Annotated in this window: 373 protein-coding genes, 3 tRNA genes, 6 pseudogenes and 1 riboswitch; of the genes and pseudogenes, 225 read left to right on the forward strand and 157 right to left on the reverse strand. The window is 70.7% G+C overall.

All coding sequences use genetic code 11. The annotated features are described in order from the left end of the window. Positions 1 to 120: 120 nt before the first annotated feature. A pseudogene (locus ACFYZZ_RS27155) lies at positions 121 to 315 on the reverse strand (Uma2 family endonuclease); the annotation flags it as partial. A gap of 27 nt (positions 316 to 342) precedes the next feature. On the opposite strand from ACFYZZ_RS27155, the gene ACFYZZ_RS27160 reads away from it, so the two are divergent. Continuing rightward, positions 343 to 789 (forward strand): hypothetical protein, encoded by a 447-nt coding sequence (locus tag ACFYZZ_RS27160; RefSeq protein WP_389181015.1) that lies wholly within the window; start codon positions 343 to 345, stop codon positions 787 to 789. Positions 790 to 853: 64 nt separating this feature from the next. Continuing rightward, positions 854 to 1,084: pseudogene (locus ACFYZZ_RS27165) on the forward strand (FAD-dependent monooxygenase); the annotation flags it as partial. Between the two features lie 154 nt (positions 1,085 to 1,238). On the opposite strand, the gene ACFYZZ_RS27170 reads toward ACFYZZ_RS27165, so the two are convergent. The 3 genes from ACFYZZ_RS27170 to ACFYZZ_RS27180 form a co-directional block, all read right to left on the reverse strand. Further along, entirely contained in the window at positions 1,239 to 2,726 is a 1,488-nt protein-coding gene (locus ACFYZZ_RS27170; protein ID WP_389181018.1) for an FG-GAP and VCBS repeat-containing protein, read from the reverse strand. An 82-nt stretch (positions 2,727 to 2,808) separates the two neighbouring features. Beyond that, on the reverse strand, positions 2,809 to 4,233 hold the full coding sequence (locus tag ACFYZZ_RS27175) for an FG-GAP-like repeat-containing protein (protein WP_389181021.1): 1,425 nt from the start codon (positions 4,231 to 4,233) through the stop codon (positions 2,809 to 2,811). A 450-nt stretch (positions 4,234 to 4,683) separates the two neighbouring features. Continuing rightward, positions 4,684 to 4,884: a hypothetical protein gene (locus tag ACFYZZ_RS27180; RefSeq protein ID WP_389181024.1), complete on the reverse strand. Its 201-nt coding sequence runs from the start codon at positions 4,882 to 4,884 to the stop codon at positions 4,684 to 4,686. Positions 4,885 to 4,981: 97 nt separating this feature from the next. Between ACFYZZ_RS27180 and ACFYZZ_RS27185 the strand changes: the two genes are divergently transcribed. Continuing rightward, entirely contained in the window at positions 4,982 to 5,677 is a 696-nt protein-coding gene (locus ACFYZZ_RS27185) for a hypothetical protein (RefSeq protein WP_389181027.1), read from the forward strand. Between the two features lie 2 nt (positions 5,678 to 5,679). Further along, a complete protein-coding gene (locus ACFYZZ_RS27190; RefSeq protein ID WP_389181030.1) occupies positions 5,680 to 6,066 on the forward strand; it encodes a YbaK/EbsC family protein in 387 nt (128 codons plus the stop codon). A 95-nt stretch (positions 6,067 to 6,161) separates the two neighbouring features. Here ACFYZZ_RS27190 and ACFYZZ_RS27195 read toward each other — a convergent pair whose 3' ends face one another. Beyond that, a complete protein-coding gene (locus ACFYZZ_RS27195) occupies positions 6,162 to 7,382 on the reverse strand; it encodes a serpin family protein (RefSeq protein WP_389181033.1) in 1,221 nt (406 codons plus the stop codon). Between the two features lie 105 nt (positions 7,383 to 7,487). On the opposite strand from ACFYZZ_RS27195, the gene ACFYZZ_RS27200 reads away from it, so the two are divergent. From ACFYZZ_RS27200 to ACFYZZ_RS27225, 6 genes are all read left to right on the forward strand, one after another. After that, the gene (locus ACFYZZ_RS27200; protein WP_389181036.1) at positions 7,488 to 8,708 is read left to right on the forward strand and encodes a DUF4190 domain-containing protein; all 1,221 of its coding nucleotides are present in this window, start codon (positions 7,488 to 7,490) and stop codon (positions 8,706 to 8,708) included. A 178-nt stretch (positions 8,709 to 8,886) separates the two neighbouring features. Continuing rightward, the gene (locus ACFYZZ_RS27205) at positions 8,887 to 9,639 is read left to right on the forward strand and encodes a GntR family transcriptional regulator (RefSeq protein WP_389181039.1); all 753 of its coding nucleotides are present in this window, start codon (positions 8,887 to 8,889) and stop codon (positions 9,637 to 9,639) included. A gap of 335 nt (positions 9,640 to 9,974) precedes the next feature. Next, positions 9,975 to 10,166 (forward strand): SPOR domain-containing protein, encoded by a 192-nt coding sequence (locus ACFYZZ_RS27210; RefSeq protein WP_386578133.1) that lies wholly within the window; start codon positions 9,975 to 9,977, stop codon positions 10,164 to 10,166. A gap of 50 nt (positions 10,167 to 10,216) precedes the next feature. Further along, positions 10,217 to 10,621, forward strand: coding sequence for a (deoxy)nucleoside triphosphate pyrophosphohydrolase (locus ACFYZZ_RS27215; protein ID WP_389181042.1), 405 nt, complete (start codon positions 10,217 to 10,219; stop codon positions 10,619 to 10,621). 144 nt (positions 10,622 to 10,765) lie between these two features. Next, complete coding sequence (locus ACFYZZ_RS27220) at positions 10,766 to 11,194, forward strand: ATP-binding protein (RefSeq protein WP_389181045.1); 429 nt, start codon at positions 10,766 to 10,768, stop codon at positions 11,192 to 11,194. A gap of 249 nt (positions 11,195 to 11,443) precedes the next feature. Continuing rightward, positions 11,444 to 14,029, forward strand: coding sequence for a SpoIIE family protein phosphatase (locus ACFYZZ_RS27225; RefSeq protein WP_389181048.1), 2,586 nt, complete (start codon positions 11,444 to 11,446; stop codon positions 14,027 to 14,029). A 77-nt stretch (positions 14,030 to 14,106) separates the two neighbouring features. On the opposite strand, the gene ACFYZZ_RS27230 is transcribed toward ACFYZZ_RS27225, so the two are convergent. Next, positions 14,107 to 15,651 (reverse strand): hypothetical protein, encoded by a 1,545-nt coding sequence (locus tag ACFYZZ_RS27230; protein WP_389181051.1) that lies wholly within the window; start codon positions 15,649 to 15,651, stop codon positions 14,107 to 14,109. 81 nt (positions 15,652 to 15,732) lie between these two features. Here ACFYZZ_RS27230 and ACFYZZ_RS27235 point away from each other — a divergent pair, with 81 nt between their 5' ends. Both ACFYZZ_RS27235 and ACFYZZ_RS27240 read left to right on the forward strand, forming a co-directional pair. After that, entirely contained in the window at positions 15,733 to 16,818 is a 1,086-nt protein-coding gene (locus ACFYZZ_RS27235; protein ID WP_389181054.1) for a hypothetical protein, read from the forward strand. 37 nt (positions 16,819 to 16,855) lie between these two features. After that, the gene (locus tag ACFYZZ_RS27240; protein WP_389181057.1) at positions 16,856 to 17,164 is read left to right on the forward strand and encodes a hypothetical protein; all 309 of its coding nucleotides are present in this window, start codon (positions 16,856 to 16,858) and stop codon (positions 17,162 to 17,164) included. Here ACFYZZ_RS27240 and ACFYZZ_RS27245 read toward each other — a convergent pair. Genes ACFYZZ_RS27245 through ACFYZZ_RS27260 form a run of 4 tightly spaced genes read right to left on the reverse strand, consistent with a single transcriptional unit; the run spans position 17,145 to position 20,998 of the window. Next, on the reverse strand, positions 17,145 to 17,915 hold the full coding sequence (locus ACFYZZ_RS27245) for a succinate dehydrogenase/fumarate reductase iron-sulfur subunit (protein ID WP_389181060.1): 771 nt from the start codon (positions 17,913 to 17,915) through the stop codon (positions 17,145 to 17,147). The genes ACFYZZ_RS27240 and ACFYZZ_RS27245 overlap by 20 nt on opposite strands. Further along, positions 17,912 to 19,840: a fumarate reductase/succinate dehydrogenase flavoprotein subunit gene (locus tag ACFYZZ_RS27250; protein ID WP_389181063.1), complete on the reverse strand. Its 1,929-nt coding sequence runs from the start codon at positions 19,838 to 19,840 to the stop codon at positions 17,912 to 17,914. The genes ACFYZZ_RS27245 and ACFYZZ_RS27250 overlap by 4 nt, the downstream gene beginning before the upstream one ends. A gap of 23 nt (positions 19,841 to 19,863) precedes the next feature. Next, on the reverse strand, positions 19,864 to 20,685 hold the full coding sequence (locus tag ACFYZZ_RS27255; RefSeq protein WP_389181066.1) for a hypothetical protein: 822 nt from the start codon (positions 20,683 to 20,685) through the stop codon (positions 19,864 to 19,866). A 22-nt stretch (positions 20,686 to 20,707) separates the two neighbouring features. Continuing rightward, positions 20,708 to 20,998, reverse strand: a complete 291-nt coding sequence (locus ACFYZZ_RS27260; RefSeq protein WP_386578143.1) for a hypothetical protein — start codon at positions 20,996 to 20,998, stop codon at positions 20,708 to 20,710. A 287-nt stretch (positions 20,999 to 21,285) separates the two neighbouring features. Here ACFYZZ_RS27260 and ACFYZZ_RS27265 point away from each other — a divergent pair, with 287 nt between their 5' ends. The 7 genes from ACFYZZ_RS27265 (at position 21,286) to ACFYZZ_RS27295 (ending at position 32,170) form a co-directional block, all read left to right on the forward strand. After that, positions 21,286 to 23,535, forward strand: coding sequence for an ABC transporter family substrate-binding protein (locus ACFYZZ_RS27265; RefSeq protein WP_389181068.1), 2,250 nt, complete (start codon positions 21,286 to 21,288; stop codon positions 23,533 to 23,535). Positions 23,536 to 23,677: 142 nt separating this feature from the next. After that, a complete protein-coding gene (gene typA / locus ACFYZZ_RS27270) occupies positions 23,678 to 25,585 on the forward strand; it encodes a translational GTPase TypA (protein WP_389181071.1) in 1,908 nt (635 codons plus the stop codon). Positions 25,586 to 25,947: 362 nt separating this feature from the next. After that, complete coding sequence (locus ACFYZZ_RS27275) at positions 25,948 to 26,994, forward strand: ABC transporter permease (RefSeq protein WP_389181074.1); 1,047 nt, start codon at positions 25,948 to 25,950, stop codon at positions 26,992 to 26,994. 102 nt (positions 26,995 to 27,096) lie between these two features. After that, entirely contained in the window at positions 27,097 to 28,893 is a 1,797-nt protein-coding gene (locus ACFYZZ_RS27280) for an ABC transporter substrate-binding protein (RefSeq protein WP_389181077.1), read from the forward strand. 99 nt (positions 28,894 to 28,992) lie between these two features. Continuing rightward, the gene (locus tag ACFYZZ_RS27285; RefSeq protein WP_389181080.1) at positions 28,993 to 29,970 is read left to right on the forward strand and encodes an ABC transporter permease; all 978 of its coding nucleotides are present in this window, start codon (positions 28,993 to 28,995) and stop codon (positions 29,968 to 29,970) included. 15 nt (positions 29,971 to 29,985) lie between these two features. After that, the gene (locus ACFYZZ_RS27290) at positions 29,986 to 31,047 is read left to right on the forward strand and encodes an ABC transporter ATP-binding protein (protein WP_389181082.1); all 1,062 of its coding nucleotides are present in this window, start codon (positions 29,986 to 29,988) and stop codon (positions 31,045 to 31,047) included. A gap of 13 nt (positions 31,048 to 31,060) precedes the next feature. Continuing rightward, on the forward strand, positions 31,061 to 32,170 hold the full coding sequence (locus ACFYZZ_RS27295) for an ABC transporter ATP-binding protein (protein WP_389181085.1): 1,110 nt from the start codon (positions 31,061 to 31,063) through the stop codon (positions 32,168 to 32,170). On the opposite strand, the gene ACFYZZ_RS27300 is transcribed toward ACFYZZ_RS27295, so the two are convergent. After that, positions 32,101 to 32,910 (reverse strand): class I SAM-dependent methyltransferase, encoded by an 810-nt coding sequence (locus ACFYZZ_RS27300; protein ID WP_389181087.1) that lies wholly within the window; start codon positions 32,908 to 32,910, stop codon positions 32,101 to 32,103. The genes ACFYZZ_RS27295 and ACFYZZ_RS27300 overlap by 70 nt on opposite strands. 166 nt (positions 32,911 to 33,076) lie before the next feature. Between ACFYZZ_RS27300 and ACFYZZ_RS27305 the strand changes: the two genes are divergently transcribed. From ACFYZZ_RS27305 to ACFYZZ_RS27325, 5 genes are read left to right on the forward strand one after another with little or no spacing between them, the layout of a single operon-like run. Next, on the forward strand, positions 33,077 to 34,705 hold the full coding sequence (locus ACFYZZ_RS27305; protein WP_389181090.1) for an ABC transporter substrate-binding protein: 1,629 nt from the start codon (positions 33,077 to 33,079) through the stop codon (positions 34,703 to 34,705). Positions 34,706 to 34,711: 6 nt separating this feature from the next. Continuing rightward, positions 34,712 to 35,638 carry an ABC transporter permease gene (locus ACFYZZ_RS27310; protein ID WP_145884445.1) on the forward strand — a complete coding sequence of 309 codons (927 nt, stop codon included), beginning with the start codon at positions 34,712 to 34,714 and terminating at the stop codon, positions 35,636 to 35,638. After that, positions 35,631 to 36,611 (forward strand): ABC transporter permease, encoded by a 981-nt coding sequence (locus tag ACFYZZ_RS27315; RefSeq protein WP_389181093.1) that lies wholly within the window; start codon positions 35,631 to 35,633, stop codon positions 36,609 to 36,611. Before ACFYZZ_RS27310 ends, ACFYZZ_RS27315 begins: the two co-directional genes overlap by 8 nt. 6 nt (positions 36,612 to 36,617) lie before the next feature. Beyond that, a complete protein-coding gene (locus ACFYZZ_RS27320) occupies positions 36,618 to 37,592 on the forward strand; it encodes an ABC transporter ATP-binding protein (protein WP_389181095.1) in 975 nt (324 codons plus the stop codon). Then, the gene (locus tag ACFYZZ_RS27325) at positions 37,585 to 38,643 is read left to right on the forward strand and encodes an ABC transporter ATP-binding protein (RefSeq protein ID WP_389181098.1); all 1,059 of its coding nucleotides are present in this window, start codon (positions 37,585 to 37,587) and stop codon (positions 38,641 to 38,643) included. The genes ACFYZZ_RS27320 and ACFYZZ_RS27325 overlap by 8 nt, the downstream gene beginning before the upstream one ends. Before the next feature lie 111 nt (positions 38,644 to 38,754). On the opposite strand, the gene ACFYZZ_RS27330 is transcribed toward ACFYZZ_RS27325, so the two are convergent. Next, entirely contained in the window at positions 38,755 to 40,884 is a 2,130-nt protein-coding gene (locus ACFYZZ_RS27330) for an alpha/beta fold hydrolase (RefSeq protein ID WP_389181101.1), read from the reverse strand. A gap of 202 nt (positions 40,885 to 41,086) precedes the next feature. On the opposite strand from ACFYZZ_RS27330, the gene ACFYZZ_RS27335 reads away from it, so the two are divergent. The 3 genes from ACFYZZ_RS27335 to ACFYZZ_RS27345 all read left to right on the forward strand — a co-directional run bounded on the left by ACFYZZ_RS27335 (position 41,087) and on the right by ACFYZZ_RS27345 (position 42,122). Next, positions 41,087 to 41,281 carry a hypothetical protein gene (locus ACFYZZ_RS27335; protein ID WP_030649813.1) on the forward strand — a complete coding sequence of 65 codons (195 nt, stop codon included), beginning with the start codon at positions 41,087 to 41,089 and terminating at the stop codon, positions 41,279 to 41,281. A 188-nt stretch (positions 41,282 to 41,469) separates the two neighbouring features. Then, entirely contained in the window at positions 41,470 to 41,835 is a 366-nt protein-coding gene (locus ACFYZZ_RS27340) for a DUF6247 family protein (protein WP_389181104.1), read from the forward strand. Continuing rightward, positions 41,832 to 42,122 (forward strand): hypothetical protein, encoded by a 291-nt coding sequence (locus ACFYZZ_RS27345; protein ID WP_386578160.1) that lies wholly within the window; start codon positions 41,832 to 41,834, stop codon positions 42,120 to 42,122. The genes ACFYZZ_RS27340 and ACFYZZ_RS27345 overlap by 4 nt, the downstream gene beginning before the upstream one ends. Before the next feature lie 39 nt (positions 42,123 to 42,161). On the opposite strand, the gene ACFYZZ_RS27350 is transcribed toward ACFYZZ_RS27345, so the two are convergent. Beyond that, positions 42,162 to 42,404 carry a DUF397 domain-containing protein gene (locus ACFYZZ_RS27350; RefSeq protein ID WP_389181107.1) on the reverse strand — a complete coding sequence of 81 codons (243 nt, stop codon included), beginning with the start codon at positions 42,402 to 42,404 and terminating at the stop codon, positions 42,162 to 42,164. Next, a complete protein-coding gene (locus ACFYZZ_RS27355; RefSeq protein WP_389181110.1) occupies positions 42,401 to 43,261 on the reverse strand; it encodes a helix-turn-helix domain-containing protein in 861 nt (286 codons plus the stop codon). The genes ACFYZZ_RS27350 and ACFYZZ_RS27355 overlap by 4 nt, the downstream gene beginning before the upstream one ends. Before the next feature lie 106 nt (positions 43,262 to 43,367). Here ACFYZZ_RS27355 and ACFYZZ_RS27360 point away from each other — a divergent pair, with 106 nt between their 5' ends. The 10 genes from ACFYZZ_RS27360 (at position 43,368) to ACFYZZ_RS27405 (ending at position 53,140) form a co-directional block, all read left to right on the forward strand. After that, positions 43,368 to 43,835, forward strand: a complete 468-nt coding sequence (locus tag ACFYZZ_RS27360; protein ID WP_389181112.1) for an ATP-binding protein — start codon at positions 43,368 to 43,370, stop codon at positions 43,833 to 43,835. A 221-nt stretch (positions 43,836 to 44,056) separates the two neighbouring features. After that, complete coding sequence (locus tag ACFYZZ_RS27365) at positions 44,057 to 44,953, forward strand: helix-turn-helix domain-containing protein (protein WP_389181115.1); 897 nt, start codon at positions 44,057 to 44,059, stop codon at positions 44,951 to 44,953. A gap of 52 nt (positions 44,954 to 45,005) precedes the next feature. Next, positions 45,006 to 45,614, forward strand: coding sequence for a Uma2 family endonuclease (locus ACFYZZ_RS27370; RefSeq protein WP_389181117.1), 609 nt, complete (start codon positions 45,006 to 45,008; stop codon positions 45,612 to 45,614). 9 nt (positions 45,615 to 45,623) lie between these two features. Next, positions 45,624 to 46,511 carry an N-acetyl-1-D-myo-inositol-2-amino-2-deoxy-alpha-D-glucopyranoside deacetylase gene (gene mshB / locus ACFYZZ_RS27375; protein ID WP_389181119.1) on the forward strand — a complete coding sequence of 296 codons (888 nt, stop codon included), beginning with the start codon at positions 45,624 to 45,626 and terminating at the stop codon, positions 46,509 to 46,511. Continuing rightward, positions 46,508 to 46,924: a DUF6113 family protein gene (locus ACFYZZ_RS27380; protein ID WP_389181121.1), complete on the forward strand. Its 417-nt coding sequence runs from the start codon at positions 46,508 to 46,510 to the stop codon at positions 46,922 to 46,924. Before mshB ends, ACFYZZ_RS27380 begins: the two co-directional genes overlap by 4 nt. 155 nt (positions 46,925 to 47,079) lie before the next feature. Next, complete coding sequence (locus tag ACFYZZ_RS27385) at positions 47,080 to 49,482, forward strand: hypothetical protein (RefSeq protein ID WP_389181124.1); 2,403 nt, start codon at positions 47,080 to 47,082, stop codon at positions 49,480 to 49,482. Positions 49,483 to 49,613: 131 nt separating this feature from the next. Next, entirely contained in the window at positions 49,614 to 50,543 is a 930-nt protein-coding gene (locus tag ACFYZZ_RS27390; RefSeq protein ID WP_389181127.1) for an ABC transporter ATP-binding protein, read from the forward strand. Then, positions 50,540 to 51,280, forward strand: coding sequence for an ABC transporter permease (locus ACFYZZ_RS27395; RefSeq protein WP_386578171.1), 741 nt, complete (start codon positions 50,540 to 50,542; stop codon positions 51,278 to 51,280). Before ACFYZZ_RS27390 ends, ACFYZZ_RS27395 begins: the two co-directional genes overlap by 4 nt. A gap of 5 nt (positions 51,281 to 51,285) precedes the next feature. Continuing rightward, positions 51,286 to 52,464, forward strand: a complete 1,179-nt coding sequence (locus ACFYZZ_RS27400) for a sensor histidine kinase (RefSeq protein ID WP_389181872.1) — start codon at positions 51,286 to 51,288, stop codon at positions 52,462 to 52,464. A gap of 61 nt (positions 52,465 to 52,525) precedes the next feature. Next, positions 52,526 to 53,140 (forward strand): response regulator, encoded by a 615-nt coding sequence (locus ACFYZZ_RS27405; RefSeq protein WP_386578172.1) that lies wholly within the window; start codon positions 52,526 to 52,528, stop codon positions 53,138 to 53,140. A gap of 39 nt (positions 53,141 to 53,179) precedes the next feature. Here ACFYZZ_RS27405 and ACFYZZ_RS27410 read toward each other — a convergent pair whose 3' ends face one another. After that, the gene (locus ACFYZZ_RS27410; protein WP_389181131.1) at positions 53,180 to 54,046 is read right to left on the reverse strand and encodes a tetratricopeptide repeat protein; all 867 of its coding nucleotides are present in this window, start codon (positions 54,044 to 54,046) and stop codon (positions 53,180 to 53,182) included. A gap of 29 nt (positions 54,047 to 54,075) precedes the next feature. Next, on the reverse strand, positions 54,076 to 55,128 hold the full coding sequence (locus ACFYZZ_RS27415; RefSeq protein WP_389181134.1) for a GNAT family N-acetyltransferase: 1,053 nt from the start codon (positions 55,126 to 55,128) through the stop codon (positions 54,076 to 54,078). 140 nt (positions 55,129 to 55,268) lie between these two features. On the opposite strand from ACFYZZ_RS27415, the gene fdxA reads away from it, so the two are divergent. Next, entirely contained in the window at positions 55,269 to 55,586 is a 318-nt protein-coding gene (fdxA, locus tag ACFYZZ_RS27420; protein ID WP_004926152.1) for a ferredoxin, read from the forward strand. Positions 55,587 to 55,721: 135 nt separating this feature from the next. After that, positions 55,722 to 56,819, forward strand: a complete 1,098-nt coding sequence (locus ACFYZZ_RS27425) for a bifunctional succinyldiaminopimelate transaminase/glutamate-prephenate aminotransferase (RefSeq protein WP_389181137.1) — start codon at positions 55,722 to 55,724, stop codon at positions 56,817 to 56,819. Between the two features lie 268 nt (positions 56,820 to 57,087). Here ACFYZZ_RS27425 and ACFYZZ_RS27430 read toward each other — a convergent pair whose 3' ends face one another. Both ACFYZZ_RS27430 and ACFYZZ_RS27435 read right to left on the reverse strand, forming a co-directional pair. Continuing rightward, a complete protein-coding gene (locus tag ACFYZZ_RS27430; RefSeq protein ID WP_389181140.1) occupies positions 57,088 to 57,585 on the reverse strand; it encodes an ATP-binding protein in 498 nt (165 codons plus the stop codon). A gap of 277 nt (positions 57,586 to 57,862) precedes the next feature. Next, positions 57,863 to 58,855 carry a heavy metal transporter gene (locus ACFYZZ_RS27435; RefSeq protein WP_389181143.1) on the reverse strand — a complete coding sequence of 331 codons (993 nt, stop codon included), beginning with the start codon at positions 58,853 to 58,855 and terminating at the stop codon, positions 57,863 to 57,865. A gap of 98 nt (positions 58,856 to 58,953) precedes the next feature. Between ACFYZZ_RS27435 and dapE the strand changes: the two genes are divergently transcribed. Together dapE and ACFYZZ_RS27445 are read left to right on the forward strand one after the other, a co-directional pair. Further along, the gene (gene dapE / locus ACFYZZ_RS27440; protein WP_389181146.1) at positions 58,954 to 60,033 is read left to right on the forward strand and encodes a succinyl-diaminopimelate desuccinylase; all 1,080 of its coding nucleotides are present in this window, start codon (positions 58,954 to 58,956) and stop codon (positions 60,031 to 60,033) included. A gap of 104 nt (positions 60,034 to 60,137) precedes the next feature. Continuing rightward, positions 60,138 to 60,896, forward strand: coding sequence for a TIGR00730 family Rossman fold protein (locus ACFYZZ_RS27445; protein WP_389181149.1), 759 nt, complete (start codon positions 60,138 to 60,140; stop codon positions 60,894 to 60,896). A 31-nt stretch (positions 60,897 to 60,927) separates the two neighbouring features. Here the strand turns inward: ACFYZZ_RS27445 and folP are convergent, their stop codons facing one another. Then, the gene (gene folP, locus ACFYZZ_RS27450) at positions 60,928 to 61,788 is read right to left on the reverse strand and encodes a dihydropteroate synthase (protein ID WP_389181152.1); all 861 of its coding nucleotides are present in this window, start codon (positions 61,786 to 61,788) and stop codon (positions 60,928 to 60,930) included. Between the two features lie 138 nt (positions 61,789 to 61,926). On the opposite strand from folP, the gene ACFYZZ_RS27455 reads away from it, so the two are divergent. Further along, on the forward strand, positions 61,927 to 62,280 hold the full coding sequence (locus ACFYZZ_RS27455; protein WP_386578181.1) for a DivIVA domain-containing protein: 354 nt from the start codon (positions 61,927 to 61,929) through the stop codon (positions 62,278 to 62,280). Then, positions 62,277 to 62,873, forward strand: coding sequence for a DNA-3-methyladenine glycosylase I (locus tag ACFYZZ_RS27460; RefSeq protein ID WP_389181155.1), 597 nt, complete (start codon positions 62,277 to 62,279; stop codon positions 62,871 to 62,873). Before ACFYZZ_RS27455 ends, ACFYZZ_RS27460 begins: the two co-directional genes overlap by 4 nt. A gap of 12 nt (positions 62,874 to 62,885) precedes the next feature. On the opposite strand, the gene ACFYZZ_RS27465 is transcribed toward ACFYZZ_RS27460, so the two are convergent. Beyond that, entirely contained in the window at positions 62,886 to 63,689 is an 804-nt protein-coding gene (locus tag ACFYZZ_RS27465; RefSeq protein ID WP_389181157.1) for an enoyl-CoA hydratase/isomerase family protein, read from the reverse strand. Positions 63,690 to 64,061: 372 nt separating this feature from the next. Here ACFYZZ_RS27465 and ACFYZZ_RS27470 point away from each other — a divergent pair, with 372 nt between their 5' ends. Then, positions 64,062 to 64,229 (forward strand): DUF3117 domain-containing protein, encoded by a 168-nt coding sequence (locus ACFYZZ_RS27470; protein WP_018544333.1) that lies wholly within the window; start codon positions 64,062 to 64,064, stop codon positions 64,227 to 64,229. 87 nt (positions 64,230 to 64,316) lie between these two features. Here the strand turns inward: ACFYZZ_RS27470 and ACFYZZ_RS27475 are convergent, their stop codons facing one another. Then, positions 64,317 to 65,015, reverse strand: a complete 699-nt coding sequence (locus tag ACFYZZ_RS27475; protein WP_389181875.1) for an O-methyltransferase — start codon at positions 65,013 to 65,015, stop codon at positions 64,317 to 64,319. Positions 65,016 to 65,251: 236 nt separating this feature from the next. Here ACFYZZ_RS27475 and sigE point away from each other — a divergent pair, with 236 nt between their 5' ends. The 5 genes from sigE to ACFYZZ_RS27500 all read left to right on the forward strand — a co-directional run bounded on the left by sigE (position 65,252) and on the right by ACFYZZ_RS27500 (position 70,926). Continuing rightward, positions 65,252 to 65,968 carry an RNA polymerase sigma factor SigE gene (sigE, locus tag ACFYZZ_RS27480; RefSeq protein ID WP_145884486.1) on the forward strand — a complete coding sequence of 239 codons (717 nt, stop codon included), beginning with the start codon at positions 65,252 to 65,254 and terminating at the stop codon, positions 65,966 to 65,968. Further along, the gene (locus ACFYZZ_RS27485; protein ID WP_389181160.1) at positions 65,965 to 66,921 is read left to right on the forward strand and encodes an anti-sigma factor family protein; all 957 of its coding nucleotides are present in this window, start codon (positions 65,965 to 65,967) and stop codon (positions 66,919 to 66,921) included. The genes sigE and ACFYZZ_RS27485 overlap by 4 nt, the downstream gene beginning before the upstream one ends. 715 nt (positions 66,922 to 67,636) lie before the next feature. After that, the gene (locus ACFYZZ_RS27490; RefSeq protein ID WP_389181878.1) at positions 67,637 to 69,499 is read left to right on the forward strand and encodes a S1C family serine protease; all 1,863 of its coding nucleotides are present in this window, start codon (positions 67,637 to 67,639) and stop codon (positions 69,497 to 69,499) included. 86 nt (positions 69,500 to 69,585) lie between these two features. Continuing rightward, positions 69,586 to 70,032 (forward strand): sec-independent translocase, encoded by a 447-nt coding sequence (locus ACFYZZ_RS27495; protein ID WP_389181163.1) that lies wholly within the window; start codon positions 69,586 to 69,588, stop codon positions 70,030 to 70,032. A 222-nt stretch (positions 70,033 to 70,254) separates the two neighbouring features. Further along, positions 70,255 to 70,926: a hypothetical protein gene (locus ACFYZZ_RS27500; RefSeq protein WP_389181166.1), complete on the forward strand. Its 672-nt coding sequence runs from the start codon at positions 70,255 to 70,257 to the stop codon at positions 70,924 to 70,926. Between the two features lie 147 nt (positions 70,927 to 71,073). Here ACFYZZ_RS27500 and ACFYZZ_RS27505 read toward each other — a convergent pair whose 3' ends face one another. The 14 genes from ACFYZZ_RS27505 to ACFYZZ_RS27570 form a co-directional block, all read right to left on the reverse strand. Further along, positions 71,074 to 72,318, reverse strand: coding sequence for a tyrosine-type recombinase/integrase (locus tag ACFYZZ_RS27505; protein WP_389181168.1), 1,245 nt, complete (start codon positions 72,316 to 72,318; stop codon positions 71,074 to 71,076). After that, a complete protein-coding gene (locus ACFYZZ_RS27510; RefSeq protein WP_161191796.1) occupies positions 72,318 to 72,515 on the reverse strand; it encodes an AlpA family transcriptional regulator in 198 nt (65 codons plus the stop codon). Before ACFYZZ_RS27510 ends, ACFYZZ_RS27505 begins: the two co-directional genes overlap by 1 nt. Positions 72,516 to 72,517: 2 nt before the next feature. Beyond that, positions 72,518 to 73,939 carry a replication initiator protein RepSA gene (gene repSA / locus ACFYZZ_RS27515; protein WP_389181171.1) on the reverse strand — a complete coding sequence of 474 codons (1,422 nt, stop codon included), beginning with the start codon at positions 73,937 to 73,939 and terminating at the stop codon, positions 72,518 to 72,520. Next, a complete protein-coding gene (locus ACFYZZ_RS27520) occupies positions 73,936 to 74,577 on the reverse strand; it encodes a DNA methylase (protein WP_389181881.1) in 642 nt (213 codons plus the stop codon). Before ACFYZZ_RS27520 ends, repSA (ACFYZZ_RS27515) begins: the two co-directional genes overlap by 4 nt. 56 nt (positions 74,578 to 74,633) lie before the next feature. Further along, positions 74,634 to 74,804 (reverse strand): hypothetical protein, encoded by a 171-nt coding sequence (locus ACFYZZ_RS27525; protein WP_389181174.1) that lies wholly within the window; start codon positions 74,802 to 74,804, stop codon positions 74,634 to 74,636. 5 nt (positions 74,805 to 74,809) lie between these two features. Next, positions 74,810 to 74,992 (reverse strand): hypothetical protein, encoded by a 183-nt coding sequence (locus ACFYZZ_RS27530; protein WP_389181884.1) that lies wholly within the window; start codon positions 74,990 to 74,992, stop codon positions 74,810 to 74,812. 91 nt (positions 74,993 to 75,083) lie between these two features. After that, entirely contained in the window at positions 75,084 to 75,395 is a 312-nt protein-coding gene (locus ACFYZZ_RS27535) for a SpdD protein (RefSeq protein ID WP_389181177.1), read from the reverse strand. 14 nt (positions 75,396 to 75,409) lie between these two features. Further along, the gene (locus ACFYZZ_RS27540; RefSeq protein WP_086083352.1) at positions 75,410 to 75,565 is read right to left on the reverse strand and encodes a hypothetical protein; all 156 of its coding nucleotides are present in this window, start codon (positions 75,563 to 75,565) and stop codon (positions 75,410 to 75,412) included. A 12-nt stretch (positions 75,566 to 75,577) separates the two neighbouring features. Further along, on the reverse strand, positions 75,578 to 75,766 hold the full coding sequence (locus tag ACFYZZ_RS27545; protein WP_030067617.1) for a mobile element transfer protein: 189 nt from the start codon (positions 75,764 to 75,766) through the stop codon (positions 75,578 to 75,580). Between the two features lie 19 nt (positions 75,767 to 75,785). Beyond that, positions 75,786 to 76,451 (reverse strand): DUF2637 domain-containing protein, encoded by a 666-nt coding sequence (locus ACFYZZ_RS27550; RefSeq protein WP_389181181.1) that lies wholly within the window; start codon positions 76,449 to 76,451, stop codon positions 75,786 to 75,788. Between the two features lie 79 nt (positions 76,452 to 76,530). Next, positions 76,531 to 76,704, reverse strand: a complete 174-nt coding sequence (locus tag ACFYZZ_RS27555) for a hypothetical protein (RefSeq protein ID WP_389181184.1) — start codon at positions 76,702 to 76,704, stop codon at positions 76,531 to 76,533. A 5-nt stretch (positions 76,705 to 76,709) separates the two neighbouring features. Beyond that, the gene (locus ACFYZZ_RS27560) at positions 76,710 to 76,937 is read right to left on the reverse strand and encodes a hypothetical protein (RefSeq protein ID WP_389181187.1); all 228 of its coding nucleotides are present in this window, start codon (positions 76,935 to 76,937) and stop codon (positions 76,710 to 76,712) included. 78 nt (positions 76,938 to 77,015) lie between these two features. Continuing rightward, a complete protein-coding gene (locus ACFYZZ_RS27565; protein ID WP_389181190.1) occupies positions 77,016 to 78,356 on the reverse strand; it encodes an FtsK/SpoIIIE domain-containing protein in 1,341 nt (446 codons plus the stop codon). 2 nt (positions 78,357 to 78,358) lie between these two features. Continuing rightward, a complete protein-coding gene (locus ACFYZZ_RS27570) occupies positions 78,359 to 78,688 on the reverse strand; it encodes a hypothetical protein (RefSeq protein WP_389181193.1) in 330 nt (109 codons plus the stop codon). 188 nt (positions 78,689 to 78,876) lie between these two features. Here ACFYZZ_RS27570 and ACFYZZ_RS27575 point away from each other — a divergent pair, with 188 nt between their 5' ends. Both ACFYZZ_RS27575 and ACFYZZ_RS27580 read left to right on the forward strand, forming a co-directional pair. Continuing rightward, positions 78,877 to 79,635, forward strand: a complete 759-nt coding sequence (locus ACFYZZ_RS27575) for a GntR family transcriptional regulator (protein ID WP_389181196.1) — start codon at positions 78,877 to 78,879, stop codon at positions 79,633 to 79,635. 903 nt (positions 79,636 to 80,538) lie between these two features. Beyond that, entirely contained in the window at positions 80,539 to 81,351 is an 813-nt protein-coding gene (locus tag ACFYZZ_RS27580; protein WP_389181887.1) for a phage antirepressor KilAC domain-containing protein, read from the forward strand. 102 nt (positions 81,352 to 81,453) lie between these two features. Here the strand turns inward: ACFYZZ_RS27580 and ACFYZZ_RS27585 are convergent, their stop codons facing one another. Further along, positions 81,454 to 81,690 carry a hypothetical protein gene (locus ACFYZZ_RS27585; RefSeq protein WP_389181199.1) on the reverse strand — a complete coding sequence of 79 codons (237 nt, stop codon included), beginning with the start codon at positions 81,688 to 81,690 and terminating at the stop codon, positions 81,454 to 81,456. A 500-nt stretch (positions 81,691 to 82,190) separates the two neighbouring features. Here ACFYZZ_RS27585 and ACFYZZ_RS27590 point away from each other — a divergent pair, with 500 nt between their 5' ends. Further along, complete coding sequence (locus tag ACFYZZ_RS27590) at positions 82,191 to 82,562, forward strand: hypothetical protein (protein ID WP_389181202.1); 372 nt, start codon at positions 82,191 to 82,193, stop codon at positions 82,560 to 82,562. A gap of 282 nt (positions 82,563 to 82,844) precedes the next feature. Here the strand turns inward: ACFYZZ_RS27590 and ACFYZZ_RS27595 are convergent, their stop codons facing one another. The 3 genes from ACFYZZ_RS27595 to ACFYZZ_RS27605 are packed head-to-tail and all read right to left on the reverse strand — an operon-like array spanning position 82,845 to position 85,918. After that, on the reverse strand, positions 82,845 to 83,978 hold the full coding sequence (locus ACFYZZ_RS27595; protein WP_389181205.1) for an Mrp/NBP35 family ATP-binding protein: 1,134 nt from the start codon (positions 83,976 to 83,978) through the stop codon (positions 82,845 to 82,847). A 43-nt stretch (positions 83,979 to 84,021) separates the two neighbouring features. Then, the gene (locus ACFYZZ_RS27600; RefSeq protein WP_386578189.1) at positions 84,022 to 84,624 is read right to left on the reverse strand and encodes a DUF1003 domain-containing protein; all 603 of its coding nucleotides are present in this window, start codon (positions 84,622 to 84,624) and stop codon (positions 84,022 to 84,024) included. Further along, positions 84,614 to 85,918, reverse strand: a complete 1,305-nt coding sequence (locus ACFYZZ_RS27605) for a magnesium transporter MgtE N-terminal domain-containing protein (protein WP_389181208.1) — start codon at positions 85,916 to 85,918, stop codon at positions 84,614 to 84,616. The genes ACFYZZ_RS27600 and ACFYZZ_RS27605 overlap by 11 nt, the downstream gene beginning before the upstream one ends. A gap of 190 nt (positions 85,919 to 86,108) precedes the next feature. Between ACFYZZ_RS27605 and ACFYZZ_RS27610 the strand changes: the two genes are divergently transcribed. Then, a complete protein-coding gene (locus tag ACFYZZ_RS27610) occupies positions 86,109 to 86,849 on the forward strand; it encodes a hypothetical protein (RefSeq protein WP_389181211.1) in 741 nt (246 codons plus the stop codon). Between the two features lie 77 nt (positions 86,850 to 86,926). Here ACFYZZ_RS27610 and ACFYZZ_RS27615 read toward each other — a convergent pair whose 3' ends face one another. Together ACFYZZ_RS27615 and ACFYZZ_RS27620 are read right to left on the reverse strand one after the other, a co-directional pair. Continuing rightward, entirely contained in the window at positions 86,927 to 87,439 is a 513-nt protein-coding gene (locus tag ACFYZZ_RS27615) for a hypothetical protein (protein ID WP_389181213.1), read from the reverse strand. Between the two features lie 23 nt (positions 87,440 to 87,462). Next, positions 87,463 to 88,593 (reverse strand): magnesium and cobalt transport protein CorA, encoded by a 1,131-nt coding sequence (locus ACFYZZ_RS27620; protein ID WP_389181216.1) that lies wholly within the window; start codon positions 88,591 to 88,593, stop codon positions 87,463 to 87,465. A 458-nt stretch (positions 88,594 to 89,051) separates the two neighbouring features. Here ACFYZZ_RS27620 and ACFYZZ_RS27625 point away from each other — a divergent pair, with 458 nt between their 5' ends. The 4 genes from ACFYZZ_RS27625 to ACFYZZ_RS27640 all read left to right on the forward strand — a co-directional run bounded on the left by ACFYZZ_RS27625 (position 89,052) and on the right by ACFYZZ_RS27640 (position 92,203). After that, entirely contained in the window at positions 89,052 to 89,636 is a 585-nt protein-coding gene (locus ACFYZZ_RS27625; RefSeq protein WP_389181219.1) for a suppressor of fused domain protein, read from the forward strand. 173 nt (positions 89,637 to 89,809) lie between these two features. Further along, the gene (locus ACFYZZ_RS27630) at positions 89,810 to 90,451 is read left to right on the forward strand and encodes a DUF6758 family protein (protein ID WP_386578195.1); all 642 of its coding nucleotides are present in this window, start codon (positions 89,810 to 89,812) and stop codon (positions 90,449 to 90,451) included. Between the two features lie 216 nt (positions 90,452 to 90,667). Continuing rightward, on the forward strand, positions 90,668 to 91,525 hold the full coding sequence (locus tag ACFYZZ_RS27635) for a PHP domain-containing protein (protein WP_389181222.1): 858 nt from the start codon (positions 90,668 to 90,670) through the stop codon (positions 91,523 to 91,525). 72 nt (positions 91,526 to 91,597) lie between these two features. Continuing rightward, positions 91,598 to 92,203 carry a MarC family protein gene (locus ACFYZZ_RS27640; RefSeq protein ID WP_386578197.1) on the forward strand — a complete coding sequence of 202 codons (606 nt, stop codon included), beginning with the start codon at positions 91,598 to 91,600 and terminating at the stop codon, positions 92,201 to 92,203. Between the two features lie 44 nt (positions 92,204 to 92,247). On the opposite strand, the gene ACFYZZ_RS27645 is transcribed toward ACFYZZ_RS27640, so the two are convergent. Next, positions 92,248 to 92,400 (reverse strand): hypothetical protein, encoded by a 153-nt coding sequence (locus ACFYZZ_RS27645; RefSeq protein ID WP_389181225.1) that lies wholly within the window; start codon positions 92,398 to 92,400, stop codon positions 92,248 to 92,250. A gap of 206 nt (positions 92,401 to 92,606) precedes the next feature. Here ACFYZZ_RS27645 and ACFYZZ_RS27650 point away from each other — a divergent pair, with 206 nt between their 5' ends. Next, entirely contained in the window at positions 92,607 to 93,503 is an 897-nt protein-coding gene (locus ACFYZZ_RS27650; RefSeq protein ID WP_386578198.1) for an NYN domain-containing protein, read from the forward strand. 26 nt (positions 93,504 to 93,529) lie between these two features. Here ACFYZZ_RS27650 and ACFYZZ_RS27655 read toward each other — a convergent pair whose 3' ends face one another. Both ACFYZZ_RS27655 and ACFYZZ_RS27660 read right to left on the reverse strand, forming a co-directional pair. Then, positions 93,530 to 94,405 (reverse strand): alpha/beta fold hydrolase, encoded by an 876-nt coding sequence (locus tag ACFYZZ_RS27655; protein WP_389181228.1) that lies wholly within the window; start codon positions 94,403 to 94,405, stop codon positions 93,530 to 93,532. Positions 94,406 to 94,605: 200 nt separating this feature from the next. Continuing rightward, a complete protein-coding gene (locus tag ACFYZZ_RS27660; protein WP_389181890.1) occupies positions 94,606 to 97,152 on the reverse strand; it encodes a DEAD/DEAH box helicase in 2,547 nt (848 codons plus the stop codon). A gap of 505 nt (positions 97,153 to 97,657) precedes the next feature. Here ACFYZZ_RS27660 and ACFYZZ_RS27665 point away from each other — a divergent pair. Further along, positions 97,658 to 98,404: a ferritin-like fold-containing protein gene (locus tag ACFYZZ_RS27665; RefSeq protein ID WP_386578201.1), complete on the forward strand. Its 747-nt coding sequence runs from the start codon at positions 97,658 to 97,660 to the stop codon at positions 98,402 to 98,404. Positions 98,405 to 98,563: 159 nt separating this feature from the next. Here the strand turns inward: ACFYZZ_RS27665 and ACFYZZ_RS27670 are convergent, their stop codons facing one another. The 4 genes from ACFYZZ_RS27670 to ACFYZZ_RS27685 all read right to left on the reverse strand — a co-directional run bounded on the left by ACFYZZ_RS27670 (position 98,564) and on the right by ACFYZZ_RS27685 (position 100,399). Continuing rightward, positions 98,564 to 98,833, reverse strand: a complete 270-nt coding sequence (locus ACFYZZ_RS27670) for a hypothetical protein (RefSeq protein WP_386578202.1) — start codon at positions 98,831 to 98,833, stop codon at positions 98,564 to 98,566. Positions 98,834 to 99,004: 171 nt separating this feature from the next. After that, positions 99,005 to 99,232, reverse strand: coding sequence for a DUF3107 domain-containing protein (locus ACFYZZ_RS27675; RefSeq protein WP_386578203.1), 228 nt, complete (start codon positions 99,230 to 99,232; stop codon positions 99,005 to 99,007). Positions 99,233 to 99,366: 134 nt separating this feature from the next. Further along, positions 99,367 to 100,008 carry a TetR/AcrR family transcriptional regulator gene (locus tag ACFYZZ_RS27680; RefSeq protein WP_362118461.1) on the reverse strand — a complete coding sequence of 214 codons (642 nt, stop codon included), beginning with the start codon at positions 100,006 to 100,008 and terminating at the stop codon, positions 99,367 to 99,369. A 166-nt stretch (positions 100,009 to 100,174) separates the two neighbouring features. Then, a complete protein-coding gene (locus ACFYZZ_RS27685; protein WP_389181233.1) occupies positions 100,175 to 100,399 on the reverse strand; it encodes a hypothetical protein in 225 nt (74 codons plus the stop codon). A 209-nt stretch (positions 100,400 to 100,608) separates the two neighbouring features. Here ACFYZZ_RS27685 and ACFYZZ_RS27690 point away from each other — a divergent pair, with 209 nt between their 5' ends. The 13 genes from ACFYZZ_RS27690 to ACFYZZ_RS27750 all read left to right on the forward strand — a co-directional run bounded on the left by ACFYZZ_RS27690 (position 100,609) and on the right by ACFYZZ_RS27750 (position 117,454). Then, positions 100,609 to 101,685 carry an alpha/beta fold hydrolase gene (locus tag ACFYZZ_RS27690; RefSeq protein ID WP_389181236.1) on the forward strand — a complete coding sequence of 359 codons (1,077 nt, stop codon included), beginning with the start codon at positions 100,609 to 100,611 and terminating at the stop codon, positions 101,683 to 101,685. An 8-nt stretch (positions 101,686 to 101,693) separates the two neighbouring features. After that, on the forward strand, positions 101,694 to 103,205 hold the full coding sequence (locus tag ACFYZZ_RS27695; RefSeq protein ID WP_389181239.1) for a DUF3152 domain-containing protein: 1,512 nt from the start codon (positions 101,694 to 101,696) through the stop codon (positions 103,203 to 103,205). A gap of 56 nt (positions 103,206 to 103,261) precedes the next feature. After that, a complete protein-coding gene (locus ACFYZZ_RS27700; RefSeq protein WP_341868990.1) occupies positions 103,262 to 103,357 on the forward strand; it encodes an Ms4533A family Cys-rich leader peptide in 96 nt (31 codons plus the stop codon). A 178-nt stretch (positions 103,358 to 103,535) separates the two neighbouring features. Beyond that, positions 103,536 to 105,254, forward strand: a complete 1,719-nt coding sequence (locus ACFYZZ_RS27705; RefSeq protein WP_389181242.1) for an ABC transporter substrate-binding protein — start codon at positions 103,536 to 103,538, stop codon at positions 105,252 to 105,254. A 4-nt stretch (positions 105,255 to 105,258) separates the two neighbouring features. After that, a complete protein-coding gene (locus ACFYZZ_RS27710) occupies positions 105,259 to 106,269 on the forward strand; it encodes an ABC transporter permease (RefSeq protein WP_389181245.1) in 1,011 nt (336 codons plus the stop codon). Next, positions 106,266 to 107,264: an ABC transporter permease gene (locus ACFYZZ_RS27715; RefSeq protein WP_389181248.1), complete on the forward strand. Its 999-nt coding sequence runs from the start codon at positions 106,266 to 106,268 to the stop codon at positions 107,262 to 107,264. The genes ACFYZZ_RS27710 and ACFYZZ_RS27715 overlap by 4 nt, the downstream gene beginning before the upstream one ends. Further along, entirely contained in the window at positions 107,261 to 108,850 is a 1,590-nt protein-coding gene (locus tag ACFYZZ_RS27720) for a dipeptide ABC transporter ATP-binding protein (RefSeq protein ID WP_389181251.1), read from the forward strand. Before ACFYZZ_RS27715 ends, ACFYZZ_RS27720 begins: the two co-directional genes overlap by 4 nt. A gap of 241 nt (positions 108,851 to 109,091) precedes the next feature. Beyond that, positions 109,092 to 110,756: a glycosyltransferase gene (locus ACFYZZ_RS27725; RefSeq protein WP_389181893.1), complete on the forward strand. Its 1,665-nt coding sequence runs from the start codon at positions 109,092 to 109,094 to the stop codon at positions 110,754 to 110,756. A gap of 95 nt (positions 110,757 to 110,851) precedes the next feature. After that, the gene (locus ACFYZZ_RS27730; RefSeq protein ID WP_389181896.1) at positions 110,852 to 112,189 is read left to right on the forward strand and encodes a hypothetical protein; all 1,338 of its coding nucleotides are present in this window, start codon (positions 110,852 to 110,854) and stop codon (positions 112,187 to 112,189) included. A gap of 217 nt (positions 112,190 to 112,406) precedes the next feature. Next, positions 112,407 to 113,366, forward strand: a complete 960-nt coding sequence (locus ACFYZZ_RS27735; RefSeq protein WP_389181254.1) for an NAD-dependent epimerase/dehydratase family protein — start codon at positions 112,407 to 112,409, stop codon at positions 113,364 to 113,366. Then, positions 113,354 to 114,103, forward strand: a complete 750-nt coding sequence (locus ACFYZZ_RS27740; protein ID WP_389181257.1) for a spherulation-specific family 4 protein — start codon at positions 113,354 to 113,356, stop codon at positions 114,101 to 114,103. The genes ACFYZZ_RS27735 and ACFYZZ_RS27740 overlap by 13 nt, the downstream gene beginning before the upstream one ends. Before the next feature lie 63 nt (positions 114,104 to 114,166). Next, complete coding sequence (gene moeZ, locus ACFYZZ_RS27745; protein ID WP_389181260.1) at positions 114,167 to 115,345, forward strand: adenylyltransferase/sulfurtransferase MoeZ; 1,179 nt, start codon at positions 114,167 to 114,169, stop codon at positions 115,343 to 115,345. Between the two features lie 1,224 nt (positions 115,346 to 116,569). Beyond that, on the forward strand, positions 116,570 to 117,454 hold the full coding sequence (locus tag ACFYZZ_RS27750; protein ID WP_389181263.1) for a hypothetical protein: 885 nt from the start codon (positions 116,570 to 116,572) through the stop codon (positions 117,452 to 117,454). A gap of 307 nt (positions 117,455 to 117,761) precedes the next feature. Here the strand turns inward: ACFYZZ_RS27750 and ACFYZZ_RS27755 are convergent, their stop codons facing one another. The 4 genes from ACFYZZ_RS27755 to ACFYZZ_RS27770 form a co-directional block, all read right to left on the reverse strand. Beyond that, on the reverse strand, positions 117,762 to 118,613 hold the full coding sequence (locus ACFYZZ_RS27755) for a DUF4365 domain-containing protein (RefSeq protein ID WP_389181266.1): 852 nt from the start codon (positions 118,611 to 118,613) through the stop codon (positions 117,762 to 117,764). A 479-nt stretch (positions 118,614 to 119,092) separates the two neighbouring features. Next, positions 119,093 to 119,581, reverse strand: a complete 489-nt coding sequence (locus ACFYZZ_RS27760; RefSeq protein ID WP_389181269.1) for an NUDIX domain-containing protein — start codon at positions 119,579 to 119,581, stop codon at positions 119,093 to 119,095. Between the two features lie 19 nt (positions 119,582 to 119,600). Beyond that, positions 119,601 to 120,815, reverse strand: a complete 1,215-nt coding sequence (locus ACFYZZ_RS27765) for a helix-turn-helix domain-containing protein (protein ID WP_389181271.1) — start codon at positions 120,813 to 120,815, stop codon at positions 119,601 to 119,603. A gap of 234 nt (positions 120,816 to 121,049) precedes the next feature. Continuing rightward, a complete protein-coding gene (locus ACFYZZ_RS27770) occupies positions 121,050 to 121,421 on the reverse strand; it encodes a winged helix-turn-helix domain-containing protein (protein WP_389181274.1) in 372 nt (123 codons plus the stop codon). A gap of 151 nt (positions 121,422 to 121,572) precedes the next feature. Between ACFYZZ_RS27770 and ACFYZZ_RS27775 the strand changes: the two genes are divergently transcribed. From ACFYZZ_RS27775 to ACFYZZ_RS27835, 13 genes are all read left to right on the forward strand, one after another. Next, complete coding sequence (locus ACFYZZ_RS27775; RefSeq protein WP_389181276.1) at positions 121,573 to 121,929, forward strand: hypothetical protein; 357 nt, start codon at positions 121,573 to 121,575, stop codon at positions 121,927 to 121,929. 2 nt (positions 121,930 to 121,931) lie between these two features. Continuing rightward, complete coding sequence (locus tag ACFYZZ_RS27780) at positions 121,932 to 123,287, forward strand: FtsK/SpoIIIE domain-containing protein (RefSeq protein WP_389181279.1); 1,356 nt, start codon at positions 121,932 to 121,934, stop codon at positions 123,285 to 123,287. A gap of 204 nt (positions 123,288 to 123,491) precedes the next feature. Next, positions 123,492 to 123,650, forward strand: a complete 159-nt coding sequence (locus tag ACFYZZ_RS27785; RefSeq protein WP_389181282.1) for a hypothetical protein — start codon at positions 123,492 to 123,494, stop codon at positions 123,648 to 123,650. Beyond that, positions 123,650 to 124,312, forward strand: a complete 663-nt coding sequence (locus tag ACFYZZ_RS27790; RefSeq protein WP_389181285.1) for a DUF2637 domain-containing protein — start codon at positions 123,650 to 123,652, stop codon at positions 124,310 to 124,312. Before ACFYZZ_RS27785 ends, ACFYZZ_RS27790 begins: the two co-directional genes overlap by 1 nt. Positions 124,313 to 124,332: 20 nt before the next feature. Further along, a complete protein-coding gene (locus ACFYZZ_RS27795; protein WP_389181288.1) occupies positions 124,333 to 124,527 on the forward strand; it encodes a hypothetical protein in 195 nt (64 codons plus the stop codon). A gap of 1 nt (position 124,528) precedes the next feature. Continuing rightward, entirely contained in the window at positions 124,529 to 124,720 is a 192-nt protein-coding gene (locus ACFYZZ_RS27800) for a mobile element transfer protein (protein WP_389181291.1), read from the forward strand. 12 nt (positions 124,721 to 124,732) lie between these two features. Beyond that, complete coding sequence (locus tag ACFYZZ_RS27805) at positions 124,733 to 124,891, forward strand: hypothetical protein (protein WP_389181294.1); 159 nt, start codon at positions 124,733 to 124,735, stop codon at positions 124,889 to 124,891. A gap of 18 nt (positions 124,892 to 124,909) precedes the next feature. Continuing rightward, on the forward strand, positions 124,910 to 125,230 hold the full coding sequence (locus ACFYZZ_RS27810) for a SpdD-like protein (RefSeq protein WP_389181297.1): 321 nt from the start codon (positions 124,910 to 124,912) through the stop codon (positions 125,228 to 125,230). 93 nt (positions 125,231 to 125,323) lie between these two features. Beyond that, on the forward strand, positions 125,324 to 125,875 hold the full coding sequence (locus tag ACFYZZ_RS27815; RefSeq protein WP_389181299.1) for a GGDEF domain-containing protein: 552 nt from the start codon (positions 125,324 to 125,326) through the stop codon (positions 125,873 to 125,875). An 84-nt stretch (positions 125,876 to 125,959) separates the two neighbouring features. Then, on the forward strand, positions 125,960 to 126,145 hold the full coding sequence (locus tag ACFYZZ_RS27820; RefSeq protein WP_389181302.1) for a hypothetical protein: 186 nt from the start codon (positions 125,960 to 125,962) through the stop codon (positions 126,143 to 126,145). Continuing rightward, entirely contained in the window at positions 126,138 to 127,514 is a 1,377-nt protein-coding gene (gene repSA, locus ACFYZZ_RS27825) for a replication initiator protein RepSA (protein ID WP_389181305.1), read from the forward strand. The genes ACFYZZ_RS27820 and repSA (ACFYZZ_RS27825) overlap by 8 nt, the downstream gene beginning before the upstream one ends. Continuing rightward, entirely contained in the window at positions 127,508 to 127,714 is a 207-nt protein-coding gene (locus tag ACFYZZ_RS27830) for a helix-turn-helix transcriptional regulator (protein ID WP_389181308.1), read from the forward strand. The genes repSA (ACFYZZ_RS27825) and ACFYZZ_RS27830 overlap by 7 nt, the downstream gene beginning before the upstream one ends. Continuing rightward, positions 127,714 to 128,949, forward strand: coding sequence for a tyrosine-type recombinase/integrase (locus ACFYZZ_RS27835; protein WP_389181311.1), 1,236 nt, complete (start codon positions 127,714 to 127,716; stop codon positions 128,947 to 128,949). The genes ACFYZZ_RS27830 and ACFYZZ_RS27835 overlap by 1 nt, the downstream gene beginning before the upstream one ends. A gap of 134 nt (positions 128,950 to 129,083) precedes the next feature. Here ACFYZZ_RS27835 and ACFYZZ_RS27840 read toward each other — a convergent pair whose 3' ends face one another. The 4 genes from ACFYZZ_RS27840 to ACFYZZ_RS27855 all read right to left on the reverse strand — a co-directional run bounded on the left by ACFYZZ_RS27840 (position 129,084) and on the right by ACFYZZ_RS27855 (position 136,123). After that, a complete protein-coding gene (locus ACFYZZ_RS27840; protein ID WP_389181315.1) occupies positions 129,084 to 129,488 on the reverse strand; it encodes a hypothetical protein in 405 nt (134 codons plus the stop codon). 396 nt (positions 129,489 to 129,884) lie between these two features. Next, positions 129,885 to 131,444 (reverse strand): alpha/beta hydrolase, encoded by a 1,560-nt coding sequence (locus tag ACFYZZ_RS27845; RefSeq protein WP_389181318.1) that lies wholly within the window; start codon positions 131,442 to 131,444, stop codon positions 129,885 to 129,887. A gap of 152 nt (positions 131,445 to 131,596) precedes the next feature. Continuing rightward, a complete protein-coding gene (locus tag ACFYZZ_RS27850) occupies positions 131,597 to 133,141 on the reverse strand; it encodes an alpha/beta hydrolase (protein ID WP_389181321.1) in 1,545 nt (514 codons plus the stop codon). Between the two features lie 99 nt (positions 133,142 to 133,240). After that, a complete protein-coding gene (locus ACFYZZ_RS27855; RefSeq protein WP_389181324.1) occupies positions 133,241 to 136,123 on the reverse strand; it encodes a lysylphosphatidylglycerol synthase domain-containing protein in 2,883 nt (960 codons plus the stop codon). Between the two features lie 186 nt (positions 136,124 to 136,309). On the opposite strand from ACFYZZ_RS27855, the gene ACFYZZ_RS27860 reads away from it, so the two are divergent. From ACFYZZ_RS27860 to nudC, 5 genes are all read left to right on the forward strand, one after another. Next, positions 136,310 to 136,696: an MGMT family protein gene (locus ACFYZZ_RS27860; protein WP_389181327.1), complete on the forward strand. Its 387-nt coding sequence runs from the start codon at positions 136,310 to 136,312 to the stop codon at positions 136,694 to 136,696. 266 nt (positions 136,697 to 136,962) lie between these two features. Beyond that, entirely contained in the window at positions 136,963 to 140,778 is a 3,816-nt protein-coding gene (locus ACFYZZ_RS27865; RefSeq protein ID WP_389181330.1) for an ATP-dependent helicase, read from the forward strand. Between the two features lie 115 nt (positions 140,779 to 140,893). Continuing rightward, complete coding sequence (locus ACFYZZ_RS27870; RefSeq protein ID WP_389181332.1) at positions 140,894 to 144,490, forward strand: UvrD-helicase domain-containing protein; 3,597 nt, start codon at positions 140,894 to 140,896, stop codon at positions 144,488 to 144,490. Between the two features lie 81 nt (positions 144,491 to 144,571). Beyond that, positions 144,572 to 145,975: a dipeptidase gene (locus tag ACFYZZ_RS27875; protein ID WP_389181335.1), complete on the forward strand. Its 1,404-nt coding sequence runs from the start codon at positions 144,572 to 144,574 to the stop codon at positions 145,973 to 145,975. A gap of 154 nt (positions 145,976 to 146,129) precedes the next feature. After that, positions 146,130 to 147,074: an NAD(+) diphosphatase gene (gene nudC, locus ACFYZZ_RS27880; protein WP_389181338.1), complete on the forward strand. Its 945-nt coding sequence runs from the start codon at positions 146,130 to 146,132 to the stop codon at positions 147,072 to 147,074. Positions 147,075 to 147,176: 102 nt separating this feature from the next. On the opposite strand, the gene ACFYZZ_RS27885 is transcribed toward nudC, so the two are convergent. Then, positions 147,177 to 147,419 (reverse strand): mycoredoxin, encoded by a 243-nt coding sequence (locus ACFYZZ_RS27885; RefSeq protein ID WP_386578218.1) that lies wholly within the window; start codon positions 147,417 to 147,419, stop codon positions 147,177 to 147,179. Positions 147,420 to 147,515: 96 nt separating this feature from the next. On the opposite strand from ACFYZZ_RS27885, the gene ACFYZZ_RS27890 reads away from it, so the two are divergent. From ACFYZZ_RS27890 to ACFYZZ_RS27910, 5 genes are all read left to right on the forward strand, one after another. Beyond that, positions 147,516 to 149,798 carry an ATP-dependent DNA helicase UvrD2 gene (locus ACFYZZ_RS27890; RefSeq protein ID WP_389181341.1) on the forward strand — a complete coding sequence of 761 codons (2,283 nt, stop codon included), beginning with the start codon at positions 147,516 to 147,518 and terminating at the stop codon, positions 149,796 to 149,798. A gap of 164 nt (positions 149,799 to 149,962) precedes the next feature. Then, the gene (locus ACFYZZ_RS27895; RefSeq protein WP_145883156.1) at positions 149,963 to 150,283 is read left to right on the forward strand and encodes a hypothetical protein; all 321 of its coding nucleotides are present in this window, start codon (positions 149,963 to 149,965) and stop codon (positions 150,281 to 150,283) included. A gap of 174 nt (positions 150,284 to 150,457) precedes the next feature. Next, the gene (locus ACFYZZ_RS27900; RefSeq protein ID WP_023546912.1) at positions 150,458 to 150,826 is read left to right on the forward strand and encodes a WhiB family transcriptional regulator; all 369 of its coding nucleotides are present in this window, start codon (positions 150,458 to 150,460) and stop codon (positions 150,824 to 150,826) included. Beyond that, positions 150,823 to 151,146 carry a hypothetical protein gene (locus ACFYZZ_RS27905; RefSeq protein ID WP_389181344.1) on the forward strand — a complete coding sequence of 108 codons (324 nt, stop codon included), beginning with the start codon at positions 150,823 to 150,825 and terminating at the stop codon, positions 151,144 to 151,146. The genes ACFYZZ_RS27900 and ACFYZZ_RS27905 overlap by 4 nt, the downstream gene beginning before the upstream one ends. Positions 151,147 to 151,283: 137 nt before the next feature. After that, complete coding sequence (locus ACFYZZ_RS27910) at positions 151,284 to 151,496, forward strand: hypothetical protein (RefSeq protein ID WP_389181347.1); 213 nt, start codon at positions 151,284 to 151,286, stop codon at positions 151,494 to 151,496. A gap of 106 nt (positions 151,497 to 151,602) precedes the next feature. On the opposite strand, the gene ACFYZZ_RS27915 is transcribed toward ACFYZZ_RS27910, so the two are convergent. Together ACFYZZ_RS27915 and ACFYZZ_RS27920 are read right to left on the reverse strand one after the other, a co-directional pair. Next, positions 151,603 to 152,973 carry an ABC1 kinase family protein gene (locus ACFYZZ_RS27915; RefSeq protein WP_389181349.1) on the reverse strand — a complete coding sequence of 457 codons (1,371 nt, stop codon included), beginning with the start codon at positions 152,971 to 152,973 and terminating at the stop codon, positions 151,603 to 151,605. Next, positions 152,966 to 154,180: a TOMM precursor leader peptide-binding protein gene (locus ACFYZZ_RS27920; RefSeq protein ID WP_389181352.1), complete on the reverse strand. Its 1,215-nt coding sequence runs from the start codon at positions 154,178 to 154,180 to the stop codon at positions 152,966 to 152,968. Before ACFYZZ_RS27920 ends, ACFYZZ_RS27915 begins: the two co-directional genes overlap by 8 nt. A gap of 299 nt (positions 154,181 to 154,479) precedes the next feature. Between ACFYZZ_RS27920 and ACFYZZ_RS27925 the strand changes: the two genes are divergently transcribed. The 4 genes from ACFYZZ_RS27925 to ACFYZZ_RS27940 all read left to right on the forward strand — a co-directional run bounded on the left by ACFYZZ_RS27925 (position 154,480) and on the right by ACFYZZ_RS27940 (position 158,340). Further along, positions 154,480 to 155,076, forward strand: coding sequence for a M48 family metallopeptidase (locus ACFYZZ_RS27925; protein WP_386578226.1), 597 nt, complete (start codon positions 154,480 to 154,482; stop codon positions 155,074 to 155,076). Positions 155,077 to 155,203: 127 nt separating this feature from the next. Then, positions 155,204 to 156,874, forward strand: a complete 1,671-nt coding sequence (locus ACFYZZ_RS27930; protein WP_389181355.1) for a TerD family protein — start codon at positions 155,204 to 155,206, stop codon at positions 156,872 to 156,874. Between the two features lie 11 nt (positions 156,875 to 156,885). Next, positions 156,886 to 157,566, forward strand: a complete 681-nt coding sequence (locus ACFYZZ_RS27935) for an AIM24 family protein (protein WP_389181358.1) — start codon at positions 156,886 to 156,888, stop codon at positions 157,564 to 157,566. Between the two features lie 18 nt (positions 157,567 to 157,584). Further along, positions 157,585 to 158,340 carry an AIM24 family protein gene (locus ACFYZZ_RS27940; protein ID WP_145883148.1) on the forward strand — a complete coding sequence of 252 codons (756 nt, stop codon included), beginning with the start codon at positions 157,585 to 157,587 and terminating at the stop codon, positions 158,338 to 158,340. A gap of 55 nt (positions 158,341 to 158,395) precedes the next feature. Here ACFYZZ_RS27940 and ACFYZZ_RS27945 read toward each other — a convergent pair whose 3' ends face one another. After that, positions 158,396 to 158,917 carry an NUDIX hydrolase gene (locus ACFYZZ_RS27945; protein ID WP_389181363.1) on the reverse strand — a complete coding sequence of 174 codons (522 nt, stop codon included), beginning with the start codon at positions 158,915 to 158,917 and terminating at the stop codon, positions 158,396 to 158,398. After that, positions 158,914 to 160,353 (reverse strand): zinc-dependent metalloprotease, encoded by a 1,440-nt coding sequence (locus ACFYZZ_RS27950; RefSeq protein ID WP_389181366.1) that lies wholly within the window; start codon positions 160,351 to 160,353, stop codon positions 158,914 to 158,916. Before ACFYZZ_RS27950 ends, ACFYZZ_RS27945 begins: the two co-directional genes overlap by 4 nt. Before the next feature lie 192 nt (positions 160,354 to 160,545). On the opposite strand from ACFYZZ_RS27950, the gene ACFYZZ_RS27955 reads away from it, so the two are divergent. The 4 genes from ACFYZZ_RS27955 (at position 160,546) to ACFYZZ_RS27970 (ending at position 163,693) form a co-directional block, all read left to right on the forward strand. After that, entirely contained in the window at positions 160,546 to 161,655 is a 1,110-nt protein-coding gene (locus ACFYZZ_RS27955) for an SDR family oxidoreductase (RefSeq protein WP_386578231.1), read from the forward strand. Positions 161,656 to 161,769: 114 nt separating this feature from the next. Then, the gene (locus tag ACFYZZ_RS27960) at positions 161,770 to 162,231 is read left to right on the forward strand and encodes a molybdenum cofactor biosynthesis protein MoaE (protein WP_389181369.1); all 462 of its coding nucleotides are present in this window, start codon (positions 161,770 to 161,772) and stop codon (positions 162,229 to 162,231) included. A gap of 140 nt (positions 162,232 to 162,371) precedes the next feature. Beyond that, positions 162,372 to 162,545 carry a hypothetical protein gene (locus ACFYZZ_RS27965; protein WP_389181372.1) on the forward strand — a complete coding sequence of 58 codons (174 nt, stop codon included), beginning with the start codon at positions 162,372 to 162,374 and terminating at the stop codon, positions 162,543 to 162,545. 50 nt (positions 162,546 to 162,595) lie between these two features. Then, positions 162,596 to 163,693 (forward strand): PDZ domain-containing protein, encoded by a 1,098-nt coding sequence (locus ACFYZZ_RS27970; protein WP_389181375.1) that lies wholly within the window; start codon positions 162,596 to 162,598, stop codon positions 163,691 to 163,693. Positions 163,694 to 163,796: 103 nt separating this feature from the next. Here ACFYZZ_RS27970 and ACFYZZ_RS27975 read toward each other — a convergent pair whose 3' ends face one another. Beyond that, on the reverse strand, positions 163,797 to 164,339 hold the full coding sequence (locus ACFYZZ_RS27975; protein WP_386578235.1) for a PPA1309 family protein: 543 nt from the start codon (positions 164,337 to 164,339) through the stop codon (positions 163,797 to 163,799). 164 nt (positions 164,340 to 164,503) lie between these two features. On the opposite strand from ACFYZZ_RS27975, the gene ACFYZZ_RS27980 reads away from it, so the two are divergent. The 4 genes from ACFYZZ_RS27980 to ACFYZZ_RS27995 all read left to right on the forward strand — a co-directional run bounded on the left by ACFYZZ_RS27980 (position 164,504) and on the right by ACFYZZ_RS27995 (position 169,693). Continuing rightward, positions 164,504 to 167,419 carry a UPF0182 family protein gene (locus ACFYZZ_RS27980; protein WP_389181899.1) on the forward strand — a complete coding sequence of 972 codons (2,916 nt, stop codon included), beginning with the start codon at positions 164,504 to 164,506 and terminating at the stop codon, positions 167,417 to 167,419. Between the two features lie 41 nt (positions 167,420 to 167,460). Continuing rightward, positions 167,461 to 167,534: transfer RNA gene (locus ACFYZZ_RS27985), tRNA-Met, on the forward strand. 205 nt (positions 167,535 to 167,739) lie between these two features. Beyond that, complete coding sequence (locus tag ACFYZZ_RS27990; RefSeq protein WP_389181378.1) at positions 167,740 to 169,551, forward strand: tetratricopeptide repeat protein; 1,812 nt, start codon at positions 167,740 to 167,742, stop codon at positions 169,549 to 169,551. Positions 169,552 to 169,619: 68 nt separating this feature from the next. Next, positions 169,620 to 169,693 (forward strand) — tRNA-Met (locus tag ACFYZZ_RS27995). 111 nt (positions 169,694 to 169,804) lie between these two features. Here the strand turns inward: ACFYZZ_RS27995 and ACFYZZ_RS28000 are convergent. The 3 genes from ACFYZZ_RS28000 to hisN form a co-directional block, all read right to left on the reverse strand. After that, a complete protein-coding gene (locus ACFYZZ_RS28000; RefSeq protein WP_386578237.1) occupies positions 169,805 to 170,221 on the reverse strand; it encodes a Fur family transcriptional regulator in 417 nt (138 codons plus the stop codon). A gap of 90 nt (positions 170,222 to 170,311) precedes the next feature. Continuing rightward, complete coding sequence (locus ACFYZZ_RS28005) at positions 170,312 to 170,704, reverse strand: cyclic nucleotide-binding/CBS domain-containing protein (protein WP_389181381.1); 393 nt, start codon at positions 170,702 to 170,704, stop codon at positions 170,312 to 170,314. 166 nt (positions 170,705 to 170,870) lie between these two features. Continuing rightward, positions 170,871 to 171,671, reverse strand: coding sequence for a histidinol-phosphatase (gene hisN / locus ACFYZZ_RS28010; RefSeq protein ID WP_389181384.1), 801 nt, complete (start codon positions 171,669 to 171,671; stop codon positions 170,871 to 170,873). Positions 171,672 to 171,849: 178 nt separating this feature from the next. Here hisN and ACFYZZ_RS28015 point away from each other — a divergent pair, with 178 nt between their 5' ends. Further along, a complete protein-coding gene (locus ACFYZZ_RS28015; protein ID WP_386578240.1) occupies positions 171,850 to 172,461 on the forward strand; it encodes a TetR/AcrR family transcriptional regulator in 612 nt (203 codons plus the stop codon). A 100-nt stretch (positions 172,462 to 172,561) separates the two neighbouring features. Here the strand turns inward: ACFYZZ_RS28015 and ACFYZZ_RS28020 are convergent, their stop codons facing one another. From ACFYZZ_RS28020 to ACFYZZ_RS28035, 4 genes are all read right to left on the reverse strand, one after another. Continuing rightward, a complete protein-coding gene (locus ACFYZZ_RS28020; RefSeq protein WP_100828151.1) occupies positions 172,562 to 172,885 on the reverse strand; it encodes a multidrug efflux SMR transporter in 324 nt (107 codons plus the stop codon). An 84-nt stretch (positions 172,886 to 172,969) separates the two neighbouring features. Further along, positions 172,970 to 173,980 carry a ribosome small subunit-dependent GTPase A gene (gene rsgA, locus ACFYZZ_RS28025; protein WP_389181387.1) on the reverse strand — a complete coding sequence of 337 codons (1,011 nt, stop codon included), beginning with the start codon at positions 173,978 to 173,980 and terminating at the stop codon, positions 172,970 to 172,972. A 16-nt stretch (positions 173,981 to 173,996) separates the two neighbouring features. Next, a complete protein-coding gene (gene aroA / locus ACFYZZ_RS28030) occupies positions 173,997 to 175,337 on the reverse strand; it encodes a 3-phosphoshikimate 1-carboxyvinyltransferase (protein WP_389181390.1) in 1,341 nt (446 codons plus the stop codon). A 28-nt stretch (positions 175,338 to 175,365) separates the two neighbouring features. After that, positions 175,366 to 176,088 carry a M50 family metallopeptidase gene (locus ACFYZZ_RS28035; protein ID WP_389181393.1) on the reverse strand — a complete coding sequence of 241 codons (723 nt, stop codon included), beginning with the start codon at positions 176,086 to 176,088 and terminating at the stop codon, positions 175,366 to 175,368. 105 nt (positions 176,089 to 176,193) lie between these two features. On the opposite strand from ACFYZZ_RS28035, the gene ACFYZZ_RS28040 reads away from it, so the two are divergent. The 10 genes and pseudogenes from ACFYZZ_RS28040 to ACFYZZ_RS28085 all read left to right on the forward strand — a co-directional run bounded on the left by ACFYZZ_RS28040 (position 176,194) and on the right by ACFYZZ_RS28085 (position 186,147). Then, positions 176,194 to 177,009, forward strand: a complete 816-nt coding sequence (locus ACFYZZ_RS28040; protein WP_389181396.1) for an SOS response-associated peptidase — start codon at positions 176,194 to 176,196, stop codon at positions 177,007 to 177,009. A gap of 10 nt (positions 177,010 to 177,019) precedes the next feature. Next, positions 177,020 to 177,646 carry an alpha/beta family hydrolase gene (locus ACFYZZ_RS28045; RefSeq protein ID WP_389181399.1) on the forward strand — a complete coding sequence of 209 codons (627 nt, stop codon included), beginning with the start codon at positions 177,020 to 177,022 and terminating at the stop codon, positions 177,644 to 177,646. A 256-nt stretch (positions 177,647 to 177,902) separates the two neighbouring features. After that, entirely contained in the window at positions 177,903 to 178,586 is a 684-nt protein-coding gene (sigR, locus tag ACFYZZ_RS28050; RefSeq protein ID WP_389181402.1) for an RNA polymerase sigma factor SigR, read from the forward strand. Continuing rightward, on the forward strand, positions 178,583 to 178,885 hold the full coding sequence (rsrA, locus tag ACFYZZ_RS28055) for a mycothiol system anti-sigma-R factor (RefSeq protein ID WP_336113539.1): 303 nt from the start codon (positions 178,583 to 178,585) through the stop codon (positions 178,883 to 178,885). The genes sigR and rsrA overlap by 4 nt, the downstream gene beginning before the upstream one ends. Before the next feature lie 109 nt (positions 178,886 to 178,994). Further along, complete coding sequence (locus ACFYZZ_RS28060; protein ID WP_389181405.1) at positions 178,995 to 180,347, forward strand: HD-GYP domain-containing protein; 1,353 nt, start codon at positions 178,995 to 178,997, stop codon at positions 180,345 to 180,347. After that, the gene (locus ACFYZZ_RS28065; RefSeq protein ID WP_389181408.1) at positions 180,344 to 181,573 is read left to right on the forward strand and encodes an HD-GYP domain-containing protein; all 1,230 of its coding nucleotides are present in this window, start codon (positions 180,344 to 180,346) and stop codon (positions 181,571 to 181,573) included. Before ACFYZZ_RS28060 ends, ACFYZZ_RS28065 begins: the two co-directional genes overlap by 4 nt. Positions 181,574 to 181,681: 108 nt before the next feature. After that, on the forward strand, positions 181,682 to 182,662 hold the full coding sequence (locus ACFYZZ_RS28070) for a hypothetical protein (protein ID WP_145883208.1): 981 nt from the start codon (positions 181,682 to 181,684) through the stop codon (positions 182,660 to 182,662). A 125-nt stretch (positions 182,663 to 182,787) separates the two neighbouring features. Then, positions 182,788 to 183,438 (forward strand): peptide deformylase, encoded by a 651-nt coding sequence (def, locus tag ACFYZZ_RS28075; RefSeq protein ID WP_389181411.1) that lies wholly within the window; start codon positions 182,788 to 182,790, stop codon positions 183,436 to 183,438. A 259-nt stretch (positions 183,439 to 183,697) separates the two neighbouring features. Then, positions 183,698 to 184,780 carry an epi-isozizaene synthase gene (gene cyc1, locus ACFYZZ_RS28080; protein WP_389181414.1) on the forward strand — a complete coding sequence of 361 codons (1,083 nt, stop codon included), beginning with the start codon at positions 183,698 to 183,700 and terminating at the stop codon, positions 184,778 to 184,780. Next, positions 184,777 to 186,147 (forward strand): annotated as a pseudogene (locus ACFYZZ_RS28085) (cytochrome P450). Before cyc1 ends, ACFYZZ_RS28085 begins: the two are co-directional and overlap by 4 nt. 90 nt (positions 186,148 to 186,237) lie before the next feature. Here the strand turns inward: ACFYZZ_RS28085 and ACFYZZ_RS28090 are convergent. The 6 genes from ACFYZZ_RS28090 to nagB all read right to left on the reverse strand — a co-directional run bounded on the left by ACFYZZ_RS28090 (position 186,238) and on the right by nagB (position 193,754). Beyond that, positions 186,238 to 187,251, reverse strand: coding sequence for a ribonucleotide-diphosphate reductase subunit beta (locus ACFYZZ_RS28090; RefSeq protein ID WP_389181417.1), 1,014 nt, complete (start codon positions 187,249 to 187,251; stop codon positions 186,238 to 186,240). Further along, positions 187,251 to 189,632 (reverse strand): ribonucleoside-diphosphate reductase subunit alpha, encoded by a 2,382-nt coding sequence (locus ACFYZZ_RS28095; protein ID WP_389181420.1) that lies wholly within the window; start codon positions 189,630 to 189,632, stop codon positions 187,251 to 187,253. Before ACFYZZ_RS28095 ends, ACFYZZ_RS28090 begins: the two co-directional genes overlap by 1 nt. Positions 189,633 to 189,755: 123 nt before the next feature. Further along, a riboswitch (cobalamin riboswitch) is annotated at positions 189,756 to 189,900 on the reverse strand. 101 nt (positions 189,901 to 190,001) lie between these two features. Then, positions 190,002 to 191,603 carry a monocarboxylate uptake permease MctP gene (gene mctP, locus ACFYZZ_RS28100; protein WP_389181423.1) on the reverse strand — a complete coding sequence of 534 codons (1,602 nt, stop codon included), beginning with the start codon at positions 191,601 to 191,603 and terminating at the stop codon, positions 190,002 to 190,004. Beyond that, the gene (locus ACFYZZ_RS28105) at positions 191,600 to 191,866 is read right to left on the reverse strand and encodes a DUF3311 domain-containing protein (protein ID WP_389181425.1); all 267 of its coding nucleotides are present in this window, start codon (positions 191,864 to 191,866) and stop codon (positions 191,600 to 191,602) included. Before ACFYZZ_RS28105 ends, mctP begins: the two co-directional genes overlap by 4 nt. 136 nt (positions 191,867 to 192,002) lie before the next feature. Then, positions 192,003 to 192,767, reverse strand: a complete 765-nt coding sequence (locus ACFYZZ_RS28110) for a GntR family transcriptional regulator (RefSeq protein ID WP_386578257.1) — start codon at positions 192,765 to 192,767, stop codon at positions 192,003 to 192,005. Positions 192,768 to 192,968: 201 nt separating this feature from the next. Next, positions 192,969 to 193,754, reverse strand: coding sequence for a glucosamine-6-phosphate deaminase (gene nagB, locus ACFYZZ_RS28115; RefSeq protein WP_389181428.1), 786 nt, complete (start codon positions 193,752 to 193,754; stop codon positions 192,969 to 192,971). A gap of 168 nt (positions 193,755 to 193,922) precedes the next feature. On the opposite strand from nagB, the gene ACFYZZ_RS28120 reads away from it, so the two are divergent. Beyond that, complete coding sequence (locus ACFYZZ_RS28120; protein ID WP_389181430.1) at positions 193,923 to 194,552, forward strand: TetR/AcrR family transcriptional regulator; 630 nt, start codon at positions 193,923 to 193,925, stop codon at positions 194,550 to 194,552. A gap of 348 nt (positions 194,553 to 194,900) precedes the next feature. Beyond that, positions 194,901 to 196,367 carry a sensor histidine kinase gene (locus ACFYZZ_RS28125; RefSeq protein WP_389181902.1) on the forward strand — a complete coding sequence of 489 codons (1,467 nt, stop codon included), beginning with the start codon at positions 194,901 to 194,903 and terminating at the stop codon, positions 196,365 to 196,367. A gap of 200 nt (positions 196,368 to 196,567) precedes the next feature. Here the strand turns inward: ACFYZZ_RS28125 and ACFYZZ_RS28130 are convergent, their stop codons facing one another. Further along, entirely contained in the window at positions 196,568 to 196,825 is a 258-nt protein-coding gene (locus ACFYZZ_RS28130; protein ID WP_003992873.1) for a WhiB family transcriptional regulator, read from the reverse strand. A gap of 320 nt (positions 196,826 to 197,145) precedes the next feature. Next, complete coding sequence (locus tag ACFYZZ_RS28135; RefSeq protein ID WP_386578260.1) at positions 197,146 to 198,114, reverse strand: diacylglycerol/lipid kinase family protein; 969 nt, start codon at positions 198,112 to 198,114, stop codon at positions 197,146 to 197,148. Positions 198,115 to 198,260: 146 nt separating this feature from the next. On the opposite strand from ACFYZZ_RS28135, the gene ACFYZZ_RS28140 reads away from it, so the two are divergent. After that, positions 198,261 to 198,704 (forward strand): hypothetical protein, encoded by a 444-nt coding sequence (locus ACFYZZ_RS28140; RefSeq protein WP_389181433.1) that lies wholly within the window; start codon positions 198,261 to 198,263, stop codon positions 198,702 to 198,704. A gap of 17 nt (positions 198,705 to 198,721) precedes the next feature. Here the strand turns inward: ACFYZZ_RS28140 and ACFYZZ_RS28145 are convergent, their stop codons facing one another. The 3 genes from ACFYZZ_RS28145 to ACFYZZ_RS28155 all read right to left on the reverse strand — a co-directional run bounded on the left by ACFYZZ_RS28145 (position 198,722) and on the right by ACFYZZ_RS28155 (position 200,759). Further along, complete coding sequence (locus ACFYZZ_RS28145) at positions 198,722 to 199,816, reverse strand: RNA polymerase sigma factor SigF (RefSeq protein WP_386578262.1); 1,095 nt, start codon at positions 199,814 to 199,816, stop codon at positions 198,722 to 198,724. Beyond that, on the reverse strand, positions 199,813 to 200,226 hold the full coding sequence (locus ACFYZZ_RS28150) for an anti-sigma regulatory factor (protein ID WP_004925829.1): 414 nt from the start codon (positions 200,224 to 200,226) through the stop codon (positions 199,813 to 199,815). The genes ACFYZZ_RS28145 and ACFYZZ_RS28150 overlap by 4 nt, the downstream gene beginning before the upstream one ends. Before the next feature lie 272 nt (positions 200,227 to 200,498). Then, positions 200,499 to 200,759 carry a UBP-type zinc finger domain-containing protein gene (locus tag ACFYZZ_RS28155; RefSeq protein WP_386578263.1) on the reverse strand — a complete coding sequence of 87 codons (261 nt, stop codon included), beginning with the start codon at positions 200,757 to 200,759 and terminating at the stop codon, positions 200,499 to 200,501. 62 nt (positions 200,760 to 200,821) lie between these two features. On the opposite strand from ACFYZZ_RS28155, the gene ACFYZZ_RS28160 reads away from it, so the two are divergent. Further along, entirely contained in the window at positions 200,822 to 202,414 is a 1,593-nt protein-coding gene (locus tag ACFYZZ_RS28160; protein ID WP_389181437.1) for a Na+/H+ antiporter, read from the forward strand. Positions 202,415 to 202,468: 54 nt separating this feature from the next. Here the strand turns inward: ACFYZZ_RS28160 and ACFYZZ_RS28165 are convergent, their stop codons facing one another. Further along, positions 202,469 to 203,362, reverse strand: a complete 894-nt coding sequence (locus ACFYZZ_RS28165; protein ID WP_389181440.1) for a 1-aminocyclopropane-1-carboxylate deaminase/D-cysteine desulfhydrase — start codon at positions 203,360 to 203,362, stop codon at positions 202,469 to 202,471. A 43-nt stretch (positions 203,363 to 203,405) separates the two neighbouring features. Beyond that, the gene (locus tag ACFYZZ_RS28170; RefSeq protein ID WP_389181443.1) at positions 203,406 to 203,999 is read right to left on the reverse strand and encodes an N-acetylmuramoyl-L-alanine amidase; all 594 of its coding nucleotides are present in this window, start codon (positions 203,997 to 203,999) and stop codon (positions 203,406 to 203,408) included. A gap of 289 nt (positions 204,000 to 204,288) precedes the next feature. On the opposite strand from ACFYZZ_RS28170, the gene ACFYZZ_RS28175 reads away from it, so the two are divergent. Both ACFYZZ_RS28175 and ACFYZZ_RS28180 read left to right on the forward strand, forming a co-directional pair. After that, positions 204,289 to 205,695: a family 2B encapsulin nanocompartment shell protein gene (locus ACFYZZ_RS28175; RefSeq protein ID WP_389181446.1), complete on the forward strand. Its 1,407-nt coding sequence runs from the start codon at positions 204,289 to 204,291 to the stop codon at positions 205,693 to 205,695. Between the two features lie 112 nt (positions 205,696 to 205,807). Next, on the forward strand, positions 205,808 to 206,938 hold the full coding sequence (locus ACFYZZ_RS28180; RefSeq protein WP_389181449.1) for a family 2 encapsulin nanocompartment cargo protein polyprenyl transferase: 1,131 nt from the start codon (positions 205,808 to 205,810) through the stop codon (positions 206,936 to 206,938). Between the two features lie 438 nt (positions 206,939 to 207,376). Here ACFYZZ_RS28180 and ACFYZZ_RS28185 read toward each other — a convergent pair whose 3' ends face one another. Then, complete coding sequence (locus ACFYZZ_RS28185) at positions 207,377 to 207,967, reverse strand: TetR/AcrR family transcriptional regulator (protein ID WP_389181452.1); 591 nt, start codon at positions 207,965 to 207,967, stop codon at positions 207,377 to 207,379. Positions 207,968 to 208,110: 143 nt separating this feature from the next. Here ACFYZZ_RS28185 and ACFYZZ_RS28190 point away from each other — a divergent pair, with 143 nt between their 5' ends. The 6 genes from ACFYZZ_RS28190 to ACFYZZ_RS28215 all read left to right on the forward strand — a co-directional run bounded on the left by ACFYZZ_RS28190 (position 208,111) and on the right by ACFYZZ_RS28215 (position 211,303). Then, positions 208,111 to 208,695 (forward strand): dihydrofolate reductase family protein, encoded by a 585-nt coding sequence (locus tag ACFYZZ_RS28190; RefSeq protein ID WP_389181455.1) that lies wholly within the window; start codon positions 208,111 to 208,113, stop codon positions 208,693 to 208,695. Positions 208,696 to 208,721: 26 nt separating this feature from the next. After that, positions 208,722 to 208,919 carry a hypothetical protein gene (locus ACFYZZ_RS28195; protein ID WP_389181458.1) on the forward strand — a complete coding sequence of 66 codons (198 nt, stop codon included), beginning with the start codon at positions 208,722 to 208,724 and terminating at the stop codon, positions 208,917 to 208,919. A gap of 85 nt (positions 208,920 to 209,004) precedes the next feature. Continuing rightward, positions 209,005 to 209,427, forward strand: coding sequence for a YciI family protein (locus ACFYZZ_RS28200; RefSeq protein WP_389181461.1), 423 nt, complete (start codon positions 209,005 to 209,007; stop codon positions 209,425 to 209,427). After that, positions 209,424 to 210,659: an RNA polymerase sigma factor gene (locus ACFYZZ_RS28205; protein ID WP_389181464.1), complete on the forward strand. Its 1,236-nt coding sequence runs from the start codon at positions 209,424 to 209,426 to the stop codon at positions 210,657 to 210,659. Before ACFYZZ_RS28200 ends, ACFYZZ_RS28205 begins: the two co-directional genes overlap by 4 nt. 9 nt (positions 210,660 to 210,668) lie before the next feature. Then, positions 210,669 to 211,001, forward strand: a complete 333-nt coding sequence (locus tag ACFYZZ_RS28210) for a DUF952 domain-containing protein (protein ID WP_389181467.1) — start codon at positions 210,669 to 210,671, stop codon at positions 210,999 to 211,001. Further along, the gene (locus ACFYZZ_RS28215) at positions 210,998 to 211,303 is read left to right on the forward strand and encodes a hypothetical protein (protein ID WP_389181470.1); all 306 of its coding nucleotides are present in this window, start codon (positions 210,998 to 211,000) and stop codon (positions 211,301 to 211,303) included. The genes ACFYZZ_RS28210 and ACFYZZ_RS28215 overlap by 4 nt, the downstream gene beginning before the upstream one ends. Here ACFYZZ_RS28215 and ACFYZZ_RS28220 read toward each other — a convergent pair. The 4 genes from ACFYZZ_RS28220 to ACFYZZ_RS28235 all read right to left on the reverse strand — a co-directional run bounded on the left by ACFYZZ_RS28220 (position 211,290) and on the right by ACFYZZ_RS28235 (position 214,223). Continuing rightward, complete coding sequence (locus ACFYZZ_RS28220) at positions 211,290 to 212,039, reverse strand: VOC family protein (protein WP_389181474.1); 750 nt, start codon at positions 212,037 to 212,039, stop codon at positions 211,290 to 211,292. The two genes, ACFYZZ_RS28215 and ACFYZZ_RS28220, sit on opposite strands and share 14 nt — an antisense overlap. Positions 212,040 to 212,082: 43 nt before the next feature. Further along, positions 212,083 to 212,499, reverse strand: coding sequence for a VOC family protein (locus tag ACFYZZ_RS28225; protein WP_389181477.1), 417 nt, complete (start codon positions 212,497 to 212,499; stop codon positions 212,083 to 212,085). 37 nt (positions 212,500 to 212,536) lie between these two features. After that, positions 212,537 to 212,935 carry a helix-turn-helix transcriptional regulator gene (locus ACFYZZ_RS28230; protein WP_389181484.1) on the reverse strand — a complete coding sequence of 133 codons (399 nt, stop codon included), beginning with the start codon at positions 212,933 to 212,935 and terminating at the stop codon, positions 212,537 to 212,539. A 274-nt stretch (positions 212,936 to 213,209) separates the two neighbouring features. Then, positions 213,210 to 214,223, reverse strand: a complete 1,014-nt coding sequence (locus ACFYZZ_RS28235; RefSeq protein WP_389181487.1) for a DUF1648 domain-containing protein — start codon at positions 214,221 to 214,223, stop codon at positions 213,210 to 213,212. A gap of 225 nt (positions 214,224 to 214,448) precedes the next feature. Here ACFYZZ_RS28235 and ACFYZZ_RS28240 point away from each other — a divergent pair, with 225 nt between their 5' ends. Then, a complete protein-coding gene (locus ACFYZZ_RS28240; RefSeq protein ID WP_389181490.1) occupies positions 214,449 to 215,300 on the forward strand; it encodes a haloalkane dehalogenase in 852 nt (283 codons plus the stop codon). A gap of 86 nt (positions 215,301 to 215,386) precedes the next feature. Here the strand turns inward: ACFYZZ_RS28240 and sodN are convergent, their stop codons facing one another. Further along, positions 215,387 to 215,782, reverse strand: coding sequence for a superoxide dismutase, Ni (gene sodN, locus ACFYZZ_RS28245; RefSeq protein ID WP_158924645.1), 396 nt, complete (start codon positions 215,780 to 215,782; stop codon positions 215,387 to 215,389). Between the two features lie 145 nt (positions 215,783 to 215,927). Here sodN and sodX point away from each other — a divergent pair, with 145 nt between their 5' ends. Continuing rightward, positions 215,928 to 216,362: a nickel-type superoxide dismutase maturation protease gene (gene sodX, locus ACFYZZ_RS28250; protein WP_386578312.1), complete on the forward strand. Its 435-nt coding sequence runs from the start codon at positions 215,928 to 215,930 to the stop codon at positions 216,360 to 216,362. Here the strand turns inward: sodX and ACFYZZ_RS28255 are convergent. Continuing rightward, entirely contained in the window at positions 216,266 to 216,895 is a 630-nt protein-coding gene (locus ACFYZZ_RS28255) for a CGNR zinc finger domain-containing protein (protein ID WP_389181493.1), read from the reverse strand. The two genes, sodX and ACFYZZ_RS28255, sit on opposite strands and share 97 nt — an antisense overlap. 100 nt (positions 216,896 to 216,995) lie before the next feature. On the opposite strand from ACFYZZ_RS28255, the gene ACFYZZ_RS28260 reads away from it, so the two are divergent. Further along, positions 216,996 to 217,754: a class I SAM-dependent methyltransferase gene (locus ACFYZZ_RS28260; protein ID WP_389181496.1), complete on the forward strand. Its 759-nt coding sequence runs from the start codon at positions 216,996 to 216,998 to the stop codon at positions 217,752 to 217,754. A gap of 73 nt (positions 217,755 to 217,827) precedes the next feature. On the opposite strand, the gene ACFYZZ_RS28265 is transcribed toward ACFYZZ_RS28260, so the two are convergent. Genes ACFYZZ_RS28265 through ACFYZZ_RS28275 form a run of 3 tightly spaced genes read right to left on the reverse strand, consistent with a single transcriptional unit; the run spans position 217,828 to position 220,565 of the window. Continuing rightward, on the reverse strand, positions 217,828 to 218,634 hold the full coding sequence (locus tag ACFYZZ_RS28265) for an amino acid ABC transporter ATP-binding protein (protein ID WP_389181499.1): 807 nt from the start codon (positions 218,632 to 218,634) through the stop codon (positions 217,828 to 217,830). After that, the gene (locus ACFYZZ_RS28270) at positions 218,631 to 219,569 is read right to left on the reverse strand and encodes an amino acid ABC transporter permease (RefSeq protein WP_389181501.1); all 939 of its coding nucleotides are present in this window, start codon (positions 219,567 to 219,569) and stop codon (positions 218,631 to 218,633) included. Before ACFYZZ_RS28270 ends, ACFYZZ_RS28265 begins: the two co-directional genes overlap by 4 nt. Positions 219,570 to 219,605: 36 nt before the next feature. Continuing rightward, complete coding sequence (locus ACFYZZ_RS28275; RefSeq protein WP_389181504.1) at positions 219,606 to 220,565, reverse strand: ABC transporter substrate-binding protein; 960 nt, start codon at positions 220,563 to 220,565, stop codon at positions 219,606 to 219,608. A gap of 571 nt (positions 220,566 to 221,136) precedes the next feature. Here ACFYZZ_RS28275 and ACFYZZ_RS28280 point away from each other — a divergent pair. Both ACFYZZ_RS28280 and ACFYZZ_RS28285 read left to right on the forward strand, forming a co-directional pair. Beyond that, entirely contained in the window at positions 221,137 to 222,357 is a 1,221-nt protein-coding gene (locus ACFYZZ_RS28280) for an NADP-dependent malic enzyme (RefSeq protein WP_389181507.1), read from the forward strand. A 194-nt stretch (positions 222,358 to 222,551) separates the two neighbouring features. Then, on the forward strand, positions 222,552 to 223,517 hold the full coding sequence (locus ACFYZZ_RS28285) for a zinc-binding dehydrogenase (protein ID WP_389181510.1): 966 nt from the start codon (positions 222,552 to 222,554) through the stop codon (positions 223,515 to 223,517). Between the two features lie 113 nt (positions 223,518 to 223,630). Here ACFYZZ_RS28285 and ACFYZZ_RS28290 read toward each other — a convergent pair whose 3' ends face one another. Further along, complete coding sequence (locus ACFYZZ_RS28290; RefSeq protein WP_389181513.1) at positions 223,631 to 224,707, reverse strand: helix-turn-helix transcriptional regulator; 1,077 nt, start codon at positions 224,705 to 224,707, stop codon at positions 223,631 to 223,633. Position 224,708: 1 nt separating this feature from the next. Then, on the reverse strand, positions 224,709 to 225,692 hold the full coding sequence (locus ACFYZZ_RS28295; RefSeq protein ID WP_389181516.1) for a DUF4097 domain-containing protein: 984 nt from the start codon (positions 225,690 to 225,692) through the stop codon (positions 224,709 to 224,711). A gap of 211 nt (positions 225,693 to 225,903) precedes the next feature. On the opposite strand from ACFYZZ_RS28295, the gene ACFYZZ_RS28300 reads away from it, so the two are divergent. The 8 genes from ACFYZZ_RS28300 to fxsT all read left to right on the forward strand — a co-directional run bounded on the left by ACFYZZ_RS28300 (position 225,904) and on the right by fxsT (position 238,197). After that, positions 225,904 to 226,083 carry a DUF6104 family protein gene (locus ACFYZZ_RS28300; RefSeq protein WP_003992906.1) on the forward strand — a complete coding sequence of 60 codons (180 nt, stop codon included), beginning with the start codon at positions 225,904 to 225,906 and terminating at the stop codon, positions 226,081 to 226,083. 118 nt (positions 226,084 to 226,201) lie between these two features. Further along, the gene (locus tag ACFYZZ_RS28305) at positions 226,202 to 226,612 is read left to right on the forward strand and encodes a CU044_2847 family protein (RefSeq protein WP_389181519.1); all 411 of its coding nucleotides are present in this window, start codon (positions 226,202 to 226,204) and stop codon (positions 226,610 to 226,612) included. A 14-nt stretch (positions 226,613 to 226,626) separates the two neighbouring features. Next, complete coding sequence (locus ACFYZZ_RS28310; protein WP_389181907.1) at positions 226,627 to 228,774, forward strand: trypsin-like peptidase domain-containing protein; 2,148 nt, start codon at positions 226,627 to 226,629, stop codon at positions 228,772 to 228,774. Between the two features lie 177 nt (positions 228,775 to 228,951). Continuing rightward, a complete protein-coding gene (locus ACFYZZ_RS28315) occupies positions 228,952 to 229,965 on the forward strand; it encodes an AAA family ATPase (RefSeq protein WP_386578290.1) in 1,014 nt (337 codons plus the stop codon). A gap of 7 nt (positions 229,966 to 229,972) precedes the next feature. Further along, entirely contained in the window at positions 229,973 to 233,461 is a 3,489-nt protein-coding gene (locus ACFYZZ_RS28320; protein WP_389181522.1) for an SAV_2336 N-terminal domain-related protein, read from the forward strand. A gap of 91 nt (positions 233,462 to 233,552) precedes the next feature. After that, positions 233,553 to 233,831, forward strand: coding sequence for a hypothetical protein (locus ACFYZZ_RS28325; RefSeq protein WP_389181524.1), 279 nt, complete (start codon positions 233,553 to 233,555; stop codon positions 233,829 to 233,831). After that, positions 233,828 to 235,114, forward strand: coding sequence for an HEXXH motif domain-containing protein (locus tag ACFYZZ_RS28330; protein ID WP_389181527.1), 1,287 nt, complete (start codon positions 233,828 to 233,830; stop codon positions 235,112 to 235,114). Before ACFYZZ_RS28325 ends, ACFYZZ_RS28330 begins: the two co-directional genes overlap by 4 nt. Positions 235,115 to 235,194: 80 nt before the next feature. Then, a complete protein-coding gene (gene fxsT / locus ACFYZZ_RS28335; protein WP_389181530.1) occupies positions 235,195 to 238,197 on the forward strand; it encodes an FxSxx-COOH system tetratricopeptide repeat protein in 3,003 nt (1,000 codons plus the stop codon). Positions 238,198 to 238,549: 352 nt separating this feature from the next. On the opposite strand, the gene ACFYZZ_RS28340 is transcribed toward fxsT, so the two are convergent. The 4 genes from ACFYZZ_RS28340 to ACFYZZ_RS28355 form a co-directional block, all read right to left on the reverse strand. Next, complete coding sequence (locus ACFYZZ_RS28340) at positions 238,550 to 242,356, reverse strand: multifunctional oxoglutarate decarboxylase/oxoglutarate dehydrogenase thiamine pyrophosphate-binding subunit/dihydrolipoyllysine-residue succinyltransferase subunit (protein ID WP_389181533.1); 3,807 nt, start codon at positions 242,354 to 242,356, stop codon at positions 238,550 to 238,552. Between the two features lie 302 nt (positions 242,357 to 242,658). Then, positions 242,659 to 243,771, reverse strand: a complete 1,113-nt coding sequence (locus ACFYZZ_RS28345) for an ATP-binding protein (protein WP_389181536.1) — start codon at positions 243,769 to 243,771, stop codon at positions 242,659 to 242,661. After that, on the reverse strand, positions 243,768 to 244,508 hold the full coding sequence (locus tag ACFYZZ_RS28350; protein WP_389181539.1) for a response regulator transcription factor: 741 nt from the start codon (positions 244,506 to 244,508) through the stop codon (positions 243,768 to 243,770). The genes ACFYZZ_RS28345 and ACFYZZ_RS28350 overlap by 4 nt, the downstream gene beginning before the upstream one ends. 109 nt (positions 244,509 to 244,617) lie before the next feature. Then, a complete protein-coding gene (locus ACFYZZ_RS28355; RefSeq protein WP_389181542.1) occupies positions 244,618 to 245,301 on the reverse strand; it encodes a spermidine synthase in 684 nt (227 codons plus the stop codon). 262 nt (positions 245,302 to 245,563) lie between these two features. Here ACFYZZ_RS28355 and ACFYZZ_RS28360 point away from each other — a divergent pair, with 262 nt between their 5' ends. After that, positions 245,564 to 246,370 (forward strand): rhomboid-like protein, encoded by an 807-nt coding sequence (locus tag ACFYZZ_RS28360; protein ID WP_389181545.1) that lies wholly within the window; start codon positions 245,564 to 245,566, stop codon positions 246,368 to 246,370. Here the strand turns inward: ACFYZZ_RS28360 and ACFYZZ_RS28365 are convergent. Next, positions 246,357 to 246,782, reverse strand: a complete 426-nt coding sequence (locus ACFYZZ_RS28365) for a DUF4259 domain-containing protein (protein WP_389181548.1) — start codon at positions 246,780 to 246,782, stop codon at positions 246,357 to 246,359. The genes ACFYZZ_RS28360 and ACFYZZ_RS28365 overlap by 14 nt on opposite strands. Positions 246,783 to 246,964: 182 nt before the next feature. Here ACFYZZ_RS28365 and lon point away from each other — a divergent pair, with 182 nt between their 5' ends. From lon to ACFYZZ_RS28385, 4 genes are all read left to right on the forward strand, one after another. Beyond that, complete coding sequence (gene lon, locus ACFYZZ_RS28370) at positions 246,965 to 249,394, forward strand: endopeptidase La (protein ID WP_389181551.1); 2,430 nt, start codon at positions 246,965 to 246,967, stop codon at positions 249,392 to 249,394. Positions 249,395 to 249,515: 121 nt separating this feature from the next. Then, the gene (locus ACFYZZ_RS28375; RefSeq protein WP_389181553.1) at positions 249,516 to 250,523 is read left to right on the forward strand and encodes a serine/threonine-protein kinase; all 1,008 of its coding nucleotides are present in this window, start codon (positions 249,516 to 249,518) and stop codon (positions 250,521 to 250,523) included. 153 nt (positions 250,524 to 250,676) lie between these two features. Then, on the forward strand, positions 250,677 to 251,279 hold the full coding sequence (locus ACFYZZ_RS28380; protein WP_389181556.1) for a hypothetical protein: 603 nt from the start codon (positions 250,677 to 250,679) through the stop codon (positions 251,277 to 251,279). A 155-nt stretch (positions 251,280 to 251,434) separates the two neighbouring features. Continuing rightward, positions 251,435 to 251,998, forward strand: a complete 564-nt coding sequence (locus ACFYZZ_RS28385; protein ID WP_389181559.1) for a hypothetical protein — start codon at positions 251,435 to 251,437, stop codon at positions 251,996 to 251,998. A gap of 88 nt (positions 251,999 to 252,086) precedes the next feature. Here ACFYZZ_RS28385 and ACFYZZ_RS28390 read toward each other — a convergent pair whose 3' ends face one another. Continuing rightward, complete coding sequence (locus tag ACFYZZ_RS28390; protein WP_389181560.1) at positions 252,087 to 254,438, reverse strand: SpoIIE family protein phosphatase; 2,352 nt, start codon at positions 254,436 to 254,438, stop codon at positions 252,087 to 252,089. Positions 254,439 to 254,561: 123 nt separating this feature from the next. Then, on the reverse strand, positions 254,562 to 255,386 hold the full coding sequence (locus tag ACFYZZ_RS28395) for a lysozyme (protein WP_389181562.1): 825 nt from the start codon (positions 255,384 to 255,386) through the stop codon (positions 254,562 to 254,564). Positions 255,387 to 255,613: 227 nt separating this feature from the next. On the opposite strand from ACFYZZ_RS28395, the gene ACFYZZ_RS28400 reads away from it, so the two are divergent. Then, positions 255,614 to 256,105, forward strand: coding sequence for a MarR family winged helix-turn-helix transcriptional regulator (locus tag ACFYZZ_RS28400; protein WP_389181564.1), 492 nt, complete (start codon positions 255,614 to 255,616; stop codon positions 256,103 to 256,105). Between the two features lie 98 nt (positions 256,106 to 256,203). Here the strand turns inward: ACFYZZ_RS28400 and ACFYZZ_RS28405 are convergent, their stop codons facing one another. Beyond that, positions 256,204 to 256,992, reverse strand: coding sequence for a hypothetical protein (locus ACFYZZ_RS28405; RefSeq protein WP_389181567.1), 789 nt, complete (start codon positions 256,990 to 256,992; stop codon positions 256,204 to 256,206). A gap of 386 nt (positions 256,993 to 257,378) precedes the next feature. Here ACFYZZ_RS28405 and ACFYZZ_RS28410 point away from each other — a divergent pair, with 386 nt between their 5' ends. The 5 genes from ACFYZZ_RS28410 to ACFYZZ_RS28430 are packed head-to-tail and all read left to right on the forward strand — an operon-like array spanning position 257,379 to position 263,277. After that, a complete protein-coding gene (locus tag ACFYZZ_RS28410; RefSeq protein ID WP_389181910.1) occupies positions 257,379 to 260,447 on the forward strand; it encodes a nitrate- and nitrite sensing domain-containing protein in 3,069 nt (1,022 codons plus the stop codon). Continuing rightward, positions 260,444 to 260,947 carry a roadblock/LC7 domain-containing protein gene (locus ACFYZZ_RS28415; RefSeq protein ID WP_389181570.1) on the forward strand — a complete coding sequence of 168 codons (504 nt, stop codon included), beginning with the start codon at positions 260,444 to 260,446 and terminating at the stop codon, positions 260,945 to 260,947. Before ACFYZZ_RS28410 ends, ACFYZZ_RS28415 begins: the two co-directional genes overlap by 4 nt. Continuing rightward, positions 260,944 to 261,366: a DUF742 domain-containing protein gene (locus ACFYZZ_RS28420; protein WP_389181573.1), complete on the forward strand. Its 423-nt coding sequence runs from the start codon at positions 260,944 to 260,946 to the stop codon at positions 261,364 to 261,366. The genes ACFYZZ_RS28415 and ACFYZZ_RS28420 overlap by 4 nt, the downstream gene beginning before the upstream one ends. Continuing rightward, positions 261,347 to 261,994 carry an ATP/GTP-binding protein gene (locus tag ACFYZZ_RS28425; RefSeq protein ID WP_389181576.1) on the forward strand — a complete coding sequence of 216 codons (648 nt, stop codon included), beginning with the start codon at positions 261,347 to 261,349 and terminating at the stop codon, positions 261,992 to 261,994. Before ACFYZZ_RS28420 ends, ACFYZZ_RS28425 begins: the two co-directional genes overlap by 20 nt. A gap of 29 nt (positions 261,995 to 262,023) precedes the next feature. Then, a complete protein-coding gene (locus tag ACFYZZ_RS28430) occupies positions 262,024 to 263,277 on the forward strand; it encodes a styrene monooxygenase/indole monooxygenase family protein (RefSeq protein WP_389181579.1) in 1,254 nt (417 codons plus the stop codon). Here the strand turns inward: ACFYZZ_RS28430 and ACFYZZ_RS28435 are convergent. The 4 genes from ACFYZZ_RS28435 to ACFYZZ_RS28450 all read right to left on the reverse strand — a co-directional run bounded on the left by ACFYZZ_RS28435 (position 263,250) and on the right by ACFYZZ_RS28450 (position 266,546). Then, positions 263,250 to 264,314: an NlpC/P60 family protein gene (locus tag ACFYZZ_RS28435; RefSeq protein WP_389181581.1), complete on the reverse strand. Its 1,065-nt coding sequence runs from the start codon at positions 264,312 to 264,314 to the stop codon at positions 263,250 to 263,252. The two genes, ACFYZZ_RS28430 and ACFYZZ_RS28435, sit on opposite strands and share 28 nt — an antisense overlap. Before the next feature lie 111 nt (positions 264,315 to 264,425). Further along, positions 264,426 to 264,725: a hypothetical protein gene (locus ACFYZZ_RS28440; RefSeq protein ID WP_389181584.1), complete on the reverse strand. Its 300-nt coding sequence runs from the start codon at positions 264,723 to 264,725 to the stop codon at positions 264,426 to 264,428. Between the two features lie 10 nt (positions 264,726 to 264,735). Continuing rightward, positions 264,736 to 265,386 (reverse strand): TetR/AcrR family transcriptional regulator, encoded by a 651-nt coding sequence (locus ACFYZZ_RS28445; RefSeq protein ID WP_389181586.1) that lies wholly within the window; start codon positions 265,384 to 265,386, stop codon positions 264,736 to 264,738. Positions 265,387 to 265,607: 221 nt separating this feature from the next. Further along, entirely contained in the window at positions 265,608 to 266,546 is a 939-nt protein-coding gene (locus tag ACFYZZ_RS28450; protein WP_389181589.1) for a diiron oxygenase, read from the reverse strand. 122 nt (positions 266,547 to 266,668) lie between these two features. Here ACFYZZ_RS28450 and ACFYZZ_RS28455 point away from each other — a divergent pair, with 122 nt between their 5' ends. Next, positions 266,669 to 267,778 carry a ferritin-like domain-containing protein gene (locus tag ACFYZZ_RS28455; RefSeq protein ID WP_389181592.1) on the forward strand — a complete coding sequence of 370 codons (1,110 nt, stop codon included), beginning with the start codon at positions 266,669 to 266,671 and terminating at the stop codon, positions 267,776 to 267,778. Positions 267,779 to 267,814: 36 nt separating this feature from the next. Beyond that, positions 267,815 to 268,645 carry a hypothetical protein gene (locus tag ACFYZZ_RS28460; RefSeq protein WP_389181913.1) on the forward strand — a complete coding sequence of 277 codons (831 nt, stop codon included), beginning with the start codon at positions 267,815 to 267,817 and terminating at the stop codon, positions 268,643 to 268,645. On the opposite strand, the gene ACFYZZ_RS28465 is transcribed toward ACFYZZ_RS28460, so the two are convergent. The 6 genes from ACFYZZ_RS28465 to ACFYZZ_RS28490 all read right to left on the reverse strand — a co-directional run bounded on the left by ACFYZZ_RS28465 (position 268,629) and on the right by ACFYZZ_RS28490 (position 274,776). After that, the gene (locus ACFYZZ_RS28465; protein WP_389181595.1) at positions 268,629 to 269,126 is read right to left on the reverse strand and encodes a DUF3291 domain-containing protein; all 498 of its coding nucleotides are present in this window, start codon (positions 269,124 to 269,126) and stop codon (positions 268,629 to 268,631) included. The genes ACFYZZ_RS28460 and ACFYZZ_RS28465 overlap by 17 nt on opposite strands. Before the next feature lie 45 nt (positions 269,127 to 269,171). Next, a complete protein-coding gene (locus ACFYZZ_RS28470) occupies positions 269,172 to 270,629 on the reverse strand; it encodes a penicillin-binding transpeptidase domain-containing protein (RefSeq protein WP_389181920.1) in 1,458 nt (485 codons plus the stop codon). A gap of 23 nt (positions 270,630 to 270,652) precedes the next feature. After that, entirely contained in the window at positions 270,653 to 272,014 is a 1,362-nt protein-coding gene (locus ACFYZZ_RS28475; protein ID WP_389181597.1) for an FtsW/RodA/SpoVE family cell cycle protein, read from the reverse strand. A 182-nt stretch (positions 272,015 to 272,196) separates the two neighbouring features. Continuing rightward, positions 272,197 to 273,444 (reverse strand): ATP-binding protein, encoded by a 1,248-nt coding sequence (locus tag ACFYZZ_RS28480; protein WP_389181600.1) that lies wholly within the window; start codon positions 273,442 to 273,444, stop codon positions 272,197 to 272,199. Then, positions 273,441 to 274,175: a hypothetical protein gene (locus ACFYZZ_RS28485; RefSeq protein WP_389181602.1), complete on the reverse strand. Its 735-nt coding sequence runs from the start codon at positions 274,173 to 274,175 to the stop codon at positions 273,441 to 273,443. The genes ACFYZZ_RS28480 and ACFYZZ_RS28485 overlap by 4 nt, the downstream gene beginning before the upstream one ends. 94 nt (positions 274,176 to 274,269) lie before the next feature. Next, the gene (locus ACFYZZ_RS28490; RefSeq protein ID WP_389181605.1) at positions 274,270 to 274,776 is read right to left on the reverse strand and encodes a dual specificity protein phosphatase family protein; all 507 of its coding nucleotides are present in this window, start codon (positions 274,774 to 274,776) and stop codon (positions 274,270 to 274,272) included. Positions 274,777 to 274,877: 101 nt separating this feature from the next. On the opposite strand from ACFYZZ_RS28490, the gene ACFYZZ_RS28495 reads away from it, so the two are divergent. Beyond that, a complete protein-coding gene (locus tag ACFYZZ_RS28495; protein WP_389181608.1) occupies positions 274,878 to 275,681 on the forward strand; it encodes a nuclease-related domain-containing protein in 804 nt (267 codons plus the stop codon). Positions 275,682 to 275,850: 169 nt separating this feature from the next. Here ACFYZZ_RS28495 and ligD read toward each other — a convergent pair whose 3' ends face one another. Further along, the gene (gene ligD / locus ACFYZZ_RS28500; protein ID WP_389181611.1) at positions 275,851 to 276,732 is read right to left on the reverse strand and encodes a non-homologous end-joining DNA ligase; all 882 of its coding nucleotides are present in this window, start codon (positions 276,730 to 276,732) and stop codon (positions 275,851 to 275,853) included. Between the two features lie 62 nt (positions 276,733 to 276,794). Here ligD and ACFYZZ_RS28505 point away from each other — a divergent pair, with 62 nt between their 5' ends. The 3 genes and pseudogenes from ACFYZZ_RS28505 (at position 276,795) to ACFYZZ_RS28515 (ending at position 279,370) form a co-directional block, all read left to right on the forward strand. Next, positions 276,795 to 277,913 (forward strand): Ku protein, encoded by a 1,119-nt coding sequence (locus ACFYZZ_RS28505; protein ID WP_389181615.1) that lies wholly within the window; start codon positions 276,795 to 276,797, stop codon positions 277,911 to 277,913. A 35-nt stretch (positions 277,914 to 277,948) separates the two neighbouring features. Continuing rightward, a pseudogene (locus tag ACFYZZ_RS28510) lies at positions 277,949 to 278,239 on the forward strand (MFS transporter); the annotation flags it as partial. Positions 278,240 to 278,302: 63 nt separating this feature from the next. Continuing rightward, entirely contained in the window at positions 278,303 to 279,370 is a 1,068-nt protein-coding gene (locus tag ACFYZZ_RS28515) for a hypothetical protein (protein WP_389181923.1), read from the forward strand. Between the two features lie 34 nt (positions 279,371 to 279,404). Here the strand turns inward: ACFYZZ_RS28515 and ACFYZZ_RS28520 are convergent, their stop codons facing one another. Together ACFYZZ_RS28520 and ACFYZZ_RS28525 are read right to left on the reverse strand one after the other, a co-directional pair. After that, positions 279,405 to 281,408, reverse strand: coding sequence for a protein kinase (locus tag ACFYZZ_RS28520; RefSeq protein WP_389181617.1), 2,004 nt, complete (start codon positions 281,406 to 281,408; stop codon positions 279,405 to 279,407). Positions 281,409 to 281,556: 148 nt separating this feature from the next. Next, the gene (locus ACFYZZ_RS28525) at positions 281,557 to 282,126 is read right to left on the reverse strand and encodes a hypothetical protein (protein WP_389181620.1); all 570 of its coding nucleotides are present in this window, start codon (positions 282,124 to 282,126) and stop codon (positions 281,557 to 281,559) included. Between the two features lie 339 nt (positions 282,127 to 282,465). Between ACFYZZ_RS28525 and ACFYZZ_RS28530 the strand changes: the two genes are divergently transcribed. From ACFYZZ_RS28530 to ACFYZZ_RS28540, 3 genes are all read left to right on the forward strand, one after another. Continuing rightward, positions 282,466 to 283,005: a hypothetical protein gene (locus tag ACFYZZ_RS28530; protein ID WP_389181623.1), complete on the forward strand. Its 540-nt coding sequence runs from the start codon at positions 282,466 to 282,468 to the stop codon at positions 283,003 to 283,005. A 311-nt stretch (positions 283,006 to 283,316) separates the two neighbouring features. Beyond that, positions 283,317 to 283,658 carry a hypothetical protein gene (locus ACFYZZ_RS28535; RefSeq protein ID WP_389181626.1) on the forward strand — a complete coding sequence of 114 codons (342 nt, stop codon included), beginning with the start codon at positions 283,317 to 283,319 and terminating at the stop codon, positions 283,656 to 283,658. A 33-nt stretch (positions 283,659 to 283,691) separates the two neighbouring features. Then, entirely contained in the window at positions 283,692 to 284,096 is a 405-nt protein-coding gene (locus ACFYZZ_RS28540; protein WP_389181628.1) for a hypothetical protein, read from the forward strand. 42 nt (positions 284,097 to 284,138) lie between these two features. Here ACFYZZ_RS28540 and ACFYZZ_RS28545 read toward each other — a convergent pair whose 3' ends face one another. The 3 genes and pseudogenes from ACFYZZ_RS28545 to ACFYZZ_RS28555 all read right to left on the reverse strand — a co-directional run. Further along, the gene (locus ACFYZZ_RS28545) at positions 284,139 to 284,912 is read right to left on the reverse strand and encodes a DUF3592 domain-containing protein (protein WP_389181631.1); all 774 of its coding nucleotides are present in this window, start codon (positions 284,910 to 284,912) and stop codon (positions 284,139 to 284,141) included. Positions 284,913 to 285,438: 526 nt separating this feature from the next. Then, positions 285,439 to 285,828 (reverse strand): hypothetical protein, encoded by a 390-nt coding sequence (locus ACFYZZ_RS28550; RefSeq protein ID WP_389181634.1) that lies wholly within the window; start codon positions 285,826 to 285,828, stop codon positions 285,439 to 285,441. Positions 285,829 to 285,891: 63 nt separating this feature from the next. Beyond that, positions 285,892 to 286,254: pseudogene (locus ACFYZZ_RS28555) on the reverse strand (transposase); the annotation flags it as partial. Between the two features lie 19 nt (positions 286,255 to 286,273). Between ACFYZZ_RS28555 and ACFYZZ_RS28560 the strand changes: the two are divergent. The 3 genes from ACFYZZ_RS28560 to infA all read left to right on the forward strand — a co-directional run bounded on the left by ACFYZZ_RS28560 (position 286,274) and on the right by infA (position 287,689). Continuing rightward, a complete protein-coding gene (locus ACFYZZ_RS28560) occupies positions 286,274 to 286,471 on the forward strand; it encodes a hypothetical protein (RefSeq protein ID WP_389181637.1) in 198 nt (65 codons plus the stop codon). A 205-nt stretch (positions 286,472 to 286,676) separates the two neighbouring features. Next, on the forward strand, positions 286,677 to 287,468 hold the full coding sequence (locus ACFYZZ_RS28565) for a GNAT family N-acetyltransferase (RefSeq protein ID WP_389181640.1): 792 nt from the start codon (positions 286,677 to 286,679) through the stop codon (positions 287,466 to 287,468). Beyond that, a complete protein-coding gene (gene infA / locus ACFYZZ_RS28570) occupies positions 287,465 to 287,689 on the forward strand; it encodes a translation initiation factor IF-1 (RefSeq protein WP_010981942.1) in 225 nt (74 codons plus the stop codon). Before ACFYZZ_RS28565 ends, infA begins: the two co-directional genes overlap by 4 nt. A 438-nt stretch (positions 287,690 to 288,127) precedes the next feature. On the opposite strand, the gene ACFYZZ_RS28575 is transcribed toward infA, so the two are convergent. Continuing rightward, positions 288,128 to 288,199 (reverse strand) — tRNA-Arg (locus ACFYZZ_RS28575). 153 nt (positions 288,200 to 288,352) lie between these two features. Between ACFYZZ_RS28575 and ACFYZZ_RS28580 the strand changes: the two genes are divergently transcribed. From ACFYZZ_RS28580 to ACFYZZ_RS28710, 27 genes are all read left to right on the forward strand, one after another. Beyond that, the gene (locus ACFYZZ_RS28580) at positions 288,353 to 288,925 is read left to right on the forward strand and encodes a response regulator (protein ID WP_389181643.1); all 573 of its coding nucleotides are present in this window, start codon (positions 288,353 to 288,355) and stop codon (positions 288,923 to 288,925) included. A 307-nt stretch (positions 288,926 to 289,232) separates the two neighbouring features. After that, positions 289,233 to 290,213, forward strand: coding sequence for an ArgS-related anticodon-binding protein NrtL (gene nrtL / locus ACFYZZ_RS28585; RefSeq protein ID WP_389181646.1), 981 nt, complete (start codon positions 289,233 to 289,235; stop codon positions 290,211 to 290,213). A gap of 60 nt (positions 290,214 to 290,273) precedes the next feature. After that, entirely contained in the window at positions 290,274 to 291,665 is a 1,392-nt protein-coding gene (gene lysA, locus ACFYZZ_RS28590) for a diaminopimelate decarboxylase (RefSeq protein WP_389181649.1), read from the forward strand. A gap of 205 nt (positions 291,666 to 291,870) precedes the next feature. After that, positions 291,871 to 293,163 carry a homoserine dehydrogenase gene (locus ACFYZZ_RS28595; RefSeq protein ID WP_389181652.1) on the forward strand — a complete coding sequence of 431 codons (1,293 nt, stop codon included), beginning with the start codon at positions 291,871 to 291,873 and terminating at the stop codon, positions 293,161 to 293,163. A gap of 6 nt (positions 293,164 to 293,169) precedes the next feature. Then, on the forward strand, positions 293,170 to 294,228 hold the full coding sequence (gene thrC, locus ACFYZZ_RS28600; RefSeq protein WP_386579078.1) for a threonine synthase: 1,059 nt from the start codon (positions 293,170 to 293,172) through the stop codon (positions 294,226 to 294,228). 282 nt (positions 294,229 to 294,510) lie between these two features. Further along, positions 294,511 to 295,428, forward strand: a complete 918-nt coding sequence (thrB, locus tag ACFYZZ_RS28605; protein WP_389181655.1) for a homoserine kinase — start codon at positions 294,511 to 294,513, stop codon at positions 295,426 to 295,428. 403 nt (positions 295,429 to 295,831) lie between these two features. Further along, positions 295,832 to 297,835 (forward strand): transcription termination factor Rho, encoded by a 2,004-nt coding sequence (gene rho / locus ACFYZZ_RS28610; RefSeq protein WP_389181658.1) that lies wholly within the window; start codon positions 295,832 to 295,834, stop codon positions 297,833 to 297,835. A 224-nt stretch (positions 297,836 to 298,059) separates the two neighbouring features. Beyond that, entirely contained in the window at positions 298,060 to 299,751 is a 1,692-nt protein-coding gene (locus ACFYZZ_RS28615) for a trypsin-like serine protease (protein WP_389181660.1), read from the forward strand. A gap of 156 nt (positions 299,752 to 299,907) precedes the next feature. Continuing rightward, the gene (locus ACFYZZ_RS28620; protein WP_389181663.1) at positions 299,908 to 301,035 is read left to right on the forward strand and encodes an LCP family protein; all 1,128 of its coding nucleotides are present in this window, start codon (positions 299,908 to 299,910) and stop codon (positions 301,033 to 301,035) included. A 170-nt stretch (positions 301,036 to 301,205) separates the two neighbouring features. Beyond that, positions 301,206 to 301,430 carry a 50S ribosomal protein L31 gene (gene rpmE, locus ACFYZZ_RS28625; protein WP_030672379.1) on the forward strand — a complete coding sequence of 75 codons (225 nt, stop codon included), beginning with the start codon at positions 301,206 to 301,208 and terminating at the stop codon, positions 301,428 to 301,430. Positions 301,431 to 301,536: 106 nt separating this feature from the next. Beyond that, positions 301,537 to 302,604 carry a peptide chain release factor 1 gene (gene prfA / locus ACFYZZ_RS28630; RefSeq protein WP_386579070.1) on the forward strand — a complete coding sequence of 356 codons (1,068 nt, stop codon included), beginning with the start codon at positions 301,537 to 301,539 and terminating at the stop codon, positions 302,602 to 302,604. Between the two features lie 29 nt (positions 302,605 to 302,633). After that, the gene (gene prmC, locus ACFYZZ_RS28635; protein ID WP_389181666.1) at positions 302,634 to 303,479 is read left to right on the forward strand and encodes a peptide chain release factor N(5)-glutamine methyltransferase; all 846 of its coding nucleotides are present in this window, start codon (positions 302,634 to 302,636) and stop codon (positions 303,477 to 303,479) included. Positions 303,480 to 303,531: 52 nt separating this feature from the next. After that, entirely contained in the window at positions 303,532 to 304,179 is a 648-nt protein-coding gene (locus tag ACFYZZ_RS28640; RefSeq protein ID WP_389181669.1) for an L-threonylcarbamoyladenylate synthase, read from the forward strand. Then, positions 304,176 to 304,853, forward strand: a complete 678-nt coding sequence (locus ACFYZZ_RS28645; protein ID WP_386579065.1) for a protein-tyrosine-phosphatase — start codon at positions 304,176 to 304,178, stop codon at positions 304,851 to 304,853. The genes ACFYZZ_RS28640 and ACFYZZ_RS28645 overlap by 4 nt, the downstream gene beginning before the upstream one ends. An 85-nt stretch (positions 304,854 to 304,938) precedes the next feature. Further along, positions 304,939 to 306,177: a serine hydroxymethyltransferase gene (glyA, locus tag ACFYZZ_RS28650; protein ID WP_389181673.1), complete on the forward strand. Its 1,239-nt coding sequence runs from the start codon at positions 304,939 to 304,941 to the stop codon at positions 306,175 to 306,177. 151 nt (positions 306,178 to 306,328) lie between these two features. Then, positions 306,329 to 307,621 carry an MraY family glycosyltransferase gene (locus ACFYZZ_RS28655; protein WP_389181675.1) on the forward strand — a complete coding sequence of 431 codons (1,293 nt, stop codon included), beginning with the start codon at positions 306,329 to 306,331 and terminating at the stop codon, positions 307,619 to 307,621. A gap of 21 nt (positions 307,622 to 307,642) precedes the next feature. Then, positions 307,643 to 308,089 (forward strand): hypothetical protein, encoded by a 447-nt coding sequence (locus ACFYZZ_RS28660; RefSeq protein ID WP_389181678.1) that lies wholly within the window; start codon positions 307,643 to 307,645, stop codon positions 308,087 to 308,089. Positions 308,090 to 308,226: 137 nt separating this feature from the next. Next, positions 308,227 to 308,667, forward strand: a complete 441-nt coding sequence (locus ACFYZZ_RS28665) for a hypothetical protein (RefSeq protein WP_386578997.1) — start codon at positions 308,227 to 308,229, stop codon at positions 308,665 to 308,667. Between the two features lie 210 nt (positions 308,668 to 308,877). Next, positions 308,878 to 309,708 carry a F0F1 ATP synthase subunit A gene (gene atpB, locus ACFYZZ_RS28670; protein WP_389181681.1) on the forward strand — a complete coding sequence of 277 codons (831 nt, stop codon included), beginning with the start codon at positions 308,878 to 308,880 and terminating at the stop codon, positions 309,706 to 309,708. Positions 309,709 to 309,788: 80 nt separating this feature from the next. Further along, positions 309,789 to 310,031 carry an ATP synthase F0 subunit C gene (gene atpE / locus ACFYZZ_RS28675; RefSeq protein ID WP_097252404.1) on the forward strand — a complete coding sequence of 81 codons (243 nt, stop codon included), beginning with the start codon at positions 309,789 to 309,791 and terminating at the stop codon, positions 310,029 to 310,031. A 41-nt stretch (positions 310,032 to 310,072) separates the two neighbouring features. Continuing rightward, positions 310,073 to 310,618: a F0F1 ATP synthase subunit B gene (locus tag ACFYZZ_RS28680; protein WP_389181684.1), complete on the forward strand. Its 546-nt coding sequence runs from the start codon at positions 310,073 to 310,075 to the stop codon at positions 310,616 to 310,618. Continuing rightward, on the forward strand, positions 310,615 to 311,430 hold the full coding sequence (locus ACFYZZ_RS28685) for a F0F1 ATP synthase subunit delta (protein ID WP_389181687.1): 816 nt from the start codon (positions 310,615 to 310,617) through the stop codon (positions 311,428 to 311,430). Before ACFYZZ_RS28680 ends, ACFYZZ_RS28685 begins: the two co-directional genes overlap by 4 nt. A 129-nt stretch (positions 311,431 to 311,559) precedes the next feature. Then, positions 311,560 to 313,155: a F0F1 ATP synthase subunit alpha gene (atpA, locus tag ACFYZZ_RS28690; protein ID WP_389181690.1), complete on the forward strand. Its 1,596-nt coding sequence runs from the start codon at positions 311,560 to 311,562 to the stop codon at positions 313,153 to 313,155. A gap of 21 nt (positions 313,156 to 313,176) precedes the next feature. Further along, positions 313,177 to 314,094, forward strand: coding sequence for a F0F1 ATP synthase subunit gamma (locus tag ACFYZZ_RS28695; RefSeq protein ID WP_389181693.1), 918 nt, complete (start codon positions 313,177 to 313,179; stop codon positions 314,092 to 314,094). Further along, positions 314,094 to 315,530, forward strand: coding sequence for a F0F1 ATP synthase subunit beta (gene atpD, locus ACFYZZ_RS28700; protein ID WP_389181696.1), 1,437 nt, complete (start codon positions 314,094 to 314,096; stop codon positions 315,528 to 315,530). Before ACFYZZ_RS28695 ends, atpD begins: the two co-directional genes overlap by 1 nt. 128 nt (positions 315,531 to 315,658) lie before the next feature. Then, positions 315,659 to 316,036 (forward strand): F0F1 ATP synthase subunit epsilon, encoded by a 378-nt coding sequence (locus ACFYZZ_RS28705; protein ID WP_389181699.1) that lies wholly within the window; start codon positions 315,659 to 315,661, stop codon positions 316,034 to 316,036. Between the two features lie 138 nt (positions 316,037 to 316,174). Then, entirely contained in the window at positions 316,175 to 316,621 is a 447-nt protein-coding gene (locus ACFYZZ_RS28710) for a DUF2550 domain-containing protein (protein WP_145883641.1), read from the forward strand. A 5-nt stretch (positions 316,622 to 316,626) separates the two neighbouring features. On the opposite strand, the gene ACFYZZ_RS28715 is transcribed toward ACFYZZ_RS28710, so the two are convergent. The 3 genes from ACFYZZ_RS28715 to ACFYZZ_RS28725 form a co-directional block, all read right to left on the reverse strand. Continuing rightward, a complete protein-coding gene (locus ACFYZZ_RS28715) occupies positions 316,627 to 318,447 on the reverse strand; it encodes a glycosyl hydrolase family 18 protein (RefSeq protein ID WP_389181702.1) in 1,821 nt (606 codons plus the stop codon). Positions 318,448 to 318,572: 125 nt separating this feature from the next. Then, a complete protein-coding gene (locus ACFYZZ_RS28720) occupies positions 318,573 to 319,223 on the reverse strand; it encodes a response regulator (RefSeq protein WP_389181705.1) in 651 nt (216 codons plus the stop codon). Then, positions 319,220 to 320,392 (reverse strand): sensor histidine kinase, encoded by a 1,173-nt coding sequence (locus ACFYZZ_RS28725; protein WP_389181708.1) that lies wholly within the window; start codon positions 320,390 to 320,392, stop codon positions 319,220 to 319,222. Before ACFYZZ_RS28725 ends, ACFYZZ_RS28720 begins: the two co-directional genes overlap by 4 nt. Positions 320,393 to 320,543: 151 nt before the next feature. Here ACFYZZ_RS28725 and ACFYZZ_RS28730 point away from each other — a divergent pair, with 151 nt between their 5' ends. Continuing rightward, positions 320,544 to 321,077, forward strand: coding sequence for a hypothetical protein (locus ACFYZZ_RS28730; RefSeq protein WP_389181711.1), 534 nt, complete (start codon positions 320,544 to 320,546; stop codon positions 321,075 to 321,077). Here the strand turns inward: ACFYZZ_RS28730 and ACFYZZ_RS28735 are convergent. Genes ACFYZZ_RS28735 through ACFYZZ_RS28745 form a run of 3 tightly spaced genes read right to left on the reverse strand, consistent with a single transcriptional unit; the run spans position 321,074 to position 323,231 of the window. Beyond that, positions 321,074 to 321,646, reverse strand: coding sequence for a cob(I)yrinic acid a,c-diamide adenosyltransferase (locus ACFYZZ_RS28735; RefSeq protein ID WP_389181714.1), 573 nt, complete (start codon positions 321,644 to 321,646; stop codon positions 321,074 to 321,076). The two genes, ACFYZZ_RS28730 and ACFYZZ_RS28735, sit on opposite strands and share 4 nt — an antisense overlap. Positions 321,647 to 321,659: 13 nt before the next feature. Continuing rightward, positions 321,660 to 322,409, reverse strand: coding sequence for an ABC transporter permease (locus tag ACFYZZ_RS28740; RefSeq protein ID WP_389181716.1), 750 nt, complete (start codon positions 322,407 to 322,409; stop codon positions 321,660 to 321,662). Between the two features lie 36 nt (positions 322,410 to 322,445). Continuing rightward, complete coding sequence (locus tag ACFYZZ_RS28745) at positions 322,446 to 323,231, reverse strand: ABC transporter ATP-binding protein (RefSeq protein ID WP_389181719.1); 786 nt, start codon at positions 323,229 to 323,231, stop codon at positions 322,446 to 322,448. A 79-nt stretch (positions 323,232 to 323,310) separates the two neighbouring features. Here ACFYZZ_RS28745 and ACFYZZ_RS28750 point away from each other — a divergent pair, with 79 nt between their 5' ends. The 4 genes from ACFYZZ_RS28750 (at position 323,311) to ACFYZZ_RS28765 (ending at position 328,306) form a co-directional block, all read left to right on the forward strand. Then, positions 323,311 to 323,952, forward strand: coding sequence for a TetR/AcrR family transcriptional regulator (locus tag ACFYZZ_RS28750; protein ID WP_389181722.1), 642 nt, complete (start codon positions 323,311 to 323,313; stop codon positions 323,950 to 323,952). A 122-nt stretch (positions 323,953 to 324,074) separates the two neighbouring features. After that, positions 324,075 to 324,923, forward strand: coding sequence for a 3-hydroxyacyl-CoA dehydrogenase family protein (locus ACFYZZ_RS28755; RefSeq protein ID WP_389181725.1), 849 nt, complete (start codon positions 324,075 to 324,077; stop codon positions 324,921 to 324,923). 170 nt (positions 324,924 to 325,093) lie between these two features. Next, positions 325,094 to 325,417 carry an STAS domain-containing protein gene (locus ACFYZZ_RS28760; RefSeq protein WP_014675024.1) on the forward strand — a complete coding sequence of 108 codons (324 nt, stop codon included), beginning with the start codon at positions 325,094 to 325,096 and terminating at the stop codon, positions 325,415 to 325,417. Between the two features lie 288 nt (positions 325,418 to 325,705). After that, complete coding sequence (locus ACFYZZ_RS28765) at positions 325,706 to 328,306, forward strand: ATP-binding protein (RefSeq protein ID WP_389181728.1); 2,601 nt, start codon at positions 325,706 to 325,708, stop codon at positions 328,304 to 328,306. Between the two features lie 70 nt (positions 328,307 to 328,376). On the opposite strand, the gene nucS is transcribed toward ACFYZZ_RS28765, so the two are convergent. Then, on the reverse strand, positions 328,377 to 329,048 hold the full coding sequence (nucS, locus tag ACFYZZ_RS28770; protein ID WP_389181731.1) for an endonuclease NucS: 672 nt from the start codon (positions 329,046 to 329,048) through the stop codon (positions 328,377 to 328,379). Positions 329,049 to 329,346: 298 nt separating this feature from the next. Between nucS and ACFYZZ_RS28775 the strand changes: the two genes are divergently transcribed. Further along, positions 329,347 to 329,739 (forward strand): SCO5389 family protein, encoded by a 393-nt coding sequence (locus ACFYZZ_RS28775; RefSeq protein WP_030656147.1) that lies wholly within the window; start codon positions 329,347 to 329,349, stop codon positions 329,737 to 329,739. 116 nt (positions 329,740 to 329,855) lie between these two features. Here ACFYZZ_RS28775 and ACFYZZ_RS28780 read toward each other — a convergent pair whose 3' ends face one another. After that, positions 329,856 to 330,884 (reverse strand): LLM class flavin-dependent oxidoreductase, encoded by a 1,029-nt coding sequence (locus ACFYZZ_RS28780; protein ID WP_389181734.1) that lies wholly within the window; start codon positions 330,882 to 330,884, stop codon positions 329,856 to 329,858. Between the two features lie 221 nt (positions 330,885 to 331,105). Here ACFYZZ_RS28780 and ACFYZZ_RS28785 point away from each other — a divergent pair, with 221 nt between their 5' ends. Further along, positions 331,106 to 331,438, forward strand: a complete 333-nt coding sequence (locus ACFYZZ_RS28785; RefSeq protein WP_389181737.1) for an ATP/GTP-binding protein — start codon at positions 331,106 to 331,108, stop codon at positions 331,436 to 331,438. A gap of 1 nt (position 331,439) precedes the next feature. On the opposite strand, the gene ACFYZZ_RS28790 is transcribed toward ACFYZZ_RS28785, so the two are convergent. The 4 genes from ACFYZZ_RS28790 to ACFYZZ_RS28805 all read right to left on the reverse strand — a co-directional run bounded on the left by ACFYZZ_RS28790 (position 331,440) and on the right by ACFYZZ_RS28805 (position 335,426). After that, positions 331,440 to 332,318, reverse strand: coding sequence for an ABC transporter permease (locus ACFYZZ_RS28790; protein ID WP_389181740.1), 879 nt, complete (start codon positions 332,316 to 332,318; stop codon positions 331,440 to 331,442). Continuing rightward, a complete protein-coding gene (locus ACFYZZ_RS28795) occupies positions 332,315 to 333,562 on the reverse strand; it encodes an ABC transporter ATP-binding protein (RefSeq protein ID WP_389181743.1) in 1,248 nt (415 codons plus the stop codon). Before ACFYZZ_RS28795 ends, ACFYZZ_RS28790 begins: the two co-directional genes overlap by 4 nt. A gap of 131 nt (positions 333,563 to 333,693) precedes the next feature. Then, a complete protein-coding gene (locus ACFYZZ_RS28800; RefSeq protein ID WP_389181746.1) occupies positions 333,694 to 334,467 on the reverse strand; it encodes an ABC transporter permease in 774 nt (257 codons plus the stop codon). A 5-nt stretch (positions 334,468 to 334,472) separates the two neighbouring features. Beyond that, positions 334,473 to 335,426: an ABC transporter ATP-binding protein gene (locus ACFYZZ_RS28805; protein WP_389181749.1), complete on the reverse strand. Its 954-nt coding sequence runs from the start codon at positions 335,424 to 335,426 to the stop codon at positions 334,473 to 334,475. A 151-nt stretch (positions 335,427 to 335,577) separates the two neighbouring features. Between ACFYZZ_RS28805 and ACFYZZ_RS28810 the strand changes: the two genes are divergently transcribed. Further along, a complete protein-coding gene (locus tag ACFYZZ_RS28810) occupies positions 335,578 to 337,104 on the forward strand; it encodes a PQQ-binding-like beta-propeller repeat protein (protein ID WP_389181752.1) in 1,527 nt (508 codons plus the stop codon). A 66-nt stretch (positions 337,105 to 337,170) separates the two neighbouring features. On the opposite strand, the gene ACFYZZ_RS28815 is transcribed toward ACFYZZ_RS28810, so the two are convergent. The 3 genes from ACFYZZ_RS28815 to mce form a co-directional block, all read right to left on the reverse strand. Next, positions 337,171 to 338,106, reverse strand: coding sequence for a cellulose-binding protein (locus ACFYZZ_RS28815; RefSeq protein WP_067003071.1), 936 nt, complete (start codon positions 338,104 to 338,106; stop codon positions 337,171 to 337,173). 183 nt (positions 338,107 to 338,289) lie between these two features. Further along, positions 338,290 to 342,138 carry a polarized growth protein Scy gene (scy, locus tag ACFYZZ_RS28820; RefSeq protein WP_389181756.1) on the reverse strand — a complete coding sequence of 1,283 codons (3,849 nt, stop codon included), beginning with the start codon at positions 342,136 to 342,138 and terminating at the stop codon, positions 338,290 to 338,292. Positions 342,139 to 342,344: 206 nt separating this feature from the next. After that, a complete protein-coding gene (gene mce, locus ACFYZZ_RS28825; protein WP_145883619.1) occupies positions 342,345 to 342,785 on the reverse strand; it encodes a methylmalonyl-CoA epimerase in 441 nt (146 codons plus the stop codon). 150 nt (positions 342,786 to 342,935) lie between these two features. Here mce and ACFYZZ_RS28830 point away from each other — a divergent pair, with 150 nt between their 5' ends. After that, positions 342,936 to 344,135 (forward strand): acetyl-CoA C-acetyltransferase, encoded by a 1,200-nt coding sequence (locus ACFYZZ_RS28830; RefSeq protein WP_389181760.1) that lies wholly within the window; start codon positions 342,936 to 342,938, stop codon positions 344,133 to 344,135. Between the two features lie 47 nt (positions 344,136 to 344,182). Then, positions 344,183 to 345,139: a methylmalonyl Co-A mutase-associated GTPase MeaB gene (gene meaB, locus ACFYZZ_RS28835; RefSeq protein ID WP_389181763.1), complete on the forward strand. Its 957-nt coding sequence runs from the start codon at positions 344,183 to 344,185 to the stop codon at positions 345,137 to 345,139. A 101-nt stretch (positions 345,140 to 345,240) separates the two neighbouring features. On the opposite strand, the gene ACFYZZ_RS28840 is transcribed toward meaB, so the two are convergent. The 4 genes from ACFYZZ_RS28840 to ACFYZZ_RS28855 all read right to left on the reverse strand — a co-directional run bounded on the left by ACFYZZ_RS28840 (position 345,241) and on the right by ACFYZZ_RS28855 (position 347,903). Then, positions 345,241 to 345,717, reverse strand: coding sequence for a MarR family winged helix-turn-helix transcriptional regulator (locus ACFYZZ_RS28840; RefSeq protein ID WP_386578948.1), 477 nt, complete (start codon positions 345,715 to 345,717; stop codon positions 345,241 to 345,243). Between the two features lie 92 nt (positions 345,718 to 345,809). Beyond that, the gene (locus ACFYZZ_RS28845) at positions 345,810 to 346,616 is read right to left on the reverse strand and encodes an AIM24 family protein (RefSeq protein WP_389181767.1); all 807 of its coding nucleotides are present in this window, start codon (positions 346,614 to 346,616) and stop codon (positions 345,810 to 345,812) included. Next, entirely contained in the window at positions 346,613 to 347,263 is a 651-nt protein-coding gene (locus ACFYZZ_RS28850; RefSeq protein WP_389181770.1) for an AIM24 family protein, read from the reverse strand. The genes ACFYZZ_RS28845 and ACFYZZ_RS28850 overlap by 4 nt, the downstream gene beginning before the upstream one ends. Position 347,264: 1 nt before the next feature. Next, on the reverse strand, positions 347,265 to 347,903 hold the full coding sequence (locus ACFYZZ_RS28855; RefSeq protein ID WP_389181772.1) for an AIM24 family protein: 639 nt from the start codon (positions 347,901 to 347,903) through the stop codon (positions 347,265 to 347,267). 198 nt (positions 347,904 to 348,101) lie between these two features. Between ACFYZZ_RS28855 and ACFYZZ_RS28860 the strand changes: the two genes are divergently transcribed. The 8 genes and pseudogenes from ACFYZZ_RS28860 (at position 348,102) to ACFYZZ_RS28895 (ending at position 353,416) form a co-directional block, all read left to right on the forward strand. Next, entirely contained in the window at positions 348,102 to 348,452 is a 351-nt protein-coding gene (locus ACFYZZ_RS28860) for a DUF3817 domain-containing protein (RefSeq protein ID WP_389181775.1), read from the forward strand. Next, positions 348,449 to 348,742 carry an MTH1187 family thiamine-binding protein gene (locus ACFYZZ_RS28865; RefSeq protein ID WP_386578940.1) on the forward strand — a complete coding sequence of 98 codons (294 nt, stop codon included), beginning with the start codon at positions 348,449 to 348,451 and terminating at the stop codon, positions 348,740 to 348,742. The genes ACFYZZ_RS28860 and ACFYZZ_RS28865 overlap by 4 nt, the downstream gene beginning before the upstream one ends. A 149-nt stretch (positions 348,743 to 348,891) precedes the next feature. Continuing rightward, complete coding sequence (locus ACFYZZ_RS28870; protein ID WP_389181778.1) at positions 348,892 to 349,650, forward strand: hypothetical protein; 759 nt, start codon at positions 348,892 to 348,894, stop codon at positions 349,648 to 349,650. Between the two features lie 44 nt (positions 349,651 to 349,694). Further along, positions 349,695 to 349,856 (forward strand): annotated as a pseudogene (locus ACFYZZ_RS28875) (DUF4166 domain-containing protein); the annotation flags it as partial. A 20-nt stretch (positions 349,857 to 349,876) separates the two neighbouring features. Further along, positions 349,877 to 350,527, forward strand: a complete 651-nt coding sequence (locus tag ACFYZZ_RS28880) for a TetR/AcrR family transcriptional regulator (protein ID WP_389181781.1) — start codon at positions 349,877 to 349,879, stop codon at positions 350,525 to 350,527. 156 nt (positions 350,528 to 350,683) lie between these two features. Further along, on the forward strand, positions 350,684 to 351,193 hold the full coding sequence (locus tag ACFYZZ_RS28885; RefSeq protein ID WP_381785580.1) for a MarR family winged helix-turn-helix transcriptional regulator: 510 nt from the start codon (positions 350,684 to 350,686) through the stop codon (positions 351,191 to 351,193). A 43-nt stretch (positions 351,194 to 351,236) separates the two neighbouring features. Next, a complete protein-coding gene (locus ACFYZZ_RS28890; RefSeq protein ID WP_389181784.1) occupies positions 351,237 to 351,575 on the forward strand; it encodes a DUF3817 domain-containing protein in 339 nt (112 codons plus the stop codon). Positions 351,576 to 351,715: 140 nt separating this feature from the next. Beyond that, complete coding sequence (locus ACFYZZ_RS28895) at positions 351,716 to 353,416, forward strand: methylmalonyl-CoA mutase (RefSeq protein WP_389181787.1); 1,701 nt, start codon at positions 351,716 to 351,718, stop codon at positions 353,414 to 353,416. Positions 353,417 to 353,568: 152 nt separating this feature from the next. Here the strand turns inward: ACFYZZ_RS28895 and ACFYZZ_RS28900 are convergent, their stop codons facing one another. After that, positions 353,569 to 354,186 (reverse strand): TetR/AcrR family transcriptional regulator, encoded by a 618-nt coding sequence (locus tag ACFYZZ_RS28900; RefSeq protein ID WP_389181789.1) that lies wholly within the window; start codon positions 354,184 to 354,186, stop codon positions 353,569 to 353,571. 210 nt (positions 354,187 to 354,396) lie between these two features. Here ACFYZZ_RS28900 and ACFYZZ_RS28905 point away from each other — a divergent pair, with 210 nt between their 5' ends. From ACFYZZ_RS28905 to ACFYZZ_RS28920, 4 genes are all read left to right on the forward strand, one after another. After that, complete coding sequence (locus ACFYZZ_RS28905) at positions 354,397 to 355,371, forward strand: tetratricopeptide repeat protein (protein ID WP_389181792.1); 975 nt, start codon at positions 354,397 to 354,399, stop codon at positions 355,369 to 355,371. A gap of 621 nt (positions 355,372 to 355,992) precedes the next feature. Continuing rightward, positions 355,993 to 356,640 carry a DUF6230 family protein gene (locus ACFYZZ_RS28910; RefSeq protein ID WP_389181795.1) on the forward strand — a complete coding sequence of 216 codons (648 nt, stop codon included), beginning with the start codon at positions 355,993 to 355,995 and terminating at the stop codon, positions 356,638 to 356,640. 119 nt (positions 356,641 to 356,759) lie between these two features. Continuing rightward, on the forward strand, positions 356,760 to 357,317 hold the full coding sequence (locus tag ACFYZZ_RS28915; RefSeq protein WP_386578925.1) for a DUF6114 domain-containing protein: 558 nt from the start codon (positions 356,760 to 356,762) through the stop codon (positions 357,315 to 357,317). Continuing rightward, entirely contained in the window at positions 357,307 to 358,650 is a 1,344-nt protein-coding gene (locus tag ACFYZZ_RS28920) for a hypothetical protein (protein WP_389181799.1), read from the forward strand. Before ACFYZZ_RS28915 ends, ACFYZZ_RS28920 begins: the two co-directional genes overlap by 11 nt. Before the next feature lie 229 nt (positions 358,651 to 358,879). On the opposite strand, the gene pyk is transcribed toward ACFYZZ_RS28920, so the two are convergent. The 3 genes from pyk to pta form a co-directional block, all read right to left on the reverse strand. Next, positions 358,880 to 360,307, reverse strand: coding sequence for a pyruvate kinase (gene pyk, locus ACFYZZ_RS28925; RefSeq protein WP_389181802.1), 1,428 nt, complete (start codon positions 360,305 to 360,307; stop codon positions 358,880 to 358,882). A 163-nt stretch (positions 360,308 to 360,470) separates the two neighbouring features. Further along, positions 360,471 to 361,676: an acetate kinase gene (locus ACFYZZ_RS28930; RefSeq protein ID WP_386578913.1), complete on the reverse strand. Its 1,206-nt coding sequence runs from the start codon at positions 361,674 to 361,676 to the stop codon at positions 360,471 to 360,473. Further along, positions 361,673 to 363,763, reverse strand: coding sequence for a phosphate acetyltransferase (pta, locus tag ACFYZZ_RS28935; protein ID WP_389181805.1), 2,091 nt, complete (start codon positions 363,761 to 363,763; stop codon positions 361,673 to 361,675). The genes ACFYZZ_RS28930 and pta overlap by 4 nt, the downstream gene beginning before the upstream one ends. A 187-nt stretch (positions 363,764 to 363,950) precedes the next feature. Between pta and ACFYZZ_RS28940 the strand changes: the two genes are divergently transcribed. Continuing rightward, complete coding sequence (locus ACFYZZ_RS28940) at positions 363,951 to 364,976, forward strand: ATP-dependent 6-phosphofructokinase (protein WP_389181808.1); 1,026 nt, start codon at positions 363,951 to 363,953, stop codon at positions 364,974 to 364,976. A 56-nt stretch (positions 364,977 to 365,032) separates the two neighbouring features. Here the strand turns inward: ACFYZZ_RS28940 and ACFYZZ_RS28945 are convergent, their stop codons facing one another. The 6 genes from ACFYZZ_RS28945 to ACFYZZ_RS28970 all read right to left on the reverse strand — a co-directional run bounded on the left by ACFYZZ_RS28945 (position 365,033) and on the right by ACFYZZ_RS28970 (position 372,137). After that, on the reverse strand, positions 365,033 to 365,740 hold the full coding sequence (locus tag ACFYZZ_RS28945) for a helix-turn-helix domain-containing protein (RefSeq protein WP_389181811.1): 708 nt from the start codon (positions 365,738 to 365,740) through the stop codon (positions 365,033 to 365,035). Positions 365,741 to 365,895: 155 nt separating this feature from the next. Beyond that, the gene (locus ACFYZZ_RS28950; protein ID WP_386578907.1) at positions 365,896 to 366,723 is read right to left on the reverse strand and encodes a carbohydrate ABC transporter permease; all 828 of its coding nucleotides are present in this window, start codon (positions 366,721 to 366,723) and stop codon (positions 365,896 to 365,898) included. Positions 366,724 to 366,731: 8 nt separating this feature from the next. After that, a complete protein-coding gene (locus tag ACFYZZ_RS28955; protein WP_389181814.1) occupies positions 366,732 to 367,601 on the reverse strand; it encodes a carbohydrate ABC transporter permease in 870 nt (289 codons plus the stop codon). Further along, positions 367,598 to 368,965, reverse strand: coding sequence for an extracellular solute-binding protein (locus ACFYZZ_RS28960; RefSeq protein ID WP_389181817.1), 1,368 nt, complete (start codon positions 368,963 to 368,965; stop codon positions 367,598 to 367,600). The genes ACFYZZ_RS28955 and ACFYZZ_RS28960 overlap by 4 nt, the downstream gene beginning before the upstream one ends. Positions 368,966 to 369,223: 258 nt before the next feature. Next, entirely contained in the window at positions 369,224 to 371,134 is a 1,911-nt protein-coding gene (locus ACFYZZ_RS28965) for an ATP-binding protein (RefSeq protein WP_389181820.1), read from the reverse strand. 160 nt (positions 371,135 to 371,294) lie between these two features. After that, on the reverse strand, positions 371,295 to 372,137 hold the full coding sequence (locus ACFYZZ_RS28970; RefSeq protein ID WP_389181822.1) for a 5'-methylthioadenosine/S-adenosylhomocysteine nucleosidase: 843 nt from the start codon (positions 372,135 to 372,137) through the stop codon (positions 371,295 to 371,297). Positions 372,138 to 372,170: 33 nt separating this feature from the next. On the opposite strand from ACFYZZ_RS28970, the gene ACFYZZ_RS28975 reads away from it, so the two are divergent. Both ACFYZZ_RS28975 and ACFYZZ_RS28980 read left to right on the forward strand, forming a co-directional pair. Next, the gene (locus ACFYZZ_RS28975; protein ID WP_389181824.1) at positions 372,171 to 372,728 is read left to right on the forward strand and encodes a hypothetical protein; all 558 of its coding nucleotides are present in this window, start codon (positions 372,171 to 372,173) and stop codon (positions 372,726 to 372,728) included. After that, a complete protein-coding gene (locus tag ACFYZZ_RS28980) occupies positions 372,725 to 374,920 on the forward strand; it encodes a tetratricopeptide repeat protein (protein WP_389181827.1) in 2,196 nt (731 codons plus the stop codon). Before ACFYZZ_RS28975 ends, ACFYZZ_RS28980 begins: the two co-directional genes overlap by 4 nt. On the opposite strand, the gene ACFYZZ_RS28985 is transcribed toward ACFYZZ_RS28980, so the two are convergent. Both ACFYZZ_RS28985 and ACFYZZ_RS28990 read right to left on the reverse strand, forming a co-directional pair. Further along, complete coding sequence (locus ACFYZZ_RS28985) at positions 374,802 to 375,497, reverse strand: response regulator (protein ID WP_389181830.1); 696 nt, start codon at positions 375,495 to 375,497, stop codon at positions 374,802 to 374,804. The genes ACFYZZ_RS28980 and ACFYZZ_RS28985 overlap by 119 nt on opposite strands. Further along, positions 375,494 to 377,122, reverse strand: coding sequence for an ATP-binding protein (locus tag ACFYZZ_RS28990; protein WP_389181833.1), 1,629 nt, complete (start codon positions 377,120 to 377,122; stop codon positions 375,494 to 375,496). The genes ACFYZZ_RS28985 and ACFYZZ_RS28990 overlap by 4 nt, the downstream gene beginning before the upstream one ends. 151 nt (positions 377,123 to 377,273) lie before the next feature. Here ACFYZZ_RS28990 and ACFYZZ_RS28995 point away from each other — a divergent pair, with 151 nt between their 5' ends. Next, entirely contained in the window at positions 377,274 to 378,662 is a 1,389-nt protein-coding gene (locus ACFYZZ_RS28995) for a cation:dicarboxylate symporter family transporter (RefSeq protein ID WP_389181836.1), read from the forward strand. 122 nt (positions 378,663 to 378,784) lie between these two features. Here the strand turns inward: ACFYZZ_RS28995 and ACFYZZ_RS29000 are convergent, their stop codons facing one another. Next, positions 378,785 to 379,408 carry a TetR/AcrR family transcriptional regulator gene (locus ACFYZZ_RS29000; protein ID WP_389181839.1) on the reverse strand — a complete coding sequence of 208 codons (624 nt, stop codon included), beginning with the start codon at positions 379,406 to 379,408 and terminating at the stop codon, positions 378,785 to 378,787. A 145-nt stretch (positions 379,409 to 379,553) separates the two neighbouring features. On the opposite strand from ACFYZZ_RS29000, the gene ACFYZZ_RS29005 reads away from it, so the two are divergent. Both ACFYZZ_RS29005 and ACFYZZ_RS29010 read left to right on the forward strand, forming a co-directional pair. Then, positions 379,554 to 381,239, forward strand: coding sequence for an MFS transporter (locus ACFYZZ_RS29005; protein WP_389181842.1), 1,686 nt, complete (start codon positions 379,554 to 379,556; stop codon positions 381,237 to 381,239). Between the two features lie 100 nt (positions 381,240 to 381,339). Then, on the forward strand, positions 381,340 to 382,107 hold the full coding sequence (locus ACFYZZ_RS29010; protein WP_389181845.1) for a DUF2127 domain-containing protein: 768 nt from the start codon (positions 381,340 to 381,342) through the stop codon (positions 382,105 to 382,107). 25 nt (positions 382,108 to 382,132) lie between these two features. Here ACFYZZ_RS29010 and ACFYZZ_RS29015 read toward each other — a convergent pair whose 3' ends face one another. The 3 genes from ACFYZZ_RS29015 to ACFYZZ_RS29025 form a co-directional block, all read right to left on the reverse strand. Beyond that, positions 382,133 to 382,552: a hypothetical protein gene (locus tag ACFYZZ_RS29015; RefSeq protein ID WP_389181848.1), complete on the reverse strand. Its 420-nt coding sequence runs from the start codon at positions 382,550 to 382,552 to the stop codon at positions 382,133 to 382,135. Between the two features lie 68 nt (positions 382,553 to 382,620). Then, entirely contained in the window at positions 382,621 to 383,514 is an 894-nt protein-coding gene (locus tag ACFYZZ_RS29020) for an aldo/keto reductase (protein WP_389181851.1), read from the reverse strand. Position 383,515: 1 nt separating this feature from the next. Next, positions 383,516 to 384,427: an NAD-dependent epimerase/dehydratase family protein gene (locus ACFYZZ_RS29025; RefSeq protein WP_389181854.1), complete on the reverse strand. Its 912-nt coding sequence runs from the start codon at positions 384,425 to 384,427 to the stop codon at positions 383,516 to 383,518. Positions 384,428 to 384,472: 45 nt separating this feature from the next. Between ACFYZZ_RS29025 and ACFYZZ_RS29030 the strand changes: the two genes are divergently transcribed. From ACFYZZ_RS29030 to ACFYZZ_RS29045, 4 genes are all read left to right on the forward strand, one after another. Then, a complete protein-coding gene (locus ACFYZZ_RS29030; protein WP_386578882.1) occupies positions 384,473 to 384,994 on the forward strand; it encodes an Lrp/AsnC family transcriptional regulator in 522 nt (173 codons plus the stop codon). A gap of 29 nt (positions 384,995 to 385,023) precedes the next feature. Next, a complete protein-coding gene (locus ACFYZZ_RS29035) occupies positions 385,024 to 385,452 on the forward strand; it encodes a MerR family transcriptional regulator (protein WP_389181857.1) in 429 nt (142 codons plus the stop codon). 14 nt (positions 385,453 to 385,466) lie between these two features. Beyond that, positions 385,467 to 385,781 (forward strand): thioredoxin, encoded by a 315-nt coding sequence (gene trxA, locus ACFYZZ_RS29040; RefSeq protein ID WP_389181926.1) that lies wholly within the window; start codon positions 385,467 to 385,469, stop codon positions 385,779 to 385,781. 182 nt (positions 385,782 to 385,963) lie between these two features. Further along, positions 385,964 to 388,204 (forward strand): HelD family protein, encoded by a 2,241-nt coding sequence (locus ACFYZZ_RS29045; RefSeq protein ID WP_389181860.1) that lies wholly within the window; start codon positions 385,964 to 385,966, stop codon positions 388,202 to 388,204. A 116-nt stretch (positions 388,205 to 388,320) separates the two neighbouring features. Here the strand turns inward: ACFYZZ_RS29045 and glgB are convergent, their stop codons facing one another. The 3 genes from glgB to ACFYZZ_RS29060 form a co-directional block, all read right to left on the reverse strand. Next, entirely contained in the window at positions 388,321 to 390,828 is a 2,508-nt protein-coding gene (gene glgB, locus ACFYZZ_RS29050; protein ID WP_389181863.1) for a 1,4-alpha-glucan branching enzyme, read from the reverse strand. Further along, positions 390,825 to 392,249, reverse strand: coding sequence for a maltokinase (locus ACFYZZ_RS29055; RefSeq protein WP_389181866.1), 1,425 nt, complete (start codon positions 392,247 to 392,249; stop codon positions 390,825 to 390,827). Before ACFYZZ_RS29055 ends, glgB begins: the two co-directional genes overlap by 4 nt. 201 nt (positions 392,250 to 392,450) lie before the next feature. Further along, positions 392,451 to 392,749 (reverse strand): alpha-glucosidase C-terminal domain-containing protein (locus ACFYZZ_RS29060; protein ID WP_389181869.1); only part of this gene is annotated, 299 nt, incomplete at its 5' end.

Here is a 392,749-nt window from a genome sequence, read left to right on the forward strand (position 1 = left end):
GGTACTGCAGGGGGGACCCTGTGGGAGAGTAGGACGCCGCCGAACAATCATTGTGGGAAAGCCCCGCACCGTATGGTGCGGGGCTTTTCTGCGTTGTCCCTGCGCCGGCGTCTCGCTGGGCCGGGGTGGGGTGAGCTTGTCGAGGTCCAGGCTGATCTCGAAGGGCACGGAGCGCTGGAGGGTGCCTCGGAAGATACCGGCGGGGGCATATGCGCCAGTCGGTTCGTCGAGTTCGTAGGCGTGGACGACGGGGGCGCCTTGGTCGTCCTCGATGCACCAGTAGTGCGGGATGCCTGCCTCCGCGTACTTACGGAGCGAGAACAGGGTGTACACGGGCGGTCGGTGGCTGACCTTCCGGCCGGGCGGCTCCGGCGCGAGTGGCGGTTGAGAAGGGAGCATTCCGTGCTGAAGAGGGTTGGATTCTATGCAACGGCCGAAGAAGTCCTCGAGCTGAAGGGGCCCGTCGCGGTGTCCGCCGAGGACACGATCGTGCGTTACCTGGAGGAGGGGGAACTACTCGTCGCGACGGATTCCTGGGTCGACGATCTGGTCGATCCGGACATCAAGAGGATCTGCCAGTACTCGATCCGTACCGACGGAGTGTGGGTCTGGCCGAGCAGCCTCGTCTACTACCTCGTCAGATACCACACGGAGCTTCCGGACGATTTCCTGCGGCACATGGATGCTTCGGGCTGGACGGTACCGACGCTGGACGAGGCCGCCCTTGATGCCGTCATGGACCAGTTCATGCTGGAGGAGTCCCTGGACCCGGAGGAGCCGGATGCCTGAAGGCATGTGGGCGGGCAGGCGGACTGGGGCCGGTAACTGGGCTGCCGTGCGGCTGATCGACGTGGAGATCGTCGGCCGGCACGATCGGGCGCCGCTGCGGCGCTGGAGCACCGCCCGCACCACGCTGCTCGGCGACGCGGCCCACCCGATGCTGCCGCACCACGGGCAGGGCGCCAACCAGGCCGTGGAGGACGGCGTCGCGCTCGCCGTCTGCCTCGCCGAGGCGGGGCCCGGCGGCGACGGGATCGCCGCCGCGCCGGCCCGTTACGAGGCGGTGTGCCGCCCGCACACCACCCACGACGACGTGTCCGGCGGCAACGCCGCCTGACCCGCACCCGACCGACCCACCACCCCAGGGCCCCCGATGCCGTCACCGGCGCCGGGGGCCCTGGGAGTGTGGCCTCGTCAGGGCGTCCATCGTGATCACCGCCGGGCAGCGTGGGGACTCCCTAGCCGCGCCCGATCACCAGCCCGTATTCCAGGGCGCTCGTCGACGACGGCAGCCCCAGGCTCTTCGGCGTCAGGGCCCTGGAACCCGTCGCCGTCGTGCCCTGCGCGGTGCCCGGGAGGAGCCAGACGCCGCCCTGGGCGGAGTTCTCGCCGGGAGTGCCTGCCGCGAGGTCCGCGTGGCCGTCGGCGTCGTAGTCCTGAAGGCGGACCGATGCGCCGAACCGGTCGTTCGTCTCCGCGGTGCCCGGGACGCCGCTGCTGTTCTGGGTGAAGCCGACGCTCGTCGCCGTACCGCCGGAGGACAGCAGGCCGGTGGCGGTGCCGTGGACGAGGACCACCGTGCCCGCGTTCTGCCGCGAGCCGACCGCCTCGTACGCGTCGCCGATGGCGAGGTCGGCGTAGCCGTCGCCGTCGATGTCGCCCGCGGCGAGCGCTGCGCCGAGGCGGTCCTCGGACTCGGCGGTGCCGGCGATGCCCGGACTGTCCTGCTGGATCTCCTGGGTGCGGGCGCCGAAGCCGTCGGACTTCGAGCCGTACGCCACCTTCACCAGCCCGCCCTTGAACGCCTCGGCACGGCCCGTCGAGTAGTCCGCGCAGTCCGGAGCGTCGGCCTCGTAGTTGGGGTAGCAGGCGCCGAGTGCCAGGTCGTCCGTGCCGTCCGCGTCGAAGTCGGCGGCGGCGAGGGAGGCGGCGGAGGCCGTGGTGCTCCACAGCTGCACCGGGGCGCCGTCCTGCCAGCGGTAGATCCGGACGAATCTGCTCTCCATCGCCGTGACCGAGACCGCGAGGTCGTCGTCGCCGTCGCCGTCGAAGTCGCCGGTGGTCAGGGCGCTCACGCCGCCGAAGTCCGCCCCGGCGATCTCCCCGCTCAGGGTGTCCGGGGAGTCGGCGGTGAGCGGGCCGGGACGCAGCACAGCGCCGCCGTGCTCCTCGCCGCTGCGGCTGAGAACCAGGTCGGTGCGGCCGTCGCCGGTCACGTCCCCGGCGGCGATCACCGCGCCGATCCGGGAGAACTCGCTCGCACCCTGCGCGACCGTGTAGCCACCGCTGGTGAAGCCGGAGGCAGAGCCGCGCAGCACGGTGACGGTGCCGTGTTCGGCGTACTTGTCGGCGGAGAGCGACTCGCTGGAGGCGCCCACGACCAGGTCGGCGTAGCGGTCGCCGTCGACGTCCGCGGCGGTGACCGCGGAGCCGAAGAGATCACCCGCCTCGGGGGTGCCCGGCACTCCGCTCGTGGCCTGGCTGATCCGTACGGAGCCGTACTTGCCCGGTCCGTCCGGGCCACCCCACACGACGTTCACATAGCCGGCCTTGGCCTTGTCGCCGACCTGCCCGGAGGGCACGCCCACCGCCAGGTCCGGGTAGCCATCGCCGTTGAAGTCTCCCTGCGGCGCGGGGGCGTCGGTGGCCTGCGCGGCGGTGGGCGCGGTAACGCCCAGCATGGTCGCCGCGCAGATCATCGTCGCGGAAAGGATCTTGTTACGCATCGTTGTCGCTTCTCCTGGTGGTACTCAAGACAACCGGTCTGAACCGGTCTGAACCGGTGTGAACAGGTGTGAACCGGTGTGGTCAGTGGGCGAAGACATCCGCGAACTTGCGGCCCTCGACCACCGGATAGCCGAAGTCCGTCGCGTTGAAGGCGGTTGCGTACGACGTCGTCAGGCCCGCGGTCGTGCCGCGCAGCACCCACGCCGCCCCGTCGTCGTATCCCCCGGGCACCACGTCCTCGCCGAACGCGCCGATCGCCAGGTCCGCCCTGCCGTTGCCGTTGATGTCGCCCAGCCGCAGCGAGGAGCCGAAGTGGTCGCCGGCCTCGGCGGCGCCCGGTACGCCCGGCGTGGCCTGGTGGAAGAACTGGGCCCCGCTCGTGGTCAGTCCGGCCGGACTGCCCTTGAAGAGATCGATGTTGCCGACGTTCCGGTGGCCGTCCAGGTCCTCGTACGGGGCGCCGACCGCGATGTCCGCGTAGCCGTCGCCGGTCGCGTCGCCCACCGCGACGGCGGCGCCGAGGTCGTCGTAGTCCTCGCCGATGCCCGGTACACCGGCGCTGTCCTGGGTGTACCGGGTGCCCGTGGCGGGCAGTCCGGCGGCCTCGCCGTACCGCACGGTGAAGGAACCGCCCTTACCGATCTCCGTGTTGCCGGTGACCAGGTCGTCGTATCCGTCGCCGTTGATGTCGCCCGCCGAGACGGCCTCGTCCCAGGCGGTGCCGCCCGCTCCGCTCCCGTCGGCGAGCACCGTGTAGCCGGAGCCGATGTCGCCGGGACCGCCGCGCAGGAGGCCCACGTAACCGTGGACGGCGCCGGTGCTGTCCGCGCGGCCGCCGTGCACGACGAAGTCGCTGCCCTCGGTGGCGGAGAAGTGACCGGCGACGATCCCGTCCAGGCGTACGCCCTCGGGCAGGAACCCCACTTCCGGTGCCAGCGCGCCGTCCTGGGTGGGCTTCCCGTCGGCGTACCACCAGAAGGTGTTGGCACCGACGACGACCAGGTTGCCGGTGCCGTCGCCGTCGAGGTCGGCGAAGGCGGCGCCCGTCCCGAACGCGACGGCCTGGGCGTTCGGGGCGGTGACCACGGTGCCGCCGGACGTGAACGGGTGCGCTCCGCCCCAGATGATGGTCACCGAGCCGTTCGCCTTACCACCCGTGACCTGCTCCAAGGGTGCGCCGACGATCAGGTCGGCGTAGCCGTCGCCGTCGACGTCACCGCTGGTGACGCTCTCGCCGAACTGGTCCCCGGACTCCGAGGTCCCGGGAACGCCCGGGGTGTTCTGGGTGATGTTCACCGACCGGGCGGGGCTGACGCCGGAAGACGAGCCGAACAGGACGGTGACCGTGCCGCCGCTCGCCTTGGGCGTGCCGATGGCCAGATCGCGATACCCGTCACCGTCGAAGTCGTCCCACAGCCCGGAGGGCGCCGCAACGGCACCGGGAGCGCCCAGCCCCGCACAGGCAAGGGCGGCAGCCACCACAACGGCGAAGGTACGTATGCGCAAGGTCATGCTCCCGTCAGTGAACCGAGGCTTCAGCGACGTACGACATGCGTGGTGAACGAAGGGTTGTACACGAGAAAGCACAAGGTGAACGTGCGGCCGCCGCCACCACCGCTTCCGCGGGCAGGCGTTCCTCTCCTCAGCGGCGGGCGGCAGTTCACCTACGTCGTGGTCGCGCCGGCACCGGAGGGCTACGCCGAGTCGTGGAGCACGCCCGCACCACAATGCTCGGCGACGCGGCCCACCGATGCTGCCGCACCACGGACAGGGTGCCAGCCAAAGGCGGCCGGGGAGAACGACGCCTGCCCGTTCAGAACTGGAGGCCCCGGCTCCCAGCCAGGCGCAGTTGGGTGGGGTCGCCGCGGAATTCGTCCGATGCGCTACATGCCCCAGAGGCGGGTAGCGGCAACGGCCGCACAGCGCAGTGCGGGCCGATGCGCGCGTGGTCGCCCTTCAGGAGGCTGTTGGCGTGGCGGTCGAGGCCGGCGTCTTGCCGGGCGCGGTGGGTTGCCCGGTGAAGACGACGAGGTGCCACGTGCCCTTGTCTCGGGTCACCGTGAAGGTGTCGTTCATGGGTTTGCCTGCCTTGTCGGTGGCGGAGAGATGGGCGCTCCCGACGATCGCCAGCCGCATTCCGACCGAGCGGGTGAACACCCTGGGGGCAGAGCGGCGGCCTGCCCGCGTGCTGCTCTTCTGGCCGATGTGCTGGAGGCCACAGTTCCGGCTGTGGGCTGGCCATAGGCTCGTTGGCATGACCGATGACCACCTCACCCGCGTTGTGGAACGGCTGGACGCCTGGCTCGAAGCGAACGCGCCAGCTGACTCCGCGGCACTGAACCCCCCTGCCGCGCAAGGTGACATCAGCAAGATCGGCGAGTACTTGATCGATCTACATCCGGACGTCGTCACCTGGCTGAAATGGCACGATGGAGCCACAGCCACGACAGGCCCTTCTCATGCCGGGTTTCTTCTGCCGGGCGGCTACGCCCCGAACACCGCCGAGGAGATGGGCACTGGCCAGCGCGAGATGGAACGAAAGGTTGCGTGGAGCTTCGACGAGGAGGACGAGAACGAAGCCTATTGGTTCACCGTCGAGGACGGGCGCGAACTCGACATCATCGGTGACGGAACGACTGTCTATTCGACAGAGGACCTGGGACTCGTACCGGCTCCAACCACCTGCCACATTCGGTGGGTCCCGTTCGCATCCTTGACGGAGTCCGGACACGACTTGATCGTCGACCACCGGCAAGGGCCGACGTACGGGGCTGTCCGCAGGATCGAACCGGACCTGGTCGACCCCTGCGCTGTGGTGTGGCCGAGCGTGCGGGCAATGTTCACCTCCGTGGTCGAAGCACTGGAGACGGCCCGACCAGTCACGGTGGGGACCGTGGCATACGTGCCGAGGGTCCTCGACGGCGCCCTCGACTGGGAGATCGTCGGGTAGGCGTGCGGACAGGCAGAAGGGGCCGGCGAGTCGGGCTTCGCCGCCGGCCCCTTCTTCTCACACCGCAGCGTCAGTTACGGGCGGACCTCACACACCTCGCCCACGGTGCACCCCTCCAGCCCGGGCGCCTCGATGTAGAAGGCGTCGTTGTCGGCGACCGCCGCCTGGACATGACCCGGGTGCGCGAGCTGTACGGCTGCACGGACGCCGCCTTCGCCGCGCGCGAGGTGGCCGAAAGACTGTCGGGCTGTGTGAGCGGCTGCGTCGTGCCGTTCACGTTCGACCCGGACCTGGAACTGGTCGTCGACACCGCCCTGCTGGACAACGACTGGATCTACTTCAACGCGGCCCGCCTCGACCTGTCGATCGCCCTGCCGGTGCCAGCGTAGGTCACCCTGACCCGCCCCCGCACGGCCCCGCCGACCACCCCGCCGTTGGCGGGCGTCCTCGGACCCGGCGCGGACGTCCCGCAGGAACAGCGCTCCTAACGGCCCATCGCGGGATACGGCGCCGGATCCGTCACCCAGCCCGCCATCAGCACCAGCCGCGACTCGCGGTCCACCGCGAGGAAGCCGAAGGGGCGGTCGAAGGCCACGCGGACGACCGTGGTCTCGTAGCGGTACTGCGGGACGGCACCGGCGCCGTATGGCATGAGCGCCGTCACCGCCGCCGCCCGGAAACCGAGCGCGCCGAACCGGGCGAGGGCCGACTGGCGGGCCGCCCCGATGGCGAGCGGGAAGGCGCTGATGCCGGGGAAGTGGCCCTCCCGGGCGTCCGAGGCCGCAGTGAGCCCGAACAGGGCGTGCAGCGCCAGCAGATCGTGGTCGGCGCGCACCTCGTACGCCACCGTCCGTACGTCCAGCGTGATCGGCTCCGGCGCGAGCGCGGGCTGCTGTTCCACGTGCAGGCCGGGGCCGACATGTCCGAACGGCAGCTGCCCGCCCCCGGTGACCGCGAGCGTGCGCTCCACGACCCCGACCCCGGCCGTGAGCACCTGACTCGGTGTCATGCGCTCCTCGCCGAGCACCAGATGGACGTCGATGCCGTTGTCGCCGGGCACCGTCAGCGCGGTCACGAAGCCGTCCGGCGTGCTCGTCAGGCCGATCCGGTCCGGCCGCACGCTCCTGCGGTGCAGCCCGAGCAGCGAACGGCCCTGCCAGGGACCGGAGTCCGGGCGCAGCATCGTCTCGGTGAACGGATGCCGCCAGTCCGTGCGCAGCGTGAGCGCACTGGCCAGCACCATCCGTGCTTCCCGGGTCAGTGTCACCGGCATGCGCTCCACGAGCCCGCCGGTCCGTTCGGCCGCCCAGGCGTCCAGCCGCTCCTGCGCGGTGACGAGGTCCTCCCCGAACACCCCGTACGTCCCGGCCGGCAGCCCGGCCCGCCACTCCTCGCGCAGTTGCAGCGTCTCGTGCGTCCACAGGCCGAGCGCCGCGTCCAGGCCGGACACCGACTGCATTCCGGCCAGCAACTCCCGTGCGGCGGCGGCCGCCTGGTCCGCGGGCACGCCGAGCGCCCCGGCCAGCTCGGCCCGTGCGGCGCCCGTCGCGCCGTCCGCGAGGAAGGCCAGCAGGGGCCAGACCCCGGCCGCCGAGAACGCCGTACCCTCCGGTGCCGCTGCCGCCGCCCACCGTGCGGTGAGCCCGTTCACCGCACCCACGGTGGTGTTCCCCACCCGGCTGTCCGCTCGGGGTTCCACCCTCATTCCGCCCCCACTCGTGCCCCGCTTACCATGCGCCCAGTCGTACGTCAGTCCAGCCGCCGACGCTGGGGCCTGTCCGACAATCCCCGACCCAGGAGCACGGTACCGGTGTCCATACCCCCGCCCCCCGGCCCCCACCAGCCACAAGGGCCGTATCAGCCACCCCAGCAGTACCCGCAGGGGCCGTACGGGCCGCCGTCGTACCCGCAGCCGCAGGGCCCGCAGAGCCCCTACGGGCCGTACCAGCCGTGGGTGCAGGGCTACAGCCCCTACAACCAGCCGGCGCCCGTCAACGGACTCGCCATCACCTCGCTCGTGTTCGGTGTGCTGTGCTGTCTGCCGGGTGTGGGGCTGTTGCTCGGGCTGGTCGCGCTGCGGCAGATCGGCCGGCGGGGCGAGCGCGGCAAGGGGCTGGCGATCGCTGGCTCGGTGCTGTCCGGGCTCGGGCTCGCGCTGTGGGTGCTGATGCTGGCCACGGGCGGCGCGTCCTCCTTCTGGGAGGGCGTCAAGGAGGGCGCACGCGACGGCGCGAGCATCTCGCTGGCCAAGGGCGAGTGCTTCGATGCGCCCGGCGGCCTCAGCGGCGAAAAGAAACACGTCGACAAGGTCCCCTGCTCCGGCGAGCACGACGGCGAGGTGTTCGCCTCCTTCCTGCTGAAGGACGGGGCCTACCCCGGCGACGACTCGGTCGGCGGCACCGCCGACAGGCGCTGCCACGGCCTCCAGGACACCTACGCGATGGACGGCTGGGCCGTGCCCGACGACGTCGACGTTTACTACCTCACGCCCACCGAGGACAGTTGGTCCACCGGGGACCGGGAGGTCACCTGCGTGTTCGGCAGCGTGACCGAGGGCGGGAACCTCACCGGCTCGCTGCGCAACGACGCGACCGTCCTGGACCCCGACCAGGTCGCCTATCTGAAGGCGGCTCACGTCCTCAACGCCGCCCTCACCACCGCCCCCGACACGGAGTACGTCGAGGACGACCTGCCGGGGCACAAGGCGTGGGCGGGCCGGGTATCGGCTGCGCTGGCCGAGCAGGCCCGGATGCTGCGTGCGAACGAGTGGCCCGCCGACACCGTGGGGCGGGTCACCGTCCTCGCGTCCGACCTGGACAAGGCGCGGGCGGAGTGGGCGAAGGCCGCGAAGGCGAAGGACGCGGACGCCTTCTACCAGCACTACGACACCGGGCTCAAGCTGCTCGACCCGAAGGAGGCGGTCCCCGTGCGCAAGGCCCTGGGGCTGGAGACCACCCCGCCCGCCGACGAGAAGGGTGACGGCGGCTCGGGCGACTCCGGCGGCGGGAGCGGGGGCGCGCTGGCGGTGTGAGCGCGCCGGGGCGTGATCACGGAGAGGTGTGACCGCGGCTATAGCGGGGAGAAAGTGCCTGGTAAAGCCCTCCCCGGCCACAAGTCATCACATCGAGTGATTCTCTGGCCTTTGCTTGCGTGGCACAACCCACGGTTGCCAGGCTGTTGCTGTCTGTACAACCTGATGGGAGCGGCCAGTGACTTTCGGTGAGCAGCCGGCGTATCTGCGTGTCGCGGGTGATCTCCGCAAGAAGATCGTCGACGGTTCGCTGCCGCCCCACACCCGGCTCCCCTCCCAGGCCCGCATCCGCCAGGAGTACGGCGTCTCGGACACGGTCGCGCTGGAGGCCCGCAAGGTGCTGATGGCCGAGGGCCTGGTCGAGGGCCGCTCCGGCTCCGGGACGTATGTGCGCGAGCGCCCGGTGCCCCGGCGCGTGGCCCGCTCCGGGTTCCGGCCGCCCTCCGGCGCCACGCCCTTTCGGCAGGAGCAGGCCGACGCCACGATGCGTGGCACCTGGGAGTCCAGCAGCGAGCAGGCCGAGGCCGGGGCCGCCGTCGCCGAGCGGCTCGGCCTCAAGCCCGGCGAGCGCGTCATGCGCACCAGGTATCTGTTCCGGGACGCGGGGGAGCCGATGATGCTCTCCACCTCCTGGGAGCCCCTCGCCGTCACCGGCCGCACGCCTGTGATGCTGCCCGAGGAGGGCCCGCTCGGCGGCATGGGCGTCGTCGAGCGCATGCGAGCCATCGACGTCATCGTGGACAACGTCACCGAGGAGGTCGGCGCCCGCCCCGGCCTCGCCGAGGAACTGCACGTCCTCGGCGGCGTCCCCGGACATGTGGTCCTCGTCATCCAGCGCACCTACTACGCCTCCGGCCGCCCCGTGGAGACCGCCGACGTCGTGATCCCCGCCGACCGCTACCAGGTCGCGTACCACCTGCCAGTGAAGTAGCGCACACCCCCGCACGCTCCCGGGCGGGCGTCCTCGCCCCGTGATCCGGCTCCCGCCCCCTGCGGCCCGTTGCAATCCGGCCGTTTTCCCAGGTGATCCAGGGTCCGCCCGAAATGCCCCCGACGCACGACAGAAGGGGGTAGGGCGGCGCGTTCCCCATCGTGCGCCCCCTGTGTTCTGGCTGGTTGCGTACCTCTTTGTGAAAAGGCGTATTCGCTGCGTAAAGGTAGGGCGTACGCTCAGGCATATGCGGATTGCGGTTTCCTTAGGCGGGGCGCAACGGGGGCCCGGGAGGGAAAGCGGGTGGGGCGGTGCGAGAAGGAACGGTGGGGGCGATGAGTGAGGGCACGGTCGCCCTGCCCTGGATCGTCATAAGGCAGGACGACAACGGCAATCGCTACCGCGTGGGACGGTATGCGACCCGGGCCGAGGCTCAGAAGATCGCCGACAGTCTCGACGACCGCGGCCACAAGCAGCTCTACTGGGTCGAACGCATCGGCCAGAACGGCGACGGCACCCACAACTGACCTCAGGCGCGCTCAACTGACCACTGACGCGCTCCCGTAGGCTCCGCTCCATGACCGAACGGATCGTGGTGGTGGGAGCCGCCCTGCTCGACGCCGGCCGGCTGCTCGCCGCGCGGCGCAGCGCGCCTCCCGAGCTGGCCGGGCGCTGGGAGCTGCCCGGCGGCAAGGTCGAGCCCGGTGAGCGGCCCGAGGACGCCCTGGTGCGCGAACTGCGCGAGGAACTCGGCATCGACACCGAGGCGGTCGAGCGCGTACCGGGGGAGTGGCCCCTGCGATCCCCGTACGTCCTCCAGGTGTGGATCGCGCGCCTGCGCCCCGGTTCCGCCGCGCCCCGCCCCCTCCAGGACCACGACGACGTGCGCTGGCTGACTCCGGACGAGGTCTGGGACGTGGCATGGCTGGACCAGGACGTGGCGGCGGTGCGGGAGATCGAGACTCTGGCCGCTTGGGCGTAGGGCCGGCACTCCCTCGGAACCCGGCATTCATGTCCGTTGCGCGGAGCACCCCGTACGCCGTTCGTGCCACCGCGCACCCTTCCGCACGGTAATGCTTCCCGGATACCGGGTATGTCCCCATTAACCCCACGAAACCGGACATGGGTGGGCTCTTTGGCCTGGGAAGTGATCGGCGTGATCGACACCGAAGGCGACTGCGCCGAGTGGACGTTTCCCGCGGAACCCGGCGCCGTGCGCACCGCCCGCGCCGCGGTCCGGGGCCAGTTGCACGGCTGGGACCTCGACTGTCTCGCCGATCTGGCCGCGCTGCTGGTCAGCGAGCTGGTGACGAACTCCCTGCGGCATGCGACCGGGCCGATCGGCGTACGGCTGGTACGCCCTGCCGGGCTCGGCGACACGCTGCTGGTCGAGGTCTCCGACCCGCTCCCGGACCCGCCGCGCGAACGCACCGCCCGCGCCGAGGACGAGAGCGGCCGCGGTCTGCAACTGGTCGCCGGCTCCTCGCGCCGCTGGGGGACGCGGCCCGGCGATACCGGAAAGACCGTCTGGTTCGAACTGGTGGTGCCCGGGTGAGCCTGGTGTACAGGCCGCCGCGCGCCGTCCATGCTGCGACGCGCGCCCGGTACCGGGGTGGGGGTGCGTGATTCGAGGGCGTGTTCCCTGGTTAGAAGACTGGATGTGTCGTCGCAGTAGGTCCGAAAAACGCCTGGACCGAGCTGTGATCGTGAACACCGTGTCGTGCGGCGCCGTAGTGCTGGATACTGCGGGCAGCCGCCCCCGGTGACCGGTGCCGGGTGCGGTGAGCTGGAGGGGACGGTTCGCGTGAGCGAGATACCAGCGAAGGCCACGGAGTCCGAGGACCCGTCGGGCGGCGCGAGGAGCCAGGCCGTACAGACCGCGGTGCCCGGCGACGCCATGTGGCAGAGCAGTCCGCCCGGCTCGATCTACGACTACATCAGGGTCGCGTCCTTCTCCATCAGCTCCGGCGGGGTGGTCGAGCAGTGGAGCCTGCGCGCCGAGCAACTCTTCGGGATCCCCGCCGAACGCGCCGTCGGCATGGACCCCATCGAGGCCTTCATCGATCCCGATCTGCGCGAGCGCGGCCAGCGCAAGATGGCCGAAATCCTCGACGGGCGGGAGTGGACCGGGGTGGTCCCTTTCCGGATGCCGGACCTGCCGGACGGGGCGCGCGGCGAGGAAGGGCTCGCCGAGGTCTACGTCATGCCCACTCGGACCGCCGAGGGCGACAAGGCCGCCGTCTGCATAGTGGTGGACGTCCGCACCCTGCGCAGCATCGAGACCGACCTCGCCGCCTCGCAGGCCATTTTCGGTCAATCCCCTTTCGGCTTCCTGCTGATCGACATAGACCTCAGGGTGCGCCGCGCCAACATGCGCTTCGCCTCCATCTTCGGCGGAACCCCGGACGACCACCGTGGCAAGGGAGTTCACGACTACCTCCCGCGCGCTGAGGCCGAGCGGGTTTCGGCCACCCTGCGCCGGGTGCTGGAGACCGGCGACTCCATCACCGACATGCATGTCACGGGCTTCGTCCCGGGCTCCGAGGAGCGCCGGCACTGGTCCGTCAACCTCTACCGCGTGCACAGCGGCAGCGGCCGGCCCATCGGCATCGCCTGGCTCGGCACCGACATCACCGCCCGCCGCGCCGCAGCCCGCGAGGCCGCCGCAGCCCGGCGCAACCTCGCCCTGCTCAACGAGGCCGGCGCCCGCATAGGGAACTCCCTCGACCTGGAGACCACGGCCCGCGAACTCCTCGACGTCGTCGTCCCCGGGTTCTGCGACCTCGCCACCGTCGACCTCTACCAGGGCCTGCTCACCGGCGACGAGACCCCGCCCGGCCTCGCCGACGGCAGCGCGGCACTGCGCCGTGTCGCCTTCGCCAGCGCCGTCTCGGGCGCGCCCTTCGACGGCGACGGCGACCCCGTCGCGGTCGGCGCGGTCCACCACTTCCCGTTCAACTCGCCCTGCGCGGACGCCCTGCGCACCGCCCGCCCGCAGCGCGTCCCGGCCGAGGACGGCGGTCTCGTGCAGTCCATGCTGGTGGTGCCGATGGTCGCCCACGACACGGTCGTGGGTCTCGCCCAGTTCGCCCGCACGAAGGGCAGCGAGCCGTTCGGCGACCGCGACCGGGACCTCGCGGTGGAGCTGGCCGCGCGGGCCGCCGTCTGCATCGACAACGCCCGCCTGTACCGCCGCGAGCACGAACGCGCGCTGATCCTGCAGCGGTCCCTGCTCCCGCCCGGCGACCCCGAGGCGTCCGGCCTCGACATCGCGTGCCGCTATCTGCCCGGCAACGCGGCGACAGAGGTCGGCGGCGACTGGTTCGACGTGATCGAACTCCCGGGCCACCGTACGGCCTTGGTGGTCGGGGACGTCATGGGCCGCGGTCTGCGCGCCGCGGTGGCAATGGGCGAACTCCGTACGGCGGTCCGCACGCTGGCCCTGCTCGACCTCGAACCGGCCGAGGTCCTCTCGGCGTTGGACGAGATCGCCCGCGGCCTCGGCACCCCCGGCGGCGTCCAGCAGGCCACCCGCGCGGCCCGCCAGCCCCGCGACGCCGACCTCTCCGAGGTCTATCTCGCCACCTGCGTGTACGCGGTCTACGACTCGGTGACCAGACGCTGCACGTTCGCCAACGCCGGCCACCTTCCCCCGGTGCTGGTGGAACCCGGCGAGGCGGCCCTGATGCTCGACGTGCCGCCGGGCATGCCGCTGGGCGTGGGCGGCGAGCCGTTCGAGGAGGTGGAGGTCGAACTCCCGGAGGGCGCCCTGCTCGCCCTCTACACGGACGGCCTGGTCGAATCCCGCGACCACCCCCTGGACGAGGGCCTCCAGGCCTTCGTCGGCGCGCTGACCGACCCATCCCGCCCCCTGGAGGACGTCTGCGACCACGTCCTCAACACCCTCGACACCCACCACGGCGAGGACGACATCGCCCTGCTGATGGCCCGGGTCCAGGGCTTGCCCGCCGACTCCGTCGGCGACTGGACGCTGCCGCGCGAGCCCCGCAGTGTGGGGCGGGCCCGTGAATACGCCCGCGCGCAGCTGCTCAGCTGGGACATGGAGCCTCTGGTCGACACCACGGAGCTGCTGGTCAGCGAGCTGGTCACCAACGCGCTGCGCTACGGCGAGGGCGAGATCAGGCTGCGGTTGCTGCTGGACCGCACCCTGGTCTGCGAGGTCTGGGACTCCGGCCTGGTCCAGCCCCGCCGTCGCCGTGCCCGCGACACCGACGAGGGGGGCCGGGGACTGCAACTGGTCGGCCTGCTCAGCGCGGCGTGGGGCTCACGCCGTACGCCGCGCGGCAAGACCGTCTGGTTCGAACTCCCGCTCCCCGGAGGCGAGAACAGCCTGACGGACCCGGCAGAGGCCCTCCTCAGCCTCTTCTGACCCGCCGCCCTGGGGGCTCCGCCCCTGCACGGGTGGGAAACGGGGGTCTGGGGGCGGAGCCTCAGGGAGCGCGGCGGCTAGCCGAGGTGGCGGCGCCCCCGGGTCTCCGGGCCGCCGAAGCTGGCCGGGGGACCGCCGTCCGGCTCCTCGGCCAGCAGGATTCCGCCGAGGACGGCACCGGTGAGGCCGGTGGCGTGGCCGTCGGCGTACGGGTTGCCGTGGGCCCGCACATCGCGTTCGGCCAGATCGCGGGCCTCTCGCGCGAGCACGTCCGCGTCGGCGCCCGAGCCGAGCGCCCGCTCCGCCTCCGCCAGCCGTGCCCGCGCCTGAGCGCCCACCGCCCCCCGGTGCACCGCGATGAAGTCCTCGGCCCCGCCGAGCGCGCTGCGCGACACGAGCCGCGCGGCCGCCTCCACTGCCCCGGAGCGCCCCACCTCCAGCCGCTCCACCGCCCGGGCGATGCGCCGCAGCGCGTCCAGCGGATCGTACGGGCCGGCGGTCAGCTCCGCGCGTACGGCGGCCAGTACCCCGTCGGCGTGGGCGATCCGCGCGTGCAGCTCACCGGGGGCCAGCCGTCCGCCGTTCCGCCGTGCCTCGGCGATCTCCGCCTCCCCGCCGGTCAGCGCGGCCGGCACCAGCGCGGCCGCCTCCCGCAGCTGTGCCGCGAGCCGCTCGACCCCGCCGACGAGAACACCGGCCTGGGCGACGCCGCCCTCGGCCGCGCGCAGCCGGCGGGCCGCCCGCTGTCCGTCCCCGGAATCGGCCGCCTGACGGGACTCGTTGAGCTGCGACGTGGCGAACACCAGCCGGTCCTTGGCCTGTTCGACATACCCGGTGACGGGGGCCCCGGCCGAGGGCGCGTACCGCAGGTGCAGCTCCGCCGCCGTGGCCTCGGCCGCGGCCGTCCGCGCGGTCAGCTCCCGGAACCGCCCCTCGGCGACCTCCAGGGCCGCGCCCACCCCCTGCTCCAGCCCCCGCAGCAGGTCCAGCCCCTCCGCCTCGGCATCCAGCCGCCGCCCCGCCTCCGCGCACCGCCCGACCACTCCCACCAGCGCCTGCCGACGGGCACTCGCGTCCCCCGGAACCCCCTCCTCGTAGCGCCGCCATATCGCGAACGCGGCCGACAGTTCGGTCTGCGCGGCCCGCAGGGCGTGCACATACGGCTCGACCGCCTCGCTGCCGAACAGCTCCTCGACGAAGGGAAGTTCCTCGCTGCTGGCGCGTACACAGTCGTCGGCCAGCACCAGCGCGGCGCGGGCCTGCCGCTCGCTCTCGAGCGCGGAGGGCGCGGGCGGCGCCGCCGACACCACGCCCGGCGTCGTCCGGGTCCGGGCCCGCCGGGTGCGCCGCAGATAGCCGTACCCGGCCAGCACCCCGGCCGCACCGACGGCGACCAGCGGCATGAGGAGATCGGTGACGGACGTCCCTTCCTGCTGCGTCGTGGCGGCGCTCGCGACCGGCCCGGCCGGGGAGACGGGAACCGGATCATGCTCACCGGCCGTCATCACCGGCAACACCAGCCACCCGGCCCCCACGAGCGCACCCAGCACGGCATGCGTCACCCGCACCCGTATGTGCGCCTTGGCACGCCGGGGCCGGCCCCGGATCAGGGAGGACGTCACATTTTGGAGCGTATGGGCAGGTAGGCGGCTTCGCGAGTGGGGCGGATACGGCTGGGGGACGTGGCAGACCAGGAGGCAGGATTGAACGAGGAGACGGCCGGCGAAGCGACGGGTCCGGAGGCCGCCGACGGCGAAAACCTCCCACAGGGGCCACGACCACGACGCCGGCGCCGCCGCATCGTCATCATCGTCGCCACCGCACTGACGCTCCTGCTCCTCCCCGTCCTCACCGCGGAAACAGCCCTCCGCCTCAACTACACCGGCGACCCCGCCCACGGCACCCAGACCCGCAACCGCGACGCCCTCTGGCTCGGCCACGCCTGGGTCGACGGCCGCAAGACCGACAAGGACGTCAAAGCCCTCGCCCACCGCCTGCGGGGCACCGGCATCCGCGACCTGTACGTCCACTCGGGCCCGCTGGAACACGACGGCACCCTGCCCAAGTCGGAGTACCCGAAGGCACGTTGGCTGATCAAGGCCGTCCACCGGGAGCTGCCCGGCATCCGCGTCCAGGCCTGGCTGGGCGACAAGCTGGCCGGTGAGACCCCCGACGGCCTGCACCTGGAGCGCGCCGCCACCCGCACCGCCGTCGTCGCCTCGACCCGCCGGATCCTGGCCGCCGGCTACGAGGGCGCCCACTTCGACCTGGAGCCCCTGCACTCCGGCGACAGCGACTACCTCTCCCTCCTGGACGACCTGCGCGCGCTCACCCACGCCCACCACGCACTGCTGTCCGTCGCGGCCCACCAGATAGACCCGCTGCCCGCGTTCCATTCCTTCGCGGGTCTGACCACCGGCCACCCCAAGTGGTGGTCTCAGGCCTACTTCGGGCAGGTGGCCCGCCGGGTGGACCAGATCGCCGTCATGTCGTACGACACCGCGCAGCCGCTGCAGAGCCTGTACGGCGGTTACGTGGCCCAGCAGACCAGCCTCGCCCTGGAGGTCGCCCCGGACACCACCGACCTCCTGATGGGCCTGCCCTTCTACCACACCGACAAGATGGGCCACTGGGCCGCGGCGGAGACCGTACCGGCCGCCGTACGCGGTGTCCGTCTGGGCCTGTCCCGCACCGACGCCGACCGCGCCCGCTTCGGCGTCGCCCTGTACGTCGACTTCGCGGCGACGGAGGCGGACTGGCGGGCGTACCGGAAGGACTGGGTCGGATGACTACCGAGGCGGGCGTTCCGGTGGGACGCTGATCGTCATGCACATGTACTTGGTGGTGTCGGCATGGCTGGTCGTGGTGCTGCTCGCGGCGGGCGGCATCGCGTCCATCGTGGCGGACTGGGTGCCGTGGCCCGCCCGACGCCGGGTGATACGGCCGCGGCTGTGGGGGTACGGCACCCTGGTCACGACGCTCGGGCTCAGCCTGCTCCTGTTCCTCGGGCCGTTCGACAACGCCGGGTTCGGCGACGTCGCGTTCTTCGCGTACATCGCGCTCTTCCTGGCCGGGTTCATCATCCAGGCCCTCGCCCAGCGCCCCGGCCGGGACACTACGAGGACCTCCTCCTGATCTTCGACCCCAGCCAGACCAGCGGGTCGTACTTGCGGTCCACCGCGCGCTCCTTCAGCGGGATCAGCGCGTTGTCCGTGATCTTGATGTCCTCCGGACAGACCTCCGTGCAGCACTTGGTGATGTTGCAGTAGCCGAGGCCGTGCTCGTCCTGGGCGGTCCCCTTGCGGTCCAGGCCGGCCTCCTCCGCCGCGTCCAGCGGGTGCATGTCCAGCTCCGCGACCCGCATCAGGAAGCGCGGCCCGGCGAACGCCTGCTTGTTCTCCTCGTGGTCGCGGACGACATGGCAGGTGTTCTGGCACAGGAAGCATTCGATGCACTTGCGGAACTCCTGCGAGCGGTCCACGTCCTCCTGGAACATGCGGTACTCGCCCGGGCCCACTCCGGCGGGGGGTACGAAGGCCGGAACCTCCCTGGCCTTCTGGTAGTTGAAGCCGACGTCGGTCACCAGGTCCCGGACCACCGGGAAGGCGCGCAGCGGGGTGACGGTGATCGTCTCGTCCCGGGTGAACACCGACATGCGCGTCATGCACATCAGCCGCGGACGCCCGTTGATCTCCGCCGAGCACGAACCGCACTTGCCCGCCTTGCAGTTCCAGCGCACGGCGAGGTCGGGCGCCTGGGTCGCCTGGAGCCGGTGGATGATGTCCAGCACCACCTCCCCCTCGTGGACCTCGACCCCGAAGTCCTCCAGGCCGCCGCCCTCCACGTCACCCCGCCACACCTTGAAGCGGGCCTCGTAGCTGCTCACTCGTACAGCTCCTCTTCGGCGAGGTACTTGACCAGCTCCTCCTTCTCGAAGAGGGCGAGCAGGTCCGGGCGGATGGGTTCGGTGGTCTCCCGGGTCAGCCGGATCTGGCCGCGCGCGGGATCGGTCGCCGCGAGGCCTCCGGTGGGATCGGCCAGCGAGCACAGCAGGTTCACGTTGCGCCAGGCGCGGTCCATCGTCGGATGGTCCTCGCGGGTGTGACCGCCGCGCGACTCGGTGCGCTCCAGCGCGGCCCGTGCCACGCACTCGCTGACCAGCAGCATGTTCCGCAGGTCCAGGGCGAGATGCCAGCCCGGGTTGAACTGGCGGTGCCCCTCGACACCGGCCCGCCGGGCGCGTACGCGCAGCTCGGCCAGCTTCTGCAGGGCCTGCTCCATCTCGCCCTCGCGGCGGATGATGCCGACCAGGTCGTTCATGGTCTGCTGGAGTTCCTGATGCAGGGTGTACGGGTTCTCCGGCGGGCCCGCCTCGCCCTCCGTCTCCGCGGCGAAGGGCCGCAGGGCCTCCGCGGACGCCAGGTTGACCTGGGCCTCGGCGACCTCGGGACGCTCGGCCGTGCCCGCCGCGTACTCGGCTGCGTGCCAGCCGGCCCGGCGCCCGAACACCAGCAGGTCGGAGAGCGAGTTGCCGCCCAGCCGGTTGGAGCCGTGCATGCCGCCGGCGACCTCACCGGCCGCGAACAGCCCCGGCACCCCGCGCGCCGCCGCCGTCTCGGAGTCGACCGCGATGCCGCCCATCACGTAGTGGCAGGTCGGCCCGACCTCCATCGCCTCCGCCGTGATGTCGACGTCCGCCAGCTCCTTGAACTGGTGGTACATGGAGGGCAGCCGGCGCCGGATGACCTCCGCCGGCATGCGCGTCGACACGTCCAGGAAGACCCCGCCGTGCGGGGAGCCGCGGCCCGCCTTCACCTCGGAGTTGATCGCCCGGGCCACCTCGTCTCGGGGGAGCAGCTCCGGGGGACGCCGGTTGTGGTCCGGGTCGTCGTACCAGCGGTCGCCCTCCTCCTCCGACTCGGCGTACTTCTCCTTGAAGACGTCGGGGATGTAGTCGAACATGAACCGCTTGCCCTCGGAGTTGCGCAGCACCCCGCCGTCGCCGCGCACCGACTCGGTGACGAGGATGCCCTTCACCGACGGCGGCCAGACCATGCCGGTCGGATGGAACTGCACGAACTCCATGTTCAGCAGCGGCGCCCCGGCGAGCAGCGCCAGCGCGTGACCGTCGCCCGTGTACTCCCACGAGTTGGACGTCACCTTGAACGACTTGCCGATTCCGCCGGTCGCCACGACCACGGCGGGGGCCTCCAGGACGAAGAAGCGGCCGGACTCACGGTCGTAGGCGAAGGCTCCGGAGACACGATCGCCGTCCTTCAGAATCCGGGTGACCGTGCACTCCTGGAAGACCTTCAGCCCGGACTCGTAGTCCCCGGTCTCCTTGAAGTCCTCCTGCTGCAACGCGACGATCTTCTGCTGGAGCGTGCGGATCAGTTCGAGCCCCGTGCGGTCGCCGACATGGGCGAGCCGCGGGTACTCGTGGCCGCCGAAGTTGCGCTGCGAGATCTTCCCGTCCTTCGTACGGTCGAACAGCGCACCCCAGGTCTCCAGCTCCCACACCCGGTCCGGGGCCTCCTGCGCGTGCAGTTCGGACATCCGCCACTGGTTGAGGAACTTGCCGCCGCGCAGGGTGTCACGGAAGTGGACCTGCCAGTTGTCGTGCTTGTTGACGTTGGCCATGGCCGCCGCGATGCCGCCCTCGGCCATCACCGTGTGCGCCTTGCCGAACAGCGACTTGCAGATCACCGCCGTACGGGCGCCCCGCTCGCGCGCCTCGATCGCGGCCCGCAGCCCGGCGCCGCCGGCACCGACCACGACGACGTCCCACTCCTGCCGGTCCACCACGGACATCAGTCAGTTCCTCACTGGGGTCTCTAGAAGAAGCGCGGGTCGGCGAAGACCCCGGATGCGACGAGGTAGACGTAGAAGTCGGCGAACGCCACGCTCACCAGCGACGTCCAGGCGAGCAGCATGTGCCGGGCGTTGAGCTTCCCGACGAACTGCCACGCCTTGTAGCGCACGGGATGCTTCGAGAAGTGCTTGAGCTTGCCGCCGACGATGTGCCGACAGGAGTGGCAGGAGATCGTGTACGCCCAGATCAGCACGATGTTGACCAGGAAGACGAGGGTGCCGAGGCCCATGTGGCCCCAGCGGTAGTGCTCGTCGCGGAAGGCCAGCACGGTGTCGTAGGTCAGCACGCCGGCGACCAGCAGGGCGGCGAAGAAGAAGTACCGGTGGACGTTCTGCAGGATGAGCGGGAAGCGGCTCTCGCCGGTGTACGTCCGGTGCGGCTCGGCCACCGCGCAGGCGGGCGGGGACGCCCAGAAGCTGCGGTAGTAGGCCTTGCGGTAGTAGTAGCAGGTCAGCCGGAAGCCGAGCGGGAAGATCAGGATGATGACGGCGGGCGAGATGGCCCACCAGCTCCCGAAGAGGTCGGCGTTCGGCCCCGCGTGCATGGTCGCGCAGTTCTGCGCCAGGCACGGCGAGTAGAAGGGGGAGACGTACGGCGCCGCGTAGTAGTCCGCGTTCGCGAAGGCCCGCCAGGTCGAGTAGACGACGAAGGCGAACAGACCGGCCGCGGTGACGGCGGGCACCAGCCACCAGCGGTCGGTCCGCAGATGCGGTGCGTCGATCGCGGCGCGCGTACGCGAACGTACGCCGCCGCTGTTCTGTTGAGGTTCCGTACCAGTCGCCAAGACAGACTCCGGTCGGTTCGGTTCAGGGAGCGTGCCGGTCGCGGGCGCCCAGGCCTTCGTCGTCCGAGTCCGTCCACAGGCTGATGTCGTACGGCGTGTCGGAGATGGTGACGAGGTCGGGCCGGTCCGCGGCGGCCGGGCTGCGCGCCGCGTCCCGCAGCAGCGCCAGGCTCTCGCGCAGATGGTCGGCATCCATCCGGACCCGGCGCATCTCCAGGCCACCGCTGCCCAGCTGCTTCTCCAGGCGCCCGAGCGACCGGTACAGATCGTCGAGGCTGCGCTGGACGGTTGTCAGTTCGTCGTGCACGGACATGACTTGCCCTCACTTCCACGGGTCCTGCGGGCCCTGGGCGGCAACGTTCATGCGCCTTGGAGTGTTGCGCGTCACACCTGTCGCTGTGAAGAGATGTGCACCGATTGGCGGAGTCGCGTGGGTGCATCTCCGGGTGTGTTGCGCCACACGGGTGGCTTACTTTCCGTCGTCGTCGTGTCGCCCGCTGTTGCCGGATCCTTTCCTCTTCACTGGGCGCATAGATCTGATCAGCTCCATATACGGCCAAAAGTGATCATAACGCCCTCGGCTTCCCGGAGGTAGCAGAGATGTCCCACGACGGCGTCGGAATCCGCGCGGTCCTGCGCTCGGCCGCCTTCCTGACCGCGGGGGCCCTCGCGGCGTCCCTGCTCGCCGGCTGCGGCTCCGACGAGGAGCCGAGCCGTCCCCTGGCCGGGCAGGACATCGACCTCGTCGCCCGTGACCAGGTGGCCGAGGGCGGCACCCTGAAGTGGGCCGTGGACGCCGTACCGGAGACCCTGAACACGTTCCAGGCGGACGCCGACGCGGGCACCACCCGGGTCGCCCAGGCCGTGCTGCCGTCGATGTTCCGCCTCGACGCCACCGGGCGTCCGGTGGCCAACCCCGCCTATCTGGAGTCCGCCAAGGTCATCGAGACCGAGCCGCGCCAGGTCGTGCTGTACAAGCTGAACCAGCAGGCCGTCTGGAGCGACGGCCGGGAGATCGGCGCCGCCGACTTCGTCGCCCAGTGGCGCGCCCTGTCCGGAAAGGACAGCGCCTACTGGACCGCCCGCAACGCCGGCTACGACCGCATCGAGAAGATCGAGCGCGGCGCGAACGACCTCCAGGTCCGGGTCACCTTCTCCCGCCCCTTCGCCGACTGGAAGTCGCTGTTCTCCCCGCTGTACCCGAAGGACGTCATGGGAACCCCGGACGCCTTCAACGACGGCGCCCGCCGCAAGCTGGACGTCACCGCGGGCCCCTTCAAGGTCGAGAAGGTCGACACCGCCACCAAGGACGTCGTCCTCACCCGCAACCCGCGCTGGTGGGGCAAGCCCGCCAAGCTGAACGAGATCGTGCTGCACGCCGTGGACCGCGACAAGCGGGCGGCGGCGCTCGCCGACGGAACCGTGGACCTCGCCGACATCGATTCGGCCGAGGCCGAGCGGATCAACCTCGCCTCCCGCCAGGGGGGCACCGGCACCCCGCTGCAGGGCGCCGGCAAGACCTCCGCCAAGAAGCTGCGCTCCTGGGCCCTCGCGCACGGCCTCGACTCCGACGCGGTCAAGGCGGGCCAGAAGAAACTGCGCAAGGCCATCACCCGGTACCTGGAGGAGCAGGAGCAGCTGCACGCCTTCGACGTGCGCAAGTCGCTGGAGCCCGCCTACACCCAGCTCGCCCTCAACGGCGCCTCGGGCCCCCTCACGGACGAGCGGGTCCGCCAGGCCATCGCCCGCGCGATCGACCGCGAGGAACTGGCCAAGCTCGTGCTGACCCCGCTCGGCCTGCCCGCCGTCCCGGTCGGCAGCCACCTCGCCCTGTCCGGGCAGGCCGACTACGTCGACAACAGCGGCGCCCTGGGCGGCGTGGACACCAAGGAGGCCGCGGCGCTGCTCGCGGACGCCGGCTGGGTGCTCGGCGGACCGGTCAAGGAGCAGAAGAAGACCGAGAAGGCGGCCGGCGCCGAGGCCGAGAAGAAGAAGGCCGAGGCCGAGAAGAAGAAGGCGGAGGAGTCCGACGGCGGCGACGACGGCCAGTACATCGTCGGCGAGGACAACAAGGGCAGCGACGACAAGGGCAGCGACGACAAGGGCAAGCACCACGAGTCGGCCGAGGAGAAGGGCGAGAAGAGCGAGAAGGGCGAGAAGGGCGACGAGGGCGGCAAGCACCTCTCGCAGGACGGCAAGCAGTACAACGGCGGGCAGGGCGGCGCCCCCGGCGCCTACGCCCCGAAGGGCACCGCGGCCCCGGCCGGCGCCGTCACCGCGCCGCTGGCCAAGGACGGCAAGGCCCTCGCCCTGCGCTTCGTGCTCCCTTCGGGGCCCGGCTCCGAGACCCTGAACTCCGTCGCAGCGCGGATCGCGGCGATGCTCGACAAGGTCGGCATCCGCACCACGATCACCAAGGTCTCGGACGAGAGCTACTTCAAGGACCACGTCGCCGCGGGCGACTACGACCTCGCCCTGTACTCCTGGCCGTCCTCCGCCTTCCCCGCGACCGACGCCCGGCCGATCTACGCCAAGCCGGTCCCGGCCGCCGACGGCTCGGTGAACGTCGAGCAGAACTTCACCCGGGTCGGCACCGACCAGGTCGACCAGCTCTTCGACCAGGCCGCCTCGACGCTGGACGAGGACGAGGCGCGGGACCTGATTCGCAAGGCGGACTCCCGGATCTGGGCGGCCGCCGGCTCTATCCCGCTCTACCAGCGCCCGCAGCTGGTCGGAGCCCGGAAGAACCTGGTCAACGCGGGTGCGTTCGGGTTCCAGACACCCGTCTACGAGGACATGGGCTTCCTGAAAAAGGGCGCCAAGGTCTCACCGAGCCCGTCCGGCAGCTGAGACCGCCACGGCCCTGAGGAGGCCGACCCCCTCAGGGCCACGTAACATGGGGTGAGGCCGTGGCATGTCAAGCCCGGCAGGGCCCGCGTCACACGGACGTACGCACAGGGGCCTTCCTCACACTCCGGGAGTACGTCGCAATATGGCCACGCGCCACGACATCCGCAACGTCGCCATCGTCGCCCACGTCGACCACGGCAAGACCACCATCGTCGACGGCATGCTGAAGCAGGCCGGCGCGTTCGCCGCCCACCAGCTCGACCAGGTCGACGACCGGGTCATGGACTCGAACGACCTGGAGCGTGAGAAGGGCATCACGATCCTCGCCAAGAACACGGCGGTCAAGTACCACCCGAAGGACGGCGGGGACCCGATCACCATCAACATCATCGACACCCCCGGCCACGCCGACTTCGGTGGCGAGGTCGAGCGCGGTCTGTCGATGGTGGACGGCGTCGTGCTGCTGGTGGACGCCTCCGAGGGCCCGCTGCCGCAGACCCGCTTCGTGCTGCGCAAGGCCCTGCAGCAGCGCCTGCCCGTCATCCTGTGCATCAACAAGACGGACCGCCCGGACTCCCGCATCGACGAGGTCGTCAACGAGACCTACGACCTCTTCCTCGACCTGGACGCGGACGAGGACCAGATCGAGTTCCCGATCGTCTACGCCTGCGGCCGTGACGGCGTCGCCTCGCTGACCAAGCCGGACGACGGCACGGTCCCGGCCGACAGCGACAGCCTGGAGCCGTTCTTCTCCACGATCCTGGAGCACATCCCGGCCCCGACCTACGACGAGGCCGCCCCGCTCCAGGCCCACGTCACCAACCTGGACGCCGACAACTTCCTCGGCCGTATCGCGCTGCTCCGCGTCGAGCAGGGCGAGCTGCGCAAGGGCCAGACGGTCGCCTGGATCAAGCGCGACGGCTCGGTCAGCAACGTCCGCATCTCCGAGCTGATGATGACCGAGGCGCTCACCCGCAAGCCGGCGGAGATGGCCGGCCCCGGTGACATCTGCGCCGTCGCCGGTATCCCGGACATCATGATCGGCGAGACCCTCGCCGACACGGAGAACCCGGTCCCGCTCCCGCTGATCACGGTCGACGAGCCCGCGATCTCCATGGTCATCGGCACCAACACCTCCCCGCTGGTCGGCCGCGGCGGCACCGGCAAGGGCGCCGACGCGAAGTCGGCCGTCAAGGACCGCAAGGTCACCGCCCGCCAGGTCAAGGACCGCCTGGACCGCGAGCTGATCGGTAACGTCTCCCTCCGCGTCCTGGAGACCGAGCGTCCCGACGCCTGGGAGGTCCAGGGCCGTGGTGAGCTGGCGCTCGCCATCCTGGTCGAGCAGATGCGCCGCGAGGGCTTCGAGCTGACCATCGGCAAGCCCCAGGTCGTCACCAAGGACGTCGACGGCAAGGTCTACGAGCCCGTCGAGCGCATGACGATCGACGTGCCCGAGGAGCACATGGGCGCGGTCACGCAGCTCATGGGCGTCCGCAAGGGCCGTATGGACAACATGTCCAACCACGGCTCCGGCTGGGTGCGCATGGAGTTCGTGGTGCCCTCCCGCGGTCTGATCGGCTTCCGCACCGAGTTCCTGACCCAGACCCGCGGCACGGGCATCGGCCACTCGATCCACGAGGGCCACGAGCCGTGGTTCGGCACGCTGCAGACCCGTAACAACGGCTCGCTGGTCGCCGACCGCGCCGGCGCAGTCACCGCGTTCGCGATGACGAACCTCCAGGAGCGCGGCGTGCTCTTCACGGAGCCGGGCACCGAGGTGTACGAGGGCATGATCGTCGGTGAGAACTCCCGCTCCGACGACATGGACGTCAACATCACCAAGGAGAAGAAGCTCACCAACATGCGGTCGTCCACGGCCGACGTGGCCGAGTCGATCGTCCCGCCGCGCAAGCTCTCCCTGGAGCAGTCGCTGGAGTTCTGCCGCGACGACGAGTGCGTGGAGGTCACCCCGGAGGCGGTCCGCATCCGCAAGGTGAACCTGGACGCCCGCGAGCGCGCCCGCGCCGCGAGCCGCGCCAAGCACGGCTGACGCCTTCTGACACCCCCGTAAGACCCGGTCCTCCGCCTACCGGAGGGCCGGGCTTTCGGCGTGCTCACGCGCCCTGGAGGGGGCGAGTGTTCGGATACCGGAGCAGCGCGCGTCACGTTTCGGACATGTAAAACAAAAAAATATGACAGAGTGTCCGATTTGCCGGTCTGTCCCCGTTCGTGTCAAGCGCGCATAGGTGTCGATCTTTGCAATTTTTGCTCAAAATATTGACGGTAGGGAGATCCCTATGTCGTCCGCCCTTGACGCGCGTTGAACACATTGGCGAAAGTTCCCCCAAACCGCAGAACTCTCCGGTATCTGCGCTGCGCTCAACTCTCCAACCCCCCGGGGGAAGAACACACATGACCAGTCCAGCCAAGGCTGAAGGCTCCGGGCCGTCGGTTGCCTTGGAGCCCGAACTCGAGTCGAAGCCTGCGCCTGCGAAGGACGAGAAGAAGCTCGAGGGTCGCTCTCCCGGCCAGTTGATGTGGCAGCGCTTCAAGCGTGACCGTACCGGTGTCATCTGCGCCGCGATAGTGATTTTCTACTTCGTCGTCGCGCTGGCTGCGCCGCTCCTGACGAAGATCAGCGGGACGGACCCGTACACGCTGTACGGGCAGGACCCCACGTACCAGGACACCCCCGTCCTCGACGACTTCGGTCTGCCGCTCGGTTACTTCGGCGGTCTGTCCGGAACGCACTGGTTCGGCGTCGAGCCGCAGTACGGCCGCGACATCTTCGCGATGCTGGTGTACGGCATGCGCACCTCGCTGTTCATGGCGATCGGCGTGACCGTCCTGATGATGGTCACGGGCATCATCCTTGGCCTGATCGGCGGCTACTTCGGCGGCAGGACCGACTACTGGATCGGCCGGGCCACCGACTTCTTCCTCGCCTTCCCGCAGCAGCTCTTCTTCATTGCCTTCATGCCCGTGGTGACCGCATTCTTCGTGGACCCGCGGGAGTCGACGCCGACCTACTTCCGGGCGGTCGCGATGCTGATCGTGCTGTGGGTGCTCGGCTGGATGGGTATGGCCCGCCTGGTTCGCTCGACCGTGCTGTCCCTGCGTGAGCGCGAGTTCGTGGAGGCCGCCAAGGTCTCCGGGGCCTCGCCCTGGCGGATCGTCCGCAAGGAGATCCTGCCGAACGTGGTGACGCCCATCCTGGTGCAGTTCACGTACACGCTGCCCAGCACCATCCTCACCATTGCCTTCCTCTCCTTCGCGGGTGTCGGCTTCGTCGAACCGACGCCGGACTGGGGGCGACTGTTCGCCCGGGGCGCCCAGTACGCGGAGCAGGACCCGTCCTTCATCTTCTTCCCGGGTGTGGCACTGGTGATCTTCGTCCTGGCCTTCAACCTCCTCGGAGACTCGGTGCGGGACGCGTTCGACCCCAAGTCCGGGCGGTAGTTCGTCCGCTGGAGGGGGGATGACTGCCACCCCCGAGTCGGCCTACCAGCCGCGTCAGGCAGTACTCATGGATAACAACCGACAGGTAGGTGCATTCGCCTCATGAAGTCGTTCAGCTCGCGCAGAGCGCAGGCCATCGTCGTCGCCATCGCGGCCGGCTCCCTCGCGCTCACCGGGTGCTCCGAGAACAAGGGCACCAACACCGGCGCGAACTCCAAGAAGGACCAGAAGGAAGCTTCGGTCCAGTCGAAGGCGGTCAAGTACGTCGACGCTGCCGGCTCAACCGGTCCGGCCGCGGAGATCGCCGGTGCCCAGAGCGGCGGCACCATCACGGTCTACCAGGAGGCGGGCCTCTCGCACCTGGACCCGGGCCAGACCTACGTCTCCGACGCCGGCCAGGTCGCCAACCTGCTCTTCCGTCGCCTGACCCAGTTCCAGGAGGACGACAAGGGCAACATCTCGGTCGCGGGTGACCTCGCGACCGACTCCGGCAAGTCGTCGGACGGCGGCAAGACCTGGACGTTCACCCTCAAGGACGGCATCAAGGACGCCAAGGGCAACGCCATCACGTCCGCCGACGTCCGCCACACCGTCGAGCGTCTGTACGCGAAGTTCATCTTCGACGGACCGACCTACCTGCAGACCTGGCTGAGCGGCGCCGACTACCGCAAGGCGCTGCCGGACGGCGGCTTCGGCAAGAAGCACCTGCCGAAGTCGGTCCTGGACACCCCGGACGACAAGACGGTCGTCTTCCACTTCGACCAGCCGCGTCCGGACCTGCCGCAGACCCTGGCCATGGCCGGCTACGCCATCGTCCCGACGAAGGACGACACCAAGGAGAAGTACGACAAGGCCCCGGTCGCCACCGGCCCGTACAAGATCCAGTCGTACAAGAGCGGCAAGTCCCTGGTGCTCGTCAAGAACACCAACTGGGACCCGAAGTCCGACTCCGTGCGCCACCAGTACGTGGACGGCTTCAACTTCGAGTTCGGCGTCACCGAGTCGACCCAGACCAAGCGTCTGATCGCCGACCAGGGCGACGACAAGAACGCCATCCAGCTCACCGGCGGCGTCGAGGCCACGCAGATCCAGGACGTCATCAAGACCCCGTCCGTCAACAAGCGCACGGTCAAGGGCTACCAGCCCTACGTGATGCAGCTGAGCTTCAACCTGGACCGCGTCAAGAACCTCAAGGTGCGTCAGGCCATCGCCTACGCGGTGAACTCCAAGTCGCTCATCGCCGGTGAGGGCGGTGTCTACGGCGGTGACGTGGCCCCGAACTACTTCGCCCCGACGCTGCCGGGCTACGAGGCCAAGTACGACCCGTACGGCCGTCTGCAGACGCCGCAGGGCAACATCGCCAAGGCCAAGGAGCTCCTCAAGGGCGTCCCGGCGTCCGAGAAGAAGGTCGTCTTCGCCTACGGCAACACCGAGAACGGTCAGAAGCGCAAGGTCGCCATCGAGGACGCCCTGACCAAGGTCGGCTTCGACGTCGTCTCCAAGGAGGTCGACTCCGCGAGCTACTACGAGCAGATCGGCAAGCTGGACAACCCGTACGACATGTACATCACGGGTTGGGGCCAGGACTGGCCGGCTCCGTCCACCGTCGTCACCCCGGTCTACGATGGCACCCAGGTCGCCGACGGTGCGCCGAACTACTCGCACGTCAAGGACCCCAAGGTCGACGCCCTGATCAAGAAGGCGCTGACCCAGCAGCCGACCGAGGCCGCGAAGACCTGGAAGGAAGCCCAGCACTACCTGCTGGAGAAGGTCCTCCCGGCGGCCCCGCTGTGGTACACCAAGCAGTTCCAGCTCTCCGGGTCCAACGTGGGCGGCGCCCGCTACGGTTCGGTGTCCAGCCTCATCGACATCAACCACCTGTTCCTGAAGAAGTCGTAACTCTCTACGGCTGATCGCGGGGACGCGCACCAGGCGGAGCGCGTCCCCGCACCTCCGTGAAACCTCCCACTCGTCTCCGCAGAGAGCAGCCCTCCCGCCATGCTTCAGTTCATTATCCGGCGCACGGTCGGTGCCCTGGTCACCCTGTTCCTCATCTCCGCCGCGACGTTCTTCCTGTTCGTCGCCGCGCCTTCCGATTACGCCTCTCTGGCCTGTGGCAAGGACTGCTCTCCTCAGAGACTGGAGGACATCCGCCAGGCCCTCGGTCTCAACCTGCCCATCGTCCAGCAGTTCTGGGACTTCATGTCCGGCATCGTGATGGGCCGTGACTTCCCGACCGGACACTGCAGCGCCCCGTGCCTCGGGCAGTCGTTCTACTCGGGCGACATGGTCTGGGGCACCATCCTGGACCGCTTCCCGACGACCCTGACCCTCACCATCGGCGGTGCGGTCGTCTTCCTCGTGCTCGGTGTGGGCGCCGGTATGGTCGCCGCCTTCCGGCAAGGCTCAATGGTGGACAAGCTCGCCACGGGCGTGTCCATGGTGCTCAGCTCGTTCCAGATCTACTTCCTGGGTCCGATCGTCCTGATCATCTTCGTGTACAGCACGGGCTGGATGGACAACCCCAAGTACGTGCCGATCACCCAGGATCCGTGGGGCTGGTTCACGGGGTTGCTGCTGCCCACCCTGGTGATGGCCACCATCTTCACCGCTCAGTACACCCGTATGGCACGTTCCTCGATGATCGAGCAGCTCGCCGAGGAGCACGTCCGCACCGCCCGCGCGAAGGGCATGTCGCGCAAGTACGTCTTCTTCCGTTACGCCTGGCGCGGCTCGATGATCCCGATCGTCACCGTGCTCGGTATCGACCTCAGCAGCATGCTCGGCGGTGCCGTCGTCACGGAGCTGACCTTCTCCCTCCAGGGGATCGGCCGGCTCGCCGTGGACGGCGCGGTCCACAAGGACCTCCCGCTGACCATGGGCGTCATGTTGTTCGGTGCCTTCTTCATCCTGCTCTTCAACATCCTCACCGACATCGCGTACGCCTGGATCGACCCGCGCGTCCGGCTCTCCTAGGAAGAACGAACCACCGTGACCACACTGACCAAGACCGAGGGCACTCCGGCCCCGACCGGTGCGGAGAGCTTCCTCTCGGTGCGCGATCTGAAGGTGCAGTTCTCCACCGAGGACGGCATCGTCAAGGCGGTCGACGGCCTCTCCTTCGACGTCGAGCGCGGCAAGACCCTGGGCATCGTCGGCGAGTCCGGCTCCGGAAAGTCCGTCACCAACCTGACGATCCTGGGCCTGCACAACCCCCGCACCTCGAAGGTCGACGGCGAGATCATCCTTGACGGCAAGGAACTCGTCACCGCCAAGGAGAAGGAGCTGGAGCAGCTCCGCGGCAACAAGATGGCGATGATCTTCCAGGACCCGCTGACCGCGCTGTCGCCGTTCTACACGGTTGGCCGCCAGCTGTCCGAGCCGTTCATGAAGCACCGCGGCGCCTCCAAGAAGGAGGCGAAGGACCGGGCCATCCAGATGCTGGAGAAGGTCGGCATCCCGCAGCCCAAGGTCCGCTTCGACGACTACCCGCACCAGTTCTCCGGCGGTATGCGCCAGCGCGCGATGATCGCCATGGCGCTGATGTGCGACCCCGACCTGCTGATCGCCGACGAGCCGACCACCGCGCTCGACGTGACCGTGCAGGCGCAGATCCTGGACCTGCTCAAGGACCTGCAGCAGGAGTTCGGCTCCGCGATCATCTTCATCACCCACGACCTGGGCGTCATCTCCCACATGGCCGACGACCTGCTGGTGATGTACGCGGGCCGGGCCGTGGAGCGCGGCAGCGTCCGCGAGGTGCTGCACGAGCCGAAGCACCCCTACACCTGGGGTCTGCTCAGCTCGATGCCGCGCCTGGACGGCGACCTGCACGAGAAGCTGACGCCGATCCCCGGCGCCCCGCCCTCGCTGCTCAACCCGCCCTCGGGCTGCCGCTTCCACCCGCGCTGCGCGTTCAAGGACGAGGTGCAGGGCGGCCTCTGCTCGGACACGCGTCCCGTGCTGGGCGAGGGACGCGCCGCCGCGTGCCACCTCACGGCTGAGCAGAAGCAGACCATCTTCATCGACCAGATCCAGCCCCGGCTGCGCTAGGGAGCACCGAGACATGAGCGACAACCTCACCCTCCCCGAACAGCAGGGCTCCACCACGACCTCGTCGGAGACCCTCCTCGAGGTCAAGGGACTGACCAAGCACTTCCCGATCTACGGCGGCTTCCCGATCAAGCGGAAGGTCGGCGCGGTGCAGGCCGTCGACGGCATCGACCTGACGGTCGGCGTCGGCGAGAGCGTCGGTCTGGTCGGCGAGTCCGGCTGCGGCAAGTCGACCACGGGCCGGCTCATCACCCGCCTGCTGGAGCCGACCGCCGGCAGCATCAGCTACGCCGGGCAGGACATCACCCACGCCTCGCGCCGCCAGCTGGCGCCCGTGCGGTCCGAGATCCAGATGATCTTCCAGGACCCGTACTCCTCGCTGAACCCGCGCCAGACCGTCGGCACGATCATCAAGTCGCCGATGGAGGTCAACGGGATCGAGCCGGAGGGCGGCCGGGAGAAGAAGGTCCGGGAGCTGCTGGAGCTCGTCGGCCTGAACCCGGAGCACTACAACCGCTTCCCGCACGAGTTCTCCGGCGGCCAGCGTCAGCGCATCGGCGTCGCCCGCGCCCTGGCGCTGAACCCGAAGCTGATCGTGGCGGACGAGCCGGTCTCCGCGCTGGACGTGTCCATCCAGGCGCAGGTGGTGAACCTGCTCCAGGAGGTCCAGAAGGAACTGGGCATCGCGTTCCTGTTCATCGCCCACGACCTCGCCATCGTGCGGCACTTCTCGCAGCGCGTCGCGGTGATGTACCTCGGCAAGGTGGTCGAGGTCGGCGACCGGGAGGCGATCTACAACCGGCCCCGCCACCCGTACACGCACGCCCTGCTGTCGGCCGTCCCCGAGGTCGGGGTCGAGGACGAGGACCGCGAGCGGATCCGGCTCTCCGGTGACGTCCCCTCGCCGATCTCCCCGCCGTCCGGCTGCCGCTTCCGCACCCGCTGCTGGAAGGCCCAGGACAAGTGCGCGAGCGAGGAGCCGCCGCTGGTCCAGCTCTCCGGGAACCGGGACGGCCACCTGACGGCCTGCCACTTCCCGGAGGAGCCGACCACTCAGCGCGACGAGGACGTCGTCCTCGACCCGGCGCTGAAGTCGCTGGAGGAGCACGCCTCCGAGGACTGATCCGCGGCCCTGGCCACGGTGATGATCTCGGGACTGGGGGCGGGGGCCAACGGCCCCCGCCCCCAGTCCCCGTAGCGCTCGGCGACGGCCAGTTCGGCCTCGCCGAGGAAGCCGTCCAGCGCGTCGGCGTCCAGGAACCGCAGGGTGCTCCGGCACACCTGCGGCCGCTCCCAGCGCGCCCCGGCGTAGGTCTCGGTGAACGTCATCCGGTCCCCGACGAGGTCCGGATCGGCCTCGTGCCACACGCGCACGGGGGCGCCGTCCCCGTCGGTGAACTCATGCACCCGGTCCGGGGTCCAGCGCTCCCAGGCCCGCGCGGCCGGATTCCGGGTCTCGAAGACGAACCGGCCGCCGTCGGCCAGCGCCCGGCACGCCCCGCGCAGCGTGCTGCGCACCTGCTCGTCCCCGAGGAGTTCCTGGAAGGCGTGACCGGTCATCACGACCAGGTCGAACGCCCCCTCCCACCGGTGCGTCGTGAAGTCCCCGAGCACCCATTCGAGGTCCGGCTCCGCCCGCCGCGCCTGCACGAGCATGGCGGCCGCCGGATCCATGCCGGTGAGCCGTCCCCGGTGCCCGGCCTCCCGGGCGGCGCGCAGCAGCCGGCCCGTACCGCAGCCGAGGTCCAGGACCGATCCGGCCGCCATGACCAGTTCCAGGTAGAAGTCGTCACCGGGGCCCCATGGGTTCAACCTCTCGTACAGCGCGGCGAGTTCGACGTCACGGAAAGCGCGATCCACCATGCCGGGAGTCTGCCCGCTGGCCCGGCCGAACGGTAAGCGTTTCCACGATTCTGTCGTGCTCGCTGTCCTCCGCCTGACGGGTGCTCACCCAAAGGGGCAGGTAACGTGTGCGCGGTGCACCTTTTGATGTGATATTTGCCGGTAGGTGACCACGAGGAGGTACCCCATGCGCGGAGCCAGGCACGCCGGACGGGCCGCCGGCGCGGTGGCGGTGGCGCTCGCCGCGGCGGCCTGCGGGGGCGGCGCGGACACCGGTGGCGGCACCGCCGCCGGGGTGCTCAGCTCCTCCTGGGGCGACCCGCAGAACCCGCTGGAGCCCTCCAACACCAACGAGGTGCAGGGCGGCAAGGTCCTCGACATGGTCTTCCGGGGCCTGAAGCGGTACAACCCGAAGACCGCCCAGGCCGAGAACATGCTCGCCGAGAGCATCGACACCACGGACTCGCAGAACTTCACCATCAAGGTGAAGGACGGCTGGACCTTCTCCAACGGCGAGAAGGTGACCGCCAAGTCCTTCGTGGACGCCTGGAACTACGGCGCGAGCCTGAAGAACAACCAGAAGAACGCCTACTTCTTCGGCTACATCGAGGGCTACGACAAGGTCCACCCCGAGAGCGGGTCGCAGAGCGCCGACACCCTTTCGGGTCTGAAGGTCGTGGACGACCACACCTTCACCGTCAAGCTCAACCAGAAGTTCTCCGGCTTCCCGGACACCCTCGGCTACGTGGCCTTCGCCCCGCTGCCGCAGTCGTTCTTCACCGACCACTCGGCCTGGCTGAGCAAGCCGGTCGGCAACGGGCCCTACGCCATCGAGTCCTACACGAAGGGCGCGCAGATGGCTCTGAAGAAGTGGGACGGCTACCCGGGCCCGGACAAGGCCCAGAACGCCGGTGTGACCCTGAAGGTCTACACCGACAACAACACCGCCTACACCGACCTGATGGCCGGCAACCTCGACCTCGTCGACGACATCCCCGCCGCGCAGCTGAAGAACGTCAAGAGCGACCTGAGCGGCCGGTACATCAACACACCCGCTGGCATCATCCAGACCCTCGCCTTCCCGTACTACGACCCGGCCTGGAACAAGGCGGGCTCGGAGAAGGTCCGCACCGGTCTGTCCATGGCGATCGACCGCAAGCAGATCACCGACACGATCTTCCAGAAGACCCGCACCCCGGCCACCGACTGGACCTCCCCGGTCCTCGGCACGGCCGGCGGCTTCCAGGACGGCCTGTGCGGCAAGGCCTGCGAGTACGACCCCGCCGAGGCCAAGAAGCTGATCCAGGAGGGCGGCGGGCTCCCCGGCGGCCAGGTCAGGATCACGTACAACGCGGACGCGGGCTCCCACAAGGAGTGGATCGACGCCGTGTGCAACTCCATCAACAACGCGCTCGGCAACGAGAAGGCCTGCGTGGGCAACCCCGTCGGCACCTTCGCCGACTTCCGCAACCAGATCGGTCAGCACAAGATGAGCGGCCCGTTCCGGGCGGGCTGGCAGATGGACTACCCGCTCATCCAGAACTTCCTCCAGCCGCTCTACTACACCAACGCCTCCTCCAACGACGGCAAGTGGTCCAACAAGGACTTCGACCAGCTCGTCGACCAGGCCAACGCCCAGACGGACGCCGCCAAGGCCGTCTCCACCTTCCAGCAGGCCGAGGAGGTCGTCCGGGACAACATGGCCGCCATCCCGCTCTGGTACCAGAACGGCAGCGCGGGCTACTCCCCGCGGCTGTCCAACGTGGCCCTCAACCCGTTCAGCGTCCCCGTCTACAACGAGATCAAGGTCGGCTGAGCCGCCATGGGGCGCTATGTCGTCCGGCGGCTGCTGCAGATGATCCCGGTCTTCGTCGGGGCCACCCTGCTGATCTTCCTGATGGTGAACGTGATGGGCGACCCCATCGCCGGGCTGTGCGGCGAGCGGGCCTGCGACCCGGCGACGGCCGCCCAGCTCAGGAAGGAGTACGGGCTCGACAAGCCGGTCTTCCCGCAGCAGTACCTCACGTACATGGGGCACATCTTCACCGGCGACTTCGGCACCGCCTTCAACGGCCAGCCCGTCACCGAGCTGATGGCGACGGCGTTCCCGCCGACCATCCGGCTGACGATCGTCGCGATCCTCTTCGAGATCGTCATCGGGATCACCCTGGGCGTGTTCTCGGGCCTGCGCCGCGGGCGGCCCCTCGACACGGGCGTTCTCCTCGGCACCCTGGTCGTCATCTCCGTGCCGGTCTTCGTCACCGGCCTGCTGCTCCAGCTCCTCCTCGGCGTCCAGTGGGGCTGGATCCAGCCGTCCGTCTCTCCGGAGGCCCCCTTCGACGAGCTGATCGTGCCCGGCCTCGTCCTCGCCTCCGTCTCCCTCGCCTACGTCACCCGGCTGACCCGCACGTCCGTCGCGGAGAACAAGCGGTCCGACTACGTCCGTACGGCCATCGCGAAAGGCCTGCCCAGGCACCGCGTCGTCACCCGGCACCTGCTGCGCAACTCGCTCATCCCCGTCGTCACCTTCATCGGCGCCGACATCGGCGCTCTGATGGGCGGCGCGATCCTCACCGAGCGGATCTTCAACATCCACGGCGTCGGCTACCAGCTCTACCAGGGCATCGTCCGGCAGAACACCCAGACCGTGGTCGGCTTCGTGACGATCCTGGTCCTGGTCTTCCTCATCGCCAACCTGCTCGTCGACCTGCTCTACGCCGTACTCGACCCGAGGATCCGCTATGCCTGAGCAGCCGTACGACCCCGATCGCGCGATCGCGCCCACCGGCGCGGGCGGCGGGATGGACCTGGCGGCGAGCGAGGCGGAGACGCTGGAGAAGACCCCCGGGGGACCCGAAGGCACGGGACCAGCCGGCAAACCCCGCAGCCTCTGGTCCGACGCCTGGCGCGACCTGCGCCGCAACCCCGTCTTCATCGTCTCGGGGCTGGTGATCCTCTTCCTGGTCTTCATCTCCCTGTGGCCCTCGGCGATCGTCTCCGGCAGCCCCCTCGCCTGCAACCTGTCCAAGGCCCAGCAGGGGTCACAGCCGGGAGCCCCCTTCGGGTACGACGGCCAGGGCTGCAACGTCTACACACGGACCGTCTACGGCGCCCGTACGTCCGTCACGGTGGGCGTGTGTGCCACGCTGGGCGTCGCCGTGCTCGGGTCGGTGCTCGGCGCGCTCGCGGGTTTCTACGGCGGCCTCGGCGACTCGGTGCTGTCCCGGGTCACCGACGTCTTCTTCGCCATCCCCGTCGTCCTCGGCGGTCTCGTCCTGCTCTCCGTGGTGACCAGCAACACGGTCTGGCCGGTCATCGGGTTCATGGTGCTGCTGGGCTGGCCGCAGATCGCCCGTATCGCGCGCGGCTCGGTCATCACCGCCAAGCAGAACGACTACGTCCAGGCCGCCCGCTCCCTCGGCGCCTCCAACTCCCGCATCCTGATGCGGCACATCGCGCCCAACGCGGTCGCGCCGGTGATCGTCGTGGCGACCATCGCGCTCGGCACGTACATCACGCTGGAGGCGACCCTGTCGTACCTCGGCGTCGGACTGAAGCCACCGAACGTGTCCTGGGGCATCGACATCTCTGCCGCCTCCCCGTACATCCGCAACGCCCCGCACGCCCTGCTCTGGCCCTCGGGAGCCCTCGCCCTCACGGTCCTGGCCTTCATCATGCTCGGCGACGCGGTACGCGACGCCCTGGACCCGAAGCTGAGGTGAGTGGCCGTGCTGCTGGAAGTCCGTGACCTGCATGTGGAGTTCCGGACCCGGGACGGGGTCGCCAAGGCCGTCAACGGCGTCAGCTACGGCGTGGACGCGGGGGAGACGCTCGCCGTGCTCGGTGAGTCCGGCTCCGGCAAGTCGGTCACCGCGCAGGCCGTCATGGGCATCCTCGACATGCCGCCGGGGCGGATCACCGGGGGCGAGATCCTCTTCCAGGGCAAGGACGTGCTGAAGCTGAAGGAGGAGGAGCGGCGCAGGATCCGGGGCGCCGGAATGGCGATGATCTTCCAGGACGCGCTGTCGGCGCTCAACCCCGTGCTGTCCGTGGGCGACCAGCTCGGCGAGATGTTCGTGGTGCACCGGGGGATGTCGAAGAAGGACGCGCGGGCCAAGGCCGTCGAGCTGATGGACCGGGTGCGCATCCCGGCCGCCGAGGAGCGGGTCAGGGACTACCCGCACCAGTTCTCCGGCGGTATGCGCCAGCGCATCATGATCGCGATGGCCCTCGCCCTTGAGCCGGCCCTCATCATCGCCGACGAGCCCACCACCGCCCTCGACGTCACCGTCCAGGCCCAGGTCATGGACCTGCTCGCGGAGTTGCAGCGCGAGTACCACATGGGCCTGATCCTGATCACGCACGACCTGGGCGTCGTCGCGGACGTGGCCGACCGGATCGCCGTGATGTACGCGGGCAAGATCGTCGAGTCCGCCCCCGTCCACGACATCTACAAGGCGCCCGCCCACCCCTACACCCGCGGCCTGCTGGACTCCATCCCGCGCCTGGACCAGAAGGGGCAGGAGCTGTACGCCATCAAGGGCCTGCCGCCGAACCTCATGGACATCCCGCCCGGCTGCGCCTTCCACCCCCGCTGCCCGATGGCCCAGGACGTCTGCCGCACCGACGTACCCCCGCTCTACGAGGTCTCCGAGGAGCGCGGCAGCGCCTGCCACTTCTGGAGGGAGTGCCTGCATGGCTGAGCCGATCCTGGAGGTCAGCGGCCTCGTCAAGTACTACCCGCTGATGCGGGGAATCCTGTTCAAGAAGCAGGTCGGAGCGGTGAAGGCGGTCGACGGCGTCGACTTCGCCCTCGCCAAGGGCGAGACCCTCGGCATCGTCGGGGAGTCGGGCTGCGGCAAGTCGACGGTGGCGAAGCTGCTGTGCAGCCTGGAGCGGCCGACGGCCGGCTCGATCAGGTTCAAGGGCGAGGACATCACCAGGCTGTCCGGCCGGGCCCTGAAGGCGGTGCGCCGCAACATCCAGATGGTCTTCCAGGACCCGTACACCTCCCTCAACCCGCGGATGACGGTCGGGGACATCATCGGGGAGCCGTACGAGATCCACCCGGAAGCCGCCCCCAAGGGCGACCGCCGCCGCAGGGTGCAGGAGCTGCTGGACGTGGTCGGCCTCAACCCCGAGTACATCAACCGCTACCCGCACCAGTTCTCCGGCGGCCAGCGCCAACGCATCGGCATCGCCCGGGGGCTGGCCCTGCGCCCCGAGGTGATCGTCGCCGACGAGCCGGTCTCCGCCCTGGACGTCTCGGTCCAGGCCCAGGTGCTCAACCTGCTGGACCGCCTCCAGTCGGAGTTCGACCTCTCCTACGTCTTCATCGCGCACGACCTGTCGATCGTCCGGCACATCTCGGACCGGGTCGGGGTCATGTACCTGGGCCGCATCGTGGAGATCGGCACGGACGCCGAGATCTACGACCACCCCACCCACCCCTACACCCAGGCGCTCCTCTCCGCCGTCCCGGTCCCCGACCCCGACGCCCGCGACCACCGCGAGCGGATCATCCTCACCGGCGACGTCCCGTCCCCGACGAAGATCCCCTCGGGCTGCCGCTTCCGCACCCGCTGCTGGAAGGCCCAGGAACGCTGCACCCTGGAGGTCCCGCTCCTGGCGGTCCCCGAGGCGTTCCGCGGCACGACCGGCCCCGCCGCCCACGACTCGGCGTGTCACTTCGCAGAGGAGAAGCTGGTGGTCCCGCCGGAAGAGACCGGAGTGAACGGCAACGGGCCGGGGTGACATGGCGCATCCCCGGCCCGCTTACGGCACCCGCACGGCCGTACGCTGTTCAGACTCGCGCGTCCGTATATCGGTACCGCTTCCGTGAAGTTGCCTGCGTGTAAACGCAGTTCATGCCTGTTTGCACGGTTGTGCGAGCGAACGCCTCAGGAAGTCCACCTGGAGCAGGAGCAGGTTCTCCGCGACCTGTTCCTGGGGGGTCATGTGCGTGACGCCGGACAGCGGGAGCACCTCGTGGGGGCGGCCCGCGGCGAGGAGGGCCGAGGAGAGGCGCAGGGTGTGGGCGGCCACCACGTTGTCGTCGGCCAGGCCGTGGATGATCATCAGGGGGCGGTGCGGCTCGGCGGGGGAGGAGAGGCCCGCGTCGGTGACCAGGGAGTTGTGCGTGTACGTCGCCGGGTCCTCGACCGGGTTGCCGAGGTAGCGCTCGGTGTAGTGGGTGTCGTAGAGGCTCCAGTCCGTGACCGGGGCGCCCGCGATGCCGGCGTGGATGACGTCGGGGCGGCGCAGGACGGCGAGGGCGGCCAGGTAGCCGCCGTAGGACCAGCCGCGGACGGCCACCCGGGAGAGGTCGAGGGGGTAGCGCCCGGCCAGGTCCTGGAGGGCCTCGATCTGGTCGTCCAGGGTGAGGGTGAAGTCGCGGTGGACCGCCTTCTCCCAGGCCGGCGAGCGGCCCGGTGTGCCCCGGCCGTCGGCGACGATCACCGCGAAGCCCTGGTCCGCGAACCACTGCGAGGTCAGATGCGCGTTGTGCGCGGCCACCACCCGCGGGCCGTGCGGGCCACCGTAGGGATCCAGGAGCACGGGGAGCGGAGTGTCACCGGGGTAGTCCGTAGGCATAAGCACGGCGCACGGAATTCTGCGTGCGCCCCCCTCGGTGAGGGTCACTCGCGGCGACAAACCGGGAACTTCGGCGCAGGACCGGACAGTCGCCGTTCGCTTTCCGTCACGCAGCACCTGGACATGGGTGCCCGGGCTGTCGAGCGTCGCGGAGGCCAGGACCGTCACGCCACCGGCGCGCACCGCCGAGTGCACCCCGGGCTCCTGCGACACGCGCTCCACGCCGAGTTCGTTCACCCGGTAGACATGAACCTCGCCGGTCTCCGGGGACTCCGCCTCCTCGCCCGCCGACGCCGAAACCAGCACGTCGTCGGCCGTCACGTCGAGTACCGCACGGATGTGCAACTGCGGTCCGGTCAATGGTCGTTCGCCCACCGCCAGCACCCGCGCGCCGCCCTCGTCCGCAATGCGGACAAGCTGCCCGGACGGGCTCCAGCAGGGCACTCCGGCGAAAATTTCCAGCCATGTTGGATCTTCATCCGCGTGCACCATCCGGGTCGAACCCGAGTCCGGATCCACCGCGAGGAACACCTGGCTGCGCTGGTCCCGGGCCTGCACCAGGAGCAGGGGCGCACCCGCCTCTGACCAGTGCACACGGGCCAGATACGGATAACGCGCACGATCCCAGACGATCTCCGTGCGGCTGCCGTCGAGGTCGATCACGAACAGGCGTACGTTCGCGTTCTCCGTCCCGGCCGCAGGGTACGCGACGTGTTGTGGCTCACGCTCCGGGTGGGCCGGGTCGGCGATCCACCACCGCCGCACCGGCGTGTCGTCCACGCGCGCCACCAGCAGCCGGTCCGACTCCGGCGCCCACCAGAATCCGCGCGAACGCCCCATTTCCTCGGCCGCGATGAACTCGGCGAGTCCGTAGGTGACCTGATCGGCCTCCGGTTCGGCCAGCGCCCGGTCGTCCGCGCCCTCGGCGCCCGTCACCCGCAGCGCGCCCTGCGCCACGTACGCGATGTGCCGCCCGTCCGGCGCCGGACGCGGGTCGATCACCGGTGCGGGGACCCGCAGTTCGCGCGCCGTACCCGCCCGCAGCTCGGCCGTGAAAAGCCGCCCTGACAAGGCGAAAGCCGCCAACTCCACGGCCGCGTCGGTGGCATAGCCGACGATGCCGGCTCCGCCCTCCCGACTGCGCTCCCGGCGCGCCCGTTCCTCGGGCGAGAGCTGTTCCGACGCGCCCTCCAGGAGGGTGTGCGGATCGGCCGCCAGGCGCTCGGTGCCGTCCGTGGGATCGAGGATCCACAGGGAGTTGGCCCGGTCCGTGCCGGAGCCGGAACGCAGGAACGCGACACGCGAACCGTCGGGTGCCACGGTGAACGCACGCGGCGCGCCGAGCGTGAACCGCTGCGTGCGGGCGTGCCGACGGGGGAAGGAGTCAGCCTCGGTCGTCATACCCCGACCATATTGGCCATGCGCCCCCTTGTGCGGCCGTGCGCCGAGCGATGCGCGAGCACGGAAAGTTATGATCACTACCGCTGAGTGGGTATGAACCCCCTGGCGTGTGCATGAAATTGCTGTACTGATCTACAACCGAGTGACAACCCCCATAGTCCGAACCCCCCCGCGTCCCTGGGATCTTTGGAGGTGAGCCGCCGTGGCACTCTCGATTTCGGCGGTGGTGCTGCTGGCGATCATCGTCTTCCTGCTGATCAAGAAGTCAGGACTGAAAGGCGGCCATGCGGTCGTCTGCATACTGCTCGGCTTCTACCTCGCCTCCTCGACCGTCGCGCCCACGATCAGCGAGCTGACGACGAACGTCGCCAGCATGATCGGCAGCATCAAGTTCTGACCTGTTCTGCTGCTTCCTGCTGCGTTTCGTAAGTCTGGGGGGCGAGGCCGACGTACCCGAGGCTGAGGTCGAGTAGGTCGTGGTCAGGTGTGTCGGGCGACAATTGGACGCCCGGCCCCAGAACGGCTCACCCTCCATATGTGAGGGCAGCTAGGGTCGTGACCACGCAGCGTGGAAGGGGTACGCCCATGAGTGCACAGCACGCCGAGTCACCGCCACCGATCATCCCGCAACCGCCGATCACCCGCGATGCCCTGCGCGAAGCAGTCAAGCAGGTCGCGCTCGCCCGGCTCCCCGAGTTCGACCGCGACCTCGGCGAAGCCTTCGACCAGGCGATCCAGCTCTCGTCCATCACACCCATGCGGCTGTTCCTGGAGAAGTGGGCAACGCTCGTCGCCATCGAGCGCCACCCTGGGCAGGCCCGGATGATGCGTGAGGCCGAGCAGACCATCGCCGATCCCAACGCCACGGAGGCGGCCTTCCGGCAGGCCCAGGCGACGGTCACCCGCATACTCGACACGGCGTCCGCGGCGGCCGGAGTCGCCCGGCGGTGAACGAACGAGAAGAAGGCCAGGAGGACGACACCACAGGGTGGGCCTGGGAATACGACCCGAACGCCGAGTGGGTGGTCGGCGGCATGAAAGCCGCGGACCGGGAGGCGGTCGTCGTCATCGCGTCCGCGCTGGCCGACCTGGCTGCATACGGTCTCGACCCGGACGGGCGCCTGGACGAAGACCCGAACCCCATGCGGCTGCGTACCTACAGCACCGGAACGATCCTCGTCTGGTACCAGGTCGTTCCGTACCGCAAGCGCGTATACGTCAAGCGCGTCAATCTGTGATGCAGCGTCAGAGCTCGCCGCGTCCATGCGGCTGGCTCGTCAGCCTTCGGACGCGTATGGCACGAATTGAGCCCAGGCCCCAGGCGTCAGCACGAGCCGGGGGCCCTCGACGTTCTTGGAGTCGCGGACGTGGATGGTGCGGGGTGCTATGGCGATCTCGACGCAGGAGTCGCCGTCGGGGCCGTCGCTGTAGCTGCTCTTGAACCAGTCCAGGGCCACTTCGACGCAGGAGTCGCCGTCAGGCCCGCTGCTGTAGCTGCTCTTGAACCACGCCAGCTTCATGTTTCTCCCAGCAGTTGCTCGATGAGGCTCAGTGACTCCCCGGGCGGAAGAGCCTGGGCTCGGATGGTCCCGTACCGCTGTTCAAGAATGCGCAGCTCCTTGAGGTTCGAGATCGGGCGTCCGTTGAATGCGCCGTCGGCTCGTCCCACCGCCGTGCCGTCCTCGAACTTCAACAACTCGATCCTGCCGCTCATGCCGGGGTGTGGCGGGCTGTCCAACGGCATCACTTGAAGCGTGACGGTGTTCAACCGCCCCACCTCCAACAGGCGTTCGAACTGTTGTCGCCGCACCATTGTGCCTCCAACCCTGCGGTGCAGGGTCGCCTCCTCCAGGACGAACCCGAGGGCCGGTGCAGGCGACCGCTCGAAAATGGACTGCCTGGCCATGCGGGCGGCCACTCGCCGTTCCAAGTCCTCCGGTGTGTAGGCGGGCAGCCAGCACTCCAGCAACGCTCGCGCATGCTCGGGCGTCTGCAACAAGCCAGGGATGCTGCTGCACACGTACACGCCGATCTCGACCGCCTTCGCCTCCGACTCCGCCAAGTCCCGCACCTTCTTCGGGTACCGGACCTTCTCCACGTCCTCCTTCATCGCGGTGATCAGCCCATCCGCCCTCAACACCTTGTCGGCCTTGTCCAGATACTCGGGCCGGGGAATCCGCTTCCCACCCTCGATCTTGTAGACCATGTCCTCGCCGTAGCCGACGGCCCTTCCGAAGTCGGCGGCCTTCATCCCCACTGCCTCCCGTCGCAGCTTCAACTGCCGCCCGACGGTGGCGATGACCGCAAGACCCCACTCGTCGTCCGGATCCACCTCCCACCCCGGCTCGTCCGTCTCGCCGTTGAGCTCGACCGTCATCACCCCTCCTGACAAGCAAAGACACACCGGACAACCACCGGACAGTCACCGTACGCAACGGATCAGTCACTCATCACGCTAAGCGCCACTGGCCACTCTGAGTGACGTGAATCAGAAAATCGGCGAGACCGCGACCCAACTCGACAACTGCATCCCCAACTTCACCGTCCTGCTGTTGTCCACCCCGCGCGGTGCCCGCCTGGCCCGGCTGCTCGCGGCGGACCAGCTCCGGAGCTGGGGGCTTCCGACGGATCCCGCGACGCACATCGTGGCCGAGCTGGCGGCCAACGCCGCCACCCACGGTCGCCTGCCCGGCCGCAGCTTCCGCCTCACGCTCTACGTGGTCGGCCGCACCCTGCGTATCGAAGTCACCGACACGCGCGGTGACCGCCTCCCCAAGGTCGAAGTGCCCGACGCGCATGCCGAGTCCGGTCGTGGACTCATGCTCGTCGACGCGCTCGCGGATCGCTGGGACGTCACCGAGGGCCGCTTCCCGCGCAAGACCGTCTGGGCCGAACTGAGCCTTCCGTCACCGGAACCCGACCTGACGGGTTCCGGTGACGCCGGCGACTGAGAAGCAAAGAACGACGGGGGAAAGGAACCCCGCCAAACCCCACCCCTCCCGCCCGCGGCCCACGCTCACTCGGGCGGGTGAACATCCCCGACTCAGCTGGATTTCGCAGCCCCGGGCGGCTCTACGCTCAGCGCAACACAACCGCACACATGCGACGGCCCCCGCCGGGACTGGCATCCCAATGCGAGGGCCTGACCACCGAGGAAGGTAAGGACTTCCCGATGGGTACCGAGCACCCTAGCGTGCCCCCGCACGCCCAGTCCCGTATCGCGGGCAACAAGCACTCGAACCGGGGCAACCAAGCCGCGCACTCCGGCGGGCTCATCCACGACAACACCCGCCACACCACCCGCTTCACGGTGATCGGCAACCACCTCACCCAGCACCCGGACCTCTCCCTCCTCGCGATCGGTCTGGCCTGCCACATCCAGTCGCTGCCGAAGGGCGCCCGCGTCGACATCAAGAGTCTCGCCGCCCGCTTCCCCGAGGGAGCGACCCGTATCGCCGCAGCGCTGCGCGAGCTGGAGACCCACGGCTACCTCCGCCGCGACCGCGAACGCATCCCCAGCGGCCGCATCGTCACCCGCACGATCTCCTGCAACCAGCCGACGGCCCGGCGCCACCCAGACAGGTCCGGCTGCCCCGCCCGCCGCCCCGCACGACCGGCGGCGGCACCGGCCGAGCGCCCGTCCCGAACCGGTCGCAAACCCCTCCCCGCCGTACCCCAGCCCGCCTGCGCCGCCCCGGCCCTGCTGCAGACCGCCTCCGACCTCCTCGCGGACCTGCGCCGCCATGACCCATGCCTGCTCCTCTCGGCCGCCGACACGGCCCACCTGGCCCCCGGCGTCGCCGCCTGGCTGGAGCGTGACGTCAGCGCCACTGCCGTGAGGCAGGCGCTGACCGCCGACCTGCCACCCGAGGGCCTGCGACGCCCCGCAGCCCTGCTGGCCCACCGCCTCACGGCCCAGCTGCCGCCCCCGCCGCCGTTCCGCGCACCGGCCGCCCCACCGCCCGTACGGCACCCGTTCCAGACCTGCGACGGCTGCGACCGGCCCTTCCGCGCGCCCGAACCCGGCCGCTGCCGCGACTGCCGAACCGATCTCTTGGAGGCCGCCTAGCATGAGAGCGACGATCCTTGCCCCTGGGCACAGACGACGAGGAGCGAGCGCCATGACCATCGCCCCGGACAACGCGCGGCAGGGCGCTTCCCACCGCTACCAGGCCATGCGGGATTTCGTTCAGTCCGCGGACGACACCCTGCCCGGCAAGTTCGAGATCACCCAGGAAGGGATCGTCCACGACATGATGTCGCCCGTCGGCCCGCACGAGCTGACCACTGTGCACCTCCGGAGGCGCCTCGAAAAGGTGATGCCGGAGGAGATCGTGGCTCACACGGGCGAGCCGGATGTCGAGGACGAGTCCCAGGGGCTCATGCGCCGCCCCGACGTAATGGTGATCACCATGGAGGACATGGACGTCCCGGACTCCTTCGATCCCCGCACTCTCATCGCCGCCATCGAGGTGGTGTCCCGCTCCAACCCGGACAACGACTGGGTCACCAAGATGCGCGACTACCCCCTGATGGGCATCCCCGTCTACGCGATCTTCGACCCCCGCACCGCCACCGGCGCCGTCCTCACCGACATCCACCCCACCCCCGACGGCCCCCGCTACGCCACCCGCAAGGACTTCGTCTACGGCGAGGACGTCACCATCGCCGACTGGACGATCTCGACGGACGCTCTGCCGCGCTACAAGGACGAGACGAGTGCCTCGTAGGGTGGTCCCATGACGGAATTGCCCGAGCGGCGTCTGCTGCTGGTGCACGCGCACCCGGACGACGAGTCGATCAACAACGGCGCGACCATGGCCAGGTACGCGGCCGAGGGTGCCCATGTGACTCTGGTCACCTGCACTCTGGGGGAGCGTGGCGAGGTCATCCCGCCCGAGCTGCGGCATCTGACCGGTGTCGCGCTGGGCGCACACCGGCGCGGTGAGCTGAGTGCCGCCCTGCGTGAGCTGGGCGTCGCGGACCTGCGGCTGCTCGGCGGCGCGGGCCGCTACGGCGACTCCGGCATGATGGGCATTCCCGACAACGAGGACCCCGCCTGCTTCTGGCAGGCCGACCTGGACGAGGCCGCCGGCTCGCTCGTCGAGGTGATCCTGGAGGTCCGCCCGCAGGTTCTCGTCGCGTACGACGACAACGGCGGGTACGGCCACCCGGACCACATCCAGGCCCACCGCGTGGCCATGCGGGCCGTCGAGCTGGCGGCCGAGCAGGGGCACCGGATCGAGAAGGTCTACTGGAACCGCGTCCCGCGCTCCGTCGCCGAGGCCGCCTTCGCCCGCCTCCAGGACGAGCTGCCGAACCTCCCGTTCGCGAAGAGCGCCTCGCTGGCCGACGTACCCGGCGTGGTCGACGACGAGCGGATCACCACCGCGATCGACGGCAGCGCCCACGCCGCCGCCAAGGCCGCCGCGATGCGTGCCCACGTCACCCAGATCGAGGTGGCCGAGCCGTACTTCGCGCTCTCCAATGAACTCGCCCAGCCACTGTTCACCACCGAGTACTACGAGTTGGTGCGCGGCCCGGCGCAGCCCGGGGAGATGGGGGCTATGGGGGAGATGAGGGAGACTGACCTGTTCGCCGGTATTGCCAACGGGGAGGCGTCATGAGCGCCGACGGACGCGGCTCGATGCTGGCCCAGCCGATGCAGCGGCCCCCGGTCGGACGGATGGCCGCCTACCTCGGGCTGTTCCTGCTCGGCGCGATCGTCGGGCTCGCCGGAGCCCTGGTCCAGGCCGCCTGGTTCCCGGGCGGGCTGCTGCTCGCCCTCGCGGGCGCCGGCGGGCTGTTCCTCGGCGGGGCGTACGCGCTCGGCGGCCGGGCCGGGGCGGTCGCGCCAGTGGCCGGCTGGATCGTCACCGTCGTCCTGCTCACCTCCACCCGCCCCGAGGGCGACTTCCTCTTCGGCGCGGGAGTCGGCTCCTATCTCTTCCTGCTCGGCGGCATGGCCCTAGCTGTGATCTGCGCCACCATTGCCCCCGGACGGCAACCCGCCGACGGTCCCGCCCGACTTGGCAAGTGACGTACCACTTCGCCGTGCGGCGCACGTGCGAGTCCGGTGTGGGTTTCCTCGGCGGTCATGGGATACCCGCCAGACGTGGCCAGTATGGTGGTGCGCGCCGCCGAGCTGCCCGCTGAGGTCGTAACGGGCGGCGGAGCCAACCGGGAGAACCTGCCTTGAGTCGTGAAACTGACACTCCGTCCTCCGGGCCCAACGGGTCCGGCGGAGCCGCATACCCCTCGGGGACGCCGCCGTACGGAACCCCCATGGCTGCCGACGCCGGTCCGGACAAGGGCCGTTCGGCCACTCCGCCCGAGGAACGCAAGACCGAGACCACGCTGACGACGCGGATCCGGATCAACATCCCCGGATCCCGGCCCATCCCGCCGGTCGTCGTGCGCAAGCCCGTCGGCGACGGCGAGGCCGCCGCGGACGACTCCGGCGCCGACTCGCGGCCGGCCCCCGCCGCCGCGAAGTCCACCGGCACCGTCGAACCCCCCGCCGAGCCCGCCTCGCAGGCCGAGGAGAAGCGCAGCGACTGGTTCGCGCCCCGCAAGTCCGGCGCGCCCAAGGGCGGTCCGGGCGCCGGCGGCACGAACGGCGCCGGGACGCCCGGTGGTTCCGCCGGCGCGCCGAGCAAGCCGAGCGCCCAGCCGAGCGGTCCGAGCGGCTCGGGTGCCGCCGGCACCCGCCCCGGCGGCGGGCGCCCGGGTGGTGTGGTCGGCTCCATGAGCGTGCCCGGCGGCTCCCGTCCCGGCGGTACGAACGGCTCGGGCCTGCCCAGCGCCACCGGCGGCCCCGTGGCCCCGGGGCACGGCGGCGGCACCGGCTCCTTCGACGTGACCGAGGCGCTGGCCGCGGGCCCGCGCGGCGGCTCCCGCCCCGGCGCGACCGGCGGCGGCGAACCGAGCCGCGACGACCTGCCGTACTTCGCGGAGAGCGGCGGCACGGGCGGAATCGGCGGCGCCGCCCCCGGCGCGAGCGCGTCCGGCGGCCCCGGTGGTCCCAGCGGCTTCAACGGGCCGAACGGCCAGGGTGGCCGCGGCCCGCAGGGCCCCGCGGGCCCCACCGGCGGACCGGTCACCGGCGACGGACCGTTCGTCCCGCCGGCCGCTCCGCGCAGCTCGCTCAGCGACCTGGACCGGGACCTCGGCGAGTCCTTCGACTCTCCGGGCGGCTACGACACCGGCAGTCACCAGCTGCCCGGCAGCTATGACACCGGCAGTCACCAGCTGCCCGGCGGCTACGACACCGGCAGTCACCAGCTGCCCGGCGGCTACGACACCGGTAGCCACCAGCTGCCCGGCGGCGCGAACGGCCCGGCCGGCCAGGGCGGTCCGCTCGCCACCGGCGCCTTCCCCGGCCCCGGCACGGCACCCGGCGGCGGCCTCAGCGACGACACCGCGATCCTCACCCCGCAAAAGCCGGCCCCCGGACCGGGCACGCCCGGCTACCGCGCCCCGGACAACGTCTCCGGACACACCGTCACCAGCGGCATCCCGGTCGTCCCGTCCGCCGGGAACACCCCGTTCGGCGCCGGTGCCAACCCCGGCGGCCCGGTGCCGCACACGGCGCCCAAGCTGCCCGACCCGGCCCCGCAGCCCAAGGCCCAGGCCAAGCCGAAGAAGAAGGGCCGCAGCAAGGTCGTGCTGCTCGGCGTCGGCGTGTTCGTCCTCGCGGGCGGTGCCTACGGCGCCGGCCTGCTGATGAACCACACCGACGTGCCCAAGGGCACCACCGTGCTCGGCGTCGACGTCGGCGGTGGCACCCGCGACGAGGCCGTCAAGAAGCTCGACGACGCCTTCGGCAGCCGCGTCAACAAGCCGCTGCAGCTCTCCGTGGGCGGCCGGACGGTGTCCCTGACGCCTCAGAACGCGGGCCTGCAGTTCGACTTCCAGAGCACCGTGAGCGAGGCCGCGAAGAGCGACTACAACCCGGTCTCCGTGATCGGTTCCCTCTTCGGCCAGAAGCGGGAGGTCGAGCCGGTCATGCCGGTCGACGAGGAGAAGCTCCAGGCCGCGCTGGAACAGGCCGGCGGCGGCTCGGGCTCCGGTGCGGTCGCCGACGGCTCCATCACGTTCAAGGCCGGCAAGGCCGTGGCCGTCTACGGCAAGGCGGGCAAGGCCATCGACGCGGCCCGGTCGACCCAGGCGGTCGAACAGGCGTACCGCACGCTGGTGGAGACGGACAGGGCGACCCCGGTGGCCGTGCCGACGACCACCAAGCAGCCGACGGTCTCGAACGCCGAGGTCGACCGCGAGATGAAGGCCTTCGCCGAACCGGCGATGTCGGCCCGCGTCACGGTCCAGACGGACGCCGCGCACTCGGTCCCGCTGAGTCCGCAGAACTCGCTGTGGAAGTTCCTCAGGGTGGAGGCCACTCCCGACGGCAAGCTCACCGACAAGCCCGACCTGGCGGCCCTGAAGCAGCTGTACGGCCAGACCTTCGACGGCGTGCTGATCACCCGGGCCAACGGCAAGAAGACGGCCGTCACGCCGCAGGACGTCTACGTCGCCCTGCGCCAGGCGCTGATGAGCAAGACCAACCGGGTCGCGGTCATCGACACGAACCCGAGCTAGCGCGACCCGCAGGGGGCGTCCGCCGGGCGCCCCCTGCGCGCGTGTCACCCGAACCGCATGACATCTGTCATCCGGCGCTCGGGACCGCCGACACTGCCGCGTCCAGGGTCCCCACGGCCAGCATGGTGGGCATGACAACGACAGCGGCACCGGCCACCACCACCCCGGTGGTCGGGTTCGACCAGGTGACCAAGATGTACGGGAGCGTACGAGCCGTCGACGGGCTCTCGCTCCGGCTGTACCCGGGCGAGACCGTCGCCCTCCTCGGCCCGAACGGGGCCGGCAAGTCCACCACCCTCGACCTGCTCCTCGGCCTCAAGCAGGCCGACGGCGGCACGGTGAGCGTGTTCGGGACCAGTCCGCGCGAGGCGATCGTCGCCGGGCGGGTCGGGGCCATGCTGCAGAGCGGCGGGCTGATGGACGAGGTCACCGTCGCCGAGCTGGTGAAGCTGGCCTGCTCGCTGCACCCGAAGCCGTACAAGGCCGCCGACGTCCTCGCCCGCGCGAGCCTCACGCAGATCGCCGACCGCAAGGTCAACAAGCTCTCCGGCGGCCAGGCCCAGCGCGTCCGCTTCGCCCTCGCCACCGCGGGCGACAGCGACCTGATCGTCCTGGACGAGCCGACCACCGGCATGGACGTCTCCGCCCGCCAGGCCTTCTGGGCCACCATGCGGGAACAGGCCGACCAGGGCCGTACGGTCCTCTTCGCCACCCACTACCTCGAAGAGGCCGACGCCATCGCCGACCGCGTGCTCGTGCTGCACCGCGGCCGCCTCCTCGCCGACGGCACCGCCGCCGAGATCAAGGCCAAGGCGGGCGCCCGCCGGGTCTCCTTCGACCTGGAGGGGACCATCGACGAGGCGGCCCTGCGCGGCCTGCCCTTCCTCACCTCCCTCGACGTATCCGGTCAGACCGTCCGCATCCAGTCCTCCGACGCCGACGCGACCGTCCACGCCCTGTACGGCCTCGGCGTCTACCCCCGCAACCTCGAAGTCGCCGGCCTCGGTCTGGAGCAGGCCTTCGTCGCCATCACGGAGGCCGAGGAGGCCAAGCAGTCATGAGCAGCCTGATCAAGCTCGAACTCGCCCGCGCCCTGCGCAACCGCAAGTTCCTGTTCTTCTCGGTGATCTACCCCTCGGCCCTGTTCCTGCTCATCGCGGGCAACGCCGACTCCAAGACGAAGATCGACGGCTCGGGCCTCACCCTGCCGACCTACATGATGGTCTCCATGGCCTCCTTCGGCGCGCTGACCGCCGTCCTGATGGGCAACAGCGAGCGCATCGCCAAGGAGCGCGAGAGCGGCTGGGTACGGCAGCTCCGGCTGACCACCCTCCCGGGGCGCGGCTACGTTCTCGCGAAGACCGCCGGCGCGGCCGTCGTCAGCCTTCCGTCGATCGTCATCGTCTTCGTCGTCGCCGCGGCCGTGAAGGACGTACGACTCGACGCCTGGCAGTGGCTCGCCCTCACCGGCGCCATCTGGGCCGGCAGCCTCGTCTTCGCCGCGCTCGGCGTCGCCATCGGCTACCTCGCGACCGGGGACGCGGTCCGCCCGATCACGATGATCACCTACTTCGGCCTGTCGATGCTGGGCGGCCTGTGGATGCCGACCACCACCTTCCCGCAGTGGCTCCAGGACATCGCCAAGTGGCTCCCCACGCACGCGTACGCTGCACTGGGACGGGCGATCGAGCAGAGCCAGGCCCCGCAAGCGCAGGACATCGCCATCCTCGTCGTCTCCTTCGTCCTCTTCGCGGGCGGCGCGGCCTGGCTGTACCGGAAGGACACGCTGAAGGCGTGAGCACCATGACGGAAGGCCCATGGGCCGACGAGGCGCGGCAGGAACGCGTGGTGCGGATCGGCTGGCCGCCCCGCAACCGGCGTGAGCTGACGGTCAAGGTGCTGTGGATCGGCGTCTGGCTGGTGTTCCTCGGCTCGCCGATCCACGACCTGGCCAACGGCCACCACAGCACCAGGGCCACCGTGGCCGGCTCGATCGGTCTCGCCGCCTTCGTCGGGGTCTATCTGTCGCTGGTCTTCCGCAACATGGGGCGGCCGTTCTCCGGGCGGGTCGTCGGCACCCTGATCGCGATCCTCGGCGTCCTCGCCCCGCTGCTGGCCTACACCCTCGGCAGCGCCTGGCTCGGCCTCTTCATCTACCTGTCGGTCGCCTGCGGGGCCACCCTGCCGCTGAGGGCGGCCTACTGGGCCATCCCGGCGTCCGGCGCCGTGCTGTACCTCGTCGGCCTGCACTCCGACGAGAAGGAAGCCCGCGGCCTGGTCCTCCTGGTGATCCTCATCGGATTCGCGATGACCGGCGTCGGCCAACTGGTCCGTACGACCATCGAGTTGCGCAAGGCCCGGGCCACCGTCGCCCAGCTCGCCGCCAACGAGGAGCGGCTGCGCCTCGCCCGCGACCTGCACGACCTGCTGGGCCACTCGCTCTCGCTGATCACGCTGAAGAGCGAGCTGGCCGGCCGGATGCTGCCCGACCACCCGGACAACGCCGCCCAGCAGGTCGCCGACATCGAACAGGTCAGCCGCCAGGCCCTGGTCGACGTCCGCGAGGCCGTCACCGGCTACCGCCGCCCCCGCCTCGCCGCCGAACTCGCCGGCACCCAGGTCGCGCTGGCCGCCGCCGGGGTGGTGGCCGAGGTGCCCGGGGAACCCGACCTCGACGGCATCCCCGAGGAGACCGAGTCCGCCCTCGCCTGGGCGCTGCGCGAGGCGGTCACCAACGTGGTCCGGCACAGCGGCGCCGACCGCTGCGTCGTACAGGTCCTGCGCCGCCAGACCCTGGACGGCCCGGCCCTCGAACTCTGCGTCGAGGACAACGGATCCGGCGGTCCCGGCAACGGCCCGGGCAACGGCCTGACCGGCCTGACCGAGCGCCTGGAGAAGGCCGGCGGCACGCTGGAGGCGGGCCGGGTCAAGCACGGGTTCCGGCTGGTCGCCCGGGTGCCGGCGGCCGCCTCGGCGGACTAGTGCCCCGACGGGCAAACGTTGCCTGCTGGGGCACTAGTACCGGGGCACTAGGATCCGGGGCATGACGAGCACGATCAAGGTCCTGCTGGCCGAGGACCAGTCGATGGTCCGCGAGGCGCTGGCCGCACTTCTCGGCCTGGAGGACGACATCGAGGTCGTCGCCCAGGTCGCGCGCGGGGACGAGGTGCTGGCGGCCGTCGGCGCGCACGGCGTCGACGTGGCGCTGCTCGACATCGAGATGCCCGGCTGCACCGGCATCGAGGCGGCGGCCCGGGTGCACCGCGAGTACCCCGCGGTCAAGCTCGTCGTCCTCACCACCTTCGGCCGCCCCGGCTATCTGCGCAGCGCCATGGAGGCGGGCGCCGACGCGTTCCTCGTCAAGGACGCGCCGGCCGCCCAACTCGCCGACGCGGTGCGCAAGGTGCTGTCCGGGGAACGGGTCATCGATCCCACCCTGGCCGCGGCCGCGCTGGCCGAGGGCGCCAACCCCCTCACCGACCGGGAGCGCGAGGTGCTCCGCGCGGCGGCCGACGGCTCCACCAACGCGGAGCTGGCCCAGGCCCTCCACCTCTCCCAGGGCACGGTCCGCAACTACCTCTCCACGGCCATCCAGAAGCTCGCGGTACGGAACCGGGCGGAGGCGGTGCGGATCGCCCGGGAGAAGGGCTGGCTCTGAGGGCCAGTGCCCCGACAGGCAACGTTGCCTGCCGGGGCACTAGTTGAGCATCGACCGGGCCGTGTGGGCCTGCTGCCGCACCTTCCGGGCAGCCGACTCGTCGACGACCTCGATCAGGTGGGCGTACGTGTCCAGCTCCTTGGCACCCGCCGCGAACTCACCGCGCTGCACCAGCAGCTGACCCCGCTCGTAGCGCAACCGAGCCGGATGCGCGGGCATCAGCAGGCTCAACTCCACGGCCCGCAGCGCGACGTCCGACCGCTCGGGCCGGGCCGAGGCCCACGCCCGGATGTTGTTCAGGATCCGCTGCACGACCTCCAGAGGCGTCGCGGGCACCAGCATCGACGGCTGCAGCGGCGCCCCCGTGGCCCCCACCACGAGCAGCTCGGCATCCGCCCCGGTCAGCACCTTCCCGCCGTCGAACGGATCGGCCAGCACCTGCTCCTGCGCCGCCCCGAACCCGACCACGAAGTGCCCCGGCAGCGCGACCCCGTACACCGGGGCGCCCGCCCGTCTCGCCACCTCCATCCACACCACCGACAGCAGGATCGGCAGCCCGCGCCGCCGCCGCAGCACCTCGTGCAGCAGCGAGGACTCCAGCCGCTGGTAGTCGGACGGGGTCCCGTGGAACTCGTAGCGCTCACCCAGCAGCCGGCACAGCGCCTGCGCCCAGGCCGACGGCCCGCCCGGCCGGTACGGCAGCAGCCCGGCCAGCCGGTCCAGCTCCAGCTGGGCCGCGTCCATCCCGGCCTCGTCCAGCGTCCCGTCCGCCTCGGCACCGATCAGCAGACACAGCGCCGACAGATCCGGCCGCTCCGACCGCGCCTCCTCCCCGAACCGCCGCCGCACCTCGGCGGACCGCTCCGGCGGGGGCGGATACGGAGGCGGAAGGAAACGGTGCCGCATGCCTGGCTCATGCCCGTCCACAGCGATCCCTACGACCGTTCGACGCGAGTGTTCTTCGGAGCCGGTTGAGGGTGCTCGTCGCCGCTCTCCTCCGGCGCCCGGTAGTGGTGGTACGCGTGGTGCGGGGCGAAGCCGAGGTCGGCGTACAGGGCGCGGGCCGCCTCGTTGTCGTCCTCCACCTGGAGCCAGGCCGCCGAGGCGCCCTCGTCCAGGGCGCGGCGGGCCAGTGCGGCCATCACCTCGGTGGCCAGCCCCTGCCGTCGCCGGGCGGGATCGACCTCGACGGCGGCGAAACCGGCCCAGCGTCCGTCCACCACACACCGTCCGATCGCCGCCGGCGGCTCCCCGGCCGCACCGGGCACGGTCGCGAACCACACCGAAGGCCCGCTCTCCAGCACCCGCAGGGCCACCTCGCTCACCCCCTTGCGCTGATACCGCGCGAGCCACGCCTCGTCCGCCTCCCGGGACAACTCCACCCCGGCGCCCTCGGCCCGGTCCGCGACCGGTGCCAGCTCCCCGGTCCACAGCTCGGCGGTCACCTCCCGCACCCAGCCGCGCCGCTCCAGCTCCGCGCACAGCAGCTCCTGCGTGCCCTCGGCGCCGGTGGCGGTCTGCACATAGGCGGGCAGGCCGCGCTCGCCGTACCAGCGTCGTACGGCCGCCAGCGCCGCATCGAGCGGAAGCCCCGGATCACCGAGCGGCAGCACACTGTTGGCCCGCCGCGTAAACCCGCCGGCAGCCCGCAGCTCCCACTCGCCGAGCGACTCGCTCTCCACCGGCCGCCACCCGCGCGCGGTGATCCGCGCCAGCTCCGGATAGCTCGCGGCCGGACCCCGGCGGCGAGCCGGCGCGGCCGGCACCACCTTGCCCGCGACCAGCACGGACTCCGGGATCCGGACACTCTGCCCGTCCCGCCGTGTGATCATGAGCACGCCGTTGTCCCATGATGTGAGAACACCCACCGTGTCGGTGAACTTCTGCTCCGTCACCCCAGGTTCGCTCAAGCGCCGCACGGACACCCGTTTGCCCACGTCAGCAGCGGTGATACGGACCTCGAGGCGCCCTTTCGCCGAGATTTCCACTGGTCAGTTCACCCCTCCTGTATGGATCATGCCCCGGAACGGAGATACTAGGGGCGGGCATCGACGACGCCGCGCTCCCGCGCGCCAGGCGGCGGAGCCTACGGAGGCCCGCCAGCGCCCAATCGAGGAGGAACGACAGCGTGACCTACGTCATCGCGCAGCCTTGTGTCGACGTGAAGGACAAGGCGTGCATCGAAGAGTGCCCGGTCGACTGCATCTACGAGGGCCAGCGGTCCTTGTACATCCACCCGGACGAATGCGTCGACTGTGGTGCCTGTGAGCCGGTCTGCCCGGTCGAGGCGATCTTCTACGAGGACGACACTCCGGAGGAGTGGAAGGACTACTACAAGGCGAACGTCGAGTTCTTCGACGAGCTGGGCTCCCCCGGTGGCGCCAGCAAGCTGGGTCTGATCGAGCGCGACCACCCCTTCATCGCCGCGCTGCCGCCGCAGGCCTAGTGACCGTTTGAGCGGCCGCGGCCGACGGCCGGCGGCCCGCCAACCGCGCCGCCTCGGTCCCGCACGCCCCGATCGCCCCGATCGCGCCGTGCGGGACCGAGGCGTTTGCCGTACCGACGAAAGCGAGCAAGATCCGTGTCCGCAGTCTCCGACCGTCTTCCGACGTTCCCCTGGGACAAGCTTGAGCCGTACAAGAAGACGGCCGCCGCGCACCCGGACGGCATCGTCGACCTGTCCGTCGGCACCCCGGTCGACCCGGTCCCCGAACTGATCCAGAAGGCCCTGGTCGACGCGGCCGACTCGCCCGGCTACCCGACGGTCTGGGGCACCCCCGCGCTGCGTGACGCGATCACCGGCTGGCTGGAGCGCCGCCTGGGCGCCCGCGAGGTCACCCACCGCCACGTCCTGCCGATCGTCGGCTCCAAGGAACTGGTCGCCTGGCTGCCGACCCAGCTGGGCCTCGGCCCCGGCGACAAGGTGGCCTACCCGCGCCTGGCGTACCCGACGTACGAGGTCGGCGCCCGCCTGGCCCGCGCGGACTACGAGGTCTACGACGACCCGCGCGACCTGGACCCGGCGAACCTGAAGCTCCTCTGGCTGAACTCGCCCTCCAACCCCACCGGCAAGGTCCTCGCCAAGGACGAGCTGACCGGCATCGTCGCCTGGGCCCGCGAGCACGGCGTCCTGCTCGTCTCCGACGAGTGCTACCTGGAGCTGGGCTGGGAGGCCGACCCGGTCTCGGTCCTGCACCCCGACGTCAACGGCGGCTCCTACGACGGCATCCTCGCCGTCCACTCCCTCTCCAAGCGGTCCAACCTGGCCGGCTACCGCGCCGCCTTCGTGGCCGGCGACCCGGCGGTCCTCGGGCCCCTCCTGGAGATCCGCAAGCACGGCGGCATGATGACCTCGGCGCCGACGCAGGCGGCGGCGGTCGCGGCCCTGGGCGACGACGAGCACGTCCACGTCCAGCGCGAGCGCTACGCGGCCCGCCGCACCCTCCTGCGCGAAGCCCTCCTGCACCACGGCTTCCGCATCGAACACAGCGAGGCCAGCCTCTACCTCTGGGCAACCCGCGACGAGTCCTGCTGGACCACGGTGTCCCACCTGGCCGACCTCGGCATCCTCGTGGCCCCGGGCGACTTCTACGGCGAGGCGGGCAAGAACTTCGTGCGAGTGGCCTTCACGGCAACCGACGAACGCGTCCGCACAGCGGCAGCCCGCCTGACGAGGTAACCACCGCTGCCGCTGCCGCTGCCGCTGCCGCTGCCGCTGCCGCTGCCGCTGCCGCTGCCGCCGGCGCCGCCACCGCTCCCGCCACGGCAGTGGCTGCCCGCCCCCGCCGCCCCCGCCGTGGGCAGTCGTTCCGCAGGGCGGAACGGGTGGGCACGGCCTGCAGTGCCGGGCGCCGCCCGAACACCGCCCCGCCCCTGCCGACGTAGGCACGCAAAAGCCGACGGGGCCCAGGAACTCCTGGACCCCGTCGGCCGTCAGAGCCAGGCGCTCAGCCGCCCAGCGGCAGACCCTTCGTCGGCAGGGAAGACGTGGGCAGGGACGACGTCGGCAGCCCACCCTTGGTGAGGGACGACGTCGGCAGCCCACCCTTGGTGAGGGACTCCGTCGGCAGCCCACCCTTCGTCACACCGGACGCGGTGTCCCCGAGGGCACCCCCCGCGGTCCCGGTCGCGGAGCCCGCGGCCTTCTGCACCGCAGGCGTCGCCTTCTTCACGGCAGCACCGCCGGTCTTGCCCGCGGCCGGCACCGCCTGCTTGACCGCCTTGCTGCCTGCGTTACCCGCCAGATCGGTGACGTTCTGCGCCGCACCGTCGACGGTGTCGCCGACGTGCGCCCCGTCCAGGGCGGACACACCGCCGAGGTTCGCGGGCGCAGCCGGCAGGTTCGTGGCCGCGCCGGCAGAGCCGGCCGCACCGACCCCGGCGGCCGCTCCCGCTGCGACGAGCAGCGCGGCACGGGCGATCCGGCGGGTCAGAGGGAGGGACATGATGCTCCATTCGACGGGTGGAGAACGGTGACTGTGTCCGGACTCGGACGCTGTGACTACCGACTCGAAGCCGACGAAGGTTGCGGAGGCCAAAGGTAAAGAATGGATAACGCATCGCATTATCGTTTGTGGATAAAAACGGGCAAAGAACGCCACCGCGCGATCCCGCAGAATCCTTACAGCCCTTGATTTCCAAGGCATCCCGAATCCACGCCGAAACCCGCGGGAAAACACGCCCACCCCGAAGCCGTACAACCCGGCCGAGTGAGCCCCCGTACTACTGTCCGGTGATGATCCGGACCGCCCCCGCGGACTTCTCCGCCCCCGCGGTCCCCTGCGCGCCGGCCGTGCGCCACTGACCGCCGTTGCTCCCGGCGGCCCACTCCCGCCCCGCGTACGCCACCCGCTGGATGTGCAGGGACGAGGAGTTGGCCACGGCCCACTGCGCCAGCTGCCAGCCCCGCTCCCGCTCGTCGCGCCCGTCGGCGTCCGTCCTGCGGCCCTCGGGCACCGGCACGGTCACGGTCCGCCCGTGCGCCGTCGCGGTCACGCTCGGGGACGGCGACGGCGACGGAACCTCCGCACCGCCCACCTCCGCCCCGGTCTCCTGCAGCGCGTCCCGCCCGAAGTCCCGCACCAGCGCGGCCCGTACCGCGTCGGGCCCGGTCGCCTCGGCGGTACCCTCCGGGCGCCCGTCGCAGGTCAGCGTGGCCGCCGCATGCCCGGTCAGCGCGGCCGCCAGCAGCGTGGCGTCCGGCTCGTGCTTGGCGTACGCCTCCGGATAGCCGCTGCGCTGCACCCGCTGCGCGGCCACCGTCAGCGGCAGGTCGGTGTAGTCGGGCACCCGGGCCAGGTGCGCGTAGAAGATGCCCGCCGCGTACGCCGGGTCCATGATCTGCTGCTCGGTGCCCCAGCCCATCGAGGGCCGCTGCTGGAACAGGCCCAGGGAATCCCGGTCGCCGTGCTCGATGTTGCGCAGCCCCGACTCCTGGATGGCGGTCGCCAGCGCGATGGTCACCGCCCGCTCGGGCATGCCCCGCCCGGTGCCGACGGCGGCGATCGTCGCCGCGTTCACCGCCTGCTCGGGCGTGAACTCGTACGACGCCCCGTCACCGGCGCCGGAGACCACCCTGCAGCCTCTCGCGCCCGGGCCTCCGGTGACGTACTGCACCACGAGATAGGCGGCGACGCCGGACAGGACCAACAGGGCCGCACCGATACGGACGAGGCGGCCGCGGCGCTTGGGGCGAGTGGGGGACGGCTCTGGCACGCGTACAAGGTACTGGAGGCCTCCCCGCCCCTCACGCCGGGTCCACCGGGTGTAGCGCACACCGAAACCCGGCGTGCGTGCGCGCTAGGGTCAAGGCCATGGCCGACACCTCGCTTGACCTCACGCTGGACGCCGCCGCGCTCACCGCGCAACTCGTGGACTTCCCCTCCGAGAGCGGCGCCGAGAAGCCCCTCGCGGACGCGATCGAGACCGCCCTGCGCGCCCTGCCGCACCTCACCGTCGACCGGTACGGCAACAACGTGATCGCCCGGACGAACCTGGGCCGTGCGGAGCGGGTCATCCTGGCCGGCCACATCGACACCGTGCCGATCGCGGACAACGTGCCGTCCCGGCTGGACGAGAACGGTGTGCTCTGGGGCTGCGGCACCTGCGACATGAAGTCCGGCGTGGCCGTGCAGCTGCGCATCGCGGCCACGGTCCCCGCCCCCAACCGCGACCTGACCTTCGTGTTCTACGACAACGAGGAGGTCGCCGCCGAGCGCAACGGCCTCAAGCACGTCGCCGAGGCCCACCCGGACTGGCTGCAGGGCGACTTCGCGGTCCTCCTGGAGCCCTCCGACGGCCAGGTCGAGGGCGGCTGCCAGGGCACGCTGCGGGTCCTGCTGAAGACCACCGGCGAGCGGGCCCACTCGGCGCGCAGCTGGATGGGCTCCAACGCCATCCACGCGGCGGCCCCCATCCTGGCCAGGCTGGCCTCCTACCAGCCCCGCTACCCGGTCATCGACGGCCTGGAGTACCGCGAGGGCCTGAACGCGGTCCGCGTCACCGGCGGAGTCGCCGGCAACGTCATCCCGGACGAGTGCGTGGTGACCGTCAACTTCCGTTACGCCCCCGACCGCACCGAGGAGGAGGCGATCGCGCACGTCCGCGAGGTGTTCGCGGACTGCGGTGTGGCGGAGTTCGTCGTCGACGACCACAGCTCCGGCGCGCTGCCCGGCCTCTCCCACCCGGCCGCGGCCGCCTTCATCGAGGCGGTGGGCGGCACCCCGCAGCCCAAGTACGGCTGGACGGACGTCTCCCGTTTCTCCGCGCTCGGCGTTCCGGCCGTCAACTACGGCCCCGGCAACCCGCACTTGGCGCACAAGCGCGACGAGCGGGTCGAGGTGGCCAAGATCCTGGCGGGCGAGGAACGGCTGCGCACCTGGCTCACGGCGTAAAGGTTCCCGTACGCCGCTTCATGGCAGACACGCATACGTCCCCCCTCCGTAACCCGCGTAGATCTAGTCTGAATCCGAACTACCGGCAAGCGGAGGGAGCGCACATGGCTACCGGAAACCCCGAGGGGAAGAAGCAGCCGCCGGACGAGCAACGGCTCGGCCCGGTCCTCCGACGGCGCAGTCAGGTCACGGCCAGTACGACCGACCAGCGGCTGCTGGACGCGGGCGGGCCCTCCGACTGGGTCCACACCGACCCGTGGCGGGTCCTGCGGATCCAGTCGGAGTTCATCGAGGGCTTCGGCACGCTGGCCGAACTTCCCCCCGCCATCAGCGTGTTCGGCTCAGCGCGGACGCCGGTGGACTCGTCCGAGTACGACGCCGGGGTGCGGCTGGGCCGAGGGCTGGTCGAGGCCGGCTGGGCCGTGATCACGGGCGGTGGCCCCGGGGCGATGGAGGCGGCCAACAAGGGTGCGCTGGAGGCGGGCGGCATCTCGGTGGGCCTCGGTATCGAGCTGCCCTTCGAGCAGGGGCTCAACCCCTACGTCGACATCGGCCTCAACTTCCGGTACTTCTTCGTCCGCAAGATGATGTTCGTCAAGTACGCGCAGGGTTTCGTCGTCCTCCCGGGCGGCCTCGGCACCCTCGACGAGCTCTTCGAGGCCCTCACCCTCGTCCAGACCCAGAAGGTCACCCGCTTCCCGATCGTCCTCTTCGGCAGCGAGTACTGGGGCGGCCTGGTGGACTGGCTGCACAACACCCCGGTGGCCCAGGGCAAGGCCGCCGAGAAGGACCTGCTCCTGTTCCACGTGACCGACGAGGTCGAAGAAGCGGTGGCCCTGGTCTCGAAGGAAGCAGCCCGCTGAGCCCACCCCCCGGGGGCGCCCGCCCCCGGGGTCAGGCCAGGCCTCGTCTGGCGACCGCGGGGGCCCGGTGGCCGGCGATCGCCGCCACCATGTCGAGCACCTGGCGGGTCTCGGCGACCTCGTGGACCCGGTACACCTGCGCCCCGAGCCACGCCGACACCGCCGTGGTCGCCAGCGTCCCGATCAACCGCTCCTTCACCGGGCGGTCCAACGTCTCGCCCACGAAGTCCTTGTTGGACAGGGACACCAGCACCGGCCACCCCGTGGCGACCATCTCGTCCAGCCGCCGCGTCGCCTCAAGGCTGTGCCGCGTGTTCTTCCCGAAGTCGTGCCCCGGATCGATCAGCACCGACTCCCGGGGCACCCCCAGCGAAACGGCCCGCTCGGCCAGCCCCACGGTCACCTTCAGGATGTCGTCCATGACGTCGTCGTACGTCACCCGATGCGGCCGGGTCCGCGGCTGCACCCCTCCCGCGTGCGTGCACACCAGCCCGACCCCGTACCGCGCGGCAACCTCCGCGAGCCCCGGATCGACCCCGCCCCACGCGTCGTTCAGCAGGTCCGCCCCCGCCTCGCACACCGCCGCGCCGACCTCGGCCCGCCAGGTGTCCACACTGATGATCACGTCCGGGAAGCGGCGCCGCACCTCCGCGACGAAGCCGACCGTGCGCCGCGCCTCCTCCTCGGCCGTGACCTCCTCGCCCGGCCCCGCCTTCACCCCGCCGATGTCGATGATCGCGGCCCCCTCGGCCACCGCCTGCTCCACCCGGGCGAGCGCCGGCTCGTCACGGAACGTCGCCCCCTGGTCGTAGAAGGAGTCCGGCGTCCGGTTCACGATCGCCATGATCACCGGCTCGTGGGGCCCGAATTCCCGCCTGCCCAGCCTGAGCATCCGCTGTGACCTCTCCTAGTACGTCCCGCAGTACGGCCGCCTGCGACCCTAGCTGTCAGACTCGCATGGCACGATCGGAGCCTGACAGATTCAGCTTCCGGCACAGCGTCGGGCGCAAGGAGCGTGGGGACCTCAGCGATGGTTATGTTCTTGTTCCTGGTCATCGCCCTCGCCGTCGTGGTGGCCGCGGTGACACTCGCCGTGGTGAGCGGCGGTGAGAGCGCACCGCTGCCGGAGGCCGCCCCGGAGCGGCTGCAGGACCCGCTGCCCCCGGACCGGCCGGTCGGCAGCGCGGACATCGAGAGCGTGCGCTTCCCGCTCGTCCCGCGCGGCTACCGCATGGCGGACGTCGACGACGTCCTCGCCCGCCTCGCCGCCGAACTCGCCGAGCGGGACGCCCGTATCGCCGACCTGGAGTCCGCGCTGGCCGGCGCCAGAGCGGCCGCCGCGCACGCCCGCCCGGAGCGGCCGGGCCAGGGGGAGCAGCGGTGAGCGACGGGGCCGCCCTCGCCGGGCCCGACGGCGCGCTGCGCTGCCCGTGGGCCCTGTCCACCGAGGACTACGTGTCGTACCACGACGAGGAGTGGGGCCGCCCGGTCCACGGCGACGACGCCCTCTTCGAGCGGATCAGCCTGGAGGCCTTCCAGTCGGGCCTGTCCTGGATCACGATCCTGCGCCGTCGCCCGGGCTTCCGTACGGCCTTCGCGGGCTTCCGGATCGAGAAGGTCGCCACGTTCACGGACGAGGACCGCGAGCGGCTGCTGGCCGACCCGGGCATCATCCGCAACCGCGCCAAGATCGACGCGACGCTCGCCAACGCGCGCGTGCTCGCCGACTGGGCGGAGGGCGAGCTGGACGAGTTCATCTGGTCCCACGCCCCCGACCCGGCCGCCCGCCCGGCCCCGAAGACCCTCGCCGACGTCCCCGCGGTCACCCCGGAGTCCACGGCCCTGTCGAAGGCGCTGAAGAAACGCGGCCTCAGATTCGTCGGCCCGACGACGGCGTACGCCCTGATGCAGGCGTGCGGGCTGGTGAACGACCACCTGGAAGCGTGCGTGAGCCGCACCGACCAACCCGCCCGCTGACCGCGGCCGACCTCAGCGGCCCAGGTACTTCGGCTTCTCCTTGTTCACGAACGCCTGCACGGCGATGGCGTGGTCCTCGGACCGCCCCGCCCGCGTCTGCAGCTCGTCCTCCTTCTCCAGGGTCTCGGCGAGGGAGTGCGTCATGCCGTAGGCCACCGCCTCCTTGATCGCCGCGTAGGCCACGGTCGGGCCCTCGGCCAGGGCCCGGGCCACCTTCTCCCCCTCGGCCCGCAGCTCGGCGGCCGGCACCAGGCGGTTGGCGATGCCCAGCTCCAGTGCGTCCTGGGCGCTGATGCTGCGCGGGAAGAGCAGCAGGTCGGCGGCGCGGCCCGGGCCGACGACCCGCGGCAGCGTCCAGGAGATGCCGGAGTCCGCGGTCAGCGCGACACCCGCGAAGGAGGTGTTGAACGCCGCCGTCTCCGCCACCACCCGGTAGTCCGCGGCGAGCGCGAAGCCGAAGCCCGCCCCGGCCGCGACCCCGTTCACCGCGGCGACGACCGGCTTCGGCGCCCCGGCCAGCGCCTTCACGATCGGGTTGTAGTGCTCCTTGACCGTGCTCATCGTCTGCCCGGACCCCGTCTCACGGTCCGCCGCCAGCAGCCCGATGTGCTCCTTCAGGTCCTGGCCCACGCAGAACGCCCGGTCGCCGGCCGCGGTCAGCAGGATCGCCCGTACGGCGGTGTCCCCGGCCGCGGATTCCGCCGCCTCCCGGAGGGCGACCTTCGTCGCGATGTTCAGCGCGTTCATCGCCTCGGGGCGGTTCAGCGTGATCGTCGCGAGTCCGTCGCTCACCTCGTAGAGCACGGTGTCGGCCATGGCACATCCCCTCCGGTCGTCGCTGGTGACGTACCGCTCAGTACGTCCCTGTCCGAAGGACAGCATGGCGGAGATCGCCGTCCAAGGGCCGGACCCGACGTGTGACCTGCGTCAAAGAAAACCGGAGTGGAGTCGCTCCGAGGGCGTCCGCGAGGTGGCGCAGTATCGCAGCCACATCCCCGAATTGAGTGGTTTTGCTCGCGCGCGTTGCCCAAGCGATGCCGACTGATGTTGGTCATCGGGTCCTGGGATGCGGGATAATGGCTTGGAAGCAATGTGTTCGATGCCGGTGTCGCGCGTCCGCTCCGGACCGCGCGTGCCCTCCCGGGGCCGTCGGCAGACGATGAGCTGGTTTCAGGAAGGGGAACGAGCATGGCGGCCATGAAGCCGCGAACGGGTGATGGCCCGCTCGAGGTGACCAAGGAGGGGCGGGGCATCGTCATGCGCGTTCCGCTCGAAGGCGGCGGTCGACTCGTCGTCGAGCTGACCCCTGACGAGGCCGAGGCACTCGGCGACGCCCTCAAGAAGGTCGTCGTCTGACGCGCCCGCGACCCAGTCCTACCGGCTGCCCCGGCATCGTATGCGGTGCCGGGGCAGCCGCGTTCCCGGACCCCCGCGTCCCGCCCGTCACCGCTTGACGGCGCACAGCAGGCCGTCGCCCACCGGCAGCAGTGACGTCACCAGCTCCTGGCTCTCCCGCACCGTGCGCAGCAGCTCGCGCAGCCGCAGCACCTCCGTGGGCTGCGGTCCCGAGTCGACCGTACGGCCGTTGGCGAATATGCCCTCGAACACGACCAGGCCGCCCGGCCGCAGCAGGCGCAACGATTCAGCGAGGTAGTCCGAGTACTCCAGCCGGTCCCCGTCGCAGAACACGAGGTCGTAGCCGGCGTCCGCGAGCCGGGGCAGCACGTCCAGGGCCCGGCCGGGGATGAACCGGGCCCGGTTGCTGGCGAAGCCGCAGGCGCGAAAGGCCTGCCGGGCGAACTGCTGGTGCTCCGGCTCCGGGTCGACCGTGGTGAGCACCCCGTCGGGGCGCATGCCGTGCAGCAGATGGATTCCGGACACCCCGCAACCGGTGCCGATCTCCGCGACCGCCTTCGCGTCCACGGAGGCGGCGAGCATGCCCAGCGCGGCGCCCGTGCCGGGCGACACCGAGCGCAGCCCTGCCTCCCGGGCCCGGTCCCGGGCCCAGCGCAGCGCTTCGTCCTCGGCGACAAAGGCGTCGGCGAACGCCCAGCTCGTCTGCCGGTTGCCGGTAATGACCCTCTCCTGTCCCCCACTGGATGCCTGGGCGTGACTGTATCCGTTGGTGCCGGGAACCCGCAGATGGGACTGGGCGTTTAAAGGGTTGAGCCGGTGGCCCGGGACGCGACGGGGGGTAAGAGGTGGATCAGGACGCCGAGCACATGCTGACGCAGCCGTATGAGCCGTATCAGCGCGTATCAAATTCTCGTAAAACCGCTTATCCGGAGCTAACGGGCGAGGTGGCTATGGTAGGGGCTCCACTGGACACCACCAGAGCCGACAGGGGAGGTGCGGCCACGCCCGGAGACCGGGGAGGAGTGCTGCGGCGCTTCCTCGGGTCGGCGGGCAGGCCGAAATCCGTGACCGACACCGCTGCTGACCACAGCCACACCGCCGGCTTCGCCGCGGGTGAGACCCAGACCGCGACCTTCTCCACCGACGCGGACGGGCAGGCATGGACTCCGCCCACGTGGGAGGAGATCGTCAGCACGCACAGTGGCCGGGTCTACCGACTGGCCTACCGCCTCACGGGCAACCAGCACGACGCCGAGGACCTCACCCAGGAGGTCTTCGTCCGCGTCTTCCGCTCCCTGTCGACGTACTCGCCGGGCACCTTCGAGGGCTGGCTGCACCGCATCACGACCAACCTCTTCCTGGACATGGTCCGACGCAAGCAGCGCATCCGCTTCGACGCCCTCGGCGAGGACGCGGCCGAGCGCCTGCCCAGCCGCGAGCCCACCCCGCAGCAGGTCTTCAACGACGCCCACTTCGACGCGGACGTCCAGCAGGCCCTGGACACCCTCGCGCCCGAGTTCCGCGCCGCGGTCGTCCTGTGCGACATCGAAGGACTGTCGTACGAGGAGATCGCCGCGACCCTCGGCGTGAAGCTCGGCACGGTCCGCTCCCGTATCCACCGCGGCCGCTCCCAGCTCCGCAAGGCCCTCGCCCACCGTTCGCCCGAGGCGCGCAAGGCCGAGCGGCGCTCCTTCGTGGCCCGTGTCCCCGCTCTGGGGGGAGGGGGCGCGACCGCGTGAGTGGATCTCGACCGAAACCTGCTCCGGCGCACCTCGCCGAGCAGCACCTGGGAGACCGACTCTCCGCCCTGGTGGACGGAGAGCTCGGTCATGAGTCGCGTGATCGCGTCCTCGCCCACCTGGCCACCTGCGCCCGGTGCAAGGCGGAGGCGGACGCCCAGCGACGCCTGAAGAACGTCTTCGCGCAGGCGGCCCCGCCGCCGCCCTCCGAGAGCTTCCTGGCCCGCCTCCAGGGCCTTCCCGGGGGTGGTGACACCGACGGCGACGGCACGTCGGCGCCCGAGGGCGGCCTCTTCGGGCGTGGCCCCGACGCCGGCGTCTTCGGCATGGGACGCGGCGAGCGCTTCGAGTTCGGCTACGTCCCCGCCTCACCCGCCCACTCCGCCGCCCCCGAGGACCGCGGCTTCCGCATCCATCCCGTCGGCCGCCCGGACGCCGACCGCTCCGCCTCGCGCGGGCTGCGGTTCGCGTTCGCCGCCGCCGGCGCGGTGTCGCTGGCCGCGCTCGCCCTCGGCGGCGTGACCACCGCCATCCCCGGCGACGTGGCCGCGGACGCCCGCAGCGGCTCCGGCAGCGGCAACGTGGCCCCGACGCGTTCGCCGGGCACGGGCGCGGCGACGCCCGACTCCCAGCGCCGTCGCGCGGTGGGACCGCTGCTCGCCCAGGGCAGCAGCCTGCTCGGCCAGACCTCGGTGGCGCCGACCTCCATGTCCGCGCCGCTGGTGCCCGGAGTGCCCGCCCCGGCCACGGGACAGGTCCAGGACGCCGTGCACGACCTCACCGCCCCGGTGATGGCGGGCGCGGCCGCGGTCTCCCCGCTGATACGCCCGCTGAGCGAGATCACCCCGTTCTCGCTGACCTCCGGATCCGCGTCGCCCCAGGTGACCGGCCCCGGCCTGCTGTCCGCCCCCGTCCCCGACACCACCGCCGCTCCCTCCCACGAGGCGCCCTGACCTGCCCCTTCGCCGCCGCCGTCGAACCTGGTTGAATCCTGTGAAGCCGTGCCCGCGGCGCTGACCCGGGCACGGAGTCGACGTTCCGCGGCCACCGCCGAAGCTCGGCGCGGCCGCGGCCAGCCGTGGGGAGAGCATGAACGAGGGGAACCCGACGTCCGTCCCGCCCGGGGAGCGCGTGGGTCACGGGGAACAGACGTCGGCCGGGGAATCACCGGCGAGTCCCGCAGTCGGCGACTTCGAACTGGCGAAGCCTGCGGCGGTTGCACCGGGCGGCACGGGGATGGGCGGGGTGGCTGAGCCTGTTGCTGCTCAGCCTGCTGCGGCTGAACCGGTGGTGGCTGAGCAGGCGACTGCGGATTCGGCGACGGCTGCGGCAGAGCCGGTAACGGCAGAGTCGGCCGGGGGCGAGCTGGGGACAGCAGAGCCGACCGGGGGAGCGTCGGCCACGGCAGCGTCGGGCGGGGGAGCGTCGGCCGGGGCGGGCTCCGTCACGGCAGCGTCGGCCGGGGGAGCGTCGGCCATGGCAGCGTCGGGCGGGGGAGCGTCGGCCATGGCAGCGTCGGCCGGGGCGGGCTCCGTCGTAGTACCGCCTGCCGAGCGCCCCAAGCCCCTGCACGACCCCGACCCCTACAGCACCCCGCCCTACGGCGAGCCGGGCCCCTGGGCGCCCGCACCACCGGTCCAGCACCCGGCGGCGACAGCGGCCCAGGGAATGCCGACAGCGACGGTTACACAGCCGCAGGCGGCAGCACATGTTCCGGCCGCTTCGCAGAGGCCGACGATTCCGCAGGCACCGGCGGCCGCACAAGCTATGGCCGCACCGCAGCCAACTGCCGCTTCGCAGGCGCCGACGGTCCCGCAGCCCCCGGCTGCCCCGCAGGTCTCCACTGCTCCACAGGCACAGGCATCTCCACAAGCACCCGCCGCTGCCCAAGCCCAGGCCGCCCCGCAGCCACCTGCAACTGTCCAGCCGCAGGCCGCCCCGCAGGTCCCCGCACCCGCCGCTCCACAGGCACAGGCATCTCCACAAGCACCCGCCGCTGCACAAGCCCAGGCCGCCCCGCAGGCACCCGCCGCTGCACAAGCACACGCGGCCCCTCAGGCACCCCACCCGTCACAGGTGTCGGCGCAGGCTGTGCAGCCCGCGCCGGGGTACGTGGCTCCGGTCTCGCCCGCCCCCGCGGACCCGGGTGCGCCCCCGCCGGCGGATGCCTCGGTGTCCGCGCCGGGCGCGCCGTCGGCGTGTGCGCCGGGGGAGCTGCCCGGCCCCGGCCACGGCTCCGGCCCCGGCCCCGGTGCCGTGGTCGCGGCCTCGCCGGAGGCCGGTGCTTCCGTTCCGCCGGAGCGAGCCGACGCAGGCCCCTGGCAGCGCTACGACCCCTGGGCCGCGTCCGCCGCCGGGCAGCAGCCTCTCGTGCACGGACCGCTGCAGCAGACCGGTGCGGCGGTGCTCACCAAGGAGCAGCGGAGCAAGCGGGGCAAGCGGATGCTTCTCGGGTGGACGCTGCTGGTCGCCGTCGTCTCCAGCGGCATCGGCGGGATCGCCGGCGCCTATGTCGAGCGCGAGGGCGTGGGCGACGTACAGCTGCCGCAGGCCGGAAAGGTGCCCGCCGGACGCGCGCCGGACAGCGTCGCCGGGATCGCCGCCAGGGCGCTGCCCAGCGTCGTCACCCTGCACGTACGCGGGGCCGACGAGGCGGGCACCGGCACCGGCTTCGTGCTCGACGCCCGCGGCCACATCCTCACCAACAACCATGTCGTCCAGCCCGCCGCGTCCGGGGGCGAGATATCGGTGACGTTCAGCAGCGGCGCCACCGCCAAGGGGAAGGTCGTGGGCCGCGACAGCGGATACGACCTGGCCGTCGTCCAGGTCAGCGGCGTCCACGGGCTCACCCCCATGCCCCTCGGCAACTCGGACAACGTCCAGGTCGGCGACCCGGTCGTCGCCATCGGTGCCCCCTTCGACCTGGCCAACACCGTCACCTCCGGCATCATCAGCGCCAAGGAACGGCCCATCACGGCCGGCGGGGAGAAGGGCGACGGCAGCGACGTGTCGTACGTCGACGCGCTGCAGACCGACGCCCCCATCAACCCGGGCAACTCCGGCGGCCCCCTCCTCGACGCCCAGGCCCGGGTCATCGGCATCAACTCCGCCATCCGCTCCGCCGACGACGGCACCGACTCCGGGACCGGACAGGCCGGCTCGATCGGCCTCGGCTTCGCCATCCCGATCAACCAGGCCCGGCGGGTCGCCGAGGAACTGATCAACGACGGCCACGCCACCCACCCCGTCATCGGCGTCACCCTCGACATGGGCTACACCGGCGACGGCGCCCGTATCGACACCACGGCCCGGGACGGCGGCCCCGCCGTGGCCAAGGGCGGTCCCGGCGACCGGGCCGGCCTGCGCGCGGGCGACGTCATCACCGAGGTCGACGGACAGCGCGTCCATTCGGGCGAGGAGCTGATCATCAAGATCCGGGCCCACCGGCCGGGCGACGGGCTGCGTCTGACGGTCGAACACGGGGGCACAAGGGAGGTCTCACTCGTGCTGGGCGCTTCAGACCAGAACTGACAGAAGTCTCACCTCGGGACGGTACCGGTCCGACAGCTACGCCGGGTACCGTTGAGCGACCGAGAACATCGCAATGGGAGCGTCAGGTGTTCAATGACATAGGACCACTCGAGCTGGTGACGATCATCGTGCTCGCTGTGCTCGTCTTCGGTCCCGACAAGCTCCCGAAGGTCATCCAGGACGTGACGCGCACGATCCGGAAGATCCGCGAGTTCTCGGAGAGCGCGAAGCACGACATCCGCAGCGAACTCGGCCCGGAGTTCAAGGACTTCGAGTTCGAGGACCTCAACCCCAAGACGTTCATCCGCAAGCAGCTGGACAACGACGAACTGGGGCTGAAGGAGATCCGCAACGGCTTCGACCTGAAGAAGGAGATGGCCGAGGTCACGGACGCCGTCCACGGCCACGAGAGCGAGGCCTCGTCCTCGTCCTCCTCCTCTTTGTCCTCCTCCGGCGGTCGCATCGACATGACCAAGAAGCCCGAGGACACCGGCAAGGACGACCGTCCGCCGTTCGACGCGGACGCCACCTGACCGGACCCGACACGCGCACCGAGCGGCGGACGTGACGCGTTTCATAGGCCGCACCCGCCGCTCACAGCGCGAACAGGCCTTCTGCGCGACCCACGCGCCGGGCGCTTTCCCTGCTGCTCTCATCGGTGTGGATATGCTGCCGAGTTGTTGTGCGGACCGGACACTACGCCCGAAGGGGGGCGGGCCACCCCGGTCCGACGAGAGCGAGGAGGCGTCCGGGAGATGGAGACGACGAGTCGGGTGGGCGCGCAGGCGTCGGCCGCGGAGGGCGGACAGCAGTTCCCCTCCGCCCGGCGTACGGTCAGCGGCTATCTGCAGGCGCCCTTCCCGTGGTACGGCCTCGACGAGGCGTTCACGGGGCCCCGCTGGCTGATGCAGGTCGGCACCGCGGCCGACGGCGCCGTCGAACACGGGTCGATCGGGCACGGTGACGAGCCCTCCGTCCGCAACGAGCACGTCGCCGCTTCGGCGGACGAGCCCCGGGAGAAGTTCGCGGTCGTGGTGACCGTGGCGGCGAACCCGTCCCGGCGCAGCGCCGACGGCACGGGCCTGCTGGAGGCGACCTCGGTCTCCTCGGCGGCGTGGCTGGCGGGGGTGGGGCTGCTGTCGTTCACGTGGCCCGGCCAGATGGACCACAGCCTGCGGGACGACTGGCTGGAGCAGCAGACGGAGACCGCGTGGGCCCTGGCCGATGACCTCGAAGGACCCGAGTGGTCCACCCTCTCCCTTCCGGTGGACGGGGTGCCCATGCCCTTCCACTACCAGGAGTCCGAGTTCGGCTGGGTCCTCGCCGGCTCCACGCACCAGGGCGTGCACCTGGGCGCGTACGGCAGAGGAATGAGCGCCTACGGCCTCGGCTTCGCCATGGTCAAGGACATCTCGACCTACGCCTAGCACGAGCACGGAGCAAGGCTCTACGACGAAGGGGGCGCCGTCCGCAACGGACGGCGCCCCCTTCGTCGTAGAGGCCCTGGAACTGCCCTGGGGCTGACTGGAAGCCCTGAGGCTGCCTAGAACTTGTTCCTCTGGTAAAGCAGCAGGTCACCGACCTTCCGAGTCATCCGGGGCCGTGCTCGGGCCGTCAGAGCGGGAAGACTCCGTGAAGAGGGCATCCACGGCGGACCGGGTCCGGCTGTCGCTGCTGGGCATGAGGTGTGTGTACGTGCGCAGCGTGAACGCCGGATCTGCATGACCGAGGTATTCGCTCAGGGCCTTGATGCTCTCCCCGGCGTCGAGCAGGACCGATGCGTAGAAGTGCCGCAGCGCGTGCATGCCGTTTCCAGGCCCGGGGGTGATTCCGCCGGCCACAAGCGCCGGGTGCCAAAACTGCTTGTTGAACGAATTGCGGGCGATTGCCGCACCAGCCGGGGATCGGCAGATCAGCGGCACGGAAACAACCGGACCATCCAGCGTCCGCCACGACAGCTTGGCGTCCACGGGCGGGTACCGAGTCAGGTGGGCCTTCAGGGATGCAGCCACCGAATCTGGCAGGGGTACGTCTCGCACCTTGCCGCCCTTGGGTAGGGCAAAGACCGGGCGCCACCGTAGGAGCTTCACCTGTCGCACGACGTGCAGAGTGCCGCTCTCGAAGTCGACATCACCCACGCCGAGCCCGAAGGCTTCACCCTGGCGAAGTCCACAACCGGCCGCAAGGTCGACAAGCACTCGGTAGCGGTCGTCGAGCGCAGTCCGCACAGCGCGCACCTGCTCATACGACCAGGGGACAACCTTTCGTGGATCAAGACGCGGTGCCTTCACCGAACGCGCGCGGCAGGGGTTCTCATGGATGACTCGATCCTCCACCGCAGCGGTGAACACGGTCGAGACGTGCGCGAAGATGACCCTGCGATATGCGGCAGCAAGGCGGATCTCCTCCAAGGTCCGCAACCAGGACCGTATGTGTGACGGAGTGAATGACGCCATCGGCCGGTGCCCGATGTGCGGGAAGGCGTGCAGACGCAACCGGGATTCGACGGACTCACGCGTCAGCGGATCAGCGTCCTGGCTTCTCATCCACTCTTCCGCGAACTGCTGGAAGGTGATCCGTCCGGCACGGGGCGAGACGTAGGCCCCGCGAGCCATGTCGGATTCGAGGTTGGCGAGCCACTGTTCAGCCTCGCGTTTCCGGCGATCCGGAAAACTCTTGGACTTCTCCGTGCCGTCCGGCGCGATATACCGGGCGCGGTAACGCATGCCGGTACCGTGCCGCTCGGTCTTGACCTTGATGGGCTTGCCGTCCGGTCCGATCTCGGTCTTGTACCAGCGATCTTGGATGTGGCCAGCCATTAGGCAGCCTCCCCGATTCGGGAGTCCACCCAGGCCCGCACGTCGCTGGGGTCGAAACGCAGGTGCCGGCCGACCCGGAAGCCGCGGGGACCGGTGTGCTTCCGGCGCCACTGGTAGACCGTCTCCACGCTGGGAAGCTCGAACATCTCGACCAGGTCCTCAGGGGTCAGGAACCGGTTCGGCAGCTCTGAGGCCATGGTCAGCAGTTCCTTTCGTCGGCGAGCAGGGCGGGTGGTTCTTCGCGGGCGATCTCGCGGTTGTGCTGGATGTCGCGGCGGATGTTGGCGGCGAGCCAGGATTCGCCGGGGGTGTGGCCGTGGCCGGCGTAGGTCCAGTGGGCGAGGGTGAGCGTGGTTGCCTCCGGGTTGTCGTCGGGGTCGGGCAGGCCGAGCGCTTCGCGTTGTTGTGCGGCGCGGTAGTCGGCGCGGGTCTGGCGGAGGGCGCCGAGGGTGGTGGAGTAGCGGCGGGACTTGGTGGAGAAGTGGCCTCGGAAGCCGAGCATGTGAGCCCAGTCCCGGAGCTTCCGGTCGGGGTAGAGCGCGTGCAGGTCGAGGCACGCGGCGATGAGCCGGGCGGGGTGGTCGGGCACGTCGAGCAGGACCAGGGCCTCTTTGTTGCCGATCCGGCGATCGACCGTGCCGGTCGTCTCGGCCGCTTTGGTGGCGTACTTGGCGACGTAGGAGGCGACCGCCTGTTCGGTGATCTCTTCGCCATGGCCGAAGGCGCCGATCGGCTGGATGTCGAGCTGTGTGCCCCACCGCAGCGTGCGCGCCGGCTCGGTACGCGCCGGTTGCTCGGGGTCCGGCTGATACTGAGCGGCGGGGACATCGACCGCGACGCGGGCAGTGGCGGCGTGGATCGCGTCGGTGAGCAGGTCGAGGGTGGCCCAGGCCGGCGGCAGGTCGTCGGGCCCGCCGGGGCCGTCGAATCGGATCACGGCGTGGAAGTGCACGGCGCCGCGTTTCTGGTATTCGGCGACCTTGCCGAAGGAGACGCGGGACTGTTCGCGGGCGGCTTTCTGGGTGAGTCCGGCGCGGCGGGCGATCTCGCGGCGGAGGTAGATCGTGAAGTAGCGCCACAGGTCGGAGGCGTGGTTGTTCCACAGCACAGCGCCCGCGTAGTCGTAGGTGTCGGGGTCGAGCGGGGTACCGAGTTCGGGCGCGTCCTCCGCGTGGCGGGTGCCGCAGCGGCAGGGCCGGTTGCCGGGCCGGTTGTGGACCGGGCCGAACGAGGGTGCGGTGAGGGTGGCGAAGACGCGGGGGTGATCGCGGATGGTGTGCGGGGTGCCCTTGTCGGGGTCGCCGACGAGGCCGGCGCGGATGAGGTGGTAGGTGTCGCCGGCGTAGGTCCAGGCGCAGGACGGGCAGCGCGAGGCGCGGCGGTTGCCGCAGGCAATGCGGAGCCGTCCGCCGGGTTCGGTGTCGGTCGAGTAGGAGTGGAGGACGTGGCCGGTGGCCTTGTCGCGGGTGACGGTGGAGCCCATGAGGTGGATCGGGTCGGAGCAGCCGCCGGTGCGGCGGATCTGGTCTTGAACACGGTCGAAGCCGGTGGACCCGGCCAGCCTCAGCACGTCGGCGAGGGTGGCCGGGTCCAGGCCCGCCATGGTGGCGGTGTCGGTCACGCGAAGACCTCCTGACGGGCGCTCAGGAAGGCGGTGCCGATCCACTTGGTGAAGGCGGGCGGGATCGCTTCGGTGAGTTCCTCGCGGACGTCGGTCCAGGCGATGCCCATGGCCTGCTGCATCTCCGGGACGGTTGCCTTGCCGCCGCCGTTGCCGTAGGCAGCCACGTAGGGGCCCTCACGTTTGACGCCGTGGCGGTGGCCGCGTACGTAGCCCCGGTGCTTGGGGTGAGCCGGGCGGGCGGTGGCCCAGCGGCCGAGTTCGAAGTTCCGGTGACGCAGCACCGCGAGGCCGAACATCTCGCCGCACAGGGTGAGGTCTTTGCGGATCTGGGCCCGTCCGTTGGGCTGTTCGATCACGTACGGCAGGGGTGAGGCGTCGAGGAGTTCTCGGGTGGCGGCGACGAGGTCGGTGTGGGTGCCGCCCCAGCCCTGTGAGGCGTTGGTGCCCACGGTGAGGGCGCAGCCGGCCTGGCAGGGCGGGGAGGCGTGCACGAGGGTGTACCGGTCGATGTCACCGGTGGTGATCAGGTGGGCGAGGTATTCGAGCGCGTCACCCCGGTGGTAGGCGAAGGGGTAGCGGGGGCGGTCGGCGATGTCGCAGCCGTCGACCTCGAACCCGGCCCGGTGGTAGCCCATGGCCGCCCCGCCGGCACAGGAGAACAGGTCGAGGACGCGGGACCGGTGCGCGGCGGTCACTTCTGGTCCTCCTTCGCGGTGTGGGCGTCGATCCACTCCTCGGCGCACACCTTGTGGACGGGCTTGCCCCGGTCGGAGCGGAGCGGGGTGGGCTTGGTGCAGATCACGCACGGCTGGTCGCCGGTGTGGTCGAAGTGCTCGGGCGAACGCCAGTCGAGGAGCGCCACGGCCGTCACCTCCCGACCTTGGCGAGCGCGGAGGCGGGGGCGGTGTGGCCGGTGCCCTTGCAGGTCGGGCAGGTGACGCGGAGGGTGGCGCGGGTGCCGTCGGCGTGGCGGGTGCCGGTGGTGATGGCGGCGGTGGCGAAGCCGTCGCAGTCGCGGCAGACGGGCGTGTTCAGGGCGCGCTGGGGCATCATGAGGTTTCCCTTTCGGGTCCGATGGGTCTGGAAGGGGTGCAGGCGCCGGGGCGGCGGATCTTTGGCGAGAGAGCCGCCCCGGGGCCGTTCAGTGCTTGTGCAGGTCCTTGATGAGCAGGCGCAGGACGACCGCGACCACGGCGACGGAGACGCCGGTAATGGCGACCGCGAGCAGTAGCGAGACCAGGACCGCGCCGACGACGAGGACCGCGGCGCCGCCGCCGGCGGCGAGGGCGAGCGCGCTGCCGGGGGTGAGCTGGACGGTGGGCCGGTTCGAGGCCGGGGCGACCGGGACCGGCGCCGGGGCCGTCGGCTGGACGGGCGCCGAGGTGTAGGCGGTCGGGGCGGTAGCCGTGGCGGGCGGTGCGGTGTCCTGAGGCGGGTACTTCGGCGTGAACACGAGGCGGTTCCCTTCTACTTGAGGACGGTGCCGAGGGCGGGGGCGAGGAAGCTTCCGGCGACGAGGTAGCCGCCGACCAGGAGCACGGCGACCAGCCACCACGGCGGGCGGGCGAGCTTGACGCCGAGCCATCCGACGACGAGCAGGGCGAGCCAGAGCGGTACGTCCATGGCGATCTCCCCTCAGGCCTTGCAGCGGTGGGTGCGGGCGGCGAGTTCGGCGCCGGCGCGGGTGTCGTAGTCGGCGGCGAAGCCGCAGCCGGGGGCGGTGCAGGCGGCGGTGTGCTTGTCGCGGCCACGGCCGTCGTAGGACGTGGCGACCTGCACGGGGCCGATGCGGATCACGTTGCGGAAGCGGCGGTAGGCGGTCACGGGCGTTTCTCCTTCCTGGTCAGGTGAGTTGGAGTTCTGCGGCGATGGCGTCGGCCATCGGGGCGGGCAGTTGGAGCCGGGCGGACAGGGCGTCGGCGGGCATCGGAGACCCGGTGGAGGCCCGGTGGGCGTCGGCGATCTTCCGGGCGTGGTCGAGCAGCGCGACAGGAACAGCGGGAGCGCTCGGCGCGGGCTTGGGCGATGCGGGGGTCAACTCCGGCACGGCCGCGACGGGAGCCGGGGCGGGGGCGGGTTCCTCGGTGCGGTGCATCTCGACTTCCGGCGCGGCCACCTCCTCCACAGCCCGTGGAGGACTGGCCGGGTCGGTGGGCGAGTGGACCAGGAGAGTTCCGCCGAGGAAGGCCAAGGCGGGCCAACCGGCGACGAGGATGCGCAGCCAGGCAGGCACGTGGGCCAGGTCGAGGAGTCCGGCGGTGGCGATGTTCGCGCCGAGCGATGCGAACAGGGCGATCACGAACCAGGTCCAGGCGGAGCGGTCGCGGCGGGCCGTGCGCAGCCGACGCCAGGCGGCGACAAGAAGCAGGTCGACCGAGACCGGGTAGGCCCATGCTTTCCAGCCGGTCTGTCCGGCGGCTTCGGCCAGGTCGTGCAGGTGGGCGAAGGACAGCGCGCCGGCGATGACGGCTTGTACGAGTACGGCATCCGGGCGGATCGGTCGGGACATGCGGGGCACCTCCCTTCAGGGGGAGTTGGGCCAGGGGCGGGCGGGGAACGGTGTCCGGCCGCCCAGCCCCGGCGGGGGTTCAGTCGGTGGGGGCTTCGCCGGAGCCGAGGCAGTTCAGGCAGATCCCGGTCTGTTTGCCGACGGTGCGGCGCTTGCGGCCCACCTGGACCGTGCGGGAAACCTCACCGGAGCCGTTGCAGACCGGGCACGGCGCGGGCTGGTCCGGGGGCGGGGCGGTCTTCGGCTCGGCCACGGCGATCAGTCCTCGCCGAGGCGGGGGTAGCCGTGACCGGCGGGCGGGTAGGCGCCAGCGGCGCGGGCCGCGAACTCCGCAGCGAAGATCTCGCCCAGGACCACGACGAACTCGTCCACGACCAGACCGAGGTACAAGTCGTTCTGCAAGGTCTCGTAGAGTCCGCCGAACCGGTTGACGTCGTCGCGCTCCTGCGGGGTGAACTCGTACTCGTACCTGGGGTTTTCCGGCATTGCCGTCCTCCTGTTTTCGGCATGGCGCGGGTAGGGACTTGGCGCGAAGCGGTCGCGCCGACCGTGGCGGAGCGGGTGTTACTCGGTGACCGGCCGGGGCTTGACCAGCGACGGACCGGCCGCCGGCGCGGGGGCGGGCACGTGGGGGCGGAACGGGTCGAGGAACGGCAGATCCGGGACCAGGTGGGCGAACTCCCGGCAGACCGCCACGACTTCATCGCGGCTGGTGTTCGGTGTGCGGATCTTCGACCAGCCGCCGGAGGAGTCCGCCGCGACAGCGGTTCCGGGGCGGTTCATCGGGATCAGGCTCGCGGCCGGGACCGCGTCCGGGGCCACGTCCGCCAGGCCCATTTCGGCGGTCTGCTTGTCGTTGACGCGGTGCACTACGCGGCCGGTGAGCTGAGCGCGGAGCATGGTGGCGCCCTTGCCCAGGTCGGAGCCGAAGCGCTGCCCGCAGATCTCCAGGTAGATGCCGATCGCGCGGGCCATCTGCGCCAGCCGGATCAGCGCGGTGACGATCCGTTCCCTGATCTCCTCATCCTTCTTGGAGGAGATCAGGAACAGTTCCGCCACCTCGTCGACCAGGACGACCACCGGCACCGGCCGCAGCTCTTCGGGCAGTTCCCACAGGTCGGAGACCCCGTGACGGCTCAGCAGGTCGAAGCGGGCTTCCATCTCCGCGACCAGGACGCCGAGCAGTGAGGCGGCATCGTCGGGACTGGTGACCAGCGCCGACAGGCGGGGCGCGAAGGCGGACTGTTCCACCCCGCGCTTGCAGTCGACACCGACCAGGGCCACCGGCAGTTGCGCCAGTCCCTTGATCAGGTTGCGCTGATACATGGACTTGCCGGAATGGTTGGCGCCCAGGGTGAGCGCCATCGGTGCCTTGCGGTAGTCCCGCTCGAACGCGGTCCCGTCCTCCCGCACCGCGACCGGAACGGCCATGCCGTGCGGGCGGGCCTTGCGGGGCATCCGCACCCGGCGCAGCACGTCATAGCCGGTCATCCGCAGTTCGACGAAACCGGGCTTCGTCTCGACCACGGTCACCGAGTGGACACCCCAGGCGTGCCGGAGCCGTTCGGAGGAGGCGATCACGTCGGCGGGCTCCAGGCCGGCGGGAAGCCGCAGCGTCACCCGTAGTCCGGTCGAGGTGCCGCGTACCCGGCGGATCTTCGGCGGGACCGGCTGTACCTCACGGCGGGCGACGCTGCGGGTCATGAACGCCCGCAGACCCGACGGGTGCACCGTCAGTCCGCACACGTCCATCGTGGAGCGGTACGAGAGGGTGAAGCGGCCCCAGGTGACCGGCATCCCGACCAGCGACCAGTACACACGCGGCGCGCGTACCTTCGCGTAGCCGAGACCGCTGGCACCGGCCAGGGCTCCCGTGGCCTCCAGCCACATCGTCAGGTCGGTCATGGTCAGGCCGCCGGGGTGATCGCGACCGCGCGGAACGAGATCCCGTGCCGCTTCTGGCCGTTGAACTCGTTTTCCCAGTCACGGGCCTTCAGACCGATGACCTTCACCGGCATGCCCGGCGCCAGACCCTCCGGGTAACCCGTCTCCGGGATGGTCACCTGGTACAGGTTCCCCTCCCCCTCGTCCGAGACCAGCAGACCCACGGTCGACAGACCCGCGCCGGTCTCGCGGTCCATGGCCCGCTCACCGGTCTTGGCGTTGGCCAGCTTCGGCGTCGGCGCGGTCGCCACGAACACCACAGCGGTCGAAGTGTCGATCTTGAAAGACGGCATGAGCACATCCCTCGTTCTGGGAGGCCGCCCAACGCGACCTCTCTAGACATCTCCATTGGAGCACCTCTCTAGAGATGCCGTCAAGGGAGATGTCTAGAGACGTTGTCGTAACCGGATTGCGGCACGCGTACAGAGCGGGTGCCGCGCCTATGGCCTAGGCTGTCTAGAGAAGAGAGGAGGGCTCCGGAATGGCCAACACCGACAACGACCGTCGGCCGAAGTACCAGCGGATCGCAGACGCTCTACGTGAGGCGATCCAGTCGGGCGAGTACGGTCCCGGTGATCGGCTTCCGGGAGAGAACGACCTCATGGCCGCGCATGGCGTGGCCCGCATGACGGCCCGCCAGGCCCTGGGCGTGCTCAAGGACGAAGGGATTGCCGAGTCACGCAAAGGCGCCGGCGTGTTCGTCCGAGGCTTTCGGCCGCTCCGGCGGCGCGGGATCCAGCGGTTGGCGCAGGAGCAGTGGGGTAGCGGCCGTTCCATCTGGTCTGCCGACATCGAGAACCGCACGCTTGTTGTGGACCAGGTGGCCGTGTCGGAGGAGGCCGCGCCCGAGCGCATCGCCCCGGTTCTGGATCTCGCAGACGATGACCGCGTGTGTGTGAGGCGTCGACGGTTTGTCCTGGACGGTAAGCCCGTGCTTCTCGCGACGAGCTACCTCCCGGCATCGATCGTCGCGGGGTCGGCGATCACCCGGGAGGACACGGGACCCGGCGGAACGTACGCCCGTCTCGCCGAACTCGGCTACAAGCCGGTGCACTTCCGCGAGGAGATCCGGTCGCGCATGCCCTCGAAGGACGAGGCGGCGCAGTTGAGCATGTCCGCGGGCACGCCGGTCATGCTGATCTGCCGGACCGCTTTCGCGGACGAGGGGCGCCCCGTCGAGATCAACGAAATGACGCTCGATGCTGCCTCATACATCCTGGAGTACGACTTCGACGCGTGATCCAACGCGAGTTGTTACAGGTTTCTCTACCTCATCAAGCCCCGGCTGCGCTCCGCTCCGCCGGGCGCGCTCCCGGCTCCGCTGCGGGCGCCGCTCCTGCCTCCGGCTCGCTCCGCCCGCGCTGCGCCGACGCGCGCCCACTGGTGGATAGGGCCAGTGGCCATGAGTCGATCACCACGTATGCGACGGTCAGAACTGTGCCTCCGGCGGGGGATCGGCCGGCACCGGGATGGAGGGGGCGCCGTTGCCGACTGCGGGTCCGTCGTGGCGGATGCTGGGGGCTCCCATCCCGTACACCATCGCCCCAGGCAGAGCCGAGCAGACGCGGCCCCTGGCGTCCAGGTCGTTCGTACAGTGGCGCGCTCCACCTGGACGCCAGGAACCACGCCTGCTCCACGGTGTGTGGGTCGACGGCGTACGGGATGGGAGCTGGGGTGGGTGGTAGGTGACAGCAAGGTCCACAGCTCATCATGACCTTCGAAATGAAGGTCGTGATCTCGATCCTTTGTTACCGCGCAGTGTTCGCCGGGCTGGGATCAATCACGCTGTGCACTTTGAGTAAGCAGTGCCGTGAGGTGCCCAACCTCTCGCATACGCAGGTGACGCGCGTAGGTTCATCGACCCAGAGGAGACTTCCGTCACACAACTGGGTTTGAGTCCTAGCAAAACGGTCCACCGTGGCACGCCGTGACGGGGCACCGATCAGGGAGGTTGCCGCGGAATCGAAGGCTCCGGCCGAAACGCGGGGCACGCAGTGTCTAGCGAGAGAATGACTCTCTGTCAGGAAGGTCCCGTAACCTGATTGTCATGAGGCCGCCTTCGAAGTGAAGGCGGCCAAGACAGCTCGCGTGCGGGTGGAGCCGCCGAGAGCTCGGAGTTCAAGGGAGTTCAACCTTGTCCAACGTGGACCCTACCGTGCCACCAGAAAAAGGTAACCCCCGGGGCAGCCTTTTCGATCGGCTGATGCTCCTGGATCACAACGGCCAGGAGTGCTGGTCCGCTCGCGACCTTCACGCCCTCATGGGCTACGACAGGTGGGAGCGCTTTGAGGTGGCCATCAATCGGGCCATCGCCGCAGCCGAGAACAGCGGGCTCGACCCGCTTGACCACTTTCGGGGCGCATCGAAAACGATCAACGGTGGCCGGTGGGGCAGGCAGATGGTCTCCGACTACCGCCTCACCCGCTACGCCTGCTACTTGATCGCCATGAACGGCGATCCGCGCAAGCCGGAGATCGCAACAGCCCAGACGTACTTCGCCGTGAAGACTCGGGAAGCGGAGGCCAGGCAGGAGCCTGCGGACGTCTCCAGCCCAGAGGGCATCCTGGCTCTCGCCGAGAAGTACGTTGAAGCTGCGCGCGAACTCGTCTCGACGAAGAAGGAGCTTGCGATCGCTGCACCGAAAGCGGGTAAGTGGGACGCCTTCTGTGACTCTGATGGCCTCATCGACATGGCAGCCGCCGCGAAGGCCCTGAACAAGATCACTGGCGGGCTCGGGCGCACCAAGTTCATGGAGTTGCTGCGCCGCGACGACATCCGCTTCCTGCAGCGCCAGAACCCCCGTCTGCCCTACGAGTGTCACACCAAAGCCGGCCGTGCCGAGGTGAAGTTCATAGCAACGCCCAACGGTCAGTGGGTGGAACAGACCCTTTTCACCTCGAAAGGTCTGGACTGGCTCGTCGACCGGCTCAGCGGCTCGATGCTGCCGGCGGCATGACGCACCCGTAGTGAGTTCACGTCTCCGGCAGCGCGATTGCGGACGCGGGAGGCACAGATGGGCCCGGGCAACGTATGGTCACCCGGGCCCGATCATCTGTGGTCACACGATGTGAACGCGCTCCAAGTTGCCCTGCTCGTCGCGCAGGAGCACTTCCTTGCCGTCCTGCATCTGTTCGGCTAGGAAGCCATACACCTGCACGGAGCGGTTGATGACGTCCGTCTTGGATAGTCCTGTGATCCTCATCAAGGTGGCGACAGCCTGCGCAGCAGCCGCGATGAGGGTCACGGTGAAGCGCTCGTTCTCGCGCACGGCTTGCAGGCCGTTTGAACGAGTCACGCGCACCTTCCTCTCTGTTATGTCCCCCGAGCCCTCTTCTCTGGCCTATCTGTCTTCTGATCACGTCCCTGATCTTCTGTCAAGCGGAGGCTACGCCGCCGGTGACCTCCATCATCGCATGCCCTAACCAATCATGCACCAGATTGGTGCATGAGAAGCACCAGAATTTCTGGTTGCAGGTGCATTACGGGTCGCTTCCGGCGTATGCTCGTCCCGGGACGGAGCGCGGAGCACGGAGGGTGAGCTCCGTCCCACTGGTGAGGGCTCGGACTAGCCGGGCCCCAGCAGCTACTGGGGGTAGCAGCGATATGTCCGACGTATTGCCCGTACTCACCGTCGATCTTTACGGGGACCCGCCCTAGCCAGGGTCAGGCCCGATCGCGTGGTGAGTCCCGTGGCGACAGCGGCTGATCAAGGGCAAGAGTCCTACGGCCTGCTGCGGACACCGAGTTCAGGCGTTTGCGCTCGGTTTGCCCTAGGGACGAAAGGAACCACGACACGTGTCGGATGTCGTCATCCCGGCAGAGTTGCCGGAGGACGAGGAACAGCCCTCGGAACAGGCCGAGGTTCGCATCTGGACCAGTCAGGACGAGCCGCCGGAGGTGCCCACGCAGGGCGCTTCGGCTAGCTTCAAGATCGAGAAGCTGGGCGCGGAGGGCGGGATCGAGGTCCCACCCGAGCATGCCGGGCAGCTGATCGCCATATCCCCGCTGATGCTGGGCATGGTCAGCTCCGCAGCTGGACCGATCATCCTGCTGAGCACCACTGCGGGCCTGGAAATGCACTGGGGCGCCAAGTTCGCTCTTGCGCTGATCCTGGCGGTCATCCCGATCGTCTACGTGCTCCTCGGCGACCGGCGCGACGAGACCTGATCTCGAAGCGCACCCCCAGCCCCTTCTCAAGTACGTGCGCCACCCAGTGCCGGGCCTTGGTTCTCCAGGGCCCGGCACTTACAGTTTCGCGCCACGGATGTCGTACAACAGGGAAGCACCGCAACCGCGGCAGCCCAGACCGAGTTGATCCACTCGTTCTCCGGGCCGTCTCCGGGCCGTGCGAGGGCGCTCAGTGATAACCAACGATGACAGACGGCAACGGCTCCGCCGCTGGTCAGAGGGATGACCGGCGGGGGAGCCGCAGTTCACAGATCTGCGATTTCAGAACTTGTTCTTCGGAGTGATCCCCAGCGACAGGCCCGACAGCCCCCGCTGGCGGCCGCCCAGCTTGCCCGCGATCGCTCGCAGGGCCGAGCCCGCCGGGGACTCCGGGTCCGTCAGGACGACCGGCTTGCCCTCGTCGCCGCCCTCGCGCAGGCGGACGTCGATGGGGATGTTGCCGAGGACGGGGACCGTCGCGCCCGTGGTGCGGGTCAGGCCGTCCGCCACCAGCTGGCCGCCGCCCGTGCCGAAGACGTCGACCATCTCGCCGCAGTGCGGGCAGGGCAGGCCGGACATGTTCTCGACCACGCCGACGATCTTCTGGTGGGTCTGGACGGCGATGGCGCCGGCCCGCTCGGCCACCTCGGCCGCGGCCTGCTGAGGCGTCGTGACGACCAGGATCTCGGCGTTCGGGACGAGCTGGGCGACGGAGATCGCGATGTCACCGGTGCCGGGCGGGAGGTCCAGGAGCAGGACGTCGAGGTCGCCCCAGTAGACGTCCGCGAGGAACTGCTGCAGCGCGCGGTGCAGCATCGGGCCGCGCCAGACGACGGGGGCGTTGCCGGGGGTGAACATGCCGATGGAGATGACCTTCACGCCGTTCGCGGACGGCGGCATGATCATGTTCTCGACCTGGGTCGGACGACCGTCAGCGCCCAGCATGCGCGGCACCGAGTGGCCGTAGATGTCGGCGTCGACCACGCCCACCTTGAGGCCGTCGGCGGCCATCGCCGCCGCCAGGTTGACCGTCACCGAGGACTTGCCGACGCCGCCCTTGCCGGAGGCGACCGCGTAGACCCGGGTGAGGTTGCCCGGCTTGGCGAACGGGACCTCGCGCTCGGCCTGGCCGCCGCGCAGGGCCGACGCCAGCTCCTTGCGCTGCTCGTCGCTCATCACGTCCAGCGTGACGTCGACCCGGGTGACGCCCTCGACCCGGGAGACCGCCTCGGTCACCCGCTGGGTGATCGTGTCGCGCATGGGGCAGCCGGAGACGGTCAGGTAGACGGTCACCGCGACCGCGCCGTCCGCGCTGATCTCCACCGATTTGACCATCCCCAGTTCGGTGATGGGTCGGTTGATCTCGGGGTCGTTCACCGTCGCCAGTGCCTCGCGCACCGCGTCTTCCGTAGCCATAAGGACGATGGTACGGCGCGCCGAGGGGCCTCCGGGTAGCCCCTCAGCGGTCGTCTGCGTCACGTCCTGGCGACCGTTCTGTCCGTTCCGCCGGGAATACGACATGGCCGTCGTGGCGTCGTCGCTCCTCCAGCTCCTTGATCAGGTCCTGCAGCTCGGAGCGGATCCAGTCGCGGGTGGCCACCTCGCCGAGACCCATCCGCAGCGTGGCGATCTCCCGGGTCAGGTACTCGGTGTCGGCGATGGACCGCTCGTTCTGCTTGCGGTCCTGTTCGAGGTTGACCCGGTCGCGGTCGTCCTGCCTGTTCTGCGCGAGCAGGATCAGCGGGGCCGCGTAGGAGGCCTGCAGCGACAGCATCAGGGTCAGGAAGATGAACGGGTAGTTGTCGAAGCGCAGGACGGCCGGCGCGAAGATGTTCCACACCACCCACAGGATGATGACGACCGTCATCCAGACGATGAAGCGTCCCGTGCCCAGGAAGCGGGCGATCTTCTCCGACAGCCGGCCGAAGGCCTCCGGGTCCCACTCGGGCAGGATCCGGCGCCGGGGCGGGCGCGGCTGGTCCAGGCGGGGCGTGCGGTGCCGGGTGGCGGCCGTGGCGCCCACCGGGGTGCGCTCGCGGGTGCTCTCACGCTCAGGAGCCATGCGTACTCGCCCCCTCACTCGCCGCCCCGTTCTCCTCGTTCAGATGGAACTCCGTCTCCCGCCAGTCCTCGGGCAGCATGTGGTCGAGGACGTCGTCCACGGTCACCGCCCCGAGCAGCGCACCGGACTCGTCCACCACGGGCGCGGCGACCATGTCGTACGTCGCGAAGAACCCGGCGATGACCGGCAGCGTGGCGTCGGGGTCCAGGGGCTGCAGATCGTCGTCGACCAGCGAGCTGACCAGGGTGTACGGGGGGTCGCGCAGCAGCCGCTGGAAGTGCACGGTGCCCAGGTACTTGCCGGTCGGGGTCTCGTCGGGCGGCCGGCAGACGTACACCTGGGCGGCCAGGGCGGGGGAGAGGTCAGGGTTGCGGACCCGGGCGAGCGCGTCGGCGACGGTGGCGTCCGGGCGCAGCACGATCGGCTCGGTCGTCATCAGACCGCCCGCGGTGTGCTCCTCGTACGACATCAGGCGCCGCATCTCCGCCGCGTCGGCGGGCTGCATCAGGCTGAGCAGCCGCTCCTTGTCCTCCTCCGGCAGTTCGGAGAGCAGGTCGGCCGCGTCGTCGGGGTCCATGGCCTCCAGGACGTCGGCCGCGCGCTCCTCCTTCAGCTTGCCGAGGATCTCGATCTGATCGTCCTCCGGCAGCTCCTCCAGGACGTCGGCGAGGCGGTCGTCGTCCAGGGCGGCGGCGACCTCGGCGCGCCGCTTGGCGGAGAGATGGTGCAGGACGTTGGCGAGGTCGGCGGGGCGCAGCTGCTCGAAGGTGGCGAGCAGGCTCTCCGCGCCCTGCCCGTGCTCCTCCAGGGAGAAGCCGGTGACGGCCGACCACTCCACGGTCAGCGTCTCGCCCTTGGCCCGCCGGAAGGCGCCGCCCTTCTTCCCCTTCCGGACGAAGACCCGGTCGACCTCCCAGTCCCGGCGGGCGGGCAGCTGCTGCACGGACACGTCGAGGACGGTGACCTCCTCGCCGGTCTCCACCAGCGTCACCCGCCGGTCCAGCAGCTCCCCGAAGACCAGCCGCTCGGTCGGCCGCTGCTCGAAGCGGCGGACGTTGAGCACACCGGTGGTGATGACCTGCCCGGACTCGATGCCGGTGACCCGGGTCATGGGCAGGAAGATACGGCGCCGGGTGGACAGTTCGACGACCAGCCCGAGGACGCGCGGAGGCCGTCGCCCGACGCGCAGCATGACGACCAGTTCGCGTACGCGACCGACCTGGTCGCCGGTCGGATCGAAGACGGGAACCCCGGCGAGGTGCGAGACGAAGATCCGGGGGGCGCCGGCTGCCATGGCTGTGCTTCCTTTGCTTGCATTGCGTGGGAATTGCTGTTTTCTGCCCGCTCGCGTGCGCTTCAGGCTAGCCCGTACCGATCGGATACGCCCTGGTGGGCGGTCCGGACGGACTGGCTCCGCCGGGCGGGTGGGGCCCCGGTACGCTGCGGTACGCCGCTCAGGACTCGGCAGAAAGGCAGCGTCACCTGTGACTGCGAATCCCCAGGGCCGTACCCGCCGGGCCACGCTGCTGAGCGCGGCATGCGCACTGGCCGTGACGGGAGCGATGGTGCTGACGGGGTGCAGCAGCAGCGAGGACCCGGACGCGGGGACCAACGGGGTCGGCAAGCTGTCCCCGGACCAGATCCAGACGAAGACCCGGGCCGCGGCGGACGCGGCGCCCGCGGTACGGCTGTCCGGGACCGTGGTCACCAGCGGCCGTACGTACAAGCTGGACATGCGGCTGAAGGCCGACGGCGGCACCGGCTCGGTCACGTCCCAGGGGGCGACGTTCGGCCTGCTGCGGGTCGGCAAGCAGCTGTATCTGAAGGCCGACGCGGACTTCTGGAGCCATGGCGGCGACACCGGGGCGGCCGGCAAGCTCAACGGCAAGTACGTCAAGGTGCCGCAGGGCGATCCCGCGTACAAGAAGTTCAGCGGCTTCACGGACAAGGCTGTCCTCCTCGACGGTCTGCTGACCCTGCACGGCAAGCTGGCGACGGACGGCCACCACGACCAGTCCGGCACCCGCACCATCCGCATCACCGGCGACGCCGGCTCCGGCGGCACCCTCGACGTCTCCCTCCAGGGCAAGCCGTATCCCCTGCGCCTGGTCCGTGCCGGCAGCGCAGGAACGCTCAGCTTCTCGGACTGGGGCAAGGACTTCACCGTGACCGAGCCCGCGAAGTCGGAGACGGTGGACTACGGCAAGCAGCTGCCGACGTCGTAGATCACCCGACCCCGCCGCAACGGCGATCAGTCACGACGTACGTGTCCGCCGGGGCCGAACCCTGCTCGGCCCCGGCGCTACTTCTTCCGGCGCCTGGCCAGCAGCCGGGGCAGTCCCGCCGGGATCGGCTGACGGGTGGTGGCCGGAGTCGGCAACGGTCGTTCCGCCAGGCTGCCGGCAGGCAACGGCACCGAAGCCCCCGTCGGCACCAGGCGGAGCACCCGGCACTCGCGCGCCCAGCGCCGCGGCATCTCCTCGCCGTCGGGGGCGTTGAGCCGCTTCCCCTTCAGCTCGGCCACCGCCGCCTCCCACTCCGGTGAGCCGGAGGCCAGCTCGGACACGGTCGCCGACCAGCTGACCAGCCGGCCCCCCTTGTCCTTGCTGCGCACGGTCACCTCGGCCGAGCCGCCGTCGGTGAGGCCGGGCAGCGGCTGCTCTCCGGGCCCGTCGCCGACCAGGCACACCGCACCCTCGTGCCACACGTGCCACAGTGCACGCGCGGCCGGGGCGTCGGCACCCCTGACCCAGATGAGGCCGGACTTCTTGCTGGCCTCCTCGATGAGGGCCAGGTCGAGCAGCTCGCTTGTCATGCGCCCAGCCTATCCAGGCCCGCTCACAGCCAGCCGTTGCGCTTCAGCGTGCGGTGGATGCCCAGACACAGTGCGACCGTGATCCCCATGATCACCGGGTAGCCGTACTTCCAGTGCAGCTCGGGCATGTACTTGAAGTTCATGCCGTACACCCCGCACACCATCGTCGGTACGGCGATGATCGCGGCCCAGGCGGTGATCTTGCGCATGTCCTCGTTCTGCGCGACGGACGCCTGCGCCAGGTTGGCCTGGAGGATGGAGTTGAGCAGCTCGTCGAAGCCCACGACCTGCTCCTGAACCCGGGCGAGGTGGTCGGCGACGTCCCGGAAGTACTTCTGGATGTCCGGGTCGACCAGCCGCATCGGCCGCTCGCTCAGCAGCTGCATCGGCCGCAGCAGCGGAGCCACCGCCCGCTTGAACTCCAGTACCTCACGCTTGAGTTGGTAGATCCGCGCCGAGTCCACACCACGCGAGACACCGCCCCGGCGGCCCGGTGAGAAGACCTCGGTCTCCACCTCGTCGATGTCGTCCTGCACCGCGTCGGCGACCGCGATGTAGCCGTCCACGACATGGTCGGCGATGGAGTGCAGCACGGCCGAGGGGCCCTTCGCGAGCAGCTCGGGGTCGTCCTGCAGCCGGTGGCGCAGCGCCCGCAGGGAACCCTGGCCGCCGTGCCGGACGGTGATGAAGAAGTCCCCGCCGGTGAAGCACATGACCTCGCCGGTCTCGACGACCTCGCTGGTGGCGGTGAGCCGGTCGTGCTCGACGTAGTGGATGGTCTTGAAGACGGTGAAGAGTGAGTCGTCGTACCGCTCCAGCTTGGGCCGCTGGTGGGCCTGGACCGCGTCCTCGACGGCCAGCGGGTGCAGCCCGAACTCGCGGGCGATACCGGCGAATTCCGCCTCGGTCGGCTCGTGCAGACCGATCCACACGAACCCGCCGTCGCGGCGCACCTGCCGCATCGCCTCCTGCGGGGTCAGCGGCCCCGCGCTCTGCACCCGGGCGCCGTCGCGGTAGACCGCGCAGTCGACGACGGCCGAGGGCGTGGCCGGGTCACGCGTGGTGTCGTACGAGGCGCTCGTGCTCGTCGTCTTGCGCAGCGATTCACGCGACGACGGACGGACCACGGCACGCAGGTCGCGGATCATCGACATGGGCAGGCTCCTTCGCAGGCGGGCAGCGAAAGCGCACGGCAACGGGTGGAACTACCCGGAATGGGGACGTCCTGACTGCGGATGTTTGGCACGTCCACAAAGCGGGGAGCACCGCACCGTCGCGGTGGCGGCTTCGCTACTGATGCAGAACTGATTCAGGTCAGACAGATCAGGCAAAGCGAAACGAAGTGCTCTTCCGAACGAAGACGCAAACGGGAAGGCGGCAGCCAGCCAGGAACTAGATCAGCAGCCGGAAGAGCGAGTGGTACTACCAGGTCGACTTCGATCCATGACAGCCCCACCTCCTCCGGCCGGTCCCTCGTAAGGGAGTCTCATCGGCGTCGGGACTTGATAGCGACGCTTCTGCGTGCTGCCCCGAACCACCGGCTCAGCGTAGCAGCAGCCCATAGTGTCAAGGCGCCGCTTTGCCCGCTGCTGACGAGTTCTATGCTCACCGCATGGTTGATGTTCTTCCTCTGGTCGAGGCCCGGTTGACCACCGCGCTGGGCGCGCCGGACGCGCGGGCCGCGGTCACATTCCTCGGTACGGACCGCATCGAGGTGCTCCGTTTCCAGGAGGGGGACGTGGTCCGCTACGCCACGCTCGGCATGTCCGTGCACCCCATGACGGACCCCACGGCGATGCTCGCCGACCCCGTCAAGGGCCCCCGCGCCGAGCTGGTCCTGTCGGTCCGCGCGGGCCTCGCGGAGACCGACAAGGTGCTCCGTCCGCTCGCCGTACTCGCCGCGTCCCCGCAGGTGGAGGGTCTGGTGGTGACCCCCGGCGCCTCCCTGGACGTCGGCGATCCGCTGTGGCCCGGCGCCCCCTTCACCTCGGTCCTGGTCGGCGAACCCGGCGGCCTCGTCGAGGATCTGGAGCTGGACGATCCGATGGATCCCGTGCAGTTCCTGCCGCTGCTGCCGATGACAGCGAACGAGGCCGCCTGGAAGCGGGTGCACGGCGCCCAGGCCCTCCAGGAGCGCTGGCTCTCGAACGGCACGGACCTGAGGGACCCCGCCCGCAGGTCCGTCCCGCTCGACTGACCCGGAGTGACCGATCTCACCAACACAAGGCTGGAATCGGCCAGTTGGCAAAGATGGTGACACCGTCCTCGGCGGTGCGCGCCGCGCCCGGATGCCTGTCCTTCGCGAGGTGCGTGCGCCGGTCGGGTGATCGTCCTTGACGTAACGGGACGGGGGTAGGACCGTGGAGCTCTATGAGGGGCGAACCCAGTTGCCCGAAGTGTGGTGGCCGGGTCAGGGCTCCCGGTCTCTTCGCCGATTCCTGGCAGTGTGATGCGCACGGGACGGTGCACCCGGTGCAGCCCGTGGTCCCGCCCAGCGTCGAGGCGCTCAACGTCGTGGTGCACCGCACACAGGTTCCGGTGTGGATGCCGTGGCCACTGCCGGTCGGGTGGCTGTTCACCGGTGTGGCCTATGCGGGGGACGACCGCAGCGGCGGCCGTGCCACCGCCGTGGCCTGCTCCGGTCCCGGCCCGCTCGGCGGCATGGGCGAGCTGATCCTGGTCGCCGAGGAGCTCGGCGTCGGCCTCGGCGCGCGGTACGCCGGTATCGACGGCCCCGACCCGGGGGCGTACATGAACGTCGAGAAACCGCCCCAGGCCAAGGTCCTGGCCGCCGGCCGCCCGACCCCGCTCTGGCATGTCTATCGCACCCCCGACGACCGGGCCGTCTTCGCCGGTGAGGCGCTCGGAATGTGGCTGTGGGCGGTGATGTGGCCCGAGCAGGCCGGCCTGCTCATGTATGACGAGCTGGTGCTGACGGATCTGCGGCAGGCGGGGGCGGAGCTGGATCTGGTGCCGTGCGGGGCGCTTTCGCCGCGCTTGCTTCAGCCGTAGAGACCGTAGGGGCTGAGGTTCGTGGGTGCCTGCGGGTCCGTCGTGGCTGGTCGCGCCCACGCGGCGGAGCCGCATCTCGATACAGCCCCGCGCCCCTTTGGCGGCTGCGCCGCCATGTAGGGGGTGCATCCCGGGTGCGGGTGTGACAGGGCATCCCTTCGCGACCGCTATCCTTAGGTGTCCCCTTCCGTCCCGTCACCGCCTGGAGTTCGTGTCGTGCGTATCGATCTGCACTGCCACTCCACGGCTTCCGACGGTACGGACACCCCGGCCGAGCTGGTGCGCAATGCCGCTGCCGCCGGGCTGGACGTCGTCGCGCTGACCGACCATGACACCACTCGTGGGTACGCCGAGGCGATCGCCGCGGTGCCCGAGGGGCTCATTCTGGTGACCGGCGCCGAGCTGTCCTGCCGTATCGACGGCATCTCCATGCACATGCTGGCCTACCTCTTCGACCCCGAGGAGCCCGCCCTGCTCGCCGAGCGGGAGCTGGTCCGGGACGACCGGGTGCCGCGGGCGCAGGGCATGGTCGCCAAGCTGAACGCGCTGGGCGTGCCGGTCACCTGGGAGCAGGTCGAGCGGATCGCCGCCGGCGGTTCCGTGGGGCGTCCGCATGTCGCGACCGCGCTCGTCGAGCTGGGCGTCGTGCCCACGGTGAGCGACGCGTTCACCGAGGAGTGGCTGGCCGACGGCGGCCGGGCCTTCGTGGAGAAGCACGAGACCGACCCCTTCGAGGCGATCCGGCTGATCAAGGGCGCGGGCGGCGTGGCCGTCTTCGCGCACCCGGCCGCCGCCAAGCGCGGCCGCACGGTGCCGGAGTCCGCGATCGCCGAGATGGCCGCAGCCGGCCTGGACGGCATCGAGGTCGACCACATGGACCACGACCTCGACGCCCGGGAGCGCCTGCGGGGCCTCGCGAAGGAGCTGGGGCTGCTGGTCACGGGGTCCTCGGACTACCACGGCAGCCGCAAGACCGTGTCGCTGGGCGAGTACACGACGGACCCCGAGGTGTACGGGGAGATCATCCGGCGGGCCACCGGCGCCTTCCCGGTGCCGGGCACCGGCGGGGCCTGAGACCCCTCAGGGGTCGACCCCGCTCCACCTCACGCCCGTTTCCCTCTCTCCTGCAAGGCCTGTACTTCCGCCATGTTCGACGTCGCCGTCTTCGGCTCTCTGTTCCTGACCCTTTTTGTCATCATGGATCCCCCCGGGATCACCCCGATCTTCCTCGCGCTGACCGCGGGGCGCCCTGCCAAGGTGCAGAAGCGGATGGCCTTCCAGGCCGTCTGTGTGGCTTTCGGGGTCATCGCCACGTTCGGCGTCCTGGGCCACCAGATCCTGAACTACCTGCACGTCTCCGTTCCCGCGCTGATGATCGCGGGTGGTCTGCTGCTTCTGCTGATTGCGCTGGACCTGCTCACCGGCAAGACCGATGAGCCGAAGCAGACCAAGGACGTGAACGTCGCCCTCGTGCCGCTGGGCATGCCGCTGCTGGCGGGGCCCGGTGCCATCGTGTCCGTGATCCTGGCCGTGCAGAAGGCCGACAGTGTGGCCACGCAGGTCTCGGTGTGGTCCGCGATCCTCGCGATCCACGTCGTGCTGTGGCTGGTGATGCGTTACTCGCTGCTGATCATCCGGGTCATCAAGGACGGCGGCGTGGTCCTCGTGACGCGGCTCGCGGGCATGATGCTCTCCGCGATCGCGGTGCAGCAGATCATCAACGGTGTCACTCAGGTGATCCGGGGGAGCTGAGACGTGGGCTCGGCTCCCCCGGAAAGCTTGAGTGGCGTTCCGTGTTACGAGGCCGGGGTCTCGGCCGGGCGGATCCACAGGCGCTGTCCGATGGCGGCGGCCTGCTGAACGATCCCGTTGACGGAGGCGGCGTCCACGACGGTGCTGTCCACGGTGGTGCCGTTGACCTCGTCGAGTCGCATGATTTCGAAGCGCATGTGGCTTCTCCCTTCGTCTGGTCATCCTCCAGAGGAGAACTACTGGTGTGTCCTGCTGTCGTAGGTAGTCAACGGCATGCGTGTTACAAACATTCCCTACGCTAAAGAAATTTTTCGAACGCCTAATTACCGACCGGTAGGTGGGACGCGTGGGACCGACCGGGACCGGTTGTGTTCGTAGCGTGACCGCCGGGACAATGGAAGCGATGAACGACGACCTGGCGGCCCTCGCCGCCCGTATCGACCACACCAACGAGCTGCTGCAGCGCATGCTCGCCGAGGTGGCGAAGACGCCCTCGACCCACGCGATCTTCGTCGACGCGGGATACCTCTACGCGGCCGCCGGTCGGCTGGTCGCCGGAACGGAGGACCGACGGGCCTTCGACCTGGACGCCGAGGGCCTCATCGAGGCACTGATCGACAAGGCCCGCACGATCTTCGCGGACAGCCGGCTGCTGCGCGTCTACTGGTACGACGGCGCCCGCCGCCGCATCCACACCGCCGAGCAGCAGTCCATCGCCGAACTGCCCGATGTCAAGGTCCGCCTCGGCAACCTCAACGCCAACAACCAGCAAAAGGGCGTCGACTCCCTCATCCGCTCCGACCTGGAGTCCCTCGCCCGCCACCGCGCGATCAGCGACGCGGCCCTGCTCGGCGGCGACGAGGACCTGGTCTCGGCGGTGGAGGCGGCCCAGGGTTACGGCGCCCGCGTCCACCTGTGGGGCATCGAAGCACCCGAAGGCCGCAACCAGGCCGAGCCGCTGCTCTGGGAGGTCGACAGCCAGCGCACCCTCGACCTGGAGTTCTTCAAGCCGTACGTCTCCCGCCGCACGGCCGCCGCCTACGAGGCCCCCGCCGGCACCCGGCCCACCCGCGAGGACGTCCGCTTCGTCGGCGCCCAGATCGCCGCGAAGTGGCTGTCCGCGCGCGGCCGCGAAGCCCTCGTCGAACTGCTCCCCGGCCACCCCTACCTGCCCGGCTCCGTCGACCAGGACCTGCTGGTCGAGGCCGAAGGGCTGCTCCAGTACTCCCTGCGCGGCCAGGCGGACCTGCGCCGCGCCCTCAGGGACGGCTTCTGGGAGCACCTGCAGACGCAGTACTAGCCCCTCCTGGGTGCCCGCCACCCGCCTCAGCCCAGGCGCTCGTCCCAGAAGTCGGCGATCGCCCGAGCCGTGGCGAGCGGGCGGTCGGTGTTGGGTGAGTGCTCGGCCCCGTCGATGACGGACCGCCGCGCCCGAAGCCGCACCGCCATCTCGTCCAGCAGCGCTGGCGGCCAGGTGTCGTCCTGCGAGCCCGACAGCACGTGGAACGGCAGCGGTACGGCGGCCAGTTCGGCGATACGATCCGGCTCGGTACACAACTGGCGCCCGGTGGCGAGGAGTTGGGCGGGCTTGTTGCCCAGCCAGCGGCGCCGCAGATCGTCCCGGCCGACCAGGCCGCCGTCGAGCTTGCCCGTGTCGGTCTCCTCGGGCGGCTCCATCGCCTGCATCGCGTCCCACACCTCCGCCATCGTCATCACGCCGAGCGCGTCCCGCAGCAGCTTCACGCGCTCCTGCTGGGAGACCGAAATCTGCGCCGGGCCCGAGGCCATCAGCGTGAGGGAGAGAAACGGCGCGTGGTCGAGCAGCACGGCCGCACGCGAGATCTGCCCGCCGAGCGAGTGCCCCAGCAGATGCACCGGCGTTCCGATCGCCGCCGCCTGTGCCAGCACGTCCCGCGCCAACTCCTCCTGCGCGTAGGCGGATTCGTCGTGCTCGGGCCCGTCCGACTCGTACTGCCCGCGGCCGTCCACGGCCACGGTCCGGTACCCGCGCTCGGCCAGCGGCACATGCAGCGGATTGAAGTCCTCCTTGCTCCCGGTGAACCCCGGCAGCAGCAGCGCGACGCCCTTCGGCTCGACCCCGTCGGCCACGGGCGCGTCGACGACGGCGAACTCACCGCGCGCGGTCCGCAGGGAGTACGCACGGGCACCGTGGGGCGGGACGAAGGTGGCAGGCCTGCTCATGAGGGAGAGGCTATCGGGCGCCGCGCGGGCGGGGCGGAGGGAGGGTGAGGCAGAGGGAGGGAGATAAGGGGATCGGGGCGATGGGGGGAGCGGGGCAAGGGGGGAGATGGGCGAGGGGGGAGAAGACCGACGGCCCGGTCCCACTGTGGTGGGCCGGGCCGTCGGGTGAGGCGGTTGTGCTTGTCCTGCGGTGGGGCCGGTCAGGCCTCGGTGGCCTCCACGGCCGCCGTCGCCTTCCGCGTCCGGCGCGGCTTCGGCGCCGTCTCCGTGGCCTCGGCCACGGGCTCCGCGGCCTTGCGGGTCCGGCGGCGCGGCTTGGCATCCGGCTCGTCGGTGGCCTGCGCCGGAATCTCCGGAGCAGCCGCCGCGGCGACGGCCTTACGGGTCCGCCGTGCCTTGGGCGCGGCGGCCACCTCTACACCGTCCACCGTGGCTTCGGCGGCGGCAGCGGCCGTCTTACGGGTGCGACGGGGCTTGACCTCAGCCTCCGTCGCCTCCGGGGCGGTGGCGGCCGTCTTGCGGGTGCGACGCGGCTTGGCCTCGGTGGCCTCGGCCGTGTCCACGGCGGCTTCGGCGGTGGCAGCGGCGGTCTTGCGGGTCCGGCGCGGCTTGGCCTCGGCCGTGTCCACGGCAGCCTCGGCGGCAGCGGCTGTCTTGCGCGTACGGCGCGGCTTGGCCTCGACGTCGGCCTCCACCGTTTCCGGGGCGGCGGCCGCGGTCTTGCGGGTGCGGCGGGGCTTGGTCGCCGGGGCGGCCTCGTCCGTGCCCTCGGCCGGCGCGACTGCCGTTTCGGCGGCGGTGGCGGCGGTCTTGCGGGTGCGGCGCGGCTTGGCCTCGGTGGCCTCGGCCGTGTCCACGGCGGTCTCGGCGGTGGCAGCGGCTGTCTTGCGGGTCCGGCGTGGCTTGGCCTCGACGTCGGCCTCCACCGTTTCCGGGGTGGCGGCGGCCGTCTTGCGGGTGCGGCGGGGCTTGGTCGCCGGGGCGGCTTCCTCGGTGCCCTCGGCCGTCGCGACTGCCGTTTCGGCGGCCGGTTCGGCCGTCTTGCGGGTACGACGGCGCGGCTTGGCCTCGGTCACCTCGGCGGCGGCCTCGGGCGCGGCCTCGGCCACGGGTGCGGCCTCGATCACCGGAGCCTCGGTCACCTGGACCTCGGCCGTCTCGGCCGACTTCCGGGTGCGGCGACGGCGCGGCTTCTCCGGGGTCTCCACCGCGGCCGGTCCCTCCGCTGTGTCCACGGCGGCCTCGGGGGTCACGGTCGCGGCAGTGGCCGGCACCGCCTCCGCCGGGGCTCCGCCGCGCATACGGCGACGGCGGCGCGGGGTGCGGGTCGCCGAAGGCTCCTCCGCGGTGCCGGTCTCGGCGGTCGGCGCCGAGGCGGTCGTAGCGGGGGAGGCGTCCAGCGCAGCACCGCCACGGGTGCGGCGGCGACGGCGCGGCGTGCGCGCCGGGCGCTCACGCTCGGTCGTGGCGGACTCGGCACGGCCGTCGCGGCCGTCGCGACCGTCGCGGCCGTCGCGACCGCCCCGGCCACCGCGACCGCGCGCACCGCGGCCACCGGTCTCGCCCAGGTCCTCGAGCTCCTCCGCGTCGAGCCCGGCGCGGGTGCGCTCGGAGCGCGGCAGAGTGCCCTTGGTGCCCTCGGGGATGCCGAGGTCCGAGAACAGGTGCGGGGAGCTGGAGTACGTCTCCACCGGGTCGTTGAACTGCAGCTCCAGCGCCTTGTTGATCAGCTGCCAGCGCGGGATGTCGTCCCAGTCGACGAACGTGATGGCCGTACCCTTCGCGCCCGCGCGGCCCGTACGGCCGATGCGGTGCAGGTACGTCTTCTCGTCCTCGGGGGACTGGTAGTTGATGACGTGGGTCACGCCCTCGACGTCGATGCCGCGCGCGGCGACGTCGGTGCAGACGAGGACGTCGACCTTGCCGTTGCGGAAGGCTCGAAGGGCCTGCTCACGGGCGCCCTGGCCGAGGTCGCCGTGGACGGCGCCGGAGGCGAAGCCGCGGCGCTGCAGCTGCTCGGCGATGTCGGCCGCCGTCCGCTTCGTACGGCAGAAGATCATCGCGAGCCCGCGGCCATCGGCCTGCAGGATGCGCGCGACCATCTCCGGCTTGTCGAGGGAGTGCGCGCGGTAGACGAACTGCTTGATGTTCGCGACCGTCGCGCCCTCGTCGTCCGGCGCGGTGGCGCGGATGTGGGTGGGCTGCGACATGTAGCGGCGCGCGAGACCGATGACCGCGCCCGGCATGGTCGCCGAGAACAGCATGGTCTGGCGCTTGGCCGGCAGCAGGTTGATGATCTTCTCGACGTCGGGCAGGAAGCCCAGGTCGAGCATCTCGTCGGCCTCGTCGAGGACCAGGCTCTTGATGTGGCTCAGGTCCAGCTTCTTCTGCCCGGCCAGGTCCAGCAGGCGGCCCGGGGTGCCGACGACCACGTCGACGCCCTTCTTCAGGGCCTCGACCTGGGGCTCGTAGGCCCGGCCGCCGTAGATCGCCGTCACGCGCACGTTACGGACCTTGCCGGCCGTCAGCAGGTCGTTGGTGACCTGGGTGCACAGCTCGCGGGTGGGGACGACGACGAGCGCCTGCGGGGCGTCGGTGAGGGCCTCGGGCCGCGCGCGGCCCGCCTCGACGTCGGCCGGGACGGTCACGCGCTCAAGGAGCGGAAGGCCGAAACCGAGCGTCTTGCCGGTACCGGTCTTGGCCTGGCCGATGACGTCCGTGCCGGAAAGGGCGACGGGGAGCGTCATCTCCTGGATGGGGAAGGGATTGATGATGCCGACGGCTTCCAGGGCCTCGGCGGTCTCGGGCAGGATTCCGAGTTCACGAAACGTCGTAGTCAGGGTTTTGCCTCTTCTGTGTGCGCGGTGCGAGGCGAGCGCGGGGGTCATGACTGACCGTGCCGGGGACGTCGGCTGCCGTACGGACGAACCACTCGGGCAAGCCGTAAGACACGGGACCTCTGCCGACGCTCTAGCGCTCGTACCGCTGAGGGTGTCCCTCCGGTCGTCGTACGTAATGAGCCGTACGGCCGGGGAGGGCTGTCGGGTCGGAGCCGATCGGGCCACCGACCGGGCATCCTCATGCGTGCGCCCTGTCAGAAGACGTCGAACATCGTCGACGCACTCTCAGCAGGCGCATTACCACCATACCCCGGATTGGCGCACATGCGATGGCCGATTTGGTCACGTAGTCGTGGTCACAGTGGTTGGCCAGGGGCTTCCGAGGTACGGCAAGCGGGCTATTGTGCGCCTCATGACTAGCTCTGACAAGCCTGAGAACGCGTCCGCCGCACCCGCCGAGCACACCGGTGTCGCCGCCCAGGACTGGGCGCAGGCATCCGCCGACCCGCACTACCGTGCCGCGGTCGTGGACCTGCTCGGCGCGCTCGCGTACGGGGAGCTGGCGGCGTTCGAGCGGCTCGCGGAGGACGCCAAGCTGGCACCGACGCTCGCGGACAAGGCGGAGCTGGCGAAGATGGCCTCGGCCGAGTTCCACCACTTCGAGAGGCTGCGGGACCGGCTGACCGAGATCGGCGAGGAGCCGACCGCGGCGATGGAGCCCTTCGTGGCGGCCCTGGACGGCTTCCACAAGCAGACGGCGCCCTCGGACTGGCTGGAGGGCCTGGTCAAGGCGTACGTCGGCGACTCGATCGCGAGCGACTTCTACCGGGAGGTCGCGGCCCGCCTCGACTCCGACACCCGCGAGCTGGTCCTCGCCGTCCTCGACGACACCGGGCACGCCGGGTTCGCGGTGGAGAAGGTGCGCGCGGCGATCGACGCCGACCCGCGCGTGGGCGGCCGGCTGGCGCTGTGGGCGCGGCGGCTGATGGGCGAGGCGCTGTCGCAGTCGCAGCGGGTGGTCGCCGACCGGGACGCGCTGTCGACGATGCTCGTGGGTGGCGTTGCCGACGGGTTCGATCTCGCGGAGGTCGGCAGGATGTTCTCGCGGATCACTGAGGCGCACACCAAGCGGATGGCTGCGCTGGGCCTCGCGGCCTAAGAGCCGTTGCGCTCTGTGGGGGGTGGTTTCGGTCGGCTCGCGGCTACGGGTGGGTGGGGGCTGGGCGCGCCCACGCGGCGGAGCCGCATATCAAACACAGCCCCGCGCCCCTGGCGGCGCTGGCGGCTTCGCCGCGCCGCCGCCCCCCCGTCCCGGCGCCTACGCCGTCGCTGATCGTCGGCGGAGGCGGGCTGACGGGCGGAGGAGGAGGGACAGGGATGCTGCGGAGACGATCGCGGCGCCCAGGAGGTTCAGCAGGACGCTGCCCGAACCGAGGGCGCTGTGGGTGACGAAGTCGCCGAAAAGGGCTCCGGCGACGCCTGTCGAGAACACCAGGGGCCGGGCGGGCAGGCGGTGTGACAGCCGGTGGGTCGCCGCCCAGGCGAGGACCAGACCGAGCACAGCGGATCCGAATGCTTCCAGGATCATCTCGGGGTCCCTCCCACGGCCGGCCTGCGCTTCACGGTCGTAGCCGGTCATACCCGTGACCTGCGGATTGCAATCCTCCTCTGTGGGCGACTTGTGCTCCATCTGTGCGCAGGCCGCACAGGCGGAAGGGCCCGGCGGCACAGTGCCGCCGGACCCTTCCCGAACCCTGGTCTAGAGAGCGCCGAAGCCCACCTTGCGGACCGTCGGCTCGCCGATCTCCACGTACGCCAGGCGGTCCGCCGGGACCAGGACCTTGCGGCCCTTCTCGTCCTGAAGGCTCAGCAGCTGCGACTTTCCGGCCAGCGCCTCGGCCACCACGCGCTCGATGTCCTCGGCGCTCTGACCGCTCTCCAGAACGATCTCGCGGGGCGCGTGCTGCACGCCGATCTTGACCTCCACGGCTATGTCCCTCCGACGGTCAGTGATGTGCGCGATCTTCCGCGCCGTACCCAGCACACATTAGCCCGGTGAGCGGACGTACACGCTGCGGGCCGGAACGCCAACAGCGAACACCGGGCGGGAACAAATGAGCGTCAGTGGTTCTCGGTGCCGTGCAGCGGGAAGCCGGCGATGCCCCGCCAAGCCAGCGAGGTCAGCAGCTGCACGGCCTGATCGCGCGGCACGCTGCGGTCGCTGTGCAGCCAGGAACGCGCCACCACCTGGGCGAGGCCGCCGAGCCCGGAGGCGAGCAGCATCGACTCCGCGCGAGAGAGGCCCGTGTCCTCGGCGATGACGTCGCAGATCGCCTCGGCGCAGTCGTTGGTGACCTTGTCGACCCGCTCGCGCACCGCGGGCTCGTTCGTCAGGTCCGACTCGAAGACCAGGCGGAAGGCACCGCCGTCGTCCTCGACGTACGCGAAGTAGGCGTCCATGGTCGCCCGCACGCGCTGCTTGTTGTCGGTCGTGGACGCCAGTGCGCCGCGCACGGCCTGGATCAGCGACTCGCAGTGCTGGTCCAGCAGGGCGAGGTAGAGGTCGAGCTTGCCGGGGAAGTGCTGGTAGAGCACCGGCTTGCTGACGCCCGCCCGCTCGGCGATGTCGTCCATCGCGGCCGCGTGGTAGCCCTGCGCGACGAAGACCTCCTGGGCGGCGCCCAGCAGCTGGTTCCGTCGGGCTCGGCGCGGCAGACGGGTGCCACGCGGGCGCGCCGCCTCGGTTTGCTCGATGGCTGTCACGCCGCCTCCCAGAGTCGTCCACATGCGGTGTAAACCGCGCGGCCATCGTACTTTTCGGTAACCGTGGTGTGCGCGGTGCGAGCGCAGAATTTCACGTACCGGACGGCGACGAAAGCCACAAAGGCAGGCTTACACGGCCGGAGGGGTGCCGAGTGGTCCCGCGTGGTCAGCGGTAGTCCTCTTCGTCCTGTGTCACCACGCGCGTCTGTTCGACGAGATCGGCCTCGTTTCCGCGGGCGGGATCCACTCCCGTAAGTGGGTCGTCGCGCTCCGGCGTGATGTCGGCGTGCTGCTCGACGGCGTCACCCTCCGGGGCCTCCACGTCGATCGACGGGGTGTCCTCGGCCGGCAGATCCTCGGTCACGTCGGGCTCGATGGGGTCATAGGCCATGGTGGGCTCCCTTCCTACGAACGTCCCTGGAAGCAGCAGGGGCCACATACGGGTGCCCGGTACGAGCCTAGGAGACACCTGATCCGGACGCCATGCCAAGGACGCCCGTTCGCCGCGCGGCTCCCCGGTCCGGGTTTCCGCCGCGACAGGGGTCAACCTGTGATGGCGAACACATGAGCCACAGCGTGATCGTCTCGTAACATTGCCGCATGTCTTCGACCGAGTCGCCGTCCGTAACGGCCGCCAGTGTCCTCCCGAAGGTGGCGCCCGTCCGGGTCGGCGAGGGCGAGCGGCTGAGGTCGGTGGGGCTGCCGGGGGTCACCCTGTCGGTCCGTTCGCGGCGCCCCGCGCGCGAGGGGCTGCCGCCCGCACTGTACGTCCACGGGCTCGGCGGTTCCTCGCAGAACTGGTCCACCCTGATGAGGGAGCTGGACGGCGTCGTCGACAGCGAGGCGCTCGACCTGCCCGGCTTCGGTGACTCCCCGCCCCCGGACGACGGCAACTACTCCGTCACGGGGCACGCGCGCGCGGTCATCCGTTATCTGGACGCCGCCGAGCGCGGCCCGGTCCACCTCTTCGGCAACTCCCTCGGCGGAGCGGTCGCCACGCGCGTCTCCGCCGTACGGCCGGATCTCGTACGCACCCTGACGCTGGTCTCGCCCGCCCTGCCGGAGCTGCGCGTGCAGCGCACCGCGATGCCCACGGCGCTGCTGGGTGTGCCCGGGGTGGCCGGACTCTTCACCCGGCTCACCAGGGAGTGGACGGCCGAGCAGCGCGTGCGCGGCGTGCTGGGGCTGTGCTACGGCGACCCCGGGCGGGTGACGTCGGAGGCGTTCCAGCAGGCCGTGGAGGAGCTGGAGCGGCGGCTGCAACTGCCGTACTTCTGGGACGCGATGGCACGCTCCGCGCGCGGGGTGGTCAATGCCTACACCCTCGGTGGCCAGCACGGGCTGTGGCGCCAGGCCGAGCGCGTGCTCGCCCCGACTCTGCTGATCTACGGCGGCCGTGACCAGCTGGTCGGCTACCGCATGGCCCGCAAGGCCGCCCGCGCCTTCCCCGACTCCCGCCTCCTGTCCCTGCCGGAGGCGGGTCACGTGGCGATGATGGAATACCCGGAGCTGGTGGCCGGAGCGTTCCAGGAACTCCTCGCGGAGAAGGGGGAGTTCGGGGGCGCGGGTGAGTCCGGGACTGCCGGCGCGACCCGGATCGCGGAGGCCGCGGCGCCCAGGGCCGGATCCGACACGACCGCCGGGGGCGACGTCGCCGCCACGGGCGCGGGGAGCTGAGGGCCGAGGTGGGACGCCACAGCCGCCGCGGACCGGCCCCCAAGGACGACTCCGCCGACATAGCCGCCCGGCGAGGGGGACGGGGCTCTGCCCCCGGCACTCCGCGCGAGACGCGACAGCCCATCCTGCCCGGCCAGCGCCAGGCACCCGAGGGCGCTCCCCAGGGGTACGGCACACCGCGCACCGCCCAGGGCGCGCCCGGTTTCCCGCCGGGGACCCCGGCGGGAGGCGCACCGCGCTTCGCTGACGGCACTCCGGCTCAGGGTGTGCCGCGCTTTCCTGGCGGCGCGCCTGCGCGGCTTCCCAATGGCACCCCCGCCCCTGGTGTGCCGCGGCTTCCCGATGGCACTCCTGCCCACGGTGTACCGCGACTCGGCGGTAGTGCCGGGCAGGCCCGTGGCGGGCATCCCGAGCAGCGTGAAGTCGGCGGTGGCTGGGGGGAGTTCGCGGGTGCGGCCGGGTCCGGCGTCGGGGTTGCTCCCGGGGGGCGGCCGGGCGTTGGCGGGCCCGGTGTCGCCTTTCCGCGGCAGCGGCAGGGTGGGCCGCGTCGTTCCGGTGGTGGGCCCCGGCAGGACTACCTCGAGGCCTTCGAGGAGGACGTCGACGTCTTCGCGCCCCGGTCCGGCCGTACGGACTCCGCTCAGGAGCGGGAGTCGTACGACGCCGGTGCCGAGCCGGCGGCCGACGGGGGCGAGGCGCCTCCGGCCGGCCTGCCCGCGCAGCGCGGCGGCGGCAAGGGGCGGGCCTTCACGGGCATCGCGGCCGCGGCCGTGACCACCGTGCTCGCGGTCGTCGTCGCCGGGCACGTCACCGACCGCAACGACGACACCGACGCACGCTCGCAGTCCGCCACCGGCCAGGCGCGCGGCACCCAGGTCCCCGGGCAGAGCACCCCGTCCGCCTCGCCGAGCGTGGCGACGCTGACGTACGAGCAGAAGATGGACCGGAAGTACCCGCTCGGCGTCACGCTGCAGGGCTCGGGAAAGTTCGACACCGTCCCGGGGTTCGACAAGGCGCCCGGCAAGGGGCAGAAGTTCACCTACCGCGTCGACGTCGAGCAGGGACTCGGCCTGGACGGCGAGCTGTTCGCCGCGGCCGTGCAGAAGACGCTCAACGACAACCGCAGCTGGGCCCACGGCGGCGCCCGTACCTTCGAGCGCGTCTCCTCCGGCAAACCCGACTTCGTGATCACGCTCGCCAGCCCCGGCACCACCGCCAAGTGGTGCGCCAAGTCGGGCCTGGACACCACGGAGGACAACGTCTCCTGCGACTCGGCGTCCACGGAGCGCGTAATGATCAACGCCTACCGGTGGGCACAGGGCAGCAAGACATATGGGGACAAAATCCACCCGTACCGGCAGATGCTCATCAATCACGAGGTGGGCCACCGGCTCGGCCACGGCCATGTGTCGTGTCAGAAGGACGGCGAGCTGGCGCCGGTCATGCAGCAGCAGACCAAGTTCCTCGACCACGACGGAATCCACTGCCTGCCCAACCCCTGGCCCTATCCCGGGAGTTGACAGGCGTCGCACGCGTCACATTGACATGAGCAGCAAGGTCGTTCATATTTTTGCGCATGTGGTCTAGTCATGCCGTCTCCAACAGCGCCGCCATCGAGCTGGCGCTGATCGGCGTGACCGCGCTCTGCGTGGCCGACATCGACTGTCGCTGACGCCGCCTCCCTGGCGTTCGCGTCGCGACTTTCCTCCTTTTCCGTCCGTGACCGTGTCACGGGCTTTTCGACGACCCGACGCCGGGGCCGACGTCTGCCCGCAGCCGTCTCACTCCTCGTCCGCATGTCTCACTCTTCGAGAATTCCCCGATCAGTTCCCCGAGAGGTCGTCTTTCCGATGCGTCAACCGTCCGTCATAGCGCGCCGCGTGGCAGCGGCATCCGTCAGCCTGGTCGTGGCAGCGGGCGCCGCCGCCTGCGGCCCGAAGGACAACGATGCCAAGGGCTCCGGTGGCGACTTTGCGCCGCACAAGGGCGGCACGCTGACCGTCCTGAACTCCGAACCGCAGCAGGACTTCGACCCCGCCCGCCTCTATACCTCCGGCGGCGGCAACGTCCCTTCGCTCGTGTTCCGCACGCTCACCACGCGCAACCGGGAGAACGGCGCGGCCGGCGCCAAGGTCGTCCCGGACCTGGCCACCGACACCGGGCGCCCCAGCAAGGACGCGACCGTCTGGACGTACACCTTGAAGAAGGGACTCGAGTACGAGGACGGCACCCCGATCACCTCGGCCGACATCAAGTACGGCATCGAGCGCTCCTTCGCCCCCGAACTCTCCGGCGGCGCACCGTACCTGAGGGACTGGCTGGTCGGCGCGGCCGACTACCAGGGCCCGTACAAGGACAAGAAGGGCCTCTCGGCGATCGAGACGCCGGACGCGCGGACCATCGTCTTCCATCTGAACAAGCCCGAGGGCGAGTTCCCGTTCCTGGCCACGCAGACGCAGTTCACGCCCGTCCCGAAGGGCAAGGACACGGGCACCAAGTACGAGGAGCACCCGATCTCGTCGGGCCCGTACAAGGTCGTGAAGAACGAGAACGACGGTGAGCACCTGGTGCTCGAGCGCAACACGCACTGGTCCACGGCCGTCGACGCCGAGCGCAAGGCCTACCCGGACACCGTCGACGTCCGCTCCGGCCTCGACTCCTCCGTGATCAACCAACGGCTGTCCGCGTCTCAGGGTGCGGACGCGGGCGCGGTCACCACGGACACCAACCTCGGCCCGGCCGAGCTGGCCAAGGTGACCGGTGACAAGGAGCTGGCCGCGCGCGTGGGCACCGGCCACTTCGGCTACACGAACTACATCGCGTTCAACCCGACGGTGAAGCCGTTCGACGACGTCAAGGTGCGGCAGGCGATCTCGTACGCCATCGACCGGTCGTCCGTGATCAACGCGGCCGGCGGCTCCGCGCTCGCCGAGCCCGCGACCACCTACCTGCCCGACCAGAAGTCCTTCGGCTACGAGCCGTACGACCTCTTCCCGGCGGGCAAGGCCGGCAACCCGGCCAAGGCCAAGGAGCTGCTGAAGGAAGCCGGTTACAAGAACGGGCTCACCATCACGCTCACCCACTCCAACGACAAGAACTTCGAGACGGGCCCGGAGATCGCCACCGCCGTCCAGGACGCCCTGAAGAAGGCCGGCATCACGGTCAAGCTCCAGGGCCTGGAGGACAACGACTACCGGGACAAGATCCACAGCGTGAAGTCGGAGCCCGGCTTCTTCCTCGCCCACTGGGGTGCCGACTGGCCCTCCGGCGGTCCCTTCCTCGCCCCGATCTTCGACGGCCGGCAGATCGTCAAGGATGGAGCGAACTTCAACACGGGCCTGCTCAACGACAAGTCGGTCAATGACGAGATTGACGCGATCAACAAGTTGACCGACCTTGACGCGGCCGCCAAGCGGTGGGGTGCACTGGACAAGAAGATCGGCGCACAGGCCCTGACCGTGCCGCTGTTCCACCCCGTCTACAAGCGCCTGTACGGCAAGGACGTCAGGAACATCGTGATCAGCGACTGGACCGGTGTTCTGGACATCTCCCAGGTCGCGGTCAAGTAGCGCCGTGAGCGAGGCACTTGTCGCCACCCAGGCCCCCGGGACGGACACGCCCGTCCCGGGGGCCACGGGGGCCCGTCAGTTCTGGCGGCGGCTGCGGGCGCAGCGCGCCGCCCTCGTCGCGGCGGTCGTCGTCGCGCTGCTCGTCCTGGTCGCGCTCGCCGCGCCCCTGCTCACCGCCCTGGAAGGCCAGGACCCGACCACGTACCACCCCTCCCTGATCGACTCCGCGCGCGGGGGCGTGCCCATCGGCTCCTTCGGCGGCGCCGGCGCCGGCCACTGGCTGGGCGTCGAACCGCAGACCGGGCGCGACCTGTTCGCGCGGCTGGTCTACGGAGCACGGGTGTCGCTGGGCGTCGCGCTGGCGGCGACCGTGGTGCAGGTCGCGATCGGGGTCGTGGTCGGCGTGGCCTCCGCGCTCGGCAGCCGATGGGTTGATCAACTGTTGAGCCGGATCACGGACGTCATCGTCGCCATGCCGCTGGTGATCATGTCCCTGGCGTTGCTGGCGATCGTCCCGTCGAGCTTTCCGCGCCCCGTCCTCGTCACCCTCGTCATCGGCCTCATCGCCTGGGGCAACATCGCCAAGATCGTGCGCGCCCAGACCCTCACCCTCAAGGGCCTCGACTACGTCTCCGCGGCCCGGCTGAGCGGGTGGGGCACCTGGCAGATCGCCCGCCGCGAGCTGCTCCCGGGGCTGGCCGCGCCCGTCATCACGTACGCGGCGCTGCTCGTCCCCATGAACATCTCGGTCGAGGCCGCCCTCTCCTTCCTCGGCGTGGGCGTCAAGCCGCCCACGCCGTCCTGGGGGCAGATGCTCACCAGCGCCGACGTCTGGTACCAGGCCGCGCCGCAGTACCTGCTGCTGCCGGCCGGAGCCCTGTTCGTCACCGTCCTGGCCCTGACCGTCCTCGGCGACGGCGTGCGCACCGCACTCGATCCGCGCGCGGCCTCCCGCCTGCGCGTCGGCACCGGCCGAAGGAACGAGAGCGGGACCGGGAAGGAGGAGACCGCATGAGCGGCTTCGGCGGTTTCGTGCTGCGCCGCGCCGTCGGCATGGTGGTCACCCTGCTCGCCATCTCGGTGATCGTCTACGTCGTCTTCTACGCCACCCCCGGCAACGTCGCCCAGATCACCTGCGGCCCGCGCTGTTCGCCGCAGCAGGTGCACCAGGTCGCCGCGCAGCTCAAGCTCGGTGACCCGCTCTACCTGCGCTACTGGCACTTCCTCGAAGGCCTCTTCGTCGGCCAGGACTACTCCACGGGCACCTCGGCGGCGCACTGCTCCGCACCCTGCCTGGGGCTGTCGTACCAGAGCGACCAGCAGGTCATGGACATCATCCTGACCAAACTTCCGGTCAGCCTGTCGCTCGTCCTCGGCGCGATGGTGCTGTGGCTCCTGCTCGGCGTCGGCACCGGCGTGCTCTCCGCCTGGCGGCGCGGCCGGATCTCCGAGCGCCTGCTGACCGCCCTCACCCTCGCAGGCACCGCCACCCCCGTCTTCGTCATCGGCCTCGTGCTGATGATCGTCGTCTGCGGCGAACTCCAGCTGCTGCCCTTCCCGCAGTACGTGAACCTCACCGACGACCCCGAGCAGTGGGCGTGGAACCTGCTGCTGCCCTGGCTCTCGCTCGCCCTCATCGAGGCGGCCGCGTTCGCCCGGCTCACCCGCACCTCGATGCTGGAGACGCTCGCCGAGGACCACATCCGCACCTTCCGGGCGTACGGCGTGGGGGAGCGCTCGATCGTGGGCCGGCACGCCCTGCGCGGCGCGCTCGCGCCCGTCATCGCGCTGAACGCCAACAACGTCGGCTCGGCCGTCGGCGGCGCCGTCCTCACCGAGACCCTGTTCGGCCTGCCCGGCATCGGCCAGGAACTGGTGCACGCGGTGAAGGTCGTCGACCTGCCGGTGGTCGTCGGCATGGTCCTGGTCGTCGGCTTCTTCGTCGTCATCGCCAACGCCGTCGCGGACGTCCTGTACGCGGTGGCCGACCGACGGGTGGTACTCGCATGAGCCTGGTGGAAGTCACGGACCTGACGGTCGAGTTCGGCTCGCTGCGGGCCGTGGACGGGCTCTCCTTCCGGCTGGAGAAGGGCGCCGCCCTCGCGCTGGTCGGCGAGTCCGGTTCCGGCAAGTCCACGGTCGCCGGCGCCCTGCTGGGCCTGCACCGGGGCACCGGGGCACAGGTCGGCGGCACGGTGCACGTCGCCGGCACGGACGTACAGCAGGCCCCGGACGCGGAACTGCGGCGGCTGCGCGGTGCCAGGGCCGCCATGGTCTTCCAGGACCCGCTGTCCTCGCTCGACCCGTACCACGCGATCGGCGACCAGATCGCCGAGGTGTACCGCGTCCACACGCGCGCCTCGCGTCGTGCGGCACGCGCGCGTGCCGTCGAGGTGCTGGAGAGGGTTGGAATTCCGGACGCACAACGCCGGTCCCGGTCGCGCCCGCACGAGTTCAGCGGCGGCATGCGCCAGCGCGCCCTCATCGCCATGGCGCTCGCCTGCCGGCCGGACCTGTTGATCGCCGACGAGCCCACGACGGCCCTCGACGTCACCGTCCAGGCCCAGATCCTCGACCTGCTGCACACGCTGCGCGAGGAGACCGGCATGGGCCTGCTGCTCGTCACCCACGACGTGGGCGTCGCCGCCGAGAGCGTCGACGAGGTACTGGTCATGCGGCACGGCCGGGCCGTCGAGCACGGCCCGGTCGGCACGGTCCTGGCGGCGCCCGCGCAGGCGTACACCCGCGAACTGCTCGACGCCGTCCCGCGCGTGGACGCACAGCGCGCCCCCTCCGAGGCGTTCGACGAGGTCGTGCTGGAGGCCACCGGGCTCCGGCGCGAGTTCGGGCGCGGCAAGCGGGCGTTCACGGCCGTGGACGACGTCTCACTGACCGTCCGCCGGGGCGAGACCCTGGGCGTCGTGGGGGAGAGCGGCAGCGGCAAGACGACACTGGGCCGCATGCTGGTCGGACTGCTCGAACCGACCGCCGGTGAGATCCACTACGCGGGGCGCCCGCACACCGGCGTGAACCCGGCCGTCCAGATGGTCTTCCAGGACCCCGTCTCCTCCCTCAACCCCCGTCGCAGCGTGGGCGAGTCCATCGCCGATCCGCTCCGCGCGCGGGGGAGGGACGAGCAGCACATCCGGGCGCGCGTGGTCGAACTGCTGGAGCGCGTCGGGCTCGAAGCGGCCCACTACGACCGCTACCCGCACGAGTTCAGCGGCGGACAGCGCCAGCGCGTCGGCATCGCCCGGGCGCTCGCCGCCGACCCGCGCGTCATCGTCTGCGACGAGCCCGTCTCGGCGCTCGACGTCACGACGCAGGCCCAGGTGGTCGAACTGCTCGGCGAGCTGCAGCGCGAACTCGGCCTGGCGCTGGTGTTCATCGCGCACGACCTCGCCGTCGTGCGCCAGGTCAGCGCCCGGGTCGCGGTGATGCGCCGCGGACAGGTCGTCGAGTCCGGAACCGTCGACGAGGTGTACGACGCCCCGCGCGAGCCGTACACCAAGCAGCTCCTGGCCGCCGTGCCCGCGCTCGACCCGGAGCTGGCGGCGGTGCGGCGGGCGGCCCGGCGGGAGCCGGCCGTGGCGTAACGTTTCGAACGTGGTCGATCACCGTCTGCTCTCCTAGCGCGACGGAACGCTACCCGCACGCGAAAGTTACGACCGTTCACCCCTTTTGGTGGCGCGATGGACAACCGTCCGTCGCGCCACCGCCATGTCCGCATACGTTCGTCCCGCTGCGAGCCGCCAGGACCAGGGCGGCTCCCACTCACGGGAGATCGGGGGTGCACACGTGCGCATCGGACTGCTTACGGAGGGTGGCTATCCGCATGTGAGCGGTGACGCCGGGCTCTGGTGCGACCGGCTCGTGCGCGGGCTCGCACAACACGAGTTCGACCTCTACGCGCTCAGCCGCAGCCGACAACAGGAGGACGCGGGCTGGGTCCCGCTCCCCGAGCAGGTCAGCAGGGTGCGTACGGCCCCGCTGTGGACGGCCGAGGACGACGAAGTCGCATACGGGCGGCGCGCGCGCCGGCGCTTCACCGAGTGCTACGGGGAACTGGTCGGGGCCTTGTGCGCCGGATCCGACACCACTTCCGGTGATGCGTCCGCTCAACAGGCGGACCGTTTCGGCGACGCGCTGTACGGCCTCGCCGAACTCGCCCGCGACGAGGGCGGACTGGTCGGCGCGCTCCGCTCCGACACCGCCGTCCGCACCCTGGAGCGCGCCTGCCGCGCCCCCGGCGCGCTGCGCACGGCACGCGAGGCGCGCGTACCCGACCTGCTCACCGTCACGGCGCACCTCGAACGCGCCCTGCGCCCCCTCTCGCTCGACTGGTACGGCGACGACGGCCTCGGCGCGGCCGACCTCTGCCACGCCACCGCCGGCGGCCAGGCAGCCCTGCCCGGACTCCTCGCCCGGCACTTCGCCGGCGTACCCCTGCTGGTCACCGAGTACGGCGTGCAACTGCGCTCGCACTACCTGGCCCTGGGTCCCGACGCCGCCGCCCCCGCCGTACGCGCCCTGCTCGCCGCCTTCCACGGCCATCTGGCCACCGAGGTCTACCGGCGGGCCGCGATCCTCACACCCGGCAACGCCCACACCCGCCGCTGGCAGGAACGGTGCGGCGCCGACCGCACCAGGATCCGCACCGTCCACCCGGGCATGGACGCCACCCGCTTCGCGGAGGTCGGCGAGTCCCCGGACCGCGCCGACGCGGACACGCTCGTCTGGGTCGGGCGCGTGGAACCCGCCAAGGACCTGGTCTCCCTGCTGCACGCCTTCGCCGAGGTCCGCAAAGAGGCGCCGAAGGCCCGCCTGCGGATCGTCGGCGTGCCCGCGGGCCCCGAGGGCCCGGCCTACCTGCGCCACTGCCGGGCCCTGGCCGCCCAGCTCTTCCCGGACGAGGCGGAGGGCGTGCACGCGGTCGGCGACAACCCGGTCTCCTTCGAGCAGATCGGCGACCCCGAGGCCCCGACGCTGCCCGACGCGTACGCCGGCGGCGCCGTCGTCGTCCTCTCCAGCGTCGTCGAGGGCTTCCCGATCAGCCTGGTCGAGGCCATGTTCTGCGGACGCGCCACCGTGTCCACCGACGTCGGCGCGGTGGTGGAGGTCATCGGCGGCACCGGCCTCGTCGTGCCACCGCGCAATCCGCGGGCGCTCGCCGAAGCGTGCGCGGCGCTGCTGCACGACCCCGAGCGCCGTGAGCGCCTCGGTGCCGCCGCCCGCGCCCGCGCGCTCGAACTGTTCACCGTCGAGCAGAACATCGCGGCCTTTCACGGCATCTACCTGGAGATCGTCTCGCGCTGCCCGGTACGCCGCGTCGTCCTCGACGAGGCGGGCGCGCCCCTGCCGTTCGCCGCCCCGGCCGAGGCCCACGTCCCCGTCCACTGGACCGGCCCCACGGCCCGCGTACTGACCCGGGGTGTTCCGGGCTGGGCGGCGGGCGGCCCGGTCCGCGCGACCCCGCTGGCGGCTCCGGAGGGGGCGCGGTGAACGGCTCCGGCGGGCTGGACGACACCCGCGGCACCCACGACGACCGGGCCGACTGGGACGTCCTGAGCCGGCCGGGCCGGCAGGACCGTCCCGCGATGCCGAGCGGCGCCGACACCTGGGACGAGCGGTCGGGGGAGTGGCCGGCCGGTGCGCAGACGCACGGCAGCGCGAGCGGGGAGGAGCCCGTGCACGCGGGGGCTTCCGCCGGACCGGGGCCCAAGCCGCCCTCGGCAGCCGGGACTTCCTCCGGAGCGGCTCGCCCGCTGACGCCCTCGGCGCCGGTGGGGGCCGCAGCGGACTCCGGATCCGGCAGGAGCCGTAGACCCACCGCCCGGCGCGGTGCCGCCGACCCCGTGAAGGCCCTGCTGCACCGTCACCGGGAGCTGTGCGAGCGGGCCGTGGACCCGCTGGAGATCGCCGCCGGGCTGGAGGCCCACGGGGTCACCGACCGCACCGCCGCCCGCTTCCGGCACCGCGACGTCTTCTCGCTCGCCGAGGAGCTGTACGCGCGCGTGCCCCGCGACGGCACCCCACGCCCCCAGCCCGAGCTGCTGTGCGCACCCCGTGTCCGTGCCGACTGGGTCCTGCTCACCCTCCTGCCCGGGGCGCTCGGCGCGGCCGTCGTGACCGGGCTGCACCTCACCCAGGGCCGGCCCCGCCTGCTGGTGGCCCTCGGTGGCCTCCTCGCCGTCGGCCTCGCCGTCCGCGCGGCCCTGCGCCGCGGCCCCCTCGCCACCGAACCCGGCACACCCCCGTGGCGGACGGCGACCGGCACACGCGCGTGCACCCTCTGGCTGCTCGGGTACGCCCTTCTCGGTGACGGACTCCTGCAAGCGGTCGTGACCGGCGGCCCCGACGACCTGCCCACGGGCATCCCGGACGGCCCCTGGCCGGTCGCCGTCGCCCCCGCCCTGGCGCTCACCCTGGCCTGCGCCCCGGCCGCCTGGTGCGCCCACCTCCTCACCACCGGTGCCCGCCGCAGGCTCGCCGGCAGCCGGGGCCTGGAGGACTTCACGGCCGCCGCCCGGCCCCTGCTGCTCGGCGCGTTCGCCCTGTTCCTGGCCGCTCTCACCGTTCTGCTCGCCCTGAGCGGCGCCGTCCTCGACGAGAGCGCGGCCTACCCACAGGCCCTCACCCTGGGCGCCCTCCTGCTGCTCGCCCGCCTCCTCACCGTGCACCACCACCGGCACGCCCCCGCCCTGACCCTGGGCGCGGCGGCAGCCGTCGAGGTGGCGGCCCCCGCCCTGCTCCTGGCCGGCCGACTGCCCGGCTGCACCTTGCTGGCGACCCCCGTCCAGACCCTGGTGGACGCCTGGGGCCCGGCCGCCGTCCCGGCGCTCGCCTGCGGCACCGCGGCCCTCGTCCTGCTGGTCCACGCCCTGCGCACCCTCACCCAGGCCTCGGCCCACGCGCCGACGGGAGCACCCGGGTGAACCCTCCGCCACCGGCCCGAACCGAGCCCGCCGCCACCCGCCCCGAGCGGGTGGCAGCACCTGGCCGCGGTCGAGGCCGCGGGCGCCCGGCCCACCGCCGGAGGCAACCGCATCACCCCTTAGAAGGAGAAGACCAGATGACCACCTCCCGACACGGAGCGCCCGGAGCGTCCGGAGCCTTGGGAGCAGCCGGAGCGCACACCCCGGGAGGCGCCCGATGAGGGTCCTGCTGATCGGAGCGGGCGGATACATCGGCCGCTTCGTCGCCGACCGCCTGCTCGCCGACCCGGCCGTCCAGCTCACCGCGCTCGGCCGCGGCGACGACGCCGACGTCCGCTTCGACCTCGCCACCGGAAGCCCCGGAGCGCTCACCCGCTTCCTGGACGCGGTCCACCCCGGAGTCGTCGTCAACTGTGCCGGCGCCACCCGCGGCGGCGCCCGCGAGCTGACCCGGCACAACACCGTGGCCGTCGCCACCGTCTGCGAAGCCCTGCGCCGCAGCAGCTGCAGCGCGCGCCTGGTGCAGATCGGGTGCGGCTCCGAGTACGGCCCCAGCCAGCCCGGCTCCTCCACCGCCGAGGACGCCGTGCCCCGGCCCGGCGGCCCGTACGGCGTCAGCAAACTCGCCGCCACCGAACTGGTCCTCGGCTCCGGTCTCGACGCCGTCGTCCTCCGGGTCTTCTCACCCGCCGGACCCGGCACCCCGGCCGGCTCCCCGCTCGGCCGGCTCGCCGAGGCCATGCGCCGCGCCATGCAGTCCGGCGACGGTGAACTCAAACTCGCCGGCCTCGGTGTCCAGCGCGACTTCGTCGACGTCCGTGACGTCGCCCGCGCCGTGCACGCCGCCTCTCTCTCTGCCGCGCAGGGCGTCATCAACATCGGCTCCGGCCGCTCCGTCCGGCTCCGTGACGCCGCCGCCGTCCTCGCCCGGGTCGCCGGATACGGCGGCGCACTCCACGAACTCGACGCCCCTCCCGGGCCGTTGCGCAGCACCATCGGGCACCCCCGCACCGACGCCGACCACGCGTCCCCGGTCGCCTACCCCTATCCGGACGGCTGCGGCAGCTGGCAGCAGGCCGATGTGCGCACCGCCCGCGACCGGCTCGGCTGGCGTCCCCGGATCAACCTCGAAGAATCCCTGGCCGACATCTGGATGGAGGCGGCATGCCGCATCTGACCAGCACCACAGCGGGCACCACCAGCACCGGCATCCGTACCGCCCTCGGCATCCCCGGCTACGCGCATCCGCTCGTCGCCCCGGCCCAGTGGGCCGAACTCGCCCGCCCCGGCACCCCCCTGGACTGGGTCGTGCTCAACGTCGCCGCCGGGCCCGGCACCCGCCCCGACCCGCACTGTCTGGAAGCCGCGGGCCGGGTACGCAACGCGGGCGTCCGAGTCTTCGGACACCTGGACCTCGCCCACGGCGCCCGCCCTCTCCCCGACCTGCTCACGGACGCGCACCGCCACCTCGACTGGTACCGCGTCGACGGCTTCCTGCTGGACCGCACCCCCACGGACCGGGTCGCGCTCCCCGAGGTCCGCCGCGCGATCACCGCGCTCCGGGCGATCAGTGACACGCCCCACATCGTCCTCGGCCACGGCAGCCACCCGCACCCGGGGTACGCGGACGACGCCGACCAGCTCGTGACCTTCTCCGGGCCCTGGTCCGACTACCGCTTCTCGCAGGTCGCCGAGTGGACCGCCGACTACCCGCCCGACCGCTTCTGCCATTTCGTGCACGGCGTACCCCTCGGTCATCTGGAGGAGGCGCTGCGCATCGCGCGGTGGCAGGGCGCGGCGACGATCTACTTCACGGACCGCACCGACCGCGGTGGCCGCACCGACCCCTGGGAGACCATGCCCGGCTACTGGGACGAAATCGTCTCGCGGGTCGGAACGGGTGTCTCGGAATGAAGAAGGCCGTGGCAGTGTTACGGGGAGAACAACCGTAGTGATTGACCGACCAACGGAGTCCCCGTGTCGCTGCCACCCCTGGTCGAGCCAGCTGCTGAGCTCACCGTAGACGAGGTCCGCCGGTACTCCCGCCACCTGATCATCCCCGACGTCGGGATGGACGGGCAGAAGCGGCTGAAGAACGCCAAGGTGCTCTGTGTGGGCGCCGGCGGCCTGGGCTCGCCGGCGCTGATGTACCTGGCCGCCGCGGGCGTGGGCACTCTCGGCATCGTGGAGTTCGACGAGGTCGACGAGTCGAACCTGCAGCGCCAGATCATCCACAGCCAGGCCGACATCGGCCGCTCCAAGGCCGAGTCCGCGCGCGACAGCGTCAAGGGCATCAACCCGTACGTGAACGTGATCCTTCACGAGGAGCGGCTGGAAGCCGACAACGTGATGGACATCTTCAGCCAGTACGACCTGATCGTCGACGGTACGGACAACTTCGCGACCCGCTACCTGGTCAACGACGCCTGCGTGCTGCTGAACAAGCCGTACGTGTGGGGCTCGATCTACCGCTTCGACGGCCAGGCCTCGGTCTTCTGGTCCGAGCACGGCCCCTGCTACCGCTGCCTCTACCCGGAGCCCCCGCCGCCGGGCATGGTCCCCTCCTGCGCCGAGGGCGGCGTGCTGGGCGTGCTGTGCGCGTCCATCGGCTCCATCCAGGTCACCGAGGCGATCAAGGTCCTCACCGGCACCGGTGAGCCGCTGGTCGGCCGCCTGATGATCTACGACGCCCTGGAGATGCAGTACCGCCAGGTCAAGGTCCGCAAGGACCCGAACTGCGCGGTCTGCGGCGAGAACCCGACCGTCACCGAGCTCATCGACTACGAGGCCTTCTGCGGCGTCGTCTCCGAGGAGGCCCAGGAGGCGGCGCTCGGCTCGACGATCACTCCCAAGCAGCTCAAGGAGTGGATCGACGACGGCGAGAGCATCGAGATCATCGACGTCCGCGAGCCGAACGAGTACGAGATCGTCTCCATCCCGGGCGCCAAGCTGATCCCGAAGAACGAGTTCCTCCTCGGCACCGCCCTCGAAGGCCTCCCGCAGGACAAGAAGATCGTCCTGCACTGCAAGACGGGTGTCCGCAGTGCGGAAGTCCTCGCCGTCCTGAAGTCCGCTGGCTTCGCGGACGCCGTCCACGTGGGCGGCGGCGTGATCGGCTGGGTCAACCAGATCGAGCCGCACAAGCCGGTCTACTGATCACTGGCCTCGCTGACCAGCGAGGCTGAAGAAGCCCACGGCTCTGACCAGTTCAGACGCCGTGGGCTTCTGTCGTTGTTGGTTGGCGTTGGTTGACCTCGCACGGCCCCAGGACGGCCCAGCAGCTCGGCCCATAGGGAACGGGCTTGCCCAGCAAGTGGCCCAACGTGCTGATCACCCGGCCCTGCCGCTCGTTGGCCTCGCCCGGCAGAGCCGGAATGGGCGCGCCAGCGGCAAGGTGCTCGCCGACCAGCCACGCCGCTCGGCGAGGCGCTTAGAAGGCGCTCTGCAGGTTGAGCCTCATCTACCTGTTGGCCTGCGCTTATCCCTCAACTGAAAGCTCTGCCAAGCGGACTTCGACACGGATTCGACAGGCACCCACTTCGGCCCGACGGCCAGTCTGCTGCTGCCCTCGTGAGTCAGTTGTGCCATGCCCGTGCCGATGACGCTGGTTCACCGCTCTACGGGGAATGCATCTGGGAGGGCAGGAGTCAGAGGAGACGCCAACTCCAGCACCATGCAGTCCAGTGGCCGGCAGGCCTCTCCTCGTGACCAGCCGCGCGCTTGACGAGCACTTGCCGGCCCCCGAGGACGTGCACCTGGTCGCCGGGGCTGAGCATCAAGGGGCGATCAAGCTCGTAGATCGCATCCGGATCGAACCGCAGCTCGTTCAGAAGCAATGCTCTATCTGCCGTCACCGGCTCACCCTGCAACCTCATGGAGACAGGATGGGGCATCCGAGCCTGGTGAGCACCGCTTTAGGAGTTCGATCTCCCCTTGGCCTGGTCGGGTCTCGCCTCGTGAACCAGTGCCACAACTGGCTGCTGGGTGTTGCCGCCGTCCGGGGTCGTTGATGTCAGCGGAACAGTTCCGGCACCGCGCAGACCTCAAAGGATCGCCCAGTCGGTCGGTACACCTCCATAGCGTCCGGCAGGTCCGCCGGCCATCGTCCTCGCGCTCGGAGAGAACGAAGCCTGCGGACTTTTATGGGCTGGCTGCAATTGAGATAGGCCAAGGCGCCGTCGGCCATGCGACGCATCTTAACGGAGCGACCGCTTCGTCCCGAAGCAACTTGGGTGGTCGGGGTGCCGCGGCTAGGGGGAGGCTGATCGGGCGGCTGTTGGTGGGCGCATGTCGTGTCGACAGCCGTTTCCGCCCCATCGCAATTGTGAATGCGTAGAGTTACCTCTGCTCGCTCAGGTCGTTTGGTGAAGGGGCACGTAGATGTCGGATATGGAACTCGCTGCAGTGCATCTCGGCGAGGATTTCCAAGGGAAGGCAATCCTCGTCGTCGCCGGTGCGATTCTTGCCTTCATCGGCAACTTTCTGCTCGATCAGTATAAAAGGCGTCGAGAGCCGAGGAAGCGTCTCACTTGGACCGCCCACACGCAAGTTGGAATCGTCTCCGTCGACCCGAAATTTCAGCAACTTGTTAAACTCGCATACAACGAAGAGCCGATCGAAAACATCTGCGCGCTCGACTTCAAAGTAAAGAATACTGGAACTGAGGTGGTTAAAAATCACCAGGTTCGCCTTGCCTTCCCTGAAGAATCTAAGGTGCTTGAGGCGCGCCTCTCGCCTGAGCCGGATCGTGAACTAGGCGTCATTCGCAATGCGGCCAAGGAGGAGGCCAATAGTGAGGTTGTGTACGAGATTGGGCATCTCGAAGTCGGCGAAGAGGTAAACATTCAAGTCGTGGCTACCGGGCGGACGGCGAAAGATTGGAGAGTTCGCTCGCATAACGATGAGGGGAATGTTCGATTCGAGGAAAGGGAGGTGCAGCGCATCACTGATGACACTGAGCACATCGTCCCATTCGTCGTGCTGATGATCACTCTATGGTTCCTCCCTGGGGTCTTTTCTTACGCTGGTTCACTCGGAGGCCTTGCGGCTGGCGTGGTGCAACTAGCTCTTTTTGTCGCCCTAATCTCGCAATTGGTTCCCGTAGCGCGCATCCTCAGGGATTTGGTGCTTAGGATGCAGTCCGATCGCCCAGCTGTGCCAACGAGTGCAGGACGGGATGAATTTGTAGTTCGGTATGATCGGGAGACGTTTGTCACGGATGTCCCGTCGAAATTCGAAGAGTCTAAGGGGTCGGACGGCTCATGATTCCGACAGAGCTGGCAAAGCCTGTTCCCCGTGGTTTCCCGCCGGACCGGACGCTCGCCCGATAGGTGCGCTCCTCGATGCGTACTACGGTCGCTGAGGCTTGCTGGGTCGGCCGGTCAGCCGCGTACGTGCCGTGATGGTCGGCTGCGGTAGTACCGCTTGCTGAACTTCGCTGCTGTACAGCGACCGGCCCCACCTCATTGGCCCTGCTGCCGTCGGTTACGACGCAATCCCCTGGCGCCGACACTTGGCCAATTGGGAACGCTGCCTGAGCACTTTCAAGGCCGTGAAGGCGGGTCGCGCTATGTTATTGAGCCGTTGGCGGGGGATTTCTCGCTGATTCGAGCATTCTCATCATACCGCTATCAAATAGCAGCGGATAGAACGCATGGCAAAGCTCTTTGACGAGTGCGAGGGGGGCCCCGTTCCCTGCGCAGTTATTGTGGATCGTCTCAAAGATGGCCAAAATCATTGCATTTTTGGTGGCCATCTCCAAGTCGTCGGGACTTTCGTTCTTCAAGTGCTCGAAAACAATCAGCGGAAACTCTTCCGTGAAGCCACCGGCGGGTTTTACGGCCTTGATTGCGACGCCAAAATCGAAATCTAGAGACGCAAGCACGCCCTTGTAAAAGTGCTTATTTGTCTCAAGTTCCATCTCGACTGCCTCTTCTAGGCATGTTCTTGCGTATACTGCTGAGCGATTAGCATGCTCAATGCGAGCTGCCCAGGCCAGTCTTTCGACGGCGGCTTGGTCGAATGGGAGCTCCGGTGAGAAGGTGAGGCGGACGGATCCGTTGGCGCGATCGGACAGCTCCACGTGATCGAACTGATCCTGAGGAAGAGTGAACCAGCCTCGATCCTTGGATACATCCCACAGCACTACGACCACAAGGTCGGCGGTCCTTGCCCAGCGCAGAACCTGCTTAGCTTTTACGCTAATCTGAGGCAGTCGCTTAGCTGAGCAATCCTTTTCTGTTCCCTTCACTTGCACCCAGATTCTCGCCGGATCTAAGCGTCCCTCGAAGCAGATCTGCACCATTAGGTCTTCCCCATAGTCCTCGTGAATCTCGTCTACAGCATGCCCCTGCCGGTTCCATTCCCGTCGTACTCCTGCAACCGCTAGTGATGCGATTCTGTGTTGTATGGGCCTCTTCGGCATGCCTGCCTCGTGGGGTTCATGACCGCAAAGCGGTCAACGATGCGTCTCGGGCGCATTTACCTGATTATTCGTTCGCAGTTTAGGGCGCGGCACTAGTCGAGGGGTAGAGCGCAAGGTCGGTGGAGCGGCTTTGGGCTGGAGCTGCTTTGGCGCGAGTGATCATGGCCCCGTAAGCTTCCGGCGCGTCGGGCAGTCTGTGGACCTGCCCGGTGAAGCACGACGTTGGGGCCATGATCTTCGAGGCTCGCGCCAAAGTGGCTGCCTAAAGCCGTGGAGCCGACCGCCCCAGCCACAGAGGGTGTCTCCCACCTTCATGCCCGCAGCCGAGAGCGCGCCGCCGGGCGCGGCCAGCCGGGGCGAAGACAGGAGGCAGGCCGCGCCGCAGAGGCGGCGCGCGCCCGCGCCGTGCGCGGGCCTTGATGAACGTAGAGAAACTTCCACCGCGCCAGGCTCAGGTCGCGTCGTCCTCCTCCATGCCGCTACGCGGCAACGCCATCCGGCTTCTGGCCATGCTCGAGATAGATCGGTGCGGCCCCTGATGATCGGGCCTCGATCGCGGCACGGATTCGGCGAGCCAAGCGCGGGATCGTCTGCTCGGCCACCTCGTCGGGGGCCAGGAAAGCGAAGCTCTTCAGCTCGTCCGCCTGCAAGGTCACTCCGGCCAGAGTCTCCGGCGTGAGCTGACCGCCGTCGAAGAGGTACAGCACCTTGTCCCCCTCGGCGTCGCTCGGCGCCCAGTCGACGGCCAGCAAGCGCGCCAGCGGAGGAGTGATGCCCAGCTCCTCCCTCACCTCTCGAACGGCGGCCTGGAGGGGTGACTCCCCCACCTCGACGTAGCCGCCGGGGATATCCCAGTAGTCCTTGTAGGTGGGCTGCACCATGAGGACCCGCCCGCCGGCATCAAAGAAAAGCGCACCCGCGGCCATGCGCGGATGCGCCATCTTCGCTTCGTGTTCGCTCACTGCCATGTGGCCGAGCGTACCTACCTCAGACGACGTGCAGCCGGTCGGCCAGCTCCGCCAGTGTCCGGCTGGGTCGGCCACGCTGGTTCCGTACCCAGGTGAGGACAAGCTCCCTGGCGAGGTAGTGGCTACGGACCTGCTCCGGTGCCCACTGCTCGGCTTCGAGGATCATCGACAGGGCGTCGTCGGTCCGGTTGTGCGCACTGAGGGCACGGGCCACTTCAAGGTTGTGGCGTGTCCGCCGCTCGGTCGGCAGTCCGGTGGTGTCGATCTGCGGGCCGAGATCCATGGCCACCTGCATGTCACCCAGCTCCGCCGCCGTGGCGACCCGGTGAATGGCGACGTTCGTCGGCCCGAATGCGGTCCACATGTGGTTGGCATCCCGTCCGAGCCGCTGTGCTGCTTGATCCGCCTCCGCGAGAAATGCGCGAGTGGTGGCTCGGTCGTCGGCGCGTGCGGCTGCCATCGATCCGGCGAGGAAGAGGGTCCCGTAGATCGACAGGAACTCCGCGCTGGCGTCCCTGAGCGCTGGGCGAAGGTAGTCGGCTGCGTCACTGACCAGCTGCACGGCGGCGTCGAACCGGCCATTGGACAAGAGGCAGTGAGCCACGGAGCGGAAGAGCGACCCACTCACGGCCATGTTGTCGGACTGCTGAGCCGCTGCCAATCCGCGGTCCGCCGCGATCCATGCCAGGTCGGCTTCACCAACCTTGGTCAACACCATGGCGGCACCCTGGTAGGTCATCGCCATCAGCTCGTGCGCACGCTCGCGGTCCCGGCCTCCCTGCGCCTGCACTGTGATGAGCGCGTCGGCCAGCACGAGGGGAAGACGCCGGGTCGCGAACCCGTACCGGGAATCCTGGTAGGCGTCCCAGACTTCGGCCACGCTGGTCTTCAGCTCGTCGAGGGGTGTCGGCTCGCCCTCGGTGGTTACGCCCAGGAGCGGGGTGAGCTGCCGGTAGTTCATCAGTGCCGACCGAAGCGCCGGAACCGTCCGGGTCCCGCTGTCCGCCGTCCACTCCATCAGGGTCGGCTCGGCGAGTAGATCGCCAAGAGTCACGTCCAGCGCGTCGGCCAGAGACTTGATGACCGACAGTCTGTCCAGCTCCAGCCGGTTGTTCTCGGCCTTGCTCAGCCAGTCGACCGTACGGCCCACCAGTCCGGCCAGGACCTCTTGGGACATGCCACGTCGGCGGCGGTACCAAGCGACTCGCTCACCGATCGTCAGGTTCGTCGTCATTCCTCGCATGGGAAGAGCGTCCCCCTGTCTCTTCGCGCGACCCCGGAGAGATTTTCCAGGGTGGTGAGCCGGACCGGTCCTAGCGTTGCTGACAACCCGAGGAGCTGTCAGACCGATAGTGCAAAGAGGGGGCCGTGATGGCGCTGACCCCGGTGGAACGGCTGGAACTGATCAACCAGATAAGGGAGCTTGGTGATGAGGTGGCGGAACTGGCTCGCCGCGCGGACGCGTTGGTCACTGTCCTCCGGCCTGCTGCCGCACCAGCTCCTCAAGCTGATCCATCCGGTCGGCCAGGCGGCGCACGTCCCGGCGAACCTCCGACAGGTACTCGGTGATCTGCTCGAACTCAGGGCTCCGCTTCGCTGAGACGCCCTCGGTGGGCAGTGCGGCAAAGCTGCCCTTGCCTTGGTGGGAGATCGCGTAGCCGTCCTCGCGGAGTCGAGAGATCGCCTGCCGGGCCACGGTGCGGGACACACCGTGCTCGGTCATCAGCTGTGCCTCTGAGGGCAGTTTGTCCCCTGGCGCGAGTTCTCCGTCTCGGATCTTGCGCTTGAACTCGTCGGCAATCTGCAAGTACGCGGCCCGTCCGGCGGTGAAGTCGGCCATAGCCCCTCTCCGTGGTTGTCGTACCTAGTGCAGCACATCCCTCGGACAGGAGTCGAGGCCCAACCACTTGACACACCAAGTAGTACAGGTGCAATCTCGAAGACAGAAGACGTACTAAGTACGTCAAGTCATCGACTCTAGGAGCGCATTCATGCGTCAGATCCCCGTCGACACCTCCGCCGCGACCGTGATGGTCGCCAAGACCCCGCAGCCCAAGGTCAAGGACCGCCGTACGGGCGAGATCGCCACCGACGCCGAGACCGGCGCGCAGCTGATGACCGTGGACGTGATGTTCGCGGCGAACGACGAGGTCGAGATCCTCTCCATCACCGTCCCGGAGACCGGCATCTCCGGCGAGCTGTCCATGGGTACCCCCGTCGCGCTGACCGGTCTCATCGCCCGGCCGTGGGAGAACGAGTTCAACGGCCAGAAGCGGCACGGGATCGCCTTCCGCGCGGTCGCCGTCACGTCTCTTGTCGCCGCTGCTTCGAAGCCGAAGGCGGCCTGATCATGACCGGCTTCACGGTCGCGCTGGTGCTGGTCGTCGCCGCTGCGGGTCTCCTGCGGTGGCGGCGCCCCGCCTGGTACTGGCTGACCTTCGGGGTCGCTCTCGCCGCCCTGCGGGTCCTGGTCCGCTACGCCTCCGTCATGGACGCCTGCGGTCTGACGGTCCCGCCCGCGCGCTGGCGCCTCGCCTTAGCGCGGGTCACCAACCGGCCCGTGCCGGAGTCCCGTCCGCCGCGCATCCTGCGGCTGCGGCCGACCCGCACCGGCCTGGTCCTGCGGCTGGGACTGCGCCCCGGACAGGATGCCTTCGACGTCGCCGCCGCCTCGGACCGGTTGCGGCACTCGTTCTCGATGTACGGCGTCACCTCGCGTGAGCTGCGCTCCGGGGTCGTGGAAGTGCGGATGACCGGCTACGACGTCCTCAAGCGGGTGCAGATGCCCGCCAAGCTCGACACCCGTCCGATGCGCGTGCCGGTCGCTCTCCGCGAGGACGGTTCGGTCCACTACCGCGACTACCGCGCCGTCCCGCACGCCCTCACCCTCGGGGCCACCGAGTCCGGCAAGTCCGTCTACCAGCGCAACCTGGTCGCCGGGCTCGCCCCGATGGACGTCGCCCTGGTCGGCATCGACTGCAAACAGGGGGTGGAGCTGTTCCCCCTGGCCCGTCGTTTCTCCGCGCTGGCCGACAACCCCGACACCGCCGCCGAGCTGCTCGACGCGCTCGTGTCTCGTATGGGAGCGGTCTACCAACTCATCCGCGCCGAGCAGCGCGTCACCGCTGACGTCCCGGACGCCGAGATAGCCGCGGACATCTGGGACCTGCCCGAACACCTGCGACCGGTGCCGGTCGTGGTCCTCGTCGACGAGGTCGCCGAACTCGCCCTCTTCGCCAGCAAGGATGAGGAGAAGCGGCGGGATCGCATCATCACCGCCCTGGTTCGCCTCGCCCAGCTCGGCCGCGCCGCCGGCATCTACCTGGAGATCTGCGGACAGCGCTTCGGCTCCGAACTCGGCAAGGGCATCACCATGCTCCGCGCCCAGCTCACCGGCCGCACCGCCCACCGGGTCAACGACGAGACCTCCGCGAACATGGCCTTCGGCGACATCTCCCCGGACGCCGTCCTGGCCGCCATCCAGATCCCCGCTGAGATCCGCGGGCTCGCCATCGCCGGGGACTCCACCGGCGGGTGGCACCGCATCCGCGCCCCGCACACCTCCCTGCGCCAGACCACCAACACCTGCAACCGGCACGCCGACCGCACCCCGGAACTGCCCGAACTGGCCCCCTTCCGGCCCAGGCTGACCAGCTCCTGTGAGGCCCCGGTGCCTCTGTCCAAGACTGCTCCCGCCTCGGCCTGACCCTTCCCACTTCCAGGTTGGCGCGACCGCTTCGCGCCAGGTCCCTACCCCCGCCATGCCTGATCACAGAAAGGAGCCCCGATGTTCTGCGAGCACTGCGGCGATCTTGACGGCGCCGAGACCGGCATCGACCACGACGAGCGTGACTGCCCCTGGTACGAGGTCGCCACCGACGACACCGACAACCCGGAGGACTGACCCGCCATGTGCCCCGACTGCGAGGACTTCGCCCGCACAGTCCTGCTGCTCGGCCAACTCGCCCTCTACGCCGACACCACCGGCGCGGACCTCGACTTCGTCGACGCCGTCAGTCCGTCTCTGGCCGCCTCGCTGCCGGAACCGCCGACCGGGGAGGCGGCCTGATGGCCACCCGTCACGGTCTGCGCGTCGATGCTGTCCTGGTTCAGGCCGTCATCGCCGGAGCCCTGTCCTTCGCCCATCTGCACGACCTGGCCGCCGCTGCCGGGCAGGACGGGTGGAAGGCCTGGGCCTACCCGGTCAGCGTCGACCTGCTCCTGGTCGCCGCCTGGCGTCGTCTCCGTACGGACGGCCCGTCCCGGCTCGCCTGGTGCTGGTTCCTGATCGCGCTGTTCGCCTCGCTCGGCGCCAACGTCGCCACCGCCGGATTCCTCGACCTGGCCAACCCGCCCGCCCTGCTCCGTCTCGGCATCGCCGGATGGCCCGCCCTCGCCTTCCTCGGCGGCACCCTCCTCGCCCACTCAGCAGACCACCAGATCCCGGATCCGCCGGCACCCACCCGGATCCCGGAACCCGACATCGCCACCGAACCGGAACCCGAGCCCCTGCCTGAGCCGGAGCCCATACCCGCCCCGGCAGAGGAGGCACCGGCCCTTCCGGCCGCCGACCCGGCGCCCGCAGTTCCCGCCGTCCTCGTCGACCACGCCCGCAAGGTCGCCGCCGAGTACCGCGACCGCACCGGCGCCCCGATCGACACCGACACCCTGCGCACCCGCCTCGGCGTCCCGCCCCACCTCGCCGACGCCATCGCCGCCCAGCTCGCCTGACCCGGACGACAGGACGACAGATGACCTCCGACCCCGCCGACCTGACCGCTGCCGACTACCTCGACGCTGCCCGCGAGATGACCGCCGCCGACCGGCCCTACCTCGCCCACTTGCTCGCCGAGGAAGCCGCCCAGCTCACCACCGACCCGGCCACCGCTGCCGGTATCCGCGCCAGCTTCCCCGACCCGACCACCACCCAGAAGGAGAAAGACTGACATGCCCGCCCGCGACAACTTCCACTCCGTCCTGCGCATCGGCCCGGTGCAGATCGGCACCCACCGCGACCGCACCGGCCAGACCAAGCACGCCGCTGTGTGCACCGCCGACCGCTGCGGCTGGTCCGCTGACTACTCCAGCCAGACCGCCGCCCAGCTCGCCGCCCGCACCCACCGCTGCCGCCTCCGCTAGGAGACATCCGTCATGCAGGTCCCGCTCTGGCTCGCCCTCGCCGTCGTCGGCTACCTCGGCGTCAAGTTCCTCCGCCCGCCCTGGTGGCTCGTCGCCGTCCTCCTGCTCGGCGGCTACCTCCTCGCCGACAGCGTCCTCGCCCCCGCTATCGACACCGCCCTCACCAAGTAACCGCAAGGGAGAACCGCGATGCTCCGCCCGAAGATCCCCACCATGCCCACCCCGACCGGGCTCGTCTCCCCGCCCACCGTCGTCGAGCCGACCAACGTGGTCCAGCACGCCTCCACCACACCCGCCCCGGTCCCGGTCGCGCGGGTCTCGTCCCGGCCCACCGTCCAGCTCACCCCGGGCACCGTCCTCGCCCTCGTCGGCGGCGGCACCGCCGTGGTCCTGGTCGTCGGCGCCGTCCTCGTATCGATGCTCCTCGCCGTCACCATCACCGGCGCGTCCGTCGCCGTCTGCGCCCTGGTGATCCGCTCCCTCATCACCGCCGACGCCAAGCGCCGCTGACCGCTCCCGAGAGCGACGCACAAGCCGCCAAGCACGCCGCCGCTCTTGGGACCGGAATCCGTAAGCCAACCGCCATCGCCGAGGGAGAAAGTCATGGACCTGACCACAGCCGCGAGCATCGTGCCGTTACTCGGGTGGGCCGTGCACGGCGGCATCCTCACCCGCCGCCTCGCCACCGCCCGCCGCGACCCGCTCACCGGCCTCCACACCCGCGCCGGATGGACCACCCGCGCCGAACACCTCATCCGCCGGCACCCGCGCGCGGCCGTGCTCCTGGTCGACCTCGACCACTTCAAGACCCTCAACGACACCCACGGCCACGCCGCCGGGGACGCCGCCCTCATCGCCACCGCCGACCGGCTGCGCACCTGGTGCGGACACAACGGCATCGCGGGCCGCCTGGGCGGAGACGAATTCGTCGCCGCTGTCCGAGACCTGGCCGCCGCCGACGTCGACGCGCTCACCGCCGCACTCCACCAGCCGCTGCACTACGACGGGACGTCCCTGCCGCTGGCTGCCTCGGTCGGCACCTGCACCATCACCCAACTCCCGGTGCCCGCCCTCACCGACGCCCTCGCCGCCGCCGACGCGGCCATGTACGCGACCAAAGGCCGCGCCCGCCGGGGCTCCCGCTCCTCTCGCTGACCGGCCACCGGGTGGCGCACAAGCCGCCAAGCACGCCGCCACCCGGGGCCGTTCCTTCCAACCGCAATCGAAAGGAACACCATCATGGCCCAGCACACCCCGCCCTCGCCGAGGATCTGCCCGGCCTGCGACGGCTTCGCCTCCGTCGCCATCACCCTCGGCGGCCGAGACGCCCGCGGCCACCTGCGCACCATCACCGCGCACTGCCCGGCCTGCCACGGCACCGGCACCGCCCCCGCCCGCCGCGTCCGGGAGGGCGCCCGTGCCTGACACGCTGCTCGACCCGACCACCCTTGGCGACCTGCTGAGGGTGGCTTCGGCTTCTGACTACGCCCGCTGGGAGGACCAGGTCCGCCGTACCGGCGGCTGCGCCGACCCCATCCATCTCACCGGCTGGGTCCTCCACAAGGACAAGACCACCGGCGAGACCCTGCACCACTACTCCACCGAGAACGAGCCCGGCGGACGTCTCCGCATCGCCTGCGGCAACCGCCGCGCGTCCCGCTGCCCGGCCTGCGCCTGGGTGTACGCGGGCGACACCTACCGCCTCATCCGCGCGGGCCTGGCCGGAGACGAGGACAAGGACATCCCGGCCACCGTCCGCGACCATCCCCGCGTTTTCGCCACCCTCACCGCCCCTTCGTTCGGCCCGGTCCACAACCGGCCGGACCGAGGCGTCTGCCGCTGCGGCACCCGTCATGCCGTCGACGATCCCGCCCTCGGCACCGCCCTCGACCCGGCCACCTACGACTACGCGGGCGCCGTCCTCTTCAACAACCACGCCGGTGAGCTGTGGATGCGCTTCGCCAACCGGCTTCGCCGCGAGATCGCCGCCCGCGCTTGCCTCACCCAACGCGAACTCAAAGGGGCCTGCCGCGTCTCCTACGGCAAGGTCGCCGAATTCCAGAAGCGCGGTGCCGTCCACTTCCATGCCGTGATCCGCCTCGACGGACCGGACGGGCCCGACTCCCCACCGCCGACATGGGCCACTACCGACCTGCTCACCGACGCTATCCGAGCGGCTGCCGCGCATTCGTACAGCAGCGTGAGCGTGCCTGCCGCAGAGGACCAGCCCGCCCGCACCTTCCGCTGGGGCACCCAGCTCGACGTCCGCCCGGTCAAGGCGTTCGGTGACGGCTCCGACCTCACCGAACAGGCCGTCGCCGCCTACGTCGCCAAGTACGCAACCAAGGCCGCCGAGACCACCGGCACTCTCGATCGCCGCATCGGTGAACTCGCCGAACTCGACCGCCACCAGGTCCCCGACCACGCCCGCCGCCTCATCAAGGCGTGTAGGGAACTCGACCCGCTCTACCCCGACCGCCGTCTGTGGGCCTGGGCTCACATGCTCGGCTTCCGGGGCCACTTCAGCTCAAAGTCCCGCAACTACTCGACCACCCTCGGCGCCCTCCGTCAGGAACGCGCCGACTACCGAGCTGCCCAAGAACGCGAAGCCCTCGGCCTGGACGACGTCGAGCCGGACACCGTCCTGGTCCTGGCCGACTGGCAGTACGCCGGACACGGCCACACCCCCGGCGAATCCGCCCTCGCCGCCACCATCGCCCGCGACCTCCAGCTCAACCGCGAAACCGCCCGCGAAGCCCTACGTGACCACCTCGTCGATGAAAGGGAATGCTGACCATGGCCTCAGAGCTGCCGAACCGGTTCCTGACCCCTGAAGACCTGGTCGATATGTTCGAGCTGCCCAGCGTGGAGACGGTCTACCAGTGGCGCCGCAAGCACACCGGCCCGCGAGGCTTCCGGGTCGGCCGGCACCTCCGCTTCGACCCAACCGACGTGCGGGCCTGGGTGGACTCACAGCTGGGGGAGGCTGCCTGATGGCCGGGCACATCCAAGACCGCTGGTACCGGTCCGAGACTGGCCCGGACGGCAAGACGCGCAAGGTCAAGACCGAGCGATACGGCGTCGGGCTGCGTTATCGCGCTCGCTATGTAGGTCCCGACGGCACTGAGAAGTCCAAGAGCTTCCCCGACCGCCAGAAGCGGCTCGCTGAGCAGTGGCTCGCACAGATCGAAGCGGACATGTCACGTGGGCAGTACATCGACCCGCAAGCCGGTCGCCTCACCGTTCGCCAGCATGCCGAACGCTGGCTGGCGTCGCTCACCATGGACCCGGGCACGTTTGTGGGCACCGAGCAGCGCATCCGCCTGCACGTTCTGCCGTACCTGGGCAGTCGCACACTGGGGTCGCTCCGCCCGACGCACATACGCGAGTGGCTGCGGAAACTTCAGGACGGGGGAGTCGCGCCTGCCTATCAGCGGGTGATCTTCGCGAACCTCTCCACCATGTTGACGGCGGCTGTGGATGACCGCCTCATTCCCGAGAACCCCTGCCGTTCGTCGTCCGTGCGTGCGCCGAAGCTCGACCCGCGCCGGATAGTTCCCTGGCAGCGCGAGCGTGTGCTGGCGGTTCGCTCGGTGCTGCGGGAGGAGTACCGGGCCATGGTGGATCTGGCTGGTGGATGTGGCCTGCGGCAGGGCGAGGCCCTGGGCCTTGCGGTCGAAGACGTGGACTTCATCGAAGGAGTGGTCCACGTGGTCCGCCAGGTCAAGCTCATCCGTAACCGCCCGGTGTTCGCGCCGCCCAAGGGAGCCAAGACACGCACGGTCCCGCTGCCCGAGAGCGTCGCTCGGTCGCTTGAGGAACACATCAGCCGGCATCCGCCCGCCGCTGTGACGTTGCCGTGGCGGGCGGTCGATGGCTCGCCGGTCACAGCGTCGCTGCTCTTCCATAGGAATCAGGACCGCCCGGTCAACCGTAACGACTTCAACCGCTGGGCCTGGCGCCCGGCCCTGGATGCGGCGGGCGTCCCTCACGGCCGGGCGAGCGGCATGCACGCCCTGAGGCACTTCTACGCCTCCGTTCTCCTGGACGCGGGGGAGAGCATCAAGGCTGTGTCGCAGTACCTGGGGCACCACGACCCGGGCTTCACCCTGCGCACGTACACCCACCTGATGCCCAGCAGCGAGAAGCGCACCCGGGAGGCCGTGAACCGTGCCTTCGCGGACGGCCCGGATACCGATGACGGCCCCACGACGGCCCAGGGGGAGTGAGGATGCAGGAAACATGCAGGCTAGGCGGCTCATGGCCTGACTTGCCGGTCTACTGATCACCGGCCTCGCCGACCAGCGAGCCTGAAGAAGCCCACGGCTCTGACCAGTTCAGATGCCGTGGGCTTCTGTCGTTCCTACTTGAGGTTGACGGTTTGCGTCTCGGTGCCGGTGCTCGCCGGCCTCGTGATCGTGATGCTCTTGCCGAACGTGTGCTGTTCGTTGTCACTGTCCACGCAGGTGATCTTGACGTTGGCCGCCAGGCCCTTCTGTGGAACCTTCGTGAAGGTCACCGAGTAGGACTCCGACACGTTTTCGCCGGAGAGCTGATCCGACGCGGTCTTCCCCTTGGCGACTATGGTCACGTCAGTCGCCGAAGAGTCCTCGAATCGCTCGCAGCTCGCGGTTCCCGCCACGGTGACCCTGGCTGAATTCGGATTGCCGTGTGCCGTACCGGTCGCTGCCGCAGGAACGACGACTGCCAGCGAGGCCACGACCATGGCGGAGCCGAGCCTGTTCGCCTTGCTGCTGAAATCCCGCATTCCAGTCTCCACTTGTGAGCTTCGGACCGCGCTGACGAGGACGTCGGGCTGCGTGAACCCGGGTATGGCGTCGCATCGCCGCTGCGGCGTGCCGTCGCGTGGTGGTTGCGCCTCCCGAGGGCATGACCGAACGCACGCTGCTTGTGCGTGGGGCCGGTTGTGCTGCGCGCGGGGTGGCGCGGAGTGTCATGGTGGCCGGTGCGTTCCGGCTTCCGACGCCCGTCAGTCCGCTTGCCGGCTGCGACGAGGCCAGCCGTGGCGTCTACAGTCCGACCGTAGCGACTCCTGAATAGTATGTCCACTTATGGGCTAGTTGTTGTAATTTATTCCTCAACTGCCGCGCCCTGCCGCGCTTCTGACCCGGAACGCGGGTCGTGGGCGGGGCGCCGGCCGTCGTCAGGAGCAGACCGTGCCGTCCTTCGGTACCCTCCCGTCGAGCAGGTAGGCGTTCACCGCCGAGTCGACGCAGTCGCTCCCGTTGCCGTACGCCCCGTGTCCCTCGCCCTTCCAGGTGAGCTCCACGCCGACGCCCTTGCCAAGCTCGTCGGCCATCCGGCGGGCACCCTCGTACGGCGTCGCCGGGTCCCCGGTGTTGCCGACCAGCAGGATCGGTGCCGCACCCGGCGCGCCGACCTCAGGGGTGTCGTACTGGCCCGGCACCGGCCAGTCGTGGCACCAGCCGGCCGTGTCCCAGCCCAGGAAGTCACCGAAGACGGGTGAGATCCGCTCGAACTCCGGCAGCAGCTTCCTCGTCTGCGCGAGCGTCGGCCGCTGCCTGTCGTCCAGGCACGATATGACCCGCTGGGCGTGGCCCCTGGTGCCGTAGTGCCCCGAGGCGTCCCGCTCGTTGTAGTCGTCCGCGAGCGCCAGCAGCTGTGAACCGTCGCCCTGCTCGGCCGACTTGAGCGCGCTGGTCAGCCGGGGCCATCCCGCCTCGCTGTACAGGGGCACGATGATGCCGGTGACCGCGAGCGTCTGGTTCAGCTTCCGCCCGGACGACGTGGGCAGCGGCTTCGCGTCGAGCCGTCGCAGCAGGTCCACGATCTTCCTGGAACCCTGCTTCGGGTCCTGGCCGGTGGACTTCAGGTAGTCGTCCAGGGCCCGTTGGAAGCCGCGGGCCTGGTTCTCGGCGTGGCCCACCGCGTCCGCGGTCGGGTCGACCACCGCGTCGAGGATCAGTCTGCCGACCTGCTTCGGGAACAAGTGGGCGTACACGCCGCCCAGTTCGGTGCCGTAGGAGATGCCGAAGTAGTGCATCGTCCGGTCGCCGAGCACCTGCCGCATCAGGTCCATGTCGCGCGCGGTGTCGGTCGTCGAGACGTGCGCCAGCAGCGGACCGGCGGCCTTCTGGCACCCCTTGCCGAAGTCGGTCGCGTCCTGCAGGTACGCCTTCTCCTCGGCCGGTGTGTCCGGGGTGATATCCACTCCCTCGGCGGCCTCGATGTCCCGGTCGGCGCGGCAGCGTATGCCCTCGCTGGCGCCGACCCCGCGCGGGTCCCAGCTCACCAGGTCGTAGCGCTCGCGCAGCTTGGAGACGGTGGCCCCGTAGTACGGCATGACCGAGACGCCGGAACCGCCGGGGCCGCCGAAGTTGAACACCAGCGAGCCGATCTGGTCGCTCCCGGTCGCCTTCGCGCGGATGAGGGCGAGGCCGATCGTCCTGCCGCCCGGCTTCGACCAGTCCAGCGGGACCTTGAGCGTGGCGCACCGCCAGTCGTCGCTCGGAGCGCCGGAGTCTTTGGTGGACTTGCAGCGGTGCCAGTCGAGGTGCTGCGAGGTGAGCGAGGCGGGGAGGTCCGCCGTGGACGGTGGCGCCGACGCCGGAGCCTGGCCGGTCTCCCCGGCCGAGCTGGTCCCCTTGCCCTCGTCGCGGCCCCCGTCCGACGAGCCGCCGCCGCATCCGGCCACCAGCAGCGCTGCGGCCGCGGCGGCCGTCCACCGCAGGAATCGAGACATGCGCACCCCCTCGCAGGCCCTCCGCGTCGTGCCGCGGTGGGCGTTCAGGCCATGGTAGGCGGAGCGGGATCAGCCCGCGGTAGCCTGTGGATAACCGTCTGACCTGCGACTTCATATGGATGGTCGGACGTTTGTTCCGGGGTTCCCGGATTCTAGGAGCAGACCGTGCCGGCCTTCGGCACCTTCCCGTCCAGCAGGTAGTCGTTCACCGCGCTCTGCACGCACTTGTTCTTGCTGTCGTACGCCCCGTGCCCCTGGCCCTTGTACGTCAGCTCGACGCCGACGCCCTTGCCGAGCGCGTCCACCATCTGCTTCGCGCCCGCGTACGGGGTGGCGGGGTCGCCGGTGTTGCCGACGACGAGGATGGGCGCCGACCCCGGCGCGCTGACGTCGGGGTGGTCGGCGGCCCCGGGCACGGCCCAGTCGGTGCAGCTGACCATGCCCCAGGCCAGGTAGTCCCCGAACACCGGGGAGGCGGCACGGAACTCGGGCACCTTCTGCTGGGCCTGGTCCGCGGTGTACCGCGGTTTCTCGTCGGAGCAGTTGATGGCGATGTTGGCCGCGGTGATGTTGCTGTACTCGCCGTTCTCGCTGCGCCCGTTCATCGAGTCGGACAGCAGCATCAGGATCTTGCCGTCGCCCTCGTAGGCTTGCTCGAGCCCCTCGGTGAGGTACTCCCAGAAGTCCTTGGAGTACAGGGACTGCGCGATGCCGTTGGTCGCCGCGGTCTGGGTCAGCTGCCGCGGGAAGATGCCGGGGATCGGCTTCTTCTCCAGGTCCGCCAGCAGTTTGGCGATGCGGTCCTTGACCTCCTGCGGGGTGTCGCCGATGGGGCACTCGGTCGTCTTCGAGGTGCAGTCCTCGGCGAAGTTGTCGAGCGCGAGCTGGAAGCCCTTGGCCTGTCCGAGCGCGCTCTGCTCGGGGTTCAGGGTGGGGTCGACCACCGCGTCGAAGACCGCCCGGCCGACGTTCTTCGGGAACAGGTGCGCGTAGACGCCGCCGAGTTCGGTGCCGTAGGAGATGCCGAAGTAGTGCAGCTTGTCGTCGCCGAGGACCTGGCGCATCAGGTCCATGTCGCGGGCCGCGTCGGTGGTGCGCACATGCGGCAGGATCTGCTTGGAGTTCTTCTCGCAGGCCGAGTTGAACTGTTTGGTGCGGTCCAGCAGCTGGGCGCGCTCAGCGCTGTCGTCGGGGGTCGCGTCCTGCTGGAAGAACTCGTCGAGCTGGGCGTCGCTCTCGCACTTCACGGGCGCGCTGCGGCCGACCCCGCGCGGGTCGAAGCTCACCAGGTCGTAGCGGGTGTTCAGGGCGGCGTAGTCCGCGCCGAAGGCGGGCAGCGTGGCGACGCCACTGCCACCGGGGCCCCCGAAGTTGAACACGAGCGAACCGATCCGCCGGCTCGGGTCGCCGGTGGCCTTGGCGCGGATCAGGGCGATGTCGATGGTGTCGCCCTTGGGGTCGCTCCAGTCCCGGGGCGCCTTCATGGTGGCGCACTGCCACTTGGCACCACTGGGCAGCGGGGACGGAGAGGTGCCGCCGCCCTCCGCCTCGGACGGCGCCGGGCAGTCCTTCCAGTCCAGCTTCTGTGCCGGCAGGTCCCCGTCCTTGGCGCCCTCGCTGCATCCGGCCAACAGAGCGGCCAGCACCACGGCGCTGGTGGTCAGAGCGGCGGCACGCAGCCGGATGGGGTTCGCCATACATCCATCCTGCGCGCGCGCACGCCGGGGCGCGCGGGACGCGAGCCGTACGAGGTACGCCCCTGGCCTGCAGCGCAGGCCCGTTCCGCGACGCCGCTCCTACAGGGCACCCTTGCGCGTGAGCTGGTTGAAGGCGAGCCAGCCGGGCAGCACCGGCAGCCACAGCGTCAGCAGCCGGAACAGCAGGACGGCCGGCGCGGCGACCTCCTTGGGGAGGCCGACGGCGATCAGGCCGAGCGTCAGGCTCGCCTCGACCGCGCCGACGCCGCCCGGGGTGGGCGCCGCGGAACCGAGCGCGTTTCCGGCGAGGAAGACCACGGCGACACTGGCGATGCTCAGCGAGGCCGAGTTGTCGCCGAACGCCCGGATGGAAGCGTCCAGGCACATCACGAAGCAGAAGGTCAGCAGCAGCATGCCGCCGATGCCGGTGACCAGCTTCTGCGGCCGCTGGAGCACGTCGAGCATGCGCGGCACGACACCGGCGAACAGCGACCTCACGCGCGTGACGACGAATTTCCGCAGGAACGGCACCGAGGTCACCACGAGCACCAGCACCGCCACGGTCAGCAGCCCCGCGATGACCGTCCGGGACGGCGACAGCGACGGCGTCTTCTCGGTGCCGGTCAGGTAGCCGAAGGACAGCAGCATCAGGATGTGGCAGCCGAGCCCGAACAGCTGCGACGCGCCGACGCTCGCCACCGCGAGCCCCGGGCGCACGCCCTGGCGCTGCAGGAAGCGCGTGTTCAGGGCGACACCGCCGACCGCCGCCGGAGCGACGATCTTCACGAAGGACCCGGCGACCTGGGCGGCCACCGTCCGCAGGAACGGCACCCGCTCCGGCACGAACCCCAGCAGCGCCATCGCGGCGGCCACGTAACTGAGCGCGGAGAACAGCACCGCGGCGATCACCCAGCCCCACTGGGCGTTGGCGATCAGCGGACCGAACTCGATGTGGGTGAGCTGGGTCAGCAGGAAGTACGCACCGATGGCACCGGCGATGAAGCTGATCAGCGTGCGCGGCCGCACCCGCTCCAGACGGGCCGGCTCCACGGGTGCCTGCGGCCTGATCCGCAGCACCTCGTGGCGGATCTGCGTGAGCAGATCCTCCTCGCGGGCCTCCTCGAGTGCCTCGTCCAGGGCCCGCTTCTCCGCCCGCTGCTCGGCCCGGACCGTCTTCTTGTCACGCTTTTCGAGCACGGGCCCGGCCGTCTCGGAGGCCTCCGCCAGCCGGGCCTGCTTGGCCTGCCGGGACGCCTCCAGCACCGCCTCGCGTTCACGCTGGGCCCGCTCCCGGGCCAGCTTGCGCAGGGTCGCGCGCGTGGAGCGGGTCAGCGCGATGGGCTGCAGCATCGGCAGGCAGTCGGCGACGGCGTCCGGGCCGAGCACCCCGACGGCCGAGGCCACGGCCCGCTCGGCGCCCACCCGCAGACCGAGCGTGGTGACCAGCTGCGCGACGTCCATGCGCAGCAGCAGATCGCCGGCCGCGATCTCGCCGCCGCGCAGCTCCGCGAGGATCACCTTGCCGGAACGATCCACCAGTATCGCGTCACCAGCCAGCCTGCGGTGCGCGATGCGCCGGGACTGCAGCGCCTGCACCTGGTGCCAGGTGTGGCGCAGCAGTTCGTCGGTGATCTCCTCGTCCGGCAGCGAGTCCAGCGTGCGCCCGCCGGTGTGCTCGTAGACGAGCATCACCGCGTCCGGGCCGAGTTCGGAGGTGGCGATCAGCTTGGGCGCATTGGCGCCCGCCGAGATCGCCGCGTACGCGAGCAGCGCCTCCTGCTCCAGCGCCTGGCGCAGCGACTGGAGGCTGGAGCGGGTGGCGAAGCCGCGCAGGGTCAGGTTGCGCCAGGCGCGGTAGAAGAAGCCCTGGGCCTGCTGCTCACGGTCGACGACCGTGACGTCCAGCGGCGGGCCGTCCTCCAGGGTGACGAAGTAGCGCCGTCCGCGGTCGCCGTTCTCCTCCACGGACTCCTCGCGAGCCGCGCTGACCGGGTGGAAGCCGACGTGCCTGAGGCCCGCCATCAGGGTCCGGCCGGTGGGGCGGACATTGGGCGAGCCGACCGCGTACAGCGTGCCGTAGGCGACGGTCCAGCCGATCAGCACCGTGAGGATGATCGAGAACGGGGTCGTGTAGCCGGTGACCAGCATCGAGAACGCGTCGAGCAGCAGCACGATCCACAGCACCGCGCGCCATCTGGGTCGGCGGGACATGCCGACGGCCGTCATATAGGCGATGACGGGCGCGAGATAGCCGTGCACCGGGTCGGTCAGAGCGTGGATGTCGCCCGGTGAGGGCTGGGTCAGCGCCTCCTGGATGGAGTCCGGGGCGGCTCGGGCGACCCACAGGTCGGTGGCGAGGGTCACTCCGTGTGCGAGGACGGCCGCCAGGACGCCGTCGGCGATCCGCAGCCCGTCCCGTTTGATCAGCCGCTCGATCGCGAAGGCGACCGGCACCAGGAGGATCGCGATGCTGGACGCGAGTCCCGCGATCTTGATCAGCAGGTCCGGGGCCTGCCCGGTGCCCTTGTTGATGTCCTGTTCGAGGCCCGAGGTGGTGCCGTGCGCGAACGCGGCGATCGCGACCAGCACGACGATGGCGAGCACGCCCACCAGGAAGCGCATGAGGTCGGAGGGGCGGTGCACGCGCGCGGGGAGCAGCGGTTCGTCGCCCTCGACCTCCTCCGGATGAGGATCTTCGTCACCGGAGCCAGGGCCCTCGTCGGAGCGCGGGTTCCCGGGGACGTGTGCCCCCTCGGCGGCGCCGGTGACGTCGCCACGCGCACGCGTGCCGTCGTCGCGCGCACCATCGTCCGCGCGCACGTCCTCGCGCGATGCATCTGTTCGCACGTCCTCGCGCGGTGCACCCGTGTCGTCCGGGCCCGTCGCACCGGTGTCTACCTGGCCGGAGCGGGCGGTCTCGGGACGCGCGGAAGCGTCAGGGGTGCCCTCCGCGCCTTCGGGGTGCACGCCCTGCTGCATCATGGTCTCTTCTTGGTCTCGTATCACCGGTCACCGCCCGCACGATGGTGGCATGCCCCACCGGCACACGCGGGCATCAGGGTGCGGATGGGCGGTCGGACAGTCTGCCGGAAGCGCCGCCCGAGGGCGAGGGGCCCGGGCCCGGACTTCCGTGCCGCGTTGTCGGTGGGGTGCGGCAGGATGGGGCGAATGAGCGAGCAGAGCCCTGCCGAGGACACCCGAGAGGGGTACGCGGACGCCTTGCCGGAGTACGCCGAGCGGGTCCTGGAGGTCGCCGAGCGGATTCCGCCGGGCCGCGTCATGACGTACGGCGATGTCGCCGAGTGGCTCGAGGAGGGCGGACCCCGTCAGGTCGGCCGGGTGATGGCCCTCTACGGGAGCGCCGTCCCCTGGTGGCGCGTGGTGCGCGCCGACGGGGCGCTGCTTCCCGGCCACGAGCTGCGTGCCCTCGACCACTACCGCGCGGAGGGCACGCCGCTGAAGGAGGCGGGCAGGAGCACCGAGGGCCATCTGCCGCGGCTCGACATGAGACGTGCGCGATGGGACGGCGGCACGGTCGCGGAGGGTCACACCTGACAGCTTCCGCCATCGGATGCCGTCGAGGGGAACCCGTGGCCCGTACGAGGGACACGGGGGACGTCCGTGGCATGACGTACGTTCGTGAGGTGAGGGACCCACGTGACACGAGGGCCACGAGAGCCGCGAGGGAAGAAGCGGAAGCCCTGCTTCCGCCCGAGGCGGCGGCGTAGCGTCGGCTGCACGTGTCCCCCTCACCCCGCGGCCACCGCCTCGCACGCGTGACCGCCTGCCCACCAGCACAACCACCAGGACCGGCGAACCACGTGAGCTCCTCTTCCTCCATCAGGCGCCTGCCGCACCCCCCGGTGCGGCAGGGGAGCCGTGGCGCTTACCGACTGGTCCGTACCCCGCCTGCCGAAGTGGATCCCCCTCGTCTTGACGCGGCACAGCGCGCCGTGGTTGACCACAAGGCCGGACCACTCCTCGTTCTCGCAGGTCCGGGCACCGGCAAGACCACCACCCTGGTGGAGTCCGTGGCCGCGCGCATCGCCCGTGGCGGGGACCCGGAACGGATCCTGGTGCTGACGTTCAGCCGCAAGGCCGCCGTCGACCTGCGCGACCGCATGGCCCTGCGCATCGGCGCGGCCCGCGCGCCCCGGGCGACCACCTTCCACTCCTATTGCTACGCCCTGGTCCGCGCCCACCAGGACAGCGGCCTGTTCGTGGAGCCGCTGCGCCTGCTCTCCGGCCCCGAGCAGGACGTCACCGTGCGCGAGCTGCTGGCCGGGCAGCCCGAGCTGCAGCAGCTCGGCCTCGACCACGTGAGCTGGCCGGACGAGCTGCGCGCCTGCCTGACCACGCGCGGCTTCGCCGACGAGGTCCGCGCCGTCCTCGCCCGCAGCCGTGAGCTGGGCCTCGGCCCCGGCGCACTGGACGCCTTCGCCCGCCGCATCGGCCGCCCCGACTGGCGCGCGGCCGCCGCCTTCCTCGCCGAGTACCTCGACGTCCTCGACCTGCAGGGCGTCATCGACTACGCCGAACTGGTCCACCGCGCGGTGCTGCTCGCCCACCGCCCCGAGGCCGCGGCACGGCTCGCCGCCCGGTACGACGCCGTGTACGTCGACGAGTACCAGGACACCGACCCCGCCCAGGTGCGGCTCCTGCAAGCCCTGGCCGGCGGCGGCCGCACGCTGGTCGCCTTCGGCGACCCCGACCAGTCGATCTACACGTTCCGGGGCGCCGACGTGAACGGCATCCTGGACTTCCCGGCGGCCTTCCCGCGCGCGGACGGCCGCCCGGCCCCCGTCGAGGTGCTGCGCACCTCCCGCCGCTCCGGCGCCGCCCTGCTGGCCGCGACCCGCCTGATCACCCAGCGCATGCCGCTGCCCAGGCTGCCCGCCGAGAAGGTACGCGCCCACCGTGAGCCGGCAGCCGTGCGCGACGGCGGCCGCGTCGAGGTCTACACGTACCCGACGGCAGGTACGGAACTGGACAACATCGCCGACATCCTGCGCCGCGCGCACCTGGAGGACGGCGTCCCCTGGAGCGACATGGCCGTCCTCGTACGCGCCGGCTCCCGCACCATCCCGACGCTCCGCCGCGCCCTCACCGCGGCCGGCGTCCCCCTGGACATCGACGGCGACGACCTGCCCCTGCGCCACGAGCCGGCGGTCGCCCCCCTGCTGACGGCACTCAGAGTGGTGGCGACGGCGGAGGCCGCGCGGCGCCCTGGCGAGGAGGCACGCGGCGAGGGGGAGGGGACCGGGGCGAACGCGGACGGCGCTGGCGACATCGGCACGGATGCGCTTGCCGGGGCTGACGCGGACGGTGCTGCCGACGCCGGCACCGATGCGGTCGCCGAGGCTGGCACGAAGCACCCTGCCGTAGTCCGCACCGATGCGCTTGCCGAGGCCGACGCGGACGGTGCTGCCGAAGCCGGCACCGAAGCGCTGGCTGAGGCTGACACGGACGGTGCTGCCGATGCCGGCACCGATGTGCTCGCCGGGGCCGACGCGGGCCACCCTGCCGTAGTCGGCACCGATGCGCTTGCCGAGGCCGACGCGGACGGCGCTGCCCAAGCCGGCACCAAAGCGCTGGCTGAGGCTGACACGAACGGCGCCGCCGTAGTCGGCACCGATGCGTTTGCCGCGGCCGACGCGGGCCACCCCGCCGAAGTCGGCACCGAAGCGCCTGCCGAGGCCGACGCGGACGGCCCTGCCGGCACCGGCACCCGTGAGCCCGCCGCACAGCCGGCCCCCGATGCGTACTGGCTCGACGCCGAGACCGCTCTCACCCTGCTCGCCTCTCCGCTCGCCGGTATGGACACCGCTGACCTGCGTCGACTCGGGCGTGCCCTGCGCGAGGAGGAGCGGGTCGCCGGGAACCCGCTGCCGCCGCCCTCGGACGAGCTGCTCGCGCGGGCGCTCGCCGAACCCGAGCGCCTCGTGGCGCACGACCCGGCGTACGCGCGGGGGGCACAGCGCCTCGGCGCGCTGCTCCGCAAGGCCCGTGAGCGCCTCGCGGGCGGGGGCACGGCCGAGGAGGCGCTGTGGGACCTGTGGGAGGGCACACCCTGGCCCACGCGCCTGGAGCGGGCCGCCCGGCGCGGCGGTGCGGCCGGCCGTAACGCGGACCGCGACCTGGACGCCGTGTGCGCACTGTTCGCGACCGCCGCGCGCGCGGAGGAGCGCATCGGTGGACGCGGCGCCCTGAACTTCCTGGAGGAGATCGACGCCGAGGACATCGCCGCCGACACCCTCACCCGCCGCGCCGTGCGCCCCGACGCCGTCCGCCTGATGACCGCCCACCGCGCCAAGGGCCTGGAATGGCGGCTGGTGGTCGTCGCCGGCGTCCAGGAGGGGCTGTGGCCCGATCTGCGCCGCCGCGGCTCCCTCCTGGAGGCGGACCGCATCGGCCGTGACGGACTCGCCGAACCGCTCACCCCGGGCGCGCTGCTCGCCGAGGAGCGACGCCTGTTCTACGTGGCCGCCACGCGCGCGCGTGAGCGTCTCGTCGTCACCGCCGTGAAGGCACCGGCCGACGACGGCGACCAGCCCTCCCGTTTCCTGACCGAGCTGGGCGTCGAACCCCGGGACGTCACCGGCCGCCCGCGCCGCCCGCTGGCCGTGGCCGCGCTCGTCGCCGAGCTGCGCGCGACCACCGTCGACCCGCGCGCCTCGGCGGCCCTGCGGGAGGCCGCCGCCCGCCGTCTGGCGAGGCTCGCCGCGCTCGCCGACGAGGACGGCCGCCCCTTGGTGCCGTCCGCGCATCCCTACCGCTGGTGGGGCATGTTCGAGCCGACCGAGAGCAAGGTGCCGCTGCGCCACCACGACCAGCCCGTCGTGCTCTCCGGCAGCGCCCTCGACCAGCTCGCCAACACGTGCGCCCTGCAGTGGTTCCTGGGCCGCGAGGTGAAGGCCGACGCGCCCGCCACCACCGCCCAGGGCTTCGGCAACGTCGTCCACGTCCTCGCCGACGAGGTCGCCTCCGGCCGCACCCCGGCCGACCTCGACGTGCTCATGGAACGCCTGGAGTCGGTGTGGAACGCGCTCGCCTTCGACGCGCCCTGGAAGTCGGCGCAGGAGAAGGACAACGCGCGCGCGTCGCTCGAACGCTTCCTGAACTGGCACGTACTGGACCGCACCGGCCGCACCCCGGTGACGAGCGAGCAGGACTTCGACGTCACCCTCGAAGCGGGCGACTACCAGGTCCGCATCCGTGGCCAGATGGACCGCGTCGAAGCGGACGGCGAGGGCCGCGCCTACGTCGTGGACTTCAAGACCGGCAAGCAGGCGCCCAGCGCCGCCGAGGTGGCCCGCCATCCGCAGCTCGCCGTCTACCAGCTCGCCGTCCGTGAGGGCGCCGTGGACAACGCCTTCGACGGCGTACGTCCGGAGCCCGGCGGCGCGGAACTGGTGCATCTCAGGCAGGGCGCGGCCAAGCGGGACGGCGGCGAGAGCCTGCCCAAGGTGCAGGCCCAGGAGCCGCTGGCGGGGGAGTGGGTCGGCGAACTGCTGGCCACCGCCGCAGGCAAGGTCCTCGACGAGCGGTTCACCCCGACCGCCGGCCAGCACTGCACGCACTGCGCGTTCCGCGCCTCCTGCAGCGCCCGGCCCGAGGGGCGGCACGTGGTCGAGTGACCTGTGCCAGGGGCGAGGGTGACGTACGGCACCACAGGCGTTGACCTGCGTCTCTTCCTCCCCGGGCGGCCGATCTGTCCTCGGATGTCAGTGCCCGCCGCTAGCCTCTGACGACATGCCCGCCCGTATCACCGATCCCGAGCAGCTCAAGGAGCTCCTCGGCATCCCGTTCACTCCGGAGCAGACGGCCTGCATCACCGCGCCGCCCGCACCGCAGGTGATCGTGGCCGGAGCCGGGTCGGGCAAGACCACGGTGATGGCGGCCCGCGTGGTGTGGCTGGTCGGCACCGGCCAGGTCGCCCCCGAACAGGTCCTCGGCCTGACCTTCACCAACAAGGCCGCGGGCGAGCTGGCCGAGCGTGTCCGCAAGGCACTGATCAAGGCCGGCGTCACGGACCCCGACGCCCTCCCGTCACCCGACCACCGCCCCTCGACGACAGCGCTTCGCGCTGACCCCATGTGGCCGGACCCGGACCATCCGCCCGGCGAGCCGGTGATCTCGACGTACCACGCCTTCGCCGGCCGTCTGCTGACCGACCACGGCCTGCGCATCGGCCTCGAGCCGACCTCCCGGCTGCTGGCCGACGCCACCCGCTACCAGCTCGCCGCGCGCGTGCTGCGCGAGGCCCCCGGGCCCTACCCGGCGCTGACCCGCTCCTTCGCCGACCTCGTCAGCGACCTGCTCACCCTCGACTCCGAGCTGGCCGAACACCTCGTGGCCCCCGACGAACTGCGCGCCTGGGACGCCGGCCTGCTGCGCACCCTGGAGGGCGCCAAGCTCACCAACGCCGACCTGCGCAAGGTCCCCGACACCGCGGCCGCCCGCCGTGAACTCACCGACCTCGTCGTGCGCTACCGGGCCGCCAAACGCGAACGCGACCTGCTCGACTTCGGCGACCAGATCGCCCTGTCCGCCCGCCTCGCCGGCATCCGGGAGGTGGGCCGGCTGCTGCGCGAGGAATTCCGTGTGGTGCTCCTGGACGAGTACCAGGACACCTCCGTGGCCCAGCGCGTCCTGCTGTCGGGCCTGTTCGGCGGCGGCACGGGCCACCCGGTGACCGCCGTCGGCGACCCCTGCCAGGCCATCTACGGCTGGCGCGGCGCCTCCGTGGCCAACCTGGACGACTTCCCCGAGCACTTCGCCCACGCCGACGGCAGACCCGCCACCCGCCAGGCGCTCAGCGAGAACCGCCGCAGCGGCGGCCGCCTCCTCGACCTCGCCAACGGCCTCGCCGAACCGCTGCGCGCCATGCACGCGGGCGTGGAGGCCCTCCGCCCGGCCCCGGGCGCCGAACACGACGGCACGGTCCGCTGCGCCCTGCTGCCCACCCACGCGGAGGAGATCGACTGGATCGCCGACTCCATCGCCCACCTCGTACGCACCGACAAGGCCCCTGGCGAGATCGCCGTACTGTGCCGCACGGCCACCGACTTCGCCGAGATCCAGGGCGCCCTCGTCGCCCGCGACATCCCCGTGGAGGTCGTCGGCCTCTCCGGCCTGCTGCACCTGCCCGAGATCGCCGACCTCGTCGCCGTCTGTGAAGTCCTCCAGGACCCTGGAGCCAACGCGTCCCTGGTACGCCTGCTGACCGGCCCGCGCTGGCGCATCGGACCCCGCGACCTCGCCCTCCTCGGCCGCCGCGCCCGCCTGCTGGTCGCCCACGCGCGCGTGGACGACGCCGACGACCCCGACCGCAGGCTCGCCGAGGCCGTCGAAGGCGTCGACCCGTCCGAGGTGATATCGCTCGCGGACGCCCTGGACACCTTCCTGGAGGCGCCCCTCGACGAGCGCGCAGGGGACGACGACGGGCTGCCGTTCTCCCCGGACGCGCGCGTGCGCTTCGCCCGCCTGGCCGCCGAACTGCGCGATCTGCGCCGCTCCCTGTCCGACCCGCTGATGGACGTCCTGCACCGCGTCCTCGCCGTCACCGGCCTGGAGGTGGAGCTGTCGGCGTCCCCGCACGCGCTCGCCGCCCGCCGCCGCGAGACCCTGTCCAACTTCCTGGACGTCGCGGCCTCCTTCGCGGCCGGCGACGGCGAGGCCACACTGCTCGCCTTCCTCGGCTTCCTGCGCACCGCCGCCCAGTACGAGAAGGGCCTCGACAACGCCCTGCCCGGCGGCGAGAACACCGTCAAGGTGCTCACCGCGCACAAGTCCAAGGGTCTGGAGTGGGACGTCGTCGCCGTACCGGGACTCGTCAACGGCACCTTCCCGAGCGCCCAGGGCCGCGAGAAGTGGACCGCGCAGGCCAAGGTGCTGCCGCACGCCCTGCGCGGCGACACCGCCACCCTGCCCGACGTCGGCTCCTGGGACTCCCGGGGCATGAAGGCCTTCCACGAGGCCATGAAGGAGCACCAGCACACCGAGGAGCTCCGCCTCGGCTACGTCACCTTCACCCGCCCCCGCTCCCTCCTCCTCGGCTCCGGCCACTGGTGGGGTCCCAGCCAGAAGAAGCCACGCGGACCCTCCGACTTCCTCCAGGCACTCCACGACCACTGCGCCGCCGGGTACGGAGAGATCGAGGCATGGGCCGACGAGCCCGCCGAGGACAAGGAGAACCCGGCCCTGCACACGGCCACCGCCGACCAGGTATGGCCCCTGCCCCTGGACGACGCGGCCCTGGCCCGCCGCCGCGCGGCCGCCGAAACCGTCCTCACCCACCTGGACACCCTGGCCGCCCGGCAGGACGGCCACCCGCCCGCCACCCACGACCCCGCCACCGTCGACGACCCGGACTGGCCTACCCCGGCGGACGAAGAAGACCCCGACTGGCCCGCCCCGGCCGACGACGAGGACCCGTACGGCGAAGCGTTCCCCTACGACGAGGACCCCTTCGCCGGAGAGGCGCCGTACGACGAGGGCGTCGCGTCCCCAAAGGAGCCCGCCGACTGGGATTCCTGGACCGGCGAGCGGCCGACCGTCCCCCACCAGGCGCCCGCCCCGGCCGAGCCCACCCGGGCCGGCGAACGCGCCGCCGAACGCACCCACGCCACCGAGCCCGGGCACCCCGCGCCCCTCACACCCGAGGAAGCCCGCGCCATCGCCTCCTGGGACCGTGACCTCGACGCGCTCACGGGCGAGCTGCTGCGCGCCCGGCAGGGCGTCACGGACGTCCCCCTGCCGGCCACCCTGACGGCATCCCAGCTACTGCTTCTCGCGCAGGATCCGGACGGGCTCGCACAGGAACTCGCGCGCCCCATGCCGCGCCCCCCGCAACCCGCCGCGCGCCGGGGCACCCGCTTCCACGCCTGGGTCGAAGCACGCTTCGAGGAACTGACGCTGCCCATGCTGGAACCGGACGAGCTGCCCGGCAGCGAAGCCGAGATCGCCGACGAACGCGACCTCGAAGCCCTCAAGGACGCCTTCGAACGCACCGAATACGCCCACCGCACCCCGTACCGGATCGAGGCCCCCTTCCAGCTCACCCTCGCCGGCCGCGTCGTACGCGGCCGCATCGACGCCGTCTACCGCACCGGCGACGGCGACGCGGCGACCTACGAGATCGTCGACTGGAAGACCAGCCGCACCCGCAGCGCCGACCCCCTCCAGCTCGCCGTCTACCGGCTGGCCTGGGCCGAGCAGCAGGGCGTGCCGCCCGAGTCGGTCACGGCCGCCTTCCTGTACGTGCGCACCGGCGAGGTCGTACGCCCCGAGAACCTGCCCGACCGGGCCGCCCTGGAACGGCTGCTCAACGGTGATCCAACCGAGTGACACACAAGAGGCACGCAAGGGATCCCGAGTGTGACGAACAGCCCGCCGAGGATGTCGGTGCGGGCCGATAGGCTCGAGAGCATGAGCCAGACCCCGGACAGCGCCGTCCGTACGTACATCGAGCAGCAGCGCGCCGCCTTCCTCGACGACCTCGCCGCATGGCTGCGCATCCCCTCCGTGTCGGCCCAGCCCGACCACGCGCCCGACGTACGGGACAGCGCCGAATGGCTCGCCGCCAAGCTCAAGGAGACCGGCTTCCCGACCACGGAGGTCTGGCCGACCCCCGGCGCCCCGGCCGTCTTCGCCGAATGGCCCTCGGGCGACCCGCAGGCGCCCACCGTCCTCGTCTACGGCCACCACGACGTCCAGCCCGCCGCCCGCGAGGACGGCTGGGACAGCGAGCCCTTCGAGCCCGTCATCCGCGACAACCGCCTCTACGCGCGCGGGGCGGCCGACGACAAGGGCCAGGTGTTCTTCCACACACTCGGCGTCCGCGCCCACCTCGCCGCCACCGGCCGCACCGCCCCCGCGGTCAACCTGAAGCTGCTGATCGAGGGCGAGGAGGAGTCCGGCTCCGAGCACTTCCGGGCCCTCGTCGAGGAGCACGCCGACCGGCTCGCCGCCGACGCCGTGATCGTCTCCGACACCGGCATGTGGTCCGAGGACACCCCGACCGTCTGCACCGGCATGCGCGGCCTCGCCGAGTGCGAGATCCGGCTGTACGGCCCCGACCAGGACATCCACTCCGGTTCCTTCGGCGGCGCCGTCCCCAACCCGGCCACCGCCGCCGCCCGCCTGGTGGCCGCCCTGCACGACGAGCACGCGCGCGTGGCCGTCCCCGGCTTCTACGACGGCATAGCCGAGCTGACCGACCGCGAACGCGAGCTGTTCGCCGAACTGCCGTTCGACGAGGAGCAGTGGCTGCGCACCGCCAAGTCGTACGCCACCCACGGCGAGGCCGGACACACCACCCTGGAGCGCATCTGGGCCCGCCCGACCGTCGAGGTCAACGGCATCGGCGGCGGCTACCAGGGCCCCGGCAGCAAGACGATCATCCCCTCCTCGGCCATGGTGAAGCTGTCCTTCCGTCTGGTCGCCGGCCAGGACCCCGACCACATCGAGAAAGCCGTCCGCGCCTGGGCCGCCGAGCAGGTACCCGCCGGGATCAGGCTCCAGATCAGCTTCGGCCCCGCCACCCGCCCCTGCCTGACCCCGCTCGACCACCCCGCGCTGCAATCCGTGGTCCGCGCCATGGGCCGCGCCTTCCAGAGCCCGGTCCGCTACACCCGCGAGGGCGGCTCCGGACCCGCCGCCGACCTCCAGGAAGTCCTCGGCGCCCCCGTCCTCTTCCTGGGCATCTCCGTCCCCTCCGACGGCTGGCACGCCCCCAACGAGAAGGTCGAACTCGACCTCCTCCTCAAAGGCGTCGAAACCAGCGCCTACCTGTGGGGCGACCTCGCCGAGAACTGGCGTCACACACCCTGACCGACACGCGCCGTACGGGACCGCATGGCGCGCGGGGCACACTGGAGGGACCGCCCGCACGCCCCGCCCGAGCCCGCCCCGGTGCCCTCCCGCCCACACCCGCCCGAACCGCCCGCCGAAACGAACCTTTCCACTGGGGGAGTTGGAAGCACCCGTGACCACCTGGACCGACCACACCGCCGACCGACCCATCTCGCTGACCGCCCCGAGCGGCATCGACCGCGCCGCCCACCACCGGCTCGACGAGGCCTGGCTCGCAGCGGCATGGAGCCACCCCACCACCCGCTGCTTCGTGGTCTCCGGCGGCCAGGTACTCATCGACGAGACGCCCGACGGCCGGACCGAACTCGTCATGACCCCCTCCTTCGAGGCACCCCTCACCGAGGCACACCGCTACTTCCTCGGCATCGACGAGGACGGCGTCAGCTACTTCGCCCTCCAGAAGGACGCACTGCCCGGCCGCATCGACCAGTCCGCCCGCCCCGCGGGCCTGCGCGAGGCCGGACTCCTGCTGTCACCGCGGGACGCGGGCCTCATGGTGCACGCGGTCGGCCTGGAGAACTGGCAGCGCACCCACCGCTTCTGCTCCCGCTGCGGCGAGCGCACAGTCATCGCCGCAGCCGGCCACATCCGCCGCTGCCAGGCCTGCGGCGCCGAGCACTACCCGCGCACCGACCCCGCCGTGATCATGGCCGTCACCGACGAGGAGGACCGGATCCTGCTCGGCCGCCAGGTCCACTGGCCCGAGGGCCGCTTCTCCACGCTCGCCGGATTCGTCGAGCCCGGCGAGTCCATCGAGCAGTCGGTACGCCGCGAGGTCTTCGAGGAGGCCGGTGTCACCGTCGGCCAGGTCGAGTACGTGGCCAGCCAGCCCTGGCCCTTCCCGTCCAGCCTCATGCTCGGCTTCATGGCCCGCGCCACCTCCACCGACATCGACGTCGACGGCGACGAGATCCACGAGGCCCGCTGGTTCTCCCGCGAGGAACTCCACGCGGCCTTCGAGTCCGGAGAGGTGCTGCCCCCGTACGGCATCTCCATCGCCGCCCGCCTGATCGAGATGTGGTACGGCAAGCCGCTGCCGACCAGGAACTTCATCTGAAGCCACGGGCACGCACCCGTGTGGGACAGGACACAAAAAGGCGGCTCCAGAGGCACCAACAGCCTCAGGAGCCGCCTTTCCCACAGGCCCCGACCGGGCCTGTTACGCGGCGAGCTTCTGCTTCACCTGCGCCAGCGACGGGTTCGTCATCGTGGAGCCGTCAGCGAAGAGCACGGTCGGGACCGTCTGGTTTCCGCCATTCGCCTTCTCCACGAACGCGGCGGACGCCGGGTCCTGCTCGATGTTGATCTCGGTGTAGGCGATGCCCTCCCGGTCCAGCTGCTTCTTCAGCCGCTGGCAGTAGCCGCACCAAGTCGTGCTGTACATCGTCACAGTGCCCTGCATATCTCTCGCGCTCCTCAGGCAGCTCGGGGAAGGTCGTCCAGGAGCACAACGTAAGGGACCGGGACGGCATTCCCGCCTGGGGTATCCGGCCCGGCTGTGACACCTGCCGCATTAGTACGACCGCGAGGGCCCGCCTGTGGACAACCGGCACAGCAGTCCCGGACGACCTGGCAGCATTGCCGTGTGACAGCAGCAACGCACTCCACCCTCTTCCCGCAGACACCGGACTCGGCCGACGCGGTGCTCGAAGGGCTCGACCCCGAGCAGCGCGAGGTGGCCACCGCCCTGCACGGCCCGGTGTGCGTCCTGGCCGGAGCCGGCACGGGCAAGACCCGGGCGATCACCCACCGCATCGCCTACGGGGTCCGCGCCGGGATCCTCCAACCGTCCAGCGTGCTCGCCGTCACCTTCACCAACCGCGCCGCAGGCGAGATGCGCGGCCGCCTCCGCCAGCTCGGCGCCCACGGCGTCCAGGCCCGCACCTTCCACTCCGCCGCGCTGCGCCAGCTCCAGTACTTCTGGCCGAAAGCGATCGGTGGCTCCCTGCCCCGGCTCGTCGACCGCAAGATCCAACTCGTCGCCGACGCGGCCGCCACCTGCAAGCTCCGCCTCGACCGCGGCGAGCTGCGGGACGCCACCGCCGAGATCGAATGGTCCAAGGTCACCCAGACCGTCCCCGCCGACTACCCGTACGCGGCAGCAAAGGCCGGCCGCGAAACCCCACGCGACCCCGCCGAGATCGCCCACCTCTACGCGGCCTACGAAGACCTCAAACGCGACCGCGCGGTCATCGACTTCGAAGACGTCCTGCTGCTCACCGTCGCCATCCTCCAGGACCGACACGACATCGCCGAACAGATCCGCACCCAGTACCAGCACTTCGTCGTCGACGAGTACCAGGACGTCAGCCCCCTCCAGCAGCGACTCCTGGACCTCTGGCTCGGCAACCGCGACAGCCTGTGCGTCGTCGGCGACGCCAGCCAAACGATCTACTCGTTCACGGGAGCAACACCCGACCACCTCCTCGACTTCCGCGTCCGCCACCCCGGCGCCACCGTCGTCAAGCTCGTCCGCGACTACCGCTCCACCCCCCAGGTCGTCCACCTCGCCAACGGACTGCTCACCCAGGCCAGCGGCCGCGCCGCAGACCACCGGCTGGAACTCGTCTCCCAACGCCCCTCTGGCCCCGACCCCGTCTACACCGAGTACACCGACGAGCCCGCCGAGGCCGAAGGCGCCGCCCGCCGCATCCGCGAACTCATCGACGCCGGCATCCCCGCCGCCGAGATCGCCGTCCTGTTCCGCACCAACTCCCAGTCCGAAACCTACGAACAGGCCCTCGCCGACGCCGGAGTCCCCTACCAGCTCCGCGGCGCCGAACGCTTCTTCGACCGCCCCGAGGTACGCAAAGCAGGCGTCGCCCTGCGCGGCGCAGCCCGCTTCGGCGGCAACGACTCCCTGCTCGACGACGCCGTCGACCTGCCCTCCCAGGTACGCGCCGTCCTCTCCGGAGAAGGCTGGACCAGCCAACCCCCCGCCGGCTCCGGCGCCGCCAGAGAACGCTGGGAATCACTCGCCGCCCTCGTCAACCTCGCCCACGACTTCGCCGCCGCCCACCCCAAGGCCACCCTCGCCGACTTCGTGGCGGAACTCGACGAGCGGGCGAACGCCCAGCACGCTCCCACCGTCCAGGGCGTCACCCTGGCCTCCCTGCACGCGGCCAAGGGCCTGGAATGGGACGCCGTCTTCCTGGTCGGCATCGCCGAGGGCATGGTGCCGATCACCTACGCCAAGACGGACGAACAGATCGAAGAAGAACGCCGCCTCCTCTACGTCGGCGTGACCCGCGCCAGAGAACGGCTGCACCTCTCCTGGTCCCTGTCCCGCTCACCCGGCGGCCGTCCCAACCGCAGGCCCAGCCACTTCCTCGACGGCCTGCGCCCCGGCTCCACCGCCACCGTCGGCCGCACCGGCACAGGAGCCACCGGAGGCATCGAACGCGGCACCCTCACCGAGATCCCGGCCGTCCCGCGCCGCACCCAGCGCACCCCCGCCCGCTGCCGCGTATGCGGCCGCACCCTCACCGACGCCGGCGAGATGAAACTGATGCGCTGTGAGGACTGCCCCTCCGACATGGACGAAGGCCTCTACGAGCGGCTGCGCGCCTGGCGCGCCGTCCAGGCCCGCAGCAGCGGCCAGCCCGACTTCTGCGTCTTCACCGACCGGACCCTGATGGCCATCGCCGAGGCACGGCCCGACAGCCCGGCCGAGTTGTCCCGCATCCCCGGCGTCCTCAGCCGCAAGCTGCAGCGCTACGGAACCGAAGTTCTGGCCATCTGCGCAGGTCAAGAGGGCGGAGAAGGCGACGAGGACGACTGATACGAACTCGTCGAAAAAATAGTTTGCGCATGCCCCAGCAATCCCCATAGGTTCTAGGCACGGAAACAGCGGCCTTCTCCAAGGCCCTGATCCCGTGATGTACTTGCATACCCGAACGGACTGGCTCACCCCAGTCCCCAAGACGCCGAGAGGAGGCGAGTCCAGTGATCAGCATCAACACCAGCTTCATCAGCACGGCCAAACTGACCGATCGCTCGACCGTCTCCACGTGCATGCTCGGCGCCTCGAACCAGGGCACCGGTCTGTCCGGCATTCGTGCCGACCGTCCGGCGTCCTCCCTGTCTCTCGCGGGTCTTCCCATCCGTGAGCGCAATGAGCGACCGACCAAGGCACTGGAAGCGGTAGTGGCACGGGCACATGCCTATGCCTTTGCGGCAGCCGGTGCCGGATTCCGGAAGCAGACGACGCAGCACCACCTGATGTGGGCCTTCCGTGGGCCAGAACCCTGGAGTGATCCAGCCTGATCGCCGATCAGGCCGGCGCCTTCAGGGCCGCGGAACCCCACCCGGGATCCGCGGCCCTTCTGTTTGCCCCGAACGGGGACGACAGAGCGAAGGGGCCTCGGGACAAGGAAAGAACCCGGTACCAAGCCGACACCCGGTCAACCGGCCGGAACGACCAGACGAGGAAGACCAACCGTGCAACTCGAAGCGCACGCCCCGTCCGTACCGCCTTCACAAACGATCCCCCCGCCCGGCCTCACGGAGGACTCCACCTTGACCCCCCTCACCGCGCTCACCGCGCTCGACGACGCCATCGAGAACCTCGGCGTACCCGTCCCCTGCCGCTCCTACGACCCGGAGGTCTTCTTCGCCGAGTCGCCCGCGGACGTCGAGTACGCCAAGTCCCTCTGCCGCACCTGCCCGCTGATCGAGGCCTGCCTCGCCGGCGCCAAGGAGCGGCGTGAGCCCTGGGGCGTCTGGGGTGGCGAGCTGTTCGTCCAGGGTGTCGTCGTCGCCCGCAAGCGGCCCCGTGGCCGCCCGCGCAAGAACCCGGTCACGGCATGAACACCGCAGGAACGATCGATCGCCCCCTCACGCACGACCCCAAGAAGCAGGCCCCGATGAAGCCGTCCACCAGCGAGCCCACCGGCTCCGCGACCCCAGACTTCACGATGAACGGCGCGACCGGCTCGCGTCAGAACAGGACCCGAGAGATGCAACTCATCCCAGAAGCCCTGGCCCGTGCGCATATGCACGAGCGCCTGCACGACGCCGCGCGGGAACGTCAGGCCCTGCGCCTGGTGACCGCTCGACGGATGCAGCGCCGGGCGGAACGCGCCTCGATGCGCGCCCGCCGTGCGCTCGCCATGGCCGTCATGCAGTAACCCAGCACACCCGAAGCGGTGGCCTCCCGGTCCAGGGAGGCTAAGCCTTCCCCGAGGGGGCCGGTCCGACCGAACGGACCGGCCCCCTCGGTGCGTTGTGCACGGCGATCCACCGGCCGGAGAGTTATCGTCACCAGGTGACGAGTCCTCTTGGAGGAAGTGATCAGGGCGGCTCCAGCACGGAGCCACGCCCCCTCGTGTGCGCCCGCTGCGGCACCCCCGCCGACGGCTCCCAGCCGACCACGTGGACCTGCTCCGTGGAGAACGGCATCCGTCAGTACTTCTGCGACGTCTGCTCCCGGGAGAACCTGCGGGCGATCGAGGGGCGGCTGGACTCGTCCTGGTGGTGAGAACGCTTCTCCGGGGGCCCTCCCCCCTCCCCACCCCCGCCCCTCCCCACCCCGCCCCTCACCAACACCGTGGCAGCCCGGCAGCCCGGTATTCCAGCAGCCCCGGTCACGCCTCCACAGCCGGTTCCTCCTCCATCGCTTCGTCCTCGAGGACGAACCCGGGCAGCCACTCCTCCAGTTCGTCCCGCAGTCGTACCGTGGCCCCCAGTTGGCACAGCACGCCGATGGTGCTCAGCGTCACCCGGTGTATCAGCAGATAGGCCGGCGGCAGGTTGAGCTGCTTGCCCAGCTGGTAGGCGGGGGAGCGGGGGTCGGCGATGCGGGCGGCCTGGCTGCGCATCCATGAGCGGGTGAAGGTGAACGCGTCGGCCCGGGCCGGCTCGATGATCGGCAGCAGGTAGTCGAGGACCGCGTCGGGGTCCAGCTCTATGGACTCCTTGACGAACCCCTCCCCGCACAGCAGCTCGTAGACGGTCTCCGCCTCGCCGTCCAGGGTCATCCGCAGGGAGATGCCGATCGGTGTCGGCAGGCCGCCCGGGAGCCGGTCGACGGTGCCGAAGTCCAGGACGCCCAGGCGCCAGTCGTCGTCGCCGTCCGGGCCGCCGGGCAGCAGACGGAAGTTGCCGGGATGCGGATCGGCGTGCAGCAGGCCGGTGCGGGCCGGTCCGGAGAAGAGGAAGCGGGCCAGGAGCTGGCCGGCGCGGTCGCGCTGTTCCTCGGTGCCGTCCGTGATGATCTCGGACAGCGGGATCCCGTCGATCCACTCGGTGACCAGGATCTGCTCGCACTGGTGCACCACGGCCGGGACCATCACGTCCGGGTCGTCCGCGAACTCCTGCGCGTGGGCGTCCTGGGCCTGGGCCTCCAGTGCGTAGTCCAGCTCCTCGGAGACGCGGTCCCGCATCTCCGCGATCAGCGGCTTGATGTCCATGCCGGGGATGAGCGGCCCCAACAGCCGGGCGAAGCGGCTGAGTTGGCTCAGGTCGGACAGCAGGGCCTCGCCCGCGCCCGGGTACTGCACCTTGACCGCCACCTCACGGCCGTCGTGCCAGACCGCCCGGTGCACCTGCCCGATGGAGGCCGCGGCCGCCGGCTTGTCCTCGAACTCCAGGAACAGCTCCCGCCAGTCCTCGCCCAGCCGCTCCTCGAGCACCGCGTGCACGGTGCGGGTCGGCATCGGCGGCGCCGCGTCCTGGAGCTTGGTCAGTGCCGCGCGGTAGGGGCCGGCGACCTCCTCCGGCAGGGCGGACTCGAAGACGGACAGGGCCTGCCCGAACTTCATGGCTCCGCCCTTGAGCTCGCCGAGGACTTTGAACAGCTGCTCCGCGGTGCGCTGTTGCAGCTCCCGGCCGACGATCTCCGCGGACTCGCCCACGATCCGCTTGCCCAGCCCCCAGGTCGCCCGGCCTGCGAAGCCGAGCGGGAGCGCGGCGAGCTTGGCGGTACGGGTGACCGCCTTCCGGGGAAGATCAGACATGCGCCCTCCAAGTCCCAGTCGGCCGCGCCGCGCCTGCCTCGCGTCGTCGCTCGGTCGACGGCCGTTGCACCGCCATTGTCTCGCGCGGCTCCCCGTCGGTTGAGGAGTGCTCCCCATTTCCTCTTTCCGCGGCCCCGCACTCGCATGCCGGGTGGGGCCGCACCGGTCGGGAGTGCCAGTTCAGAGTGGGCAGGGAGGTCTCCCAGCGGGCGCCCGTGCTGGACGGCGACGCTCCGTCGAGGAAGGCGAGGGCGTGTGCGGCGGCCAGCCCCGCGACGGTGGTCGCGAGTGCCAGGTCGCAGGCGCCGACGCGGCGGGCCTTTCCGGAGCGCCACTGGGCGACCAGGCGGGGCCAGGCGGGGTCCCGGTCCGTGCGGTCCTGGTGCAGACAGCCGGCGCAGCTGGTCTCGCCGGGCAGGACGAGCGGTCCGACGATCCCGGTGCCTTCGACGACGCCTGCGTACAGGTGGGGTGTTCCCGAGGCCATGAGGGGTTCGGCGGTGAACGGGTCCGGTGTGTGCACGGCGACGTCGTCCCTGGGGGCGAGGATCACGAGGGAGAGTCCGGGGTCCGCCGTGCCGCAGCTGGTGGAGCGGGTGCGGCGTGGTGGGCGGTCGGGGGCGGCGCGGCGGACGGCTGCCCGTGCCGCTTCGTCCCGGCGCTCGCGGAGGGAGTCGGCGGGCAGCCCGCCCGGGGCGATGTCCCACGGTTCCACGCGTCCCACGTCGCGCACGTCGACCTCGCCGACGCCGGCCCCGGACAGTACCGAGGCCAGTACGGCGCCGACCCGCCCCGCGCCTCGTACCTGTACCCGTAGGGAGCGGCGGGCCGCGAGCCGGCCGAGGGCGCCGCCTGGTTCGGGGGCGGTCAGGGAGAGGGAGGCGAGGTCGGGGCGGAGCCGCTCCAGGACTTCCGTCTTCTCGCGCAGGGTGTCCGCGGTGGGTCCGCCGCCGCGCGTGTCGTCGAGCAGGCCGGCCCGGGCCAGCCGGTCGAGGAGTGCGTCGACGTCGCCGTCCTGCAGGTCCATGCGCCGGCCCTCCTCGCGCAGCAGGGGCAGGGCCCGGGTGCCGTTGAGCAGGTCCAGGAAGCTGCCCGTGGCCGTGTCCATCGGGCCCAGTGTCATGGCGTGCGCCGGGGTCATACCGAACTGCACGGTGTTGAGGTCGCGCCAGCCGCGCCGCAGCGCGGGTTTCACCATCGGATGCATGGCAGGTCCCCCGTATCCCGTGAATTGCCCTGAAGTGTTCCTTGAGTCCGTGGGTGTCCATGACGTTCGTGGACATCCGTGTTGTCGGTGAAGCCGGTCGAGCTCCGTCGACGCCTGCCAGCATGCCGGGTCGTGCTGACGGGTGGCGGGCGTTGTCCACAGGCGGGGGATGATCGTCGTACTAATTGGGTGTACCAGTCGGGCATATCGGTCGTACAAATCAAACGCATGGTGGGGTATCGGCATCGAACCGTTCCGGAGCCGGGACTTCGGCGCTGTCCAGCGGGTAACGTCGGGGCGTGCCCGCCGACCCCCTGCACCGCGCCGGAAAGCCACAGCGCAGCACGACGAGCCAGCCGCCGAGCGGCTCGGGGGCGAGCGCGATCGAGGTCCGCAGGAGTACCCGGCGCCGCCGCACGGTCTCCGCGTACCGCGAGGGCGATCGCACCGTCGTACTGATCCCCGCCCGGATGTCCGAGGCGGAGGAGCAGCGCTGGGTGACCGTCATGCTCGACAAACTGGCCGCCCAGGAGAGCAAACGGGTGCTGGGCGACGCGGAGCTGACCGAGCGCGCCGAGCGGCTGTCGGACCAGTACTTCGACGGCCGGGCGCGCCCCGCCTCCGTGCGCTGGGTCACCAACCAGAACACCCGGTGGGGTTCGTGCACCCCGGCCGAGGGCAGCATCCGGCTCTCGCACCGGCTGCAGGGGATGCCGGAGTACGTCGTCGACTACGTGCTGTGCCATGAGCTGGCGCATCTGCTGGTGCCCGGTCACGGGCCGGACTTCTGGCGGCTGCTGGAGTCCTACCCGCGCACCGAACGGGCGCGCGGTTACCTCGAAGGGGTGGTGGCGGCCGAGCGGCTGCCCCATGTGCCCGGCGCGCGCGGGGAGTGAACGGGCGCCGTAGTTCTGCCCCCGGGCGCGGTTGTGTACCGGGTCTGTACCGGCTGCGTCCGATGTCGGGGTTTGCCGTTAGCCTGGCGCGACGCACTCAATTCGGGATGGGGGACGGTCGTAACGCATGGCCAGGGAATTCCAACGCGGCCACAAGGCCAGGATCAGTGACCTGACGGCGGGTACGGATCTGTACGTAGGCGTGCAGATCTCCGCCCCCGGACTGACCTTCGACATCAGCTGCTTCGGTCTGGACGCCGACGAGCGTCTCTCGGACGACCGGTACTTCGTCTTCTTCAACCAGCCGAAGTCCCCGGAGGAGTCCATCCAGCTGCTGGGTACCCAGTCGGGCGACACGGAGTCGTTCCGGGTCACCCTGGACCGGATCCCCTCCCAGATCCGCAAGCTGTCCTTCACGGCGACCATCGACGGTGCCGGGCAGATGTCGCAGATCAGTCCCGGATACGTGCGCATCGTGGCCGGCGGCGAGGAGGTCGCGCGGTACTCCTTCAACGGCTCGGAGTTCACCACCGAGCGGGCCGTGATGCTCGGTGACTTGTACTTCAAGGACGTGTGGCGGTTCGCCGCGGTCGGTCAGGGCTTCGACGGCGGCCTGGAGGCGCTGCTGAAGAACTTCGGCGGCGAGGTGGCGGAGGAGGAGGCGCCCGCCGCCCCGCAGCAGCCGCAGTCCGGCGCCGCCCCCGGCTTCGCCCCGCCCGCCCATGCGGGCCCGCCGCCCGCCTTCGGCGCCCCGGCGCCCGCGCCCGCCCCTGCTCCGGCTCCCGCGCCCGCTCCGCAGGGCTTCGCGCCGCCGAGCGCGACTCCGCCCCCGGCCCCGGCGCCCGCGCCGAACGTGCATGCGGCGCCGACGATCGTCGCCCCCCTGACCCCGCCCGCCGGCGGCACGGTCCATCCGCCGGCCCCGGCGCCCGCGCCCTACGGCCAGCCGCCGCAGCAGCCGTCGTACGGCGGCCAGCCCGGCGCGCCGATGCCTCCGGGCTACGGCCAGCAGCCCTCCTACGGCGGTCAGCCGGGCGCGCCGATGCCGCCGGGCTACGGCCAGCAGCCGCCCTACGGCCAGGTCCCCGGCCAGCAGGCCGCCCCCTACGGAGTGCCGCAGGGCGCTCCCCAGGGCGGTGCCGGTGTCACGGCCGCGCTCCAGGCGTTCAAGGAGACGCCCACCGGACAGCGCTGGACGCAGCAGAACAAGAAGCTGATCCGTGTCGACCTCGGCATCGGCGGGCAGCCCGTGCTGGCCCGGCAGGGCAGCATGGTGCTCTACCAGGGCAAGGTCGACTTCAGCTACAAGGGCGCCGGGTTCGCCGGGCGGCTCGTGGGCAACGCGACCGGCCAGGAGATGCAGCTGATGCGCTGCACCGGCAACGGCCAGGTGTTCCTCGCCGAGAACTCCACCCACCTGCACCCCGTCGAGCTGCAGGGCGACGCCATCTGCGTGTCCGCGGAGAACGTCCTCGCCTTCGACGAGAGCCTCCAGTACGAGGTCCGCCGCATCGAGGGCCACGGCATCCCGGGCGGCGCGCTGTTCACCATGCAGTTCCAGGGCACCGGCACGATCGTCGTCAAGACGCACGGCACGCCCGTCGTGCTGCCCGTGACGCCCACGACCTTCGCCGACTGCAACGCGGTGGTCGCCTGGTCGGCCGCCTCCCAGGTGATCGTCTCCAGCCAGGTCCGGATGCGCCGCAACGCCTACCCGGGCGACACCGGTGAGAGCGTCAACCTGCAGTTCCGGGGCGCGCCCGGCAACTTCATCGTCGTCCAGCCGTACGAGGTCTGAGGGAGCCCGTCATGAACCAGCCGCTCGCGGGCTACGCCCCCGCACCCGTCACCGCCCGTATGGAGAACCACGGCAATCACATGCTGAAGGTCGCCCTGCAGACCGGGAACGACCTTCTCGCGCGCGTGGGGTCGATGGTCGCCTACGAAGGCTTCATCCAGTACGAGCCCAACCCGCCGGCCGTGCGCCAGATCGCCCGCGACTGGATCACCGGCGAGGGCGCGCCGCTGATGAAGTGCTCCGGCGACGGACTGCTCTACCTCGCCGACTACGGCGCCGACGTCGTCGTGATCAACCTCAACGGCGACGGCATCTCCGTCAACGCCACCAACCTGCTCGCCTTCGACGCCCACCTCAACTGGGGCGTGGAGCGCGTCAAGGGGCTCGCTAAGTTCGCCGGGCAGGGCCTGTGGAACACGAGGATCTCCGGGCAGGGCTGGGTCGCGCTGACCTCCCGGGGCAAGCCGATCGTCGTCGACTGCGGCGGCGGCGAGGACGAGACGTACGTCGACCCCGACGCGCTCGTCGCCTGGTCCCCGAACCTGAAGGTGAAGGGCAAGCGCAGCTTCAAGGCGCAGTCACTGATCGGCCGGGGCAGCGGTGAGGCCTACCAGATGGCCTTCTCCGGCCAGGGCATCGTCGTCGTCCAGCCCAGCGAGGACAGCACCGACCGCCTCCGGTTCCGGGGCTGAGGGGGAGCCAGAAACATCATGCAGAGCCCGCTTTTCGCGTACAACGACTCCCAGACACAGGAGCGTTGGAGCCTGCAGAACAAGCAGATGCTCCGGGTCACCCTGGAGGGTCACGACGACCTCCTCGCCCGCAAGGGCACCATGGTCGCCTACCAGGGACTCGTCGAGTTCGACGCCGAGTACCGCAGCAACAGCCAGGCACGCGCGCGTGCGTACACCGGCGAGGGCCTGGACCTGATGCGCTGCCACGGGCAGGGCACGGTCTACCTCGCCAACCTCGCCCAGCACGTGCACGTCATGGAGGTCGAGCAGGACGGCCTGACGGTCGACAGCAGCTACGTCCTCGCCATGGACTCCTCGCTGCACCACGAGGTCATCGCCGTCGACAGCCTCTACGGCATCTCCGGGTCCGGGAAGTACCAGCTGAACATCACCGGGCGCGGCAAGGTGGCCCTGATGACCTCGGGCGCGCCGTTGCTGATGCAGGTCACGCCCGACAAGTACGTCAACTGCGACGCCGACGCGATCGTCGCCTGGTCCACCGGCCTGCGGGTGCAGATGCAGGCCCAGACGCACTCCTCGGGAGTGTGGCGGCGGCGCGGCAACACCGGTGAGGGCTGGGAGCTGAGCTTCATGGGCTCCGGGTTCGCGCTCGTGCAGCCCAGCGAGCTGCTGCCGCCGCAGAACGCTCAGATCGGCCAGGGCCTCGCCGCGCAGTTCGGCATGGGGCAGCAGGGGGCGCGCGGCCAGAACCAGGGCAACGTCTGGAGCTGACCGTCCGGAAGACAAACGTAAGGGGCGACCGCTGTGGCGGTCGCCCCTTACCTGTTCAGAGCCTGGCGCGGGTCGCGTCCAGCAGACGTACGACCGACTCGTCCGCCACGTCCGCCACCTCGTCGTAGGCGAACCAGCGCACGTCCAGCGACTCGTCGCTGACCACGTGCTCGGCGTCGCTCGGGGCCAGCGCCGCGTACTGCACGTCGAAGTGCCAGTGGCACGGCGGCGGGATCGGATGCCGGTCCAGGCGCACCGGACCGCCCGGCAGCAGCGTCAGCCCCGCGATACCGGACTCCTCGGTCGCCTCACGCAGGGCCGCAGCGGCCAGAGAGGCGTCGCCCGGCTCGCAGTGGCCGCCCATCTGCAGCCACATCCGCAGCTTCCTGTGCAGCGTGAGCAGCACCCGGTCGCGCTCGGGGTCGATCACCAGCGCGCTCGCCGTGACGTGGCCCGCGTGGCAGGCCTTCCACATGCCGTCCGGGTGGGCCGCCAGATGGTTCAGGTAGGCCTGGCGCAGGTCTTCCTGGCCCTCGTACCCCTTCAGGACGAGGACCGCGTCGTCGTGCAGACTCACTCGGCGTCGTCGCCCTTGCCCTCGTCGTCCTTCTTCAGGTTCGGCTTCTCGCCGGAGCCGCTCGCCGCCTCGCCGAGCATCTTGTCCAGCTCGGAGAAGTCCAGCTGCTCGCGGTGCACGAAGCCGTCCGGGTCGTCCAGGTCGGAGGCCGTCGGCAGCATGTCCGGGTGGGCCCACAGGGCGTCCCGGCCGTCGACCCCGCGCGCGTCCGTGAGCGAGGCCCACAGACGGGAGGCGTCGCGCAGCCGGCGCGGGCGCAGCTCCAGGCCGATCAGTGTGGCGAACGTCTGCTCCGCCGGACCGCCGGTGGCCCGGCGCCGGCGCAGGGTCTCGCGCAGGGCGTCGGCGGACGCCAGACGCGGCTTCGCGGCCGCGTGGACCACCGCGTCCACCCAGCCCTCGACGAGCGCCAGAGCCGTCTCCAGACGGGCCAGGGCCGCCTTCTGCTCGGGCGTGTCCTCCGGCTGGAACATGCCCTGCTGGAGGGCGTCCTGCAGCTGCTCGGGGTTCTGCGGGTCGAACTGGCCGACCACGTCCTCCAGCTTGGCCGTGTCGACCTTGATCCCGCGCGCGTACCCGTCGACCGCGCCGAACAGGTGCGAGCGCAGCCATGGTACGTGCGAGAACAGGCGCTGGTGCGCGGCCTCGCGCAGGGCCAGGTAGAGCCGGACCTCCTCCTGCGGCACGCCGAGGTCCTTGCCGAAGGCCGCCACGTTGGCCGGCAGCAGCGCCGCCTTGCCGGCCGGGCTCAGGGGCAGGCCGATGTCGGTCGAACCGACGACCTCGCCCGCGAGCACACCGACGGCCTGCCCGATCTGCGTGCCGAACATGGCACCGCCCATCGAGCGCATCATGCCGATCAGCGGGCCCGCCATGGCCTGCATCTCCTCCGGCAGGACGTCGCCCATGGCCGCGCCGACCCGCTCGGCGACCGGGTCGACCAGCTCCTGCCACGCGGGCAGGGTCGCCTCGACCCACTCCGCGCGGGACCAGGCCACCGCCGAGGCGGCGCCCGACGGCAGGGACGTCGCGTCGTCCAGCCACAGGTCGGCCAGGCGGACGGCCTCCTCGACCGCGGTGCGCTCGGCGGTGCCGACGCTCGCGTCCTTGACGCCGTCCGGGGTGCCCTGGGAGACCGTCTGGCGGGCGATCTGCTTGGCCATGTCCCAGTTCACCGGGCCGCCCTCGTAGGAGAGCATCTGGCCCAGCTGCTGGAACGCGGCGCCCAGGTCGGTGGGGTTCAGAGAACCGAACATCGCTGCGAACGGATTGTCGGCGCCGGGGCCGCCAAAGCCTCCGGCTCCGGGCAGGCCGCCGAAGCCGAACGGGTTGGCCGGTCCCTGCCCACCACCGCTCTGCTGGTCCTTCTTCTTGCCCTCGTCGCCGTCTTCCGGCTCCTCCGGCGGAAGGCCGAATCCGAATGGGGTGTCACTCACGGGGTTCCTCGGCTGGTAAGGCCGCCGGTGATTCTCCGGCGGCGCGGCTGCCCGACATCACCACCCAGCGTAGACACCCGGACCCGATCGGGCCTCGGTGCTTCGTCCACAGAGGGCCTGCGGCAGGATGGATGCACCTGGTACGGCCGCGTCAGTCGCGCCCGTACTGAAGACAACCTCTGGAGACGCCAGGTGAGTTCCCCGGATCCGCAGGTTCGCGCAGCGCGAAACCCCTCAACCCCGCCCGCCGTGCGCGGACCCGTCGTCGCGGTCACCGGCGCCGCCGGCGGGGTGGGCGCCCTGCTCACCGAGCGGCTCGCCGCATCCGAGGAGATCAAACAGGTCATCGCCATCGACGAGCGGCGCGGCGAGTGCGCGGCAGCGCAGTGGCACATCCTCGACGTGCGCGACCCGTCGATCGCCGACAAGCTGCGCGGCGCGGACGTGGTGGTGCATCTGGCGCTCGACCTGGACCTCGGCAGCGACCCGGCCGCCCGCACCGCTTACAACGTCCGGGGGACACAGACCGTGCTGACCGCGGCCGCGGCGGCCGGGGTGCACCGGGTGGTGCTGTGCACGTCCGCGATGGTGTACGGCGCGCTGCCGGACAACGAGCTGCCGCTGTCGGAGGACGCCGAGCTGCGGGCCACGGCCGAGGCGACCGGGGTCGGGGATCTGCTGGAGATCGAGCGGCTGGCGCGGCGCGCGCCGCGGGCGCATCCGGGGCTGAACGTGACCGTGGTACGGCCCGCCGTGCTGGTCGGGGGCACGGACACCGCGCTGACCAGGTACTTCGAGTCGCCTCGACTGCTGGTCGTCGCCGGGTCGCGGCCCGCGTGGCAGTTCTGTCACGTCGAGGATCTGTGCAGCGCTCTGGAGTACGCCGTCCTGGAGAAGGTCGACGGGGAGCTGGCCGTCGGCTGTGACGGGTGGCTGGAGCAGGAGGAGGTCGAGGAGCTGAGCGGGATCCGGCGGATGGAGCTGCCGTCGGCGGTCGCGCTCGGCGCGGCGGCCCGGCTGCACCGGATCGGGCTCACCCCGTCTCCGGCGGGGGACCTGGCGTACACGATGTATCCCTGGGTGGTCAGCGGGAGCCGGCTGCACGACGCCGGGTGGCGGCCGGGGTGGACCAACGAGGAAGTTCTCGCGGAGCTGCTGGAAGAGGTGTCCGGGCGGCATACGGTCGCCGGGCGCCGGCTGGGGCGCAAGGACGCGACGGCGGCCGGTGCGGCGGGAGCGACGGTGGCCCTGCTGGGCGCTGCCGCTGTGGTTCGGCGGGCTCGGAAGGCTCGGCGGCGGTGAGGCGAGGGGCTCTGCCCCGCTGACGAGCCTCTGTAGAAGGCTCCAAAGCAGCACGCGCGCGTGCCTGGTGAAACTCGTATTCCTCGTTGTCGGGGCATGCGGCACGATGGACCCATGGCAGCTACGAACGATCACCCCGGTGAGCAGGCGGCTCAGGATCCCATCAAGCTGATCGGCATCCGGGAGACCGCGCTGTCCGTGGACGAGGTCTTCCGGGCCGTCGGGGACGACGCCGCCGGCGGCATCGCGCTGTTCGTGGGGACCGTGCGGAACCACGACGGGGGCGCCGACGTCGACGCGCTCGGGTACTCCTGCCATCCCAGCGCCGAGGCCGAGATGCGGCGGATCGCCGAGAAGGTCGTCGCCCAGTACCCGGTGCGCGCGCTGGCCGCCGTCCACCGGGTCGGCGAGCTCGACGTCGGGGACCTCGCCGTCGTCGTGGGCGTGTCGTGCCCGCACCGGGGCGAGGCCTTCGAGGCGTGCCGCAAGCTGATCGACGACCTCAAGCACGAGGTGCCCATCTGGAAGCACCAGAAGTTCTCCGACGGCACCGAGGAGTGGGTCGGCGCCTGCTGACTTCGGTCGCACCCGTGTTCACGTTCGGCCCACCACTCCCTCCGGTTGCGTAACCGACCCCCTGCCGTGAGCGTTGTCGGTACGGATGGTTAATCTGCTGATCGGTCAGTCGCGGACGCTCATGGGGTTGGGAGGTCGGCATGGCAGCGCTTGCCTGGTTGCTGATTCCGCTTGTGGCTGCGGTCGGTGCCGGTCTGTGGGGCAGCTGGGCCAACCGGACTCGGCGGGCCCGCAGCGACGGACCCGAACTGGACGGGTACGCCCGTTTCCGCGAGGCCATGGAGAAGCCCCGCTCGGATGCGCGCGGCGCCTGACGGGGGTGCCCTGACGGTGCGCTGACAGAGGCGTCCCGTACTGTCGTTGCATGCCACGCCGCACCGCGACGATGCTCGCCTCCACCCTGATGCTGATCGCGCTCCTGTGCGCGGGAGTGCTCATCCCCGTGCCGTACTCGGAGATGTCCCCGGGGCCGACCGTGAACACGCTCGGGGAGCACGACGGCGAGCCGGTGCTGCAGATCGAGGGGCACAAGACCTACCCGACGGACGGGCATCTGAACATGACCACCGTCCGGGTCACCAGCGCCGACTTCCGGATGAACCTGGTGGAGGCCGTCTACGGCTGGCTGGCCCACGACACCAGGATCGTGCCGCACGACACGCTCTACCCGGACGGCAAGACGGAGGAGCAGTCCACCCAGGAGAACGCCGAGGAGTTCAGCCAGTCCCAGGAGAGCGCCAAGGTCGCCGCCCTGAAGGAACTGGGCGTCCCGGTGAAGTCCTGGGTGATCGTCTCCACCGTCGTCAAGGGCTCCCCGGCCGAGGGCAAGCTGCACGCCGGTGATGTGGTCAAGGCCGTGGACGGTACGGCGGTGAAGCAGCCGTCCGATGTCGCGAGGCTCGTCACCAAGCACAAGCCGGGGCAGGACGTCGTCTTCACCGTCGTCCCCGTCAAGGAGCAGACCGCCGCCGAGAAGGAGCACAAGACGGCGACCAGGACGCAGGACGTGAAGATCACGACGGCGACCTCCGCCGACAGCGGTGCCAAGCGGGCCATCGTCGGGATCTCCGCCGGGACCGACCACACCTTCCCGTTCACCATCGACATCAAGCTCGCCGACGTCGGCGGGCCCAGCGCCGGACTGATGTTCGCGCTCGGCATCTACGACAAGCTCACCCCGGGCAGCCTCACCGGCGGCAAGTTCGTCGCCGGTACCGGGACCATCGACGACAACGGCACGGTCGGGCCGATCGGCGGCATCGAGATGAAGACCGTCGGCGCGCGCAGCAAGGGGGCCCAGTACTTCCTGACGCCCGCCGAGAACTGCGCGGCCGCCGCCAAGGACACCCCGAGCGGACTCACCCTGGTCAAGGTCAAGACCATCGGCGACGCGCTCGACGCCATGAAGGACATCCGCAGCGGCGACACCGCCGACCTGCCGAAGTGCACCGCCAAGGGCTGACGAGCGGATCCCGGTACACGGCTGGGGGCGCCCCTTGTGACAAGGGGCGCCCCCAGCGCCGTACAGGACCTGTGAGACCGGTGAGACCGGTGAGAAGAGGACGTCAGTCCGCGAACGTGGCCGACAGGGCATCCGCCAGGCCCGGCACCAGGTCCGGGCCCGTCAGAACCTCCGTCGGGGAGTCCTTCTCGCGCAGCCGCAGCGCCGAGTCGCGGCTGCCGTCGCGCAGCACCGCGACCGTCATGCGGACCTCCTGGCGCTCGGGGTGGTCCGCCACCCACTTGGTCAGCTTGGCCCCGCTCAGGCCCTGCGGGACCTGCGCCTCGGCCGACGGAGGCAGCATCAGGCGCTCCACCGTCAGCGCGCAGCCGACCACCGCGTCCGGCCAGGCGATGGTGCCGAGGAACTCGTCGAGCGGCTTGTCCGTCGGGACCTCGTCCTGCTCGATCGGGGTGAGACCGGTGGTCTCGGACTCGTCCTCCAGGCCGAGCTGGGCGGCGAGCGAGGGTTCCTGAGCCCGCAGCCGTGCGGTGTCTACGAGGGCGAAGAGGCGAGCGGGCTGGTCCCAGCCGAGGCCGGAGGCGTACTCGTCGATCTCGAGTACGGCCCGGGTGAGCGGGCTCGCTGCCATGGGAGTGTTGGACATGGTCACAATCCTGCCTCGTTACCGGCCGGAATCGGGAACCGAGTAAACCGTGAGTAAGTTGCATAGGTGTGGGCCCGCGATCACGGGGGGCCACGGAGGGCCCGCGAACACGAGGGCCTGACGGATCGACAGCGAACTTCGAGGTGCGCACCTTGGCTTTCCAGATGCCGGACCGCGGCGGAGGCCCGACGGGGCCGCGGATCAGAGCGGGCCGCCCGTCCCGGCGCGCCCGGACCCTGCTCATGACGCTGGGCGTCCTGTCCGTCCTCGGCATGGCGTTCACCATGTTCGCGGGCTTCTGGACGGACTGGCTGTGGTACCGGTCGGTGCACTACTCGTCCGTGTTCACCACGACCCTGTCGACCAAGATCGGGCTGTTCTTCGTCTTCGGTCTGCTGATGGCTCTCGCCGTGGGCTTCAACATCTGGCTCGCGCACCGGCTGCGGCCCCCGCTGAGCGCCATGTCCATGGAACAGCAGAGCCTGGACCGCTACCGGATGGGCATCGCGCCGTACAAGACGTGGATGCTGCTCGCCGTCACCTCCCTCGTCGGGCTGATCGCGGGTGCCTCGGCCTCCAGCCAGTGGCGCACCTGGCTGATGTGGGTCAACGGCGTGCCCTTCCACCAGAAGGACCCGCAGTTCCACCTCGACGTCTCCTTCTACGCCTTCGACCTGCCCTGGTACCGGTTCCTGCTCGGCTTCGGATTCGCCACCGCGATCCTCTGCCTGATCGCCGCCGCGCTCACCCACTACCTGTACGGCGGGCTGCGGGTCACCAGTCCGGGCGCGCGCGCCACCGCCGCCGCGACCGGGCATCTGTCGGTGCTCCTCGGCATCTTCGTGGCGCTGAAGGCCGTCGCCTACTGGCTCGACCGGTACGGCCTCGCCGTCAAGTCCAGCGACTTCAAGGCGACCGGCAACTGGACCGGTCTGCGCTACGTCGACGCCAACGCCTATCTGCCGGCCAAGACGATCCTGTTCTGCATCGCCGTCATCTGCGCGCTGCTGTTCTTCGCCACCCTGTGGCGGCGCACCTGGCAGCTGCCCGTCATCGGCTTCGGCCTGATGGTGCTCTCCGCGATCCTGATCGGCGGCCTGTACCCGGCCATCGTGCAGAAGTTCCAGGTCCAGCCCAACGAGCAGGCCAAGGAAGCCCCGTACGTCCAGAAGAACCTCAAGGCGACCCGTGAGGCGTACGGCATCGACGACGCCAAGGTCACCGAGTACCCGGGCAAGTCCGGCACCACGGACAAGACCAAGCTGCGCGACCAGGTCGACGACACGGCCAGCATCCGCATCATGGACCCGAACGTCGTCTCGCCGACGTTCCAGCAGCTTCAGCAGATCTGGAACTACTACGGGTTCCCGACCAACCTCGACGTCGACCGGTACGCCAAGGACGGCAAGGACCAGGACACCGTCATCGGTCTGCGCGAGCTGAACCTGGACGGCATCCCGAAGAACAACTGGATCAACGACCACTTCCGTTACACGCACGGCTACGGCGTGGTCGCCGCCAAGGGCACCGAGGCCGACTCCGGGGGCCGGCCGGTCTTCACGGAGAAGAACCTGCCCTCCGAGGGCGACCTGGGGACGTACGAGCAGCGGATCTACTACGGCGAGAAGACCTCCGCGTACTCGATCGTCGGCGGTCCCCAGAAGGAGATCGACTACTCCGACGACAAGGGTGCGAAGACCACCAGCTACACCGGCAAGAGCGGCGTCAACCTCGACAACCCGATCAACCGGGCCGCGTACGCGGTGGCGTTCAACGAGCCGCAGATCCTCTACTCCGGTGCGATCGGCAAGGGCTCGCGGATCCTGTACAACCGCACGCCCAAGGCCCGCGTCGAGGCGGTCGCCCCCTGGCTGACCATCGACGGCGACGCCTACCCCGCCGTGGTGAACCACCGCATCCAGTGGATCGTGGACGCGTACACGACCACGAACGGATACCCGTACGCCTCCCGTACGACCCTCGGTGACACGACGGCCGACTCGCTGACCGCGACCAACAACTCCCGTGCGGTGGTGGCCCAGCAGAACCAGGTCAACTACATCCGCAACTCGGTGAAGGCGACCGTCGACGCGTACACCGGCGAGGTCACGCTCTACCAGTGGGACACCAAGGACCCGGTGCTGAAGACCTGGATGAAGGCCTTCCCCGGCACGGTGAAGTCCCGCGCGGACATCTCTCCGGACCTGATGGCCCATCTCCGCTACCCGCAGGACCTGTTCAAGGTCCAGCGCGAGCTGCTCACCCGCTACCACGTGACGGACGCGCAGACCTTCCTCAGCGGCAGCGAGGTGTGGGAGGTCCCGGACGACCCGACCAACGACTCCGGCAGTGCGGTGCCGCCGTACTACCTGAGCATGAAGATGCCGGACCAGGCCGCGCAGGCGTTCTCGCTGACGACGACGTTCACACCGAACGGGCGGGACAACCTCAGCGCGTTCATGTCCGTCGACTCCGATCCGCGGGCCAGTGACTACGGCAAGATCAGAGTCCTGAAACTGCCGACGAGCACGACCGTCGACGGACCCAAGCAGGTCCAGAGCCAGTTCAACTCCCAGGCGGACATCGCCGAGACGATCAGCCTGCTGAGCAGAGGCCACTCCAAGGTCGAGTACGGCAATCTGCTGACCGTGCCGCTGGACGGGGGCCTGCTGTACGCGGAGCCCGTCTACGTACGCGGCGGTGAACTCAAGTACCCCTTGCTGCGCAAGGTGTTGGTCACCTACGAGGGCAAGACCGCCTTCGAGGACACCCTGGACGCGGCGCTCAACAAGGTGTTCGGAGTGCAGGGCACGACCACCCCACCCGATACCGGCACCACCAACCCGCCCGGAGCCGGCAACCCGACGGTGAAGCAGGCGCTGGAAGACGCGCAGAAGGCCTTCGCCGCCGGGCAGCAGGCCCTGAAGGAGGGGCCGGACTGGGAGGCGTACGCCAAGGCGCAGAAGGACCTGCAGGACGCGCTGAAGCGGGCCGAGGACGCACAGTCCAAGGCCGACAAGACGGCTGACAGGACAACCGACAAGACTGCAGACAAGGCAGCAGACAAGAACACGAGTTGATCAAGGCCACTCTGCGCCGTGGTACTGTTACCAGGCAACGGCGCGGGGTGGAGCAGCTCGGTAGCTCGCTGGGCTCATAACCCAGAGGTCGCAGGTTCAAATCCTGTCCCCGCTACTGAAGTCGAAGGCCCGGATCCTGAGGGATCCGGGCCTTCGTGGTGTGCGAACTCATGTACAGGCGGGGAAGTACGGCCGCGCCGCCATGGGGAGTTGGGCGACCTGTGTTTCACTTATCTCTCTGTGGGCATGTCGACAAAACGCTGAAGTGACCTCACGGGCTGCGGTATACCGGGTGTACCCAGGTTGCAGGTGGTGCGACGATGGATGTTATGGGGGAGAAGGCAACTCTGTTCGAGACAGGGCGATTTGTGCAGCCTTCGAGTGAGGAGCCGACGCGGGACGAGATGGGCGACATGGGGGAAGCCGCCGAGGAGGTACGCCTCCGGCTCACCGCTGAGACCGGCGACACCGAGGCGATGAGCGTCCTCGGTGCCATGCTGCTGCGCCGCGGTGATCTCGACGGAGCCGAGCCCCAGCTGCGTGCCGCCACCGCGGCCGGGGACCGGGCCGCCGCCAACAACCTGGGTGTCCTCCTGCACCAGCGCGGCTACCCCGAGGAGGCCGCCGGCTGGTGGCGGATCGCCGCCGTCGCCGGTTCGGCCGCCGCCGCGCACGCGCTCGGCCGGCACCACCGTGAGCGCGGGGACGAGCCCGCCGCCGAGTACTGGCTGCGCCAGTCCGCCGAGCAGGGCCATGTGCTGGGCGCGTACGCGCTCGCCGACCTGCTGGAGCACCGCGCGGACGCCGGCGCCGAGCAGTGGATGCGGGCCGCCGCCGACCGCGGGCACCGCGAGGCCGCCTACCGGCTCGCACGTGCGCTCGACCGCAGGGTCGCGCACGAGGACGAGAGCGGGGCTGACAACGCTGTCGCGGAGATCGAGCAGTGGTACCGGCAGGCCGCCGCGCGCGGTCACCGGCGGGCCGCGCTGCACCTCGGCGCGATCCTGGAGAAGCGCGGGGAGCTGAAGGAGGCCGGGCGCTGGTACCTGACCTCCGCCAAGGACGGGGAAGCGCGCGCCGCCTGCGCGCTCGGGTTCCTGCTGCGGGACGCCGGGGACACCGAGAGCGCGGCCGTGTGGTGGCTCAGGGCCGCGCAGGACGGCGACGGCAACGCGGCCAACGCGCTGGGCGCGCTGCACGCCGAGCGCGGGGAGACGCAGACCGCCGAGCGCTGGTACCGGGCGGCGCTGGACGCCGGGGACGACAACGGGGCGTACAACCTCGGGCTGCTCTGCGCCGAGCAGGGGCGGACCGCGCAGGCCGAGCAGTGGTACCGGCGGGCCGCCTACGCCGGGCACCGGGAGGCGGCGAACGCGCTGGCCATCCTGCTGCTCCAGGGCGGCGACACGAGCGGGGCGGAGCCGTGGTTCTCCAAGGCGGCCGAGGCCGGGAGCGTGGACGCCGCGTTCAATCTGGGGATCCTGCATGCCGGGCGGGGCGAGGATCGGTTCGCTCTGCGCTGGTACGAGCGGGCGGCCGCCGCCGGGCACACCGAGGCCGCGCTGCAGGTCGGGATCGCACGGCTGCGCGAGGGTGACGAGCCGGAGGCCGAGCGGCATCTGCGGTGCGCGGCCGGCGGCGGCAGCGCCGAGGCGGCGTACCGGCTGGCCACCGTGCTGGACGCGCGGCGGCCGCCGGAGCCCGCGCACGAGCTGGGCGAGGTCGTGCACGAGAAGACCGAGTGCGAGGAGTGGTACGAGCGGGCGGCCTCCCAGGGGCACCGGCGGGCGCAGGTGCGGGTGGGCATGCTCGCGGCGGCCCGGGGTGACGTGGTCGAGGCGGCGCGGTGGTACCGGGCGGCGGCGGAGGCCGGGTCGCGCAACGGGGCGTTCAACCTGGGGCTGCTGCTGGCCCGGGAGGGCAGCGAGCCGGAGGCGGCCGTGTGGTGGGCGCGGGCCGCTGACGCGGGGCACGGGCGGGCGGCTCTCCGGCTGGCCCTCGTCTACGCGCGTCGCGGGGAGCTGGCCGAAGGGCAGAAGTGGGCCGACCGGGCGGTGGCGCTCGGGCCCGCGGAGGTCGCCGAGCGGGCGGGGCGGTTGCGGGACGCGCTGCGCGAGGAGCTTTCCGCGTGACCCCGGCCACCTCGCCCCCAATCGATTTGCTTCGGCGGGCTGCCCTCACGTAATGTCGTGTTCACCGACGCGGGGTGGAGCAGCTCGGTAGCTCGCTGGGCTCATAACCCAGAGGTCGCAGGTTCAAATCCTGTCCCCGCTACTGAAGGCCCAGGGCCGGAATCCAGAGATGGATTCCGGCCCTGGGTGTGTTCATGGGCAAGAACGAGTGTTCATGAGCAAGAAAAAAGGGGGGCTTGCGGCCCCCCTTGTGTCACGCGCCCGCGCAGTTCGGGCACAGTCCCCGGTACGTCACCTCGACGTCCGACACCGTGAAGCCGAAGCGTTCCGTGTCGGGGAGGTCGGCGAGCGGGTTGCCCGTGGGGTGCACGTCACGGATCGCGCCGCACTGGGCGCAGACCAGGTGGTGGTGCGGCCGGTGCGCGTTCGGGTCGTACCGCTTGGCGCGCTTGTCGGTGGTGACCTCGAGCACCTCGCCGAGGGAGACCAGCTCACCCAGCGTGTTGTAGACGGTCGCCCGGGAGATCTCCGGCAGCTTCACGACGGCCCGCGCGTGGACCTCGTCGGCCGTCATGTGGACATGCTCGCCGTCGAGAACCTCGGCCACGACACGCCGCTGCGCGGTCATCCGCCATCCGCGTCCGCGCAGCCGTTCCAGAAGGTCGCTCATACCGACCAGTGTAACGGAATCGAGACCAGGTTCTGAACGGGTGTGACTTTGGAATGCTGATTGACTTGGACTAAGTCCAATGTTGGGCTCTCATGCGGGCACCTGCTGCCGTGCCGGCGCCCAGCAGCGGATGATGTCGCGGACCGAGACGATGCCGGCGGGCTCGCCGTGATCGAGGACGACCAGATGCCGGAAGCCGCCGTGCGCCATGGCGCGGGCCGCCTCCTCCAGGGTCCAGGTCGGGGCCGCGAAGACGACGTCGGTAGTGGTGTGGGCGTGGATCAGCTCCGCGTCCGGGCTCTGGCCGAGGCCCACGGAGTTGAGGATGTCGCGTTCGGTGATGATGCCGATGCCGCCGGCGTCGGGGTCGAGGATCACGGCGGCGCCGACGCGACGGGCGGACATCAGCGCGGCTGCCTGGCGGAGGGTGTGGTTGGGGCCGAGGGTGAGGACCATGGTGCTCATGGCGTCACGGACGAGCATGGGATGGGCCACCTCCTAGGGGAATCCCCGGAACCGCGGCACCGGCCGTCAGTTCAGAGATTCACAAGTTCACAAGTGGGGGTGGGCTCAGAGTGCCAGGTAAAGGGCGGGTCAACAAGAGGGCGCGCGTGGCCAGTTGAGGGCGTGCGCGGGCTTCTCTCCTTGCTCAGTAGCGCTGGCTGAGGTACCCCAGCAACTCGTCGTGCAGCAGTCCGTTGGACGCGGCCGCGTCGCCGCTGTGCGGGCCCGGGCGGCCGTCGAGGCCGGTGAAGGTGCCGCCGGCCTCGGTGACGATGATCGCGTTGGCGGCCATGTCCCACAGGGACAGCTCCGGTTCGGCGCAGAGGTCGACCGAGCCCTCGGCGACCATCATGTACGGCCAGAAGTCGCCGTACGCGCGCGTGCGCCATACCTCGCGGGTGAGGTCGAGGAAGCCGTTCAGGCGGCCCTGCTCCTCCCAGCCGGAGAGCGAGGAGTACGCGAAGGAGGCGTCCGAGAGCTTGCCGACGCGGGAGACGTGGATGCGGGTCGCGGCGGACAGGCTGCGGCCGGTGAACGCGCCGTGCCCCTTCGCGGCCCACCAGCGGCGGCCGAGGGCGGGGGCGGAGACGACGCCGACGACGGGGTGGTAGCCGCCCTCGCCCGCCTCCATCAGGGAGATGAGGGTGGCCCACACGGGGACGCCGCGGACGTAGTTCTTGGTGCCGTCGATCGGGTCGATCACCCAGCGGCGCGGGCCCGTGCCCTCGATGCCGTACTCCTCGCCGAGGATCGCGTCCCGGGGGCGGGCGCGCTGGAGCTGGCCGCGGATCAGCTCTTCCGCCGCCTTGTCCGCTTCGCTCACCGGGGTCATGTCCGGCTTCGTCTCCACCTTCAGGTCGAGGGCCTTGAAGCGGGCCATGGTGGCGGCGTCGGCCGCGTCCGCGAGGACGTGGGCGAGGCGGAGGTCGTCGAGGTAGTCCGGCATGTGAGGAACGGTATCTGCCGAGGGGGAACGGGGCTATAGGGGGCCTGAGGGACAGGAGCGGGGGAACTTCCTTCGGTGCATCGGCGACCGAGGGCGCCCCTCCGCACCACCGCGAACCCTTGACAGTGCATGTACGCGCGTCAAATCTGGGCGCAGAGTTGCTCGCCCCAGGGAGGCGATGATGCCTGCAGCCCGGGAATCGCTACTGGACGCCGCCTACACGGCGCTCGGGCGCCGACCGTGGTCCGCGGTGCGGATGGTCGACGTGGCAGCGTCCGCCGGGGTGTCCCGGCAGACGCTGTACAACGAGTTCGGGAGCAAAGAGGGGCTGGCCAGGGCGCTGGTGCGGCGGGAGGCCGACGGGTATCTCGCCGGGGTGGAGCGGGCTCTCGCCGCGCACACCGACCCGCGGGACCGGCTGACCGCCACCGCCGAGTGGATGGCGGCGGCCGCCCGGGACAACGCGCTGGTGCGGGCCATGCTCACCGGCTGCTGGAGCGAGCGTCTGCCCACGCCGACCCTGTCCGCCGTGCCGTCCTCCTCCGCCGTACCCGCGCAGCGCCGGGCGGACGGACCGCTGCCCTCGCCCCGCGACTTCGTGCAGATCGTGCGGGACCGGGCGGTGACGGTGCTGGCCGGTCCCGCCGCGGCCGCGGCGGACACCGCCGAGCTGGTCCGCTCCTGCGAGCTGGCCGTACGGGTCGCCCTGTCGTGCGTCGCGGCCCCGCCGGGGGAGGGCGCGGTGGCCGAGCTGGTGCGCAGCGCCCTGGTCCGGCAGCGCGTGGGCTAGGGGGCCTGCCCGGCGCGTCCGGGCGAAGGGCCCCTGTGTCTGTGCGGCAGATCACGCCGGAAGGCCGAGGGGCCGTCCGGCGAGCCGGGCACGGAAAGGCTCAGTGCGCCGACCCCGACAGCTGCAGGCCGATCACGCCGACGATCACCAGGGAGATCGAGACGATCTTCAGGGTCGACACCAGGTCGCCGAGGAAGACCATGCCGTAGATCGCGGTGCCCGCCGCGCCGATCCCGGTCCACACCGCGTACGCAGGGCCGACGTCGAGCTTCTTCAGGGAGAGGGTCAGCAGGCCGAAGCTGCCCAGCGCGAAGGTGGCGAACGCGACCGTCGGCCACAGGCGGGTGAAGCCGTGGGAGAGCTTGAGGCACACGGCGAAGCCGGTCTCCAGAAGCCCGGCCACGATGACCAGCAGCCACGCCATGTGCTGTCCTCCCGTAGGTCCGGCCGTCCGGCTGGGTGCGCTTATGCACTTACCGTCCCGGCACCCCGGCAAACAACGCGATGCTCAGTCGCCTTCCCGGCGCTCCCGCGTGGCCAGCAGCCGGCGCAGGGAGAACAGCCGCGCCGGGTCCGCGTGACCCTCCTCGACCCACGCGTCCAGCGCGCAGTCCGGCTCGTCGTGACTGCACGCGCGCGGGCAGCCCTCGGTGCCCGGTTCCAGGTCCGGGAAGGCGTGGATCACCCGGGACGGGTCGATGTGCGCGAGACCGAAGGAACGCACGCCCGGGGTGTCGATGACCCAGCCGTTCGCACGGGGCAGCGGCAGCGCCAGCGCCGAGGTGGTGGTGTGGCGGCCGCGGCCGGTCACCGCGTTGACGTGGCCTGTCAAACGGCGGCGGTCCTTCGGCACCAGCGCGTTGACCAGCGTCGTCTTGCCGACGCCCGAGTGGCCCACGAAGGCGGTGATCTTGTCGTCCAAGTACTCGTGCACCCGGTCCGCCGCGTCGCCGTTCTCCAGCTCCTCGCGGCTGGTGACGACGTAGGGGATGTCGAGGTGGCCGTACAGCTCCAGCAGCTTGTCCGGCGGGGCCAGGTCCGACTTGGTCATCACCAGCAGCGGTTCCAGACCGCCGTCGTAGGCCGCGACCAGACAGCGGTCGATCAGGCGGGGGCGGGGTTCAGGGTCCGCCAGGGCCGTGACGATGGCCAGCTGGTCGGCGTTGGCGACGACCACCCGCTCGTACGGGTCGTCGTCGTCGGCCGTACGACGCAGCAGCGAGCTGCGCTCCTCGATGCGGACGATCCGGGCCAGGGTGTCCTTCTTGCCGGACAGGTCGCCGACGAGGGCCACCCGGTCGCCCACCACGGCCGCCTTTCGGCCCAGTTCGCGGGCCTTCATCGCCATGATGGGACGGTCTTCGACCAGGCAGGTCAGCCGGCCCCGGTCGACGGTGAGGACCATGCCCTCGGCCGCGTCCTCGTGCTTGGGCCGGATGTTCGTGCGCGGCCGGTTGCCCTTGCGGTTGGGGCGGCTGCGGATGTCGTCCTCGTCGGTGTGCTTGCCGTAGCGGCGCATGGTCCCAGTCCGCCCGTCAGTTCCCCAGCATCCCGGTCCACAAGTCGGGGAAGTCCGGCAGGGTCTTCGCCGTCGTCGCCACGTTCTCGATCTGCACGCCCTCGACCGCCAGGCCGATGATCGCACCGGCCGTCGCCATGCGGTGGTCCTCGTAGGTGTGGAAGGTGCCGCCGTGCAGCGGGCGCGGGCGGATGTGCAGGCCGTCGGCCGTCTCGGTGACGTCGCCGCCGAGTTCGTTGATCTCCTTGGTGAGCGCGGCCAGCCGGTCCGTCTCGTGCAGCCGCAGATGGGCCACGCCACGGAGGGTGGAGGGGGAGTCCGCGAGGGCCGCGACCGCCGCGATGCCCGGGGTCAGCTCGCCCACGTCGCCCAGGTCGACATCGATGCCGTGGATGGCGCCCGAGCCGGTGAACTCCAGCCCGTACTCGGTCAGTTCGCAGGAACCGCCCATCTCGGTGAAGATCTCCCGCAGCCGGTCACCCGGCTGGGTGGTGCGGGCCGGCCAGTCCGGGATCAGCACCTTGCCGCCGGTGACCAGGGCGGCCGCCAGGAACGGCTGGGCGTTCGACAGGTCCGGCTCGATCGTCAGGTCCCGGCCGAGCAGCGCGCCCGGCGTCACCCGCCACACGTTCGGCTCGCCGCCCGACTCCGGGGTGTCCACCTGGGCGCCGACCGCGCGCAGCATGTCCACGGTCATCCGGATGTGCGGCATGGAGGGCAGGGACGTGCCGGTGTGGCGGACCTCGACACCCTGGTTGAAGCGCGGGCCGGACAGCAGCAGCGCCGAGACGAACTGGGAGGACGAGGAGGCGTCGATCGACACCGGGCCGCCGTCCAGCGCCCCGCCGCCGTGCACGGTCAGCGGCAGCGCGCCCCGGCCGTCGTCGTCGATCCGGGCGCCGAGCACGCGCAGCGCGTCGATCACACCGTGCAGCGGGCGCTCGTACGACCGCGGGTCCCCGTCGAACCGGATGGGACCGTCGGCCAGCGCGGCCACCGGCGGCAGGAAGCGCATCACCGTGCCGGCGTTGCCGACGTCGACGGTGGCCGGACCGCGCAGACCCGTGGGCAGCACCCGCCAGGCCTCACCGGAGCCGTCCGGGCCCCCCGCGACGGAGGAGCTGGATGACACGGTCTCCTCGATCTCCACGCCCATGGCCCGCAGGGCACCGGCCATCAGCAGCGTGTCGCGGGAGCGCAGCGGGCGGCGCAGCCAGCCGGGCTCGGACGCCAGGGCGGCGAGCACGAGGGCGCGGTTGGTGACCGACTTGGACCCGGGCACGTGGACCGTCGCGTCGACGGCTCCGCTCGCGTGCGGGGCGGGCCAGAGGGCGGGGTGGGCGGTGTTCGGGGCCATAGGGCCACTTTATAAGGAGGGCCCGGCGTCAACCTTCCAGCAGCCAGCGGCCCCCACCGATGAGCGAACTCAGCGACACCGCGTGGAACAGGAACAGCCACAGCCCCGCGGGTACGTGCGTCAGCCGCGACAACTGGTCCGCGTCCGAGTCCCCCGCGCCTCCCCGCGCCCGCTTCGCCTGCAGCTCGAAGGGCGGCCGTACGCCCCCGAACAGCAGGAACCACACCACCGCGTACGCGAACGCCGCCTGCACCTGCGTTCCCGCCAGCCAGGACACCAGCAGGAAGGCACCCCCGGTGAGGACCACGGTGAGGACTCCGTACGCGTTGCGGATCATCACCAGCATCACCACGAGCAGCGCGGTCGCCGCCCACAGCAGCAGCGTGATGTGGCCCGCGGCCAGCAGGGCGGCGCCGCCGAGGCCCAGCAGCGAGGGGGCCGTGTAGCCCGCGGCCGCGGTGAGGATCATGCCGAGGCCGTACGGCTTGCCGCGGCTGACCGTGAGGCCGCTGGTGTCCGAGTGCAGGCGTATGCCCGTGAGCTGCCGGCCCGTGAGCAGGGCCAGCAGCCCGTGGCCGCCCTCGTGCGCGATGGTGATCGCGTTGCGCGAGAGCCGCCACAGGGAGTGCGGGACGACGGCGGCGAGGGCGGCGACGAGGGTGGCGAGCACCACCCACAGGTCGGGGTCGGGCTGGGCGCCGGTGAGCCGGTCCCAGAGGTCGGGCAGCGCGGTGGCGGCGAGGCTGTCCATTCTGGTTTGTGGCTCCCTGTCGTCGAGATCAGTAGGGGTCGGCGCGAAGCGCCGTCGTTGAGGGGTGGTGGCCGGGTGACGGGTGGGCCTGGCAGTGTGGCACGTATGTGCGGACGGTATGCATCCAGTCGTAGGCCCGAGGATCTCGCAGGAGTCTTTGAGATCGAGAAGTGGGAGCCCGAGGAGACCCTGGAGCCGGACTACAACGTGGCTCCGACCAAGGAGGTCTACGCAGTCCTGGACCGCCCCCTGAAAGACGCGCCCGAGCCGCGGCCGGTTCGGCAGCTGCGCAGGCTCAAGTGGGGACTGGTGCCCTCCTGGGCCAAGACGCCCGAGGGCGGCGCCCGGATGATCAACGCGCGCGCGGAGACCGTGCACGAGAAGCCGGCCTACCGCCGTGCCTTCGCCGCCCGGCGCTGCATCCTGCCCGCCGACGGCTACTACGAGTGGGTCACCGCCAAGGAGGAGCGGGAGCTGGAGGTCGAGGGCAAGAAGAAGCGGCCCCGCAAGCAGCCGTACTTCGTGCTGCCCGCCGACGGCTCGGTGTTCGCGATGGCCGGGCTGTACGAGTTCTGGCGGGACCGGACCCTGCCCGACGACCACCCGCAGGCCTGGTGGGTCACCTGCTCGGTGATCACCACGGAGGCGGAGCACACCCCGCTGGCCGTCGCCCCCGCAGAGGGCCCGCACACCCTCGCCGAGATCCACCCCCGGATGCCGCTGATGCTCACCCCGGACCGCTGGGACGCCTGGCTGGACCCGGCCCGCACCGACCCGGACGACCTGCGCGAGCTGCTCGCCCCGCCCCCGCCCGGCCTGATGCGCGCCTACCCGGTCGCCACGGCCGTCAGCAACGTCCGCAACAACGGCCCGGAGCTGCTGAAGGAACTGGAGGCGCCGGAAGTGGGCACCCTCTTCTAGCCTTCATAACGTGATCGAGATTGTCGAGACCGACGCCGGGACCGCCCGCATCACCTGGCACCGGGCGAAGAAGGCGCGGCTGGTGCTGGCCGTGAGCCACGGGGCCGGCGGTGGTGTCGAGGCGCGGGACCTGCAGGCGCTCGCCCAGGTGCTCCCGGGGCACGGCGTGACCGTGGCCCTCGTCGAGCAGCCCTGGCGGGTCGCGGGCAGGAAGGTCGCGCCCGCGCCGAAGACCCTGGACACCGGTTGGCGCGGCATCTGGCCCGCGCTGGCCGGGATGGCGCTGCCGGTGATCTCCGGCGGCCGCAGCGCGGGCGCCCGGGTCGCCTGCCGCACCGCGACCGAGCTGGGCGCGCACGCCGTGCTCGCGCTGAGCTTCCCGCTGCACCCGCCGGGCAGGCCGGAGCGCTCCCGCGCCGACGAGCTGCTCGGCGCCGGAGCGCCCACGCTCGTCGTCCAGGGCGGAAACGATCCCTTCGGCAAGCCGGAGGAGTTCCCCGAGGGGGCCTACGAGCTGGTGGAGGTGCCGTACGGCGATCACGGGTTCGCCGTGCCGAAGCGCGCGGAGATCACGCAGGAGCGGGCGCTGGAGATCGTCACCGGCGGTGTCGTGGAGTGGGTCGCGTCACTCGGCTGACCCCCGGGAATGTTGCACGGTGGAGTGCTGTTGTGGCGGACAGAAGTGCTGAAGCACCGGCACCGACCGTCGTAGAGAGGAAGTCCGCCGCATGGGTTCGACCATCTGCCCGAGCCGTAGCAGCCGCCTTGACCTGGACTGGACGGTGCTGCACGCGGCCAAGGCCGCTCCTATTCGAGCGGCGGCAGGCACGGGTCGTGTTCTATCCTCCGAAACGAGTGGGATCGGTTTCGGTCCTGCCCGGGATCTTGAGGAGGTGGGTCCGGTCACTGGGACCGACGCAGGGACCGACAACGGCCAGGCGGAGCTGCCCGAGGGCCGCGGCGACAGCGCGGAGTCGACCGCCGAGCGCAGTGCGCGCTTCGAGCGGGACGCGCTCGAATTCCTCGACCAGATGTACTCGGCCGCGCTGCGCATGACGCGCAACCCGGCCGACGCCGAGGACCTGGTGCAGGAGACGTATGCCAAGGCGTACGCCTCCTTCCACCAGTTCCGCGAGGGCACCAACCTCAAGGCGTGGCTGTACCGGATCCTCACGAACACCTTCATCAACTCGTACCGCAAGAAGCAGCGCGAGCCCCAGCGCAGTGCGGCCGAGGAGATCGAGGACTGGCAGCTTGCCCGTGCCGAGTCGCACATGTCGACGGGTCTGCGCTCCGCCGAGTCGCAGGCGCTCGACCACCTGCCCGACTCGGACGTGAAGGAAGCGCTGCAGGCGATCCCCGAGGAGTTCCGCATCGCCGTCTACCTCGCGGACGTAGAGGGCTTTGCGTACAAGGAGATCGCGGACATCATGGGGACACCCATCGGTACGGTGATGTCCCGGCTGCACCGGGGCCGCCGTCAGCTGCGCGGCATGCTCGAGGACTATGCCCGTGAGCGCGGGCTGGTCCCGGCCGGCGTCGGAGAGTCGAACGAAGCGAAAGGTTCGGGCTCATGAGCTGCGGAGATCCGCACGAGACGGACTGCAGTGAGGTCCTCGACCACCTGTACGAGTTCCTCGACAGCGAGATGCCGGACGTCGATCGCGACAAGTTCCAGCACCACTTCGAGGAATGCTCTCCGTGTCTGGAGAAGTACGGCCTGGAGCAGGCCGTGAAGAAGCTGGTCAAGCGCTGCTGCGGCCATGACGACGTGCCGGCCGACCTGCGCGCCAAGGTCATGGGGCGGATCGACCTGATCCGCTCCGGGCAGACCGTCCCGGAGCACGACGTGACGGCCACGCCTCAGGAGAGCTGAGAACCAGCCATCACCCGAATGTGCTAATCCTCGGGTCATAAGTCCCCGGACCCCCCGATTCCCGCCCTAGGCTCCGAGCCCGGACAGGCACCGGTCGGGGAGGGGCGTCATGGAGGCGGTTCCAGCGAGGGCGCGGGCCTATGTGGCCTGCGTCGCCCTGCTGGCCGTGGTCTGTGTTCTCTGTGTTCTGCCCCTGTCGGCCACCCACACGTCCTGGTCGGCGCTCGCCCTGCTCACCGCCCTGTACGCGGCCTGTGAGCACGTCGTACGGCGCCGCCTGGGCGGCACCTTCTATCCCGTCCTGCTCGCCGGGGCGTTCCTGCTGCCCCCGTCCGCCGCCGCCCTCGTGCCGGTGTCGGCCGCGCTGCTCGCCCGCGTCGAGGAGCGGCCCGTGGGGCTGCGCCGCGTGTGGCGGGCCGCGCAGCCCTCGCTGGCCGTGTGGGGCGCGGCCCAGGTGCACTGGGCGCTCGGCGGCCGGGACACCGTCGTGGCCTGCGACTTCCCCCACGCGCTCGTTCCGGCCGGGGCGGCCGTCCTCGCCTTCTGTCTGGTGCTCACCGCGCTCGACGGCGGCCTCCTCGCGGCGGGCGTGGGGGTACCGCCCACACCTTTGCGGCAGTGGGGGAGGGTGCCCCTGCGCCGGGCCTGGCGCGGGCTGCTGTCCCGCTCCCTCGCCCCGGTCGCCGTGCACGGACTCGCCGGGCTGATGATGGCCGTGCTGTGGCGCAGCCGGTACGGGCCCGTCGCTGCGCTGCTGGTGCTGCTGCCGATGTTCGTCTCCTGCTGGGTCTTCGCCCAGTACCACCGGGAGCGGGCCGCCCACCAGGCCACCATCCGCGCTCTGGTGCAGGCCGTCGATCTCAAGGACGGCTACACCCGCGGCCACAGCGAGCGGGTCGGTCAGGCCTCGGTGATGATCGCCCGCGAACTCGGCATGGACGACGAACGCGTCGAGGTGCTGCGCTTCGCCGGCATCCTGCACGACGTCGGCAAGCTCGGCGTCCCCACCCGGCTGCTGCGCAAGGACGGCCCGCTGACCCCCGAGGAGCGGCGGATCATCGAGCTGCATCCCGAGTACGGCCATGAGATGGTCCGCGGGATCTCCTTCCTCGGCGAGGCCCGCACGGCGATCCTGCACCACCACGAACGGCTCGACGGCAGCGGCTACCCCTACGGACTGGTGGGCGGCCAGATCCCCGAGTGCGCCCGCGTGGTGGCCGTCGCGGACGCCTTCGACGCGATGACCTCCACCCGCTCCTACAGCAGGGCCCGCCCGGTCGAGGCGGCGGTCACCGAGCTGGAGCGCTGCGCAGGAACCCAGTTCGACCCGCGCATGGTCACGGCGCTCGCCCGGGCCCTCGACCGCCACGGCTGGCACCCGGCCGTCACGGCCGACGAGGCGGCGCAGCGGATCCCGGACCGGCAACCGGTCGCCGGCAGCCCCAGCGGGGCAGCCCGATGACCGCCCTGCGGCTCATCCACGCCTGTGCTGCCCTCACCGCCGCCGTCTCCCTCGCCGTCACCCTGTGGACCGGCCTGGCCGACCGGCGCGTCGCACTCGCCTTCGGGGTGCTCATAGCCGTCGGCGAGCTGACCCGGTGGAGCGGTGCCCAGGTACGGCAGGCCGCGCCGCTGGGCACCGCCGGATCGCTGTCGTACGCCCTGCTGGGCGCCGACGCGGGGCATCCGACCCTCCACGGCGCGCCGCAGGTCGTCACCATCGTTCTCGCCGCCTCCCTGCTCGGCGGGGTCCCGCACATCTGGTGCGGACGCACCCCGACCCTCGACCACCTCGCCCGCCGCGTCCTGAGCGTCGGCTTCGCCGCGATCTGCTTCCAACCCCTCTACAACGAGGGCGCGTTCGAGTCCTGGAACGGCGCCGGCTACGCGCTGCTGCTCATCGCCCTCATCGTCCTCACCGCCCTGTGCGACGCCGTTCTCGCCGCCGCCCTCGCCCACTCCCGCACCCACTGGCCCTTCGGCCCGCTCCTGCGCGAAGAACTGCGCGGACTGCTCGGCATCGGATCCGCCGTCTGCGCGACCGGCGCGGTGATGGCGCTCGCGGTCGCCGTGGTCGGGCTGTGGGCGCTGCCGGTGTTCTGCCTGCCGCTGCTGCTCGCCCAGCTCTCCGTGCGCCGCTACGACGCCGTGCGCGCCACCTACCGGCAGACCATCGCCTCCCTCGCCCGGGCCACCGAGATCGCCGGATACACCCCGACGGGGCATGCCCGCCGGGTCGCCACGCTCAGCCTGGCCGTCGGCCGGGACCTGGGCCTGTCCGGGCCCGGGCTGACCGTCCTGGAGTACGCGGCCCTCATGCACGACATCGGCCAGCTCAGCCTGGTCGACCCCGTCCCCGCCGGCGCCACCGCCGCGCTGCCGCGGGAGGAGCAGCGGCGCATCGCACTGCTCGGCGGGGCCGTCGTACGGCAGACCGGGGTGGACGCGGCCGTCGCCGTGGTCGTGGAGCGGCAGGCCGACCCCTGCCGGGAGCAGCCGCTCGCCGCGCGGATCGTCAGAGCCGTCAACGCCTACGAGGAGAAGGCCCGGGACGCGGGGCCCGACGGGCCGCTCAGGGCCCTGGAGGAGCTGCGGCTGGCCACCGCCGGGGACTACGCTCCCGAGGTCGTGGAGGCGCTCGCCCGGGTTCTGGCCCGGGACTGTCTGACGCTGCCCGCGTCGGGGTAACCCATGGGTAATGAGCGCCCTTCCCGCCGTACGTGGTTGGATGCGAGGGAGAGGGTGTCCGGGGGCACAAGCCAGCCCACGTGGAACTGGAACTGGCAGGCGGGAATCGTGAGGATCTTCGGCAAGGGACGGCACCGGCCCTCCGCCTCCTGGCGGCAGGCCACCGACCGCGCGTTCACGCTCATCGGCGACGGCCGGTACGAGGACGCGGGCGAGCTGCTGACACGCGCCGCCGACCTGGAACCCTGGCTGGCGGAGTCCTGGTTCAACCTTGCCCTGCTGCACAAGTTCCGGCACGACTGGGAGCAGGCCCGCGCCGCCGGACTGCGCGCGGTGGCCCTCCTGGACCGGGAGACCGGCGCCCCCGACTGGTGGAACGTGGGCATCGCCGCGACCGCCCTGCAGGACTGGCCGCTGGCCCGCCGCGCCTGGCAGGCGTACGGGCTGCGGGTGCCCGGCGGCGCCACGGCTTCCGGCGAGCCGCTCGGCATGGAGCTGGGCAGCGCGGCCGTACGGCTCTCCCCGGAGGGCGAGGCCGAGGTGGTGTGGGGCCGCAGGCTGGACCCGGCCCGGATCGAGGTGCTGTCCATCCCGCTTCCCTCCTCCGGGCGGCGCTGGGGCGAGGTCGTCCTGCACGACGGCGTCCCGCACGGCGAGCGCACGACGTCCGCCGGGCACTCCTACCCGGTCTTCGACGAGATCGAGCTGTGGGCGCCCTCGCCGGTCCCCACCTGGGTGGTGCTGCTGGAGGCGGCCACCGAGGCGGACCGGGACGCGCTGGAGCAGCTGGCCGCGGACGCGGGGTTCGCCGCGGAGGACTGGTCGTCCTCGGTGCGGCTGCTGTGCCGGATGTGCTCGGAGTCGCGGATGCCGTCGGACGAGGGGGACGGGGTCCATCTGGATCCGCATGATCACAGCGAGCCGGGTCATCCCGGGCCGCTGGGGCATCGCACGGACGGGCAGCTCTGGGTTCCCGAGCGGGAGTGCGGGGTGGCTGCGCCGGCTTCGCTCGTTCGGGGGTTGCTGGACGGGTGGGTGGCGGACAGTCCGGACTCCAGGGACTGGCGGGATCTCGAAGAGGTTTGCTGAGACCGCAGCCGGCTGCGGGTCCGATGTGGCTGATCGCGCAGTTCCCCGCGCCCCTGAAGGGGCGCTGCACGTACCCTGTATCAGCATTCACCCCTAGTTTTTGTGCAGGAAGGCGTACGTCGGTCATGGCGCAGCAGGACACCGATCAGCAGCACGCGGGCGTGCTCCCCGTCGACGACGAGGGCTATGTCGTCGACACGGAGGACTGCGAGGAGCGCGAGAACGCCTGGCGCGAGCGCGGCACCTCGCGGCCGATCACGGTCGTCGGCAACCCGGTCCTGCACAAGGAGTGCAAGGACGTCACCGAGTTCGGTGCGGAGCTGGACCAGCTGGTCGCGGACATGTTCGTCAGCCAGCGCACCGCCGAGGGCGTGGGCCTGGCCGCCAACCAGATCGGTGTCGACCTGAAGGTCTTCATCTACGACTGCATGGACGACGAGGGCGTCCGGCACGTCGGCGTGGTGTGCAACCCGAAGCTGGTCGACCTGCCCGCCGACAAGCGCCGGCTCGACGACAGCAATGAGGGCTGCCTGTCCGTACCGACCGCGTACGCGCCGCTCGCGCGTCCCGACTACGCCGAGGTGACCGGCCAGGACGAGAAGGGCAACCCGATCAAGGTCCGCGGCACCGGCTACTTCGCTCGCTGTTTGCAGCACGAGACCGATCACCTGTACGGGTACCTGTACATCGACCGGCTGTCCAAGCGCGACCGCAAGGACGCGCTGCGGCAGATGGCCGAGAACGAGCCACGCTACCCCGTCGTCGCCAACGACTGAGACGTCCGGTCCGACCGTACGGACACCGTACGAGAGCAGCAACGACGCACGTTACGACGCCCGTTCGGGATCCTTCCCGACCGGGCGTCGTTCGTTTGTTCGCCGCAAGGTTCCCGGCATCTGGGGTGGTGCGTGAAGCAAATCCGTTCCCATAATGGTCAGTTGTGGTGCTGAATGGGAAGCGCGGGGATACGCAACGGCGCACACCCGGCACGGCAGGGAGGGGTGTGCGCTCCTGGCAGCTGAGAGGGGACTGTTCGTGCACGCTTTCTCACACGGCACCACATCGTCGACAGCGGTCGCAGTACCGCCGTCTCTCGCCCTCCCGGTGATCGAGGACGCGATTCCCCGGAAACTGCACCCGTATTGGCCAAAGCTTCAGGAGAAGACCCGGCAGTGGCTCCTGGAAAAACGGCTGATGCCGGCGGACAAGGTGCGGGAATATGCCGATGGTCTGTGCTACACCGACCTGATGGCGGGGTACTACACCGGCGCCCCCGACGAGGTCCTGCAGGCCATTGCGGACTACAGTGCCTGGTTCTTCGTCTGGGACGACCGGCACGACCGTGACCGGGTGCACGGCCGGGTGGCCGACTGGCGCCGGCTGCGGCACCGCCTACACGCGGCACTCGACGCACCCCGGCACCATCTGCACCATCGGGACCCCCTGGTTGCAGGGTTCGCGGACAGTGTGCTGCGGCTGTACTCGTTCCTGCCCCACACCTGGAACCTGCGGTTCGCCCGGCACTTCCACGACGTGATCGAGGCCTACGACCGCGAGTTCCGCAACCGGAGCGCGGGGTACGTTCCGAAGGTCGAGGAATACCTCGCCCTGCGACGGCTCACCTTCGCGCACTGGATATGGACGGACCTGCTGGAGCCGAGCGCCGGATGCGAACTCCCGGACTTCGTGCGAAAACATCCGGCCTATCGCCGTGCGGCCCTGCTGAGCCAGGAATTCGCCGCCTGGTACAACGACCTCTGCTCACTGCCCAAGGAAATAGCGGGCGATGAGGTGCACAATCTCGGCATCAGTCTCGTCACCCATGAGGGACTGACACTCGAAGAAGCGGTGGAGGAAATCCGGCGGCGCGTCGAGAAATGCATCGCCGAATTCTTCGAAGCCGAGCGGGACGCCCTGCGGTTCGCCGGCGAACTCGCCAACGGCACGGACCGCGGAAGGGAATTGAGCGCCGCCGTCCGCGCCTGTGTCGGTTATATGCGGAACTGGTTCAGCTCCGTCTACTGGTTCCACCACGAGTCCGGCCGGTACAGGGTCGACAGCTGGGACGACCGGTCCACGCCCCCGTACATCAACAACGAAGCCACAGGTGACAAATGACCGTCGAGTCCGTGAAGCCCGTGGCCCCCGAGGGCACCGGAGTGCGCGAACCGCCCCTCGCCGGCGGCGCCCTCCCGGTCCTCGGCCACGGTCTGAAACTGGTCCGCGACCCGCTCGCCTTCATGTCCGGGCTGCGCGAGCACGGTGACGTCGTACGGCTGAAGCTCGGCCCCAGGACGGCGTACGCCGTCACCACACCGGCGCTCACCGGCACACTCGCGCTCAGCCCCGACCACAAGATCGACGGCCCGCTGTGGGAGTCCCTCGAAGGCCTGCTCGGCAAGGAGGGCGTGGCCACTGCCAACGGCCCCCGGCACCGCCGCCAGCGGCGCACCATCCAGCCCGCCTTTCGGCTCGACGCGATCCCCGCGTACGGCTCGATCATAGAGGAGGAGGCGCATGCGCTGACCGAGCGCTGGAAGGCGGGCGAGACCATCGACTGCACCTCGGAGTCGTTCCGGGTCGCCGTGCGCATCGCCGCCCGCTGTCTGCTGCGTGGCGACTACATGGACGAGCGCGCGGAGCGGCTGAGCATCGATCTCGCCACCGTCTTCCGCGGTATGTACCGCAGGATGGTCGTCCCGCTCGGGCCGCTGTACCGGCTGCCGTTCCCCGCCAACCGCGAATTCAACCGGGCGCTGGCCGATTTGCATCTGCTGGTCGACGAGATCGTCGCCGAGCGGAGGGCATCTGGTCAAAAGCCGGACGATTTGCTGACGGCATTACCGGCGGCGCAGGACGACAATGGCGACCCCATCGGGGAACAGGAGATCCACGACCAGGTGGTCGCGATACTCACCCCCGGAAGCGAAACAGTCGCCTCCACGATCGTGTGGCTGCTCCAGGTGCTCGCGGAACATCCGGAACACGCCGAGAAGGTGCGCGCCGAGGTCGAATCCGTGACCGGCGGCCGGCCCGTTGCATTCGCGGACGTCCGGGAGCTCAGGCACACCAACAATGTCGTCGTCGAGGCCATGCGGCTGCGGCCCGCCGTATGGATATTGACGCGCCGCGCGGTGACCGACACCGCGCTCGGCGGCTACCGCATTCCGGCGGGCGCGGACATCGTGTACAGCCCGTACGCCATCCAGCGCGACGGCCGTTCCTACGACCACCACCTCGACTTCGACCCCGACCGCTGGCTGCCCGAGCGGGTGAAGGAGGTGCCCAAGTACGCGATGAGCCCGTTCAGCGTGGGCAACCGCAAGTGCCCCAGCGACCACTTCTCCATGTCGCAGCTGAGCCTGATCACCGCGGCGATCTCGGCGTAGTACCGCTTCGAGCAGGTCGGCGGGTCGAACGACACCACCCGTGTGGGCATCACACTCCGGCCCGACCGGCTGCTGCTGCAGCCCGTGCAGTGGTGAGAGACACTCGCCGATGACCGGCGCGCGCTCAGGTGGCTTGCGAGCCCCGGAACGCGCGCCGGATCGTTGCTCGGCCGAGGGCGACCGGACTCAGAAGTCCTCGTCCAGGTCGACCGTGCCCTCCACGGCCACCTGGTACGCCGACGGGCGCCGCTCGAAGAAGTTCGTCAGCTCCTGAACGCCCTGCAGCTCCATGAAGGAGAAGGGGTTCTCGGAGCCGTACACCGGGGCGAAGCCGAGGCGGGTGAGGCGCTGGTCGGCGACGCACTCGAGGTACTGCCGCATCGAGTCGGTGTTCATGCCCGGCAGGCCGTCACCGCACAGGTCACGCGCGAACTGCAGCTCGGCCTCGACGGCCTCCCGCAGCATCTCGGTGACCTGCTGCTGCAGCTCGTCGTCGAAGAGCTCCGGCTCCTCCTTGCGGACGGTGTCGACCACCTCGAACGCGAACGACATGTGCATCGTCTCGTCGCGGAACACCCAGTTGGTGCCGGTGGCGAGACCGTGCAGCAGACCCCGGCTGCGGAACCAGTAGACGTACGCGAAGGCGCCGTAGAAGAACAGGCCCTCGATGCACGCGGCGAAGCAGATGAGGTTGAGCAGGAAGCGCCGGCGGTCCGCCTTGGACTCCAGACGGTCCAGCTTCTCGACCTCGTTGATCCACTTGAAGCAGAACTCGGCCTTCTCGCGGATGGACGGGATGTTCTCCACGGCCGCGAAGGCGGCGGCGCGGTCGTCCGGGTCGGGAAGGTAGGTGTCGAGCAGTGTCAGATAGAACTGGACGTGCACGGCCTCCTCGAAGAGCTGGCGCGACAGGTACAGGCGCGCCTCCGGGGAGTTGATGTGCTTGTACAGCGTCAGCACCAGGTTGTTCGCGACGATCGAGTCGCCCGTCGCGAAGAAGGCCACCAGGCGGCCGATCAGGTGCTGCTCGGCCGGTGTCAGCTTGGCGAGGTCGGCGACGTCCGAGTGGAGGTCGACCTCCTCGACGGTCCAGGTGTTCTTGATGGCGTCCCGGTAGCGCTCGTAGAAGTCGGGGTAGCGCATGGGGCGCAGCGTCAGCTCGAAGCCCGGGTCGAGCAGGTTGGTGTTACGGCTGGACATTACTGGCAGGCCTCGCAGGACTCGGGGTTCTCAAGGGAGCAGGCGACGGCGTCGGGGTCGGCGACCTGCTGCACGGGGATGGTGGTCTGGGTCTGCGCCTGGGCGGCCCGGGCGATGCGGGTCGCCGGGCGGGAGCGCAGGTAGTACGTCGTCTTCAGGCCCTGCTTCCAGGCGTACGCGTACATCGAGGAGAGCTTGCCGATCGTCGGCGTCTCCATGAACAGGTTCAGGGACTGCGACTGGTCCAGGAACGGGGTGCGGGCCGCGGCCATGTCGATCAGGCCGCGCTGCGGGATCTCCCACGCCGTGCGGTACAGCGCCCGCACGTCGGCCGGGATCCACGCGAAGCCCTGCACCGAGCCGTTGGAGTCGCGCAGCGCCTCACGGGTGCGCGCGTCCCAGACGCCCAGCTCCTTGAGGTCCTGCACCAGGTAGGAGTTGACCTGCAGGAACTCGCCGGACAGCGTCTCGCGCTTGAACAGGTTGGAGACCTGCGGCTCGATGCACTCGTACACGCCCGCGATGGACGCGATGGTGGCGGTCGGGGCGATCGCCAGCAGCAGCGAGTTGCGCATGCCGACCGCGGCGATCCGCTCGCGCAGGGCCGCCCAGCGCTCGGGCCAGGTCAGGCGAACGCTCGGGAAATGGTCGGGGTGCAGGACACCGCGGGCGGTGCGGGTCTTCTCCCAGGCCGGCAGCGCGCCGCCCCGCTCGGCCAGGTCGGCGGAGGCCTCGTACGCGGCGAGCATGATCCGCTCGGCGATCCGTGTCGACAGGGCCTTGGCCTCGGCGGAGTCGAAGGGCAGGCGCAGCTTGAAGAAGACGTCCTGCAGACCCATCGCACCCAGGCCCACCGGACGCCACCTGGCGTTGGAGCGGCCCGCCTGCTCGGTCGGGTAGAAGTTGATGTCGACCACGCGGTCGAGGAAGGTGACGGCCGTGCGGACGGTCTCGTCGAGGCGCTCCCAGTCGATGTCCCCGCCCTGCACGAAGGCACCGAGGTTGACCGAACCCAGGTTGCAGACCGCCGTCTCGCCGTCGTCGGTGACCTCCAGGATCTCCGTGCAGAGGTTCGAGGAGTGGACGACGTGGCCCGCCTCGGCCGTCTGGTTGGCGGTGCGGTTGGCGGCGTCCTTGAAGGTCATCCAGCCGTTGCCGGTCTGCGCGAGGGTGCGCATCATGCGGCCGTACAGGTCACGGGCCGGGATGGTCTTCTTCGCGAGCCCGTTCGCCTCCGCCTTGCGGTACGCGGCGTCGAACTCCTCGCCCCACAGGTCGACCAGCTCCGGCACGTCCGCCGGGGAGAACAGCGACCACTGCTCGTCGGCGTTGACCCGGCGCATGAACTCGTCCGGGATCCAGTGCGCGAGGTTGAGGTTGTGCGTACGGCGGGCGTCCTCACCGGTGTTGTCGCGCAGCTCCAGGAACTCCTCGATGTCGGAGTGCCAGGTCTCCAGGTACACCGCGGCCGCGCCCTTGCGCCTTCCGCCCTGGTTCACGGCGGCCACCGAGGCGTCCAGGGTCTTCAGGAACGGGACGATGCCGTTGGAGTGCCCGTTGGTGCCGCGGATCAGCGAACCGCGGCTGCGGATGCGGGAGTACGAAAGACCGATGCCGCCGGCGTGCTTGGAGAGCCGGGCGACCTGGTGGTAGCGGTCGTAGATGGAGTCCAGCTCGTCCAGCGGGGAGTCGAGGAGGTAGCAGGACGACATCTGGGGGTGCCGCGTGCCGGAGTTGAAGAGCGTGGGGGAGGAGGGCAGGTAGTCGAGGCGGCTCATGAGCCCGTAGAGCGCGGCGACTTCGTCGACGGAGCGGGTCGTGTCGTCCTCGGCGAGACCCGCGGCGACGCGCAGCATGAAGTGCTGGGGCGTCTCGATCACCTGGCGGGTGAGGGGGTGGCGCAGCAGGTAGCGGCTGTGCAGGGTGCGCAGGCCGAAGTAGCCGAAGCGGTCGTCGCCGTCCGCGTCGATCAGCGTGTCCAGACGCTCGGCGTGCAGCCGTACGAACTCCGCCGTGCGGTCGGCGACCAGGCCCTCGCGGTGGCCCACGGCGACGGACTCGGTGAAGGACGTCACGCCCTGCGAGGCGGCCTCGGCGCGGATCGAGATGGTCAGCAGCCGGGCGGCCAGCCGGGAGTAGGCGGGGTCGTCGGAGATGAGGCCGGCGGCCGCCTCCGTGGCCAGCTCGCGCAACTCCGCCTCGTCGGCCCGGGCGGACCGGCCCCGCAGCGCGGCCGCGGCGACCCGGCCGGGGTCGGCGTCGGGGAGGTCGGCGGTCAGCTCGGTCAGGGTCCGCAGCAGCGCGGCACCGGGACCGTCGGTCTCCACCGGAGCTGCGGTCGCCTGGACGGCTGAAGCCGGGTCGGCTGGCGCGATGGTCACGTGGGGCTCTCCCTCGCTCGGCACAGGGCCTGGCGGAGGGCAGGGGCAGCACGAGCGCGCACGGCGTCGCGTCCACCGGCCCACTCCACGAGGCCCGGACGTCTGAAGGCACCCGGACCGGACGGCCGGGCGCGCGCTGACGGCAGGTCCTCGGACTGAACAGGCGTGCGGAAGCACGCAAGTACACCGTTGCGGGACAGTTCCGGATTCGCACCGGATTCCCCTGCGGCGACAGCGAGGATGAGCATACATCTAGTGCCGGGTTGTGGTGTCACCCCCAGATGTTGTGTCTGTTGCGTGTCGTGACGGCTTCAGAGGGTCAACAGCGGGCCGCCGTGGTGCTTGTTGTCGGCGGCCCGCTGCGGGTGCCTAGGGGGTTGCATTCGGCGTCAGTTCCGCCTGGACCCCCGCGTCGCCCGCGTCCGCCGTGTAGTCCTCGGGGCGGGTCTCGTCGATGCCCTCGGGGGCCTTCAGGGCCTTCAGCGCGAAGGTCAGGACCACCGTGACGGCGACGTTCAGCACGAAGGCCGTGAGGCCGATGTAGCCGATCTCACCGATGCCCGGGATCTCCTTGGAGTTGCCGCCGAAGTGCTTCTGCGTCGGCGAGGCCACCCCGTACGCGGCGAACGTGCCGTAGACCATGCCGACCGCCCAGCCGGCCAGCAGCGCCCAGCGGTGGCACCAGCGGGTGAACAGGCCGCCGACCAGGGCCGGGAAGGTCTGCAGGATCCAGATGCCGCCCAGCAGCTGGAAGTTGATGGCGACCGTCTTGTCCATGGTGAGCACGAAGACCAGGGCGCCGACCTTGACCAGCAGCGACACGAGCTTGGAGACCTGGGCCTCCTGCTTCGGCGTGGCGTCCGGCCTGATGAAGTCCTTGTAGATGTTGCGGGTGAAGAGGTTCGCCGCCGCGATGGACATGATGGCCGCGGGCACGAGGGCGCCGATGCCGATCGCCGCGAACGCCACGCCCGCGAACCAGTCCGGGAACATGTCCTCGAACAGCTGCGGAATCGCCAACTGCCCGTTGGTGACGTTCACCCCGGCCGCGATCGCCATGAAGCCGAGCAGCGCGAGCAGGCCCAGCATCAGCGAGTACAGCGGCAGGATCGTGGTGTTGCGCCGGATCACCTCACGGCTCCTGGACGAGAGCGTCGCGGTGATCGAGTGCGGGTACATGAACAGCGCGAGCGCCGAACCGAGCGCCAGCGTGGCGTACGTCCACTGGCCCGCGGGGGCCGGTACGAGCCCGCCCGCACCCGCCTTCGTGAACTTCTCGCCGGCCTTGGCGAAGATGTCGTCGAACCCGCCCAGCTTGATCGGGATGTAGATGATCGCCACCGCGATGACGATGTAGATCAGCGTGTCCTTGACGAACGCGATCAGCGCGGGGGCGCGCAGGCCCGACGAGTACGTGTACGCGGCCAGCACGCCGAAGGCGATGAGCAGCGGCAGGTCCTTCACGAACCAGTTGGTGTTCTCGCCGCCGCCGACGCCCATCACGTCCAGCACCGCCTGGATGCCGACGAGCTGGAGCGCGATGTACGGCATCGTCGCGAGGATGCCGGTGACCGCCACGGCCAGCGACAGGCCCTTGGAGCCGAAGCGGCCGCGCACGAAGTCCGAGGTCGTCACATAGCCGTGCTTGTGCGAGACCGACCACAGACGGGGCAGGAACGTGAAGATCAGCGGGTAGACCAGGATGGTGTACGGCACGGCGAAGAAGCCGGCCGCACCCGCCGCGTAGATCGCCGCCGGCACGGCGACGAACGTGTACGCCGTGTACAGGTCGCCGCCGAGCAGGAACCAGGTGATCCAGGTGCCGAACGACCGCCCGCCCAGGCCCCATTCGTCCAGGGAGTGCTCGTTCTCGGCCCTGCGCCAGCGGGCGGCCAGGAAGCCCATGACCGTGACGGCCAGGAAGAAGAAGATGAAGACGCCGAGCGCGACGCCGTTGACGCCGTTCTTCACTGCGCCGCCCCCTTGCCCTGAGTGGCCCTGCGGGCGCTCTGGTCACGCTGCCAGAGCTTGTACGCGAGCATCGTGAGCGCGGTGGAGATCAGCACCCACAGCATCTGGTACCAGTAGAAGAACGGGATCCCGATGAACGCGGGATCCGTCTTGGCGTACGAGCCCACCCACAGCATCGCCATGAAGGGCGCGACGAGACACAGGCCGATGATCACGCGGACCGGTGTCACCACCGGTGGTCTCACTTCAGGCGTTTCGGACATGCCACGGCTCCGTCCCCTGGTTGATCACCTGTGTAATGCGCAGGCAATCTAGGTGACGGTGTCGTGGCAGCGGAAGACCTCGTCCGCACATCGGTATGTCGATTTGGAGGTTGTGGCGTGAAGACGCCAACACCCCTCAGTCCTGCGGGCGCTTGAGCCTCGCCACGAACTTGTACCGGTCGCCTCGGTAGACCGAGCGCACCCACTCCACCGGCTTGCCCTCGCGGTCCAGGGAGTGACGGGAGAGCATCAGCATCGGCAGGCCCACGTCGGTGCCGAGCAGGCCCGCCTCGCGCGGGGTGGCCAGGGAGGTCTCGATGGTCTCCTCGGCCTCGGCGAGATGGACGTCGTAGACCTCGGCGAGCGCGGTGTACAGGGACGTGTACTTCACGAGCGACCGCCTGAGGGCCGGGAACCGCTTGGCCGACAGATGCGTGGTCTCGATCGCCATCGGCTCGGCGTTGGCCATGCGCAGCCGCTCGATGCGCAGCACGCGTCCGCCGGCCGTGATGTCGAGCAGCTCGGCGAGCCGGTCGTCGGCCGTGATGTAGCCGATGTCGAGCAGCTGCGATGTGGGCTCCAGGCCCTGGGCCCGCATGTCCTCCGTGTACGAGGTGAGCTGCAGCGCCTGCGAGACCTTCGGTTTGGCGACGAAAGTGCCCTTGCCCTGGATGCGCTCGAGGCGGCCCTCGACGACGAGCTCCTGCAGGGCCTGGCGGACGGTGGTGCGGGAGGTGTCGAACTCGGCCGCCAGCGTGCGCTCGGGCGGGACCGGCGTGCCCGGCGCCTGCGTCTCCGTCATGTCGAGCAGATGCTTCTTCAAGCGGTAGTACTTGGGCACGCGCGCGGTACGGACCGTCGTCCCGGCCTCGTTCTCCGCACTGCCGACGTCGGTGCTCATGCTCTGCCTTCCCGGCTCCTGATGCCGAAAGCGACCGACATCCCATCGGCCACGGCTCACATCGTGGCACGGCTTCGTGTGTCAGGGCTCCACCCGCACGCTCCGTGATCTCCTCTATATACCGTCGCACCCGTTGTTGGTCTAGTCCAACGGCTGGTGCGCGCGGTACCGGTGCGGGTACCGGTACCGGCGCCCGACCCCCTAGATCCCCTGCCAGTCCGGCTTGTTCGCGTAGGTGTGCCGGAAGTAGTCGGCCAGCTTGAGCTTGGACGCGGCGGCCTCGTCCACGACCACCGTGGCGTGCGGGTGCAGCTGGAGTGCGGAGGCCGGGCAGACGGCCGCGACCGGGCCCTCGACGGTCGCGGCGACCGCGTCCGCCTTGCCCTCGCCGGTCGCGAGCAGCACCAGGTGCCGGGCCTCCAGGATGGTGCCGATGCCCTGGGTGATCACATGGTGCGGCACCTGCTCGATGTCACCGTCGAAGAAGCGCGCGTTGTCGATCCGGGTCTGCTCGGTCAGCGTCTTGATCCGGGTGCGCGAGGCGAGCGAGGAGCAGGGCTCGTTGAACCCGATGTGCCCGTCCGTCCCGATTCCCAGCAGCTGCAGGTCCACCCCGCCGGCCTCGGTGAGCGCCCTGTCGTACGTCTCGCACGCCGCCTGGACGTCCTCTGCCGTGCCGTCCGGCCCCATGAACGCGTCCATCCCGATGCCGAGCGGCTCCAGCACCTCCCGGCGCAGCACCGAGCGGTAGGACTCGGGGTGCTCGGCGGGCAGCCCCACGTACTCGTCGAGCTGCGCTATGCGGGCCCGCGCGGTGTCCGCGGCGCCGGAGCGCACCTTGGCGGCCAGTGCCTGGTAGATGGGCAGCGGGGTCGAGCCGGTGGCCACACCGAGCAGGGCGTCGGGCTTGCGCCGCAGCAGCTGGGCCATGGCCTCGGCGATCAGCTCGCCGCCCGCCGCCGCGTCCGGAACGATGACAACTTCCACGCTGGGCCTGCCGTTCTGAAGAGGGCCTGGAGAACAGGGGAGAGGTCGGAGCAAGAGTCTCTATGTGGTTTAGACCAATCTAACAGAATCGGACTCCTGGGCCCAGGTGGGACGTCCGCTGCAGCGCTTCGCCGACATTTCTCTAGGGGGCGCTATAAAATGCACCCCATGGTGACCAGCGAGGACGCGAAAGCGCAGGCCAAGCCCGCCAGGACGCGCGGCCGCCCGCGCTCCTTCGACCGCGCCACCGCGCTGGAGAGGGCACTCATGGCCTTCTGGGAGCACGGCTACGAGGCCACCTCCGTCTCCGACCTCACCCGGATCATGGGCATCGGCGCCCCGAGCCTCTACGCGGCCTTCGGCGACAAGCGCAGCCTGTTCGAGGAGGTCGTCCGGGTCTACGCCGACACCCACGGCGCCTTCGGCGACCGCGCCCTCGCCGAGGAGCCCACCGCCCGCGCCGCCGTCGCACGCACGCTGCGCGAGGCCGCCGCCGAGTACACCGACCCCGCACACCCCTACGGCTGTCTGGTCGTCCACGCGGCCACCAACTGCACCAGCCCCGAGGTGGAGCAGCTGCTGCGGGAGCGGCGCAATGCGGGCATCGCCGCGCTCGAATCCCGGATCCGGGCCGACGTGGCCGAGGGGCGACTGCCGGCCGGCGCCGACGCGGCTACGCTCGCGCGGCACACCGGAGCCATGATCCAGGGCATGTCCCAGCAGGCGCGGGACGGCGCGAGCCGGGCGGAACTGGAGGCACTCGCGGAAATTGCCATGGCCATCTGGCCCCGCGGCTGACCCGGGCGGGCTAGGCTGCGTGGCATCGCGTGCCAGCAGACTTCAACACATACCCCCACGCGCATGGACACGCCATCGTGGTCTAGTCCAGAATGCGTAGGGGAAAATCGTAGCGAAAACTGAACAGCTTCCGTCTTCCCCGCACAGGAGGACGGACGAGGAACCGGCGCTCTCTGCCCTGACTGCCCCGGCTCCTCGACCTTCGGCCGACCGGGACCGCACACCCCACGGCCGATGATGCTCCGGGCTGCGGTGCCGGGTGGGTTGAGGGTCCCTCCCAGGCGCCGCGGCCCGCGGGTGTTTTTTCGGCCATCCCCGGGCCCCGGGTACGCTCACAACGTGCCCTCCATGAACGAACTCGTACGCCAGCACACGGCCCTCGGTGACTCCGACCTCGAGTGGCTCCACCTGCTGGTCTCGGAGTGGCAGCTGCTCTCCGACCTCTCCTTCGCCGACCTGGTCCTGTGGGTCCCCACCCGCGACGGCACCCGGTACGTCTCGGTCGCCCAGATGCGCCCCAACACCGGCCCGACCTCCTACCAGGACGACATGGTCGGCCACCTGGTCCCGCGCGGCCGGCGGCCCATGCTGGACGCGGCGCTGGACGAGGGCCGGATCGTGCGCGAGGGGGACCCGGAATGGCGCGAAGAGGTCCCCGTCCGGGTCGAGTCGATCCCCGTACGGCGTGAGGGCCGCGTGCTGGGCGTCATCGCCCGCAACACCAACCTGCTGACCGTCCGCACCCCGAGCCGCCTCGAACTGACCTACCTCCAGAGCGCCTCGGACCTCGCGCAGATGATCGCGGCCGGCTCCTTCCCCTTCCCCGACCAGCAGGTCGACATGGACGCCTCGCCGCGCGTCGGCGACGGCCTGATCCGGCTGGACGCGGACGGCATCGTCCAGTACGCCTCCCCGAACGCCCTGTCCGCCTACCACCGCCTCGGTCTCGCCGCCGACCTGGTCGGCCACCATTTGGGGCAGACCACGGCCGAACTCGCCCCGACCCGGGGCCCGGTGGACGAGGCGCTCGCCAAGGTGGCCAGCGGCTGGGCGCCGCGCGAGTTCGAGATCGAGTCGAACGACGGGGTCATCCAGTTCCGGGCCATTCCGCTCAAGCCCAAGGGCACCCGCATCGGCTCCCTGGTGCTGCTCCGGGACGTCACCGAACTCCGCCGCCGCGAACGCGAGTTGATCACCAAGGACGCGACCATCCGGGAGATCCACCACCGGGTGAAGAACAACCTGCAGACCGTCGCGGCGCTGCTGCGGCTGCAGGCCCGGCGCATCGGGTCCGAGCGCGGCCGGGAGGCCCTGGAGGAGGCCGTACGACGGGTCGGCTCGATCGCGATCGTGCACGAGACGCTCTCCCAGAACCTGGACGAGCGGGTGGAGTTCGACGACATCGCCGACCGGGTCCTCGCGATGGTCGCCGAGATCTCGCCGGGCAAGGTGACCGGCCGGCGCAGCGGACACTTCGGGATCCTCGACGCCGAGGTCGCCACCCCGCTGTCGATGGTGCTCACCGAGATCCTGCAGAACGCGCTGGAGCACGGCTTCCGCGAGGGTGACACCGGCACGGTCGAGGTCTCCGCGGTCCGCGGCGGCACCACCAAGGAGGCCCGCCTCCTCGTCACCGTCCAGGACGACGGCGTCGGCCTGCCCGAAGGTTTCGACCCGCAGACGGCGGGCAACCTGGGCCTGCAGATCGTACGGACGCTGGTGGAGGGCGAGTTGGGCGGCACCTTCGACATGGTCCCGGCGCCGGAGCGGGGCACACAGGTCATCCTGGACATTCCGGTGCGCTCGCAGAAGTAGGAACCACCCGCCAGGTCCGACGCACAGCGGCCCGAACAGCATTGAGCCCCGGGCCACTTGGTGGTCCGGGGCTTAAAGCTCGTTGCTGCTCTGCTTGTCGCTAAGCGCATCGGGGGTACTGCGCGCTGCGGCTCGGGGGCGGGAGATGCGTACGCGCTGTACGCGCCGCCAAGCTCAGGCTGTCAGCAGGGGTGGGACTGTCAGGCGGAGGCCTGACGGGCCCGGTTGCGGGCGGCGCGGCGCTTCATGGCGCGGCGCTCGTCCTCGCTGAGACCACCCCAGACGCCGGAGTCCTGACCGGACTCGAGCGCCCACTGCAGGCACTGCTCGATAACCGGGCAGCGACGGCAGACGGCCTTGGCTTCCTCGATCTGCAGCAGCGCAGGACCGGTGTTGCCGATGGGGAAGAAGAGCTCGGGGTCTTCCTCGCGGCAAACGGCGTTGTGACGCCAGTCCATGGCTGCTACCTCTCCTTGGTATTACGTGCAAGTTGCTTGTGAATGTGAACGCTTTCACGAATCCCTCAACAAGTGAAGGGCCGACCGCCGAGTCTTCCCCGGCGTGGTCCTTGGTTTGGAGAGGGGTTCCGGTGATCAGTGGAGGCCGGTGTTGCGGGCCGTCCCGATCGCCACGTAGAGACTCGCAAACCTCAGCGACGGATACAACCCCTTCCGGAAAGTTTTTTTTGATTCCTCGGTGTCGACTGGGTCACAGCCGTACTTCCATGGGGTGGATCCTGGCCTAAACGTTCGAGTGAAAGGACTTTAGCCCGTTCCGCTCACACAATCACACGCAGTGCGCGGCGTACGCCTGTGAACGTCACGCTCGTACGCAGTCCGAGGTGGTCGCCGTCCATCTGAAGGGGGAGGGGGGCCTTCGAATGCAAGGTGAACTGGTCCAGATCGTGCAGTGAGACCGCATGCCTGCCATGGGGTCCGCGCTCGGGGGACGAAGTGAGCAACTGCGTGCCATACCGGGCAACCGCGGCCGTCGACAGACGGCTGAGACCGAGTACGTCGATGCCCGTATCGAACGACGCCTTAGGTGACGTGTACATCGGGCGATTGCCGAGATACGTCCAAGGGGACGTGTTCGAGACTATGGCGACAACAAGATCGGTGATCGGGTCGGCGCCGGGCCGCTCCAGGGTGATCGCGCCGTGCCGGCGGTGCGGCTCGCCGAGGAACTGCCGGACCACCTGTCGTACGTACAGCGCGTGGGTCGACTTCTTGCCGCGCTCGCGCTGCTGCTCGACCCGGCCGACCACACCCGCGTCGAAGCCGAGCCCGGCGTTGAAGGTGAACCAGCGGTCCGGCACCGCCTCGTCCTCGGTGCCGGGCGTGCCCGAGGTCAGGCCGAGCCCGACGACCCGCTCGGTTCCGTCGCGCAGCGCGTCCAGCAGGGCGCCGGTGGCCTCGACGGGATCGTTGGGCAGCCCCAGGGCGCGGGCGAAGACGTTGGTGGAGCCGCCGGGGACCACGGCGAGTCCGGGCAGGCGGTCCGGGTCGGGGCCGGCGTGCAGCAGGCCGTTGACGACCTCGTTGACGGTGCCGTCGCCGCCGAGGGCCACGACCAGGTCGATGTCGTCGCTCTCCGCGGCCTGCCGGCCCAGGTCGCGCGCGTGACCGCGGTACTCGGTGGTGACCGCCTCCAGCTTCATCTCGCTGGCGAGCGCGTGGATCAGCACGTCACGCCTGCGTGCGCTTGTGGTGGTTGCCGCCGGATTGACCACGAGAAGTGCACGCATGGATGGCAGCGTACCTACTGGGGGGTACCCGGCCCAGACCGAGGTAGGGATCAGGTAAGAGGCGAGGGCGTGAGCCTGGACACCCGCCACCGCGCCGGGCCCGGGGCGGAGGCGGCCGCCGCGGGGTGCGGGGCTACGCTGCTGGCGTGAGCAGTGAGCAGAAATCCGCCCCGGAAACGACCGAAGAAGCCGAGCCCCGCCCGCGTCGGCTGACGTACGCGGCGGCGCTGGCCGGGCTGGAGGGGGCCGCCCTGGTGGTCGGCGGCGTCTGGATCCTCGTCCTCGGACTCACGGGCGATCCCGACGACCGGCAGCAGGCCGTGACCGGCGGGATCACCCTGGTGGTGCTCGCGCTGCTGCCGCTGCTCGCCGCGCGCGGTCTGCTGCTGAGGCGCAGCTGGAGCCGCGGCCCCGCCGTCATCACGCAGATCATGGCGCTTCCGGTGGCCTACAACCTGCTCAAGGCCGACAGCATGGCCATCCCGGGCGGCATCGCCCTGGCCGTCGTGGCGATCGCCTCGCTGGTGCTGCTCGTGAACTCGGCGACGACCCAGGCCCTCGGGATCAAGGGACCGGGCCGGGCCGAGTAGGGCTCACCGCTCGACGCTCACTCCTCTACGAGCAGCTTCTCCCGCAGCTGGGCGAGGGTCCGGGCGAGCAGCCGGGAGACGTGCATCTGCGAGATGCCGACCTCCTGCGCGATCTGCGACTGCGTCATGTTCCCGAAGAAGCGCAGCAGCAGGATCCGCTTCTCGCGCGGTGGCAGGTCCTCCAGCAGCGGCTTGAGGGACTCGCGGTACTCCACGCCCTCCAGCGCCTCGTCCTCGGCGCCGAGGGTGTCGGCGACCGCCGGGGACTCGTCGTCGGTGTCGGGGACGTCCAGCGACAGCGTGGAGTACGCGTTGGCGGACTCCAGGCCCTCCAGGACCTCCTCCTCGGAGATGGCCAGCTTCTCGGCCAGCTCGTGGACCGTGGGGGAGCGGCCGTGCTGCTGGGACAGCTCGGCCGTCGCCGTCGTCAGCGCGAGGCGCAGCTCCTGCAGCCGGCGCGGCACGCGGACCGCCCAGCCTTTGTCGCGGAAGTGCCGCTTGATCTCGCCGACGACGGTCGGGGTGGCGTACGTGGAGAACTCCACGCCGCGCTCGGGGTCGAAGCGGTCGACCGACTTGATCAGGCCGATCGTGGCGACCTGGGTGAGGTCGTCGAGCGGCTCGCCGCGGTTGCGGAAGCGGCGCGCCAGGTGCTCGACGAGCGGCAGGTGCATACGGACCAGCTGGTTGCGCAGCTCCGCGTACTCCGGGCTGCCCTGGTTCAGCTTGCGCAGCTCGATGAACATCGCACGCGCCCCGCTGCGGTCCTGTGGGTCGTGCTGGGTGGCCTGCACGGCCTCCGCGCCCAGCGCGGCGTCCTCGGCGTATCGCTCGTGCTCGCTCATCGTCCCGCCCGTAGCCCTTCCCCGAGCCCTCGCCTCCGCGGGGGCGGCGGATCCGATCCCGCCGCGTCCCTCCGAAGGCGCGCTCTGCACGGCACCGTCGCTGCCGGCCTCAGCGGAGTCCTCCTCCGGGTGCGGCCTGGCCTGCTCGGGGATGCCGTCGATGCCGTCCGCCATGCGTCGGGAACCGTCCGCGGGGCCTCGGTCCCCCGTCGGCAGCTCCCGTGTGCCGCGCTCTTCGTCCCGCACCGGCCCGTCCCCGTTCCTCACGCCGGCCCGGGGCCCGCGCCGCGCTGTTTGTAGAGACTGATCGACACGGTTTTGTCCTCGTCGACGGCGGACGAGACCTTGCCCGCGAGGGCCGAGAGCACCGTCCAGGCGAAGGTGTCCCGCGAGGGGGCGTGGCCGTCGGTGGTCGGCGCCGACACCGTGACCTCCAGCGAGTCGTCGACGAGCCGGAAGACGCAGCTGAGCACGGAGCCGGGCACGGCCTGCTGCAGCAGGATCGCGCAGGCCTCGTCCACGGCGATGCGCAGGTCCTCGATCTCGTCCAGGGTGAAGTCCAAGCGGGCCGCAAGACCGGCCGTGGCCGTCCGCAGCACCGACAGGTAGGCACCCGCAGCCGGCAGCCGGACTTCCACGAAGTCCTGGGTCGCGGGCTCGCCTGCGATCTGGGACACCCTCACCTCCATGGTGGTACAAGCTTTACGGGGCCGAGGGTCGCCCCTCGGGGTAACGCACATGTGGTTCCGCGGTGACGCTATCGCGCTCCGAACGGTCCTGTCCCCGGGACCCCAACCCCCTGGCGTCACTCACAGTAAAGCTGTGGATACGCTCCGTGTCTAGAGGGTCTGCGGGCCCAAATGGGAAGAGCGCGCGCCGGGTTGACGTACCCCGGCGTCAGACGCTCGAACCGTCCGCGGCCGCGGCCGTATGCCGTGTCAGTGCAGTGTCACACGAGAACGTGGTCGACGAAGCACCACCGCCAGTCCTCGCCGGGTTCGTAGGTCCGCATCACCGGGTGACCGGACGTCTCGTGGTGCTCCGTCGCGTGTCTGCCGGGCGAGGAGTCGCAGCAGCCGACGTGGCCACAGGACAGGCAGAGCCGCAGCTGCACCGGATGCGTCCCCCGCGCGAGACACTCCGGGCAGGTCTCGCTCAGCGGCTCCGGCTCCGGGTGCGGCAGCGCGTCGGAGTGCGTGCACTGTTTCATGATTGCCAGATTACGACGGGCGTGCGGGTGGCCGCGCGCAAAAACGAGGGTGGGCGAGGACCATGGATGTGATGCCGCTGCTGTTGCTGGTGGCGGGCAGCGCCGCGGTGGCGGGGGCCGCCCGGCGCACCCCGGTGCCGGCACCGCTGCTGCTGGTCGCGGTCGGCCTGGCGGTCTCCTACGTCCCCGGAGTGCCGGACTACACCCTCGACCCCAAGATCGTCCTGCCGCTGCTGCTGCCCCCGCTGCTGTACACCTCGGCGACCGACAGCTCCTACCTCGACCTGCGGGCCCAGGTCAGGCCCGTGGCGCTGCTGTCGGTGGGCTACGTGCTCTTCGCGACCTTCGCCGTCGGCTGGGCCGCCTACATGCTCATCCCCGGGATGCCGCTGACCGCCGCCCTGGTGCTCGGCGCGGTGGTGGCGCCGCCGGACGCGGTGGCCGCCACGGCGGTCGCGCGCCGGGTCGGCCTGCCGTCCCGCATCACGACGATCCTGCAGGGCGAGTCGCTGCTGAACGACGCCACCGCGATCACCGCCTACAAGGTGGCCGTCGCCGCGGTCGTCGGCGAGGGCGCCACCTGGGCGGGCGGGATCCGCGAGTTCCTGCTCGCGGCGGTCGGCGGCGTCGGTGTCGGCCTCGTCCTCATGGCACCCCTGCACTGGCTGCGCACGCACCTGAAGGAACCCCTCCTGCAGAACACCCTCTCCCTGTTGATCCCGTTCGTCGCCTACGGCGTCGCCGAACAGGTGCACGCCTCCGGTGTCCTCGCGGTCGTGGTCGTCGCCCTCTACCTCGGTCACCGCGCGTGGGAGGTCGACTTCGCCACCCGGCTGCAGGAGGAGGCGGTGTGGAAGATGGTCGCCTTCATCCTGGAGTCGGCGGTCTTCGCCCTCATCGGCCTGCAGCTGCCGGTCGTCCTCAAGGGGCTCGGAGGATACGAGGGCGCCAAGGCGACCTGGTACGCCGTCGCCCTCTTCCTCGTCGTGGTCCTCGCCCGGTTCGTCTGGGTGTATCCGGCGGCCCTGCTGCCCCGCCTGTTGTCGGCGCGCATCAGGGAACGCGAGGAGGACCCCACCTGGCGGGGTGCGATGGTCACCTCGTGGGCCGGCATGCGTGGTGTCGTCTCCCTGGCCATCGCCTTCTCCATTCCCACGGTCCACGACGGCCACCCCTTCCCGCAGCGCAACCTGATCCTCTTCCTGACCTTCACCACCGTCATCGGCACCCTGGTCGTGCAGGGCCTGACCCTGCCCCCCTTGATCGGCCTGCTGAGGTTCCCCGGCCGCGACCGGCAGGCCGAGACGCTCGCCGAGGCCAACGCCCAGGCGCAGGCATCCCGGGCCGCCGAGAACTGCCTGGACGAACTCCTCTCCGACGAGCGCAACGCCCTGCCCCCGCCGCTCGCCGACCGCCTGCGCAGGGTCCTGGAGCGCCGCCGCAACGCCGTCTGGGAGCGCCTCGGCCAGGTCAACCCCGTCACCGGCGAGTCCGTGGACGACACCTACCGCCGCCTGTCCCGCGAGATGATCGGCGCCGAACGCGAGGTCTTCGTCCGCCTCCGCGACCACCGCTACATCGACGACGAGATGCTCCGCGCCCTGCTCCGCAGACTCGACCTGGAAGAGGCGGCCGCTTACCGGGAAGCGGGCTAGGGCCGGTCCCCACCAGGACCCGTGACGGCGGTCGGCGTCCAGGCGGTCCTGGGCCTACGGGAAGGGCCGCCCGGTGACGACCGCTGCGATCGCCGTACCGCGCGCGAAGGCGCCCTCCTCGGCCAGCGCGGCAAGTCCGTACAGCAACTTGGCGACATAGAGACGTTCCACAGGCAGTCCGTGGCGCTGCTCGAAGTGCTCCGCGAAGGCGTCGAGTTCGGGGGTCGTACGGGCGTAGCCGCCGAAGTGGAAGCGGTCGTCGAGGGACCAGGTGCCGGTGCGGGTGCCGAAGGTCTGCTCCTGGAGGGTCTGTATCTCGGTCTCCAGGAAGCCGCCCTTCAGGACCGGTATGCCCAGCGCGCGCTGTCCGGGGGCCAGGCCGGCGGCGAGCCCCGCGAGGGTGCCGCCGGTGCCGCAGGCCACCGCGACGACGTCGGCGCGGCCGCACAGCTCCTCGCCCAGGGCCCGGCAGCCGCGTACGGCCGCGGCGTTGCTGCCGCCCTCAGGGACGACGTAGGCCCCCTCGGCGCCGGCCTCGCGCAGGATCGCGGCCAGGGTCTCCGGCTCGCTCTTGTGCCGGTATGTCGATCTGTCGACGAAGTGCAGCCGCATGCCGTCGGCCGCGCAACGGGACAGGGACGCGTTGAGCGGGCGGTCGGCCAGCTCCTGGCCGCGGACCACGCCGACCGTGGGCAGACCGAGGAGGCGGCCCGCGGCGGCGGTGGCCCGCAGATGGTTGGAGTACGCCCCGCCGAAGGTGACCAGCTCGCGGCCGCGCGCTGCCGCGAGGTTCGGCACCAGCTTGCGCCACTTGTTGCCGATCAGCTCCGGGTGGATCAGGTCGTCCCGCTTGAGCAGCAGACGCAGGCCGTGCCGGGCGAACCGGTCGTCCCGTACCTCCACAAGAGGGGAGGGCAGGTGCGGGGCGAGCGGGCCGGTGCTGGTCACGGCCTCATTGTCGCCCGGCGCCGGCCAGGTCCGGCAACCACACCTACGCCTTCAGGCGCTCCTCGACCCGGTCCCGCAGCCACGCCATCGAGAAGCCGCGCGGGTCCACCTTGCCCGGCTGCCACTCCAGGTGGCCGATGACCGAGCGCTCCGTCCAGCCGTGGTGCCGGCACACCGCCGCCGCGGCGCGCACGATCGCGTCCAGCTGCGCCTCGGGCCAGGGATCCTCGCCGTCGCCCAGGTTCTCGCACTCGAAGCCGTAGAAGTGCCGGTTGCCGTCGGTGTTCATCTCGTTCTCCGGGGGCAGCCGCTTCTCGGCGATCACCGCGCGCAGGACGTCGTCGTCGCCGAGGCCGGCGTGGTTGGCGCGGCCGTAGCCGACCAGATGGAGCGTGCCGTCCTTGGTGATCACTCCATGGCACAGCGGGCCCGGCAGCTCCGCATGGCCGGCCCGGCAGATCTCCACGGTCTCGGCGCTGCCCTGGGTCACCGTGTGGTGGATCATCACGCCGTGGACGGGACCCCAGGGCCCCTTGTGGTTGCGGTTGTGGGTCCGCCAGTCGCCGACCTCGACGACCTCGACGCCTTCCGCCCGAAGCGCGTCCAGGAACCCGTTCGCGGACATGGGTGGGGCCATGACCGCCTCCTTCGTGCTGTGCCCGGTGGCCGCGGGGCGCGGCCCTGTCGTACCGCTGCTTCTACCGAAACCGGACGCCCCGGACTACATCGTTCGCACGCCGTGCGAGCCGATCCGGCCAGGTCACACGGGGTGGGGCAGTGGACAGGGTCCCTCTTTCTGCCCAGTAATCCGATGATCCATTCCCGCTCTTTCGGGTAATGGCGTGCGTACTTTCCGTAATGAAAGGCTCACTCGCGAGACCGGTGTGCGATTCGGCGCCGGCCATACATGAGAAGGGCTTTTTCTTATGTCGGTAGGCGAAGAGGTCCGCACGGAGCAGGGCAAGCCGCAGCAGTCACTCGGCACTGCGGCAGCGCGGAACCTGGCCACCACGACCAAGTCCGCCCCGCAGATGCAGGAGATCACCTCCCGCTGGCTGCTGCGGACGCTGCCCTGGGTGGATGTACAGGGCGGCACATACCGGGTGAACCGGCGACTGACGTTCGCCGTCGGCGACGGCCGCATCACCTTCGTGAAGACCGGGGACCAGGTGGAGGTGGTCCCCGCCGAACTCGGCGAACTCCCGGCGCTGCGGTCGTACGAGGACCAGGAGGTGCTGACCGAGCTGGCCCGGCGCTGCCGGCAGCGGGAGTTCGCGCCCGGCGAGGTCATCGCCTCCTTCGGCAACCAGACCGACGAGGTGTATCTGCTGGCCCACGGCCGGGTCGAGAAGATCGGCACGGGCCCGTACGGCGACGACGCGGTCCTCGGTGTCCTCGCCGACGGCGCCCACTTCGGCGAGGCGGCGCTGCTGGACCCGGACGCCATCTGGGAGTACACGGCCCGCGCGGACACCGCGTGCACGGTGCTGATCCTCGCCCGCCAGGACTTCGAGCAGGTCGCGGAGCGCGCCGACTCGCTGCGTGAACACGTCCAGCAGCTGCGCGCGCTCCCGGAGCAGCGGACCAACAAGTACGGCGAGAAGGAGGTCGCGCTGGCGGCCGGCCACAGCGGCGAGCCGGACCTCCCGCACACCTTCGTCGACTACGAGGCCCGGCCGCGCGAGTACGAGCTGAGCATCGCCCAGACCGTGCTGCGCATCCACACGCGCGTGGCCGACCTGTACAACCAGCCGATGAACCAGACCGAGCACCAGCTGCGGCTCACGGTCGAGGCGCTGAAGGAGCGCCAGGAGCACGAGCTGATCAACAACCGCGAGTTCGGGCTGCTGAACAACTGCGAGTACGACCAGCGGCTCCAGCCGCACGACGGCGTACCCAGCCCGGACGACATGGACGAGCTGCTCAGCCGCCGGCGCGGCACCAAGCTCTTCCTCGCCCACCCGCGCGCGATCGCCGCGTTCGGGCGCGAGCTGAACAAGCGCGGACTGGTCCCGGAGACCGTCGAGATCGGCGGCAACCGCATCCCCACCTGGCGCGGTGTGCCGATCTACCCGTGCAACAAGATCCCCGTCACCCCGGAGCGCACGACCTCGATCATCGCCATGCGTACCGGCGAGGACGAGCAGGGCGTCATCGGCCTGCGGCAGTCCGGCATCCCGGACGAGATCGAGCCGAGCCTGTCCGTGCGGTTCATGGGCATCAACGAGCAGGCCGTCATCAACTACCTGGTGACGGCGTACTACTCGGCCGCCGTCCTGGTGCCCGACGCGCTCGGCGTGCTGGAGAACGTCGAGATCGGCCGGTGGAGGTGACGTTTCCGCACTTCGCGGCCGTGTTCCCGCCCTTCGGGGCGGGTACACCCTCAGGGTATGTGTCCAGCCGGAGCGGAAGCACCACCGTCCGCGGACTGTGCGAGGGGGGCTCATGGCCGAGTTCATGACGGAGACCAAACAGCGTTCACCCGCGACGGGCGAGAGGCGGGGGCCGGCCGGTGACGCCGGGGCCGGTCCCCCCGACGGGCAGGAGGCGGCCGCGCTGCTGGAGCGGACCCGGGCCGTCGTCGACCCGGAGCTGCGTGCGGCGGTCGAGTCGCTGCCCGGCTCGATGCGCCGGATCGCGCTCTACCACTTCGGGTGGGAGCACGCGGACGGCACTCCTGCGGCAGGCAACGCGGGCAAGGCCATAAGGCCCGCACTGGTCCTCGCCGCGGCCGCCGCACTCGGCGGCCCGCGGGCGCGGACGGCGGCCGTCCGGGCGGCCGTGGCGGTCGAACTGGTGCACAACTTCACGCTGCTGCAGGACGACGTGATGGACCGCGACACCTCCCGCAGGCACCGGGCCACGGCCTGGACCGTCTTCGGCGACGCGGACGCCATACTCGCCGGGGACGCCCTGCAGGCGCTGGCCCTGCGGCTGCTCGCCGCGGATCCGCACCCGATCTCGGGCGCGGCCGCGGTCCGGCTCGCCGACTGTGTCGTGGAGCTGTGCGCCGGACAGCACACCGACACGGTCATGGAGGGGCGCGCGCCGGACGAGGTCACCCTGGACGAAGCGCTCGCCATGGCCGAGGCGAAGACGGGCGCGCTGCTGGGCTGCGCCTGCGCGCTCGGCGCGCTGTACGCGGGCGCCGATGCGCACGACGTGGCGGCGCTGGACGCCTTCGGCCGCCAGGCGGGGCTCGCCTTCCAGCTGATCGACGACGTGATCGGCATATGGGGGGACCCGCAGCGCACCGGCAAGCCGGTCGGCGCGGATCTCGCGGTCCGCAAGAAGTCCCTGCCGGTGGTGGCCGCGCTCGCGTCCGGCACCCCGGCGGCCGCGGAACTCGCCGCGCTGTACGGGAAGCCGTACGTGAAGGGGGAGCCCGGGGACGGCGGGGAGATCGCGCGTACGGCCCTCGCCGTCGAGCAGGCCGGCGGCCGGGACTGGGCGCAGGCCGAGGCGGCCGACCGGATGGCCCGGGCCATGCAGGAGCTGGCCCGCGCCGTGCCCGCGCCGGAGGCGGCGGGCGGTCTGCTGGCCCTGGCCGAGTTCGTGACCCGGCGCAGCAGTTGAGGCCGCGGTGGCACGCGGCCACGGCAGTTGAGGCCACGGTGAGATACGGCCACGGCAGTTGAGGCCGCGGTGGTACATGGCCACGGCAGTTGAGGCCGCAGTGGTACATGGCCACAGCAATTGAGGGCCGCGGTGACACGCGGCCGGTAAGGACCCCGGAGTCACCGGGACCGTGCGGCTCCTGACCCCGCACGACCTCCCGGGGGCTCCGGCCGGAGGGCCCCGCGCATCTTGACGGTGTGCGGGGCCCGCCCACTGCCCGGTCGGGGGTGGGTTCTCGTTGTCGGCGCCGGCGGCTGCCGCCCTGGTCGGCGCGCCCGTAGCGAGGCCTGGGTGCGGGCGCCGCGCCGGCTGCACGACTGCTGCGTGGACGTGACCGCCGCTGCCGACGGCCTGCCGATCGCCCTGGTGAGCTGTCCCGGCGAGTGGTCCGCCGCGCTACCCCTCCGGCACGATCGTCGTCACGATCCTGTCGACCAGCCCCTCCGGCACGCCCACCCCGTCCAGGACTCCGTCCAGCACGCCCGGGAGGGTCAGGTGTTCCAGGATGAGGCCGAGCATCGCGAGGTAGAGCACGGTGACGGTCTCGTCGCCGCCGGGCAGGCCGGACTGCCGGTGGAACTCGATGCCCTGCTCCAGGTCTCCGCGCACCGACTTGGTGAAGGAGGCCCGCAGTTCGGGGCGCCGGGTGGCCTCCAGCCGCATCTCCAGCAGGGCCAGATACCCGGTCCGGTCGCCGGTGGCCCGGTCCATGATGTCCTGCATGAGGGCCCTGACCAGGGAGCGGTCGCGGGGCCGGCGCAGCAGCGTCTCCAGCACCTCGGGATCCGGTGCGAGCCGTACGTGCAGCCGGGCGTCGATCTGGCGGAGCAGGTCCTCGCGGCTGGTGAAGTAGTTGGAGGCGGTACCGGTGGGCACGCCCGCCTCGCCGTCCACCGCGCGGAACGTCAGCCCGCGCGCGCCCTCCCGCGCGAGCACCTCGATGCCGGCGTCCACCAGCGCCGCCCGCCGTTCCGGATTGCCCGCCATGCGGAATCCCTTCTCCTACTTGTCCTCGGTGCCGACAGCAACCCGGAAAAAGCTTGCAACCACTACAGTCGGAGTACTACAACTGAAGCACTACAAGCGGAGTGGTTGTCCGATCGCTCCGCAGCCTACGGAAAGAGACCGGCTTGCGAAAGCTCACGTACTTCATCGCCTGCTCGCTCGACGGCTTCATCGGCGACGAACACGGCGACGCCACCGCGATGTTCCGCTTCCTGGACGAGGAGTACCTCGACTTCCTCAAGGCGGAGTTCGCGGAGACCCTGGCCACCCCGGCCCGCCGGCAGCTCGGCATGGACCACCTGGAGAACCGGCGGTTCGACACCGTCGTCCAGGGCCGGGCCAGCTACGAGGTGGCGCTGAAGGAGGGCGTCACCAGCCCCTACGCCCACCTGCGCGAGTACGTCGCCTCGCGCACCCTGGGCACCTCGCCCGACCCGAACGTCGAGATCATCGACGGCGACCTGACCGGCCGGGTCCGCGAACTCAAGGCGGAGGACGGCGGGTTGGACATCTACCTGTGCGGCGGATCCCAGCTCGCGGGAGCACTGCTCGACGAGATCGACGAACTCGTCATCAAGACCTACCCGATCGTCTACGGCACCGGCATGCCGATGTTCGGCACCGGCCTCGACATCAAGGAGTTCACCCTGGACGAGGTGCGCACCTTCGGCAACGGCGTGCTCGTGCGCACGTACCGCAGGAAGCGCTGAGACCCCGCGCGCCCTACCCTGGGGGCATGGACAGCGAAGAACACGTCTGTCCCGTCTGCGGACAGCCTGTCGACACGGTCGTCCGGCGGCACAAGACGCTGGGCATCTGGGTCCCGCTGTGGGGCCCCGGCCCCTGCTACAACCCGAAGTGCCCGGCCCACGTCGACCTCGCCGCCGGGCAGGTGCACCCCGCCCCGCAGGACTCCGCCGCGAAAAAGTCCTGAGCCCGTGTCGAGAATCCCGGCCCGGCTCCGACGTCCCCTGTGAGAGCCGCCCGCAGCAGGCGGCCCCGAGCCGAAGGAGCGGACCATGAAGTACCTGGTGATGGTGCAGGGCACGCAGGCGGACTACGACGCGATGGCCGGCAAGCCCTCCGAGCACGCCCCGTCCTGGACCGAGGCGGAGCTCAAGGCCATGTACCTGTACATGGGCGCGATCAGCGACGACCTCGCCGAGTCCGGCGAACTCGTCGACGCCCAGGGCCTGGCCGAGCCCGCCCGGACCCGGCTGGTCGCGCGCGGCAAGGACGGCCGGACCGTGATCACCGACGGCCCGTACGGCGAGACCAAGGAGCTGATGGCCGGCTACTGGGTGGTGGACTGCGCGAGCCTGGACCGGGTCACCGAGATCGCCGAGCGCGTCACCCGCTGCCCCGGCCCCGAGGGCCTGACCGACTACCCCGTCGTGATCCGGCCCATCATGGACGGCGCCGGGGACATCTGCGCCGAATGACCGGCCCGACCGAACCGACCGAACCGACCGAACCGACCGGCATCGAGGACCTGTTGCGCCGCCACGCGCCGCAGGTCCTCGGCGCGCTGGTGCGCCGGTACGGGCACTTCGACACGGCCGAGGACGCCGTACAGGAGGCGCTGCTCGCGGCGGCCCGGCAGTGGCCGCAGAACGGGGTGCCGGACAATCCGCGCGGCTGGCTGATCAGGGCGGCGTCCCACCGGCTGACCGACGCGCTGCGCGCGGACGAGGCCCGGCGGGCGCGCGAGGAGCGGGCGGCGGCCCTCGCCGCCCGGGTCGCCCCGCCCGACCGGGCGCCCAGCGAGGACGACACCCTCAGCCTGCTCTTCCTGTGCTGCCACCCCGACCTGACCCCGGCCGGGCAGACCGCCCTCACGCTGCGCGCGGTCGGCGGCCTGACCACGGCGGAGATCGCCCGTGCGTACCTGGTGCCCGAGGCGACGATGGCCCAGCGCATCACCCGGGCCAAGCAGAAGGTGCGGGGCGTGCGGTTCGGGCGCCCGGACCACTGGGCCGAGCGGCTGCCCGCCGTCCTGCAGATCCTCTACCTGATCTTCAACGAGGGCTACACCGCGACCTCCGGAACCAGCCTCCAGCGCCGTGACCTGGCCGCCGAGGCGATCCGGCTGACCCGCACCGTCCACCGGCTGCTCCCGGACGACGGCGAGGTCGCGGGCCTTCTCGCGCTGATGCTGCTCACCGACGCCCGGCGCGCCGCGCGCACCGGCCCGCACGGGGAACTGGTCCCGCTCGACGAACAGGACCGCGCCCGCTGGGACCGGTTGGCGATCGAGGAGGGCGGCGCCCTCGTCACCCGGGCGCTGTCCCAGGGCCCCGCCGGACCGTACGCGCTGCGCGCCGCCATCGCCGCCGTGCACGACGAGGCACCCTCCGCCGAGGCCACGGACTGGCGGGAGATCCTCGGCCTCTACGACCTCCTAGTCCGCCAGGTCCCCGGCCCCGTGGAACGCCTCAACCGCGCGGTCGCCGTCGCCATGGTGCACGGCCCCGAGGCCGGCCTCGCCGAACTCGACGGACTGGAGCGGGAGCTGGGCGACAGCCATCGCCTGGACGCGGTGCGCGGGCATCTGTGGGAGCGCGCGGGAGCGTACGACCGGGCCCGCGCCGCCTACGCCTCGGCAGCGGCCAGGACGGTCAGCCTCCCGGAGCGGCACTATCTGCAGACGCGCGCGGCCCGGCTGAAGCCGTAGCGTGGCCGCATGCCGAAACTTCCGCGCATCGTCCACATCACCGAGCGCTCCCTGTGGGAGGCGGCCCGCGAGCGCGGCACCTACGAGGTGTCCACCCGTGGCCGCACCCTCCAGGAGGAGGGGTTCATCCACTTCTCCACCCGCGAGCAACTCCCGCGCATCGCGGCCTTCCTGTACGGCGACTACGAGGGCCCCGACGAGCTGGTGGTCCTGGTCGTGGACCCGGCCCTGCTCGGTGTGCCGCTGAAGTACGAGGCCATGAAGCCGAACGGCGAGGAGTTCCCGCACGTCTACGGGCCGGTGCCGGTCGACGCCGTGGTGGACGTGGAGCCCTGGGGGTGAGCGAACAGCGCGGTGCGCGCCGCCGGTTATGGCGCTGGGCCGTCTGCGCCTGGGCCGTGGCGGTGGTCGCCGGGGGCGGGCTCACCCTGTGGCTTCAGGACTCGGTCCGGCCGCAGGGGCCGTACGGGTGGGAGAGCGGGGACGGGCCGACGCCTCGGAATCCGTACGGCGGCACGCCCCGTCCGCTCCAGGGGACGACGGGCGGGGACGACGAAACGTGCCCGACCGGCCCGGAGCGCGAGCCGACGCAGGAGGCGGGCCGGATGATCGTCGCCTGCGCGTACGTGACTACGCGTCGCTGACCGCCGCCGGCAGCCCGCCCGTCTCGGGATCCCGGCCGGTCAGGCAGTACGTGCCGCCGGCCGGGTCGCGCAGTACCGACCAGTGCCGGCCCTGGTGGACACGGACGGCGCCCAGCTGCTCGTGCCGGGCCAGGGTCGCCTCGATGTCCGCGCAGGCGAGGTCCAGGTGGGCGGAGGCCGGGCGTTCGTCGTCGAGGCGCTGGAGCAGGATCCGGACGGGCAGGCCCGCGGGCGGCCGGAGCACCCGGAACTCCGGCAGGGAACCCGCCAGCAGCTCCCAGCCGGTCAGCGCGGCCCAGAACGCGGTCTCGGCGTCGTACGCCGAGGGCGGGATGTCCAGGCACACCTGGTCCAGGCGGCTGCCGTCGACCACCGGTGGCCGTACCGCCTCGCCCTGCCAGGCCCCGACGCAGAGCGACTGTCCGCCGGGCGACCGGAGCACGGCCCAGTCACCGTGGTCGGCGACCAGGTCCGCGCCGAGGCGGGTGGCCGACTGCGTGAACGCCCGCACGTCCTCCACGAAGAAGTCGAGATGGGCGCCGCCGTCCCCGTCGAGGACTCCCTGGAGCTTCACACAGGGGTCCGCCTCTTCCGGCAGCAGGGTCACGAACTCCTCCCGTTCGCCCCTGAGTTCGGAGAGTCGGGTGCCGGTGACGGCCGTCCAGAAGGCGCGGGCCTCGGCGAGGCGGGCGGCGGGGCGGTCGACGAAGGCGTAGGTCCAGCGGATCGTGTTCATGGCGGGGATCGTAGGCAGCCGTCCCCACCGCACAGGCGGAATTTCAGTCCGCGGGCCGCTGCAGGAACCGCAGCATGTTCCCGGCCGGGTCCCGGAAGGCGCAGTCGCGGACCCCGTACGGCTGGTCCGTCGGCTCCTGGAGCACGTCGCCGCCGGCCTCGCGGACCCGCTCGTACAGCCCATCGCAGTCCTCGGTGGTGAAGATGACCCCGCGCAGCAGACCCTTGGCGAGCAGCTCGGCGATCGCCTGCTTGTCGGCCGGGGAGATGTCCGGGCTCGCGCCGGGCGGCTCCAGCACGATCTCCACGTCAGGCTGGAGCGGCGAGCCCACGGTGACCCACCGCATCCCCTCGAAGCCCACGTCGTTGCGGACCTCCATGCCGAGCACGTCACAGTAGAAGTGGAGCGCCTTGTCGTGGTCGTCCACGGCGATGAAGCACTGCTTGAGCTTCAGGTCCATGGCTTCACGCTAGGGCCAGACGGGTCAGCCCGCTTCTTCAGTACGGCCGGCGGCGCGGGCGGGTGAACGTACGGGCCACGCAGGACGGGATCACCGCGCTCTCCTCGTGCGGGCGGGCCCGGTAGGCGCTCGGCGTCTCGCCGACCAGCTCGGTGAACCGGGAGCTGAAGGAGCCGAGGGAGGTACAGCCCACGGCGAAGCACACCTCGGTCACGGTGAGGTCGCCGCGGCGCAGCAAGGCTTTGGCCCGCTCGACCCGGCGGGTCATCAGATAGCTGTACGGCGTCTCCCCGTACGCCTTGCGGAAGCTGCGCTGGAAGTGGCCGGGCGACATGTGGGCGCCTCGGGCCAGCTCGGTCATGTCGAGCGCCTCGGCGTACTCGCGGTCCATGCGGTCGCGCACGCGCCGCAGCCGTACCAGGTCCTCCAGAGTCACCTCCCCAGCTTGGCACAGAGCGCGCCTCGCCCGCGTCGAGGCCGCACGCGAGCAGCCCGGCGGCAGCTCGTCCCTCGGCCTCGCCCAGGCGGGGCTGTGCTTCCTCGCCTGCGTGGCGGTGGTGGCGTACGGGATCTGTCTGATCGTGCCTCAGTTCCACTGAGCGGCGCCGAGGGGACGAGATGACACCTCTCCGTACGACCTGCACAGGGAGCGCAAAGGGCACGAGTGGCGGGGCCCCGCCCGGTCACCGGACCGATGCCCCACCGGTGCTTCAGCCGTGCTGAGCCCTGTTGAGCCCGTTCAGCAGAGCCGCGCCGCGCTCGGCGTCGTCGACGCTGACCGCGAATTCCGTTCCCTTTCCCCGGGTGCGGATGACGAGGCATTCCCCGCTCCGCAGCATGACCGTGGTGCCGAGGCCGCTCAGCCGGTAACCCCAGCCCCCGACCTGTGCGGGGGTACGGTCCTCGGCGCGGGCCGACTCGATGTCCTCGGCCGACCAGCGCCGGGCGGGCCGGCCCAGCGGCCCGAAGGCCACTTCCAGGCCCCGCTCCGATGCCCGTGCCTGCACGGTGGAGCAGCAGGACACGGCCAGGGACGTCAACGCGAACGGGATGAACACCGCCCACAGGGGCCCGGCGGCGGCGAGGCCGCTGACCAGGGGGACGAGGGCGGCGACCGCCACCAGTCCGACCACCGCCGCCAGCAGGTTCAGCCAGGGGTTGGTGATGCGGGAGACCCACACCGGGCGCTGCCCAGGAAGGATCTCCTGAACCGGGCCGGACGGGGACGGGCCCGGCGCGGCGGCGGAGGATGAAACCGCCGCGCGCGCGTTCACCAGCCATCCGAAGACTCCGGCGGCGACGGCCGCCACGGTGAGGGTCGCGGTGATCCACGCTGTCGGCTGGTGGGCCTGGTGCCAGTCCGAGTGGTCGAGGTTCGCGCGGACGACGGACGCCTGCGCGCCGCTGAGGAGGATGCCCGCCGACAGGAGGGCGGCGGTGGTCCACGTCCGCGTCGTCCTGCGTGCGGTGTCTCCGGCCCGCCACCGCACCACGAACGCGATCGCGGCCAAGGCCAGCCAGATCAGGCCGGGAAAGAGGGATGCCGCCCAGAGGGGCATGGACCCGTCCGGCGTGTTCCGCCCGGACCCCCAGTGCGTGCCCAAACGGTCCGGCAGCCGTCCGCCGGCGGCCCACGGCAGCGCCACGATCAGCGCGGCCGTCCCCACGGCCCACACCCCGGTACCCCAGCGCGCACCGCGCTCGGTCCGCCTGCTGTCCTTCACGGTGTCCCCCCGGTCATCTGGTCATACGGCCATCTCGACGAGATCGGCCCCTGCGCAGCCCAGGTGTGCTGCCTGAAGTGATGTCCAGCGCCGGGGCGGGGTTGCGCGGGTTTCAGCCGAGGTCGCCGTCGGTACGGATGCACCTGATTGGCACCGCCGGATCGGTCACCCGAGAGTGGATCCGATGTGGATCCGATGCGGATCCGATGGCGAAAGGGTCCGGTCATGCCCGAGACACCCGTCCTGGACTCGCAGATGTACTACGAGGATCTCGGCCAGGGTCGGAGCGTGGTGTTCCTGCACGGCAACCCGACCTCCTCGTACCTGTGGAGGTCGGTCGTCCCCGAGATGAGCGACCGCTGGCGCTGTCTGGCCCCGGACCTGATCGGCATGGGGCGGTCCGGAAAGCCGGACATCGGCTACCGGTTCGCCGACCACGCCCGGTATCTCGACGCCTGGTTCGACCGGTTGGACCTCGACCGTGTGGTCCTGGTCGGCCACGACTGGGGCGGCGCGCTCGGCTTCGACTGGGCTGCCCGGCACCCGGAACGGGTCGCCGCTCTGGCGTTCATGGAGACCATCGTCCGGACCTTCACCTGGGACGACTTCCCAGAGTCGGGCCGGGGCCCGTTCCAGGCGATGCGACAGCCCGGCGAGGGCGAGAAGCTGGTCCTCGAACAGAACCTCTTCCTCGACACACTGCTGCCCGCCCTCACCCTGCGAACCCTGACCCCGCAGGAACTCGACGTCTACCGCGCCCCCTACCCGCACCCCGCCGACCGCCGGCCGATCCTGGCCTGGCCGCGTGAGATCCCCATCGACGGCGAACCCGCGGATGTCGCCCGACGGGTCCAGCAGTACGGCGCCTGGCTCAGAACCTCGCCCCAGGTCCCCAAACTGCTGCTCACCTTCGACCCCGGCGCCATCATGACGCCGCCCACCATCGAATGGTGCCGTCAGAACATCGCGGCCCTGGAGATCCGGCACATCGGCCCGGGCAGCCACTACGTCCAGGAGGACCAGGGCCCCGCCATCGGCACGACCATCGCTTCCTGGCTCGCGCAGCTGCCCTCATAGGCCGGTCGAGGCGCAAAAAACCACACCCGGCCCCAGGCATGCCGTGTTCGGCGGCGCCGGGGACCGGGTGTGGGAAGGCGGGATGTTCAGGCCTTCTTGGTCTCCCAGAAGATCTTGTCGATCTGGGCGATGTAGTCCAGCGCCTTCTGGCCCGTGGCCGGGTCGGTGGACGCCTTGGCGGCCGAGAGGGCCTTCAGGGTGTCGTTCACCAGCTGGTGCAGCTCCGGGTACTTCTCGAAGTGCGGGGCCTTGAAGTAGTCGCTCCAGAGCACGGAGACGTGGTGCTTGGCCAGCTCCGCGCGCTGCTCCTTGATGACGGTGGCACGCGCCTGGAAGTGCGGGTCGTCGTTGGCGGCCATCTTGTCCTGAACGGCCTTCACGGACTCCGCCTCGATGCGGGCCTGGGCCGGGTCGTACACACCGCAGGGCAGGTCGCAGTGCGCGCTGACCTTGACCTTGGGGGCAAACAGGCGGGAAAGCATGGAGCATTCCTTCCTCGTGATCGTCTTCTCAGGTGCGACATTACTCCCTGAGGGACGGGTTTTCGTGAGTGCCCCCTAGGGCTTAGGACAAAAGTCCAGGGTCAGACTGGGACTGGTGGAGGAACGGACCGGGGAGGTGCCGGGGATGCCGGAGCTGTCGCAGGAGACCGAGCGGGGGAGGGCCGGGGCGCCCTTCGGGCTGGCCGAGGTGACCGGCCCGTCCATGGTTCCCACGCTGCATCACGGAGACCGGCTGCTGCTGCAGTACGGGGCCGCGATCAGGCCCGGGGACGTCGTCGTCCTGCGTCATCCCTTCCAGCAGGACCTGCTGGTGGTCAAGCGTGCCGTGGAGCGGCGCGAGGGCGGCTGGTGGGTGCTCGGGGACAATCCGTACGCGGGCGGGGACAGCACCGACTACGGGGTCGTGCCCGAGGAGCTGATCCTCGGCAAGGCGCGGCTGCGGTACCGGCCGCTCAAGGACGGTCAGCGCTCGCCGCTGGCGCTGGCACGCTGGGTGCTCTCGGCCGCCAGGCCGCTGCTGCCCGACCGGTCGGCCTCCAGGCGCTTGCGGGCGCGGTAGGCGGCCACGTTGGCGCGGGTCGCACAGCGGTCCGAGCAGTAGCGCCGGGAGCGGTTGGTGGACGTGTCGAGGTAGGCGTTGCGGCAGGGTGCGGCCTGGCACAGGCCGAGGCGGTCGACGCCGTACTCGGTCAGGTGGAACGCCAGGCCCATCGCCGCTATGGCCGCGAAGCCCGCGGTGGCGTTGGACGGGTGGTCGGCCAGGTGCATGTGCCACAGGGGGCGGCCGTCCTCGTCGCGGTAGTCGTGCCCGGAGATCTGGGGGCTGACCGGGAACTCCAGGAGCAGTGAGTTCAGCAGGTCCACGGCGAGTGTCTCGTCGCCCTGGTCCGCCGCCTCGAAGACCGCGCGCAGCCTGCCCCGTACCGAGCGGAAGCGCGTGACATCGGCGTCGGTGGCGCGGCGGGCCGCCGACGCGTTCACCCCGAAGAGGTCGCGGACGGCCTCGACCGAGGTCAGCGAGTCCTTGCCCCGGGCCGGTTCCTCGCTGTTGACGAGGCGTACCGCATAATCCGAGTAATAGGCCAGTTCCACTTGTAGTCCTTACGGAGGCGCTCTATGGTCATGTCTGCGGTCGGGTAACAGCCGTTCGTGCTTCCAGGGTATTACGCACGCATGAGGGGACGCGGAAGTCATGACCACCAGTACCGGAACCGACTGGGCCGCCTGGCAGGAGAGCTGGGACCGGCAGCAGGAGTGGTACATGCCGGACCGCGAGGAGCGGTTCCGGATCATGCTCGACATGGTCGAGGCGCTGGCCGGCACGGCCCCGCGCGTGCTCGACCTCGCCTGCGGCACCGGCAGCATCACCGCCCGGCTGCTGGCGCGGTTCCCCGAGGCCACCAGCACCGGGGTCGACCTCGACCCGGCCCTGCTCGCCATCGCGCGCGGCACCTTCGAGGGCGACGACCGCGTCTCCTTCGTCACCGCGGACCTCAAGGACCCCGACTGGTCGGCCCGGCTGCCGTACGACTCCTACGACGCGGTCCTGACCGCCACGGCCCTGCACTGGCTGCACAGCGAACCCCTCGCGGCCCTCTACGGTCAGGTCGCGGGGCTGGTCCGCGACGGCGGTGTCTTCATGAACGCGGACCACATGATCGACGAGAGCACGCCCCGGATCAACGCGGCGGAGCGCGCCCAGCGGCACGCGCGCATGGATCAGGCCAAGCAGGACGGTGCCCTGGGCTGGGCCGAGTGGTGGCAGGTGGCGGCGAAGGACCCGGTCCTCGCCGAGCCCACCGCCCGCCGCTTCGAGATCTACGGCGAGCACGCCGACGGCGACATGCCGTCCGCGGCGTGGCACGCGCGCGTGCTGCGCGAGAAGGGGTTCGGGGAGGCCCGGGCGGTGTGGTGCTCGCCGTCGGACACGTTGCTCCTGGCACTGAAGTAGGTGCACTGAAGTAGGCGCACTCATGGAGGAGGGCGGTACGGGGAGCCCGTACCGCCCTCCTCGTGGTGGAGTGTCAGAGCACCTTGGACAGGAACGACTGCGTCCGCTCGTGCTGAGGGTTCGTCAGCACGTCGCGGGGATGGCCGGATTCGACCACCACGCCGCCGTCCATGAACACCAGGCTGTCGCCCACCTCGCGGGCGAAGCCCATCTCGTGGGTGACCACGACCATCGTCATGCCCGACTCGGCGAGGTCGCGCATGACGTCCAGGACGTCGCCGACCAGCTCCGGGTCGAGGGCCGAGGTCGGCTCGTCGAACAGCATCAGCTTCGGGTCCATGGCGAGGGCCCGGGCGATGGCGACGCGCTGCTGCTGGCCGCCGGAGAGCTGCGAGGGGTAGTTCCCGGCCTTGTCGGCCAGGCCCACGCGCTCCAGGAGCTGCATGGCGCGCTCCTTGGTCTCGGCCTTGGAAGCGCCCTTGACCTGGACCGGCGCCTCGATGACGTTCTCCACGGCCGTCATGTGCGGGAACAGGTTGAAGCGCTGGAAGACCATGCCGATGTCCCGGCGCTTGAGCGCGACCTCGCTGTCCTTCAGCTCGTACAGCTTGTCGCCCTTCTGGCGGTAGCCGACCAGCTCGCCGTCCACGTACAGACGGCCCGCGTTGATCTTCTCCAGGTGGTTGATGCACCTCAGGAAGGTCGACTTGCCGGAGCCGGAGGGGCCGATGAGGCAGAACACCTCGCCCGGCTTCACCTCCAGGTCGATGCCCTTGAGGACCTCGACGGGACCGAAGGACTTGTGGACGCCCTCGGACTTGACCATCGGGACGGACGAGTGCGTCACGACGGAGTCCGTCTTGCTCAGCTTGTCACTCATGCGCTCACCGCTCCCTTCGGCCGGCCCAGCGAGAGCATGTTGGCCTTCACCTTCTGCCACGGGGTCGGCGGCAGCTGGCGGCTGGAGCCGCGCGCGTAGTACCGCTCGATGTAGTACTGGCCGACGCTGAGGATCGACGTCATGATCAGATACCAGGCCGCGGCGAGGAAGTACATCTCCACCGGGGCGCCGGAGTTCTGGCCGATGTCCTGGGCGTAACGGAACAGCTCCGGATACTGGACGGCCGCCACGAGCGAGGTCGTCTTCAGCATGTTGATGACTTCGTTGCCGGTCGGCGGCACGATCACCCGCATCGCCTGCGGGATGACGATCCGGCGCAGCGTCTTGCCGTGGCTCATGCCCAGCGCGTGGGCCGCCTCGGTCTGGCCCTCGTCGACCGCGAGCAGACCGGCGCGGCAGATCTCGGCCATGTACGCGGCCTCGTTCAGACCGAGGCCGAGCAGCGCCGTCAGCAGCGGCGTCATGAAGTCCGACCAGTAGTTCTTGTAGATCGGACCGAGGTTGATGTACTCGAAGACCAGGCCCAGGTTGAACCACAGGAACAGCTGGACCAGGACCGGGGTGCCGCGGAAGAACCAGATGTAGAACCACGCGATCGACGAGGTCACCGGGTTCTTCGACAGGCGCATCACGGCGAGGCCGATGCCGCCGAGGATGCCGATCAGCATCGACAGGACCGTCAGCAGGAGGGTCTTGTAGACGCCGGTCATGATCCGGTCGTCGAAGAAGTAGTCGGGAACCGCGTGCCAGTTGATCTTGCCCTGGCCGAACGCGTAGACGATCGCGACGAGGAGCGCGATCGCGATGACGGCGGTGACGTACCGCCCGTAGTGCCGGACCGGGATGGCCTTGATGGCCTCCGGGCCGGCCGGCGGGGTGTCCGCCGGCTCCGCCGTCTTCTCGATGTCAGTCACGGGTGTTGCCTCTCGGTGGCCGCTCGGTGCCGCGGGTCACTTGCCGCCGTTGATCGCGGACTCCTTGACGGCGCCGTCCTCGGCGCCCCACTTCTCGAGGATCTTCTGGTACTCGCCGTTCTTGATGATCGCGTTCATCGCGGCCTGGAGCGCGTCCCGCAGCTGGGTGTCGCTCTTGGCGACGGCGATGCCGTACGGGGCCGCCTCGACCTGGTCGCCGACGATCTCGAAGTCCTTGCCGCCGCCCGAGGTCTTCACCGCGTACGCAGCGACCGGGAAGTCGGAGGAGGCCGCGTCCACGCCGCCCGAGCGCAGCCGGGTCTGGGACTGCTGGTCGTCGTCGAACGCCTCGATCGTGAGCTTCTTGCCGCTCGGACACTTCTTGGCCTCCTGCTTGGCCAGGTCCTCCGAGACGGTGCCGCGCTCGACGGCGATCTTCTTGCCGCACAGGTCCGCCCAGGACGTGATGCCCTTGGTGTCGCCCTTGCGGGTGTAGATCGAGACACCGGCGGTCAGGTAGTCGACGAAGTCGACGCCCTCGCCGACCTTCTTGCCGGTGTCCGGGTCGACGCCCTCCTGGCGGTTCTTGTTGTCCGTCATCGCCGACATCGCGATGTCGTAGCGGCCGGAGCGCAGACCGGTGAGCAGGGCGTCGAAGGTGCCGTTCTCGAACGTGAGCTTCACGCCGAGCTGCTTGCCCATGGCCGCCGCGAGGTCGGGGTCGAGGCCGACGACGTTGCCGGAGGAGTCCTTGAACTCGACCGGGGCGTAGGCGATGTCCGAACCGACCTTGACTTCGCCCTTGTCGCGGATCTCCTTGGGGAGCTTGTCGGCGAGCGGGGCGTTGCTGGTGGACGCAGTGCCGGAGCCGTTGTCCTTGCCCTTGGTCTGGTCACCACAGCCGGTGAGCAGCAGGGCGCCAGCGACCGCGATCGCACCGACCGCGGTGAGCCGGGAGTACGCGGCGGTCGTACGACGGGTGGAGCTTGCGGTCATCGTGGTCCTCCGGCGGAAGGGAAGAGGTGCCGATGGGTCGACGGAAACACACGCCATCGGGTGTCGCGACCTCGTGGGTTTACCGCATCTTGCCATTCGGACTACGCCATTCAGGGGCGTCACTATGTCAAAATCGGATAACGGGTGACCCCCGAACCGCGTCAGGTCCCGCCAGGACGGGACTTCAGTGCCGCAGATCTGCGGAAATCCAGCACTCCGGCCGGAAAATCTTCGGGTCATCTCACGATGTGGTCACTTGTTGCGCGGATGATCGATCAGGTCCGAGTTACCCGCGAGTCACATCCGTGTTGTGCTCGTGTCAGCCGCGTGTCATCCACGTGTGGCCTTCTGGTCGCGAGATGTGACCTTGCACCTAATGGACTCGTCGTGAGCGCCGTCCGTCCGGTAAGAAGGTTCTTTACACCCCTCATCCGGGGCTCAGGGCGCGTGTGCGGCGCGCCCGTCGCGTATCGCTCGCACGTATCAGCAATCGGGCCTTACGCGGTGCCCGCCCACCCCTCACCAGGAGTGGTCGACCCTCAAACCATGCATACCTAAGGGGTAAAACAAAGTGGCAGCGGAGATCGTCAATCCTCGCAGCGACAGCAGTTCGGATCAGGACGGGGCAGAGCCCCTCGATTCCTTCGATCCGGTGTTCGCGCTGCACCGCGGCGGCAAGATGGCCGTGCAGGCCACCGTGCCGGTCCGCGACAAGGACGACCTTTCCCTCGCGTACACGCCCGGCGTCGCGCGCGTGTGCACAGCGATCGCGGAGCAGCCGGACCTGGTCAACGACTACACCTGGAAGTCCTCCGTGGTGGCTGTCGTGACCGACGGTACTGCCGTGCTCGGGCTCGGGGACATCGGTCCCCAGGCCTCCCTCCCCGTGATGGAGGGCAAGGCGATCCTGTTCAAGCAGTTCGGTGGCGTCGACGCGGTGCCGATCGCGCTCGACTGCACGGGCGTGGACGAGATCGTGGAGACCGTGGTCCGGCTCGCTCCCTCCTTCGGCGGAGTGAACCTGGAGGACATCTCGGCACCCCGGTGCTTCGAGATCGAGAAGCAGCTCCAGGAGCGGCTCGACATCCCGGTCTTCCACGACGACCAGCACGGCACGGCCGTCGTGACCCTCGCGGCGCTGCGGAACGCGGCGCGGCTGAGCGGGCGCGAGATCGGGCAGCTGCGGGCCGTCATCTCGGGCGCCGGCGCGGCCGGTGTCGCCATCGCCAAGATGCTGGTCGAGGCCGGCATCGGGGACGTGGCGCTGGCGGACCGCAAGGGCGTCGTGTCGGCGGACCGTGAGGACCTGACGCCGGTCAAGCGGGAAGTGGCCTCCTTCACCAACAAGGCCGGCATCACCGGCTCGCTGGAGAACGCCCTCGCGGGCGCCGACGTCTTCATCGGCGTCTCCGGCGGTACGGTCCCGGAGGAGGCCGTGGCCTCCATGGCGGAGGGTGCCTTCGTGTTCGCGATGGCCAACCCGAACCCGGAGGTCCACCCCGAGGTGGCCCACAAGTACGCGGCGGTCGTCGCGACCGGGCGCTCGGACTTCCCGAACCAGATCAACAACGTGCTGGCCTTCCCGGGCATCTTCGCGGGCGCGCTGCAGGTGCGGGCCACTCGGATCACCGAGGGCATGAAGATCGCCGCCGCTGAGGCGCTGGCCGCTGTGGTCGGGGACGACCTCGCCGCCGACTACGTGATTCCGTCGCCGTTCGACGAGCGGGTCGCTCCGGCCGTGACCGCGGCGGTCGCTGCCGCTGCCCGTGCCGAGGGCGTTGCGCGTCGCTGACGTTGCGCTGAATGGCCCCGCCCGTTCGGGCGGGGCCATTTCTTTACCCGCCTGCCCGCCCGTTCGGGTGTCGGCGAGGGCCCCTTGAGGGCGTGGGCGCCGGGCTGCGCCGCACGGGTGCCATCACACAAGAGGGCATGTGTCACAGCGCCGTGCAGTTCCGTCAGCTGCACGGCGCACCTATCGTCGAGCCCATGTTCGCTGCCTATGCCGCCCGAATCGACCGCGACCAGCCGCTCTCCGGCCTTGAGTTGGGGGAGCGTCCGGCCCCCGAGGCCCGGCCCGGCTGGAGCACGATCACCGTGCGGGCCGCCTCCCTCAACCACCACGACCTCTGGTCCCTGCGGGGCGTCGGACTCCCGGAGGAACGGCTGCCGATGATCCTCGGCTGCGACGCCGCCGGGATCGACGAGGACGGCAACGAGGTCGTCCTGCACTCCGTCATCGGCCAGACCGGTCATGGCGTCGGCCCCAAGGAGCCGCGCTCCATCCTCACCGAGCGCTACCAGGGCACCTTCGCCGAGCAGGTCGCCGTGCCGACCTGGAACGTCCTGCCCAAGCCGAAGGAGCTGTCCTTCGTGGAGGCCGCCTGCCTGCCGACCGCGTGGCTGACGGCGTACCGGATGCTGTTCACCAACGCCGGGGTGCGACCCGGTGACTCGGTCCTCGTGCAGGGCGCGGGCGGCGGTGTCGCCACGGCCGCGATCGTGCTGGGCAAGGCGGCCGGTCTGCGGGTCTTCGCCACCAGCCGGGACGAGGCGAAGCGGAAGCGGGCCCTGGAGCTGGGTGCGGTCGAGGCGGTGGAGTCGGGGGCCCGGCTGCCGCAGCGGGTGGATGCCGTCATCGAGACCGTCGGCGCCGCCACCTGGTCCCACTCGGTGAAGTCCCTGCGGCCCGGCGGGACGATCGTCATCTCCGGTGCCACCAGCGGCGACCGTCCCTCGCACGCCGAGCTGACCCGGATCTTCTTCCTGGAGCTGAAGGTCGTCGGCTCCACCATGGGCACCAAGGAGGAGCTGGAGGACCTGCTCTCCTTCTGCGCCGCCACCGGCGTACGGCCCGTCATCGACGAGGTGCTGCCTCTGGACCGGGCCCGCGAGGGCTTCGAACGGCTGGAATCCGGCGACCAGTTCGGGAAGATCGTCCTGACCAACGGCTGACCTGCCGTGGCCGCCGGGGTGCGGCCGGGGCTTCTCCGTCCGGCGGCGTGTCCCGGGTGTCCGGGGCGCGCCGCCGGGCCGGGCGGTGCCGGGGCCGACACCCCCTAGGCGGGTCAGACCTTCGGGCCGCGCAGCAGCGCCCCGATGTGGGCCGCCGCCGTCGACAGGTGGCGGCGGGCGTCGCGGAGCTGGTCGGCACTGACGCCGTGGTCGCGGGCCGCGTCGCGGATGTCGTCGCGGAAGCGGTCGAGCAGGCGGTCCAGGTCGCGGGTGGGGTCGCCGGTGCCGTCCTCGTGGGCCCAGGACGGCTCGTACTCGGCCGGGAAGTCCTCCGGGGTGGCGGAGTACTCCGGTCCCGGCGCAGGGGCCGGCTTGCGGGCACCCTGGCCCGGCTCCCCGGCGGCGCGGCCGAAGCCCCAGTCCTTGCCGAACTCCTTCCCGTAGTCCTTCCCGAACTCGCCGAACTCCTTGGCCAGTTCGGTCAGGCCCTCCCGTACGCCGGTCGGCCAGTCGCCGCGCGTGAAGTGGTCCTGCACCCGCTCCTGGACATGGCGGGCGATGCGCTGCATCTCCTCCTGGGCCTGGGCCCGCGCCCGCGTCTGGGCCTCCTGGGCCTGGTGGCGGGCCCGCTGGGCCTCCTCGCGGGCCCGGCGGCTCTCGTCCTTGGCGCGGCGGGCCTGTTCCTTCCACTCCTGCTTGACCCGGCGCATCTCCTCCTTGGCGGCCCGCCAGGCCTCCTTCTCGGTGAGGTCGCCGTACTCCGCGAAGGGGCTCGCCTCGCCGGCGCCGGCCTTGGCGCCCCGGCGGGCCTCGGAGGCGGCGGCGCGCATCTCGCGCCGCAGGTCGCCCGCCGCGCCGCGCACGTCCGCCTTTATCTCGGCGGCGAGTTCGGCGACGGACTCGCGGATCTCCAGCTCCAGGTCGGCCAGTTCGCCGCTGCGGTCGGCCAGTTCGGCGCGGCCGGCGTCGGTGATGGCGTACACCTTGCGGCCGCCCTCGGTGGTGTGCGTGACCAGGCCCTCGGCCTCCAGCTTGGCCAGGCGGGGGTAGACCGTGCCCGCCGAAGGGGCGTACAGGCCCTGGAAGCGCTCTTCGAGGAGCCTTATCACCTCGTAGCCGTGGCGCGGGGCCTCGTCGAGCAGCTTGAGCAGATAGAGGCGGAGGCGGCCGTGGGCGAAGACGGGGGGCATGTCAGAGCACCTTCTTGTCGGTCGTGCCGTCGGCCGGGTCGCCGGGGGCGTCGGAGTCCTGGCCGGAGACGGAATTGTCCCCCGGGGCGGCCCCTGGTCCGGCCGCCGGGTCGGTCGGTGTCCCGGTGGCCGCGGGGCTGGCGGGCGGCGCCGCCTCCCACGGGGTGTCGTGCTCGTCCTCGCCCGGCGGCCGGCGCAGCAGGGCGATGGAGCCGGAGACCGTGGTGGCCCGGAGCCTGCCGTTGCCCGCGCCGAGGCGGCCGGTGATCTTGTGGGCGCCCCACTGGCCGTGCACCCGCAGGCCGTCGAAGGCGTTGGAGATCGTGCCGCTCGCGGTGTTCGCCTCCACGTCCGCGTCCGCCGGGTGCGGCAGGCGGATGGCGATCTCGCCGGAGACGCTGGTCAGCCGGACGTCGGTGGGGCCGTCCGGGTCCAGGTCGATGATCATGGAGCCGCTGACGGAGTCGGCGCGGACGGAGGGGCCCGAGCCCTCGACCACGGTCAGGTCGCCCGAGACCGAGTTGAACCGCAGGTCGCCCGTGACGGCCTGGGCCTCCAGGTTCCCGGACACGGTGTCGGCGCGGACCGGGCCGGAGAGGCCGACCAGGGTCGTGTCGCCGGTGACGCCCTTGATCACCGAGGAGCCGCTGAGGCCGGAGACGACCGCGCCGGCGCCGACCACGCCCACCTCCACGCGCGTGCCGGCGGGGACCGCGAGGGAGACGACGGCGCTGCGCCGCCAGCCCTTGCGGTCGAGCCACTTGAGGAAGCCCTTCCAGGGCAGGTCCTCGTAGGCCACCGTGAGGGTGCCGCCCTCCTGCGTGACGGTCAGGGGTGGGCCCTCGATGTCCGAGACCTCCAGGCGGGCGGAACCTTCGTCCGTGCCCATGACGTTCACCGTTCCGTTGACGATGCGCACGTGCAGGTCGCTCACGGGGGTGTCGAAGGTGAGCTTCTGCGGCTCGGCGACGGACCACTCGGACATGGGGAGCCTCCTCGGCGGGACACGGTCGCGCTGCCGCGACACGCCATATCGCGTCTTCTGTCAAACACGATATATCGCGGTCGCTGAAAGTCAAGACACCCTTTCGTGTCGCTCCTGTCGGTGGCACGGCGCTGCGTGGATGCCTGAGTACGCGGCCGTTCCCCGTTGCATAGGCTGTCCCTGAGCTACGTACACGCAGGAAAGGCAGCCCATGTACTTCACCGACCGCGGGATCGAGGAGCTGGAGAAGCGGCGCGGCGAGGAAGAGGTCACGTTCGAGTGGCTTGCCGAGCAGCTGCGCACGTTCGTGGATCTGAACCCGGACTTCGAGGTGCCCGTCGAGCGGCTCGCGACCTGGCTCGCGCGGCTCGACGACGAGGACGACGAGTAGGCGGCAGCGGCCACTTCCGTCACAGTAGGGGCGATCATCGGCCTTCTCGTCCCATGACCCTCCCCCGTCGCTTTTTCCGGAGTTAGCCTTCTCCTCCCATTCAGCGAACGGGGGCGTCATGGGTGGAGGGGTCGAACGTGTACGGCTCGACGACGGAACCGTCGTCTGGGCCAGGATCGGCGCGGCCGACGAGGAAGCGCTCGGCGACGGAACGTACTGGGACACCGGGTTCGGGGACCGGGTCATCGACATGGCGGGCGGGCTCGCCGGCACGGTCGGGGGCGTCGTGCGCTCTCTGCGCGCCGGTCTGGACACACCCGCCCCGGTCGAGGTGTCCGTCAGCTTCGGAATCGAACTGACGGCGCAGGCCGGCAAGATCGTGAGCGCCATCGCGGAGGGCGGCGGCAAGTCCTCCCTCACGGTGTCCCTGACCTGGACCGAACCGCCCGCGACGGCGGTCGGCACGGATCCCGCGGCGCCCGGCGGTGCCGTCGTACCGCCCCGGTCCCCGGCCTCCGGCGCCGTATGAGCGCCTTCGACGAGATGGTGCGCCCCTCCCTCGCGCGCATCGGCGCACCAGGTGACGGGTATGCAACGGACCGTGACCTGTACTGGGGGTCGGGGTTCTTCATAGCCCCGGGCTGGCTGTTGACCTGCGCCCACGTCGTGGGGAAGGGGGGAGCCGCGGTGTGCCGAGGGGAGAGCGCCATACGCGTGAGCTGGCAGGAGCGCACCGCTGCCGGCACCTGGCAGGAGCGCACCGGCGCCGGGACGGCCGAACTCCTCGCGCCACGGCCCGAGACCCCCGAGTCGTTCCGTGATCCCTGGCCGTTCCCCGACCTCGCGCTCGTCCGCGTCAGCGGCGCGGACGACGTGCGCTGCCTCTGGCTGAGCGACCGCGAGCCCGTCGCCCGCGCCCCGATCGGGCTGTACGGCTGGTCCGTGCAGACCGGCGAGCTGGGCATCCGGCACGGCACCGGCGAGCTGGCGGGCTCCGACGCACGGGCGCTGCTGCTCGGTGGCAGTCTGCCGATCGGCGGGCTGTCCGGCGGGCCCGTGCTGGATCTGCGGCACGGGTCGGTCATCGGCGTGATCAAGGGGCGCCGCCGGGAGGAGGGGGTCGCCGTCCCGGTCGGCGCGCTGCACGAGCTGCCGGACCCGCGCGAGGGCCCCGCCGTCCTGCACGAGGTCCTGCGCGCACACGACCTGCACCACCGCCGTCTCCTCGACGACCCGTCGCCGTACCCGAACTGGACCACGCTCCAGGCCGCCCTGCCCGCCCTCGCGCCCCCCGCCTCCGGGATCACCGCCGACCTCCGCACCCGGCTCTACGGCCATCTCGCCGAGCTGCCGCCGCCCGCCGGAGCGGGCGAGATCGTCCACCTCGTGGAGGAGGTCAAGGAGCAGGTGCGCGGCGAGCGGCTGCTCTCGCTGGTGCTGCAGAACGTGCGGACGTGGCGTGAGGGCGCCGGGCTGCTGTACGGGCTGCGCACGCTGGAACCGGGCGGCGGCGGCACGCTGGTCGACCTCGACGCCGTCCTCCTGTACGCGGCCAAGGTGGTCCGCAGGGTCGTGAAGGAGCGTCCCGGCGAGGTGGATCGCGCGCGGCTCGGCGCGTTCACCGACTGGCTCGGCGGGCAGGCGGACGGCCACCGGAACTGGGCGGTGGGCGAGGCCGTCCGGGGGCTGCTGGAGGGCATCGACGGCCCAGGCGGTGACGGCGGCCGCCCCGCCGGGCCCGCGGCCCCGCCCGTCGCACGGCCGGCCGCCACCCGGACCGACGTCCTCGTCAAGGTGGGCCGGCCCATGTACGACGGGCGCTACCCGTGGAGCGTGCAGCTGATCTACGACGGCCTGGACGTCACCCCGGTCGACGCCGACGACCGGGGCGTCCGCGTCGAGGAGCTGGCCGCGGCACTGCGCGAACCGCTGGCCCAGGCGCTCAGCCAGGGCGACCACGGGGAGCATCTGGCCGCGGTCGAGGTGTTCCTGCCCCGCAAGCTGTTCGATCTGCCGGTGGACGAGTGGCAGTTGCTGCCCGACACCGAGGCCATGGCGGCCGTGGAGGCGGACGAGAACGGGAACGAAGACGAGGACGAGGACGGTGACGTCGTCGACGAGCGGTCCATGCCGCTCGGGATGCGCCGGACCGTCGTCATCCGGGACGTGCTGCGCAACGACCGTCCGCCCGCGCCGGAGTGGCGCAGGCGCCGGCGCGGCGTGGTCGGCGGGCCGCTCGCGCACGAGCCGCTGCACGGCCGGGACCCGGCCGACGGCCACCCCGCCGCGGTCCGCTCGGCGGGCAAGTACCCGTACTACGGCGCCCTGTCGGCGATGGACGACGCGTGCGTTCCGGTCTACTGCGGTCCGGTCGGCAGCGGGGAGGGGCAGGCGGCGATGAGGGATGCGCTGATGGCCGGCCACTCGGTGGTGCTGTGGCGCCGGGACCGGCACGACCACGACGAGTGCAAGGACTTCCACCGGCAGGCCGCCCATGTGCTGGGGATGGCCCGGAACGCCGAAGGCCTGCACGGCCCGGTGCGTGACCTGCGCATCCGGCTGTACGACCCCGAGTCGGCCCGGGCTCAAGGCCTGCGCGGGAAGCTGGCCGTGCTGTTCGACCCGCCGGACCGGCCGCCGTACGGCACCGAGACGATGCGACCGCCGCCACTGGCCGCCCCCGGCGGCTGACCCGCCCCGCGTCCGCACCGGACACCACGTCAACCCCCCTGATTCGCAAGGTTGTTCGGCGGGCCGGAAGTGAACGCCGGACCCCCCGAACCCAAGCGGACACGGCCGCCTGACGGTAGCCTCGTCGTCGAACGGCCGGGCCCGCTGCATGATCACCAGAGCCGGGAGGAGCCCAAGGTGAACGACTGGCGGATCTACCGCGGAGTGGGTCAGCCGCACGACGGCATGCTGCGGTTGCCGGCACCGCCGCCCTGGCGCGACTTCGCGGCCTCCCGGGAGAGCACGGAGACCGGCCCGGAGGACCCCAGCAGTGCCCGCAGGCTCGGCGTCCGCCGCCGACTGGTCGAGAGCTACGCGCCCCGGCCGGCCGAGGTGGACGCGGTCAACGCGGCCCTCTATCTGCGCCGGCCCCTGCTGGTGACCGGCAACCCGGGCACGGGCAAGTCCACCCTGGCGTACGCGATCGCCCATGAACTCGGCCTCGGCAAGGTGCTGCGCTGGCCCATCGTCAGCCGCACCACCCTCCAGGACGGCCTGTACCGGTACGACGCGATCGGCCGCCTCCAGGACGTCCAGCTGGAGCGCGCCCGCGGCGCCGAGGGCGCGACGGCCGCCCCCGGCATCGGCTCGTACATCCGGCTCGGCCCGCTCGGCACCGCGCTGCTGCCCGCCGAGCAGCCCCGCGTGCTCCTCATCGACGAACTCGACAAGAGCGACCTCGACCTGCCCAACGACCTGCTCAACACCTTGGAGGAGGGCGAGTTCTCGATCCCCGAGCTGGAGCGGCTCGCCGACCGCGAACCCGTCGTCGAGGTGATTGACCACGACGGCGACCGGGTCGCCGTGCACGGCGGACGGATCGCCTGCACCGCCTTCCCGGTGATCGTCCTGACCTCCAACGGCGAACGCGACTTCCCCGCCCCCCTCCTGCGGCGCTGCGTCCAGCTGGAGCTGGACCCGCCCGGCGAGGAGCAGCTCACCGCCATGGTCGAGGCGCATCTCGGCGCGGACGGCGTCGAGGCCGGCCCGGATCTCATCCGCAGGTTCCTGGAGCGCGAACCCGGCGAGGTGCTCGCCGCCGACCAGCTCCTCAACGCCCTCTTCCTCACCCGGCACGACCCGCGCGCGCAGAGCCTCACCCGGGAGCGGATCGCCGAGATGCTCATGCAGCCGCTCGACCGTACGAGGTGATGGCCCGATGCCCGGGATGCGCCTGGACGAGCTGATCGGCAAGCTGCGCCAGGGCGGGCTCGACCCCACCGCTGAGGACGTGGCGGACGCGGTCTGGCTGGCCCGGCGGCTCGGCGCGGCCCCGCCCCGCGACGCCCCGGAACCGCCCGGCACCGCCCCGGCCCGCCAGGCCGACGGCGACTCGGAGCCGTTGCCGCCCGACAACGCAGCGACGCCGGTCACCGACCCGCCCCAGGCCCGGACGGACGCCCCCGCCGCCCCGGTCCCGCTGCTCACACCCGGTCTCACGCCGCGCCCGCTGTCCGACTCCGGCGCGCCCGCCGCGTTCCCCGTCCGTGCGCCGGCAGCCGGTGCCCTGCCCGGACTGCTCGGCCTGGAGAAGGCGCTGCGCGCGCTCGGCCGCTACCGGGTCGCCTCCGTACGCTCCGAGAACGAGCCGATCGACGAGGACGCCACCGCCGACCGCGCCGCCGCGAGCGGCATCCTGCTCCCGGTCACCCGGCCCGGCCGCCGCCGGCGCTGCGACGTCCAGCTGCTCATGGACACCGGGCCGGCCATGGCCGTCTGGGGGCAGCTGGTCGAGGAACTGCGCCAGGCCTGCCAGCAGTCCGGCGCGTTCTCCTCCGTCCGCGTCCATCACCTGTACGCCGACGCCTTTGGCGCGCCCCTCGTCGGTACGACCGCGGGGCCCGGCCGGCACACCCGGCTGCGCCCCGCCGACGAACTGCACGACCCGACCGGCCGCCGGCTCACCTTCGTCATCAGCGACTGCGTGGGCCCGCTGTGGCAGAACGGCAGCGCACAGCGCCTGCTGCACCAGTGGCCGCGCACCGCCCCACTGGCCGTCGTCCAGCCGCTGCCGCCCCGCCTGTGGGGCCGTACCGCGCTGCCCGCCGAGCCCGGCCTGCTGCTGCGCCCCGCCGAAGTCGGTGGCCGCCTCGGCTTCCTGCCCGACGACGAGCCCTGGGAGGAACCGGCGCCGGGCGCCCGGCCGGTACCGGTGCTGCAGCCCACCCCGGAGGCCTTCGAGGCCTTCGCCCGGCTGCTCGGCGGCGCCGGCCCCACCAGCGAGCGTGCCTGGGCGGCCCTCACCGACCCGGGTACGACCCCGGCGGCCGCCCCCGCCACGGCGGCACCGCGCAGCGACGACGACCTGCTGCGCGCCTTCCGCGCCGGAGCCTCACCCGGCGCCCTGCGCCTGGCCGTCTACCTCGCCGCGGCCCCGCTCACGCTGCCCGTGATGCAACTGGTCCAGCGGGCGATGCTGCCCGACACGGGCCCCATGGAACTGGCCGAGGTCCTGCTCGGCGGGCTGCTCCGACAGCTCCCCGGCACCGAGGACCAGCCCTGCTTCGCCTACTCGGGCCGGGTGCAGGACCTGCTCCTGTCCTCCCTGGACCAGGACACGGCCGGCCTCGTGCTCAAGCACTGCTCGGCCTATGTGGAACGGCACTTCGGCCGGGGCACCCGCAACTTCGCCGCCCTCGCCGCGGCCCGGCTCGCCGACCACGGCCCGGCCGCCGGGGCCGCGCCCCCGCCCGAGGACACCGGCTCGGCGGAGGGCGGCGGCAGCGTCGAGGCCGAGCTGTTCGCCCGCATCCCGGCCCGGGTCCTGCGCTTCTACCTGCCGGACCTGGTCACGCCCGACCCGCTGACCGAGGCCGAGCGCCTGCTCGACCAGTGGCACCACCTGGCCGACCCGGAGGTGCTGCACCGCGCCCGCGAACAGGCCCTCGCGGCCGCCGTCCCCGGCACCGTCCCCGGCACCGGGCTGCGGTCCCACCTCGTCCTCGGCCGCATCCTGCGCGCCGAGGCGGGCACGGCGGCCGCGCGTACGGCGGGCAGACGTGCCGAGCTGCTGCGCGAGGCCGCGACCGAACTCGCCGCGGCCCACGCGGCGGCCCCCGCCGACAGCCGCGAACGGGCCGAGGCGGCCCTGGAACTCGCCTCCTGCCGACGCGAGTTGTGGCAGCTGACGGCCGAGACCGACCACCTCACGGCCGCTCTGGACGTCCTCGACCCCGAGCCGGCTCCCTGGCGCGGGCTGACGGAGCAGGCGCGGTCCTGGTTCCGGGCGCGGCAACGGGACGACGGGGACACCCTGGCAGGGCTCGGCGACGCGGGGGACCGGGAGCCGGGGGGCAGCGCCGCCTCACCGGAGGCTCGCAGGAGGCCCGGCGGCGGCTCTGCCGACCCGACGGTGTCGGGGTCCGGGCTGGAGGGTTCGGGGGGTGGCGCCGGCGGATCCGGGCTTGAGGGCTTCGGTGAGGGTGCTGTGCCGGGATCCGGGCTGGACGGCTCCGGAGCCGGCCCCGGCGATCCCGCGGCGTCCGGACCCACCCCGGCGCACTCCGAGGACCGTCCTGGCCACAGCCCGGCGCAGGAGGCGACCGGCGTGCAGCAGGCCGCCGGAGGGGGCTCCGTGCCCTGGCCCGTCGCCGCACACCGGGCCCGGCTGTTGCTGCGTGGCCGGATTCTGCTCGACCTTCGGCATCCCGGTGCGGCCGTCGGGGAGCTGCGGGAAGCCTGCGCGATCCTGGACGGTGAGGGAGCCGCCGCTGCCGTACGCGGGCCCGCGTTGCTGGACCTGGCGCGGGCGCTGCGGGAGTCGGGGGCCGAGGACGGGCAGACGCGGCGGGCGCTGCTGCGGGCCCGGCGGGCCGCCGGGGACGACCCCGAGCTGCTCCTGCCCTGCCTGGCCGCGCTCGCCGCCTTCCATGACGCGGCGGGGGAGGTCCGCGAGGCCGACGAGACGTACGAACGGGCCGCGCTGCTCGCACCCGCCGACGGCGCCCTGCGCTGCCAACTCCTCACCGCCTGGGGCGAGTCGCTGCTGCGACGGGCCTCGGCGGCGGACGGCTCGGGCATCGTGGACCGGGCCGAGTACGTGCTGCGCGAGGCGCTGAAGTCACTGCCCGCCCGGTCCGCCCAGCGCGGGCGGCTGCAGGGCCTGGTCGGCAGCGCACTGGCCCAGCGGTTCCGCCATCTCGGCTTCCTGCCCGACCTGTTCGAGAGCCGCCACCTGCTCGGCCAGGCCGTGCGCGCGGCGGCCGACGCGGCCGTACGGGCCGAGGCGTGGCTGCAGTTGGGGCGGGTTCGGCTGGAGGGCTGGCATCACGCCGGTGCGCCGCTGCTGATGGACGCGTTGCAGGCGTACGAGAACGCCGAGCGGGAGGCGCAGGCCGCCCACGGCGCCGACCCGGGCTCGGTGACGGCCGCACGGGCGCGGCACGGCAGCGGGGCGGTGCTCGCGCTGATGGGGCGGCCCGGCGCGGCCGGCAACGCCTACCGGGCGGCCCGAGACCAGTGGCAGCGGCTGGTCGCGGCGCTGCGGGAGGTCGACTGGGCGGACGTGGAGCTGACCCGTAGCGCCGCGGAGGAGCCGGCCGCCGGCGGGCTCGGGCGGATGCCGGAGGAACAGTGGCGCCACACTGCCCCACCGTGGTGGCCTTGGAACCTGGAGTGGAACAACTCGAGTGAGCTTGACCGGAGTTGATCCCGGTCGGGTTTCTGCTCCCCGCCAGTCGGGAAGAACTGGGCAGCTGTCATGGCCGTGCGGGGCGGGCGTGGGGCAGGGAGGAGCCGAGGTGGGGGAGCACAGGATACGGGCGGTCGGCCTCGGCCGGACGACAGGCGAGGGCCTGGTTCCGCCCGACCTCACTGACGTCGACCTGCGGACTTTGCGGGCCCTTGACGACCCGGAGCTGATCGCGGCGGTGGAGGGGGTGCTGGCGGACCCCGGCGAGCTGCGCCGGGTCTGGTACACCAGCCCGGACGACGACGCCGTACCGGAAGGGCCCGAGGGGCGTGCGTTTTCAGCCGGTCGTGCGCGGCGCCCTTTACGGAGTGAGGACACCGTGGCATGACCTCCGGGCCGGTCACGCCGGAGATCTTCGCCGAGCTGGCGCGGACCCGGCCGCTGCCCGTGGTCACCGTCGCGCTGCGTGCCGCGCTGCATGCCCGCCGGATGCTGCTGCTCAAATCCCTCCTCGTCCGCGTCGAACGCCGGCACGATGCGCTGCCGCCCGCGGTACGACGGGGTTTCGAGGAGGACTGGGCGCTGCTGGAGCGGGCGGAGCGGGCCGACCCCGCGGCGGTCCGTGAGGTGCTCGACTATCCGACGACCGGCTCCTGGCTCGCCGAGCTGCTCGCCGCACCCGACGGTCCGGCCTTCGAGGAACGGCTGGACCGGCTGGGCGGTGTGGCGGTCGCCGCCGCGCTCCGGGCGGGGTGCCGTTTCACCCTCACGCGCCCACTGCCGACGGGCACCCTGTCCCTGCCCGGCATCGGCCTGCTGCGCTGCGCCCCCGGACCGGCCCGGCTGAGCGGCCGCGCCGGCGTCGTACGGCTCACCGACAGCGCGGGCGGCACGGTCCTGCTGTCCGGGGCGGCACCCGACGTCCTGGGGCCGCGCCGGGCGCCCCACGGCCCGCCCGTCTGGTCCGCGCTGCACCGGCTGCCCGGCAGCGCAGCCGTCCTCGACGACGTCGACCCCTACCGGGTGCCTCCTGGCGGCATCGGCCCGGCGGCCCTGCCCGGGGCCGAGCACCCGTACTCCGACCACCTCGCCTGGGCCACCCGCTGGCGCGACGCGCTGGCCCTGCTGGTCACGACGCAGCCCGGCCGGGCCGCCGAGACGACGGCGCTGGTCCGTTCCGTCGTCCCGCTCACGCCCCCGGCGGGCGCGGGTACGCCGATGAGCGCGACGCTGCGCACCGCTCCCGGCGCCGTCCTCACCCAGCTGCCGGCCGACCGGCGGGACCTGGCAGAACTGCTGGTGCACGAGACGCACCACACCAAGCTGGCCGTGCTCGACGAACTCGTCCCCCTGCGGCGGCCCGGCGGTGGCGGCACCCTGCACCGGGTCGGGTGGCGGCGGGATCCGCGGCCCGTCTCGGGAGTGCTGCAGGGGGCGTACGCGCATCTGGCGCTGATGGACCTGTGGTGGCGGGCCCGGACCGGGCCGGGGGGCGACCGGACCTGGGGCCGACGCGCGGCGGAGCGGTTCGAGGTACACAGGGGTCAGGTCGGCCAGGCCTTGTCCGTGCTGAGCGATTCCGATGAACTGACCCCAGAGGGAAGGGAGTTCGTCCGGACCATGGGTGCACACCACGGGAGTCTCGGGGTGACCGCCCGGCAGTTCGGATAACGCTCCGTAGAGACGCCTTTGCGTTACGTTATGTGTGCGGCTGCCCGAGAGGGCGGCAGCCGCGGGAACAGGGAGCGACGATGGCGGAACAGCGGCGGTCGGGCGAGACCGGTGCGGCGGCACATGAGCACGTTCTCGTGGTCTTCCCGGGATACCACCGCTCATGGGCGGCATGGATCGCGCAGTGCCTGGAGCGCCACGGGCACCGGGCCACCCTGCAGCGCTGGGACCCGCCGCGCGAGGTGCCCCTGGAGGACTCGCTCGGCGACCTGCTGCTGTCCAGCGGCAAGGTCCTCCTCGTCCTCAACGACTGGTTCTTCGAGCTCGGCCCGCGCCCGCCCGGCGAGTGGAACGACGCCCTGCGCGGTTTCGTGGCCGCGCAGGCCGACCGCTTCGCCGCGGTCAACCTCACCAACCGGCCGCTGCTCCCGGCCACCGCGGTCCTGGAACCGGCCAGCCTGTGGGCGCTGAGCGAGGAGGCCGCCGAGGAGCGCCTGCTGAGCCGGCTCGGCCTTGAGCGCCGCCCGCGCCCGCGATCCCTGCCGGATCAGATCCGCTACCCCGACGAGCGCTGCGAGATCTGGGGCGAGGTGCCGCGCCGCAACCCGCGCTTCACCGGCCGCGACGACCTGCTCAACGAGCTGCACCAGCGGCTCGCGGACGCCGAGCGCGGGGCCTCCGCCTGCACGCTCGTCGGCATGTCGGGCATCGGCAAGACCCAGCTCGCCGCCGAGTACGCACACCGCTTCAGCACCGACTACGACCTGGTGTGGTGGGTCAACTCCGACGACCGCAACATCCAGCGCGACCGGCTCGGCGAACTCGCCGTGGAACTCGGCCTGCGGATCGGCGGCGAGCCCGGCGAGCGCATCCGCGCGGTGCGCAACGCGCTGCGGCGCGGGGAGCCGTACGCCAACTGGCTGGTGGTCTTCGACGGCTGGGACGACACCGAAGGCGTGTCGGCACTGCTCCCGCAGGGCACCGGCCACGTCCTGATCACCTCACGCAACCGGGGCTGGAGCGAGCACACCGACGTCCTTTCCATCCCCTCCTTCCTGCGGGCCGAGTCCACCGCGTACCTGATGCGCCGTGCCCCGCACATCAGCGCCGCGGAGGCCGACGAGGTGGCCGCCGAGTTCGGCGACGTCCCGCTGCCGCTCGTGCAGGCCGCCTCCTGGCTCGGCGAGTCCGGCATGGAGGTGGCCGAGTACCTGCGGATGGTGCGGGAACGGCGGCTGTCCACCGTCGACGAGCCCGTCACCGGCGAGGGCTTCCCGCGCTCCTCCCTGACCTCCTGGGCCATACTGCTCAACCGCCTGCGCCGCTCCCAGCCGCAGGCCATCGACGTGCTGAGCCTGTGCACCTCGTTCGCACCCGGCCGTATCCCGCTCGGCCTGATCCGCGCCTACCCGCGGGCCGAACTGCCCGAGGAACTGCGCTGGATGTCCACCGACCTGCCGGCCTGGACCAGGGCCCTGGACGCACTCGTCAACTACTCCGTGCTCACCCGGGAGACCCGTGGACCGCTGGCCGCCGAGATGGGCCCGCACCAGGAGTCCGTGCACATGCACCGTCTCGTCCACGACATCGTCTCCAAGCTGACCAGCGAAGACAGCCGGGACCTGCACCAACGGGCGGTGCGCACCCTGCTCGCCGAGGCCGACCCCGGCAACCCCGCCGACAGCAGGAACTGGCCGCGCTACGCCGAACTGCTGCCCCACCTGGAGCCCTCCGGCGCCCTGGAGAGCCGCCAGCCACGCGTCCAGGAACTGGTGCTGAACTGTCTGCGCTACTGCTCGCGCAGCGGGGAGTACAGCGGCGGCCTCGAACTGGCCCAGCGGGTGCGCCCCCACTGGTCCCGGTTCATGGATCCGCTCGACCAGCCCATGCTCGACCTGGCCACCCAGGAGAGCAACATGCTCCGTAACAGCGGCCGGTTCCGCGACGCCTACGAGCTGCACCGCGGCGTCCTGGACCGGCTGCAGGCCGCGCCCGTGCGCAACGAGATCGGCGAGCTGGTCACCAAGAGCGCCATGGCGTCCGGCCTGCGCAACCTCGGCCGGTACGTGGAGGCGTACGACCTGCAGCGCGAGGTGCTCGACGGCAACGAGCGGCTCCTGGGCCCGGACGAGCCCCCCACTCTGGTCGCCCGGCACAACCTCGGTGTGTGCCTGCGGGCGCTGGGCCGGTACGCCGAGGCGCTGGAGCTCGACCTGGACACGCTCGGCAGGCGCGAGAGCGTGCTGCGGGCGCGGCACATCAACACCCTCAGCTCGGGCAACGCGGTCACCCACAGCCTGCGGCTGCTCGGCCGCTACCGTGACGCGCTCGCCCGCCAGGAACCGGTCGTACGCCTCCATGTGACGGTGCTCGGCCCGCAGCATCCGCAGACCCTCGAAGCCCGGGCCCAGCTGGCCATGTGCAGACGCCGCGAGGGCGGTCACGCCCCGGAGGTCGGCCCGACCATGGCCAGCCTGCTGGAGCAGCTGATCCAGCTGCACGGCCGCGAGCACTACCGGACCCTGGCCTTCCTCACCAACTACGGCAACTACCTGCGGGAGCACGGCGACCTCTCCCAGTCCCGCGAGCTGATCGACGAGGCCGAGGCCGGCTACCGGGCCCTGCTCGGCCCGGCCCACCCGGTCGCCACCGGCATGCTCTCCAACACCGGCCTGGTCATGCAGGCCGCGGGCGAGCGGGGAGAGGCCCTGTCGATGTTCGAGTCCGCCCTCGCCGGTCTCACCGCCACCCTCGGCGCCGACCACCCGTGGGTGCTCGGCTGCGCCCTCAACGCGGCCAGCGCCCGCAACCTGAACGGCCGGATCGCCGACGCCGTCGAGCTGAGCCGGGACACCCTGCGCCGGGCCCGGCACACCCTGGGGCACGAGCACCCGCTCACCCTCTCCGGCCAGGTGGCACTCGCCGCCGACCTGCGCGCCGCCCGTGAACACGAGGAGGCCGGAAAACTGGAGGACGACGGCCTCCTCGGCCTCACCCGCACCCTGGGCGCCCAACACCCCCACACCATCTCGGCCCGCCAGCGCACGAGGCCGTACTGGGACTTCGAGCCGTATCTGGGCTGACGCCGGCGGCCTTTGTGGCCGGCCGGGGGTGGGGTCACTTGCCCGCGCTTGCGGGGTGCCGCTGCGCCCACCCTCCCCCAAGCTCTCGGCTTCGCTCGAGCAGGGGGGACCCCCATCGCCCCAGCGGCACGACTGCCCGCAGCGGCGGCGGCACTATGCAGCCGACGGCACTGCAGCTCCCCAGGGGCGCGGGGCTGTATCGATATGCGGCTCCGCCGCGTGGGCGCGACCAGCCCCCACGCACCCGCAGGCGCATACGCTCTCAACCGCCCCGACGGGTAGGCGAAGGGCCCGGCCCCGAGTCACTGTGAACTCGGGGCCGGGCCCATTTTTCGGCTGAACCGCCGGAGGCTTACGCCTCGAAGACCTCACGCACCAGCTGCTCCTGCTCGGCCTGGTGGCGCTTGGCGGAGCCCACCGCCGGGGACGAGCCGTGCGGGCGCGAGATGCGCCGCAGTCGCTCGCCGGCCGGGATGTCCGCGCCGACCGCCAGGTCGAGGTGGTCGATCAGGTTGAGCGCGATGAACGGCCAGGCACCCTGGTTCGCCGGCTCCTCCTGGGCCCACAGGTACTTCTCGGCGTTCGGGTACTTGTTGACCTCCGCCTGCAGCTCGTCACCCGGCAGCGGGTACAGCCGCTCGATGCGGATGATCGCCGTGTCCGTGACACCGCGCTTGACCCGCTCGGCCTCCAGGTCGTAGTACAGCTTGCCGGCCACGAAGACGACCTTGCGGACCGCGGCCGGGTCCACCGTCGCGTCGCCGATGACGGGGCGGAACTGACCCGACGTGAACTCCTCCGTCTTCGACGAGGCGGCCTTGAGACGCAGCATCGACTTCGGGGTGAACACCACCAGCGGCTTGTGGTGCGGGTTGTGCACCTGCCACCGCAGGAGGTGGAAGTAGTTCGACGGGAGGGTCGGCATGGCGACCGTCATGTTGTTCTGGGCGCAGAGCTGGAGGAAGCGCTCGACGCGGGCCGAGGAGTGGTCCGGGCCCTGGCCCTCGTAGCCGTGGGGGAGCAGCAGCGTGACGCCGCTCATCTGGCCCCACTTCTGCTCGGCCGCCGAGATGTACTCGTCGACCACCGTCTGCGCGCCGTTGACGAAGTCGCCGAACTGCGCCTCCCACATCACGAGCGCGTCGGGGCGGGCCAGCGAGTAGCCGTACTCGAAGCCCATGACCGCGTACTCGGACAGCAGGGAGTTGTAGACGTTGTAGCGCGCCTGGTCCTCGGAGAGGTACTGGAGCGGGGTGCGCTCCTCGCCCGTCTCACGGTCGATGAGCACCGCGTGGCGCTGGCCGAAGGTGCCTCGCTGGGAGTCCTGCCCGGACAGGCGGACCGGGGTGCCCTCCAGCAGGAGGGAGCCGACCGCGAGGGTCTCGCCCATGCCCCAGTCGATCGTGCCTTCCTCGACCATCGTCGCCCGGCGCTGCAGCTGCGGCAGCAGACGCGGGTGCACGTGGAAGGAGTCGGGGATGTTGACCTGGGACTCGGCGATCCGCTTGACGACCTCCGAGGAGATCGCGGTCGGCACCGCGACCGGGAAGCCGTCCTGCGGCTCCTGGACGACTCCGGCGGCCGGCTGGGACGTAGCCTCGCGGACCTCCGTGAAGACCTTCTCCAGCTGGCCCTGGTAGTCCTGCAGCGCCTGCTCGGCCTCTTCCAGGGTGATGTCGCCGCGACCGATGAGGGACTCGGTGTAGAGCTTGCGCACCGAGCGCTTCTTGTCGATCAGGTCGTACATCAGCGGCTGGGTGAAGGCCGGGTTGTCCGACTCGTTGTGACCGCGGCGGCGGTAGCAGATGAGGTCGATCACCACGTCCTTGTTGAACGCCTGGCGGAACTCGAAGGCGAGCCGCGCGACGCGTACGACGGCCTCGGGGTCGTCGCCGTTCACGTGGAAGATCGGGGCCTCGATCATGCGGGCCACGTCCGTCGCGTACATGGAGGAACGCGAGGACTCGGGGGCCGCGGTGAAGCCGACCTGGTTGTTGATGACGATGTGGACCGTGCCGCCGGTGCGGTAGCCGCGCAGCTGCGACATGTTCAGGGTCTCGGCCACCACGCCCTGGCCCGCGAAGGCCGCGTCGCCGTGGATCGCCACCGGCAGGACGGTGAAGTCCGTGCCGCCCTTGTTGATGATGTCCTGCTTGGCGCGGGTGATGCCCTCGATGACCGGGTCGACCGTCTCCAGGTGGGACGGGTTCGCGGCCAGCGAGACCGTGATCTGCTCGCCGTCCAGGCCCGTGAAGGTGCCCTCGGCGCCCAGGTGGTACTTCACGTCGCCGGAGCCGTGCATCGACTTCGGGTCGAGGTTGCCCTCGAACTCGCGGAAGATCTGCGCGTACGACTTGCCGACGATGTTCGCCAGAACGTTCAGGCGGCCGCGGTGGGCCATGCCGATGACGACCTCGTCCAGGCGGGACTCGGCCGCGGAGTCGATGACCGCGTCCAGCAGCGGGATGACGGACTCGCCGCCCTCCAGGGAGAAGCGCTTCTGGCCGACGTACTTCGTCTGCAGGAAGGTCTCGAAGGCCTCAGCCGCGTTCAGGCGGCGCAGGATGCGCAGCTGCTCCTCGCGCTCCGGCTTGGAGTGCGGGCGCTCGACGCGGTCCTGGATCCACTTGCGCTGCTTGGGGTCCTGGATGTGCATGAACTCGATGCCGGTGGTGCGGCAGTACGAGTCGCGCAGCACGCCGAGGATGTCGCGCAGCCGCATCATCGACTTGCCGGCGAAGCCGCCGACCGCGAACTCGCGCTCCAGGTCCCACAGGGTGAGGCCGTGCTCGACGATGTCCAGGTCGGGGTGCTTGCGCTGGCGGTACTCCAGCGGGTCGGTGTCGGCCATGACGTGGCCGCGGACCCGGTAGGAGTGGATCAGCTCGAAGACGCGGGCGGCCTTGGTGACGTCGTCGTCGTGCGAGGCGTCGATGTCCTTGAGCCAGCGGACCGGCTCGTAGGGGATGCGCAGCGACTCGAAGACGTCGTCGTAGAAGCCCTGCTCGCCGAGGAGGAAGTTCGCGACGATCCGCAGGAACTCGCCGGAGGCGGCGCCCTGGATGACCCGGTGGTCGTAGGTCGACGTGAGCGTCATGACCTTCGAGATGCCGAGCTTGTTCAGGGTGTCCTGGGAGGTGCCCTGGAACTCCGCCGGGTAGTCCATGGAGCCGACGCCCATGATCACCGACTGGCCGGGCATCAGACGCGGCACGGAGTGGACGGTGCCGAGGCCGCCGGGGTTGGTCAGGGAGACCGTGACACCGGTGAAGTCGTCCATCGTCAGCTTGCCGTCACGGGCGCGGCGGACGATGTCCTCGTAGGCCTGCCAGAACTCGAAGAAGTTCAGCGTCTCGGCCTTCTTGATGCCGGCGACGACGAGCTGGCGGTCGCCGTTGGGCTTCACCAGGTCGATGGCCAGGCCGAAGTTGACGTGCGGCGGCTTGACGAGGGTGGGCTTCCCGTCCTTCTCCGCGAAGTGCCAGTTCATCGACGGCATGGCCTTGATGGCCTGGACCATCGCGAAGCCGATCAGGTGCGTGAAGGAGATCTTCCCGCCCCGGGCGCGCTTCAGGTGGTTGTTGATGACGATCCGGTTGTCGAACAGCAGCTTCACCGGGACCGCGCGGACCGAGGTGGCCGTCGGCAGCTCCAGCGAGGCGTTCATGTTCTTCGCGACCGCGGCGGCCGGGCCGCGCAGCGTGATCAGCTCGGGGCCCTCCGGGGCCGCCGTGGCGGGCGCGGCCTTGGCCGTCGGCTGAGCGGGCGCCTGTGCGGGCGTCGCCGGCTTGGCCGGGGCGGGGGCAGCGGCCGGTGCCGCGGGAGTGGGGGCCGCAGCCGCGGCGGCGGGCTTCGGGGCCGCAGGGGCGGGCGCGGGGGCGGCCGGGGCCGCGGGCGCGCTCGGGGCCGGGGCAGCCGTGGTGGTGGTTCCTGCGGCCCCCGCGGCCGCAGTACCCGCCGGGGCCGCGGCGGCAGGCGCGCCCGGCTTGTAGTCGGCGAAGAAGTCCCACCAGGCACGGTCTACCGAGTTCGGGTCCTGGAGGTACTGCTGATAGATCTCGTCGACGAGCCACTCGTTGGGACCGAACGCAGCAGCGGGGTTCTTCCCGGCTGGGTCGTCGGTCGAGATGCTCGAGTTACTGGGGGACTGTGGCGACACGGCGGCAACCGCCCTCTTCCGCTTCACAAGGTTATGGACAGCGGGAATAAAGGCTACGCCTCCGAGACCGGGAAGGTCAGGTCGGGCAGGTTCATCGTCGCGTAAGTCACATCAGAAATCTTGTTTCAGGGCTTGATATGGCGGGAAACAAGCGTGGTTCCGGATGTGAGCCGAGGTGTGCGGGATCGCCGAGCGGGGCCCGGCGCGACTCGCTCGGGCGTGCGTCGCGGGGCCGTCCCTGATCACACGTGTCCGACTGCGGGGACGCTCGTGGATCTTGTGGCTCCGGTTCGGACTTTACGTCAACCCGGGATGGAAGTCAGTCCCGGAAGGGTGACGATGATCCTGCAGCCCCGCTCGGATTCGGCCACACCGATTCGGCCGCTGTGCAGATCCACCGCCCACCGGGCGATCGCGAGGCCGAGCCCGGTGCCGCCGTCGCTGCCCGGACCGTGCGGCCGGGTCACCGAGCCGCGGTTGAACCGCTCGAACACGCGGTGCCACTCGGACCTGGGGATTCCGGGCCCCTCGTCCAGCACCTCCAGCTCCAGCGACTCCGGCTGCGGCCCGCGCCGCGCCCTCACGGTGACGCGCCCGTACGGCGGGCTGTGCTTGACCGCGTTGTCGATCAGGTTGGCGACGACCTGGTGGATGCGCTCGGGGTCCGCGTGCGCGGTCAGCTCCGGCGGGGAGACGTCCAGGTGCAGATGTACGTCGGTACGCGTGTGGCTGCCGGAGCCGGAGGCCATGCCCGCGCGCGCGGAGGCGACCATGTTGGCCTCCTTCAGCACGCCCGACAGGTACGGCCACACCTCGAAGCGGCGCAGCTTCAGCGGTACGACGCCGTTGTCGAGCCGGGAGAGGTCCAGCAGGGTCTCGACGAGCCGGCCGAGCCGCTCGGTCTGTTTCAGGGCCGTCCGCATGGTCTCCGGGTCGGCCTCGGTGACCCCGTCGACGATGTTCTCCAGCACCGCGCGCAGGCCCGCGATCGGGGTGCGCAGCTCGTGCGAGACGTTCGCCACCAGCTCCTTGCGCTGGCGGTCCTGCGCCTCCAGCTCGTCGGCCATGACGTTGATTGTCTGGGCCAGGTCGCCCAGCTCGTCACGGCGGTTCTCGCGGACTCGTCGGGTGTAGTCGCCCTGCGAGATCGAGCGGGCCACCAGGTTCATCTCGTCCAGCGGCGCGGTGAGTGAATGGGCCACGAACTGCGTTATCAGCAGTGTGGCGATCATCGAGAAGACCGTGATGAAGCGGAGTTCCGTCTTGGTGTGCACCGCGACGATCGAGAGACCGGTGGTGATCAGCACCGAGATGACGACGAGTGCGCCCAGCTTGGTCTTGATCGAGAACGGGCGTACGCCGCCCCAGGGATCCTCCCCGGGGCTCCTCCGTGCGGCCTCCCGCCGTTCGCTCATGGCGTCGGTGTCTCCAGCGCGTAGCCCACGCCGTGCACGGTACGGATCCGCTCGGCGCCGATCTTCCGGCGCAGCGCCTTGATGTGGCTGTCCACCGTCCGCGTGCCCGACGCGTCCGCCCAGTCCCACACCTCGGCCAGCAGCTGCTCCCGGGAGAGCACCGCGCGCGGGGTGTTCGCCAGGCACACCAGCAGGTCGAACTCGGTGGGCGTGAGGTGGACGTCCTCGGACTTCACCCGCACCCGGCGCTGCGCGTGGTCGATCTCCAGCTCGCCGAGGCGCAGGATGCCCGAGCGGGGCGTGGACGCGGCGACGACCGCCCGCTCCACGCGTCGCAGCAGGACGTGCACCCGCGCGGCCAGCTCCCGCATGGAGAACGGCTTGGTCATGTAGTCGTCGGCGCCGACGCCGAGCCCGACCAGCATGTCCGTCTCGTCGTCCCGTGCGGTGAGCATCAGCACCGGCACCGGGCGCTGGGCCTGCACGCGCCGGCAGACCTCCAGGCCGTCGAAGCCGGGCAGCATGATGTCGAGGATCAGCAGGTCGGGCTGCCAGGCCTCGGCCGTGTCGACCGCCGCGGGGCCATCGGACGCGGTCTGCACGAGGAATCCCTCGGCGCGGAGCCGGGCCGCGATGGCGTCGACGATCGTCGGATCGTCCTCGACGACCAGCACGCGGCGCTGCGCGCCCTGGGTCGTCGTGGCCGCGCCGGTCTGGGAGGTGTGTGTCTGCTCCATCGCCCGCCCCTGTTGCTTTCCGGAATCCGTGGGGTGATCCCATGACTGCGATTGACGCTTGAATGATCGGCGTCAGGGCAGCACATTACGGGGACTCACCGCGCCGTCGCTATCCAGGTCGGACGGCGAGGTGTACGGCGTCCGGAACGCCCCGGGCAACGGGGACCTCTTCGGTACGCACCTGACGGAACCCGGCATTCCACATGGTTCCTTCAAATTCCGGAGAGGGCTCGGCAGACCATACCGCCAACACCCCGCCCGGCCTCAACACCCTTGCACACGCAGCGAGTCCGGACGGCGAGTAGAGGCCGTCGTTGTCCTCGGTGACGGTCCAGCCCGGGCCGTTGTCGATGTCGAGACACAGGGCGTCGAAAGTGTCCGATGTCTCATTGACGTAAGTGACGAGATCCGCCTCGACGATCTCGGTGCGGGGATCGGCGAGCGCCTGCGCGGAGACAACCGACAGCGGTCCGTCGCTCCGGTGCCAGTCGATGACGGCCGGCTCCCGCTCCACGACCGTGATCCGGCCCCATCTGCCGGGATCCGCCGCGGCGTGTGCGAGCGAGAATCCCACCCCCAGTCCGCCGATCAGCACGTCCGGTGCCGGGCGCCCGTCCAGGGCGTCGTACGCGGCGTCGACCAGCAGCCGCTCCGAGCGGCCGTCGGAGGTGTCCATGAGGAAGCACCCGTTGGCGATGATCTGCAGCAACTCGCCGTGCCTGCGCAGCACCACCTCCCCGTACGGGCCTTCGCGTCGGTCGAGGACCTCAGGAGTGTCGTAGACGGCAGTCATACGCCCATCCTCCTCGAACGAGGCCTTGCGTTCACAGGAATTGACCACGAACCCACGGGTAACAGGTTGCGGGGCGGTGCGGGGCAGCGCGGCGCGACTGCCGCCGCACGCCGCCACCGCGCGCCTCGTGCGCGCCGCCGGCAGGGGGCGGACGCGTTTGAAGCTTCTGAGGTTGCTGTGAATCCGCTCTCGCGTGGCGTCGGTCATAGACAGCGGCCGCGGGAACACAAAGGGTGGGGCGCAACGGAAGGAGCGCCTCACCGTGGAACGGATCGTGACTGGGCCTGCGACGGCCGCGTCCCCGCCCCTGGGCACGCCCCTTCCCGCCAACTCCCTGCCGGATGTCGCCGGCCTGCTCGACGGAGTCCCACGCCAACGCGAGCTGCCCGCCCCGGCCACGACGCAGGCCCCGGCCGCGACTCGTTCCTCCTTCCGGCCCTGGTACCTCCTGCCGACCCCCACCGGCACCCCGTTCACCTTCGCCTACGCGTCCCTCCTCGCCCTCACCTCGCTCGTGGCGGACTGGGCCGACCCCGCCCTGATGCACACGCTGTACCAGGCCTCCAGCACCGACGTGGCCCACCTGGTGCGCACGCCGGTGCTGGTGCTGCTGGCGAGCGCGCTGTGGATCGCGGGCGGCATCGTGTCGCCGTACGCGGGCGCGTTCGTGCTGGTGCTCACCGCGCTGGAGCGGCGGATAGGCGGCGCCCGGGCGGCCTGTGTGTTCCTGGCGGGCCACGTCCTGGCCACCCTCGCGACCGAGGTCCCGGTGGGCCTCGCGGTCCTGTTCGGCCACCTTCCGGACACCTCCCTGCACCGCCTCGACTACGGCATCAGCTTCGGCGTGGCCGGCAGCATCGGTGCCCTGTCCGGCCTGCTCACCCCCTGGGTCCGCTGGCCCCTTCTCACCCTGGTCGCGAGCACGCTCCTCGACGACCTGATCGCCTTCCAGGACCCGATGACCAACTGGGGCCACCTGATCGCCCTGAGCATCGGCATCGCCGGCTGGCCACTGGTGCGACGCTGGCGCTTCCCGTCGACATCCCCGGGTCCGGTCAGCAGAGGCTGAGCTGTTCCCCCTCCGAGGGCGGCAGGAGTATGTGCCGTATCCGCTCGACACCGGACCGCCACGGGTAGCCCTCGGATTCCTCCCACAGGGCCAGCAGCTCGGACGGCTCGGTCACGACCCGGTCGAGGGCTTGTAGTGCGAGTGGCCGCAGAGACGTGAGATCGGGGAGGGGTTCCTCGGGCCCGTAGTGCGGCGAGGGGATGTCGCCGCCCGGACACTGGGCGGCGACCAGCGCGGCCGCCGCGACGGCCTCCTCCGCCCCGGGTGCTTCGAGGTAGTCGTCGGTGTCGACGGCTCGCACCAGCGCGTCGCGAACCATTCCCACGCGCTCGTTCAAGGCCGCGTCGTCGAGACCGTTGCACCAGTCCGCGGCGGTGTCGTTGTCAAAGGGTCCCGTGTCCCAGGTGCCCATGGGGTCCTCCCCGTTCGTGCTGACGTCCGGGCATGCTGGCAGGCCCCACTGACATCACCTCTGGTCTGCAACAACATCCCGGTCACCGGCCGATCGCTCACAGCGAACACGAACCCGGGAACATTGGCGGAGCCCCGTGCATTGAGTCGGCATAGCTCAAGTTGACTGCCTAAGGGGAGATCATGGCTGCTGAGTCCACGGCGTTCACGCTCGTGCTGCCCGTGCTGCCGCTCGACGACGAGGTCGTGCTGCCCGGGATGGTGGTTCCGCTGGACCTGAGCGACGCCGAGGTGCGGGCCGCGGTGGAGGCCGCGCAGGCCGCCGCCCGGTCGGAGCCCGGGAAGCCCAAGGTTCTGCTGGTTCCGCGCATCGACGGCACGTACGCCAAGACCGGTGTGCTGGGCACGGTCGAGCAGGTCGGCCGGCTGGCCGACGGCGACCCCGGGGCCCTGATCCGCGGCCGCGGCCGGGTGCGGATCGGCGCCGGTACGACGGGTCCGGGCGCGGCGCTGTGGGTCGAGGGCGCGCGGGTCGACGAGACCGTCCCCGACCCGCTGCCCGGGCATGCCGCCGAACTCGTCAAGGAATACAAGGCCCTCGCCACCAGCTGGCTGAAGAAGCGTGGCGCCTGGCAGGTCGTGGACCGCGTCCAGGCCATCGACGACGTCTCCGCGCTCGCCGACAACTCCGGGTACTCGCCCTTCCTCACCACCGAGCAGAAGGTCGAGCTGCTGGAGACCGCCGACCCGGTTGCCCGCCTCCGGCTCGCAGCCCAGCAGCTGCGCGACCACCTCGCCGAGCAGGACGTGGCCGAGACCATCGCCAAGGACGTCCAGGAGGGCGTCGACAAGCAGCAGCGCGAGTTCCTGCTGAGGCGTCAGCTCGAGGCCGTCCGCAAGGAGCTGCGCGAGCTGAACGGCGACCAGGACGGCGAGGAGTCCGACGACTACCGCGCCCGCGTGGAGGCCGCCGACCTGCCGGAGAAGGTCCGCGAGGCCGCCCTCAAGGAGGTCGACAAGCTGGAGCGGTCCTCCGACCAGTCGCCCGAGGGCTCATGGATCCGCACCTGGCTGGACACGGTCCTGGAGATGCCGTGGAACGAGCGGACCGATGACAGTGCTTCCGCGTACGACATCCAGGGCGCCAGGGCGATCCTGGACGCCGAGCACGCGGGTCTGGAGGACGTGAAGGAGCGCATCACCGAGTACCTGGCCGTCCGCAAGCGGCGCAGTGAGCGCGGCCTCGGTGTGATCGGCGGGCGGCGCGGCGGGGCCGTGCTCGCGCTCGTCGGCCCTCCCGGCGTCGGCAAGACCAGCCTCGGCGAGTCCGTCGCGCACGCCATGGGCCGCAAGTTCGTCCGCGTCGCCCTCGGCGGCGTCCGGGACGAGGCGGAGATCCGCGGCCACCGGCGCACATACGTCGGCGCGCTGCCCGGCCGTGTCGTGCGTGCCATCAAGGAGGCGGGGTCGATGAACCCCGTGGTCCTGCTGGACGAGATCGACAAGGTGGGGTCGGACTACCGGGGCGACCCGGCCGCGGCCCTGCTGGAGGTGCTGGACCCGGCGCAGAACCACACCTTCCGGGACCACTACCTGGAGGTGGAACTGGACCTGTCCGACGTGGTCTTCCTCGCCACCGCCAACGTTCTGGAGGCCATCCCGGAGGCGCTCGCCGACCGTATGGAGATCGTCCGCCTGGACGGCTACACCGAGGACGAGAAGGTCGTCATCGCCCGTGACCACCTGCTCCCGCGCCAGCTGGAGCGGGCCGGCCTGGCCAAGGACGAGGTCACCATCGACGAGGGCGCGCTGCGCAAGCTCGCCGGCGAGTACACCCGCGAGGCGGGCGTGCGCACCCTGGAGCGCTCCATCGCGCGGCTGCTGCGCAAGATCGCGGCCCAGCACGAACTCGGCGAGCGGAAGCTGCCGTTCACCGTCCGGGACGAGGATCTCCGCGCGCTGATCGGGCGTCCGCACCACGTGCCCGAGTCCGCCCAGGACCCGGCCGAGCGCCGTACGTCCGTGCCGGGCGTGGCGACCGGTCTCGCGGTCACCGGAGCCGGTGGCGACGTCCTCTTCGTCGAGGCGTCCCTCGCCGACCCGGAGACGGGCGCGGCGGGGCTGACCTTGACCGGCCAGCTCGGCGACGTGATGAAGGAGTCGGCGCAGATCGCGCTGAGCTTCCTGCGCAGCCACGGCGCCGAACTGGAGCTGCCGGTGGCCGACCTGAAGGACCGGGGCGTGCACATCCACTTCCCGGCGGGCGCGGTCCCGAAGGACGGACCGAGCGCGGGCATCACGATGACCACGGCCCTCGCCTCCCTGCTCTCCGGGCGGCTGGTCCGCACCGACGTGGCGATGACCGGCGAGGTCTCGCTGACCGGCCGGGTGCTGCCCATCGGCGGTGTGAAGCAGAAGCTGCTCGCCGCCCACCGCGCCGGGGTGACCACCGTGATCATCCCCAAGCGCAACGAACCCGACCTGGACGACGTCCCGGCCGAGGTGCTGGACAAGCTCGACGTCCACGCCGTGACCGACGTCCGCCAGGTCCTGGAACTGGCGCTCGCGCCCGCCGTGAACGGCGCGGAGCCGGAGGTTCCCGTGGCGGCGTGACGGACGCCATGGGATGAGGGAAGGCCCGGGTCCCGTGAGGGAGGCCCGGGCCTTCGCCGTGCCGTGGACGAGGGCGGTCGTGGACGAGCGCTCATATGGATCAACTGGGTAGAATTCAGGCGTGAGTGGGCAGGTGGTGCAACCCTCCGGCCCGATCGGGACGGAGATCGCCGGCTACCGCGTGGAGCGCGAGCTGGGCCGCGGTGGCATGGCCGTCGTCTACTGCGCCCAGGACCTGCGCCTCGGCCGTACCGTCGCCCTCAAACTCCTCGCCCCCGAGTACACCCGCAACGACGCCTTCCGCCGCCGTTTCACCCAGGAGTCACGGGTGGCCGCGGCCATCGAGCACCCGCACATTGTGCCCGTCTTCGAGGCCGGCGAGACCGACGGGATCCTGTACATCGCGATGTGCTTCGTGGACGGCATGGACCTGCGCGCCGTGCTCGACCGCGACGGCCCGCTCCCCGTGCCGGCCGCGCTGCGCATCGCCGCCCAGCTGGCGTCCGCGCTCGACGCGGCCCACGAGCACGACCTGGTGCACCGGGACGTCAAGCCCGGCAACGTCCTGGTCACCAAGGGCGTCGACAGCGATCACCCCGAGCACGTCTACCTCACCGACTTCGGGCTGGCGAAGAAGTCCCTGTCGCTGACCGGGTTCACCACCGCGGGCGAGTTCGTCGGCACCCTCGACTACGTGGCGCCGGAGCGGGTCGCGGGCCGCCCCGTGGACGGCAGATCCGATCTCTACAGCCTGGCCTGTGTCGTCTACGAGACCCTCGCGGGCGCACCGCCCTTCCGCCGGGACGACGACCTGGAGCTGCTGTGGGCGCACCAGTACGACCCGCCGCCCCTGCTGAGCGAGGAGCGGGCCGGGGTCCCGGCGGCCGCCGACGACGTCCTGTGCAGGGCGCTGGCCAAGGCCCCGGACGACCGCTACGGCACCTGCCTGGAGTTCGTCGCGGCCCTGCGCGCCGCCCTGGCCGACTACGGCCCGCGGCGCCGTACGCCCACGCTGGTGGACGCCCGTGCGGCCGAGGCTCTCCCTGCCGCCGACCCGGTGCCCGCCCCGCCGGCCCCGCCCGCACCGCCCGACTGGGCCGGCCCGGTCCTCGGGGGACCGGCGTCCTAGGCGCGCCGCGCTAAATACCGGGCGCTTCCCTCCTCGTCAAGTCCCGAGTCCTCGGAACGTGACCGCGTTCTGGCATTCCGGCCTACTTGAAGCACGGCCCCACCGGAGAAACCGGAAACCGAAAAAGGGCCCCGAATCAAGTAGGAGAAAGTCATGAAGCGCATCAACGAGAACCGCGAGGCCGTCCGTACCAAGCGAGGTTTCCGCCTCTCGACGATCGTCGCCTCGGCCGTGGTCGTCGCCGGCGGAATCATCCTCCCGGCCGCCGCCGCCTCGGCCGCCCCGATGCCCGACTCGTCGACCGTCACGCTGGTGGCCAAGCACCACGACAAGCACGACGGTGACCATCACAAGAAGCTGAAGAAGGCCAAGAAGGGCAACGCGACCGGCGGCAACGGCGGTAATGCCACGAGCAATGGTGCCGGGGATGCGACCGGTGGTAATGGCGGTAACGCCACGAGTAATGGTGCCGGGGATGCGACCGGTGGTAACGGTGGTAACGCCACGAGTAATGGCAAGGGTGATGCGACCGGTGGTAATGGCGGTAACGCCACGAGTAATGGCAAGGGTGATGCGACCGGCGGTAATGGCGGTAACGCCACGAGTAATGGTGCCGGGGATGCGACCGGTGGCAACGGTGGTAACGCCACGAGCAACGGTGGCGGGGATGCGACCGGCGGTAATGGCGGTAACGCCACGAGCAACGGTGGCGGGGACGCGACCGGAGGCAACGGAGGTAACGCCACTTCCAACTGAAGCCCACGTCGCTGACAGCAGCGAGTGAGCGACGGCGGATCCGGGTGGCGCGGTCAGCGGCCGCGCCACCCGATCACCGGCCACGAGCCTCCAGTCCCCCAGTCCCCCAGTCCCCCCGCAATCCCGACCGCCCCCCTCAAGAAACGGCACCCCTCATGACCCGCAACGTCCGCAAGAGCAGCCTGGCCGTGGCCGCCGCCGCCCTCCTGTTTCCCCTGGGCGCAGTCCTGATCCCCGCAGGCGCCGCCTTCGCCGCCCCCGCGCCGTACAGCGTGACCGCATCGGCGAAGGGCGACGACCACGGCAGCAAGGACCACAAGAAGAGCGACGATCACCACAAGGACGACCACGGCAAGAAGCACGGCGATCACGGGGACGGGAAGCACGGCGACCACGACACCTGCGAGGCCGGCAACGCCACAGGGGGCAACGGCGGCAACGGCACCGGCGGCGACGCCACGATCTGCACGGCTCCGGGCGGTACCGGCACCGGCGGCACCGGCGGCCGGGGCAGGGGCTCATGCGGCGGCAAGGGCACGAACGGCCGCAACGGCACCGGCACCAACGGCAACGACGGCCCGCCGTGCCCCGACGACCACAAGCCGGAGCCGTCCGGCGGCGACACCGGCAGCACCTCCACACCGGAGACGCCCGCCCCGGAGACGTCCGCACCGGCCGACCCCGGACCCGCTGCCCCGCCGGACGTGGTCGTCAACTGAACAGGAAGAAGGCCGAACACAGAGAAGACCGCACACACAGAAAGCCGACCGATCACTGCCCCGCCCTCCCCGGCGGGGCATTCCCATGTCAGCTCGGGGTCAGCGTCTGCTCCGCCCACACGGTCTTGCCGACCCGGTCGTGGCGGGTGCCCCAGCGCTTGGCGAGCTGGGCGACCAGCAGCAGGCCCCGGCCGCCTTCGTCGAAGATCCGGGCGCGCCGCATGTGCGGAGTGGTGCCGCTGGAGTCGTAGACCTCGCAGATCAGGGTGGAGTCCTGGTGGATGAGCCGGAGCTGGATGGGCGGTCGGCCGTACCGGATGGCGTTGGTGACCAGTTCGCTGACCATCAGCTCGGTGGTGAAGGCGGCCTCGTCAAGACCCCAGGCGCTCAACTGATCGCTCGTGTGCTTACGGGCCCGGGCCACCACGGAGGGATCGCTCTCCAGCTCCCAGGCGGCGACCCGGTCGGCGTGCAGCGCCCGGGTGCGGGCGACGAGCAGGGCGATGTCGTCGTCGGGGCGGTGGCTCAGCAGCTCGGTCAGCACCCGGTCGCACACCGCGTCCAGCGTCGGCGCGGGGCGGCCGAGCGCGCCGAACAGCTTGTCCAGCGCCTCGTCGATGTCGTGGTCGCGGGCTTCGAGCAGCCCGTCGGTGTAGAGGGCGAGCAGGCTGCCTTCGGGCAGTTCGGTCTCGAAGGCCTCGAAGGGCAGCCCACCGAGCCCCAGCGGCGGACCGGGGGGCACGTCGATGAAGCGGACGGTGCCGTCCGGGGTGACCACGGCGGGCGGCGGATGGCCGGCCCGGGCGAGCGTGCAATGGCGTGAGACCGGGTCGTAGACCGCGTACAGACAGGTGGTGCCGATGCCCCCGGCGGTCTCGGCCGCCGGGTCGGCGCTGCCCTCGTCGGCGGCCAGCCGCAGGACGAGGTCGTCGAGGTGGGTGAGCAGCTCGTCGGCGGGCAGGTCGACGTCGGCCAGGGTGCGCACCGCGGTGCGCAGCCGGCCCATGGTGGCGGAGGCGCGCATGCCGTGGCCGACGACATCGCCGACGACCAGGGCGACCCGCGCCCCGGACAGCGGGATCACGTCGAACCAGTCGCCGCCCACACCGGCCTTGGTGGCCGCGGGCAGATACCGGGTGGCGATGTCCAGGGCCGCCTGGTCGGGCAGCGTGTGCGGGAGCAGGCTGCGCTGCAGGGACATGGTGGTGGTGCGGGCGCGGGAGTAACGGCGGGCGCTGTGCAGGCCGGTGGCCGCATGCGCCGTGAGGTCCTCGGCGATCCGCAGATCCTCCGGGCCGAACGGCTCGGGGCGCCGGTGGCGGCCGAAGAGGGCCACCCCGAGGGTGCTGCCCTCGGCGAGCAGCGGCACCAGCATCAGCGCGCGCGTGCCGTAGGCGTGCAGCCACCCGGCCGCCGGGTCCACGGCCGCCCACGCCGCGATCAGCGGGTCCGAGGTGTCGTAGAGGACGGCGTTGCCGGAGGCCAGGCAGTCCGCCGGGGGCGAGCCCGGCTCGTAGGCGATCGCCTGGCCCACCCCGGCCCCGGACGCGCTCACGGCGTCGTCCGGGACGGCGCGCAGCGCGGCGCGGCGCAGGACCACCGGGCCCGCGTCGGCGGGGTCGGCCGGGGAACGCGGGGCGTCGAGCAGGTCCACGGCCATGAAGTCCGCGAGCCGGGGGACCGTGGCCTCGGCCAGCTCCAGCGCGGCGCGCCCGAGGTCGGGAGCCGTACCGGCGTGCGCGCCGGTCTCGCCCTCGGTGCCCTGCCGGGCGGACTCCGGGGCGCGCCGGTGCGCCGCGAGGCAGACGGCGCGCACCCTGCCGGTGCCGTCCTTGAGCGGGGTCAGGACGGTGGACAGGCCCAGGTCCGGGACGAGGCCGGTCCGCACCTCCTGGGGCTCCCCGGTCTCCAGCACCTGGCGCATCGTCCGGTCGGCCTCCTCGCTCGCGGGACCGGGTGAGATGTGGGTCAGGCGCAGCCCGCGCATCGCCGCCTCGGGCAGGGACAGGGCGCGTTCCAGGCGGCGGTTGGCGCGCATCAGGCGCTGCTCGGTGTCGAAGATCGCCAGCGGGAAGGGGGACTGGATGAACGTCCACTCCTCCAGCGGTTCGCCCCGGGGCGGCTGGGGCCGGCCCGCCACGGCGGTCACCACGAGCCAGTCGACGGCCCCGGTGTCCGACGTCCGGCGGTGGGCGAGGAGCCCCTGCTCCACGCGCCGGCCGTCCCGGTGCCGCAGGGGCACGGTCCCGTTCCACCGGTCGCGCCCGGCCAGGGTCCGGCGGGCCGAGCCGGCCTCCGCGGCGAGCAGCGCGGACGCGGGCCCTCCGACGACCTCCGAGGCCTCGTGGCCGAGCAGCCGCCGGGCGCCTTCGCTCCAGCTGGTCAGGATGCCCTGCTCATCGATGGTGGCCGTGGCCGTGTACGTCGACTGTCGCTCCATCGCCGCTCATCTCGCCCTTGCTCGGCAGGCTCCTCTCCAGCATGATCCCGGCCGGCGCGGAGCACCAACGCAGCGCACGGCGGCCGCCCGCGGGGGACGGCCGCCGCACCCGCACGGCGGCGGCTAGCCGTTGGCCAGCGCCACCACGCGGTCGAGTGCTCCATTGAACTTGTCGTGGTCGCCGACGGTCGGGCCGGAGGAGGTGTACTGCCACATCGTGTAGTACGACCAGCCCGCGGGCAGCGTCCCCGGGTCCGAGGCGTAGCGGGCGATCCACAGCGGGTTGTTCACGGCGAAGCCGCCGTAGTTGCCGGTGCACTGGCTCCACCAGCTGGTGGCCGTGTAGATCACGGGGTACCGGCCCGTACGCGCCCTGTAGGTGTTCAGGAAGTCGGCGATCCAGCTGACCATCCCGCCGGCGGACTTGCCGTAGCAGGCGGCGCCGTACGGGTTCCACTCGATGTCGAGCGCGCCGGGCAGGGTCTTGCCGTCGCGGGACCAGCCGCCGCCGTGGTCGACGAAGTAGTTCGCCTGGGTGGCGCCGCTCGTGGTGTCCGGGGTCGCGAAGTGGTAGGCGCCGCGGATCATGCCGACGTTGTACGAGCCGTTGTACTGCTGCGCGAAGTAGGGGTTCGTGTAGTACGTGCCCTCCGTGGCCTTCGTGTAGGCCCAGCGGACGCCGCTGTTCCACAGAGTGCTCCAGGCGACGTTGCCCTGGTGGCCGGAGACGTCGACACCCTCGGTCTGGGTGACGTCACCGGTGGAGGGGGTGCCGTTCTGTCCGTCGTGGGCGAGCACTCCCATGCCCAGGTACGCCGAACCGCGGCTGGGTGTGCTCGCGGCCTGGGCGGTGGTGAGGGGGAGGGCCAGGGAGAGCGCCGCGAGCAGGGCGGTGACCAGGACGGCGAGCGGACGCAGGCGGGGGGAACCGGGTCTGTGCACGGGCATGACGTGCCTCCGAGGAGTGAGGTGGGGGGCCGTGGAGTGACCGCTGATCCACTGGCGTGGGCATGCCATTTATTGCCTGCTAAAGAAGCTACGCACGTAGATGACGGCGTGGGAAGGGGGTCCGGAGGCTGCCGTTGGTCTACGCCTGCGAAATACTTACGGAGCTGCGGCAATGACGGCGTCTGGCAGAAACTTTCAGAACAGCGAAACCGATCAGGGGTGCTGACGTGCACGAGGACGGAAACAGCGACGGACATCGGGTCACCGGCCAGGTGACGCCGAGTGGTGCAGACCAGGAATTCCTGGCGCTGGAGCGCGAGTTGACCGTGCTGCTCAGGCGTGCCCGGGCCAATCAGGGCGAGATGGCCCGCGAGGTCCACCCCGACCTGGAGTCCTCCGCGTACGGCCTGCTCATCCGCCTCGACGAACTCGGCGGCCAGCGCGCCACCGAACTCGCCGCCTACATCGGCGTCGGCAAGGCCACCATGTCCCGTCAGCTGCGCGCCCTGGAGGAGCTGGGCCTGATCGCCCGCGAGCCCGACCCCGCCGACGGCCGCGCCTGGCTGGTGACCCTGACCGACGAGGGCCGCGGCCGTGTCGGCAAGGTCCGCGAGGCCCGCCGCGCCCGCTACGTCAGCCAGCTGGCCCACTGGGACCGCCTGGAGGTGGCCGAACTGGCCCGCCTGCTGCACCAGTTGAACACCGTCATGGAGAAGTAGCCGGCACTCCGGGGCGGGCCCTGCGAGAGGCCCCACGACAGGCCCTACGGCAGGCGGTCTACGACAGACGGTCTACGACAGGCGGCCTGCGACGGGCCCTAAAGCTCGACGTACACCGCCGTCGCGTCGTCGTGGGTTTTGCTGCGGCCGAGGAACGCCCGCTCCTCCCGGTCCGCCGACTCCAGCTCCCGTACCCGCTCGACCAGGGAGCGGGTGCCCTCCTTGGCGACGAGGTCGAACAGGGCCGTCCAGTCACCCTCGTGGAACTTCTCCGTCCAGCGCGTCGCGCCGTCCGTCAGGGCGGCCAGGGCCCGTACCCCGTGGCGGGGGAGGGTGCCGGTGACCGCGCGGGAGGCGACCGAGGGGTCGGCGGCGGCCGTGAAGAAGCCGCCCTCCTTGTTGCGCAGATGCGCGTCGATCAGGGCGTCGGTGGCCAGCGCGGAGCGGGGCAGCCGGTCGAGCCGGTCGTCCAGGACCGGGGTGACCGCGCCGTCGGGCGACTGCAGGAGCAGCACGGAGTCGGACAGGACCAGGTACTCCACGGTCTCGTCGGACCAGCGGGTCAGGACCACCGTCGCCTGGGGGGTTCGCGGGTGAGAAAGCTCACAGGTTCGCGCATGGGCCTGTGCGGTCCGGGCGATCGCCCGCGAGAGAATCTCCGGGAGCGTCAGATCTCGCCCGGAAACGGTCAGTTCGGTCAGTGCGCCGCCGAGCCGCGCCGTGAACCACGGGACCGAATGCAGACACCCCGTCCCGTCCCGTGGCGGCGTCACTCCGTCCAGCAAGATCACGCAACCCCCCTGACCGGACGCGGGTAGTCCGACTCCGGCGAAGTCCTCGTTGGGTCGGGTCGGGTCGCCTGCTTCCGAAACGAGATCAGTGCGCATTCAGCCAGTCTGCACGACCCCTTCACAGGCTTCGCCAAAGACTGGCAAGCACCCTCGAATTGGCACAGCCCCGCAGGTCAGGCGCCTGGTTTGGGGGTAAATGACACACTCCGGGAAGACGTGGTGGCGAATACTGCCAAAGCCTGACGCGCACGTCCAACCGGCCCACCGCACAAGGGCCCTGCACACGCCACAGGAACTTGCCCGCCAACTCCCCTCCGATGTTCACTCCTTCGGGTGGCGGGTCAGGTGATGCACGGCCACTGCCCACCGGCGCTGGAAGGGTCGGGAACCGTACGAACCGGGGGTGTACGCACCACTTGGTACCGAGATCACGGGGCGCCACCCGGGCCCTTGGGTAGACGAGTTCAGGAATGCGAGCACCGGTGCAGATGAAGCGGCCTCGGCGCACAAACAAGCAGACGGCCCCCGAGGGGGTCGCCGAGCAGACCCCCGTGGGCACCGGCCGCCCCACTCATGTGCGCACCCGGCTGATCGTCGCCGTGGCCGTGGTGGCCGCGGCCATCGCAGGAGCGGGAGCGCCCGCGCTGCTCACCGCCTCCCAGGACCTCAGCGACTCGCAGGACCTGGTGACGCTGGCGGCCCGCACGCAGGACGCGCTCACGCTCGCCCACTCGCTCGCCGACGAACGCGACGAGGTCACGGCCTACATCGCCGCCGGCCGCCCCAAGGCCAAGGCGCCCTCCGAGCAGCGCAGCGCCCGCGTCGACCGCCAGGTCGACGACCTGCGCGCCGACAGCGACACCCCGGCCGCGCTGCGCACCGACCTCGACGCCATCGCGGCCGTGCGGCGCGCCGCCCTCACCGGCAAGACGAACGCGCTGCAGACCCACCAGGCGTACTCGGCCACCATCAGCGAGCTGCACCGGCTCGCCGACGACCTGGCCGACCAGCTGCCCCCGCGGGCCGGCTCCGGCGCCTACTCCCTCGCCGAACTGGACTCCGCCGTCCAGCAGTCCGCGGCCGCCCGCGGCCTGCTGCTGGCCGCGCTGAACATCCCGTCCAGCACCCAGACGGTGATCAACCCCACCACCGGTCTGCCCACCACGACCACCACTACGAACGAGGCGGACCGGAGGCAGCGCGACGCGCTCACCGCCGCCGCCCAGCAGGCCCGCCTGCGCGCCGACGCGGCCCTCGCCGACTTCCGCGAGAAGGCCCCCAAGGCGGCGGTGGCCTCGTACGACTCCACGGTCACCGGCCCCGAGGTCAACTCGGCGGAGAAGTACCTGGCCGCCCTCACCGACCAGCCGACGTTCACCGGCAGCGAGTCGACCACCGGCGTCAAGAAGCTGGACGCGGCCCTGTCCGCCCGTGTCGACCTGATGCGGGGCGCCGAGTCGGCCCTCTACGACCACCGCACCAAGGACCTCGCGGCGCTCCGGGACGACGACGTCACCGCCCTGGAGATCCGCGTCGCCGTCCTCGGTGTCCTGATGCTGGTCACCGTGGGCATCGCCACCGCCATGGCCCGCACCCTCACCCGCCCGCTGTCGGTCCTGCGCCGCGGCTCGGCCCGCCTGGGTGAGGCCGAGGACCCGGTCACCCAGGAACCGATCGCCTTCACCGGCCGCAACGACGAGTTCGCCCAGGTCGTCCGCTCGGTCAACGCCCTGCACGCGCACGCGGTCGCCCTGCACGAGCAGACCGCCGCCGCGCACGAGCGGGTCACCACCCTGGAGACCGACCGCAAGCACCTGGTGGGCCAGCGGCAGGAGATGGCCGACGCCCGCGAGGAGCTGCGCGCCGAACTCGACGAGTCGGCCGCCCAGCTGGAGCGGCTGCGCGGCAGCATCGGCGGTACGTTCGTCAACCTCGCCCTGCGCACCCTGGGACTGGTCGAGCGCCAGCTGGCGGTCATCGAGGGCCTGGAGGAGCGCGAACAGGACCCCGAGCGGCTCGCCACCCTCTTCAAGCTCGACCACTTCGCCACGGTCATGCGCCGCCACAGCGAGAACCTCCTGGTCCTCGCCGGCACCGAACACGTCCAGCAGCACCACGGCCCGGTCCCGCTGGTGGACGTCGTACGGGCGGCGGTCAGCGAGATCGAACGCTACGAGCGGGTCCGCATCGCCGCCCTGCCCCCGCACGCCCATGTCGCGGGCTTCGCGGCCGACGACCTCTCCCACCTGCTCGCCGAACTCATGGAGAACGCCACCTCGTTCTCCCCGCCGGACCTGCCCGTCGAGGTCTCCGGCTGGCTCCTCGAATCCGGCGAGGTCATGCTCTCCGTCCAGGACGAGGGCATCGGCCTGGCGGGCGACCGGCTCGACCGCCTCAACGCCCGCCTCACCGACTTCGACCCCGCCTCGCCGTACGACCAGGAGGGCGAGGCCGGCCTCGGTCTCGGCCTGTACGTCGTGGCCCGCCTCGCCCACCGGCACGACGTCCGCGTCCGGCTGCGCGAGCAGAAGCAGGGCGGGGTGGCGGCGGTCGTCGTCCTGCCCCAGTCCCTCCTCGCCGAGGCCCCCGCGGCGGCGGTCCCCCCCTCGGCCGGACTCTCGGACACCAGCCAGACCATCTCCTTTCCCGGCGCCGACGCCGAGGCCAACTCCAACGTCCTGCACGCCCGCACGAAGGACCCGGACAAGGACACGGACCCGCTGGTGGCGCTGGCGGAGAAGCTCGCCCGCGAAGCGGAGGCCCTGGAGGCCCACACCAGGCCGGAGCCCGACGAGCCGACCACCGAGGGATCGGCAACCCGCCCGAAGGAACCGGCAGAAACCTTCGCCGAAACAACGATGGAGCTACTGCTCCCGGACACCCCGACAGACTCCGAGACCACCGAGTCCCACGACGCCCCCGAGTCCGCCGACGCGCCCGAGTCCCACGACGCACCCTCGGCCCACGAGGCACCGGAGTCCCGCGAGGCCCGCGCGGCTTCCCATGTACGCGAGGCCCAGGGCGCACCTGAGTCCCACGATGCGCCCGCGGTTCACGAGGCACCTGAGGCTCGCGGCGCCCGCGCGGCTTCCCTCGCGTCCGAGTCCTACGGCGTGCCCGAGTCCCACGATGCGCCCGTGGCTCACGAAGTATCTGAGTCCCGTGGCGCCCGCGCGGCCTCCCGCGCGCCCGAGGCCCACGGTGCGCCCACGGACTCCCACGCACCCGCAGCCGCCGACGGCGAGCGGGCCCCGCTGGGGCCACCCGCACTCGACGACGAAAGCCGCACGGGTGGTGGGGGTGGGAGCGAGGACGCCGAAGGCGAAGCCGAGGCGCTCACCAGCAAGGGCCTGCCCAAGCGCACACCCAGGATCACCGCGCCCACAGCCCCGCCTCGCCAGCGCAGCGCATCCGTGGACGCCGAAGCCCTCCGCCGCAGACTCGGCGGCTTCCACCAAGGAGCACAGGCCGGCTACAGGGACGTAGAGGCAGAGATCGCCACACACACCGAACACGCCACGGGGGGCACAGCCGAGGAGGCAAGCAGTTGACCGCGCCCAGTACCTACGGCCTGAGCAGTGAAGCCCGCAACCTGCACTGGCTGCTGACCAACCTGGTCGAGGAAGTACCCGGCATCCAGTCCGTCGCAGTCGTCTCCTCGGACGGCCTGCTCCTGCTCTCCTCCGACCCCGCCCGCACCGCCGAGTCCCGCCGGAGGAAGGCGGCGAAGGGCCCCCGGGGCTCCTCCGCCGACCTGGCGACCATCGTCTCCGGCATCGGCAGCCTCACCATCGGCGCCGCCGGTCTCCTGGACTTCGGCGGCGTCAGGCACACGATGATCGCGATGGACGAGGGCAGCCTCTTCGTGATGTCGATCAGCGACGGCTCGCTGCTCGGCGTGCACGGCTCCGCGGAGTGCGACATGAGCGTGGTGGCGTACCACATGGCGCTCTTCGTCGGCCGCGCCGGCCACGTCCTGACCCCCGAACTCCGCAGCGAGCTGCGGAAATCCCTGGAGGCCGAGCCGACGACGACGGGGAGCCCCCGATGACCGGCCCGGCCAAGAAGCACAAGCAGCAGCTCCCGGTCCGCGGCGGCGACCGCAAACCCGCCCGCGTCCGCCCCTACTCGCTCACCGGCGGTCGTACCCGCTTCGGCCACGTCCTCCTCGTGGAGACCTTCGTGGCCGCCCTGGAGGCCCCCGAGGAGCGCAGGGAACTGACAAGTGCGCCGCTCTCCGCCCGGGTCATGCCCGAGATGCGGGCCATCGTCGAACTGTGCCGCCGTATGCGCACGGTGGCCGAGATCGCCGCGCTGCTGAGGATGCCGCTCGGCGTGGTCCGCGTCCTGCTGAGCGATCTCGCGGACCAGGGAAAGATCCGTGTGTACGGCACCGGAACGGGTCACGGCACCGGCCGCCCGGACCGCGTTCTGCTGGAAAGGGTTCTGAGTGGACTCCGCCGTCTCTGACGCCACCGGCGTCACCCCCCTCGTCGCCGGTTTCGCCGAGCCCGACGAGGACCTGAAGGCCTGGCAGAAGGACCGGGACCGGGCCCCCGTCGCGACGAAGATCGTGGTCGCGGGCGGCTTCGGCGTCGGCAAGACCACGCTGGTCACGACCGTCTCGGAGATCACACCGCTGCAGACCGAGGCGCTGATGACCGAGGCGAGCGAGGGCACCGACGACCTCTCCGCCACGCCCGGCAAGCTGACCACCACGGTGGCCATGGACTACGGCCGCATCACCCTCGACGACGACCTGGTGCTCTACCTGTTCGGCACGCCGGGCCAGCAGCGGTTCTGGTTCATGTGGGACGACCTGGTGCGCGGCGCGATCGGTGCCGTCGTCCTGGCCGACACCCGCCGCCTGAAGGACTGTTTCCCCGCACTGGACTACTTCGAGAGCTGCGGACTGCCGTACGTCGTCGCGGTCAACCACTTCGACGACAGCGAGCTGTTCGAGCCGGAGGACGTACGCGAGGCGCTGACCGTCCCCGCGCACGTCCCTGTCATGATCATGGACGCGCGGCGCCGGATCTCGGTGATCGAGACCCTCCTGGCCCTGGTGGGCCACGCGCTGGACGAAACCCCCGAGTAGTCCCCAGCCCCCGTAGGAGACACACCCGCATGCGGAAGATACTCGTCGTCGGAGCCGGCCAGTCCGGACTCCAGCTCGCCCTCGGTCTGCAGTCGCACGGCTACGAGGTCACCCTGATGTCGAACCGGACCGCGGACGAGATCCGCTCCGGCCGGGTCATGTCGACGCAGTGCATGTTCGACACGGCACTGCAGCACGAGCGCGATCTCCAGCTGAACTTCTGGGAGTCCCAGGCCCCGAAGATCGAAGGACTCGGCGTCTCGGTCGCGGCCCCCGGCTCGCACGACCCCGGTCCGACCCAGCGGGCGATCGACTGGGTGGGCAGGCTCGACGGGTACGCGCAGTCGGTCGACCAGCGGGTGAAGATGGCCGGCTGGATGGAGACCTTCGCCCAGCGCGGCGGCCAGCTGGTCATCCACGGCGCGGCCGTCGGCGACCTCGACTACTTCTCCCGCACCTACGACCTCGTCCTGGTCGCGGCGGGCAAGGGCGAGCTGGTGTCGATGTTCACCCGCGACCCGGAGCGCTCCCGGTACAGCGAGCCGCAGCGCGCGCTGGCCGTCTCGTACGTCCATGGCCTCGGCCCCCGCCCCGAGCACCCGGAGTACGACGCGGTCCGCTGCAACCTGGTCCCCGGCGTCGGCGAGCTGTTCATCATGCCGACGCTCACCACCTCGGGCCGCGCCGACATCCTGTTCTGGGAGGGCATACCCGGCGGCCCGCTCGACGTCTTCAACGGCGTCAAGGACCCGGCGAAGCACCTCTCCCTGACCCTGGAACTCATGGAGAAGTTCACTCCGTGGGAGCACGCGCGCGCCACGAAGGTCGAACTGACCGACGCCGGCGGCACGTTGGCCGGCCGGTACGCCCCGACCGTGCGCAACCCCATCGGCCGGCTGCCCTCCGGCGGTCTGGTCCTCGGCGTGGCCGACGTGGTCGTCGCCAACGACCCGATCACGGGCCAGGGTGCCAACTCCGCGTCCAAGTGCGCGGCCGCTTACCTCGCCTCGATCCTGGAGCGGGAGGACAAGCCGTTCGACGAGGAGTGGATGCGCGCCACGTTCGACCGGTACTGGACCACGGCACAGCACGTCACCAAGTGGACCAACGCCATGCTGGCGCCGCCGCCGGAGCACATCCTGAACCTCATCGGTGCGGCGGGGCAGCTGCAGCCGGTGGCGGATCGATTCGCCAACGCCTTCGACGATCCGGCCGACTTCGAGAACTTCTTCTACGAGCCCGAGAAGACGCAGGCCTACCTGGCCTCGGTCGCCGGAGCCTGAGCGCGGGAGCCGTCAGGGCGTACGGCACCGAGTACGGGATTGGACGCCAACGCGGAGATCCTGATCTTCTCGCCCGGTCTCGGTGCCTGTACGACCTTTCCGTCCCCCACGTACATCGCCACGTGCGTCGCCTCCGGGAAGTAGATCACCAGGTCGCCCGGGCGCAGGTCGGTCAGCGGGATCCGCTTCAGGCGGTCCCACTGTTCCTGGCTGGTACGGGGGATGGGGGTGCCCGCGTGGTCCCAGGCCTGGGAGGTGAGGCCCGAGCAGTCGTACGACTTCGGGCCCGCCGCTCCCCACTGGTACGGCTTGCCGATCTGGTCCATCGCGTAGCGGACCGCCCGCTCGCCCTCGGCCGAGGAAGGGACCGCGGCCTTGCCGAGGGCGCCCGAGGTCACGAGCCTGTCCTGGGCTTGGGTGACCCCCTGCTGTTCCAGCCGGGCGATCGCGCTCAGCTGTTCCGGGGTGAGGGAGGCGAGGAGCCGTTCGACGTCGGCGAGCCTGGTCGTCACGTCGTCGCGCTGCTTCTTCTGCCGTGCGGCGAGGGTCTGTTGGGTGTCCAGCGCCTTGCGGGCCGCCCTGGCCAGCGCGTCCTTCTTCTTTTCGGTGCCGGCCAGCCGGTCCACCGTCTCGGCGCGCTCGCGGGCCAGCTGTCCGATGACATGGCCCTCGTCGAGGGCGTGCTGGGGGTCCGGGGCGAGCAGCAGACGTACGTAGGGGGAGAGGTCGCTGCGGTTCTGGTACTGCTGCCTGGCCAGGCGTCCGGCGTCGGACCTGCTGCCCTGCAGGGCGAGCCGGGCCCGGGCCAGTTCGCCGTCGAGCCGGTCCACCTCGGCCTGCTGCTTCCTCAGTTGCTCCGCCGTGGCGTTGTAGGTCTCGGTGGCCTGTTCGGTCTGCCGGTACAGCTGCTGAAGATCCGTCAGCAGCTCGGAGACGGGCCGCTGCGGCTCGGGCGCGGCCACCGCCGGCGCGGGTGCGAGGACGGCCTGGGCCGCCAACGCGGCCGTACAGGCCAGGCGCAGAAGCACTCCTGACATGTCATCACCTCCGGTGCGGAACGGGCGGACCTTCCACCTGTCGCCGCACGGCGATAATCAGACATGTACGGAGATGTGTGTGCGCTGCCTACGCGGTTCGGCGTAACCCTGTCACCCGGAGGCGTCATCCGGCTTGCCGGACGGGCTCTCGTCCGGCTTGGACCAGGGCCACCGGACCTTGCCGCCCAGCCTGCCCTCGGGGTCGTACTGGTACTTCCACCCCCGCACCACGCCGATCTTGCTGTGCCCCCTCGGCACGCGCCGGTAGACCAGCACGGTGGGCGGGCCGCCGGCCGCGTCCGGAACGGGGATGCGGTACGTCTTCGGCGGGTGGCCGGTCATGCCCAGCAGCACGGGCAGCACGCGCCCGTCCATGGGGCCGCCCTCGAAGGGGGTGTCCTGACTCTTCACGGTCTCAGTCTCAGCCATCCTCGGCGAGCGCGCCGACGAGGTCCGCCGTCTGCGGGTCGCGTCCCGCGGTCACCGTGAGGACGGCCACGAACTGCTCGACCAGCCAGTCGCGCAGCTCCTCGACCGGGGGCTGCTTGCCCTCGTCCAGCCAGATCAGGGAGGCCGCCTCCACCGCCGTGATCCACATCCGGACGGTCATGCGCAGCCGCGGCCCCGGCGAGGAGACGCCGAGGTGGCTGAAGATGTGCTGGGCGGCGGCCCGGCGCACCCCGTCCACTATGGCGGTCGTCCGGGACGTCTCCACCACGCTGCCGCCCTGGAGCAGTGCGCTGAAGCCGGTGTCGTGCTCGTCCACGAAGGTCAGATAGCGGTCGAGGGCCCGGGAGAGGCGGGGCAGCAGGGGGCCGTGCAGCGGCTCGTCGAAGCACAGCTGCAGCTCCTCGGCCGCCGATCTGAGCGCGGCCTCGTACAGCTGCTGCTTCCCTCCGGGGAAGTACCGGTACACGAGCGGACGGGAGACCCCGGCCGCCTCCGCCACGTCATCGAGCGAGACGTCCTCGGGGGCGCGGTGCGCGAAGAGTGTGAGGGCGGCGGCGAGGAGCTGGCTGCGCCGCTCCTCGACGCTCAACCTGCGGTAGGCGGGGGTGGCGGCCGGGGTCATGTCGGCAGCCTAATCGCCATGGAGGTGCGGCGGCGTCGGCGGCTGCGGCTAGGTCGTGGTTGCTCGCGCAGTTCCCCGCGCCCCTTAGGTACTCGCCGCACCGCCCGCTGCGATGGCACCGTACGCAGCTGCGGGCAGTCGTGCCGCTAGGGGCGGCACGGGTGGGCGCAGCGGCACCCGGCCAGCGCCGGTAAGCGACCCCACCCCCGCCCAGCCCCCGCCTACGCCAGCAGTCCGGACGACCTCCACAGCCGCCGCCCCACTCCCCGCAGCACCCCGATGTCGTCCAGGAAGTCCGTCAGCCTCTTCGCGCCCGTCTGCATGACCTCCCGGCGATGCCCGCTCGCCTTCACCTGTGCCATCGCCTCCCGCTTGTCCAGCCCCACGTTCGTGTAGACCTCGGGATTGATGAACGCGATCGAGAAGACCCGCGCGAACTCACCGGACGTGACCCGGGTGAACTCCTGCGACCACCGCGGAGCGGTCAGCATCTGGCGGCGCAGTTCCTCGCGGGCGTAGCGGACGTGCCGGGCCTCCTCGACCACGTGGATCCGCGTGACCCCCCGGATCAGCGGCTGCACCCGCTCGTCCGGGAACGTCAGCCGCTGCATCCAGTCCAGCACCTCCTCGCCGAGCAGCGTGGCCGTGAAGGAACCGGGGGTCGTGGAGATGGTCTTGAACACACGGCCGAGGTTCTGGTGCGCCCGGCTCACCGGGTACCAGGGGGCGTCGCCCCGCGCGATCAGCCGCGCGAACATCTTCGAGTGCCGGCACTCGTCCTCGATCTCGGTGAGGGCGTACCGGACGTGTGCGCTCGTCGCCGCCTTGTCGTAGATGTGCCGGACGAGCAGCTGCATGAGGATGATCTCGAACCAGATGCCGAGCGAGGCCAGCGCCGCGGCCTCGTGCTGGGAGAGCAGGATCCGCTGCTCCTCGCTCATCCGCTGCCACATCGGCGTGCCGTACAGCGAGACCAGCTCCGGCGGCCAGAACCACTTGCCCTCCTCGAAGGGCGCGTCCCAGTCCAGCTCCTTGTCCGGGTCGAAGGAGTGCTTGGCGGAAGAGACGAGCAGCCGTTCGGCCACCTGTTCGCGGTCCTTGAGCAGGCCGAGCGCGTCGCGCAGCCCGTCGAGCGCGTCCGCTTCCGTCAGGGTCGTCATGGCTCTTTCACCTCGTTACCCGGGGTACATCGTCCGCCTCTTATGAGACTGCCTGTCAGCAAGACCGTCAATCCCCTGCGCGTGACTTGTTGACTCGGTGTCTACGTGTGAACCTGCGAGGTATGCCGACGCATGACCTGTACACGAACAACCCCGGAGACCCCCTCTGGCAGGTACCCGCCAGTGGCGCGGCCCGGTTCAGCTGGGAGTACGACGAGGGCCGGGACCGCCTGCTCGCCCTGTACCAGAAGGGCAAGGACAAGCAGTGGGACGGGCAGACGCGGATCGACTGGGACCTGGAGGTCGACCCGTACGACCCGCTCGGCACTCCCGAGGAGTCGATGTCCCTGTACGGCACCCCGTACTGGGCCAAGCTCTCCGACCGGGACAAGGGTGAGCTGCGCCAGCACTACGCCTCCTGGCAGTTCAGCCAGTTCCTGCACGGCGAGCAGGGCGCGATGATCTGCGCGGCACGGATCGTGGAGTCGGTGCCGGACATGGACGCCAAGTTCTACTCGGCGACCCAGACGATGGACGAGGCCCGGCACGCCGAGATCTACGCCCGTTTCCTGCACGAGAAGATCGGGATGGTCTACCCGATCAACGACAACCTCCAGTCGCTGCTGGGGGACACCCTCCGCGACAGCCGCTGGGACATGCCCTACCTCGGGATGCAGGTCCTCATCGAGGGGCTCGCCCTCGCCGCCTTCGGCATGATCCGGGACACGACCAACAAGCCCCTGCCCAAGCAGATCCTGGCCTACATCATGCAGGACGAGGCCCGGCACGTGGCCTTCGGACGCATGGCCCTGCGCGACTACTACAAGCAGCTCACGGACGCCGAGCTGCGCGAGCGCGAGGAGTTCGTCATCGAGGGCTGCTATCTGATGCGCGACCGGCTGCGTGGCGTCGAAGTGCTGGAGAACTTCGGCATCGCCAGGGCCGAGGCCGAGCGGATCAGCGCGGACTCCGAGTTCCTGCAGCTCTTCCGCCGCCTCCTGTTCAGCCGCATCGTGCCCTGCGTCAAGGACATCGGCCTGTGGGGCAAGCGGCTCCAGCAGGCCTATGTCGACATGGGGGTCTTCGAGATGGGCGACTCCAACCTGGACCTGCTGATGGCCCAGGACGAGGAGATCGCCGAGCAGCTGGACGCGGAGCGGTTCGCCGCGGAGGAGCGGGAGCGGGTCGCCGAGGTGCGGGACGCGATCGAGTCGGGGGCGGGCGAGGTCTGACCCGCTCGCCGGGTGCAGTAGCGTTCTGGCGTGTCCATGCCTCCGCCGCAGCAGCAGCCCCAGTACCCGTACCAGCCCCAGGAGCCGCAGTACCCGTACGGGCAGCAGCCGCCACAGGCCCCGCCGCCTCCGGGGCCGTACGGCTCCCCGTACCCCCAGCAGCAGCCTTACCCTCCGCAGCCCTACCCGCAGCAGCCGTACCCCGGCTGGGGCGCGCCGCCGATGGGTCCGCCGCCGAAGAAGCGCGGGCCCGGTCTGGCGCTGGGGATCATCGGCGGGGTCATCGGTCTGGCCGTGCTCGGCAGCCTCGGAGGAGTCGGGGCGGTGCTCGGGACCGACTTCCCCGACGCCGAGAACAAGCTCACCCTGCCCCACGAGCTGGTGGACGGGAAGTACGTCCTCGCCGACGACCTCTCCGACAGCCAGGGGCAGAAGGTCGAGGACGAGGCCGACGGCGCCTGGGACGCCAAGGACGTCCACGCGCTGGTCGGCCGCTACAGCCCGGGCGGCGACGACTCCAAGGGCATGCTGCTGGTGTCGAGCATGTACGGCCGGTTCAAGAACGAGGACGACGTCCGCAGCAACATGCTCAAGGGAGCCACCCAGGCCAACGGCGTGACGGTGGTCGAACCCGAGAAGGACGTCACCCCGTCCGGCTCCGACGTCACCATCAGCTGTGAGGTGCTCACCCAGAAGCAGTCACTGGTGACGATCACCTACCCGGTCTGCGCCTGGGCGGACGGCAACACGGCGGCCGTGATCGGCGAGGTCGACCTGCAGCGCAAGGACTCCGCCGACGTGGACCTCGACGCCGCCGCCCGGGACACCGTCAAGGTCCGCGACGAGATGATCAAACCGATCGGCTGACCGTCGCCGACTCCGCCTCCGCCTCCGGTGCGGGGAACGACGTGCGCAGCGTGAAGGCGTGCGGCGTCGGGCCGTGCTCCCTCAGGTGCAGCAGTCGTTCCTCCGCCTCGGCGACGGTCGGGCGGTGGCCGGCGGGCACCCACCACAGGGTGGCCATCGCCTCCGACACCCGCTCGAACCATTCCCGGCGCCGGGCCAGCAACTCCCGGTGCTGCCCCTGGTACATGAACGCGGTCAGCGCGTTGCCGTCCCGCCACACCGACATGTTGATGATCAGCCACTCGTCGCCGAGGACGGGGATGTCGGTCGCGTTGCCGGAGTCGCTCTCCAGCCGCCAGACGAACCCGTCCGCGGCGTCCGCCACGGCGTTCACCGGGTCGAGCGCATCGACGAAGTCCTTCAACTCGGGGGAGTCCAAAGGAAACTTGAGGCGGGCGATGTTGACCTGGGCGAGTTCATGGGCGACCGGCGCATGCGTCATGACCGAACGGTAGGTCGGCTGTGCCGGGTCGCGGTACCCCCCGTCTCACAGGCCGAGAACCGCCCGCATCACCTCCCGGGCGATCGGTGCCGCGTCCCCGCCGCCGCTGATCTCACCCCGGTCCGCCGAGGCGTCCTCGACCACCACCGCGACCGCGACCCGCGGTTCCAGGTCGTCGTCGGCCTGCGCCCAGGAAACGAACCAGGCGTACGGCACACCGGAGTTGCCGACGCCGTGCTGGGCGGTGCCGGTCTTGCCGCCGACCACCGCCCGGGGAATGGCCGCGTTGGTGCCGGTGCCGTCCGTGACCACGTCGGTCATCAGCTCCCGCAGTCGCACGGCCGTGTCCGGGCGCATCACCTGCCGGTCGGGCCGCATCCCGCCGCCGCTGAGCGTCTCGCCCCCGTGGCGGGTGGTCCGCTCCACCAGGTACGGCGTCCGCAGCCGGCCGCCGTTGGCGACGGCCGCCGCGACCATGGCCATCTGCAGCGGGGTCGCCCGGGTGTTGTACTGCCCGATCGAGGACAGCGCGAGCTGCGCCTTGTCCACATGGGTGTCGAAGGTGCTGGGGGCGGCCTCGAAGGGGACGCTCAGCCGGGTGTCGTTGAAGCCGAACGCCTGGGCCGTGGCCGACATGTCCGCCGCCCCGACGTCCACGGCCAGCTTGGCGAACACCGTGTTGCAGGACCACTTGAACGCCTCCCGCAGCGAGGCGTCCGCGCAGCCGTCGCCCTCGTTGGTCAGCCGGGTCCTGGTCCCGGGCAGCCGGTAGGGGTCGGGGGAGTCGGTGGACGCGTCCAGGTCCGTGACCACACCCGCGTCCAGCGCCGCCGCCGCGGTGACCACCTTGAACGTCGACCCCGGCGGATAGGTCTGCCGCACCGCCCGGTTGAGCATCGGCCTCTCCGGGTCGTGGTTGAGCCGCGCCCACGCCGAGGCCGTCGCCTCGCTGTTGCCGGACAGCTCCGCGGGGTCGTACGACGGGGTCGACACCAGCGCCAGGATGCGGCCCGTGGCCGGCTCGATCGCGGCCACCGCGCCCCGCCGCCCGTGCAGCCCCTGGTACGCCGCCTGCTGCGCGTCCCGGTCGATGGTCGTGACGACGTCCCCGCCCGGACTCGGCTTCCGCGTCACGTCGTTCCACAGCGGGAACGGCGACAGCAACGGGTCGGTGCCGGAGAGCACCCCGTCCTCCGTGTCCTCCAGGAACGTGCTGCCGTACATCTGCGAGGCGAAGCCGGTGACTGGCGCGTACAACGGGCCGTCCCGGTAGGAGCGTTCGTAGCGCAGCTGCTCGCCCGTGTCGTTGGAGCCGGTGACCGGCTCCCCGCCGACCAGGATGTCGCCGCGCGGCTGCTGGTAACGGGCGATCGTGGGGCGGCGGTTGGCCGGGTTGGCGTCGTAGGAGCCCGCCTGGACCACCTGCACCCGGGCGGCGTTGACGAGCAGGGCCGCCAGCAGCAGGGCACAGAACGCCCAGGCGTGCCGGATGTAGCGGGCCATCGGCCGGCCGCCGCCGTACTCGGTCACGGGGCCTCCTGGCCGTCGTACTGGCTGCGGGCCGAGTCGCTCACCCGGATCAGCAGGGCCACGATCGCCCAGTTGGTGACGACCGAGGAACCGCCCTGGGCGAGGAACGGCATCGCCATGCCGGTCAGCGGGATCAGACCGGTGACCCCGCCCGCGATCACGAACACCTGGAGCGCGACGATCGAGGCGAGGCCCACCGCGAGGAGCCGGCCGAACGGCTCGCGCAGGGCGAGGCCCGCCCGGTAGCCGCGCTCCACGAGCAGGCCGTAGAGCAGGAAGATCGCCGCGAGGCCCGCGAGGCCCAGCTCCTCGCCCGCCGTCGCCAGGATGAAGTCCGACTTGGTGGCGAAGCCGATGAGGATGGAGTGGCCGAACCCGAGCCCGGTGCCGAGGATGCCGCCCGCCGCGAAGGCGAACAGGGACTGCGCCAGCTGGTTGGGGCCCTGCCCGGCCTCGATGGTGGCGAAGGGGTGCAGCCAGTCCTCGATCCGGCCGTTCACGTGCGGCTCGAAGTGGCCGACGGCGAAGGAGCCGAGCACGGCGAGCACCAGACCGACCGCGAACCAGCCGGTGCGGCCGGTGGCGATGTACAGCAGGACCACGAACAGCCCGAAGAACAGAAGCGAGGTCCCGAGGTCGCGCTCCAGCACCAGCACCCCGACGCTCAGCAGCCAGATCGTCACGATCGGCCCGAGCACCCGCCCGGTCGGGAACTGCAGCCGCCACAGCCGGCGGCCGGTGTAGGCGAGCGCGTTGCGGTTGGCGGCCAGGTAGGCGGCGTAGAACACCGCGAGCAGCACCTTCGCGAACTCGCCGGGCTGGATGGAGAATCCGGCGATCCGGATCCAGATGCGGGCGCCGTTGACCGCCGGGAAGAGGATCGGCAGCAGGAGCAGCGCGAGGGCCGCGACCACGCAGACGTACGCGTAGCGCTGGAGCACCCGGTGGTCGCGCAGCACCAGCACGACGACGATGAACAGGCCCACCCCGAGCGTGGACCACACCAGTTGGGCGGGTGCGCCCCGGTCGCCCGGCGTCTCCAGGTCGAGCCGGTAGATCAGCACCAGGCCGAGGCCGTTGAGCAGCACCCCGATGGGCAGCAGGAGCGGGTCGGCGTACGGTGCCCGGATCCGGACCGCGAGATGCGCGAACAGGGCGAGCACACCGAGTCCGGCGCCGTAACCGGCGGCACCCGGCGGGACGGTACCGGCCCTCGCCAGGCCCACGGCGCAGTAGCCGTACACGGACAGCAGGACGGCCAGCACGATCAGGGCCAGTTCGATGCCACGGCGGCGGGGAAGGCGTACGGCGGGTGCGGGTGTCTTCGGTGCCGCCACGGCTGTTCCGGCCTTGGTCATGTCCGGAACCTACCCAAACAGGGCGTGTTGTGCGTGGTTTGCCCGGGTTGCCGGTATCAGCGTGGCGCGGAAAGGACGCGCCCCAAAGGGGCGCGGGGCTGTATCGATGTGCGGCTCCGCCGCGTGGGCGCGACCAGCCGCAGAGGACCCGCAGTCGGCGGATTACCCGTACCCCCGAGCTCTCACCCGCCCGCCTGCCGGAGGTACAACGTGGCCACGGCGCCGCCGCCCACCGCGTTGCCGAAGAGCAACCGGGCCCCCAGAACCTCCGCCTGCCCCACCGCGATGGTCAGCCCGAGACCGTGCCCCTTGGCCCCGCCCTCCGTACGGAACCGCTGCGGCCCATGAGCCACCAGGTACTCCGGATACCCGCCCCCGTGATCCCGCACGGTCACCACGGGCCCGTCCACGGTCAGCACCACCGGAGACGCCCCGTGCTTGTGCGCGTTGGCCACCAGATTCCCCAGCACCCGCTCCAGGCGCCGCCGGTCGGTCTCCACCCGGGCGTCCCGCACGATCCGCACCTCGGTGTCCGTACCCGAGGCGCGCACCACCCGCCCGGCCAGCGCGCCCAGCTCCTCGGTGTCCACCTCCAGCTTCTCCCGCCCGGTGTCCAGCCGGGAGATCTCCAGCAGGTCCTCGGTGAGCGTGCGCAGCGCCGCCACCCGGTCCCGGACCAGCTCGGTCGGCCGGCCCGGCGGCAGCAGCTCGGCCGCCGCGTGCAGCCCGGTCAGCGGGGTGCGCAGCTCATGGGCCACGTCCGCGGTGAACCGCTGCTCGCTCAGCAGCTTGCTCTGCAGGCTCGACGCCATGGAGTCCAGCGCGGCCGCGACCGCGGCCACCTCGTCCTGGGGGCGCGTCGGGTCCTTCGTCCGGGGGTCGTTCACGCGGGCGTCCAGATCGCCCGCGCTGATCCGCCGGGCCACCTGCGCGGTGCCGTGCAACCGCCGTGTCACCCGGGTCACCGCGAACGCGCCTACCAGCAGCGTCGCCCCGATCGCCAGCCCCGACGACCACAGGATGGACCGGTCGAGCCCGGCGATCGTACGGGCCTGCTGCGAGTAGTCGACCTCCACCGCGAGCGCCCGGTGGCCGTTCGCCGGCCCCGCCGCCCACATGGTCGGCCGTCCCTGGTGCGAGGAGACCATCGTGCCCCGCTCCCCGGCCACCGCGAGCGTCCGCAGCCGTGCGGGCAGCCCCTTGGGGTCCACCCCGGCACCCGGCAGCAGCGTGTCCCCGGCCTCGTACGCCTCGGTGGCGTCCTGCAGCCGGGACAGCGCGAGGTCGCGGGCCTGGCCGACGGTCTGGTTGGTCACCGACACATGCACCAGGACGCCGAGCAGCGCGGCCAGCGCGCAGCACATCACCGCGATGAACGCGGCCGACTTCACCGCGAGCGTCCCGGCCCACCGGGGCAGCGTGGGCCTCATCCCGCGCTCACCGGCGGCGCGGTGCTGGCGGACGGGGAGGGCGCATGGCTGTGCCGGCCCTTGCCGGTGCGCAGGAACTCGTCCCGGGAGAACACCATGGCCCGCTGGTCCGGGTCCCAGGCCCAGGTGGTGCGGTACTCGTAGCCGGAGATCCCGGCCGGGGAGCGGACGATCACCGCCCGGCCGGCCAGCTCGACGCCGATGATCGCATCGTTGTCGGCCAGCACCTGCACCAGCTTGTGCTTCTCCACCGTGTAGACCCGCACCGCGGTCTGGTTGGTCGGATACAGCCGGAATCCGAGCGTCAGGTCGGCCCCGCCGTCCCCGGTGAGATCCCGGTAGTACGCCTTGAGCAGCGGGCACCGCGCCCGGTCCCCGCCCGCGTCGCACTCCTTCATCCGCTCGACGGTCGCGTGGTACGCCCCCTTCGACCCGTAGTCGTCCGGATGCGCGGCCATCTCGGCCCGTACGACGTCCACCGGATCGACCTTGCGGATGTCGTCGCCCGGCACCTCGACGCCCTTGACGGTCTCGGTGCTCCCCTCGTCGTAGGGGTAGGCCGGGCTGGACGCCGGCCGCAGGTCCGGCCACAGCTTCGCCGGGCTCATCGCGGTCGGGGTCACCCCGGCGCCCTCCAGGTCACCCCGGTCGCCACAGGCCGCCGCCGTCGCCGACAGCAGGGCGACGACGGCCGCGGTGAGGGCGGTGCGCGCGATGCGACGGGCTGACACGGGGCTCCTGGGGTGTAGGGGACGAGAGTGGCCCCGTACACCTTATTAGTAGGGAAGTCCTTTTTGTGCACTCGGGGCGGTGCTGGGGGAGAGGCTACTCGGCCAGCTCCTCCAGCAGTCGGGCGGTGGCCAGTCCCGCGCGCAGGTACTCCACGAACAGGTCGTTGTGCAGCGCCCAGGGGGAGCGCCGGGCGCGGATCAGCTCGATCGCCTCCTCGGCGCTGCGACCCCGCCGGACCAGGGTGTGCGCGACGACCAGGCCCGAGCGGTTGTAGCCGTGGTAGCAGCGGACCAGCACCGAGCGGCCGGCGTCCAGCGCCTCGTGCGCCGCTCGCGCCAGCCGTATCACTCCGGCGAGCTGCGTGCCGTCCAGCGGTCCGTCCGGTATCGGCCACACATGATGCTCGGTCCTGGGGCCGGGGCCGTACCCCGACAACCTCAGGAGCGACTGCACCACGTCGAACTGATCGCGCACGACGGCGGACTCCAGCCGACCGGAACGGCCCAGGAACTCGTGCCCGCCCATCCACAGACCGGGCTCTATCTCGTTCCAGGGACTCTCCGGAGCCGGTACGTCGGGCTGCTCTCCGCGGGTCCGCAACGGCGCCTCCCCAACTCCCCCTCACAGGGCCGATCTCCACGGTAACCGGGTTCTTGCGTGGGAGCACCCCGCCTGTTCCCATGGTCGAGGGGTGATGGCGCATGAGCGGACTGCGCGTGGTGCCGACCTGGCGGCACGGCCACGAACGGCTGTACGTCTGCGGCCCGGACGGAGGGAACATCGCCTGGTACGACCGTGAGACCGGCCGGGTGAACCTGATCGCCGAGGACCGCGAGGCGGATGTCTTGGAGGCCCTGAAGCCGTTCCTGACCGGCCCGGTGACCGTGGGCCCACCCCCCGTGCCCACACCCGCGGAACTGGCCCGGCTGACCCTGCACCCGGACGACGACCTCGCGCCCAACCGCCCCGGCGAGGCCCTGCTCGTCGCCCTCGACCGGGACCCCGGCCCCGCCCACCGCCTCCGCCCGGACCCACGCCGCCGCGCCCTGACCGCGGAGCAGGCCGTCGGCGACGCCCTGGACCAGCTGGAAGGCGCGGGCTGGCACACCCTGCATTCCATCCCCCTCCCGGGCGGCGACCGCATCCACCACCTCCTCATAGGCCCCGGCGGCCTCTACGTCGTCCACGCCCTCTACGCCCGCAAACAGCGGGTCCAGGTGGCCGACCCGATGGTCACCCTGGGCCGCCACGACCCAGAGCCCCTGCTCCGCCGCCTCCGCGCCACCACCGACCGCGCCTCCTACGCCCTCACCGCCGAGGTCCACCCCGTCCTGGCCCTCGTCGACCCCACCGACGTACGCATCACGACCCCACCCCGAGGCATCCGCATCCTCCACCACACCGACCTGGCGACCCTGGCCCGCCCGGGCGGAGTACTGAAGCCGGCGGACGTGGAGGCACTGCATGCGATGGCGCGGGATCGGGGGGTGTGGGGGAAGTTGTGAGGGGGGGCGGAGGCGGCTGGTCGGTTTGGACTGTGGGGGCGGGGGATTTAGCTGGTGTGGCCTGGGGGGCCTGGGGGGCCTGGGGGGCGGCAGCCCCCAGCAGGGGTCACAGGGGACGGAGTCCCCTCGATGGGACGGGTAGGGGCGGCGGGGGCGAGAACAACCCTCCTCAGGGCAACACCACCGACCGCCCGGAATCCAGCAGCGGCGCCAGCAGATCCCCATGGTCCTGCAGGCGCGGCCCCATGTCCCCGGCCACAAACTCCATCTGCCCCGCAGCCCGACACTCCGCGACCTCCCCCCACGTCACCGGCGCAGACACCAACGGAACCCGCCGCGCCCGCAGCGTGTACGGCGCCGCCGTGGTCTTGCGCCCCGCGTTCTGACTCCAGTCCACGAACACCTTCCCCGGCCGCAGACTCCGCGTCATCCGGTGCACCACCAGCCGCGGCATGGCCCGCTCCGCCTCCACCGCCAGCGCCTTCGCATACTCACTGGCCCGCTCGGACGAGCCCCCGCGCACACCCGCCAGCACATGCAGCCCCTTCGACCCCGCCGTCTTGGCGTACGCCTCGATCCCGTCCGCAGCCAGCCGCTCCCGCAGCCACAGCGCGACCTCGCAGCAGTGCACGATCGTCGCGGGCGCCCCGGGATCCAGGTCGAACACCAGCCGGTCGGCCTCCTCCGGCGACTGGACCAGCCACTGATGCGTGTGGAACTCGGTCACCAGGTTCGCCGCCCACACCAGACTCGCCAGGTCCTGTACGACCACCATCCGGGCCGGCCCCTCCGACCGCGGGACCTCGGCGGTCGTGACCCACTCGGGCGTACCCGGCGGCACGTTCTTGGTGAAGAACACCTGCCCGTCCGGCCCGTCCGGATAGCGCAGGAAGGACACCGCGCGGTCACGCAGATGCGGCAGCAGCACCTCGGCGCTGGTCGCGTAGTAGTGCACCAGCTCCCCCTTGGTGAAGCCGGTCTCCGGATACAGCACCTTCTCCAGGTTGCTGAGCGCGACCCGCCGCCCCTCCACGTCGGTGATAGGCGTCATAGGATGACCATTCCAGGCATACAGCCACGTAACACCAGAAACCGGAAGGAAGGGTGCTGCACGTGCGATCCATTTGGAACGGCGCCATCTCCTTCGGTCTCGTCAGCATCCCGATCAAGCTGGTGAACGCCACCGAGAGCCACTCGGTCTCCTTCCGCCAGATCCACACCGAGGACGGCGGCCGCATCCGCTACCGCAAGGTCTGCGAACTGGAGGACCGCGAGGTCAGCGGTGCGGAGATCGGCAAGGGGTACGAGGACGCGGACGGCACGATCATCCCGATCAGCGACGAGGACCTCTCCCACCTCCCGATCCCGACCGCCCGCACGATCGAGATCGTCGCCTTCGTGCCGGCCGACCGGATCGACCCGCTCCAGATGGACGCGGCCTACTACCTCGCCGCCGGCGGAGCCCCCGCCGCCAAGCCGTACACCCTCCTGCGCGAGGCCCTCAAACGCAACAACAAGGTCGCCATCGCCAAGTACGCGCTGCGCGGCCGCGAACGCCTGGGCATGCTGCGCGTGGTCGGCGACGCCATCGCCATGCACGGCCTGCTCTGGCCGGACGAGGTACGCGCCCCCGAAGGCGTCGCCCCGGACGTGGACGTCACCGTCCGCGACAAGGAACTGGACCTCGCGGACGCCCTGATGGACACCCTCGGAGAGGTCGAGCTGGAGGACCTGCACGACGAGTACCGCGAGGCGCTGGAGGAGGTCATCGCGGCGAAGGCGGCCGGCGAGACCCCGCCCGAGGCCCCCGAGCCCGCCGCCGGCGGCAAGGTGCTCGACCTGATGGCGGCCCTGGAGAAGAGCGTGCGCGCGGCCCGTGAGTCCCGGGGCGAGGAACCGGCCCCGGCCGAGGAGGCCGAGGTCAGACCCCTCGCGCGCGGCCGGACCACCCCGAAGGAGACGGGCGGCAAGAAGTCGACGGCCACGGCGGCGAAGAAGACGGCCGCGAAGAAGACGACGCCGCCCAGGAAGTCGACGGCGAAGACGAGCGCCGCGAAGACGACCGCGGCGAAGACGACGTCCAAGTCCACGGCGACGACCGCGAAGACGACGCCCAAGTCCAAGGCGAAGACCACGAAGACGGCGTCCAAGGCGTCCACGGCGTCCACGGCCAAGACGACCGCGAAGAAGACCCCGGCCAGGAAGACGGCGTCCCGCAAGCGCTCGGCCTGACGTCCGCCGTCCGGATGCGGCCCGCGGACCGATCACCGACCATGAGAGACGCTGCTGCTCGGAGCACGGTCGCGGTGCTGGCGATCGTCCAGGCCTTCGACCCCGCCCGCGTGCCCACCGCCACGATCTGCCTCCTCCTCACGGCCGCGGGCCTCGGCACGACCAGCGGCTCGGTCCTCGCCTTCATGCTGCTGTCCGACCTGGCCCTGGCGGGCTGCGTGTACGCGTACGGTCGTATGCGCACGGCGGGTACCACCCCCGCGGAACCGGGCCGCCCGGCCGCCACGAGGATCACCGGCCGAGAGAGAGGCACGGCCGACGGCTGAAGATGACCCCTGATTCCCTCCCCCGAGGTGGGACTACTCGGGCACGATGAGGGGGTGACATACATGGTGACCGTGGCCATGGCCCCTCCCAAGGGCGCTCCCGAACTCGACGCGCTCCAGCGCGAGGGCGTCGTCTTCCTGCTGAGGAAGGGGTTCGACTCGCTGGAGGCGATCGAGGGGCCCGACGGCATGGAGATCGAGCTGATGGACGACGTCATCGCCGCCCATCCCGGAGGCGTCCTGCTGAAGCTCTTCGTCGACGCACCGGCGCTGGAGTTCGCGGAGGACGCCGCCCGTGAGGTCGTGGCAGAACTCCTGGAACGCACCGAACCGCTCGCCGACTGGCAGATCACCCGGTGCGCGGTGGAGCTGAACTCCGAACTCCTCCAGGAGAGCCTCGACGCGGCCGACGGCCCCGACGCCCCGCCGTCCGACCCGGCGGAACGCGCCCGACGCCACCGGGTCGCCGAACCCGCCCCGGCCCCGGGCCGTCTCGACCCGGCCGAGGTCGAGGCCATGCGCTGCAGACTCCGCGCCCTGGCACCCCTGCTGGCGGCCTTCCCCCTCGACTGCTTCGGCTACGGCGACGATCCCGAGCAGCGGACCGTCGGCCGGGAGGCGGCGGAGGTCGCGGCCGGCGCCCTCGTGTTCGCCATCGACCTCCTGGTGGACGAACTCTTCACCGACCTCGCGAGCCTGGAGGACGACGGTCCGACCGTGGCCGAGAGCGACGCCACCTTCATGCTCCTGGACGACCTGCCCCCGCAGTTCGCCGACGAGTACACCGTCCTGTTCGCCCGCCGCCTCACCGTCACGGCGGTGACCCTGACCGCCCGCCTCACCCAGCCGCATCCCACCCGTCCGACCTGCATCGCGGAAGAACTCCTGCTGAGATTCCTCCTCACCCAGGCCGAGGTGACGGCCGACCTCTACGACCTCCTGACCGAGGAGGTCGGCGCGGCCCTGGAGGCCTTCGCCGACAACATCGAAGGGGACCTCACCGAGGACGACCTGGACATCGGCCCCACCGGAGCGGGCGACTGGTTCACCCCCTACGACGACGAGGGCTTCGTCCACCCGTACGCCGCGAACGACGACGAGGAGTCGATGCAGGGCCCCAGCGCGCGATAGCCGTTGGCGGGAGACATGCGGCCGACGGCACGCCCTACGCCGCGTTACGCCACACCTTCACGTCCAACGTGGCGTACGTCGTCCCGGACGAGCCCCGGTACGTCACCAGCCCCACGTGCCCCGTCCCGCTGATGACACACATCTGCTGCCCCACGGCCAGGTCCTTGACCCAGACGTAGCTCTTGTAACCGGTCGCCGCCTTGCACGCGTCCAGGCTCCCCTGCCGCCCCACGGGCAGCAGGGCGAGCGAGCTGCCGGAGGTGGTGCCGGGGGCGAGGACCGCGCCCGAGGAGTAGACGGCGTAGGTCAGATCCTCGTCGGAGGTACCGGTGTCCGCCTTGGCCCGCACCGGGCTGTCCGCCAGGTACAGGTCGTGGCTCTTGGTCATCCGGATCCCGGCGTACATCACCGGGACGGGCGCCTTCGGAGCCGCGGGCTTGCTCGCCGCCGTGCTCGGCGGCGCCGAGGACACGGTCCGCGTGGGCGTCGGGGGCCCCGAAGGGCTGGGCGGCACAGCGGACTTGCTGGCCTTCGCCTTCTTCGAAGCCTTGGCGGACGGCGAGCCGGACGCCGACGCCGACGGCGACGGCTCTGCGGTCGCGGCCGAGTGCGACGCGGCCACTTCCCGAGCCTGCGCCCCGCCCTTGTCACCGCCCCCCGGAACGAACAGCCAGGTGACGGCCGCCCCACAGGCGACGAGTACGACAGCGGCCGCGGACAACAGCCACATCCGTCCCTTGCGCCCCTTGCCACCCGCGGCCACCGGCGCCGTCTGCGCGTCGGCCGGGACCTGCGCCTGCGGCCCGCCGACCGGAGCGTACGCACCCGGCGCGGCCCCCGGCGCCATGACGAAGGGCTCGGGCAGCGCGGCGTGGGACGGCGGGGTGGGGGCGTAGGCGGCCGGCGGCCCGAACGCACCGGGACCGGCGGAGGGAAAGGCGCCAGGAGCGCCAGGAGCGCCAGGAGTGCTGGGAGCGCCGGGAGCCTGGGGAGCACCGGGACCGCCGACTTCCCCGAATGCCCCGAAAGCGCCCGCGGGCGGAGTGGCCTGAGCCGTCGTACTACCCGTATCGACGACCCGCCCCCGCCCCCGACCCGGCCCCCGAGCCTGATCGGCGTCCGCGGCCCGAGCCTCGATTCCCGCGGCCAACTCGCCCGGCAGCCACGCCCCGGACGCGAACCGCGCCTCGTCACCGCGGTACGCCTGGATCTCCTGGACGGAGCGGATGACCTCCTCGACGGTGGGCCGCTCGGCGGCGGGCTTGCGCAGACACCGGGCCACCAGATCCTGAATCTCGGCCGGCACACGGCTGAGATCGGGCTCCGCGTGCACCACCCGGTACAGCACCGCGTGCGGATCCCCGTCACCGAACGCGGCGCCGCCCGTCGCCGCGAACACGGCGGTCTGCCCGAGCGCGAACACGTCAGCTGCGGGGGCGGCCTCCGCACCGAGCACCTGCTCCGGTGCCATGTAGGCGACCGTGCCCAGGGCCGTACCGCTCTGGGTCAGTGACGTGGCGTCAGCCGCGCGCGCCACACCGAAGTCGATCACGCGCGGGCCGTCGGAGGCGAGCAGCACGTTCGACGGCTTGAGGTCCCGGTGCACGATGCCTTCGCGGTGCACGGCCTGGAGCGCCTCCGCGACACCGGCGATCAGCCGCAGCACGGTGTCGACGGGCAGCGGCCCGTGATCGCGTACCGCCTCGGAGAGGGAGGGCCCCGGCACGTAGGCGGTCGCGCACCACGGCACGGCGCCCTCGGTGTCGCTGTCCACGACGGGAGCGGTGTAGATCCCGTGGACCCGGCTCGCCGCGGCCACCTCGGCCTGGAACCGCTTGCGGAACTCGGTGTTCTCGGCCAGTTCAGGGCGGATCACCTTGACCGCGACGGCCCGTCCGCCCGGGGTGTGCGAGAGATAGACCCGCCCCATGCCGCCGGCCCCGAGCCGGGCCACCAGCCGGTAGCCGCCCACGGACCGCGGATCACCGTCCTCCAACGGCTCGAAACTCCCCGCATCGGGCCCACTGTTACTCAACACGCCCCACCCCACACCGAGATCTGCTCCGTCGGACCCATTGCATCACGGGCCTCACGCGGCTTGTCCCGGCACCGTGGTGACGCTCCAGCAGCGTCGCCGCTCCCGTGCAGCCTCCAATACGCCTCACGCCTCACGCCTCACGGCGGCATTAATCGGACAGCCGGGCACCTGGGAGACTGCGAACGTCCCATCCCTCCGCCGGTGTCTCGGCCGCCGCCTCCTCCTCCTGCTCCTCCTCGGCGGCGGGCTGCCCAAGCTCCTGCGCAGCCGAGAAAGGAGGCGAGAGCGGCGCTGCCTCGCCCGTCCAGATGCGGTAGAGATGACGGATCGCTGCGATATCGGCGTGGTCCTTCGGCCTGGCTGCTGCGATCTTCCACCGCAGAATGTCTCCGAGCCGCATGAAGGGAACGCCGTCGATGACATCGGCGTCGTCGATCAGCCGGTCGGTCGACCAGCCTGGGGTCCAGCGGTCCATGATTTCGATGGAAGCCGTCGGATGGACAACCCTCAGGCCGTATCCCGAGACCGTCGACTCCGGAGCGCCCAGCGCGAGGGCCCGCTCCCAAGCCTCACCTCGGGCGAGAACGTCCAGATCTCCCATGCGAGCACGTAGACCGCGGACGTAGAGCGCGGCAGACCCGCACACCACGTACTCGCCGCGCGGCATTTTCAGGGCGGCTAAGGCGGCGAAGAGGCCATCCGCATCGCTCAGGAGCACATGTTCTCCCAGGAGTTGAGGGTGTGCTGCGCCGCTGATCCGGCGACAGCAGGTGACGCCAGCATGTTGTACGCCAAGGCACTGTCCGTTGTCATACGCACGAGCCGCACCTTCGAGCTTCGCAAACGAGTTCGTTCCGGAATGCCGCGCGGCTGAGCTTCTACCGAGTCGCCCGCTGCCCGCTGCCTCCATCAGGCGCCTGTGTAATCACTGCTGAGGCCGGCGTGCGCTTGCTCGGCTTCCAAGCGGTAGGTAGATGGACAGCGCGCCCCTGGTCCGCCATGCTGCCCTGGCGGTGATGGGCCGGCGCTGGCTACGTTGTGTGAGGGGCGGGGATTGATGGAGCAATCGCAGGTCGAGGCTATGCCGCCGGAGCACATCCGTTACCGGTTGACGCGCCCCCAACGGCTGCTGTCCATGCTGCCCGCCATCGTCGTGATGGCGTTCCAGGTCTTGCTCTGGTTGGACGGCGGACCGGTCGGTCCGGTATTTGCCTCACTGCTCATGTGGGGTGTCCTGTTGCCCGTGGCGCTGACCACCTCGTGGCCCTTCGGGGTCACTCTCACGCCGTCGGCGGCCATCGTGCACAACCTCCGCCGCAGGACCATCCCGTGGTCGAACGTCCAAGCCATCCAGATCGAGTCTCTCTTCGGAAGCCGGACCGTCGTCATCTACGAGGCGGGCGGCCGTCGTACCCGGCTGCGGGCGCCGATCACCGGGTTCCTCAGCTGGGATCGCGGCTTCGAGGAGAAGTTCCACACCATCGGTAGGTGGTGGCTGGATCACCGGGGCCCGGACTGGGCTCCTGTCCCGCCGCCGGGGGCACGGTGGGGTGGCCCACTGGCGCCCGACGGGAACCCTTACGCCCCTCCCGCGTAGTCAGTACCTGATCTCGCACCTCCGGGCGGCGGAGTTTCAGTGCGTGCGTGCCTGCGTGCATGGGTGCCTGGGGCAAACCACGGGGGGCTGTCCAGAGACCACGGCGTTTGCGATAGCTCGCGATCGCTGCGTACCAACGACAAAGAGCGGGACCCAGTGAGACTGTCGGCGTTGTCACGCAGTCGGGCACTCACCCGCCCACTGCGGAACCGCGCACGCCGTGTTTGATGTCGTGCTGTGTCGTGGACACAGTCAAGCCGAGATCCAACTGCTGTCTCCCCTGGGCGGGCTCCGCATTGTTCGGAGCTGCCATGGGCTGCGTCGCCTGGTCGCTGACCGTCTGGGCGCGGGCGTACTGCGACGCGGGTTACGACGCCGGCGGACGCTTCGAACTCAACTTCTTGCTCCCCGTGGTCGTGGGAGCCGAGGCCCTCGTTGGGCTCGTGGCGTTGGCCATCGGCCGACGCCTGGTGCTTCGCGCGCCGACGGCGGTCCGCGTCTCACTGCCGACGCTGCTGGTGGTTGTTGCGACAGTGGGCCTGGCATGGTGGTTCTTCGCGACCCGAGGGACGCTGGACGGCTATCCCGGCGACTCCGGCCTCTGCCCCGTGAGTAACGTCCCGCCACAGTGGCCTGGCTGGATCCCCGTCTGATCAGCCACAACTGATCACCGGCGGCAGTGACTCGTGGCTGCTGAATCGATTGACACTCTGGGACCGGGTTTTCGTCAGCTGAAGGGGTGGGGGCTCGTGAAGGGGTGTCTGGTCATGGGGTGTGCGCCGCTTGTCGCACTGCTGCTCCTGTTCAGTTTCATCTGCACGACGGAGCAAGAGTCGGCCCCCGGGCTGCGGGACAACCTCAGTGGGCTTGCGCTGTTTGCCCTTGTCCTCGGTGTCGGCGCAACCCTTTGTGCACTGGCGGTGGCTGCCCGGGGATCCGAGGTTCTGCAGGTCACCGCAGGCCTGGTGTGCGGCTTGCTGCTCGTCGCGGCTGCCTACCGGACGTACACGCTCACGCCGATGCTGAAGTGCTGGGGTTCCAGTGCCACTGCGCGCGGGCAGGACGGCTCGTACACCTGCTACGACCGCTGACGGGTGCCCCGACGAGTGGGCTCACGAGTTGCGCCGGGCCGTTCAGGTCCTGGGGAGGTGGGTGCCCGGCGTCTTGTCCGACTCCGTTTGCCGCTTGGTACGGAGCACCTCCCAGGTCGTTCCCACCAGAAAGCCCGCCGCGAGCAACCCGATCACGATCGACCCCTGCAGAATTCCGTCGGCGTCGCGTCCGTCGAGGTACGCAACGTGGCGGACCTCGGTGGGGCGTACGGGGTTGTATGCGACGGGTATGTGCTCTCCCGGCTTCGCATTGTTCGCCGAGCTGGGCGTGACATCGACATCCGCGCGCACGGGGCCGGACGGTGTGCTGAAGCGGACGGTCACGGAAGTCGCCCAGCCTTCCTCCGACCGGCTGGTGATCTCGACTACCGTCGCGTCGGTCCTGCGGCCTTGGTCCCGGAGGTTCGCCAGCACCTGGTACTCCTGGCCGGCTTCCCACCCCATGATTCCGGCCATGGTGGCGAACATCAGGAAACCCGTGGCGGCCAATCGGACTTTGGCCCAGCGGGGGGCCACCAGCCACGATTCCGGTCCGAGCCGCAGCAGCCCAGCCACGAGGTGGCCCGGCGAAGGAACGGCCCAGCCCTGGCGGCGTACCAGCCTGGAGATACCGTCCGTTGCAGTCAGTGCCACCGCCCAGCCGAGAACATAGAGCCACAAGGGCCCCAGCGGCCCGAACGCCATCCACACCACGATGGCCACGGCGACCGCGAGTGCCCTCCACCCGACGGGAGAGCCGTACTCGTCCCGGCCACCGCCCAGCACGGATTCGCGCTCATCCATCTGCGCCTCCACACCTCGTCACGAGATGAGACTCACTGGCTGCCGCGCTGGTTGTAGTAGTACCTGACCGTCCCGCGTCAGAGGCCTCGCCGCATCCGGGTTTCACCAGCACCGATGCCCCAAGATCCCGTCCACGAACCCCGACATACGCCCGCCCCGGGCCGCGCACGGCTGCATAGACACGAAGACCCTGTACTCAGCATCTCCGCTGGTGACGGGATCTTTGGGCACCTCAGGAGATCCCGGAGGGGAAGGAGCGCGGCGCCGAGGTGAAATCGTCGTAGCCGTAGCCGTAGCCGTAGCCGCAGCCGCAGTAGCGTCACGGCCCGGTCGGTCGGTCGGTCGCGCACAACGGGGTGCTTTGTCTGTTGACTTGACGCCTGCTCCACGGGTCTGTGGGATGCCGAACTCAAGGGGCCGCATCTCAGGGGCGGGGGAGCGATGCGTTGGGCGCGGACGACGAGGCGGTTCCGAACGGTACCCCGCACGGCGCAGCCCCGTACGCACACGCGCTGTTGACCGGCACCTGTGTGCTTACTCATCGATGACACGACGAAGGCGGCACCCCCGTCGCAGGGCGCGCCGCCTTCCAGGGTTGCCGGTCGGCGTCGGGCAACGTCGACGGCCCAGGGAAGACCTCAGCCTGGCTGCCGCGCTGGTCGGCAGCGTCCTTGGCAAGCAGGTCCAAGGCGTCGTTGTGGAACCGGCGTTCGGCGTCGCGGCACGGGGCGCTGAAGAAGGCCCGTTGGGCTTCGGCAAGATCGCAGTCCATGAGGCCCATGGTGACGAACACGGCTTCCACCCCATGGCACCCGTTGTCCTTGAGGAACTGCTGGAGGACGTCCGTATCGCCACTTGCCTCCCAGACGGGCCGGGCGGTTTCCCGCATGGCAGCGATGCGCGCTGATCGTTCTGCGTCGAAGCCCACTGGACCCGCCTCCCTGGGTTGGCTCGCAGGCTATCGCCAGGGGGTGGGGCGCGCCGGCCCATTTCAAGCGGCGTGCGCGGCTGGTGGGCGGAGGGTGAAGAGCCATCCATCGCGCAGTAGGGCCCAGAGCACATCGACGGGTCGACGGGCGAGTGCGATGACGGCTTGGACGTGCTTGCAGCCCTCGCGTCGCTTCTTGAGGTAGTAGTCGCGGTTGGGGCCGTCGCGGATGCTGCTGGTCTGGGCGGCGAGGCAGAAGACGCGGCGCAGGCGCCGGCTGTAGCACTTGGGGCGATGGAGGTTGCCGGTGCGGCGGCCGGAGTCCTTGGGAACGGGCACGAGACCAGCCGCGGAGGTGAGGTGTCCGGAGTCGGGGTAGGCGGAGAGGTCTCCCGCGGCGACGATGAACTCGGCGTCCAGGATCGGGCACCGTCGCATCCAGGCGGTGGTCTCCCGCAAGGGCTCCCCGAACATCGAGGGCCTGGGCAAGCTCCGCTACGTCGTCGAGCAGACCTTCGCGCTGCTCCACCAGTTCAAACGCCTCGCGCTCCGCTGGGAACGACGTATCGAACTCCGCAACTCCTGCCTATCGTTGGCTTGTAGCCTCATCTGCTGTAGACGCATCAAGAAGGCCGGATCATGATCGCGCTACGAGCTCACGGAAAAGGCTTTGAGCGAGGCGGCGCTCCGCTGCTACGTTCGCGGTGGACCGTGAAGTCGTCGTATGGAGGTGAGCCCCGTGAACACAGTTACCCATGGGTGCTCCCTCAACCCGTCACGGTCCGGCGGCTGACGTTCGGTGTCGCCAGGAGCGCCTGAGATCGAGGCACTCCTGGAGGGAGACTCCGATGAACACGAAGCCTTTCACATCTGGCCTGAGCGAGAACGCGGTGATGATCACGCGCGTCGCAGACAGGCAATGGCATGCACTGGATGACGACCTGGTGGTCGGCCGCGGGTATGCGGAGCACCGGCCCGACGGACGCTTGTACGTCAGCATCGACGCCTGGCACGACGCCGCCTTCGACCGGCTCGCCGAGGCGATGCTGGCGGAACTGCCGGCGCCGCTGTACACGGTGGTCGACGATGCCGACGTCGAGCTGACAGCCGGCTGGCGGCGGGCCGGTTTCACGATCCGGCGCCGCGAGTGGGAGTACGTCGTGCCGACCGACCCGCGGGTCACAGGGCTCGAAGCAGTCCTGCCGCCTCCGGGCGTGACGATCGTGCCCGCCGGTCAGGCGGACGAGAGTCTGCTGCGGGCGGTGGACCGCGCGATCCGTGACGAAGTCGAGGCGACCGTCGGGTGGCAGTCGATGCCCGCAGAGGTAATTCCCCGCCCCGAAGGCGACACCATCGTCGACCCGTCGAAGTACGCGGTGGCCACGGCGCCGGACCGCTATCTGGGTCTGATCCGGGTGGTGACGGTGAAACGGCCGCGCATCGGGCTGGTCGCGGTCCGGGCCGGCGAGCAGCGCCGCGGCATCGCGCGGGCGCTGCTGGCCCACGCGCTGGGGACGCTGCACCGCTCCGGGTTCGCCGCGGCCTGGGCCGAAGTCCACGAGTCCAATCAAGCGGCCTCGGCGCTGCTCGAGGGCATCGGCGCCCGGCCGATGAGCAGCAACCTGGAGCTGGTGCGATGACGAAGAACAAGAACGTCATCGAAGTCGAGGGCAAGGTCGTCGAGTGCCTGCGCAGCGCCATGTTCACCGTGGAGCTCGAGAACGGCCACCAGGTGCTCGCACACATCAGCGGGAAGATCCGCAAGAACTACATCAAGATCATGCTGGAAGACCGGGTGTTGGTGGAGCTCCCGCCGTACGACCTGACGCGCGGCCGGATCGTGTTCCGGTACCGGAACTAGCGACGGTCGGCACCTTCCGCGGCAGCTGATCCCGGGCCCCGGTCACGGCGTTTCCGTGACCGGGGCCCCGATGATGGCTCGCACGGCCGAGGCGGCCACCGCTCCAGCCACCGACAGCAGGTCTGGCCCGAGCCGAACCCCAGCTCCAGGGGCGGGCTTGTATGTACTTCACGACGCAACGCCGGGCCGTTTGGGCATTGACTTTGATGTCGTCGACGAAGGCGGCCTTGGCTCGTATCGGTGGAGGGGCGGCTCAACGCGTCCGGCAGAGCACTGCGATCAGGCTTCGTAGATGAGGTTCGGCCTGGTGTGCGTCGGAGGTGTGTCGCGAACATCGAGAGACAACAAGAGAGGGCGGGAGTCAGTGAGACTGACTCCCGCCCTCTTCTGTCGGCATCCACCCTGGTCAGCACCTGATTTCCGCTGATCCTTGGCGGGTGCCCCCGGCAGGATTCGAACCTGCGCACACGGCTCCGGAGGCCGTTGCTCTATCCCCTGAGCTACGGGGGCGTGTCGGGCGCTTTGCTTCTTGCTTGCGGCGACGGGTAGAACCCTAGCAGGTCTTGCGGGGTGATCAGGAACGGGTTTCCCGGGGTGGGTGTCCTGGTCGGGGTGGGGTGGGTTCAAGGGCAGGGTGGCCCAGGTCCCTCGCAGGGGTTGGAAGTGGGGAAAACCCGGACGCGGTGGCCGGTCTGGACCTACTCTCGAGTTGTGCCAGGCGCGTCGGGTCGGGTGCTTGTTGTGGACGACAACAAGGTCATCCGGCAGCTGATCAGGGTCAACCTCGAGCTGGAGGGGCTTGAGGTCGTGACCGCGGCCGATGGTGCCGAGTGTCTGGATGTGGTGCATCAGGTGCGGCCCGATGTCGTCACCCTCGATGTCGTCATGCCCCGGCTGGACGGGCTCCGGACCGCCGCTCGGCTTCGGGCCGATCCGCGGACGCATGATCTGCCCCTCGCCATCATCAGCGCCTGCACCCAATACGAGGTCGAGACCGGCCTCGACGTCGGCGTCGACGCCTTCCTCGCCAAGCCCTTCGAACCCGCGGAACTCGTTCGCCTCGTCAAGCACCTCATCGAGCGGCAGCCCGGGGGCAGGAGTGGAGAGCGAGGCGAAGGTGATGGGGAGAGTGAGGGGGAGATCGACGGGGATGGTGAGGGTGGTGGGGGGATTGGTGGAGGCGTGCGCGACGGGGCCACGGGTGACGTAGTCGGCGGTCTGACTGGTGGTGTGTGACCGACCGGCGGCGTAGTCGGCGGTCTGATGGTGGTGTGTGACCCCGGTGACCCGGTGAGACTGGTGGTGTGGCCGGCGGCGTGACCCGTGGAGTGGTCGGCGGCGTGACCGGTGGAGTAGTCGATAAAACGGTCGATGGAATGGCCGATCGGGTCCCCTACAGCGGATACCCCGGTCAGACACCCCCCTCCCGTGCCCCCAACCCCCAGCAACCTCACCCGAACCCCCCGCACCCCGCCTCCCTCCCCACCCCACTCGGCATAAACCAGCTCGCATACCCACCCCCCACCTCCCCTACGCTTGTCCCGTGACCCCCGTCGAGCTCTCCCGCACCGTGCTGCACGCAGTGCGGCGTGCCGTCGAGCAGGGGGAGCTGCATGTGGTTGTGCCGGAGCGGGTTGTCGTGACCGAGCCGGGGGCCGGGGGGTGTGGGGACTACGCCACCAACGTCGCGCTCCAGCTCGCTCGGGCGGCTCAGGAGACGCCTCTGCGGGTCGCCGAGATTCTGCGGCCGTATCTGGTCGGTGCCGAGGGGATCAGGGACGTCGTCGTCACCGGTCCCGGGTTTCTCAACATCAGCCTCGGTGAGGAGGCCGACCTCGCCGCCGGAGTCGTACGGGACATCCGTGAGTGTGGGGGTGGGTACGGCCACAGTGAGGTTCTGAGGGGGCAGGTTGTCGTGCTCCGGGTTCCGTACGACGTGCGCGCCGAGGTCGTCGCGGATGCGGTCGTGCGGATCGTCGGGACACAGGGCGGGCGGTGTGAGGTCGAGCACGGGGAGCCCGTGAATCTGCGGCCGGTTCCGGCGCCGGAGGATCCCGCGCCGCTCGGGGCCGACGCCGCGCAGTGGGCCCTGCTCCATCCCGCGCCGCACGACCGGCCCCGGATCACCGCCGACCATCTCGTGCAGCGGGAGAGCAATCCGCTGTTCCGGGTGCGGTACGCGCATGCCCGGGTCCGGGCCGTCAGCCGTAACGCCGGGCGTCTCGGGTTCGGTGCCGAACCCGGTCCTGTCGACGCCCGCGAAGCCCGTGAGGTCCTCACGGCCCTCTCCGACTACCCGCGTATTCTCACCGCGGCCGCCACCCATCGCGGCCCGGACCGGCTTGCCCGGCATCTCGTCACCGTCGCTGATGCCGTCCTGCCCTTTGTGCCCACCGTGCTTCCGCGCGGCGAGGAGAAACCCTCGGCCGCCCACCGTGCCCGGCTCGCCCTCGCCGAAGCCGCCGGGACGGTGCTGGCCGGCGGCCTGTCCCTGCTCGGCATCGACGCACCCGAACACCTCTGAGGGACTCAGAGCGACACGCATGAGCCCCGGAGCGAGACAGAGAGTCTGAGAGCCAACGTCATGAGTCGTTCCGCCCACCCTGCCGGGCCCCGCCACGCCGACGTCCTGCCCGACGGGCACTACTCCGCCCCGCCCGCCGACCTCAACGCCCTCGACCCCAAGGTGTGGGCCCAGACCGTCGGCCGGGACGAGGACGGTGTCCTCACCGTCGCCGGGATTCCCGCCACCCGGCTCGCCGAGGAGTTCGGCACCCCCGCCTACATCCTCGACGAGGCCGACTTCCGCGGCCGGGTGCGCGCCTGGCGCAACGCCTTCGGTGCCGACGCCGACGTGTTCTACGCCGGGAAGGCGTTCCTCTCGCGTGCCGTCGTGCGGTGGCTGCACGAGGAGGGGCTCAACCTGGATGTCTGTTCGGGCGGGGAGCTGGCCACTGCCCTCTCCGGCGGCATGCCCGCCGAGCGCATCGCCTTCCACGGCAACAACAAGTCCGCCCGGGAGATCGAGCGGGCCATAGAGGCCGGCGTCGGGCGGATCGTCCTCGACTCGTTCCAGGAGATCGTGCGGGTCGCGCATATCGCGCAGTCGCTCGGCAAGCGGCAGAAGGTGCAGATCCGGATCACCGTGGGCGTGGAGGCGCACACCCACGAGTTCATCGCCACCGCTCACGAGGACCAGAAGTTCGGCATTCCGCTCGCGGGCGGGCAGGCCGCCGAGGCCGTGCGGCGGGCTCTGCAGCTGGACGGGCTCGAACTGATCGGCATTCACAGCCACATCGGGTCGCAGATCTTCGACATGTCCGGGTTCGAGGTGGCCGCCCATCGGGTGGTCGGGTTGCTGAAGGCCGTCCGGGACGAGCACGGGGTCGAGCTGCCCGAGATCGACCTCGGTGGCGGGCTCGGTATCGCCTACACCAGTGACGACGATCCGCGTGAGCCGCATGAGATCGCCAAGGCGCTCACCGAGATCGTCACGCGGGAGTGCGAGGCGGCCAGGCTGCGGACGCCGCGGATCTCCGTCGAGCCGGGGCGCGCCATCGTCGGCCCGACCGCGTTCACGCTGTACGAGGTCGGCACCGTCAAGCCGCTCGACGGGCTGCGGACGTACGTCTCCGTCGACGGCGGCATGTCCGACAACATCCGCACCGCGCTGTACGACGCCGAGTACAGCGTCGCCCTCGTCTCGCGCACCAGCGACGCCGAGCCCATGCTCGCCCGCGTCGTCGGCAAGCACTGCGAGAGCGGGGACATCGTGGTCAAGGACGCGTTCCTGCCCGCCGACCTGGCACCGGGCGACCTCATCGCCGTACCCGCCACCGGCGCCTACTGCCGGTCCATGGCCAGCAACTACAACCACGTGCTCCGGCCGCCCGTCATCGCCGTGAAGGACGGCAAGGCCCGGGTCATCGTCCGGCGCGAGACGGAGGACGACCTCCTGCGTCTCGATGTCGGATGACAGAGAAGACGACAAAGACGATGACAAAGACGATGACGAAGAAGATGACAAAGACGCCGAGGCAGGGGTGACCTGCCGGAGATTCTTCGGTCTGTTCGTCCCGGCAACATGAAATAGATGTCTCACGATCCGGACGAAGGGTAGAAACCGCCGTCCAGTGAGTGAGACTGGTCCAACCGTCGACGGTATGAGGAAACGAGGTCGGATGATGCGTACGCGTCCGCTGAAGGTGGCGCTGCTGGGCTGTGGAGTGGTCGGCTCAGAGGTGGCGCGCATCATGACGACGCACGCCGACGACCTCGCCGCCCGCATCGGGGCCCCCGTGGAGCTGGCGGGAGTCGCGGTACGGCGGCCCTCCAAGGTCCGTGAGGGCATTCCGCAGGAACTCGTCACCACCGACGCCACCGCCCTCGTCAAACGCGGTGACATCGACGTCGTGGTGGAGGTCATCGGCGGGATCGAGCCCGCCCGGGGCCTCATCACCACCGCCTTCGAGCACGGGGCGTCCGTCGTCTCCGCGAACAAGGCCCTGCTCGCCCAGGACGGCGCCGCCCTGCACGCCGCCGCCGATGCGCACGGCAAGGACCTCTACTACGAGGCCGCCGTCGCCGGTGCCATCCCGCTGATCCGGCCGCTGCGCGAGTCCCTCGCCGGCGACAAGATCAACCGGGTGATGGGCATCGTCAACGGGACGACCAACTTCATCCTCGACAAGATGGACACCACGGGGGCGGGCTACCAGGAGGCCCTCGACGAGGCCACCGCCCTGGGATACGCGGAGGCCGACCCGACCGCCGACGTCGAGGGGTTCGACGCCGCCGCCAAGGCCGCCATCCTCGCCGGCATCGCCTTCCACACCCGGGTGCGCCTGGACGACGTCTACCGCGAAGGCATGACCGAGGTCACCTCGGCCGACTTCCGCTCGGCCAAGGAGATGGGGTGCACCATCAAGCTGCTCGCCATCTGTGAGCGGGCGGCGGACGGGGGCTCCGTCACCGCGCGCGTGCACCCCGCCATGATTCCGCTGAGCCATCCGCTCGCCTCCGTGCGCGGCGCGTACAACGCCGTCTTCGTGGAGTCCGACGCGGCCGGCCAGCTCATGTTCTACGGCCCCGGCGCCGGCGGTTCCCCGACCGCCTCCGCCGTGCTCGGCGACCTCGTCGCCGTCTGCCGCAATCGGCTCAACGGCGCAACGGGGCCCGGTGAGTCGGCGTACGCGGCCCTGCCCGTCTCGCCCATGGGCGAGGTCGTCACCCGGTACCACATCAGCCTCGACGTCGCGGACAAACCGGGTGTTCTCGCCCAGGTCGCGACCGTCTTCGCCGAGCACGGGGTGTCGATCGATACCGTTCGGCAGCAGGGCAAGGACGGCGAGGCCTCCCTCGTCGTCGTCACCCACCGCGCGTCCGACGCCTCCCTCACCGGGACCGTCGAGGCGCTGCGCAAGCTCGACACCGTGCGGGGTGTCGCCAGCATCATGCGGGTTGAAGGAGAGTAACCAGCAATGACTCACCAGTGGCGCGGCATCATCGAGGAGTACCGGGACAGGCTGCCGGTCTCCGACACCACGCCGGTCGTGACGCTCCGCGAGGGCGGCACGCCCCTCGTGCCCGCTCAGGTGCTCTCCGAGCGCACGGGCTGTGAGGTCCACCTCAAGGTGGAGGGGGCCAACCCCACCGGGTCCTTCAAGGACCGCGGCATGACCATGGCCATCTCCAAGGCCAAGGAGGAGGGGGCCAAGGCGGTCATCTGCGCCTCCACCGGCAACACGTCGGCGAGTGCGGCCGCCTACGCCGTGCGCGCGGGCATGGTCTCGGCCGTTCTCGTGCCGCAGGGCAAGATCGCGCTCGGCAAGATGGGCCAGGCCCTCGTGCACGGCGCGAAGATCCTCCAGGTCGACGGAAACTTCGACGACTGCCTCACGCTCGCCCGCGAGCTGAGCGACAACTACCCCGTGGCGCTGGTCAATTCGGTCAACCCGGTGCGTATCGAGGGCCAGAAGACGGCCGCCTTCGAGATCGTGGACATGCTGGGCGACGCCCCCGACATCCACGTCCTCCCGGTCGGCAACGCGGGCAACATCACCGCCTACTGGAGGGGCTACAAGGAGTACGCCGCTGACGGCATCGCCTCCAGGACTCCGCGCATGTGGGGTTTCCAGGCCTCCGGCAGTGCCCCGATCGTGCGCGGCGAGGTCGTCAAGGACCCGTCGACCATCGCCACCGCGATCCGCATCGGCAACCCCGCCTCCTGGCAGTACGCCCTCGCCGCCCGGGACGAGTCCGGCGGTGCCATCGACGAGGTGACGGACCGTGAAATCCTGCGCGCCTACCGGCTGTTGGCCGCGCAGGAGGGTGTCTTTGTGGAGCCCGCCTCCGCCGCCTCCGTGGCCGGTCTGCTCAAGGCCGCCGAGCAGGGCAAGGTCGACCCGGGACAGCGCATCGTGTGCACCGTCACCGGCAACGGTCTGAAGGACCCCGACTGGGCCGTCGCCGGCGCCCCGCAGCCGGTCACCGTCCCGGTCGACGCGGCCACCGCGGCCGAGCGCCTCGGCCTGGCCTGAAACCTGCCTGAGCAGGGGTAACCCGCGTCAGGGTGCACAGGGGGCTTACGACACGCATCGTGCGCCTCCTGTGCGCCCTATGTCGCGGCAGAACCTTCCTTCGATAGGCTGTACTGAACCCGCCTACCGCATATGCCCCTGCGTGTGGGCACGGGGTCGCGCCGTCACCGCGCCCCGAAGGGTCTTCGTACGTCATCGAATGTTCATCGAATCCATCGGGTGACATTCGACCCCATCGGATGTCATTCCACAGTCACGCAGCTCAAGGAGAGTCTTCGAGCGATGGCCGGTCCAGCGTTCCGCGCCGCCGCCGTCCGGGTGCGCGTTCCCGCCACCAGCGCCAATCTCGGTCCGGGCTTCGACGCCCTGGGCCTCGCGCTGGGGCTGTACGACGACGTCGTCGTCCGGGTGGCCGACTCCGGGCTGCACATCGACATCGCGGGTGAGGGCAGTGAGACCCTGCCCCGGGACGAGAGTCACCTGCTCGTCCGTTCCCTGCGCACCGCCTTCGATCTGCTGGGCGGACAACCCCGCGGCCTCGAAATCGTCTGTGCCAACCGCATTCCGCACGGCCGTGGCCTGGGCTCCTCCTCCGCCGCCATCTGTGCCGGCATCGTCGCCGCCCGCGCGGTGACCATAGGCGGCGAGGCCCGGCTCGACGACGCCGCGCTGCTGGAGCTGGCCACCGAGATCGAGGGCCATCCGGACAACGTGGCGGCCTGCCTGCTCGGCGGTTTCACCCTGTCCTGGATGGAGGCCGGCGCCGCCCGGGCGATCAGGATGGAGCCGAACGATTCCATCGTTCCGGTGGTTTTCGTGCCCGGGAAGCCGGTTCTGACCGAGACCGCGCGCGGCCTGCTCCCGCGCACCGTGCCGCATGTCGACGCCGCCACCAACGCGGGCCGTGCCGCCCTGCTCGTCGAGGCCCTCACCCGGCGCCCCGAGCTGCTGCTGCCCGCCACCGAGGACCGCCTCCACCAGGAGTACCGCGCCCCGGCCATGCCGGAGAGCGCCGCGCTGGTGGAGCGGCTGCGGGCCGACGGGATCCCGGCCGTCATCTCGGGCGCCGGGCCCACCGTCATGGCCCTGGCCGACGTCGACACCGCCGACAAGGTGGAAGCCCTGGCCGGCACCGACTGGGCCGCCAACCGGCTGAGCCTGGACATGCAGGGAGCGAGCGTGCTGCCGCTTGCGACCTGACACATGCTTGCCGGATTTGGAGAGGGGGAATGTTTGTTGGATCCGGTAGTGTTAACCTCAAGTCTGCACCCGACCCCACCATGGCGAGGTGCTTCGTGTCCCCGTCCGGGACAGACCTTCTTCCGGGAGCCTCCCGAGCCACTCCGTGTTCCATGTGTCGTACCTGGGCAGTACGTCGTATGCGGGCACTGAGCGAGCCACCGGGCACGCTCCGGAATCGGCGCTACCACGCCACGTGACACTGGGTGCCACGGTTCGCGGAAGCGCCATCACCTGCAAATCTCTTCCGCCGCGTTGGCGGACCACCGCCCCGGCACGGTTCGCAGAGACAGGACCGTAGCCGGACAGCACAACCGGTCGCCGAGCCAGACAGGCCGACGTCCGCTCCAGGGAAGGACCCTTCGTGAGCGACACCACCGATCTGATGGGCGCACGTGTCGAGGAGACCGCTGCCGCGCCCGCCACGGACGCCTCCGCGCCTGCCACCGGTGCCGGCTCCCGGCGGCGCCGTGGTACCGGCCTCGAGGGCATGGTGCTGGCCGAGCTGCAGCAGGTCGCCTCGGGCCTCGGTATCAGGGGCACCGCGCGTATGCGCAAGAGCCAGCTGATCGAGGTCATCAAGGAGGCCCAGGCCGGTGGGGGCGCCGCTCCCAAGGCCGAGGCCCCCGCCGAGACCAAGCCGAAGCGCCGCGCCACCTCGAAGGCCCGGACGGGCGAGGAAGCCGCCGAGAAGAAGGCGGAGAAGTCCGCGCAGGCCCCCGCCGACAAGGCCGTGGCCCAGCAGCAGATCGAGATTCCCGGCCAGCCGGCCGGCGGCACCTCCCGCACGAGCGAGGACGAGGCCCCGACCGAGCGCCGTCGCCGTCGCGCCACCGCCGAGGCGGGCGCCCCGGCCGCGAGCAGCACCGAGACCGTCGTCGCCGAGGCGAAGGCCGAGCCCAAGGCCGAGACGACCGTGCAGCAGGGCGAGGCCAAGGGTGACGCCGGTGAGGGCGACGGCCGTGGCCGTCGCGACCGCCGTGAGCGTGGCCGGGACCGCGACCGGGACCGGGACCGCCGGGGCAAGGGCGACGACCAGCAGGGCCAGGGCGGCCAGCGCCAGCAGGGCCAGCAGCAGGGCGGCGGCGGTCGTCCGGAGCGAGGCCAGCAGCAGGACGACGACGACTTCGAGGGTGGCCGCCGTGGCCGTCGCGGCCGCTACCGCGACCGCCGTGGCCGCCGTGGCCGCGACGAGTTCGCCGGCAACGAGCCGCAGCTCGCCGAGGACGACGTCCTGATCCCCGTCGCGGGCATCCTCGACATCCTCGACAACTACGCCTTCATCCGTACGTCGGGCTACCTGCCGGGTCCGAACGACGTGTACGTCTCCCTCGCCCAGGTCCGCAAGAACGGCCTGCGCAAGGGTGACCACGTCACCGGCGCGGTCCGTCAGCCCAAGGAGGGCGAGCGCCGCGAGAAGTTCAACGCGCTCGTCCGCCTCGACTCCGTCAACGGCATGGCGCCCGAACACGGCCGTGGCCGCCCGGAGTTCAACAAGCTGACCCCGCTGTACCCGCAGGACCGGCTCCGCCTGGAGAGCGACCCGGGCGTGCTGACCACCCGCATCATCGACCTCGTGTCGCCGATCGGTAAGGGCCAGCGCGGTCTGATCGTGGCCCCGCCGAAGACCGGCAAGACCATGATCATGCAGGCGATCGCCAACGCGATCACGCACAACAACCCCGAGTGCCACCTGATGGTCGTCCTCGTCGACGAGCGTCCGGAAGAGGTCACCGACATGCAGCGGTCGGTCAAGGGCGAGGTCATCTCCTCGACCTTCGACCGCCCGGCAGAGGACCACACCACGGTCGCCGAGCTGTCCATCGAGCGGGCCAAGCGCCTGGTGGAGCTGGGCCACGACGTGGTCGTGCTGCTCGACTCGATCACGCGTCTGGGCCGTGCGTACAACCTCGCCGCGCCCGCCTCCGGCCGCATCCTGTCCGGTGGTGTCGACTCGACCGCGCTGTACCCGCCGAAGCGCTTCTTCGGTGCCGCGCGCAACATCGAGGACGGCGGCTCCCTGACGATCCTCGCCACCGCGCTGGTCGAGACCGGCTCGCGCATGGACGAGGTGATCTTCGAGGAGTTCAAGGGCACCGGCAACATGGAGCTCAAGCTCGACCGGAAGCTCGCCGACAAGCGCATCTTCCCGGCGGTGGACGTGGACGCGTCCGGCACCCGTAAGGAAGAGATCCTGCTCGGCAACGAGGAGCTGGCCGTCGTCTGGAAGCTGCGGCGTGTGCTGCACGCGCTGGACCAGCAGCAGGCCATCGAGCTGCTTCTCGACAAGATGAAGCAGACCAAGTCGAACGTCGAGTTCCTGATGCAGATTCAGAAGACGACGCCGACCCCCGGTAACGGCGACTAGTCGACGCTCCTCTCAGGGAGTCAGGGCCGCCCCCCGTCCATATGTGACGGGGGGCGGCCCTTTGGCGCTGAGAGGTATGGAGTGCAACACGCGCCCCTTCCTGCTCACCTCTCCCTGGGGGGACTTCCTTGCTCACGCCCCTGCCCGGGCGGCACAGACGTCGTATACGCCTTGCTCTGCCCCTTGCCGCTGTCGGTGTCGCCGGTGCCGTGACCGCCGCGCTGATGACGGGGTCCGCCGGTGCGGCCACCGCGCTGCCGAAGCCGACCGCCCAGCCCGTCGTCAGCCAGCCCTCCCAGGCCACGCTGGAGAAGCGCATCGCGGGCGCCTCCGGCAGCGACACGTCGACGACGACCAGCAGCCCGTCCGCCGTTTCGCCGAAGATCATCGGTGGCACCGACACCACCATCTCCTCGGCGCCCTGGATGGCCCAGCTCTGGTACTTCGACGACAAGGGGACCAGCGACACCAGCGACGACATCGGCTTCTTCTGCGGCGGCTCGGTCGTCTCGCCGACGAAGGTCCTCACCGCCGCGCACTGCGTCCGGGACGAGAACAACAAGGCCTACAACTGGAAGGCGTACGGTGCCGTCGTCACCGGCACCGACCAGCTGGCCTCCGGCAGCGACCTGCACGGCGGCCAGGCCACCGGTGTGCTGCGCCAGTGGAACGCGTCGTACAACCCGGCGACGTTCGACAACGACATCGCCGTGCTCACCCTGGCCGTCCCGGTCAAGGCCACGCCGATCCGGATGACCACCTCCGGCGACACCGCCTCCTACGCAGGCGGCACCAGTGCCCAGGTCTACGGCTGGGGCCGCACCAGCTCCACCAGCGGCGACATCTCCCCGACGCTGAAGACGACCACGCTGACCATCCATGCCGACAGCACCTGCACCGGTGCCTACGGCAGCTCCTACGTCGCGGGGCACATGGTCTGCGCGGGCACGCAGTCCGGCAGCGACACCGGTACCGAGGCGACCTGCAGCGGCGACTCCGGCGGGCCGCTGATCGTGGGCAACCGGATCGTCGGCGTCGTCTCCTGGGGCATCAAGGACTGCGTCGAGCAGGGCTACTACAGCGTCTTCAGCAAGGTCTCCCAGTACGTCGGTGCGGTCTACCCCCAGATCGACGACAGCAACCTGAGCTACTACGACGGCAAGGCCGACCTCTTCGTGCGCAACTCCTCCACGAAGACCGGCTACGAGAAGGACTCCACGGGCAGCTCGTTCGGCTCCCGGATCTCCCTCGGTGACTGGAGCGGGGTGAACCTGGTCCTCCAGGCCGACCTCGACCGGGACGGCTACCAGGACTTCGTCTACCGGGTCAGCTCCACCGGTGACGTGTACTGGGACCACATCGTGCTGAGCAGCGACCGCACCCAGGGCACCTGGACCACGACGAAGATCTTCAGCGGCTGGACGACCCGCACCCGGATCATCGCGCCCGGCGACCTCACCGGCGACTACCTGCCCGACGTGCTGTCCGTCGACTCCGGCGGCACGCTCTGGCTCTACCCCGGCAAGGGCAACGGCACCTTCGGGTCCCGAGTGAGCGTCGGCACGGGCTGGAACCAGTACAACATGGTGCGCGGTCACGGCGACTTCACCGGTGACGGCAAGGCCGACCTGCTCGCCCGCCAGTCCAGCACCGGCGACCTGTACCTGTACAAGGGAACCGGCAAGTCCGGATCCGGCGCCTTCTCCACCCGCATCAAGGTGCGCAGCGCCTGGACCGGCTACAACGCCTTCGACGCGGTGGGCGACGTGAGCGGGGACGGCAAGGCCGACTTCCTGGCCCGTACCTCCGGCGGCACCCTCTACCTGTACAAGGGCACCGGCAAGGCGACCAGCGAGATCTTTGCCACAAGGATCTCGGTTGGCACCGGTTTCCAGCAGTATGACCTCTGGGGCTGAAGCCGCAGGTGAGCCAAGCTCACCGAGGTGACAGCGTCACGCAGAGTGCCCATCGCCGTACGCGATGGGCACTTTGCGTTGTGCAACCCTTGCCCGAGTTCCTCCGTCTGACCAGACAGAGCGACGATGGTGTGATGGACGAGACCTAGGAGTGACGTGTCTGCCGAGAGCACGCCGGAGCCCGGCATACCGGGGCCGGGCGAGACCGGATCCCGCCGTGGCAACGGCAGCCGCAAGACCCGCAGCACCCGCCGCAAGGCCCTGCTCGCCACGGCCTGGACGGCCGCGGGCGTGGTCGTGCTGGGCGGTACCGGCGCCGGGTACGTCTACTTCAAGCTCAACGGCAACATCAAGAGCGTCGACATCAACCAGGCCCTCGGCGCCGACCGGCCCATGAAGGTCGACAACGGCTCCGAGAACATCCTGGTCCTCGGCTCGGACTCCCGCTCCGGCACCAACAAGAAGCTCGGCGGCGGCACCGATGACGGCAGCGCCCGCTCCGACACGGCGATGATCGTCCACGTCTACAAGGGCCACAAGAAGGCAAGCGTGGTCTCCATCCCGCGGGACACCCTCATCGACCGCCCCGAGTGCACCGACACCAACGGCACCACGCATCCGGCCGCGTCCGGCGTGATGTTCAACGAGGCGTACTCCACCGGCGGCGCGGCCTGCACCGTCAAGACCGTCGAGTCGCTCAGCGGCATCCGCATGGACCACTACCTGGAGGTCGACTTCGCCGGCTTCCAGAAGCTCATCGACGACCTCGGCGGGGTCCCGGTCACCACGACCGAGAACATCGACGACCCGCAGAGCCACCTGAAGCTCAAGGCCGGCACCCACACCCTGGACGGGGAGCAGGCGCTCGGCCTGGTCCGCACCCGGCACGGCGTCGGCGACGGCTCCGACCTGGGCCGCATCCAGCTCCAGCAGGCGTTCGTCAAGGCGCTGATGGACCAGGTCAAGCACGTCGGCGTGTTCAGCAGCCCGAAGAACCTGTACGACCTCGCCGACACCGCCACCAAGGCCGTCACCACCGACTCCGACCTCGGCTCGGTCAACGCCCTCGCGGACTTCGCGAACGGCCTGAAGGGCATCAGCTCGTCCCACACGAAGATGGTCACGATGCCCGTCCAGTACGACCCGGCCAACCTCAACCGGGTCCTGGTGGCGAAGGCGAAGGCCCAGCTGGTCTGGGACGCCCTGCAGAACGACCGGCCGATCCCGGCGGCGGCGACCAAGGGAACGGCCACGGGCGAAGCCAAGGGCGTGGTGACTCCCTGAGCCCGCTCACCCCCAGGGACCTGAGCCCGCTCACCCCCGGGGAATAGACAACGACGCCCCCCGGTTTTGGGGGATGGCGCCAGTCCTGGCAGACTGGTACGTCGGCTCCGGTTCACGCTTTCGCAGCCCGCGACGGCGACCCGGCGCCCTCCCGGAATCTAGGAGAAACCTTGAAGCGCGACATCCACCCCGAGTACGTCGAGACGCAGGTCAGCTGCACCTGTGGCGCGTCGTTCACCACCCGTAGCACGATCCAGTCCGGCACCATCCGTGCTGAGGTCTGCTCCGAGTGCCACCCGTTCTACACGGGCAAGCAGAAGATCCTCGACACCGGTGGCCGTGTGGCCCGCTTCGAGGCCCGCTTCGGCAAGGCTGCCGCCGGCTCCAAGAAGTAGCGAGCCCTCATTCGCCGGTCCACGGTCGCGCCCCCACCAGGGTGTGCCCGGGACCGGCGTTTTTGGTCGCCCGCCACCCCTCCCCCCGCAGTACAGGAGCCGAAAGATGTTCGAGGCCGTCGAGGAACTCGTCGCCGAGCACGCCGATCTGGAGAAGAAGCTCGCCGATCCGTCGGTCCACTCCGACCAGGCGAACGCGCGCAAGCTGAACAAGCGCTACGCCGAGCTGACCCCGATCGTCGCCACGTACCGCTCCTGGAAGCAGACCGGCGACGACATGGAGACCGCGCGCGAGCTCGCCGCCGACGATCCTGACTTCGCCGCAGAGGTCAAGGAGCTGGACAAGCAGCGCGACGAGCTGACCGAGAAGCTGCGCTTCCTGCTCATCCCGCGCGACCCGAGTGACGACAAGGACGTCATTCTGGAGATCAAGGCCGGCGCCGGCGGCGACGAGTCCGCGCTGTTCGCCGGTGACCTGCTGCGCATGTACCTGCGCTACGCCGAGCGGGTCGGCTGGAAGACCGAGGTCATCGACGCCACCGAGTCCGAGCTGGGCGGCTACAAGGACGTCCAGGTCGCCGTGAAGGCCCGGGGACAGCTGGAGCCCGGCCAGGGCGTGTGGGCCCGGCTGAAGTACGAGGGCGGTGTGCACCGCGTGCAGCGCGTGCCGGCCACCGAGTCCCAGGGCCGTATCCACACCTCCGCCGCCGGTGTGCTCGTCACCCCCGAGGCCGAGGAGGTCGACGTCGAGATCAACCCGAACGACCTTCGGATCGACGTCTACCGGTCCTCCGGCCCCGGCGGCCAGTCCGTCAACACCACCGACTCCGCGGTGCGCATCACGCACCTTCCGACCGGAGTCGTCGCCTCCTGCCAGAACGAGAAGAGCCAGCTCCAGAACAAGGAGCAGGCGATGCGTATCCTGCGCTCCAGGCTGCTCGCCGCGGCGCAGGAGGAGGCCGAGCGGGAGGCCGCCGACGCCCGTCGCAGCCAGGTCCGCACCGTCGACCGCTCCGAGAAGATCCGCACCTACAACTTCCCGGAGAACCGCATCTCCGATCACCGCGTCGGATTCAAGGCGTACAACCTGGACCAGGTCCTGGACGGCGACCTCGACCCGGTGATCCAGGCCTGCGTCGACGCCGACTCGGCGGCGAAGCTGGCAGCTGCATAAGGCACGTACGAGTTACCCGGAGGACTTGCGTGAACCTGCTGCTCGCGGAGGTGGCCCAGGCCGCCCAGCGGCTGGCCGACGCCGGCGTGCCCTCGCCGCGCAACGACGCGGAGGAGCTCGCCGCGTTCGTGCACGGCGTGAAGCGGGGCGCGTTGCACTCCGTCAAGGACTCCGACTTCGACGCCCGCTACTGGGAGGTCATCGCCCGGCGTGAGCAGCGCGAGCCGCTGCAGCACATCACCGGGCGGGCCTACTTCCGGTATCTGGAACTCCAGGTCGGCCCGGGTGTCTTCGTGCCCCGGCCGGAGACCGAGTCCGTGGTCGGCTGGGCCATAGACGCCGTGCGCGCCATGGACGTCGTCGAGCCCTGCATCGTGGACCTGTGCACCGGCTCGGGCGCCATCGCGCTCGCCCTCGCCCAGGAGGTCCCGCGCTCGCGCGTGCACGCCGTGGAGCTGTCCGACGACGCCCTGGTGTGGACGCGCAAGAACGTGGCCGGGTCCAGGGTCGACCTGCGCCAGGGCAACGCCCTGGACGCCTTCCGCGACCTCGACGGACAGGTCGACCTGGTCATCTCCAACCCGCCGTACATCCCGCTCACGGAGTGGGAGTACGTCGCCCCGGAGGCCCGTGACTACGACCCGGAGCTGGCGCTGTTCTCCGGCGAGGACGGCCTGGACCTCATCCGGGGCCTCGAACGCACCGCGCACCGGCTGCTGCGCCCCGGTGGTGTCGTCGTCATCGAGCACGCCGACACCCAGGGCGGCCAGGTGCCGTGGATCTTCACCGAGGAGCGGGGCTGGGCCGACGCGGCCGACCACCCCGACCTCAACAACCGCCCCCGGTTCGCGACCGCCCGCAGGGCGCTGCCGTGACCACCGAGACGACTTCCAGCCGGCAGTACGTGTACGAGGAGGCCCGCTAGACATGGCACGGCGATACGACACCAACGACGCGACCGACCGCGTGACGGGTCTGCGTGAAGCCGCGTCCGCGGTCCGCCGGGGCGAGCTGGTGGTGCTCCCGACCGACACGGTGTACGGCATCGGCGCCGACGCGTTCTCCTCCGAGGCCGTCGCCGACCTGCTCGCCGCCAAGGGCCGGGGCCGCAATATGCCCACCCCTGTCCTCATCGGCTCCCCGAACACCCTGCACGGCCTGGTCACGGACTTCTCCGAGCTGGCCTGGGAACTGGTCGACGCGTTCTGGCCCGGTGCCCTCACGCTGGTCGCCCGGCACCAGCCGTCCCTGCAGTGGGACCTCGGCGACAGCCATGGCACGGTCGCCGTCCGCATGCCGCTGCACCCGGTCGCCATCGAGCTGCTCACCGAGGTCGGCCCCATGGCCGTGTCCTCCGCGAACCTCACCGGCCACCCGGCGCCGGAGGACTGCGACGCCGCCCAGAACATGCTCGGCGACTCCGTCTCCGTCTACCTCGACGGCGGCCCCACCCCGGGCAACGTGCCCTCGTCCATCGTGGACGTCACCGGCCAGGTTCCGGTGCTGCTGCGCGAGGGCGCGATCTCCCCGGACGAGCTGCGGAAGGTCGTACCCGACCTCGAGGTGGCGAATTGACGGCCCCTGAGGCGGGGCGTGGCATAGGCAACGGGGAAAGCGCGGCGGAACAGACGACGACGTTCGGGTTTCCGCGCGACACCTTCCGCATCCTCCACGTCAGCACCGGCAACGTGTGCCGCTCGCCGATCACCGAGCGGTTGACCCGCCATTTCGTGGCGGAGCGGCTCGGCGTACTCGGCGGCGGGCTGATCGTGGAGAGCGCGGGCACCTGGGGCCACGAGGGCGCGCCCATGGAGGCCAACGCGGAGGCCGTGCTGGCCGAGTTCGGCGCGGACGCCTCCGGCTTCGTCGGCAGGGAGCTGCTCGACGAGCACGTCATCACGTCCGACCTGGTGCTGACAGCCACGCGGGACCACCGGGCCCAGGTGATCTCGATGGGGCACTCGGCGGGGCTGCGGACGTTCACGCTGAAGGAGTTCACCCGTCTGGTCCGGGCGATAGATCCGGCCACGCTGCCGCCGCTGGAGGACGGAGTGGTCGCGCGGGCGCGGGCGCTGGTCCGTGCGGCCGCGGCTCTACGCGGGTGGCTGCTGGCCCCCACCGCCGAGGCGGACGAGGTGTACGACCCGTACGGGGCGCCGCTGCCGTTCTTCCGGTCGATCGGGGACGAGATACATGAGGCGCTGGATCCGGTGGTGACCGCGCTGACGGGTGTGACCGCGAGGATGTGACACCGCGCACCCCACCGGTCCCGGGCCTACATTGGACCTACGTCACCGTGAACCGCTGTCAAACACGACCGCCCGGGAGCCCGCCATGTCGGTCACCCATACCCTCGAGACCGATGTCCTGCGGCGGCAGGACCCGGAGCTGGCCGAGATCCTGCAGGGGGAGCTGGAGCGGCAGTCGACGACGCTGCAGCTGATCGCCGCCGAGAACTTCACCTCGCCGGCCGTGCTCGCCGCCCTCGGCTCACCGCTCGCCAACAAGTACGCCGAGGGCTATCCCGGCGCCCGGTACCACGGCGGCTGCGAACTGGTCGACGTCGCCGAACGCCTCGCGGTCGAGCGGGCCAAGGCGCTCTTCGGCGCCCAGCACGCCAACGTCCAGGCCCACTCGGGCTCCTCGGCGGTCCTGGCCGCCTATGCCGCCCTGCTGCGCCCCGGAGACACCGTCCTCGCCCTCGGGCTGCCCTACGGCGGCCATCTCACCCACGGCTCGCCCGCGAACTTCTCCGGCCGCTGGTTCGACTTCGTCGGGTACGGCGTCGACGCCGAGACCGGGCTCATCGACCACGACCAGGTGCGCCATCTGGCCCGCAACCACCGGCCCAAGGCCATCGTGTGCGGCTCGATCGCCTACCCCCGCCACTTCGACTACGCCTTCTTCCGTGCGGTCGCCGACGAGGTCGGGGCGTATCTGATCGCGGACGCCGCGCACCCGATCGGCCTGGTCGCCGGGGGAGCGGCGCCCAACCCGGTGCCGTACGCCGACGTGGTGTGCGCCACCACCCACAAGGTGCTGCGCGGCCCGCGCGGCGGAATGATCCTGTGCGGCGGCGAGCTGGCCGAGCGCGTCGACCGGGCTGTGTTCCCTTTCACACAGGGCGGCGCGCAGATGCACACCATCGCCGCCAAGGCCGTCGCGTTCGGCGAGGCGGCGACACCGGCGTTCGGCGCGTACGCCCATCAGGTGGTCGCCAATGCGAGGGTTCTCGCGGCGCAGCTGGCCGTCGAGGGCCTCGCGGTCACCACCGGTGGCACGGACACCCACCTGATCACCACCGACCCGGCCCCGCTCGGCGTGGACGGGCGCACCGCGCGCGGTCGGCTGGCCGCCGCCGGGCTCGTCCTGGACTGCTGTGTGCTGCCGCACGGCGACGGGCGCGGGCTGCGGCTGGGGACGGCCGCGGTGACCACGCAGGGCATGGGGGAGCCGGAGATGGTGAAGATCGCCGCGCTGCTGGCCTCGGTCCTGCGGGGCGAGACGGAACCGGCCCCGGCGCGGGAGGAGGTCCGCGAGCTGGCCGGTAGATTTCCGCCTTATCCCAGCTGAGCGGGGGTAGGCGCACAGCCGTACACCCCGGTGTGCACCGATGTGCACAGCCACCCGTGCAACCATCGTCGCTACCCGGAAGTCCTCATCCATATGCGTCGCTCGCTAGGGTGGTGGGCTGTGATGGCCAGCGAGACCTGTGGGGAAGCCCGTGCGTGAATACCTGCTGACGCTCTGCATCACGGCCGCGGTGACGTATCTGCTGACAGGGCCGGTACGGAAGTTTGCGATCGTGGCGGGAGCCATGCCGGAGATCCGGGCACGTGACGTGCACCGGGAGCCCACTCCGCGCCTCGGCGGGATCGCCATGTTCTTCGGCCTGTGCGCGGGTCTGCTGGTCGCGGACCACCTCACGAACCTCAACCAGGTCTTCGCCAGATCCAACGAGCCACGGGCGCTGCTCTCCGGGGCCGCGCTGATCTGGCTGATCGGTGTCCTGGACGACAAGTTCGAGATCGACGCGCTGATCAAGCTGGGCGGCCAGATGATCGCCGCGGGCGTGATGGTCATGCAGGGTCTGACGATCCTGTGGCTGCCCATCCCGGGCGTCGGCAACGTGGCGCTGACCCAGTGGCAGGGCACGCTGCTCACGGTCGCCCTGGTCGTCATCACGATCAACGCGGTGAACTTCGTGGACGGCCTGGACGGTCTTGCCGCGGGCATGGTGTGCATCGCGGCGGCGGCGTTCTTCCTGTACTCGTACCGGATCTGGTACTCGTACGGCATCGAGGCCGCCGCTCCGGCGACCCTGTTCGCGGCGATCCTGATGGGCATGTGCCTGGGCTTCCTGCCGCACAACATGCACCCGGCGCGGATCTTCATGGGCGACTCGGGCTCGATGCTGATCGGGCTGGTGCTGGCCGCGGGTGCGATCTCCATCACGGGGCAGGTCGACCCGGACGCGCTGGCTCTCTTCACGGGCTCGGAGAAGGCGGCGGTGCACCAGACGGTGCCGGTCTACATCCCGCTGCTGCTCCCGCTGACGATCATCGCCGTACCGGCGGCGGACCTGGTGCTGGCCATCGTGCGCCGCACCTGGCGCGGCCAGTCCCCGTTCGCGGCGGACCGGGGCCATCTGCACCACCGGCTGCTGGAGATCGGCCACTCGCACAGCCGGGCCGTGCTGATCATGTACTTCTGGTCGGCGCTGATCGCCTTCGGCGCGCTGGCGTACTCGGTGAACTCGGCGTCGATGTGGATCGTGCTGGGTGTGGTCTTCCTCAGCGCGGTCGGCCTGGTCCTGCTCCTGCTGCCCCGCTTCACCCCGCGTGCCCCCAGGTGGGCGGAGCGCTTCGTGCCGCCGCGGTACCGCAGGCGGCGGGCGGTGCCCGCGCTCGACGCAGCGGTGCCGGCGGGCGGCGCGGTGCGCGAGTGCCACGGGGCCACCGCGCTCCGGGACGAGGCACTGGTGCCGGACCGGGGTACCGAGGCCGACGTCCGGTAGCCCGGGCGGGGCCCGGCATCGTTGGGCTGCCCCGCCCATCTGGTCCCCGACGTGACGCATCTGGACGAGCGCTGGCTGGAGTCGGTCGGCTCGGTCGGCATCAGCGCCGGCGCCAGCGCGCCGGAGATCCTGATGCGCGGCCTGGTGGACCGGCTGACCGAACTCGGGCTCACCGACGTCCGCACGGACGACGGGACCCGGGAGGCACGCCGCTGGCCGACAAGAACCGGTGAGGCCCCCATGACGACGGACCGTGCCCGAATCCAAGATCGCGGAGACCCTGATCGAGGAGGCCCTCAAGCCGGCAGGCAAGGTAAGAATCTGACTAGAGCATTGCCAAGTCGTGGGGGAGCAAAGGGTCCCAATACCAGACAAGGCACCCGGGTTTTTGCACAGACGCGCGCTGTCACTCTCATGTGTGACGGCGCGCACACCTACCAGGTAAAGACCTCATCAAATAGTTTGTGATACGGTTCACGAGAACCCCGGATAGAGCCGAAGGACCGAAGTGCGTCGGTCCGATGGCGTGAGGTCTCGATCACTCAACCCGGGACTACGCTCGTCCATGACGACACCCTGCCCCCTGTGAAAGCGGAGTTGCCGCCATGCCGTCCAATGACGCCCGGATCCTGGCCCAGGCCGCCGTACCCACGGCTGTCGTCGGCGCGCTTGCCGCCGTCGTCAGCGCAGTGGCCGCGGGCGGCAAGGGAGCGATCGGTGCTGTCGTCGCGACGGTGGTCGTGTGCCTCTTCATGGGGTCCGGTCTCTACGTCCTGCAGCGCATCGCCAAATCGCTTCCGCAGCTCTTCCAGGGCATGGGCCTGATGCTCTACACGGCCCAGTTGCTGTTGCTGGTCGTCTTCGTCGCCGTGTTCAAGGACACGAACCTGTTCAATCCCCGTGTCTTCGCCATCGTTCTCGTGGTCACCACTCTGGCGTGGATCGTCGCGCAGACCCGTGCCCACATGAAGGCCAAGATCCTCTACGTCGAACCTGATGCCTCGTCGAAGGGCGACAAGCCCGAGAAGACAGGGCACTCGCGGTGAGAGGTAGGGCCGGGATAAAGGCTCGCGAGAGATGCTGCTATCGTCCGGTGCCAACTGCGGCATCGCGGGCGCGGGCATCTGAGCTGACGCCTGTTCAATCGCGAGGCGAGATGCCCCACAGCCGCCCCCACATCCGTAACACCAGTCCCGTGCCGAACCGCGGCCCCGCGTCGCGCCGACACAACGAGGTTGCCGTCTCTATGCGCCACGATGAAGGAGCCCGCGGTGAGTGCTGACCCGACGCAGGTGCTCGCCTTCGAGTCCGACTGTCACATCTTCACCGGATGTGGATTCCCGGCTCCTGGCCTGCACTCCTTTGTCTTCAAGCCGCTCTTCACTGTCGGCGGGTTCGAGTTCAACAAGCCGATGCTGCTGGCCCTGCTGGGCACGGTCGCGATCGTCGCTTTCTTCTGGGCCGCGTTCGCCAGGCCCAAGCTCGTGCCTGGCAAGCTCCAGATGATCGGTGAGGCCGGGTACGACTTCGTGCGCCGCGGCATCGTCTACGAGACGCTGGGCAAGCGCGAGGGCGAGAAGTACGTGCCCCTCATGGTGTCGCTGTTCTTCTTCATCTGGATCATGAACCTGTGGTCCGTGATCCCGCTGGCACAGTTCCCCGTGACGTCCATGATCGCTTTCCCGGCGGGTCTGGCGGCCATCGTCTACATCCTGTGGATGTTCCTGACGTTCAAGAAGCACGGGTTCCTCGGCGGCCTGAAGAACATCACCGGTTATGACAAGTCGCTCGGCGCCGTACTGCCGGTGATCGTGATCATCGACTTCTTCTCGAACGTGCTGATCCGCCCGTTCACCCACGCGGTCCGACTGTTCGCGAACATGTTCGCCGGCCACCTGCTGCTGCTGACCTTCACCATCGGCAGCTGGTACCTGCTGAACGGAGTCGGCATCGTCTACGCTGGCGCCTCGTTCGTGATGACCGTCCTGCTCACGGCGTTCGAGCTCTTCATCCAGGCCGTTCAGGCGTACGTCTTCGTACTCCTCGCCTGCAACTACGTTCAGGGCGCTCTCGCCGAGCACCACTGAGCCTCCTCGCCCTCCCTGTCCAACCTGACTGACCGGTGGCCAACCCCCACCGGTACGCGTAAAGAGAAGGAAGAACCGGCATGTCCGCTCTCCAGACCCTCGCCGCTGACGGCCTCTCCGGCAACCTCGGTTCGGTCGGCTACGGCCTCGCTGCGATCGGCCCCGGCATCGGCGTCGGCATCATCTTCGGTAACGGCACCCAGGCCCTCGCCCGCCAGCCCGAGGCTGCCGGTCTGATCCGCGCCAACCAGATCATGGGTTTCGCCTTCTGTGAGGCCCTGGCGCTGATCGGTATCGTCATGGGCTTCCTCTTCCGTAGCTGAAGCGCGCTTCGACGCAACTCCCTTAGACGGAAGGCACTGATGTGAACGCCCTGGTAACGCTGGCGGCGACAGAGGAGCAGAATCCTCTGATCCCCGAGATCCCAGAGCTTGTCATCGGCCTGATTGCTTTCGCCATCGTCTTCGTCTTCCTCGCCAAGAAGCTCCTCCCGACCATCAACAAGGTTCTGGAAGAGCGTCGCGAGGCCATCGAGGGCGGTATCGAGAAGGCCGAGGCCGCGCAGACCGAGGCCCAGAGCGTCCTCGAGCAGTACAAGGCCCAGCTCGCCGAGGCCCGGCACGAGGCCGCGCGCCTGCGCCAGGAGGCGCAGGAGCAGGGTGCCGCCCTCATCGCCGAGATGCGGGCCGAGGGCCAGCGGCAGCGCGAGGAGATCGTCGCCGCCGGTCACACCCAGATCGAGGCCGACCGCAAGGCCGCCGCAGGCGCCCTGCGTCAGGACGTCGGCAAGCTCGCCACCGAACTGGCCGGCAAGCTCGTCGGTGAGTCCCTCGAGGACCACGCCCGGCAGAGCCGTGTGATCGACCGCTTCCTCGACGAGCTCGAGGAGAAGGCCGAGGCCACGCGATGAACGGAGCGAGCCGCGAGGCCCTGGCAGCCGCACGTGAGCGTCTCGACGCGCTGACGGACTCCACGTCCGTGGACGCCGTCCAGCTCGCCGACGAGCTGGCGGCCGTCACCGCGCTGCTCGACCGCGAGCCCAGCCTGCGTCGGGTCCTCACCGACCCGGCGCAGCCCGGTGAGGCCAAGGCCGAGCTGGTCCGGCGCCTCGTCGGCGGCCAGGTCGGCGAGACCACGCTCGACGTGATCTCCGGCATGGTCCGTTCCCGCTGGTCGCAGTCCCGCGACCTGGTGGACTCGCTGGAGGAGCTGGCGAGCATCGCCGACCTCACGGCGGCGCAGAAGACGGACACGCTCGACGACGTCGAGGACGAGCTGTTCCGGTTCGGCCGGATCGTCTCCTCGAACACCGAGCTGCGTGCAGCGCTCACAGACCGCTCCGCGAGCACCTCGGCCAAGATCGAGCTGTTGCACCGGCTCCTCGGCGGCCGGGCCAAGCCCGCCACCGAGCGTCTGGTGACGCGCCTCGTGACCGCGCCGCGTGGACGTAGCCTGGAATCGGGACTGGAGTCCCTGTCCAAGCTCGCCGCCGAGCGCCGGGAGCGCATGGTCGCCGTCGTCACCTCGGCGGTGCCGCTGAGCGACGGGCAGAAGCAGCGCCTCGGCGCCGCCCTGGCCAAGCTCTACGGCCGCCGGATGCACCTGAACCTGGACGTCGACCCCGAGGTCGTCGGCGGGATCCGGGTGCAGGTCGGTGACGAGGTCATCAACGGTTCCCTCGCGGACCGGCTGGAGGACGCGGCCCGCCGCATGGCGAGCTAGCACCACCTCGGCATTCGAGAAAAGCAGTACGTACTGACGGCCCTGGTTGGGCCGTGCAGAGGATTCCTGGGGGTCGCCCCCAGACCCCCACGAAAACTTCGGGCCCAACAAGGAGAGCAGGGAACCCAGATGGCGGAGCTCACGATCCGGCCGGAGGAGATCCGGGACGCGCTGGAGAACTTTGTCCAGTCGTACAAGCCGGACGCGGCCTCGCGCGAGGAGGTCGGTACGGTCACCGTTGCCGGCGACGGCATCGCGAAGGTCGAGGGCCTGCCCTCGGCCATGGCCAACGAACTGCTGAAGTTCGAGGACGGCACCCTCGGCCTCGCCCTCAACCTCGAGGAGCGCGAGATCGGTGCCATCGTCCTCGGTGAGTTCAGCGGCATCGAGGAGGGTCAGCCGGTCACGCGTACCGGTGAGGTCCTCTCCGTCGCGGTCGGCGAGGGCTACCTCGGCCGTGTCGTCGACCCGCTCGGCAACCCGATCGACGGCCTCGGCGAGATCGAGACGTCCGGTCGCCGCGCCCTCGAGCTGCAGGCCCCCACGGTCATGCAGCGCAAGTCGGTGCACGAGCCGATGGAGACGGGCTACAAGGCCGTCGACGCGATGACCCCGATCGGCCGTGGCCAGCGTCAGCTGATCATCGGTGACCGCCAGACCGGCAAGACCGCCCTGGCCGTCGACACGATCATCAACCAGCGCGACAACTGGCGCTCGGGCGACCCGAAGAAGCAGGTCCGCTGCATCTACGTCGCCATCGGCCAGAAGGGCTCCACCATCGCCGGCGTGCGCCGCGCGCTGGAGGAGAACGGCGCCCTGGAGTACACGACCATCGTCGCCGCCCCGGCGTCCGACCCGGCCGGCTTCAAGTACCTGGCGCCGTACACCGGTTCGGCCATCGGCCAGCACTGGATGTACGAGGGCAAGCACGTCCTCATCATCTTCGACGACCTGTCGAAGCAGGCCGACGCCTACCGCGCCGTGTCCCTGCTGCTGCGCCGCCCGCCGGGCCGTGAGGCCTACCCGGGTGACGTCTTCTACCTGCACTCCCGTCTGCTGGAGCGCTGCGCCAAGCTCTCCGACGACATGGGTGCCGGCTCGATGACCGGTCTGCCGATCGTCGAGACCAAGGCCAACGACGTCTCGGCGTTCATCCCGACCAACGTCATCTCCATCACCGACGGCCAGTGCTTCCTGGAGTCGGACCTGTTCAACGCCGGTCAGCGCCCCGCGCTGAACGTCGGTATCTCCGTCTCCCGAGTCGGTGGTTCCGCGCAGCACAAGGCGATGCGCCAGGTCTCCGGTCGTCTCCGTGTGGACCTCGCCCAGTTCCGTGAGCTGGAGGCGTTCGCCGCCTTCGGTTCCGACCTGGACGCCGCGTCGAAGTCCCAGCTGGAGCGCGGTCAGCGCATGGTCGAGCTGCTGAAGCAGGACCAGTACCAGCCGATGGCCACCGAGGACCAGGTCGTCTCCGTCTGGGCCGGCACCAACGGCCGTATGGACGACGTTCCGGTCGCCGACATCCGCCGCTTCGAGCGCGAGCTGCTGGACTACCTGCACCGCCAGGAGTCGGGTCTGCTCACCTCCATCCGCGAGGGCGCCAAGATGTCGGACGACACGATCCAGGCCATCGACGACGCGGTCGCGGCGTTCAAGAAGCAGTTCGAGACCTCCGACGGCAAGCTGCTCGGCGAGGAAGCTCCGGCTGTCTCCGTGTCCAAGTGACGTAAGGAAGGGACCTGACTCATGGGAGCCCAGCTCCGGGTCTACAAGCGTCGCATCCGATCCGTCAGCGCGACCAAGAAGATCACGAAGGCGATGGAGATGATCGCCGCCTCGCGCGTCGTCAAGGCGCAGCGCAAGGTGGCGGCCTCCACGCCGTACGCGACCGAGCTGACGCGCGCGGTCACGGCGGTCGGTACGGGTTCGAACACCAAGCACCCGCTCACCACGGAGGCGGAGAACCCGGCCCGTGCCGCGGTCCTGCTCCTCACGAGCGACCGCGGTCTGGCCGGCGCCTTCAACTCCAACGCCATCAAGGCGGCGGAGCAGCTGACCGAGCGCCTGGAGCGCGAGGGCAAGCAGGTGGACACGTACATCGTCGGCCGCCGTGGTGTCGCCCACTACAACTTCCGTGAGCGCAAGATCTCGGAGTCGTGGACGGGCTTCACCGACGAGCCGTCGTACGCGGACGCCAAGAAGGTGGCGGAGCCTCTGATCGAGGCCATCGAGAAGGAGACGGCGAGCGGCGGCGTGGACGAACTCCACATCGTCTACACCGAGTTCGTCTCGATGATGACGCAGACCGCGCTCGACGCACGGCTGCTGCCGCTGCGCCTCGAAGAGGTCGCGGAGGAGGTCAAGCCGCAGGGCGAGATCCTTCCGCTGTACGACTTCGAGCCCTCGGCGGAGGACGTCCTCGACGCCCTGCTGCCGCGCTACGTGGAGAGCCGTATCTACAACGCGCTGCTCCAGTCGGCCGCTTCGAAGCACGCCGCCACGCGGCGCGCGATGAAGTCGGCCACCGACAACGCGGGCGAGCTGATCAACACGCTCTCCCGTCTTGCCAACGCGGCCCGCCAGGCCGAAATCACCCAGGAAATCAGCGAGATCGTCGGTGGCGCGAGCGCCCTGGCCGACGCGACCGCGGGGAGTGACCGATAATGACCACCACTGTTGAGACCGCGACGGCTACGGGCCGCGTCGCCCGGGTCATCGGCCCGGTCGTCGACGTGGAGTTCCCCGTCGACGCGATGCCGGAGATCTACAACGCCCTTCACGTCGAGGTGGCCGACCCGGCCAACGCCGGCGAGAAGAAGACGCTGACCCTGGAGGTCGCCCAGCACCTGGGTGACGGCCTGGTCCGCACCATCTCCATGCAGCCCACCGACGGTCTGGTCCGCCAGGCCCCGGTCACCGACACCGGCAACTCCATCACGGTGCCGGTCGGCGACTTCACCAAGGGCAAGGTGTTCAACACCCTCGGTGAGGTGCTGAACGTCGACGAGCAGTACGACGGCGAGCGCTGGGGCATCCACCGCAAGGCCCCGAACTTCGACGAGCTCGAGTCGAAGACCGAGATGTTCGAGACCGGCGTCAAGGTCATCGACCTTCTCACCCCGTACGTCAAGGGTGGAAAGATCGGTCTGTTCGGCGGTGCCGGCGTCGGCAAGACGGTGCTTATCCAGGAGATGATCTACCGCGTCGCCAACAACCACGACGGTGTCTCCGTGTTCGCCGGTGTCGGTGAGCGCACCCGTGAGGGCAACGACCTCATCGAGGAGATGACCGACTCGGGCGTCATCGACAAGACCGCCCTTGTCTTCGGTCAGATGGACGAGCCCCCGGGCACCCGTCTGCGCGTCGCGCTGGCCGGCCTCACCATGGCCGAGTACTTCCGTGACGTCCAGAAGCAGGACGTGCTGTTCTTCATCGACAACATCTTCCGCTTCACCCAGGCCGGTTCCGAGGTCTCCACGCTGCTCGGCCGTATGCCCTCCGCGGTGGGCTACCAGCCGAACCTGGCCGACGAGATGGGTCTCCTCCAGGAGCGCATCACCTCGACCCGTGGTCACTCGATCACCTCGATGCAGGCGATCTACGTCCCCGCGGACGACCTGACCGACCCGGCCCCGGCCACCACCTTCGCCCACCTCGACGCGACGACGGTTCTGTCCCGTCCGATCTCCGAGAAGGGCATCTACCCGGCCGTGGACCCGCTGGACTCCACGTCCCGGATCCTGGACCCGCGCTACATCGCTGCGGATCACTACAACGCGGCCATGCGCGTGAAGACGATCCTGCAGAAGTACAAGGACCTCCAGGACATCATCGCGATCCTCGGTATCGACGAGCTGGGCGAGGAGGACAAGCTCGTCGTCCACCGTGCCCGTCGTGTGGAGCGCTTCCTGTCCCAGAACACCCACGTCGCCAAGCAGTTCACCGGCGTGGACGGCTCGGACGTGCCGCTCGACGAGTCGATCGCCGCGTTCAACGCGATCTGCGACGGTGAGTACGACCACTTCCCCGAGCAGGCGTTCTTCATGTGCGGTGGCCTCGAGGACCTCAAGGCCAACGCCAAGGAGCTGGGCGTCTCCTGAGTCTCGCGCTCATCTGAGAGGGGCGCGGACCCACCCTTCCGGGGTGTGTCCGGCGCCTTTCTCCACGCCCCTTAGAATTGACCCCAACACCCGGCACTACCGCCGGGTGGTGACCCGAGGAGCCACCCTTGGCTGCTGAGCTGCACGTCGAGCTGGTCGCCGCCGACCGCCAGGTCTGGTCCGGTGAGGCCACCCTGGTCGTCGCGCGCACCACGTCCGGCGACATCGGCGTCATGCCCGGTCACCAGCCGCTGCTCGGTGTGCTGGAGTCGGGCCCGGTGACCATCCGTACGAGTGATGGTGGAACGGTCGTCGCCGCGGTGCACGGCGGTTTCATCTCGTTCGCCGACAACAAGCTGTCGCTGCTGGCCGAGATCGCCGAGCTGTCGGACGAGATCGATGTCCAGCGCGCGGAGCGCGAGCTCGAGCGCGCGAAGGCGGAGGACGACGCCGAAGCCGAGCGTCGTGCGGATGTCCGCCTGCGGGCGGCGACCGCGGCGCGCTGATCCAGCGCGCAGTATGACGTCACTCAGCCGCGGCCGGCCCGGAGCAATCCGGTGCCGGTCGCGGCTGAGGCAGATGTGGGTGTTTTTTCCTTTTCATTACCCAGTTTCATCGCCTAGGAGACGAGGAGGTCGGTGCCGATGGTCCTCGCTCTGACTGTGTGCGGGATCGTGATCGCGCTCGTGGTGGTGGGACTGTTCCTGTTCGGACTGCGCCGCAGACTGATCCAGCGCTCCGGCGGCACCTTCGACTGCTCGCTGCGCTGGGACGTGCCCGAGAAACCGGACACCAACGGCAAGGGCTGGAGCTACGGCGTCGCACGCTACAACGGCGACCGCATCGAGTGGTACCGCGTCTTCTCCTACGCCCCCCGCCCGCGCCGCACCCTGGAGCGCGCCGCCATCGAGGTGGCCGGCCGCCGGCTGCCCGAGGGCGAGGAGGAGCTGGCGCTGCTCTCCGACGCGGTGGTCCTCGCCTGTACCCACCGGGGCACGCGCCTCGAACTCGCGATGAGCGAAGACGCGCTGACCGGTTTTCTCGCGTGGCTCGAAGCAGCCCCGCCCGGTCAGCGCGTCAACGTTGCTTGACGGTCTTACAGGTTGTTGCTGATGGCGCTCACCAGCTCGCCGTTGCTGGTGTCACCGCTGAACTCCCAGAAGAACGCGCCGCGGAGGCCCTGGTTCTTGGCCCACGCCATCTTCGTCGCGATGGTGGCGGGGGTGTCGTACGACCACCAGTTGCTGCCGCAGTGCGCGTACGCCGTACCCGCGACGGTGCCGGTCGCCGGGCAGGACGTCTTCAGCACCTTGTAGTCCTCGATGCCCTGCTCGTACGTGCCGGCCGCCGGACCCGTGGCCGTGCCGCCCGGGGCGTCCTGCGTCACGCCGGTCCAGCCGCGGCCGTAGAAGCCGATGCCGATGAGCAGCTTGCTCGCGGGGACGCCGATCGCCTTGTACTTGGCCATGGCGTCGGCGGTGGTGAAGCCCGCCTTCGGGATGCCGCTGTACGAGGTGAGCGGGGAGTGCGGGGCCGTCGGACCCTGGGCGTCCCAGGCGCCGAAGAAGTCGTACGTCATCACGTTGTACCAGTCGACGTACTGCGCGGCGCCCGCGTAGTCGGCGGCCTCGATCTTGCCGCCGGAGGAGCCGTCGGCGGTGACGGCCGAGGTGACCAGGTTGTTCGAGCCGAACTTGGCGCGGAGCGCGGCCATCAGGTTCTTGTAGGCCGCGGCACCGCTGGTGTCGCAGCTCAGGCCGCAGGCGTTCGGGTACTCCCAGTCGATGTCGATGCCGTCGAAGACATCGGCCCAGCGCGGGTCCTCGATCAGGTCGTAGCAGGACTGCGCGAACGCGGCCGGGTTCTTCGCGGCCTCACCGAAGCCGCCGGACCAGGTCCAGCCGCCGAAGGACCACAGCACCTTGATGTTCGGGTACTTCGCCTTCAGCTCGCGCAGCTGGTTGAAGTTGCCGCGCAGCGGCTGGTCCCAGGTGTCCGCGATGCCGCTGACCGACTGGTCGGCGGTGAACGCCTTGTCGTAGTCGGCGTAGGAGTCGCCGATCGCGCACTTGCCGCCGGTGACGTTGCCGAAGGCGTAGTTGATGTGGGTGATCTTCGAGGCGGAGCCGGACGTCACCAGGTTCTTGACGTTGTAGTTCCGGCCGTAGATGCCCCACTCGGTGAAGTAGCCGAGCTTGACCTTGTTGCCGGTGGGCGGGGGAGTGGTGCCGCCGCCGGTGGTGTGCACGGCGACGGCGCCGCTGACCGGTCCGGTCTGGTCGGCGGTGTCGCGGGCCTGCACGGTGTAGGAGTAGTCGGTGCCGGCGGTGAGGCCGGTGTCGGTGTACGAGGTCGTCGTCACGGTGGCGACCTTGGTCCCGTCGCGCAGGACGTCGTAGTTCTTGATGCCCTTGTCGTCGGTGGCCGCGCTCCAGCCGAGCTTCACCGAGGTGTCGGTGATGTTCGACGCTGAGGGGGTGCCGGGCGCGGAGGGGGCCGCGTCACCCGGGACCGTCGTACCGTCGCAACTGTCGCCGTTGAGCTTGCAGTTGGACGGGGAGCCGGAACCGGCGCCGTTGAAGCCGAAGGAGACGGAGGCACCGGGGGCGATGGATCCGTTGTACGACTTGTTCTTGGCGGTCCAGTGGGTGCCGGAGGACGTGACGTCCGCGTCCCAGGCCGACGTGACCGACGTACCGGAGGGGAAGTCCCACTCGATCGTCCAGGAGCTGATCGCGGTGGTACCGGTGTTCTTGACGGTCCACTTGCCTTCGAAGCCGGTACCCCAGTCCTGGGTCTTGGCGTAGGTGGCGGTGGCGTTCGTCGCGGCCTGGGCGGGGCTCGCGAGACCGACCAGGCCGGCCAGGGGGAGCAACAGGGTCGCGAACCCTGCCGCGGCTCTGTGTCTGAAGCGCATGCTGCGCCTCCCTCGTGTATCGGGGGTGTCAGGGGCATGACTGAGCCTTCACGCCCACGGTGCCGCGAGAATAGAAAGGTCTGGACCACAGGTCAATAGGTCTGGACCACTCGCTGACACGCCCGCTAGATCCCCAACTCCTGTGCCAGTACCGCCGCTTGGACCCGGCTGCGCAGCTCCAGCTTCGCCAGCAGACGGCTGACGTGCGTCTTCACCGTGCCCTCCGCCATCGCCAGCCGCGCCGCGATCTCGGCGTTGGACAGCCCCTCGCCGATGCACGACAGCACCTCGCGCTCACGCCGGGTGAGACCGTCCAGCACGGCCGGGTCGGCCGCCGGCTCGCGCACCGGCTTCGCCGCGAACTCGGCGATCAGCCGCCGGGTGACGGCCGGTGCGACGATCCCCTCCCCGCGGGCCACCGTCCGCACGGCCTCCAGCAGATGGCGTGCCTCGGTGTTCTTCAGCAGGAACCCGGCCGCGCCCGCCCGCAGTGCCCCGAACACGTACTCGTCGAGGTCGAAGGTGGTCAGCACCAGGACGTCCGCCGTCCCTTCCGCGACGATCTGCCGGGTCGCCGACACCCCGTCCAGACGCGGCATCTGAACGTCCATCAGCACCACGTCCGGCCGCAGCTCCCGGGCCAGTTCGACCGCTCGCTGCCCGTCCGCCGCCTCCCCGGCCACCTCGATGTCGGACGCGCTGCCCAGGATGAGGACCAGACCGGCGCGGACGGCGGACTGGTCCTCGGCGACCAGGACCCGGACGGCACGGTTCATGCGGGATCTCCTTCGGTGAGCGGAAGAGCGGCGCGTACGGCCCAGCGGCCCCCCTCGGGCCCGGCCTCGAAGCTGCCGCCGAGCAGCGCGGCCCGCTCCCGCATCCCGGTGAGACCGGAGCCGGAGCCGGGGGCGCGCGGGCTGTCGCCGGGCCGGTACGGGCTGGTCACCCGCACCTGAAGCGTGCCGTTCTCCTGCCGCAGGGCGACATGGACACGCCCCTTCGCCGCGTGCTTCAGGGCGTTGGTCAGTGACTCCTGCACGATCCGGTAGGCGGCCAGCTCGACCGGCGCGGGCACGCTGTCGTGGCCGGCGTCGAGGGTGACCTCCAGCCCGTTCGAGCGGGCGACGTCGACCAGGGCGCCGAGGCCGTCGAGCGTGGGGGACGCGGCGGGCTCCCGGTCGCCGGAGCCGTCCCGCAGGATCCCGATCAGCCGCCGCATCTCGGCCAGCCCCTCGACGCTGTTCTCCCGGATGACCCCCAGCGCGTCCATGGAGGTCTTCGGGTCGTCCAGGGAGAGCGCGGCCGTGGAGTGGATGGCGATCGCCGACAGGTGGTTGGCCACCATGTCGTGCAACTCCCGGGCGAACCTGGCCCGTTCGGCGGTGACCGCCTGGGTGCGGTCCATCTCGGCCAGCAGCGCGGTCTGTTCGGCGCGCAGCCGGGCCGCCTCGGCCGCGTCGCGGTGGTTGCGGACCACCCAGCCCGTGGAGGCGGGCGCGAACGCGACCACGCCGACGCCCACACCGATCAGCAGCCCCTGCGGGTCGCGCCACAGAGCGGCGGGCACGACTCCGCCGAGCACCGTCAGCATCCCGGTGATCCAGGGGATCCGGCGGGCGGTTGCGGGGCTGCCGTACAGGACGGCCGCGTACACCAGGTCGGTGTACAGCACGATCGTGACGATGCTGCCGAGGGTCACCGTGTCCAGGGTCAGCGCGACGGTGCCGACCAACAGGCCGACGCGGGGCCGGATGCGGCGCAGCGGCTCACAGGCGGCGGTCAGCGCGAGCGGCACCAGCGGGGCCCAGGGCGCCTGCCACAGCACCAGGTTGTCCGAGGCCACGCGCGGGTGGATCCCGAGCACCCACAGCAGCACCCCGCCGAGCAGTCCGCCCACGGCGATGCGCAGGTCGTCGCGGTGCGGGCGGGGGAGCGCATGGGACATGACCCCATCCAACACGGCCCACGGCCGCCGCGCCTGCGCCTCGGGAAGGGTCCCGAACTGCAACTTTCGATTACGGCGGGTTCGCCCGCGCCGACGATGATCCGCGGCTCGGCCGACGGCAGCCTGGAAGGGTGAGCGAAGGGGGAGAACCGTGATCGTCGGGTTGATCGTCGCCTGTGAGGTGGCTTTCTGGGTGCTGCTGGCCGCCGGGCTGGCCTTCCGCTACCTGTGGCGCATGCCCCGCACGGGTCTCGCGCTGCTGCTGTGCGAGCCACTGCTGGAGGTGGTGCTGTTCGTGGTCACCGCCATCGACCTCAAGAACGGCGCGGAACCCGACTGGCGGCACGGCCTCGCCGCCGTCTACATCGGCTTCACCGTCGGCCTCGGCCACTCCACGATCAAGTGGGCGGACGCCCGCGTCGCCCACCGCTTCGCCGGCGGCCCGCCGCCCGTGAAGCCTCCGAAGTACGGCACGGCCCGCGCCGTCCACGAGTGGAAGGTCGCGGGCCGCTGGATCCTGGCCGCGCTCGTCGCCCTCGCCCTGCTGCAGGGCGCGATCTGGTACGTCGGCGGCGACGGCGACACCGGCTCGCTGCGGGCGTGGCAGCTGAGGATGGTGTGGGTGATGGGGATCAACGTGGTGATCGCCGCGAGCTACACGCTGTTCCCCAAGCGGGAGCCCTAACGCTCCCCGCCGGGCACCCACAGCACGTCACCGGTCTCCTTGTTCGCGGTCCTCGCCAGGATGAACAGCAGATCGGAAAGCCGGTTCAGGTAGGTCGCGGTGAGCGGATTCATGATCTCGCCATGTACCTCCAGCGCTGCCCAGGTGGAGCGCTCGGCCCGGCGGACGACCGTGCAGGCCTGGTGGAGGAGGGCCGCACCCGGGGTGCCCCCGGGCAGGATGAAGGAGCGCAGCTTCTCCAGCTGCCCGTTGAAGCGGTCGCAGTCCGCCTCCAGCCGGTCGATGTAGAACTGCTCGACCCTGAGCGGCGGGAACTCCGGCTTCTCCACCACCGGCGTCGACAGGTCCGCGCCCACGTCGAACAGGTCGTTCTGGACGCGGGTGAGGACCTTGACCACCTCCTCGTCCAGGCCGCCCAGCGCGATCGCGGTGCCGATCACCGCGTTGGCCTCGTTGGCGTCGGCGTACGCCGAGATCCTGAGGTCGGTCTTGGCGACCCGGCTCATGTCACCGAGGGCGGTGGTGCCCTGGTCGCCGGTCCTGGTGTAGATGCGCGTCAGATTGACCATGTGACCAGCGTAGTTACGCTCCGGCCGTCCGGAACACACGTGTGCCCACTGTCACGGCGAGCCCCGCGAAGCCGACCGCGACGAGCACGCCGTACAGCATGTGCGCGCTCGTGTACTGGCCGACGTACGCGTCGCGCACCGCGTCCACCAGGTAGCGGAACGGGACGCAGTGCGAGAGCACGTCGAGCCAGGTGGGCGCGAGCGTCATCGGGAGCATCAGGCCGGACAGCAGCATCGACGGCATCGACAGCGCGTTGATCAGCGGACCGAACTCCTGCGGGGTGCGGACCCGCATGCCCAGCGCGTACGACAGCGAAGCCAGCGAGAGCGTGAGCAGGGCGACGAACCCGAACCCGATGAGGACGCCCGGCAGGGGCGCGCGCAGGCCCATCACCACCGCGGCGAGCACCAGCAGCACCGCCTGGAAGACGAAGACCGTGGCGTCCCGCAGCACCCGGCCCAGGAGCAGGGCGAGCCGGCTGACGGGCGTCACACGCATCCGCTCCACCACTCCCTGGGCGTTCTCCATGATGATCGTGAAGCCCGCGAACAGTGCCCCGAACAAGCCGAGTTGGAGCAGCAGCCCGGGCACGAGCACCTGCCAGGAGCTGCCCTTCCCGCCGAGCGGCAGGTCGGTGAGGAGCGGGCCGAAGAACAGGAGATAGAGGAGCGGGGTCAGCACGCCGAAGAGCAGCGCGAAGCGGGAGCGCAGGGACTGGCGCAGGTAACGGCCGTAGACGAGGCCGGTGTCGTGAAGAAGCATCTCTCTGATTCCGTGAGCGGTCCGACGTGAGCGGTCCTATACGGCGACGGGGGCGGTGTCGGCAGGGGCGGGGCCGCGGCCGGTGATGGCGAGGAAGGTGTCCTGGAGGGTGGCGTCGATCGAGCCGCCGTGGGCCAGCTTGAGCGCGCTCGGCGTGCCGTCGGCCACGACGACGCCCCGGTCGACGACGACCAGCCGGTCGGCGAGGGCGTCGGCCTCGTCCAGGTAGTGGGTGGTCAGGAACACCGTGGTGCCGTGCTCGTCGCGCAGCCGGCGGACCAGGTCCCACAGGTCGGCCCGGCTGCCCGGGTCGAGTCCGGTCGTGGGCTCGTCCAGGAACAGCACCTTCGGGCGGTGGGTGAGCGCCATCGCGATGTCGAGGCGGCGCCGCTGTCCGCCGGAGAGGGCGCCCGTCTTCCGGTCGAGCAGTTCGGTGAGGTCCAGCTCCCGGGCGAGTTCCGCGGTGCGCTCGACGGCCTCGGCCTTCGGCAGGCGGTACATCCGGGCCTGGGTGACCAGCTCCTCCCGGACGGTGATCTGCGGGTCCACCCCGCCGGACTGGGCGACATAGCCGGAGGCCCGGCGCACTCCGGCCGGGTCGGTCGCCAGGTCGCACCCGGCGACGGTGGCCGCGCCGCCGGTCGGCTTCAGGAGGGTGGTGAGCATGCGCAGGGTGGTCGTCTTGCCGGCGCCGTTCGGGCCGAGAAAGCCGAGGATCTCGCCCTCGCGGACGGTGAGGTCGACGCATCGCACGGCCTCCACGGGGCCGGTTTTCGTCTGGAAGGTGCGGGCCAGTCCGGCCGCGCTGATGACTGCTGCCATGCCCACAGAAAAACAGAGTCCCTGAAATTTTGCAATGACCCCAAGATTTCAGTAAGCCCAGCGAAGTTAGGATGCGGACATGGCTGAGGGACTCAGGGAGCGGAAGAAGCGGCAGACCAGGCAGTACATCTCCGATGTCGCCACGGGGCTGTTCCTGGAGCGCGGCTTCGACGCCGTGACGGTCGCGGAGATCGCCGAGGCCGCGAACGTCTCCGTCAACACCGTCTACAACTACTTCCCGGCGAAGGAGGACCTCTTCTTCGACCGCTCCGCGGGCATGGTCGACCGGCTCGCCCGCTGGGTGCGGGGCCGCCCCGTCGGCGAGTCCGCGGTCGGCGCGGTCCTGCGCGAGCTGCGCGAGGAGGTCGAGGCGGTCTCCCCCCGGGTCGGCCTGATCCCCGGGTACGCGAGCTTCATGCGGGTCATCGAGGAGACCCCCGCGCTGCGCTCCCGGCTGTGGGCCATCGCCCAGGAGGTCCAGGCCAACCTGGAACAGGCGCTGCGCGAGGAGACCGGCGCGGCCGAAGGTGACGAACTGCCCACCCTGATGGCGGGTCAGATCGGCTGGGCGCACAGTACGGTCATGGCGGTCATCTCACGCGAGATGGTCAAGGGTCGCGAACCACGCGAAGTGTCACGAGAAGTACTCGTTCTCCTCGACGACGTCGAGGACCTGTTGAGCGAAAAGGTCCTCAACTACGCCGTCCGTGGCTCGTCCTGACCCCTGCCGGTGTGATGTCCGTCAGCTGAGACGTGACGCGCGTTACTTACCGGTCACACAGCGGCTCCGGAGCGCTATGGTCCGCCGAAGAGCCAGACGTCAACAGCGTTGAGGGAGTCGGAGTGGCACGGAAGCTCGCCGTCATCGGGGCCGGTCTCATGGGATCCGGCATCGCCCAGGTCGCCGCACAGGCGGGCTGGGACGTCGTTCTGCGCGACGTCACCGACGAGGCAATCAAGCGTGGCACCGACGGCATCAAGGCCTCGTACGACAAGTTCGTCGGCAAGGGCAAGCTGGCGGCGCAGGACGCCGAGGCCGCCCTCGCCCGCATCACCGCCACCACCGACCTGGACGCCGCCGCCGACGCCGACATCGTCGTGGAGGCCGTCTTCGAGAAGCTGGAGGTCAAGCACGAGATCTTCCGTGCGCTCGACAAGATCGTGCGCCCGGAGACCGTGCTCGCCTCCAACACCTCCGCCATCCCGATCACCAAGATCGCGGCGGCCACCGAGCACCCCGAGCGGGTCGTCGGTGTGCACTTCTTCTCGCCGGTGCCGATGATGCAGCTCGTCGAGCTGGTCCGCGGCTACAAGACCAGCGACGAAACCCTCGCCACCGCGCGGGAGTTCGCCGAGTCCGTCGGCAAGACCTGCATCGTCGTCAACCGCGATGTCGCCGGGTTCGTGACCACCCGGCTCATCTCGGCCCTCGTCGTCGAGGCGACCAAGCTCTACGAGTCCGGCGTCGCGACCGCCGAGGACATCGACCTCGCCTGCAAGCTGGGCTTCGGCCACGCCATGGGCCCGCTGGCCACCGCGGACCTGACCGGCGTGGACATCCTGCTGCACGCCACCAGCAACATCTACACCGAGTCCCAGGACGAGAAGTTCGCCCCGCCGGAGCTGATGCGCCGGATGGTGGACGCCGGTGACATCGGGCGCAAGAGCGGGCAGGGCTTCTACAAGTACTGACCCGTACACGACCGGACGCACACCCCGGGAGCGTCACTCCCGGGGGTGAATTCGGTATCGGTTCGCTTACAAGCAGCAACCGAGTTGCCGCCCAGGCAGTCAGACGTTGCACAGCATCAGCACCAGAACCGTCACGGAGTACGCGACACCGCACTCAACGGGGAGCGCATATGCACATCAGGGGCGACCACGCCGAGCTGGTCGTCGGGGGCCGCCTCGACGTCCGCAGCGCGGCGGACGCCCGTACGGCCCTGCACTCGGCCGTCGACACCGGAGTCGGCGACCTGGTGCTCGACCTGTCCGAACTGGACTCCTGGGACGCCACCGGACTCGGGGTGATCATGGGCGCCCACCGGCGGGCCGGCCGCTGCGGGCGCCGTCTGGTGCTGCGCGGTGTCCCGCCGCAGATGCAGCGCCTGCTGGTGGCCACCCGGCTGCACCGCATCCTCGCCATCGAGGGCGGCATCGGGGTGGAGTCGCTGCCCCGCGTGTGACGTGTCCCGGATGAACACCCCGATCGGGTGTGAACCGGGCGACGGGGGAGACCCGGACGCAGCTGCCGAAGCGCACGTCGAGGGCAATCCTCACCGGACTGTGATGCTTCGGACCGCGCGGCACCCCGCCCTGTCGTAGATACTGTGCGAAGGTTTAGGGTTCGGTCGCCCGCTGCCTCACAACCCTCGATCGAGCGGGCCCGGACCAGAAGCGACAGCGCGGTGTGCAGCAGGCCGGGAGGGCCGGTATTTGCCAGGGCACACGACGCTTTTGGGGGGCTTGAACCTATGGACCCGATCACTCCGGGACCCGGGGAGCACGGCCAGGCTCCGAGCCGCCGCCCGCCCCGGGAATCCCTCACGTCCGACTTCGGCCAGAGCACGCCCGCGCTCGCCCGCACGGCGCAGCTGGTCTCCGGCGACTTCCTGCTGACGGTCAATCCGGTCGACGGCAGCGAGATAGAACCCTGCCCGCCGCACGAGCGGCCGGGCCGGCCGCGCAAGCGCACGGCCGCCGAGCGCGCCGAGACCGAGCGCGCCGCGCGGCCGCCCGTGCCGCCGGGTCCGGCGCAGCCCACGCTCGCCCTCCTGGAGCGCCAGGACGACCGCGAACGCCTGGTCCGCCTCCTGGCCCGCGGCCGCTCCGTGCGCCTCACCGGCTCCGCCGGCTCCGGCCGCACCGCCCTGCTCGACCTGGTCGCCGAGGACTGCCTGGACCTCGCCCCCGACGGTGTGGTCCACCTCACCGGCTTCCGCCGCACGGCCACCGACCTCCTGTACGACCTCTTCCACGCCGTCTACGACGCCCCCCTGTACCGGCCCGAACGCGACGAGTTGCTCGAACTGGTCGCCGAGATCGGCGCGGTCGTGGTCGTCGACGACCTGGAGCTGGGCGGCGCCGCCCTGGACGAACTGCTCGCCGCCACCCCCGAGTGCGCTTTCCTGCTCGGCACCACCCCGGACGTCCCCGCGCCCGCCGCCGACTCCGACGTCGAGGAGGTCTTCCTCACCGGCCTGGACCGCGCGGCCGGAGTGGAGATCCTGGAGCAGGCCGTCGGCCGGGTCCTCACCGAGGAGGAGGCCAACTGGGCCGGTGACCTGTGGTTCGAGTCCGAGGGCCTGCCGCTGCGGTTCGTCCAGGCCGGCGCCCTGCTCCGGCAGCGCGACCAACTGCGCGCCAGCACCGGCGCGGTGGACGAGTACGGCGTCTTCGAGGACGTACGCGTTCCCGTCGAGGCACCCCTGGACCCGGCGGAGGCGCAGGACGTCCCGCTGCCGTCCCTCGGCGAGGCCGCCGCGCCCGCGCCGCTGCTCGCCTCCCGGCTCAGCGCCTCCGCCCGCGCCACCCTGCGCTTCGCCGTCGCCCTCGGCGGCGAGGTGCCGCACCAGGCGCACCTGCCCGCGCTGGTCGGCGACACCCATGCGGACGCCGCGCTCGGTGAACTCGTGAGCTGTGCACTGGTCTCCCCGGTCGGCTCCCGCTACCGTCTCGCGGCCGGCGTGCCGGCCCAGCTGGAGGCCGCCGGCTACGCAGAGGACGCCCCCGCCCAGGCCCTCGCCGCAGCCGAGCACTACGCCTGGTGGGCCGGGCATCCCTCGGTCACGCCCGAGCGGGTGTCCGTCGAGGCCGACGCGGTCCTCGCCGCGCTCGCGGTCGTGGTGCCGGACACCGTGCCTCCGGTCGAGGGCGAGGAGAGCGTCGCGGTACGGCTCGCCCGTACGGCCGCGCCCGCCTTCGCCGCCGGGCTGCACTGGAGCGCCTGGGAGCGCGCGCTGCGGTCCGGTGCCGAGGCCGCCCGGCTCTCCGGTGAGGTCGCCGAACAGGCCTGGTTCCACCACGAGTTGGGCATCCTCGCGCTCTGCGGCGGACAGCTCGACCGGGCCCGTGCCGAGCTGGAGTCCTCGGGCGGCCTGCGCGCGGCGCTCGCCGACAAGCGGGGCACCGTCGCCGGACGCCGGGCCCTGGCCCTGGTCGCCGACCTCGCGGGCGATGTGCCCGGGCCGATGGCGGGCGAGGAGATACCGGACGCCCGCCACGAGGAGTCGGCCTCGCCCCCCGGCGGGGTGCCGGCGCTCTACCCGGCGTCGTACGCTCCCGTCGACGACACCCTGGTCACCCACCAGCCCCCGTCCCTCAAGTCGCTGGGTGGCATCCGCCGTCTTGCCCGCCGCAACATGGTTGCGGCCGGCTCCGGCGCCCTGCTCGTCGCCGTCCTCGGCACGGTGGTCACGCTCGGCATGACGTCCCACGAGAGCGCGGACAAGAACCCGGCCGGACAGGTAGGCGTCAATCCGTCCGCGAGCCAGGGACTGGACGACGGCGGCCTGGGCGCGGACCCGAAGAAGGACAGCGGCTCGACCAGCAGCGCCGGCACGCCCTCCGACACCCCGTCGGACCCGGGCACCGACGGCACCTCGGCCGACCCGTCGTCGCCGTCGGCCACCACCCGGCCCTCCGGCAGCAGCAAGCCGACCGGCGGCAAGACCTCGGGCTCGCCGTCCAGGACGCCCAAGCCGTCGGGCTCGTCCAGCTCGCCGGGCGGCGGGACGTCCGGTGGGAGCACCACGGGTGGTTCGACCACGGGCGGGACGTCCGGTGGGAGCACCACGGGTGGTTCGACCACGGGTGGCACGTCCGGTGGGAGCACCACGGGCGGCACGACCACGGGTGGCACGTCCGGTGGGAGCACCACGGGCGGCACGACCTCGGGCGGCACCGACGGCGGATCCACCACCGGCGGCACGACCTCGGGCGGCACCGACGGAGGAACCACCGGTGGCACGACATCGGGCGGCACGACCGGGAGCACGACGACCGGTTCGTCGTCCCCCACCTCCAGCGACTCGGCGAGCGCGCCGGTGGGCAGCGGTCCGGCCGTCGTGATGTGACGTCCGGCGCGCACGGCAGAAGGGCGGGTCCGGCATGGACCCGCCCTTCTGTGCGTACCGGGAAAACCGGTCAGAACAGCCGCAGCTTGTCGTCCTCGATCCCGCGCATCGCGTCGTAGTCCAGGACCTGGCAGCCGATGCCGCGGTCCGTGGCGAGGACCCGGGCCTGGGGCTTGATCTCCTGGGCCGCGAAGATGCCGCGGACCGGGGCGAGATGCGGGTCGCGGTTCAACAGGTCGAGGTAGCGCGTGAGTTGCTCCACGCCGTCGATCTCGCCGCGGCGCTTGATCTCCACCGCGACCGTCTGCCCGTCCGCGTCCCGGCACAGGATGTCCACCGGGCCGATCGCGGTCATGTACTCGCGGCGGATGAGGGTGTAGCCCTCGCCGAGCGTCTCGATGCGGTCGGCGAGCAGCTCCTGCAGGTGCGCTTCCACGCCGTCCTTGATCAGACCGGGGTCCACGCCGAGTTCGTGCGAGGAGTCGTGGAGGATCTCCTCCATCGTGATGATCAGTTTCTCGCCCGCCTTGTTGACGACGGTCCACACGCCCTCGTCCTCGCCCGTGCCCTCCTTGAGGGTGCACGGCGGCGACATCCAGTTGAGGGGCTTGTAGGCCCGGTCGTCCGCGTGGATGGAGACGCTGCCGTCCGCCTTGACCAGGATCAGACGGGGCGCCGAGGGCAGGTGGGCGGTGAGCCGGCCGGCGTAGTCGACCGAGCATCGGGCAATGACGAGACGCATGGTCGGCAACGCTACTCGACACCCACGGGTAGACGCGATTCGCCCTCCTCGCCGCCCGCCCCACCGTCACCATGGACCCGGTGGGTCACCCCATTCATCCTGGAAACTCTTGTTCATCCCTGGCCGATTGTGTGCCTAAAGGGGCCGTTCCATATACGCATTCTGCTGGTGTGGTCACCGACCGCTGCTTACCGTAGTAAACGGGAGGTCGCGATCTGTGTACTGAGCGTGTTCGATATCGCGAACTTCCTTATCTGTCAGGCAACCCCTGCTCGTCGGGGGTGCGAGAGGAGAACCCATGTCGCTCGACGTCTCACCGGCCCTACTCGAACAGGCCGAGCGAGGCGAGGTCGACGAAGCAGCTTTCGTCGACTGCGTCCGGACCTCCCTGCCCTATGCGTGGGAGATGATCAGCTCCCTGGTGGCCCAGCTGAAGGTGGACGGCGGACCCTTCGCCGACAACCAGACGCCCCCGCCGGACGAGCAGGCACGCGGTCAGCTGCTGCGTGCGCTCGCGAGTGACGCCATACGCGGTGCGCTGCAGCGGCACTTCGGTGTGCGGCTGGCCTTCCAGAACTGCCATCGGGTGGCGGTGTTCCCTCTGGACGCCTCGGTGGACGAGACATTGGCCCGCTTCACCTCGGTGCGCAGCCAGTTGCTGAACCAGTCGCCGGAGCTTCGGGACTGCTGACGCGCGGCTCCCGTGCTCCCGACTCGGTGAGCCGCTTGCTTGCCGCTCCACCCGCGGGGAGGTGCGTTGGTACTGGGGCGGCAAGCGCCTTACGTCAGAAGGGAGTCGGCGGCCGGTCAGCGCAGCTGGGGCAGCACCTCGGCGCCCAGTCGCCGCAGGTTCTCCTCCGTCGCCGCGAGGTCGCCCGACCCCTCGGCGAGCAGGGCGAACCGGGAGATTCCGGTCCGCTCCGAAGTGGCCGCGAGCCGGTCGGCGGCCAGCCGTGGGGTGCCCACCGGGTGCAGCCCGCAGAGCAGTTCGGTGTATGCGAGCGGATCGCGCATCGCACGCATCCGGCCATCGACCGTGATGTGGGCGTCGAGGCCCTGTTTCAGCCACCCCGGCATCGCCTTCAGCAGCGTCTCCGCCGCGTCCGTGCGCCGGTCCGCGATCTGGCAGACGCCGGCCGAGACATGGGCGGCGCCCTCGATCTCCTCGGCCGGCCGTCCCGCGGCCCGCGCGAACTGCCGCCACAGGGCGACCATCTCGGCCTTTTCCTCGTCCCCGACGTGCATGCCGAGCAGCATCGGCAGCCCGCGCTCGGCGGCCAGCCGCACGCTCGCCGGCGAGGTGCAGGCGACCAGGACCTCGGGCCCGGGCGTCTCCGTCAGCGCCTCCGACGGGCGCGGTACGACGGGCACCTCACGGAAGGAGAACCGTTTACCCGAAGCCGACACCGACGGTTCGCGCAGCCAGCGCACCAGCAGATCGAGTGATTCCGGGAATCCGTGCTCGTACGCGTCGAGGCCCGTGCCGAACACCTCCAGGTCCACCCATGGACCGCCGCGCCCCACGCCCAGCGTGAACCGGCCGCCGCTCGTCATATGCAGCAGCGCGGCCTGTTCGCCGAGGGCGACCGGGTGCGCGGTGGGCAGCACACTGACCGCTGTGCCGACCCGGATACGCTGGGTGCGGCCGAGCAGCAACGCGGCCAGGGTGATCGCCGACGGGCATGTGCCGTACGGCACGAAGTGGTGCTCGGCCAGCCACACCGTGTCCAGCCCGGCCTCCTCGGAGACCTCCGCCGAGCGGACCGCCCGGTAAAGGGCCTCCCCCGGCCCCTGGCCCGGGAACTGGGCCGCCAGCACAAAACTTCCTACGTGCATCGCTCTTCCTGCTTCCTTGGCTCCGACCGGAGCTCCCCCAACCGGCATAACCGTCTGACACGTGCCTAGGACACGGCCTGGCGGGGAGATTTGCGGATTGTCTGCAGAATGGGCCGCCCGGGAGGGGGACTTGTACGGGTTGGCACGCTACGGGTACCCCCCTCGGGCCCGCGTAGGCTGGACACAGCCCCTGCTTCCTGTATAGCCCCGAGAGGTGTCCCGTGTCCCCGCGTAACAACCGACCGAAGGCAGCCGGGTCGTCCGGCCGGAGGGCCGAGGACGACCGGGCCGGCCGGTACGGCGGCTGGCAGTCCACCGAGAGCTGGCAGGGCGAGGAGTGGAGCGTGCGCCATGTCGCCGGGGCGAGCGCCGAGGGCAAGACCTACCGCTGCCCCGGCTGCGACCAGATGATCCCCTCCGGTGTCCCGCACGTGGTGGCCTGGCCGGAGCACTCGGGCGTGGACGAGCGCCGCCACTGGCACAAGGCGTGCTGGAACGCGAAGGACCGCCGCACCACCCGGGTGCAGCGGTCCCGTAACGCGCCGAAGTTCTGAGCTACACGTCCCGGCTCTGCAGCAGCGCGTAGGCGCCGGCGTACGCGGCCGCCGTCACGCCCAGGATGATCCACAGCGGGTCCCAGCCCGTCGGGCCGGACTCGCTCAGGGTGTTGTTGTAGAAGACGCCCATCTGGCTCGGGATCGAGTACTCGAGCAGTGCCTTCTGCACCTTCTGCAGCGACTCCGCGTTCATGAACAGCGCGAGCACCAGCGGGGCGAGGACCGCGCCGATCATGATCGTGATGGCGCCCGCGGAGTGCCGGATGATCGAGCCGACGAGCAGCGAGAGCAGCCCGAGCAGAGCGATGTAGAGGCTGATGCCGACCGTGGCCTTCAGCCACTCACTGCTGGACGGGGTGCCCGCGCCGTGGCTCTTCAGCATCGACGCGTGCACCATCGCCACGAACGACACGGTGGCCAGCGTCACCACGAAGGCGATCACGAAGAACACGATCGACTTGGCTGCCAGCACCCGGCCCCGGCTCGGGCACGCGGTCATCGTCGTACGGATCATGCCCGTGCCGTACTCGGAGGCCGTGGTCAGCACGCCGAGCGTGATGATGCACATGATGCCGATCAGCAGGCCGAAGAAGCCGAGCATGAGCGGGCTCTCGCCGTCCAGGTCGGAGCTGGAGCTCTGCACCGTGAGACCGGCCAGCAGGCCGATGCCGACCACGAGCAGGACGAAGACGCCGAGCGTCCACATCGTCGACCGCACCGACTTGATCTTCGTCCACTCGGACGCCAGCGCGTGCCCGAGGTGGGTGCGCACGACCGGGATCGGCGAGTTGTAACCGGGGTACGGAGCGCCGGGCGCCGCCTGCCACTCGGGCGCGGCTGCGGGTGCCTGCGGCATCGGGGGCTGGTGGGTGCTCATCGGGCGTCCTCGGACTTGGTCAGGTCGGCGGCCGGGGCCGCGGGAGCGGGCTGGGACGGTGCTGCGGCCGGGGCCGCGGGTGCGGCCGCCGGAGGCTGCGCCTGCGGGGCCGCGTACGGGTTGGGCGCACCCGCGCCCGGAGCGCCCTGCACGCCGGCGGGCGCGGCGCCGTACGGCCCCGCGGGCGGCGTCTGCATCGCGAACGGCTGTCCGCCGCCCTGCTGGGGCGGCGGCGGGGCGTACCAGCCCGGCTGGCCCTGGCCGGGAACCGGCATGGGCGGCTGGGCGCCGGGCGGCAGCGGCTGCTGCAGGCCCGCCTTCTGGTCGATGGTCGAGCGGTAGTCGACGGCGCCCTGCGTCATCCGCATGTACGCCTCCTCCAGCGAGGCCTGGTGCGGCGACAGCTCCCACAGGCGTACGTCCGCCTCGTGCGCGAGGTCGCTGATCCGGGGCAGCGGCAGCCCGGTCACGCGCAGCGCGCCGTCCTGCTCCGGCAGCACGTGGCCGCCCGCCTCGGTGAGCGCGGAGGACAGCTTCTCGCGTAGCTGGGGCTCGGTGTCCGGGGTGCGCACCCGCGCGAAGTCGGCGGAGTTGGCGGAGATGAAGTCCGTCACGCTCATGTCGGCGAGCAGCTGCCCGCGCCCGATCACGATGAGGTGGTCGGCGGTCAGCGCCATCTCGCTCATCAGGTGCGAGGAGACGAAGACCGTACGGCCCTCGGCCGCGAGGGCCTTCATCAGGTTGCGCACCCAGAGGATGCCCTCGGGGTCGAGGCCGTTGACCGGCTCGTCGAAGAGCAGCACCTGGGGGTCGCCGAGCAGCGCGGCGGCGATGCCGAGGCGCTGGCCCATGCCGAGCGAGAAGCCCTTGGATCGTTTCTTCGCCACTTCCTGCAGGCCGACGACCCCGAGCACCTCGTCCACCCGCCGGGCCGGGATGCCCGACAGCTGGGCGAGGCTCAGCAGGTGGTTGCGGGCGGCCCGGCCGCCGTGCACCGCCTTGGCGTCGAGCAGGGCGCCCACCTGGCGGGGGGCGTTGGGCAGCTTGCGGTACGGGTAGCCGCCGATGGTCACCGCGCCGGACGTCGGGTTGTCCAGCCCGAGGATCATCCGCATGGTCGTCGACTTGCCCGATCCGTTGGGTCCGAGGAAGCCGGTCACGGCTCCCGGTCGCACCTGGAAGGAAAGGTTGTACACGGCGGTCTTGTCGCCGTAGCGCTTGGTAAGGCCTACAGCCTCGATCATGCTCCGCACCCATCGAAAGGTTCAGGACAGCGGGGCACACGCCCCCGTAAGGGTTAGGAGGATATCCGGGCGCTGACGGTTCCGCCCAAGAGTAAGTAAAGCCAAGGCGGCGTGGAACGTGGCTGGGACGCCTACTGAGCGTCCCGGTGCTTCAGCAGGGCGTAACCGCCCGCGACCGCCGCGATCACCCACAGCGCCATGATGCCCAGCCCGCCCCAGGGGCCGTAGGGCGTGTCGTCGCCGACTCTCGGCACCACCTGCATGATCCGGCTGCCGGCCTGGTCGGGCAGGAAGCGGCCGACCTTCTTCGTGGCGTCGACGTTGCCGAGGATGTTGGAGATCAGGAAGAAGAACGGCATCAGGATGCCGAGCGACAGCATGGGGGAGCGCAGCATCGTGGCGATGCCCATGGAGAACATCGCGATGAGGGCCATGTAGAGCCCGCCGCCGATCACCGCGCGCAGCACACCGGGATCGTCGATCCGGGTGCCGAGGTCGCCGAGCATCGCCTGCCCGAGGAAGAAGGCGGCGAAGCTGGTGACCATGCCGACGGCCAGGGCGAGCGCGCCGGCCACGGCGATCTTGCTGAACAGGAAGGTGCCGCGCCGTGGCACGGCGGCCAGTGAGACGCGGATCATGCCGGTGCTGTACTCGTTGGAGACGACGAGCACCCCGAACACGATCATGGCGAGCTGGCCGAGGGTCATGCCCGCGAAGCTGATGACCGTCGGGTCGAAGGAGAGCCGCTCCCGCAGCGGCATGTTCGCGTACTGGCTCCTCGACAGCGCGGAAATGAGCGTCCCGATGGCGAGCGTGACCACCACGGCGAGCGACAGTGTCCACACCGTGGAGGCGACCGACCGGATCTTGGTCCATTCCGACCGGATGACCTGACGGGCTGCCATGGGCCTCAGGCCCCCTTCCAGCCGGCGCCCCAGTCCTGCGGGGCGGGCGCGGGCGCGGCGTGCGCGTGGTACTCCACCGACTCCGCCGTCAGCTGCATGAACGCCTCCTCCAGCGAAGCCTGCTGCGGGCTCAGCTCGTGCAGCACGATCCCGTACCGCGTGGCCAGCTCCCCGATCCGCTCGGCCTTGCCACCCGCCACCTCCAGCGCGTCGCCGCCCGCCTCCACGACGGTGATGCCGTCCTCGTGCAGCACGTCCAGCAGCCGCTCACGCTGCGGAGAACGGATCCGTACATAGCTGCGTGCGTTCTCCCGGACGAAGTCCGTCATCGAGGTGTCGGCGAGCAGCCGGCCCTGTCCGATGACCACCAGATGATCCGCGGTCAGCGCCATCTCGCTCATCAGATGACTCGAGACGAACACGGTCCGCCCCTGCGCGGCCAGCGACTTCATCAGGTTCCGGATCCAGTGGATGCCCTCGGGGTCGAGCCCGTTGACGGGCTCGTCGAACATCAGGATCCGCGGATCACCGAGCAGCGCGGCAGCGATCCCGAGCCGCTGGCCCATCCCGTACGAGAATCCCTTGGCCTTCTTCCGCGCCACGGCGGCGAGCCCGACGACGTCGAGCACCTCGTCCACCCGCTGCCTCGGGATCCCGTTGCTCTGCGCGAGACACAGCAGATGGTTGAACGCGGTGCGCCCGCCGTGCACGGCCTTCGCGTCCAGCAGGGCCCCGATGTACGTCAGCGGGTCCTTCAGCTGGGCGTAGTGCAGCCCGTCGATCCGGACGTCCCCGGCGGTGGGCCGGTCCAGTCCGAGGATCATCCGCATGGTCGTGGACTTGCCGGCGCCGTTGGGCCCGAGAAACCCGGTGACGATGCCGGGCCTGACCGTGAAGGTGAGGCCGTCGACCGCCAGCTTCTCGCCGTACCGCTTGGTCAGCCCCGCCAGCTCGATCATGCGGCCACGCTAAGACGGGTGTTGGGCGCCTGCCACTCGAGCGGTCGGAGGGAGTCCGTGCGCCCCTACCGGCGGGTTATGCTCCAGCTCCCCTGAGCAACGGGGGCGGTGCTGGGGAGCGCCGGAAAACAGAACACGGGCGGGGGCGGAAGTGATTGAGGACAGCAGACCGCGCACGGGGCGGGGCGCGGTGGGGGCGGGGCTGGCGGTCGTGGCGGCGGGGGCCGCGGTCGGGCTCGCGGTGGAGTTCCATGTGCTGGGGTGGACGTCCGTTCCCGGCGGCGAGTGCGGCGGCGACGACTGCCCGGAAGGCACCATTCCCACTCTGCTTCTGGCCTTCCTGCTGACGTTCGTCGGGTTCGGCGTCCTGGCCCGCGCGATCCAGTCGTTCACCGAGCGGCGTCCCGGCAAGGGCGTGCCCGCCGTCCTCACCGTGGCGGGCGTGCTGCTCGCGCTCTGGCCCGGCTGGCAGGCGTACCTGTGGATGCGCGGCCCGGTTCTCGACGCCTCCTGGCAGGCCGCGCCGGACCGGCCGGCGACCGTGCGGGCGCAGGGCGTGTGGACCGTGGGCCGGGACGCCCCGACCGTCGTCCGGGTGCGCGACGACGCGCTCGTCTCCTACGACTCCCACGGCGGCGAGCGCCGCTGGACGCTGCGCGCCCCCGTGCGCGAGTCGGTGTGCGGGATGAGCGAGCGTGTGGTCGACCGCGTCGGGCTGGTCGCCTTCGCGCCCTACCGGAAGCCCTGCGACACGGTGTGGGGCGTCGACACCCGCACCGGCCGCAAGCTGTGGGAGCGCAATATCAAGGGCGTTGCCCAGTTCACCTCCGGCAGTGACAGCCTCCTCGCGGCCGACCGCGACGTGGCCGTCGCGCTGACCGGCACGGGCGTCCAGGCGTACGGCCTGGCCGACGGCCGACCGCGCTGGAGCGCCGACCTGAACCGGAAGCACCGCGACGGCGAGGCGTGCGCGCCGAACGTCGTCTCCGCCGCCGGCGGCACCACCACGGTCGTGGTGACGTGCGCGACGGCGGACGGCGGCAGCGGACGGCTGGTGACCCTGGACGGTGCCACCGGCAGGCAGCGCGGCAGCCTGGCCCTGCCCGTCGAGAGCCCCGCCGACACGGTCATGGTGCTCTCTGCCGACCCCTTCACCCTCCTGCTGAAGGAGAGCGACAAGCGCGGTGTCGCGGCCGTCCTGGCCTACCCCGACCCCGCGGGCGACCCGGTGCGGATCCCGCTCACCGGCGACGACGAGGACCTCAAGCCGCTGTCGGCCGACTACGACACCTTCGAGGCGCGGCCGGCGCTCTGGGCGACCGTCAGCGGGGACACGCTCGTCGTCGCCGCGGCCAAGCCGGGTGCCACCTCTGCCGACCGCGTCTCGGGCTACGCGCTGCGCGACGGCCGGCACCTGTGGCACGCCGACCTGGGTGAGGTCGCCGCGCTGGCTCCGGCGGGCCGCGGCCGGGTGGCGGTGCTCGGGAGCGGCCTGCTCGGGAACGGCAGGCTGTGGACGCTCGACACGGCCCACGGCCATCGCATCGGCGAGGACGACGGGACGACGGTGCGCACGGACCGGTACGCCACCGGCGCCGAACTGCTGCGAGCCGGCGACACCTGGGTCGTCGTCAACGGCGACGGCACAAGCCAACCGCCCCTGCTGGGACTGCGCTAGTACGTGCGGAAGGGGCGGTGGGACCGAGTCCCACCGCCCCTCACGGCGTCGTACGACTACCCGTGCCTACCGGGTCTGCTGCGCCGGAACGCCCCGGGAGATCGGCTCGTCCTCGGCGGGGGAGCCGGCCGCGGCCACCGCGGCGCCGGTCAGCGTGGCGAGCATCTCGCGGACGTTCGTCAGCTGGGCGTTGATGCTGTCGCGGCGGTTGGTGAGGGCCGCGAGCTCGCGCTCGGATTCCGAGCGGATGCGGTCGGCCTTGGCGTTGGCGTCGGCCACGATGTCCTCGGCCTGGCGCTGGGCCGTCTCCACCGTCTGGCGGGCGCGGCGCTCGGCGTCCGTGCGCAGCTTCTCCGCCTCCAGGCGGAGCTGCTCGGCGCGGTGCTCGATCTCGGCGAGGCGCTTCTCGGCCTTCTGCTGGCGGGAGGCCAGGTCGCGCTCGGACTGCTCGCGGCGCTTGGCGAGGTTCGTCTCGAAGTCGGCGGCGGCCTGCGCGGCCTTGGCGCGGGTCTCCTCGAAGAGGGCGTCCGCCTCCTCGCGCTTGGACTGCGCGTCCTTCTGCGCCTCGGAACGCAGCTGGGCGGCGTCGCTCTTGGCCTTCTCGACGATCCGGACGCCCTCGTCCTCGGCCTTGGCCTTGCGCTCCGCAGCGAACGATTCTGCGTCGTTGCGCACCTGCTGGGCCGCCGACTCGGCCAGCTCGCGGTGCTGCTCGGCCGCGCGCCGGGCCTCCTCGCGCAGATCCTTGGCCTCCTCCTCGGCGAGGCGCAGGATCTTCTCGACACGCGCACCGAGACCGGCGTACGACGGCTCGGCGTCGGTCACCTGGGCCTGGGCGTTCTGCGTCTCGAGGTGGAGCTCCTCGATGCGCTTTTCCAGAGCGGTGATGCGGGCGAGAGCGCTGTCACGGTCGGAGACGAGCTTGGAGATCCGTTCGTCCACCTGAGCGCGGTCGTACCCACGCCGCACAAGCTCGAAGCCGTAGGGGGAAGTGTCGCTCATGGGGTTCCTGTCGAAAGAGACCGGTGAGGTGATAGGGGGAATCCTAGGGGCCGAAGCGGTGTGTCATCGAGCGGATACGTGTTTGATCTGGAGAATGACACCTCTTTTGGGTGGCTGACCGCGGGACGGCTTGCCAAAGACCGGGACAAAGCCCCCAGAAGACACCGGAATCCGTGCCGCCCGCTAGCCGTCCGACGGCTTGCCACCCGATCGAGGGGCGCCCACGGTGGCGCCCGCCTTGACTCCGCCGTCCTTGCCGGCCGACGGCGCCTCGAAGGACTCCAACGCCTCCAGAACGTCCTGGACACGGGAGATCTCGGCGTTGATGTCCTCGCGCCGGCGCACCAGGATCTCCAGTTCGCGCTTTCCCTCCTCGACCGAGCGCCGGGCCTCGCGGATCGCCTCGGCCTTCAGCTCCTCGGCCTCCTTGATCAAGGACGCCTTCTTCTGCTCGGCCTCCTTGAGCAGGCCCTCCGCCTTCTTGACCGCGGCGATCCGGACCTTGCCCGCCTCGGAGTTGGCCTCCGACACCAGCTCCTTGGCCTTCGCCTGCGCCTTGGCCAGCTGCTCCTCGGCCGCCTTGATCAGCGCGTCGCAGCGGTCGCCGGTGGACTTCATCGTCTCGGCGGCCTCGCGGCGGGCCCGCTCGTGCAGGTCCTCGATCTCGGTCGTGATGCGGTCGCGCAGCTCCTCCGCGCGCTCCCTGATGGCGGTCGCGTCCCGGCGGGCGCCGACCAGCAGCTCGTCCGCGTCGGTACGGGACTTCTCGACCAGCGAGTTGCCCTCGACCGTCGCCTCGGCGACGAGCCGCTCGGCCTCGCTGCGGGCCGCACCCACCATCGTGTCGGCCTGCGACTCCGCGTCCGCGGTGGTCTTCAGCGCCTGCTGCTGGGCCTCGGTGAGCAGCTTGTCCGCCTCGGCCGTGGTCTCCGTGATGAGCGTGTCGACCTGCTCGGCCGCCTCCGAGCGCCGCTTGTTGGCGTCCTTGCGGGCCTCGTCGAGGGTCCGCTCGGACTCCTCGCGTGCCGAGTTGACGAGCCGCTCGGCCTCCGCCTCCGCGTCCGCCCGCAGCCGCTCGGCCTCGATGCGCAGCCGCTCCGCGTGCTGCTGGGCCGAGCCGACCGTCTCGGCGGCCTCGGCGCGCAGCCGCTCCGCGTCGTCGGTGGCGTCCGCCACGAGCTTCTCGGCGCCCGCGACGGCCTCGGCACGGACCCGGTCCGCCTCGGCCACCGTCTCGTTCTGCAGCCGCTCCGCCTCGCTGCGCGCCTCGGTGATGAGCGTGTCCGCCTGTGTCGCCGCGTCCGAGCGGATGCGGTTGGCGTCCTCGCGGGCGTCCGCCCGGGTGCGCGCCGCGGCCTGGTCGGCCTCGGCGAGCGCGTCCGACGCTTCCGTGCGCACCCGCTGGGCGTGCGCGGCCGAGTCCGAGCGCAGCCGCTCGGACTCCGCGAGCGCCTCGGCGACCGTACGCTCGGCGAGCGCCTTGGCGGCCTCCGCCTCCTCGTTCGCCTCGCGCCGGACCCGCGACGCGTCCTCGCTCGCCCGCTCCCGCTCGGCGTAGGCGTCGGCGCGGACCCGGTCCGCCTCCTCCTCGGCCTCCCTGCGGGTACGGTCCGCCGCGTGCTCGGCGGCCGAGCGCAGCCCGGTGATCTCCTCCTGCGCCTGCTCGTGCAGCCCGACGACGGAGTCCCGCACCTGCTGCGCGTGCTGCTCGGCGGCGGACACCATCTCGGTGGCGCGCCGGTCGGCCTCCTCGACCAGCCGGGTCGCCTCGGTCTGCGCGTCCTCCACGCGCCTGCGCGCCGAGGCCAGCAGCTCCTCGCTCTGCTCGCGGGCCCGCTCGCGCTCCTGGTCGGCCTCGGAGCGCGCGGCGCCGAGCAGTTCCTCGGCCTCGCGGCGGCGCCGGGCGGCCTCCTCCTGCGCGGCGGCCAGCGTCTCGGACGCCTCCGTGCCGAGCCGCTCGGCGGCGGCCTGCGCCTCCGCACGGACCCGGTCGGCGGTGTCCTGGGCCTCCGCCTTGAGCCGCTCGGCCTCGGCGGCGGCCTCCGAACGCAGGCGTACGGCGATGGCCTCGCCCTCGGCGCGCGAGGCGGACGCGTCGGACGCGGCCTCCGTGCGCAGCCGTTCGGCCTCGGCCTCGGCCTGCTGCTGGAGCGTACGGATCCGCTCGGCGGCCTCGGCGCGCAGCCGCTCGGTCTCCTCGGCGGCCTCCCGCCGGATCCGGGCGGCCTCCTCGCGGGCGTCGGTGAGCGCCTGCTCGGCCGCGACCAGCCGCTCCTGGGTCTCCGTCTGCAGCCGGGTCAGTTCCTCGGCGGCCTCGGCGCGCCGGGCCTCGGCCGCGCGCTCGGTCTCCTCGCGCAGCTCACGCGCGGCCTGCTCGGCGTCCGACCGGACCGCCTCGGCCTGCTCACCGGCCTCCTCGCGGAGCCGCTCGGCCTCCTTGCGGGTGCGGTCCAGGGTCTCCTCGGCCTGCCGGCGCAGCGCGGTGGCCCGCTCGATGGCCTCGGTGCGGACCTTCTCGCTGTCCGCGGTGGCCTTCTGCCGCAGCTCGTCGGCGTCCGCCTTGGCCTTGGCCAGCAGCTCCTCGGCGGACTTGGCCGCCTCCTCGATCTGCACCACGGCCTCGCGGCGGGCCTCGGCGCGGATGGACTCGCCCTCGGCGACCGCGTCGGCGCGCAGCTGCTCGGCCTCGCCGCGCAGCCGGCGGGCCTCCTCCTGCAGCTCGACCGTCTTGGCGCGGTACTCCTTGGTGTCGTCCTTCGCCGCGCCCTTGAGCTGCTCGACGATGTCGTGCGCCTCGGCGCGCAGCCGGTCCGCCTCGGCCTCGGCCTCCGTGCGGATCCGCTCGGCCTCCTCGGCGGCGGCCTTGGTGGTCTTCTTGGCCTCGTCCGAGGCCTTGTTGAGGACGTCCTCGGCGGTCTTGGCGGCCTTGGACAGCTGGGTCGCGCTCTCCTCGGCGGTGATCGTGCGGGCCTTCTCGGAGGCCTCCGCGACGATCTTCTCGGCCTCGGCACGGGCGTCCGCGACCAGCTGCTCGGCGTCCGCCTTGGTGGTCTCGGCCTCCTTGGTGGCCTCGCTGACCAGCCGGGCGACCTGCTCCTTGGCCGTACGCGTACGAGTCTCGTTGGCGGCCTCGGCGCTCGACAGCGTCTTGGCGGCGGCCTGCTCGGCCTCCGTCACCAGCTTCTCGGCCTCGGCCTGCGCCTTGCGCAGCGCCTCCTCGGCCTGCGCCATGCGCTCCTCGGCGGCCCGGCTCAGCTCGGTGGCCTGCCGGCGGGCGGCGTCTGACTCGCTGGCGGTGGAGCTGCGCAGCTGCTCGGCGTGGTCGGCGGCCTCCTGCGCCTGCGTGGAGGCCGCGTTCAGCAGCCGCTCGGCGTCCGTGCGCGCGCGGCGCAGGATCTGCTCGGCCTCGGCACGTGCCGCCTCGGCGTCGTTCTGCAGCCGCTGCCGGGCCTCGCCCGTCAGCCGTTCGGCCTCGGCCCGGGCGGCGGCCATGGCCTGCTCGGCCTCGGCGCGGGACTCGTCGAGGAGCCGGCGGGCCTGCGACTCGCTGCGGGCGCGCAGCTGCTCGGCCCACGCCACGTTCTCGTTGACGTGCGACTCGACGGTCTGCCGGCGCTCGGCCAGCTCCTGGTCCAGCTGCTGGCGGCGGGTGACCGCCTCCTGGTGCAGCTCGGCCTGGAGCCGGGCGGCCTGCTCGGCGTGCTCCTGCAGGATGCGCTGGGTCTGCGCCCGGACCTGGCTCAGCTCCCGCTCGGCGTCCTGGCGCAGCTGGTCGGCCTGGATCTGGGCATTACGGAGCAACTGCTCGGCCTGATAACCGATGTCACCGCCGTCATAGGCGGGCCGGGTCATCAGGGTGCGTCGCGCCTCGTGCAGCTTGGCGCGCAGCACCTCGACCTGGTAGCCGAGGTCCTCGGCGTGCTGGATCGCCTTTTCCCGCTCGGTCTTCAGCCGCTTCATCTCGGCCTCGAACCGAGAGAGGTGGTCGACGTCAGCCGCCGGCTCTCGCTCCTGGCTCTCGTAGCCCCGCACTGCGCGGTCCCATCCGTCCCCTGGTCAGCTTCTCCAACGAGCTCCGTCCATCCGCCGAACGGGGCCCCCGGGGAATGGTGTCAGATCAACGGCGGAGCATGGGCTGCTGCCCCGACGCTCGTCCCCCGAAACCCGGACCCCGGCATGCGGTCGTCCCGGTTGTGGCGACGACCGCCCCCAACCCTACCGGCCCTTATGTACGGGGGTCAGTGCTCGGGCGACTCAACAGGGGCCGAAGTGACCAGTTCTGTCAGGACTCCGTGGCAATCCTTGGGGTGCAGGAAGGTGATCCGCGACCCCATGGAGCCGCGACGTGGCTCGTCGTACAGAACGCGTACGCCCTTGCCGCGGATCTCCTCGGAGTCCCCGTCCACATCCGCCGTACCGAAGGCGATGTGGTGGACGCCCTCCCCGTTCTTCGCCAGCCACTTGCCGACCGCGGAGTCCTCGCGGGTCGGCTCCAGCAGCTGGAGGTAGGAGGCGCCGCCGTCGGACGTCTCGTTGATCTTGAGCATGGCCTCCCGCACACCCTGCTCCTCGTTGACCTCGGTGTGGAACACCTCGAAGCCATAGGTGGCCTTGTAGAACTCGACGGTCGCGTCGAGGTCGTGACAGGCGATCCCGATGTGGTCGATTCGCGTCAGCATGGATTCAGTGCAGCGCTACGGAGGTGGTTACGCAACGTGCGCGCGATCACACCGACGGCCCGGTGACGGCACGGAGTGCCACTCAGTACATTCGAAGTAAACCCTCGTTCACTCCTCGGCTCTTTTGCAGCTGGAAGGGGATCGCAGCTCATGTCTTCTGGAACGACCAGCTCGGTGATCGTCGCGGGCGCGCGCACGCCCATGGGGCGGCTGCTGGGCTCGCTGAAGTCCTTCTCCGGAGCCGACCTCGGCGGCTTCGCGATCAAGGCCGCCCTCGACCGTGCGGGAATCGGCGGCGACCAGGTGCAGTACGTGATCATGGGCCAGGTGCTCCAGGCCGGCGCGGGCCAGATCCCGGCCCGCCAGGCCGCGGTCAAGGCCGGCATCCCGATGAGCGTCCCGGCGCTCACCGTCAACAAGGTGTGTCTGTCCGGCCTGGACGCGATCGCCCTCGCCGACCAGCTGATCCGCGCCGGTGAGTTCGACATCGTGGTCGCCGGTGGCCAGGAGTCCATGACCAACGCCCCCCACCTGCTGCCGAAGTCCCGCGAGGGCTTCAAGTACGGGGCGATCGAGATGCTCGACGCGATGGCCTACGACGGTCTGACCGACTCCTTCGAGGGCATCGCCATGGGCGAGTCCACGGAGAAGCACAACACGCGCCTCGGCATCCAGCGCCCCGAGCAGGACGAGATCGCCGCCCTGTCCCACCAGAGGGCTGCCGCCGCGCAGAAGAACGGCGTCTTCGAGGCCGAGATCACCCCGGTCGAGATCCCGCAGCGCAAGGGTGAGCCGGTCGTCTTCAGCAAGGACGAGGGCATCCGCGGCGACACGACCGTGGAGTCCCTGGGCAAGCTGCGCCCGGCCTTCGCCAAGGACGGCACGATCACCGCCGGTACCTCCTCGCAGATCTCGGACGGTGCGGCGGCCGTGGTCGTGATGAGTAAGGCCAAGGCCGAGGAGCTGGGCCTGGAGTGGCTCGCCGAGATCGGTGCCCACGGCAACGTGGCCGGGCCGGACAACTCGCTGCAGTCCCAGCCCTCCAACGCCATCCAGCACGCCCTGAAGAAGGAGGGCCTGGAGGTCTCCGACCTGGACCTCATCGAGATCAACGAGGCCTTCGCCGCGGTCGCCGTGCAGTCAATGAAGGACCTCGGCGTATCCACGGAAAAGGTGAACGTCAACGGTGGCGCCATCGCGCTGGGCCACCCGATCGGTATGTCCGGCGCCCGTGTCGTGCTGCACTTGGCGCTGGAGCTCAAGCGCCGGGGCGGCGGCGTCGGCGCGGCCGCGCTGTGCGGTGGCGGCGGCCAGGGCGACGCCCTGATCGTGCGGGTACCGAAGGCCTGAGTTTCAGTTACGTCTGTTTACGTCCGTGAAGTGAACGGAGCTGTTTGATGCAGGACGTCTCCTCTCTGGTGGCCCAGGCCAGGGAAGGCCGGCCGCGGGCCGTGGCCCGGCTCATCTCCCTGGTGGAGGGGGCGTCCCCGCAGCTCAGGGAGGTCATGGCGGCGCTGGCCCCGCTGACCGGCAACGCCTACGTGGTCGGTCTGACGGGCTCGCCCGGCGTCGGCAAGTCGACCTCCACCTCCGCCCTCGTCACGGCGTACCGCAAACAGGGCAGGCGGGTCGGCGTCCTGGCCGTCGACCCGTCGTCCCCGTTCTCCGGCGGCGCCCTGCTCGGCGACCGGGTGCGCATGTCGGACCACGCCTCCGACCCCGGCGTCTACATCCGCTCCATGGCCACGCGCGGCCACCTCGGCGGCCTCGCCTGGGCCGCCCCCCAGGCGATCCGCGTCCTGGACGCGGCGGGCTGCGACGTGATCCTGGTCGAGACGGTCGGCGTCGGCCAGTCCGAGGTGGAGATCGCCTCCCAGGCCGACACCTCGGTCGTCCTGCTGGCCCCCGGCATGGGCGACGGCATCCAGGCGGCCAAGGCCGGCATCCTCGAGATCGGCGACGTCTACGTCGTCAACAAGGCGGACCGGGACGGCGCCGACGCCACCGCCCGCGAGCTGAACCACATGCTGGGCCTGGGCGAGGCCCGCGGTCCCGGCGACTGGCGCCCGCCCATCGTCAAGACGGTCGCGGCCCGCGCCGAGGGCGTCGACGAGGTGGTCGAGGCCCTGGAGAAGCACCGCGCCTGGATGGAGGAGCACGGCGTCCTCGACGAGCGCCGCAGGGCCCGCGCGGCCCGCGAGGTGGAGACCATCGCGGTCACGGCCCTGCGTCAACGCATCGGCGACCTCCACGGCGACCGCCGCCTGAGCGCCCTCGCGGAACGCATCGTGGCAGGCGAACTGGACCCGTACCGCGCGGCGGACGAACTGGTGACGGGGCTCACCGAGGGCTGACGGTCCTCAACTCGGCCGAGCTGCTGCCAGGCCCGGACCGCGGGCGCGGCGGGGCGTCCCACCCCCGCCCAGCTGCTGCTGCCCGAGGTTCTCGGAGAGCCTCAGGGGCGCCCCCGCTGCCCCCTCAGATGCTCGGCGATCGGTTTCAACCCCTTGTCCAGCTCTATCAGGGCCTCCGGCGACAGCAGATCGATGAAGTGCTTCCGCACCGACGCCACGTGATGCGGCGCGACCTTCCTCATCGTCTCCATGCCGTGTTCGGTCAGCACGGCGTACAACCCCCGCCGGTCGGACTCGCAGTTCTCGCGCCGCACCAGGTTCGCGTTCTCCATCCGCGTGATCTGGTGCGAGAGCCGGCTCTTGGACTGCAGCGTCGCGGAGGCCAGATCGCTCATCCGCATCCGCACGTCCTCCGACTCGGACAGGTTCACGAGGATCTCGTAGTCGTTCATAGTCAGGCCGAACGGCTGCAGATCCTTTTCGAGCTGGTACGTCAACAGCCTGTTGACCTCCAGGTGGGTGCGCCAGGCGCACTGCTCCGCATCGGTCAGCCAGCGCGTGGCCGTCTCGGTCTCCATGAATGAAGTCTACCTAAGAAGTTGAATGACGAACTACTTCGGGTGGTGTGACTGTGCGCACGCGTTCGACGTCACACTCCGCAGACTACCGCTCACAGCCCGAAGCGACGCTGGAGGTCCCCCAGCTGTCCGGGAAGGCGCGGTACGCCCGACGATTGCGGACCGTGTCCGGACGGTGTCACTCCGCCACCGCCGGGCACCCCCGGTTCGGGCGGAACCGCCCCCGTCGCCGGCTCGGCCATCAGGGTCTCGCTCGACTGCAGCAGGACCGTCCCGGCTCCCACGAACTCGAACTGGTGCTCCTCGCCGGAAGCTCCGCCGAGGCCCGTCATCGCACGTAGACCGCCCATCACGCCCGTCAGGTACCCGTGGTCGTAGTGATGACACGGTGACGGGCAGTCGGCCCACCCGACCAGCGCCTGGGGGTCCACCCGGATCGGAGGTTCCAGGAACACCACCGGACCGTTAGATGCAGCCACAAACTTGCCGGTTCCGATAAGGGTCAGAAAACCTGGCACGATCGACTGTTTGAGCGCGAGACTTGGCTGAAAAGCGAGCAAGTTGCCCGCGCGAATGGTCAAGTTCCCGTCGTCCAGGTCGTAGGAGTTGACGTCGAAGGCCCGGTCGGCCAGCAGCATCTTGCCCGAGCCCTGCGCCACGACCCAGTCGCTCGCGTGCAGTGGCGAATGGAAAGACGTACGGACAAGTCGGTCGAGTCGGCCGTGCCCGATGCCGTTGAACTCGATCGCCCCGTAGTAGGCGATCATCTTTCCCTTCTGCAGGAACCACTGGCCGCTCTTGAGCTCGACGCAGAAGGTGTACTTGTTCACGTTGTCGTCGACGGGCAGCGTCATCGGGTCGTACACCACCGGGCCGCCGGGGGGTCCGTACGCGCTCACAGCTTCTCCTCCGAGGCCTGGACGTACACCGTGCCGCTGCCGCTCAGCTCCAGCTGGAACGCCTCACCGGAGCCGCGGCCCACCATGTCGCGCCAGCCGAGCGCGGCGGACAGCTTGTTGCGCACGTCGCCGTGGTGGGCGACGTAGGCCTGCGGGTCCACATGGACCGGGCGCTGGGGTGTGATCGGGATCTCGAAGACGCCGCCGTGCGCCATCACGGCCACCGCCCCCTGCCCCTGGAGGGTGGTGGTGAACAGGCCCTGCCCGGTGACCTGGCCGCGGACCAGGCCCATGACCCCGCCCTGAGAGCCCATGAACATCGTGCCCTGCTGCAAGGTGCCCTCGAAGGCGAGCAGCCGGTCGGCCTCGACGTACAGGGTGTCGCCGGAGAGGTTGATGACGTGCACGTGGTGGCCGCCGTGCCCGAAGAAGACGGTGCCGCTGCCCTCGACGGTCATCAGCGGGGTCGCCTCGCCGGCCACCCGCCGCCCGAGCATGGACACCAGCCCGCCCTGGCCGCCCTGGAGGTTGGGTGTGAAGGACACGTCCCCCTGGTAGGCGAGCATCGCGCCGCGCTGGCTGAACAGCCGACGGCCGGGCAGCACGGTCGCCTCGACCATCTTGGAGTTGATCTCCCGGAAGCTCATCTCACAGGTCCCCCGCGATCGTGTTCCGCTCGCTCGGCTGCACATAGACCAGCCCGTCGCCCTCGAAGCGGATCTGGAAGGCCTCGCCGCCGCCCTCCCCGAAGAGCGTGCGGAACGTCACACCGGACTGGAAGGACTGCCGTACGTTCCCCTGGTGGGCGATATAGGCGCCCGGGTCGACGATCAGCGGGTACTGCGGGCTGACCCGGAGCACCACGGCCGGGCCGTCGGAGATGATCGCCGCCTGGCCGTGTCCCTCGACGGTCGTCGTGAACAGCCCGTTGCCCTGCGAGGCACCGCGCAGCCCGGTGAACGTCGTGCCCGTCCGCAGCCCGGCGTCGGTCGCGAGCAGGTTGCTCGACTCGACGTAGAGCTTGTCCCCCTGGAGACCGACCAGGTTGATCTCCGAGGCCCGGTCCGCGAACCAGCACGTCCCCTGTCCTCTCACCTCCATCACCGTCATCTGCTCGCCGGTGAGCCGCCGGGTCACCATCCCGCGCAGCCCCTCGCCACCACCACTCAGCTTCTTGAAGGCCATCTGCCCGTCGTACGCGACCATCGAGCCGTTCTTCGCCTTCACGGCGTCCCCGGTCATGTCGACGGCGAGCACCTTGCTCCCTTGGAGCCGGAACGTCGCCACGCTGCGAAAGTAGCGGCGCCGCGGGTGGGCGGAACAGGGCCCGTGGGTGGAGAACGACCCTGAGCGCACCCCTAGGGGCGCCGTTTGCCACAATGGGCAACCCTTGTGCTTCCGTTCACAAAGCGGATCGCCAAGTCGATCAGCAAGCCGATCAGCAAGTGACCGCGCCCTCAGCGACACTCCCACCGAAGGTGACCCGTGGACCTCAAGACAGCATCCGCCATCCGCCGCCTCCGTCTGATCTCCGTGCCCGAGGGCATCTCCTGGATCATTCTCGCGACCTGCACGATCATCAAGTACACGGTCGCCTCGGGCTTCGACGTCGCACCGGTGCTGGGCCCGATCCACGGCGTGCTGTTCATCCTCTACGTGCTCTTCTGGGCGGACGCCTGGAACCGCACCAAGTGGGCCAAGGGCAAGGCCGCCCTCTACTTCGCGTACTCGGTCATCCCGGGCGGCGGCTTCATCATCGAGCGCGCGCTGCGCCGTGAGGCCGAGGCCGCCGTCATCGCGGCCCGCGCCCGCAAGGAAGGGGTCGTCAACGCATGATCGTCGCCTTCTCCGTGACACCGCTGGGCGTCGGCGAGGACGTGGGGGAGTACGTCGCCGACGCCGTCCGTGTCGTCCGCGAGTCGGGCCTGCCCAACCGCACCGACGCGATGTTCACCTCCGTCGAGGGGGAGTGGGACGAGGTCATGGACGTGATCAAGCGGGCCGTGGCCGCCGTCGAGGAGCGGGCGCCCCGCGTGTCGCTCGTCCTCAAGGCCGACATCCGGCCCGGCGTGACCGACGGGCTCACCTCCAAGGTCGAGACCGTCGAGCGGCACCTGGCCGGGTGAGCACCGGCCGACTCGCTGACAAAACCCCGGCCCTCAAGGGCCGGGGTTTTGTCAACCGCTTTCTTTGAGCGGTCGCTCAAAGGGGGGTACTTTCCCAGCCAGACAGTTTGAGCAGTCGCTCAAGCGCCACTCTGACGTGGGGGAACACCATGGGTCTCTACATAGAGACGCATATCCACACCGACCTGGACGATCTCTGGGCGCGCACTCAGGACCCCGCCCAGCACCTGCGCTGGGACCTGCGGGTCAGCGAGATCGACTACCTCCCCCGCGCGGAGGGCGAACCGCAGCAATTCCGGTACGTCGCGCGCGTGCTGCCGTTCCTCACCGTGTCCGGCTCCGGCGTCGCCGCGGGCGAGAAGGAGTGCCCCGACGGTACCCGCACCGCCGCCCTGCGCTTCACCTCCCCGCACCCCCTCTCCCTGCCCGCCGAGGGCAGCGGCTACTGGCGCTACGTGCCCGACGCGCAGGGCGTCCGCTTCCTCACCGGCTACGACTACCGCCCCCGCTGGGGCGCCTTCGGCGCGCTCGTCGACCGCCTGGTGTTCCGGCCGCTGATGGGCTGGGCCACCGCCTGGTCCTTCGACCGGCTGCGGCTGTGGCTGGAGCGGGGCATCACCCCCGAGCGGGCCCTGGTCAACTGGCTGACCGAGCTGGCCGTGCGCGCGCTGGTGCTCACGGCGTGCCTGGCCGGTCTGGGGCTGGAGTCCGGCATCCGCGTCTTCGGCCCGTTCGCGGCCGCCGCGGCCTTCCTGTGCCCACTGCTGCTGATGGTCGCGCTCTCGCTCGCCCTCCTCAAGGCGCCGCTCGCCTGCACCCCGGCCGCCCGCCGCTGCCTGCGCGCCCCGGTCACCCAGGCATGCACCCCCCGCCTCCTGCGTACGCTGGCCCTGGAGAAGCACGGGTGATCCCGGCGTGCCGCCCCTCGACGGGCCCGGCGAGCGGGGAGATCCGCACCGGCCGGGACGTCCCCTTCATGATCGGGAACGTGCCGTACACCGACCCCCTCGGCCGTGAGACGGTGACCTTCGTGCGCACCTTCGACCTGCCCGGCCGCTCCAGCGGCTTCGACACCCGGACCGTGCTCAGTTCCATGGGCGCCCGCAGCCTCGACATGCGGGCGGAGGCGCGTGCGTGAGCCCGGAGACGGTGAAGGCCCAGGAGACCAAGACCCGACTCCTGGAGGGCGCACTGCGCACGCTCACCGAGCAGGGCATCGCCAAGACGTCGGCCCGTACGGTGGCCTCGGCTGCCGGGGTCAATCAGGCGCTGGTCTTCTATCACTTCGGCTCGGTCGACGAGCTGCTCGCCGCCGCCTGCCGCTACGGCGCCGAGAAGGCCGTGGCACGGCATCGCGACCGGCTCGCCTCCGTCACCTCCCTCTCCGAGCTGCTCGCCATCGGCCGGGAGATACACGAGCAGGAACGGGCCGGCGGGCATGTCACCCTCCTCGGCCAGCTCCTGGCGGGCGCCCAGACCCACGCCGCCCTCGGCCCGGCCACGGCCGCAGGCCTCGACCTGTGGATCGCCGAGATCGAGCAGGTGCTGCGCAGGGTGCTCGCCTCGACCCCCTTAGCCGGGTTCGCCGACCCGACGGGCCTGGCCCGCGCCGTCGCCGCCTCCTTCGTCGGCATGGAGCTGTACGAGGGCGTGGACGAGACCGGCGCACACGCGGCCCTGGAAGCCCTCGAACAGCTGGGCGCGCTGGTCGCGGCCCTGGAGGAGCTGGGCCCGGTCGCCCAGCGCGCGATCCGCCACCACCTGCGCCGCACCGGCCGCCGCTGACACTGGACACCAGACCCCCATTCCGTCGCTTTCCGTGACTAAACGTGACGAGTCATCGTCGGATCGTCGTGACGGACATCGCCAAAGTGGCCGCCGAACGACCGAAGACCGAGACGGGGCTGACCGGCATATGACCGGCCGGTAGGGTCTGATGACGTGCCGAAGCCTCTCAGCCTCCCCTTCGACCCCATCGCCCGTGCCGACGAGCTCTGGAAGCAGCGCTGGGGAAACGTGCCCTCGATGGCCGCGATCACCTCGATCATGCGGGCCCAGCAGATCCTGCTGGCCGAGGTCGACGCGGTGGTCAAGCCGTACGGACTGACCTTCGCGCGCTACGAGGCGCTGGTGCTGCTCACCTTCTCCAAGGCCGGTGAGCTGCCGATGTCCAAGATCGGCGAGCGGCTGATGGTGCACCCCACGTCCGTGACGAACACCGTGGACCGGCTGGTGAAGTCCGGCCTGGTGGCCAAGCGCCCCAACCCCAACGACGGCCGCGGCACGCTGGCCGTCATCACCGACAAGGGCCGTGAGGTGGTCGACGCGGCCACCCGCGACCTGATGGCGATGGACTTCGGCCTCGGGGCGTACGACGCCGAGGAGTGCGCGGAGATCTTCGCCATGCTGCGCCCGCTGCGGATCTCGGCACACGACTTCGACGAGGAGTGACCCGGGGCAAGATCTCCCGGAACGGACGGTTACGCTCGACCGCATGAAGAAGAGCGTGCTGACCCGCTACCGCGTCCTGGCCTACCTCACCGGCGTGCTGCTGGTCCTGCTGTGCCTGAGCATGATCGCCAAGTACGGGATGGACGTCGACGGTGCCGCCGACTTCACCCGGGTCGTCGCCATCGCGCACGGCTGGCTGTACGTCGTCTACCTGGTCTTCGCCTTCGACCTGGGCTCCAAGGCGAAGTGGCCGGTCGGCAAGCAGCTGTGGGTGCTGCTGGCGGGGACGATCCCAACGGCTGCCTTCTTCGTCGAGCGGAAGATCAGCCGCGAGCTGGAGGGCAGGGTCGCAGAGCCGGCCCCGGCCGTCGCCAAGGCGTAGTTTCCGCCGCGATCCGCCGCGATCCACTGCGGTTCCACCGCCGTACGACCGCCTTACGACCCCCGTACGGCGGGGGTCACATCAGCCGCTTGGACGGCGGGCATCGACATTTACTAGGACGTCCAAGTAAATTCGATGGTATGGACGCTCACGCCATCGAGGAAGGCCGCCGACGCTGGCAGGCCCGATACGACGCCGCGCGCAAGCGCGACGCAGACTTCACCACGCTCTCCGGCGATCCCGTGGAGCCGGTGTACGGACCCCGACCGGGGGACACGTACGAGGGATTCGAGCGGATCGGCTGGCCCGGGGAGTACCCCTACACGCGCGGGCTCCATCCGACCGGTTACCGAGGACGCACCTGGACGATCCGCCAGTTCGCCGGCTTCGGCAACGCCGAGCAGACCAACGAGCGCTACAAGATGATCCTCGCCGCCGGTGGCGGGGGTCTGTCCGTGGCCTTCGACATGCCGACCCTGATGGGCCGCGACTCCGACGACCCGCGCTCGCTGGGCGAGGTCGGGCACTGCGGGGTGGCGATCGACTCGGCCGCCGACATGGAGGTCCTGTTCAAGGACATCCCGCTCGGCGACGTCACGACGTCGATGACCATCAGCGGGCCCGCCGTACCCGTCTTCTGCATGTACCTGGTCGCCGCCGAACGCCAGGGTGTGGATCCGGGGGTGCTCAACGGGACCCTCCAGACCGACATCTTCAAGGAGTACATCGCGCAGAAGGAGTGGCTCTTCCAGCCGGAGCCCCATCTGCGCCTCATCGGCGACCTCATGGAGTACTGCGCCGCCGGCATCCCCGCCTACAAGCCGCTCTCCGTCTCCGGCTACCACATCCGCGAGGCCGGGGCCACGGCGGCACAGGAGCTGGCGTACACGCTCGCGGACGGGTTCGGCTACGTGGAGCTGGGGCTCTCGCGCGGGCTCGACGTGGACGTGTTCGCGCCGGGGCTGTCCTTCTTCTTCGACGCCCACGTCGACTTCTTCGAGGAGATCGCCAAGTTCCGTGCGGCCCGGCGCATCTGGGCCCGCTGGATGCGGGACGTGTACGGGGCGAAGAGCGAGAAGGCACAGTGGCTGCGGTTCCACACGCAGACCGCCGGAGTCTCGCTGACCGCGCAGCAGCCGTACAACAACGTGGTGCGTACGGCCGTGGAGGCGCTGGCCGCCGTGCTCGGCGGGACCAACTCGCTGCACACCAACGCCCTGGACGAGACCCTCGCGCTGCCGAGCGAGCAGGCCGCGGAGATCGCGCTGCGCACGCAGCAGGTGCTGATGGAGGAGACCGGGGTCGCCAACGTGGCGGATCCGCTGGGCGGTTCGTGGTACGTCGAGCAGCTGACGGACCGGATCGAGGCCGACGCGGAGAAGATCTTCGAGCAGATCAGGGAGCGGGGGCTGAGGGCCCACCCGGACGGGCGGCACCCGATCGGGCCGATCACGTCCGGGATCCTGCGCGGGATCGAGGACGGCTGGTTCACCGGGGAGATCGCGGAGTCCGCGTTCCGGTACCAGCAGGCGCTGGAGAAGGGTGAGAAGAGGGTCGTCGGCGTCAACGTCAACACCGGGTCGGTGACCGGGGACCTGGAGATCCTGCGGGTCAGCCATGAGGTGGAGCGGGAGCAGGTCCGGGTGCTGGGTGCGCGGAAGGCTGCGCGGGACGAGGCGGCGGTTTCTGCGGCGCTGGACGGGATGCTTGCCGCGGCTCGGTCCGGGGCGAACATGATCGAGCCGATGCTGGACGCGGTGCGGGCCGAGGCGACCCTCGGTGAGATCTGCGGGGTGCTGCGGGAGGAGTGGGGGGTGTACACGGAGCCGGCCGGCTTCTAGGCGCCGTTGCTCGGTGCGGGCGTACCAGGGGGCTCCCGCCCCCTGGACCCCCGGCCTATGCCCACCCACCACCCGACTCGGTGGGTCGAGAGGTGGACGTAAAGGGTGGGCGTTCGGCCCGGTATGCGGCCTACTGCTGACCGGTATGCGGCCTACTGCTGAGACGCCAGCCCCGTCAGCAGTACCCGGGTGAAGCTTCGGACCCATTCCTCGTCCGCCGGCTTGCCGCTCACCAGGGTGCGGTGGACCACCGCGCCCGCGACCATGTCGAAGATGAGGTCCCCCGTTCGGGCGGATTCCACGGGGTCCGGCTCCGGGGGCAGTTCGCCGCGGCACTGGGCGCGGGCGCGGCCCTCCAGGACCAGGCGCATCTGGCGGTCCACGATGGAGGCGCGGATACGTTCCCGCAGGGCGTCGTCCCGGGTCGACTCCGCGACCACCGCCATCAGGCCGCTGCGGGCCTCAGGGCGGTCCAGGATCGCCGCGAACTGCAGGACCACGCCCTCGATGTCGGCGGCCAGGCTGCCGCGGTCGGGCATCTCCAGTTCGTCGAAGAGTTCGGCGACCGCGTCGACCACCAGTTCGTGCTTGCCGGCCCAGCGCCGGTACAGCGTCGTCTTTGCAACCCCGGCCCGCGTCGCCACGTCTCCGAGGGTGAGCTTGGACCAGCCGAGTTCCACCAGCGCCGCCCGCGTGGCCGCCAGGATCGCGGCGTCAGCGGCGACGCTGCGCGGGCGTCCGGTACGGCTGGCGGGGGTGCGGCTCTGCATCCCACGACCATAACCGGCCGTTTCTGTGATGCCGTGAGGGAGATCACCGGGGCGTGGTGTCGCGGCGGCCCCCTCTGCCATTACGCTACGACTCGTAGCGAAAGCTCGTGAGGGACGTACACGGGCGACGGTCACCGGCGTGGGGTGGGGACCCCGACGCCAACCGCAACGCTTTTTCATTCATACGCGGGAACGGGGGAGGATAGACGCATGCAGCCACGGAACAACATGTCCATGAGCGGCGTCGTCGACCTCGCCGCGGTGAAGGCGGCCCAGGAGGCCAAGGCCAAGGCCGAGCAGGCGCGCGCCGAAGCCGCCCGGCAGGGCGGGGCGGGGGCCGTCTCTCCGGCCGACCTCGTCATCGATGTCGACGAAGCCGGTTTTGAGCGCGATGTCCTGCAGCGCTCCGCCGAAGTCCCCGTCGTCATCGATTTCTGGGCCGAGTGGTGTCAGCCCTGCAAGCAGCTGAGCCCGGTCCTGGAGCGACTGGCCGTCGAGTACGACGGGCGCTTCCTGCTCGCCAAGATCGACGTCGACGCCAACCAGATGTTGATGCAGCAGTTCGGGGTCCAGGGGATCCCTGCCGTGTTCGCGGTCGTCGCCGGGCAGGCGCTGCCGCTCTTCCAGGGGGCCGCCGGGGAGCAGCAGATCCGGCAGACCCTGGACCAGTTGGTGCAGGTCGCCGAGCAGCGCTTCGGGCTGACCGGCCTGACCGTCGACCCGGACGCGCAGCCGGGCGCCGCCGCCGAGCGCGAGGTGCCGGCCGGCCCGTACGACTCCCTGCTGGAGGCCGCCGTACAGGCGCTGGACGCGGGCGACCTGGGTGGGGCCATCCAGGCGTACAAGAACGTACTGGCCGACGACCCGGCCAACACGGAGGCCAACCTCGGTCTCGCACAGGCCGAGTTGCTCCAGCGGGTGCAGGGCATGGACCCGCAGCAGGTGCGCAAGGAGGCCGCCGAGAAGCCGGCCGACGTGGACGCGCAGATCGCGGCCGCCGACCTCGACCTGGTGGGCGGTCATGTGGAGGACGCCTTCGGGCGGCTCATCGAGACCGTGCAGCGCACGGTGGGTGACGACCGGGACGCGGTGCGGCGTCGGCTGCTGGAGCTGTTCGAGGTCGTCGGACCCGAGGATCCGCGGGTGGTCGGGGCGCGCCGGGCGCTGGCCCGAGCCCTGTTCTGACCAGTTACTAAACGCCACGGCTTGTGATGCCGGGGTGAAAGATTTGCCGACGAGGCGTCAGGGCGGCCGCGCTTTACCAAATCTTGGTAATCGCGGCCGCTGTTACTCGCAGTAAATCAGGGCCATTGACCTGTCTGGTTTTGTCCTGAAATAAATGGCATTGCTCCACCCCAGGAGGCCACCCAGGGTGGCGCTCCGAGACCGGCGGGTCGTTGTTCGGTTATCCGGCCGTTACTAGCGAGTAACGAACCCCCTTGTGCCCGGCGCGAGAATGCACCACGATCGGCGACGCTCGGTCCATTCCCGTACCCCGACAGCCGGTCGGGTCGCGGGAGACTCTGGGTCCCCACCGGGCAGAGCCGGCGGCAGTGGCGCCGGCTCTAGGGCAGGGGGGTCTTCGCCGAACCGGCGAAGCCTGTCCAGAGGTTGTGCGTGATGTGTGTCAGGCGCGACCAGTGGTTGTCGCTCGGGGGTGATCGCCGGTGATTCGGGCGCGGTTCGCGCCTCCGGGTACAGGCGCTCTCCTTCCCGAGGACGTAGCACTTCTCCCATCCCTGCCTGGCTGAGCCGCCGACTGGGGCGAGTCCGGGCCAGGAGATGTACGTCCGAGAAGGAGGAAATATGGAGTCCCAGGTGCGTGGCGGGACCAGATGGAAGCGGTTCGCTGTGGTCATGGTGCCCAGCGTCGCCGCTACGGCCGCGATAGGTGTCGCCCTCGCGCAGGGCGCTCTCGCTGCTTCGTTCAGTGTTTCGGGTCAGCAGTTCAAGGTGACGGCCGACAGCCTCCACGGTGAGGGCTTCGCCCAGTACGGGGCGGTCGACAGCGGCTACACGCTCGACGGGAAGAAGACGGCCCACGCCGTCGCCGTCTCGTCGTTCAACGACGCCACGATCACCAACATGTGCCAGTCCGTGGTCACCCCGAACGTGCCGTTCCTCGGGTCGGTCACCCTCCGTCTGGAGGCTGGCGGCGCGGGTCACGAAAAGGTCCAGGCCCACAACCTCTACATCGATGTTGACGACCTGCAGGCCGACGCGACCTTCAACGGCATCGACATCGGTGTGGCCGCCAAGGACGCCAGCAAGGGTCCGGGCATGAAGGGCAACGGCGAGCAGGCCAACCCGTTCGGCTTCGCCCAGCAGGCGGACTCGGCGGACCTGACGGGGGTGCAGCAGACGGCGTGGGCCACCACCGCCGGCACCTTCAAGCTCAGCGGTCTGCACATGTCGCTGCACAAGGGCGACGGCAAGGGCATCGAGTGCTACTAGGCACTCGGTGATCGGGCGGGGGAGCCGACGGCACCCCCGCCCGACCCGCACTCCGGCCGCGTCTTCACGCGCGGTACACATCACCACCACAGCAACGCCGCACCAGGGAGCTGTTTTCCATGAGCGCCGAGACTCCTGCCGCCGAACCCGGCCAGTTCACCCACCGGAGGCTGCAGTTCCGCGCATGGCGGGGCACCCGTCCGTTCTGGGCCGGGCTCTACGTCCTGCTCAGCGGTCTTCCGATCATGTACTTCCCGTACTTCCACCTCCAGCTCGGTCACCTGACGCTGGCGATGGCGACCACGGCGGGAGCAGGCTCCCTGATCATCGGCGTGCTGCTCATCGTGCTGGGCGTCAGCCTCTGGTTCCAGAAGCACGTACGTACGTTCGCGGGAGTCGCCGCGATCCTGCTGGCGCTCGTGTCGCTCCCCGTCTCCAACTTCGGCGGCTTCATCATGGGCTTCCTGCTCGCCCTCGTCGGCGGAGCGATGGCCGTGGCGTGGGCGCCGGCCGCGGAGCCGCAGCCGGAGCCGCCGGCCGGGCCCGGTCCGGGTGAGGGCGCAGCCCCCGAAGCCGCGCCGCTGCCGCCGCAGGCCGCGGACGAGGTGAGCAAGTCGTACGACCTGTCAGGGACGAGCCCGGCCAACGAGGCGAACGGGAGGCACAGTGCCGGCTGACGAGGTGGCCCACGGGACCGACGTGGACGGGTCCCGCGCGAGAACCGGGCCACGCCACGCGGCACCCAAGAGGCCGCTGTTCACCAGGTTCCATATGCCGGGCGGCAAGGCGATCGCTTCCGTGGCCATGCCCACGGCGGTCATCGTGGGCATGGGTTTCACCTCGACCCTCGCCCTCGCCGACAACGGCAGCACGCCGTCGACGTCCAACAGCCAGAAGGCCGCGGACTACAAGGACTGCGTCGCGGCGCTGGACGGCTCCAAGGACGCCTCGGCCTCGCCGTCGCCGTCCGCGAGCGAGTCCACCGCCACGGCGACGCCGACCCCCACGGCGTCCGCCGAGACCCAGGACGGCAAGACCACGGGCAAGACGTCTTCGTCGGATTCAGGTTCCGGCGACCAGGCCACGCCCACGCCGACGGCGACCTCCGGCTCCTCCGGCTCGGGTTCGGACTCCGGCTCCTCGGGCTCCGGTGGCGGCAGCACGGCCACGCCGACCCCGTCGGCGTCCCAGAGCAGCGGTGGCACCATCCTGGACACCATCGGCGACACGATCGGTGACATCGGTGACGTCCTCACCGGCGGCACGAAGGACTCCGGTACGTCCACGAGCCCGACGCCGTCCGCGTCCGAGTCCTCGTCGCCGGCCACGTCGTCCTCGTCCGGCTCCTCGGACACGGGCAGCGCCGCCGACACCGTCAAGGACACCGCGACCAAGGCCGCCACGACGGTCACGGACACGGTGAAGAACACCACCGACACGGTCTCCAAGACGGCCGACAGCACCACCCAGGCGGCCACGGACGCGGCCGCGTCGGCCACGCCCAGCCCCTCCGCGAGCTCCTCGACGGCTCCGGACAACTGTGTGGCGGCCACCGACGACGTCAGCGGTGTCGACAACAAGGTGCCGGTGGCGGACGACCCCTGGTACCTGAACGCCAGCTCGCTGCTGCTGAAGGGCGCCGACTACCAGGGCATCGTCGAGGTGAAGACGGCGGGCGGCACCAAGAAGAAGGTGCTGAAGTACGTCATCTCCGGCGGGACCGACATCGGCGACCTGCACCAGACGGTCAACGACAAGCAGTCCGGCAAGGTCTACCACGTGCAGGCCGAGAAGGGCTCGACGTCCACCATCCGCAACGGCGACACCGTGATGTACACCCAGAGCATCTCGGGCAACCTGTTCGGACTGATCCCGGTGACGTTCAGCCCCGACAGCCCGCCGCCGCTCAACATCCCGCTGATCTACTTCACCAACGTGAAGGTGACGCAGGCAGCCCAGTTCGGTGGCGACCTCCACGTGCCCGGCATGCACGTGTACACCACCGACTGAGCACCCCCCAGACCCGTTCGGGAGCCGCACGCCGTGGCCCGGTCCTCCACTCGTGGAGGACCGGGCCACGGCCATTTCGACCCTTCAGAGGATGCGCAGATGGCTGATTTCGTCCGTGGGCCTCATGCTGCTCAAGCCGTACTACCGCGACGGCCCGGCGTGAACGCCTGAGGGCGCCCCCTGTCACAGGGGGCGCCCTCAGTGTCGTACAAAGCCCTTGCGGGGAGCCTTACTTGCTCTCGCCGCCCACGTGGTGGACCCGGACCATGTTGGTGGTGCCGGGGACGCCGGGGGGTGAGCCGGCGGTGATGATGACCGTGTCGCCGGGGGTGAAGCGGCCCAGCTTGGCCAGCTCCTGGTCGACCATGTCCACCATCTCGTCAGTGGTGTTGACGAAGGGGACGACGTGGGGCTCCACGCCCCAGCTGAGGGTCAGCTGGTTGCGGGTGCCCTCGTCGGTGGTGAAGGCGAGGATCGGCTGGGCCGCGCGGTAGCGGGACAGCCGGCGGGCGGTGTCGCCGGACTGGGTGAAGGCGATCAGCCCCTTTCCGCCGAGGAAGTCGGCGATCTCGCAGGCCGCGCGGGCGACCGAACCACCCTGGGTGCGCGGCTTCTTGCCCGGGACCAGGGGCTGCAGGCCCTTGGAGAGCAGCTCCTGCTCGGCCGCGGCGACGATCTTCGACATCGTCTTGACCGTCTCGACCGGGTAGGCGCCCACCGAGGACTCCGCCGACAGCATGACCGCGTCGGCACCGTCCAGGATCGCGTTGGCCACGTCGGAGGCCTCGGCGCGGGTCGGCCGGGAGTTGGTGATCATCGACTCCATCATCTGGGTCGCCACGATCACCGGCTTGGCGTTGCGCCGGCACATCTCGACCAGGCGCTTCTGCACCATCGGGACCTTCTCCAGCGGGTACTCGACGGCGAGGTCGCCACGGGCGACCATCACACCGTCGAACGCCAGGACGACGTCCTCCATGTTCTCGACCGCCTGCGGCTTCTCCACCTTGGCGATCACCGGGACCCGGCGGCCCTCCTCGTCCATCACACGGTGGACGTCCTGCACGTCCTTGGCGTCCCGGACGAAGGACAGCGCGACCATGTCGCAGCCCATGCGGAGGGCGAAGCGCAGGTCCTCGATGTCCTTCTCGGACAGCGCCGGGACGTTGACCGCCGCGCCGGGCAGGTTGATGCCCTTGTGGTCGGAGACGACACCGCCCTCGATGACGATCGTCTTCACCCGCGAACCCTCGACGTCCAGGACCTTCAGCTCGACGTTGCCGTCGTTGATGAGGACCTGGTCGCCGCGCGAGACGTCGCCCGGCAGCCCCTTGTACGTCGTACCGCAGATGTGCTTGTCGCCCGGCACGTCCTCGGTCGTGATGACGAACTCGTCACCGCGCTCCAGCTCGACCGGACCCTCGGCGAAGGTCTCCAGGCGGATCTTCGGGCCCTGCAGGTCGGCGAGGACACCGATGGCCCGGCCGGTCTCCTTCGAAGCCGCACGGACGCGGTCGTACCGCGCCTGGTGCTCGGCGTGGGTGCCGTGGCTGAAGTTGAAGCGGGCTACATTCATGCCCGCCTCGATCATGGCGACGAGCATCTCGTGGGAGTCGACCGCGGGGCCGAGAGTACAGACGATTTTCGAACGGCGCATGGGGCGATCCTATCGGTTTGTTTCGCTGCGGAATATTCCGTCTGGCGGAAGATACAAATGGGCGGACATGCGCTCAGGCGTGTTACTGCCGTGTATTACTCAGCTCCACTGCTCAGCTGTACTGCCTTTTGCTCAACTGACCACGCGGCGGAGCCGCATATTGTTACTGCCCGACAAGCGTGTAGGTCTGCGTGGCGATCTCCAGTTCCTCGTCGGTCGGCACCACGGCGACCGCGACCCGCGCGGACTCGGGCGAGATCAGCCGCGGCTCGTCGCCGCGTACGGCGTTCAGCTCGCCGTCGACCGCCAGGCCGAGCCCCTCCAGGCCCGCGATCGCAGCCTCCCGCACCGGCGCCGCGTTCTCGCCGACCCCGGCCGTGAACGCGACCGCGTCCACCCGGCCGAGCACCGCGCAATAGGCGCCGATGTACTTCTTGAGCCGGTGAATGTAAATGTCGAAGGCGAGCGCGGCCTCTTCGTCGCCCTCGTCGATCCGGCGGCGGATCTCCCGCATGTCATTGTCCCCGCACAGGCCGAACAGACCGCTCCTCTTGTTGAGAAGAGTGTCGATCTCGTCCATGGACATTCCGCCAACACGCGCCAAATGGAAGATGACCGCGGGATCCAGGTCGCCGGAGCGCGTACCCATGACAAGGCCCTCCAACGGCGTCAGCCCCATGGAGGTGTCCACGCACCGGCCCTTCTCCACCGCCGACGCCGAGGCGCCGTTGCCGAGGTGCAGCACGATCACGTTCACCTCCGACGGGTCCTTGCCCAGCAGCCGCGCGGTCTCGCGGGAGACGTACGCGTGCGAGGTGCCGTGGAACCCGTAGCGGCGGATGCGGTGCCGGTCCGCGATCTTCGGGTCGATCGCGTAGCGGGCCGCGGACTCCGGCATCGTCGTGTGGAACGCCGTGTCGAACACCGCGACCTGCGGCAGATCGGGGCGCAGCGCCTGCGCGGTGCGGATTCCCGTGAGGTTGGCCGGGTTGTGCAGCGGTGCGACAGGGATCAGCCGCTCGATCTCGGCGAGCACCTCGTTGTCGATGACGGTGGGCTCGGTGAAGAACATGCCCCCGTGCACCACCCGGTGCCCGATCGCGGCCAGCTCCGGCGAGTCCAGGCCCAGACCGTCCCGGCCCAGCTCCTCGGCGACCGCCTTGAGGGCCGCGTCGTGGTCGGCGATCGGGCCGGTGTGCTCACGGGTCTCGCCCGTGGTGCGGCAGGTGTGCTTGAGCCGGGAGGTCTGCTCGCCGATCCGCTCGACCAGACCCACCGCCAGCCGGCTGCTGTCCCGCATGTCCAGCAGCTGGTACTTCACCGACGAGGAGCCGGAGTTGAGGACGAGGACACGGGTCGGGGTGTTCACAGCTCGGACGCCTTCTCGCTCGGGTTCTGGGCCTGGATCGCCGTGATGGCGACGGTGTTGACGATGTCCTGGACGAGCGCGCCGCGGGACAGGTCGTTGACCGGCTTGCGCAGGCCCTGCAGGACCGGGCCGACGGCGATCGCGCCGGCCGAGCGCTGCACGGCCTTGTAGGTGTTGTTGCCGGTGTTCAGGTCGGGGAAGATCAGCACGCTGGCCTGACCGGCGACCTCGGAGCCGGGCAGCTTGGTGGCGGCGACGGACGGCTCCACGGCCGCGTCGTACTGGATCGGCCCCTCGATCTTCAGGTCGGTCCGCCGCGAGCGCACCAGCTCGGTCGCCGCGCGCACCTTGTCGACGTCGGCGCCCGACCCCGACGTACCGGTGGAGTACGACAGCATCGCGATCCGCGGCTCCACGCCGAACTGCGCCGCCGTGGCCGCCGACTGGACGGCGATGTCCGCCAGCTGCTCGGCGTTCGGGTCCGGGTTGACCGCGCAGTCGCCGTAGACCAGCACCTTGTCGGCCAGGCACATGAAGAAGACGGACGACACGATCGAGGAGTCCGGCCGGGTCTTGATGATCTCGAAGGCGGGCCGGATGGTAGCCGCCGTGGAGTGCACCGACCCCGACACCATGCCGTCGGCCAGCCCCTCCTGGACCATCAGGGTGCCGAAATAGTTCACGTCGGAGACGACGTCGTAGGCCTGCTCCACCGTCACGCCCTTGTGGGCGCGCAGCAGGGCGTACTGCTCGGCGAAGGCGTCGCGCAGCTCGCTGGTGGCCGGGTCGATGAGCTGGGTGTCGCCGAGGTCGATGCCCAGGTCGGCGGCCTGCTTGCGGATCCGGTCGACCGGGCCGAGCAGGGTCAGGTCGCACACGCCCCGGCGCAGCAGCACCTCGGCCGCGTGCAGCACCCGCTCCTCGGTGCCCTCCGGGAGAACGACCCTTCGCTTGTCGGAGCGGGCCTGTTCGAGCAGCTTGTGCTCGAACATCATCGGGGTGACCCGGTCGCTGCTCGGTGCCGAGACCCGGCGGGCCAGCTCGGCGGTGTCGGCGTACCGCTCGAACAGGCCGAGCGCGGTCTCCGCCTTGCGCGGGGTGGCCGCGGTCATCTTCCCCTCCAGGGAGAAGAGGTGCTCGGCGGTGGGGAAACTGGTGCCGGACACCGAGAGCACCGGGGTGCCCGGGGCCAGCCGGGCGGCCAGCGTGAGGATCTCCTCGCTCGGTACCTCGTCCAGGGTGAGCAGCACGCCGGCTATCGGCGGGGTGCCGGCGCTGTGCGCGGCCAGCGAGCCGACGACCAGGTCGGCGCGGTCGCCCGGGGTCACCACCAGACAGCCCGGGGTCAGGGCGCCCAGGAAGTTCGGCAGCATCGCACCGCCGAAGACGAAGCCCAGCGCGTCCCGGGCGAGCCCGGAGTCGTCCCCGAGCAGCACCTTGGCGCCCAGGGTCTGGGCTATCTGCGCGACGGTCGGCGCGGACAGCGCGGGCTCGTCGGGCACCACGTAGCAAGGCACCGGCAGCCGGTCCGCGAGCCGCTCGGCGATCGCGTCGCGGTCCTCACGCAGCACCCGGTTGGTGACCATGGCGAGGACGTCGCAGCCCAGCCCGTCGTACGCGCGGTAGGCATTGCGCGTCTCGGCCAGCACGGACTCGGCCGTCTGCCTGCGGCCGCCGACCACCGGGATCACGGACGCGCCGAACTCGTTGGCGAGGCGGGCGTTCAGGGACAGCTCGTCCGGCAGCTGGGTGTCGGCGAAGTCGGTACCGAGGACGAGGACGACGTCGTAGTCCCGGGCCACCAGGTGGAAGCGGTCGACCAGTGCGGAGACCAGCTCGTCCGTGCCCTGCTCGGCCTGGAGCGCGGAGGCCCCCAGGTAGTCCATGCCGTAGACGGTCGCCGGGTCCTGGGAGAGGCGGTACCGCGACCGCAGCAGCTCGAACATCCGGTCGGGTCGGTCGTGCACGAGCGGGCGGAACACGCCCACCCGGTCGACCTGCCGGGTCAGGAGCTCCATGATCCCCAGCTCCACGACCTGGCGGCCGTCGCCGCGGTCGATCCCGGTCACGTACACGCTGCGCGTCACGTGTGCACTCCGTTTCCTGTGGCTGTCTCGTCTACGACATAAAAATCGCCCACCAAGGTGAGCAGAACCCTCTTGACAGTACCCCCGATGCCGGATAAGGCGCCCGTCAGGACTTCACCGCTCCGGCGGACGTGAAACAATCGGCACTGGCTCACCGGCACCGAAAGCGAGCAGGAGACACAGCACGATGCGCATCGGAGTTCTCACCGCAGGCGGCGACTGCCCCGGCCTGAACGCCGTGATCCGGTCGGTCGTGCACCGCGCGGTGGCGCAGTACGGCGACGAGGTCATCGGCTTCGAGGACGGCTACCGCGGTCTGCTCGACCGCCACCACCGCACCCTCGACCTGGACGGCGTCAGCGGCATCCTGGCCCGCGGCGGCACCATCCTCGGCTCCTCCCGGCTGGAGCGCGACCGGCTGCGCGAGGCCTGCGAGCGCGCCACCGACATGGCCGAGGAGTTCGGCATCGACGCGCTGATCCCGATCGGCGGCGAGGGCACGCTGACCGCGGCCCGCATGCTCTCCGACGCGGGCCTGCCGGTCGTCGGCGTCCCCAAGACCATCGACAACGACATCTCCTCCACGGACCGCACCTTCGGCTTCGACACCGCCGTCGGCGTCGCCACCGAGGCCATGGACCGCCTGAAGACCACGGCCGAGTCCCACCAGCGCGTGATGGTCGTCGAGGTCATGGGCCGGCACGCCGGCTGGATCGCCCTGGAGTCCGGCATGGCCGCCGGCGCCCACGGCATCTGCCTGCCCGAGCGCCCCTTCGACCCCGCCGACCTGGTCAAGATGGTCGAGGAGCGGTTCTCCCGGGGCAAGAAGTTCGCGGTCGTCTGCGTCGCCGAGGGAGCCCACCCCGTCGACGGGACCATGGACTACGTCAAGGGCGAGATCGACCAGTACGGTCACGAGCGCTTCCAGGGCATCGGTACCGCGCTCGCCTTCGAGCTGGAGCGGCGCCTCGGCAAGGAGGCCAAGCCGGTCATCCTCGGCCACGTCCAGCGCGGCGGCGTCCCGACCGCGTACGACCGTGTCCTCGCCACCCGCTTCGGCTGGCACGCCGTCGAGGCCGCGCACCGCGGTGACTTCGGCAAGATGACCGCGCTGCGCGGCACCGACATCCAGATGGTGCCGCTGGCGGAGGCGGTCACCGAGCTGAAGACGGTCCCGAAGGACCGCATGGACGAGGCCGAGTCGGTCTTCTAGCCGTACCTGTTCTCGACCAGCCGCACCTGTTCTCTTCCGGCTGTACCTGTTCTCGACTAGCCGGTCCTGTTCTCGACGGCCGTCCAGAAGTTCTCCACGATCCGGCCGATGAAGTCCTGGCCGGACTCGCTGGCATCGCTGCTGCCGCCGCCCCAGCTGAGGGTGGCGGCCATGTGCCCCTGGTAGTCCTGGTGCAGCTCCTGCAGTACGTCCTCCAGGACTGCCCGGTCCAGGGGCGCGAGCTTCGCGACCGGGCGCACATAGGCCTGCCAGCGGGTGGTCACCGCGCTGTGCAGCAGCTCGGCGAGCCTATTCTCGCGGCCCGTGACGGTCACGAAGTCGGGCAGGGGCAGCTCCAGCACCCGGGCGAGCGCGGCCGACTGGCGCTCGTTGCCCCGCCACTCCCCGCTCTCCTCCATGCGCAGATACCCGGACAGGTCCATGCCGAGGGCGTGGGCCACGTCCTCGGGCGCGATCTCGCGGGCGACCCGGTGCTCGCGCAGCGTACGGGGCCTGCCGATCAGTTCACCCGGAGAACACCACAGCACACCCGCGAGGGCGGTGAGCTCGGGATTGTCGGGAGAAGCGATCCCGCGTTCCCAGGCGACGACGAGGTCCGGGGTGACGTACGGCATCCCGTACGACGCACGCATCCCGTAGGCGACGTGCTCGGGCCCCATGCCGAGGGCGGCACGGAGCCGGCGGGCTGCCGGGGCGTTGAACGGGGGAGCCGAGGGGTTCGGTTGGGCTGAGGGTTGGCGCACTCCGCACAAGCTAGGGAGCTACCCGCGGGTTGACTACGGGCCGTTCCGACAGGATCACTAATTGTAGGAACGTACGGTTCCGGCTGTTCGGTACGTTCCGGCTGTTCAGTATGTTCCGGCCGTTCGGTAGGTAACGGGCGGATCACCCGTGCCCGCTACCCCTTGACCGCGCCCCCGAGTGCGAACCCACCCCCCAGTCGCCGCGCCACGAGTACGTACAGAAGGATCACCGGCGTCGAATAGATCACGGAGAACGCGGCGAGCTGCCCGTACGCGACCATGCCCCGGTTGCCGAAGAAGTCGTTGATGCTGACCGAGGCCGGCATCTGGTCCGGGGTGAGCAGCAGCATGAAGGGGACGAAGAAGTTCCCCCACATCATCACGAACGAGAAGACGGTCACGACGGCGAGCCCCGGCCCCATCAACGGCAGCACGATCCGGACGAGGGACTGCAACGACGACGCCCCGTCCGTCCAGGCCGCCTCCTCCAGCTCCTTCGGCACCCCGTCCATGAAATTCTTCATCAGCCAGATGGCGAACGGGAGTTGGGAGGCGGCGAAGAAGAAGATCGTCCCCTGCAGCGTGTCGATCAGGTTCACCCGCACGAACAGCGCGTACACCGGCACCATGATCGCGGTGATCGGCAGGCTCGTGGCGAACAGGATCGTCAGCAGGAACGGCCGGTTCAGCCGGGACCGGAAACGGGAGAGCGGGTAGGCGGCGAGGGCCGCGCAGACGACGGTCAGCGCGGTGGCCCCGCCGCACAGGATCAGGCTGTTGAGCAGCGGCGTGTAGGTGATGTCCGGGGTGAGGATCGCGTCGAAGTTGCCGAGCGTGAGCCCGTCGGGCACCTTGACCTTCAAGTCCGCATGCGGGTCCACCGAGGACAGCAGCACCCAGGCGAGCGGCAGCGCGAAGGCGAGGGCGACGACGAGCAGCCCGGCGTCGGCGGCGAGGCGACGTGAGGGACGATGTCGGGGCATGGCCGGTCCTACACCTCCGTCCGCAGCAGACGCAGATAGACGACGGAGAACAGGGAGCCCACGAGCAGCAGGAGCAGAGCGACGGCGGTGCCGTACCCGATCATGCTGTTCTGGAAGGCCTGTTCGTACATGAACAGCGGCAGGGTCTGGCTCTTGTCGCCGGGCCCGCCTCTGGTCATCACCCAGATCAGCCCGAAGACGGAGAGCGTCTGCAGGGTGTTGAGCATGAGGTTGGTGCCGATGGAACGCCGGATCATCGGCAGGGTGATGTGCCACATCCGCCGCCACCCGCCCGCGCCGTCCACTTCCGCGGCCTCGCTGATCTCGCTCGGTATCTCGTCGAGCGCGGCCGAGTAGACGAGCATCGAGAACGCGGTGCCGCGCCAGACGTTGGCGAAGGAGACGGCGAGGATGGGCAGGGTGAACAGCCAGTTCTGCGACGGCAGATGGAGGTGCTGGAGGATGGCGTTCAAGGTGCCCTCGCGCCGGAAGAAGGCGTAGAGGAGGAACCCGGCGACGACCTCCGGCAGCACCCAGGCGGTGATCACGACCGCGCCTGTGAGGGTCCGCACGGGCTTGGAGGCCCGTTTCATCAGCGCCGCGAGGGCGAGGCCCAGGGTGTTCTGCCCGACGAGCGAGGACAAGACGGTGAACACCAGCGTCAGCCATACCGCGTTGAGAAACGCCTCGTCGTGGAAGGCTTTGCGGAAGTTGTCGAAACCGACGAAGGAGGAGTGGGCCTGACCGGTCAGCTGGAGGTCGGTGAAGGCGATGTAGACGCAGTAGGCGATGGGGCCGGCGAGGAAGAGAAGCAGGAGGACCAGGGCAGGGGTGAGGGGGAGAGCACGGCTGACCGTGCTCCCCTGATGGCGCCTCACTTCTGGACGACTTGGTTGCCGGTGACGTCCTTGAGGGCGGCGTCGTAGCCACGCGCCGCCTCGTCCACGGACCGATCACCGGTGCTGACACCCTCCATGGCGTCCTGGACGGCGGTCGACACCTTCGGGTACGCGGGGTAGGCGGGCCGGTAGTGGGTGCTGGCGACGAGGTCGGTGAAGAACTTGATGCCGGGCTGGGCGGTGGCGTACGCCGGGTCGCTCGCCACGTCCTTCCGCACCGCGATACCGGAGTTGGCGATGTACCACTTGCGGGCGTTGTCCTTCGTCTGCATGGTCTTGACGAAGTCGAAGGCGAGGTCCGGATGGGCGGCCTTGGCCGGGACAGCCCAGGTCCAGCCGCCGGACATGCTCACCTTGCCCGGGGCCTGGCCGTGCTGGGTGGGCATATAGGCGAGCCCGAGCTGCTCGGACCAGTCCTTCCACTCGTGCCCGCTGCCCGGCAGCCAGGCCTGCGGGAGCCAGGAGCCGTCGAGGTCGATGCCGAGCTTGCCCTGGGGGAGAAGCTCGCCGTTGACAGTGGTGGCGAAGTTGGGATCGAGCGCGTCGGAGACGTCGGGGCCGAGCTTCTCCCGGTACACGGTCTCGACGAACTTCAGCGAGTCCCTGAACCCCTGGCTCCCGGCGATCCACTTCTTGCTGCCGCTGTCGTAAAGGGGGTCCGCCGTCCCGTCGCCGGTGCCGTACAGGAGCATCTCGAACCCCTGCATGGTGGCCCGCTCACCGGCCGGCTTGCCGGTGTAGACGTTGAGCGGGGTGACGCCGGGGACCTTCTGCTTGATGGTACGGGCGGCAGCGAGGACGTCGTCCCAGCTCTTCGGCTGCCAGTCGGCAGGCAGACCGGCCTTCTTGAAGACACGCTTGTCGAACCAGAGACCTCGGGTGTCGGTACCGTCCGGGACGCCGTACGTCTTCCCGTCCTCGCCCCTCGCCGCGCTCTTGGCGGTGTCGATGAATTGCCGCCAGTCCGGCCACTTGGCCAGGTACGGGTCGAGGGGCTTCAAGTACCCGCTCGTGATGTCCGAGTTGATGAGAAAGGTGTCCTCGTACACCAGGTCCGGGGCGGTCCTCGGGGAGCGGAGCATCTGCTGCAGCTTGGTGTAGTACTCCGAGTCCGGCGCCTTGATGGGGACCAGCTCCACCTTCTTGCCGGGGTACTTCTTCTCGAACTGCTTCTTGATGTCGGCGAGGTACGTGTCCATCACCTTGATGGAGTTGTCCGTCGACTGCTTGAAGGAGACCTTGACGGTGTTGGGGCTGCTGCCGGAGCCGTTGCCGCAGGCGGTGAGGGTGGTCGCGGCGAGGGTGAGTGCTACGAGGGCGGTGGCGGTGGGGCGCACGGGCATGACCTCCTGGACGCACATCGTTGTGGCGTGACGTGGAGATGGCTGCCGTGTGAACGTAGGAGGAGTGGTCTAGTCAGGTCAATGAGTCTGCGTGGGATTGGGCGTTGGAGGCTTCGGTCGGCGCGTTGGCCTGGGTGCCGTCACGAGCGATCACTGCAGATCCCTTTTGCAGATCAGCGCGCGAACTGGCGACGAGCGTGGGCGTGCGGGCGGCGCTGCGGGGGCTCGGGGGAATGCGAGAGTGGGGTGACGCTGGGGTTATTCGGGTTGCTGGGCCGCACGGGTACGGGCTTGAGCGGCTTCGGAAGGGGCGTTGGCTCGTGTGAAGGCGTCGGCGGCTCGGAGATAGTAGGTGCGGGCTTCGGCGGGGCGATCGGTGGCCTCGTGGGCGACGGCTAGATTGGTAAGGGTCTGGGCCGCCCGGTACCAGTCTTCGAACTCGTGATGGGCCTCCAGGGCTCTGCGATATGCGTCGATCGCTTCCTGCGCCCGTCCCAACTCCGCCAGAGATACACCCAGGTCGTTCCACGCCATGGCCTCGCTGGGACGGTCCTTGGCGGCTTGGAACAGGTCGCGGGCGCGGGTGTGGGCGCCGATCGCTTCCTCCGCCCGACCGGACTCTTTCAGGGCGGCACCCAGGTTGTGCCATGCCATGGCCTCGCTGGGACGGTCCTTGATGGCCTGGGAGAGGTCGCGGGCGCGGGTGTGGGCGTCGATCGCTTCCCCTGCCCGGCCCGATCGCCGCAGGGCGAGGCCGAGGTTGTTCCAAGCCATGGCCTCGGCCGGGCGGTCCTTGGCGGCTTGGAACAGGTCGCGGGCGAGGGTGAGGGCGTCGATCGCTTCCTCCGCCCGGCCCACACTCTGCAGGGCGGCACCGAGGTTGTGCCACGCCATGGCCTCACCGAGGCGATCGCCGACACGGTGGGCGGCCTCCTGGCTGACTTGGCTCACGGTGATCAGGTCATCGAAGAACCGCCGCCAGTGGAGATATTCCGCGAGGCACAGGCTCAGCCGCACCGCTGTGTCCGTGTGCCGGCCCTCCTTCGCCCACGACACGGCCGCCACAAGCGCCGCTCGCTCCCCGTCCAGCCATGCCAGGGCCTGCCCCCGGCGCGCGAAGCGCTCCGGTTCAGGCATACCGGGCAGCCACCGCAACCGGTCATCGGCAGCATCGGCCCACCCGTAGTAGAACTCCAGAACACGCTCCCGCGCGGCTTCGCCTTCCTCCCGCAAAGCCACGTCTCCGGCCACTACTCCTGCCCCGAAAGCCCGCAGCAGGTCATGCAACCGCCATCGCAGCACAACGGCATATCCTGCGCTCTCCTGGGTCGCCGTGACGAGATGTGCGGCGGCCAGGTCCTCCAGTGCACGCAGGGCGGTTTCCTCATCCAGGTCCATCAGAGCCGCCACGGCCTCTGTGCTGGTGTCCTCACCTGGGGCCACAGCCAGCAACCGCAGCAGCCGGGCCTGCTCTGGCGGAAGGCGGCGGTACGACGTCACCAGCACCGGCCGCAGTACCAACGAACGTCCGTACAGATCTACAGCCGGACTACCGTTGTCGAGTACGTGGGTCGGGTCCCCGGCCTTCTCGATCTCTGCCACCAGCGAGGCGATGCTGCGATGACGGCGCCGACGGAGCATCGCGGCGGCGATCTGAAGGGCCAGGGGCAAATGGCCGCAGAGTGAGGCGAGTTGGCGTAGGGTGCCAGGCTCCAGCCGGGGCCGCTCGTCGCGCTCGTCGGCGTCGAGTAGCGCCCGCGTCAAGAGGGCCACCGACTCGGCCGGGTCGAGCGTCGCCAAGTCGACAAGCCGAATGGGCAGGGCGTCCTGCCGGTCGCGTGACGTGATCAGGACTCGGTGATGATCGGTGCCGGGCAACAGCTCGCGGAACTGTGCCGGGTCCGAGACGTTGTCGAGGATGAGCAGTGTTCGAGCCCGGCTGGCGAGGCCTTCACGGTAGACGTCGTACTGACGTGCTGCCGTCGTCGGCAGATCCGTCCCTTGCACACCGAGGGCGTCGAGCAGCGCCAGCACCGCCTGGTCTGCGGTGACGGGATTCTCGTCGTACCCGCGCAGGTCCACGAACAGGGTGCCACCCGGAAACCAGCCCTTGGCGCGTGCCCGATGCGCCGCCTCCAACGCGAGCGCCGTCTTGCCGACGCCGCCCATGCCGGTGAGGGCCGAGATCAGGATGGGCGGGGCGGTGTCGCCCTCTGCGGGGCCCAGACAGGGGAGCAGGCGGCGCAGTTCCTCCTCGCGGCCGGTGAAGCTGAGGGGCCGGGGCGGAAGCGTCGCGCTCGCGCGCGGTACCGGGCCGTGGACGGTGACCTTAGCGGCCTCCGACCTGCTTCCCGATGACGGGCCCGTAGAAGGTCCCGCCCCGGAAGTCGATGTGGTCGCCCCCGTATCCCTCTTGGGGACCCTCCTCGGAGTCGTCGGAACTCCCGCCCCGTGGCCGGTACTTCCGCAACACCCCCACCGCAACCGCCGCAGCCTGCGCAGCCGCCCGCTGCTGGGAACCGCCGGCGTCGGCCACGGCCTTCTCGGCGTTCGCGTGGTCGCTGATACCCCGGATGACGAGGGCGTCGCGGCCCTCCAGGTGAGCCGCGTGGGCCGCTCCCGAACCCTCCATCTCGAAGGCGGCCGCGTCGTTGTAGCGCTCGCGGACGTGCCGGGCGATGTCGGAGTCGGCGTCGGCCAGGACCACGTCTCCCGTGGCGATCGGCTTGAAGTGGGTCCGTACGTCGGGCATGTCCCGTACGGCGGCACGTGCGGCGGAGAGTAGTGCGTTGGAGCCGTGCCAGGCCTCGGGGCGATCCAGGTGGCCCTCGGGTGTGACCTTGCCGCCGTGAATGCCGTACACCTTCGTGCCCACCACGACGTCCCCGAGGCCGATGTCCTCCTTGAGGCCGCCGGCCACCCCCACGAACAGGACGGCCTGCGGGCGCAGCCAGCCGATGAGGGAGGAGGTGAGGGCGGCCGCACTCCTGGAGCCCTCGCCCAGCTCGGCGGCGGCGACCTGCCAGGACGTGCCGGGCAGGCGGCCCACCTCCACGAAGGTCCCGTTGTCGGGGTGGGATCGTTCCTCCCGCTCTTCGATGTATGCCCGCACCGCCGTGTACTCCAGCGCCAGTGCGGTCAGGATCAGAACAGTCGGCTTCGTCTGCGGCACACTCTTAAGGTACTGCCGGGGGAAGGGGTGCGAGTGGCAGAACGGGACGTAACGGTGGGGCAGTTGCTGCTCACCGAGTATCAGGCGATCAAGGACGAGCAGAAGACGCGGATCGGGTTCCGGGACAATCTGCTGTATGTGACGCTCACTGTCGTGGCTGCCGTGATCGCCGCCGCCGCGCAGGCCAAGCAGGCCGCGATGTTGCTGGCGCTGCCGCCGGTGTGCGTCGTGCTCGGGTGGACGTATCTCGTCAATGACCAGAAGATTTCGGCCATCGGGGCCTATGTACGGGGGGAGCTGGGACCTCGGCTCGCGGAGATGGTTCAGGTGGAGGGGGGCGAGATCTTCAAATGGGAGGTCGCCCATCGGGGCGATGCGCGGCGGGTCTCGCGGAAGGTCGCGCAGTGTGTGGTGGATCTGCTGGCCTTCTGTGTCGTGCCGTTGGGTGCGCTCGTCGTGTACTGGGTGGGGGATGACGTCTCGACGGGGCTGGTGGCGCTGTCTGTGTTGGAGGCGGCCTCGGTGCTCGGGCTGGGGGTGTACATCGTTCAGTACGCCGTGCCGTTCGGGGTGGGGGGCAGCGCGGGGTGAGCGATCACATCGACCTCCGGGGCAGCGAGTTCAGAGGGACGGTCATCGGGAAGGCGGAGTACCGGCAGCAGGGGTCGGCGCCTACCGCGTTGGATGCGTTGCCTCCCAAGACGGCGGGTTTCACGGGCCGGGAGCGGGAGTTGGAACGGTTGCGTGCTGCCCTGAACCCGATGGGCGGCAGCGGGGTACCTCAGGCCGTACTCGTCACCGCTGTGTCCGGTCTCGGCGGTATCGGCAAGACCGCGCTGGCGGTTCAGGCGGCGTACGCGGCGCGGGAGGCGGGGTGGTTTCCGGGTGGCGTCCTATTCGTGGATCTGCATGGGTACGACGACGCACCGGTCACCGCCGGCCAGGCACTTCAGTCGCTGCTGCAGGCGATCGGTGTCGAGCCGGAGCACGTTCCGGCCACGGCGGACGAGCGGGCGGGGCTGTACCGGTCGTTGCTTGCTGAGCGGGATGCGGTGCTGATCCTTGCGGACAACGCGTCCTCGCCGGAGCAGGTACGGCCGCTGCTGCCGGGGGGTGGGCGGCACCGGGTTCTCGTCACTTCGCGAAACCGGCTGTCACAACTGGGGGCCCGACTCATTCCGTTGGACCAGCTCATGCCTGCGGCGGCCCATGAACTCCTCGACCGATCCCTGCGAATCGCCGACCCGGAGGACGACCGGGTCGCCGATGATGCCGAGGCGGCCGCACGTCTCGCCAATCTCTGTGGGCACCTTCCGCTGGCCTTGCAGATCGTTGCCGCGCTGCTGGCAGAGGATCCCGACAAGTCGGTTGCGGAACTCGTCGAGGAGCTCGCCACGTCATACGACCGGTTCGCCGCCCTCGACGACGGTGACCGCAGCGTCCGCGCCGCCTTCCACCTCTCCTACCGCCGACTGCCGGCCGATCAGGCCCGACTCCTGCGCCTGCTGGCCATCGCGCCGGGGCCGGAGGTGACCGACGAGGTGGTGGCCGTGTTGATCGGGGCCGACGCGCCTCCGCTCAAGGACCTGAGGGCGCTGGGGCGTGCGCACCTCGTGGAGCGGGGGAGTGGACGCGGGCGATGGCGCTTGCACGATCTGGTGCGGGCGTTCGGAACGAGTGTGATGGCTCGGGACGGGGTGTTGCGGAACGAAGGGGATGCGGCGCGGGACCGTGTGCTGGCGTTCTACCTAAGGCTTGCCTCGGCGGCTGACGACCGTTTGCGCTGGCTGCCGGGCAGACCGGAGCCGGATCACTTCGCGGACCGAGCGCACGCACTGGCCTGGCTGGACGCAGAGCGAACGGGCCTGGTGGCGGCAGCGCAATGGGCGCAGGAGGAGCGGCTCGCTCAGACCGCAGCACGACTGGGCGAGTGCCTGATGGAGTACCTGGACTGGCGACGGTACTTTGACGACTGGATTGCTGTGGCCGCCACTGCTCTGGAAGCCATGCGACTCACAGGGAGCCCCGTGGACGAGGGCAACGCCTGGAACAGCTTCGGCCTCGTGTTGCGGAAGGTAGGTAGGCCACAGGAGGCGATCGACGCCCACGTGCGTGCCCGCGATCTGCACCAGGCCTCGAAGGACCCGCACCGCGAAGCCATCGCATGGGGCAATCTCGGTCTGTCCATGCAAGCCGCAGGCCGGTTACCTGAGGCGATCGACGCCCATGCTCGTGCATGCAAACTGTTTCAGATCACTCAAGACCGAACTCAGGAAGGCACCGCATGGAGCAATCTCGGTGTCGCCTTGTGGGAGTTGGGTCATACGGAGGAGTCGATTGATGCCCTGGTGCTTGCCCGTGATCTGCACCGGGCAACTGGAGACCGCATCCGCGAAGGCAACGCCTGGAACAATCTTGGCCTAGCCCTGCTGAAGGCCGACCGAACCGACGAGGCCATTGAAGCCTGGGGTAACGCGTTGGACATCTTTCGAAAGAACGAGAACTGGTACGGGGCGGGCAAGAGCCTCCACAATCTCGCCCTTGCCCACACAGTCGCCCAGAGCCCCGCCTATGCCCGGACCTGCTGGCTTCAGGCCGCTGACGCGTACATCCGCGGCAACGCTTCCGACCAAGCCGAACTGGCCCGCGCCCGAGCCGAAGCCCTCACTGCCCCTGCGACACCCAGCGATACACCAACTCCGGCCTTCCCACCTGGCCGTACAACGGACTCCTCCCAGCCCTCCCCGCCTCCACCAGGTGTTCCAGATACCGCCGAGCAGTAATCCGCGAAATCCCCACCACCTCAGCCACCCCCGCAGCCGTAACCCCCTCCGACGCCTCCCGCAAAGCGCCCGTGACTCGCTCCAGCGTCGGCCCGCTCAACCCTTTCGGCAGCGCCGCAGGCGAAGGCGCACGCAGCGCAGCCAGCGCCCGATCCACCTCGTCCTGCCCGCTCGCCTCCCCCACCGCCGCATGGAACTCGGCATACCGCACCAGCCGATCCCGCAGCGTGGCGAAAGTGAACGGCTTCAGGACGTACTGCACCACCCCAAGCGAAACGCCCTCCCGCACCACCGCCAGATCCCGCGCCGACGTCACCGCTATCACGTCCGCGTGATGCCCGGCCGCCCGCAGTGACCGCGCCAGCTGCAGCCCGTGCACATCCGGCAGATGCAGGTCCAGCAACAGCAGGTCCACGGGCGTACGGTCCAGGAAGCGCCGCGCCTCCGCGCCCGTGTGCACCTTGCCCACCGCCACGAATCCCGGCACCCGGCCGACGTACATGACGTGCGCGTCGGCGGCCACCGGGTCGTCCTCGACGACGAGGACCCGGATGGGCTGGGAAACCGAATCCGTCATCTGCCGCCACCCACCGATGAGCGCAGCGGCAACCGCACCTCGAACACCGCTCCGCCCGCCCCTTCCTCGTCGGACTCCGCCACCGTCAACGTCCCGTCGAGCCGGGTCACCGCCTGCCGGACCAGGGCCAGACCCAGGCCCCGCCCGCCGGGTCCCGCCGGCTTCGTCGTGAACCCCCGTTGGAATACCAGGTCGGCATGGGCGGGGTCGACACCAGGTCCCGTGTCGGACACGCGCAGCACCAGTTCGGCGGCCGAGGCGTACGCCGTCACGGTCACCCGCGCCTGCGCACTGCCCTGGGCCGCGTCGACCGCGTTGTCGATCAGGTTGCCGAGGACGGTCACCAGGTCCCGGGGCGACAACTCGGCGGGGAGCACGCCGTCGTCCAGCCGGCTGTCCGGCGACACCACCAGCTCGACGCCCCGCTCGTTCGCCTGGGCCGTCTTGCCCAGCAGCAGGGCGGCCAGTACCGGCTCGCTCACGGCGGCCACCACCTGGTCGGTGAGAGCCTGGGCCAGCTCCAGTTCCGCCGTCGCGAAGTCCACCGCCTCCTGCTCCCGGCCCAGCTCGATCAGCGAGACGACCGTGTGGAGGCGGTTCGCCGCCTCGTGGGCCTGCGAGCGCAGGGCTTGGGTGAAGCCCCGCTCCGAGTCCAACTCGCCCATGAGCGATTGGAGTTCGGTGACGTCTCGCAGGGTCGCGACGGTGCCGCGCCGCTCTCCCCCGGACACCGGTGAGGTGTTCACCACCAGCACCCGGGACGCCGTCAGGTGCACCTCGTCCACGCGCGGCTCCGACGACAGCAGCGCCCCGGTCAGCGGAGCGGGCAGGCCGAGGTCCGCCACCGACCTGCCGATGACGTCCTCCTCCTCGCCGACGCCCAGCAGCTCCCGGCCGCCGTCGTTGATCAGCGCCACCCTGAACTGTCCGTCGAGCATCAGCAGCCCCTCGCGGACCGCATGCAGCGCCGCCTGGTGGTAGTCGTGCATCCGGCTCAGCTCGGCCGCGTTCATGCCGTGGGTGTGGCGGCGCAGACGGGCGTTGACCACGTACGTGCCGACCGCGCCCAGCAGCAGTGCGACGCCGGCCACCCCGAGCAGGGCCGTGACCTGGCCCCGGACCCGTGCGCTGATCGCCTCGACCTTGATGCCGGCGCTGACCAGGCCCACGACCCTGCCGTTCTCCTCCACCGGGGTGACCGCGCGGACGGACGCGCCGAGGGTGCCGGTGTAGGTCTCGGTGAAGGTGCGGCCGTGCTGGGCGGGGCCGATGCGGCCGAGGAAGTGCTTGCCGATCTGCTTCTCGTCGGGGTGGGTCCAGCGGATCCCGGACGGGGTCATGATCGTCACGAAGTCCACGTTCGCGTCCCGCATGACCTGCATCGCGTAGGGCTGGAGCCGCTTGGTCGGATCGGGGGTGTGGATCGCCGAGCGGACCGAGGGGGAGTCCGCGATCGAGCGGGCCACGGCCGTCGCGTGCCGGGCGGCCGCGTCCTCGGCCTGCCGTTCGTCGCTGACGTAGGTGAACAGCGCGTACCCGGCCACGACCACCGCTATCAGCACGGCCTGCATGGCGAACAGCTGGCCGGCCAGGCTGCGGGGGCGGGGGAGGGACGGGAAGCGCATGTCAGCAGTGTGCCTCTCGGGTTAAGCATGAACTAAATGAACGGAAGGGTGACCGCCCTCACAGACCGGGAGATAGTCCAGGCATCCCCCACAACCCCCGGACGTGAGCCGCACGCCGGTGATGCCGACGAAGACGTCAAGGAGGGCAGCCGTGGCCGCCAGTTCCCCCGATACGGCACCTGCCGCACCCCGCGTGAAGCGGGACCGGACCCACTACCTGTACATCGCCGTCATTGTGGCGGTCGCGCTCGGTATCGCCGTGGGGCTCATCTGGCCCGATGCCGGAGTCGAGCTGAAGCCGCTGGGCACCGGCTTCGTGAACCTGATCAAGATGATGATCTCGCCGATCATCTTCTGCACGATCGTGCTCGGCATCGGCTCCGTACGCAAGGCCGCGAAGGTCGGTGCCGTCGGCGGTATCGCGCTCGGCTACTTCCTCGTGATGTCGCTCGTCGCCCTCGCCATCGGCCTCGTCGTCGGCAACGTCCTGCACCCGGGTGACGGGCTGCACATCACCAACGCCATCAAGGCGACCGGACACGACCAGGTGTCCCCCGACGCGCTGCCGCCGGTCGACTTCGTCCTGTCGATCATCCCGCTCACCTTCGTGTCCGCGTTCACCGAGGGCCAGGTGCTGCAGACCCTGCTGGTCGCGCTGCTCACCGGGTTCGCGCTGCAGGCCATGGGGCCGGTCGGGCAGCCGGTGCTGCGGGGCATCGAGCACATCCAGCGGCTGGTCTTCCGCATCCTGTCCATGGTCATGTGGGCCGCGCCGATCGGTGCCTTCGGTGCCATCGCGGCCGTCGTCGGCTCCGCGGGCCTGGACGCGCTGAAGTCCCTCGCCGTGCTGATGCTCGGGTTCTACGTGACCTGCTTCCTGTTCGTCTTCATCGTGCTCGGCGCGCTGCTGCGGCTCGTCGCGGGGCTGAACATCTTCACGCTCTTCAAGTACCTCGCCCGCGAGTTCCTGCTGATCCTTTCGACCTCGTCCTCCGAGTCCGCGCTGCCGCGGCTCATCGCGAAGATGGAGCACCTGGGCGTCAGCAAGCCGGTCGTCGGCATCACCGTGCCGACCGGCTACTCCTTCAACCTCGACGGGACCATGATCTACATGACCATGGCGTCCCTCTACATCGCCGACGCCCTGGGCACCCCGATGTCCATCGGCGAGCAGATCCCGCTGCTGCTCTTCCTGCTACTGGCCTCCAAGGGTGCGGCGGGCGTCAGCGGCGCGGGCCTGGCCACGCTGGCAGGCGGTCTCCAGTCGCACAAGCCCGCGCTGGTCGACGGCGTCGGCCTGATCGTCGGCATCGACCGCTTCATGAGCGAGGCGCGTGCGCTGACCAACTTCGCGGGCAACGCGGTGGCGACGGTCCTGGTCGGTACGTGGACCAAGGAGATCGACAAGGTCCGAGTCAAGCAGGTCCTCGGCGGTGAGCTGCCGTTCGACGAGACGACCCTGCTGGACGAGCAGGAGGCCGCGGCCAAGGAGCTTCCCGAGCCTCGCGAAGACGGCGAGAAGGAGCTGGCCAAGGCCTGATCCCTGAGAAAGCTCCGGACGTCCGGCCCCGCCTGAACCCGGGCCGGGCGTCCGGGAACCGCCGCCGGGCGGCTGGGTCCCCCCCGTTGATCCAGCCGCCCGGCTTCCATCTCTTCCGGGGTCTACGACTCCCCACTCACCTTGGCCACCAGCTCGGTGGCCGTGGAGGCGGGTACGCCCGCCGCGGTCAGCACGGTGACCGTGGCCGAGCGGCCCGCCTCCTGCGCTGTCACCAGGCCGTCGTTCACCGCCTCCGTCACCGCGAAGAGCATCTGCTCGTGCACGTACGCGAGGGCCGGCGCGGGCAGTGGGGAGCTGAAGACGCCCTCGTCCAGGCCGCGTTGGAGCAGCTGGATCTTGTTCTCGCGTAGGGGCGCGAGGCGTTCGCGGATGCCCTGCACGGTGACCGTGCGCTGGGCCAGGGCGACCAGCAGCCGGTAGCGGTCGGCGATCTCCCAGATCGCGAGCACCGACCGGGCCACCGCCTCCGCCGGGTCGCCCACCCCCGCACGGGCTCCCGCGTCCGCCTCCGCCAGCGCCTGAACCGCTCCGTCGACGAGCGTGCTGATCAGCGCCTCACGGCTCGGGAAGTGCCCGTACACCGTCCGCCGCACGACCCCCGCGGCGCGCGCGATCTGGTCCATGGAGGCGTCGGGGTCGCGCAGCAGCTCGACGAGGGCGACGTCGAGGATGCGGCGTCGGTTGGCGTCGGCGCGGCTGGAGCTACCCGTGGTCATGGCAGTCATTCTGCACGCCCCTCCTCGGCCCGCACGGTGCTGTGCAACCTCCGCGGCTTGCACAGTGCTGTGCAACGACGTACATTGCACATGGCTGTGCAATTGCACGCCGCTGTGCAAGTCCCGTCGCGTACCGAGGAAGGCGACCCCTGCCATGCGACTCGTCATGAACCAACCGGTCGAAAGGACGGACCGGCCCTACGCCCGACGCTGGTGGGCGCTCCTCGTGCTCTGCCTGAGCCTGCTGATCATCGTGATGGCCAACACCGCCCTCACGGTCGCGGCGCCCGACATGACCCGGGACCTCGGTCTGTCCAGCGCCGACCTGCAGTGGGTGATCGACGGCTACACCGTCCCGTACGCGGCGCTGATGCTGCTGCTCGGCGCGATCGGCGACAAGTACAGCCGCCGCGGCGCCCTCGTCCTCGGCCTGGTCGTCTTCGGCGGCGGAGCGATCGCCGGCTACCTCGCCGACAGCTCCACGGCGGTCATCGCGGCCCGCGCCGTGATGGGTGTCGGCGCCGCACTGATCATGCCCGCCACGCTCTCCCTCCTCGCCGCGACCTTCCCGCGCGCCGAGCGCGCCAAGGCCATCACGCTGTGGACGGCCACCGCCGGGCTCGCCATCGCCGCCGGACCCGTGGTCGCGGGCGCCCTGCTGCGCGACCACGGCTGGTCCTCGACCTTTCTGATCAACGTGCCCATCGCCGCGCTGGCGATCGTCGGCGCCCTCGTCCTCGTGCCGCCGTCCAAGGCCGGGCACCACGACCGCATCGACTACGTCGGCGGACTGCTGTCGGTGATCTGGACCGGCTCGCTGGTCTACATGATCATCGAGGGGCCGCACTTCGGCTGGGGCGCCAAGGCCGTCACCGCCGCCGTCCTCGCGGGTGTGGGCCTGGTCGCCTTCGTCACCTGGGAGCTGCGCCACCCCCGCCCGATCCTGGACGTGCGCCGCTTCGCCAACCGCCGCTTCGCCGGCTCCAACCTCGCCGTCGCCCTGTTCTTCCTCGCGGTCTTCGGTGCCTTCTACTACCTCACCCAGCACCTGCAGTTCGTCCTCGGCTACGACGCCCTGGAGACCGGCGTCCGCATGCTGCCGCTGGCCGGCGCGGTCTTCGTCGGCTCGGCCCTCACCGGCTGGCTCACCCCGCGCGTCGGCATGAAGCTCACCGTCACCGCGGGCATGGTCGGCGGTACGACGGCACTGGCGCTGCTCACCCGGGTCGACGCGGGCTCGACGTACACCGACTTCCTGGCCCCCCTGATCATCCTGGGCCTCGCCATCGGCCTCGCCCTCTCGCCCTGCACCGACGCGATCATGGGCGCCTTCCCGGAGTCCGAGCTGGGCGTCGGCGGCGCGGTCAACGACACCTCGCTGGAGCTGGGCGGCTCGCTCGGCATCGCGATCCTCGGCTCGCTGCTCGCCACCTCGTACGGCGACCACCTCACCGACGCCACCGCCGGCAGCAAGCTCCCGGCGAGCGCCCTGGAGACCGCACAGGACTCCGTCGGCGCCGGGTACGCCGTCGCACAGGGCATCGGCGAGAAGGCGCACCAACTGGCCGCACAGGCCGCGCGGACGAGCGACCCGCAGCAGGCCGCCCAGCTCAAGCAGCAGGCCGCCCAGCTCGCCTCCGGCGCCCACCGGATGGCCGACGCGGTCGGCTCCTCCTTCTCCGACGCCGTCGCCCACACCAGCCTGGTCGGTGCGGTGATCCTGGGCATCGGCACGCTCCTGGTGGCCGTACTGCTGCCGCGCCGCGAGGCCGCCGTAGCGGAGCAGAAGGCTGAGGAAAAGGCCGAGGAAAAGGAACTGGCTCGGAGCGCAGCCGGCTGACCCCTCACGGCGTCTTCTCACCCGCGTCGTCTAACGTGCCGTTCCGGAACCGGAACGGCACGTTCACGCGTGTTCCCGAACGAGCATGGAGGCACGGGGGATGAAGATCGACTGGGACCGGCGGACCTGCGCGCGGAAGGGGCATGTGACCTACGCGCCCGATGATCCCCGGCTGCGGGTACGGCTGCACGCGCAGACCGCGCTCGGTGACGCGTGGCGCTGCCTGCGCTGCGGGGACTTCGCGCTGGGTGAGCCGCACGGCTCGGGGCCGGCCGACGAGGCGCCGCTGGTGCCGCGCGGGAAGGTACTGCGGGACCTGTTCATCCTGCGTTTCCTGGCGATCGAGCGGGCGGTGCGCGGGGTGTTCATCGTGCTGGTCGCGGTCGCGGTGTGGAAGTTCAGCAACAGCCAGGACGCGGTACGGAGGCTGTTCAACGACTATCTGGACGTCTTCCGGCCGGTGTTCCGGCACTTCCACTACGACCTCGACCACTCACCCGTCGTCGGCTCCATCCAGAAGGCCTTCGGCTACCGGCACTCCACGCTGCTGCTGGTTGCCGCCCTGCTCCTCGCGTACGCGCTGATCGAGCTGGTCGAGGCGGTCGGCCTCTGGTACGCCAAGCGCTGGGCGGAGTACCTGACGGTGGTGGCCACCGCAGCCTTCCTCCCGCTGGAGATCTACGAACTCACCGAGCACATCAGCTGGTTGAAGATCACCACGCTCGTCCTCAACATCCTCGCGGTCCTCTACATCGCCCTGGCCAAGCGCCTGTTCGGCCTGCGCGGCGGCCGCCGCAAGTTCGAGGAGGAGCGGCACAGTGCCTCCCTGATGGAGGTGGAGGAGTCGGCGGGGGTGGCCGTCGGCTGAGCCGCCCCCCAACCCCCGGGCCGGATCAGGCTGTCAGAAGCCCGATTCCCACGCTGACCACGCCTACGGCGAGCGCGACGGCCCCGGCCCACACCAGCGCGAACATCCCGTTCGGGCGGTCGATGTCGCCGGGGCCCATGGAGGAGGCGAAGAAGCCGCCGGGCAGCAGGATCGCCGCGGCCGGGACCCCGAGGCGCGCGATCCAGCCGACCGCGCCGGACAGGCCGGCCGCGTCGGCGTACAGCAGGCACACCAGGCTCAGGATGACGAGCACACCGGCGTGCGCGTGGCCCGCTCGGGCGAACGACTTCTGGAACGGTGTCATCGGCACCATGCCGCGCACGATGCGGGTCATGAACCAGCCGCCGATCTCGATGGTCGGAACGGTGAGCAGGACGACGCCGGCGAGGATGCGGCTGGCGTCGGTGAGGTGCAGGGCGTCCATGCGAATCTCCAGGCTTCCTGGGACGGTGGTGGGGTTCTTCGGTCCGTGCCGGTGACGGGGGAGGGGATTCACGGCGTCCGCGTGGACCGCGTCAGCCGGGTCAGCTCCTCTTCGCTCAGCACCAGGTTCGCTGCCCCGGCCGAGTTCCGGACAGTCTCCGGACGGCTCGCGCCCGGGATCGGGACCACGGTCGGGGAGAGGGACAACAGCCAGGCGAGGGCCACCTGTTGGGGGCTCACCCCGCGTTCCAGGGCCACCTCGTGGAACGCCGCGAACCGTGCGCTGCCCGCGAGCCTCGACGGCCCGTCCAGTGAGCTGCGCGAGATCCCGCCCAGTGGGCTCCAGGGCAGGAAGGCCAGCCCCAGCTCCGCGCACAGCCGCAACTCGGGCTCGCTGTCGCGGATCTCGGGGGAGTAGCGGTTCTGGACCGACGCCAGCCGGTCGCCGAGGATCGCGCGGGCGCGGTGGATCTGGTCCGTGGTCACGTTGGAGAGGCCCGCCAGACGGATCTTGCCCTCGTCCAGCAGGTCGCGCAGTGCGCCGACGGAGTCCTCGAAGGGCACGGCCGGGTCGGGCTTGTGCAGCTGGTAGAGGCCGATCGCCTCGACGCCGAGCCGCTTCAGGGAGGCCTCGGCGGCCGTCCTGAGGTGCCGGGGCGAGCCCGTCACCGTCCAGCTGCCGTCGCCGGGGCGGCCCCGGCCGCCCTTGGTGGCCACGAGCACGCCGTCGGTGTCACCGCCGTAGGCCGCGAGGGCGCGGGCGAGGAGGAGTTCGTTGTGGCCGGGGTCCTGGCCCGGCAGGTGGTAGGAGTCGGCCGTGTCCAGCAGGGTCACGCCGGCGTCGAGGGCCGCGTGCACGGTGGCCAGGGCGCGTCGCTCGTCGGGCCGGCCCTCGATCGACAGCGGCATGGCGCCGAGCCCGACCGCGCTCACCTTCAGCCCGCCAAGAGTGCGGTACCGCACGTCAGTCGTCCTTTCCGAGGGTCTCGGCGACGGCCTTCGGCAGCCACTGCCGTACGTCACCGAAGGTGAAACCGAGCCGCGTGGCCCGGGAGTTGTCCATGCCGTAGCGGCGGCGGAAGGCGAAGGGGGAGACCTCGCCGGACTCGGTCACCTCGAACACCGGTGCAACGCCGGAGAGTTGTGCCGCCACGGCCATGGTCAGCTGGTCCAGTGCAAGCAGGCCGTGGGAGGCGGCGTTCACCGGGCCCGTGAAGTCCTCGCCGGCCGCCCAGAACAGGAAGTCGGCGATCTCCTCGACGTGGATGTAGGTCGCCGGGTGCGTGACCGGTGGTACGGCGACGGGGGCGCCGGTGCGGATGCGGTCGGCGTAGTGCTGGAGGCGGCCCGTGAAGTCGTCGTCGCCGCCGAGTACGTGGGCCACCCGGACGGACACGAACGGGAACGCGGGGTCCGTCGCGAACACCGCCTCCGCCTGCCGCTTGCCCTCGCCGTACTGGGCCTCCAGGAACTCGGGCTCGTCCCAGGGCAGTTCCAGGTCCACGGCGACCGTGACCGGGTCCACGGCACCCTCCGGTACCAGCTCCTCGGAGTCCTCGTGCTCGTACACCTCGACCGTCGAGGTCATCACGTAGCGGCCGGTGCGTCCGGAGAAGACGCGGCGGGCGACGGCCGCCTGGCGCGGGGTGTAGCAGACCTGGTCGAGGACGACGTCGAACACCCGGGTGCCGACGGCCTCGGCCAGGGCCTTTTCGTCGTCGCGGTCGGCCACCAGATGCACCACACCAGGCGGTGGTGCGGACGAACCCCGATTCAGGACGGTGACCCGGTCGCCGGCCGCCACCAGACGGGCGATCAGCCGCTTGCCGAAATAGCGGTTGCCGCCGATGACCAGTACCTCTCGCGCCTTTCGCATGGCCATAATTCTCCGGGCGACACAGCCGTTCCTGAAGGGGGAGACATGGGAGATACGGTCACCGCACCGAAAGAACAGCGGCATCTGCGGGCCGTCACCAACGAAACACCGGTGGCCTTCGACGCGGTGGACCGGCAGCTCCTCGAACTGCTGCAGACCGACGGCCGGATCAAGCTCAGTGAGCTGGGCCGGCGGATCAGCCTGAGCCCGGCGGCCGTCGCCGAGCGGGTGCGCCGGCTGGAGGCGGCCGGGGTGGTCGAGGGATACGGCGCGCAGGTCGCGCCCACCCGCCTCGGCTACGGCATCCAGGCCTTCATCCGGGTCAACCCGCACGGCGGGTACACCCTCAAGCACCCGAGAACCCTGGAGCTGCTCGACCGCCCGGAGATCACCGAGGTGCACCACGTCGTAGGGGAGGACTGCTGGATCCTCAAGGTCGCCGTCACCGACACCGTGCACCTGGAGGACGTCCTGGAGCAGACCTCGGCGCTGGGCCGTACGACGACCTCGATCGTGTTGTCCTCACCGGTGCGCCGCAAGCCGCTGCTGCCGCCCGTCTTGCCTTGACGCCGACGTCAACACCTACGGTCGTGGGTATGCGAATCGGCGAGCTGGCCGCACGGGCCGGGACCACCACCCGCACCCTGCGCTACTACGAGGCACGGGGGCTGCTGCCCGCCCGGCGCGACGACAAGGGACACCGCACGTACGACGAGGCCGACGTCAGGCTGCTCCGGCAGATCCGGACGCTGCAGGACTTCGGGTTCGACCTGGAGGAGACGCGGCCGTTCGTGGAGTGCCTGCGGGCCGGGCATCCGGAGGGCGACTCCTGCCCGGCGTCCCTCGTGGTCTACCGGCGCAAGCTGGACGAGCTGGACGCGCTCATCGGGCAGCTGACGGCGGTGCGGGAGCAGGTCGAGGGGCAGTTGCGGCGGGCCGAGGAGGCCCGGGACGAGCTGGCCGCCGAGGCGCGGGTTCCGGGGGGTCCGGAACCGGTGTGCGAGCTGGGAGGGCTGACGCGGTGAGTTTGGTGAGCGGACTGGCCGAGGTGACGGACGCGGACTTCGAGGCGGAGGTGATCGGCTCCGACCTTCCGGTGCTGGTGCAGTTCACCGCCGACTGGTGCGGGCCGTGCCGGCAGCTGGCGCCCGTGCTGAAGGACATCGCCTTCGAGGAGGGCGACCGGCTGAAGATCGTCCAGCTGGACGTGGACCGCAATCCGTCCACGACGGTTGCCTACGGAGTGCTGTCCACGCCGACCCTCATGGTCTTCCGGGACGGTGAGCCGGTGCGGTCGATGGTGGGGGCCCGGCCCAAGCGGCGGCTGCTGGAGGAGCTGGCCGACGTGCTGTGACGCCTGCGCGGTAAAGCGGGACCGGCCACGAAAAATCCCCCGAGCAATTGCGCTCGGGGGATTTCTGTGCGTATATTCAGTGGTTCGCGACTTCAATTCGGAGCAGTCGCGGAGAAGTTCAGTGAGCACAGTATATCCGGGCGGGAGCGGAATTGTCAAACAGCGAATTTCCAGTTGATGAATTGCGCCACGAGCAGGAATTCATCGACGGACTGTACGCGCGCGTGGACGTGCTGCGCGGCGAGGCCGAGACCTCGGTCGCGGACGCGCTCGCCCAGGGCGACAAGCCCATGCAGGCCCGGCTGGAGCGGGACATCCTGGTCGCCGAGCGCTCGGGTCTTGTCGCCGCGCTGAACGCCGTCGACGGCTCGCTCTGCTTCGGCCGGATCGACATGTCCGACGGCGCGGTCCACCACATCGGCCGGATCGGGCTGCGCGAGGACGACGCCGAACACACCCCCGTCCTCATCGACTGGCGGGCCGACGTCGCCCGTCCCTTCTATCTGGCCACCGGTCACACCCCGATGGGCCTGCGCCGCCGCCGGCACATCGCCACCCAGGGCCGGACGGTGACCTCGCTGCACGACGAGATCCTGGACCTCGGCGACGCCACCCGCACCGGTCACGAGGACCCGACCGGGGACGCCGTGCTGCTGGCCGCGCTCAACTCGGCGCGCACCGGCCGGATGGGCGACATCGTGCAGACCATCCAGGCCGACCAGGACCGCATCATCCGGGCACCGCACCGCGGGGTGCTGGTCGTCGAGGGCGGCCCCGGCACCGGCAAGACGGCGGTGGCGCTGCACCGGGCGGCCTATCTCCTCTACGAACACCGGGAGCTGCTGGCCCGCCGCGCGGTCCTCATCGTCGGACCCAACCCGGCCTTCCTCGGCTACATCGGCGAGGTGCTGCCCTCCCTCGGCGAGACCGGAGTGCTGCTGGCCACGGTCGGCGAGCTGTTCCCCGGCGTGAAGGCGACGGCGACCGACGGCCGGGAGGCGGCCGCGGTGAAGGGCCGCGCCGACATGGCGGCCGTACTCGCCGAGGTCGTACGGGACTGGCAGTCGCTGCCCGATCCGGTGATCGCGATCGAGCACGACCGCGAGATCCTGATGCTCGACGACGGCCTGGTGAAGGTCGCCCGCGAACGCACCCGCGCCGCCAAGCTGCCGCACAACGTGGCCCGGGAGTACTTCGAGGGCCACATCCTCAACACGCTCACCGAGCTGTACGCCGAGCGCGTGGGCACCGACCCGTACGACGGCAGCAGCCTGCTGGACGCCTCCGACATCACCCAGATCCGCGACGAGCTGGCCGAGAACCCCGAAGTCTGGGCGGCCATCGACCAGTTGTGGCCGCGCCTGACGCCGCAGCGCCTGGTCGCGGACTTCCTCGCCGACCCCGTGGGCTACGTCAGCGACGACGACGCGGCCGCCATCCGCCGGCCGGTGACCCGGGAGTGGACCGTGGCCGACGTACCGCTGCTCGACGAGGCGGCCGAGCTGCTCGGCGTGGACGAGCGGTGGGCGCGGGCGCGGGCGGAGCGGGAGCGGGAGACGCAGGTGGCCTACGCGCAGGGCGTGCTCGACGTCTCCTACGCCTCCCGCACCTACGAGTTCGAGGACAAGGAGGACGGTGACCCCGACGCCTCCGAGGTCCTGTCCGCCCACGACATCATCGACGCCGAGCGGTTCGCCGAGCGCCAGGAGGAGGCGGACCACCGCAGCGCCGCCGAGCGGGCCGCGGCCGACCGGACCTGGGCGTTCGGGCACATCATCGTCGACGAGGCGCAGGAGCTGTCGCCGATGGCGTGGCGGCTGCTGATGCGGCGCAGCCCGACCCGCTCCATGACCCTGGTCGGCGATCCGGCCCAGACGGCGGAGGCGGCGGGCGTCGGCTCCTGGTCGAAGATCCTCCGTCCGTACGTCGAGGACCGCTGGGAGCACACGCGCCTCGGTGTCAACTACCGCACGCCGGCCGAGATCATGGACCTCGCGGCCGCCGTCGTCCGCGCCGAGAACCCCGACTTCGAACCCCCGAGTTCGGTCCGTTCGACCGGCGTACGGCCCTGGGTGCGCGCCACCGACGACCTGCCCGGCGCCGTGGCCAAGGCGGTCGCGGAGCTGACGCCCACCGAGGGCCGCCTCGCGGTCATCGCCCCGCGCCACCTGCACCGCAAGCTGGCCGCACGGCTGGACGGGGTGACGGCGGGCGCGGAGCCGGACCTGACGCAGACCGTCGTCCTCCTCGACCCTCGCCAGTCCAAGGGTCTGGAATTCGACTCGGTGCTGGTCGTCGAGCCGGCCCGCTACGGCACCAGCGACCTGTACGTGGCCCTGACTCGGGCCACGCAACGGCTCGGCGTACTGCACACGGGTGCGCTGCCGCCGGGCTTGAAATCCAGCCTCTCCGGCGTTTCTTGAATTCCAGCCTCTCCGGCGTTTGAGGAGCGGGGGTCCAGGGGGCAGAGCCCCCTGGCGGGGTTGGAGGGGCGGAGCCCCTGGGGATGGGACGGGTAGGGGCGGCGGGGGCGAGAAACCTACGCCGGTCGTAGCCACACCGTCGCCAGGGGCGGCAGCGTCAACCTGATGCTCGCCGGGCGGCCGTGCCAGGCCAGGGGTTCCGGCTTCACGGCGTCCGGGTTGGTGACGTCACCGCCCCCGTAGCGGGCCGCGTCGGTGTTCAGCACCTCCAGCCAGGCAGGGACGTCCTCGGGGACGCCGATGCGGTAGTCGTGGCGGACCACGGGGGCGAGGTGGGAGACGGACAGGAGCGGGTTGCCGTCGGCGTCGTAGCGCAGGAACGCGAAGACGTTGTCGTCCGCCGCGTCCCCCGTGATCCACTGGAAGCCCGCCGGATCGGTGTCGCGCTGCCACAGGGCCGGGGCGGCGCGGTAGCCGGCGTTCAGGTCGCGGACCAGGTCCCGGACGCCCCGGTGGTCCGCCCCCGCGCCGTACGAGAGGTCGAGCAGCCACCAGTCCGGCCCATGCGCCTCGGACCACTCGGCGCCCTGGGCGAACTCCTGCCCCATGAAAAGCAGTTGCTTGCCGGGGTGGGCCCACATGAAGCCGAGGTAGGCGCGGTGGTTGGCGCGCTGCTGCCACCAGTCGCCCGGCATCTTCGAGACGAGGGACCGCTTCCCGTGCACGACCTCGTCGTGGGAGATCGGCAGCACGTAGTTCTCGCTGTACGCGTACACCATCGAGAAGGTCATCGCGTGGTGGTGGTACTTGCGGTGGACGGGGTCGTGGCTCATGTACTGCAGCGAGTCGTGCATCCAGCCCATGTTCCACTTCAGGCCGAAGCCCAGACCGCCGAAGCCGCTCGGGCCCCTGTGGTGGGTGGGGCGGGTGACACCGTCCCAGGAGGTGGACTCCTCCGCGATGGTCACCACCCCGGGGCAGCGGCGGTACACGGTGGCGTTCATCTCCTGGAGGAAGGCCACCGCGTCCAGGTTCTCCCGGCCGCCGTGCTCGTTCGGCGTCCACTGGCCGGGCTCGCGCGAGTAGTCGAGGTAGAGCATGGAGGCGACGGCGTCCACCCGCAGCCCGTCGATGTGGAACTCCTCGCACCAGTACACGGCGTTCGCCACCAGGAAGTTGCGCACCTCGCGGCGGCCGAAGTCGAACTCCAGGGTGCCCCAGTCGGGGTGCGCGGCCCGCAGCGGGTCGTGGTGCTCGTACAGCGGGCGCCCGTCGAACTCGGCCAGCGCCCAGTCGTCGCGCGGGAAGTGCGCCGGCACCCAGTCCATCAGGACCCCGATGCCGGCCTGGTGCAGCCGGTCCACCAGGTACTTGAAGTCGTCCGGGGTGCCGAGCCGGGCCGTCGGGGCGTAGAAGCCGGTGACCTGGTAGCCCCAGGAGCCGCCGAAGGGATGCTCGGCGACCGGCATCAGCTCCACGTGGGTGAAGCCCGTCTCCGCGACATACGCAGGGAGTTGGTCGGCCAGCTGGCGGTACGTCAAGCCGGGCCGCCAGGAGGGCAGATGGACCTCGTACACGGAGAACGGCGCCTCGTGCACGGGCCTGTCGGCGCGGTGGGCCATCCACTGTGCGTCGCCCCACTCGTGGTGCGAGGCGTGCACGATCGACGAGGTGGCCGGCGGGACCTCGGTACGGCGGGCCAGCGGATCGGCGCGCAGGGTGCGCGAGCCGTCCGGGCGGGTGATCTCGAACTTGTACAGCTCGCCCTCGCCGATGCCCGGCACGAACAGCTCCCACACCCCCGAGGAGCCGAGCGAGCGCATCGCGTGTCCGCCGGCGTTCCAGAAGTTGAAGTTGCCCGCGACGCGCACACCCCGCGCGTTCGGCGCCCACACCGAGAACCGGGTGCCGGTCACGCCCTGGTGGGTCAGGACGTGCGCGCCGAGCACCGTCCACAGCTGCTCGTGCCGGCCCTCGCCGATCAGATGCAGGTCCAGTTCGCCGAGCGTGGGCAGGAAGCGGTAGGCGTCCTCGGTCTCGTGGACGGTGCCGTCGTACGTCACCAGCAGCCGGTAGGCGGGGACTTCGGTGAGCGGGAGCAGCCCGGAGAAGAAGCCGTCCCCGTCGTCGTGCAGGTCCGCCCGCAGATCGCCGGAGACCACGGTGACCGCCTGCGCGTAGGGACGGAAGGCGCGGAAGGCGACCCCGCCCGGGACCGGGTGGGCGCCGAGGACGGCGTGCGGGGCGTGGTGGGCGCCGTGCAGCAGCCGCTCGCGGTCGCCGACGTCGATCGCGGGGGAGACGGCGACCTCAGCGGGGCGCTCCCGGGCCGGCGGTTCGGGCTTGCGGGCGCGCGGGATCGAAGCGGCACCGGTCTTCGCGGCGGAACCGGATTTCCCGGCGGCAGTGGTCTTGGCAGCGACCTTCCTGGCAGGCACCTTCTTGGCTGCGGTCTTCTTGGCTGCGGTCTTCTTGGCAGCGGTCTTCTTGGCCACGGCCTTCTTCCCGGCACTGGCCTGCTCGGCCGTGCTCATCTCCTCTCTGCTCATCTCCTCAATGTTCTGCTCGGCCTTGCTCGTGCCGGACTTGTCGGTCTTCGAGGTGGCAGGCTTCTTGGACGTCACGGACGGGTCTCCCGGGCGAGGGTCGGGTCGGACGTGGCGAGGCGGCGGACCGCGGCCATGGGTACGGACAGCCAGTCGGGGCGGTGGCGGGCCTCGTAGACGACTTCGTAGACGGCTTTGTCGGTCTCGTAGGCCCGCAGCAGCACGGGATCGGTGCGCGGGTCGCGGCCGGCCATCTCCGCGTACCCGGTGCAGTACGCGGCCCGGCAGCGCTCGGCCCAGCCCGGCGCGGGCGGGCTCACCGAGCGCGCGGCGTAGTCGAAGGAGCGCAGCATCCCGGCGATGTCCCGCACCGGTGGCTGTGGCAGGCGTCGTTCGGCCAGCGGCCGGGCCGGCTCGCCCTCGAAGTCGATCAGCGACCAGGCGCCGGACGGCGAGCGCAGACACTGCCCGAGATGCAGGTCGCCGTGGATGCGCTGGGCGGTCCAGGTGCGCCCCTCGGCGGCCAGCTCGTCCAGCGCCGCATAGGCGGAGCGCAGCCCCTGCTCGTACGGCCTGAGCGCCGGCACCGCCTGGACGGCCGCCGTCAGCCGCTCGGTCATGCCGTCCACCAGCAGCCGCAGCTGGGCATGGCCCAGGGTGACCGTCGGCAGGGCGTGGGCGAGGGCGGTGTGCACCTCGGCGGTGGCCCGGCCCAGCGCCCGGGCCTCGGCGACGAAGTCCTCGCCCTTGGCCAGCTCGCGCAGCGCCAGCTCCCAGCCGTCGGCCGCGCCGCTCACGAACGGCTGGAGCACGGCCAGGACGTACGACGCGTCGGCCTCGTCGGCAGGCTCGGCCCGCAGCCACGCCGTCGGCGCGGGCACCCGGGCGCAGCCCTCGCGGGCCAGGGCGCGCGGTATCTCCAGGTCGGGGTTGACGCCGGGGACCACCCGGCGCAACAGCTTCAGGATGAACGTATCTCCGTAGACGATCGAGGAGTTGGACTGCTCGCCGGTCAGTAGACGGGCCACCAGTCCCTCCCGGATCTCCTGGTCCGGGTCCCGCTCGAACCGAAGCCCGCCGACGCGCGCCTGGGTGCGCAGGGCCTCCAGGAGAACGTCGGCGGGCCGGGGGTCGTACAGGGCCTCGTACACCGTGCGGCCGGCGAGCGGGCCCTCGGTGACATGTCCGATGAGCGCGGGTGCCAGCCGGGGCGGCAGCGCCTCGCGCACGCCTATCAGCAGCTGGTAGCAGTCGCCGGGGTGCGCCGGGGCGCCGAGCACGGGTGGCTGGTGGACGCGCAGGAGCAGGTGGTGGAGCCCCAGCCGACCGTCGTGGGGCAGTAGTTCGGTGGCCGCCACCTGGGTGAACCCGGTGACCGGGCGGCCTTTGCCGGCGAACCAGCGCTGTCTGGGCAGCCACTCGCGCAACAGGGGTTCGAGCGAGGCGAGGAGGCGACCGGAATTGGGAGTGGTGCCAGAAGGGGTGACCGTATCCGCCATGGGCGTACGTCCTTTCCCCGGGTCGTCGGGGTGTTACTGATGCGTGCCCCCGGCCGCGCGGCGGAAACCCGCTGCCCGGCCCGGCAGCGCCCCGAAGGGGCGCGGGGCTGTGTCGACATGCGGCTCCGCCGCGCGGGCGCGACCGGCCACGACGGGCCGGCAGACGACCGACGGCCCATCACGGCCTTTCCAGCGGAGCGCTTACGCGGCGTCCCGGCGCAGCCGGAACCAGTAGAAGCCGTGCCCCGCCAGGGTCAGCAGGTACGGCAGCTCGCCGATCGCCGGGAACCGCACCCCGCCGAACAGCTCGACCGGATGCCGCCCGCCGAACCGCCTCAGGTCCAGCTCCGTGGGCTGTGCGAACCGGGAGAAGTTGTGCACGCACAGCACCAGGTCGTCCTCGAATTCGCGGAGGAAGGCGAGGACGGCGGGGTTGGAGGACTGCAGTTCGGTGTAGGTGCCGAGTCCGAAGGCGGGGTTCTGTTTGCGGATCTCGATCA

This window comes from Streptomyces sp. NPDC001816 (assembly GCF_042892235.1).
Taxonomy (GTDB): Bacteria; Actinomycetota; Actinomycetes; order Streptomycetales; family Streptomycetaceae; genus Streptomyces.

What these genes read in the sequence shown, in the direction of transcription:
- ACFYZZ_RS27170 (WP_389181018.1), bottom strand. Translation starts at nt 2,726, where the DNA reads ATGCGTAACAAGATCCTTTCCGCGACGATGATCTGCGCGGCGACCATG.
- ACFYZZ_RS27185 (WP_389181027.1), top strand. Translation starts at nt 4,982, where the DNA reads ATGACCGATGACCACCTCACCCGCGTTGTGGAACGGCTGGACGCCTGG.
- ACFYZZ_RS27195 (WP_389181033.1), bottom strand. Translation starts at nt 7,382, where the DNA reads ATGAGGGTGGAACCCCGAGCGGACAGCCGGGTGGGGAACACCACCGTG.
- ACFYZZ_RS27210 (WP_386578133.1), top strand. Translation starts at nt 9,975, where the DNA reads ATGAGTGAGGGCACGGTCGCCCTGCCCTGGATCGTCATAAGGCAGGAC.
- ACFYZZ_RS27215 (WP_389181042.1), top strand. Translation starts at nt 10,217, where the DNA reads ATGACCGAACGGATCGTGGTGGTGGGAGCCGCCCTGCTCGACGCCGGC.
- ACFYZZ_RS27240 (WP_389181057.1), top strand. Translation starts at nt 16,856, where the DNA reads ATGCACATGTACTTGGTGGTGTCGGCATGGCTGGTCGTGGTGCTGCTC.
- ACFYZZ_RS27250 (WP_389181063.1), bottom strand. Translation starts at nt 19,840, where the DNA reads ATGTCCGTGGTGGACCGGCAGGAGTGGGACGTCGTCGTGGTCGGTGCC.
- ACFYZZ_RS27260 (WP_386578143.1), bottom strand. Translation starts at nt 20,998, where the DNA reads ATGTCCGTGCACGACGAACTGACAACCGTCCAGCGCAGCCTCGACGAT.
- ACFYZZ_RS27265 (WP_389181068.1), top strand. Translation starts at nt 21,286, where the DNA reads ATGTCCCACGACGGCGTCGGAATCCGCGCGGTCCTGCGCTCGGCCGCC.
- typA (WP_389181071.1), top strand. Translation starts at nt 23,678, where the DNA reads ATGGCCACGCGCCACGACATCCGCAACGTCGCCATCGTCGCCCACGTC.
- ACFYZZ_RS27275 (WP_389181074.1), top strand. Translation starts at nt 25,948, where the DNA reads ATGACCAGTCCAGCCAAGGCTGAAGGCTCCGGGCCGTCGGTTGCCTTG.
- ACFYZZ_RS27280 (WP_389181077.1), top strand. Translation starts at nt 27,097, where the DNA reads ATGAAGTCGTTCAGCTCGCGCAGAGCGCAGGCCATCGTCGTCGCCATC.
- ACFYZZ_RS27285 (WP_389181080.1), top strand. Translation starts at nt 28,993, where the DNA reads ATGCTTCAGTTCATTATCCGGCGCACGGTCGGTGCCCTGGTCACCCTG.
- ACFYZZ_RS27295 (WP_389181085.1), top strand. Translation starts at nt 31,061, where the DNA reads ATGAGCGACAACCTCACCCTCCCCGAACAGCAGGGCTCCACCACGACC.
- ACFYZZ_RS27300 (WP_389181087.1), bottom strand. Translation starts at nt 32,910, where the DNA reads ATGGTGGATCGCGCTTTCCGTGACGTCGAACTCGCCGCGCTGTACGAG.
- ACFYZZ_RS27305 (WP_389181090.1), top strand. Translation starts at nt 33,077, where the DNA reads ATGCGCGGAGCCAGGCACGCCGGACGGGCCGCCGGCGCGGTGGCGGTG.
- ACFYZZ_RS27310 (WP_145884445.1), top strand. Translation starts at nt 34,712, where the DNA reads ATGGGGCGCTATGTCGTCCGGCGGCTGCTGCAGATGATCCCGGTCTTC.
- ACFYZZ_RS27315 (WP_389181093.1), top strand. Translation starts at nt 35,631, where the DNA reads ATGCCTGAGCAGCCGTACGACCCCGATCGCGCGATCGCGCCCACCGGC.
- ACFYZZ_RS27325 (WP_389181098.1), top strand. Translation starts at nt 37,585, where the DNA reads ATGGCTGAGCCGATCCTGGAGGTCAGCGGCCTCGTCAAGTACTACCCG.
- ACFYZZ_RS27330 (WP_389181101.1), bottom strand. Translation starts at nt 40,884, where the DNA reads ATGACGACCGAGGCTGACTCCTTCCCCCGTCGGCACGCCCGCACGCAG.
- ACFYZZ_RS27340 (WP_389181104.1), top strand. Translation starts at nt 41,470, where the DNA reads ATGAGTGCACAGCACGCCGAGTCACCGCCACCGATCATCCCGCAACCG.
- ACFYZZ_RS27350 (WP_389181107.1), bottom strand. Translation starts at nt 42,404, where the DNA reads ATGAAGCTGGCGTGGTTCAAGAGCAGCTACAGCAGCGGGCCTGACGGC.
- ACFYZZ_RS27355 (WP_389181110.1), bottom strand. Translation starts at nt 43,261, where the DNA reads ATGACGGTCGAGCTCAACGGCGAGACGGACGAGCCGGGGTGGGAGGTG.
- ACFYZZ_RS27365 (WP_389181115.1), top strand. Translation starts at nt 44,057, where the DNA reads ATGGGTACCGAGCACCCTAGCGTGCCCCCGCACGCCCAGTCCCGTATC.
- ACFYZZ_RS27370 (WP_389181117.1), top strand. Translation starts at nt 45,006, where the DNA reads ATGACCATCGCCCCGGACAACGCGCGGCAGGGCGCTTCCCACCGCTAC.
- mshB (WP_389181119.1), top strand. Translation starts at nt 45,624, where the DNA reads ATGACGGAATTGCCCGAGCGGCGTCTGCTGCTGGTGCACGCGCACCCG.
- ACFYZZ_RS27380 (WP_389181121.1), top strand. Translation starts at nt 46,508, where the DNA reads ATGAGCGCCGACGGACGCGGCTCGATGCTGGCCCAGCCGATGCAGCGG.
- ACFYZZ_RS27390 (WP_389181127.1), top strand. Translation starts at nt 49,614, where the DNA reads ATGACAACGACAGCGGCACCGGCCACCACCACCCCGGTGGTCGGGTTC.
- ACFYZZ_RS27395 (WP_386578171.1), top strand. Translation starts at nt 50,540, where the DNA reads ATGAGCAGCCTGATCAAGCTCGAACTCGCCCGCGCCCTGCGCAACCGC.
- ACFYZZ_RS27400 (WP_389181872.1), top strand. Translation starts at nt 51,286, where the DNA reads ATGACGGAAGGCCCATGGGCCGACGAGGCGCGGCAGGAACGCGTGGTG.
- ACFYZZ_RS27405 (WP_386578172.1), top strand. Translation starts at nt 52,526, where the DNA reads ATGACGAGCACGATCAAGGTCCTGCTGGCCGAGGACCAGTCGATGGTC.
- ACFYZZ_RS27410 (WP_389181131.1), bottom strand. Translation starts at nt 54,046, where the DNA reads ATGCGGCACCGTTTCCTTCCGCCTCCGTATCCGCCCCCGCCGGAGCGG.
- ACFYZZ_RS27430 (WP_389181140.1), bottom strand. Translation starts at nt 57,585, where the DNA reads ATGTCCCTCCCTCTGACCCGCCGGATCGCCCGTGCCGCGCTGCTCGTC.
- dapE (WP_389181146.1), top strand. Translation starts at nt 58,954, where the DNA reads ATGGCCGACACCTCGCTTGACCTCACGCTGGACGCCGCCGCGCTCACC.
- ACFYZZ_RS27445 (WP_389181149.1), top strand. Translation starts at nt 60,138, where the DNA reads ATGGCTACCGGAAACCCCGAGGGGAAGAAGCAGCCGCCGGACGAGCAA.
- folP (WP_389181152.1), bottom strand. Translation starts at nt 61,788, where the DNA reads ATGCTCAGGCTGGGCAGGCGGGAATTCGGGCCCCACGAGCCGGTGATC.
- ACFYZZ_RS27455 (WP_386578181.1), top strand. Translation starts at nt 61,927, where the DNA reads ATGGTTATGTTCTTGTTCCTGGTCATCGCCCTCGCCGTCGTGGTGGCC.
- ACFYZZ_RS27465 (WP_389181157.1), bottom strand. Translation starts at nt 63,689, where the DNA reads ATGGCCGACACCGTGCTCTACGAGGTGAGCGACGGACTCGCGACGATC.
- ACFYZZ_RS27470 (WP_018544333.1), top strand. Translation starts at nt 64,062, where the DNA reads ATGGCGGCCATGAAGCCGCGAACGGGTGATGGCCCGCTCGAGGTGACC.
- ACFYZZ_RS27490 (WP_389181878.1), top strand. Translation starts at nt 67,637, where the DNA reads ATGCCGACAGCGACGGTTACACAGCCGCAGGCGGCAGCACATGTTCCG.
- ACFYZZ_RS27500 (WP_389181166.1), top strand. Translation starts at nt 70,255, where the DNA reads ATGGAGACGACGAGTCGGGTGGGCGCGCAGGCGTCGGCCGCGGAGGGC.
- ACFYZZ_RS27505 (WP_389181168.1), bottom strand. Translation starts at nt 72,318, where the DNA reads ATGGCTGGCCACATCCAAGATCGCTGGTACAAGACCGAGATCGGACCG.
- ACFYZZ_RS27510 (WP_161191796.1), bottom strand. Translation starts at nt 72,515, where the DNA reads ATGGCCTCAGAGCTGCCGAACCGGTTCCTGACCCCTGAGGACCTGGTC.
- ACFYZZ_RS27520 (WP_389181881.1), bottom strand. Translation starts at nt 74,577, where the DNA reads ATGGGCTACCACCGGGCCGGGTTCGAGGTCGACGGCTGCGACATCGCC.
- ACFYZZ_RS27530 (WP_389181884.1), bottom strand. Translation starts at nt 74,992, where the DNA reads ATGCCCCAGCGCGCCCTGAACACGCCCGTCTGCCGCGACTGCGACGGC.
- ACFYZZ_RS27540 (WP_086083352.1), bottom strand. Translation starts at nt 75,565, where the DNA reads ATGGACGTACCGCTCTGGCTCGCCCTGCTCGTCGTCGGATGGCTCGGC.
- ACFYZZ_RS27550 (WP_389181181.1), bottom strand. Translation starts at nt 76,451, where the DNA reads ATGTCCCGACCGATCCGCCCGGATGCCGTACTCGTACAAGCCGTCATC.
- ACFYZZ_RS27560 (WP_389181187.1), bottom strand. Translation starts at nt 76,937, where the DNA reads ATGCCGGAAAACCCCAGGTACGAGTACGAGTTCACCCCGCAGGAGCGC.
- ACFYZZ_RS27565 (WP_389181190.1), bottom strand. Translation starts at nt 78,356, where the DNA reads ATGACCGACCTGACGATGTGGCTGGAGGCCACGGGAGCCCTGGCCGGT.
- ACFYZZ_RS27570 (WP_389181193.1), bottom strand. Translation starts at nt 78,688, where the DNA reads ATGCCGTCTTTCAAGATCGACACTTCGACCGCTGTGGTGTTCGTGGCG.
- ACFYZZ_RS27575 (WP_389181196.1), top strand. Translation starts at nt 78,877, where the DNA reads ATGGCCAACACCGACAACGACCGTCGGCCGAAGTACCAGCGGATCGCA.
- ACFYZZ_RS27595 (WP_389181205.1), bottom strand. Translation starts at nt 83,978, where the DNA reads ATGGCTACGGAAGACGCGGTGCGCGAGGCACTGGCGACGGTGAACGAC.
- ACFYZZ_RS27600 (WP_386578189.1), bottom strand. Translation starts at nt 84,624, where the DNA reads ATGGCTCCTGAGCGTGAGAGCACCCGCGAGCGCACCCCGGTGGGCGCC.
- ACFYZZ_RS27605 (WP_389181208.1), bottom strand. Translation starts at nt 85,918, where the DNA reads ATGGCAGCCGGCGCCCCCCGGATCTTCGTCTCGCACCTCGCCGGGGTT.
- ACFYZZ_RS27615 (WP_389181213.1), bottom strand. Translation starts at nt 87,439, where the DNA reads ATGACAAGCGAGCTGCTCGACCTGGCCCTCATCGAGGAGGCCAGCAAG.
- ACFYZZ_RS27620 (WP_389181216.1), bottom strand. Translation starts at nt 88,593, where the DNA reads ATGTCGATGATCCGCGACCTGCGTGCCGTGGTCCGTCCGTCGTCGCGT.
- ACFYZZ_RS27625 (WP_389181219.1), top strand. Translation starts at nt 89,052, where the DNA reads ATGGTTGATGTTCTTCCTCTGGTCGAGGCCCGGTTGACCACCGCGCTG.
- ACFYZZ_RS27630 (WP_386578195.1), top strand. Translation starts at nt 89,810, where the DNA reads ATGAGGGGCGAACCCAGTTGCCCGAAGTGTGGTGGCCGGGTCAGGGCT.
- ACFYZZ_RS27640 (WP_386578197.1), top strand. Translation starts at nt 91,598, where the DNA reads ATGTTCGACGTCGCCGTCTTCGGCTCTCTGTTCCTGACCCTTTTTGTC.
- ACFYZZ_RS27645 (WP_389181225.1), bottom strand. Translation starts at nt 92,400, where the DNA reads ATGCGCTTCGAAATCATGCGACTCGACGAGGTCAACGGCACCACCGTG.
- ACFYZZ_RS27650 (WP_386578198.1), top strand. Translation starts at nt 92,607, where the DNA reads ATGAACGACGACCTGGCGGCCCTCGCCGCCCGTATCGACCACACCAAC.
- ACFYZZ_RS27655 (WP_389181228.1), bottom strand. Translation starts at nt 94,405, where the DNA reads ATGAGCAGGCCTGCCACCTTCGTCCCGCCCCACGGTGCCCGTGCGTAC.
- ACFYZZ_RS27660 (WP_389181890.1), bottom strand. Translation starts at nt 97,152, where the DNA reads ATGACGCTCCCCGTCGCCCTTTCCGGCACGGACGTCATCGGCCAGGCC.
- ACFYZZ_RS27665 (WP_386578201.1), top strand. Translation starts at nt 97,658, where the DNA reads ATGACTAGCTCTGACAAGCCTGAGAACGCGTCCGCCGCACCCGCCGAG.
- ACFYZZ_RS27670 (WP_386578202.1), bottom strand. Translation starts at nt 98,833, where the DNA reads ATGATCCTGGAAGCATTCGGATCCGCTGTGCTCGGTCTGGTCCTCGCC.
- ACFYZZ_RS27685 (WP_389181233.1), bottom strand. Translation starts at nt 100,399, where the DNA reads ATGGCCTATGACCCCATCGAGCCCGACGTGACCGAGGATCTGCCGGCC.
- ACFYZZ_RS27690 (WP_389181236.1), top strand. Translation starts at nt 100,609, where the DNA reads ATGTCTTCGACCGAGTCGCCGTCCGTAACGGCCGCCAGTGTCCTCCCG.
- ACFYZZ_RS27700 (WP_341868990.1), top strand. Translation starts at nt 103,262, where the DNA reads ATGTGGTCTAGTCATGCCGTCTCCAACAGCGCCGCCATCGAGCTGGCG.
- ACFYZZ_RS27705 (WP_389181242.1), top strand. Translation starts at nt 103,536, where the DNA reads ATGCGTCAACCGTCCGTCATAGCGCGCCGCGTGGCAGCGGCATCCGTC.
- ACFYZZ_RS27715 (WP_389181248.1), top strand. Translation starts at nt 106,266, where the DNA reads ATGAGCGGCTTCGGCGGTTTCGTGCTGCGCCGCGCCGTCGGCATGGTG.
- ACFYZZ_RS27720 (WP_389181251.1), top strand. Translation starts at nt 107,261, where the DNA reads ATGAGCCTGGTGGAAGTCACGGACCTGACGGTCGAGTTCGGCTCGCTG.
- ACFYZZ_RS27730 (WP_389181896.1), top strand. Translation starts at nt 110,852, where the DNA reads ATGCCGAGCGGCGCCGACACCTGGGACGAGCGGTCGGGGGAGTGGCCG.
- ACFYZZ_RS27735 (WP_389181254.1), top strand. Translation starts at nt 112,407, where the DNA reads ATGAGGGTCCTGCTGATCGGAGCGGGCGGATACATCGGCCGCTTCGTC.
- ACFYZZ_RS27740 (WP_389181257.1), top strand. Translation starts at nt 113,354, where the DNA reads ATGCCGCATCTGACCAGCACCACAGCGGGCACCACCAGCACCGGCATC.
- ACFYZZ_RS27750 (WP_389181263.1), top strand. Translation starts at nt 116,570, where the DNA reads ATGTCGGATATGGAACTCGCTGCAGTGCATCTCGGCGAGGATTTCCAA.
- ACFYZZ_RS27755 (WP_389181266.1), bottom strand. Translation starts at nt 118,613, where the DNA reads ATGCCGAAGAGGCCCATACAACACAGAATCGCATCACTAGCGGTTGCA.
- ACFYZZ_RS27760 (WP_389181269.1), bottom strand. Translation starts at nt 119,581, where the DNA reads ATGGCAGTGAGCGAACACGAAGCGAAGATGGCGCATCCGCGCATGGCC.
- ACFYZZ_RS27765 (WP_389181271.1), bottom strand. Translation starts at nt 120,815, where the DNA reads ATGACGACGAACCTGACGATCGGTGAGCGAGTCGCTTGGTACCGCCGC.
- ACFYZZ_RS27770 (WP_389181274.1), bottom strand. Translation starts at nt 121,421, where the DNA reads ATGGCCGACTTCACCGCCGGACGGGCCGCGTACTTGCAGATTGCCGAC.
- ACFYZZ_RS27775 (WP_389181276.1), top strand. Translation starts at nt 121,573, where the DNA reads ATGCGTCAGATCCCCGTCGACACCTCCGCCGCGACCGTGATGGTCGCC.
- ACFYZZ_RS27780 (WP_389181279.1), top strand. Translation starts at nt 121,932, where the DNA reads ATGACCGGCTTCACGGTCGCGCTGGTGCTGGTCGTCGCCGCTGCGGGT.
- ACFYZZ_RS27785 (WP_389181282.1), top strand. Translation starts at nt 123,492, where the DNA reads ATGTGCCCCGACTGCGAGGACTTCGCCCGCACAGTCCTGCTGCTCGGC.
- ACFYZZ_RS27790 (WP_389181285.1), top strand. Translation starts at nt 123,650, where the DNA reads ATGGCCACCCGTCACGGTCTGCGCGTCGATGCTGTCCTGGTTCAGGCC.
- ACFYZZ_RS27795 (WP_389181288.1), top strand. Translation starts at nt 124,333, where the DNA reads ATGACCTCCGACCCCGCCGACCTGACCGCTGCCGACTACCTCGACGCT.
- ACFYZZ_RS27800 (WP_389181291.1), top strand. Translation starts at nt 124,529, where the DNA reads ATGCCCGCCCGCGACAACTTCCACTCCGTCCTGCGCATCGGCCCGGTG.
- ACFYZZ_RS27805 (WP_389181294.1), top strand. Translation starts at nt 124,733, where the DNA reads ATGCAGGTCCCGCTCTGGCTCGCCCTCGCCGTCGTCGGCTACCTCGGC.
- ACFYZZ_RS27810 (WP_389181297.1), top strand. Translation starts at nt 124,910, where the DNA reads ATGCTCCGCCCGAAGATCCCCACCATGCCCACCCCGACCGGGCTCGTC.
- ACFYZZ_RS27815 (WP_389181299.1), top strand. Translation starts at nt 125,324, where the DNA reads ATGGACCTGACCACAGCCGCGAGCATCGTGCCGTTACTCGGGTGGGCC.
- ACFYZZ_RS27820 (WP_389181302.1), top strand. Translation starts at nt 125,960, where the DNA reads ATGGCCCAGCACACCCCGCCCTCGCCGAGGATCTGCCCGGCCTGCGAC.
- ACFYZZ_RS27830 (WP_389181308.1), top strand. Translation starts at nt 127,508, where the DNA reads ATGCTGACCATGGCCTCAGAGCTGCCGAACCGGTTCCTGACCCCTGAA.
- ACFYZZ_RS27835 (WP_389181311.1), top strand. Translation starts at nt 127,714, where the DNA reads ATGGCCGGGCACATCCAAGACCGCTGGTACCGGTCCGAGACTGGCCCG.
- ACFYZZ_RS27840 (WP_389181315.1), bottom strand. Translation starts at nt 129,488, where the DNA reads ATGCGGGATTTCAGCAGCAAGGCGAACAGGCTCGGCTCCGCCATGGTC.
- ACFYZZ_RS27845 (WP_389181318.1), bottom strand. Translation starts at nt 131,444, where the DNA reads ATGTCTCGATTCCTGCGGTGGACGGCCGCCGCGGCCGCAGCGCTGCTG.
- ACFYZZ_RS27850 (WP_389181321.1), bottom strand. Translation starts at nt 133,141, where the DNA reads ATGGCGAACCCCATCCGGCTGCGTGCCGCCGCTCTGACCACCAGCGCC.
- ACFYZZ_RS27855 (WP_389181324.1), bottom strand. Translation starts at nt 136,123, where the DNA reads ATGATGCAGCAGGGCGTGCACCCCGAAGGCGCGGAGGGCACCCCTGAC.
- ACFYZZ_RS27860 (WP_389181327.1), top strand. Translation starts at nt 136,310, where the DNA reads ATGAGCGAGCAGAGCCCTGCCGAGGACACCCGAGAGGGGTACGCGGAC.
- ACFYZZ_RS27870 (WP_389181332.1), top strand. Translation starts at nt 140,894, where the DNA reads ATGCCCGCCCGTATCACCGATCCCGAGCAGCTCAAGGAGCTCCTCGGC.
- ACFYZZ_RS27875 (WP_389181335.1), top strand. Translation starts at nt 144,572, where the DNA reads ATGAGCCAGACCCCGGACAGCGCCGTCCGTACGTACATCGAGCAGCAG.
- ACFYZZ_RS27885 (WP_386578218.1), bottom strand. Translation starts at nt 147,419, where the DNA reads ATGCAGGGCACTGTGACGATGTACAGCACGACTTGGTGCGGCTACTGC.
- ACFYZZ_RS27905 (WP_389181344.1), top strand. Translation starts at nt 150,823, where the DNA reads ATGAACACCGCAGGAACGATCGATCGCCCCCTCACGCACGACCCCAAG.
- ACFYZZ_RS27915 (WP_389181349.1), bottom strand. Translation starts at nt 152,973, where the DNA reads ATGTCTGATCTTCCCCGGAAGGCGGTCACCCGTACCGCCAAGCTCGCC.
- ACFYZZ_RS27920 (WP_389181352.1), bottom strand. Translation starts at nt 154,180, where the DNA reads ATGCATCCGATGGTGAAACCCGCGCTGCGGCGCGGCTGGCGCGACCTC.
- ACFYZZ_RS27930 (WP_389181355.1), top strand. Translation starts at nt 155,204, where the DNA reads ATGGCCAGGGAATTCCAACGCGGCCACAAGGCCAGGATCAGTGACCTG.
- ACFYZZ_RS27935 (WP_389181358.1), top strand. Translation starts at nt 156,886, where the DNA reads ATGAACCAGCCGCTCGCGGGCTACGCCCCCGCACCCGTCACCGCCCGT.
- ACFYZZ_RS27940 (WP_145883148.1), top strand. Translation starts at nt 157,585, where the DNA reads ATGCAGAGCCCGCTTTTCGCGTACAACGACTCCCAGACACAGGAGCGT.
- ACFYZZ_RS27960 (WP_389181369.1), top strand. Translation starts at nt 161,770, where the DNA reads ATGGCAGCTACGAACGATCACCCCGGTGAGCAGGCGGCTCAGGATCCC.
- ACFYZZ_RS27965 (WP_389181372.1), top strand. Translation starts at nt 162,372, where the DNA reads ATGGCAGCGCTTGCCTGGTTGCTGATTCCGCTTGTGGCTGCGGTCGGT.
- ACFYZZ_RS27970 (WP_389181375.1), top strand. Translation starts at nt 162,596, where the DNA reads ATGCCACGCCGCACCGCGACGATGCTCGCCTCCACCCTGATGCTGATC.
- ACFYZZ_RS27975 (WP_386578235.1), bottom strand. Translation starts at nt 164,339, where the DNA reads ATGTCCAACACTCCCATGGCAGCGAGCCCGCTCACCCGGGCCGTACTC.
- ACFYZZ_RS27980 (WP_389181899.1), top strand. Translation starts at nt 164,504, where the DNA reads ATGCCGGACCGCGGCGGAGGCCCGACGGGGCCGCGGATCAGAGCGGGC.
- ACFYZZ_RS27990 (WP_389181378.1), top strand. Translation starts at nt 167,740, where the DNA reads ATGGATGTTATGGGGGAGAAGGCAACTCTGTTCGAGACAGGGCGATTT.
- ACFYZZ_RS28000 (WP_386578237.1), bottom strand. Translation starts at nt 170,221, where the DNA reads ATGAGCGACCTTCTGGAACGGCTGCGCGGACGCGGATGGCGGATGACC.
- ACFYZZ_RS28005 (WP_389181381.1), bottom strand. Translation starts at nt 170,704, where the DNA reads ATGCTCGTCCGTGACGCCATGAGCACCATGGTCCTCACCCTCGGCCCC.
- hisN (WP_389181384.1), bottom strand. Translation starts at nt 171,671, where the DNA reads ATGCCGGACTACCTCGACGACCTCCGCCTCGCCCACGTCCTCGCGGAC.
- ACFYZZ_RS28015 (WP_386578240.1), top strand. Translation starts at nt 171,850, where the DNA reads ATGATGCCTGCAGCCCGGGAATCGCTACTGGACGCCGCCTACACGGCG.
- ACFYZZ_RS28020 (WP_100828151.1), bottom strand. Translation starts at nt 172,885, where the DNA reads ATGGCGTGGCTGCTGGTCATCGTGGCCGGGCTTCTGGAGACCGGCTTC.
- rsgA (WP_389181387.1), bottom strand. Translation starts at nt 173,980, where the DNA reads ATGCGCCGCTACGGCAAGCACACCGACGAGGACGACATCCGCAGCCGC.
- aroA (WP_389181390.1), bottom strand. Translation starts at nt 175,337, where the DNA reads ATGGCCCCGAACACCGCCCACCCCGCCCTCTGGCCCGCCCCGCACGCG.
- ACFYZZ_RS28035 (WP_389181393.1), bottom strand. Translation starts at nt 176,088, where the DNA reads ATGGACAGCCTCGCCGCCACCGCGCTGCCCGACCTCTGGGACCGGCTC.
- ACFYZZ_RS28040 (WP_389181396.1), top strand. Translation starts at nt 176,194, where the DNA reads ATGTGCGGACGGTATGCATCCAGTCGTAGGCCCGAGGATCTCGCAGGA.
- rsrA (WP_336113539.1), top strand. Translation starts at nt 178,583, where the DNA reads ATGAGCTGCGGAGATCCGCACGAGACGGACTGCAGTGAGGTCCTCGAC.
- ACFYZZ_RS28060 (WP_389181405.1), top strand. Translation starts at nt 178,995, where the DNA reads ATGGAGGCGGTTCCAGCGAGGGCGCGGGCCTATGTGGCCTGCGTCGCC.
- ACFYZZ_RS28065 (WP_389181408.1), top strand. Translation starts at nt 180,344, where the DNA reads ATGACCGCCCTGCGGCTCATCCACGCCTGTGCTGCCCTCACCGCCGCC.
- def (WP_389181411.1), top strand. Translation starts at nt 182,788, where the DNA reads ATGGCGCAGCAGGACACCGATCAGCAGCACGCGGGCGTGCTCCCCGTC.
- ACFYZZ_RS28090 (WP_389181417.1), bottom strand. Translation starts at nt 187,251, where the DNA reads ATGTCCAGCCGTAACACCAACCTGCTCGACCCGGGCTTCGAGCTGACG.
- ACFYZZ_RS28105 (WP_389181425.1), bottom strand. Translation starts at nt 191,866, where the DNA reads ATGTCCGAAACGCCTGAAGTGAGACCACCGGTGGTGACACCGGTCCGC.
- ACFYZZ_RS28110 (WP_386578257.1), bottom strand. Translation starts at nt 192,767, where the DNA reads ATGAGCACCGACGTCGGCAGTGCGGAGAACGAGGCCGGGACGACGGTC.
- ACFYZZ_RS28120 (WP_389181430.1), top strand. Translation starts at nt 193,923, where the DNA reads ATGGTGACCAGCGAGGACGCGAAAGCGCAGGCCAAGCCCGCCAGGACG.
- ACFYZZ_RS28125 (WP_389181902.1), top strand. Translation starts at nt 194,901, where the DNA reads ATGAACGAACTCGTACGCCAGCACACGGCCCTCGGTGACTCCGACCTC.
- ACFYZZ_RS28130 (WP_003992873.1), bottom strand. Translation starts at nt 196,825, where the DNA reads ATGGACTGGCGTCACAACGCCGTTTGCCGCGAGGAAGACCCCGAGCTC.
- ACFYZZ_RS28135 (WP_386578260.1), bottom strand. Translation starts at nt 198,114, where the DNA reads ATGCGTGCACTTCTCGTGGTCAATCCGGCGGCAACCACCACAAGCGCA.
- ACFYZZ_RS28155 (WP_386578263.1), bottom strand. Translation starts at nt 200,759, where the DNA reads ATGAAACAGTGCACGCACTCCGACGCGCTGCCGCACCCGGAGCCGGAG.
- ACFYZZ_RS28160 (WP_389181437.1), top strand. Translation starts at nt 200,822, where the DNA reads ATGGATGTGATGCCGCTGCTGTTGCTGGTGGCGGGCAGCGCCGCGGTG.
- ACFYZZ_RS28170 (WP_389181443.1), bottom strand. Translation starts at nt 203,999, where the DNA reads ATGGCCCCACCCATGTCCGCGAACGGGTTCCTGGACGCGCTTCGGGCG.
- ACFYZZ_RS28175 (WP_389181446.1), top strand. Translation starts at nt 204,289, where the DNA reads ATGTCGGTAGGCGAAGAGGTCCGCACGGAGCAGGGCAAGCCGCAGCAG.
- ACFYZZ_RS28180 (WP_389181449.1), top strand. Translation starts at nt 205,808, where the DNA reads ATGGCCGAGTTCATGACGGAGACCAAACAGCGTTCACCCGCGACGGGC.
- ACFYZZ_RS28185 (WP_389181452.1), bottom strand. Translation starts at nt 207,967, where the DNA reads ATGGCGGGCAATCCGGAACGGCGGGCGGCGCTGGTGGACGCCGGCATC.
- ACFYZZ_RS28195 (WP_389181458.1), top strand. Translation starts at nt 208,722, where the DNA reads ATGGACAGCGAAGAACACGTCTGTCCCGTCTGCGGACAGCCTGTCGAC.
- ACFYZZ_RS28200 (WP_389181461.1), top strand. Translation starts at nt 209,005, where the DNA reads ATGAAGTACCTGGTGATGGTGCAGGGCACGCAGGCGGACTACGACGCG.
- ACFYZZ_RS28205 (WP_389181464.1), top strand. Translation starts at nt 209,424, where the DNA reads ATGACCGGCCCGACCGAACCGACCGAACCGACCGAACCGACCGGCATC.
- ACFYZZ_RS28210 (WP_389181467.1), top strand. Translation starts at nt 210,669, where the DNA reads ATGCCGAAACTTCCGCGCATCGTCCACATCACCGAGCGCTCCCTGTGG.
- ACFYZZ_RS28220 (WP_389181474.1), bottom strand. Translation starts at nt 212,039, where the DNA reads ATGAACACGATCCGCTGGACCTACGCCTTCGTCGACCGCCCCGCCGCC.
- ACFYZZ_RS28225 (WP_389181477.1), bottom strand. Translation starts at nt 212,499, where the DNA reads ATGGACCTGAAGCTCAAGCAGTGCTTCATCGCCGTGGACGACCACGAC.
- ACFYZZ_RS28240 (WP_389181490.1), top strand. Translation starts at nt 214,449, where the DNA reads ATGCCCGAGACACCCGTCCTGGACTCGCAGATGTACTACGAGGATCTC.
- sodN (WP_158924645.1), bottom strand. Translation starts at nt 215,782, where the DNA reads ATGCTTTCCCGCCTGTTTGCCCCCAAGGTCAAGGTCAGCGCGCACTGC.
- sodX (WP_386578312.1), top strand. Translation starts at nt 215,928, where the DNA reads ATGCCGGAGCTGTCGCAGGAGACCGAGCGGGGGAGGGCCGGGGCGCCC.
- ACFYZZ_RS28260 (WP_389181496.1), top strand. Translation starts at nt 216,996, where the DNA reads ATGACCACCAGTACCGGAACCGACTGGGCCGCCTGGCAGGAGAGCTGG.
- ACFYZZ_RS28265 (WP_389181499.1), bottom strand. Translation starts at nt 218,634, where the DNA reads ATGAGTGACAAGCTGAGCAAGACGGACTCCGTCGTGACGCACTCGTCC.
- ACFYZZ_RS28275 (WP_389181504.1), bottom strand. Translation starts at nt 220,565, where the DNA reads ATGACCGCAAGCTCCACCCGTCGTACGACCGCCGCGTACTCCCGGCTC.
- ACFYZZ_RS28285 (WP_389181510.1), top strand. Translation starts at nt 222,552, where the DNA reads ATGTTCGCTGCCTATGCCGCCCGAATCGACCGCGACCAGCCGCTCTCC.
- ACFYZZ_RS28290 (WP_389181513.1), bottom strand. Translation starts at nt 224,707, where the DNA reads ATGCCCCCCGTCTTCGCCCACGGCCGCCTCCGCCTCTATCTGCTCAAG.
- ACFYZZ_RS28295 (WP_389181516.1), bottom strand. Translation starts at nt 225,692, where the DNA reads ATGTCCGAGTGGTCCGTCGCCGAGCCGCAGAAGCTCACCTTCGACACC.
- ACFYZZ_RS28300 (WP_003992906.1), top strand. Translation starts at nt 225,904, where the DNA reads ATGTACTTCACCGACCGCGGGATCGAGGAGCTGGAGAAGCGGCGCGGC.
- ACFYZZ_RS28305 (WP_389181519.1), top strand. Translation starts at nt 226,202, where the DNA reads ATGGGTGGAGGGGTCGAACGTGTACGGCTCGACGACGGAACCGTCGTC.
- ACFYZZ_RS28310 (WP_389181907.1), top strand. Translation starts at nt 226,627, where the DNA reads ATGGTGCGCCCCTCCCTCGCGCGCATCGGCGCACCAGGTGACGGGTAT.
- ACFYZZ_RS28320 (WP_389181522.1), top strand. Translation starts at nt 229,973, where the DNA reads ATGCCCGGGATGCGCCTGGACGAGCTGATCGGCAAGCTGCGCCAGGGC.
- ACFYZZ_RS28330 (WP_389181527.1), top strand. Translation starts at nt 233,828, where the DNA reads ATGACCTCCGGGCCGGTCACGCCGGAGATCTTCGCCGAGCTGGCGCGG.
- fxsT (WP_389181530.1), top strand. Translation starts at nt 235,195, where the DNA reads ATGGCGGAACAGCGGCGGTCGGGCGAGACCGGTGCGGCGGCACATGAG.
- ACFYZZ_RS28345 (WP_389181536.1), bottom strand. Translation starts at nt 243,771, where the DNA reads ATGAGCGAACGGCGGGAGGCCGCACGGAGGAGCCCCGGGGAGGATCCC.
- ACFYZZ_RS28350 (WP_389181539.1), bottom strand. Translation starts at nt 244,508, where the DNA reads ATGGAGCAGACACACACCTCCCAGACCGGCGCGGCCACGACGACCCAG.
- ACFYZZ_RS28355 (WP_389181542.1), bottom strand. Translation starts at nt 245,301, where the DNA reads ATGACTGCCGTCTACGACACTCCTGAGGTCCTCGACCGACGCGAAGGC.
- ACFYZZ_RS28365 (WP_389181548.1), bottom strand. Translation starts at nt 246,782, where the DNA reads ATGGGCACCTGGGACACGGGACCCTTTGACAACGACACCGCCGCGGAC.
- lon (WP_389181551.1), top strand. Translation starts at nt 246,965, where the DNA reads ATGGCTGCTGAGTCCACGGCGTTCACGCTCGTGCTGCCCGTGCTGCCG.
- ACFYZZ_RS28380 (WP_389181556.1), top strand. Translation starts at nt 250,677, where the DNA reads ATGAAGCGCATCAACGAGAACCGCGAGGCCGTCCGTACCAAGCGAGGT.
- ACFYZZ_RS28385 (WP_389181559.1), top strand. Translation starts at nt 251,435, where the DNA reads ATGACCCGCAACGTCCGCAAGAGCAGCCTGGCCGTGGCCGCCGCCGCC.
- ACFYZZ_RS28390 (WP_389181560.1), bottom strand. Translation starts at nt 254,438, where the DNA reads ATGGAGCGACAGTCGACGTACACGGCCACGGCCACCATCGATGAGCAG.
- ACFYZZ_RS28395 (WP_389181562.1), bottom strand. Translation starts at nt 255,386, where the DNA reads ATGCCCGTGCACAGACCCGGTTCCCCCCGCCTGCGTCCGCTCGCCGTC.
- ACFYZZ_RS28405 (WP_389181567.1), bottom strand. Translation starts at nt 256,992, where the DNA reads ATGCGCACTGATCTCGTTTCGGAAGCAGGCGACCCGACCCGACCCAAC.
- ACFYZZ_RS28420 (WP_389181573.1), top strand. Translation starts at nt 260,944, where the DNA reads ATGACCGGCCCGGCCAAGAAGCACAAGCAGCAGCTCCCGGTCCGCGGC.
- ACFYZZ_RS28430 (WP_389181579.1), top strand. Translation starts at nt 262,024, where the DNA reads ATGCGGAAGATACTCGTCGTCGGAGCCGGCCAGTCCGGACTCCAGCTC.
- ACFYZZ_RS28435 (WP_389181581.1), bottom strand. Translation starts at nt 264,314, where the DNA reads ATGTCAGGAGTGCTTCTGCGCCTGGCCTGTACGGCCGCGTTGGCGGCC.
- ACFYZZ_RS28445 (WP_389181586.1), bottom strand. Translation starts at nt 265,386, where the DNA reads ATGACCCCGGCCGCCACCCCCGCCTACCGCAGGTTGAGCGTCGAGGAG.
- ACFYZZ_RS28450 (WP_389181589.1), bottom strand. Translation starts at nt 266,546, where the DNA reads ATGACGACCCTGACGGAAGCGGACGCGCTCGACGGGCTGCGCGACGCG.
- ACFYZZ_RS28455 (WP_389181592.1), top strand. Translation starts at nt 266,669, where the DNA reads ATGCCGACGCATGACCTGTACACGAACAACCCCGGAGACCCCCTCTGG.
- ACFYZZ_RS28460 (WP_389181913.1), top strand. Translation starts at nt 267,815, where the DNA reads ATGCCTCCGCCGCAGCAGCAGCCCCAGTACCCGTACCAGCCCCAGGAG.
- ACFYZZ_RS28465 (WP_389181595.1), bottom strand. Translation starts at nt 269,126, where the DNA reads ATGACGCATGCGCCGGTCGCCCATGAACTCGCCCAGGTCAACATCGCC.
- ACFYZZ_RS28470 (WP_389181920.1), bottom strand. Translation starts at nt 270,629, where the DNA reads ATGGCCCGCTACATCCGGCACGCCTGGGCGTTCTGTGCCCTGCTGCTG.
- ACFYZZ_RS28475 (WP_389181597.1), bottom strand. Translation starts at nt 272,014, where the DNA reads ATGACCAAGGCCGGAACAGCCGTGGCGGCACCGAAGACACCCGCACCC.
- ACFYZZ_RS28480 (WP_389181600.1), bottom strand. Translation starts at nt 273,444, where the DNA reads ATGAGGCCCACGCTGCCCCGGTGGGCCGGGACGCTCGCGGTGAAGTCG.
- ACFYZZ_RS28495 (WP_389181608.1), top strand. Translation starts at nt 274,878, where the DNA reads ATGAGCGGACTGCGCGTGGTGCCGACCTGGCGGCACGGCCACGAACGG.
- ligD (WP_389181611.1), bottom strand. Translation starts at nt 276,732, where the DNA reads ATGACGCCTATCACCGACGTGGAGGGGCGGCGGGTCGCGCTCAGCAAC.
- ACFYZZ_RS28515 (WP_389181923.1), top strand. Translation starts at nt 278,303, where the DNA reads ATGGTGACCGTGGCCATGGCCCCTCCCAAGGGCGCTCCCGAACTCGAC.
- ACFYZZ_RS28530 (WP_389181623.1), top strand. Translation starts at nt 282,466, where the DNA reads ATGGAGCAATCGCAGGTCGAGGCTATGCCGCCGGAGCACATCCGTTAC.
- ACFYZZ_RS28535 (WP_389181626.1), top strand. Translation starts at nt 283,317, where the DNA reads ATGGGCTGCGTCGCCTGGTCGCTGACCGTCTGGGCGCGGGCGTACTGC.
- ACFYZZ_RS28565 (WP_389181640.1), top strand. Translation starts at nt 286,677, where the DNA reads ATGAACACGAAGCCTTTCACATCTGGCCTGAGCGAGAACGCGGTGATG.
- infA (WP_010981942.1), top strand. Translation starts at nt 287,465, where the DNA reads ATGACGAAGAACAAGAACGTCATCGAAGTCGAGGGCAAGGTCGTCGAG.
- lysA (WP_389181649.1), top strand. Translation starts at nt 290,274, where the DNA reads ATGAGTCGTTCCGCCCACCCTGCCGGGCCCCGCCACGCCGACGTCCTG.
- ACFYZZ_RS28595 (WP_389181652.1), top strand. Translation starts at nt 291,871, where the DNA reads ATGATGCGTACGCGTCCGCTGAAGGTGGCGCTGCTGGGCTGTGGAGTG.
- thrC (WP_386579078.1), top strand. Translation starts at nt 293,170, where the DNA reads ATGACTCACCAGTGGCGCGGCATCATCGAGGAGTACCGGGACAGGCTG.
- thrB (WP_389181655.1), top strand. Translation starts at nt 294,511, where the DNA reads ATGGCCGGTCCAGCGTTCCGCGCCGCCGCCGTCCGGGTGCGCGTTCCC.
- ACFYZZ_RS28615 (WP_389181660.1), top strand. Translation starts at nt 298,060, where the DNA reads ATGACGGGGTCCGCCGGTGCGGCCACCGCGCTGCCGAAGCCGACCGCC.
- prfA (WP_386579070.1), top strand. Translation starts at nt 301,537, where the DNA reads ATGTTCGAGGCCGTCGAGGAACTCGTCGCCGAGCACGCCGATCTGGAG.
- ACFYZZ_RS28640 (WP_389181669.1), top strand. Translation starts at nt 303,532, where the DNA reads ATGGCACGGCGATACGACACCAACGACGCGACCGACCGCGTGACGGGT.
- glyA (WP_389181673.1), top strand. Translation starts at nt 304,939, where the DNA reads ATGTCGGTCACCCATACCCTCGAGACCGATGTCCTGCGGCGGCAGGAC.
- ACFYZZ_RS28665 (WP_386578997.1), top strand. Translation starts at nt 308,227, where the DNA reads ATGCCGTCCAATGACGCCCGGATCCTGGCCCAGGCCGCCGTACCCACG.
- atpB (WP_389181681.1), top strand. Translation starts at nt 308,878, where the DNA reads ATGAAGGAGCCCGCGGTGAGTGCTGACCCGACGCAGGTGCTCGCCTTC.
- atpE (WP_097252404.1), top strand. Translation starts at nt 309,789, where the DNA reads ATGTCCGCTCTCCAGACCCTCGCCGCTGACGGCCTCTCCGGCAACCTC.
- ACFYZZ_RS28685 (WP_389181687.1), top strand. Translation starts at nt 310,615, where the DNA reads ATGAACGGAGCGAGCCGCGAGGCCCTGGCAGCCGCACGTGAGCGTCTC.
- atpA (WP_389181690.1), top strand. Translation starts at nt 311,560, where the DNA reads ATGGCGGAGCTCACGATCCGGCCGGAGGAGATCCGGGACGCGCTGGAG.
- ACFYZZ_RS28695 (WP_389181693.1), top strand. Translation starts at nt 313,177, where the DNA reads ATGGGAGCCCAGCTCCGGGTCTACAAGCGTCGCATCCGATCCGTCAGC.
- atpD (WP_389181696.1), top strand. Translation starts at nt 314,094, where the DNA reads ATGACCACCACTGTTGAGACCGCGACGGCTACGGGCCGCGTCGCCCGG.
- ACFYZZ_RS28710 (WP_145883641.1), top strand. Translation starts at nt 316,175, where the DNA reads ATGGTCCTCGCTCTGACTGTGTGCGGGATCGTGATCGCGCTCGTGGTG.
- ACFYZZ_RS28715 (WP_389181702.1), bottom strand. Translation starts at nt 318,447, where the DNA reads ATGCGCTTCAGACACAGAGCCGCGGCAGGGTTCGCGACCCTGTTGCTC.
- ACFYZZ_RS28720 (WP_389181705.1), bottom strand. Translation starts at nt 319,223, where the DNA reads ATGAACCGTGCCGTCCGGGTCCTGGTCGCCGAGGACCAGTCCGCCGTC.
- ACFYZZ_RS28725 (WP_389181708.1), bottom strand. Translation starts at nt 320,392, where the DNA reads ATGTCCCATGCGCTCCCCCGCCCGCACCGCGACGACCTGCGCATCGCC.
- ACFYZZ_RS28735 (WP_389181714.1), bottom strand. Translation starts at nt 321,646, where the DNA reads ATGGTCAATCTGACGCGCATCTACACCAGGACCGGCGACCAGGGCACC.
- ACFYZZ_RS28740 (WP_389181716.1), bottom strand. Translation starts at nt 322,409, where the DNA reads ATGCTTCTTCACGACACCGGCCTCGTCTACGGCCGTTACCTGCGCCAG.
- ACFYZZ_RS28745 (WP_389181719.1), bottom strand. Translation starts at nt 323,231, where the DNA reads ATGGCAGCAGTCATCAGCGCGGCCGGACTGGCCCGCACCTTCCAGACG.
- ACFYZZ_RS28750 (WP_389181722.1), top strand. Translation starts at nt 323,311, where the DNA reads ATGGCTGAGGGACTCAGGGAGCGGAAGAAGCGGCAGACCAGGCAGTAC.
- ACFYZZ_RS28760 (WP_014675024.1), top strand. Translation starts at nt 325,094, where the DNA reads ATGCACATCAGGGGCGACCACGCCGAGCTGGTCGTCGGGGGCCGCCTC.
- ACFYZZ_RS28765 (WP_389181728.1), top strand. Translation starts at nt 325,706, where the DNA reads ATGGACCCGATCACTCCGGGACCCGGGGAGCACGGCCAGGCTCCGAGC.
- nucS (WP_389181731.1), bottom strand. Translation starts at nt 329,048, where the DNA reads ATGCGTCTCGTCATTGCCCGATGCTCGGTCGACTACGCCGGCCGGCTC.
- ACFYZZ_RS28775 (WP_030656147.1), top strand. Translation starts at nt 329,347, where the DNA reads ATGTCGCTCGACGTCTCACCGGCCCTACTCGAACAGGCCGAGCGAGGC.
- ACFYZZ_RS28780 (WP_389181734.1), bottom strand. Translation starts at nt 330,884, where the DNA reads ATGCACGTAGGAAGTTTTGTGCTGGCGGCCCAGTTCCCGGGCCAGGGG.
- ACFYZZ_RS28790 (WP_389181740.1), bottom strand. Translation starts at nt 332,318, where the DNA reads ATGAGCACCCACCAGCCCCCGATGCCGCAGGCACCCGCAGCCGCGCCC.
- ACFYZZ_RS28795 (WP_389181743.1), bottom strand. Translation starts at nt 333,562, where the DNA reads ATGATCGAGGCTGTAGGCCTTACCAAGCGCTACGGCGACAAGACCGCC.
- ACFYZZ_RS28800 (WP_389181746.1), bottom strand. Translation starts at nt 334,467, where the DNA reads ATGGCAGCCCGTCAGGTCATCCGGTCGGAATGGACCAAGATCCGGTCG.
- ACFYZZ_RS28805 (WP_389181749.1), bottom strand. Translation starts at nt 335,426, where the DNA reads ATGATCGAGCTGGCGGGGCTGACCAAGCGGTACGGCGAGAAGCTGGCG.
- ACFYZZ_RS28815 (WP_067003071.1), bottom strand. Translation starts at nt 338,106, where the DNA reads ATGAGCGACACTTCCCCCTACGGCTTCGAGCTTGTGCGGCGTGGGTAC.
- mce (WP_145883619.1), bottom strand. Translation starts at nt 342,785, where the DNA reads ATGCTGACGCGAATCGACCACATCGGGATCGCCTGTCACGACCTCGAC.
- ACFYZZ_RS28830 (WP_389181760.1), top strand. Translation starts at nt 342,936, where the DNA reads ATGTCTTCTGGAACGACCAGCTCGGTGATCGTCGCGGGCGCGCGCACG.
- meaB (WP_389181763.1), top strand. Translation starts at nt 344,183, where the DNA reads ATGCAGGACGTCTCCTCTCTGGTGGCCCAGGCCAGGGAAGGCCGGCCG.
- ACFYZZ_RS28840 (WP_386578948.1), bottom strand. Translation starts at nt 345,717, where the DNA reads ATGGAGACCGAGACGGCCACGCGCTGGCTGACCGATGCGGAGCAGTGC.
- ACFYZZ_RS28850 (WP_389181770.1), bottom strand. Translation starts at nt 347,263, where the DNA reads ATGAGCTTCCGGGAGATCAACTCCAAGATGGTCGAGGCGACCGTGCTG.
- ACFYZZ_RS28865 (WP_386578940.1), top strand. Translation starts at nt 348,449, where the DNA reads ATGATCGTCGCCTTCTCCGTGACACCGCTGGGCGTCGGCGAGGACGTG.
- ACFYZZ_RS28870 (WP_389181778.1), top strand. Translation starts at nt 348,892, where the DNA reads ATGGGTCTCTACATAGAGACGCATATCCACACCGACCTGGACGATCTC.
- ACFYZZ_RS28890 (WP_389181784.1), top strand. Translation starts at nt 351,237, where the DNA reads ATGAAGAAGAGCGTGCTGACCCGCTACCGCGTCCTGGCCTACCTCACC.
- ACFYZZ_RS28895 (WP_389181787.1), top strand. Translation starts at nt 351,716, where the DNA reads ATGGACGCTCACGCCATCGAGGAAGGCCGCCGACGCTGGCAGGCCCGA.
- ACFYZZ_RS28900 (WP_389181789.1), bottom strand. Translation starts at nt 354,186, where the DNA reads ATGCAGAGCCGCACCCCCGCCAGCCGTACCGGACGCCCGCGCAGCGTC.
- ACFYZZ_RS28905 (WP_389181792.1), top strand. Translation starts at nt 354,397, where the DNA reads ATGCAGCCACGGAACAACATGTCCATGAGCGGCGTCGTCGACCTCGCC.
- ACFYZZ_RS28910 (WP_389181795.1), top strand. Translation starts at nt 355,993, where the DNA reads ATGGAGTCCCAGGTGCGTGGCGGGACCAGATGGAAGCGGTTCGCTGTG.
- ACFYZZ_RS28915 (WP_386578925.1), top strand. Translation starts at nt 356,760, where the DNA reads ATGAGCGCCGAGACTCCTGCCGCCGAACCCGGCCAGTTCACCCACCGG.
- pyk (WP_389181802.1), bottom strand. Translation starts at nt 360,307, where the DNA reads ATGCGCCGTTCGAAAATCGTCTGTACTCTCGGCCCCGCGGTCGACTCC.
- ACFYZZ_RS28940 (WP_389181808.1), top strand. Translation starts at nt 363,951, where the DNA reads ATGCGCATCGGAGTTCTCACCGCAGGCGGCGACTGCCCCGGCCTGAAC.
- ACFYZZ_RS28950 (WP_386578907.1), bottom strand. Translation starts at nt 366,723, where the DNA reads ATGCCCCGACATCGTCCCTCACGTCGCCTCGCCGCCGACGCCGGGCTG.
- ACFYZZ_RS28960 (WP_389181817.1), bottom strand. Translation starts at nt 368,965, where the DNA reads ATGCCCGTGCGCCCCACCGCCACCGCCCTCGTAGCACTCACCCTCGCC.
- ACFYZZ_RS28965 (WP_389181820.1), bottom strand. Translation starts at nt 371,134, where the DNA reads ATGGGCGGCGTCGGCAAGACGGCGCTCGCGTTGGAGGCGGCGCATCGG.
- ACFYZZ_RS28985 (WP_389181830.1), bottom strand. Translation starts at nt 375,497, where the DNA reads ATGACGGATTCGGTTTCCCAGCCCATCCGGGTCCTCGTCGTCGAGGAC.
- ACFYZZ_RS28990 (WP_389181833.1), bottom strand. Translation starts at nt 377,122, where the DNA reads ATGCGCTTCCCGTCCCTCCCCCGCCCCCGCAGCCTGGCCGGCCAGCTG.
- ACFYZZ_RS29000 (WP_389181839.1), bottom strand. Translation starts at nt 379,408, where the DNA reads ATGACTGCCATGACCACGGGTAGCTCCAGCCGCGCCGACGCCAACCGA.
- ACFYZZ_RS29005 (WP_389181842.1), top strand. Translation starts at nt 379,554, where the DNA reads ATGCGACTCGTCATGAACCAACCGGTCGAAAGGACGGACCGGCCCTAC.
- ACFYZZ_RS29010 (WP_389181845.1), top strand. Translation starts at nt 381,340, where the DNA reads ATGAAGATCGACTGGGACCGGCGGACCTGCGCGCGGAAGGGGCATGTG.
- ACFYZZ_RS29015 (WP_389181848.1), bottom strand. Translation starts at nt 382,552, where the DNA reads ATGGACGCCCTGCACCTCACCGACGCCAGCCGCATCCTCGCCGGCGTC.
- ACFYZZ_RS29025 (WP_389181854.1), bottom strand. Translation starts at nt 384,427, where the DNA reads ATGCGAAAGGCGCGAGAGGTACTGGTCATCGGCGGCAACCGCTATTTC.
- ACFYZZ_RS29030 (WP_386578882.1), top strand. Translation starts at nt 384,473, where the DNA reads ATGGGAGATACGGTCACCGCACCGAAAGAACAGCGGCATCTGCGGGCC.
- ACFYZZ_RS29035 (WP_389181857.1), top strand. Translation starts at nt 385,024, where the DNA reads ATGCGAATCGGCGAGCTGGCCGCACGGGCCGGGACCACCACCCGCACC.
- ACFYZZ_RS29055 (WP_389181866.1), bottom strand. Translation starts at nt 392,249, where the DNA reads ATGGCGGATACGGTCACCCCTTCTGGCACCACTCCCAATTCCGGTCGC.